This is a genomic window from Acinetobacter sp. ANC 4204 (assembly GCF_002135205.1).
In the GTDB taxonomy this organism is placed as follows: Bacteria; Pseudomonadota; Gammaproteobacteria; order Pseudomonadales; family Moraxellaceae; genus Acinetobacter.
Genome location: NZ_NEFZ01000002.1, coordinates 1 through 461,373 on the forward strand (window position 1 = coordinate 1; position 461,373 = coordinate 461,373).

A 461,373-nucleotide genomic window follows, 5' to 3' on the forward strand; every position below is an offset into this window, starting at 1 on the left:
TTTGAAAGGAAACCATTGAAGGCACTATTTCTTCCTGATAAGAAGTGGAATAAACAAGAAGAACCTCAGTTGAGGTTCTTCTTGTGATATTTATGGGACAGCAGTGCTAACGAGCCTCTTTTTTTCCGCTAAACGCGTACATTTCAAGTAAATATAGTATATGATTTAATCGCTTGATAAAAAAACTAATGAGCTCAAACAATGAAAAAGAAACTATTGAGCTTCCCTTTACTCTGTTTATATTCCTCAAAATTATGCTTTGCTGCTGCTTTTGAACTGTCAGGTCAAACCATACAACCTTTTTTTGAACCTAAAAATTATGCTGAGTTTTCTCTTGCCTACATCCAGCCACAAGTTTCTGGCCAAGTTCAGCATAGTGAGGCATTACAACAATTTGGTGTAACTGACTTTTCAACAGGAAATTTTAGTAATAAACAAGTAATGATGGGGGCTGCATTAAAATTAGAACTCAACCCTCAAGTCAAATTTGCAATCATTTATGACCAACCTTTTGCTGTAGATATCGACTATCGTTACCGTCCAATCATCTATGGAGAAAAACATGAAATCGAAGCAGCCAGTATAAATTTTAAGAGCCATAACCTAACTACACTTTTAGGCTATCAAATCATGCCCAATTGGGATGTTTATGGAGGACTAAGCTATCAAAGTCTTGAAGGTTCTTTAAACATGAAAGGCAAAACATATTCTGTGTTTGATGGTTATGATGCCGATTTTAAAAAAGATGAGGGTCTGGGCTGGTTAACAGGTATAAGTTATCAGATGCCAGAGTATCATTTTAGAACATCTTTGACTTATCGCTCCCCCATCAAACATCAACTCAGCACAACCGAGTCTATCAAAATTGGTGTTAGCACACCCGATACAACACATATAAAAACGCCCCAATCAGTCAATTTTGATTTTATGACAGGGCTACCCTATCAGAATCTTTTGTACGGGAGTGTGAGATGGGTCAATTGGGAAGAATTCGTCATTCATCCCCCCAAATTTGAAGCTGTCATTGATTATGCTGCAATATTCTACCCTGAAGTAAAAGATATCAAACTGATTAGCTATAAAGAAGATCAATGGTCTACAAAACTCGGGCTTGCACATTTATGGAATGAGAAATGGATCAGTGCATTAGAGTTACTGTGGGACTCTGGTACCAATAACCCTGCATCTACGCTTAATCCAAGTGATGGCTATAAAGGAATTGGGCTTGCCGGCATGTACAAATTGCGACCTGAATTGAATATTGCAATGGGTCTTTATTATTTTCATTTCGATACCCCAAAAGCGCCCAATGATTCAAATCCATTTGAAAGTATAACAGGGCTTTCAGCACTCAATGATAATGATGCATGGGCCTTTGGTATTCGTTTTGCCCATCATTTTTAAAATGAGACAAAATAACTAGACATAAAAAAACGAGCCTTGGCTCGTTTTTTTATGTCTTGAATTACCAGTGGTAACTGACACCCAATTTTGCAACTGGAAGCCATTTATATTTATCATCATTGGCAATCTTGCGTGCTTCATTATCTGCAGCTGTTTGACCTGAAGTCGAACCACCCACTTCAACCAAACCAGTCGAGTTCAAATCCACAGATGGATTACCAGTGTAGTAAGCACCAACTTCACCAAATACACCCCAGTTTTGATTAATCTTAGGAGCTAAACCAAAACCTAGATATGGAGCAATATCATTTTTATATGATAAAGAACCATCTACAGAACCACTACCTGATGGCGCATAAAAATTCTGACCATCAATCTTAATTGTATCGTTTGAGTTGTTCAGACGTTTGGTTAAGGCATAATCATTATCAATATAACCTACACCAGCAGCAACATATACGCCTTGAGCCCATCGGTTTGTACTTGCACCCCACGGACGAATTTCAGCATTTAAATATGCAAGGCTGTTATCCATATCCATGTCGTATTTTGTGCCGTCGATAGACAAATCATCAGACCATGAAATATCACCACCGTTATAACCTAAAGCTAAACCCACGTATGGGTTTGCTGTCCACAATAAAGCACCGCCGTAGCCTGTTGTACCCACTTCAGCACGGACGCCTGTAGGAATGAGTTTATTTTGGTCAAAAGCATAGCCATCTTTTACGACAGCATCATCAGCAAAAGCTGTACCTGCAACCGCTGACATTGCAGTTGCGATTGCAATTAAACGTAATGATTTCATGTTTTTCTCCTCTAAAAAATAAAGATTTTTTACATCATTTACCATTTTTTGATGAGCCCATCTTAAAACAGCCCCAGACTGTTTTTTATTCGAGATTTGCTCAGTTTTTGTTATTTTTTGATACATTTTAAGCTTTATTGTTGTTGTAAATAACATTTATTTACTTAATTTTTCAAACCCAACTAGCTTAAGTGCCTTATTCCCAATCATTCATTATTATTTCCGATCCTATGCTGTTTTTTCATCTATTCTCCGCACAATTTAGTGTAAAATCAGGAAAATTTTTTTTCTGGAAGGAAGATCATGTCTCAGCTTTCAACAATTATTGAACAAGCGTTTGAAGACCGTGCGAATTTTACAGCAGCGGACTGTTCTGCTGAAGTTCGTGCAGCAGTTGAAGAAGTCATTGCTGGTTTAGATAACGGGACATTACGTGTTGCTGAAAAAATTGATGGCGAGTGGGTTGTTCATCAATGGGTGAAAAAAGCCGTGCTTTTATCATTCAAACTAAATGACAACAAACCAATTGAGTCATGTGACCTTCAATTCTACGACAAAGTAGATACTAAATTTACAGGTTGGACTGAAGAACAATTTAAAACAGCAGGCGTTCGTGTTGTTCCGCCAGCAGTTGCGCGTAAAGGTTCTTTCCAAGCGAAAAACGTAGTGTTAATGCCTTCTTATGTGAACATTGGTGCTTATGTAGATGAAGGTACAATGGTTGACACATGGGCAACTGTTGGTTCATGTGCTCAAATTGGTAAAAACGTTCACTTATCTGGTGGTGTAGGTATTGGTGGTGTTCTTGAGCCACTTCAAGCGAACCCAACAATTATTGAAGACAACTGCTTCATCGGCGCACGTTCTGAAATTGTAGAAGGTGTGATTGTAGAAGAAGGTTCTGTGATTTCTATGGGCGTATTCATTGGTCAATCGACTAAGATTTATGACCGTGCAACTGGCGAAATTCACTACGGCCGTGTACCAGCAGGTTCTGTTGTCGTTGCAGGTAGCTTACCTTCTAAGTGCGGTACTTACAGTCTATATGCTGCAATCATCGTGAAAAAAGTAGATGCGCAAACGCGTTCTAAAACGAGCTTGAACGATTTATTACGCGACGAATAAACTTTTATTCATCTTGTTGCGGAGCTAAAGTTCCTCATCTCTACGGTTAAGACTAGCCGTAGAGATTTTTGTTTTTCTAACCTGTGGTTTAATTTTGCTATGAATACGCTTCGATCTTCTGCTATCCCTGTTTCTGACCCTTCTGCGGGTCTACGTATCACGGAGATCTTTTATTCTTTGCAAGGCGAAGCCAATACCTCTGGACTTCCAACAGTTTTTATTCGTTTAACAGGTTGCCCGCTTCGTTGTACCTATTGTGATACCACTTATTCATTTGAAGGTGGTGAGCGCCAATCTTTAGATCAGATTATTCAAACCACGCTTGGTTTTAAAACCCCTTATGTCTGCGTGACAGGTGGTGAACCCCTTGCACAGCCCAATGCCTTGCCTCTAATGCAACGTCTTGCAGATCTTGGCTGTGAAGTTTCTTTAGAGACCAGTGGTGCTTTAGATGTGTCTAAGGTTGACCCACGTGTTTCAAAAGTATTAGATTTAAAAACCCCAACTTCAGGTGAAGTTGCACGAAATTTGCTTTCGAATCTGGACCATCTAACCCAACACGACCAAATCAAGTTTGTGATTTGTAACCGTGAGGATTATGAATGGTCAAAACAGCAAGTTGAAGACTATAAACTCAATGAAAAAGTCAGCACAGTATGGTTCTCTCCTGCTTTTGCAGTTGAGAAAGGTGCTGCTCGTTTACCTCAACTTGCGCGTGACTTAGCGCAATGGATATTAGAAGACCATCTCCCTGTTTGCTTCCAACTCCAACTCCACAAGTTGCTTTGGAATGACGAAACTGGTCGTTAATGCATTGCCTATTCATCTTTAATTTATATTTGGAGAAATTTGTATGCGCCCTCGTGCCATAGTTTTGTTATCTGGCGGTTTAGACTCAACAACTTGTTTAGCATGGGCGCAAGCACAGTATGACTGTACAGCGCTCAGCTTTATGTATGGTCAACGCTCAACTACCGAGCTGGACGCTGCACGTGAACTGACGAAAAAAGCAGGTGTAGAACATCGTGTTATTAATATCGACTTAGGTAATTTAGGCGGTTCTGCGTTAACAGACCATAGCATTGATGTTCCAGATCATGAACAAGTCGGTATTCCTGTAACTTATGTTCCAGCACGTAACACAATTTTCTTGTCTTATGCATTAGCAGCAGCAGAAGTTTTAGATGCTGAAGCCATTGTGATTGGTATTAATGCTGTTGATTATTCAGGGTATCCAGACTGTCGCCCTGAATTTATTGAGGCATTTGCCAATATGGCTCGCCTTGCAACCAAGGTTGGCGTTGAAGGAAAACCTCTTAAATTTGAAACACCTCTGTTACATTTATCCAAAGCAAATATCATTCGCTTAGGTATAGAACATGGCGTAGACTATAGTCAAACGGTGTCTTGCTACCAAGCAGATGACCAAGGACGTGCATGTGGGAAATGCGACAGTTGCCGTCTTCGTAAAGAAGGTTTTGCAGATGCTGGCGTAGAAGATCCGACACGTTATATACCGTAATAACAAGGTACAGTTTATGAAAAATTTAAAATCAAACATTTTGCTTTCTACATTGGTGTCTGCAGCTGCATTGTTCGCAACAGCTTCACATGCTGCTGAATCGAACAAACTACAAGAAGCGTATAAAAGCACCAATGTAAAATCTGCATTGATCAATGTTTGTAAAGAAGAAACTGGGAAAAGCAAAAAGCTTAGCGCAGCGGAAGTAAGCAAATACTGTACTTGTGCAGTTGAAGCAGATGGTAAATTGACCAATGCACAAAAATGGGAAATCCAAAGTGCAATTAATCAAAAGAAAAGCCCATCTACTTTAGCTTTTGTACAAAAACAAAATAAAGACCTTCAAACATGTTTCGGTCCACAGTTAACAGGCAAATTAAAGTCTTTAACTGAAGAAGCAATGAAAGCTGCTCCGAAAAAATAATTCACAATATGTGAATGAAGCCTGCTCTATGCAGGCTTTTTTATATGCTTCAAAAGATAGAATATTTAAATATGCTTGTTGAATGGAATACAAACGTACAAGACCGCAAATTTGTTGCTTCTTACAGTGGTGGTAAAGACAGTAGTCTGGCTTTATACAAAGCCATACAAATGGGTGAAGCTATTGCATTGATTGTCATGTTAGAAGAGCAAGGCCAAAAGTCACGCTCACACGGGATGTCACTCGATATTATTCATGCGCAGGCAAAAGCAATTGGGCTTCCCATCTACAGTGCCTCTGCAACGTGGCAAGACTATGAGAACCAGTTCATTCAACTGCTACAAAAAGCTCAAAGTTTAGGTGCAGAAACCTTAGTCACAGGTGATATTGATTTAATGGCACATGCCGAATGGAATCAATCCGTTTGCGATAAAACTGAGCTCAGTTTATGTATGCCACTGTGGCAACGCCCACGTTTAGACATTGTGCATGAGTTTATTCGACTCGGTTTTCAAAGTATCATCGTTACAGTCAACTTAAATTTAGGGATGAAAATTGAGGATTTAGGTCAAGCGCTTAGCCTTAAATATATTGATGCATTGGTTGCAAGAGGCATTGACCCTTGCGGCGAAGCGGGTGAATTCCACACCACGGTGATTGATGGCCCAATTTTCAAACATCCACTTTCAGTCGTTAAAGGTGATATTCTGTATCACGAAAATTATGCCTTTTTACCACTTGAATTAGAACAGCGCGACATTTAAGGATAGAACATGACTGATACGATCCAACTTCCAAATCAGAACTTTCCAGCGACAACAGGCAACGTAAACTTAACTGAAGTACCGACTGAATGGCTGATTGTGTATTTTTACCCGAAAGATTCAACACCTGGTTGCACAACTCAAGCCGTTGGTTTTTCATGTTTAAAAGATCAGTTTGATGCCCTGCAAACCACAATTATTGGTATTTCACGTGACTCGGTTAAAGCGCATCAGAATTTTACAGAAAAGCAGGCTTTAACCATTAATTTAATTAGCGACAAAGAAGAAGTGCTGTGTAAACACTTTGATGTGATTAAAGAAAAAAATATGTATGGTAAAAAAGTGATGGGCATTGAGCGCTCAACGTTTATTTTTCATAACGGCAAACTGGTGAAAGAATATCGTAAGGTGAAAGCCGCGGGGCATGCGGAACAAGTTTTAGAAGACTTAAAAGCATTACAAGCTTAATTCACATCAGCCCGCAGATGCGGGCTTTGTTCTGTGTGATTTTTTTATTTCATAGATTTTATTGTACATGCTTTTTATTTCACAAGCAGTGAAATAGCGATCCCCCACATCACCAGTGCAATGATCGCATCGAGGACATTCCACGCTTTCGGATTTGAAAAAATGGGAGTAAGCATACGAGCACCATAGCCCAAAGCAAAAAAGAATAACCAAGACGCACACACTGCCCCTAGGGCAAAGTACGCAGGTTGCTCAAACTGTGTTGAAATTGAACCCAGTAAAATAACTGTATCTAAGTACACATGCGGATTAAGCCAAGTCAGCGCTAAACACAGCAAAATAATATTTAACAGCTGATGCTTTTCAATGGCACTTGCTTCCAAGCCCTGCTGTGATTTGAAGGCCCGTAGTAAATGTTGAAATCCATAACAAAATAAAAAAAGAGCCCCTGCCCATTTGGCAAACTGAATAATTTCAGGATAGTGCTGAAGCACTTTTGAAAAGCCAGATACACCCAATACAATTAAAATCGAATCTGATAATGCACAAACAAAACATACCCAAAAAACAAACTGCTTTTTGAGGCCTTGTTTCAGCACAAATGCATTTTGCGCACCAATAGCAATAATAAGACTCATCCCGACTGCAAGCCCTTGCATATATGTACTTAACATTTTGACTTTTCAACTTAATTGATAATGTCAGGATTATCTTTCATTTTTGATTAAATTAAGTATTATTTAGAAAATATCAATATAACTAAAATATTTTTAGTTTTAAGTGAGTCTCGATTATGCTCAATCATAAACAGTGTGATGCATTTTTAGCAGTAGCAGAAACAGGAAGTTTTGACCTTGCTGCCGAACACTTATGCATTACCGCTTCTGCCGTCACTTTACGTGTACAAAGCCTAGAAAAAAGTTTGGGACATTTATTGATTGTACGAGAAAGACCCTGCCGTCCCACCCAAGCTGGACAATCGCTGTTACATTACTTGCAGCATAGTCGTCTGCTAGAGCAAAGCTTCATTCAGAACCTTACTGGTCATATAAACACCTCTGCTTTTTATCAGATCAACATTGCAACCAATGCCGACTCTTTAGCCACATGGCTTTTACCCGTGTTACAGCCAACATTGATTGATGAAAAGATTGTGGTACATTTTCAGGTCGATGACCAATCACAAACTCACCATTTACTTGAAGCTGGTTTAGTGAATGCCTGCGTGACGGATGAATCTCAAGCCATGAAAGGCTGCGTAGCCGAATATCTTGGGGATATGAACTACCGTTTTGTTGCAACACCTACTTTTACACATCAATGGTTTGACCAAGGTGTAAACCGAGAATCATTACGTGCTGCTCCTGCCCTAATCTTTAATGCAAAAGATGTGCTGCATACGGCCTATATCCAACAAAAATTCGGACTTAATCCAACTCAATATCCGCATCACTTTATTCCATCTTCCAGTGCATTTTTCGATGCGATTACCTTAGGGCTCGGCTATGGCTGGTTACCCTACTATCAAGCCAAGTCTTGTTTGGAAGCAGGCTCATTGATTGAAGTGGATCCTCAGCTCAATATTGATCAACCTTTGTATTGGCACCATTGGAAACAGCAGTCGGTGCAATTAAATGTGCTGACAGATATCTTGGTGAAAAAAGCACACGCAGAGATGAATGAGCAAAAAGTTAACTCAGAATTCTAAGCCACGCAAGCTATTGCACTTTCCACTGGCCTGACAGTTGAATATTCACTTTTTCACCTACACCACCAATCGCTTTTTTCATACCGAAATCACTGCGGTTAATCATGGCTGATGATTGAACGTCCAACAAATTAGCAGTATTTGCACTCGGTTTTAGCGTGGTACTAAATGTGACAGGTTTGGTGATGCCGCGAAGTGTTAAATTCCCAGCAATATTATATTTTCCCCCACCCAAATCTTTAAAACTGGTGCTTTTGAACGTGGCTGTTTTGTATTTGGATGCATAAAACAAATCTTCACCCAAAATCATATTTTTCAATGAAGGCTTGCTCAAGCTTAGGCTATTTACATCCATAACAAAATTTGTCGAAGCATGCTGTGGTGCTTTGGCATCAAACTGCATGCTGGATTGCACACGATTGAACTTGGCTTTTACTACAGTCACACCTAAGGATTTAATTTCAAAGCCTACATTGCTTTGTGGTGTCAACGTCCAAGCTTGAGCTTGCGCGTGTGTACTACAGGCAAATATAACACCTGCAATCATCAAGGTATTTTTAATGACAGTATTAGATATCGTCTGTTGTTTTCTATCCATTGCAGTTGGTCCTCGTTGAAATATTTTTATTCGACTGAGAACCTTAGTCTAAATTGGATGTGTCCTGAGTTAAAAATTTGTGTTGCAACTGTTTATAAATTTCACTTTGTTGGAATTTATGTAAAAAATCACTCGTCCCTAAAGGAAACGCTTGTTCTAAAATTTCCCCACGATAGTAAGCTTCACGAACAGGTGTAGCAGACATCGCATCTTGCAGGCTATCGAGCTCTACCATTTCCCACTCTGGAAAAAGCTGTAAATAATATGATGAATCGTCTTTAAAATGGCCAATGAGTCCAACTTTAGCATCAGGTGTGACTACATGATTCACTAATTTTTTTACCAGTTGCACCCATTTAATATCATTATAAACGTCAATTACATGTACAAAGTGAATCCGTTTTTGATGCGCTTCTGAAAAGTTAGATAAAATCATTTCTTCACGTTCAGCTGCTAAGAATGGATTTTTCGTATTTCGTTCATTTTGTGCAGAACCTAAAGCCAAAATGACATTTTCACTTTGCTCCAAAGCAATCTTGATGGTTTGCATATGTGCCAAGTGAAATGGCTGGAAACGACCAATGAATACGAGATAATCAAATGTGTATGGCATAAATCTTTTACTTTTTTATGAACTGGTCAGTTATGTCGATCATAAAATTATGCGACATAATGAACCCATAAAATTAAATCAGACTTTCAAGCAAGGATAGTACGATGACACTGAGCTGTATTCAACAACCTCATCAACATTTGAATGCAAAATTAGATAATGGTGTACTGACATTAGCCATTAATCGTCCTGAAGCAAAAAATGCATTGTATAGCGAACTTTATTTGTGGATTGCAAAAGCTTTAGATGAAGCAGATCAGGACAATAGCGTTCGTACCGTGATTCTACGTGGTGAAGATGCAGACTTTACCGCAGGCAACGACATGCAAGACTTTATGAAATCTGCGGCTCAAAAAGGCCAAGCACCAGCATCTGAAGGCCCTCCATTTATTTTACTCAAATCTGCAGCGAAGTTTTCTAAACCATTGATTGCTGCTGTACGTGGCGTGGCGATTGGTATTGGGGTAACGATCTTATTACATTGTGACTTGGTGTATAGCGACAACACTGCCCTATTCCAAATTCCATTTGTCAGCCTTGGCTTATCACCTGAAGGTGCTTCAAGCAAATTATTGGTTGAACAAGCGGGCTACCACAAAGCAGCAGAATTACTGCTGACCGCTCAGAAGTTTGACAGTGCAACTGCAGTTGCTGCAAATATTGTGAACAGTATTGAAGATGATGTATATGCAGTAGCCGCTAAAAAAGCAGCACAATTGTCTGCTTTACCTTTAGCATCCTTGGTTAAGTCTAAAGGCCTGATGAAACATAATGTGAATGAAATTGTAGCTTGGATTGATCATGAAGCTGAGATTTTCATGGATCGCGTTGGTTCGCCTGAAATGATGGAAGCTGTAGCAGCATTTATGCAAAAACGTAAACCTGATTTTTCCCAGTTCAATTAAGGCTTTATAGCTTGACTGACAAAACCACTACGTTTATTAAAACGCAGTGGTTTTTTTACTTTTAGTCCCAACATATTTTAAAACCCAATCTGGAAATACTTCTTATGTCAAACACTACAGAAAAAAAACGCTATTTTGAGCCCGCGCCACAAGACATTGATGTTGAGAATTTTAAAAAAGTCATTCAAAGTCGCCGTTCTGTTCGTAAATTTACGGATAAGACCATTCCAGCCGAAGTGCTTGATGACTGTTTAGATTTGGCACTACTTGCACCAAATTCATCCAACTTACAGCCTTGGACTTTTTATGTGGTGCAAAATCCAACGAAAAAGAAACTATTGGTTAAAGCTTGCCTAAATCAGCTTGCAGCAAAAACAGCGTCAGAACTGATCGTGTGTGTCGCACGTACTGACCGTAATGATGAAATGGCAAAACGTAACATTACAGAGTTCCCTTTCCCTGAAGCCCCTGCAAGTGTACTCAAATATTACAAGTTTATTCCTTATAACTATAAAACAGGTTACTTAAATGCGTTAGGTAACTTTAAGAAAGTTGCTTTCAAAATCGCACGTAGCTTAGACAAACAACTACCCGTAACCACATTTAACCAAGCAGATACAAAACTTTGGGCAAGTAAAACCACAGCTTTGGCTTGTGAAAACCTTGTCCTAGCTTTACGTGCCTATGGTTTTGATAGTTGTATGATGGAAGGTTTTGATGAGCCTTTGGTTCGTAAAATTTTGAATCTAAACGAGCAGCAATATCCTGTGATGGTGATTGGTGCAGGTGAGCGTGCGACCGACGGGGTGTTTTTCCCGCAGTATCGTTTTGATCGTGAGTTATTTATTCAGAAGGTTTAAGATTAGTTTTCTCAATGGAATCTTTTCATTAAAGTTTTAATTTCAGGATTAACCTTCGGTTCGACCTACTTTTCTTTCGGGAAAAGTAGACAAAACCATTGTCATTCGCAAAACTCGTTCTATTCCGTCGTTTATCAATTTAGTCGCAGAAACTTTATCTGATAAATTAAGTCCTGCCTCAAACAGTTGCGAATGCCGTTAACGTGTATCAAATATATTTTTAGGTTCATCATTAAAGTACATCGACCATCTGAATAAACTCAAAAGCGGGTTCTTCATAGGGATGACTAAATTTTAAAGCCTTTGCCACAGCAGATGCCTTTTCCTCTGGAACAATGGTTTCCACCCGCCACTCTGGAATTTTCTCCAAAGCATCCAACTCACCTATAAACGGATTTGCGCCTTTTACAGGTTTAAACTGGCCTGTACCTAGAACCTGCCAAGCACAGTGTTCATAGTTTCCTATGCCACCTGCCCCTGCTTCAAAAATCGCAAGTTTTGTGGTTTCAAGGTGAGATTCAGGAACATAGTAGATGAGTTTGAGCATTTCAGTTTACTAACTTATCAAGTTTAAGTTTTATAGCATAAAGTTTTGCATAAGCATGTATTCCATCAACTAAATCTCCTTTTGCAACATGACTATCTTGATATTGATTATTATATTTCATAAATTGAACCACTTTTTCATCATTTAGAGATACAAATAGCGATGTTGGAGAATCTAGCTCATCAAAACTATTTTCAGTTGTTTTAGCACGTTGATGTATTACTTTTAACTTTCCATACTGACAAATTAATAAAACATGTAACACATGTTCAATTTCACATCTAAGTTCATTTACTATTTCAAGACTTTTTATTTGATCAAAAATATTAAGAAAACTCACTATCCTAGGATCAATTTTATTCAAAGTCTTTTGAGAGCCTTGTAAAACCTGAGGGAGCATTAATCTAAATAATTCTGTCTTAGCCTTGTCTAATTCTTCAATTTTTCTTTCAGCTTCCAATCGTAACTCTTTTAATTTAACGCTATTTCCTGCAATCGAAAATTCCTGAACTTCTGAAGCAAAAGCTATAATTAGTCCAATCACTGAAAAACCAAGTACTAAAGCTACAAATTCTGAACCAGTTATTTTTTTTTCGAAAAAGATCAAAAGCCATAAACCACAGACTATTCCGACCAAACCAACAAGAATTCCAAAAATAGTATTAACCTTTGATTTACTCTTTTTATCTTTCAATTTTTATCTCATAAAGTTTTATAGCCAAACCATGATATCAAAAGAAAAAAAATAATTAATAATATTTGATCACATAACTAGCGACATAGATGTCACCCGTCAGACTGTCAAGCAAAACCGCTCCATCAGCCTGACTAAGTATTTCTATTCCCTTACAGAAATAGATTCTTTATGTTTCAAAAGTAATATCCTTCTATTAAAAAAACCGCCTCACGGCGGTTTCTTCATTCTCTAAATTACATCTGCAACGCATAACCCAAAATCAAAAAGATCAATTGCAAGCTCAAAATCACAGCAAACAACTTCCATCCTTTTTTACGCAACGCAGACTTATCGACTGCTTCGTATGTAACTGTTTTAATCATGTCATCACCTCATACATGAGTGTTGATACTGAAATTGTTTAGTAATCCATCTTTCTTCTATTTTGCATGATATTTGTGCATTTATTACACAATATCACTTTCACACAAATATAAAAGCAAAATCTAAACCAACATCAGCGGGAGAAATAAAAAATTAAAAAACAAAAAAGATGATTCAATAAAAAAGCCACCCGAAGGTGGCTTTTAAAACACTGACTTCAGATTAACCAATGAACTTACGTGCATTGCGGAACATACGTAACCATGCACCGTCTTCAGTCCACTCTTCAGGTTTCCATGAATGCTGTACAGCACGGAAGTTACGTTCAGGGTGTGGCATCATAATCGTTGCACGACCATCTTTCGATGTGACACCTGAAATCGCTTCTGGTGAACCATTCGGGTTCATTGGATAGTGCTGAGTTGGATTCCCTTGACTATCAACATAACGCAAGATCACTTGATGACCTGCATTTAATGCAGCCAAGTTATCCGCGCTTGTCACCACACGACCTTCACCATGTGCCACAGCGATCGGTAGGATTGAACCTTCCATACCTTCTAACAATACAGAGTTCGATTTTTCAACACGAACGTTAACTGCACGTGCTTCAAACATCTCAGAAGTGTTGCGGTGGAAACGCGGCCAAGCTTCAGCACCCGGAATCAGTGGCGCCAATTGCGACAACATTTGACAGCCGTTACAAATACCAAGAGAGAACGTTTCGTCACGGTTGAAGAATTTTTCAAATTGGTCGCGAAGTTTCGGGTTGAACAAAACTGATTTCGCCCAGCCACCACCAGCACCCATAACGTCACCGTAAGAGAAACCACCACATGCCACAAGACCTTCAAAGTCATCTAGGCTGATACGACCTGCAAGTAAGTCGCTCATGTGCACATCTACAGTGTTAAAACCAACTTTGTCGAATGCCGCAGCCATTTCAACATGACCATTTACGCCTTGTTCACGTAAGATCACCATGTTTGGACGACGTTCGTTGATGTATGGTGCTTCAATTGGCTCATTCAAATCAAATGTAGGTTTTGCAATAATACCTGCATGTGATTTGTCCGTGATCAATGCAAATTCTTGATCCGCCGTTTCCACGTTATCACGTAGACGTTGAATCTGATGTGACACTTCAGTCCACGCCACTTGCAAGTCTGCACGTTCAAGCACTAAGCCATTTACAGTCAACTGATCGGTATTGTTTACCGTACCAATCACCGCAATTGCATCACGTAATATAGATGCCGAAACTTCGTCTGCAAGTGTTGCCCAATCAGATGCGCTGATTTGAAGCACTGCACCAATTTCTTCTGCAAATAGACTTTCAGTTGATTGATCTTCTAAAGCCACACCGAGACGTGCTGCAAACATCATTTCCGCAACAGTTGCAAGCAAACCACCATCACCGATGTCGTGGTAAGCCTTAATTAAGCCACGGTTGTTCCAATCTTGAACCAATGCAAAGAAAGCTTTGAAGTCATCAAAACTATCCACATCAGGTGTCACTGAACCAATCGCTTTATAAACCTGAGCAAGGATCGAACCACCTAGACGGAACTGACCTTTAGAAAGATCAATACGAACCAGTACTGATTCTTCGTCTTTCAATTCAGGCGTTAAGGTTTTACGTACATCAGTTACAGGTGCAAAGGCTGTGATTACACCTGACATCGGTGAAGTCACCGATTTGTCTTCGCCTTCATCATTCCAAGTGGTACGCATTGACAATGAGTCTTTACCCACTGGAATTGCAATACCAAGTGCAGGACACATTTCCATACCGATGGCTTTTACACCTTCGAATAAAGCTTGGTCTTCACCTTTTTGCCCAGCCGCCGCCATCCAGTTTGCAGACAATTTAATGTCACTGATCTGGTCGATTTTTGCAGACATAATATTTGAGATCGACTCTGCAACTGATAAACGCGCAGATGCCGCAGGATTTAACAACGCAACGGGGGGACGTTCGCCCATCGCCATTGCTTCACCTGTGTAACCTTGTAAGCTTGTTGTCGTCACTGCTGCATCTGCAACAGGAACCTGCCAACGGCCTACGAACTGATCACGTGCAACCATACCTGTAATTGAACGGTCACCAATGGTGATCAAAAATGATTTCGATGCAACCGTTGGGTTTTTAAGTACACGGTAAATCGCATCTTTCAAATCTGTAACTTTAGATGCATCAAAGTCATCGCCTTGACGTTCAATCGTTTCATACGAACGGCTCATACGAGGTGTGCCACCTAGCATGACTTGCATTGGCATATCCACGGCTTTATTGTCAAACAATGGATCGTTCACCGTCAATTGACGCGCTTCAGTTGCTTCACCTAAAACAGCAAACGGACAACGTTCACGCGCACATAATGATTCAAATAGTTCTAAAGAACTTGGACGAATCGCCAACACATAACGCTCTTGCGCTTCGTTTGACCAGATCTCCATTGGAGACATGCCCGGCTCAAGCGATGGAATCTTACGCAAATCAAGAATCGCGCCCAGTTCGTGGTCATTCACCAGTTCAGGCATTGCATTTGAAACACCACCTGCACCCACGTCATGCACAGACACGATTGGGTTGAAGTCTTCCATACGCCAGCATGCATCAATCACTTCTTGGCAACGACGTTCCATTTCAGGGTTTTCACGTTGTACAGAAGCGAAGTCTAGGTTTTCACCGAGTTTACCGCTGTCCACAGAAGATGCCGCACCGCCACCAAGGCCGATCAGCATTGCAGGGCCACCAAGAACAATCAGTAAATCGCCTGGTTGAATCGCATCTTTTTCCACGTGGTCTGGACGGATGTTACCGTAACCACCAGCAATCATAATTGGCTTATGGAAGCCTTTCACATCGCCATTCACGTTTTGCTCAAAAGTACGGAAGTAACCGTTTAACGCAGGACGACCAAACTCGTTGTTGAATGCAGCACCGCCCAAAGGCCCCTCAATCATGATTTGAAGTGGCGATGCCATACGAGATGGTTTACCGTAGTTTTCTTCCCAAGGCTGTTCAAAGCCCGGAATATTTAAGTTTGAAACCGTAAAGCCTGTTAAACCTGCTTTTGGTTTACCACCACGACCTGTTGCGCCTTCATCACGGATTTCACCGCCTGAACCGGTCGCAGCGCCCGCAAATGGCGCAATCGCTGTTGGGTGGTTATGCGTTTCCACTTTCATGAGGATGTGAGCGGCTTGGCTCTTATACTTATAAACGTGGTGACCAGTCGCTTCATCTTTCTTCGGATAGAAACGCTGAGTATCAAAACCAACAATCACTGAAGCATTGTCTTTATATGCTGACAATACATCTGTTGGTGATTCTTTATAGGTGTTTTTAATCATTTGGAACAATGACAATGGCTGTTTTTCACCATCAATTGTCCATTCAGAACCAAAGATTTTATGACGACAGTGCTCTGAGTTTGCCTGAGCAAACATCATCAGTTCGATATCGTGTGGATTACGACCGAGCTTGTTAAAAGCAGCAACTAAATAATCAATTTCTTCATCAGAGAGTGCAAAACCAAACTCAGAGTTCGCTTTTACTAAAGCATCTTTGCCCTGACCTAAAATGTCGATTGCATTTAAAGGCTTTGGAGCCGTTTCAGAGAACAATGCAGCAGCGTCTTCAATTTGATTGAACACACTTTCAGTCATACGGTCATGTAAAACTTGTTTTACTGCATCCGATACTTCAGAAATACCTTTTAAAGTAAACAAAACACCGCGTTCTAAGCGGTGTATCGGGGTATTACAGTTAGCAAAAATATCCGTTGCCTTTGATGACCACGGCGAGATTGTACCTACACGTGGCGTCACAAGGACTTGAACTTCATCACTTGTCGCTTCGCGAACTTGGAAGGTTGCGCCATCATTTAATAGCTGCAAAGCAGATTGCTGTTGTTGCTCGTCGAGCGCTTGGTCGAAAAGGTAAACCCATTGGCTTTCTATTGATTGAACAGAACTGATAGACGATAGACGTGTTAAAAGTTGTGTTTGCTTAAAAGAAGAGTGTGCAGGTGCACCGGCAACGATAAACATGCTGTTTTTGGCTCCACGGGCAGGTCTAGACAACCTACCTCAATGTGACTTGAAGAGAGCGCATATTCTACTGTGTATTGCCAAAATCAGCTAGTCGTCTACGACTTAAAAAAGTGAGATTTCTTTGTTTTAAAAGATCAATTTACTTTGACTTTAAAAATCAAACATGATTAGTAACAAATGTTTTAAGGGATAAATTTCAAAGATGCCCGACTTTTGGGCTTTTGTTGGGTTCTAAAAACCATTTTCAATTGATACTCAGGCTACAAATAAAGAAGTTGATAGCCTCCTTGAGAACAAACAAGACTGCTTTAAGATGTTCTATTGATGAAAACTTCATACTGCGTAAATTAAAAGACAACTTATGTCGCAGCCCTCTAGAGCTCGTCACACTTTTTTGGCATGATGAAGCCAATAACTCACTGAATAACGATAAATGATGCAAATGCGTTGGTTAGAACTGCTCTCAACAGTTCGTATTGGAAGTAAAAAACAAAACACAGAATTGGCACGCAGCCCATTTCACAAAGATTATGACCGAATTATTTTTTCCCAAAGTTTTCGCCAACTGAACCGAAAAACCCAAGTCCATCCACTAACTCAACACGATGGCATTCATACTCGTTTAACCCATTCACTCGAAGTCTCCTGCATTGGGCGCTCTCTCGGCATGCTCGCAGCGGAAAAAATCAAAGACGAACTACCAATGTGGATTTCCCCTGCCGATGTTGGAGCCATTATTCAAGCGGCTTGTTTAGCACATGATATTGGGAACCCACCGTTTGGTCATGCAGGTGAATATGCCATTCGTGAATGGTTTGATGATGCATCACACGGCAACTTTTTGGAGAAACTTTCCGCAGAGGAACAAGCTGATGTGCGTCAGTTTGAAGGCAATGCCCAAGGTCTGCGTCTACTGACTAAAATTGACTATCATCCTAATGATGGTGGCATGCGTCTAACCTATGCAACATTGGGAGCTTACTTAAAATATCCGTGGCTATCGAAAACCATCGAATCACAAGGCGATACCCCAGCCAGTAAACGTGCCAAATTTGGCTGCTATCAAGCAGAAAAAGAAATCCTGCAACAAATCGCAGAGCAACTCGGACTGATTCAACTGGGTGAATATCATTATTGTCGCCATCCACTGACTTATTTACTTGAAGCAGCAGATGATATTTGCTACGCCCTGATTGACCTTGAAGATGGCATCATTTTAAACATGTTGTCTTATGAAGAAGTTGAACCGATTTTTTTAAGCTTGCTTGGTGAATATAGTGCGCCAGTAGAACTCTCTATGCCAGATACCACGTGGCAGCAAAAAATTGCAGCGTTACGCGGACGGGTGATGAAACGTCTGGTTGAAGAAGTCACATCAGCTTTTGCCAAGCATCATTTTGAAATTTTAAGTGGACAACTGGCTGGCAGCTTATTGCAATACTGTGCTGCTGATATTGAGTTAGGCATTAACCGTGCGAAGGATTTAGCCCGCGATAAAATATTTGAACACCCGCAAAAAGCTGGTTTGGAAATTATTGCTCATCAAAGTTTGCAAAATATTTTAGATGCCTTTATTCCGCTCACTACACCGCATAAAACCTTAAGTTTTAAAGAGCAGCGCTTAATGGCTATTTTATGTCGTTCTGGTGCACACTTTGGCAGTAACCATTATGAAAATATCATGCAGGTCTTAGATATTATTTCTAAGTTTTCAGACCACCAAGCCTATAACTTGTCTCAGGAATTACAAGGTAATAAAGCAGGATTGATTTAAACCTCTCATCAGCATCCAATTTGATGATAAAGCCATCAATCTCAACTCAATTTTTCGTGAGTCTTTTGCCTTTCTGCGCAATGCTCACTACTATGCAACCATTGATAAAAAAGTGAATCACACAACATGATCGGATGTCTTATTGGTGAAGTCTTCGCACTAGAAGCACCCACCGTACTTTTAAATGTAAATGGTGTCGGTTATGAAATTGATACACCACTGACGACCTTCTGCCAACTACAAAAAGGGCAGAAAATTACCTTATGGACGCACCTTGCCGTTCGCGAGGACGCTCAACTGCTCTATGGTTTTCTACATCAACAAGAAAAAATCATTTTTCGCACGCTATTAAAGGTCAACGGTGTCGGCCCTAAAATGGCTTTAGGTATTCTGTCCACACTCAGTGTCGATATGCTCATTCATACTGTTGAACATGAAGATATCAATACTCTGGTTAAAGTACCGGGCGTGGGTAAAAAAACCGCTGAACGTTTGATGATTGAGCTACGTGATCGCTTTAAAGCGATGTCTTCAGGCGCAGCGCCAAGCAATTCAACCGTTGAACAAATCCAGTTCACAGGCAACTCTGCCGTGGCAGAAGCCGAAGCTGCATTGCAGTCTTTAGGGTACAAACCTCTAGAAGCACAGAAATTAGTCAATGCTGCAAAAGGTGATTTTACTGAGGCGAGCGACATCATCCGTGCTGCTCTCAAATCCATGAATAAATAATTCAAATAGACACACCAATACACCTAAATTGGATACACGAAGGCGACATGGATGTCGCCATGTTGGATTGGGATATAAGGACATATCCTCAATCCAACACAAGATTTACTTGCGGACTTTTAAATATATTTAAAAGCCCTCATTTTGATCTTTCAAAAGTAAGGCAATGCCTACACAATGGTACCTAAACACAAATCATAATTTGAGGCTGTGCCTCGAAAGTTCAGCCAGAGATTGATTTAACTATATGCAAGACCGTCTCATCGGTGGTTCCGAAAAACCCGAAGATCATATCGACCGCGCAATCCGCCCGACCTCACTCGATGACTACATCGGTCAACCCGTGGTTCGTGAACAAATGGAAATCTTTATTGGTGCAGCCCGTGGTCGTGGTGAAGCCCTTGATCACACCTTAATTTTTGGTCCACCGGGACTGGGTAAAACTACACTGGCCAATATTATTGCCCGTGAAATGGGTGGAAACCTCAAGTCGACTTCGGGCCCTGTACTAGAACGTGCTGGGGATTTGGCAGCCATGCTGACCAACCTTGAAGAAGGTGATGTGCTATTTATTGATGAAATTCATCGTCTTTCCCCCGTGATTGAAGAAATTCTGTACCCTGCGATGGAAGACTACCAACTCGATATTATGATTGGTGAAGGTCCAGCGGCTCGTTCCATTAAACTCGACTTACCCCCTTTTACTTTAGTTGCTGCAACCACACGTGCAGGGCTCCTCACCTCTCCTTTACGTGACCGTTTTGGTATTGTGCAACGCCTTGAGTTCTATTCAGTCACTGACTTGACGCATATTGTGACTCGTTCAGCCAATTTGATGGATGTACCGATTACGCGAGAAGGTTCAGCAGAAATTGCACGTCGTTCTCGTGGTACACCGCGTATCGCCAACCGTTTACTACGTCGAGTCCGTGACTATGCGCAAGTCAAAGGTACAGGTGAAGTGACACAAGATATGGCGCAACGTGCACTCGATATGCTCAATGTCGACAAAGACGGTTTAGATACTTTAGACCGTCGTTATTTGAGTATGTTACTTGAGCGTTTTGATGGTGGGCCTGCGGGCGTAGAAGCTTTAGCAGCAGCAATGGCTGAAGACTCAGGTACGCTTGAAGATGTGATTGAACCGTATTTGATCCAGCAAGGTTATGTGATGCGCACCGCTCGGGGGCGTATCACCACCAATATGGCATATTTACAGTTTGGACTGACCCCGCCTGAACCCAAAGACAAATAAAAACATGATGTCATCTTAAAAAGAACAGCGAACTGAGCTGCTAGCTAAATAGGGCCACTACATTCGCTGTTCTGTATTTGACAGTAAGAACTATACGCCAAAGCTAAAAATTAGCATATTATCAAAATCTTAACTAAGCCTAAGCGCTTTTTAATTTACGATGAGAAGCAACTTATTGCATGTTTTTACGTTGCTTTTTTTGCAGGTACATTTGTTGATCCGCGAACTCAATTAAAGGATCAATTTCCAAAGCATCCTCGGGGTAGATTGCAAGTCCGACACTCGCCCCTATTTTTAAATCTAATTGTTCAAAGCGGAAAGGCAGCCCACACGCTTCAGCAATTCGATTCATCGCTGATGTAGCTAAATCTCTATTCGCAACACTGCTGAGTATTACTGCAAACTCGTCACCGCCAAGGCGTGCAACTAAATCCTCTTGTCTTATATTGTTTTTGATGCGATGTGCAATTTCTTTTAACGCGACATCTCCCATACGGTGACCAAATTGATCATTGATCGTTTTTAATCCATCCATATCAATCATCAAAACACCAATATGCTTTCCGTGTTTCTTGGCCTGTAGCACGCCTTGTCTTAAATAATCTAAAAATAATGCACGATTGGATAAACCCGTCAGGTGGTCTTGAGTCGCAAGTTTATATAACTCCTGCGCACCAAACTTGGTGGCGTGGTACATTGCTGCGGCAATTAACTCTGACATCAAGCTCAAGAGTTGCAAATCACTTTCTTGAAATGCTTCTACATCTTCAGAGTAAATTTTTAGCACGCCCACCGCTTCACCACAATGAGTTAACGGTACTACAGCCATTGACCTCAGCCCGACTCGTCGGCATGCTTCACGATCCACACGCGAATCATTTTCACTATCGGTACAATACAAAGTCGTGTTTTGTTCTACACATAAGCCAGACAAACTATTGAGCTTATGAAGCCGTAGCCCAAGTAAGTGGGCTGCTCCACCAGATACAGCGCGATACACCATATCGCCATTTTCATCAAGCTCGACTACAGCACCTTTTGCATTGGTGATTTGCTGTGCTTGTTCAGCAACCAATGTCATGACTGCGTTGAGATCCAAACCAAGTTTTGCGATAGACGTTTGCGTCTGAATCACGGACATAAGTTGCGATGGTGTAGGTTGGTTGGCGTTGCTCATAACATCTATAAACACTTACATTTTTGGATTATTTAAAAAAATTATACAATTTGCATCGCATAAACTGAATATTTTCAAGCGATACGCGATCAAATACAGATGACACTACCACGTGATAATCACTGTCTTCATGTGATAATCATGATAAATCTTCAGCAATAGACCCCATACCCTTTGGTATGTTGCACCAATATAAGCAGCCAAGACAACTGCTTCTTTATACACAGCGGTAAAGACATATATGTGCATACAGCCGAGTTAAAGAATTCAAATACGTCCCCATCACCAAAAATAAAAGCTACTTTCTCAACTAGAATGTGCTTAATGCCACCTATAGTTACACAGTGAAATAGTTGTATGATCAGGAACCCTAATATTTGACACCTTGTGCCATTGGAGTGAAATCTCAAACTGCTAAACTTCGAGCCGTTACTCCACTTGACGTATCTAAATTTTAAGGCTGTATACTTGAATATAAAAGCGTCAAGGAACCTAAAATCAATTCATAAACTGAATAAAACGGAATACCCTCATGGCGAATAAATTCGAATTCAACATTCGTGTCTATATTGAAGATACCGATGCAGGTGGCATTGTTTACCACGCCAATCATATTCGCTTTATGGAACGTACCCGTACCGAATGGCTACGTGCTGCGGGTGTAGACCATTACTGGCACCAAAAAGACTATAATTTTGTAGTACACAAAATTAATGTGAAATATTCACGTCCAATTTTAATGGATGATTTAATTACTGTTACAGCAAGTGTTGTTTCGTGTAAGGCGACGTCATTTGTGTTGCAACAAAATATTTATCGTGGTGAAATCATGCTTGCATCTGGCGAAGTCGAATTGGCATGTATCAGTTCAGAAATGAAACCACGTCGCCTGCCAGATGAAATTCGTAACCTGATTCTGAAGGAATTAGGACAAGACTAAAAAAATTATTGGCACATGTAGTAACTATGGCAACTCAACTCGAATCATCTCTTCAAGTTTCAGATCTAATTTTACAAGCAAGCCCTGTCGTACAACTGATAATGCTGGCTTTACTTTTGGCCTCGCTGTTTAGCTGGTATCTGATTGCCAAGTTACACATGAGTTATAAAAAAGCACAGGCAGACGATGAGCATTTCCAAAAAATTTTTTGGTCGGGTGCTGAGCTGAATACGCTATATAACAATGCGCAACTTAACTCCAAACGTGTCGGCCTTGAGGACATTTTCTATCAAGGTTTGGGGGAGTTTTTAAAACTAAAAAAACGCAATGCTGCACCAGCACAAACCATTGAAGGTACAGAACGTATTTTACGTGTAGGGCTAAGTCGTGACCAAAGCCAACTTGAACAAGGCTTAGGTGCTTTGGCCAGCATTGGTTCTGTTGCCCCTTATGTTGGTTTATTTGGTACCGTGTGGGGCATCATGAATGCGTTCATTGGTTTAGCTGACGTAGATCAAGTCACCCTTGCAACAGTTGCACCAGGTATTGCTGAAGCACTCATTGCTACAGCGATTGGTTTATTTGCTGCTATTCCCGCAGTATTGGCATTTAACCATTACACAGGAAAAGGCGAAACGGTTTACTCCGATCGTGCTTTATTTGCAGAAGAAATGGTTGCGTTATTACAACGTCAGTCTTTGGGTGAAACTAAGGAACATGACTAATGGCAATTCAACGTTCAGGACGCTTCGAGCGCATTAAAAAACCACTAAAAAGTGAGATGAACGTCGTCCCATATATTGACGTCATGCTCGTATTATTAGTCATCTTCATGGTGACTGCACCCATGATTACCAGTGGCATCAATGTCGATCTGCCACAAGCCAATGGCAATCCTATTGAATCAAAAGATGCACCTGCAATGGTCAGCTTAGATAAAGAAGGTCGCTATTTTCTTAAATATAAAACGCATAGTTCAACTGAACCTTTGGCTTTATCTGAATTGACGTCTATTTTAAGTGAAGCACAACAACAAGCTCAGGCTGAAAACAAAACTTTAACTGTTGTTGTAGAAGGTGAACAGTCTCGCTCTTATGGCGAAGTCATGTCACTTATGAACAGTCTACAAGAAGCGGGTCTCACCCAAGTTGGATTACTCACAGAGCCATTAAAGTAATTTATGAAAGATTTTAAAAAGCCACCTTTTAAACAAAAAGCCATCGCGCTTGGATTTACCTTTGGTATCCATGTGATTGCTGTTGTTGGCTTACTTTATCTTGGTATGAGTAAACCACCTGAGCCACCGAAGCAAATCAAGACTGTTCTGATTAAACCCGAGGACTTAAAGCCTGTTACACTTGAAGAAACAGAGTTTACTGAAACAGCACATGAAAATGTAGCCAAAGAAATCACACAAACGGCTCCCCCCACTGTAGAGCCTGCACCTGTTATTCCAACCACACCACCTATAACACCCGTTGTGCCAAAGGTCGATACTCAAAAAGCAGCTGCGGATGCCAAAGCCGCTGAAGCAGCAGCGCGTAAAGCAGAAATGCAAAAGCAGTTAGAGGCACGTGCGAAGGCTGAAGCTGAAAAACTTAAAGCACAGCAAGAGCGTGCCGAAGCCCGAGCTGCCGAACAAGCGAAAGCTGCTGAAAGAGCCAAACTGGATGCTGCCACAAAAGCCGAAGCAGATGCAAAACACCGAGCAAACTTAGAAGCATTGAAAAAAGCGGAAGCTGTACAAAAAGCGAAGCTTGAAGCACAGAAGAAAGCTGATCTCGCTAAAAAGCAGCAACAAATTACTGATGCCAATAAAGCTAAAGCTACGGCGGATGCAAAGGCCAAAGCGGATGCAGATAAAGCCAAGGCTGCCGCTGATGCAAAACGTAAAGCCGATGCAGACAAAGCAAAAGTCGCCGCTGATGCGAAGGCTAAAGCAGATGCCGATAAAGCCAAGGCAAATGCCGATGCTAAAGCTAAAGCAGATGCAGCGAAAACCAAAGCCGACGCTGATGCGAAACGTAAGGCCGATGCGGATAAAGCTAAGGCAAATGCTGATGCAAAAGCCAAAGCAGATGCAGAAAAAGCCAAGGCTGCCGCTGATGCAAAACGTAAAGCCGATGCCGAAGCAAAAGAGCGTGCGGCTGAAGCAGCACGTGCTTCATCTGCCAAACAGGCAGCCGAAGAAGCTGCACAAAAGAAAGCTGAGGCCAAACAAATTGCGTCCACGGCAAAACGAGACTTTGAAAATAAAATTAAGCGTGCATGGGATACCCCTGCCGGCTCAAGTGGGAAAACAGCGACAGCACGTGTGACGCTATCAGATAATGGTACTGTGCGGTCCGTCATTGTGAGTTCTAGCGACCCAGACATGAAAGCCAGTGTTGAAGCCGCGGTTCGTTCTGCTGCACCCTACCCTATGCCATCAGACCCAGAGGCGCGCAGACAAGCTCAAAGTTTTACTTCATCATTTACTGCAAAATAAAAATATCCCCTGAACAAAATCAGGGGATATTTATTTTGAGCACAATATGAAGTTTTTGTAGCGTTCTATGACCTAAAAGTACGTCAACTTTATACATCAAAATTATTTGATGTTTCAGCTATTCCATAACCGTTTCCGCACATCTATGACCTTGATCGGGTGATTCCTTTTCCTATTTACGCTTAAACCACTTAATTCGTACTCACTTTTCACAGTGTTATAACAGATCAATCATAATTTCATGCTTTCAATATTAGAAAATCATGCCATTATGTAGAACAATTAAATCCACAATAAAAGACGTTTGTTTGAGTAAATAACGAATGATGGAAATGACGCGTAAACACCTTCTTAGCCTAGCTATTTTAACTGCTTTTAGCCCAGTCTTAGTGACTCAAGCACATGCCCAGCTTCATTTAGAAATTGCAAAAGCACCTGAAGAAGCACCGAAAATTGCAATCGTGCCATTTAGCAATGACAGCAGTCTTTATCCTATTATTGAAACGGATTTAAATCGCTCAGGAAAATTCACCAGTTCCTCAAAAAATCTACCCGCGACAGCCAGTATGAATACACCTAATGCAGCTAACTGGCAGGCAGCTGGTGTACCGTATGTGGTGACTGGTACAGTTAAGCCTGCTGCAAATGGCGGTTTCGAAGTCCAGTACCAACTTTATGATGTCCAGAAACAACAATACCTTTTAAATGAATTATTAACCGTTCCAGCATCCCGTGTGCGCTCTGCCGCACACATGATTAGTGATGCTATCTATCAAGCACTTACAGGTATTCCTGGTGACTTTAGCGGACGGATTGCTTATGTACTACGTAATCCAGCTACGCCAGAACAACGCTACACACTTCAAATTGCCGATACCGATGGTGAGCAACCTCGGACGATCTTAACGTCACGTGATCCAATTTTATCACCAGCTTGGACTCCAGATGCCAAGAAAATTGCCTATGTGTCATTTGAAACTAAACGCCCCGCAATTTACGTTCAAGACCTTTCTACAGGTACACGAGAAAAACTTGCCAGCTTCCGTGGTCTTAATGGTGCGCCAAGTTTCTCACCAGATGGTAAGAGCATGTTGTTTACAGCATCTATGCATGGCAACCCTGAAATCTACCAAATGAACTTAGAAACCCGTCAGTTACAACGTATGACCAATGACAGCGCGATTGATACTGAAGCGCGTTATGCTCCTGATGGCAAATCGTTTATTTTCACGTCTGACCGTGGTGGCTCTGCGCAGATTTATCGTTACGACTTCGACAGCAGTAACTATAAACGCCTAACTTTCCGTGGCGCATTCAATGCACGTGGCACACTCAGTGCCGATGGCAAAAAACTGGCACTAGTACACCGTCCAAGTGGCAGTAACTATAAAGTCGCGATTCAAGACCTAAACTCAAGTGTCACCAATATTTTAACGCCAACCAGTTTGGATGAATCACCAAGTTTTTCACCAAACGGACAAATGGTGGTCTATGCCACACGTGAAGGCTCACGTGGTTTGCTCTCGATCATGTCATTGGATGGACGCTTCCGTATGAACCTTCCAAGCGAACAAGGTGAAGTACGCGAACCCGCTTGGGCGCCTAAATAATTTTTAACTGTCTTTTTTAGTAATCATCAGTTTTCATGGAGATGAAGAATGAAATCAATCAAACTTTTAGCCCTTCCGATTTTAGCAACTGCTCTAGTTATGACTGGTTGTGCAAGTCGTAAACCAGCAGCAACAATTGAGGCGGGTCAAAACCCAAATGGTGCCACCACAGTCAACACACAAGGTCTAAGTGAAGATGCTGCATTAAATGCACAAAATCTTGCAGGTGCATCAGCAAAAGGTGTGACTGAAGCAAACAAAGCATTTTTAGCAAAACGTGTTGTTCACTTTGACTACGATAGTAGCGAACTCAGTAATGAAGACTATCAAACTTTGCAAGCACATGCTCAGTTCCTCGTGGCTAATGCAAACTCTCGCGTAGCGTTAACAGGCCATACCGATGAACGCGGTACACGTGAGTACAACATGGCATTAGGCGAACGTCGTGCTAAAGCTGTTGAGAGTTTCTTAATCACTACAGGTGTAAGTCCAAACCAACTTGAAGCTGTTAGCTATGGTAAAGAAATGCCTATCAATGCCGGTCATGATGAAAATGCATGGAAAGAAAACCGTCGCGTAGAAATTAACTACGAAGCTGTACCGCCACTATTAAAATAGTAGTCGTTTCTTCAGCTATAAAAAAAGCGCTCAATTTCATGGGCGCTTTTTTTTATGACTAAACTTGTTCAGGCTTGGGATCTTGGTCAGACTCTTCAGCGTGTTGCATAGACTCAATCATGTCATGCTTATTGAACTTTTTGTACTCAGCTTTGGCTTCATAATCTTGCCATGCTTTTTTTACACTATCCGCTGAAATGTCATCTAGAGTAATCCCTTCGCTCGGCGTTGGAGTCGCATCAAATTTTTGCGTAGTCATTGTTGTGCTCCTATTTTTACCTGATGTTCCTTTCATCAACATAGCACTTTCCACGAGACTTGCAAGGGTAAAATCACAGCAAATAGTCGAGTTTAATTGTTCTTTTGCCTCGTTCTCGACTAAAATATAGCGCAAAGTTGATTTTATTATGTATTCAAGTTTTAGTGGAGCCTTCCCCCTTATGTCATATCTCAATCTGTCCCAATTCTTAGAACAACAAACGGGAAATCTTACGCCTGAATTGGCTCAAGTGATTAGCACAATTGCTAACACTTGCCAGACCATTGATCAAGCTTTGCAAAAAGGTGCCTTAGCAGGAGTTTTGGGCAGTGCACAAAATGAAAATGTGCAAGGTGAAGAACAAAAAAAATTAGATGTGATTTCAAATGACTATTTAATTGATGCTTTAAAAGTACACCCACAGGTTGGTGGTTTAGCTTCTGAAGAATTAGATGAATTCACCCCAGCTCAAGAAAATGGCAAATATTTAGTGTTATTTGACCCTCTTGATGGTTCAAGCAACATCGACATTAATATGTGCGTGGGTACTATTTTCTCAATCTTGCCTGCAAAAAATGCAGTAACTCAAGCTGAAGACTTTATGCAAGCAGGCAACCAGCAAGTTGCTGCGGGTTATGTGCTCTATGGTCCATCCACCATGTTAGCGTTAACAGTCGGTGCAGGTACTGTGTTTTTCACTTTCGATCCTGAAACTCAACAATTCTTGCTCACTTCTGAAAATATTCAAGTAGCAGCAGATACCAAAGAATATGCAATTAACTCATCCAATCAACGTCACTGGGAGAATCCAGTAAAACGTTATATTGATGAACTGCTTGCAGGTAAAACAGGTCCGCGTGAGAAAGACTTCAACATGCGTTGGGTTGCATGTATGGTTGGCGACATTCACCGTATTCTTTGCCGTAGTGGTATTTTCATGTACCCATACGACCTCAAAGATCCGACAAAAGCAGGTCGCCTGCGTTTAATGTATGAAGCAAACCCAATGAGTATGTTAATTGAACAGGCTGGCGGTGCATCTACAACGGGTCGCGTTCGTATTTTAGACATTCAACCAACAGACCTACACCAACGTGTCCCTGTGATTATTGGTTCTAAAAACGAAGTCGATCTTGTGACTGGCTACCACAACTAATTTTTTAAAATGCGCATAACCATCTAACGCGTTATGCGCACGAGTCTCCCTCATGTCAATCGTTTTTCTTGAATCAAAAGACAACCCAAAGATTAAACATCTGCGTGGTTTAATCGAACAAAGTAGTTACCGTAAAAAGCAAGGTCAAACCGTGCTTGAAGGGACACACTTAGGCTTAGCTTGGGTTGAAAAAAAGAAGAAACTCAATTCTATTTTCACCACTGAAAATGCACTCGAACACCCTGATATTTGCGATATTTTAGATGAATATGAAGGTGCTGTTTTTGTCATTGCTGAAAGCCTGTATCGAGACTTAAGCACACTGGGTACCACTTTGCCCTTCTTGGCAGTTGTAGACTTACCGAGTTCAAGCCAAAGCGTAGACTTTAGCTTAGACACCCTGATTTTGGAAAATATTCAAGATCCAGGTAATGTCGGTACACTCCTCCGCTCCGCAGCTGCTGCAGGGATTAAACAAGTGATCTGCACCAAAGGCTCAGCATCACTTTGGTCGCCACGTGTATTACGCGCTGGTATGGGAGCGCATTTCTCGCTCAACACCTATGAAAATGTTGCCATCGAAGATGTACTCGAGCGCTTTGAAATTCCAGTGTATGTCACCAGCTCACATCAAGCTGAAAGCCTGTATCAAAAAGATTTAACCCAAGCTTGTGTCTGGATCTTAGGTAACGAAGGTCAAGGTGTTTCTGATTTTGCTTTGGCCCATGCTCAAGCAGTTAGCATTCCACAACCAGGTGGTCAAGAGTCTCTTAATGTGGCAATTGCAGGTTCAATTTGTTTCTTTGAAATGGTACGACAGCGACTTTAAAATCGTTAAGTTATATTAATTAAAGTCGGTTCAGCTGAAAAAATAGATTACACTAGAAAAAATAATTAGTTGTGTTGTCAACCAAACCATTATTTCCAACGTTATAGGCACATGATCGAGGAAATAATGGTGGGTATCCAATGACAGGATTTTCCATCTCTATGGATTTAGCACCCAAACAGTCTAAAGCGCAAGATTCGAGTATTCTTAAGAGTACCGCTGAGTCTCGCCTGAAAAGCTTTATGCAAGAAGTGACTGGTCGTGCATTAGTGATGATGGAAAGTGCAACACAAAACCAACATGGCATTGCCATGGATTTGGTGCAAGAAGCCTTTATTTCTCTGCATAAGTCTTATGCAGATCGTTCTACGGAAGAATGGTATCCCCTGTTCTATACCATTTTAACCAACAAATTACAGGATTGGCGTCGTAAAGAAGCACGTCGAGCACAACCCTTTTCTTTCTTCAAAAAAGTCAGTCTTGATGATGACGATCTTGAAGTCAATGATGTGGTTGATGAAAGAGCGCTAAATCCTTCAGACTTTTTAAGTCAAGCTGTTACTGCTGATGAAATTCAAGAAGCCATTGCGAGCCTTCCAGTTCGTCAACAGCAAGCATTTATGTTACGTGCATGGGAAGGTTTTGATACTGCAACTACTGCACAAATCATGAATTGCTCTGAAGGCAGTGTTAAAACGCATTACCATCGTGCGATTCAAGGCTTACGCCAAGCTCTCGCACATTTGAATCCACATCTAGGAGGATCATCCGAATGAAAGATGATTTCTTAAAGCAAGTAACCTCCAAACTTGATGGACTCGCGCAGCACCACAAAAATAAACCCGTGGTCATGCAACATGTTCTTGATGATATTCAAGATCAAAAGTCCTCACGTTATGGCCTTTGGAAAATGTCTGGTTTTGCTTTAGCTGCGGCTATTGCAGGTTTCGTGGTTCTTCCAAACTCTGTAACTCTCGATGAAAAACCACACAACCAAGTAGTTTCGACTCCTAAACTTTCACCACAGATGGTTGAAGATTTAGAAATGTTATTGGTTTTAGGTGAGGACACCGTTCCACATGGCAGCTAAACGTGTCGCTTTTGCGCTTTGTACACTGGGTTTTTTACAAACCAGTTTTGCAGGTTTTGAACGTTTTTGGATTTTTTCCAAAGATGCGGATACGCAAGTATCTGAAACGTGGGAATCGCTATCTGAAGAAGAACAGCGTGCGTTAATTCAACGCTACCAGTCCCTCAAAGAACTCCCAGATGCGCAAAGTGCCGCACTTCAACAACGTATGGATTGGTTCACTCAGCTACCTGAGCAAGAAAAGCAGAAAATGCGTGATACATGGCAACAGATGAGCACCCAAGAGCGACGTGATTTAGGCATTCGCATGCAAAAAGCTGATGCAAATGAACGTGTAAACATTCGTAATGAATATATTAATAAATACATCAATAACCATAACAGCACACATTAAGTTCAGTCAAAACTTATGACCTACTGCTCTCAAGTTCATAAAAAATGCCTCAATTGAGGCATTTTTTATTTTAATTCTAAATTTTACGGCGTTGTCTTAACCACACCAATGACAATAACCCTATCACCCCTAAACCACCGATCGAACCGCCTCCACCGCCACTTGATTCTTTATTGGTATTTTTAGCAGTATTTTTAAAGTAGATCATCGCAGATTTAGACTCTTCAGCCTCAGCATCATAAATTACATATTCAATCTCATAGGGGAATGGGCTGAAATTATTGCGCACTTCAACTTCAATATTACCGCCATAACATACATATTTCTCATACTCTCCAGGACACGGTCCTGTACGCTCTGGTTTAATATTGATACCTGCATCTTGACGAACAATACGAATTGCAAGATTTTCACCATTAGCATCTTGGTAAAATGCTGGTCGCTGATATTCTGAAGCCACAGTGCTAACAGGGCCATCACCGTCATCACTATCATTGGAAAGTGGGTTTATATTTAATTTTAATGTTCCACCGTAATTCAATGTGTATTCGTCTGTTTTGGCAATTGGTTGAATATTGCTAAATTCAGCTTTTAAAATTCCTGACGATGTTGCCTGTGTTGACTTACTCTGAACAGTATATTGACAATAGACATATTCAGAACTATTGGTAGGTTGACCATCTGTTCGATAAATCATGATTTGTTTTAAATCATCTTTCCATTCACAACGCAATGTTGGATCAGCCCTGAGTTTAGAAGTATCAAGGACACCGCCTGTAGCACTGAGTGTTCCAACACCCAAAACCTTAGTTTCAATAATCGCATAATTATCTGTATTGGGTTCTTTTAAAGCTGATGTTCCATCAGCAGAATTAATCACAGCTTCATCTTGAAGTATAAAAAGGAATGGATCGACATAAATCGCACGGTATTTTTGATCAGTTTTTGTCGCGGATAAAAGTGCTTTATAGCGTTGTAACTCCTCATTAAACTCAACTAGAAAGTCAGGGTTAGTATTTTTATTGGCAATTAAATCTTCTAATTCCTTAATATTATCTTCATAAGCTTGTAGACGCTCTACATGTGAGGTGTTTTTCAAATCAGTAATGTCTGCCGCCGCCAAGCGACGAAGTTCAACAGAACCAATATCGCAACTATTGGCATCTTCTGGAGCCAACATCAAGGTTCCATCAACAATACGATCTAAGCCACGCTGATCACTACTATTACAGTCTAATTTGCTGTTGGTATCTAACAAATCAATACCTCCCCCATTGACTTTCGGGAAGTACATTTGTCGAAATAAATTATACTTTGATGGTTCAGTTAATGAACTCAGTAAGCTAGACATAGCAACATTTTTAACATCAATATTGGTATCAACCGAATTACTTACAACCCTTGCACCTTCAGCGAACTCACACTGGCTTGTACTTGTATCAAAAGCGTTATAAGCAACTGTCACACCAGCATCATACTTATCCGACAAAGTCTGTGATCCTAAATAACGGCACGACTTGTATTGGTTATATGCAAGCACATTGTAATATAAAGATTTATCACCAGAATCATCATAATCCAGAACACCTGCTGCACTATTTTCCACAATGGTATTGTTTGAAAGGATAAAACTACTTTCTAGACTTAAATTATGTTCACGAGTATTGATGGCATAAATAATACTTCCGTTTGTAGGACTCGCAATGTTTTTTGCCACAGTATTATTACTCATGGCAACTTTAGGATTCCCGCAGAAGTCAAATGCACTGAGACTCGATGTCAGTCCATTCGCAATAAAACTACTCGCCCTAAATTCTAGATTAGCCTTCACATCCAAAAGACCTGCATTGCACTGCATTGCAAGAATACTACCAACATTCGCCTGATTACCCTGCAACACACTGTTATTAACAGACAGTTGATGTTCCCCTGATCCAACTAAATATAATGCCCCACCTTTCTTAGCAGATTTTGAGTTTAAAATCTGACTATTGTTGAGGGTTAATGCTCCACCAATAAGCAGAGCCCCACCTTCATCTGATGAGTAACCATTTTCTAAAACTACATTTTCAAGTGTTAGACTACTCTGTGTGATGGTGTTAAATAAACGTGATTTCCCAGCCGCATCAATTCGTGAAGTCAACTCACCTAGTGCTGGATACTTAAAACTAATTGGGCTTTTCTCACGATCTAAATATGGACTTTTTCCTAAAATCACAACCTTAGATTCAGGTATGATTTCTTTATCCAACTTATATGTACCAGCCTTTAATTGAATATAATCTGTCTGACCAGAACCTGTATTTCCAGCTGTGCAGCCCCCATAAGCCTTGTTGAGACTCGCTGTTTTAATTGCCTCACGGAGTGAGCATTGATCCATGTTCACATTATCTTCATCTTCAAATGTATTGACATAAATAGTCTTATCTTCCGCTGCAATTAGAGCCATGCTCGCGACCACCACGGCTCCTAACAGTCCTTTCTTAAAATATTTCATGTTTGGCCTTTTCTTTTTATTTTCGACGCAGCAAAATTAATGCAAACAACCCGAGTAAGCTAAGAATTCCGGTGCTTCCTCCAGAGGTTTTAATTTTGTCACTTTCCATATGATTTTGTGGTTCTTGCACAATTTGAACATTCACTTCAATGAACGGAACATGCTCATCAAAGCGTGTTGTTGTGGTCACAAGTTGCAATCTAAAAATATCTGCACCATGCCATGATCCATTTGGCGTATAGGTGATATTCCCTTGCTCATCAATAACAACTTTGCCCTTGGAAACAGTTTGAGTCTGCTGTACACGCATACAACCCGGTTGCCATTCTTCACCATTAGGCGCTTTGACTGAGTTGAACAAGGTCGCACATTCAGTTTTAGACAATAAATCACTATCCCCTAGCAAATCTGCAACTGAAAGCTTAGCAACTTGGCCAGAGATTAAATCCTGACCAATCAGACTAATGCTGGTAGGGACTTCAATTTCAATTGCGCCTCGGTCACAGAAAGTATTATTACTATTCCTGTTTACGCCTCGTTGATCAGAGCTTTCACAACCAATCAGAGTATCGGTTGAGTTCACAACTACTTTACCTTTATTCACAATTGGTGAATCTAGCCAATGCATTTGACTCATTAAGATACGTGGGCGTATATAACCTAAAAATTTTTGATTAGGTACCTTATACGGACACAGTAAGCTATCCCCATCTTCAGACAGCGTCTTACAATCGCCAACAACATCATTGCCTGCAATCAGAGGACCCGACCAAAACTCATTGGGATAGTAATTTACACCACTTCCACAATCCTCTTGTGTAACAAGATTATTCTGAAGTACGGCTTTAGCAACATTTCCAGCACAGTTTTCTGCAATTGTATTTTCAATGTTGCCAAGTACAATACTATTCGCCAAATAAGCCATGTTTGCAGTGGCATCAAAGTAAATACCTTTACTATTGCCAACGACAGTTAAATTGTTCAAAGCCATACCATCACGAACATTGACGACATAGCCCGTATTTTTGACAAAGGTACTACTGACAAGACGTGATGTTAATGTCAATAAGGTAGAATCTTCGTTAACAGTCGCATTATTTAAAGAATAAATATTGGCACTTGTACTGTTTGTTGTTTTATTTTCTTTGAAAACAGAATTAGATATGCGAAAAGAAGGTGCACCACCATATAATATTGCCCCTTGTAGCGCTTGGTTCTTCTCGACCAGACTCGAACGAATCTCTACTATGCTTCGACTTATCCCATCAGCCAGCAAGGTTGCAACATTATAAATAGCACCGCCTTGCTCAGCAAAACCACCTGTTAATTTGACATATTCTAGACTTAAATATTCATTATTATAAATTAGCCCGCCCTGCCCAATACCACACTCCTGTTCACAGCCTTGTAAACTTACTTCTTTTAAATTCACACGAATTAAAGCGCTTTGATCATTATCAACTCGTAAAATATTATCTTGTCCATTCATTTTTAAAATGGCATTACTTACACCCTGAACAATTTCATCTCCAACAGAACTATCGTATGTAGTTCTCAGCGTCATATCTTTTTTTATACTTAAGTGATTGTTTAGTAAATATGTTTTATTTTTTTCAAGCAAAATTGTTGAAATAGCATCTTTACCACCACAACCATAATATCCAGCTTCTGGCATGTCTTGATTAATATATTCGATAGCTTCGCGAAGTGAACATTCCGTGTCATTTTTGACAATATCTGCAGTGGTCGTGACCTTAATATTGTCTGAGTAGGCATGACTCGCCATGAATAGCGTAGCTACACCTATGCTCTTCTTGAGCATAACGATCTCCTTGCTTTTTATTTTATCTTTTCTTTTTATTCTTAGGTTGCATAATCCCTGCAACACCTAACAATTTTCCGTACTCTGTCACAGCTCGAACAATTTCTCAAGTAATATTATGATTTACCGATATTCGTCAATCAACGCATAAATCTGTCTTAAGTTTGCATTACTTAATTTGGTTTTCTCTCCCTTCAATAACTGAATCAACTGTTCCAAGCTTTGTAATAATATCGAGGTTTGATGCGGACCATGTGCAAGTAAATAATCAATAATTTGTTGATCCATATGAATCCCACGACGTGAAAGAACTGACATCACCAGTGTCGATCGGTCAGCATACAAACTACCATTTGGGACTTTCACACTCACCGCTTGGGTTAAACGTGACTGCAAATCAGGTAACTCAAGTTTTAACTCAATGGGAGCAACCCGGGAAGAGAACACCAACTGTCCACCTTCTTCATTGTTATAGTTGATTAGATGGAAAACTGCTTTTTGCCAATGTGGTACTCCACTAATGGCTTCAATATCATCTAAAGCGACCAGATCAAAACGTTCTAAAGAGGTAATTGCTTCAGTCGGAGCATCAAGCAACTCAAGCAATGAAACTTGAATTGCTGTTTTTCCAATTTCCAGATAGGAATCGCAAATTGCTGAGAGCAAATGACTTTTCCCTGAACCTGCACCACCATAGACATAGAAACGATTCATTAAACCCGCATGTAACTGACGAATTGCATCTATAACATGCCCCCACCCTGGCCCAGAAAAATCACTGATCCGAGCATCGAGTTGAGGTTCAATATCTAATTGCAATTGACGCATAGGGGGGTATTTGTCCTAAAGTTCTTTATGGTCGACTTGATCAATCTTACTTGAATTTTCAGATGCTTGCTGATCTTTTACCATCCGATTTTTTAATTCAATATCAACTTCAACCTGATCAGTTTCAATGCTAATTGAACCTGTTGTCGAATCTTGTGAAATAAGTGCTGGTGCTCCATACATAGGGCTATTTTCGTAAAACTCACGTGCATGTCTCAATAAAACCACAATCACAGCAGCTACAGGCAATGCAATCAACATCCCCAAAATTCCGCCCAACTGAGCACCTGCTAGAACCGCAAATACAACTGCCACTGGAGACAGTCCAATTTTATCGCCTAGCAAGAACGGTTGCAGGATATAGCCTTCTACAGCTTGACCAATCATAAAGACCACACCAACTAGCAGTAGCTGCATCCAGTCAATACCAAATTGGAATAAGCTTGCAATAACAGCCGCAATAATGCCAACAGCAAAACCTAAATAAGGAATAATACTACATAGGCCTGCGACCATACCGATAATTAAACCGACCTCAAGCCCAATAAGCTGTAAACCAACAGCATAGACCACACCCAAAAGCACCATCACCAAGAACTGACCTTTAACAAAAGCACCCAGTACGCTATGGCACTCTCTAACGATGACAAGTGTCCTTTGCTCGTAGGCTTTTGGAATCAGGCGACGGAAACTATCCAGCATGCGATCCCAATCTAATAGAAAATAGAATGCAATAATCGGAATCAGAACCACCGTACCGCCAATTTGAATAAAGTTCAAACCAGATTGCGCCAATTTAGCAATCATCGCTTGAATGCTGTCTGCACTATAATTGGTTTGTACGTATTCCATAATAGCCGCTGAAATTTGATCAACATCCAATTCCATAGGAACTAAATTAAAGCTGTCTGAAAGCCAAGGGAGGAATTTATAATTTGCCCAATGTATACCTGAAGGAATACTATTTTTGGCATACATTAACTGTTCCCAAATCAACGGAACCAAATACCAAAATGCTAATGTAATGACAACGCCAATACCGATAAAAACAGCACTGATAGATAGCCAACGCGGTAAACCAATTTTATGCAGTTTATCGACTAATGGGCTAAACAGATAAGCGACTAAAAATGCACCAATAAAAGGTAAAACGACAGGTTTGAGTAAATACAACACCCAGAGAATAAGTGCTATACCTGCCAAAATAAAGAAACGCTTCAGTGTACGATCTTGCATGCAATCTCGCCTTTTTCAGATTTAATCGTTATTGAGAAAAATATTTTAGTAAAGATAACATTTTAGCGCAGAAATAACATATGTGTTTCGTATATTCAGGTATAATCGCCCCGCGAATGCGGAGACTTCATTATGAGCAACTCAACTTCTACCCCAAACACTGGTTTAAGCTACAAAGATGCAGGTGTCGACATTGAAGCGGGCGACGCGTTAGTCGATCGTATTAAATCTGTCGCGAAGCGTACTACTCGTCCTGAAGTAATGGGCGGACTAGGTGGCTTCGGTGCACTTTGTAAAATCCCTAAAGGTTATGAAGAACCTGTTCTCGTATCAGGCACAGACGGTGTTGGTACAAAATTACGTTTAGCATTGAATTTGAACCGTCATGACACAATTGGTCAAGACTTGGTTGCAATGTGTGTAAACGATCTTCTTGTCTGTGGCGCTGAGCCATTATTCTTCCTTGACTACTACGCAACAGGTCATCTAAATGTTGATGTTGCAGCAAATGTAGTCACTGGTATTGGTGCAGGCTGTGAACTTGCTGGTTGTGCATTGGTTGGCGGTGAAACTGCTGAAATGCCTGGCATGTATGAAGGCGAAGATTATGACTTAGCCGGTTTCTGCGTAGGCGTGGTTGAGCAAAGCAAAATTATTGATGGCTCTAAAGTTAAAGCAGGTAATGTTTTAGTTGGTGTTGCATCTTCAGGTGCACACTCAAACGGTTACTCTCTACTTCGTAAAATCTTAGATGTTAAGAATATTGATTTAACTCAAATTGTTGATGGCCGTCCACTTGCCGATGCGGCAATGGAACCAACTCGTATTTATGTGAAGCCTATTCTTCAACTTTTAAAAGAAGTTGATGTTCATGCAATGGCACATATTACAGGTGGCGGTTTACCTGGTAACTTACCGCGCGTATTACCAAATGGTGCTCAAGCTGTTGTCAATGAAGCATCTTGGGAATGGCCAGAATTGTTTAAACTTCTTCAACGTGAAGGTGGTGTTGAACAGTTTGAAATGTATCGCACATTTAACTGTGGCGTAGGTATGGTTTTAGTTGTCGATGCTGCTGACGCTGACAAAACAGTTAAATTACTGAATGAGCTTGGCGAAAAAGCATTCACCATGGGTCATATTGTAGACAATGCTGAGTCAGTTGAAGGCGCAGACGAAAAAATCCGTGTCGTTTTCGCTTAATTCATATGATTAAAATTGCTGTTTTGGTTTCAGGAAATGGATCAAACCTTCAGGCTTTGATTGATGCCAACCTTTCAGGAAAAATTGTAGGCGTTATTTCCAACAAACCTGAAGCCTATGCGCTACAGCGTGCTGGAAATGCAAGTATTGCAACAGCAGTGATTGAACACAAACAATATCCAAATCGTGAAGCTTTTGATGATGTTATGCATCAACAATTGCTCGATTGGGATGTTGATCTCGTGGTTCTTGCTGGCTTTATGCGTATTTTAAGTGAGAAATTTGTTAGTGCTTGGGAAGGGAAAATGATTAACATTCACCCTTCTCTTCTGCCGTATTACAAAGGGATGCATACTCATCAGCGCGTACTGAATACTGGTGATCAACTACATGGCTGTACCGTGCACTATGTGACGGCTGAACTTGATGCAGGTCAGGCTTTAGCACAAGGCGTTCTGAAAGTGAATGTACATGATAATGCCGATTCACTAGCAAGCCGAGTACATGTGCTTGAACATGTCATTTACCCGCAAGTGGTGGAATGGATTTGTACAGGTACAATTCAGCATACAGAAAAGGCTGTGTTATATCGTGGTCAAATCATGCATGAACCTGTGCAATTTGCCAAGTTTCCATAAATTTTAAGATTAAAAAAACGCATCCTCGGATGCGTTTTTTTTATGATGATTTCTAATGCTTTTCTAACAACTGATTAATTAATGGATTGATTTTCGATTCATTACTTTTATATTTCGTTGGATTTAACAACCCACCTGCATGTAATTTATATTCAGCAAAACCGAGCAATTGATCATCTTTATAAAGCCTTAATTCCGCTCTAGTTAATACCATTGAAAAATCCCACTTTTGATAAGCCACATATTTCAAGACATAAACACATTCTAAAGGTTTAGTCCGATCATAAATTTGAGTTGAGATATGACGCGCTTCCAGACCATTTATAAGAATATTTTCAAAGTTAACCACAATAACTTGAGGATTATGTTCAATACAAATATGCGTTAAATCACGTTTATCAATATTATTCAAATGAGAGACTTGAGTGCTTGTGCATCCCAGTAACGGAAGTATGAAAAATAAAGAATAAATGGCTTTCTGCATTTATAATCCAAAAAATTACGCTGTTGAAATGAGCCTTTTAATGAGTGTCACCGTTTCTTGTGGTTTTTCCAATGGAAACATATGGCTTCCCTCAACCACTTGATAAGGTATTCCGAATTTCTTTTTCACCATTTGTGGAAAACCTGGACCAATAAATGGCCCTTTCTCAGCGATCAATAAATGCATGGGAACTTTTGGCTGAGCCTGTGGTAACCACCACAATGATGGATTTGTTCTAAAGATATGAACTTCATCCATCTTTGAAATGCTAAGCTCCACACCTCCACGCACACGATCTTCAGTTAACCCATGGTCGATATATGCTTGAAAGCAATCAGGATCAAAGTCTTTATAAAAACCTTTAGCGCCTAACAATTCTGCAGCCTGTTCACGGCTTTCCCAGTGATCTCTGCGTCGCAGTGATAATGCGGCTGGAGACATATTATCCACCACTTTGAGCCCCAGCATCTTCGCAAAGTGTAATGCAAACGAAGCTTTGCCCATAATTAATGGTGGATCAATCATAATGACTTGTTCAAACAATTCAGGACGCTGTAATGCGGCCTGAAAAGTAAGCACTGAACCTAAAGAGTGACCTAAACCAATCACCTTGCGCCCTTGTGCCTGCCGAACAATACTATCAATCACTTGTTGAGTTAAGCTTTTCCAATGGTTATCAATCGGATAGCTTTTATCTGGTCCCAATAGAGGCACATAAATCACATCGTACTGATCCGAGAGTAAGTCAAATAATTTCTGATAGACTTTTCCGGGCACGCCATTGGCGTGCGCAAAATGAATTAAAGGTTTCATTGTAACTTTGTCGTCTGTTCAGTTTGCATTTGGTTTGACAGTGATGACGCAAAACCTGCCCCCATAGACGCACCTAAACGCCCTAAAACAGAATCAAGTGGACTATGTACGACAGTATAATCCATTGCTTTATCTGTATTTAACTCACGTTTTAAAGTATGTAAGTTACCAATACGATCAGCAATGCCGAGTTTTACTGCCTGATCACCAGTCCAGAAAAGACCTGAAAAGAGCGCTGGATCATTCGATTTTAACTTTTTACCACGACCTTGTTTAACAGCATTAATAAAATGCTCATGTACATTATCAAGTACAGCTTGGACATGTGCGCGCTGCGCAGGATTAACAGGTTGGGTCATAGATAGCAAGGCTTTGTTTTGACCAGATGTCATGGTGCGGTCTTCAACACCCAGTTTTTGCATCAAGCCGGTTACACCATAGTTCGGCATAATCACACCTATTGAACCGACCAAACTTGATGGATTCACCAGAATCTCATCCGCAGCTGACGCAATATAATATGCACCTGACGCACCAGTATCACCAATCACTGCATACAACTTTTTGTCGCTATGTGTTTTCTTTAGGTATTGGATTTCTTGCCAAATTTCATCAGACTGAACAGGTGAACCACCTGGTGAATTAATATTTAAAACCACTGCTTGGCTTTGCTTATTTTCAAATGCTTTCTTTAATGATTTAATCGTGTCATTACTGTTCACGCTTTGCTCGTCTGCGGCAATTGTGCCCACAATATCAACCACAGCAATATGCTTTGATGCTGTTGCATCCGTACCACTGGTCGAACAACTCTTGGTCATCGCAATTAAAATAAACAAAAGATAGGCAAAAGTCAGAAACTTGAAAAAGATCCCCCAACGACGTGCACGACGTTGTTCTTCAACGGAAGCTAAAACCGCTTTTTCTAAAAGCTTCCATTCATTCCCTGTTGGCTGTTCGTGTGCAGGTTGTTGTTTAGGCATTTCATTTTCTGGTTTTGGTGGCCAATCGGACATATAACAATCCAAACTTGAATAAAATTGCCCTCATTATATACACTGATTTATACAAAACTGTCGAAACCATTCATTTTATCTTATAATATTTTTTGTTTTTATCCACGTACACTATATCGACTCTAAAGAATGACTAAACCACAAGAACAGAACTCGACTTATCGTCTACTCCGTTTTGCAAGTAAACAACCCATTAAATTTTCACGTTTTTTTGCTAGAGGTTTAGCGGGTTTAGTCAATCTTTTAAAAATTAGTAAAAATAATGATGCTCTCAGACTAAATCTACAAATTGCTTTACCTGAACTCAGTCCAGAACAGCGCGAAATGATTGCGAAACAAGCAGTACGTAATGAACTCACTACTTATTTTGAGTTTTTTAGTATTTGGGGTTCCAGTAACCAAAAAAATATTGAACGCGTTCAAAAAGTACATGGCGAACATCTACTACACGAAGCCCTTGCTGCTAAAAAAGGTGTCGTCTTGATCGTGCCACATTTTGGGACATGGGAAATTATGAACACTTATGTTGCCCAATTTACCGAAATGACCATTATGTATAAACCAGTCAAAGATCCTGGGGCTGACTTATTTGTTCGTGAAGCACGTGGTCGGGAGGGTGCTCATCTTGTTCCTACCGATGAGTCTGGAGTTCGACAAATTTTTAAGGCGCTCAAACAAGGGGGAACAACCGTGATTCTGCCCGATCATACCCCCAAACAAGGCGGGGAAATGATTCCTTATTTTGGTTTTCCCCTAGCCTCAAGTAACCTGAGCGCCAAGCTGATTCAAAAAACCAAAGCCAAAGCTTTACTGCTGTATGCCATTCGTAATGACGATGGCTTTGACATGTACATTGAAGAAATGAGTGACGCGATTTATCAAGGTAGTGCCAATGATGGTACTTTAGTGATTCATCAAGCCATTGAGAACTTAGTCCATCGCCACCCAGAACATTACCACTGGACCTATAAACGCTTCAAAGCCAATTCGAAACTTAGGCCATTGTATAATCTGCCATTTAATGAGGCAGTGCTGCGTTTAGAGCAGTTACGTTTGGAACAACAGAATCAGCCGATTGCAACCACGGTCGAGTCTGACGCTGTGTCATCAACTCAATAAGTCCTGTAGACCTCGCAGTAAAACGTATACTACCGTGCCCTGCCGTAGTCAAAAGTGGAATATTGAGTGCTTTCAAGCGTGCTTGCGTTATTCTACTCGGATGCCCATAACGATTATGAAAACCTGCTGAAGCAACCGCCAGTTTTGGTTGATAATACTTTAAAAATGCATAAGCTGAACTATGACGACTACCGTGATGCCCCAAGATCAGGACATCAACTTTTAAGTCAGGATAATCCTGCAATAATTGAAACTCGGTTTGCCAGCCAGCATCGCCCATAATCAAAAAATTCTGATAAGGCTGTACATTTTTCACCTGTATATAAACTACACAAGATAGCTCATTTTGCTGATACGGTACTTGTGCCAATTGACTGGCTTTTGGCGATAAAATTTTGATCTCAACGTGTTCAGACCAATGCCAAATCTGCCCTTGTTTACAATAATCAAAACGAGACTTGCCAGCCACATCCAATTGCTGATTGGAATAGACTTGATTGATCGACAACTCATTTTTTAATGTGGTATAGCTTCCACTATGATCTTGATCCAAATGCGTAAGTATCAATGGATCTAATTCACTCACACCTTGTTTCGATAGAAATGGCTGAATAACCTGCTTAGCAATACTAAACTTCGTTTCATCATAGTAGCCTCCGACGTCAATCATGGCATGCTGTTGATCATCCTGCATATACACCGCCTGCCCCTGACCGACATCAAGTACAATTAATTCAAAAGGATGCTGCTTTGCACTCAGCCCAAGTAACGGAAAAACACTCAATACTACCCATGTTTTGGGTAAAGTCGACTTGGGCATAAAAATAATGCTGAGTACCACAATGAGCAAAATTATCTGCCAAACGTTAAGTGCAACCGACAACAATTTGATCGGAAGCATGGCATCTAACAAGTGGAGTATGCTCAACAAAAATAGCAATACCCAATCTGCCAACTGAAACAAAAGACTACTCAGCGGTTCAAAAACATAAAAGGTAAAAGCAGCCAAAACATCCAATGGCACAACCACTAAGCCAATCAAAGGAATGGCCACAAGGTTACTGATAGGACTAATCCAAGAGACTTGTTTAAAGAAAATGATCACCAAAGGCAAAAGTGCGACAAAGATTTTCCACTGCGACTCTATCAACAGTTTGAGCGCGAATATAAGTTGCTGTTGCCACGTTTGGGAGCGACTCAAATCAAGCCGAATGGTGGTTTGATAAATGCGTAAAAGTACAAAACATGCCCCATAGGACAGCCAAAAAGCAGCTGATAGAATCGAAAAAGGATCAAACAATAAAAGAAGTGATGCACTCAATAAGAGCAACGTCAAAGCCGAAATTTTCTGCCTGAGCCAAGCCAACGCTGTTAAACAGAAACAACTGAGTAAAGTCCGCAGTGCAGGAATCTCAAAACCAACAAAGGCACAATACAGCAATACGCAGAAACAAAATGGTAGTAACAATGCATAAGGTCGTGGGATTTTTAGAAAAATCTGTGGCCAATAACGATTCAGTATCTTTTGTAAGAGCCAGCAAAACATCACAGCAAAGATGAGTACATGCGGTCCTGAAATTGCCAACAAATGACTAATACCAAAACGTTGAAAGAATATTGTTGTTTCTTTATCTAAGAAACTTTCATCCCCTGTCAGGAGCGCTAAAATTAAGCCCTTATGACTTAAGGGCTGTATATAAATAAAGTTGCGTATCTTTAAACGCTGTCGCTCTATAGCTAACTGGAGTTGCTTGAAGATGGTTTGCTGCTTTCTTAAATGACTGGCATAGCCTAACCCGTAAATTTCTGCCTCAGATAAGGGTTGTATTTGCTTGAGTTTGAAACCAGACATAAGATTACGTTGCAGATACCACTGCTCAAGATCGAATACACCTTGCACTGCATAACTATGTGCAGGACGTATTTCCCCGGTCAGTCGGTAGTATTTCCCAAGTTCCAACACCGCTTGCTGATCCGATATCCTTTTTTGAAAACTTAACCACTGCACCGGTTGCTCGTGTCGGTTCAAGACCTGTATTTCTTGCTGAATGGTCTCACTACCCAGTTGGTTAATCTTTGCAATATAAACAATGACTTTAGTATCTTCCACTCGGGTTTCTTTATAGGCTAGACGTTGCTGCAAAGCCGATTGCGCATAATAATATCCCGCAGTTAAAAACAACATGAAATAAATTAATCCGCATATAAACTGTAAAATAAGCGCGGGTTTATGCTTAAAAAGAAAAAACTGTAAAGGTAAAAGTCCGATGACCAAAATCAATGCTGGGTAAAAAAGATGATTTAGGATGGAGACGCTCTGCCCCATTAATGCAATTCCTAAAATCCAAGCAACAGCATATAAAAGCTTCATTTTTTATTCAGTTATTGTTTTTATTGGCGCCATAATAAAGCCCACCGAAGTGGGCTTCAATAGATAGTGGCTTTATCTCATATTTTTGTCAGCACTCAGCCTAATCATTGACCCAAAGACCATCTTGCATATGCAAAATAGAATCAGCCGACTGAGCCAGTTGCTCATCATGCGTCACAATCAACATCGCCATATTGAATTCCTGACGTAAATCCATCAGCAACTCAAAAATTTTACTTGCTGTTTTCCGATCTAAATTACCTGTCGGTTCATCTGCCATCATCAAGGCAGGCTTAGCCACCAATGCTCGCGCCAAGGCAACGCGTTGACGTTCCCCACCTGAAAGCTCACCTGGTTTATGGGTTAAACGATGCGTCAATCCTACACGTTCAAGCAAGTATTCAGCCTGTTTTTGCACATCTTTAAAGTTGGTGCCTTGGCGTAACATCAGCGGCATGGCCACATTTTCTAAAGCCGTAAACTCAGGCAACAGATGATGGAACTGGTAAACAAAACCTAAGTGTTGATTACGTAAATAGCCACGCTCAGCTTCATTCAAACTGTCAAAACGACTACCCTGTAAAAAAACCTGTCCAGAGCTCGGACGGTCTAAACCGCCCAATACATGTAACAACGTACTTTTACCCGAACCACTCGACCCCACAATTGAGACAAATTCGCCTGCTTTGACTTGTAGAGAGAGACCTTTAATCACTTCAACGGTCGACTTACCATCGGTAAAGTGCTTTTCAATATTTTGTGCTTCTAAAACAATTTTACTCATAGCGTAATGCCTCCGCAGGTTGGATTTTTGCAGCACGCATTGCAGGATAAATTGTTGCAAGGAAACTTAAAATTAAAGACAGGGACACAATGGTTAATACATCTTGCCATCTTAAATACGAAGGTAAGTAATTAATAAAATAAGCATCAAATAAATGAAGCCCCATTACATTGTTTAACCAACCCACCAAGCTACTAATACTTGAAGCGAAAACAATACCGAGAATCGCACCAGATACCGTACCAATCACACCAATAATCGTACCCTGAACCATAAAAATACGAGTAATAGTTGCTGGAGAAGCCCCAAGAGTTCGTAATATAGCAATATCCGATTTTTTATCGGTGACAACCATCACTAAGGACGACACAATATTAAATGCAGCCACCAAGACAATCAGGAACAGTAATAAGCTCACCATCGCTTTTTCCATTTGGATCGCACTAAATAAGTTGCCGTGAGTATAGGTCCAATTTGAGGCATAAAAACCGCTTGGCAGATCCATGACAATTTCATCTGCCACTTTCGGCGCAACAAAAATATCATCTAGTTTCAAGCGAATACCTTGTGCGCCATCAGGTAAGCGTAGCAAAGTTGATGCATCATTGAGAGCAATGTAGCCCATCATCGAATCAACCTCAGCACCAATGCTGAAAATCCCCACAATTTTGAAACGCTTAAAACGTGGTACGACACCCGCTGGTGATGGTGTTGCCTCAGGTAAAACCAAAGTCACACTGTCATTTAAGCCTAAACCTAAGGCATCGGTCATTTGTTTGCCTAAAACAATACCAAACTCACCTTTTTTGAGCTTATCAATACCCCCTTCAACCATGTGATCTTGGATAATCGAAACCTTTTTTTCATACTCAGGTTCAATTCCCGTGACCATGATTCCAGCCACTTGGCCTTGTGCAGTCAGCATCCCCTGCAATTGAGTAAAAGGTGCCACACCCGTGACATGCTCTTTTGTTTCAATTTTTTTTGCAAGTTCGGGCCAATTTGTTAAAATTTGTGTTGAAGAAACAGTGGCTTGAGGTATCATTCCAAGTACACGAGTTTTCAATTCTCGGTCAAAACCATTCATTACAGATAACACTGTAATGAGTACTGCCACACCCAGTGTCAGACCGATCATCGAAACCAGTGCAATAAAAGAAATAAAGTGGTTGCTACGCCGTGCGCGAGTATATCTCAACCCTATATACAGCGAGATTGGTTTAAACATACCATCTAGTCCGAGGTCATAATTATGGAAAGTTTACAGCATCAAAACGTTCAAACTGAACGTCGTGTGATGTCTCGAATCGACGCGGCCTTGAGAATTAACTATCAGATTATTTCTGATGATGTTGCCCTTAATGACCCTTACGATCCTAATTTTGTTTTGCCACGCTATTTTCTACTACTCGCAGAATTAGATCAATTTGATCATGCCCTAAACTACGAATTAGAACAATTATCTGAAAAAGATCAACAAATTGCTCGAATATTATCCCTATTTAATCAAAAATTAAACCTGATCACGGGATCTTTGTACGACACGATTGTACAAACCATGTTACCTACACCTGAGCATGTCAACTTTTCAGAAAGTGGTTTAAGCTTTTACAGTGACAAGCAAATTCAAGATGGTACCTATATACATCTGACTTTGAGCCATCCTGAAAACTTCTTCCATATTGCAGCCATTGCGCAAGTGGTATATAGCAACGCAGAAGAAAATGACAAGTATCGCACGGGTGCATACTTTATTACCTTGCACCCGCAAGATCGTGCGAAACTCGCAGACTGTATTTCATTAAGCTTAGAAGATCATTAAAAAGCCAAAAACTCGGACTAGTTTGGACTTTTTAATTTTTGGGCAAGTTTTCGACTTGCCTGAAGATCTTTATAAAAATAGACAAATAAGCCAGATAGCAATACCGCTGCACCTAAGAGGACTAACATCGACAGTTTTTCGTGGTTGAGTACTGCACCAATAAATAAAGCAATCATTGGCGTCATGACTGTTGTCAATGACAACGTTGTCGGCTGAATTTTTTGTACCAAATTAAAATAACAGAACATTGCAATCAATGACGCCATAATGACGGTATAAAGTAGTGCCAAACAAGTTTTCAAATCGGGCATTTGCTGCGGTGCATACTGCCAAATAAATGGCACGATACATATTGCTGCTACGGTTGAAACCAAGATTGACCCCGTTGCTTGTGCAACAGGTTCGATATTTGCATTGACTTTTTTCACCCAGAAAATAGAGGCTGCATAAGAAAATACACTGAGTAGCATCAGCCCAATCCCAAAGGGATGCACATGCTGTGTATTTCCAGCAAGACAAATAATGGCCAATCCCACCAATGCAATACACATCCCGAGCCACTGCATTGCGCTCAAATAGGTCTTAAAGTAAAAACGTCCGATCAGCCCTGCCATAATGGGTGCTAAGCCAAACATTAAGGCAATCATGCCTGAACTAATATAATTGGTTGCGACATAGGTAAAAAACTGCGAGCCGATCAAGCTAAAAGAACCAGCTAAATAACTATGCCACGCAACTTTGTTGGTCGGGAACTGGCGCTTTAGAACCAATAACAAACAAATCGCCAAAGGTAGTGCAATAAAAAATCGCAATACCAACGCCCACAGCATATGTAAATCGGTCACACTCCACACAATCGCTAAAGGCGTTGTAGACCAAATAAAAACCAGTAATCCATAGGTTGCCATCAAATTGGCTTTAGAAGACATAATCGGCTCGATGCTAGATAGCTGTTTTACGTTTTTGCTTTTGGATGGTTTGATCTAAAGAACTGGAGAACTCTCGTTTATCTCGTTCGGAAATAGGGGGAGGACCACCTGTTTGAACACCTGCCCCACGTAAGGTATCCATAAAGTCCCGTAAATGCAGTCGCGCTTTGACATTTGCAGTGGTGTAAATTTCACCACGAGGATGAATCGCAACCCCTCCTTTTTCAATCACTTGTGCGGCAAGCGGAATATCCTGAGTAATCACAATATCGTTGGCTTGCATGCGATCAACAATTTCTTGATCAGCCGCATCTGCCCCACTCATCACCTGAATCGAATTAATACGGATGGATGGCGTAATCCCAACATTTTGGTTTGCCACGAAAGTGACTTCAAGCTGATAACGATCTGAAGCACGTAAAATCACTTCACGTAAGATTTTAGGTAATGCATCAGCATCCACCCACAGTTTAAATGGCAACACTTTGCATCCACGAACAAAAGAAACTGTCTTAGTCTAACAAACTCAGTGCGTTAGATTAATAGATAAAACCGCTCAAAATGACAGTGTTAACCATCGCCAAATACTTTTAAAGTATAATTCATCATGACTGTGGCAGGATTTAAAAGCCAAATTCAAGCCATATCTATGTGCTTTTTCATGATTCTTCAGTAAAAATATAATAAAGGACTTGAAATATAGAAATAACCCTCGATTTAATAGGGATATATCACCTCATTCAATCGTGCATATGAACAATCAAAATAGTCCAGAAATAATCACCATTGATGACCAAAACTTTGGTAGCCACGTCGAACATTGGAATTTACTCACAGATCACCCTGCACAAGATGTACCCAAATGGTTAGGTTTAGCTTTAAATGCGCCGATTATGCCAATGGGGTTGTGTCAAACTGAACAGGATATGGATGCAAACTGCTGGTTAATCCAAGGACCAAGTCAAGCTGCTGTTCAGCTTACACAAGTGATTGCAGTTGAAAATAATAAGCCTACAGCAGTAAAAACCGCATTCCCAAGTTTCAATAGCCCCTACAAAGTTCCTGTTGTGGTTGAACGTATCATCCGCTGTCAATCAAACACGCAAGCTGTTCTACGCCTAAATTTAGGCAATAACAGCATTGTGTATGCTTACGATAGTCTGTATAGCGTGAATCATGGCCAATACCAAAAAGAACAAACCTATGTTGCACAACTCAATGCATGGGCATATGAGCTAGAGGCTGTTGCAGAACATGAACAACTTGTCGTTGATGATCCCGCATCCATTAAACACCATCGCGCACTAAACGATATTTTAGCAGCAAACAATGGTATTGCCCCTGCCAACCTCCAAGAGCAAATCGACGCATGGGAACCAAAGTCAGATGACGATAAAGAACCTGTGACTGTAGATTTTTCAAAGATGGTTGCCTATTTATATGGTGAAAAGATTGGTCAGGAAGATGAAGCATGGTTTCAAGGCAATATTGTGGGTAAAACTAGCATGCAATTTATGGAGCAAGACTACACGTTGCTTGACGTTGCCTTAATTCATGAAGAAGACCAAGCTGCAACCTTGATCCGTATTGCCACTAAAAACCCAACTTATGCACAGTTCAATATTGGGCAATACATCCGTGGTAACATTTGGATTCAAGCCAATATTTATTCATCAAATCAATAATTTAAACAAAAATCCAACTCAGATTGCAAAGCAATTTGTATCAACTGAGTTGGATTTTTTTATTTTTATAGCTCACTTTTATTTTAATTTAAATTCATTTGTATAAAACTTATCCACATTTTATATTAATTCCATCTATTTTAAATTCATTTTAAAACCCATTTATCCACAGTTTTAAATTCATTATTTTTATTTAATTTATATATTCAAAACTTATGAGTTCTATGACTTTCATATAGTTAGCTCTTGCCAGAAGCAGACTTTGATATAATTTTTAGATAAAACTAAAAAAATTAATAATGATGTATAATCGGCTTTGATTATTTTTATTTAGTACTTTATTTAATCATTTTTTTATGTTAAAAATATAAACATGCAATAGGATTTAAACGATAATTAAATCGGAATAAAACTTCCATGAAAATTATGCAAGAAGAAAATATACAGCATGTTGAACATCAATTAGAAAAGCGCTATCAGCTTGATGCTTATTCGTGCATGTTCTTTGTGTTAGGCATGATGATTTCTGCCTACTTCTTACATCAATTCATTTTGTAATTGATGTGACCTTCGCAGCCCCATTCAAAGAAGCCAACGATTGTTGGTTTTTTTACGTCTAAAATAGCCAAAACAAAGTCATCTAAACTTTTTTTCTTCTACCGCGCTTAGCTGTGTGGTCTTTTATGCGCTTTATATAATATTGTTCAGTAAATATTTGCCCAAAATACTCAACAGGCTGTTCACTCATATAAACAAAACCATATTGCTCATACAATTTTTTTGCAGCCTGATATGGTTGCTCAAGCCACGTTTCCACCGCCTGAAAGTCATGTAACTCACAAAATTGCATTGCATGTGACATAAGCCGTTGACCTATGCCCTGTCCGCGCCAAATATCATCCACCATCAACCACCGAAGTTGAGCATTGGCATTGCCTAAGTTTTCTGCATCAATCGCAACACAGCCCACAATACGATTTTGATGTAAGGCAAACCAAATTTCATTACGCGCCTGATCTAAGCGACCAATAAAATCAGCTAACTCGCGTGCAAACTGAATTTCAATCACATCATGTGATGTGCTATTCATTCGATAAAACTGGCGCAACATATCAATCAGCCGGGCAACACAGCCTGTTTGATAGCCAGAGACAATTTGAATATTGGTAGTATGTATTGTAGTTGCTGAGATGCGAAAGTTTTTTAGTGTTTCAAGATACAGGGCTAAACCCTGCAAAATCAGTTGCTGTCCATGTTCATCTAAATTTTGCAATGCCACACTGATCTGACTTTGATCAGCTCTATGAATATGGTGAACTGTACTGAGCCCCTGCTCGGTTAAGCAAACTAACTTGACACGTCCATCTTCGCTACTACTGAATTCCTCAATTTCACCCGTTTGTTTTAACTTGGCTAACATTCGGCTCACACTTGATTTGTCCAAACCCAAGTGTTCCACCAAAGAAACTGCACTCAGTTGCCCTTGTTGCTCTAAACAAAGTAAACATTGCACTGACGATGATGACAATACTTGATCTAAACCATTCTGTAGACGACCATACTCACGAACCAATTGCTGAGTAGACTGACGAATGTGATCAATTGGACTAATCGGCGTTCGACTCATAACGTTAGCCAACTTTAGTGTACATATCCAGCATATTTACATACTCATAAAAACTAAACAATAGATAAAAAAATATTTTAGATATAAAAAAACCTGCGAGCCTAAACTCGCAGGTTTTTGAAAAATATTATAAAAATTAGAACAATCGATTCATACCGTTTAAAGTTGCAACCCGGTAAGCTTCCGCCATAGTTGGATAGTTGAATGTGGTTTCCACAAAATATTTGATGGTATTATTTGGACTATTCATCACAGCTTGACCAATGTGAATAATTTCCGAAGCGTTGTTACCGAAGCAATGTACACCCAGCACTTCCAAAGTTTCTCGGTGGAACAGAATTTTCAATTCACCCACCGTGTCACCCGTAATTTGTGCACGTGCCAAGTGACGGAATGAAGCCTGACCCACTTCATACGGAATTTTTTCTTCAGTTAACTCTTGTTCAGTTTTACCAATCGAAGAAATTTCTGGAATGGTATAAATCCCTGTCGGAATATCAACAACAGGTTCAACGCCTTCCTCACCGCTCATATTTGCACCCGCACAACGACCTTGGTCGTATGCAGCAGAAGCCAGTGAAGGCCAGCCAATCACATCACCTGCAGCATAAATATTTTCTACTTCGGTTTGGTACTGATCATTCACCGTAATCTGACCACGACTGTTTGGTGTAATGCCAACATTTTCCAAACCTAAGCCATCCGTATTTCCAGAGCGGCCGTTACACCATAAAATGGCATCGGCTTTAATTTTCTTACCGCTTTGCAAATGCAGTACCACGTGATCATCATAGGTTTCAAGATGATCAATCTGCTCATTATGGCGAATCAAAACACCTTGTTGGCGTAAGTGATAAGATAACGCATCTGAAATTTCATCATCAAGATAACTCAGCAGTTTGTGCTGTGTGTTAATCAAGTCAACTTTGTGATCTAGCCCAATAAAAATAGACGCATATTCACAACCAATGACACCTGCACCATAAATAATGATTTTTTGGATGGAATAATCAAGATCTAAAATTTTGTCTGAATCGAATACACGCGGATGGTTAAAATCAAGCGCCGCAGGACGATATGGACGACTACCCGTTGCAATTACGATTTGTTTACATAGGATCGTTTCTTTAATGCCTTCAGGGCTAAACACTAAAACTGTATTTTGGTCTTGGACATAAGCGCGACCATGAAAAATATCAATTTTGTTACGGTCATAAAAACGTGAATGCGTATCTACTTGTTGTTGAATCACTTTATGTGCATTTTGAAGCACTTGCTTCATGGTAAACTGACGCCAGTCGCCCATTTTTTTAAACATTGGATCACGACGATAGCGAATAATGCTCGATACCGTTTGACGTAAAGCCTTACTTGGAATGGTCCCCACGTGGGTACAGTTACCACCGAGCTGCTCACGTACATCCACAATCGCAACACGCTTGCCAGATTTGGCAAGTTTCATTGCCGCGCCTTCACCCGCAGGGCCTGAACCTAGAACGACCGCATCGTACTTAACGAAAGTTCCACCAACGACCTCTTTTTTACGTGGCATTCAACGCTCCTTCTTCAAAAAACTTATTACTTATCTTGGGCATATTATGACGTAATTGCAGGCAATTTGCTGTATTTAGCTTACATATATTAAGTGATAACCACATTTAGTAAATGAATAGTATTTCTGCCCTATCAATTCGCATTTCCGCTATACTAAGAACTGCTATTTTTAGCATCTCCCCCGTCAAAAACAGTGGAATAGTTGAATATGTCTGAAAACCGTAAACCTGAGCAGGGTATCAAACTTCGTGGCGCAGAAAAGGTCGCGCGTATACCTGTAAAAGTTATTCCTACGGTTGAAACGCCACGCAAGCCGGATTGGATTCGCGTTAAAATGGCAGCACCCGAAGAAGTGCAACGCATTAAATCAACCCTACGTGAACAAAAACTACATACCGTTTGTGAAGAAGCAGCATGTCCAAACCTACCTGAATGTTTTGGTGGGGGTACTGCAACCTTTATGATTATGGGTGACATTTGTACACGTCGTTGTCCTTTCTGCGACGTGGCACATGGTCGTCCTAACGCACTTGACGCAGACGAACCACGTCACATGGCTGAAACGATTTCAAACTTAGGTCTAAAATATGCCGTGATCACTTCTGTAGACCGTGATGACTTACTTGACGGTGGTGCACAACACTTTGTTGATTGTATTAAAGAAGCACGTGCATTAAGCCCGAATACTTTACTTGAGATTTTAGTCCCTGACTTCCGTGGTCGTATGGACATTGCGCTTCGCATTATGACCGAGTGTCCACCTGATGTTTTCAACCACAACATTGAAACGGTGCCACGTTTATACAAAGCAATGCGTCCGGGTTCAGACTACCAACACTCTTTAAATCTGTTGAAAATGTTTAAAGAATACTGCCCTGACGTTCCAACCAAATGTGGTTTGATGGTCGGTATTGGTGAAACTGAAGAAGAAGTCATTTCACTTTTAGATGACTTGCATGCACACGGCGTTGACTATGTAACGATTGGTCAGTATTTACAGCCTTCAAAAGAGCATGCGCCGATTGACCGCTTTGTTACACCAGAAGAATTTGAACGTTACACTGCACATGGTCAAAAGCTAGGCTTTAGAAATATTTGGGCAGCACCAATGGTTCGCTCAAGTTACTTCGCTGACCGTCAATACTATGGCGAACCTGTACCAGCAGTACGTCGCAAAGTAGACCCTGCGAAAAAGATTGCCGTTCAAACGATTGAAGCTTAATTTCCTGTGGTGTTAAACAGTTAAATGCAAAAATTAAAAGCCCTCATCTGAGGGCTTTTTTTATTACAGACTTCGTTCTTTATATTTTTCAATTACGTATTCATACATTTCTAACACAGTCATTGCTCAAAAAACACCCTAAGCTAATTCAAAGTCTAAAATAATTGTATTACTACACATCAGATCAAAATCATTTTATTACACCTTTTTAGTCTACGTTTTGCCCTATTTTCCGCGAAATTTTATAAAACGTATGACTCACCTCACGGTGTAAACAACGGGAGGTTTCAATGGGTTTCATTTTCGCCATTCTGCTTTTAATCTGTACCCTCTGGGCTATTTTTTATTTTGAAGTCAGTCGCCTTATTGGTGCTGCAATGGTTATTTTTGCATCCCTATTCACTGCTATTTTTATTAATCCGTGGTCACTACTTCTAGGTCTACCCTTAATTATTCTCAGCCTGATTGTGGTTATTGATCCATTACGCAAGTCCTTAATCACGCAACCTGCATATAAAGCTTTAACCAAAGCCATGCCGAGTATGAGCAGTACCGAACGCGAAGCATTGGATGCAGGCACCAGTTGGTGGGAAAAAGAACTATTTATGGGTGCGCCTGACTGGAAAAAATTTGATGGTTATGTCTACCCAACTTTGTCTGCTGAGGAGCAATCCTTCTTAGATCATGAAGTTGAACACCTTTGCGGTTTACTCAATGAATGGGAAATTCATCACCACTTAAAAGATCTTCCTGTTGAAGCATGGCAATACATCAAAGAACAAGGCTTTTTGGGTTTAATTATTCCCAAAGAATACGGCGGTCGTGCGTTTAGCTCCTTTGCCCAAAGCCGCATCATGAGCAAAATTTCTTCACGTTCACTGACTACTGCCGTCAGTTGTATGGTGCCCAACTCTCTAGGCCCAGGTGAGTTGCTTTTACATTATGGAACTGAGGAACAAAAACAACGCTATCTACCGGGACTCGCCAAAGGTGAAGAAATCCCCTGTTTTGGTTTAACCAGTCCCGAGGCTGGTTCAGACGCAGGTGCAATACCTGATACAGGCGTGGTCTGTTATGGCATGTTTGAAGGCCGAGAAATACTCGGTTTACGTATGAACTTTTCAAAACGCTGGATTACTCTAGCACCTATTGCGACTGTGATTGGTCTCGCTTTTAAACTCTATGACCCTGATGGACTCTTAGGCGATGCAAGCAAAACTGAATACGGTATCACCTGCGCCTTATTACCTGCCAGCCATGCAGGTGTCCAAGTCGGTGCACGCCATAATCCTGGTTCTCCTTTTATGAATGGAACGGTCGATGGACAAGATGTTTTTATCCCACTCGATTGGATTATTGGTGGGGTAGAAAATGCAGGTAAAGGTTGGCGCATGCTGATGGAGTGCTTAGCCGTAGGTCGCGGTATTTCCCTACCTGCGCTCTCCACTGCTTCTGCTGAAATGGCCTATTTAAGCGTCGGTGCTTTTGCCAAAGTCCGCCAACAGTTTAAAATTTCTGTGGGACATTTTGAAGGTGTGCAAGAAGCCACCAGTGATATTGCCAGCGGTGCGTATATGTTAGAAGCTTTTCGCTATATGGTGACCTGTGGTTTAAATGAAGGTGGAAAACCTGCTGTAATGACAGCTATGGCCAAATACTATGCCACTGAAACCATGCGTAAAATTGTCAATCACGGCATGGATGTCGTTGGTGGACGGGCTGTGCAAATGGGGCCACGCAATTTTTTAGCACTGAATTATCAAGCCATCCCCATTTCGATTACTGTTGAAGGGGCCAATATTTTAAGCCGTTCTTTAATGATCTTTGGTCAAGGCTCTATGCGCTGTCATCCTTATTTATATGAAGAGCTGCAACTCCTTCAAGTAGAAGATACAAAAACCGCTTTAGCGCCTTTCGACACGCTACTTTTTAAACATTTGGCTTATACCTTTAACCGAACAGCACGTTCATTCAGTTATGGCATATTCGGTGGTCCTTCAGATGCTTCCGCACAGACAGATGATTTCTCACGTCCTTTTTACAAAACCATTAACCGTTTCAGTGCCAACTTCGCTTTAACCGCAGACCTTTGTTTAGGCTTACTTGCAGGTGATATTAAGCGCAAAGAAATGCTTTCAGGGCGTTTAGCCGACATTCATGCTTATTTATTTATCGCGACTGCTATTTTGAAGTTTTATGAAAAAGGACAACGTAGTGAGGTGGAACAACAACATGCTCAATTGGCTTTAGAAAAAGCATTTGTGCAAATTCAGGATGCATTTGATGGGCTATTTGCAAACTTTCCTATACGAGCCGCAGCTTGCGTAGTCAAGTTCATCTGTTTCCCTTTTGGTCGTGTTGCCCAACAACCAAGTGACCAGTTAAAAACACAATTAGGACTTGCTATCATGGAAAATAACCCGTTCCGTGAACAACTGAAGCAGCATGTTTTTTACAATACCGATCCCGATGATGTCTTTGGGCGTATGGAAAATGCGTTCCAAGCAGCATTAAAGATTGATCCGCTGTGGACGAAGTTTAAAAAAGCAGAGTCCAAAGAACAATTTGAAGGCTTAGATTTTGAATCACATATTCAACATGCACTTGAAACAGGGTTCATCAGCTCTGAGGAAGCGGATCAATTGCTTCATTACAATGCTCAACGCTTTGATAGTATGCTCACCGATATTTTCGACCATAAACTTAAACAGACACTAGATTTAAAGAATCCCTACCACACTAAAATTTCAGATATTAGACTCTAATCGTCTTATCGGTTTTGTGGAATTGCTAAAAGATAAAAGTCCATTCACGGGCTTTTATTGTATTCATACCAAGATAAACTTAACCGTAAAGGACAGCTTTAAATCCAGTACACATTTAAACTGTAATAGAACTCTTCCACTTCCAAACGGACTTGATATCCCAATTGGGTGAGTTCTGCTGAAAAACAGCGAATATCTTGTAAAGGTAAATGTTTTGGTAGCACTGTAAATACCGCAGTATTTCCCTGTTTGGCACTTTCTTCAATCAATGAGGCCAAACGTAATTTGTAGATCTCAATATCTAAATACGCTTGGTTAGACATAATTTTTGCTTGTTCAGCATTAATAAAAGCAGCCATTCCTTTCCTCAAATTACATCATTGTATAGGCAATGAAAATAACGCAGAAACAAATACTCAATCAGATGATTTAGTAACGCCATGTAGCCTTTTCGGCTAAAAAAAATCTTCAAAATTTAATAAATTTAATATTCTTCTACCGTTGCTTTAAATCTTACTCATTTAGAGGCTCACCAAACATTACAGAAAAAATAAATAAAATTACCATCTATTTAATTTAAATAATAATTGTTATCATTTACAACACTGTTTACTAAAGCACCAACTGTCTTCCATGAATAGCACCACTCAAATTGATGCCTTGGTTCATTCGGAAAAAGTTCGTCCGAAACCAACCAAAAAGAAAAAAGTCGATACCCCCGTTAGCTACCGCCTTATGGTGTTGTACCGATTTGCTCTTGCCTTACTTGGAGGCTATCTCCTTGCAGCACTTTCTGCATTAGCCATTGCTAAAATCTTTATAGCCAATCCTGTGAATGCGGCTATGAGCGCTACACTCATTGCATTTTGTCTTAACTGTGCTGCCTTTATTTGGGTCTTTATGGTTCAAAAAACCTTAAAAGCAACGCTCGGTATTGCTGTGCCATGTATTGCACTGTATGCCCTACTCAAATTTTTAGGATAGTTTTTCAATGCGTGTTGATCAAAAAGCGGAAGGACCGCGCCAATCCATGTCATGGTTGCATACATGGGCCAGTCTCATTTTAGGGTGGCTGCTGTATGCAATTTTTGTGACTGGAACACTCAGTTTTTTCCAAAATGAAATTTCTACTTGGATGAAACCTGAAACCCATCAATCTATCCCTGCGCAGTCTCAAGTACAACAAATGCAGGTCGCACTCAACTATTTACAAAAAAACCACCCTGATGCAGGCAGTTGGAACATTCAACTACCCAACTCACGGCAAACTACGACTGAAGTAACTATTCGTGCCGTTGGCGAAGACCCGAAAGCACGTCGTGGTGGGACACGGATCACCTTAGACAGTGCCACTGGTGAAGTGATTGAACCACGAGATACACGTGGTGGTGGGTTCCTGTACCGTTTCCATTTTGAATTATACGGTTTACCGCGTCTGTGGACACGTTGGTTGGTCGGGATTGCCACCATGTTCATGTTGGTTGCAATTGTTAGCGGTATCATCACCCATAAAAAAATCTTTAAGGACTTCTTTACCTTTCGCTCAGGCAAAGGTCAGCGTTCATGGCTGGATGCACACAATGCAACCGCTGTTTTTGCATTGCCTTTTCATCTAATGATTACTTTTAGTGGCTTACTACTGCTCATGTTTATGTTCATGCCTTGGGGAATTAACCAAGCGTATGAAAATAGACAACAGTTCTTACGTGACCAACAGGCCAGCATGATTGAGCAGCCCCAAAAAGCTGAAGATCAGCAGCGCGAAGGTCGAGGTCAACGCGAAGGCGAAAGAGCGGATCGTGGAGAGCGCGGACAGCAACGTGGTGAACATGCTCAAGGTCGTGGTGGCGAACATCCACAACCTGTACTCCATCCTGCACCACTGACAGACCTAGCGCCGATTATGGTGACAGTACAACAGCAGTGGAAAGACAATCCAATTGCTTCGATTAACATTATTTCACCCAATACAGACCAAGCCAAAATTGAGTTCCGTGCCTTGCGTGCTGAAAGTGTCGCGCATCGCAATGTCTATGCAACACTCAACTACAATGGGGTCACGGGTCAAGATGAAACGGATAAAAATATACGGATAAAAAACCCATCTATTCCAAGTGGTATCTATAACGTGGTCACCGTCTTACACGAAGCTCGCGGCGTCGATTTGGCTCTTCGTTGGTTGCTATTCTGTTCGGGCATTTTAGGCACGCTCATGGTCGCTACAGGTCTGATTCTTTGGTGTGTAAAACGCGCACCCCAACAGCAAAAACAAGGCTACAAATCGTTTGGTTTCCAACTGGTTGAAGTCCTGAATATTGCAGCCATTATTGGTTTACCTTTGGCCTGCGCGGCATATTTTTATGCCAACCGCTTCATCCCTGCAGATGTAGAAATGCGTCTAAACTGGGAGATTCGTAGCTTCTTTACGGTATGGTTACTCACGCTAATTTATGCCATTTTCCGTTCCCATCGCCAAGCATGGTTAGACTTACTGATATTGGCAATACTCGCTTTCGCCCTGTTACCAGTGGTCAACTTGATGACAGGTGGCCAAGCTTTATGGAACAGCATTGCGCAGGGTCAGTGGATGATTGCATCGGTTGACCTAGCCATGTGGGTAATGGCAGTGATCTTCTATTTCGCTTATAACAAAGTTAAAAAGCATCAAGGTTTGCCGAATAAAAAAGTGAAAGCACCTGTTCAGGAGGCCAAAGCATGATTTGGTTTCTAATGATATGGGCTTTAGCAACCCTAGGTTTTTTTGCTCTTGCCAGCAGTATGTCTAAACATCAAAAGCAAATCTTTAGCAAAGAATTGACACTTCAGCAAACCCGCTTAGCAACCACTATAGGTTGGTTACTCCTCATTGTTTCTTTATTCATTTGCTTAACGCAAGGACACTGGAGCACTGAAATCAGTTATTGGGTTGGCGTGATTAGCTTCGCGGCGTTGTTTGTTGGACTTTGCTTGAGTTATTTTGAGCAAAAAATTAGGAATATCGCTGTTTCAGTTTTACTCATATTTATATCCAGTCTAACTTTGCACCTGATCTAAGCCTAAAAGCCAATCTTCGGATTGGCTTTTTCACTTGAAAGCATTAGGCTATCCACAGTTTAAATCTTTGGTTATTTCTATGCCTAAATCTCCTAAAATTCCTGCTGAATTGGTCAACCTTGCAACAACGGGTAATAGTGACGCTCAATTTGAACTTGCTGAACTGTATATGCAAAGTGAAAATGAAGATGACATTACCCTTGCAGAAGAATGGGCACTCAAAGCAGCAGCATTGGGTCATGTAGAAGCCATGTATTGGCTCGGTGAAGGTTATGCTTTTTATGCCAAAGAACTTCGTGAAGAAGACCCAAGCGAAGCAGAAACCTACTTTGGACATGCACATCACTGGTTAAAACAAGCTGCTGAACTGAAACACCCTACTGCAATATTAGAGTTGGCTGGTTTTTACCGTCGGGGCGATGTGGTTGAAAAAGATGTCACTAAGTCAATTGAGCTGGTACAACAAGCAGCGGAAATGGGTGAAGCTCAAGCCATGCGTGATTTGGCTTTCATTTATGAAAATGCACTAGGTATTGATGCGGATGAGGAAAAAGCCAAATACTGGCATGACAAGGCGGATGCCGCAGAGCAAGAATAAAAGCAAAAGCCCATCCTTTGATGGGCTTTTTACTACTTAAAACTTACGCACAAAAATAATATCTAAATCCTGCTTAGGCACAAAATTCTTTTCTGTCATTTGAAATTGTGTCGAACTGATCTTTTTCACCTGACCATTCCAACAAAATGAAACCAACTCATTGGGATCACGCTCAATCGTCAGTTTAAAATTTTGAATCGGTTTCGCCCAATTTGCGCCCGTTTTCAAGATATAACCCAACGCCTGATAAGGTGCATATTGTGATTTGGCTTTTTTCAAACCTGCTTTGAAGCTTTGATCCATACAATAAGTCTTTTCATCCTCTTCAGGATATAAAGAGACCGAACCACCGACCAATGGTGCATATTCATGCTGAATACGGGTCATGCTGTTCGCTTTAAAATTTTGTTTCCAACTATAAATAACCTGAGACTGCCAGCGAATGAGATCTTCATCTTGAATTTTTAGTAGTTTTTGCACTCTTGGATTTTTACAAGTTTGAATTTTTTGCTGAATAGAAGTACTTATATCGGCATTTTCACCTTTCCACGGCTGGATCAACTCTTGCTGCGTGAGACTGCAAGCCATAAGCTCATTCGTTACATCGGCTTGAAAGTCTCCATCATGAACATATTCTTGTTCATTACTCGGTAAAAAAGCCCGTACATGCACCTGAGGCTGAATACGCTGACCATTAACTTGAATTTTAAAACTATCAATTAAACCTGTGGCATCGGCATAATCATAGTCCATGTAATTTTGAACTTTCGGCAAGGGAAATAAAATAATCTCGTTTACCAAATGTTTACTTAAATTTTTAAACTCATAATCGACAATGATTCGCTTTTTACTGATAAATAAGTTTTCACTATACATTTGAATATCTTTATTTTTCAGATATTGCACACCGCCTGTTGCGACAAAACCCGTACTGTCATTTGCACTCACGTGCATAGACATAAATACGAATAACCCTATTATTTTTTTCATTTTAATCTTCTTTTTTAAGGTTTAATGTTCTGCATGAGTCTCAAAGTTTGCATTCTCGATCATGATCACCTGACGACAAATGCCTTCGGCTTTTCGTTGTTGTTCAAATACAGATGCTGGCATAGCATCAAAACTGTCAAAGAAACAGATTTCTTGTTCATCTATAGAATAAACCAGTGAATGGTTTCCGACGCCTTCTAAAGTATCGTAATACACAATAATAAAGTTATTCTGTTCAAACGCCTGCTGAATGTGTTGATAATTGATTGCAGGCGAAATAGGTAACTTTAACTGTTCAGCTTCGGCATAACTCAGTTTTTCTTGTTCTTGAAGATCAGGGTCTTCATCGGTATAGAAATGCACATTGAAACCAAACTTTTTTAAGCCTACAGCCAAGCCTATCGTTGTGGTGCCAAACGTTGCATCATAAGCACAGACATCAATCAATTGTTCAATCTCTGCATCTATACCTAAATGTTGCAGCATCATCCATACTGCATAGATACCGCCATTGGCTTCAAGGTTCATTAAGGATTCAGGGATATTCACGGTCATAACACAATTCAAAAAAGATGATTGTGTTGATAATAAACAAAACATCGTTGGAACTGAATAAAATTACAATCTAATTCCTTTCTTGGTTAATGCTGTTTGGAGTATTTCATCATGATCATAAGGAATCAGTGATCTAAAAAGATTTATTTCATCTTCATACAGTAAACCAGCAATTCGATCCACCTGATGATCAAGATAAAAGCCTAAAACCTTGCACCATAAAACTTCATGACCTAAAAAAATATCTACGTGATTTCTTGATAAATCAGGCAGAAAGCTTGCCCACTCATCTTTAAATGGTAGTTGTAAAACAATATCTTTTAATTTAACAATTATTTGTGGTTGATCCGTTAATAAATACCAAATGTTTAAAATTTCGTCTTTATTCAAAATTTGATTTACTTGATATAAACGATCTTGTATATACTCACCTAACCAAACCCAAATTTTATCAACATCATTTTCTTTAGATAAAATTCTTCGTACAGTAATTAAAACTTGCTCAGCAATAAATTGATTTTCAAATCGCTGTAAATTTCGCAGTGACTGAGTTGCATCTTCATGATATTCAAAATAAATACTGTAGATGTATAGGTCTGTTAAGTCTTGAATAAGTTGCTTATCATTATGATCCAGAGCATATTGCAATATACTAAAGAATTCTTTACGAATTTCTCTAAATTCCGCAAACTCTAAACAATCATTCGACAAAAATCCCTTCCAAGCTGAGAGCTTAATCTTCTTTTTTTCTGAAAAAAGATATGGCAATAACTCTTTTTGAGCGAACAAGGAATTTCTACCCTTAATGAATGAGTAAAAATTCAACAGCCTGATAAGTGCATAACCATTTTCATCTTTATCAATCAATAACTTTATAAATATTTCACAACTTTTTTGTACTTCCTCATCATCTTTAGAAAGCTCATATAGTTTAATAATAAAGCAAGCAAGTGAGCCATTCACACTATTTAGACTTTCAGTAAAACCATCAATATTATCTGGTGCAAAAGATTCATGACCATCATTCAAATCTAGTATCTTTTTGGCGGTATTTACCCAAGATAAATATTGAATTGTATCGCTTTGGTAGTAAACAACCTCATAAATATCACTTAAAAATTGAGAAATAGCATAAATTTGACTTCTATCCTGCCGAATAATCACCTGCTGACAAATCGCAATAAATTTTTCGTGTATACCTTTATCGAATTGCCAATCTTTCGCCTTTCTTATAATTTTTTCTACAATTGGATGCTCAGGCATAATTTGTACCGTAAATTTCAAAAATTCTAATATCCATTGAATATTTGTATTTGCAATTTCACTCCACAAACCTTTGTAACTTAATTGATTAGGTCCGCTAAAATTATTACTAAGGTTATATTCCAGTAAAGCTAAGTACCAAATATAATCATTTCTTTTTTCAATTTCTTCCATTGTAAAAGGCGAGCTATATGTCACTCTATATACACCTGATGAACGCCATGATAAATATGGTTTATCTTTTAACCTAAAACCAGGAATTAGTATTTTTAGCTGATCATATTCTTGCTTTATTAAGTTACAACTTGGTGAAAATTTATAAATCCAAGAAAAATATTTTAATTTTTCATAATTTTCAAATTCCACATTACTTTTAATCTTATTAATTATTTCGACTCTGCGAGCCGCAGACAATTTACTGTAATTCAACTCAAAAAACTTAAAAAACTCAGACCTGTATTCAATATCAAACCAATCAAATTTCAAACTGATTAAACTATAAATAAAATCAGCACTAGATGAGCAATGATAGCTCATCAAATAAATCCCCAAGCGATTTAATAAAACACTCTCGGAGTTAATGCATTTTTTCATATATTGATCCAGAAAAAATACATTTAGCTTGTTTTCAGAAATCAATAAAACAACACTATCAACAAGATGAAAAATTAAATCAGTATGACGTTTAGACTTTTCCCAAATTTCTTGTTTCCGTATAAATCGGTATTTATTACCACCTTCCCAAAGCTGAATATACTTTTCATACTCACTTAATTTGTCAAAAAACACTTCAAGTGTAGTTTCATAAAATCTTTCGTTTTCTTTGACTATTTTTACTAAGACATCAACATCATATCGTTCTATCCCAAACCTAACTTTAGGTTTAATCTCTATCTTAAGATAAGCACTGAATGCTCTTGTGAACTCAGTAACCAGGTCAAAGCTAACTAATTTTTTAAGCACCCATGAAATTACGCCATTCCATAAACCACTTTCTTGATAAAGACTACTCTCCAAAAACAGAAACCACTTCAAATAACAATTCTTATCTTGCAGATCATCCAATGTTCTAAAAAACACCCAAAGCAAATTTTTATTGCTCTTTAAAGCTGGATATTTTTGTAATAAATCCATTAATTCATTTGTATGAGTCTCCAAACTGCCTCTCAACCAATGAAATAAATCATCTTCATGCTTCATCAATATATCAAATAGTGACTGATCTTCTTTAATTTTAAACAACCAAACTTCAGGGCGTGCTAATCTATAAAAATGCTTATAACTATCATTTGAGCCTAAGAAGTACTTTATATAGTTTAAATCATCTTCGTATTGCTTCTGTTCATACTCAACAACTTTAGAACAAATAAACTTCCCATAATCAGAAAAACCTAAATTTAAAAAATGTGCAATTTTTTCTACTGCTTCAGGTAATTGCAGATGTGTTCCATTTTCTTTTTGATAAATCAAAGGCTCAATCCCTAAAGACGTCCAGTGATTGACTTGCTGAGTATTTCCATCTTCAATATTTGCAAATGCGTAGAGTCTAGATGCTCTATTCTTAGGTAAAGATCGAGTTAAATATTTTAAAATTGTGTCATTATAAGAATAACCAATAAATATAAAATCGTAATTTAAAAAGGCATCTGTTAATAATCTCTTCGCCCAACTCTCAGAAAGATATGCTCTACCGAAGTCAGAATCTGATAAGACCATTGAACTAGGGTCAGTTACATTACCGTGTAAATAAATAACTCCCTCAATATTGCTTCCTAATGGAAAAACGGGCGCATTAAATTTTTTGATTACACCATCAGGATTCAGGTTAAAGAATGCCTTTTCAAATAAAAGGTCAAAGTTCGTAGTAATAACACGAGTTTTTTTTGGAAATAGTTTAAGGATATCATGATGAAGCTGCGTCGGTTGTGGCGAGTTTTGATTTAAAACACGAATACATTGTTCATGAATTCTTACCCCTTGATCAAAACCTTCTCCGAGCTTCTGATCTGGATTATCAAATTTCTCATTATCATCTAAGTTCAATATTTTACGAGTTAAAGTAACAAAATCAGGTAAGTTGGCTGGCGTTGCCATTGAAACTCCTGCCCCAGCAAAGACAATTACCCTATTGTGTTTAAGCGAATCAATTAAAGTTGCTGGTATTTCAACATTGCCAAATTTCATAATGACTAAAACTCATTAACTTTATAAAAATTATACGGTTTTATAATGTACAAATAGCAATTGGAACTCAAGTGATTTCCAAGTACAATACTTCGCTAGTCGAGGGATGCTGCGACTTTTTCACAGGTACATAAATGTGAAATCGCTAGGCTCGACGATCCGGTTCAAATCCCTTTTGAATCAACAACGGCATCCGCGAACTGAATGATCAATTTTTTATATTAGGAGATCGTGATGAACGCGGTTACTGCTTCATTTACAGATTACAAAGTTGCTGATATTTCACTCGCTGACTACGGCCGTAAAGAAATCAAACTTGCTGAAGCAGAAATGCCAGCACTTATGGGCCTACGTAAGCGCTATGCTGCTGCAAAACCACTTGCTGGCGCAAAAATCCTTGGTTGTATCCACATGACCATTCAAACTGCGGTTCTTATTGAAACTCTAGTTGAATTAGGTGCAGAAGTTCGTTGGACATCTTGTAACATCTTCTCTACTCAAGACCATGCTGCTGCGGCAATTGCGGCTTCTGGTGTTCCAGTATTTGCTTGGAAAGGCGAAACTGAAGAAGAATATGTATGGTGTTTAGAACAACAAATCAATGTGAATGGTACGCCTTGGGATGCCAACATGATTTTGGATGATGGCGGTGACTTAACTGCTCTTATTCATGAAAAATATCCAAATGTATTGGCTAAAATTCACGGTATTACTGAAGAAACCACCACAGGTGTTCAACGTCTACTTGAAATGTGGAAAGACGGTTCTCTTAAAGTTCCTGCGATCAACGTCAACGATTCAGTAACGAAATCTAAAAACGACAACAAATACGGTTGCCGCCACTCACTAAACGATGCAATTAAACGTGGTACAGATATGCTTTTATCTGGCCGTCGTGCACTTGTCATCGGTTACGGTGACGTAGGTAAAGGTTCTGCTCAATCTCTTCGTCAAGAAGGCATGATTGTACGTGTAACTGAAGTTGATCCAATCTGTGCAATGCAAGCATGCATGGACGGCTTTGAGGTTGTTGCTCCGTACAAAAACGGCGTTCAAACGGGTAAAAAAGAAGACATCAACCTTGACCTTCTTCAAAATACTGACTTGATCGTAACGACAACGGGTAACTACCACGTATGTGACGCGGCAATGTTAGATACATTAAAAGCAGGCGCAGTAGTGTGTAACATCGGTCACTTTGATACTGAAATCGACACCAACTACTTACGTGGTTACAAATGGGTTGAAGTGAAGCCACAAGTACACCAAGTATATCGTTCTGAAAATGACAGCGATTACTTAATCCTGCTTTCTGAAGGTCGTTTAGTAAACCTTGGTAACGCAACTGGTCACCCATCACGTGTTATGGATGGTTCTTTTGCTAACCAAGTCTTAGGTCAAATGCACTTATTCGCGGAAAAATTTGCGGATCTTGCAGAAGATCAAAAACAAGCAGCAATCCGTGTAGAACTCCTTCCTAAGAAATTAGATGAAGAAGTTGCTGCGGCAATGGTTGCAGGTTTTGGCGGTGCGTTAACAACTTTGACTCAAGTACAAGCAGATTACTTAGGTGTTCAAGTTGAAGGCCCATTCAAATCAGACGCTTATAAATACTAAGTTTTATATTTCCCCTCATCCTAGCCTTCTCCCAATGAGAGAAGGGACTTTTCATTATTAATTCAATTTATAGTGAAAGTCCCCCTCTCCTGTAAAGCGAGTTTTAAGCACTGCTTTAAAGCTACGCGCAAGAGTGGGCTAGGAAGAGGTCTAAATAAAAAGCATTTATAAAAAGGATTTGAACATGTCGAAACACATTCCTATTTCTTTTGAGTTTTTCCCGACCAAAACGGATGCGGGCGCAGAGAAGCTCAAAGTCGTACATCAAGAACTACAACTCTTAAATCCAGAGTTTTTCTCAATTACTTATGGTGCAGGCGGTTCAACTCGTGAACGTACCTTAGCAGCCATTGCTGAATTTAATGGTAAAGGCACACCTGTTGCCCCTCACCTGTCTTGTATTGGTGATGACAAAGCACGTATTGCTGAGTTACTCGACATTTATAAAGATCAAGGTATTGACCGTATTGTCGCGTTGCGCGGTGACTTGCCTTCAGGTCAAGTTGGCCTAGGCGAATTGCCTTATGCTTCGGATTTGGTACGTTTTATTCGTGAACATTCGGCCGATCATTTCAAAATTGAGGTTGCTGCGTATCCTGAAATGCACCCTCAAGCAGATAGCTTTGACCAAGACATTCAACGCTTTTGCGACAAAGCCAATGCTGGTGCGAATGCCGCACTGACTCAGTTCTTCTTTAATCCAGATGCCTACTTCTACTTTGTAGATCGCATTCAAAAAGAAGGCGTGAATATTCCTGTAGCACCAGGCATTATGCCAATTATCAATGCCAGCAACTTAATTCGCTTTGCAGATGGTACAGGCGCTGAGATTCCACGTTGGATTCGTAAGCAACTGGCAACCTATGGTGACGATACCGCAAGCATTAAAGCATTTGGTCATGAAGTGGTTGTAAAACTATGTGAACGCTTAATTGCTGGTGGTGCACCAAGTTTGCATTTCTACACCATGAACACCACTGATCCTACCCGTCAACTTGTACTAGACCTCGGTTTAGCATAAGGATTTAAACCAGATTCACCCTATTTGAGAGTAAAACCGAATGCCTCGTTTTTTTATGGAAGCAGAACTCAATGTTGATCACACTGTCGAACTGACTGAAACGGTGTTTCATCATTGGGTCAAAGTTTTACGCGCTCAAGTCGGTGAAACGGCTACCTTGTTTAATGGACAAGGTGGCGAGTATGAAGTGACCTTAAGTGACGTTGCCAAAAAGTCAGCCTCAGTTCGGGTCACTGCTTTCAACCCAACCAATCGCACACCTGCGTTCAAAACTTTACTCGGTCAGGTCATGAGTAAAGGTGACCGTATGGACTATGTCATTCAAAAAGCGGTTGAATTGGGCGTTTCGGAGATTCAACTCTTAACATCTGAACGTTGCGAAATGCGTTTGAAATATGATCGTGACCAAAAGAAGATTGATCATTGGCAAGGTATTGCCATAGCGGCTTGTGAACAATGTGGCATGAACCTTGTTCCCACTATTCATGCTCCGGTCGGCTTAGAAAAATGGCTCGCGACAGAGTTACCAACAACTCGACTTGTGCTTGCACCAAACAAAGAAGAACTCGACGTTTTGGCAGAAGCGACCCCGAACATTGCGTTACTGATTGGCCCTGAAGGTGGTTTAAGTGAGGCTGAAATTACGACAGCCAATGACCACGGATTTATAAACTGGTGTATAGGCGAACGGGTGTTACGTACAGAGACTGCGCCAGTTGTCGCTTTAGCGATTCTAAATTACAAATTTAGTGATTTAAATCACATAAACGGTTGAGTCATCCTTTAGTTCTGTTAATATATTGCTTATTATGTACAACAATATTACCCTTGACTTATATCAAAACATAACTTGAGTTTATTTTTGTACTGTGTTTTTTTAACTTGAAAAACTCACAACTGAACATTTTTAGGTCATAAAAAAAATAAGGTTTCGCGATTCATGCCAGATATTTCTACAGAAAATCTTGATCGGCACTTGCAGACTGCGCAGATATCGCACTCCATTAGCCATATTCGTTTTCTTATTAGTAGCTTACTGATTCTTAATTTTTATATTTTCTGTACATATCACTATAATTTTTCTCAAGATTCTTTTTATTTTAACCTTTGGTTTTTCATTTCTGAGTTTATTTTGAGTATTTTATGGGTGATTAGCACAGTCTATTTCAAGCCAAGTAACTATTCAACTCATCCTGCACATCGTTGGATTCAAGGTGTTTGCTTAACCGTCGGCTGTCTAGTTGCGACTGGTGTTGTATGTATTTATTATTATCTACCCCAACAATCAGGTGATTTTAGTTTTGTTGACGCATTGGTTTTATCTGCACTTTTGGTCATTGTTACACAAACAGTCTGCTTAACCTATTTAACCCAGCGAATTAATTATTTCTGTCTAGTCTTTATTCCATCAATTACGCCCTATATCTTCTCTCAATTCATTTACTTTGATAACAATCACAATATTTTTCACCTTACCGTCAATTTTATTTTGATTGTGATATTACTCTGTGCCAATGCAACAAATCGTATCAATCAGCATTCCTCGCGCCTCTCTATTAAAAACCGCGAACTGAAAAAAGAAGCTGAAATGCAAGTGGCATGGACCGATGATCTTTGTAAACAATTACAAACAGAAGTGAATAAATCCAAGGAAATAGAGCAACAACTGCAACTGAATAATCAGTTACTGGAACAAAAAGTACGTGAGCGTACTTTTGACATAAATGAAATCAATAAAGATTTAAAAAACAAACAAGAAAACCTTTCTCTTGCACATAAAATTGCAGGTATTCGCCCTTGGGATTGGAATATTAAAGATCGTTTGATTTCACTAACCAATCACAAACAAGAAAAAGTCGTTAAAAACTCCACAGAACATCAAAACCAACTACAGTTTTTGATTCATCCAGATGACATTACATTATTTAAGTCGTCTATGAAAAGTCATTTACGGGGTCATTCAGATCGCTATGAAGCCACTTACCGTGTGCAACATAACAATGGGAAATGGTATTGGGTACATGACACTGGTCGTGTCATTTCCCGAGATCCTATGACACAAAAGCCTTTACAAATGGTGGGTATTCGACGTGATATTCAACATGAAAAAAGTAATCAGGAACGTTTACGACTCGCAGCAAGCGTACTTGAACAAGCAGAACAAGGTATTTTCATTCTTGATGAAGACCTGCGTTATATCGACGTAAACCCATTCTTTGAGCGTCTCACTGGGTTTAATGCCGCGCACATAAATGGTAAACATCTATTTGATATTGTGGCCAACTATAAGTCACATCAACGCACCACTCACAACCAAATCATTGCTCAGCTTTTGAAAAAAGGTGAATACGATGGTGAACTAGACGAAAAGTTTCTTTCAGGCAAAGAACTGTGTATTTGGATGCATCTAAATGCCATCACTGATGATCAAGATCGTGTGACCCATTATATTGGGATTGTGTCTGATTTAACTGAGCGTAAACTGCAAGAACAACGCCTTTCTTATTTAGAAAACTACGACACATTAACGGACTTACCTAACCGTTTTTATTATAACTATCAACTGCATCAGTATCTCGTCTCTCAAAAAGACAGTATTAAACAACTGGCAATTATTCGTCTCAATATTGACCGTTTCCGACCATTGAATGAGTTTTTAAGCAACAATGGTGGAGATGAATTACTCCGTCAAGTTGCACAACGCCTTCGTTTAACCAATGCAGAAGCTCTAGTTGTTGCTCACTTAAACGGCGATGATTTTGCTATTGTCTATGAAATTTCACATATTCGGCCATCTATTCAACAGCATATTGAGCGAATTCATAAAGCGTTTAGCTTACCTTTTGACATCTTTGGTCAGGAACATATCATTACGCTTTCAATGGGAATTTCTCAATACCCTGAACACGGTCGCCAACTTGACTACTTAAATAACTGTGCAGAACAAGCATTGACCGAGGCAAAACGCCTTGGTGGCAATACAACCAAGTTTTATACTTTGAGTAATACAGTTGCTTTAGAAGAAGGGATTTATTTAGAACGTGATTTAAGGCTGGCAATACAAAACAATGAGTTGGTAGTCTATTATCAACCAAAAATCAATTTTCACGATCAAAAAATTTATGGTTTTGAAGCGCTAGTACGTTGGAATCATCCATCCAAAGGTATAGTTCCCCCTGGACTGTTCATTCCTATGGCGGAAAAAACCAGTCTGATTTCGGATATTGGGCGCATTGTCATCCTACAAACCGCAAAACAGATTCAAGAATGGAATAAACTTGGTTTCGAGGACATTTGTGTCTCTGTCAATGTGGTTGCACAACAGTTACAACGTGGTCAACTTCTCAAAGATTTGGATGAAGCGCTTCACCTTTATGGAATCAAAGGCAGTAGCCTAGAGTTAGAAATAACCGAATCCACCTTAGTAGAAAACTCTGTTGAAGTTAAAAATTTACTTGAGACCATCAAATCACGTGGCATCCACATTTCTTTGGATGATTTCGGTACTGGCTACTCATCCCTGTCCTATCTGACTGACTTCCCAATCGACACTTTAAAAATTGATCGCACATTTATTTCAAAAATTGGGCACAGCAAACAAGAAGCGATTGTCAGTGCCATGATTGCAATGGGGAAAGCCATGGGCATGACTGTCGTAGCTGAAGGTATCGAAACTGAGCAGCAACTAAACTACTTACAAAACCTTGAATGCGATATCGCTCAAGGTTACTTATTTTCCAAACCACTTGCCCAGCGTGACGCAACTCAGTATCTCAAAGATAACCTCGAACTGCCCGCTTATACATACTTAATATAAATCAGGTGGTTTTAGCTCTAAGTTTGACTTAAAAAGCATCAGCTATCACTGGGATATGCCAGCAACTAATGGTATATTCGGTCTTGTCTACTAAAAAACCACCAGCTCCGCTGGCTAACCCACGCTACAAAGAGATTCAGATGGACGATCAATCATTAAAACAGCAAGCTTTGTATTATCACGAATTTCCAACTCCAGGGAAAATCAGCGTTACACCAAGCAAGCAGCTGGTCAACCAACGTGACTTAGCTTTAGCTTATTCACCAGGTGTTGCTGCACCATGTTTAGAGATTGAACGCGACCCGTCTACTGCTGCGCTTTACACAGCGCGTGGTAACTTAGTTGCTGTGGTCAGTAACGGTACAGCCGTACTTGGCCTAGGCAACATTGGTCCTTTAGCGTCTAAACCTGTTATGGAAGGTAAAGGCGTACTGTTTAAGAAATTTGCTGGTGTTGACGTTTTTGACATCGAAATTGCAGAAAATGATCCTGACAAAATCGTGGACATTGTTGCTGCATTAGAACCGACTTTTGGCGGTATTAACCTTGAAGATATCAAGGCGCCAGAGTGTTTCTATATCGAGCAAAAACTACGTGAACGCATGAACATTCCTGTGTTCCACGACGACCAACATGGTACTTCTATTATTGTTGGTTCTGCTTTGCTGAACGCTTTACAGTTAAATGGCAAAAAAATTGAGGAAATCAAGATCGTTGCTTCAGGCGCAGGCGCTGCTGCATTGTCTTGTTTAGATCTTCTTTGTGCAATTGGTGCGAAGAAAGAAAATATTATTGTAGCTGACTCTCGCGGTCTGCTTACCACTAAGCGTGAAGGCTTAGACGAGTCTAAAAAGCGTTATGTACAAGACATCGACGGCACTCAACTGGCTGACGTGATTGCAGACGCAGACATGTTCCTTGGGTTATCTGCTGCAGGTATCTTAACCAAAGAAATGGTTAAGCTCATGGCAAAAGATCCAATTATCTTTGCACTTGCAAACCCAGATCCAGAAATTCTACCTGAACATGCTCACGAAGTTCGTGATGATGTCATCATGGCAACAGGTCGTTCAGACTATCCAAACCAAGTAAATAACGCACTTTGCTTCCCTTACATTTTCCGTGGTGCCCTTGATGTAGGTGCAACGACGATTAATGAAGAGATGAAAATCGCGTGTGTATATGCGATTGCGCGTATGGCACACATTGAAGCAGATGCGGCATCTTATGGTGAAAAATCAGCATCATTTGGTCGTGACTACCTTATTCCACGTCCACTCGATCAACGTCTGATTTTGGAAATTGCACCAGCTGTTGCACAAGCAGCAATGGACTCTGGTGTGGCTGATCGCCCAATTCAAGACTTCTCTGCTTACCGTCAACGTCTGTCTGAGTTTGTTTACAACTCTGCGTTCATGATGAAGCCTATTTTTGCTCAGGCAAAATCTGACCCAAAACGTATTGCTTATGCAGAAGGTGAAGACCTACGTGTACTTCGTGCAGTACAAATTGCAGTTGATGAAGATCTTGCAAAACCAATTTTAGTCGGTCGTACGGCAGTTATTGAAGCGAACATCAAAAAGTTAGGCTTACGTCTTGAACATGGTGTGAACATCACGATTGTGGATCAAGAAAAAAATCCTGACTACGAACTGTTTGCAGATGACTACTACACACTCATGCAGCGTAAAGGTGTAACACCTGAATATGCGCAACGTGAAGCACGTCGTCGTTCAACCTTGATCGCGTCGATGTTGGTGAAACATGGTAAAGCAGACGGTATGTTATGTGGTACATATTCAAGCTACGACATTCACTTAGATTTCGTTAAAAACATCATTGGTAAAAAAGAAGGTCACAACTCTTTCTTTACGCTGAATGCTTTAATGCTTGAAGACCGTAACCTGTTCATTGCTGACACTTACATCAATCGTAATCCAACGGCTGAACAGCTGGCTGAAATGACTATTTTAGCTGCTGAAGAAGTGCGCCGTTTTGGCATGACACCACGTGTTGCGCTACTTTCTCACTCAAGCTTCGGTTCAGATCAAACTGATGCAAGCGCACAAAAAATGCGTAAAGTGTTTGAGATTTTAACGCAAATTGCGCCAGAACTTGAAGTTGAAGGTGAAATGCATGCAGACGCAGCATTGGATGAAAACATCCGTAGCTTTGCATACTCAAACTCACGCTTCAAAGGTTCTGCGAACCTACTGATCATGCCGAACTTGGATGCAGCCAACATTTCATTTAACCTGTTAAAAGCAACTTCAGGCAATAATGTTACTATTGGTCCTATCCTATTAGGTGCAGCTAAGCCAGTTCATATTTTGACACCGACAGCAACAACACGTCGTTTGGTCAACATGACAGCGCTGACTGTAGCCGAAGTTCAAGAAGCTGAGAAAAACGCTATCTAATCACTTGTTGAGATAGTCTCGTCTTGTGACTTGAGAAAACCTCTATTCTGTAGCATGATGGCTGCAAGAATAGAGGTTTTTTCATGCAAGTTTATTTAGTAGGCGGTGCGGTCCGAGATCAGCTTCTGGGTCATCCCTATCACGAAAAAGATTATGTAGTTGTCGGTGCAACGCCTGAACAACTGCTTGCCCAAGGTTTCCAACCTGTAGGTAAAGATTTTCCTGTTTTTTTACATCCTGAAACCAAAGATGAATATGCGCTTGCCCGTACTGAACGTAAGTCAGGACAGGGATATCATGGCTTTGAGTTTTATACCGATAGTTCCGTCACCCTAGAACAAGATTTAATTCGACGCGACCTTACCATTAATGCCATCGCTATGGATGATGACGGCACACTATATGACCCCTATGGCGGTCAGCGAGACCTAGAACGACGTATTTTACGGCATGTTTCCGATGCTTTTGTAGAAGACCCACTGCGCGTCCTACGTATTGCTCGATTTGCGGCACGTTATAAAACCCTAGGATTTATAGTGGCAGAGGAAACGTTGGCACTGATGCAACAACTCGCAAACTCGGGCGAACTTGAGGCGCTAACACCTGAACGCGTTTGGAAAGAAACCTCCCGCGCCCTAATGGAAGATCATGCTGATGAATACTTTGAAGTGCTACGTCGCTGTGGTGCTTTAAAAGTACTTTTTCCAGAAATCGAGGCACTTTACGGTATTCCGCAGCGCCCTGAATATCACCCTGAAATTGACTGTGGCATCCACACCATGATGTCATTACAACAGGCGTGCCGCGCCAACTATGCACTAGATGTTCGTTTTGCTGTTCTCGTACATGACTTAGGTAAAGCCTTAACACCTGTGGATGAATTACCACGTCATATCATGCATGAAGAACGTGGGGTTAAACCTGTGACTGAAGTGTGCGAGCGTCTAAAAGTCCCAACACAGATGAAACAACTTGCAATTACGGTCTGCAAAGAACATTTGAAATGTCATCAAGCCCTCACCTTAAAACCAGGGACTTTATGGCGCTTACTGCAACGCTTAGATGTATTGCGTCGTCCTGAACGGGTTGAAGCCTTTGTGCAGGCCTGTGAATGCGACTCACGTGGTCGTTTAGGACTTGAAGATCGTGAATACCCGCAGTCTCAATATGTTTTAAAAGCGATGGAGGTTGTGCGAAATATTAAAGCTCAAGATCTGCCTGCAGATATCGAAGGCCCTGATATTGGTGAAATGCTGATTGAACGTCGCATACATGCCATTGGCGTGCTGAAAACTCAATACAGTTGAATCTTTATAAACAAAAAAATAAAGCGCCCTATTTGGCGCTTTATTTTCATTTCACTTAAGAAATGGATGCGGGAAAAGTAATTACTTTTTCCAACCGCATCTGTTCAGTTGCAACCATTAACAAACGATCCACACCTAAAGCAATACCTGCACATGCGGTCATTTGAGGCAAAGCAGCCAATAAAAATTCATCAATCGGCATCACATATAAGCCTAACTTTTCCCGTTCGGCGTTATCAGCTGCAAAGCGTGAACGTAACACGTCAGCATCAATCAACTCATCATAAGCATTGGCGAGCTCTAAACCCTCGATGTACAACTCAAAACGTGCTGCAACTAGCTCACCGTCTTCATCTGTTTTGGTTTTGGCAAGTGAAGCAAGTTCTGGCGGAAAGTCAGTTAAAAATACTGGGGTATCAAAACCTAAGCTTGGCTCTACAAAATGCGAAAAGAGTAAATCAATATAACCCAATCGGTCATCACCCAAGTCCAAATTTAAACCCACGCGATTGCAGCAGTCTTTTAGCTCTTTCAAACTAGCTAGCAGTGGGTTCAAATCCAAACGATCCATAAATGCATGTTTATAGCTTAAAATGGTTGGACGAACTTCACCAAAACGCTGCTTTAATGTGACATTCAATAAATCGGTCACTTCAAACATCAAATCCTTCAAACTAAAATTCGGTCTGTACCATTCCAACATGGTAAATTCACTATTGTGTTTTCGTCCATGTTCATCATCACGGAAAACCTTACAGACTTGATAAATCGGCCCACTGCCACTGGCGAGTAAGCGCTTCATCGCAAACTCAGGTGACGTCTGTAAATAATGCGTTTGCTGCGAGCCTTGTACATGGCGCTGCGCTTGAATGGAAGCCAAATGTACATCCGTCACACCAGCCTGAGATAAAATCGGTGTTTCAACTTCAAGTACTTCTCGTTCAGCAAAAAACTGACGAATTTGGCTGTACATTTGTGCGCGAGCACGCATGGCTTTTAAATCACAAGTTGGCTGATAATGGATCACGTCCTGACTCATGCCTTTGGCCCCCCATGTGCAGCCCATTCACGGCGTAACGGATAAGTCTTTCTTAAATGGTCAAAGGCTTTCTGGTCAATCATTCCCTCTTTTAAACAAGCACGTAAAGCGTGGTCATCTCGTAAAATTGGATAGATTTCATTTAAATGCTGTTGCAGTGTAGATTTCAAATCTTGCCTTTCAAAATACTGAGCACACACAGGCAACTGCGACTCGAAACTTTTATGTGCTTCAAACTGAAAGGTTTTACAAAAGGCGTCATAGATCATTTGTGTACCACGCGCTTTACCTTCTAAGCTATAACCTGCAATGTGTGGTGTCACTAGACTAACAGCATTTAGTACCTGCTCAGAAATCACTGGCTCATGCTCAAAGACATCTAATACCACTTTACGCTGTGTTTTTTCGATGTCAGCTAATAAAGCCTGCTCTTCAACAACAGACCCACGCGCAGAGTTGATTAGGATCGCTCTAGGCTTCATTGCAGCTAAAGCATCCGTATTAATTAAATGATGTGTCGGGTGCCGCCCTGCTTTCGTGAGTGGAACATGCAATGAAATGGCATCGGCAGTGTTTAATAGCGTGTTTAAATCGACCTGCTGAATCACATCTTGCTGTACAAAAGGATCATAGCCGATCACATTCCAACCCAATAGTTTGGCCATATAGGCTAAGCGAGAACCTACATTTCCTAGACCAATAATCCCCAAAGTAAAACGTTCATTAGCATCTATAAAAGCTGGGTTCAAATGCAGTAAAGCGGTAATCACATATTCAGCCACCGCCTGTGCATTACAGCCTGCAGCATTTGCCCAGTGGATATTCTGTTTTTCAATGGCTTCAATATCTAAATGGTCTGTGCCAATCGTTGCACTACCGATATATTCAAGCGCTGTATTATCAATTAAAGCTGGGTTAACTTGTGTCACAGAACGAACCAATAATGCCTTCGCCTCTACAACATCGGCATGGGTCAAAGTACGCCCTGCTTTCTGTTCGACTTCACCAAATTCAGCAAAAAAATAATCGGTAAATGCGAGATTTTCATCTGCCACGATTTTCATAATCTATTCCAACGCTTTGTTAGCGCTATGATACCCCTTGAGTGAGTACAACACTATGTTGCCTTATCGTTCATTAAGTTAAAAACCTAAATATTCCACACTTATTTTTAAAAAATAAAAGACATAATAGTTTTATGGAATTGCCTTTTTCATTTATTCTCTATTAGAATAAGTGAAATAACTATTCAGCATGAATGATTAAAAAATTCACTCAGTATATTGAACGATAAAGTGCCATGCTGCATAAGCCTATGCATTGCATCTTTAAGTATTGATTGAGAATAAACGATTAAGATAAAAACAATATTTAACTAAAAACGATAAGGGGACTTAAACGCCATGCAGCGAATTCCAACTCTAAATGAATCCCCACCACTTAAAACGGCCCAACTGATGGGAAAAGTTTACCGATATCATGTCATGATCAAACCTTCGGGTGCGCAGTGTAATTTAGACTGTAGTTATTGCTTCTATTTACATAAGCAAGACATGCTATACCAACCTAAAACACCCCGCATGACAGAGTCTCTTCTTGAACTGCACATTAAACAATACATCGAGTCTCAAACCGCAGATGAAGTTGTGTTTAGTTGGCAAGGGGGCGAGCCTACTCTTATGGGTTTGGAATTTTTTGAACGAGTGGTTGAGCTACAACGAAAATATCAAAAAGCCAATCAACGTATCGAAAATGACTTACAGACCAATGGCACTTTACTCGATGAAGACTGGTGTGCATTTCTCAAACGGAATAATTTTTTAGTCGGTTTATCCATTGATGGCCCTGCCGAGTTTCATGATAAACATCGTTATAACAAAGGTGGAAAGCCGACCCATAGCAAAGTCATGCAGGCAGTGAAACTTCTGCATCTCTACCAAATTCCTTTCAATGCACTTTGTGTCGTCAACCGTGATAATGCAAAGCGTCCAATCGACGTATATCGTTTTCTCCGCGATCAAGTCCAACCCCGTATGATCCAGTTTATACCTGGGATGGAAAGTGCACAGTTTCAGCAAACAGCTCCAGGTTATTGGAATCCAGATGACTTACCCACTTTAGGCAGTTCTGCAACACAACCTGGGACAGCTGATTCCGTCGTTACAGACTGGTCGATTGCAGCCGATGATTGGGGTTACTTTCTTTCTCGGGTATGGGGAGAATGGTTACAAAAAGACTTTGGTAAGGTCTTTGTCGATCAATTTGAAAATATCGTTTCGATGATGTTTGGCTATGGTGCTCAAAAATGTGTATCAGGACAAATTTGTGGTAAAGCGCTAGCTATAGAACATAATGGTGACTTATTTTCCTGCGACCACTTTGTCTATCCTGAATATAAACTGGGAAATATTCAGGACTTTCATCAAGGTGATCTGGTCTTTTCTGAAAAGCAAAAACAGTTTTCTTTTTCAAAGTACAAATCACTGCCTAAATATTGTATAAAATGTCCATATTTGCAGTATTGTTGGGGTGACTGCCCCAAAGATCGTTTTTTGAAAACACCTGATGGTGAAGCAGGCTTACATTACCTCTGCTCAGGTCTAAAAAAATTTTTTCACACCGCAACTTCATCTAAGCATGATATTGCGAAACGTTTGCAATCACATTAAAAAAAATCCTTTTAACATAACTATAAATTTTTATTTTTAGAACAACCGTAAAAACATCGCTAAGTTCGTTAAGGCGGACTGAGTGAAAAAAAATCTCTATTGCTTCATAACAATCCTAACAAGGAGAAATAACATGCGGAAGAGTTTCATTACGCGCTCAGTGACTCTCGTCGGGGGAGCATTACTTTCGGCTACTACTTTGGCAAAGCCTCCTAATATTTTAATTATTTTTCCAGATGATGTGGGATGGGAAAATATCAGTGCTTATGGTCAAGGTGTCATGGGTTATACCACGCCTAATATTGACCGAATTGCCAAAGAAGGTGTGATGTTCACCGATCATTATGCCCAACCCAGTTCGACAGCAGGACGTGCAGCGCTGATCACAGGCCAATACCCAATTCGTTCAGGCATGACCACAGTAGGACGCCCGGGCTCACCACTGGGTCTAAAAGCAGCTTCTCCAACCTTGGCTGAAGTACTCAAACCTTTGGGTTATATGAATGGTCAATTTGGTAAAAACCATTTGGGTGACCGAAATGAAAACTTACCGACCGTACATGGTTTCGATGAATTCTTTGGCAACCTCTACCACTTAAATACTGAGGATGAACCAGAGCAATACGATTATCCAAAAGATCCCGAGTTTAAGAAAAAATACGGTACTCGCGGTGTTTTACATTGTTATTCATCGACTAAAGCAGACAACACCAATGATCCACGTTTCGGCAAAGTCGGCAAACAAACCTGTAAAGACACAGGAGCTTTAACCCGTAAACGTATGGAAACGGTGGATGATGAATTTATCGCAGCCAGTCTAGACTTTATGAAGCGTAGTAAAGACGCAGATAAACCATTCTTTGTTTGGCTCAACCCAAGTCGTATGCATTTATATACTCATTTGCGTGATTCCCATCGTTACTTGGCAGCACCTTATACTACTGAGCATGATCTCTATGGTAGTGGCATAATGGAGCATGATATGCAAGTTGGTAAACTACTAGATGATATGAAAGCCATGGGAGTCTTGGACAACACCATTATTGTTTATTCAACAGATAACGGCCCTGAGCATAGTGCAAAAACCCATGGTGGAACAACGCCTTTTCGTGGTGAAAAAATGACGACCTACGAAGGGGGGGTGCGTGTACCTATGATGGTACGCTGGCCGGGACATATTCCTGCTGGTCAAGTCAAAAATGGTATTCAAGCCCATATGGATATCTTTACTACTTTAGCAGCGGCAGCAGGTAACCCCAATGTCGTCGATGACATGAAAACCAAACGTAAACAATATATTGATGGAGTAAATAACCTCGACTATTGGCTAGGTAAAACAAAGGAGAGTAAACGCGATAACTTTCTGTATTATCACGAGTCAACCCTACGTGCAATTCGCTATAACCAATGGAAAGTCCATTTTGAGACTAGCGAAAACTATTACGACCAATATCAAAAACAAAAATTTCCAATCATCTATAATATCCGTATGGATCCATTTGAGTCTTTTGATAACATTAGAGACCGTTCTGACGTGATTCAACGTAAAGGCTGGGTTAATGAGCCTGTTCAACACATGATTCAAGAACACATGAAATCTTTGCAGGACTATCCACCCGTACAAAAAGCAGCAACCTATGATTTTAGTGAAATCATCAAACAGTTGCAGGCAGGTCAAGAATAATCCCGAATTAACACAAATAAAAAAAAGTCGGATCTATTGACCCGACTTTTTTACTATGGAGACTTATTCAAAAACCTGGCTGCGGGCACAAGCAGACACCCAAATGCACTCATTTTATTTAGCAGAATAAGACAGCTTCATGCCTACGATATAACCTGTATTGTCTTTAAAATCACCCACTATACGACGGTCAGATGTTTCACCTTTGGCATCACCAAACCACATATAACGACCACCGACACTAAATGCGAGTTTTTCATTAAAGTTATATTTTGCTGCCAAACCCGCGCCCCAATATCCATCCACAGGCCCTAAAGTCGGTGCTGGATCACCCGCGCCTGAATCCCATAAACCAGAAACCGCAATGGCAAGCTTCGGAGCCAAACGTTTCCCCAGCCCAATTTCAACTGCTGTTTGATCGTCAGAATAATCCACTAAAGGTAAACCTTTGCTCAAAGCAGCCACGGTCGATGCTTTTAAAATAGGTGGATAATAGGCAAAGTTACTCCACGGCACATAGCGTACTTTTGCAAACACAGCAGTGGTCATATTCAATCCTGCTTGCATGTTTAAATTGACAGACTCAGGGGTAGTAATACTGCCTTGATTATAATGTGAATAATCCATACCCAATTTATCAGCCAATGGCACATCTTCCTGAATTGTTGTCTTATGCTCAATTTCAGAACGATAAGTAAGTGAGGCTAAAATGCCCTTTTCAGGCTTGGCATAACTGAAACCAGCCACCCAACCGACAGCCATATCATCAAAGCTGTTGTTATAACCACTATTGGCAGCATAGGTTAAACCACGTAAATGTACATTAGCTTCAATCTCTTGCAGTGCAGGTCCAGCATAAATCATGACATTTTTATTCAGGTTATAGCCCAATAATGCAGTGATATTTTTCGATTGCACATCGACACGGGTTTTAGCATCTGCTGCTGGTCGGTCTGTTGCAATGAAGTTATTTGTACCATCAAACTTCACTTTCGCGCCGAATGGTTCGTCATAAATGACCGCTAAACGTAAACTCGGGGTTAAATCTGTCTTTACTGCATAATTCAGAGATTGATAATCTTCCGCCATGTCAGAAAGAGAATGCCCGCTTGAATCGTCACCTGTCACATCAGGTGAAATATGGGTGTAGCCTACTTCTGCATAAGTTCCCTGTTCAAAAAGCGCATCAATTTGTTGTGGGGAACGCTCTAAACCTGCGGCATAGGCTTGACTTGCCAATACAGACAATATTGCAGTTATGAGATACTTTTGATTCGATTTCATGTCTAATCCTTTAGTGAAAATTTAAGCCAGTGACTACGTTTCATTCCGCTGAAAAGCAGTCACGGTGAGTGATTGCATCGCTTTTTGTTCTAGTGAATAGAATCGTTGCTCAAACTGAATTAAGGCACACCCAAACCAATGTCTTTGGCTGGATATTTCTGAAAGGTGCTCATGTGATAACGCACCAAATTCAGTGCACGTGGATAACCCCATTCAAAACCATGATGGCTTGGAATTTGCTCTTTGGGGTCAAGGTATAAGTTGTATGCCCACGGTGCCGGGTTGGCGACTGACAACAAAGTACTATCAATATTTTTACGTGGCGAAGTAGTATCCATCACTTTGAAATGCACTTTAAACTCATTCCAACGCAGTGATGTGAACTGATTGCCTGAATAGAAGTATGAAGTTTCACGGTTTGACTCACCGTCATCAGCCAGTAGGAAACTGGTTTGGTCGATACCATCAAAGTAACGATCTTTCGGGATTTGATTTGTTTGCCCACCTAGTGCAACGGATGTGTTAAATAAGTCAAGAATGTCAAAAATACCGTCACTAACACGTCCCTCTTTGATCATGCCTGACCAGTACGCAATACCCGGTACACGAATTCCCCCTTCCCATGTGGTACCTTTCCCCCCTTTCCATGGATGAAACCCAGAATCTGGCCAAACATCTTCATTGGCTCCGTTGTCTGAGGTAAAGAACACGACTGTGTTTTCAAGCTGACCTGTATCTTTCAGCGTCTTCATAAGACGACCAACGATATCATCGACCTCAATCACCCCATCCTTATAGGGATATTTTGCAGGGCTCTTGCCTGCATAACCTGGAGCGGGATAATTATCATTATGTAATCGTGAAAATGAATGTATCAGATAAAACGGCTCATTCTTTTTACCTGCACGACGGATAAAACCATCCGAGTAATCTGCAAATTTTTGATCCATTTTGCTGATGTCATCAATAGTTTTAATCGACTGCTCAACCTTTAGCGCTCCGCCTTTGACACCACTGGTAATTTCAGGAGGCTGAATCGTGCGCATTGCTTCTAAACGCTCAGGGTCGTGGATTAAATTTGGATATAAACGTTCATCGGTCATCTCAGTTAAGTTCGATACCACTTGCAAGAAACCGAAGTATTCGTCATAACCATTTTGCTGTGGGTAAGCTCCATCAATTTCACCCAAATGCCATTTTCCCACCATGCCCGTGCGGTAGCCCGCTTTGTCGAGAAGACCTGCTGCTGTAACTTCACCCTCCCACGGATTTGCTTTGAGTTTTTCACCTGTCAAAATTGGACGGACCAACCCTGTACGTATTGGCAGACGACCTGTCATCATTGCAGCGCGAGAAGGCGTGCTCAGTGGTTGTGCATAGAATGAGGTAAAACGCAAACCCCCATGTGCCAATTTATCAATATTTGGTGTCGGTGCACCCACCGTTTCACCCCCACCATTCGCACCGATATCCCCCCACCCCATATCATCAACAATGAAAATCAAAATATTAGGAGTACGCCCTGTTTTTTGTTTATATGCCTCAATTTTTTTCTGGGCTACCACGCTCTGCGCAGGATGAATAATCGCAGGTTCCATATGCTCAGAACTGACTACTGCTTTCAAAAAAGGATCGTTCGCAATCGTCTTCCCTGTTTGATACGTTTTCGCAGATGCAGCATGTACTGTTGTTATTGCTACCGACAATAAGCTAGTGCCGATAGATAAACACAGCTTAGACTTCATGATACGCATGGTATCCTCCTTGACCGTTTTTAAGATAAAAGTATCCCTTCCGACTTTTGCCAGAACTTATTTCTTAGAAATTTAATCTGTATAAAATTTATTAAAGTTCAATTATTTATGTATTCTTAGTTTTAAATTCTATATAAATAGATGTTGCAGTCTATGTATCAAAACCTGCATAGCTAAAAATTATTTTTACAGTAAATAATGTGCTAAAGACCACTCACTAAAAATAGGGCATAGCAATAAAAAAAGGGGGGGCAATCTTGGTAACTTTAAGTCGTGGTGAAGCCAAAATTTCGTCTAGTGTTATACAAACAAGTTGATTAACCATCTTTGTTCTAATCCTTTAAAGAAAATATGTTTGCGATTTTCGAAGTTATTGAGTTCTACACATTCGATTTCACATCGTTATTTTTAATCATCTCAATATTTTAAAGGAATCCACACTCCTCCATGACCATGGCTTTCTTTAAAATATGGCTTATGATTTCTACTCAGTCCTTGAGTAATAAATCTGCTTGAAAAGATTAACAGTCTTGAAATGAAGAACAACCATGCGAAAGAATGGTTATAGAATGGTTTGATAGAAAAATCATCCCATAGAAGAATTTTGGGCACGGCTAAAGTGAATCACAGCGCCCATATCATAATGTGGCGCGTATTTACTGCTTAGATTTCTAACATATCAAATTCAACTTTAGCCCCCCACAGTCAGGACAAGTCCAGTTTTCAGGCACATCCTGCCACGCTCTAGCTGCTACAAAACCTTCTTGCGGCCAACCTGATTGTTCATCATAGATGAACCACAAACCAAACATTGATAACGTTTCATCCTACATCCTCTTGAGTCCTAACTTGCTCTGATGTAATGGATGATTTAGACAGTAAAGTGGTAAATTTTTGATGAATTCTTTTTTGGCTTTTGGATCAATATTTATTTTGCTTAAGATCCTTGCATAGTGTTCAACTACCCGCTGATCCATCAGTTTAAACCACCACTTCAGAATCAAGGCAGGTAAAAGCATGGCGGCATAACCTGCGGGAAGTTGAGGTACATCTTCATAATTTTTCAGCGTTTGAAAACTACGTGTTGGATAAACATGATGATCTGAATGGCGTTGTGATATAAAAATAGGCGGGCGACTAAATTATTATCGTTCCAACTATCCTCAAGTTGAGTGCGCATATATGCTTCAGCAGCCAATTTTTGAGAACATTTAAGGCTGAGTTTGCTACACACCATAACGCTATAGTGCCCATCGTCAGCTCCAAACAAACACCGCTAAGTGAACTATCCGTTCATATCTAAAATACAATGAAAAAACCAAACATTTTAAAAACATCAAATACAGTACTGATTAAGATTTTTTAGTTAAATATTCAAATCAGTTCTTGATAAAACTGTATAATAAATCAGATCTTAAAGTTATTTTTGGGGCAAGGATGCGCGAGACAGATCACGAAATTATTCAACTCTTTAAACAACATGTTTTCCCTCTGTCTACGAAGCTGACTGAAATGTTAAATGAACATTTCTCACATCAGACTGAACGTCGAGGTTGCGGTTATACACAAGCCACACGTGTTTTAGCTGAATACATCAACAGCCCACGCTTAAGCCAAGACTTCATCGACTTAAAATTGTTCGATCAATATGATACCAAAGCGTTGAAGGCACTACTTGAACAGTCTCAATATCTGATTTCAGACTGGCATAACTTAGACCTCAATGAAAATTTACAACAACATTTGGCTGGCCCAAATTCCACATTTCTTTCAGCACAAGTACATGGCCATTTTGAAAGACAGAAAAATTTAAGACACATTGCAGCACAAGCTCAATTAGAAGAAAGTCAGATTTTATGCCAACTGATTGCAGATATTATTTTACCTCAAACCTCAACTAACACAGGTTTAGTCGAATTAAAGACTCGAACAGAAAAGCCCAAAGTCGGCTCATGCCCAATGGCTGAAAACTTCTTCCTTAAAATTGCCCATGGACGAGTACTAAGACAAGGTGAAATCAATATCTTTGTAGATGAGGAACAGCAGCCCCTCTTACTAGAAAAACTGAACATGGGAGATGATCACTCTTGTATTAGTCTCAAACCTATACTAATGAATGGTGTTTGTTTGCCAGCAGGCTCATTATTTTCGGTCGATTATGATCGAGATGCCATTCAAAACAAAACTCAAAATCAACAGTTTAAAGGCTATGTTATCCCCTACACAGAAGTAAGTGGGTTTTGGTTCTTACGACTCACGACTTTGGCAGTGTCTCCTGAAAATCGGTCAAGAGCCTTTACAACCCACTATCAACAGCAAATTGACAATGGTTTATATAGTCCTGGAACCACGCGATTACAACAACTGCTTGATGTCGCCACTGCGCAAGTGAAGAACTAAACTATGTTAAACGTCTGCTACTCACCTCAATACTACGCTCGCACTCATACCAATAGTATGGAAAAATTGACGGCGGTGGCGGAAACACTAAATGATTTGGGCATAGTGCAATTTCATACACCGAAGAAAATTTCTACAGACATACTAAAGCAACTCCATGACCCTAAGTATGTAGAAGCCTTTGACACAGGACTGCCTGAAAAGTTAGCAACACTACAAGGGTTTAAACCTTGGAATCATCAACTCCGTGATGCAGTTTATCACATCAATGCAGGTCAAATTCTGGCTGCAGAGTTGGCTTGGGAACACCAAATCTCAGCCAATATTGCTCAAGGATTTCATCATGCCGTTTATGAGTTTGGGGGCTCTTTTTGTAGCTTTAATGGACTGGCTTTAGTGGCTCAACAATTCCCAGATAAACGTATCTTTGTGATTGATTGTGATCAACATGGAGGCAATGGAACAGCAGAATTTACTCGTCGCTTGAGCAATCTTTTTAATTATAGTATCTATGGTTTGGCTTTTGGCTGCCCAACTTATGAACGAGCTGAAACCTATCATATTCATAAAACCAATGGAAATTTTAGTCAGTATATCCTAGCGATTCACCAAGCTTTTAGCCTCGCTTTGGAGTGGAAAGCTGATTTGATTATTTTTCAGGCAGGCATGGACTGCCATCAAAATGACCCTTGCGGTTCTTCATGGTTTAGTACGGAACTTATTCAAAAACGAGATGAAATCGTATTTCGTTTAGCCCAAAAGCACCAATTCCCACTAATGTTTGTTTTAGCTGGCGGTTATCAAAGCCTACCTGAACTAGTCAAACTGCATGTCAGTACCTTTCAAACAGCCTACAAAACCTACTATGCCAAGTAGGGATAGCAGTATTGAGTACACTCACCAGTGCCAACCTATAACGCATAAAAAATGCCAGCATATCGAAATATACTAGCATGGCTAATTACTCTAGAAAATCAAGAAAAATCAAGTGATTTTTCAAAACCTTTTAACTCATAACGAGCCATTGCCAAGTTTGATTTAGAACGATCTAAAACTAAATATAAGAACAACGCTTCATTCGTATCCAAAGGACGAATCAAGTGATACTGCTTACCTAAAGTAATTAAAATATCTTCAATGTTGTCATTTAATTGTAAAGCCTTCGCAACTTTACGCTTAGAACGAATAACCTCAGTATTACCTGCTGCTGCTAATTCTAAGTCTACCCCACCGCCTTGAGTCGCAAGTGCTAGACCACTCTCACTATCAACAAGTGCAGCAGCAACAAAACCATCAAGACCCGTTAACGCATCTAAACTAATACGCGCCATATTATTTTACCTCTAGTTATAGGGTTACCCCGGAAAAAATCAAAGACCAAGTTTTCTACGTAACTTTCCAATAAAACCACGTAGTTTATTCATTTGACCAGTTTCTACTTGTTTTGTATCTATATGATACTTCACTTCATTTTGATCAATAAAACGACCTAATTGCAGTAAAACAGCACATGCTACAAAATTCAATACTTTTTCATTACTTAAATTCAGAGCCTGTTTTACATCTGCAATATGAGCACCCTGTGAAAAACAGGCAGCTATTTTTAAAAAGTCACGGCGTTGCAAATCTTTTTCAAACTGTGGCCAAATATCAAGCTTAAAATTCTGATTAAGATCTACCTTCGGTAAATCCATTGATGGCGAGGAATTTACAACCTTCCATAACCACACTCTTAAGTCATAGACTTCTTTGTCTTTTATCGTATCTTGTACAATTTGTGCCGTTGCATAGGTTTGATTCAATGTTTCATTAAATTGAATCGTTTTATTCGGATTGACCCAAACACGCTCTGTACGCGTATCTACCAATGCAAGAAAACCTTGTGCATCAAATAACTGAATATACCCATTGCGTGGAATAAAGATTTCATTAAATACTTGTTCCGTCGTCATTTCAGGGTTTAAAACCGTCAGTGGTGTCAGCTGCGTATGTGTCATTTCCATGGATGGTATTTCAAATGACATCAACTCTGACTGTGGAATGACTTTTTTGAATAACCAATCACGTAAATATTCGGCATTAGGCAGAGGATAAAATAACTGATCCCCTACAATTCGTCCTGCATTCTCTACCTTTTTAACCAAACGTAGATAAGCAACACTCTGAAGAGATAAAAGTTTTTGAATGCCAGGTGCGTTAAAAAAGGCATCATTAACGAGTAACAAATCAATTTCTTGTTCAGCAAGATTTACCCAATTCACATTCATATTTTTAGGTAAAGAAAGCAATATCTGTGTTTTGATTTGATCTAATGAATTCAAACTTAAACCAAATATCGCAATATTTAATACATTTTTCATTCATGAACCCACTAAAAAATCATCTATCGAGATCATGACTGCACGCCATTTCACTCTAAACAAAAAAAGTTCAACCGCATCCATTTTATGAGGCAATGCTCAATTGTTGGCTTGCCAATTTTTCACTTAATTCTTTGTAGTAATACAACATTTGTCCAATCAAAATATCTGTGCTAGTTACAGCAACCATCACCATTGGATATTTCGAGTGATTAACTGCCGTTAAAAATACTTTTCCATTTTCAGCATCAAGCGTAATTGTCTGACAACCCACAAGTTGGATTTCTGAAATAAAAGCAGAAACCATCGCCAAAATAGAGCTACTAACTGCTGCTATTTTTCCTTTATTTTCTATATTTTTCTTCGAAGCTAAGCAAAGTTCAAAGCCATCCGATGAACATAGCATGACAAAATCAATACCAGCAACAGTATTTAAAAAATGCTGTAATTCTGAATTTGCGTATTCAATCAACTCTTTCGGAATTTCACGAGGATTATTCATTTTTAGCTACCTATTAAATGACTGGCTCTGCTTGTAATTCTAGTGTTGCAATTAACGTTTCTATCATCAGCAAGACATCATCTTTTTTACGTGCATCTACCGCAAATAGTGGAAATTGTTTTTGATGTATTTGCATCCAATCACGGTAAATTTTCAGCTTATGCTCATGCTCTTCATCTAAATGAGTAATTCCCACCACAATATTTGAGCCATAATCTGCAAAAGCATTTAAATAAAATTCAAGATCTTTCAAACGGTCAGTTTGACTATGATCAATTAATACCACGGTCCCTATTGCCCCTTTACAAACAATGGACCACATGAAGTCAAAACGATCTTGACCAGGTGTCCCGTACAAACCAATTTTTGTACCGTCATCTAGACTAATTTCCCCATAATCAATGCCGACAGTCGTCAAAAATTTATGGTGTGCTTCTGTATCGGTATTGACAGCTTCGGTTGTTACTACAGAAATATCAGATAATGCTTGGATAGCAGCAGATTTTCCTGCCCCCATTGTTCCTCCAAAAACAATTTTATATTGCTGTAATATCATTCAGAAGTCCCAAATAGCGAAAAAGTGTGTACTGGTTCACATTATATTTTATTTGATTGACAAAAAACATCATTTTATAAACCATTTAGTAAAACTTAATTACATATTTCCCTACTTTTTGTATACCTTTTAATCTTATTTAGATGCATTTCTATATATTAAATAATGCTAAGTATATGTATTTTATATATAATAATTTTCACAAATAAGAATCATAATCAATTAGTATTAGATTGGCATTTTTTATCATGCAAAAATCAATCTTTTTATTAGATAATTAAATATATGTTAAACTTTTTTTCCAATCAATAAAAAAATACTTTTCACGTAAATATCAGTTCTTAAATACCCTCCTCTTTGCAAAATCATCGCTATCTGGAACAAATCTAATCTATAAAAGATGCAAATTCAGCGCGATGTAAACGGTTATTTACAAAATCATTTAAGTGAATTTAGCTTTTTATTAAGCTGAGCTGATTGCTAAAATACAAATAGAATGACTATCAAACCCTAGTAAAATTAGAAGAGTAAAAATATTTTATAGTGGCCTACGTGTTTTTTTATTTGCTGAAAGCACAAACCACTAAATCCTGATAGCGACAGACCATCAAGGTACATTTCAACATTAATGGTAATCTGCTTTAATTACTGCATGATTTTTCTGATCAAAAATCCTTCAACAACCTGAAAGATTTTTATCCCCTTAAGATCAACCTAAATTTTCACACTTACCTGCCGTTGCTGTGGTGAAGATGGCAATAAATTTTCGAACATTTGCATCAATTCAAAATTTTCTGTTTGCCATTTCGGTTGCTTATCTTTATCAATCAGTAAGGCACGAACACCTTCAATCATGTCCCCTTGCTCAAACCAGATATCTTGTAAATCACGCTCTAACTGCATACATTGCTCTAAAGATAATCCACGACCTACATATTGAAGTTTTAAGCTGATTTGCTTGGCCAACAAAGAACGTTGTTGTAAATTGGCTAGGATTTTTTCAGCCCAATCCATATAGTCACTGTCTAATGTATTGGCTAAGCTGTCTTCAATATCCTGCAAATCTGCATGTGAAAAATGATGCCGAATCGCATCTTCATACTGTTTTAGTTCGCTAGGTGCAGGTTCTTTTAAATAACGCGCAATGGTCTGCTCAATCGACTGTTGGGTTAATTGCGTAGCATGCGCCAATTCTGTTTGTAGCTGTGCTAAGCGGTCACTCGGCACCAGATAATCAATTAAGTCTAAATGTAAGGCATCGCTACTACTGATCTGTTCACCCGTCACCGCCATATACACGCCCACATCGTCTAAACGAGAAAGGAAATGGGTTGCGCCCACATCGGGGAAAAAGCCGATCGCGGTTTCTGGCATGGCAAAACGAGATTTCTCACTACTAACAATGATATGGCAGGCTTGTGCCAAACCAAAACCACCGCCCAAAACATAGCCATCTAAAAACACCAGCACAGGTTTCGCATATTGGCGCAGGCTCTTCAGCATGTGATATTCATCAGCAAAATAGCGTTGATAGTTGGCAGTTCCATTTTGATAACTGTCATAGAGGAAGCGAATATCCCCCCCTGCACAAAAGGCTTTAGGGCTTTTGGAGTTAATCAAGACGGCTTGAACTTGATCATCCTCTCGCCATTGTTCTAGCTGCTGGCTAATGCCATGAATCATGTTTAAGGACAGTGCATTCAGATGACTCGCTCGATCTAGCGTAATCACGCCTAAATGCCCTTGCATGCTAATCTGTAAATTATTTTCCATGCGAAGACTCCTTTTATTGATTTTTAAATTGTGCTGGACGCTTTTCCACAAAGGCTTTCATGCCTTCTTTTTGATCAGACGTTGCAAAGATGGAATGGAAAGTACGACGTTCAAAGCGTAATCCCTCACTCAAACTCACCTCAAAGGCGCGATTAATACTTTCTTTAATCATCATAGTTGCAGTCAGGGATCGCTGTGCAATTTTTTCCGCAGCCTCTAGGGTATAGGCCAATAATTCATCTTTCGGTAGCACACGCGCCACTAAACCACTTTGTTCCGCCTCAATCGCACCCATTTGCCGCGCGGTTAAACACATTTCCATGGCTTTGGCTTTACCCAATGCCAACGTTAAACGCTGCGTTCCACCAATGCCAGGAATCACCCCAAGAGTTACTTCAGGCAAACCAAATTTGGCATTCTCCGCACAATAGATAAAATCGCACATCAATGCCAACTCACAACCGCCCCCCAGTGCATAACCACTCACCGCAGCGATCAAAGGTTTGCGACGCTGTGCAATCCGATCTGCCAAATGGAAAAAATCATCAAAATAGATATTCGGGAAATTCAGCTCTGCCATTTCTTTAATATCAGCACCTGCTGCAAAGGCTTTTTCCGAACCCGCCAACACCATACAGCCAATCTCAGCATCGCGTTCAAACTGGTCCAAGGCTTGGTTAATTTCAGCAATCAGTTGACTGTTCAAGGCATTTAACGCTTGAGGACGGTTCAGGGTAATCACCCCGACGCCTTTACGCTTTTCAACTAAAATCGTGTCCCACTGTAAATCTTCAATGAAAGTTTTTTCCCACTGCATGTTGCGATCCTTCTTCTATAAACCAGTGCACATATCTCTTGAAAAATCTCGCGATCGTTGACATGTGCAAGGGTCAGTTTTTTTCGATATTGGGTTTATAAACTACGGGCAATTACTAAGCGTTGAATATCACTGGTGCCTTCGTAAATCTGACAAATTCGGGCATCACGATAAATTCGCTCTATCGGGAAATCTTTTAGATAGCCATAACCCCCAAAGATTTGTAGAGCATTTGAACAGACCCGCTCAGTCATTTCAGAGGCAAACAACTTGGCCATCGAAGCTTCTGTCAAACACGGCTGACCTGCTTCTTTTAAACGCGCAGCCTGATGTACCAACTGACGTGCTGCGGCAATTTCTGTTGCCATACTGGCCAGTCGAAACGACACTGCTTGCTGTTCAAAAATGGGCTTACCGAATGCCACACGCTCCTTGGCATAATGCGTCGCTTCCTCCAAAGCGGCTCGCGCCAACCCAACAGCCTGCGCGGCAATCCCAATGCGCCCGCCCTCCAAATTAGACAAGGCAATTTTTAAACCTTCGCCCTCTTTGCCCAATAACATACTTTTGTGCACACGCACATCAGTCAAGGCAATTTGGCAGGTGTCAGATGCATGTAAACCTAATTTTTCTTCGACCCGAATGACTTCGTAGCCGGGTGTATTACGCGGGACTAAAAAAGCACTCATGCCTTTTTTCCCAGCGCTCGGATCAGTCACGGCAAACACGATAATCACGCCTGCATTGTGCCCTGAAGTAATAAATTGCTTGGCACCATTGATGATGTAATGGTCACCATCTTTCACGGCGCGGGTTTTAATGGCTGCAGCATCAGAACCGGTATGTGGCTCAGTCAGTGCAAAAGCACCGATCATTTCACCTTTGGCTAAAGGCACCAGAAATTGTTGCTTTTGTTCTTCGGTGCCAAATTTCAAAATCGGCACGCAACCCACCGAATTATGCACACTCATAATGGCTGAAGTTGCACCATCCGCAGCCGCAATTTCTTCTAGCGCTAGTACATAGGCCAAGTTGCCTGTTGCTGAACCACCCCATTCTTCAGGCACCAACATGCCCATAAAACCCAATTGCCCCATTTGCTGTAAAGCTTGCACAGGGAAAATCCCCTGTCGATCCCACTCACTGGCATAGGGTTTAATTTGTTCTTGGGCAAAACTTTTCGCCATGTCCTGAATCAGGACTTGTTCTTCAAAAAACATGCCTTGTCGATCCCACTCACTGGTATTTGGTTTCATCTGTTCTTGGGCAAAACTTTTCGCCTTGTCCTGACTCAGGACGTGTTCCTCAGTGAATTGCATAAATCCTTTCCTTACAATCTCTTCAATTTAAACAGTAGCCGCAGTTTGTTGCTTGGCAATTTCCTGATTACGCAGTAAAAAGCGTTGAATCTTCCCACTTGGTGTTTTGGGAAGTTCCGTCACAAACTCAATCAAACGCGGATAGGCATGGGCAGATAAGCGTTTTTTGACAAATTGGCTCAGTTCATTTTCGAGTTCAGTACTAGCCGCACTTTCACCAGATAAAATCACAAAAGCTTTAATCACTTCTGTACGCTCAGGATCAGGTACACCAATCACGGCGGCTTCAATCACTGCATCATGCTCTAGTAGTGCACTTTCTACATCAAAGGGTCCTACGCGATAGCCTGAAGTGGTAATGACATCATCGCTGCGTCCGACAAAACTCATGCTGCCATCGGCATGTATTTCAGCCGTATCACCGGTTAAATAATAATGTCCAATAAAGGGTGATTTATGGCTTTCTTGATAACCGCCAAACCACATCATCGGAGACTGGCTAATATCCACCGCTAAAATTCCTGGGCTATCGGCACCGAGTTCATGACCCTGTTCATCTAGTGCCACGACACGATAGCCTGGACTAGCAAAACCGGCCGAACCTGCTCGCACCTCATGTTCCAGTGCATGGTGATTACACACCACCATCCCGACTTCAGTTTGACCATAGTGGTCAAAGATCGGGGCATCTAATACTTGCTTGAACCAGCGGAACACTTCAGGATTCAATGGCTCACCTGCACTGCTGACGACACGAAATTTGCCACGGAGTTTCGCCATTTGCTTGGGATCAGCCGCCATCATCATGCGGTAAGCTGTTGGTGCTCCCGCCAAGTTATTCACGCCATAGTCATCAACGATCTGGCATAGACTGTCAGCGGTAAATGCACCTTCATAAAAAATGGTTGGATGACCCAATAAGAACGGACCAGTAATACCGTAATACAAGCCATACGCCCAACCCGGATCGGCAATATTCCAAAACGAATCTTCAGCTCTTAAACCAATCGCATCTTGCATATAGGCACCAAAAGCAATTAAAGCTTTCAATGGCACTTGCAAGGGTTTGGCAGGACCTGTCGTGCCTGACGTGAACATCAATAGAAACGGATCTTGAATGTTCATCATCTCCAATTCGCACTGATCAGATTGACGATTCACTTCTGCCCAGAAACTATAATCGCCCTGATACAGCCCTGTGCCTTTGGCTCCTGTGACCGTTACAATTGCAGGGCAACCGTCTACTTCCTTTAATTTGTCACGATTGCCAACATCAGTTACCACCAACTTACTCTGAGCCAGTTGTAAACGGTGCTCAAGGGCTTTCGGGCCAAATGCAGTAAATAAAGGTTGATAGACTGCACCAATTCGCCATGTCGCTAAAATGGTAATGATGAGCTCAGGCGTGCGTGGCAATAAACCCGAAACGCGGTCACCTTTGGTTACCCCTTGTGACTTTAAAAAGTTGGCAAATTGGCTGGCACGTTGTTGTAACTCTCGAAAGGTATATTGCTCTTTACGACCATCTTTACCCTGCCAAAACAAAGCAATTCGCCCTGGCAAAGCATGCCGATCACAGCACTCATAACACGCATTCAGTGCATCGACTGAACCTGATAGAAACCGTTGCGCAGCCTGTTGCAAATCAAAATTTTGCTGCGCTTGTTGATAATTTGAAGTCATCCTTTCACCTCAGTCACATTTTTTGTTATTCACGACAAGGGTTTTTTATCGGGTGCACTCATTGCACCCATGCATTTCTTTTAAATCAATTTTCTCGGGGTAAGTATTGCTGGATAATGCTGGAAAAATCTAAATGTGCATTGCCTTGTAAACACAGCTGTTGATAAAGCTGCTGTGCCAAACCACCGAGTAATACAGGTTGCTTGACTTGACCTGCCGCTTCAATGGCCAAACCTAAATCTTTGAGCATGAGTTGCGAAGCAAATCCATCGGTATAGCCACGTCCTGCGGGTGCATTTGGACTAATATCTGGCCAAGGATTACAGATTTCAGAACTCCAGCAACGACCACTTGAACTATTGATCACCCCTGCCAGCGCATGTGTATCAATCCCCAGTCGACTGCCCAAAGCCATGCCTTCTGCCACGGCTGCCATAGAAATGCCCAAAATCATGTTATTGCAAATCTTCGCAATTTGCCCCGCACCGACTACACCGCAGTGCACGGTATTTTTCCCCATCAAACTGAGAATGGGCTTCACTTGCTCATAGGTCGCATCATCGGCGCCGACCATAAAGGTGAGAGTGCCTGCTTTGGCACCAATGGTGCCACCAGATACAGGCGCATCACAAACTTGAACCTGGTGCTTCAAGCCTTCAGCAGCAACATCTTTAATGGTTTGCGGATCAATGGTACTCGAGTCAATACAGAGACTGCCTGCACGCATTACCGCCAGAATTCCAGTTTCACCCAAATATACCTCACGCACATGCTTGGCTGCAGGCAGCATACTGATGACGACATCTGCCTGCTCAGCAGCAGCATGCGGGCTAGCGCACACCACACCGCCACTTTCAGCAAACTGTTGTAAGGCTTTTTCACTCAGGTCATAGCCCAACACTGTTTGCCCTGCTTTGAGCAGGTTCTGTGCCATCGAACCGCCCATATTCCCTAAACCAATGAAAGCTATCTTCATCTCGCTACTCCTTAGCGTAAACTGATGGTGGTATTCACTTCCCCTGCTTCTTGGCTGTCTTCAAACCAACGGCTGGTAATGGTTTTAGTTTGTGTATAGAACTGGACCGCTTGTTTACCATAAGGACCTAAATCACCCAACTTCGAGCCACGCGAACTTGTAAAACTAAAGAATGGGACAGGGACTGGAATTGGAATATTGATGCCCACTTGACCAATATCAATACGGTTTTGGAAGGTACGAGCCACTGCCCCACTTTGGGTAAATAAGCCCACACCATTGCCAAATGGATTAGCATTGACCAGCTCAATCGCTTCATCCAACGTCTCGACACAGAGAATCGTGAGTACTGGCCCAAAGATTTCTTCTTTATAAATGCGCATATCCGTGGTGACATTATTAAACACCGTGGCACCGACAAAGTTGCCATTTTCATAGCCTTTGACTTGAATATCCCGACCATCTAGTAACAATTCAGCGCCTTGCTCTACACCACTGTTAATTAAATCAATCACACGGGCTTTGGCACGCGGTGAAATCACAGGACCAATATCTGTATTCGGTTCATGCCCTGCATTCACGCTCAAGGTTTTGGCTTTTGTGATCAATTCATTGATCCAGTGTTTACTGTCACCGACCATGACTGCCACTGAAAGCGCCATGCAACGTTGCCCTGCCGCACCAAAGGCTGCACCGACCATGGCATTTAAGGTTTGTTCTTTATTAGCATCAGGCATCACCACCACATGGTTTTTCGCACCCATCATGGATTGCACACGCTTACCATGTTGGCCTGCCAAGTTATAGACATGCGTGCCAACAGCGGTCGAACCCACAAAAGAAATGGCTTTAATGTCTTGATGGGTACACAGTGCATCGACCACATCTTTGCCACCATGCACCACATTCAGTACGCCTGCGGGAATACCAGCTTCGATTGCCAACTCGACCAACATCATGGTAGAGAGCGGATCTTGTTCAGATGGCTTCAAAACAAAGGTATTGCCACAGACGATTGCCATGGGGAACATCCACAAAGGAATCATCGCTGGGAAGTTAAATGGCGTAATGCCCGCACATACTCCCAAAGGTTGTTGTAAGGTATAGGTATCTACACCACGTGCCACACCTTCGGTATATTCGCCCATTTGCAACGTGCCAATTGAACAGGCATGTTCCACCACCTCTAAACCACGCTGAATATCACCTTCCGCGTCGGCCAAGGTTTTACCTTGTTCGGCTGTGAGCACCTGTGCAATTTTCTTGGCATTGTCACGAATCAGTTGCTGTAGTTTCAGCATAATGCGCATACGTGCTTGAATCGGGGTTTCTCTCCAGCTCGCAAAGGCAGATTTTGCTGAGCTAATCGCAGCTTGTATTTCCTCTGGTGTTGCAAAAGGGACTAAACCAATCACTTCTTGGGTTGCAGGGTTAATAATGTCTTGCCACTGCTGGGTTTTAGACTCAACAAATTCACCGTTAATCAAAAGTTTAGCTGTAGTAATTTGGATTTTAGAAACCGTATTCATAACCTCTCCATAGGCCTTCATTTTTATTGTGTCACTGTGAAAACATACGACTTAAACCGTATATTCAATTTCTGCTTTTCAACTCAGACTAGCAAAGAAAACTTTGACCACCAATGCAGATTGGTGCACGATAGTTGTGCAATTTTGCACAGGATGTGGAAAATAAAAATGAAAGTAGATTGGGATCATCTGCAGTTTTTTTTGGTCTTGGCACGCGCTAAAACCCTGACCAATGCAGCACGGATTATTGGCGTCGAACACAGTACCGTGGCACGACGCGTGCAGTCTTTAGAAGTCACTTTAGGCATGCCCCTGTTTAAACGTGAAGCCACTGGCTATGAACTCACTGCCGATGGCATGGCATTGGTTCCCCGTGTAGAGCAAATGGAACAGGCTTTTTTGCAAATTCAAAAACCACAACAGCCACTCGAAGGTCGTGTGCGAATTGGCGCACCTGAGGGTTTCGGCACAGCATTTTTAACTCAACTATTGGCCGAACTGTCATTGCAATTTCCACTGCTCACGATCGACCTAATTCCTGTGCCGAAGATGATCAAACTGTCGCATCGTGAAGCGGATATTGTGATTTCAATTGACCGCCCAAAATCGGGGCCATACATCATTACCCGACTAACAGATTATTGTTTAAAAATTTACGGCAGCAAAAGCTATCTGGCACAACATCCACCCATTCCAAATATGGACGATTTAGCTCATCACCGCTTTGTGAATTATATTGATGATCTAATTTATAGTTCGGAGCTATATTGCTTAGAACGCCTACCGATTCCTCTGACTGCAAACTTCCGCAGTAGTAGTATTTTGGCCCAGCAAATTGCAGTCAATGCAGGGGCAGGATTGGCCCTTTTGCCGAAATTTTTGGCGCATGATCAACCTGATTTGGTACAAGTTCTACCCGATCAGGTACGTTTCACACATACCTTTTGGATGCTGACTTTTGTCGACCTACAACACGAGCCACGGATTAAATTGGTTTGGGACTATTTACGCAAACAAGCAGACTTAAAACAAAGCGTGCTGATGGATTAGACCATCAGCAGTAAGTTCTTATTGGTCTTTCTCATCGCAATGTATCGAGCTCATTATTCGAATAATGAAGTACAAATAAACTTATCCATGCGAAATAACCAATCACTCTTTTAGTTGAGCCTAGCTAGAAACTCTTATATTGATTGGTATCAAGATTTTATTTGAGTACCCAACGATAACTTTGAGCAGTTAATAATAATGCTGCCAAAAAAATCCCCATAATCATAATCTTCCATATCATCATGACAGAGGGTTCAACCTGAAATGCCCCATTTATACCAAACATATAACTGAATGGAATAATGACCATCCAATAACAAAATAAAATGACAAACAAGGGCTGCGTGAATTGCTGCATTCCTCTTAATATTCCTGCTGCAACCGTTTGTAAAGCATCAAATATAAGAAAAAGAGCCACATAGCACATCAGCGTTGCAGCAATCGTGACTACATCGCTATCCTGACTAAAAAATGCTGTCATTTGTCTTGCAAATTGACTTAGAATCCCTGCCACAACGATTGCATAAAAAAGAGTAAAAGCAGTAACGATGTAATATGACCAGCGCCTCTCTTTCCGATATTTCATCCCATTAAAATGAGCTATTCGAATGGTTGCAGCACTACTCATTGCAACAGGGATCATAATAATCACCATTGCAATATTAATTACAATTTGATGTGCTGCGATGACTTGTGTTCCAAGTCTGGCTGCAAAAAAGGCCAAAGTCGCGAGTGCTAAAACTTGTAAAACTAATGCACATCCAATCGGCATACCTTGTTTCAACAGTTCTATACTGTCAGATAAATCAGCAGTGCTCGTCTCAGTCCAAATACTCATTTCTGGTATACGCTTATGAACCCAATAACGCATACTCAAACAACCAATGTAAGCACTGATAATCGTCGCCAAACCCGTGCCCATTCCTCCCATTTCGGGGAAAATACCAATCCCATGAACAAAAACATAACCCAATAATCCATCGCATATCAGCATGATGATAAAGCTCATTAGAATTGGATGAAGTTGGCTATATCCTTCACTGATAAAACGGTAAAAAACCATATAAACCAATGCAGGCATGGCAAATGCAATCAAATGTAAGTAATTCTTGCAAATTTTTGCAACATCAGTATCTGGGATAAACAATGGACATAAATATGCGAGAGCCTGTATAAACACAAAACCCAACATCGCCAACAGAAAAGATACTCTCTTTCCCTGCTGATATAATTGTGCTGTCTGTTGGCTATCCTCTTTATATTTTAAAAGCGAAAACTTTGGCACCAATACATATAAAATCCCCGTAAATAGAATGAAAACAGGTGCCCAAATATTACTACCCAAGCCAATAGCAGCTAAATCTAAATAATGATAACGACCTGCCACAATTGTATTAACTAAACCCAATAAAGCTTGACACAACTGAATAAGAATCAAAGGTAGTGCAAGTTGAAGAATGGGTACTGTGATATCTTTAACAATATTCATAGATAATTTGGTTACTCATACTCACAAATTGCTAAAAATCACTGAATACGTGCATTCGTTTGAAAGCGCCAATAACCTTTAATATGATTATTTTTACCCTGTAGATTTAGGTCATTACGTACATAATGACGGATTGTCTTGGCAACTTTATTTTCCATTGCTCCCCATACGGCATCAATCTGCGGACATGCCTGAAGTATTAGGATTGTTTCATCCGCCTGCTGCTCTAAAGTACCAACGACGGTTCTAAGCGTACAATGCTCAGGGAAAGTAAATGTCTGAAAATATTCAAGATCCTTTTCATCTGCACATAACAAAATAATGATTGGGTGAATAGGATTTGACCAAAAATCTAAAATACCAGCCAAAGCTGGGTAAGCAGTCTCATCCGCAATTAAGACCGTTTGTCCTTCAAGTAAATGCTCATGCTTATCATCTGTTTCTGTTCGACTTGAAATTAATGAGCCTGCTTGTAGTTGTTCCACCCATAGACTTCCAGGGCTGCGACCATGTGTAAAAATATCGACATAACCATAATGCAAATCTGCAGTTTGCTGATCTAGACTAAAAGCCTGACGTAACGTGTACAAGCGAATGTCTTTATTCATAGATTCCAATAATTTCTGACGCTTTGGACTAGAAAGATGCTTGAGGAGCCATAAAAAACCATGATCAAACGCATTTTTTAAGCGTCTGCTTTTATTCGACGTTTTTTGGGATAGCACAGGGACTTTCTCTAAAGCCTTTAAAATAAATCCATAAGCATAACCTGCATAATATCGCGGTAATGCTCGCTGACTTTTAATCGTCAAGCGTGTCATATTCTTGCTGACTTGCTCTTTTTGAATTACCTCAAAAAATTGGCGTGCGTTATGACTAAACTCAATTTTTTGTTTTGCAAAAGAGTTATAAGCTAAATATAAAATTTGCTCCTCAAGATCACCTTTTAATTCAAACTCAACAAAAAGCGGTTGCTCCCCTGTCAAATCTTGAATATGTAGCAAAATCCCCTCTTCATAAATATCCGCAATTGTGGCGTTACTGATTTGATCGTTTTTACCATAGGTTTGAGCAATAATTAAAAGCTCTTTGCTATGATCTTGGTTCACATGATCCATAATATCGAGCTTACGATCTTGATCTTGTATCGTGGTGTAATGTTTCATAAAAATTGCCTAAATATGCCTAAAGAAATCTCTGCTTCAAATCGTCAATTCTGGAGAGCTCTTGGGTAATAGTTTCCATACCAGTCCTGCTACGATTACTGCGCAAACAAAGGTCATGACCACCACAAATGTGTAGCCAAAATGTTGGGCTAACATGAGCCCCATCGCTGAGTAGGCAAAGCCCATAAATACAATTAGACTTAACTGTAAGCTGAAGAATGTAGCTCGAGCTGGCATAGTTGATGCGCGATCCATAATCAATGTAGATAAGGTCGCCATTAAGCCGGGGTTAGCAATAAAGTATCCAAAAATAGCCAGATAAACCAAAGCCTTAGATGTATACCCTAAAGTTAATGGAATGAATAATAAAAGTGTCCCTCCCTGTAATAAGGTGAAAGTGATAAGTGCTGCTTTACGCTTTAATTTGTTGATGAATACTGTGGCGAGAAAAGCAGAAATGACACCGATCATCGAACCAAATACTTTGGTCGCAAAACCAATATCAGCCATAGGCCATTTTGCATCGACCAACAGCGGATTTAGAATGCCAAACACAGCAGTAAAACCGATTGGATATAAAAACAGTAGGAAAAACCAAAGCCGATGTTGGATTAAAAAGAGCTTAAGTTGCGTCCATAGGCTCTTAAATTGAGGGCCTATACCTTGATGCGGGTTTTCCCATTTATTTTCAGGTTCTGAATAGAAAATAAGCTGGAACCATGTGATTGCCGTAAGCCCAGCCAATAACCATAAGGCTCCTTGCCACTGCAACCAAGGGTATAAAATGAGTAATAGACCGCCACCAATAATATTGCCCAATAAATTACTGGCATATTGAATACTATTGGCAAATTGGCGTTCAGGTGCACTAAAAATTTTACATGCTAATCCATCAATTGAGACATCCTGTATACTCATAAACAAGGTATAAACAATAAACAGAATTAAGATCACACTAAATTGCTTATGAATATCCAATATGCCACAAATCAACAATAGTAGAGTCATGCACATCTGAGCAAGAATAAGCCAACTACGATACTGCCCCTGAAAGAAAAAACGGAAACTATCAATAAATGGTGCATATAAAACTTTGCCCAACATTGGAAGTGCAATTAAATTCATTAATGCCAATTTATCGAGTGCAATACCACTTTGCCTCAAAATGGCAAATGTGGCAGAAATCATAAAAGCGATACCAATATATTGCGTGGTATATACACTAATCAAAAGTGGCCAAGGCTTCGTATTTGCTTTCATAAACAATTCTCCAATGTTGAGAATGATTTTGATTTTAAAAATCGAACTGCATTGAAAGCTTGTAAGTACGTGGCTGACCTACAGAAACAAAGGCACCATTCCAAACACCTGCCCAATACTGTTTATCAAAAACGTTGTCTACTCCACCTCTAAACGTGACCTTTCGATTTGCAAGTGACGTTACATAACGTCCCCCTAAATCCAAACGAGCCCAACTTGGTAGTTTTTGTGTATTTGCAGCATTAACATACATACTGCCTGTATATATCGTATTTGCAGTTAAGGTGAGCCCCTGTAACTGATTTACATCCCACTCAAAACCTAAATTCGACTGCCAATGTGGAATGCCATAGACATCATTTCCATCATATTTTCCTTGTGTTGTTTTGGCTTGCTCTGCATCCATATACACCACGCCACCTAAAACTCGTAAGTTGTCACGGAGCTCACCCGCTGTAGTCCACTCCACGCCTCGGTTTTGCTGTTCTCCACTCATGCTGTAGTAATTTGTTAGAGAATCACCCATGATCAGCGGTTTCGTAATCTGATAAATACTTAAGGTATTTCTAAAAGTCCCACTGTCCCATTTTGTACCAAGCTCATATTGCTTCGATTTATACGGTGCAAGTGTTGCTCCATAGTTGGATGCAGTCGTATCTGTCACTGACTCCCCAGGCGATAAACCCTCAACATAGTTACCATACAATGCCACTGAGTTATTCCATGGTTTAATAACAAAACCGACTGCTGGAGTGATTTCATTTTTATTGTATGCAGAGCCTTCTACAGGTTTTCCATCATTAATGCTAAAGCTCTGAGACTTAACTTGTTGGTGACGAAGTCCAAGAATAAGTTGATATTTATCATCCTTAAATGAAAGAGTATCTGCGAGTGCGACACTACTTAAAGTGACATCTGATGTTTTAGGAACATACGTTGGAGTTACTGCTAATGCAGCAGGGGTAGATGGAGAATAGATATTTGAAGACCACATTGCTGCTGTACCAGCTGCGTTTTTGGTCGAAAGACCCATATGCACATCTTGATCAATCACATTGGCACTCAAAACCAACTGATGATTAATATTCCCTGTCGCGAAATGGCCACGAATCCCTACTTCAGCCGAATCGACATCGGTTACATTTGCTGTACTTCGAGAAACAGCCGTATAGTTGCCATTGGCCTGAGCATTCATACCAAGTGCATTATTCGCCATATAACCATGTGCTTTTTGGTGCTTAGTTCCTGCTGTTAGATAAGCCGTCCAATCATCTACAAAGTCATATTCAACATGACCAATTGCAGCCGTTGTTTCTGTAACACCGTATGAACCTGGCATCGTGTTAATAGACGCATCGGGTGCTTTAGGAATATTAGATGACGCAAAAGACAGCATTAAGGGCATAGCGCCTGATAGCTCTTCCTTAATATCATAAATATCTAAAGACGCACGTAAATCTTTCCCGCGATAATCTAGAGCAATCGAACCTAAACGTCGATCTTCAGTTTGACCATCCAAAGCCGTATCGCCATGTGATTTCAACGCATTCACGCGTAGACCAAACTCATTGTTTTGACCAAAACGTCGGCCAATATCAACATGCGCCCCTAAGTTCGAATCTGAAGAATAGGTGGTCGTTAATCGTGTGATCGGATCATCTGTTGCACGTTTTGGCACCACATTAATAACCCCTCCAACAGCCCCACCTAATGACATTCCATACAACAACCCACTGGTGCCACGAAACACCTCAACACGATCTAAAAACTCAGTTGGAACACGATTATGAGGGACTAAGCCAAAAGCACCATTCCATGCCAGTTCATGACTTTGGGTATATAAACCACGAATATTAAAATATTCTCCCAAACCATTTGAGGACATTACAGTGCGTACAGAAGGATCGCTTTGTAGTGCTTCTGCAACCGTTTTCGCCTGATGATCTTCTATGTATTTTGAGGTATAACTCGTGATACTAAATGGTGTATCTAATGCCTCTTTTTCACCTAAAATCCCAATCTGACTTTTTTTACTCACTTGACCACTTGCCAATTCATTTTCAGAAACGGCCGAACTCACAATCGTTGCTAACTGACTCGCGCCTTGACTGTTTTTTTCCCCTTGGATGTCTATGCTTTCCCCTGCAACCACATTTTGGGTTAATAACAATGCAATACTCAAAGACAACATGGATCTTTTTACCTGAAACACTGTATTCATTTTTCACCTTAAACGGGACAAGTGTATTTGAAAGTTGAGGAATACTATCAAGAATCATTCTCAATAAAAAATAATATTGGAAATATGTTTACATAATTGGGAAAGTATCTGTTTTTTAATATAAAAATTAACCGCAGGATTTAAACTTGATTGCAAAGCTATACATTATTTTTTAATCATAATCGGTTTCAATCACCGATTACGTTACAGAAAAATTGGGGCTTAAATCCTATATGCCCATCAATTAAGGATTGACAATCCCCATCGTTAAAATGAAAATAATTATCATTTGTAATTTAAAGTAGCGCTGTGGATGTCGATCTACATTGATTCTCATAAATCGGTATTAGAACAAGTGGGCAATATATTTTTGGATGCTCATTCTCAGTTGCCCAACCACCAACTTAATCATTTTAATCCATCTGATGGTGAAGGTTATAGTGAGCTCTATGATTTCGGTAAGCTCTGTGTAGGTAAAGGTAAATATTGGCTAACCCAACCTTTGACCATGAGTGCCGAAGCCTCTCTTCATTCTTTCGGCTTAACCTTGTTACTTTCTGGCACTCATCATATTCAAAATCATAAAAATAAAATGGAATATGAAATCCATTCACCAATGATTATTCTACGCAAAGGGAATTTAGGCTTACAGACGATCTACTTACAACCTCAGAAAATGATGTCTCTCATTAGTTTAGATTTTAATGAAACCATGTTGAAAATGATTACATCAAACATCGGAGATTGCGATGTAACACGTTTCTTTTTAGACCCGTCCTCACCCACAATACAGACATGTAATATTCCCAATAAAGATATTTTGCATCAGGCACATTATTTACTCAATTTAGCTCCTGCACAGAGTTCAATAGATTTACTGCACCTCGAAGGTGCTGCGCTTGAATTATTAAGTTTAATTTTGCATAAAAACGCTAAAGAAAATTCACTCCCTCTCGCCATTCAAAAGAGTATCTTTATATTAGAAAACCAATTTGATAAGAAAATTACGATTCGTACTTTGGCTAAACAAGCTGGAATTAATGAATGTGATTTAAAACGCTTATTTAAACAATATACAGGGCAAACCATCGGCCATTTTTTACGTGATGTTCGAATGAAACATGCCCAATTATTATTAAAAGAAGGTGTTTCTTTAGACAACGTAGCCAACCAAATCGGCTACAGTAGCACGCAATATTTTAAACAAGTTTTTGAGCAGCACTTTGGTTATCATTTTTAAAATGACTGGGTATATACTCAAAAGAATGACAACAATAGCGCTGAAACAACATGATAATGAGTCAATTGATTCGATATAATGATCCATATAACATAAATCAACACACGCGTTTATATTTATTAGCCATAAAATCTAAAATAAAATTCGCACTCAAATCATCTCATCCGCTCCACAACTTATTGTTATAAAAATCTCAAAATATATAACCACATTTAAACGTATTTAATCTTAATTTTAACTGAGTTTTTTAAGCCCTATAATTATAAAATCAATGGAAAAATATAGACCTGTTATTTCTGTGAATATTTCAACATTATTATATTTTTAGTTAAATTAAAAACTAGGTTTACATATCGCAAATCTTAGTGGCTATTCATAGTTTAATTCTATTACAAATATAGAATAGCCACAGATCTAAAATACCATTATTAATATGTCACTGTTACCACTACAGTATCACTGTAACTTCCTGGAGGAGGAATACTCACACCTTGTGGAATCCGCCCATATACAGTAAAGGTTTGATTGCTACCTGTGCCAGTACCCGCTACGCCACCACTTCCACCAGTTGCTGTTACACCGCCCGTACTATCCCAAATATTGGTCCGCGCAGATTCTTTGTATAGTTGATAGGCTAAATAATTACTTCCATTTACCATCCTACGGTTTCCACCAGTGATCCGATTATTCCCATCACCCAAATAAATTGAATAACTACGATTCACATTACAACGTGTAACGACAGCACCATTAGCGTCATAATTACTATCTATTACACCAGCATCAGCAATATTACCAAAATCAATATCTGTTACAGAGGTTAAATAACAAATTCCTGGTACGACATAATTAAATGTATAGTCAATACTGCCTGAATCCCATCCATTATTATCCCCTGTTCCACCTTCACAGACAGTTCCCGATGCTGCTTGCATATCTACATATAGCTTTAGACTAGAAGTGTATGTTCCAGCAGGAAGAATCGTAGAAGGTGCAGGCACAGCAATTGTTAAAGTTATAGTCATATAATTATTACTAACTGTAGTCGTCCCTGGGCCATACCATGTTCCAGTTGTTGCATTTGAACCAGTTGTAGTCACACCTGCTGTCGCAGTGACAGTATAGGGTAAAGTATAACTTGCATTAGGACCCGTCATAGGTGAAGAAAAAACAGGCTTTATACAAGTATAAGCACTCGTTCCATAACTACCACTCGTTCCTCTACAACGCCAAGTTCCAGTGAGTGTCAATGTTGCTGCATTACCGTAGTTAGCAGCGGTATAAGTGTAGGTACTGGATGATGTACCTGTATATGTACATGCAGCATGCGCTTGTTTAGGTGTAAACAATAAGAAAATCAAGCAAGATGTTAAAAACAGGAAACTCAGCAAATAATTTAAGGGGCGTGTTCGAGTTGAAGTATTGAAACTTCGACTGTTCAAATTATTTACACTTAATTTTTTCATGAACATATATACGGCCCTAATTTCTGAGTTGTTGCCTGATCTTGATCATATTGGAATTCAACAGAACATTGCCCACCATCCAATAAATCAACAATTAGTTTATTCTTTGGTAGCAATCCACGTAAGAACACTTCACCATCATAACCAATCATACTACTCGTCTGCCCATTAAGGCTGACTGAATAACCAACAGGAAGTGGTTTTAAATTTTTATCTAGCAATACAACGGTAGCTGAAATAATATTCTTTGCCGCAAAATCAAGCACAATACCTTGTTGATAACCTGCAATCGCCAAATTTTCTGTTTTTTCTGCTTCCCAACCTACAGGTAAATACTGAGTATCCAAATAAATATGATTCTTAGCATAAGGTGTTAAATGTGAAATCAGAAAGTTTCCATTCTTACTTGCTTTACCCAAGTTCACACCACCATTAATAATTTCACTCCTAGGACCTGCATTTTTAACAATCGCAAAAGCATCCCCAATTTCATTGCTCGCAAAAATATCACCTTGTGCTATAACTAAGGCACCTCGTGCACCAAGCATGGTTTGTGAACTACTACCAAACTGACTATAACGCCCAAACAAATAGGCTGGTCGTGAGCGATAATCAACATATGCTGTATTAAGGTCTGACTCCCCTTCACTATGCGTCGTTGCCACGCCCCACCCAAAACTACCTAATTTTGGATCACTAATACTATTCAACTCTTGGGTATATTTTATATTTCCAGAGTCATTGCTTACACTTGTAGATGCTTTTAACTTCGATGACAGATCAAATCTCAAAGCCAAGTATGCGCCATAATTATCATGATCATTAAAATCTTGATACAGTGAAGAATATAGATTAATCCGATCCGTAATATTGCCACTTAAACTGAGTGAAAATAAATCATATTGCTCATTTGTATATTTTAAACGGTTATAATTACTCGAAATACTCCAACCAGGAATTGGATTAAAATTCAAACCTGCTCGAATTATTTCTTCTGCAGTCGCACTATTCTCAACGACATCACTATCCGCAGAAAAGTTAGAGTTTTGATAATTGATGAGTGATAATCGGGCCAAATCATAGTAGTCTTTACTTGCACCTTGATAGCTAAAATTAAAAGATGAAGATGGACTTAAGCGTCCCTCAACACCAATTAAACCCAGAAATCCTTGATTTCCTTCATAGCTACTGCCCACTACGTTAAAATTCCAAACTCCTCGACCTGCAATATTTTGTGCATAACCTACACCTAAATTTGCTAAACCATCTGTTGACGTTTCAATATGGCCAGTCGCTGTTTGTGAATTAGAAATAGCTTGGCGTAAAGAGCCGGATGCAAAGACAATATCCGAATCATAATCATTAGATTTAGTACTATAATTATAACGAGGGACACCAACATCAACGGAAAACTCTTGAATTCCTTCTTTTAAAATTTTTGGTGAATAGTAATAATATTGTTTATTTACTTGTTGCTGCCCTAATGCATCAGTAGTGACTAATGTCATTTCATTACCTGAAATAAAAGGTAAACTCTTAACATCAAAGGGGCCAGATGGAATTTCACCTGAATATATTTTCTGCTGATTAACAAACAAATCTAAAGACGATGGTAGCGCTGCTGTGCCTGAAAACTGAGGTAATGCTGCTGTAATAATGTCTGAACGATGAGTATATGCACTTGACCACTGTACACCAAGTAAACGAATACTACTTCCCCAATCTACAGTATTACTATTAAAATCACCAAGTACATAAGAACGAATTTTTTTTGCGTCAATATATTGCCACTTAGACTCTAAACGTACAGATCGGTTGTTTGAATCCTCTGTATCCTGATTATGTAAGAAGCCAGACGAAAAAGAGCCATAACTAGAGTTATATATCGCATTTGCTATAGCTGAAAAATAGTTTTCATCATCCAAATAAGTATTATTGATTTCATAATTCAATAATACTGTTGAAATGCCTTTTTGTGGAATAAATTGATCTTCAGTAATTTCATTACCCTTTAAATCGACCTTATATGCCTGTAAATTTTTGTCTGTAATTTTTATCTGTAATGTTTGTTCATTTTCATTATATGAATACACCAAATCTTTAATATCATTCAAAGCAATGAGCTGTTCATCTTTTAGCTGTACTGGTAATTTAATTCTAAGCTTGCGTAAATCACGAGCTTTGATCAAGATCTTCTGATTTTTTGAGTCTAAATAACTTTGAATTAGGTCGTTAGATGATGAACCATTAACTGAAGAAATTAAAAATAGTGGAACAAGCTCCTGACTATTAACATCTTTTTTTTCAACTGTACCTATTTCTTCAGCATATACTTGGCCTAAAGAGATGTAGGTAACTAAACACGTACATAGAAAATACTTCATATTCTTATCTAACTTAGTAAGAGATATCTTTACCATTTATATTTGCTTGAATGGTGTATTTGTGTGTTGCAATATAATTAAACTTTTCGTTTAAAGGATATGTTTTCACATTGCCATTTAAAACATAGCCATTTAAAGTATTAATTTCAATAGGGTAAGACTGTTTCGTCGTCTCGTCTATCAGCTTTAAGCTAGTAAGCTGAATAAAACGTCCACCAATATTATTAACTTCAATTATAGATTTGCCATCTTGATGTAACAGTTGAGCTTTTGCTTCACGAATAGACTTTGGGTTGGTTATAAATAAAGGTAATGAAGTTCTTAATACGACATTAATCCCTTGCCCTATTGTTCTTGAATCTACAACCGTGGGTAACTCATCAATCCAAACCCTATAGCTTTCTTCTTTATCAATCGCGGTTTCATTAACTCGTACCACTCTTAAATTATAAGATTGCTGCCCATTAAGCGATAAAGCAGGTGGACTGACAACAATATCATTAGTGGGAATATATGATTCTTCATTCCCTTTCTGTTGCCATTTAAATACGCGTATCTGTAAATTTGTTTTTTCATTTGAATCATTGGCAATAGTTAAACTACTGCTTTGTTGACTTTGTGCCAACTCAATACTTACAGGAGAAATTTTTAACGCTGCAGCATGCACTCCAACACTACATAAAAAAGTAAAAACGGTCACAAAAAAACTTTTATTCATTATACATAAACCTTAAATATTTTACATTGACGCGTCTAGTAATCAAAGCTGACCGAAGTCAGCTTTGTTTTTCTTTTTCGAATTAATATGTAATTGTCAAAGCAACTGTATCTGTATAGCTACCAGCTGTAGGTAATGCAGTTCCTGCTGGAATACGGCCATAAACATCAAAATTTACTTGTGAACCCGTACCAGTACCAGTCGCAACCTGCCCACCTACGGCAATTGCTGTCGCACGTGTAGAATCAGAAAATAGGTTGTATGGTAGATAGTCAGCTGTAGAGCCAGAACCTGTAATCATACGGCGTTGTGTTGAAGATACGTTATTACCAGCACCCGCTGTCAAAGTCCAAGTTGTACCATTTGAACAAAGTACACCTATTTGAGCACCACCAGAACCTGATGTATTTGCATCAACATTACTCGCAAGTGACGTGATATTACCAAAATCAATAACCGCTGAAGTAACTGTTCCAGTTGAACTGGTATTCACATAGCAGCTTTTCACAACAGTTGCTTTAATTAATAGATTGCCTGTTGCTGTGTCAGCCATCGCATTCATTGATACGAATCCACTTACCGCAAGCATTGTTAAAACCAACTTTTTCATATTCGTTCCTAGTTCCTAGCAAAAAAACTTTGTTGCAACTATTTAATTTCAGTAAATCAACGGCTTTTGTATAGAAGAAATTTACCTATATAAAAACAGTCACAAAAGAAATAATTGCTTTCACATATAATACAAAAAAAATAAACCATTTCAACAAAAATATAATTTATTTGACGCAGTAGACACTTTTTACCAAAAGCTATAACTATAAATATATATAATTCAAATAACTGAATAAAAAATACTCACTAGTCAACCTAACTTTATTGACATCACTATTAGTTGCTTTTATCTAATATTCAGTCGTAGTCGATTTTCTTGGACAAACATTTGTAAGCTAAAGTTCACTTAAATCACGAATAAGAAATTGACACAAAAAAAGAGAACTAAAGCCATCAGTTGGGTGATCACACACAACTGATGGCTCTAATCCTTATGCTTTCCGATGGTTTTTGATTGATAGTTCTATCAAACAGAACCTTTATATCGCCATCCTTTACATATTTATTCCTATCATAAGCAAATGCATTTCCTCAAGGTGTGTCTGGTGATGTATCCTGTATGCGATATTCCTTGTCTAAGGTCTTATCTTGTGGGGCTTTTACATATGTAACCAGCAAAGTCTCATCTTATCTGAGGTGCAGCAATATGATTTATATCTCGATTAAATAGAACTTCTCTAACAGCAATCGCATCCTGATTTTTCAATCTCACGAATTTTAAAAAATTAATCCATAAATTTCTAAATCACCTTCACCAAAAAAGGTTTTTTAATAAATTTTTAGCTACTTGATCTGATGCCTGCTGCATCAAACTATTTGAAATATCCCCCCATAACGTAACTGTGCTTGAGTATTACTATAAACTCGAATAAGTTCAGACAAAGAACCACGCCCAGCATTCGCTTCAGTTTCACCCCGTAGCCATAATACAGTTGGATTTGATGATGTATAACCATAATCACTTTGTAGTAAACTGGCTAATGTTGAATAAATAACATAATAACCAATTTTTCCATTTTCTGCCTGTATATGTAAAGCAGGAATTTGATCCATATGGGTTTGACTTAATTTAGTTAACATAATGTAATTTCTTTGTTTTTTCGTTTAATATTTTTAAAGTGGTTAAACAAACATCTAGATATTGTTCATCTGTAATATTAATATAATGAGCATTAAATCCTAATAAGAATCCCATTTCATTTAAATTGATTTATTTTAGAAGTACATGAAGTATGATTAAATGTATTCAAACCCCATCATAATATTGTTTTGAATACATAGATATCCTAAAAAAAAGTTCCATAACCAAATTCATTTTTCCATTTTTCATTTAGCAGGTCATTTACAGTATCAGACCACATTACATTTAATCCATCAACTCCATAATATTCTTTAGAGATTAACCAAAAGCGTTTATTACGTTTTATCAAAACGAATTGACGTGAGTCATATTTGGGCAATCTTGCTCTATCTGCATCTGTAATAGCATCAAATTCCTGAGCCAATCTTCTATTCTTTGCCTCCATCAGTCGCCGAACTTCTCCCTCCCGTTCCTCGTTTGTTAAAGGAACACACTTATATATAACCCAAGCTATAAAAACTACTAAAAGCAAAATCCATATAAAACCTTTAGTTGGTGTGTAGTTTTTTATTTTTATTTTTCCACCTTTAATAAACTTTTGGGTCTCACCTTTTCTACTTCAGCAAACAATGAAAAAGTCTGATTCACATAATTCACTATACTTGATTCACATAATTCACTATGCTAGAAATCTGTTCCAGTTGAAAAACTATAAGCCCATCCAGCATAACCATAGCCTAGATCAGAAAGCTCCTGATAGATAGCTGGATTCGCATTAATTTTTTCAGAATTTAATAGAGTCAGAAGTTGCTCTATTCTATCTTTTGTGAGTTTTTGTGTAGTTATCACTTTATGCACCTTTTAAATCATTTTTGTTTAACAATAAAACCTAATACAACTTTTTTTGCTTGTTTTTGAATAATTTTCCAGTCCTGTAGATACATGCTTTGAAATACTGCTGAGATTCGAACCTTCATTTCTGGTTCTAAAACAAATTCCTGTTCACATTTACGTGCTATTGGATTTTCCGGATCTCCACATTTAATTAAGGTAAGTACCTTTCCTCCTTTATCTTTTTCAACATATAAATCATCTATATCATATAAATCATTAGACCCCGTATTTATAGCCATCAATTCCTTATTTCGTTTCACCCATTTAGGATGAGGAATATATTTCTGCAGACCATATTCATACTCATCAGTAGGTATGTATATATGCATAAAATTAATTTCTTCTAAATGTTTTTTTTATGTTATTTTTGTCTCTAAGGTTGAATTTATTAATCTCGTTGATAAATCTCCATTATAACTTTTATCTGCATATACACTTACACTTACCCAATGATTATCTGGTAAGTTAATTTCTTTTTTATACAGTTTTTCTGAGTATGGTGAAGCTTTATAATAAACAACTAGCACTAATCCATCGGTATAACGCATATCAAAACCAAAGGCCTGAATTTTAGATTGATAGGTGCGAGTCTTTCGTTTATATTTCTTACCTGTTACGAAACCTGTATTATCTTCATATTCAACCCAAGGTGCTTCTCTACCAAGGTTAACAGGCTTCCCTCCTAAGTCGCCTACACTATAACGTGCGCCATATTGATCTCGTGGTGTTATAAACTCTTGCATTTCTGGTTCTTTATTGGAGTCACAAGCTGTTAATAAAAGTACGCTGAGCCCTATTCCTAAAATTTTCTTTGCCATAAGACAACTCACTCTTATTTTTTTATGTTAGTTAGTAAAGACTGTGGTCTCACTTTCTCGACTTCACCAAACAAACTAAAAGTCTGACTCACGTAATTCACTACACCAGAAATCTGTTCCATGTAATGCATAAGTTCTGGCGTTTTTTCTGCCTGAATTAGCTTTATTGTTCTCGATGGATCAACCCCATCAAACTGACAATAAAATAGTGGCTCTCCACGTTTTAAAATGAGATCTTTTGAAGTGTCATGCCATTCAAATGCCCACATCAGTGGTCTAGGCCAAATATGAATGGGGAAACGCCCACCAAATATCGTCCCCGGCAAAGGATTTTTTCTATAATGTCCAAATGCATCTAACTGAGTGATATACACCACTTCATCGGCAATAAAACAATATGGTAATTTAAGCTGAAGAATAGGAACATTCGGTGTACGCCACTCATTTTCATTCACGAGTGTTAAAAGTTCACGTAACTTATTAGAGCGGACTGGTGATGCTTCACCAAGTACATTTATCAAGGTTGGCTTACCTTTTGAATCCCGATCAAAACGAAGATGAAAGTCAAATGGACAATTAATCACAAAGTATCTACTTTCTAGCTGAAGTACCGCAGGACAACGGCTTGCTGACTTGGCATGTTTCGTTTGTGATTGTGATCGCATACAATAAGGCGGTTCATAAAGTATAGCTACCTTATCATCTGTTAGAAACCATCCCACCTGAATAGGTCCAGTACCTTCAATACGATCCTGATCTTCTATTGTAAAATGTATATGTATTGTTTTTATTCACAAGTATTAAGCTATTAGTTTATGGCACTTTAAATATGTTTTTTACCTAAAATTTAAATCGAACGTTTAAAAATTTGAACTTAAATAATTAATATTTCATGCTTTTAATCCATATTAAATATTTAAATTCAATCAGTGAAATTCATCACAGTTATTTATATACTCTAACATTATTCGTGCTAGCGTCTTATATAAAGGCAAAGAAATAAAGGACTATTAATGTGCCAAGCCCATCAGCCTTAGCTAAATTGACATATTTCACCATTGCCGATACACACTGGACGCTCTGTATGACGGTCAAAAAGATTGTACTCAGTACGTAGATTTAGCTCGAGATCATTGAAGAGCATGCCTACTAAAATACTACGGAGTTTTTGATTGAGTGCTTTAGCTCGGAGTTGTTCATCGAATGGATATTTCACCCAGCGCTCTTTGTACTGATTTAACGAGCAATTTGTTAATATAGACTTAGGTACCATTCATGCTGAGTATGCTAGCATAAAAACCTATACTAAAACCTACACTAATTTACTCAACAGTCTAGGTTTACATTGAACTAACATGGATTACATCAGACAGTTACCATTAAGTTATCTTTTTAAAAACTGTTTAAATTTAAAGGCTTTATTGTAGTGAAACAAGATAACTCAATGATTGACACATCCACTCTCACCCCGATGATGCAACAGTACATGGGCGTCAAAATGCAACATCCGCATTCTTTGATGTTCTATCGTATGGGTGACTTCTACGAGCTATTTTTTGAAGATGCACACAAGGCCGCTAAACTTCTCGGAATTACACTGACTCATCGTGGCAAAGCCAATGGTGAACCCATCCCTATGGCAGGTGTTCCTTATCATGCAGCAGAAGGCTACCTTGCGCGCTTGGTAAAAAAAGGTGAAACAGTCGTCATTTGCGAGCAAATTGGCGAAGTTACAGGTAAGGCCCCTGTTGAGCGTGGTGTTGTCAGGATTATTACACCAGGTACACTGACCGATGATGCCTTACTGACTGCACATCAAAGTTCAAACCTTGTGGCGCTTTGCATACAACAAAACGAAATTGGTATTGCACTGTTAGATTTGAGTGCAGGTTTATTTAAAGTTCAGCAACAAGAGTTTCAACTTGAGCAACTCGGTATTGAACTGTCTCGCCTCATGCCAAGTGAAATTTTGGTCGATGAAAATATTGTCGACCCCAACATTATTGAACACATTAAAAAGCTACTCGACTGCCCGGTAACACGCCGCCCGAATGTCGACTTTAACCTAAACAACGCACAAAAAACCTTATGCGATCAGTTTGCTGTATCGACTTTAGCAGGTTTCGGTATTGACCATTTGCCACTTGCCAAAGCGGCAGCAGCATCGCTGATTCATTATGCCAAAGAAACGCAAAAGACAGCCTTACCGCATATTCGCTCTATTCAGTTGGAACAAAGCAGTGATTTCATTGCGCTTGATCCTGTGACACGTCGAAACTTAGAGTTGGTTGAACCTCTGTTTGAACACGGCACGTCATTATTTCAACTCATCAATGACTGTCAAACAGCCATGGGCGGACGTTTACTTAGCCGCACACTAATGCAACCATTACGTGACACCAAGCTCTTAGACGCACGGTTAGACGCGACTAAAAGTCTTGTAGATGGCTACCATGAATCACCAGTCCGTTTAATCTTAAAAGAAATTGGAGACATCGAACGTGTTCTCAGCCGTGTAGCGTTAGGCAGTGCTCGTCCACGTGACTTAGTGCAACTGCGCCAAGCCTGTGCGCAAATCCCTTATTTACGTCATGCCATTCAACCCGTAATCCAAAGTAAACAGTCCGCACTCATTTCTCTATTGAATGAGGAGTTGGGCGATTTCCATGGCTTACATCAACGTTTAATGTCCGCCATTGTTGAACATCCGCCTGTGCTTTTACGGGATGGAAATGTAATAGCCGAAGGTTTCGATCATGAACTGGATGAACTACGTAAAATCCGCGATCATGCGGGACAGTACTTGATCGACCTTGAAATTCAAGAACGTCAAAATACGGGAATTTCGACCTTAAAAATTGGCTATAACCGTGTCAGTGGGTACTACATCGAACTGACCCGTGCGCAAGCTGAGCAAGCGCCTGATCACTACATTCGCCGTCAAACCTTGAAAAATGCTGAGCGTTATATCACGCCTGAGCTAAAAACCTTTGAAGACAAGGTGCTTTCGAGTGAGTCCCGTGCATTAGCTCGCGAAAAAATGCTGTTCGAAATGCTTTTAGATGAACTCCGTGCCGATATTGGTCATTTACAAATGATGAGCAGCGCTATTGCGCAGATCGACCTCTTAGCTAACTTTGCACATCAGGCTCGCTTACGCAATTGGTCACGTCCTGAGTATAGCCCAGAAATTGGGGTTAAAATTATTGCTGGACGTCATCCAGTGGTTGAGGCATTGAACAAAGCTACATTTACACCGAATGATACGACACTTGATTTCAACCACCGTATGGCCATTATTACTGGTCCTAATATGGGGGGTAAATCAACCTTTATGCGCCAAACGGCTTTAATTAGCTTATTGGCCTATTGTGGCTCCTATGTCCCTGCCCAATCGGCAGTATTAGGTCCTATTGATCGAATCTTTACCCGTATTGGTTCTGCCGATGACCTATCTACAGGCAAATCGACCTTTATGGTGGAAATGACTGAGACCTCGCAAATCCTACATCATGCAACCAATCAGTCTCTGGTTCTGATGGATGAAGTTGGTCGTGGCACCAGTACCTATGATGGTTTATCTTTGGCATGGGCTTGCGTACTTGACTTAACCAAACGTATTAAATGTTTATGTTTATTTGCCACCCACTACTTTGAACTGACCGAGCTGGCCAAAGAAACTGCTATTGATAACTACCATGTCACCGCAAAAGAACTCAATGGCAACCTGATTTTGTTACATAAAGTCCAACATGGGCCTGCAAGCCAAAGTCACGGCTTACAAGTAGCAAAACTGGCAGGTATTCCTGCCAGTGTGATCAAAGAAGCACAAAATCGTCTGAAAATTTTAGAGAAACAACAACTGCAAAAACCTAAAGTCGTTCAAAACGATTTGTTTGCTGCAATAGAAGCACCTGAAATTGAAACAATTGAACGTGTAGTCGAAATTGAGAAACCTTCTGCTGCACTTGAACTACTCAAGAGTATTGATGTCGATAATTTAAGCCCACGTGAAGCTTTACAACAGCTTTATGCATTGAAAGATCAGTTACATTCATAGTGGTTTTCTATTTTTGTCACCCATTTAGACCGTCAAAATGACGGTCTTTTTTATTGTCAAAAGCAGTTTTCAGCAGAATGTTCAGTTTTTATCAAATTTAACAGCCGTGCATATAACAAATATCAATAAAAGCAATTGTTAGTTGGTGCCGTTTTTGCCTAAAATACACATTAGTTATTAGAACCATATTTTTAGGTAGCCTTCGCCATGACCTTTGTTGTCACTGAAAATTGTATTAAATGTAAATATCAAGACTGCGTAGAAGTTTGTCCAGTAGACTGTTTCTATGAAGGTCCAAACTTTCTAGTGATCAATCCAGATGAGTGTATTGATTGTGCACTGTGTGAACCTGAATGTCCTGCAAATGCAATTTTCTCTGAAGATGAACTGCCAGAAGGTCAAGAAGTCTTTATCGAACTGAATGCTGAATTATCACAAACTTGGCCAAACATTACCCAGATTGGTGATCAACCTGCTGACCGTGAAGAATGGAACGGTAAAACAGATAAGTTACAATACTTAGAAAAGTAACTCTAAAAAGATCAGCATAAGCTGATCTTTTTTTATACCTAAAACACACATTTGATTGCAATATTTCCAAATTTTCCCCATCAATATAGATTAAAATAATAGCCGTATTTTTTAAATATTTGATTTCTATAATGAAGAAATTTTTAAAGGGATTATTTGCGGTTAGCATAATCCCCTTGGTGATGATTGGCTGTACGACTTCATCTCACAAAGGCAAAACCATTACGACTCCCGATGGAAAACGTATTTTTATCCCACAAGAGCAAATTAGTTTTGACCGCCCTGCACCACCTAAAATTATTCCTTATACCTATAATGCCTGGATGTCTGTAGGTGACACACTAGCACGCGTACGTGAGTATGAAGTTTTCCTTGAACGTAATGGCGTTGGGAATATCATTCCAAGCTTTGAACTGCTCAGAACCGCTCGTGACTGGCAAAAATGTGGTCGCTCACAATATATGATTCCAAACCGTGAGCTTTGGAAAAACCAAATTGCGACTCTAAAAGTGTTTAAATATTTGGTTGCAGCCAAAGTACTGACCGATTTTGAAGTTACTTCAGTTTATCGTGATCTGCCTTTAAACCAATGTGCAGGGGGTGCCAACTCATCCCGCCACTTATTCAATTCTGCTATAGATTTTCGAATCGGACCTGAAAACCCGCAGCCGCAAGATTATGCATATATTGAAAATACTAAATTCCGTCTATGCCAATTTTGGGCTCAACACGGACAAAGCTTAAACATGGGCTTAGGCTTATATGCATCTGGTCAAATTCACATTGATACCCAAGGATATCGCACATGGGGCCCTGACCTTAGCCGAAATTCATCAATGTGTAATTACTAACTATTTTATAAGGAAAAGAGGTCGATTAGACCTCTTTTTTTAAGCATTGATTTAAACAAATATGGTCGGATAAATTGCACTCTGAAAATAAAAGTTTAAAATGCTCCACATCGCAACCAAGGTGAACATGCTATGCAACAAATGTGGACAGAGATTGATAACTATATCGACGCACATTTAATTCCTGAAGACCCCATTCTGACTCAAACTTTAGAAAATACAGAGAAACATGGTTTTCCAGATCACTTAGCTGTTGCACCCAACCAAGGCATGCTTTTACAAATGCTGATTCAAATGAATCAGTGTAAACGTGTGTTGGAGCTTGGTACTTTTGCTGCCTATAGCACCATGTGGTTAGCGCGCGCTTTGCCTGAAGACGGCTATATTTTAACGATTGAAGGGCGTGATACGCATGCCGCGATGGGTCAAGAAAATATCGACAAAGCTCAGCTCAAACAAACTGTTGAACTCGAATGTGGACGCGCAGCAGATATCCTTAAATCGCTGCCCGCAGACATTGAACCTTTTGACTTTATTTTTATTGATGCCGATAAGCAAAGTTACCCAGAGTATTTGGAATTAAGCCTTAAGCTATCTCATTCAGGTACTTTGATTTTCCTTGATAACGTGATTCGTGCAGGCGATATTATCAATCCTGAAAATCATAAGCCAAGTATTGAAGGGATCCGTGATATGTTTAAAGCGATGCAAAATCATCCGAAAATTTTGTCGTGCACCGCCATTCAAACTGTCGGTAGCAAAGGACATGATGGCTTTGCCTTAGCCATTGTAAAATAAGCTAAAACTTAGATTAAAAAATACCCAATTAATTTAAGCTTATATAAATTATAAACTTACATTTACTGTCCATATAGTTATCCACAATTAATGCGGATAACTATGGATAAAAGGGGCACAATTTAGAGAAGTCTCTCTATATTAGCGTGCCACCAATAAAGGCACTTTGGCATTCCTAAAAATAGTCGTAGCAATGCTACCCAAAAAGAACTGATGAATTTTACTGTGGCTAAATGCCCCTAGAACAATCAGTTGTATGCCATGCTCATTCTGATATTCCAAAATATTTTCAGCCACATCACCATAGCGGTATTCAGTAATCACATCCAGATTCGCCTCTTTTAAATAACGTTCTGGCTCTGCTAGGATTTCAGGGTGGTCGCCAACATAGACTAAATGGCATTGTAAAAGACGCAGTAAATCACTTTGAGCAATTCGCTTCATCATCTTCACACAGGTCGGGGAATATTCATAAGCAAAGATAAAACGTGTAGGCGGTTTGAATGTATCACCCACGGTCATGACCGTGCATTTTGCTCCGCGAATAAAGTTTTCAACATTACTACCCAGTGGTTTATTACGTTCAGCCGATTTTTCTCCGACTCGACCAATCACGACAATGTCATCTTCATGTAATAAGTTAAAACTTTGCTCGAGGAAGTCTCCTTTTTCTTGAATATGTGTCGTATGCAAGCCGTATGTTTCAAGAATGAGTTTAGAAATATGATCAAGTAGATTGTTACTATAACTGAGTGCAAGTTCACTTTGTTTCTGCTCCAACTCAGCTAGCTCTTTGAGCAACATTGCATTGCTTTCAAATCCAATCACCCCACTAATTTCACCCAAGTGATAACTTGCAGGGTAATAATCCAAAACTTGTAAAAGGACCAATTCACGCCCTGTTTGTTTTGCAATCCAAGCAGACGCTTCTGCTAAGGCATTGATACAAGGGGAAGAATCAATACATGCAATGACTCGTTTCATTATCGCCTCTCATTACACCGCATTTGGCATAAGGTCTCATTGTTGTTCTAAACTTAGCATATCTTTTTTTTTGATGGCAGATTTTTATGTAATTAAGTATTGATAAATGTTCAAGATTCTTTGATGTCTTAATCACGTAAACGAATAAGCTGAGCAGGATTGCCTGCCACAATGGATCGCTCCGCAATATCTTTGGTCACCATACTATTCATGCCTACCACGGCATGTGCACCAATTTTCACTCCATCTTTCACGCCCACATGTGCCCCCAACCAAACATCTCGTCCAATTTCTATCCCTCTTGAACGTACAGGCTGTTGATAGATCGGATCACTGAGTGCCATACCATGATCAAAGGCATATAAGTGACAATAGGCTGCAATACGTACTTGATCATCTAACTTAATCCCCACACGGCCACCATCCAAAATACAATGATGGTTGATTGCGACCTCGCTGCCAATGTCTAAAGGCCCGTGCAAAGTACAATCAGCAGCAATAAACGTGTTGTCCCCAATAATAATTTTACGGCCTGGCTCTGCGAAAATGTGTGCCAATGGAGAAATAAAACAGTTTTGACCAATTTCAACGGTTTCCATTTCCATTAAGTAAGCTTGGTACTCTTGCTGCCATGCCTCAGCCCACATCCGATTTTTAGGCTTGAGTGACCAATACAACCATGGCATATAATTTAAGCGGTGCTTATGCTGTTCACGATATTTGAGTAAGGGATCAGTCATGATGGTCATCCACAATTTTTAATGCTTCACGCCCACGGGTTAGGTCTTGTATTTTAACTGCGAGCGCTTCAATCTGATGCACTTGTAATAATGCCTCTACAAGCACGCCCTCCGCAGTATATTGCTCATTAAACTCAATCTGCCCGCTATTCAGCTCATACTGGAAAATTGCCCATTCATTAAATTGACAGGCAAAATGTACTTTTTTCTTTTCAATGAGCTCGATTTTTTCAGCCAACAGTAAACACTGTCCTGCTGTTCCACCATAAGCACGTACCAGTCCACCTGTGCCTAGCTTGACACCACCATACCAACGATTGACCAAAACCAAAACATTGGTTAGTTCATTACCTTCGATGGTGGCTAAAATAGGACGACCTGCAGTACCTGAGGGTTCACCGTCATCATTAAAACGAACATTATGACCAATTTTCCATGCCCAACACTGATGTGTGGTGCTGATATCTTTATATTGCTCTAAAAAGTCTTTAACAGCCTGTTCATTTTCAACAGGCACAGCAAAAGCTTGAAAACGACTTTTTTTGATGTCTTCTTCATAGCTCACTAAACTAGAGATGGTAAATGGCATAACGTAATTTTTAAAAATTTCACAAAAAATTATAACGTATTTTCAATCAGCTATCGTATGAAAATGGCTCATTACTTCAAACCAACACGATAATCAAATAGACAATGCATAGCAGTATAAAAGGGAAAAAGATGCTTCAAATACTCTACGATCAAACATAGAATAAAAGAACGAGCTATGTGACTGAGTCAAAATGGGATATCCATAACTCTAAAATTTCAGCTCAAAATCTGCGCCAATCAGACCAATTGGCGCAGCAAAAACTTATACAGTAAAGTCATCACCCAGATAGACTTGGCGCACGGTTTCATTGGCTAAGATTTCATCAGGAGAACCTTCAGCAATTACCGCACCCTCACTGACAATATAGGCACGCTCACAAATCGCTAAAGTCTCACGAACGTTATGGTCTGTAATCAATACGCCGATCCCGCGCTGTTTCAATGTTGTAATAATATCTTTAATATCACCGACTGAAATTGGATCAACTCCAGCAAACGGTTCATCCAATAGCATAAATTTTGGATCAGCGGCCAATGCACGTGCAATTTCCGCACGACGACGCTCACCACCAGAGACACTCATACCCAATGAATCTTTAATATGACTGATTTTGAAATCAGCTAATAATTCATGCAAACGTTGTTTACGCTGCTCTTTATTCAAATCTTTTCGTGTTTCCAGAATCGCCATAATATTTTCAGAAATGGTGAGTTTTCTGAAAATAGATGCCTCTTGCGGCAAGTAACCAATACCTTTACGCGCACGTTCATGCATGGCCAAATCAGACATATCCAAGTCATCAAGATGAATTTCACCTTTATCCATGCGTACCAGTCCAACCACCATATAGAAGCTAGTGGTTTTACCCGCACCATTTGGTCCAAGTAAGCCAACAATTTGCCCACTTTGCATGCTAAAAGATACATCTTTTACCACCCAACGCTTACTGTAGTTCTTCGCAAGATGCTTGATGCATAAGGTCTGTGGCTGATTGAGAGTTTGCTCCATTAGTCACGCGCTCCAGGGAAGGATTGAGAGGCTGAAGGTGGAATCACAATTTGAACTCGACCGCCCGATGAACCACCACTACTCGGTGTACCAATCGCTTCAATATCCCCTTTGTTCATACTATAACGCAGCGTATTACCCCGAATACTGGCACCATCCTGCTCCAAAAGTGCACTACCTGATAAGGTAATAATGCCTGTTTCTGCATTATAAATAATCTTTTGCGCCTGACCTTTGGCAATGCCTTTATTGGTACTGACTTGCTGCTGAAAACGTGCAGGCTTGCCATTTGCAGTAATGGTACTGATTTGACGGTTTTGGTTCAAATTCGCAACAATCGAGTCGGCCTGAAGTTTCATGGTCCCTTGTTCAATAATGACATTACCCGTATACGTCGTGACTCCTGTTTTTTCATTAAAGGTTGCACGATCCGCCAACAATGAAATGGCTTTGGTTCGATCACTTGGTAATGCTAAAGCAAAAGTTGAAACTGCTACACCTAAGCTCAGTGCAAGCGTTTGCTTGAGGAAAGTTTTCGAAATAGAAAATTTTGGATTATGGTTCATACTTCCCTCGAATATGGAAAAAGTCATATTGACCCGTATTTAAATTTGCTTTTAAACCCTGACTGACAAATTCTGCTTGTGGTGTTGTGACCACCACTTGCTGTTGAGATTCAAGTTCACGTGTTTTTGGAAAAGCAGTCAGTTCGACCGTCTCAAACTGCATACGGCCATGATCTAACATTTTTTGAGCAACAACCTGATTCGTTAATACGACTTTTTCGTTGTCATTAGAGCCATTCGCCTGCTTTGCATAGAATATGGCATCGACTTTTCCTGCTTTATACATTTCAGCATTTAAGTTTTCTAACTTCGATGTCTTCTTTTGCATATCTTGCTCAAGACGATCTATCTTTGCTCGGACGTATAGATTTCCCCGCTCATCCGTTTGTGTCAGCTGGATCTTCTCAGCAGAATAGGTCATGCTCTGCGCAGAATCGACTTCGAGCTTATGCCCCTTTCCACTATAATAGTAATAACCACTACTGATAGCAGCAATCGCTACGGCAGTGATATATAAAACTTTAGTATCCATAAATGTTAACTAAACTCTCATGCATGCATACTGATTAATGCGGGACTGCGGTATACTTTTCAAGTAAAGTTTCGTATACGCCTTTGGCTTGTAAAATCATATCGCAAATTTCACGTACAGCACCACGACCACCCATCGCTTGAGTGACTAAATCCGCACGACGACGAACCTCTAAGTGACCATTCGGTACTGTAACTTTCATACCAGCAATCGCAAATGCAGATAGGTCTGGCCAGTCATCTCCCATATACAAACAGTCCTCTGGCACAATGCCGAACTTTGCACAAGCTTCGCGTAGCGCCACACCTTTGTCTTCACGGCCTTGATAAACAAGGTCAACGCCCAAATCAGACATGCGTTTTTCTACGATCTGACTCTTACGACCCGTGATAATAACCACTTTCACGCCAGCCTGCTGAACCAGTTTCATACCTAAACCATCACGGATATCGAAGGATTTAATTTCGTCCCCAGAGTTGGTTAAAGTTACAAAACCATCACTCAAAATACCATCGACATCCAAAACTAGAGCTTCTACATGACGTGCTTGTTCTAACAAAATATAAGAAGCCATTTCTTAGTTCACCCCAGCTTGAATCAGGTCATGCATACTCAACACACCAATCACTTTATTGGCATCATCAACGACGACAAATTGGTTAATTTTCTTTTCGTTCATTCGCTCTAAGGCTTCGACAGCACGTGCTTCGGCAGAAATTGTCAGTGGATTTTGAGTCATCACATTTGACACAGCCAAGTTCACATCAAAACCTTGTTGCTTATCAATCAAACGACGTAAGTCACCATCGGTAAAAATACCCAACAGTCGATCATTTTCATCCACAATTGTGGTTAAACCTAGGCGTTTGTTTGAGATTTCGTAAAGAACTTTGTTCATTGCTGTATCTGGAGACACTTTTGGTAACTCATCCCCTGTATGCATTAAATGTTTCACATGCAACAACAGACGTTTACCGAGCGCGCCAGCGGGATGGGAACGAGCAAAATCATCTGACGTAAAACCACGAGCTTCGAGTAGTGCAACAGCCAATGCATCTCCCAAAGCTAAGGTTGCTGTGGTACTTGATGTTGGTGCCAAACCCAATGGGCACGCTTCTTGGATATCACCTAAGGTCAACGCCACATCAGCATTTTGTGGCATTGGTCCACGTTCATCACCACTGATGGTAATTAAAGGCACACCTAAATATTTAATCAAAGGCATCAGCATCATAATTTCATCACTCTTGCCCGAGTTTGAAATCGCAATCAATACATCGCCTGCAACCAACATCCCCAAATCACCGTGACCAGCCTCACCAGGGTGCATGAAAAATGATGGCGTGCCTGTAGAAGCAAACGTAGCTGCCATTTTTCGTCCAATATGTCCCGACTTTCCCATTCCAGTTATGACTAAACGCCCTTTACACTTTAAAATAATTTCACATGCACGAGTGAAACGATCATCTATTTGCTGTGCAAGAACTGATAATGCTTGTCGCTCTATCTCAAGAGTTTCTAAAGCCACTTTTTGGAAATCAATAGGATTTGACATATTTTCAGAATTCAATGCTGTTTTACCTGAATTGCATGATGATATTAAACACTACCATCACATAAAAAATAATTTCCAAGATTTTATCATATCTAGGTTGTCAACTAGCGTGGAAATCTTTGGATTTTCACAACATATCTACAAATGATCCATTCGAACAATTGAATCTCTATTTTAATGATCTATATTGTCCGCTTTTATACTGATACTTTTACCATTCGATCAAGACCTGCTATCGCTTTACATCAAACGACGATTTTTTTTGGTTGATATAGTTAGGCTAAATAAAATACAGCAAACACAAAACTCAATAATGTGGCTAATTCAATTATTTCAATACTTGCCCCGATGGTATCGCCTGTCACTCCCCCGATACGCTGTATAAATTTACACCGTAAATACCACAATGCTAAATAAAATGAGGCAAGGACAACAACTCCAATCCATGCCCAATACAAGGCCACTAAAGGCGTAAGCAATAAAAGTGCTATTGCGATTGGTCGAGCTAAATGTTGACCCAACTGGCTACCAAGTCCTTTTTCACGTACATAGTCTGTGCTTAAAAAGAAAAAAAGAGGTACGAGACGCCCTAACAGAGGAAAAAGCATCAGCGCTGTATACAGCTGTTTTTGTAATAACACATACAATACCGACCATTTTAATAGGCACACAATGACAAGACTGAGTACACCTATAGGCCCACAACTCGGATCTTTCATGATCGCCAGTGTGCGTGCTTTATCGCCAAAACCACCAACCCAAGCATCTGCGGTATCGGCCAAACCATCCAGATGCAAACCACCTGTCAGCCAAATCCAGAGCACTAGAATTACACTGCTTAATAGCACAACTGGCAAAGCATGTAATAACAGGGCAATTCCATACAGAATGCTTCCTATGAGCAAACCCACTACAGGATAAAACAACAATGCCTGCGCATTTTGCTGAGGCGTTGGCATTGCGCTTAAGCGAACTGGAAACGTCGTTAAAAACTGTAATGCAATCCAAAAAGGTGTCATTACACGTCCTCACTTTGAATAAACTGAAGCTGCCCTTGAGTAAAAACAAAGCAGTTCAACTGCCCTAACTCTGCTGACATTTTTAAAAGATCATTATCATGCTGTTTTAGCGCTTGGCATTTTAAGAGTTTAATCACTCCAGCATGGGAAATAATCAATGCACGTGTCCAGCCCTGCGCATGCATTTGTTGGGTCAACCTCTCTACAGACTTTAGAACACGGCTTTTAAATGCCAATAGGCTTTCTGCCTGAGGCGGGGTAAAGCTTAACGGTGTTTGCCAAAATTGGGCCAACTCATCTGGAAAGAGTTGATAAAGTCGCTCAGTCGGCTGAGCTTCCCATTCTCCAAAATTCATTTCTTGCAAATTCGGTTCTATAAACAAAGGAAGCTGTTTTTGCTCGGCCCATTGCTCTGCAAACAGACGGCAGCGCTGTAGCGGTGAGCTATAAATGACATCCCATGCCTGACTAACCTGCTCAGTCTGCGTGAGGGTAGATTGCATTTGCATCCAACCTTTCGCCGTCAAAGCATCATCCGTTTTACCCCGTAGGGTATGACTTAAGCTGGTTTCGCCATGGCGCAGAAAATCTAAATACAACATCTTTAAACTTTCTCACCAATCACGGCTGCTTCAGCAAATGTTGCCATCTCATTATGTAAACGACAGGCGAGTTTGATCAATCCAAGTGCAGCCCCTGCACCACTGCCTTCTCCCAACCGTAGGTTCAGCTTCAATAAAGGCATCGCTTTAAGTTCTTGCAACAAACGCACATGACCATATTCAGCCGACTGATGTCCAAAAAGCATCCAAGCGCGAACCTGTGGATTTAAACGTACTGCGAGCAAAGCCGAAACAGTACTGATAAACCCATCCACCACCATCGGCAGACCCAATTGCGCACAGCGAATATACGCGCCTGTCATGGCTGCGATTTCAAGTCCACCCACGGCACATAAGGCTTTAAATGGATCGTTCCCGACATATTGGGCATGCAGTGCAAGTGCTTGGTCGATCACATGTTTTTTATGTATCAATTGTTCAGTACGGATACCCGTTCCAACACCTGTTAACTTTTCAGCAGGTTCAGCCAATAAAAAACAAGCGACAGCTGAAGCTGAACAGGTATTTCCAATTCCCATTTCACCCGCAACATAGATATCCGCCCCATAAGCGATGGCATCTTCCACACTTTTTTGCCCCAAAGCAAAAGCAGCTTTACATTCAACTTCAGTCATAGCCAGGGTTTGAGCAAAGTTAGCCGTACCCGCGCGGATGCAGTGGCGTTCAACTCCGACATATTCATAAGCTTCACCGACTGAACCACAGTCGATGACTTGTAATTTAGCTTGATACTCTTTGGCAATCACACTAATACACGCCCCACCTGTTGCGAAGTTCTGCAACATTTGACGTGTCACCGCTTGTGGGTAGGCAGAAATATTTTCTTCCATCACCCCATGATCACCTGCAAAAATCGTAATCCATGGGCGGTCAATCTTAGGTTTTACAGTGTTTTGCAAACTGGCTAAGGTCACTGCAACCGATTCAAGCTCCGACAATGATCCCGTTGGTTTGGTCAACTGTGACTGGCGTACTAGGGCTTGAGCCAATACTGACTCACTCGGACTTTGACATGCTTCTAACCACCAACTCACACTTGTTCTCCTTTTAAAATCATGGGAAATCCTGCCACGCAGAACACCACTTTTGTTGCGATTTGACCTAACTGCTGATGCAATCGCCCTGTTTCATCGACAAAGCGACGGCTAATTTGCCCCATTGGAACCACACCTAAACCTGTTTCATTACTCACTAAAATCAGCTCGGACTGTAAACTTCCCACAACATCTAACAACTTCTGACATTCTTGAACTTGTAAGTTTGAGTCAGTCTGCATCAGTAAATTACTCATCCATAAGGTCAGGCAATCGACCAAAATGGTTTGGTTTGGGCGATCTAATTTAACCAAATGCTCTGCAAGATAAATGGGTTCTTCACACAGCCCCCAATCTTCGGGTCGTTGCTGCTGATGGTGTTGAATACGCGCTTGCATTTCCCCATCTAAAGCTTGTGCTGTGGCGACATAGACCACTGGCTGCGCTAACTGTTGTGCAACCTGCTCTGCCAAGCGGCTTTTCCCCGAACGTGCACCACCTAAAATCAGTTGCATTGTGCATTTCCCAACTTAATTTGTGTATGTGAAAACAATGGCCCTTGTAAAACATCTGCCTGATAAAAACCAAACGTGAGCTTTGAGATGTTTAAGCTATAGTTGATGTCTTCAATTTCAGCCATACGTGTCAATACATGATCACTACTCACCGCTTCACGGTATAGACCTAATGTAATATGCGGACAATAACTTAATGCCGCGACTTCCTGCGATGTATGCAACAATGTTTTTCTAATTTTTTCTAACACGCCTGCGGTATCATCCACTTTTAAAAATAAGGCACTTTCAAAACTATTTAATCCACCTATCTGTAACTGAAAAGATTCTAGCTTTAAATTTTTAAGGCGTTCAAGCTGCTGATTCATTTGCGCTCGACTAAAGTCGTCCGACTGTGTTGCCTGTTCTACCCAAAAACCAGCAACAAATAAGGTGATATGAAACTGCCGTTGATTCGGTTGATAAAGTAAATCTGAAAACTGCTCACGAAGCTGGGTTAAATAGCTGACCAAAACAGGATCATTCACTTCAATATACCAAAGTGCATAGTGCTCACGTCCCAAATGCCATTCAGGATAGTCTCGATCTTCGGTCGGTACGACAGTTCTATTGGGTTGAAGGAACACAATTTTATTCACAAATGAAGATGAATGATTTAAGCATATTTTTGTCAAAATGATGGGCTGAAACGCCGAGATAATTTCACATTTAAATGAATTATTTTCAACACACTCAAATTACAGACATAAAAAAAACCTCAAGCTTAGCTTGAGGTTTTTTAAATTTTGGAGCGGGAAACGAGACTCGAACTCGCGACCCCAACCTTGGCAAGGTTGTGCTCTACCAACTGAGCTATTCCCGCAATATGGATGTGCATTATAGAGAGTTTTATCAAACTGTCAACACTCTATAATGCAATTGCTGAATTAATCAGCACGGCGCCAAATTGTCCCTTGACGGGTGTCTTCCAAAACAACACCCTGATCTAACAAAGACTGACGAATTCCATCCGCTTTGGCAAACTCTTTGGCTTTTTTCGCGTCTTGACGTTGTTGAATCAAATCTTCAATTTGTTCTTCAGACAAAGCCAAAGCCTCTTGCCCAATGTCAGACTTCAGAAATTCTTCAACATTGTGCTGAACCAAACCTAAAATATTGGTTAAATGACGCAAGGTTGCATAGTAAATTGCCGCTTGCTCAGCGTGTTGCTCTTTCACTGCACGGTTCAATTCTTTGTTAACTTCAAACAACACCGCAATGGCTTCGGCGGTATTAAAGTCATCCCGCATGGCACTGTTGAAACGCTCAAGCAATGTTTCATCCAACGTATCGACGTGCGTATCACCATAGGCTTGTTGATATGCCTTAAATGAATGGTAGAAACGTGACAGTGCTGTTTTTGCTTCTTTTAAAGCAACATCAGAGAAGTTCACAGGACTACGATAGTGCGATGACACAATAAAGTAACGAATCACTTCAGGGTGAAACTTATCCATCACATCACGAATGGTAAAGAAATTGCCCAATGACTTCGACATTTTCTCGCCATCAACGTTGATGAAACCGACATGCATCCAGTAGTTGACATACTGCTCACCGGTTGAAGCCTCAGACTGTGCAATTTCATTTTCATGGTGCGGGAACATGAGATCCGAACCGCCGCCGTGAATGTCAAAATGATTACCTAGGCAGCAAGTCGACATCGCAGAACATTCAATATGCCAGCCCGGACGACCTTTGCCCCACGGCGAAGCCCATGCAGGTTCATTTTCTTTGGCATGTTTCCAAAGTACAAAGTCAAAGGGATGTTTTTTCTCAACTTCAACATCGACCCGTTCAGAAGCACCCGCTTGCATGTCTTCCAGTTTGCGACCTGAAAGACGACCATATTTGGCAAATTTTTCTACTTGGAAATACACATCACCATTGGTAGATGGATACGCAGTGCCTTTTTTAACCAAATTGCCAATCATGCTCTGCATTTGGTCAATATAATCCGTTGCACGTGGGGCTTCGTCTGGATGTAGACAACCTAAGTTTTCAGCATCTTCATTCATGGCTTGAATAAAGCGATCTGTTAATTGCGTAATCGACTCGCCATTTTCATTGGCACGTTTAATGATTTTGTCGTCAATGTCGGTAATGTTACGCACATATTTCACGCTCCAACCTTGGCTACGCAAGAAGCGAATAATATAGTCAAATGCAACCATCACACGCGCATGTCCAATATGACAGTAGTCATACACCGTCATACCGCAGACATACATATCAATATGCCCCTCAACACGAGGTACGAATTCTACTTTTTTGCGTTGCTCTGAGTTATATAGAACAAATGGTTGCATAGCGATTCAAAAGACTTTAAATATAAGAATGGATTATCTTAACCTAAGCATTATTTTTCATAAAGTTTTCAGAAGATTTTTCTTCAAATTATCTCACCGCTTTCCTTTTTAAACTCATCAAGTGCTAAATTTTCTCATGCAAATCTTAAAGGTGCCACTGGTAAATATTGGCATTGAATAATGCACTTTGCTGAGCATGAACATACGCATGATCACAGTGCTCGTGGCTATGAGGTTTTGGCACTTCATGGTCTTTTCGAATACAACAACCTTCGACATATTGACTGCTACCGTCCAGATAAAACTCTTCTTTCCATACAGGAACTTCATGTTTCACTCGTTCGACAGCTTCCTCACAGGCTTGAAAGGCTTCATGGCGGTGCGCAGCGTAAGCCATCGCAATAATGGCAGTATCGCCAATAGCTAAAGTACCAATCCGATGTACCACCCGAACATAAGACACGCCATATTTGAATTGGATCTCTTGTTCAATTTGACGAATCATTTTTTCAGCGACAGGTGCATAAGCACTATATTTCAATGCTTGGACAGCTTTACCTTGATGGTGATTTCGCACCGTACCAATAAATATACCCATAGCGCCGCACTCAGGAAAATGCTGGATACCATCAAAGTCATTTTGACTAAAAGCAGATGCTTGAATACGTGAAAACTGTTTTAAGGTCATTTTAGCCCCCAATCATATGCATGCTGATTTTGCGAATAGGTTGGAGTACTTGCTGTTGAATAGTGTGAAAGCCCTGTTCTTTATGCCAGATATAAGTCATCAGCTTACTTTTCAAATGCACAGATGCATGTTGATAATCTTGAGCAAGCTGTTGAATATCTGGTTTCAGTTTTAAACCTTGCTTAGCAAAGAGACAATTATAAAACTCGCCCTGCGCATTCAAGCGCAGTCGATCACACTCCCCACAAAACGAGTTACTAATGGTCGATATAACGCCAACCACACTGCCATCCACACGATAACTACGCGCTGGATTGGCACCTTGTCCCTCAAGCACTTGCACCGTAAATTGTGAGCTGAGTTGAGACAAAATTTCTTGCTCAGTGATAACATCAGCTTGCGACCAATTTTGATCGCCATCTAAAGGCATAAACTCAATAAAACGTAGTTCTAGCTTTTGCTGCTTGGCCCACTGCACCAAAGGAATAATTTGATCCTCGTTCATTCCTTTCATAAGGACTGTATTGATTTTAATGTTAAAACCAACATCTTGTGCGGCTTGTATTCCCTCAAGCACAGTATGGAGTTGTTTCTTGGTCAGTCTTTGGAATTGATCCGCATCTAAGCTATCCAGACTAATATTTAAGTCATCCAGTCCAGCTTGTTTTAAAGCATCTGCATATTGTTTTAAATAATGACCATTGGTGGTCATTGAAACACGCTTGAGACCCATTTTTTTTAGCGATTGGAGTTGCTCGATAAAATGCACCACTCCCTGCCGCATCAATGGTTCCCCCCCCGTAATACGAATCTGCTCAATTCCTTGTCGCACCATAAATTCACAAAAATGATAGAGTGCTTCAAAACTCAGTAGATCATGTTTTTTCATCCATTCAGGATGTTCAGGCATACAATAGACACATTTAAAATTACAACGATCGGTCACGGAGATCCGTAGCTTTCGCTTTTCTCGCCCAAACTGATCTTGGAATACGCCAATTGCGGCTAACTGTGTCATGCTGTTCATCTGTCTTGCCTACGCATCATTTGCGCTGTTATTGAACAGTTCAAATTTCACGCCCTAATTTCTTGGTTTTAAAACAGCAATAAATGTTCCAACTTTGTGCTATTCAACAGATTGAATACGCTCAAGTCATAACACGAATAGAACAATACACAGCACATTGTTATATAGATAAAGTAAATCAGACACGTAAAAACAGTTTAAGATATTGTTTTATTTATTTTAAATATATTTCTATTATTAGTCAGCATTACTACTCATTGGTCAAATCACGAGATAGTATCAAAATCATTTTTATTTATGCGATCTGTGCCTACTGCGCAGAATCCGAACCATTTAAACGCTACTTTTTATAAAAAATTTAACTGACGATGTTGTTGCAATTCATCTAATGAATTAATGCTATGAAAAAACAGTGCATGATTTTTGAAACGTGCCACTTGTGGGTGCAAATCTGCAAAGCACTGTCTTAAACTGCGCTGATTTTGTTCAAGGTGGCAAATCAAAGTCGGTAAGCTACTGCGTTTTACCAAACAAAATGGATATAAAGCACGGTCATTCATTTCAACGATCGCCACACCACAATTTGGGTCTTGTTGCATCGCCTGATGTAAGCGTGAAAATACTTTTTTCGGAATGAAAGTCACATCACAGGGTACAAACAGTACATAATCTGATTGTACATGCGCCCATGCACTTTTCATCCCCATTAATGGGCCTTGGAAGCCTGTTTCATCATCTTCAAAAAAGCCAATGGATGGAATCAATCGTTCATAAATGGAATGGTCACGGTGGCTATTCACCCACACTTTTGTTGCCCGTGATTTTAACTGTTGATGAATTTTGATGAGCTGGATTTCGTCATCAAACTTTTGTAGCAGTTTATTAATGCCGTTCATACGACGTGCTTGTCCACCTGCTAAAATCACAACTTCAGTGTCAGGATACGTCACCAGTTTAAATATTTTTCTTTTCATTATACATCCTCAGTTTGACATGCCTTAATCAACCCTCGAATTTCAGGTAAACATGAACCACAATTTCCACCGGCTTTTAAACATGCAGTGACTTGTTTTTCATCGGTGATATTTTTTTCTTTAATGGTCTGAATAATTCTATTTTTACCCACTTTAAAACAACTACACACCAACGGTCCTTCACTTTGCCCCATCGACATTGCTTGACCAGCTAACAATGCCTTACGATGCATTGCGCTTAACCGCTCACGTTTAAAGAGACTTGCAACCCAATCCCGGTCTGGTAACAATGCTTTCGGAGCAATATAAAGACTCGCAATGAGATGTCCCTCTTGTAACACCACACTATGACTGATGTGCGCTGTTTGATCTTCTAAATTCAGCCATTCAAAGCTTTCATCTTCAAAAGGAAGTAAGCTCTTTAACTTCTCTGTCGTTTCAGTAAAACGATGGCGATCTGCTAACTCATAGCGCACTGCTTTGGCTGTTTGAATCTTTGTCCACCATACTGTACTTTCAATGGTTTTCTGAACGATGTTTCCAAAGCCTTTACGTACATAAAATACCCCTTGCCATTGGGTATAAAAGGGTTGAATCATCACAGGCGTATGTTTAAATTCAGGTTCCCCTGAAATAGCATCCACCACAGGGTTTACGACTTTACCTATACGTGCATCTGATGCAAATTGATCATTCCAGTGAATCGGTGCAAAAATTTGTCCCCGACGAATATTATCACTCACTGTGGCACGTAATACACAGTTCCCCCAAACCGATTTGATTTCAACTAACTCTCCATCTTTGAGTCCATATTTTAATGCATCGTTAGGATGAATTTCGCAATATGGCTCTGCTTTATGTGTACTTAAGTTGGCTGATAAACCTGTACGAGTCATGGTGTGCCATTGATCTCGAATTCGACCAGTATTCAATACCAATGGATATTCACTGCAAGTTTTATTAACTGCACCAACAGCAGCTGTTGCAATAAATTTTGCTTTACGATCCGCATGACTAAACTGCCCTGTTTCAAATAACTGAGCAACAGCACCATCTTGTTGATTTTTATTTAGAATAGGCCATTGAACTGGCTCAAGATATTGATATTCAGTAAATGAAAGATCACTTAAACCTTTCAAATTGAAATAGCGAAAAACCTCAGACGCCGAACACTGACTCAGTCCCGCATTTTGATAAGCTGAAAGCTCTGCGTGTTCCTTGAAAATGTCATGGCTACTCTCAAAGTCAAAACCACTAAAGCCCAGCTTTTTAGCCACTTGAGAAACTGACCACCAATCCGCTTTGGCTTGTTCTGGGCAGTCCAAAAAGGCACGTTGTCGTGAAATACGACGCTCTGAATTGGTGACTGTACCATCTTTTTCTCCCCACCCAAGAGCAGGCAATAACACATCGGCATATTGCGTGGTATCCGTATCTTTGCAAATGTCTGAAACAATCACAAACTCACATTTTTCTAGCGCACGTTTTACCTGATCTGCATTTGGTAAACTCACGACAGGGTTGGTCGCCATAATCCAAATAGCTTTAATTTTCCCTTCCTCAACCGCTTCGAAAAGGTCAACAGCTTTTAAACCCACTTGTTTCGCAATTGTCGGGCTTTGCCAAAACTGCTGTACCAATTGTTGGTGTTTTTGATTATCCAAGTCCATGTGTGCCGCAAGCATATTTGCAAGACCACCAACTTCACGCCCACCCATCGCATTCGGTTGTCCTGTCATTGAAAACGGCGCAGCACCCAACTTGCCAATTTTTCCAGTCAACAAATGACAATTAATAATACTATTGGCCTTATCTACCCCACGTGAAGATTGATTTACCCCCATTGAAAACAAGCTCATTACTTTGTCTGTTTGAGCAAATTTTTCAAAAAATAAAGTCAATTTCTCCGCTGAAATTCCTGTACGCTCAATCAAACTTTCGATCGAGAACTCAGTTTCACTGCTGATAAGCGCAGCATCTAGGCCTTGGGTATGCTTTGCAATAAAATCGGTATCGGTATAATGATTGGTTGCCAAATACTGCAATAGACCATTGAACAAAGTAACATCTTGACCCGGCAAAATTGGCAAGTGTAAATCTGCAGCCTCACAAGTAGCAGTAAACCGTGGATCAATCACAACGACAAAAAGATCTCTTTCTTCTTTAGCTTTCATTATGCGCTGATACAATACAGGATGGCACCATGCTGTATTTGAACCAACCAGAACCACCATATCCGTATGTTCAAAATCACGATAACTAGCAGGAACTAAATCTTCCCCAAAGGCACGTTTATGTGCTGCTACCGCTGAAGACATACATAGTCTTGAATTGGTATCAATATTGGCTGTACCAAGATAACCTTTTACAAATTTATTGACCACATAATAATCTTCTGTCAACAACTGACCTGACACATAAAAAGCAATACTTTCAGGACCATATTGATCTATATAGTGTTGGAATTTATCAGCAATTAAATCAGTTGCAGTATCCCAATCTGTTTGTACTCTCGATGTTTTTTGGATACACGTATCTAAATCTTTTTTGCGGCCTAACATTGGGTGTAAAACCCGTGTCTCTAAGCCCACTGTATCGGCTAAATTACTACCTTTGATACACAGTTTTCCGTAATTTGATGGATGATTTAAATCCCCCACCACAGACACTTTTCGCCCTAAAGCGGTTTCTTCAACAGTTGCAGTTACTCCACATCCCACACCACAATAAGGGCACGTCGTTTGTGTCGTTTTAATCATTTTTTCTGTGGAGCTATGCAGTTCCATTACAGGGATACTATTCATAGAAACTCCTTAATTTTGAAATATACAATTTGATTCATTACGACGACGTCTTTGCAAGAAAGTTAATTTTCAGGAATAAACTTCGGTTAGACCTACTTTTCTTTGTAGAAGAGTAGGCAAAACCTAAGATGCGACTAAAACAACGCAAGATCCGCAAACTCATTGCATCCGTCATTTACCTAAAAGTCCGCAGAAACATTCGTTTCCATGTTTGCTATCAACTCAAACAATAGTAGATAACGTTTCCGCGTATCGAGCTTCAATACATTAAAAGGTTGGGTTTTGATCACCCTGCTATTTTTAATGCAAAATCTTTACCAAATAACAATTTATTGCGAATTGATGAAATTGGCGTTTGATCCGAAATAAGTTCTGCATACCAAGCTCCATCTTCCGTGTCACCAAATAGAACTGCACCAATCACCTTATCCTTTTGAATAATAATGCGTTTATAAATCTGACGCTTTTCATCATTTAAAATAATATCTTCAAAATCATCTTTCGGTTCAAAATTGCCTGCTGAGAACACATCACAACCGCTGACTTTTAATTGAGTCGGTACTGTTGGCGCTTTAAACGTCAAGCTGCCGTGCTCAGCCAAATGCGATGCACAAATAAACGCTTGCCCCCAAAGTGGCTCAACCAAGCCAAAAGTCTGGTTACGGTGTTCGATACATTCACCTACCGCATAAATACTTGGGTCATACGTTTGCATGGTGTCATTCACCAAGACACCTCGGTTACAGCGGAGACCTGCACTTTGTGCTAAGGCCATATTAGGACGAATACCTACAGCAAAAACCACTAGGTCTGCATCTAAAACTGTGCCATCTTTCAAACGAACCTGTGTCACATGACCATCCACCCCAATCAAAGCTTCAGTATTCGCCTCTGTAATGATTGAAATGCCCTTTTGTTCGATACTATGACGTAACATTTGGCTCGCTTTACTATCTAGCTGACGCTCCATAATGCGATCCATCAAATGCAACACCGTCACATTCATACCACGCTGTTTTAGGCCATACGCCGCTTCCAAACCTAGTAAACCACCGCCAATCACCACAGCATTCTTTTTAGATTTACTGTATTCAAGCATGGTATTCACATCGTAAATATCACGGAAACTCAGCACACCTTTTAAATCCGAACCTTGCACAGGCGGGATAAATGGTTTTGAGCCTGTCGCTAAAATCAAACGATCATAATCTACCATCACGCCTTTTTCGGTATAAACTTGCTTACGTGGGCGGTCAATACGCACTGCTGGGTCGCCTGCAATAAAGCGAATATTTTTATCGCTATACCATGCATGTGGATGCAACATGATGTCATCAATAGTCTTATCACCAGATAGAACAGGTGATAGCATGATGCGGTTATAATTACCCCATGGCTCTTCACCAATCACCGTCACTTCATAACGATCTGGTGCCATATCGAGTAAATCCTCTAGGCAACGCATACCTGCCAAACCGTTCCCCACCAAGACCAACTTCATTTTTTCCTGAGAAGTACCATTATTGGTGATATAGGTTTTTTGTGGCGTTGGGCTAATGAGTACACGGCCATTTTCAATCTTGCTTGGGAAAACCAAAAGTTTTTGATCTTTATCTTCCAAACAACGACCTGTTGCTAAACTAAAATGTTGCTTATAAATAGGCGACGCAATAACACGCTCACCTTGTAAATCACCAATGATGCCACGTGACATCACAAAAGCTTTACTAAACGGATCTTGGTTGCTCAAAGCATAAACACGCTTTTCACTGCCTACCCGAAAAATTGCAATTTGTTGGTCTTCGAGTAGCGCACCTACACCTGTATTTGGCGTAATATCATCCAAGGCACAAATATCCAACCAATCCAGTTCATTCATATCTTTTAAAATTGTCATCATCTTTATCCTTTTAAACTTTTTCATCCCCTCTCTATATTTTCTTTTAAGAGAGCACTAGAGAGAAAAGTTTGAATACCTTAATTTGTTAAGCTTCAACCACAGGAATACGGCTGCTATCACGTTCCGCTTCAGTTTTCGGACGAATTTGTCCACGTACAGAAGCAAACTGAATATGCGGATCTTGTTGTTGTTCAGCTTTTGCATTGATAAAGGTGACAAAACGCTTACGCACCTCTGGGTCTTCAACCGCAGTACGCCACTCATCCTGATACGTCCCAACCACATGACTCATGCGATTCTCAAGTTCAGTAGCCAGACCTAAAGAGTCATTTACAATAACGTCTTTTAAATAATCTAAACCACCTTCCATGTTGTCACGCCATACTGATGTACGTTGGAGACGATCCGCAGTTTGGATATAGAACATGAAGAAACGGTCAATGTATTGAATCAGCGTTTGTGTATCTAAGTCTGAAGCCAATAATTCTGCATGACGTGGTTTCATCCCACCGTTACCACAAACATATAAATTCCAGCCTTTCTCGGTTGCAATCACACCCACATCTTTACTTTGCGCCTCAGCACATTCACGTGTACAACCCGAAACTGCCATTTTTAATTTATGTGGTGAACGTAAGCCTTTGTAACGATTTTCAAGGAAAATCGCTAAACCAACAGAATCATCAACCCCATAACGACACCATGTACTGCCAACACACGACTTCACCGTACGTAGTGATTTACCGTAGGCATGTCCAGATTCAAAACCAGCGGCAATCAACTTTTCCCAAATTTCTGGCAATTGGTGAATTTGAGCACCAAACATGTCAACACGTTGGCCGCCTGTCAGTTTGGTATATAAACCGTATTCTTTGGCAATTTGACCCACTGCAATCAAACCATCTGGTGTCACTTCTCCACCCGCCATACGAGGTACAACCGAGTAAGACCCGTCTTTTTGGATATTTCCTAGATAGTAATCATTACTGTCTTGCAGACCAGCATGGCTTGGTTTTAAAACAAAATCATTCCAGCACGATGCTAAAATATTTGCTGCAGCTGGTTTACAAATATCACAGCCTAAACCATGACCATGTTGTTGAATCAAATCATCAAAGCTTTTAATTTCATTCACTCGTACCAAGTGATACAACTCTTGGCGTGAATAAGCAAAGTGTTCGCAAATATGGTTATTTACAGTCACGCCTTGGCGTTGTAATTCAGATTTTAATACTTGCGTCACTAACGCTGCGCATCCGCCACATGCTGTTGCCGCTTTGGTGCATTTTTTTAGAGCTCCTAAAGACGTCGAACCCTCTGCAATTGCGCTACAAATATCTGCTTTAGACACGTTATTACATGAACAAATCGTTGCACTGTCTGGGAGCAGATCAACACCACTTCCACCTGTTTTTGCTGAAGATTGAGCATAACCTGGCATGATTAAGCTTTCAGGATTCTCTGGAACTGCTAATCCATTCAGCATCATTTGTAATAAGTCGTTGTACTCTTTTGCACAACCCACCAGTACTGCGCCTAATAATTTCGTTTTTTCGGCATTCACAACAATCTTTTTATAGACCATCGTGTCTTCATCTGCATAGAAATAGCTTAGTGCATTCGGTGTCATCGCATGCGCATCCCCGACAGAAGCAACATCTACTCCCATAAGCTTCAATTTGGTGCTCATATCTGCACCCGCAAACTCTGGACAAGCTTGTTCTGTCACATGTTTTGCTGCAATACGTGCCATGTCGTAGCCTGGAGCAACCAAACCGTAGATCTTGTTATTCCATAATGCACATTCACCAATCGCATAAATGTCAGCATCAGAAGTTTGACAATAATCATTAATGACAATACCGCCACGCTCGCCAACAGCCAAACCGCTTTGACGCGCCAATTCATCACGTGGACGAATCCCTGCTGAAAACAACACAATATCTGTTTCAAGTTCAGAGCCATCTCCAAACTTCATCACGTGTGTAGCATTAAGACCATCTTCGATGGATGATGTTGCTTTTTGGGTATGAACTTTTACCCCAAGGTTCTCAATTTTAGAACGTAAAACTTTACCACCTAAATCATCAATTTGAACCGCCATCAAGCGTGGTGCAAACTCAACCACATGTGTTTCCAAATCTAAATCACGTAGTGCCTTAGCCGCTTCTAAACCGAGTAATCCACCACCAATCACCACACCAGACTTTGCGGTCAGACTTGCTGCGCGAATTGCATCTAAATCTTCAATGGTGCGATATACGAAACAGTTCTGACGATCATTTCCTGGGATTGGAGGAACAAAGGCATAAGAACCCGTTGCGAGCACCAACTTGTCATAACTGATCACATCGCCATGATTCGTGGTGATCAATTTATTTACTGTATCAATTGCAGTTGCTTTAGTCGCTAAGCGGAGATCTATACCATAAGCATCAGCAAAGTCCGCACGACATAAGGTCAAATCTTTTGCAGATTTACCTGTAAAATATTCAGTTAAATGTACACGGTCATACGCTAAACGTGGCTCTTCTGCCAAGATCGTAATTTCAACATCATCACCTGCATGTTCTAGCACAGATTCAATGAATTTATGCCCTACCATGCCATGACCAATCATCACTAATTTCATATCAATTCTCCTTAATTCCTGTTGTTATTTTGGCTTAAACGCTTTGTTTGATTACAGTTGAAGCATTTTGCTCCACGCTATTTCGCTCAAGTAACGCAGCTTCAAATAACTTTTGCTCTTTCTCTTTGTGTTCTACGGAGAAACGAATCATGAGCACACAACTTGCGGCGATGACGACCAAGCCACCTAGAATCATGAGTGTGGTTTGAATATCCAACATCCCTTTAAGTAAGAAGCCTGCAGCCACAGCACCAACGTTACCACCAGCACCGATAATGCCTGCGACACCTCCCAAAGCATCACGGTCAATGAATGGAACCAATGCATAAGTCGCACCACAAGCCATGTGAGTAAACAATGCAAATACGGTCATTGCGAGAATGGCAAGGACTGCTGTATTCATTTGTGAAAATACGATTAAGAACAGACCTTCCATCAAGATCATTGCAAATAGAACTTTAGTACGACCATCTAAGCCTTTTTTAGTTGCAATTTTGTCTGAAACAATGCCACCAAATGCACGGGCAAATAGAGCCAGTAAACCGAAAATTCCCGCAGCCATACCTGCTTCTTTTAAACCAAATTTAAAGTGATCTACGTAGTACATTGCGACGATGTTATGAATGAAGATTTCGATACCAAAACATGCAGCATAAGCACCAAACAAAATCCAAACACGATAGTTTTTTGCAGCATGCATCAAAATAGCCACACCGCCTTTTTTATCAGAACCAACACTTACACCATCTGCACGCAGTTCTTTAAAGTTGCCTTGTGGACAGTCTTGTGTAAATTTCCAATACATCAAACCGACAATCAGCATCAATATGCCTGGAACAAGTAATGCAATTCTCCAGCCCATAGATTGCTCAACACCAAACATCACTAAAGCACCAAGCATCAATGGCATAAGTACTTGTGTTGCACCTCCACCAGCATTTCCCCAACCTGCTGCCGCCGCATTTGCAGTTCCAACTACATTTGGTGCAAACATGATGCTAGTGTGATACTGAGTGATGACAAAACTTGCACCAATTGCACCGATAAGCAAACGAAAGAAGAGGAATGATTCATAGCTATTTGCTGAAGCAACGCCAAAAACTGGAATACTGCCTAGGATAAGAAGTGCTGTATATGTTTTGCGTGGACCGTATTTATCACACAGTGGACCTACAATCAGACGAACAAGAATGGTGATGGCTACGGCTGCAATATTAATATTGGCGATTTGATCTTTTGTGAGATGAAATTCACCTGCTATAACAGGCATCAATGGCGCACAGGCAAACCATGCAAAGAAGCAGACAAAAAAGGCGAGCCAACTCATGTGGAAGGCTCTCATTGCTGCGCCATTGAAACTAAAAAGACTTATTTTTGTTGCTTTTTTAGCATTTAAATTTGAAGACATAACCTTCTCCAGACAGAACTGAGCGTATTGTTTTTCCACAACACAAAAACTTGTGGTGTAGAAGCGATCAGAACGGACGTCGTTGGCCGTCTTACAAATTTGATTTAGAGTCGTCTTTGACTCGATTAAGATTAAGCAATGATTGTGCCAACATTTAAAGAAACTAGTTAATATAATGATTTTTATTGTTTTTTATAATTAGAATACTTGCACTATAGCCAATATCAGCCCGTCCTTTTCAAGAGGCAACTTCATGTTTTTTCGACTTCTTAACGGCGTGATCACTATTGGTGCATTTTGCATTATCGCTGAGCAAACAACGAATTTTTGAATTGTCTCTGTGCTCTCTAGTGGGTCTCACGTTACTCTTCAAAAGTAATTTGTACTTCAAGCTGTATATTTTAATTTGTGTTAGGCTTCTATTTCATCCAATGTGTTTAAATAGGCTTGTTTAGACAAGCAACTCAGATACATATTTTTCTTTGATTAAAGTCTTTTTTACTCGGTATACACAGCTTATAGCGAATCTCTACGTAAAAAATTGACTCACCAATCTGAGATAAAGCTGGATTTTCATACATTTGGCATTTAAATTGCTAGCACAATTTTAGATCCCATTTTTCAGGTTTACCTGAGCACTGTACAGCATGCCTAAACTGAAAATCGCTTTGATTGACGACAATCAAGAACGCGCACAATTTATTCGTACATCCCTTATCGAACATGATTTCGATGTAGTTGCCTGCCTGATTATAGATCACTTGAATATTAATCGCCTTGAGCAATTAAATGCAGACGTTATTTTATTAGATATGGATCACCCACAACGGGATATTATTGAAAGTTGCGTGAGTCAGTTCAACTTACCTACTGTTTTATTTACTAAAAACAGCCATAAAGACACGATTAAAAGTGCCATAGATGCAGGTGTTACAGCTTATATTGTGGATGGTATAGACCCGTCAAAGTTAAAAAGTATTTTAGAAATATCTATCGAGCAGTTTCGTAAACACAAAAAGCTACTTTCCGATTTACAAGATACTAAAAATAAACTTGCAGACCGTAAAGATGTAGAGCGTGCAAAGGTATTACTTATGCAACTACACGAATTGTCCGAAGATGATGCTTTTCAGCTGTTACGTAAAAATGCCATGAGCCATCGTATGACTATTGGTGAAATGGCAAGACGACTGTTGGATGCTCAACAGCTTCTACAATCTCAATTCAAGGACTAAGGCATGGCTCATTTAGAAAAGACGCAACTTCAACTGGGCTATATTCCGCTTTTAGACTGTGTTGCTTTATTATGGGCAAAACAACGCGGTTTTTTTGAAGAAGTCGGTTTAGATGTAAGCTTAGTCAAAGAAGCTTCTTGGGCGAGCTTAAGAGACCGTTTAGCTTTTGGTTTTCTCGATGCAGCCCATTGTCTATCTGCGATGTTACCTGCGGCTGCACTAGCGCAGGATCAACTCGGTATTCCACTACAAACACCGCTTGTTCTGAGCTATAACAGTGCATTTATCAGTTTGAGCCAAAAGCTCTGTTATGCACTAAACATTCAAAAAAATGACGATGCAGCAGTGACTGCACATAAATTTTATACTGCAATGCAGCATAAACAACAGCTGGCTATTGCACATGTCTTTAAGCAATCTATCCATCATTATTGCTTACGTGAATGGCTGGCATTGGCCAATCCTGATTTTGCGAAACATGTTCAACTACGTACACTTCCCCCACCCTACATGGTAGAAGCCATTTCAAATCAGCTCATTGAGGGATTCTGTGTCGGAGAACCATGGAACACTCAAGCTGAAATTCAAGGTTATAGCCAAATTATTGCAACTGGAACAGACATTATTCCGCGGGTTGCAGATAAGGTTTTGGCAGTCACGCAAGAATGGGCCATATCCAATCCAAATACACTTTCAGCCTTAGTCCAAGCTATAGAAAAAGCCCAAGATGAACTCAAAAAAATGGAAAATTTTGAAGCTGTATGGCAGGTTCTGGTCGATTACAACATCATTCGTTTCCCATGTTCTGATAGTGTACATGTTGAAAAATATTATCTAATTCAAAGTATTATTCGCGGCTTTATTAGAGAACATGCTTTGCCACAAGTTTCAGACTTCATTTGGCTTACCGAGCAAATGCAAAAATGGGATGATGTGGATTTAAATAATGATGAAATCCGCAGAATTAGTGATAACTGTGTCATTTCACCAAAACTTAATTTTTAAATTATTACGAAATGTAAACCGAGTTGTAATTACGCACCATTTTAGGACATCTATTTTAAATAATATTATGAAGTAAATCTAAGACCTAACTTGACCGACTTTTTAAAGGAAATCTTTCCTTGGCTTCTGTCTATCTGGCTTTGCTATTTACTTAAACTTAAAGCGATGTAAGCTATTTTTTCAAACATGAAAACAATAGATAAATGAGTCATGATGACTACTGATACATAGAACATCAAACTAACCGATGAATAACGGAGGTGAATTATGTTTACCGAGGAAAATCGCCATGTATCTTTATTGCATGCGATTAATAAAATACTGATTAAAGACTGGGACCCACTATGTATTTATCGTAATCCAGCTCTACAAGATGAATATGAAGAATACTTACCTAATTTATTTCGCTTTATCTGTGAAAAATCCAGTGAAACTGAGATTTTTGAGTATTTATGGTGGATTGAAAATAAAGTCATGGAAGTCAAAGCCAATAGAACACACACGATGAAAATTGCTCATTTATTGAAAAATTTACAAGAAACTTAGTTGATCATTGTGCAATGATAAATCAGCACCTAAAGCAAAAAACCGCACAATGCCAAAAGCAAAGTATTGAGTTTATTTCCAACCATCAAAACCACTTAGGCAGGGCTGTTTTCCGTGCACTTTAATGCTTCACGGCCACCACAAATCAAATATCGCTGCTGTGTAGCAATATCGCTATATAAGCTGACACATGATCAACGGCGCCAAACTTTTATGGTCCTGCACTAAAGTGGCAAATAAAAATGGCCATGGTCAGCAATACTGACCATAGCCACGCGATATTGATTGCTAAAATAATCAACCAACATCGGCGAATCGAATATACGTACTTAGAATGATCCGCCATATACATTACAGCTTGCGATACATTTGACCACTCAGCACCAATATAGATCAGTGCGAACTAGCCTTTAGATCGAAGTTAAACTGTTTAATCCATTTCGCATCAGACTCAACTCGTAACATATAGCCTTATGCAACGTGTTTTTTCACCAGTACTGCACCAACAGAATAACCTGCACCAAATGAGCACAGGATGCCATATTCACCATCATTAACTTGGTCTGCTGTGCGGTGCAACGCAATGATGACCCCTGCGGACGAGGTATTTGCAAACTCATCTAAAATGATTGGCACTAAATCGGGTTGAGCATGTTCTTTGCCCACAACCAATTTTAAAATCAATTCATTCATACTGGCATTGGCTTGGTGCAACCAGAAACGTTTCACATCAGTCGGTGCAATATTGTTTTTCTCAAGCTGCGCTATAATCATTTTGGCAACCAGTGGACAAACTTCTTTGAACACTTTACGACCGTCTTGAGCGAAACGATTATTTTCAATGTCTGAATCGACTTCACTTAAGTTTAAGAAACCAAAGTTATTGCGGATGTTATTTGAAAACTGTGTGAATAAGTTAATGTCTTCAATTTCAAAACCAGTTTTGCTGTCGGTTTCTTCAATGATTGAAGCCGTTGCGACATCACCAAAGATAAAATGGCAGTCACGTGAACGGTAGTCGGTATGACCAGAGGTGATTTCGACATTCACCAATAATACACGGCGTCCGCCTGCTTTGATTGCATCATAGGCTTGTTTAATGCCAAAAGTTGCTGCCGAACATGCCACGTTCATGTCGTAGGCATAGCCTTGAATACCAAGTGCAGTTTGAATTTCAATTGCAACCGCAGGGTAAGCTCGTTGTAAGTTTGAGCATGACAAAATCACGACATCAATATCTTCTGCAGTTACGCCTGCATTTTCCATCGCTTGTTTCGCTGCGATCACGCCCCATTCGGCTTGAATCGAGAGTTCATCATTTGAACGCTCATGTAACAATGGACGTAAACGCTTCGGATCTAAGATCCCTGTCTTCTCAACCACATAACGACGTTTTACACCAGATGCTTTTTCAATGAACTCTGCACTTGACCCACGACGGGCTTCCAATTCGCCCGAAGCAATTTTGTCAGCATTGTCTAGATTATACTGTTCCACATAAGCATTTAAACTTTCAACTAACTCTTCATTGGTAATGATGTCTTCAGGATGATAAAGACCCGTACCTGTAATGCGGATGCCCATGTAAAACTCCTTCTTTAAATTACCTATAGTTTAACTGATTCCAAGTTTTTCCCATACTTTTTGCAAGCGTGTCGGAGAAATGGGCATCTTTGTTTTCATCGGCTGAGAGAATAAAGAAATCCGAAACTCCTCAACCATGAAATACAATTCTTTAAGGCGAGTGTCATTTTTAAACTTAAATAATTTTTCCATCCACGGGTCAACTTGATCAATGGCAGAATTATCCCTCTGTAGGTTATTGGGCAGGCGCTCCAAACGCAAGACCAATGCTTTCAAATAACGAGGAAATTCAAGCCAAATATCGGAAGATTTTACGTAAACAAAGTTTGATAAGCACATCAAATCTAGCTGATCTTCAACATCATCAATATTTTTCCCAAACACCGCATCATCTAAAACCAACAACTTTCGACGTATATCCTGCCATTGGATATAGATCTCTGTCACATCTGCCAGTGCTTTTTGCCCATGAGTCAGAAAAGTTTTTTTGACATTTGCAACTAAGTTTTCAAACTCTTGTGCATTGACCGGCAGTTCATTGATCGACATTTGCAGTGTGGCATAAACCAGCATTTGTTCCAATTTTGCCTTATCACCCAAAGGTGAATACGCCAATGCCAACGGTTTGGAAATTTGCTTTTTCAACTGGCGGACCAAATCTCCCAGTTGTATATGTACCAAACGAAGTACACCCTCGCGGTGCTGTTTAGTTGCCTCAGCTTGATCATTAAAAGTCTGAATCACGACACCAGACTCATCCTTTTGTTCCAATGCAGCAAATGTCTTGGTCGGAACCAAAGCTTGATACTGCTTCACCACCACGCCCGTCACTTTTTGGGACGCTTCAAACACAAAACTTTCAGGGAAAGTTTGGAACTCTCCTTTGAGTTGTTTGACTGGGCTATGGGTTTCCGTTCGACAGCGCGCTTTTAACTCAGCTAAATCACGACCTTGTTCAATCACACGGCCTTTGTCGTCAATGACTTTAATCAATGGCAACAAATACTGTTCAACCCGCTCAAAACTAAAGTCTTTTTCAGTGATTTGTTCGCCACGTAACTGGAAGGCTAAAAAACTAAAAATATGCTGCTGTAAATGCATCGCATCTACTTTCGCCATTAGCTTTGCAGCCGTATCAGGGATAGGCACCAAGTGACGACGTTTATCTTTAGGCAGTGCTTTGAGTAAGGCTTCCATTAAGTCCTGACGCCAGCCAGGAATACCCCACGACCACAAGTTTTCATCCACCTGTGGCAAGGCTTGCAACGGGATTTTCACCGTTGCACCATCTTCGTCATGGCTTGGATCAAAACGGTAACTGGCCGCAAGACGCAGTTCACCATTACGTAAAAAATCGGGAAATTGCTGTGTGGTTGGACGGTCGTTCATCCACAACGAATCATCATCAATAAATAAATAACGTGGGTTTTGCGGTTCAACCGTTGCGCGCCAGTCTTCAAAACTACGACGACTTGCCACCTCTTCAGGAACTTTGGCCGCATAAAATTGGTAAATCGTTTCTTCATCCACCACCAAATCACGGCGACGTAGCTTATCTTCGACCCGCTCTACTTCTTCAAGTTTAAGCAGGTTGTGTTTTAAAAATGGTGGTGTAATGCCCAAGTGTCCTGTCGTCAGTGCATCTCGAAGGAAAATTTCATGTGCCGCAACATGGTCGACTTTTTCATAATTGATCTGACGTTTTGGTTCAATAATTAAGCCAAATAGTGAAATTTGGTCATAGGCATTAACCACGCCTGCTTTTTTCGACCAGTGCGGCTCAAAATAGTGGTGCTTCAGCAAATCACCTGCCGCAAGCAAAATCCACTCAGGTTCAATTTTTGCCAGTGTGCGAATATAGACCTGTGAGGTTTCTACCATCTCAAAAGCCATGACCCAAGGCGTATTGGTTTTGTGCAAGGTAGATGCTGGGAAAATGCGAGCCTTTTGCTGACGCACCGCCATAAACACATTGCGTTCATCGGTTTTATTGGCAATAAAGGACAGTAGACCTGTTAAAAGCGCACGGTGTAAATTTTCATAATTGGCTTTTTTCTCATTAAAAGACAGCTTTAAGCCCTTTGCCAAATCAACCAATTGCTCATGAGTTTTCTTCCACTCACGTAAACGCAACCAGCTTAAAAAGTGATTACGGGCAAAAGTACGACGTTTGTTTTCACTCATATCACGGTTGGCAACCAGTGCTTCCCAAAGTTTAAGATAGAACAGAAAGTCAGAATCGGCTTCACGGAACAACGCATGTTTCTGATCCGCCTGCATTTGTTTATCCGCAGGGCGTTCACGTGGGTCTTGTACGGCCAAAGCGGCAACGATCACCAAGACTTCATTCAACACACCAAAATGTGCCCCGCCTAAAATCATACGGGCCAGACGTGGGTCAATTGGCATTTTGGCCATCTGTTGACCGATCTTGGTTAATCCGTTGCTTTGAAGTTCTCCTTTATTAAAGGAGGATTTAGGAGGATTTTTATTTAATTTCTCTTCTTTAATCTGACTCGATTCTGTTAAATCTCCCCCAACCTCTCTTTGTAAAATAGGGGCTTTACCTTTCTCCGTCATTGCCCCAAGTTCAACCAACAACTTACGACCATCGTTAACTAAACGATGATCTGGCGGCTCAATGAAATCAAAATCTTCTAACGCACCCAGCCCTAAACTTTGCATCTGTAAAATAACTGAAGCTAAGTTCGTTCGCTTAATTTCGGGTTCGGTAAACTCAGGGCGACTTTGAAAATCTTCCTCAGAATACAAACGAATACATACACCTGGGGCAATACGACCACAACGGCCTTTACGCTGGTTTGCCGCTGCTTGCGAAACCGCTTCAATCGGTAAACGCTGTACACGTGAACGATAGTTATAGCGAGAAATACGCGCAAAACCACTGTCAATCACATAACGAATATTGGGTACAGTCAGCGCTGTTTCTGCAACGTTGGTGGCGATAATAATGCGTCGCCCGCCACCCGATGGATTAAAGATTTTTTGTTGCTCAGCCAAGGCCAAACGCGCATATAAGGGTAAAATTTCTGTATGCCGCGGCCCATGCTTTTGCAAAGTTTCTTGTAGCTCACGAATCTCTTGTTCGGTACTGGCAAAAATTAAAGTATCAGCATATTCAGGATGACCTTTTTCTTGTGCATCCCGAAAACATTCTTCTACAGCTTGCACGACAGCGCGAGGCAAATTTTCTTCAAAGTCATCAAATTCATCATCATCACTACCGACAATACTCATTTCAGAGACAGGACGATAGCGCAGTTCAACTGGAAAACTACGACCTTCTACTTCAAAAATAGGTGCGTTGTTAAAGTACTGACTAAAACGGTTTACATCTAAAGTTGCCGAAGTGATGATGACTTTTAAATCTTTACGGCGGGGCAAAAGCTGTTTGAGATAACCCATGATAAAGTCAATATTGAGCGAACGCTCATGTGCTTCATCAATAATAATGGTGTCGTATTTATTGAGATAACGGTCATTGGCCAGCTCTGCCAGCAAAATACCATCAGTCATTAAACGGACAATAGAGTCCTGCGATCCTTGTTCATTGAAACGAACTTTAAAGGAAATCGACTCGCCAAGTTTTTCACCAACTTCTTCCGCAATACGCTGGGAAACACTACGTGCGGCCAAACGACGTGGCTGTGTATGACCAATCAGACCCGTTAAACCACGACCCGCCAACATCGCAATTTGCGGTAGCTGCGTCGTTTTACCCGAACCCGTCTCCCCTGCAACGATAATCACTTGGTGCTTTTGAATGGCATCAATTAACTTATCTGCATACTGTGTAACAGGCAGGTCTTGGTTCAGTTTAATATTTGGAATGCGTTCAATACGCTCTAAAACTTTTAAATGTGACTGTTCAAATAATGCTTGATATTGCTTTTCGTTGGCATCTTTTCCTTTTTTGAGTCGGTTTAAACGATGACGGTCTTTGACCATCACCAATTGCTCTATATTTAAAGGACGCTGCACAGAAAAAATACCCACATCAAAAACATCAATCGCTTAGTTTACGTGGTAATACAGCGAAGCGAAAGTACAGCCTAATTTTTTTAATTTTAACTTTTTTCAAATATCCCCTTGAATTTTAAGCCTAGGGACATCATGTCTGTAGACGAGTTACGGAATAGATGATTTTGTCATTTAGTCATCATATTTATCATGCTAAATGAACAGAATGATCAGATGCGCTGAGATAGTCTGGAGTAAGATTCGGTTTTTCCGATTCTTGTAATGTAAAAATACTGTTTCAGCAATAACAAAAATTTCGATACCCTATACAGCATTAAATACAAACCCCAATCATGGAGACAATGATGAGCTTAATTAATACTGAAGTAAAACCATTCGCAGCTACTGCATATCACAACGGTCAATTTGTTGACGTAACTGAAGCAGATCTTAAAGGCAAATGGTCTGTAGTATTCTTCTACCCAGCTGACTTCACTTTCGTTTGCCCAACTGAACTTGGTGACCTTGCTGACAACTACGCTGAATTCCAAAAATTAGGCGTGGAAATTTACGGTGTTTCTACTGACACTCACTTCACTCATAAAGCTTGGCACGACACTTCTGAAGTTATTGGTAAAATCCAATACCCATTAATCGGCGACCCAACTTGGACTCTTTCTAAAAACTTTGACGTTCTAATCGAAGCTGCTGGTCTTGCAGACCGCGGTACTTTTGTCATTGATCCAGAAGGCAAAATCCAAATCGTTGAAATCAACGCTGGTGGTATTGGTCGTGATGCTCAAGAATTACTTCGTAAAGTTAAAGCAGCTCAATACGTTCACGCTCACCCAGGTGAAGTTTGCCCAGCTAAATGGAAAGAAGGCGAAGCAACTCTTGCTCCTTCAATCGACCTAGTAGGTAAAATCTAATCTAAATTAGATTGAACATATAAAAAACCACGCTTTTTAGCGTGGTTTTTTATGGCCAAGATAACAGTACAATATGACAAGAAAGAGAAAGCATAAAACAATAAATACCTATCCTTTTACGTCTTACATGATTCATGACTAGAATTCAGTGTCTGTACCCGCTACAGTAGAATGAATACATGTAACACATTGAAGAAAAAAGATGACTTATCAAGTTCATATGATTGATGTGAAAAATCAGCTCCAAAACTACATTTGGTTGCTAGAACACACCACATCAAAACAAGTCACAGTAATTGACCCAACAGAAGCGGGATTAGTTGAAGAATATTGCACTAAACATGGTTTAAGCATTGCTCAAATTTGGCTGACTCATTGGCATAAAGACCATATTGGCGGTGTCGCTGACCTGATCGCAAGTCGAAATATTCCTGTGTATGGACCACGGGAGGAATTATCAAAAATTCCTTTTATCACCCATGCATTGATGGATGATGACTACTTTGCATTTCATGATTTACATGTCGATATCTTAGCCGTTCCTGGTCATACACTGGGCCATATTGTGTACTTTATCGAATCCATCCAAACTCTATTTTGCGGTGACACCCTGTTTGCTATGGGCTGTGGGCGAGTGTTTGAGGGCACACATGAGCAGATGTACCATTCACTCAATCGTTTAGCAGCTTTGCCTGCCGAAACCAAAGTCTATTGTACGCACGAATACACGCTCTCTAACGCGAAATTTGCCAACCATGTCGAACCAGACAATATTGCCATTCAAGAGCGTTTAGACCATGTAGAAACCATGCGCTATTTGGGTCAATGTACCCTCCCGAGCAGTATTGAAATCGAACTTGAAACCAATCCTTTTTTACGTACAGAAAACGTTGAAGAGTTTAAGCGACTGCGCGATCTGAAAGACCATTTTTAAATCGCCCCCCTAGAGAGACTGCTGACGAGTGCAGTCTCTACTTCATACCAGAGGCTCTCGTCAGACAAGCCTAAACACTCCGATAATGTCTAGAGATTTTCTCTTGAATTCAACGCTCAGTTGGCGCTGTTACCATGAGCTTTTAATCTGTCAAAATTTCCACAGAAATAATTTCAACTCACACGATGCTAAACGCAAATGATCATCACAAAGACAGAATGATCCTACTTTTTCAAAACATCCCAGCTTTGAAAAAAATCATTACATTTCTATTCGCTACAAAATATTTCTAGCTCTCATTTTAGCAATATTATAAAAAGGGATTTCCATCTTTTAAATTTTATTATTTTTCAATATCTTGTACCATTTTTAGCCCATAAAGCCTTTTCCTTTATGATTTCTACATGATGATGGATAGTCTGATTACGCGCTAAAAAACAGCAAAAATAAAAATATATAAAAAAATCCCCTTTAAAAAAGCGTGAAATATCCCTATTAATAATTTATCAGTGAATAAGGAATATCCTCGTGAAAAAAGTAGTGAAAGCAAAAAACCTCATCGCCTTTCGTATTTGGTTAGAGAAATTGGGTTATTCAGTCAAAACTTTAGCAGACAACCGTGGCTTTACTTTTAGCTTTAAAAAAGAATATGGACTAGTGACCTGCGACCTCGCGGGAAATAACTTGGCCATGCAGCTCGGTGAAGAATTCGAAGACCATTTGAAAGCCTAAAATTGCTCCATACTTACTTCGCGTGATGAATCAAAACTTAGCCCCCTTATGGGGGCTTTTTTTATGATGAATGGATTCTTAAATTTCAGGCAATAAAAAAGCAAGGCTCTATACCTTGCTTCATTACTGATGGTGGGGACGGAGAGACTCGAACTCTCACACCTTGCGGCGCTGGAACCTAAATCCAGTGCGTCTACCAATTTCGCCACGTCCCCATCAGGGTGCTAACTTTGCGTTAGACTTTAAGTTGGCAGAGGATCAAGGATTCGAACCTTGACGAACGGTTTTGGAGACCGTCATGCTACCATTACACCAATCCTCTATGGCCTTATAAATCATCTTAATTCAAATGATTTATGGTGGGGACGGAGAGACTCGAACTCTCACACCTTGCGGCGCTGGAACCTAAATCCAGTGCGTCTACCAATTTCGCCACGTCCCCAATGGCTGTGTATACTATAGGGATCATTTTCGCATGACAAGCGATTTTTAAGAAATACCCACTCATTTGATTAAATAAGAAACAAAAACCTTATACTTGGCTTTTTCTCATTCAATTTCAGTCATTAAGCATCGTTTTGCGTCCATGATATTCTGAAGTCTTTGACTTTTTTGCTTGGTCAAAAGCCCCGTTAAAAGTGCATTAAAACATTGAAAACCTTGTGGAAGATCTATGTCTAATGACTGACAATGTAAATAGGCCCAATCTTGATAACTTTGCGCCTGTAAACGGCTTTGGCTCAGCCACTCAAGTAAAATAATGCCCAGTGCGTAAAGATCAGTTTGTACTGTCTTTGCTTCACCATGAAATAACTCTGGTGCCATATAGCGTGGCGTTGCAGTTATAGTTTGTTGATGTCCAGTTCCACCAATTGTTTGACTTTGCTCAAAATCAATCAATTTACATGTCGAACCTGCCAACAAAAAATGTGCAGGTTTTAAGTCAGCATGAATCCAGCCCATCTGATGTAATTCTTCTACAGCATTCAACATTTTGAAGATGATATGAATGACATGATCACAACTTAACTGACGCGGATCTCTTACAAGTAAAGGTTGCAGGTCTTTTAAAATAAGTGCAGCACTCACCGGCCCTGAATGAAACTCAAAATTTTCAAGAATTTGTACTTCAGGCAAAAACGTTGGTTGTGGCGACATCGCAAGCGCATGCTGATAAAAGCTGAACTCTGCATTAAAACCATCAATAAGTACGGAATAACTGGATGCCAATTGAAACTTTAACCAATACCCCTGCCCTGCAACTTCAAAGCGATAAAGTCGTCTCCCCAAACTCAAACGCTGAGTCGGAGTATGAAGCGACAACTCGAGCGTGTTCAATTCTTGACGATCAAACTGCCAAGAATTCGGATTCATTCATTTCTGCCGTATTCAACTCAGTTAAGACTTCCAAACAATGCTGAATTGTTTTACCGACACGGGCATGTGTCTCAATCATTGAAATTTTAGGCCAAGTTGCACGCTCGCCTTCACGTTGTAGGAGCTTAAACAGATGTGGCCGTGGATTTTGTAACATATAACTATAATGGCGTAGACCATATTTTCCCACAATATTTACATCGCCATAATAACGCTGATCAACCACACCATAGCCATGGTCCAGTAAACGACGGATCGGCGGGATATTACCTACACGTTCGCGGGCAAAGTCCATGACACCTTTACTAATTACTTTACCCTGCCGACGTACAATACGCTCAGGCCAGCTCAGCATGTCTTTACGGAAACGTGCTTCATCCGACTGCATAAAGGGCACGACATGTGGATTGACTTGGCTGGCAATTGTGTAATTTAAATTGTATAAACGCGCCATCTTTTCCTGAGGGAAATCACTACGCACACTACCATCCACCCAGCGCGTAGAAGACATATAGGGCGTATATAAACCATCATGTCGCTTACTGGTCAGTTTGACGGGTGGGAACAAAATTGGCACAGCACAGGACGCTAAGACAGCACTCCACACCAATAAATCCGGTGAAGTAAAAGTATTCATGATGCGTGCATTTTGTGAGGCATCATAAGGTGCAACCGCGACATTGTTGTATAAGCCTGACTGCTTAAAAGCCTCTTCAAAAGTCACATCACCTAAGTTCGCGATCAAAAAGCTTTTTAAATGCTTTACATCAGCCAAACCACCATTGCCTTTTAGAACTTCACGAAAACCCCGAAATTGAAAAGCATCAGTAAAGAAGTTTTCACCATTTAAGATGCTCAGCATCTCAGCAGGAGTCGCTCGCCCCAACATAGCCGTCATGATGGCTCCAGCACTCGAACCAGACAGTACTTTTGGCATCAGATCTTGTTCAAGCAAAGCCTTACATACACCTGTATGAAATAACCCCAAGGTTGCACCACCTGAAAACATCAGTGCAGGTTGTCCAAAGGCTTTTTGGCAATGTTGAAAAAATTCAATTTTTTGTTGTTTATCTAGACATTGGCAATCCGTAGATGCCACAAATGCTAAACCTAGGCTGACTTCATCAATATAGTCTTCAATAATTTTTTTGGTGCCCACATAAGTTGCTGTGAACAGCATAGGATGAGCAATATTGGCAATATCATAGCTTAAACCTTCACGCAGAAGGTACATTAGATCAGTCGTTCGTTTTTGTTGGCGATAGCGTTTCAACAATCCTAAGCGATGGGTAATCACTTCTGCATCAAAATAAGGTGAACAGTTATCATACTTCCACTCTTGCGCCCCTGATTCCTCATCAATCTTCAGCGCAATATTTTTCCACTCAGTATAATTTTCCGCCTGTGCTAACTGCTGCTTTAGTTTTTTAATGCGATAGGCTTGGTGCGGGTTGATTTCCCGTGTGAAATCTTTAAACAACATATTTGTCCTCACCCACTTTTTTTATTTTCCTAAAACATCATTAACATTGCCAGAGTTAGTCTAACGACTATGTGTAAATTATGGGAGTATTACAATTGCCATTTCAAGCCTAAAATTGGCAAATTAGTACCATTTTAAGGGTTTGATGTACCTAAATCGGGTGTTAATATCAATTCCAAGTGTAATTATAAACTGATTGATCATGGCAACTCTTGACCTACCCAACAATATCTTAGAAACACTATCGACTGTACTCCAACAGCTACAGCAAAGCCTTCCCGAAGTTAAACAAGCACCTGATTTCTCGGCGATTGCATTTAAATGGCAAAATGGTGAATTAAAAGCCATTCATCAACTCAAGCGTGTCGAATTGAATGACTTAAAAGGGATTGAGCGCCAAAAAGAGAAAGTTTTACAAAATACTGAACAATTTCTCAATGGTTTACCTGCCAATGACGTCCTGCTCACAGGCTCTCGTGGTACAGGAAAATCCTCTATTGTGCGGGCTTTATTAACGGAATATGCAGAGCAAGGGTTAAGACTGATTGAAATTGAACGTGATGATTTATCTGAACTACCTGAGATTCAAAAGCTCATCTCAGAACGTCCTGAAAAATTTATTGTATATTGCGATGACTTAGCTTTTAACGCAGAAGATGAAAACTATCGCAGTTTAAAAAGTGTGCTGGATGGATCTTTGCAGTCTGGTTCTAGTAATTTTATTATTTATGCCACCAGTAACCGTCGTCATTTATTACCCGAGTTTATGCATGAAAATACACCTGTAACTCGTGTCGATGTACCACAATATAACGAACTACACCCACAAGAAGCGATTGAAGAAAAAATTTCACTCTCTGATCGTTTTGGATTGTGGCTGTCTTTTTATCCAATGGATCAAAACTTGTATTTAGAAATCGTACAGCATTACTTATCAAAAGCTCAGATCAGCATGGATGACATAGTACGTGCTGAGGCATTGCGTTGGTGTCAGGCGCGTGGTCAGCGCTCTGGACGTGCAGCGTATCAGTTCTCTAAACATTGGATTGGTTCACAGCAACTCAAACAAATTTAATATTTTTGTTTAAATCAACAACACCCCAAAAAATCTATATAACATTTGGGGTGCTGTAATCTAGTTACTAGAAAAAACTAAGTTTAATTTCAGTTTATTGATACTTGTCTAAGTTCGTTTCAGGTCCATCTTTCACAACTGCTTGCGCTTTTGCATAACTTTCCATTAAACACTTATATTCTGGGCAGATATGTTCAGAAATAATTTCAGCAAAACGAGAACCTTCTGGACGGTTCCAAGTGCGCATTAACTCAGCCACAATGGCGAAAGTATCAGTTGGAATCGCACCAGCTTGGGTAACACGAGCAATTGATGTATCCGTCGCCATCTTATTCCAATTACCAGAAGCATCTACAACACAATACACATTATAGCCTTCCTTACGTGCACTTACGGCTGGGAATGTCATACATACACTGGTCAGGGTTCCCGCAATAATCAAAGTTTTTCTGCCTGTTTTCTTAATTTCATCAACAAAGCGTGGATTATCCCATGTATTAATTTGTCCAGTACGAGGAACATAAACCGCATGGGGTGCAAAATGGTGGATTTCAGGGATTAAAGGCCCATTTGGCCCGTCTGGCACAGAGGCAGTAGTAATCACTGGGATATTTAACAATGTTGCTGCTTTTGCAATTGCAATGACATAATTTCGTAAATCAGGTACAGGCAAATCCCGTACTGTATTAAAAAGTCCACTTTGATGATCTATCAATAAAATAACTGAATCATCTGGATCTAACATTCCATTAGTTGCTGTCATGATAAACACCTCTAATATTTTCTTCTAATTGTGTACCCCCATTGTTGCAATGGAAGTTCCTAAGACAGATGGACATATCATTAAAAGTTATAAAAATGATGCCCTATTTATTTAAAATAACTATATCTGTCTTTTATATAAACTAATCAATAAAACTCCCTTCAGAAAGAACATTCATGTTCTCTCTTGTAATTTTTACAGTCAATTTGGATAAACCCCGACCAATTTCATCAAACAGTAAATTCAAATTAAATTGTTGTAAGTTATTTATTTAATATCAAGCAAGACCTTTGAAAAATAGATTTACAAATCACTTTAGAAACCACGTGACTTCAATATTCTTCCTTAAAATCAATAATCATGTGCTCTATACGCAAATACCATTAGCACGAGTCAAATTCAAGCGTATAAGTCAAGGCAAGATACATATTCCAAACAAGACCAACCCTTTTATTTCAGCCAAGCCCAACATGAGCCAAAGTTCACACAACCTATTTATATACCTCATTCGGTTAGATCCACTTTATTGAAACAAATAAAAAAGCCCAATAAAACAAATTGGGCTTTTAAGTGTTTCAATGAAATCTTTAAACTTCACTTGGGTTGGTGAGTTCCGTCATCGGCCAACGCGGCGTAGTGGTTACTGCAAGTCCATCTTGCTGCCCTGCTTTTAAGCGCTGATAGCCCGCGAAAGCAATCATGGCCCCATTATCTGTACACAGTGCAGGCTCCGCATAATAGACTTGAGCGCGAACCTTGGTTAAATCTGCCTCCAAACGTTCCCGTAAACGTCTATTGGCACTGACACCACCAGCAATCACTAAACGCTTTAAACCTGTTTGTTTCAGTGCTTTGACTGATTTTTTCACTAAAGTATCCACGATGGCTTCTTGGAAACTCGCCGCAATATCTGCATCTCGGTTTTCATCACCTAATTTTTTCATTTGCACAGATACGGCTGTTTTTAAACCACTAAATGAAAACTCTAACCCCTGATGCAACATTGGACGCGGGAAAGCAAAAGCATTCGGGTCGCCTTGCTCAGCCAGTTTTGAAATATTCGGGCCACCTGGATAAGGTAAACCCATCATTTTCGCCACTTTATCAAAAGCTTCACCAGCGGCATCATCAATAGATTCGCCTAAAAGCTCGTATTGACCAATACCATAAGCGGCCATGAGCTGAGAATGCCCACCTGAAACCAAAAGTGCCACAAAAGGAAATTCAGGTGGTGTCGCTGATAAAAGCGGAGCCAACATATGTCCTTCCATATGGTGTACGCCAATTGCAGGTTTATTTAAGGCAAAAGCCAAAGTCCGACCAAATAATGCACCTGTCATAAGTGCGCCCATCAGCCCTGGACCACGTGTATAGGCTACAGCATCTATTTCAGATTTATGCACCCTACTTTCCTCAAGCAACTGATTTATGAGGGGAATAAGTTTACGTACATGATCGCGTGAAGCCAACTCAGGCACCACACCACCATACTCTGCATGCAGTTTAATTTGGCTGTACAGCACTTGCCCACGCAAACCCAACTCGCTGTCATAAAGGGCAAGTCCTGTTTCATCACAAGATGTTTCTAAGCCTAAAACGATCATTAAACTGCCTATAACCTGTATCAAATCTATTGCGTGAACCATTATAGACTTGTGGTATGAGATGTAAATGAGTAAAATACTGACCTTCACTTGTGATCATGGGCAATATCGCCCTGATCTTATCCATAACTTAATGAGGATTCTTCATGCCACAAGTTAAATTGAAAGAAGGCGAACCAGTAGACGTAGCTATCCGTCGTTTCAAGCGTTCATGCGAAAAAGCGGGTGTTTTGGCTGATGTTCGTAAGCGCGAATTCTACGAGAAACCAACTCAAGAACGTAAGCGCAAAAAAGCTGCTGCTGTTAAACGCTACCAAAAGAAATTGGCGCGTGAATCAGTACGTACTACTCGCCTTTACTAAGATTAATTTGTGATTGACTGTCTGGACTAAATAATGACTACTTTAAAAAGCCAAATAACTGAAGTTTTGAAAGCCACTATGCGTGCTAAAGAAATGGATAAGTTAACGGTAATTCGTGGTCTACAGGCAGCAATTAAGCAAATCGAAGTCGATGAGCGCAAAGAACTTGACGACGCTCAAGTTCTTGCGGTCATTGAAAAACAAATTAAACAACGTAAAGAATCGATCAAAGCCTTTGAAGGTGCTGGTCGAGAAGATTTAGCTAGTAAGGAACAAGCCGAACTTGAGGTTTTATCTCAATTTCTACCAGAAGCTATGACTGAGGAAGAACTTGATTCCATGATTGCGCAAACGATTGCAGCGCAAGAAGCTACTAGCATGAAAGATATGGGTAAGGTGATGAATTCTCTGCGTCCGCTCATAGCCGGGCGCGCCGATCCTTCTCAAGTTTCAGCTAAAATTAAAGCAAAACTGGCTTAATTTAAAAATCTTTAAATCCATTACGTTGAACTGACCCTTAAAAAGGCAGTTCAAAGTTTACTTGTCATAAAAATAATTCTCTCAAATCTTCTCTCTTTTTTATTTTTCAAACAATTATCAATCTCTAATTTATCCCCGTTCAACACACTACTTTTTAGCTCAGTTTGGATTAAGCTCTAAATTGTCGATCTTTCTGCATTTGCGTTAAACGCATTTTAATTGTAGCAGACATCGACTCATTATCTTTCGCTAAACGCTGCGCATGCAATAGTGACTTAATTCCCTCTTCCTCAAAACCCGACCAAAATTGTACCTCAGCCCGGTACCGCAAAACATTAACAGTATGCATTGGAGATTGCTTATCTAAGCTCGCTGCTTGTTGCATCAGGCGCCATGCACTTACATCTCTAGGATTGGTATTTAGGAACCGATTTAACACAGGTTGTGCCAGTTCAGGTCGTTTTTGCTGAATATACACTTCTGCCAACTTATAATTTAAAGCACGATTTTCAGGCATGATACTCGCAGGTGATTGGATCACTGCTAAAGCCTCATTCACCCGATTTTGCCCAAGTAAAATATCGGTCTGAATCAAGGTTTGCAAATTATGTAATCTTTGATGCGACTTTGCTTGATCTAATACTTGTTGAGCAAGCTTATAATCACCCTGTTTCACATAAAAACTAGCCAAAGCTAGCTCTGCTGCATAATTGTTCTGGTTTACTAACGTCTGTAATTGCTGCTCTGTGGCTTGATTGGAAGCGACCAAGGTGTATAACTTTAGGATTTCAAAGTCTTCATCACGCCAAGAAGACTTCACTTTAGGCAGCTGATTTGCTCTGAGCCTCGCTTCACTCATTCGTTCCGTTGTCAGTGGATGTGTGAGCCAAAAGTCAGGCAAAAAGCTCACTCGACTAGTCGCACGATGCATCACTTCAAAAAAGTCAGCCATACTCTGCGGGTTATAACCCGCACCATACATATATTGCATACCTATACGGTCAGCTTCACGCTCTTGGTTCCGGCTATAGGACAACTGCTTGTCCATCATCGCAGCCTGTGTACCCACCATCACGGCAGAACCCACATCCCCATCTGCTTTTGAAGCAACCAAAGCACCCACCAAAATACCGGCCAAAGCAAGTAAGCCCTGCCCCTTAAATGCTTCCTGTGAACGACTGTAGTGGCGCTGTGTGACGTGCGCAATCTCATGCGCCATAACACCTGCCACTTCGTCCATATTATTGGCATTGGTGATCAAGCCTGCATTTAATGCAAACAAACCACCTGGGACTGCAAAAGCATTAATTTGTGGATCATCTATCACAACCAGACCGATCGGCTGTCCAAGTTGAGTTTGACTCAAAATATTGGAAAAAGCCTTCAACAATTGATCTTCCAACCAAGTGTTTTGCATAACTGGAAGCTGACGGTGCACTTCACGATAGACTTTCTCTCCAATATAACGCTCGTTATATTGGTCAATAAAACCTATACCCGAACCAATTTCAGGTACATTGAATTGGGGCGCAGTTGTTGAGAATTGATTTTCTGCAAAACCAACAGTCGAAATTAGACTTAAACTGTATGCACACAGAAAACGTTTCAACCCTCACCCCAACTTTGTTTAAAGGAATAAAATCACTATAACATTGATAATTGAATGAAAATGCAATGAAGTGTTATCAATTTTTTATTTAAATTCAGGGTTCACCAGATATTGTGGCTGATCTCCATCCAAGGCTTTTACTAAGTTTTGATACGCTAATTCTGCCATCTTTTTACGAGTTACTTCTGTTGCAGAGCCAATATGTGGCAAAGTCACGACATTCGGTAATTGAAACAGACCAGAGTCTTGCAAAGGCTCTTGATCATAGACATCCAGACCTGCTGCAAAAATTTGCTTTTGTTCTAATGCTTGAATCAGTGCTTGCTCATCCACCACTGCACCGCGAGAAACATTGACAAAAACCGCATGCGGTTTCATTTTCTCAAAGGCTTTAGCATCAATCAAATGCTTGGTATGTGCATTCAAATCAACGGCTACCACCACAAAGTCAGACTGCACCAGCAGCTCATCCAACCCACAGAAACGCGCATTTAAGGCTTGTGCTAATTCTAATTTTTCATGACGACCATGATATAAAATATTCATGTTAAAACCATGAAAACCTCGACGTGCTATCGCAGCACCAATATTCCCCAAGCCAATAATTCCCAAGTTTTGTCCAAAAATTTCTTGACCAAACTGTGCTTGACCCACGGTTCTTAGCCATTGTCCAGTTTTGGTCCACTGATCTAAATAGGGCACTTGACGCGCTGCACTCATCAATAGAGTAAAAGCCAAATCTGCTGTCGCATTGGTTAACACATGTGGCGTATGGCTCAGCCAAACTTTTGCTTGATTAAGATAGCTCAAGTCATAGTTATCATAACCAACACTAACACTAGATATAATTTTGAGCTGTTTCGCAGTTTCTAGGTTATTTTGATTGAGTACGCGCCCTGCGCCAATCATGCCATCCGCATTCGCAACTTGCTCACGGATTTGCATATTAACATCACCCTCTTTCGGGTTGATGACCACCACGTGATAACGCTGCTTTAGGCGCTCCAATACTTCTGTATCAATTTGACTAAAAACAACGACTTTTTGCTTCATATCTATTCCGTATTGGGTTGTTTTACTCGCATCATTTGCCACAGCGCTTTTTTCAACAAAGACTGATCCAGCATTTCTTGCAAACTTGCTACTTGTGTGAATTTTACACCATTAGCATTTGGTATGGCACCCAGTGCAATGACTGTCTTCCCCTGACTTAAGCCATCAAAGAAACCTTGGATATAACTTTGCACGCCACGCCCATCTTGTAAATTAAGCAAAGGGAATGGCCAATTCAACGCATACTTTTGCGCAGGTAAAGCTTGTACGATATTTTGCCAAAGTTGTTGCTGCTCGGCACTCAACGAAGAAGCATCTATGACCAAAGCACAATGCGCCAAGGTAATCGCCTGTAACTGAAAAGCATCAACATGCATTGTCTCTCGGACAATCTCTTCTTTGTTCGCTGTAACAACTTCTTGTTGGATCGGCTGTGTTACAATTTCAGCAGATGGCGTTGGATGCGGATTCTTTTTTTGAATCAGCGGACGTTCAATCGTTATTTCTGCATTGGGTTGAACCTGAGACACAATAATTTCAGAAATACGTTCCGCACTGTTTTGATCTCTCCAAATCGAAGGTGCAACATTTTGTTGAGACGGCAGTGATCGCGGAACCCATAAATCAATTCCTAAACCTGCCAAAACCTCACGCTGATGCCCGATCATCTTTTTACTTCACCTACCGATCAATGCTTATTCTAACGACAAATGCCCAGAGATGCTTTGCTTTTCACATGGTATTGCATACTCAATAGGCAAATACTGCCCCCCATAAGTGTCCAATCTACTAAACAATCATCAAGCGGTTTTTCTTCTGCATTTGCTCAACGATCTCTTCACTATCAAAACCAAGACGCCAATAGAGCAACTCTAAAACATCTTGCTCATCTTGAGTAATGATGCGGTCATTCCACAAACAAATTTCAGCCACCCCCAAGATGCTTAAACGATCTCGGAGTAGAAGCCCAGCCATATCATTTAAAATTTCTGCCAAATCAATCGGCTCATCTGAAATTTCTGCATATTGCTCCAACTCTTGAAGGGTTAGAACCCGACGTAAAATTTTCTCACGTACTTCCAATTGCGTTTCACTATTGATTTGCTGTACATGCAACAGCGCATCAATCAAGCGCACAATCTGCGGTTTAACTTCATCCAGTGCGGCTGGCGTATGCACAGGCAATAGATTCAATTCAAATTTAACCCGTTCTAGCAACAAAGCATCCAAAAGACCGATTTCCCCATCCTCCTGAATAATTCTCGCCAGTTTCAGTAAAAACTGACGTGCAATCGTGGCAGGCATCCCCCCAATATTTAGACAGGCCTCATGGAAAATAGAAATGTGCACACGTCCATCAAGATTTAATAGTGAGTCAACAATGGCACGACTGACTTCCGCTTCAGCAGGGATAAATTCACGAAACTGGCGAATCATGAGAATCGCGACCATTAATTCGCGCGAACCTGTTGCAGTCTGTAACGCACGCTGAATCAACTCTGGACGTTCAATATGTGCACGTACTTCAGGGTTCAATGGTTTAATCGCATCTTTAATCGCAAAACTAATAGGGGATAGTCGCAGCAAAGGTAAAGGCTGTGGAGACGTCCACGGTGCTTGAAAGTCGGTATATTGCTCCTCTAAGGACCGAAACAAGCCAAACAAAGGACGATTACGTAATTTCTCTAAATTTTCAAGTTGTATATCTTGTACCAAATTCGGATTCATTTCATAAATACGCTCTTCAATACTTGGATGAATATTCATCCAGCTCTGAGCGCTTAAAGAGTTAGCAAAACACATATGTGCAATCGACTCCGAATATTCACTATGAATTTGCGAGCCTGCATGATGCACATAAATCCGCATTAGTGTTTGAATATTGGCATCGTTTTGCATCAGGCGGCGCGTTTTCATGTCATTTTTTAGAGTTCGCCCGCCCAAGGTTAAAAACTTGATACAACGTGTGACCAATACACCTAAACTGCCCACCAACCAAATTACACCACCTGTTGCAACAAATGTCGTCTCAAAACCTTGTGACTTTTTATGATGAGTTGAAAAGCCCAATTTAGCAATTTTACTGCCCCACTGACTAAAGGTGGTTAAGGCACTATATAGAATTTTCAGACGTGTATTTTCTGCTGTTTCACCTGATAGAATTTGGTTAAATTCATGATTTAACAGACCAGTCAGCTCAAGCTCATCGAGGTTTTGTAAGGCACCCCATGTTATAATAATTGCAATATTTTTCGGCTCAAAACCCGCAGTCAATGCATTGACCCCTACTTCATCAGGCAAAACATAGATCGCAGGGGTTTCTATTAAAAAAGTATCTGCTAATTTTTCAGTAATTTTCAGCGCAATACTTTCTTCAGGTGTGCTTTCAATCAAACTTAAACGTCGTGCACGCAGTTGCTTTGCTAAGCTATGTCCCCCTGAGCGAAACACATACAATTCATAAACAACTGAATAGCCCATTATGAGGAGCAATACACCAATTAAGTAAACACTCAAGCTGTGCCAAAAAATGCTTTGGCTCGGGTCAAAGTAAAAAACGAGAAGACCAACCACCGTATTTAAAATAAACAATGACAAGAGCACTGCAAGCATACAAATACTCGCAGACCACAACATATTTTTATTCTTTATGATTGAATAACTTACACCTTTCAATGTAAATCCCTTTTCTTACATTGCCTAATCAAATCCATCATAAATGAAAAAAGCGGGAAACTCCCGCTTTTCTCCACGCTAAATCGCTTAGACTTCTTTTACACCCGTCAAATCAACAGAAGCTGCATCAATATTGACGTCAATATAACTGTCTTTTTTCTTCGATGTTTCGCGACGTTTCGCTTGTAATTCATTTAAATATGCTTCATCAATACCGCCTGCAACATATTTACCATCAAATACAGAGCAATCAAACTCTTTCAAATCAGGCACTTTACTGGTACGCACAGCCGCTTTTAAGTCTTCCAAATCTTGGAAAATCAAACGATCAGCACCAATAATTTCACGAATTTCTTCCACACTGCGATCTGATGCAATGAGCTCATCTTTCGCAGGCATATCAATACCATAGACGTTTGGATATTTCACCATTGGTGCAGCAGAAGCAAAGAAAACTTTTTTCGCACCCGCATCACGTGCCATTTGGATAATTTCGTTACACGTAGTACCACGTACAATTGAGTCATCTACCAACAGTACATTTTTACCTTGGAACTCTAGTTCAACAGGGTTGAGCTTTTGACGCACTGATTTTTTACGTAGTTGCTGACCTGGCATAATAAAGGTACGGCCAATATAACGGTTCTTCATAAAGCCTTCGCGGAACTTCACGCCTAACATATTTGCAAGTTCAAGCGCTGAAGTACGTGAAGTATCAGGAATTGGAATCACCACATCAATGTCATGCTCTTCACTCCACTCCGTCAGGATTTTCTGAGCAAGTTTTTCGCCCATTTTTAAACGTGCTTTGTAGACTGAAATACCATCAATGATTGCATCTGGACGCGCAAAGTACACGTATTCAAAAATACATGGACGATATTCAGGCGCTTCAGCACATTGCTTAGTAAACATCTGACCTTTCGAGTCGATAAAGATCGCTTCACCTGGGGCAATATCACGCTCAACCTTAAAGCCAAGTGCCGTAATAGCAACTGATTCAGATGCAATGATGTATTCCATCCCAGCATCAGTTTCCCGCGAGCCATAAATGAGTGGACGAATACCATTTGGATCACGAAAACCCACTAAACCGTGGCCTGTAAGCATCGCAACTACAGCATAACCACCTTTACAACGCTGATGTACTTTGCTGACTACGTGGAAAATATCGTCCGCCGTAGGCATCAATTTACCGCGTTTTTGTAGCTCGTGTGCAAACACGTTTAACAGCACTTCCGAGTCTGAATCTGTATTCATATGACGTAAGTCTGTTTTGAACAGATCATCATGAATTTCTTCAGCATTGGTTAAGTTACCATTATGCGCTAACGTGATCCCATAAGGTGAGTTCACATAGAAAGGCTGCGCTTCAGCGCTGCTCGATGAACCCGCCGTAGGATAACGTACATGGCCAATACCGTAATTACCTTGTAATGCACGCATATGGCGAGTATGGAACACATCGCGAACCATGCCATTGTCTTTACGTAAAAATAAACGACCTTCGTGGCAGGTTACTATCCCAGCTGCATCTTGCCCACGATGTTGTAACATCGTTAATGCATCAAACAACATTTGGTTAACAGCTGATTTACCAGCTATACCAACTACTCCACACATAGCAACCTCGCAGACAAGCTAGGATTAATAAAAAGGATTATTTGTTGACTCACCCTGCCCCTCAGCATTTTTCGAGGAAATTTTAGGTGAAGAATCTGAAGATACATGTGCATCTTCAGACTTGATATGTGACATAGCCTCATTGGCCGCTTCTTTTGAAAGCTGCATCGCAAAAGGCGCGTAAGGCAAAAGTGTTTGTACAAACTTGGATTGTTTCCAATATGGAGACGTTTCTACCCAAGATCCCACACCTTGCATCGTAATCAGAACAATTAACAACCCTTTTAAAGAACCAAACGCACCACCGGCTAAACGATTCAAAGGTCCGAGTTTTAAGCTCTTTAAGATGTTGTTGAGTAATGCCGTGACGAACCACGTCAAAACCACAATAACCAATACAATAAATGCAAAAGCTGCAATTTTTTGAACCACTGGATCTTCACTGAGTGAGACCATCGAAGGTGCTAGGACAGTTGCAAATTTCGCACCTAAAATCAGTGCTAGAATCCATCCTATCAAGTTCGCAAAGGCTTTGACAAATCCTTGACGCAAACCGTTAAGCCCTCCAATGAGCAATATAATCAATATGAAGATATCAATGGCATTCATGTTGTTTTCAGTGCGGCGACGCAGTCTTGAATTAAAGTTGGCCCTGTATAGATGAGGCCACTATAAACTTGTACAAGGCTTGCACCTGCATTTTGTTTTGCAACAGCCTGCTCACCCGATAAAATTCCACCCACACCAATCAACGGAATTTGACCCTTCAAAGCATCAGCAAACGCTTTTAAACACGCTGTACTTTTTTCAAATACAGGTGCACCAGACAAACCACCTGCTTCATCACCAAACGGTAAGTTTTCCACACCCTCGCGTGATAAAGTCGTATTGGTCACGATCAGGCCATCAATTTTAAACTGAAGCAATTGTTTCGCAATAAACTGAATATCTTCCGCTTCCAAATCTGGAGCAACTTTAAGCACCAAAGGCACATAATGTTGTTGCTCTTCTGCGAGTTCCAGTTGACGTTTTTTCAATGTTTCTAATAGTTCTGTCAGCGCATCGCCGCTTTGTAGACTACGTAGGTTTTTAGTGTTTGGAGAGGAAATATTGACCGTAATATAAGAGGCATAGTTATAGACTTTTTCTAAACAAATCAAATAGTCATCTACTGCTTTTTCTACTGGAGTATCGGCATTTTTACCAATATTAATGCCCAGAACACCTTTAAATTTTGCTGCTTTGACATTTTCAATCAGTTGATCCACGCCATCATTGTTAAAACCCATACGGTTAATAATAGCTTTGGCTTGCGGAACACGGAACAAACGTGGCAAAGGATTCCCTGCCTGAGGACGTGGGGTAATGGTTCCAATCTCAATAAAACCAAAACCCAAACCTGCCAGTGCGTCAATATAAGCACCATTTTTATCTAGGCCAGCAGCTAAACCCACAGGATTAGGGAATTCGATGCCCATACATGTCACCGGTTTAGCCGCTATATTTTGACGCATTAAGCCAACTTTATGTGTCAATTTCAATAGCGATAATGTTAGCTCATGTGCACGCTCTGGTGCTAAAGTAAACAACAAAGGGCGGGCAAGAGAATACAACATATCTGCAAAAGTCTACTGCTTTTTAAGTCGCCATATTATAGGCATAGCCTAGCTAAAACACCATGCCTCGTCTGGCTTTATTTTTAGCGATTATTTCACGCTCGCCGATAATTTAATCTGCCCTGCATCTGAGACCAATTCCATCTTTTCAATACTTAAACCATTTTGTATTAACTGCGTCAGAAAATTGGCCAAAATCACATAGTTCTGATGGCTCACGACCAACTGAATTTGTTCAGCATTTTGCTGTGAAGTAACCGATAAGCCTTGCTGCTGGGCGATACGCTGGATTTGCTCCATCGGTGTTAATTGCCCATCAGAACTTGACTTCATGGTGACTGCATTGCTCTGCATCCATGTCATGGTTTCCTTGAGCTGATTCACGCGTTTTTGCTGTTTCTCTGCCGCAGCATGGGTATACCAAAGTGTAGCCCCTATCGAGCTCACCAAGACGAAAACGACCAAGAAGATAGCCAATATACGGTCGCGCGGTGTAAGACGGTCAAAATAAACACCGATTACCTCTAAACGCTGATCGAAAACTGTTTGTAAATTTTGCATGGCTTTCATTATTGTATTTTCACCATTCCAATGGCCCCACCCGTAGTCGGCTGGATATTGCCTAATTCAACCTGAAAACCTTGTTGGTTCAGTTGCTGAGTAAGTGCTTGCAAAGCGTCTGCCGAATTTGCCTTCAATTGCATATTCAAAGTATTCGCTTCATATACCACCTGATTGGCCACAATTTGCTGTTGCATCAATACAGGACCAACTCGACTAAGCAAAGATAAAGCTTGTGCATCAGCTTGTTTATTCATTTTTAGCTGGTATTCAAACTGACTTCGTAACGTTTGCTCGGTCACAGGATAATTCGCACCAAACCAATATTTAAATTGATCGACAGCTTGAACCGCAACTTGGTCTGCTATTTTTTTGTTTTGATACCAACGAGTTGTATCATAAGCGAGTTGCGTCACAATCAATGCAACCAAGACCGCAGCACAGGCTTTCCAGTAACCTCCTGAGCTGCTCTGCTCTTTAACTTTAGGTAACACATTCCACGGATGTTGCTTTGCTCTTGGCAAGGCAACCCACTCATAGTGAAAAGACTCTAGCTGCTCCTGTGTCACACGGGCACTTAGACTGTGCATGTGTGAAGCAGTAAAATTACAAATTTTATATTTTTGCTCAGGCGCTTGATAATCTAAGAACACCGAAAGATCATCAATCGAGCCACCCAACCATGTATTAGAACGAAATAACAAGCGTTCTTCAATACAGCCCAGTATAACCTGTTCTGCTGTCGGTTCTGGCAGAATCAAAAAGTCTGGTAATAGACTCACCAATTTCACAGGAATTAAGCTAAGTGCATGTTGCAATGTTTCTAAGCGATGATTTGCAATACCTAACACCGTTAACTGCTCAGGCGCTTGAAAGTGGTGTAGAACCTTCATCTGGTCAATTGAGCTCAGCACATATTCTTCGAGCAAATATCTCACCCCTTCAGCACCCAATTGTTTGTATTGAGCCTTAGGTATGTTTTGCTGAATCATTTGCACATCTCGACTTGGAAAGAAAACGGTTGCTTCCTCACCATGATGAGCTTGTATATCTTGGATCAATTGCTCAAGTGTATAAGCAGTTTGCCATCTTTCCCCTGTAGACCAGTGCCATGTTCCATCGGCTTCGGGCATCCAAATTTGCAACATGTATTATATTCTGCCGTTTGAATTATTTTTTATATACTAGGTATAAATGCTTTTGTTTGTGTCGACAAGCCCTCTGCAATGACTGCTTGCTCATAAATACGAACTTCTGCCAAAGCATAAGGGTTAAATGATTCTGTTACCAAAATAGATGCTATATGTGCCACCACATTCATATGACATACCACAACAATAGACTCATAGGGTAAATGTGACAACCACTCAACCGCAGCCTTAGCATCGTCATCGGGTTTAATAGTATTACACACCACGACAGGCACATCAGCAAAATGCTGTTTAATGTGCGCCAAGGTTTCCTGTGCTCGTAACAAAGGGCTCACGACAAATACATCTGGTTGAATACGTGACTTTAAAAAGTCAGCAGTCTGTTCAGCTTGTGCATGCCCTCTTTCTGTCAATGGTCGCTTGCTATCATTCCCCATCATCGGTGGTGCAGCTTCACCATGACGAACTAAAGTCAGTTGCATAAAAAATCCTTATTCAAATCCTGATTATTTTAATTAATTTTTATGACAATACTGTCACTTTGGACATTCAACAGTCCATTTTATCAGCCTTTTTCTATCATTTTAAACTTCATGATGTGGTAAAACGAATTCCACATCACTTCGATGTCCATTTTTCATCAATGAAAGCGCAATTGTCATTGGCGGTGCATTTTCAAATATCACACTGTATAACGCGCTAGTAATCGGCATATACACATCCAACTCTTCGGAGCGCGCTTTCACTTGCACAATGGTATTGATCCCTTCTGCCGTTTGTCCGAGTTCAGTGGTTGCCTGTTCCAAACTCTTGCCCTGCCCCAATGCAAACCCTACTTGATAATTGCGACTGAGTGGACTGCTACAGGTTGCAAATAAATCACCCACACCAGACAAGCCCAAGAAAGTGAGTGGATTTGCCCCTAACTTCACTGCAAAACGACTCATTTCCGCCAAAGCACGGGTCAAAATCATACTCTTGGTATTTTCACCGACTTTGTATGCAGCAGCCATTCCCATTGCGACCGCATAAATATTTTTAAGCGCACCACCAAGTTCTACACCATGCACATCATCACTAGCAAAAACACGAAATAATGCACTATGTAACGCTTGTTGCACTGCATATCGCACTAGCTCGGACTCGCTTGCAATCACTGTTCCGGCTGGTTGCCCCGCGACAATTTCCTTGGCCAAATTTGGACCAGACAATACCCCATAAGGCACTTCTGGTAGCTCTGAGCGAATAATATCACTCATAAAACTAAAGGTATTGGCTTCGATACCTTTGGTCAAAGACACCACCGCTTGCGAAGTAATAAACGGTTTGATTTGTTTGAGGACATCACGAAAAGAATGACTTGGAATCGCCACTAAAATAATGTCGCGATCACGAACAGCCTCTTCTATATTTGAAACTGCACGCAAACCATCTTCCAATTTAAAATCAGGCAAATAGCGTTTATTCACATGCGTCGCATTGATATCCGCCGCAACGGCTTCATCACGAATCCAAATCATAGTATCGCAGCCATTACGAACCGCGGTATTCGCCATGGCCGTTCCAAAACTACCGCCACCCAAAACTGTAATACGTAGTGCCGTTTTTTGATTCACCGCTACAGGTTCAACCAAATCTGAAAACTTTAACTCTGACATTATTTTTATATCCTAAAATGGAACTATTGATTCCAATAACTTACGTAATCTTGGGTTTGAATCTCAGCACGTGGAGGAATCGCTTTAAATGCTGTACCAATGTATAAAATACCTGAAATCAAATCATCTGCGGTGAGGCCTAAAGCCTTTTTTAAATATTCCGATTCCACCACTGCTCCACTACGCCACATACTTGAAAAGCCTTGCGCCTGTAATGACAAAATAAAGTTTTGAATCGCAGCACCACTACTTAAAGTCTGCTCAAAATAAGGGACTTTCGGGTGTTGTTGAAACTTGGTTAAAGCCAATACCAATAAAGGCGCACGAAAAGGATGATTTTTGACCCGATCCAACTGTGCCACTTCCGTTTCACCTAAATCTGCCAAGGCTTGTGACAAAAGCTCACCAAATGCCTCACGCTGATCTTCAGCGATTACAATAAAACGAGTCGGTTTTAAACGATGGTGGTCAGGTGCAGTCAAGGCAGCTTGAAAGGCCCGTTCTAATTGTTCCGCATTCGGTGCAGGTTCGACTAAATGTCCAAGCGATTGACGTTGATGCATATTTTGATGAACGATATCTACTTCGAGTTCCGTCATTGGGTGCTTAATCTTTCAAATTAAAAAATACGTTTTAGATTAGCATACTCTGAAAAGTTTGCTCTAGCGCTTCGTTATGAAATACCCATTTTCAGCAAAACTTATTTTTAAAATCCAAAAATCTTATAGAAATGTATCGAAAAGACCATATTTTTCGTACATTTCTTTCACCTTAGACTCTAAAAGCTATGTTCAAATACAACCATTCATTTATTAAACACAACTGGGCTACGAAAATGAAAAAAAATATCGTTATGGCTGGAACAGCTGCTGTGATACTCCTTCTGAGTGCTTGTGCATCAACGCCAAGTAACTCTCTCGCTATACAAAAAGCAGATAATCAATACGAAGTTACAGGGATTGGTAAAACAGCACTCATTTCAAAAAATAATGCAATTGAAGCAGCAGCGAAAACTTGTGGTTCTAAAGCAACAGCGATTGTGAGTGATGAAAAAACTGAATATCAAGGTGCTTTAAAAGGCGTAGTGAGTGACGAAACTGGAAAAATGATTCAAGCAGCCGCATCTGTACTGGGTTCTATTTCGGGTACAAATTCAGGCATTAACCAAGACAGTGACTACCAAACTGTTTTAACTTTCTCATGTAAAGCAAAATAAAGATGCCATAAAAAAACCGCTCATCTGAGCGGTTTCTTATACCAATCACTTCAAACCATTAACAATAGCCGTCTAAACGTGTCAATGGAAGTTTTTGCCCAATGGCTTTTTCAATTTCTGGTAGATAGAACGCATCATCTTCAGATAAGAAACTGATACTCACACCACGCGTACCTGCGCGACCTGTACGACCAATACGGTGTACGTAGTCATCCGACTGTTCAGGTAAAGTGAAATTCACCACATGCGATACACCATCTACATGGATACCACGACCCGCAACATCAGTTGCAATCATAATATTATGTTGACCATTTTTAAATTGATCTAACATTTTCAAACGTTTGTCTTGTGCAATTTCACCAGACAACATCACTACTTTATAGCCATCACGCTTTAAGTTGTCATACAGCTTACGCACTTGATCACGACGATTGGCGAAAATCATGACTTTTTCAATGGGCTCATCGCGTAGAATGTCTTGTAGCAATTTATATTTATCAGATTTTGCGACCATGTACACACGTTGCTCAACATCGGCATTGGTTTTCTTTTCTGGCTCAATTTCAACGGTTACAGGTTCAAATAACCATTGCTGTGCAAGGTTTAAAACATCGTAACTAAACGTTGCAGAGAACATCAAAGTCTGACGTTGTTCCTTGCGCGGTGAGAAACGGACAATACGTTTGACTGAAGGAATAAAGCCCATATCCAATAAGCGATCAGCTTCATCAATAACCAAAAACTCAATTTGGTCGAGCCAGACTTCTTTTTGCTCAACAAAGTCAATCAGACGACCAGGAGTTGCAACCATAATATCGACTGGTTTTTTATCAAGTTGTGCTTTTTGTTTATCAAAATCAACACCACCCAACAAAGTCACGACATTTAAATCGGAGAATTTCGTGAGTTCTTTGGCATCACTTTCAATTTGTAGTGCAAGCTCTCGCGTAGGTGCCAAAATTAAAGCACGTGGTTCACCACGATAACGTTGGCCTTGAATCGGGTTATTTAGCAAATCGTTAATTACGCTCACTAAAAATGCAGCCGTCTTCCCTGTTCCTGTTTGTGCACGACCAATTGCATCATGTCCTGCCAAAGTGAATTTTAAAACCTTTTGCTGAATAGGCGTCATATCCTTAAAACCTAAAGCATCAATGGCTTGTTTCAGTTGAGGATGTAAATTTAAGGTTTCAAAACCTGATGACATATATGTGCGCTCTGACGGAAAATCACGAAAATCGAATCGTATTATAAACAAAAAACGCCCCAATTTACATTGGGGCGTTTTTAAGTACTATCAGACGATTAGTCTAAAGGTTGTACTTCTTCAGCTTGGAAGCCTTTTTGACCTTTTACAACGCTGAATTCAACGCGTTGGCCGTCACGAAGTGAACGGTGGCCGTCGCCTTGGATAGCACGGAAGTGAACGAATACATCGTCACCGCCATTGCGTTGGATAAAGCCGAAGCCTTTAGTGTCGTTGAACCATTTAACTACGCCTTGTTCACGAGCTGTCATAAGTTAATCCTCATTGTATTTAAAAGAAGGACCACCCGGTGTTGCAAACAGCAGACCAAACAAGGTTTAAAAATATTTATTATTTCTAAGCTTGTAATCATTCTGTATAACTATTAACAAAATCCCGGTTACATCCATTTGTAAAATAGGCGTTAAAACAATTTATAGTTGTATTAAATCCCAGTACGCGACGAGCTTAACATGGGTTAAAAACAATTCATACCCTTTTTTTGATTAATCGTCTTTTTTAATTCAGCATATTTTTTAACTAGTTATTTGTAATTTTTGATATAGCGACTATCGGCCTATAAAATATGAAATAGTTGGGTTTTGGCACTGAATTTGCTAATATTTCTATCCGCCTAAATGTTGTAAAACTTAGCCTAACTATATGAGTAATATTGAACAAAATATCAACATTATTGATGCAATAGGACAACCTTGCCCTATGCCTTTGTTGTTGCTTAAACGCGCACTCAAAAAGAGTACTCATCAACATTTGCTGCTAAAATCGTCTGATCCACACAGTCAAGCCGATGTTACACGGTATTGCGAAATCCATCATTTAACTTGTGTTTTGAAACAAATTAATGCGCATGAATTTCACTACTTCATTGAATCTTAATTCTTTTCGATTACACTAACTGTATTCACATTTTGCATAAAAGTTTACATTTCTATACCCAATTTTCCATTATTCGCTGGAAGTTTGGATTAAGATAAAACTCAATGAGTGGGTAAAAATGAAAATCCCTAAGGAGAACACATGAGTGACAGCAGCAATCAATTGATGCCCCTGTCATTATCAGCACCAGGTGTAAACTTGGGTGCTTATATTAGTACTGTCAACCAAATCCCGATTTTGACAGCGGAACAAGAAAAAGAGCTAGCTGAACGCTACTATTATGACCAAGACCTCGATGCAGCTAAACTTCTAGTCATGTCGCATTTGCGTTTTGTGGTTCATATTGCCCGCAGTTATGCAGGCTATGGCTTACCTCAAGGTGACCTTATTCAAGAAGGTAACTTGGGCTTAATGAAAGCCGTTAAACGTTTCGACCCGAACATGGGCGTACGCTTGGTCTCTTTTGCAGTACACTGGATTAAAGCCGAAATTCACGAATATGTGATCCGTAACTGGCGTATTGTCAAAATTGCGACCACCAAGGCACAGCGTAAACTGTTTTTTAATTTACGTAGTCTGAAAAAATCGTCTAAGAAGTTGACTTTACAAGAAGCTCAATCAATTGCAAATGATCTGAATGTCACACCAGAACAGGTGTTAGAAATGGAAGGTCGTTTGACTGCCTATGATGCGGCATTTGAAGCTCAAGGGGAGGATGACGATGAAGGATCAACTCACGTTGCACCCGCTTTGTATCTTGAAGACAACCGTTATGATCCTGCTCGTTTAGCAGAAGAGGACGACTACGAAGAACAAAGCACCAATGCCCTGCATGATGCCATGGAGCAATTGGATGACCGTTCTCGAAATATTTTACAGCGTCGTTGGTTAGATGATGAAAAATCGACCTTACACGAACTGGCTGCTGAATATAATGTTTCAGCAGAACGTATTCGTCAGTTAGAAAAAAATGCCATGGAAAAAATTAAAGTGGCAATGTCATCGAACTAAGTTGATATAGATATAGAAAAGGGCGAAATGCCCTTTTCTTTTTTGTAAATAAATGAGGCTTTTTGTCTTTTAACCTGTCTTCAAAATATGCTACTTTGTTGCGCACAGTGATATAAGTAAAGCATTGCCTATGTGGATTGCGATTTCAGCGCTAAATTTAGCGTTTGCCGTTATATTAGGTGCCTTTGGCGCACATGGTCTCAAAGCACGTGCTACTGAAGCTCAATTGGCTTGGTGGCAAACGGCAACTGATTATTTTTTTTATCATGCGCTTGGTTTACTGGCGCTTGGCATTTTGGCCAAAGTCATCCCGCAACTTCCCATCAAAACCAGCTTTTTACTGATCCAAGTCGGCATCTTCTTTTTCTGTGGTTCCCTGTATGTCATGGCATTGGGCTTACCGCGTGGCCTAGGTGCAATTACCCCGATTGGTGGCGCATTGATGATTGCAGGTTGGTTGGTTCTGGCATGGAATGCCATGAAATATGCCAAGTAAACAACTAGAGATGAGCACAATGCAGATTTATTTAAACGGCGAACTACAGCATACCGAATGTAAAACCCTGCTTGAGCTGGTGCAAACCTTTGCACTTGAAGGCAAACGTTTTGCTGTTGAGCAAAATGAAAACATTATTAGTAAAAGTAAATTGGAACACACCCCAATTTGTGCAATGGATCGAATTGAAATTATTCATGCCGTCGGTGGCGGTTAATACGGAGTTCACATGCAAGACAGCCCTCTCATCATTGGTTCTAGATCATTTCAATCTCGTCTACTGGTGGGCACAGGTAAATATAAGGACCTGCAAGAAACCGATTTGGCCATTCAAGCCAGTGGCGCAGAAATCGTGACTGTTGCAATTCGTCGCGTCAATATTGGTCAGCATCCCGATCAACCAAACCTATTGTCCGTGGTCCCACCTGAAAAATACACGATTCTCCCGAATACAGCAGGCTGTTTTGATGCCAATAGTGCCGTGCGTACCTGTATGTTAGCGCGTGAGTTATTAGACGGTCATAACTTGGTCAAGCTTGAAGTATTGGGCGATGAAAAAACGCTGTATCCAAACATTACCGAAACATTGAAAGCGGCACGTACCTTGATTGACGATGGTTTTGAAATCATGGTCTATACTTCAGATGACCCTATTGTGGCGCAAGAGCTTGAAAGCATGGGCTGTGTTGCCATCATGCCTTTAGGCAGTTTGATTGGTTCGGGTCTAGGGATTTTAAATCCACACACGATTTCTATCATTAAAGAAAATGCCAAAGTGCCTGTGTTGGTGGATGCAGGTGTGGGAACTGCAAGCGATGCAGCCATTGCCATGGAACTTGGCTGTGATGGCGTATTGATGAATACCGCGATTGCTGCCGCTCAACATCCAATTTTAATGGCTTCTGCAATGAAAAAAGCCGTTGAAGCGGGTCGAGAAGCGTTCCTCGCAGGTCGTATGCCTCGCAAACGTATGGCGAATGCAAGCTCACCAGAAACAGGTTATTTCTTTAAATAATCTCTTGATCTTTGTTAAGCAATCACAAAGGATTCTTCGGAGTCCTTTTTTTATTTAGTTCAACATAAAGTCAGTATTTTATGCTGACTTAGCTTGTAGGGACATGCCGTCGTACTCTTTGATACACTCAATAATATCCATCTTCAAATATCTATAACCATATAAAAATGAGAGGAAACGATGCCCATGCAAAAATGGATCAGACCAACACTCATAGTCAATGCCTTATTTTTCATAACACTCGCAAGCAATGCTTGGGCCAAAGCAGAGGCAAAACCGACTCTCAAAACGAGCTACCAAGCTTTTGTGCCAAAAAACTGGAAGGTTTTAGAAAAAGTCCAAGGCGATTTAAACCAAGATGGTCAAGCGGATATTGCCCTGATTATTGAAGACACCAATCCTGAACATTTCGTTAAAAATGATCGCTTAGGGAGTGATGTCCTCAATATCAATGAACGAAAGCTTTTGGTTTTATTGAAGCAAACGCATGGTTATCAACTTGCAGCGACTAATACTACTTTGCCGACAGAAGGTGACCTAGAGTCCCCTTGCCTCGCAGATCCACTCGGTGAGACTGAAGCGTTAAGCATTCAAAAAGGCGTGCTCAAAGTTCATCTGCACTACTGGTTAAGCTGTGGTTCATGGTATGTGACCAATCACACGTATACCTTTCGATACCAAGACCGTGCATTTAAACTGATTGGTTATGATGTCGATGATTTCCACCGTGCATCGGGCGACATCACGGCGCAAAGTATTAATTTCATGACAGGCAAAGTAAAAAGTACGACAGGTGAAAATGAATTTGCTGAAAGCACTCAACCTGTCAAGATTCAATGGTCAACGCTCAAACAGCGCTATGCATTGAAACTCGAACAGGTTCAGTTCAATGAACCACTTGAGTTTAAATAGATAGAGCGAAGAAAAGCTTTATCAAACTCATATGCATCGCTTACTGCGCTTCTAAAATACGGATTTGCACCTGAGCAACTGCACCTTCGGTTGCTTGAGCATGTTGCTGCATATTGATACTGTGCATATGTGTTTCTAAATGCTGCATGCTTTCCCATTTTTCATACATCATGATTGAAAACGGTACTTTGGTCTGTAATGCACTCTCAACAGAAGGATGATCAATATGCACGTCATAGAGATGGCAACCAGGCTCTTGTAAGACCTGCTCACGAATGTTGTTGAATGAATCAAGAACCGTTTTAAAATCTTGCTCTGAATGACAAATAATTTCAGCTATTACAGTTAACATCGTTGCCTCTCCGAATTAAGCAAAAACTTGCGTCAAATGGTTACGGTACTGCGCCATATAGGCTTCAACTTCAGGTGCTTTAATCACATCATTCACAATAAATGTCGGTAAGGTTTGCATTCCTAAGAACTGATTGGCTTTGTGAAAAGGTAAATAAACCCCGTCGACCCCAACCCCATGAAAAAATTGTTCAGTATCGTTAAATGCATCCATCGGTGCATTCCATGTCAACGACAGCATATAGTTTTTATCGTGAATCAGACCGCCTGAACCATATTTTTTTGAAGCATCTGCACGTGAGCGACCATCATTGGCATACAGACTACCGTGCCCTTCGGTAAAGACATCATCAATATACTTTTTCACAGTCCACGGCGCACCCATCCACCAACCTGGCATTTGGTAAATCACGGTGTCTGCCCACAGAAATTTTTCCACTTCAACTTTTGCATCATATTCGCTATCGGCACGGGTCACTTGAACCTGATGCCCTAAACCTGACAAGACCTCTTGTGCAAGTTCAGTCAAGGTATCGTTTAACTGGCCATTCGAGTGTGCAAAGGTTTTTGCACCGTTAATTAATAAAATATTTTTCATTGGAAGAACCTAAAAACCAAAATCTATATAGGCACTATAGAGACTCTGTTCAGCGCTAAAAAGTAGTGAATCTGCAAAATATTATTGACTAAATATCAACAATAAATTTTAAAGTACAAAAAAAGCGCCTTTCGGCGCTTCTTCAATGCATCAAAATTAAGGAATTAGACCTTCATCTCGCATTGCAATTTGTACTGACTGACGTTCAGCCACTTTATTACGGATAAAGATAATATTTTTATACGGTGATAAATCATGTTCGATGCCATTTGACCAATTGGTGAGGACAAATAAATATGCATCCGCAGGGCCAAAATTATCATCGACCAAATAGTCATGATCCGACTCACCAATTTGTTTGTCGATATAACTAAGTAAACGATCAATCTCTGCATAGGCTTTTTCTTTGGCAGCAGCATCTAATGGCGCACCGAAGAAAACGGCATAAGCATCGTGCAATTCAGAGTTTAAATAACCTAGCCATTCTAAAACTTTGGCACGCCCTAAGCCTGATGGCGGAATAAGATCTTGTTTTGGATCATGTTGTGCTAAAAATGGCAAAATGGCTACATTTTCAGTCAGAATCAAACCTGGATTAATTTCTAAAGCGGGTACATATCCTTTTGGATTAATTTCGTAATAATCAGCACCTTTTTCTGTTTTATGTGTTTTTAAATCTACTCGGACTAAATCAAAGTCAACATTAATTTCATTGAGGATAATGTGCGCCGCAAGCGAGCACGCACCCGGTGCATAATAAAGCTTCATATCTGATCCTTGTTATAACTCTATTCTCTGTTTTAAATGGCTTCTAACAAACTTTCAAGTGATCAAAACCTGTAAATTGCAAAAAAGCGTAAACGAAAAATCATTCGTTCGCCTATTGAATATTGTCTAATTCACATTTTTTTTCAAGTACAACAACACTGCAATTTGCAACAGAGTTGTTTTAACATAGCCCCCTTGACCCTAAAATGAATTTGATCTGTGATTAGCCTTAAAAAAGATGAATGGTTTTCTAACATTCGTACCGATGTTCTTGCTGGTTTAGTGGTAGGACTTGCTCTAATTCCCGAATCTATTGCTTTTTCAGCAATTGCAGGTGTAGACCCTCAAGTCGGACTGTATGCCTCCTTTTGTATCGCAGTGAGCATTGCTTTTTTTGGCGGTCGTCCAGCCATGATTTCAGCTGCTACAGGCGCGATGGCTCTACTCATGATCACGCTGGTCAAAGAGCATGGCCTACAGTATTTACTGGCGGCAACTATACTCACTGGTGTCATTCAGATCATTGCGGGTTATTTTAAAGTCGCCAAACTGATGCGTTTTGTGTCGCAGTCAGTGGTGTATGGGTTTTTAAATGCACTGGCAATTTTAATCTTCATGGCACAGCTTCCAGAACTCAGCCAAATGAATCACTGGGGCTATGCATTTGTTGCACTTGGCCTCGCTGTGATTTATCTGTTTCCCTATCTGCCTAAAGTGGGGAAAAGCATTCCCTCACCGCTTATTTGTATTCTTGTCCTGACCGCTTTGGCGCTGTTTTTCGGCACGGATATGCGTATGGTCAGTGACTTAGGTCATTTCCCCAATACTTTACCTATTTTTCTTCTGCCTGATATTCCACTGACCTTTGAAACGCTACAAATTATCTTTCCTTACGCCATCACATTAGCGACCGTCGGTTTGCTTGAAAGCATGATGACCACCACAGTAGTGAATGAAGTCACAGGCACTGAAGGTGACCGTCATCAAGAATGTCGCGGACAAGGTATGGCAAATATTGTGAGCGGTTTTATGGGCGGTATGGCAGGTTGTGCCATGATTGGACAGTCTGTGATTAATGTCAGCTCAGGTGCGCGTACTCGACTTTCAACCTTAGTGGCTGGTGTGTTTTTACTGTGTTTGGTGGTGTTTTTTAAAGACTGGCTGTCTTATATTCCAATGGCGGCATTGGTTGCCATTATGATCATGGTGGCATTTACAACCTTTCAATGGGACTCGGTTAAAAACATCGCTAAACACCCGTTACAAAGTAATATGGTGATGTTGAGTGTCGTGATCATTGTCTTAGCCACACACAATCTTGCCTTGGGTGTCTTTGTCGGGGTTTTACTGTCCGCATTATTTTTCATCAATAAACTGGAAAGTACAGTTCATATCCAATCTGAACTGCATAACCATACCCGTCGCTATGTAGTGAGTGGTCAAATTTTCTTTAGCAGCTCAGAGAAATTCTTTCAATTTTTTGACTTTAACGAACATATTCAGAAGGTTGAAATTGAACTCAGCCATGCACATATTTGGGATATGACTTCAGTCCAAATGTTAAATGCTGTGGTTGCAAAGTTTGCAGCCCGCGGTGTAGTGGTCGAGGTGTTAGGCTTAAATGAAGCCAGCAGCACCCTCATTGACCGCATCAGCTCATAAAATTGAAACCCTAGATAAAATAAAAGGGCGATAACGCCCTTTTATTATTATCCATAAAGAGAGTTAAGGCTGATTCTTACGACGTCTTAGACTGCCATATAAGGCCAAACCAATTAACCCTAATGCAGACCACAGCCCTGTACTTCCCGCACTGGTTTTATCATCCTCATTAGCCACTGCATCGTTTAAGTCTAAATCCACAATCACAGGATCATGGTCAGAAGAGCGGTAAGCATCGTCTGCATAGAATGCAGCAATTTGCTCCTCAGTTTTATATTCTTCGTTATAGTCCAGTGCCGTCGGTTCATCCGCATTGATATGCCATGCAAATGCTTTTTTCACCAAAGGATAAAGTGTTGCATCGGCAATCGCATGGTCTAAATTGCCTGCGCCACCATAACCTTGGGCATTACTGGCTACACCGAAGACATAGCTATAGGCTGCTTTCCCCTGACCAATTTTTTCATCATTCAACAAGACTTTATAGTTGGCTTGTTCAAGCGCCAAAATTGGGTCTTCTTTGGCATAACTATTCATATCCCCCAACAGTAAGACATTTGGTTTACTCACCTGCGTTGGATTTTTTGCGACCCATTGCATTAACGCTTGCACTGCTTTAACGCGGGTTGGATTCCAACAGCCTTGACCATCGCCCTGATCTGCCTCTATCGAAGTTTTATCATCAGGACAGCTACCTTTAGACTTCAAATGGTTGGGAATAACTGTAAAAGTTTTCCCACCTGATAGGGCTTGAAAGGTTTGTGCCATCGTGACACGATTTTTCTGACTCTGATCATCAAAGACCGCTGCGACATTGATTGGTTTGACCCGCTTAGCATTATAAATAATAGCAACAGCAATCGCATCGGTTCCGAGTTTGTCAGCATTTGGAGGTGTTACATATTTCCAATCGCTCCCTAGCGCTTGGGCTAAATATGCAACTGCACTACGCTCGCCATAACCATTGTTGGCAATTTCCATCAGACCATAAACATCTGCATCAATCGCTTTTAATGCACTGACAATTTTCTGATGTTGCTTTTTAAACTCAGCCTCAGAACTTGCACCACGTTCCGTCGGAAAACCTTGCGCCAAACCATTGTCATAATTCAGTACGTTAAATGCTGCAACACGAACTTGTTGTGTAGCCTTTGCTGGAACGCTCGTACGTGGGTTTTGCGCGTCTAAGACTTGCGGCGCTGTTGCATCAAGCACAGGTTGAATTCGCCATTGGTTATAACGGTATTCTAAAATGCCTTGTACATTTTGCAGTTGTGCACCTGTACGTAGGGTGTTTTTAGCACTAAAAGAAGTTGGCAACCACGGCGTTCTGTTCTGATTGTTGTAACCATCATCCAAAATCAGTTTAGAACGTAAATTTTGTTGTGCAAGCGCTTTGGCTTCCGTTGAGTTGGCAGGATATAAATTGGTTGGAATATATAAACGCGCAGGGCTTAAAGCCAACTGACCATAACGCCCATAGTCATAGTTTTCACTGACCGTTAGAGTTTGAGGAATATTGACCAACATACCCTGATAACGTTTCGGTGCATGGCCTGACATTTCAGTCAAATTATCAAAGGGCAAATTGATCGCCATTGGTTTAACCAAGTCTCTCGCCGAAGGATTACAGACATTAATATCACTGCTTAAATCTTGAAGCTGCAGTTGGTTTTGATAGGTTTTTAACTTGCCTTTGAAAATGACTTCCTGCCCGACTTGCCCACCTGTCACGCTACTTGAAGAGGGAACATAGACAAACACCGCATTACTGGTATTGGCTTGAGCTTGAGCATCTGGGGTTTGGATAAAGAAACCTGAGAAACCATTGTTATAACGATAATCTGCCGTGATTACACCTTTCACTACATATTCCACATCTTGCGGTGCACTTTGCAATGTCGCAATTGGGGTCGCTGTCGTACTACAGCTCAGGGTGGTCAATGGTGGTGCCACTGTATTTCCAGCAAGATAGCTGGAAAATGCATTTCGGTCTGACCATTTTTCCCATGCCGATGCCAAATCAAACGGTGCGGTAACGTCAATCCCTGCACTGGAAACATGATTACTTAATAGTGTGCGTTTAAAACTATTCGCTGTTGCAACACTACCCCATCCAGTGCTTGGTCTTTCACCCACTGTGCCAAAGCGGTCAATCGCAATGCCATTATGATAAAGCACCAAAGCATCATCACCATTGAAAGCTAAGTTCGCCTGCTGTTGTACCGCATCGCCCAGCGCTTCTTTTAAAGCAGAATGCCCGACCAGATAATACCCCTTTGCTGCCAATTGCCCAGACAAACTCACTGTCAAATTTGCATTGGTACTGCCATTTGCGAACTGTTTAATCTGATATTCTGCCAAATTGACCGTCGTCGGATCTGGATTATAAATTTCTAATCCTTTCTTATTTGAAGTGCCATCTACATACTGACTAAATAATAGTTGTGCATACGCGGGAAAAGAACAACCTGCCAAAATCAGGCTCAGGCTTAATATCTGTGGCTTAAAATTTTTCATCATTTTTTATCAGTTGGTTAAATCGTATGGCAGGTTAATTTTTATTCGTTACATCATGATTAATAAATGATGACAGTTTTTAGGCTAATCAAAATAGAGCGTGCTGAATTTGATAAATTCTGAGTAAAAAATTTGACTTGTCCTGCTCAGGACTTACAATACCGCTTTCGAATTTCTACATCTGCCAAAATTATGACGAATGATCAATTAGACCAGCAAGTCGTCGAGCTAGACAACTTAAATGAACACCGCGAAATTGTGACATTTATGCGTCGTTCATCTCCGCTGAACACCTCGCAACGCACTGCGCTTGAACAATATGGTCACATGATTTTGGAATATCCTGTAGGTGACTTACGCCAACAGTTTGAACATCCAGAACGTCCGCTCACAGTTGAAATTGGCTTTGGTATGGGACGTTCATTGGTCTTGATGGCGCAAGCCAACCCTGAACGTAACTATGTCGGCATTGAAGTGCATGTTCCAGGGATCGCACAATGTGTGTATGAAGCTGGAATTGCAGGTTTAACCAATCTTCGTCTTTTAGATGCAGATGCCATTCAAGTATTACGTGAAATGCCAGACAACAGCATCAACGCTGTGCAACTCTACTTCCCAGACCCATGGCAGAAAAAACGCCACTTTAAACGTCGTTTCGTTTCCCATGACCGTATGCCACTGGTTGAGCAAAAGTTGGAAATGGGTGGAACATTCCACGCAGCGACAGACTGGGAACCGTATGCAGAGTGGATGATTGATGTACTTGATAACCGTCCAAATCTTGAAAATATGGCGGGCAAAGGCAACAGCTACCCGCGTCCAGACTGGCGTCCACAAACTAAATTTGAACGTCGCGGACTCGAAGAAGGCCATAAGATCAACGACTTCTTATTTAAGAAAATAAATTAAATAAACCATATTATCCTACCTCGTCTTTAAAATAATTTTATAGCATTAAATACATGATATTTAATGCTATATTATTATCCAATGGTATCTAAACAATTCTGACTAGTGCTATATTTTTTAGTCTCAAAAAGTATCAAGAAAAAAAAATTCTCGAATTAGTCTCGAGGAATATCAAAAGGCATATCCCCTGAAAAGAAGAAAATGCACTACAAACAGAATCAATTTTTTTCAAAGACTATGGCGAAAGATATGTCACTGATGTTGTAGCAAAAGATCATTAATCTACATCAACTTTAAGGTACAACTTAAGTGTGAGGTCGGCCTAATTCAGTAAATTTATTTAAGACTGCCACACGTGCACGAATCTCGTTGATTTGACTGTCACAATTCCTAGTACTTACTGAGTTTATCGCCTAATAACTTGATGCAATACATCTTAGTTTCGCCCAACTTCGCCGATGATATCCAGACCACTTTTTCCAAAGGGCTCCGCCTAGACGCTTAACTTTTTTAATAACTCATTCCCCTCTATGGATCCCACTTTCTTGATGGAATCACCGCATGCGTTTGTCGATCCACAATGACTTGACGGCATCTTTTTGTGTCATAAGCTCCATCGGTATAGACAGAGTCTATTCGTTCATCAAGTGGAATCTGACCAAGTAAATCATCGAGTACCTGTGAATCACTGACATTATTCGTTGTAAGCTGAACTGTCCGTATTTACAGTGTTTCAGCATCTATACCAATATAGAGTTTACGCCATTGTCGACGATATTCAGGCTGATGCTTCTTTCGTTTCCATTCACCTTCACCCAAAAACTTTAAACCAGTTAAATCTACGAGTAGATGTATCCCAATGCTACATTTTTGGTAGTTAATCGCAATATCAATATGTTTTTGCCTTATGTAAAGCTTCGTGTAGTCTGGCGCTGTCCAATCTAATCTGGCAAGTTTAATTAGGCTTTGAACAAAACCTGTAACCATGCGTAAAGAGAGTCGAAATAGGGATTGGATCATCAGATAACATTGAATCGCTGCATCAAAATAGGTTTGATTTCGTCCATGTTTAGGCTGTGGTTGAGCGTACCATTGAGTCGTAGGATCAAACCAAATAGAGATATTCCCTCTATTTATTAGTGCTTGGTTGTACGAGGGCCAATTAGTTGTAAGATAAATTTTAGGTGCTAGCTTTTTGATTCGGAAATTATATTGTTTAAATAAGCCTTCAAAAATAGTTTTGTGCAACAAAGTCACTCGCGCTCATTTTTAAAAATGTCCAAACGAAAAACCTGACTTAGCTGCATGCTACATCAGGTTCATTCAGATGATTAAATTTTTAGCAAATTGAGCCAATGATCTGCTCTGCGTGACAAGTTGCTCCTTGCTGAACCGTCAATTGAATCACTCCGCTTTGATGCGCAAGTACAGGGACTTCCATTTTCATGGCTTCCATAATCGCAACCACTTGCCCCTCTGCGACCTGCTCCCCGTTTTCTATTTTCCAAGTGCTAATCACGCCATTGATCGGTGCAAGTAAATGTTCAGCACGCATGGCTGTTTCTGTAGCTGGTTGGTCTTGAGCAGTGATGGTAGAGTTTTGTGCAAACATGCCCGCAGGTAAGCCTAAACGATGTAATTTTCCATCAATTTCAATATAGCTGAGTAACATCGGTTGTTGATGATTCGGAATACTGCGTTTCGTTGGTTTTAAGTCTTGCTTAAAATCATTTTCAATCCAACGAGTATGGACATTAAATGTGTCGGCAAAATCAGCTTCATTTAATACAGCACGGTGAAAGTCTAAAACCGAAGCAACCCCTTCAATTTTAAATTGCTTAAGCGCACGTTTTGCACGAGCAATAGTAACCTCACGTGTTGGACCTGTGATAATCAGTTTTGCCATGAGCGAATCAAAATGACTCGATACCAAAGAGCCTGTACGAACACCTGTGTCTACGCGTACGCCCTGACCAAACGGTGCTTCAAATAAACTCAATACACCAAATGCAGGAATAAAGCCACGAGCAGGGTCTTCAGCATTGATACGAAACTCAATGGCATGCCCTTGTACTTTCGGGGTTTCTTTGATTGAAAGTGAATGACCTTGAGCCACACGAATTTGCTCAACCACCAAATCGACTTTGGCCGTTTCTTCAGTAACAGGATGTTCCACCTGCAAGCGGGTATTCACCTCTAAAAATGAAAGCTTTCCATCACGGCTCAGCAAATATTCAACTGTACCCGCACCGACATAGTTGGCTGCCTGACAGATATTTTTAGCCGAAGTTAAAATTTCTTGATATATCGCATCGCTGATAAAAGGCGCTGGCGCTTCTTCAACCAACTTCTGATTACGACGCTGTAGCGAACAATCACGTGTACCCAAAACCACTACATTGCCATGTTGATCCGCAATCACTTGCGCTTCGACATGGCGTGGTTGATCTAGATATTGTTCAACAAAACACTCACCGCGGCCAAAAGCGGCTTGTGCTTCACGTACAGCCGAATCATACAGCTCTTTTACATCTTCCAGTTTCCAAACGACTTTTAAACCTCGACCACCACCGCCAAATGCGGCTTTAATCGCAATAGGTAAACCAAACCGCTTTGCAAAATCGAGGGCTTCATCAGCATTATTTAAGGGGTCTTGTGTGCCTTGAACTAAAGGTGCGCCCACTGAAGCGGCGATTTTACGTGCTTCAATTTTATCACCCAATTTTTCAATGGCACTTGGCGATGGTCCGACCCACTTTAAGCCTGCATCAATCACTGCCTGTGCAAATTCAGCACGTTCAGATAAAAAACCATAACCCGGATGAACCATGGTTGCTTTGGATTTTTTAGCAACATCAAGAATGGCTGGAATATTTAAATAGGTTTCACGTGCAGTTGCACCCGCCAGACCCCATGCTTCATCCGCCAGTTCGACATGCAGACTGTCCATATCGTCATCGGCATATAACGCAACTGAGCTAATACCCATATCACGGCAAGCATGAATAATACGAACGGCAATTTCACCACGGTTTGCAATTAATAATTTTTCAGTCGTCATCATTTATTCTCAAAATCTGTAAATTCGGTCATTTTTTTAAATTTGATTTGGCAACCTGCTGGAATCTGCGCCACCAAGTCCCAATGGTGCTTCGCCACAGCCGCAATGACGGGGTAGCCACCAGTTAAAGGATGGTCATTCATAAACAGTACAGGTTGACCATTTGGCGGGATCTGTAAGGCACCAATACAAGTTCCCTCACTTTCCAACTCATGGGTAATTTTGCGCTGCAACGGCTGTTCACCTGAAAGTCTCAGTCCAACCCGATTACTTTCATTGGTCACCAGCCAAGCTTGCTGGCATAAGCGCTCAATGCTCTCTGCTTCAAACCAATCCGTTCTCGGTCCCATCACAATGTCGAGTTCTACCACATTGCCGACTTTGGGCAAGTTCAACTTCGCAACTTCGGTGACACTAATATTTGAAACTTCAACCTGTCCTTGATAAACCGTATCCCCCGTTTTTAGAGGTTCTGGCCCCAATACGGCCAAACTATCAAATGAGGCACTCTTCAGCACAGGCTGCACATCGATACCACCACGAATTGCCAGATAATTTCTCAGCCCTGCCGTCGGTGCTTGAATCTGAAATTCATCACCGTCATCAAGGGCAATCGCCTGATAACTTTCAAAGTCAGCCTTTTGGCCATCACTAAATTTCACATGGATGTTTGAAATTGCTCCCGTAACCGCAATGACTGCAGACTGATGTATTGTGGCTTTCAAACCACCATTTAAAACTTCAATCACAGGCGTCGGAGTTGGGTTACCAACAATTCGATTGGCGCTGTGCATTGCCGATACATCCATCGCCCCTGCAACACCCACACCAATATTGGTCTGGTTTAAACGCCCTTCATCTTGGATCAACATCTGTAGACTCGGTGCAGTTACCGTAAACAAAGGCATGGATTGTTTGGGCTCAACTGTACGAGTGACTTGCTGTGCTACGCTAACCGTGGTCGGTTGATGTGTGACATCTTCAAAATGTACCGTCATCCCCGGTAACAGTAGCGCTGGATTTTTACGTTCCAAATCCCACATTTTTTCAGCAGTCGTACCGATCAGCTGCCAGCCTCCTGGACTATCTTTCGGGTAAATCCCTGAATATTGTCCTGCCAGTCCCAAAGAACCCGACGGTATTTTTTTACGTGGTACGGCTAAACGAGGAATATCTGTAAAAGGTCGATCGGAACTGCTCATATAAGCAAAGCCCGGCGCAAAGCCAATAAAAGCTACATTCCAAACACTTTGACGATGCTTCAAGATAACATCGACAATTGAGAGCCCTTGTAACTCTGCAACTTGAGCAAGATCTTCGCCCGCATAACGAATAGGAATAATCAGCTCTTGCACATCACGCTCAATGTCTGAACCGACTTTTACAGTCTGAATCGAAGCAACCAGTGTTTTAAAGTTGGTTTCGATTTCATTAAAAAACACTAAAATTGTTTTTGCAGCAGGGACTAAGTCTTTAATTCCATTCAATTGCATCGTGTGCAATTTATTGTACAACGCCAATGTTTCCTCTAGGCTGGCAAGCTCTATGAGAAAACAATCCGCGTTTACCGATAAAAAACGCATATGCTTATCCTTTTAATTGTTCTTTCGTGCCACTTAACCTATCCATGCACGATCAGGAATGTCGGTAATAAACATATGACCGGGTGCATGGCTGATCGCAAAAGGAATTTTTGAGTTCATCACCGCTGCTTGTGGGGTTACACCACAAGCCCAAAATACTGGAATTTCCCCAGCCTCAATACGTGAAGCATCACCAAAGTCTGGCTGATTCACATCTCGGATGCCTAAACCTTCAGGATGTCCAATATGCACGGGCGCACCATGCACACTTGGCATCCGTGCTGTAATTTTGACGGCATCCGCGATTTGATGGGATGGAATTGGGCGCATAGAAACCACCATGTTGCCCGAAATACGCCCCGCAGGCTGACATTGAATATTACTCAAATACATCGGCACATTGGTCTGATCATGGATATGACGAACTTCAATACCTGCTTCTTGCAATGCAGTTTCAAAAGAAAAACTACAACCAATTAAAAAAGTCACCAAGTCAGGATGTGCATGATAAATGTCACTCGCATCGGTTACTTCATCGACCAATTCACCCTCTTTCCAGATGCGATAACGTGGAAAGTCCGTGCGTATATCTGAGTTCTCCGCCAGTCTTGTGGCATATACACCTTCCTCTAGCACGTCTAAAACAGGACAACTTTGCGGATTGCGATGAGCATAGAGTAGAAAATCATAAGCCCAATCTTTAGGTACCGAAATCATATTGACCTGCGTCATGCCCGCAGCCATACCCGCCGTTGGTTTGTCAAAGCCTGCACGAATTTTTAAACGCGCAGCTAAAGCGGCTTCAAGCTGCGCTGAATCGACACGAATATCCTTATACATTGCGCACTTCCTCATGCTTTAAGACAAAGGGACGAATTTCAATATGATGATTTAACAGTTCAGCTTTAATCGCAGCCGACATCTCTAAAGCACCTGCGGTGTCACCATGTAAGCAAATCGTGTCCGCTTGAATAGGGGTAAAGATCCCGTCAATCGACTCAACACCGCCATTTTTCAACATAGACACCACACGGCGTGCCACAAAGGCTGAATCATGTAAAACAGCCCCGTCCAAGCGACGTGAAACCAATGAGCCATCGCTGTTATAAGCACGGTCTGCAAATGCCTCAGATACAACTTTTAAGCCTGCCGCACGTGCTTGTTCAACCAAGTGGGAACCTGCAAGTGCCACCAAAACCAGTTCTGGGTTATACATCTTGATAGCATCAATCACTGCAGCGGCCTGAACTTGATCGTGTGCAATGGTGTTATACAGGGCACCATGGGGTTTCACATATTGCACGTGAGAACCAGCCACTTTGGCTAAACCATCCAGTGCGGAAATTTGATACAACACATCGGCAATCAGCTCATCACGTGACACATCCATATTACGGCGACCAAAACCGACGAGGTCTGGATAAGATACATGCGCGCCAATCGTGACATTCAATTCAACCGCCTTACGCAGTGTTTTTAAAATCCCCAGCGGATCTCCTGCATGAAAGCCACATGCAATATTGGCACTTGTCACCACGGGTAGAATTTGGTCATCATTGCCCATTTTCCACGAACCAAAACTTTCACCTAAGTCACTATTTAAATCTACAAACATGGCTCAATTCCTTTATCACTTCACCGTCGTCTGGCTTAAAGTTTGGTTAAATAATTAAAGACTGTGGTAAAGGACATATAGCCCATCCACCATGTCAACATACATGTGAGTACACCCAAAATAAGTAACCATTTTGGATAGTTATAATTCCCCATCATATCTTTACGGCAAGCAGCTACATAAACAAAAATCGTTAAACCGATTGGCAATACCAAACCATTAAAGCCACCAACGAAGATCAATAATCCAGCAGGTGTCGCGCCCAGTACCACATACAACAATAACGCTAAAGCGATAAATGTAATGGTGGTGTAATTGGTTTGTTTTGGACTAAGATTTTTCTTAAATGCAGTAAAGAATGAAACCGAAGTATAAGCGGCGCCAATGGTACTACTGATCCCTGCTGCCCAGAAAATCAAACCAAATAGTTTATAACCAAAAGTTCCTGCGGCATATTGAAAAGCTTGTGCTGCTGGATTGGCATCATGGCTGGCTAAATCAATCGTTGCACCACTGACCACCACGCCCAAAAAAGCTAAAAACAGCACATAGCGCATGATGCCTACAACCACAATACCTTTGGTCGCAGCTCTTGCGACTTCATCAATATTTTCAGGGCCAACCGCGCCTTTATCCAGTAAACGATGGGCGCCTGCATAACAGATATAGCCGCCAACCGTTCCACCGACAATCGTGGTGATAATGGCAAAATCAATCTGGTCAGGTGCAAACGTTTGATGAACAGCTTGGCCCACAGGTGGCATCACAATGACAGCAACAATGATAATCAAGATGATTTTGAGCAACCCCAAAACGATCATGCTTTTATCCATGGCTAGCGTAGCTTTTCTTGAAGCAAAAATTAAAATGGCCAAAGCACCACTTAAAATGCCACCCCATTTGGTGTCTAATCCAAATAAGGCATTGAGACCTAAAGCCGCGCCTGCAATATTACCAATACTGAAGAAGAACCCACCCAAAATGACCAAAAAAGCAAGTAAGTAACCACTACCCGGCAAGGCTTTATTGGCAATATCCGAGGCACGCATTTGCGTCAGCGTGACGACACGCCAAATGTTTTGTTGAACCACATAATCAATCAAAATAGACACGAGAATGGCAAAGCCAAACGCCGCACCCAATTTCACAGTAAAGACCGCGGTTTGAGTGAGAAAACCGGGCCCCATTGCGGAGGTTGCCATCATGAAGATTGAAGCAACAATGGCCCATTGGCGATCTGATAAAAAAGAAGATTTTAATAAAGACATATTTAATGCGTTCCTCGTCCATTTGAGCTTAATAACGCTATTTTCAAGTTGAACCAAGAACATCATTTTGTTTGCAAATTCTGTTCTTAAATTCCTTTAACTGACAAAGATTCCCTGTTGCCCAACCAAAGCCATGGTGGATCAAATCTTCTATTTGAAATAAGAACATAGGCAAGCGCGAGGAACAATACGACTTTTTAAATCAATTATTAAACTCAAATAACTGTATTTTAATGTTTTTTATTTATTAAAAGTCTAATGATAAATTTTACTTATCACGCACGATAAGCTGCTTTTATGGTTTTTCAAACAAATTACGTTTTGAGATAAAGTAACTTCACTTGTCAAAAAACTGGTACGCCTCAATTATTTTTTAATTTTCTCAAGCAGTCTTTTCATTGCACTTTCAGAAACAGTGACTGCGACATCGGTTAATTTCTCTTTCAAGGCTGCATCATTGCCTTGCATATAAATCGAGGTGAAATGAAAGGTTTTGAGCTGGATCGGGGTATTCAAAATTTCTAAGCGACCATCGGTAATTTCCTTTAGCGCCGTTAAGGTCGGCACAACGGCAATCCCTAACCCTTGCTCTGCAAGACGCAATAAGGTCGCAAGCGAATAACTGGTAATTGAAAGCGGCTCATCCAGTGCCTGTTCTTTCATTTTGGCCTTGAGCTCTTTATAGGGATAGGTAATTTTTGGATAGGTTAAAATGGTATGCGACATCAATGCCTTAAAAGACATTTGACCTACACCACCTTTAAAAGATGGAGCCGCCAAAAAACTCAGTTCAAAGTCACACAGCGCCTGCTCTACACACTCGAAAGCCAAAGTCGGGCCCAGTAAAAAGGCCATGTCCAAATCCCCTGTACGCACACCTTCTTGCAAATTTGGAGTTAAATCCACCACAATTTCCACAGAAACTTTGGGAAATTCTTTTTGTACTTTTTCGATATATTCAACCAACCACGTATAAACAATCGTCTCCGAAACACCTAAACGAATCGTTCCTGTGAGGTGTTGGTTTTCAGTTAGCTCGGCCACCAAATCGGTTTCCAAACGCATAAACTTTTCAGCATATTTAAACAGGGTCATGCCTTTATGGGTGGGTTTAAGCTGTCGAAAACCGCGATCAAGGACTTTAAAACCTAAATCATTTTCTAGAGCAGTGATTTTTTGGGAAACCGCAGGCTGAGTGGTTTGTAATTTTGCAGCAGCCTTATTGAAGCTATTTAAGGTCACAACCCAATAAAATGCCTCTAGACTTTTTAAATTCACCTTAAATCTTGTCCTTATTCGATTCCAGTTATCGTACAGTAGTTACCACTCTTTTTAAGTGATGATACTTCAGTCTACAAAATAGGATAAAAACCAGTAGATCTAAATTTATACAGCATAATATTTTGATCTAAAAAGTAATTTATCAAAGCTCTTTTAAGGTTTAAGTTTTTCCATTTTGACATCACCATTTGCATAAAATTCAACAGTATTCCAACCTAAGTGCTTATAAAACTGATATGCCCGACTTTTTGAATCTGTTTCTAAGTAAATACGATTATATTTTTGAAATAATAAGGCTTCTGCCTCTTTCATTAACTGTTTTCCAAAGCCATTCCCTTCATGATCGGGATGTACAAAACTTGCAAAAACCATCCCCGCTTTAAAATCAACTATTGAGAAACCAAGTACCATCCCTGCCTTTTCCACAACCCAAATACATGGTTCACTTTCCATCATCGCCAAAACTGAAATTGGGGTAATACCCATCTCTGTCAATTGCTCTAGGGAAAGGTGATTTTCTTTTACACTGATTCGGATATCAAAAATTGATTTGATATCATGTGGTGTGGCCAGTCTAATCAATTGCATATACTTCTCTAAATTTTATTTTCAATAAATACCATTAAGCTCAAACGCTTATTCTCGACTACTGCCAATGCCCATTTGAATGGTGAAAATACTTTTTGAGTTTAGGTTTTCATAATGCACTGTGCCCTTATGTGCAATCACAATGGCATTGACCACCGCAAGTCCAAGGCCAGTTCCACCAAACTCTTTATTGCGTGACTGTTCCAAGCGAAAGAACGGGTCGAATAAATGTTGTTGAAATTCTTCAGCAAGCCCTGGTCCATTATCAGCAACTTTTAGCTGCCACATTTTTCCATCAGTTCGAGATGAAATTGTTAACTTTCCTGCATTTGCATAACGAATAGCATTATCAATCAAAGCAATCAATATTTGTTCAATACGGCGTTGATCACAAAAAACAGGCGTTGTTTCCAAATCCAATACTGGTGTTAAATCTGCCTGTATCAAACGCTCTTCAAATATTTTCAATACCTTATCAACACTGTCTTGCAGATTAACCCATTCATAATTTAAACGTAGCTGTTGATTTTCAACCAAACTCAGCGTACGTAAGTCTTCCACCAAATGCGAAAGGCCTTCAACTTGGTTTAATAAACTCTTGATTAAGGCTGGATTGGGTTCAAAAACACCATCTACCATGCCTTGCAAACGTCCCTGTAAAATCGTGATGGGAGTTCGAAGTTCATGGGCAATTGCGGCATTCCAAACTTGCGCATTTTGTACAGAAACTTCAAGTTTATATGCCATATCATTAAAATGTTGTACCAACTCAGAAATTTCAATCGAGTGTCCTTGTGTATCTTCAGCCCTTGCGGACAAATCCCCCTGACTAATTTTCTTAGCAGCTTCGACCAAAAAATTGAGGGGCCGAATAAACCGCTGTGCGAGATACATCCCAATGATTAAAGAAATAACTGAGCCACAGAAAATCACGGTCGCCAACCAAATCCAATCAACAAAATGAAATTCATTCCAGTCTTCTTGCAATGCGCTTAAAGTAATCCAACCTGCATCAATCGCGTAGTCATAAATAAAGTACCCGAGAACAATAGAAAATAGCGTCACGCTTAAATTGACAATACTTAAGGCGATAAATAACTGTGTACTAATACCTGACTTATTTTTCATATTATTTTCTAGCCCTATTCCTTCGCATTCTCCACATCTTGCACGGTTTTACATTACTCATTGCAAGTCTTTTGGCTGATCTAATCGGTACCCGACCCCACGTACATTCATTAGTATCTGCTCAAGTCCTTGCTCTTCAAGTTTTTTTCTTAACTTACTCACATGACTGTCAACTGTACGTTCAAGCGCATCACTATCTGGCAAGCATTGGTTCATCAGCTCACTACGACTAAATACTTTATGTGGATGATCAATCATTAACAGAAGAATTTTATATTCCGTTAACGTCAGATTCAGTAAAATCTTTTTATTCTGTCGCTGTACATAGACACTACGAAGTTCTGTATTAATTTCAATATTTCTATACAACAAGCGCTTCTGCTGGGCTTGCATACTGTGCTGAGTTCTTCTTAAGACAGCTTGCACCCGTGCAACCACTTCATTTGGGTTAAAAGGTTTGACCACAAAGTCATCCGCGCCAATTCTGAGTGCCATCACTTTATCAATATCTTGATCAAGTGCCGTTAACATAATGACAGGCGTTTGTGCTTTTTGACGAATTTTACTTAGCACTTCCCAACCGTTTAACTCAGGCAACTTAATATCGAGCACAATTAAATCAATTACTTGTGCTGCATGTATTTCAATTGCTTGTTTGCCATTCATGGCACGAATCACATGCATCCCTTCACGTTTTAAATAGTGCTCGATAATATCGCCAATCTCATACTCATCTTCTACAACAAGAATCTGTTTGTCATGGCAATCAAAAGAAAATGAAGCTTCGAACATGAATACGTTATCGAATAATTTCAGTCAATCTCCATAATACGCCGATTTATCTGTGTATCTCCACACTTTTTCCACATTTCAGAGATCATCGTTACACACTTCTCAAAAATAATGACAACATCAAAAACTCCCAAGGCTTGGACAGTATGCAAAAGCATCTTTTACTTCCATTATTTTTATCTATCGGACTGATACTACAAGGGTGTGGCTCAGAGCAAGCAACTCAGGCAGAAGCTGCTCCTGCAAAAGTAAGCGTACTTAATATTCAACCGCAGTCGGTGAATTTTAGCGAGAACCTCCCTGCGCGTGTACAAGCCTTCCGTACTGCTGAAATACGTCCACAAGTCGGTGGCATTATTGAAAAGGTATTGTTTACTCAAGGCAGTGAAGTTAAAGCAGGACAAGCACTCTATAAAATTAATTCAGAAATCTTTCAAGCCGATGTGAATAGTAATCAGGCTTCACTCAATAAAGCAGAAGCTGAGGTTGCACGTTTAAAAGTTCAGCTAGCACGTTATGAACAATTACTGCCTAGCAATGCGATCAGTAAGCAAGAAGTCAGTAATGCTCAAGCTGAATACCGTCAGGCTTTGGCTGATGTTGCACAAATGAAAGCCTTGCTGACTCGTCAAAACCTGAATCTACAATATGCCACTGTACGCGCACCGATTTCGGGGCGTATTGGACAATCATTCGTGACTGAAGGTGCTTTGGTGAGTCAAGGTGATACAAATACCATGGCGACTGTTCAACAAATCGACAAAGTCTATGTCGATGTAAAGCAATCTATTAGCGAATATGAACGACTACAGGTCGCACTACAAAGTGGTGAGTTATCGGCAAATAATGAGAAGACAGTCCGAATTTCGAATAGTCATGGACAGCCTTATAAGGTCAGCGCAAAAATGCTGTTTGAAGACATCAATGTTGATCCTGAGACAGGTGATGTCACCATCCGCATCGAAGTGCAGAATCCTGAACGCAAACTCCTTCCGGGGATGTATGTTCGCGTGAATATCGACCGTGCTTCTGTTCCTCAAGCCTTGCTCGTCCCTGCTCAAGCGATTCAACGTAATATCAATGGTGATCCACAAGTCTATGTCATCAATGCTAAAGGTACGGCAGATATTCGCCCAATCGAATTGGGTCAGCAATATGAGCAGTACTACATTGCCAATAAGGGATTAAAAACAGGTGACAAAGTGGTCGTTGAAGGGGTTGAACGTATCCAAGCGAACCAAAAACTGCAACTCACGACTTGGAAAGTACCGTCATCGAACAATAGCACCTCACCTATGACTCAAGGAGCGAAATGATGATGTCACAATTTTTCATTCGCCGCCCTGTGTTTGCATGGGTGATTGCGATTTTCATTATCCTGTTTGGGCTACTCAGTATCCCCAAACTGCCGATTGCTCGCTTTCCAAGTGTCGCGCCACCTCAAGTCAACATTAGTGCGACTTATCCCGGCGCAACGGCAAAAACCATTAATGACAGTGTTGTGACCTTGATTGAAAGAGAATTATCTGGGGTTAAAAACCTGCTTTATTATAGTTCGACCACAGATACCTCAGGTACAGCGCAAATCTCAGCGACCTTTAAACCGGGTACTGATGTTGAAATGGCACAAGTCGATGTGCAAAACAAAATCAAAGCGGTTGAAGCACGTCTACCACAAGTTGTTCGTCAACAAGGCTTACAAGTCGAAGCATCTTCATCAGGTTTTTTGATGTTAGTCGGTATCAACTCACCGAATGGTCAATATTCTGAAGTTGATCTGAGTGATTATTTGGTTCGCAATGTGGTGGAAGAACTGAAACGTGTTGAAGGTGTGGGTAAAGTTCAATCCTTCGGTGCAGAAAAAGCCATGCGAATTTGGGTCGACCCCAATAAACTGGTGTCTTATGGCCTGTCAATTAGTGATGTGAATACAGCGATTCGCGAAAACAATGTTGAAATTGCACCCGGTCGTCTTGGAGATATGCCTGCTGAAAAAGGTCAATTGATCACTGTGCCCCTCTCTGCACAAGGACAATTGGGCAATGTTGAGCAATTTAGAAATATCAGCTTAAAAAGTAAAACCAATGGCAGTGTGATCAAGCTGTCTGATGTCGCCAAGGTTGAAATCGGCTCACAAGCCTATAACTTTGCAATTTTGGAAGATGGTAAACCTGCTACGGCTGCTGCAATCCAACTCAGTCCGGGCGCGAATGCCGTCAAAACGGCGGAGGGTGTTAAAGCCAAAATCGAAGAACTAAAGTTGAACTTACCAGAAGGGATGCAAATCAGTGTTCCTTATGACACTGCACCTTTCGTTAAAATTTCGATTGAGAAAGTGATTCATACCTTGCTTGAAGCCATGGTTCTGGTTTTCATTGTAATGTATCTGTTCTTGCATAATGTTCGTTATACCTTAATTCCTGCAATTGTCGCGCCAATTGCATTGCTAGGTACTTTTGCGGTCATGCTATTGGCAGGCTTTTCCATCAACGTACTAACCATGTTTGGTATGGTGCTTGCGATTGGGATCATCGTTGATGATGCAATTGTAGTGGTTGAAAACGTAGAACGAATCATGGCGACAGAAGGTTTGTCTCCTAAAGAAGCGACCTCTAAAGCGATGAAAGAGATTACCAGTCCAATTATCGGGATTACACTGGTACTGTCTGCGGTATTTTTGCCGATGGCATTTGCCAGTGGTTCAGTGGGGATTATCTATCAGCAATTTACATTAACCATGTCAGTGTCAATTCTGTTCTCCGCATTATTGGCTTTGATCTTAACCCCTGCTCTCTGCGCGACCATTCTAAAACCGATTGATGGTCATCATCAAAAGAAAGGTTTCTTTGCATGGTTTGATCGTAGCTTTGACAAAGTCAGCAAGAAATATGAAGTGATGCTACTCAAAGTCATCAAGCACAGTATTCCGATGATGGTGATCTTTGTGGTGATTACGGGCATTACCTTTGCAAGCATGAAATATTGGCCCACAGCATTTATGCCCGAAGAAGATCAAGGCTGGTTTCTCACCTCTTTCCAACTGCCATCGGATGCGACTACTGAACGTACTCGAAATGTGGTGAATGAGTTTGAAAGCAGTCTAAAAGATAATCCAAATGTGAAAAGTAACACTACTATTATGGGTTGGGGCTTTAGTGGTTCGGGACAAAACGTGGCAGTCGCGTTTACGACCCTTGCCGATTTTAAAGACCGCACATCGACAGCAACCGAAATGACCAATACCGTCAATGCAACCATGGCGAACAGTAAAGAAGGTGCAACCATGGCGGTACTTCCGCCTGCCATTGATGAATTGGGCACTTTTTCAGGTTTTAGTTTACGTTTACAAGATCGAGCCAACTTAGGTATGCCTGCGCTACTGGCTGCTCAAGACCAGTTAATGGCAATGGCTGCCAAGAATAAAAAATTCTATATGGTGTGGAATGAAGGTCTACCACAAGGTGACAACATTTCTTTAAAAATTGACCGTGAGAAACTTAATGTTTTAGGGGTGAAGTTCTCTGATGTCTCCGACATTATTTCGACCTCAATGGGATCTATGTATATCAACGACTTTCCGAATCAGGGTCGTATGCAACAAGTGATTGTTCAGGTTGATGCCAAATCACGGATGGAATTGAAAGATATTTTAAATCTCAAAGTAGCGGGTTCAAGCGGGCAACTAGTTTCTTTATCGGAAGTGGTTACACCACAATGGAGCAAAGCACCACAGCAATATAATCGCTATAACGGTCGCCCATCCTTGAGTATTGCAGGGATTCCAAACTTTGATACCTCATCTGGTGATGCGATGCGTGAAATGGAACAACTGATTGCCAAATTACCGAAAGGTATCGGCTATGAATGGACGGGTATTTCCTTACAGGAAAAACAGTCTGAATCACAAATGGCGTTCTTACTCGGTTTATCTATGCTGGTGGTCTTCCTTGTACTCGCTGCACTCTATGAAAGTTGGGCAATTCCACTGTCCGTCATGCTCGTCGTACCACTGGGTATTTTCGGTGCAATTGTGGCAATTATGTCCAGAGGTATGATGAATGATGTGTTCTTTAAAATTGGCTTGATTACCATCATCGGTTTATCTGCCAAGAATGCCATTTTGATTGTTGAATTTGCCAAGATGCTCAAGGACGAAGGCATGAGTTTAATTGAAGCCACTGTTGCGGCAGCAAAACTTCGTTTACGCCCGATTCTAATGACTTCACTTGCCTTTACTTGTGGTGTAATTCCATTGGTCATCGCATCAGGCGCAAGTTCAGAAACCCAACATGCCTTAGGCACAGGCGTATTTGGTGGCATGATCTCCGCCACCATTCTGGCGATTTTCTTTGTACCTGTCTTCTTTATCTTTGTCTTGGGTGCAGTTGAAAAGCTGTTTTCTTCGAAAGAAAAAAATCCATCTTAAATAGCATTGAACAGAGAAAATCAAACGATTTTCTCTGTTCTCTCCTCTGCATTCATCTTTATATTATTTGGAGAAGACCATGTCTAAAGTGACTGTCTTATCTCGTGGGCTACTCATCTCTACGCTTTCAATGACAATGACGGCGTGTATGAATATGCAAGCACCTCAGCCGATGATCAAATCAGATATTCCACAGAATTTTGCGCAGACAAACACAGGAATTTCGATTGCACATCAGGGCTATAAACAATTCTTTGTTGATACGCAATTATTACAAGTGATTGAAATCAGCTTAGATCACAATCGTGATTTACGTACAGCCACGTTGAATATTCAACGTGCACAGCAACAGTACCAAATCAGCAAAAATGATCAACTACCGACTATTGGTGCAAATGGTAGTGCGATTCGACAAGTCAACGCTTCTGTGAATCCCAATAACCCTTATTCAGCTTTCCAAGTCGGGCTTGGTATGACAGCCTATGAACTGGATTTTTGGGGACGTGTGAAAAGCTTAAAAGATGTGGCGTTGAATAATTACTTTGCCACGCAAAGCGCACAAGAAGCCACGCAGATCAGTTTAGTCAGCCAAGTCGCGCAAGCTTGGTTGGATTATGCCTATGCTCAAGCCAATTTAAACTTTGCTGAACAAACACTTAAAGTGCAACTTGATGCGTACAATCTGAACAAAAAACGTTTTGATGTGGGCATTGAAAGTGAAGTCCCTTTGCGTCAGGCGCAGATTTCCGTAGAGACTGCCACAAATGATGTGGCTGCGTATAAAACCCAAGTATTACAGGCACAGAATTTACTCAATCTATTGGCTGGGCAAGTTGTTCCTCAACACCTTCTTCCAAATCATGCCGTGAAAAGTATCAGTATGGAGACCAACTTTGCGACAGGTTTAAGTAGTGATTTACTCAATAATCGCCCTGATCTCAAAGCGGCTGAATACCAACTTAAAGCAGCAGGCGCAAATATTGGCGCAGCAAAAGCACGTATGTATCCAAACATTAGTCTGACAGGTTCTACAGGTTATGCCTCAACTGAACTGAAAGATTTATTTAAATCTGGCGGTTTTTCTTGGTCAGTTGGCCCAAGTATTGAACTTCCTATCTTCGATTGGGGGACGCGTAAAGCCAATATTAAGATTGCTGAAACAGAACAGAAAATTGCATTGGCAAATTATGAAAAAGCTATTCAATCTGCATTCCGTGAGGTCAATGATGCCTTGGCTGCACAGGCTCATATCGAAGAGCGTTTAAATGCGCAACGCCGTTTGGTTTCCGCGACCGATACCACCTACAAATTATCCACGGCTCGCTTTAGAGCAGGCATAGAGAGTTATTTAAGCGTGTTGGATGCTCAACGCTCTGCTTACGCAGCTCAACAAGGTCTACTCATGCTTGAACAAACCAAATTGAATACTCAAATCGAATTATACAAAGCTTTAGGCGGTGGATTATCTAGACCCATTTCTTAACTTTTCAATGATGAGAACTCAGTGCCTCATTCAAGAGAATTTTATTTATTCAATCAGCGCAAAATAAGAAAGGGTCTTCAACTTGAGAATTATCGCAGGGCTATCTATTAAAAGATTACTCCATTCTTAACTTCCACACGCCATAAAAAAGCGCCTTCTCAAAAGCGCTTTCTTATGGACTTTGGTTTAAATCAGATTTTCAAAAAGAGCATGTTTTATTTTGCTTTTTGCAGACGTAAAGCGTTCAAAACCACAGACAACGAACTCAGTGACATCGCCACCGCAGCAAACATCGGGGTGAGTAATAAACCTGTTAATGGGTAGAAAATTCCTGCTGCCACAGGTACACCCAAACCGTTATACACAAAGGAAAAAGCAAGGTTTTGTTTCATATTACGAACACCCAGTTTCGCCATATGTAGGGCATCGGCTGCTCCACGAATGTCACCTTTCACCAAAGTGACTTGCGCAGTTTGTTTCGCGATATCAGTTCCGTTCCCCATAGCAATCCCGACATTGGCTTGTGCTAAGGCTGGTGCATCATTAATCCCATCTCCCGCCATCGCCACAATTTTACCTTGGGCTTGATATTTCTTCACGATCTCCAGTTTTTCAGTTGGCGTACAGTTGCCATAGACTTGTTGAATACCCAATTCATTAGCCACCAACTGGGCATTTTGTTCGTGGTCACCTGTTGCCATGACCACTTCAATACCATCATCAATCAGCTGTTGAATGACTTGCTGAGCATTGGCCTTAATCGCATCGTGAATAGAAATATAAGCCAGCACTTCTTGGTTATTGCTTAAGAAACTGATCACGTTACCTGTCGCACGTTGCTGATTCAACTGGCTTTGCAAAGTATCATCTAAAGTAATGCCGAGTTGTTCTAGCAGCTTTTGGCTGCCAATATAGAGGGTTTGCTCGCCGATCTGCCCTTTGACACCAAACCCAGTCACATCTTCAAAGTCTGCTACTTTAAGCAATTGCTGTGCAGGGACAATTTGAGTCAGAGTTTGAGCAATCGGATGACTAGAATATTGCTCAATCGAGGCAATCCACTGTTCTACTTGAGTTTGTTCTACATTTGGACTGAGCAACTGAATTTCTTTAAGGCTTGGTTTACCTTCCGTCAGAGTCCCTGTTTTATCGACAATCAGCGTATTCACTTTACTTAACGCTTCAATCGCCTCTGCATCTTTAAACAGTACCCCTTTTTGTGCCGCGCGCCCTGTAGTGGCCATCACGGACATTGGCGTCGCTAAACCCAGCGCACATGGGCAAGCAATAATCAGTACCGCCACCGCACACATCAGTGCCAAGTCAAATTGTGCACCACCAAAGATCATCCAAGCAGCAAAGGTCAGCACACTAATCAATAGCACGATGATGACAAAGTACTTGGCAAATATATCGGCCAAACGCTGTAACGGCGCTTTTGAACGCTGTGCTTCTGCTACCGTTTGAATCATTTTCGCCAAAGTGGTATTCGCCCCGACCGCCGTGGTTTGAATACGAATACTGCCTTGTTGATTGACCGTACCACCGATCACCGTGTCATGCACTTGCTTTTTCACAGGTACAGGTTCGCCCGTCATCATGGCTTCATCGACATAGGTTTTGCCTTCCACCACCACACCATCTAGTGGAATCTGCTCACCTGAGGCAATTTGTAAAATATCGCCTTGTTTGACCATACCAATATCCACTTCAACCACTTGATCGTTTTGAACCAACTTGGCCGTGTTGACTTGCAGTTTCAGTAAGGCTTTGAGTGAGTCTGCGGTTTTTGCACGCGCTTTCAACTCCATGATTTGACCAAGCAAACTTAGAGACACGATCATACAGGCCGCTTCAAAGTACACTGCAACGCCGTGCCCAGTTTTGGCTTCCATTGGAATCACACTTGGGAAAATCGTTGCCACGACACTATAAATATAAGCTGCCAACACCCCGACACCAATAAGGCTCCACATATTGAGGTTGCGGGTTTTATACGAAGTCCAGCAACGTTCAATAAAGGGTTTACCCGCCCACAGCACCACAGGAGTCGCGAGGACTAGCTCAATCCACGGCTGAATATGCGGTGAAATGAAACTATGAATGTGCGAACCCATCGCCAGTACAAATACAATCAACGTCAGTGGTAAAGTCATCCAAAAGCGATGGCTAAAGTCCACCAACTCTGGGTTGGGTGCATCATCTAAAGTCGGTTGCATCGGCTCGAGTGCCATACCACAAATCGGACACGTCCCCGGTCCTTTTTGTACAATTTCAGGGTCCATCGGACAGGTATAGTCCATATCCGCAGCCCCTTCAGGCACAGGACGCTGATCTGGTGGAATCAGATAAAACTTAGGGTCAGCCTTAAACTTATCTAAGCAAGAAAGATTACAGAAATAATATGTCTGTTGCTGATAATCCGTTTTTAACTCTGTATTTGGGTCAACGGACATACCACAGACAGGATCAATAAATGCGGATGAACCAGATGGAGCATGATGTTCATGCTTTCCTGCACCGCAGCAACTACTTTTGGCTGGTTCTGCGTTAGGTTTAGGTGCACAACAACTGGCTTTGGTATCTGGTTCTGTTTGTGGCTTAGGCGCACAACAGGATGCTTTTTTCTCAACCACTTTCGGAGTCGTCCCACAACAATCTGAAGCTTTAACTACAGAATCTAAATGTTCAACCTTTACATAAGCCTCTGGATTGGCAATGAATTTTTGCTGACACTTTTCACTACAAAAATAATAATCCTGCCCCTGCCACTCGGTGTGCGGTTTGCTTAAATCCGTCACGGTCATACCACACACAGGGTCAATAAATGTGGTCTTCTCTGCATCTGACACAGGTTTGGATCCGCAACCACAGCCTTTGGAAATAACTACAGCACTACCCTCTTTCGCCTGAGATGAAGCATTGCTTAAATCTGTTTTCGGCTTACCGCAACAAGTGCTTGATTGTTTTTCTGAGCCTAAGTAAGCCTCTGGGTTAGTGGCAAATTTATTTAAACAGCCTGAGCAACAAAACAAATAACGAGCAGATTGATGCTCATACACATGTGGAGAATCTTCCGCCACTGTCATACCACAAACTGGGTCGATCCTTATCACCGTAGGCGCTAATTTATCTTTGGAACAGCAAGAAGTTTTGTGTTGCTCACTCATTCTGACTCACCTTTTATTTTTTGATTGTGTTAGCATAAAGTCTGTACCTAGGTACTGAGTCAAGCCTTTTGGAGATTATTTTATGCTCACTATCGGCAAACTGGCAAAACAGTGTCATGTTAATGTAGAAACGATTCGTTATTATCAACGCATTGGTCTGATGCGCATTCCTGAAACCACCCAAAGTTATCGCTACTACAGCCAGCAAGACATTGAAACTCTGGGCTTTATTCAAAAAGGTAAAGATGCGGGCTTACAGCTGAGTGAAATTCAAGATCTACTACATTTGCAACTGGATGACCGCGAAAAAGTCCGTCATGTGATTCAGCAACGTCTGGAAAAAATTGATCAACGGATTCAAGAGCTGAATGCTTTGAAACAACGGCTTTCAACTTGGGTGGATGAATGTAAAACCACGACAGATAGCTGTTGCCCTATTTTGCAAGAACTGAAAAAAGGTTCAACGATTGCACCATAAACAATTGCCGTCTTTTTTGACTTGGCGATCACTTTCACACTTATCTTTTCGATACTCAGGACTGCGTTCACCATGTCGATTGAACTTGCCCAACTCAGAAAACAGCTTCGCAAACAACGCAGACAAGTTTCCTCCTACCAACAGCAGCAGTCCGAACAGCAAATTTTACAGCGCTTAAAACGCGTGCCCGAATTCAAACAGGCCAAGCATGTCGGTATTTATCTACATGCTTTTGGGGAAATTCAGACCCGTAAAATCATTGAATATTGTTTTCATCAGAAAAAAGCAGTGTATTTACCAATGATTTGCAATATGAACCAGCGCTTGGTGTGGGTCAAAGTTTCACACAACCAATTTCAAAATAAACGCTTTTCCCACCATCCGTTAGGTATGCAAGAGCCTATGGCAACACGTGGGCAACACGTTTCACATTTAGACCTCCTGCTCATGCCCTTATTGGCTTGTGATCCTTATGGCACACGTATTGGCATGGGCGGTGGTTTTTACGATAAAACCTTGGCTTCTGCGCCCTATCACCGTCCGTTTCGCCTTGGTTTGGCCCATCACTTCCAGTTAGTGCCACAGCGCTTGATTCGAGAAACATGGGATCAGCCTTTAGATGGACTGCTGACCCCTCAACAACATTTACGCTTCAAGCGCTAAAATTGACATTTTTGACTGTTGAGAATACTTAAAAATCACATGTTTAGTCATTTTTTATACAATTTATTTTGACCTGCCCTTGTATTTTTTAAAATACCCATCACTATAAAAAACATGGCAACACCGTTGTCACTCATTAGGAGTGCCCATGTCTGAAATTATTATGAATCAAGAAACCTTAGAGCCTCAGGTTCCAAGTGTATTACCACTTTTAGCGTTACGTGATGTCGTGGTGTATCCACACATGCAAATCGCGCTATTTGTAGGTCGTGAAAAATCGATCAATGCAGTTGATGTGGCTCGTAACAGTGACAATCTAGTATTTGTAGTTGCTCAGAAAGATTCTCTTTCAGAAGAAATTGATCACGACAACTTATATCAATACGGTACTGTCGCGAAGATTGTGCAAGTTGTGAATCATGAAAATGATGAAAACTGTATAAAAGTATTAATTGAAGGCTTGCATCGTTCAAAGTTAGAAAAAATCATTGATGAAAATGATTATCTAACCGCAGAACATGCGCTTAGCCCAATGTCAGTCCACATTGACGAAACAACGCAAGAAACACGTGTACAAGAGTTACGTGCTCTGTTTGCTCAATATGCTGAAGCAAAGCTGCGCAATGCACGTGAACTGATTGCTGCTGCGAACAAGATTGACGATTTACTCCAATTGTTATTCTTCGTAGCGACCCGTGTTCCACTGAATATTGATGTGAAGCAAAAATTCCTCGAACACGATGAGTTTGAAGCCCATCTACAAGAACTAATGACGTATTTATTGCAACAATCTGAAGAACAACAGATTGAGCAAACTTTACATGACTCAGTGAAGCGTCAAATGGAGAAAAATCAACGCGAATACTTCCTCAATGAAAAGATGAAGGTCATTCAGCGTGAGCTTTCTGACATGAATGGCGGCGCGGAAGATGACGTTGCTGAAATTGAAAAACGTCTTGCTGAAGCTGATTTACCTGAACACGTGCGTAAAAAAGCTGAAAGCGAATTCCGTAAACTCAAAGCAATGCAACCTGCGTCTAGTGAAGCGGCTGTGGTGCGCAATTATATCGAGGCTATCTTAGATACGCCTTGGAATAAAGCCAGCAAAGTCAGCATTAACTTAAGCAAAGCGCAAGAAATTCTCGATGCAGATCATTACGGCTTAGACGACGTGAAAGATCGTATTGTGGAATATCTCGCAGTTCAATCTCGCGTGAAAAAACTCAAAGGCCCAATCCTTTGTTTGGTTGGCCCTCCAGGTGTAGGTAAAACTTCACTGGGTGAATCGGTTGCGAAAGCGACAGGTCGTGAGTTTGTCCGTATGGCACTCGGTGGCGTACGTGACGAAGCGGAAATCCGTGGTCACCGTCGTACCTATATCGGTGCGATGCCGGGTAAAATTGTGCAGTCTTTAACGAAAGTTGGCGTGAAGAACCCATTGTTCTTGCTCGACGAAATCGACAAGATGGCACAAGACTACCGTGGCGACCCTGCTTCTGCATTGCTTGAAGTACTCGATCCATCACAGAACAGCAAGTTTAACGATCACTATTTAGATCTTGATCTGGACCTGTCTGAAGTGATGTTCATTTGTACGGCCAACAGCATGAATATTCCAGAAGCTTTGCTAGATCGTATGGAAGTGATTCGTCTACCGGGTTATACCGAAGATGAAAAAGTCAATATTGCTGAGCGTTACCTTGTTCCTAAAGCAATCAAGAACAACGGCCTACGTGCAAAAGAATTGACTGTTCATGAAGAAGCGATTCGTGACATCGTACAACGTTATACCCGTGAAGCTGGTGTACGTAGCTTAGAACGTGAAGTCTCTAAAATTGCCCGTAAAGTGGTAAAAGAAGCGGTCAGCAAAAAGGCGAAAAACCTGCAAGTTGATGTGACTTCAGTCAATCTTCCAGACTACTTAGGTCCACATAAGTTTGACTTTGGTATGGCGGAAGATGAAGCCCAAGTGGGTCGTGTCAACGGTTTAGCATGGACTTCTGTCGGTGGTGAGTTATTGACCATTGAAGTTGCAGCAGTCAAAGGTAAAGGAAAATTCATCACCACAGGTTCACTCGGTGACGTGATGAAAGAATCCATTACTGCTGCTATGACCGTGGTACGTACCCGTGCAGATGAACTCGGTATTGATGCATCTCGCTTTGATGAAACAGATGTACACGTTCACTTACCTGAAGGTGCAACACCTAAAGATGGCCCTTCTGCAGGTCTCGCGTTAACGACAGCATTGGTTTCTGCCTTTACTGGTATTCCAATTCGTCCTGATATCGCGATGACAGGTGAAACCAGTCTAGGGGGCCGTGCAATGCGTATTGGTGGCTTGAAAGAGAAACTACTCGCAGCACACCGTGGTGGAATTAAGCTGGTCTTCATTCCTCAAGACAACGTCCGTGATTTATCTGAAATCCCTGACAATGTCAAAGAAGGTTTAGAGATTAAAGCAGTGAAATCAATTGATGAGATTTTACCGTTAGCATTAACATCTATGCCTGAACCATTGGTTAAGGCACCGATTGTGAAAGCAGTCGATGAAGGCAAAAAAGCTGCACGCCACTGATTCGGTATGATGAAAAGAGAGAGCTTCGGCTCTCTTTTTTTATTACAAATCAGCGTAGAGAATTCCACATACCGTCGTACATTGAGCAACTACAATAATTCAATCAAGGGATAGATGTAGGACAAATAAAATGAAAAATCCAATTGGATGGTTTGAAATTTATGTAGATGACTTATCTCGTGCCAAACAATTTTACCAATCCGTTTTTAAGGTTCAGCTGACTGAACTTACACCACCTTCAGATGGTAATTCACTGCAAATGTGGGCATTTCCATCAGATATGCAAGCCTACGGTGCTTCTGGAGCACTGGTCAAAATGCCTGGTGTTGTTGCAGGAGCGAACAGTACCCTAATCTATTTTTCATGTGAAGATTGTGCGCACGAAGCCAGCCGTATTATGGAATTTGGTGGAAAAATTCATGAAGCGAAGATTTCTATTGGCGAATATGGTTATGTTGTGATTGCTTTCGATAGCGAAGGAAATATGATTGGTTTGCATTCTATGCAATAAAATAAACTTAAAATTCTAGCCTCACGTGTACATGCTTTTTTTATAAACCTTTTAAGCTAATTCAGACTTGAAAATTTTGTAAAAATCCCGATATAAATAGTAGGAATATGTATGTGCTGTATGTTTTCTCTTTATTCGATTTTTAAAATCGTATGGTCATCTGATTCTCCAGACGGATGACCTTTTATCGCAGTTCTCACTACTTGGGAACTGCGTTTTTTATTGTTTAATGATCCATTAAGGTTTCAATAAATGCTGCACCAGCCCGTCAATTACATTGGTCATTTTAGTTAAATTTAATGTGGCTAAACGATCTGTTTTGGCGTGATAATGAGCATTTCGATAAAAAGCAGTATCCGTAATCATCACTGCTGGAATATCAAACTCCCAATAATTCACATGATCTGAAAAATCGAAAGCATTGGCAAAGCTTGGTGCAACCAAACGCTGACATTCCAGTTGATTCAACTCCTGCATCGCAGCACAGTAGCCTGTACCTAAATCACGTGAACTGACATTACTCACGGTTGCAATAAAATTACCATGGGTTGGATAAATCCATTTTAAACCCACTGGATAGTTCTGAATCGGCTGCTCGCTAAAGAAACCAATCATGTCTAAAATATACACCCCTTTAATCTTCTCTTTGTGAGCTTGGACTGACTTCGCGTGGACATAACTCCCCATTTGCTGAGTTTTAGAAAATGGAGGCTCTTCCAGACTATAAAAAACGAACTCTACATTATTAGGTAGTTTAGACTTTTGCTCTGCCAAAATCCGTGCAGTTTCAATTACACCAGCAACACCAGAGGCATTGTCATCGGCGCCATCTTGCTCACCAAAGACGTCATAATGTGCCCCAACAATCACACGGTCTGCACGTCCGACGTTTAAACTACAAACTACATTTCGGTAGATTTGCTGATTGGCCGTAAAGTTTTGATATTGGCATGGCACACCCAACAAGCGCATCTGTTCTTTAATCCATGCAGAGACACGATTCAGCTCGTCGAGATTTTTATAATTACGTGCTTTGCCCTGACCAATCACCTGCTCCAAATAGACCTGTAAGTTTTGTTCATCAGCCATTTTGACGTTGCTTGCGAATACCGGCCCTGTGAAAGTACCCAGTACAACAATCAACAAAAAAGCCTGCTTTTTTAAAATTTTGAGCCACATTGTTATTATTCCAAGTATTTCTTATTCCACTCATTTGTTGAATTAAGCAACATTGGCTCAATGAATTCAATTGCATTTTGTTTCGTCTCACTGCAAAGCCATACTTTCACCGTTATAATAAATCGTCTCCATATACATACTTCATTATGAAAATCCGTATTCTGACCATTGGTCAAAAAATGCCAGCGTGGGTGCTCACTGGTTTTGAAGATTATTTTAAACGTATTCAGCCTTTTGTTCAGACACAAATTATTGAACTGCCAATGGCAAAGCGTGGCAAAAATGACTCGGAAGCAGATATTTTGAAGTATCGCCAAATTGAAGGCGATAGCATCTTGAATGCCATGAAAAGCAATGAAGTCTTGATTGCTTTAGAGGTTGGAGGACGCGAGTTTAGTACCGAAAAACTGGCTGAAACCATGAAAGGATGGATGCTTGAGGGTAATGATATTGTACTTGCTATTGGCGGACCTGATGGCCATTCTGAAGCAGTACGTAAAGCGGCTGCTTGGCATTGGTCATTATCTAAACTCACTTTGCCCCACCCCATGGTTCGCGTAATGCTAATTGAACAGCTATATCGTGCGATGAGCATCAACCATAATCATCCTTATCATCGGGCAGGTTAGGTCAATTTCCGTTCTATTTTCAGAACAATACGTTGATGTTTTTCACATTACTGAAATGAGCAGAATCTGACACAATTGTTTTCATCTTCCTTTATTAGGCTTTCACAATGAACTTACAAACGCTCCCCGGCTTATTCATTTCTCATGGCTCCCCCATGCTTGCGTTGAATCCTGAGCAAGTTGGGCCTGCGTTACACCGTTTAAGCCTAAACCTACCAAAGCCACAAGCCATCGTTATTATGTCTGCACACTGGGAAAGTAACGCACTAGAAGTAAGTACAGGTATACGTCCTGAGACATGGCACGATTTCCGCGGCTTTCCTGCTGAACTTTATGACATTCGCTACCCTGCCCCAGGTCAACCCCAGCTCGCTGAAGAAATCTTAAATTTGTTGGCAGAAGCAAATTTTTCAGCACATGCGAATGGCACCCGTCCGCGGGATCATGGCGTTTGGATGCCTTTACTACATATGTATCCTGATGCTGACATTCCTGTGGTAGAGATTTCTCTGCCAATGAACTTATCAGCCCAAGAGATTTATAGAATTGGACAAACGCTTGCGCCACTTCGTGAGCAGCAGGTATTACTGATTGGTTCTGGAAGTATCACACATAACTTAGCTGAGCTGTCTTGGCATGGCCAATCCCAAGCGGTACCTGAATGGGCATCGACATTTCGGAACCATGTGGTCGCAAAACTCAGTCATCAGGACTATGATGCGGTTTTAAACTGGGAATCTATTCCTTTTGTCCGTCGTAATCATCCAACTTTAGAACACTTTGCGCCCATATTTTTTGCGATGGGTACAGGGCATCGTTTTAATATTGTACATAGCAGCTTTACCATGGGTGCACTGGGTATGGACATTTATCGTTTCGACTAACACATAAATTTTAATTATAAATTAACAAAAAAATATTTATGGATACATTCTGAAACTGAAAAGAACTGAATGTATTCATTCTTTTAAAAAGAAGATCGGATATTATGGATCTTGTTATTTTAAATCAAGAACTTGTAACCATGAAATTAAAATATTTAGCGATTGCTCTTTTCCCACTCGCACTGGCCGCTTGCCAATCCTCTGATATCCAAAAAGTAGGAGATATCGCTGTGTCTGTACTCCAACAACAAAATGCAGATCAAACACTTGCAAACTACCATTGGAGCGCGAATACCACAGATGCGCCCAAGCCTTTGGTTTTAAACTTTGACAAAGCAGGTCGTCTAGGGATTGCAACCAGTTGTAACGGCATGGGGACTAGCTGGAAAGTTGAAAATAATCAAATCGTGACAGGTAACCTCATGGCAACACAAATGGCATGTGAACCGAAAGCCATGGCACAAGAAAAAGTCGTAGCCAACCTATTTGACAACCGTAAAGTGCCTTTCGTTTTAAATCTCAATGATCCTGAAGCACCAACATTAACAGTGATCTCTGCGAATGGTGAAAAAATTGTTTTCACAGGCAAGCAAACAGCTGAATCGAAATATCAAAGTCAAGGTGAAACTGTTTTCTTAGAAATCTCACCAGAGACCAAAACATGTTCTACAGGCGTTGCTCGTATGGAGTGCCTACAAGTTCGTGAACTTAAATATGCTGAAAATGGGGTAAAAACCCAAGTCGATAAAGACTGGACATTATTTTATAACCATATTGATGGTTTCACGCATAACCCGAAAGAGCGTCAGATTGTACGTGTGAAGCGTTATGAAATTCAAAACCCTGCGGCTGACCAATCCAAATATGCTTATGTGCAAGACATGATCATTGAACGTGAAGCGGTAAAAGGCTCATTGTAATCGTTCAATGACCTAGAAAAAAACCGAGGCTATACCTCGGTTTTTCTTGAGTATTGATCTAAGTGTATATAACTTAGAATACGCCTTGAGCAAGCATTGCATCGGCCACTTTTACAAAACCTGCAATGTTGGCACCATTAACATAGTTCACAGAGCCATCTTCTTGTGTACCGTATTTCACACAGTTACGGTGAATTTCTTTCATGATCGCATGTAAACGCTCATCAACTTCTTCAAACGTCCAACCCAAACGTAAAGCATTTTGTGACATTTCTAGGCCAGAAGTTGCAACACCACCCGCGTTCGATGCTTTGCCTGGTGCATATAAAATTTTCGCTTGAACGAACTTTTCTACCGCATCTAAAGTTGAAGGCATATTTGCCCCTTCAGCTACACAAATCACACCATTTGCAAGAAGCGCTTCTGCATCGGCCTGATCTAACTCATTTTGAGTTGCACATGGCAAAGCGATATCACATGGAATAGACCAAGGGCGCTGACCTTCTAAGTATTCAAAACCATGCTTAGAAGCAAACTCAGAGATACGACCACGTTTTACATTTTTTAGTTCCATCACTTCAGCAAGTAGCGCGTCAGTAAAGCCATTTTTGACATATACTGTACCTGCTGAATCGGACAATGAAACGACTTTTGCACCTAAATACATTGCTTTTTCAGCAGCATACTGTGCCACATTCCCTGAACCAGAAATGGTAACCGTTTTAGCTTGAAAGCTATCACCGCGAGTTTTCAGCATTTCTTCCGCAAAATACACTGTGCCATAACCCGTTGCTTCAGGACGAGCCAAAGAACCACCAAAACTTAAACCTTTGCCTGTAAACACACATGAAGTGTCATTGCTCAACTTCTTCATCATGCCAGCCATATAACCCACTTCACGCCCCCCCACGCCAATATCACCCGCAGGGATATCTGTATTTGAACCAAGGTGGCGATACAACTCAATAATCAGTGCTTGGCAAAAACGCATGATTTCACCTTCAGACTTGCCCTTAGGGTCGAAGTCTGCCCCCCCTTTACCCCCGCCCATAGGTAGTGTGGTGAGTGCATTTTTAAAAGTCTGTTCAAAACCCAAGAACTTAAGAATAGACAAATTCACCGATGGATGAAAACGCATACCACCTTTAAATGGACCAATTGCCGAGTTGTACTGAACGCGGAAAGCACGGTTAACATGTGTTTGACCTTGATCATCTACCCATGAAACGCGGAATTGAATTGCACGTTCTGGTTCTACTAAACGCTCTAGCAAACCGTGATCTGCATAACGAGGATTTTTTTCAATGAACGGCCAAAGGCTGGTCATGACTTCCTCTACCGCTTGTAGAAATTCAGGTTGATGTGCATCACGTGTTTTCACGTAATCTAAAAACTCATTAAGGCTGTTATATTTCAACGCTTAATCCTCAGCAAAAAAATGGATCAAAATTGGTCAAATTTTATAAACAATGTTAAATTTTGGCGCAAACAATTAAATATCTTTTCCCAACAATTCACAACACATTTATTCAAAAAAACATATTTATCATTTATATAACAATTATTTATATTAAATATGTCTTAAAACTGGTTATAAAAAATACCAATGAAAACACAGATTTAAAATAATTTTATGCGCAAAAAAGATGCAACAAATGAACCATTTTAGAACATAAGATTATTCAAAAAAAACATGGTAAAATTCAGCATCTACTTAAATTGTCCTAGTATCTCTGCACATACAGTTGCAGGGTCGGTTTACGCATGAACTCGCACATTTCACTTATCCAAAATATAGATGCTCTCCTTCCCCAAACCCAATGCGGGCTCTGTGGACATCGTGATGGTTGCTTGCCTTATGCTAAAGCCATCAGCGAAGGTGAGGCTGCCAATAAATGCGTCCCGGGTGGACAGCCTGTAGCAGATGCATTGGCTCAGTTGCTTAATCGGCCAAAATTCATCGCAGAAGAAAGTGTTTGGCCTATTCAGGCGGATGGCCGTCCGCAGAGAATGAAAGCCACCATTCGCGAGGATGAATGTATTGGCTGCACCAAATGTATTAGTGCCTGCCCAGTAGATGCGATCATTGGTTCTGGTAAACTCATGCACAGCATTTTGTCTGACCTATGCACAGGTTGTGAGCTATGTATTCCGCCCTGTCCTGTCGACTGTATTGACCTCATTCCAGATGCAGACGGAATACCGACCGAAATCTTGCGTAAAGCTGAGCAAGATGATCTAAGACAACGCTATTACGCACATATACAGCGTGAAGAAAAACAGCGTCTACACCGCAAAGGCCCAGTAGTTCGTGCTGAAATTGATACAGCGTTATTTGCCCAATTTTCAGCACAGAACGATGCAGTACCTGATATTCAGATCATTGAAAAAGAACCAGAAATGACGGTAAAACTCGATGCAAAATCCACCATTGAACTGGCGAAATTACGCGTACAAATCAAAAAACTAGAAAAGCAACTCAGCGTGCGTGAAGATACCAAAAAGCGTCTGTTGTTAGATGATTTAACCCAACAGCTTAATCAGTTACAGGAAGCTTAGAGCATGCTAACCACAAGCGGAAAACCTGTAAAAAACATGACCAAAAAGCAAATCCAAATCTTTTTTGAACGTTTACGAGCACAACGCCCAAACCCAAAAACTGAATTGAATTATTCAAGTCCTTTTGAGCTATTAGTGGCCGTGACCTTATCTGCTCAGGCAACGGATGTGAGTGTCAACAAAGCCACAGATAAACTCTTTCCAGTTGCCAACACACCTGAAACGATTTATGCCTTGGGTGTAGATGGTTTAAAAACCTATATTAAAACCATAGGCTTATATAATGCGAAGGCTGAAAATGTCATTAAAGCTTGTAAGATACTGATTGAAAAACATAATAGCATCGTGCCGAACAACCGTGCTGATTTGGAAGCTTTACCCGGTGTAGGGCGAAAAACAGCCAATGTGGTGTTAAATACTGCTTTTGGACAACCGACCATGGCGGTCGATACGCATATTTTTCGTTTAGGCAATCGTACAGGATTAGCGGTCGGCAAAAATGTGCTGGAAGTCGAACACCGTTTAGTGAAAGTCATACCGAAAGAATTTATTGTCGATTCACACCATTGGCTCATTTTACATGGTCGATACTGCTGTATCGCACGCAAACCGAAATGTCATGAGTGCATCGTTTCAGATGTATGTAACTGGCCAGATCGTTTTGAATTTGGTGCAGCACGCATTGCCACAAAAACGATAATAGAAGCTGAACATTAAAGTTCAGTTTTTATTTTTGATTGGATTTATCTTTTAAGTCTTGCTGCAACTTCGGATGCAACTGCCGTTCTGGTTGCTTATTCGACATTTTTTCTTGTTGACTGATATCGCGCAGCATTTTTGCGCTGATATAAAACAAACCTAATAACACCGCCACAGCAACAATAATTAAAACAATGATTCCAACTTGTGCCACACGCGACTCCATTTGAAAAGGATCAAGAAAAAGAGCCCTAATATGACTTAGAGCTCTTTCAATGTCAAAACATTGCCATGTTTATAACATGCAATTATTTGTCTTGATCAAGAATTGCAAACAAATCCGCTTGTACTTCGTCAATTGGACGTAAGCCATTCAGCTTGTCATAAGTTGGTGCATTTTCACCAGACGCTGCGCGACCTTGGTAGAAACCAACCAACTGTTCAGTTTCAGTATGGTATGAACCTAAACGTTTACGAATCGTTGCTTCTTGGTCATCTGGACGTTGTACCAATTCTTCACCAGTTTCGTCGTCTTTACCTTCCACTTTAGGTGGGTTGTAAACGATGTGATAAACACGACCCGATGCAGGGTGCTGACGGCGACCCGAAAGACGTTGTACAATTTCTTCGTCAGGAACATCAATTTCAATCACGTGATCAATGTTGATGCCTTCTTTTTCCAAAGCTTCAGCTTGCGGAATCGTACGAGGGAAACCATCAAAGATACAGCCATTTGCACAGTCAGGTTGCGCAATACGTTCTTTCACTAAACCAATGATCAGTTCATCAGATACAAGACCACCGTTGTCCATCACGCTTTTCGCCTGTAGACCGAGTTCAGTTCCTTCACGAATTGCAGCACGGAGCATATCACCGGTTGAAATTTGTGGGACATTGTAGCGCTTACAGATCAACTGAGCTTGTGTACCTTTACCTGCTCCAGGTGGTCCGAGTAAGATAATGCGCATAAAAAAACATCCTCATTTAAACAATGTATTTGACACTTTGTACATGTCGAAAAATTCGACATATTTTTAGCATCTAATTATAAGAAAGCCACAAACAAATGTATTGTACCCGCAATAAAGCCCGTTACCCCACCCAATAAAATCAAAATCCATTCGTCTTCCTGAAATGCAGGACGTAATAAGTTTTGAAATTCTTTCGGCGTTAGCTCTCGAATACGGTCTCTAAACATTTGATAGATTTTCTGTGCACGGCTCGCATTGAACGCTGGGTCGCATACAGGCACCATCGTAATTTCAATTGAACGATCAATCAAGTCCGTCTTCAGTTTTGCGTATTCACGTGGCCCCAAAGACAGTTGCAAAGATGTTCTCACCAATGGTGTTTCCATGATTTCATTAATATGACGTTTGACAATACGACGCGTCTTGTCTTTTTTATTGCCATACATCATTTCAGTCATGATGGATTTTAACGTAATCAGGTCTTCTGTGACTACACTTGCGAACACATCAGACACTTCTTCTTGGCGCTTCATAAATGCGCCTTGTACATTATAAGTCCCTATGCGTGGAATCACAGGTTTAATCCATGGAAACTTACGATTTTTTGTTAATTCAGTGAGTTGCAAGTATCGAACATAATGTGGCTCAATTGGGTTAAACACCATCCAAATCGCAATCCAGTTGGTTAAGAAGCCCCATACTGCCGCCCAAAATGGCACCGTCCAATGCCAAGGTACTACAAACCAAACAATCATTTGGAAGATACCAAAGAACATGCCGATGAGGGCACTAATATGCCAAATAAAGTTGATTTCTTTCTGACCCACTTTCAAGAACATACGAACCATCAATCTGCGGTCGCCTTCCATTTGGCTGACCACCATATCACGCATATCCACAAGTGACTCGACGTTCATGGTCAGTTCGGTCACTAATTCTCGGAGCACAGCTGGAAGTTGTTTATGTGCTTGCGCATAAATTCGACGTTTAATCGAATAAGGTAAATTTTCCCAAAGCACTGCATTGCGGTCAATCATGACTTCATCAATCAGATGCTCAAGTTCAAAACCGACTTGTTCACCAATGATCCGTGCCATATCCTCTGGATCCATTGCATCTAAAAATTCACGCAAAGAACCGAGCTTGGATAAAGTATTATCAGTAATAATGCCTGAAATACGCCCTGCCTTTCTGGGCACAATCCCCTGCCAACCGACAGGCAAAGGGCCAATATGGAAGCCCCAAAAGTTAATCGGATAAAAGACCATTTTCAGGGCCATCCAAACATGCGCCCATGTTACAAATGCAGTTACAGGGATAATACTGAGTACAGCCCAAAAATCGGGTCTATTCAAAAAGGTTTGCCACAACTGATTGACGTACTCAAGCATGCATAACTTCCATATTTAATTTTATTAACTGAATTATATAGCGTTTTAAAAAAGATATTGTGTCTATAAACCAAAGCTTAAAGTATAGGAAAATTGTAGTCTCGGTTCGGTTTCTACAATAACATCCCCCGATTTAGTTTCGAGTTTTTCCCCTGCACCAATCCCTACACTGAATGTACTGATTCGCTCAGGACTAAGTAACACATAAGCAAGATCTACACCACCACCAAGGCGAGCCTCATACTCTCCATCAACTTTTTTACTATCTATATGTCCTGCATAGACACCTAAATAATAGCCATTTTTATCTTTGCCAGTAAAATGAACTGGAAATCTAAAACCAACCTGACCACCCACTGGGTAGTCATCATTCATAAATACCCCAGCTTTTGCATAAGCAATCCCATAAGGATTTACCCATTCTACGTTAGTGTGCAGTAGTTTCTGCGTTACACCTGCTCCCACATTCCATGTTTGAGCACTATCTGTAGGAATTTTTGCTTCTGGCAAAAACGAATTATCTTGAGCGTAGGCTACGTTTGCACAGGCAACAAGTGCCAACACTGGATAAATTCTTGTCATTATTGTCACCATTATCCGTAATGTTATTTTAGTAATTGGTCCCTTTTTATCGGATTTTGACTGTATCAGAAATTAGAAAACACTTATATACAGGAATTTACATTTTTAATGTCTGTAAAGTCAAAGTTTAGTCAAAATGAAAAGCAGAACAGGTGATAACAAATATCAAAACAGGGAGACATGCGTTAGAATAGCGCGCAGGTATATTCCTCTTTATCCATGTGTCTAAGTCGATTTGGTATGAAACAGCACTTTCCTTTAAAAAACGTTCAACAAGAAAAGCGCATTTTTCGAAATCGTACCTTTATTTCCATGGGTATTGTGATCTTTTTCTTACTGATTTTAGTCTCCCGCTATGCGTATTTACAGCTGGTACAGTACGATGAATTTTCCACCGCATCTGACCAAAACCGTATTCGGCTACAGCCTTTAGCCCCTGCCCGCGGCTATATTTATGACCGTAATGGTGTGCTCTTAGCCGACAACTATCCTGTTTTCACAGCCACTATGAGCCGTGCAGATGTTCCAGATATTGATAAGACAATTGAACGTCTAACGCCCATTTTAGAACTTAGCCAAGAAGATATTGACCGTTTTCAAAGTCGTATTAAAGCATCACGTAAAACTGAGCGTGTTTCGATTAAACTCAATTTGAATGAAAACGATATTGCACGTTTTAGTGAAGTCAAATATCAATTTCCAGGGGTAAACATCGAAACTCAAATGACACGTTACTATCCACATGGCGAGCTATTTGCTCATGTGATTGGTTATGTGGGACGTATTAACGATAAAGAATTAAAAAGTATCAATAAAGACTTATATGCGGGCACTAACCTGATTGGTAAAATTGGGGTAGAAAAATCCTATGAAGATTTGCTACATGGCGTTCCTGGAAACGAGTCTGTCGAAGCGGATGCTCACGGCAATGTATTACGACATTTAGGTCGCAAAGAGCCAATTCGTGGCAACGATTTATACCTGTCACTCGATTATGGCTTACAAGTCGTTGCGACAGAACAACTCGCAGGTCGTCGCGGTGCAATTGTGGCCATGGACCCACGTACAGGTGAAATCCTCGCCCTCGTATCAAGTCCTAGTTTTAACCCAAACCTGTTTGTGACAGGCATTAGCCATACCGACTATAGTGGTCTGCGAGACAACCTTGATCAACCCCTTTATAACCGTGCTGTACAAGGGGCTTATCCACCTGGTTCAACCATTAAACCGATGTTTGGTTTAGGTGGTATTCATTATGGCTTGATTGATTGGGGTACTGCTATTTCCGATCACGGCTATTTCACCCTGCCGGGAGATTCGCATAAATTCCGTGACTGGAAAAAGTCAGGACATGGCGTGGTCAATTTGCATAAAGCCCAAGTTGTTTCTTGCGATACCTTTTATTACATTCTGTCTTTCCGCATGGGCATTGAAAAAATGAACACATGGATGCGTCAGTTTGGTTTTGGTGAAAAAACAGGTGTTGATTTACCAAGTGAAAGCACAGGTCTTTATCCAAACCCTGAATGGAAAATGCGTACTCGCGATGCCAAGTGGCTTAAAGGTGAAACCATTTCTGTCAGTATTGGACAAGGTGCTTTTACCGCAACCCCCCTACAATTAGCCATGGCAACTGCCATTACTGCGAATCATGGTTCACATGTAATTCCACATGTTTTACAAACCAGTAAAGGCGCAAAACCACATAAAGACCTAAATGCACCTGATGGTCGAATTCAGTTCAATGGTACAGACGAAGACTGGGTAAAAATGCGTGATGCTATGGTCGATGTCGTGGAAACGGGTACAGGACGTGGTATTCGTACACCAATGTATAAAATTGCAGGTAAAACAGGTACCGCACAGGTTAAAAGTATTGCTCAAGGTAAACGTTATAACGAAGCACTTTTAACAGAACGTCAGCTCGACCATGGTTTATTTGTTGGCTTTGCGCCTGCGGAAAATCCAGAGATTGCAATTGCGGTCGTCTGGGAAAATGGGCGTCACGGCGGATCAGCAGCTCAGCTAGCTCGCCCTGTGCTAGATTATTGGTTGCAAACTCGCCATAAAAATCCAATTCGTCCGCAAAACCATCAAATCAGTGGTGGACTCATGACAGCGGGGATTAAACCGGGTGAGTTGCCGAGTGACAGCACGCCACCCGCAGCAAATACAGCAGTAGCCCCACAAGGTCGTTCAGCAACCTCCGTACAAAGTACAACAGTAGCTCCGAACACTAACCATTCAGCTACTCCACCCCCTGCTACTGAAGAGCCAGACTAATTATGAAAAATCAACTTCGTATCATCGGGGGGGAATGGAAACGTCGCCAACTCCCTTTCGCCAATATTGAAGGTTTGCGCCCCACGCCTGATCGAGTCCGTGAAACTTTGTTTAATTGGCTTATGTGGGATGTGCAAAATACCAATGTTTTGGATATTTGTGCAGGTTCGGGTGCATTGGCATTCGAAGCTCTATCACGTGGTGCTTCAAAAGTAGTGATGATTGAACCTGACCGCAGTCAAGCACAGTTTTTAACACAAAACTTAGAGCTCTTGAAAGTACCTAAGTCTCGTGCACAATTAAAAGTCTCAACAGCACAGCAAAGCTTGCCCAACCTAAAAGAACAGTTTGATTTGGTCTTTTTAGACCCGCCGTATAGCCTAGAGTTATGGGAACAATTGGCTCTCTTGGCTGACCCGCTGATTCAAAAGAATGGCTATATTTATGTAGAAGCGGATCGTGAGTTAAATCTGCTAAAACTTCCAAACTCCTGGGTTCAAGTAAAGAGCACCAAGGCTGGCACTGTACGTGCGGGCTTATTTCAAAAGACAGCATAAGCTACTAAAGCAAAGACATTTTATGTTTCGATATTTCAAAATTTTAGTAAAATCTATGTCGCTTTCGGCTGAACGAAATATCACTTATCCTATAAAATTTTCGGCATATATGCGATGACTTGGCTGGTCTTTATTTTAGGTGCAATGGTTGCTGGTTTTGTTCAGGGCTTAACGGGTTTTGCCTTTGCCTTAATTGCCATGTCATTTTGGGTATGGGTTTTAGCACCACAGTTAGCAGCACCATTAGTGGTTTTTGCTTCTGTATGGAGCCATCTTATCTCCTTAAAATCAGAATCATCTTTTCAGATCAATAAAAATCTTATTGCACCCTACGTTTTGGCTGGCATTTTAGGTGTTCCACTGGGAACCTATCTTTTAGATATTATTCAAGCAGATATGTTTAAGCTAATGCTTGGTATATTTTTAGTGCTTTGGTGTCCATTGATGCTCCTGAATCCACAAATGCGTTCTATTCAATCTTCAGGAAAATATGCCGACAGCTGTATTGGTTTTATTGGTGGCATACTCGGCGGTTTAGGCGGGTTTTGTGGCTCACTTCCTTCTGCTTGGGTCATGTTAAAAAATCTACCTAAAGAGCAACAACGTTTTATTTTGAGACATTTTAATTTTGCGATCCAAGTATTCACACTATTTAGCTACCTACTTCGTGGAAATTTAAGCCTACAGCATTTACCCTATATGGGTATCTTGATTTTAAGTGTCAGTATACCAGCCATGCTAGGTGCACGCTTATTTTATAAAATTTCTGAACGCCAATTTAAACAAATCGTACTGGGACTCTTATTTAGCTCAGGCTGTTTTTTATGTATCAGCTACCTTTTAAATCAGTAGCGGATTTTTAACATTTTATGACAAACGATCTAGACATTTAATTGTGTGCTTTCTGTCAAAATTGCCACTTCTTTAAGCAACTTACGATGTTTAAGCTTTCTCACTATTCACAAAAATTTATACAATAACGCCACTCTCAAAAACCATCTATTCAGCATATATGAAACCGTATTTTGCACTTTTTAGTCTTTGCTTTGTCAGTGCCTGCTCCATCAGCTCATCTAAAGAAATTAAACAAGCTGAAAAACTATTACAATATTTCGATTGTCAAAATATTGAACGTGACCAAGCTGATCACAGCTCCATGACCAGTTTTCATGAACAAATACTTGCTAGCAGCAAACAAAAAGCCCAATCTTATGTAGAAAGCTATCAACATGGCGATAAAATCTTTGACCTGCCACTACCTGAAGTTATAGAAACCCAGCTACAAAACTACACTACAGCCTGTCAATCTTTAGGCGGTGTTTTACCGACCACGGCTCAAAACACACCTTAAAATTTTGGACAAATAAAAAGACAGCATGCGTGCTGTCTTTTTTGATTTATCACTGATTATGCTTCAATTTCTTGTTTCATAGAATCTGAATGATAACGCGTATCTACACTAAACTTCTGCGGAAATTTCGCTGAAATTTCAGCGTAAAATGCCATAATCTCTGCCATATCTTTCTCATAGTCACCCGTAGGGTAAACAATTTTACCGATTCCCGTTTTTTTCTTTGCATAATCCATATAAGCCAATGCAATCGGTACACCTGCACTTATCGCAACATGGTAAAAACCTGTTTTCCATTGCTCCTGCTTAGCACGTGTTCCTTCTGGGGTGACTAACATGACTAATTTAGGATGTTCTTTAAAAAGATCACTCATCAATTGCACCATGCTTGGACGTGGTTCACCTTCATGTTTTGGACGACGGTCAATACCAATTCCCCCCATAGCACGGACAAAAGGGCCAAAAGGCAACTTCATATAACTGTCTTTTATCGTGATACGGACATTCACCCCTAAGGCTTTTAGTGCCAAACGCGCATAGAGTGCATCCCAATTACTGGTATGTGGCGCTGCAATCATGACACATTGATTGATATTCAAATCCCAGTGATTATCAATCTGCCACCCCATTAAGGTTAAACTTTGTTCTGCAAGCTTCTCGAACACAAAAAACACCACATTGCTAAAATTCGCGCAGATTCTAGCAATGCTGAAGATCAAATACATCGGATTTAGATCAATAAAACAGCAATTAATCTATAAATGTATATTTTATTTAATTCCAAATATTTCAAGAAATATCAGTCCATCACAAATCATGTCGGAATAAATGTGAATAATATCGTTTTATTCGAGATAGCCCTTCTCTTAAAAGTAATCAACAAATGATTCAATCAACCTTACTGCTGACAACCGTATTTAATTGATTGATTCAGACTTTATTGAAATAAATGTAATGCGATAAAAGGTAACGACCTAGCCAATCTGAGCTGAATGTTAAAATAATCAAGTTTTTGGAATAACTTACCCAAATAAAAAATCCCCGCGAAATGCAGGGATTTTTTGATTAGCAACGCTAGGCGAGTATTTACATCATGCCGCCCATACCACCCATGCCACCCATATCAGGCATTGCAGGCTTGTCTTCTGGAACGTCAGTAATCATACATTCTGTAGTCAACATTAAACCTGCGACAGATGCAGCATGTTCAAGTGCAGAACGTGTTACTTTCGCAGGGTCAAGAATACCCATTTCTAGCATGTCACCATACTCAGACGTTGCAGCGTTATAACCAAAGTTACCTTGACCATTTTTCACGGCATTGATCACAACTGAAGGCTCATCACCCGCATTGGCAACGATTTGACGAAGTGGTGCTTCAATCGCACGACGTAAAATGTTGATACCTACATTTTGATCATCGTTTGCACCTGTTACGCCATCAAGCGCAGCTGCAGCACGTACCAGTGCAACACCACCGCCAGCAACCACACCTTCTTCAACCGCAGCACGCGTAGCATGAAGCGCATCGTCTACACGGTCTTTTTTCTCTTTCATTTCAACTTCAGTCGCTGCGCCAATTTTGATCACAGCTACACCGCCTGCCAATTTAGCAACGCGTTCTTGAAGTTTTTCTTTGTCGTATTCAGACGTCGACTCTTCAATTTGCGCACGGATTTGAGTGACACGTTCAGCAATTTGAGTTGCATCACCAGCACCATCAACAATCACAGTATTTTCTTTAGATACTGTAATTTTGTGCGCAGTACCTAAGTCTTGAAGAGAAGCTTGCTCTAACGTCATGCCCACTTCTTCAGAAATCACAGTCGCACCAGTCAAGATTGCGATATCTTGAAGCATTGCTTTACGACGGTCACCAAAACCTGGTGCTTTAACCGCACATACTTTAATAATGCCACGCATGTTGTTGACAACCAGTGTAGCTAAAGCCTCACCTTCAACATCTTCAGCGATGATTAAAAGTGGTTTACCTGTTTTAGCAACAGCTTCTAGCACAGTAATCAATTCACGGATGTTGCTGATTTTTTTATCAACAAGAAGAATGAATGGGTTTTCAAGTTCAGCAGTTAAAGTGTCTTGTTTGTTTGCAAAATACGGGCTGATATAACCACGGTCAAACTGCATACCTTCAACAACGTCCAAAGCATCTTCAAAGCCTGAACCTTCTTCAACGGTAATCACGCCTTCTTTGCCTACGCGTTCCATTGCTTGTGCAATGAGTTTACCTACAGTTTCGTCAGAGTTTGCAGAGATTGAACCCACTTGTTCAATCGCTTTAGTATCAGAAGCAGGTTTTGCTGTTGCTTTAATTTCAGCAACCAATGCTTTAACTGCAAGGTCAATACCACGTTTCAAGTCCATTGGGTTCATGCCCGCAGTTACAGACTTGATGCCTTCATTTAAAATTGCTTGAGCGAGTACAGTTGCTGTTGTTGTACCGTCACCCGCGATGTCATTGGTTTTAGAAGATACTTCACGAACCAATTGAGCGCCCATGTTCTCAAATTTGTCTTTTAGAGAAATTTCTTTCGCAACAGTTACACCATCTTTAGTGATGTGCGGTGCGCCGAAAGAACGGTCGATCACAACATTACGGCCTTTAGGGCCTAAAGTCACTTTTACAGCATCTGCAAGTACGTTTACGCCTGCAATCATTTTAGAACGTGCTGAATCACCAAATTTTACATCTTTAGCTGACATGCTTAACTCCAAATATTCTTAAATTTTAATCAATTGTATTGCTTAAACAGCAAATGACCGTTCCGAATTAACCTTCAAGAACTGCTAAAATATCAGACTCTTTCATTACTAGAAGCTCTTCGCCTTCAACCTTAACTTTAGTGCCTGCATAAGCACCGAACAGTACATTGTCGCCCACTTTTACGTCTAAAGCACGAACGCCATTGTCTGTGATTTTGCCATTACCTACTGCAATAATTTCACCTTGAGCTGGCTGTTCAGCAGCAGAAGTGCTCAAAATCAAACCGCCAGCAGTTTTAGTTTCTTTCTCTACGCGGCGAATCACAACGTTGTCATGTAAAGGACGAATTTTGCTCATTTCTAACTCCATAGACATTTTCAGAATGTCATTGATTACGATGTGAAGATGACTTCTTATTCCTAGGTCATCAACAAAATTTTGATATGACACTTTTGTGGGGATGGAAAAAAGGGCTTCAAGGGCAAATACAAAATATTTTTATATTTTTGCGCTCTTTTTAAGCAAACCTAATCAAAGTTTAGACACACAAATCAATCTGAGATATTTTTCTGCATCAACTCGAAGCGATTTATTGCAGAATTAAAGCTCAAATGCTGCACATCTGCATTATTTAAAATAATATTTAGGCTATTCGGTCGTCCACCATGTAAACGATAAGATGTCGCTGTTCCAGCATGAATATCCAATACAGGATGTGATACTCCAAGTTGATAAATCTGATTCAGATCATAGACTGCTGGATGATGCAAATGCCCATGCAAGAGCCCATTTAAACCCTGTTGACTCCATTGCTCCAGCGCAATACGACCAAGCATTGGACAGTCTTTCACACCATGACTATGGTCTGGTGGCGTATAAAAAGGTTGATGCGCGGCGATCAGCTTTATTTTGTGTGCAGGTGCTAGTTGTAATTTCAGGTCAATCTCTTGAATTTGGCTCAGTGAAATATGCCCCCGTGTGTGGTAACGCCTCCGAATACTGTTCACGCCTATGACATAAAAGTGTTCAGTTTCTAAGGTGTTTTCCATCCCCCCAAAAAACAGTTGATAACGTGCAAATGGATTAAAAAAACGATTCCAAATATGGTACAGCGGGATATCATGATTTCCTGGCACCACCAAATACGGTAAATTCAAACTGTCTAAAAACTGCCGACAAGCATAAAACTGAATAAACCGTGCACGCTGGGTTAAATCACCACTGACCACTACGGCTTCAAAAGGATGTTCCTCACATAACAGATGAATAGCCTGCAAACAGGCTTCGCGTTCTGTGCCGAAATGTAAATCAGACAAATGTAAAATCATGCAGGAACCATGATATTCAGTGCATGTTTACGTACTGTAATTTTTAGAGGCGGTTTCATCATAATGATTTCACCATCTACGGCAACCGTAAGCTTGTTATGCTTTGAATGCACAATCACTTCATCTGCGGCAAAGCTATAAACATCGGAAGCCTGATCCAAATTGCCTTTAATCAGTTGCCACAAGGTTTTAAACAGTGTGCGTTTATCACTTTTTGCAACAACCACCCCTGCTACCTTTCCAGCTTCGGCAGCTTCTGCAATACGCAATTTCATTTCAGCCAATTGAAGCTGATTATTTCCAAAGAAAATCAATGGCGTTTTAACAGGATAAAGCTGCCCATCAACTTCAACCTCAAGTTTTAACTCTTTACGGTTACGAATAAGAACATCCAATGCCGAGGTATACGCATGCAATGGAAAACGTCCAAAATGCTGATTAAACTGTTCTCGCTTTTGAATAAATAAAGGATATAACCCTAAGCTAGCATTGTTCAGGTAAATGTGTTGATTGAGCTGTGCCACATGCACAGAACGTGTTTTCCCCGTGCCAATCACATGTGCCGCTTCTAATAAATCTAGCGGGATATTCAAGACCCGTGCTACATAGTTAAATGTACCTAAAGGCAATATTCCCATAGGAATATCAGTACCCATTAGCTTTGAAGCGACTGCATTTAATGTTCCGTCTCCACCTGCAGCAACCACAACACCTATATGTTCTGCTTGTCGATGACGTAATAAAACCTCTTGCATCATCTGATCAAAGTCCATGCACTCACTTAACTCAAATGACTGTATTTCAAAACCAGCAGTACTCAGATCGGCTAGCAGTTGTTCATACACTTCATCTTTATTTGTGGCATGAAAACCTGATTTTTTGTTATAAATAAGTGACAAAGGTTTTAACTGCTCAGACATCCCGCACTCTTCCATAAAGTAATTACTCTATTTTTGTCCAAAAATTCAACAGTTAACAGTTTGGTTATGTAAAAATCAAATGACGTTCATTTATTTAATCAATAATAAATCTCAATCACAAAATATTTATAAACCATTGTTTTTAATTTAAATATTTTAAATGAATAATACTCATAAATATAATAAATACATCAAATAAAGCAATAAAATTAAAGTAAAATATTGTTTTTTAATAATTAAAATGAAATACCTTTACAAAATTGTTCATAATTTAGATACGGCTTTGGTCTTATTTTTTTTATCAAATTATGCTTTAATACAGCCACTTTTTTTTCATCTTTTCATCTCAGCAGTAAATCTATTGTTGAGATTGTACTTTGTACAACTGTGTACATATTTGAGATAGGCCTCACCATGACCCAAGTGAACGCACCAGAATTCGTTCGTCACCCTAAGCTTATTGCATGGGTGGAAGAAATTGCAAAATTAACAAAACCAGCGAAAATTGAATGGTGTGACGGTAGCGAAGAAGAATATCAACGTTATATCGACTTGATGATCGCTAACGGCACGATGCAAGCGCTTAACCAAGAAACACATCCTGGTTCTTATCTTGCAAATTCTGACCCTTCTGACGTTGCTCGTGTTGAAGGTCGTACATACATCTGTTCTGAAAAACAAGAAGATGCTGGCGCAACAAACAACTGGGAAAAGCCTGCTGAAATGCGTGCTCGTCTAAATGGTTTGTTCGACGGTTCAATGGCAGGTCGTACTTTATATGTAGTACCGTTCTCTATGGGTCCTTTAGGTTCTCATATTGCACACATTGGTATCGAACTTACTGACTCTCCTTATGTAGCAGTCAGTATGTCTAAAATGGCTCGTATGGGTAAAGCTGTTTATGACGTATTAGGTACTGATGGCGAATATGTTCCTTGTGTTCATACAGTAGGTGCTCCACTTGCGATCGGCGAAAAAGACGTGGCTTGGCCTTGCAATCCTGAAAAATGGATCGTTCACTATCCAGAAACACGTGAAATTTGGTCTTATGGTTCAGGTTACGGTGGTAACGCATTGTTAGGTAAAAAATGCCTAGCTTTACGTATTGCTTCTTCTATGGGTCGTCAACAAGGCTGGTTAGCTGAACACATGCTGATCCTTGGCGTAACAAATCCACAAGGCGAGAAACACTACATCGCAGCAGCATTCCCTTCTGCATGTGGTAAAACGAACTTTGCTATGTTGATTCCACCAGCGGGTTACGAAGGTTGGAAAATTGAAACCGTAGGTGACGATATTGCTTGGATCAAACCAGGTGAAGATGGTCGCTTATATGCGATCAACCCTGAAGCTGGTTTCTTTGGTGTAGCGCCTGGTACAAATACCAAGACGAACCCAAACTGTATGGCAACATTAACTAAAGATGTTATCTATACCAACGTTGCTGTAACAGACAACGGTGAAGTATGGTGGGAAGGTCTTTCTAAAGAAGTGCCTGCTAACCTAACTAATTGGAAAGGTCAACCGCACACTGGTGAAGAAAAAGCAGCTCACCCGAATGCACGCTTTACTGTTTCAGCAGGTCAATGTCCTTCTATTGATGCTGACTGGGAAAACCCAGCAGGCGTACCGATTTCTGCATTCATCTTCGGTGGCCGTCGTGCGGACACAGTGCCTCTTATTTCAGAAGCATTTGACTGGGTAGATGGTGTTTATAAAGCTGCAACTATGGGCTCTGAAACAACTGCAGCTGCTGTAGGTCAACAAGGTGTCGTTCGTCGCGACCCATTCGCAATGCTTCCATTTGCGGGTTACAACATGGCGGATTACTTCTCTCACTGGTTAGAACTTGGTGAAGAAGTTGCAGCAAAAGCAAAAGCTGCAGGCAACAAACTCCCAGGCATTTACAACGTGAACTGGTTCCGTCGTGATGCTGAAGGTAACTTTGTATGGCCTGGTTTTGGTCAAAACATGCGTGTTCTTGAGTGGATCATTGACCGCTGTGAAGGCCGTGCTGATGCTGTTGAGACTCCAATTGGTTTAGTACCAACTTATGAGCAATTAAACTGGACAGGTTCTGACTTTACTAAAGCTCAATTTGAACTTGTGACTTCTCAAGATAAAGATCAATGGATCAAAGAAATTGAAAGTCATACTGAGTTGTTCAATAAACTTGGTGAACGCTTACCAGCTGCTCTTAAAACTCGTCAAAACGAACTTTTAGAAGCTGTGAAAAAATCTGCTTAACCTTTAAATTAAGCTCTCAAAAAAGACCGCATAAGCGGTCTTTTTTCAATCTTTCAAATATTTTAAAAATTTAACTTTATAAATCAAAAAGAAACATCAAAGGGGAAAACTATGTTCAAAACACTCATGCTAACCATCAGTCTAGTTGGTGTATCAAGCCTAGCAATGGCTCAAACTGAACCAACAACAACATCTACACTGCACGTCTGTGCCATTAAAGGTACTCCAGACTCTACTCAATTTGACATCAAAAAACGCATTAAAGTTGCTAAAGGCACTTATGGCAGTGTGGAAGAACTTTATCCACGCTTTGCTGAACGCGCGCACCAAGTGGGTGGCAATGTGGTGATTAATTACAATGCAAGCCAACGATTTGGATTCTGGCCTTGGCGTATTGTTCGTCCAGTGGTTTGGGGTACTGCTGTGAAATGGAAAACACCTGTGGACTGCAAACAATTAGGTGGTATTGAAATCTAAGCTTAAAAAGCCGCGCAAGCGGCTTTTTTTAATCCCAATGCTCTACTTTTAAGAAGATAAACATCAATGCAAGACTAGGCAGCATCACCCTGCACACGACGCTGATGTAAATCATGTAGATACATATCTAAACTTCGGACTTCAGCTATATTGAGTTTCATACCCAGCTTTGTTCTTCGCCAGAGAATATCTTGGCTATGCCTAGCCCATTCAACTCTATATAAATAATCAACCTCTTGCTGATATAGACCATACCCAAATGACTGCCCTAAATCCTGCATGGTCTTCTTCTCATCTAGCATCTGCCAAACACGACAGCCATAGGTTTTAGCCCAACGCTGTGCAGTATGTAAATCCAAACCTTGAATACTCTGCATTAATTCTGTCCGCAATAATTCCACTGAATCAAAATCCTCCGCACCCGGTAATTTTGCTTGTAGCGTCCATTCTGCTTTCATCTGAGGAAAATACCGTTTGAGCTGAGATAATGCTGCTTCTGCTAGCTTTCGATAAGTTGTTAACTTTCCACCGTACACTGTCAAAAGAGGTGCTTCGTGTTCTCTTTCATTCGACAGTGCAAGGACATAATCACGGGTTATTTTAGAAGCCTGTGCGCTTTCATCATCATACAGCGCCCGAACACCAGCATAGGTAGAAATGACATCATCAAGCTGTAATTGCAGCTTAAAATGATCGTTAATAACATCTATTAGATATGCCGTTTCTTGTTCGGTAATGTGTACATGATTTGGATCACCCTCAAACTCTAGGTCTGTTGTCCCAATCAAACTGTATTCATCTAAATAAGGGATCACAAAAACAATACGCTGATCATCATTTTGCAGGATAAAAGCGTGATGTTCGGGGTATAAGCGCTTCACAACAATGTGACTGCCTTGTACTAATCGAATTCCAGCTTTGGGCGTTTGAAGCAACTGCTGTTGAATAAAATCAGTGACCCATGCACCTGTAGCATTCACCAAAACTCTTGCCTTAATTTGATATTGTTGTTTTTGATGTTCTAAGGTTAAACACCACACACCCTCTTGCTGAGTTGCAGAAACACAGCGGGTCTGTGTTCGAATCTGCGCTCCTAGTTCATGTGCTTGCAATGCATTGACCACCACTAACCGAGCATCATCTACGGTACAGTCAGAGTATTCAAAACCACGACTGATCGTTTCCTTTAGTGGACTATCAGCATTAAAATAAATTAACTCAGAACCTTCAAGAGTTTCTCGTTTTGCCAGATAATCATAAATAAATAAGCCCGAACGAATTAGCCATGCTGGGCGCAAATACGGTTGATGTGGCATGATAAAACGCATGGGATGGATCAAATGTGGCGCTTTTTTTAATAAGACTTCACGCTCAAGTAATGCTTCACGAACTAAACGAAATTCTTTTTGTTCCAGATAACGCAATCCACCATGGATGAGTTTGCTACTCGCTGAAGACGTATGACTAGCTAAATCATCTTTTTCGCAGACGAAAACATTTAAGCCACGACCAACAGCATCATTTGCAATTCCCACTCCATTGATTCCAGCTCCAACAACGGCAATGTCATAAATTGCATTTGTGTCTTGCATATCAACCTCTTTACTTAGCATATATTCTTGTTTTTCTTAATCTCAACTTAACATCAAAATCAGACCTTGTCATACCGAAAAGATGATTCCACCGTACAAAAACATCACTTTCCTTAACAGATCAGCTCTCCCACATCTTTTTACAAATTAATGCTTCTTTTTTATGATTCGGTTCAATATTTGAATAACATTCAAACAAAAAGTGATATTTCCACCAAATAAAAATTCTTTTTAATTTTGTATAAAGCAGCCTAAACCGTTGTATTTTAATTGACTATTCACATTTTACCGATTACCAAGATACTGTTTTAAATAAGTAAAATTATTATTTTCCATTGAAAAACTAATATTAATTAGAAAAACTTAACAGCCCATAAATCATGCGATTTTTTAGACTAAAGTCGAATGAACTATCTAAACAAGGGGCGTATAACAAAAAAGAATTTATTGTTTAATCTAAAAATATATTGTTTTAACTTTTATAATCCAAAAAGTTAAAAGATGTATTTTTCCGAACTTCTCTTTGGAAAATCTTTGTGACTGATTTATCTTCCCAAGCAGCTCCAGTAAGCCTCGACAAAAAGACACGTTTAAAGTCAATTTTAGGCGGTTCAGCAGGTAATCTCGTTGAATGGTATGACTGGTATGTCTATGCAGCATTTACATTATATTTTGCGCCCCAGTTTTTTCCTGAAGGAGATGACACGGTCAAATTACTGCAAGCCGCTGCGGTATTTGCACTTGGGTTTCTCATGCGCCCAATCGGCGCATGGATCATGGGTATTTATGCCGACCGCAAAGGACGTAAATCAGGCCTAACATTATCTGTGTCTTTAATGTGTGTGGGGTCTTTAATTATTGCCTGCGCGCCCACCTATGCAAGTGTCGGCATGCTCGCACCTGCCCTATTGCTCTTTGCACGCTTATTACAAGGTTTAAGTGTTGGCGGTGAATATGGCTCTAGTGCCACTTACTTAACCGAAATGGCAGGTAAAAACCATCGCGGCTTTTTCTCTAGTTTCCAGTATGTGACCCTCATTTCAGGACAATTACTCGCTCTGTGCGTGTTGATTATCTTACAACGCAACATGACTGAAACCCAGTTGTCTGAATGGGGTTGGCGTATTCCATTCTTTATTGGTGCCGTTCTTGCAGTTGTGGTGTTCTGGATTCGTCGTGGTTTGGTTGAAACACAATCATCGAAAGATGCACAAGAACAAGCTAAAAATGGTGGCCCCAAATCAAGTGCTTTGGCATTGTTTACCAAATACCCACGACAAGCTTTTACAGTCATTATGCTGACTGCAGGTGGAACGCTGGCATTCAATACTTTCACCACCTATTTACAAAAATACTTGGTCAACACCTCTGGTTTTGAAAAAACTACAGCGACTGAAATTACCACAGCAGCCATCTTTATTTTTATGCTGTTACAACCCGTAGTTGGTGCACTATCCGATAAGATTGGTCGTAAACCCATTATGATTACTTTCGGTGTTTTAGGCGTACTGTTCACGATTCCAATCTTTAACGGCCTAGGCTCAACCAGTAGCCCAACCACTGCTTTTATGCTGTGTATGAGCGGTATGGTAATTGTGACAGGTTATACTGCCATTAATGCTGTCGTGAAAGCAGAGCTGTTTCCTGCGCACATTCGTGCACTAGGTGTTGCCCTGCCTTATGCCATTGCCAATACGGTTTTTGGTGGTACAGCAGAGTTAGTTGCTTTAAGTTTTAAAAATGCTGGGCATGAAAACTATTTCTTTTATTACATTACATTTATGATCGGATTATCCTTACTGACTTATATTTTCATGAAAGACACCAAAAAGCACAGCATGATTACCGATCACTAATCCTTTTGCTTGTTGCATATCTGAAAGATTAAAAGTCTAAATGCCTTCATTCCATGAAGGCATTTTTTATTTATCAGGGGAAAGTTTTACTCAAACTAGATCAATTGAAATATCGTGAATTAAACCTGTGTATGGCATACTAAGAACAAGAATAATGTTAGGAACTTTTTACATGAAAAATACGTATAAATTTTTAGGTTTAAGTTGTATTGTTTTAGCAGTATCTGCATGCCAAAGTACACCTCGCCAATACAATGGCAATGTTGGCTATCAAATTGAACAACAGTCTGGAACTAGTGCTACGCTTGCTTATACACTTGCAGCACGTAAAAATCAGCAGCTGGATGAAAACAAACTCCAACATGCATGCCAAAAGGTTTTAGGTTCACAGAAAAACTATAAATTGACGATTTTAAGTATCAATGAGATTCCAAATACTGCCGCAGATATGCCTCAATATGGTCGTCAAATTGGACAAACTCGCGCTACATTTGGTTTAAGTAACACACCGGACTTACACCAAGGTGAAAATTTTGCCACACGTGAAGCACTTGAAACACGACCGAGCACATTACATGTAGTACGCTATACCTGCTCATAAATCGCTTAGACTCATGAAAAGGGCTACTGCCCTTTTTGAGTTTCTAAAGTTCGATAAAAACTTACATTACGAAACTCAGGTGATTCATCTAAGTCTGGCCACGTTGTTGCACTGCGTTCATCCAACTTTATGTACTGCGGATGGCTGAAATTTTTAACACGACTATCTGCCACCCAAACCTCTGGTGCAAACTTTAAAAACTCATCTAAAAAGAAACGATTGCATTGGTCATATAAAACATCAGCAGCCAACAAAACATCAACTTGCTCTGCTTTGTAGAGATCAATTAAATATTCCAGCTCTACATTATTTAGTTCCGCATTGGCACGACAAGCATCTAAACTCACTTGGTCAATGTCACAGCAAATCACGCGCTTTGCACCCGCAATTTTGGCTGCAATCGCAACCACTCCTGAACCTGCACCGAAGTCCAACACCACTTTATCCTGAACATGATGTGGTTCAGCCAGTAACCACTGCGCCATTGCTAGACCTGAAGCCCAGCAAAAGATCCAATATGGCGTTTCATTCCAAATACGCCGAATGATTTCATCATCTAGTTTATCGGTTGGAAATACTGGAGGAATGAGCCACAGTGAAATGGGTGTTTCAGGAAGTTGCTGAGCTAAAAGCTCACAATTTGGAATCACCTCATGCAAGGCTTGAAGTAAATGATCTGGGGCTTTGGGGAATTGGAAAGTACAGCTCATAAGTCATTGAGTACTTTTATGCTTTTACTGCGGGGTCTTGCAGCTAAAGTTTGGATTGAGGAATTAGCCTTCGGCTAGACCTACTTTTGTTTTGGCAAAAGTAGGCAAAACCATAGTCATTCGCTGAACTCGTTAAATGCCACCATCTATTTAAAATAGTCGCAGAAACATTAAATAATAAAGTCTTAGCTCAAACAACAGCGAATGACGTTATCGTGTATCCAATACTCGCTTTGAGGAAGTATTAGACTACTTTAAATAATTAACCTAAAGCCTTCTCAGCCGCTTCAACCGTTTGACGAATCAATGTCGTAATGGTCATTGGGCCAACACCACCTGGAACTGGTGTGTACGCAGAAGCCACTTCTTCAATACCGACCAATTGAATGTCGCCTACACCACCACCATCACGTGGATGGAAACCTGCATCAACAACCACAGCGCCTTGTTTAATCCAATCTTTTTGGATCAATTCAGCCTTACCCACAGCACCCACGATAATATCCGCTTGCTTCACAAAGCTCGCCAAATCTTGAGTACGGCTATGGCAAATCGTCACAGTTGCATTGGCTTCAAGCAACATTGCCGCCATTGGTTTACCTAAAATTGCAGAACGACCTACAACAACCGCATGTTTACCCGCGATTTCAATGTTGTTTTCTTTCAGAATCGTCATAATACCTGCAGGCGTTGCAGAGCCATAAGCAGCCTCACCCATAGCCATACGACCAAAACCAAGACAGGTTACGCCATCCACATCTTTTGCAAGAGAGATTGCATCAAAACATGCACGCTCATCAATCTGTTCAGGCACTGGATGTTGCAGCAAAATACCATGTACATCAGGATTTGCATTCAACTTTTCAATTTCAGCTAACAATTGCTCAGTCGTGGTTTCTTTAGGTAATTCAACTTTAAGCGAGTCCATACCAACGCGGCGGCAAGCATTTCCTTTCATACGCACATAAGTTGCAGATGCACCATCGTCACCCACCAAAATTGTTGCAAGAATTGGGGTACGACCTGATTTTGCTTTTAGCGCTTCTACGCGAATTAACAAGTCAGCTTCAATTTGTTTTGCCAATGCACGACCATCTAAAACTAATGCCACGGCACATCTCCAAGTGTTGATATGAATCAATTTTGCACATAATACATGATTATTTTGAATATTTTTCGCGATATGCTGTTTTTATGCGCATACGAATGAAAGTCCTATTGTTTTTTTTTCAGAGCTTGCTAATATACGCATCAACAAGACGCGGCGGGGTGGCAGAGTGGTCATGCAGCGGACTGCAACTCCGTGGACGCCGGTTCGATTCCGACCTCCGCCTCCATCTTGTTAAAGCCCGAGTGGTGAAATCGGTAGACACAGGGGATTTAAAATCCCCCGCCCACAAAGCGTGCCAGTTCGAGTCTGGCCTCGGGCACCATCCTTATACTTTTAAGTATGGTGCATATAAAGAACCCAGCGTTAAGCTGGTTTTTTTATGCCTAGAAAAAATACAATACAAAAAAGAGAGCACAATGACCCTCTTAAAACAACATATTGCCATTCATGATTATAATGGTGGCAATAAATAATGTTGTAGATCTTGTTCTAATTTTTGTTGAAAATGTGCGGGTTCAATAATTTTGATATATGGAATCCAATAACGCACCAAAGGTAAAAGTTGCATTTCATGACAAATTTTACAGGCAATTAATAAGCTGCCCGTCGTATCCTCCAATATGATTTGTTGTTCAGGCAATAACAGACGTTGCTTAAAATACAAAGCAACCTCAGGTCGCACAGATATTTTCACGATTTGCTTGTGCTTACCAAACCAAATTCCCTCACTAAGTTCTAATTGCATCAACACTTCTGGATGATGTTGAAATAACTCATTTTCATGCAAAGTCGCTTGGTCTATTTTACTTAAACGGTATGCGCGTAATTCATCACCTACAGCAGCAGCTAAATACCAACTTCCCTGATGGTGAATTAAACGATATGGATCAACATGTCGCCAACGATCATTATAAAAAAAGCTGATTTTTTGACGATTATGAATAGCATCTGCGAAAACCTGAAAATGTTCAGAGAACTCTCGTGCATTTTCAAAACAATAACCCTTAGCTGAAAAAATTTGGCTAGAGCGTTCATCAAGTAAATGGCGAAGAAATGACATATCCAAAGATGGATACAGTTCGGTTATTCCTGAAAGTTGAGCAAAATTCTGAATATCTTGTAACTTAAAACGCCCAAGATAAAGAGGATCTAGAAAATACTTTTTGGTGCTTTCATCCTGTAGTAAAGGTAAATATGTATTGAGACGATCAAAATCTCGCTCTATCGTTCTCGTGCTGACCTGAAACTCATGTGCTAGTTCTGCAACCCCTAATTGATACCCAGTATTTAATTTAGTCAAAATATTCGCTAAACGCTCCGCAAGGCGTTCATGTGTTGAAGCTTTACGCTTCATATTGCCCTCGCTGCACAATCAATGTTGTGTATTTTTAGTTTAATAGCCACTCATCATATTCAACATAAAGAATTGAATAATATTGATTAAATAAAAATGATCAACTTTACAGCTATCTCATGTTTTTATCAGAATGATCACTTTTGTTTAAATTTCTTTTTTAAGTCCGACTGTTGATGAGCTAAGCGTTCGATATAACGCTCAAAATGAATTAAGGCTTTATACAGCTTGTGCAAGTCATTAGGCAAAACTCGATTATGAATCACAGATCTATGCAGACGTTTAAGCGCACGAAAACCTTGTGAATGTGTGTACGATGTCGATAAAATTTTCATGACCACCCTCTTCTCTGTTTTATTTTTCATTTAAAACCACGTAAATTTGTCAGGTTTAAATTTAGCTGCAAATTTACACCGCAGTTTTGACAGGTTGTGCCGTACAGTTATCATTTTTTAATATTTGGTAAATTATTTCATTTTTTCAATATATTATTTTGATTGTTTTGTAAAAATTTCGGCAAAAGAAAAGCCGACATGATGTCAGCTCTACTTTTTATTTTATATAAATATTACAGAACTTTTACAACAACTTTACCCACGTGCTCACCCGTATCCATACACGCATGCGCCGCTTGAATCTGATCGAACTCAAAAGTTTGATAAATCATCGGTAAGCACTCACCTCTAGCCCATAACGGTGCCACATGATCTTGTAAACCTTGTGCAATCTCAGCCTTCTCAGCCGTATTTCGTGCACGCATGGTTGAACCAGTGATCGTTAAGCGCTTCATCATAATTTGACCCAACTTAACCTCTTTGGCCTTTGCTCCACCCAAAAAGGCAATATAGACCAAACGCCCGTCACGACGGAGTAGATTTAGATTCTTTTCTAAATACGGGGCACCCACCATATCTAAAATAACATCAACTCCACCATTATCCGTTTTCTCATTAATCACGTGTTCAAAATCTTGCGTCTTATAATTGATGGCATCTGTCAAGTTCGCAATGGCTTGAACTTTTTCATCTGTGCCGACTGTGGCAAAGGTTTGAATACCCAATGACTTACACAACATAAGTGCTGTCGTACCAATACCACTACTTCCACCATGTACCAATACAATTTCGCCCGCTTTGGCTTTACCCATTTGAAATACATTCGCCCAAACTGTGAAAAAAGTCTCAGGAATAGCCGCAGCTTCAACAAAGCTTACATTTTCTGGAATATGTAAAGTTTGACTTTGTGGAACCACACAATACTCTGCATAACCACCACCATTAGTCAAACCACAAACCTTATCCCCGACTTTAAATTGTGTAACGTCTGTACCAACAGCAACAACTTCGCCTGCAACCTCAAGTCCTGGTACTTGTGTTACCCCAGGTGGCATCGGATATAAGCCCTGACGTTGTAGAATGTCTGGACGGTTAATACCAAATGCATGCACCTTCACCAAAACTTCATCAGCTTTTGCTTCTGGGATCGTCACTGTTTCATAAGCTAACTTATCCACACCGCCCGGCTCAGTAATAATGACCTGCTGCATTTTTGTTTGTGACATGATTATTCCCTATGCTTTGAATATTTTTCAAGTTTCATCGACGTATTTGATCATAGAAGTAAACTGAAATGAAGAACACCGTACTTATGTATAGTCTATTCACTATTTTTCGCTGTGATATTCCACGCTCAAATCAGAATCAAAGCAAAAAGATTTTCAGCCCATAAACAACAGCCTTTAAAACATCATCTAAACCATGTTTATTCAAAGTACAATGCTTATCAACCAAATAACTTGAGTTTTAAGATTGATCTGGCAGATGCACAAACCGCATTAGAAATTTACGGACGAGAGGCAAAAACAGCATAATCAGAGGAAATGCAATCAGCCAAGATAAACTCCAGCTTTTTAACCAAAGCTGAAATAAGCCATCCACCAAACCCTTATTCAACAATAAATTAAACGCAGAAATTGAGCCACTCATTAGCCCTGAAAGTAGTAACGGCATCAGCCAATTCAGATGTTTGATATGAATTTTTAGGCGCGTATTCAACATAAATGACCCAATTAAAAATTAACCTTGCTTCTGCGTTTTAACGGTTTGTTTTAACGCCTTCATAAATTGCCCGAACTGAGGCATGAAATCTTTAAATAATGGAAGCTCTTTATGCTCCAGCATCACTTCACTAAATAGCTTTAAGCCAACAGCAAATGATTTTGCAGCTTCATCATCAAGCATTTGACTGCTTTGAATCATCTCTAACACTTTAAAAATGTCGTCGTGGTTATAGCTGTTAAAACTTAAAATATCGGTGTAACTAGACGGGTTACCTTGCGCATCGGCAATATGTTTGAGTGTAACTTCATAACGATGTTGTTTCATTTTATTCTCCTAGAGACATGCAATATTCACTGCAGCCCGATCAACTTCCGCAGCAATCGCCCGAATTTGTTCAGGACTCAATTCGCTATGCTGAATCTTAAGCCGTAGAGAAGCTTTTAGATTTTCCATAGCACGTTTAATATCAAGATATTGCTCATTATTTTGAATTTGTTTACGGGTATCAAAACGCACCAAAATTTTCTCAATCCCCCCTTGCTCAGCCTCAAGATGTTGCAAACCCAAGGCCGTTATACAGTATTGCTTACGTTTATCCTCACCCAATTCAACGCGAACAAACTGTTGCTCTTCTAAATAGTTCAAAGTTGGATAGACGGTTCCTGCACTTGGACAATAGCCTCCTCCTACAATCTCACCGATGTCTTTAATAATGTCGTAACCATATTTGGGTGCCAACGAAATAAGATGCAGTGCTAAGAGCTTCATTTGTCCTGTTTCAAATAAACGTCGCTTACGTAAAACAGGAGATCCGTCCAATTCGACAATAGCTTCAGACTCAAGAGCATTCGACATACATAAGATACAACTTAAAATTATTAAGATATATCTTAATATGTTTTTAGATTATTTCAAGCACTAAATTTCAAACTAAAATCATCATTAAAAAGTGAAGAATTTGAATATCTAAGCGTTAAAACATAAATCAATACGTTCGATCTCATTGATGTAAACACCCAATATCGTTAAAATTTGCGTTATGTCTTTGCGCCTATACACTCAAGTAAACGCAGACCAATAGCTTAAAACTTAGAATTAATTACAATGACAGATCAACTCAGAAAAAAATTTGAAAACCTACAACTCAATGCTGGGCAAGGCAAGATCAGCGCATTTCTTTCTATGTCCTTAGGGTTTTTGGGTATTTTTGCTGCCTTATGTTTTTTGTTTCCTAGCGTCCTAACCACACCTGAACTACGCCCGCTTTATAGTAAACACTATGATGCTTTTTACTACGCCTTGCTGTTCGGTATTGTCATCAGTGCTGGTTTTGGTACTTATAGTGCAATCATTAAACAGAATAAATACGGTTTTTATGGTTTATGTATCACCATTTTGGCAGCTGTTTTAGGTTGTGGCTTAATCAAAGCACCGATATTACCTGCGCTACCGTTTTATGCAGGTTTTGATTATTTTGTTATTACTTTAATCATCCTTGCTTTGGTTTTTATCCCGCTTGAAGGATTCTTTGCAAAAAATACTGAACAGAAAATCCTGCGCGTCGGCTGGGTCACAGACATGAAATATTTCATGTTTAGCCATATTGGCATTCAGCTTTTTTCGTTTTTAACGGTTATGCCTATTCAGTATTGGATTACGCATATTCCCAATAACCCAATAGTGCCTTATGTACAAGCGCAGCCCATCTGGTTGCAGTTTATTGAGTTATTGATTGTGGTGGACTTCACCACCTACTGGTTGCACCGTGCGATGCATGAAGTGAATTTCTTATGGCGCTTTCATGCCATTCACCATTCAACCGAACAAATGGACTGGCTAGCCTCTTCACGCTTACACATCGTTGAAGTGTTAATGACTCGTTTTATCGCAACTTTACCAATTTTCTTGTTAGGCTTTCATACCTCTGCAGTATTTGCTTATTTGGTCTTTATTTCTTTCCATGCCATTTTTATTCACTCCAATGTACGTTTCCGCTTTCCCTATCTGCGCTGGTTAATCGCAACGCCTGAATTCCATCACTGGCATCATTCTTCTGAAAAGCCTGCGATTGATAAAAACTATGCTGCCTTTATCCCCCTCTATGATGTGATGTTTAAATCCATTTATATGCCCAATCATTTAGCCAGTGTATATGGCACAGTGGGTTATAAAATTCCAAACAGTTTTGTGAAGCAGTTTACATGGCCATTTAAACGCTATGTGAATAAGTTGAAGAAGCGATTAAACAAAAGCAATGAATCTCCCTAATAAAGCCAATTGATTGGTAATCTAACAATCCAAGCTTAGTTCATCCCATTCATAAGCCGTACCTAAAGAGAAGGCCGACACCATTACAGGTTTTCTCTTTTATTTTTAGTCTATCAATTCTAATTTAAACTATGCTCGCACTTTAAACGTTTTCACCATTCGATCACCTACACTATCCAAATAACACAACAGAACCACCTCACCTACTCCATTACAAGTACTGGCGTTTACCACATTAACCGCCCTAAGGGATATTGCATAACATTAAATGATTGTTAAAAAACCATTTTTTTATTTAGATCACCTTTAAACACGCAACATAATAATAAAAAACCCACCTTACGGTGGGTTCCTTTCAAATTAGCCAAATCTATTAAAGACGAACCAATTCAACAATTTTATCAGCCAGCTCTTCAACCGCATCTTGCGTAAATGCGACATCTGTACCGTCTACAAGGTCAGTCACCACAACCACACCTGTTTCACGTACTAGCGCAACCTGATCAGCAGTTAAACCTGCTTTCGCAATCGCAACCACACCTTGTTGAATTAACAAGTTTTCAAGTACTTGTGCATTTTCAAGTGCTTTCACAGATACAGTTACCGCAGCAGGTTTTTGACCTAAACGTGCAGCACGGTCTTCCGCTGTGACAGGGTTGCTATGAGCAGACCATTCCACAGACTCTTCCACCATACCCGCACCAATCGTCACGTTGTTTAAACGGTCGATGAAGATAAACGAACCTGTATAACGGCTGTCTTGGTAACAATCAAATACCACGGGCGCATCAAACTCAACGGTAACATTAGCAATAGCGTTCAGCTCAAGACTATCCACTTGCACCTTTTCCAATGTGTTGACATTGGTACGGTAGTTAATTGCGGTCACTTTTGCAGGAACAGTTTGCGTGCCTACTTTTAAGTTATACAGCTTACCAATCACCAGTGGTTGATCTGCCATCCAGACCACAGTAGCATTCACTGAACGTGAAATTTCTGGCGCCGTTTGATCTGCACGTACAAGTACGTTACCGCGTGAAATATCAATTTCGTCATTCAGCGTCAACGTCACCGCTTGACCTGCAACAGCACGCTCTAAGTTACCATCATAAGTAACAATTTCTTTGATCGTTGATGACTTACCCGATGGTAAAGCCACGATTTTGTCACCTACCGATACATCACCTAACGCAACCGTACCACAGAAACCACGGAAGTCGAGGTTTGGACGGTTTACATATTGCACAGGGAAACGGAAATCATTGGTCACTGAACTGCGGTTAATTTCTACCGACTCAAGTGTACCCATCAACGTTTCACCGGTGTACCACGGCGTATTTGGTGATTTATTGACAACGTTATCGCCATTCAATGCTGAAATAGGCGTAAAGATAATGTTGTTTGGCTTACGGTCACCGAGTTGTGCAACAAAGTTTGCATACTCTGTCTGAATTTCATTGAAGCGTGCTTCAGAAAATTCCACCAAATCCATTTTGTTAATCGCAACAATAATGTTCTTAATGCCAAGTAAGCTTGCAATATATGTATGACGACGTGTCTGAGTTTGTACACCATAACGCGCATCAATCAAGATAATCGCAAGATCACAGGTCGACGCACCCGTTGCCATGTTACGCGTATATTGCTCATGTCCCGGTGTGTCAGCAATGATGAACTTACGTTTTTCAGTTGAGAAATAACGATAAGCTACATCAATGGTAATACCCTGTTCACGCTCAGCTTGTAGACCATCTACAAGCAGTGCCAAGTCAGGAGCATCACCTGTCGTACCGACTTTTTTAGAGTCGCGAGTCACCGCTTGCAATTGATCTTCATAAATCAATTTTGAATCGTAAAGCAAACGACCAATTAAAGTTGACTTACCATCATCGACATTACCGCAAGTCAAAAAACGCAATAGGTCTTTATTTTCATGTTGTTTTAGATAGCCCAAGATATCTTGGCTAATCAGTTCTGATTGATGAGACATTGCTCAAAACTCCACATATTCTTTAGAAATCGGTTTTAATCTCTTTAATCCCTCTAAATCTCCCTTTGTTAAGGGAGACTTCCCCCTTTACAAAAGAAGGGCTTTTCTCCTCTCTTAGAAAAAGATGAGCAGCACTGCTGCGCAAGGGGAGAGATTTATCAACAGTTAGAAATAACCTTCTTGCTTTTTCTTTTCCATCGAGCCTGCTTCATCATGGTCAATCATACGACCTTGACGTTCAGAGCTGGTTGCAAGCAACATTTCTTGGATAATTTCAGGTAGGGTATTTGCCGTTGACTCAACTGCACCCGTAAGTGGGTAACAACCAAGTGTACGGAAACGTACCGATTTCATTTGTGGAACTTCGCCTTCTTTTAAAGGCATACGTTCATCATCAACCATAATCAGCGTGCCACTACGCTCAACCACAGGACGTTCTGCAGCTAAATAAAGTGGAACCAATGGAATACTTTCCAAGTAGATGTATTGCCAAATATCAAGCTCAGTCCAGTTTGATAATGGGAACACACGAATACTTTCACCTTTGTTCACTTTACCGTTGTAAAGATTCCAAAGTTCAGGACGCTGGTTTTTCGGATCCCAACGGTGTTTCGAGTCACGGAATGAATAGACACGTTCTTTAGCACGTGATTTTTCTTCGTCACGACGCGCACCACCAAAAGCTGCATCAAAACCGTATTTATCAAGTGCTTGTTTTAAGCCTTGAGTTTTCATGATGTCGGTATATTTTGAGCTACCATGGTCAAATGGGTTAATGCCCGCATCTTTCCCTTCTTTGTTTTGATGTACGATCAAATCAAAACCATGCGTTTTTGCCATGTTGTCGCGGAAAGCAATCATGTCTTTAAATTTCCAGCCTGTATCTACATGTAGAAGCGGAAATGGAAGTTTGGCAGGATAGAACGCTTTTAACGCCAAATGCAGCATCACTGCTGAATCCTTACCAATAGAATAGAGCATGACTGGGTTTTCAAACTCAGCAGCTACTTCGCGGATAATATGAATACTCTCAGCTTCAAGCTGTTTAAGATGAGTAAGTCTTTCCTCATTTAATGACATTGACAGCACCAACTCACAAAAATCGTGTACTTATTACACATTCAAAAATATATATTCATTATAAAGATTTAGTTATGCACGCTATTGCTTGTTTTATTATATTTATATGCAAAAAGCTCATATAAAACAAAATTGATAAGCCCTATTAGTTTTATTCAACAACTCCAACGCTCAAAATAAATGCAGATATTACATTAACTTCCCCTGTCATATTCAGTGTTTTAAGTACTTTTGTGATTGATATTTCATCTAAGCACTAGCTATGCCACCTGCACTAAAAACTCTACAGTAAATTTTTCATCTACTTATTTTATTCTATGTCTAGACCAAACCTCACAATAGCAACGATAAAAAGTAAATTAGACGCAGCTCAACTGGCTGGGTTCATATATCAACATAATAACCACATGCTGATACTACAAGAAGCACTCAATGAAGCAGGCTCGATCTTTCCCAGCTTTGTACAACATGAACATAGTACAGACCAAATTGGCATGCAATTTGGTCTACGACTTTCGCAGTATGACTGCAAAATTTTGAAGCTTGAATTTTTAATCGGTATTACACATAGAAACCAGGACCGCAGTTATGAAATCGGTATTGGGCATTTAAAAGGAGATGAACAAGCATTTAATCTTAATTACGCTTTTTATAATTATCCCAAAACTTTTTTCATGTTGAGTTGCCCACTCTATGCCACATCCGCCCAACTCCTGTATGAAATTGAACAGCAAATCTTCAATCAACCTAAACTCGATTTTTTAAATACTGCGATCAAAACCAATCCACTAGGTGAACAAGTCGTCTGGATGAAAGATTTTATCTTTCAGCAAGCATTAGACATGAAAGTTCGGATTCAAAAGGCTTTACACTGAATGCTGAAACCATCAAAAAACCCGCATTTCATTGAGAATGAGATGCGGGTTTTGTGTCTCAGTAAACTTAGTTTTTATGACGCATGTGTGGGAACAAAATCACATCACGAATACTCGCTGCATTAGCAAATAGCATCACCAAACGGTCAATACCAATACCCTCACCTGCTGTTGGAGGTAAGCCGTACTCAAGCGCCTCAACAAAGTCTGCATCATAGTGCATTGCTTCATCATCACCTGCGTCTTTTTCTGAAACCTGTGCTTGGAAACGTTCAGCTTGGTCAATCGGGTCATTCAATTCTGAGAAACCATTAGCAAGTTCACGACCACCAATAAAGAACTCAAAACGGTCCGTAATGTGTGGGTTGTGATCATTACGACGTGCCAATGGCGAAGTTTCAGCAGGATATTCTGTAATGAAAGTCGGCTGGCGTAACTGAGTTTCAACAGTTTCTTCAAATACGATAGTTTGCAGTTTGCCCAAACCAAAACCTGGTTTCACCTGTTCTTTCAGTTCTTCCTGCACAAATTTTGCTAAGAACTCACGGTCATTGACATTATCAGGCGTGAACTGTGGGTTGTGCGCAAGAATGGCATCAAACATCGAAATTTTCTTGAATGGACCTTTGAAGCTATACACTTCTTCACCATAAGGCACATCAGTTGAACCCAAAATGTCGAGCGCTAAGCGTTCAAGCATATTTTCAGTCAGTTCCATCAAGTCCTTATAATCTGCATAAGCTTGATAGAATTCAATCATGGTGAATTCTGGGTTATGACGTGTCGAGACACCTTCGTTACGGAAGTTACGGTTAATTTCAAACACACGCTCAAAACCACCGACCACTAAACGTTTTAAGTAAAGCTCAGGCGCAATACGTAAGAAAAGTGGCATATCCAAAGCATTGTGATGTGTTTCAAATGGACGCGCTGACGCTCCACCCGGAATCACATGCATCATCGGTGTTTCTACTTCCATGAAGCGCTGTTCAGTTAAGAATGCACGAATACCTGAAACTACTTTGGCACGGATTTCAAAAGTCTTACGTGTTTCTTCGTTCACAATCAGGTCAAGATAACGCTTACGATATTTGACTTCAGTGTCGTTTAGACCATGGAATTTATCTGGAAGTGGACGAAGTGACTTGGTTAAAAGCTCAAAATGTTCGATATGCACATAAAGGTCACCTTTACCTGAACGACCGATATAACCTTTCACCGCGATAATATCGCCAAGATCTAGGCTCTTAATGGTTTCTAAAGTTTCAGGTGCTAACTCTTTACGCGCCACGTATAACTGGATACGACCTGTCATATCTTGGATCACGATGAATGAACCGCGGTTCAACATCACACGACCCGCTACAGACACATAAACATGCTCGGCTGCTTCAATCTCTTCTTTGCTTTTGTCTGCAAATTGATCTTGTAAGTCTTGCGCATAATGTTCACGTTTAAACGTGTTTGGCCATGGGCTAGTGCCCGTTTGTTTGGCTTGATCTTCAATCTGCTTTAACTTGGCATGACGCTGTGCAATTAAATCGTTTTCGGAAATGGCTTGTTCAGAAGTCGATTGAGCGTTTTGTTGCGTCATCTCTGCCTCGTATATGTATTAAAAAACGGAAGTTGCATAGCATAGCAGAATTCTGGACGAATGAGCATCATCTAAAACCAAGCGATATATAAAAAAGTCTTTGTTCTGTTGATTTCAAACCTAAGAACTAACTGTCGATATACTCAGCTTTTTTCTTAGACCAAAAGCTAACTTCCTTTCAATATGAATCACTCTACAATGAATGTTATAAATCGTGGAAAAGTAAACTTTTCGCCACCAATAAAATAATTTAATTTTTGATTGAATGACAATATATGAGCAGATGCGAATCTAAAATTTTGTTTTTGCATGGATTAGACTCTTCCCGTGAGTCCACCAAATTCCATGCGATTGATGCAAAACAAAAGTTTTGTATCGACATTGATTATCGCTATCTGAACTTTTCTACTGTAGCCAGTTTTTATGACGATATTATTGAGAAAATAAAACCTGAAATTATTGTAGGGCATTGCATTGGGGCATATTGGGCGTTGAAAATGTCACTGACACATCAAATTCCATGTGTAATTGCCAATCCTCGTTTAGCACCAGATTTCCGTGATGATTATCCAAGTATTAATGATACAGACCTAGACCACAACGTTCCCCAAGTCGCCTACTTGGAGCTCGGCGATGAGCTGATTGATATGTATGCGGCACAGGAAATATTAGAAAATTATATGCTGATACAAGCCGTTGAAGGTGGACACCACCGATTACTGAAACCTGAAAATATCAATCAATTGATTGAACACCTAGAACAACAATATTTGTATAAATAAAAAGCCTTGGATCATCCAAGGCTTTTTTAACGCAATTATGCTGCTACAGATTCTGGCTTAGATTTGTCATCTAGTACAGACCAAATTTCTAAACCTAAGTCAGCATGCAAATCAGGTAAATCCAGAAAAATACTTGCACCCAATACTTCATGATGGCATTTTTTCACCAACTGCTTCACTGCTTTTAATGTCCCGCCTGTTGCTAGAACATCATCTACAATTATCACTTTTTGTGATGCTATATTCGCTGCCATTTCTAAGCGATCTAAACCATACTCCAAACTGTAGCCAACGCCTACAACTGGTGGTGGCAGTTTACCCGCCTTGCGTACTAACAACAAACCTTTGCCCAACCGTTGTGCAAGCAAGCTTGCAAGTACAAAACCACGCGCTTCTACAGCAACAAAACTGTCTACCTCAGCCAACTTCTCCGCAGGAATACTTGCAATCAGTGCATCTGTAAGTGGCTCAAGATTACTCATGAATAATGGCGTTAAATCGAAGAAACAAATACCTGGTTTTGGAAAATCTTGGACCGTACGAATGTGAGACCACAGTGTTGTAGACAAGTTGCTCATAGGAGATCAATGAAATTTGAAAAAGAATAGATGAATTTTACAGCAAATCTTGCAGAAAAACAGCCAAAAACTCCCGACATTCCAATACAGAAACTTAGTAAAGTTTTATAAGTCATTGTTTTTAATTATATCATTTATTTATTAAATATTAGGTATATATTTATCTAATCATAAAATAGCAATTTAAAGAAAGATATGCAGCCCGACTTTAGTCTAAGGCATGAATTTTACTGAGATAAAAACTTAAGCGAATACCCTCATTTAAGCAATTTTCATCTCTATATTCTGCATACGCTCAAAATACAATCTGGTTTTAAATGATACGTTTTGTCCTTAGCATCGCTTTTAGCTCAAACATTCAATCATTAAACTCCGATATTTACTTTACATTCGTAATAGAACTGCGTAAAAATTTAGATTACATGAGTATGCTACTAAAGTCAGATCAATAGCATTTTGCTTAATGGATTATTTTGCTGAACCCTTTCTTGTTCAGCGTTTTGGAGAGTCAAATGAAGAAGTATCAATGCATCGTTTGTGGATGGATTTATGACGAAGCAGAAGGTTGGCCGCAAGATGGCATCGTGGCGGGTACCAAATGGGACGATATCCCAGACGATTGGACTTGCCCAGATTGTGGTGTGTCAAAAATTGATTTTGAAATGGTTGAAATCTAATTTCTAATGTTAAAGACCATGCAGCATGGTCTTTTTTTACGTCCTTAAAATAATCTCTGGAGAACCTTATGCATCCCATCGTCATCATTGGCTCAGGTATGGCAGGCTATGCTGTAGCACGTGAATTTCGTAAGCTCAACCCTGAACAAGAACTGCTCATGCTCTGTGCAGATGATGCGACTAACTATGCCAAGCCAACCTTATCCAATGCCTTTGTGGCGAATAAAGCACCTGAACAAATTGCTTTGGGCGATGCTGAGAAAATGGCAGCTCAGCTCAAAATGCAAATTGCTACACACACTTGGGTCAAAGAAATTCATGCAGAACAACAACAGTTGACCTTAATCAAAGATGGTATTGAATCTACACAGCCTTACTCACAATTGGTTTTAGCGGTAGGTGCAAATCCAATTCGCCTTGCGATTGCCGGTGATGGCAGTGAAGATATTCAAGTAGTCAATAACTTAGATGACTACAAAACTTTCAGGGCTGAACTTGAAAAGCGTGCAGATAAGCGTGTCGTGATTTTAGGTGCAGGTCTGATTGGTTGTGAATTTGCCAACGACTTACAACATACAGGTCATCAGACCACAGTAATTGACTTAGCCAATCAACCATTGGGACGTCTCTTACCCGCACATGTTTCCAGTGCGTTTAAGGAAAACCTTGAAGCAACGGGTATACATTTTGTCCTTGGCACCACAGTTGAAAAAGTGTCTAAAATTGAAAATGGCGACTATGTTGTAACTTTAGCCAGCGGTCAGTCTTTAGTGGCAGATGTCGTGCTATCTGCTATTGGCTTACAACCGAGCATTTCCCTTGCAAAGGATGCCGATATCCAAACCAGTCGCGGAATCTTAACCAACGCACAACTTGAAACGAATCAACCTCATATTTATGCCGTAGGTGACTGTGCAGAAGTGAACGGGTTGCTACTGCCTTATGTTATGCCGATCATGCAGCAAGCTCGCGCACTTGCAAAAACCTTAAATGGTGAAAAAACTGCCGTACATTACCCTGCTATGCCTGTTGCAGTGAAAACCCCTGCTGCACCATTGACCGTTTTACCTGCACCAATTGGTGTTGACGTAAACTGGGAAACAGAAGAGTTAGACGATGGCATGATTGCCAAAGCCCTAGATAGTCAAGGTACACTTCGTGGATTCGTACTACTGGGTGCGACGGCTGGAAAACAACGTTTAGCATTGACAAAACTGGTTCCAGACTTGATTCCTGCACAGGTTTAAGGTTTAAATAAAAGGACATTTATAACAATAAATGTCCTTTATGTGAGGATGACAACAATGAATAGCGCACTCCAATATAATCTTTCCCCCTATACCTCCTTCATGCGCGAAACCAAAGTCGACTTAGGTAATGGCATTGAACTCCATGTTGAAATCGGTGGTGAAGATCATCATCCCACCATTGTTTTAATTATGGGTTTGGGAGCGCAACTGCTATTTTGGCCTGACTTTTTTTGTAAATCACTGATTGACCAAGGTTTTCGTATTATTCGCTTTGACAACCGTGATATTGGCTTATCTTCAAAAATTAAACATCAAGGGCCACGTTTAAACACACTTAAACTGATGGGACGCTTTGCTTTAGGTTTAGATAACCGTGGTGCACCCTATGACTTATACGACATGGCAGATGATGTTTCTTTGCTTCTAGACCGTTTAGGTTTGGATGAAAGTTATGTGATTGGTGCATCCATGGGCGGGATGATTGGGCAAATTCTTGCAGCACGTCATCCGCAAAAAGTAAAAAAATTGGGGCTGATGTTCACCAGCAACAATCAACCTCTACTTCCTCCGCCTTTCCCAAAACAACTCTTTAGTCTCATCGGCAGACCTGAATCAACCGATGAAGAAGGAATTGTCAGCCACTCTTTAAAAGTGTTTAAGATCATAGGCTCACCAGGTTATCACAACCAAATAGAAGCAATTCAGACATCTCGCAAATTATATCGTCGAAGTTATTACCCAGCGGGTGTACTTCAACAGTTTTTAGCAATATTATGTACAGGTTCTTTATTGCAACTGGACAAACAGATCCAACAACCAACCCTTGTAGTGCATGGTTCTCGGGATCGTTTACTTCCGCCTAGCCACGGAAAAGCCGTTGCAAAGGCAATTGTGGGTGCTAAATTTGAATTAATTGATGGAATGGGGCATGATATCCCACCGCACTTCATTCCAAATCTTAGCGAATTATTTGCACAACATTTTAAATCATAATCATTAGGACACTATGGCTGCATTACCATCCTTAAGACAGCTGTCATATCTCGTTACACTGTCAGAAACGCTGCATTTTACTGAAGCTGCACGCCGTTCATTTGTAACCCAATCGACTTTGTCGGGTGGGATTATGGAGCTTGAACGCCTACTCGGTGGCGTACTTGTAGAGCGTGATCGTCAAAATGTGCGCTTAACGCCCCTAGGTGAGCAGGTTGTTGCACGTGCTCGTGTTCTACTCGCAGATGCTCAAGACCTGATGCGTTTAAGCCGAGAAATGAGCGAGCCGCTCACTGGTGATTTACATTTAGGTGTTATTCCAACCATTGCTCCGTTTATTTTGGCGCAATTGTTAGATGAAGTGCATAAGCAACTGCCTAAAATTCAATTACATTTGCACGAAGCACAAAGTGAGAAAATTGTAGAAAAACTCGAACATGGCAATTTAGACATGATCGTTTTGGCTCTACCTTTTGATACACGTGGCCTCAAAGTTGCTGAAGTTGCAAAAGAAAGCCTATTCTTAGTGTGCAATAAAGCAGATATTCCAAGTAGCCAAGCGAACAATTTAGATGACTTAGATTTATCGCGTTTAATGTTACTGGAAGAAGGTCATTGTCTGCGCGATCATACGCTCAGCGCCTGCCCGATTGGTGAACGTAAAAATGACCATCGCTTAAAAGCAAGCTCTTTACCGACATTGGTTGAAATGGTATCGGCTAATCTTGGTTTTACTTTATTGCCAGAAATTGCAGTACGTACCAATATGATCAAAGCCAACCCAGACTTACTGGTTAAGCAAATTGAAGCCGCACCAAGCCGTACTTTGGCTTTGGTAACACGTAAAAGCACCCCGTTACAAAGCGAATTTGATGTGTTATTACAAATTCTGCAAAAAATTACTCAAGATCTGCACTAACCTTATTTTAGTGCATAAAAAAGGAGTCAAACATGACTCCTTTTTTTGTGCCTGAATCTTTTACAGATTCAGGCACAATCCCTAAAATTATTTAATCACATCGAGTAAATAACGCTGTGCATTATGCTCGGTTTCACCCTCCGCAGGCGTCGCACGTATCCATGTTCCGTCACCCTGTAATAACCACGCTTGTTGGTTATCTTGTAAATAAGTTAACAAACCCTGCTGATAAATACGTTTTTTCAAAGCAGGATCTTCAATTGGGAAACATGCCTCAACACGATTAAACAAATTTCGATCCATCCAGTCGGCACTCGACCCATAAATACGCGCATCGCCATTATTACTAAAGTAGAAAACGCGCGTATGTTCTAGGAAACGTCCCACGATTGAACGTACACGAATATTTTCTGAAAGTCCTGGCAAACCCGGACGTAGACAGCAAATAGAACGAATAATGAGATCAATTTGCACACCTGCCTGCGATGCCTCATACAGTTTATTGATCAGTTGCACCTCGGTCAGCGCATTCACTTTCACAATAATTTGTGCTTTCTTGCCTGCTTTGGCATTGGCAATTTCATCATCAATAAAGTTGATCAGTTGAGCATGCAGCGTAAAAGGTGCATGAAGTAGCTTTTTCAGCTTCGCCATTTTCCCCATACCTGTTAACTCTTGGAAAATACGGTGTACATCTTCACACAACTCTTTATCGGTGGTGAGCAAGCCATAATCGGTATAAATTCGCGCATTACCCGCATGGTAGTTACCCGTTCCCAAGTGCACATAACGAACAAGTTTATTATTTTCACGGCGTACCACAAGAATCATTTTGGCATGGGTTTTATAGCCCACAATGCCGTAAACAACTACTGCACCCGCTTCTTGTAACACATTCGCAACTTCAATATTTGACTCTTCATCAAAACGCGCACGTAGCTCAATCACTGCGGTAACTTCTTTCCCATTACGCGCCGCTTCTGCTAGGACTTGTACAATTTCAGAGTCTGCACCACTGCGGTAGAGGGTTTGTTTAATCGCCAACACTTGTGGATCACGAGCCGCCTCACGCAATAAGTTAATCACAGGTGCGAAAGACTCAAACGGATGATGTAGTAAAATGTCCTGTTTCTGCATGGCAGAAAACATACTTTCCGACTTTTTCAATACTTTAGGAATAACTGGAATATGCGCATCATAACGTAGATGCGGACGTTTAAAATTGGACAATAGACGTGCTAAATTTACAGGCCCTTCAACTTTGTATAACTGCTCCTCATGTAAATCAAATTCATCAAGCAAGTAGTTATAAATATGCGCTGGACAGTTTTGTGTCACTTCTAGACGTACTGCACGACCAAAACGACGTGAGCTCAACTCGCCTTTCAGTGCCTTGGCTAAGTCTTCCACATCTTCATTGAGCGCCAAGTCGGCATTCCGTGTTACACGGAACTGATAACAGCCTGTCGCAGTCATACCTGGGAACAAATCAGATACATGCTCATGAATAATCGCTGAAAGCATCACATGGTGTTCTTTTCCACCTGTGAGTTCATCAGGTAAACGCACCACACGTGGCAAAGAACGTGGAGCAGGAACAACGGCCAAATCAATCTGACGACCAAATGCGTCTTTGCCTTCCAAAGTCACAATAAAGTTGAGGCTTTTATTGACTAAACGCGGGAACGGGTGCGCAGGGTCTAAGCTAATCGGAGTTAAAACAGGTGCGACCTGTTCCTGAAAATATTTTTTCACCCATGACGACTGTGCAGGCGTCAATTCCCCACGGCGTAGGAAGCAAATGTCTTCTTCACGCAGTTTTGGCAAAATTTCTTCATTCAGAATGCGGTACTGACGTTCTATCGCTGCATGTGCAGTCTGCGAAATTTGGTCGAGTACTTGACGAGGGGTTAAACCATCAGGGCTACGGCTTTCATTGCCTAAACTCAGTTGCTCTAAAACCCCTGCAACACGAATTTCAAAGAACTCATCTAAATTGCGTGAAAAAATCAGTAAAAAATTCATCCGTTCTAAAAGCGGATGTAAAGGGTCTACAGCTTGTTCCAAAACCCGTAAATGGAAATCTAATATTGATAACTCACGGTTAATATAGCGGTCGTTATATGCATATTCAGGTTGTAATATAGGAGATGTGCTTGCTGCCGTATTCATAGCTAACCTTTGATTATTTGAATGCGTTTTATCATGATAAGTATGCTTCAATTTTGTGACAATTTCATAAAAAAAGCCCATTAATTTGGGCTTTTTCACAACAAAGTAATTATGGGATATCGCTATAACGCATGTACTTTCGGATCATGCGCTCGCGGTTTTGTAACTTACGGTCATTTTGATGATCTTGGTAATATTTTGGATTAGGTAAAATGGCCGCTAAAAAGACTGCTTGCTCACGACTTAGACTACGGGAGCTTTTACCAAAGTAATGTTGGGTTGCCGCTTCAATGCCATAAATATTATCGCCAAACTCTACCGAGTTCAGATATACCTCTAAGATGCGTTCTTTACTCCACATCCGCTCCATCATCCAAGTTGCAACAGCTTCTTGACCTTTACGAATAAATGAACGTTTGTTATATAAAAATAAGTTTTTTGCCAACTGCTGCGAAATAGTTGAACCACCTGCAACTACCTTGCCCGTGTCATTATTACGTTCGAGCGCTGCTTGAATCCCGTCCCAGTCAAAACCATGATGTTGCATAAATTTGCCATCTTCAGCCGCAACAATGGCCTTTTTCATGTATTCACTGATCTCATCATAATCACGCCATTCGTGTTGAATCGGTTTAGACGGCTCAGACCAATAATCAATCCGCATAAACATCGTGGTTTCCACTGGCTTGTAACGCCACCACGCAAGGCTTGCAAAAATCCACAACTGTACCAAAAGCACGAAGCTGATAACGACTAACAAACTACGAACAATAAAAACTTTCATGCCAGTGGCTTACTCCAAAAATCATTTTTATTCATGCTAAGCTTGGGCAATATAGCAAAATTTTAGCAAGAATAGCATGACCGAGCTTACACCTCCTCAAATCAAAACAAAATTCGACGTACATTTATGGTGGATTACCGCCCTCATTATTACCATCAATGTTGGATTGTTTTTTTGGCAAGTCCTACATGGCATGGATGTCAGTAATCCAAGCACGGCTGATGCCATCCGCTGGGGAGCAGACTATGCACCGCTCACCTTCTTGGCTGAACCGATACGCTTATTGAGCAGTATGTTCTTTCATTTTGGTTTGGTTCACCTGATGTTGAACATGTGGGCACTGTATATTTTTGGTAGTGTGCTGGAGCAAATGTTTGGACGTGTCTATTTTCTTGCACTATATGCCCTTGCTGGTCTCATGGGGAGCTTGCTCAGTGGTTATCTCGCCATTCAAGACAGTTATGAACTGCTCCGTATTGGCGTAGCAAATCCAGAGTTGTTACCACGAGTAGGTGCAGGGGCTTCAGGTGCTGTCATGGGACTGGGTTCAGCACTGACGGTTCTATCCCTACTACCGATGCTCCCACAGCAACGTTTTATTTTAGATAAAAAGACTTTACTGATCGTGATGGGAATCAACTTAGCCATGGGCTTTATGATTTCAGGGATTAATAATGCCGCACATATTGGCGGCATGTTGATGGGTGCTGTTTTGGCGGCACTTTGGTATCTCTCCCAAAAAAACCAACAGCGTTGGATTATGCCACTGAGCCTTGTTTTGGCGGCCTGTGGCTCGTATTGGTTTTACTTACACTGCCAAAACCTGGTAACCCACATTCAGCCCCTATGGTCTGAAGTATTAATGATGATGCGCCAACAGCTCAATTTCTAAGATTTAACTCTTCACGCATTAAGAGATCAATCACGATTGATTGATCTCTCTCAAACTTTGTAAGGGTGGAATATCACTGAGATAACTCAAGCGATAACGCCCAATCAATGTACAAAGTACAGTCATAAAGAGCGGTAAAATGAGCCAGATTTCCCAGTGTGGCTGAATGGCTAAGCCCATGCGATAACATGCGACCGCACTTATCGCTTCAGCAAACAAACAAGAAACTACACCCGCCATAAAACCAATAAAGCCAATTTCTAAGCTAAGCATAGTTTTAAGTTTTTGCTTGGAACCCCCAAATGAGCGCAACAATGCGACTTCACGTTTACGCTCATCCATAAGTAAGTTCAGGCAAGCAATTAAAACCAAAATGCCCGAAATGCTCACTAAAACTGCAAGGATCGTGACAATCTGTACCAGTACCGTCACGATGCGCTTAATTTCATCTAAAATTAAACTGACATCAATAAAGACGGTATTGGAAAATTGTTGAATGATACTGACCAATTTCGCTTTGTCTGACTCAGGCACATAGAAACTGCCCAAATAACTGCCCGCATTTTCATCCATAGTTTGGGGCGCAAAAATAAAGAAGAAGTTTGGGCTAAAACTTTCCCATTCCACGGTTCTTAAATTTGCCACTTTGGCATGAATAACCCCCTCTGGTAAGCTAAAGGTCAGTTGATCCCCCACTTTTATCCCAAGCTCTGTTGCGGTATTGGCTTCCACCGAAACTTGCCCTTTTGCTGTCAGTTTTGATACTCCAGAGACAATCACATTGTCTTTAGGATAACGGTCTGCTTGGGTTAAATTTAACTCGCGACGTAAGGAATTATTTTGCTTCACCAAATCCGCAGCAAAAGGCTGTCCATTTTTGGCAATCAGCCTGCCCCGAATATTGGGATAGAGCGGCGTACTATTCCAATGGTTTTGTTCAATTTTCGCTTTTAACTCAGGCATGTCAAAAGGCGGTAAACCATATACAAACTGATTCGGCGTTCCTATAGGAATTTGCTGTTGCCAACGTTCTAACAAATCGGTTCGTAATACGGCTAAGACCGTAATTAAACTGAGCCCCAAAGCCAAAGCGGTAATCTGAAACGCAGTTTGGTAAGGTGTACGGACATAGGCAGAAACCGCATTTTTCAAGCCGCGCAGGAACTTCAAACTCAGCCAGACCACAACGTATAACACTGCACACAGAATAATAATTGCCCCAATCACCATGGCTGTCAGTACCATGTTTTCAGTCAGAACAATGCTAAATAATACCAGACTTGCCGTGCCTGCAAGTAACATCCAAAACATAGACGAAACTGATTTTTCTTGACTGCGAATGACACGGATCGGTGGAGTATTTAACAGTTCCCAAAAACTAGGTAAGACAAAACCCAGTAGTACTACGGCACTGGTCAACATGGCAATCGGAATCGGCCCGAGCAGCATATCCCACGCCGAAAACGCAATACTTAAGTGTGGTATCAGTTGTAACATCAACTGTAACAAGCCATAACCTAGCCCGACACCCACGGCACTCCCGACCAGCATGGCAAGCAAGAACACCACACCCAACAAGCTAAGATAAGCCCAAAGAATTTGTGACTTCGCAGCCCCCATACAACGTAATAGCGCAATGTGATCTTGGTTTTGTTGTACAAAGCGTTGGCTGGTCAAAGCAATCGCAATTCCACACAGTAAAATCGTTAAGATATTCGCCAACTGCAAAAATGTGTCCAAATTTTCAATCGGTTTCATTAAACGGGTATTACCCTCACTGGCATTGCGTAAGCGTAAGCTGTTTTGTGTTTCTTTCGCATTAGGACTTTGATTTGTCGCACTGACATCTTCAGACGCTACATTTTGCTGCTTAAAATTTGCTTCAAACTGCTGGGTATCTTGTGTTGCACCTGCCATCAGTAAACGATATTCAATGCGACTACCGACTTGTATAGCATTGGTCTTGGCAATATCCGCTTGTGAAATAATCACCGTTGGCGAGAAACCGGAAAAACCTAACTCCTGATTGGAGTCATGCTCAATCAAGCCTGTAATCTTAAACACACCATCTGCAATATTGAGTTGATCACCCAATTTGACTTGTAGCAAATCCATAGCACGCCGGCTCAACCACACTTCACCCGAGGCAATGTGCTTCGCAATTGGCTGAATGCGTAACTCTCCACGTAGAGGAAAAGCTTGATCAATCGCTTTGACATTGACCATAACAAACTGATCATTGGTATATGCCATCGAACTAAAGACAGTGACTTCGGATTGTTTTAAATCAAGCGCTGTCGCTTGTGCTTTCCATTTCGGATCGAGCTTTTCGCTGTCCGTTAGAACCAAATCCCCTGCTAACATCTCAGCGGCTTGCAACGCTACGGCGTTCTGAATTTGTTCATTACTAAACTTTAGTGCAGTCGTGGCGCTGATCGCGAGAATCAACGCAATAATCAATAAATACACACCACTACTTTTAAAACTTTGCTTCAGTAAGGGTTGAAATAAAGAATTCATTTTATCCTCCCGTTCGAGGATGTTCGATCAACTGCCCATCGAGTAATTCAAAATGCCGTTGGCACTGCTCCGCAAGCGTATGATCATGCGTTACTAAAATCAGGGTCGTACCCAACTCACGGTTCAATTGAAACAATAGTTGCTCAATTTCTCGCGCAGTTTGACTGTCCAAATTTCCTGTTGGTTCATCGGCAAAAATAATTTTTGGTTCAGCAATCAGCGCACGGGCAATCGCAACCCGCTGCTGCTCCCCACCCGAAAGTACCTTCGGTGTTTGGCTGGCCTGTCGCTCTAAGCCAACTTTTTGCAATAAACTCAAAGCACGACGTTCAGCTTCGACAAAGTTAAATGAACGATGAAGCCGTAGCGGGAGCATCACATTTTCAACCGCGGTCAGATGAGGTAGAAGTTGAAAGGACTGAAACACAAAACCAATATGCTTTAGGCGAACTTCTGCGCGCTGCTCTTCATTGAGTTTGGAAATACTTTCACCACAAACACTTAACTCACCACTGCTGGCCTGATCCAAAGTCGCCAATATACCAAGCAGTGTGGACTTTCCTGAACCTGAACGCCCTGTAATGGCCACTTGTTCACCTGCTGTGATACTCAGATTCAAATCTGAAAAAATAGTGAGTTCTTTTTGTGGAAGTTTAATCTTTTGTGTCAGTTGCTGGGCAGAAATAATCACTTGTGGCATGATGTTTACATTACTTTGAACTTGGGTCATAACATCCCTATATGCAAATATTCGTGCAAAATCGCAAATTTAAAAAACGCATAAATTCATACTTGGTTTTGATTGCACTGTGCATGAGCCCCACTTGGGTTTTTGCAAAAACCGTGATGGTTTTAGGAGATAGCATTAGTGCAGGTTATGGCATAGAACCACAGCAAGCATGGGTAAATTTACTGCAAAAACGGTTAAACCAACAGTATCCGAAACAACACAAAGTGGTCAATGCCAGTGTGAGTGGTGAAACCACCAGTGGTGCTTTAGCTCGTTTACCCAAACTGTTGCAAACGCATAAGCCGAATGTTGTGGTGATTGAGCTTGGCGGGAATGATGGACTGCGTGGTCAGCCCCCTCAAATGATTCAAAAAAATTTAGCGCAATTGATCCAACAGAGTCAAAAAGCCCATGCCACCGTGGTTGTTTTGGGAATGAAAATACCGCCAAACTATGGCACCGCCTATAGCAAGGCTTTTGAAAATAATTACAAAGTGGTCAGTCAACAATACAAAGTGAAATTACTGCCCTTTTTCTTAGAAGGTGTCGCTGGAAATAAAAGCCTGATGCAAAAAGATTTGGTCCACCCAAATGCCAAAGCACAGCCTATTTTATTAAATTTAGCTTATCCCTATATAAAAGGCGCTTTATAAAGCGCCTTTTAATCTGACCTTCTTCACTGATCAGAAGTCAAAAAAAACCACTTCACCACTTTCAAGTGAATACTCAGCACCAACCACTTGTAACTTGCCTTTGGCAATCAAACTCTCAAGCACAGCTGAACCATGACGTAACTGATTTACAGAGGCAAATACATTTGAACGCACCGCATGTTTAGACAGTTTGCATAAGTCATGTTTCAATTCGGTTTGCATCAAAGTTTCAACCGAAGGGCGTACACGGTTTACAATCGACATCAGGTTTGCAGAAGGTGGGCTATCTGGGTTCATCAAAGTATCAATCGTAGCTTGAATCGCACCACAGTGACTATGACCAAGTACCACAACCACCGCACAGTCATAACGTTCGGCAGCAAACTCCACGCTGCCAACTTGTGATGGTGCAACCACGTTGCCTGCAACACGAATCACAAAAAGATCACCCAAACCTTGGTCAAACACCATTTCAGCAGGTACGCGTGAATCAGAGCAACCCAGCACAATGGCAAATGGATTTTGATCTTCAGCCATTTCTGCCCGTTCATGGTGAGACAGTTGTTTATGGTGGGTTGTCTCACCCGCTACAAAACGTTGGTTACCCTGTTTAAGACGGCTTAAAGCTTCTTGAGCTGTTAGCATTCCTTTTTCCCACCCGATTGTTGTTAAGTCGCAATAGTTTAATCTTAGAGAAATTGATTGTCACTTGCAAAAAACATAGCTGCATATTTTTTTAATTTTTCTTGAATTTGCATTTTAGCTCAGCAGAATAGATATCCAGTTCACACTTTATCTAAATGCGGTATATCCTTTCAAACAAATAATTAATGACATTTGCATAAAAGCGATTAGAATCAAACAGACCCTTAAATAAAAATAAAAACTATTCAAAATCAGAGCATTTTTATCTTATTCGGTCAGTTTTTTCATTCATCTCCGTTTAAGGATGAACCATGATGATGCGCTCAAACCCCCTCTTAAAATACTGTTTAAAAGTCAGCATACTGACGTGGGCATTGTCTTTTTCTTTCGCCAGTCATGCGGTGGAAAATACCATCATCAAAGACAAACTCAGTTTACAAAGCTACCTCGTTCAAGAGCGTGTTACTGCTGGCTTAAAATCCAAAACCCTTAAAGTCGATGATATTGTCTGGGCATATAATGAAGGCGGAGCAGCCGATAAACCAACGATTTTACTGATTCATGGTTTTGCTGGAAATCGGGACAATTGGAATCGTGTAGCACAGTTTCTAACGCCTTATTATCATGTAATTATTCCCGACCTTCCAACCAACGGCGATACCAAAGTCCCAGATGATTTTGATATTTCTATGCCGAATGTAACTGAGCGCTTACGCCGTTTTGTTGAAGCCATTCATATACAAGATAAGCTGAATGTTGCAGGACATTCCATCGGTGGTTCAATTGCAACGCTATATGCTGCGCAATATCCTTTTGACACGCAAAGTTTATTTTTATTGAACAGCGCAGGGATTTATAAAAATGCTAACACCAACTATGCCAAAGACCCGCAATATTTAAAGCACTTGATTGTGAGTAAACCGGGCGATTTAGATGATGTGATGCAACGTGTCATGCAAACCCCAATCAAAATGCCCTATTATTTAAAACGCGCCCAAGAAAAACAGTTAATTACTCAAGCTGAGAAAAACAGCAAAGTCATTGATCAATTGGTGACCTTAAACCGCATTTATACGACCGACTCTTTTGCCCGAGTAACCCGTAACATTGAAGCGCCCACCCTCATTTTGTGGGGTAAGCAGGACAAAATTATTAATGTCGAAGTGGCGAATGAACTCAAATCCTTATTGAAACGTGCTGAAGCTCCTGTCATCCTTAACAATGTTGGTCATATGCCACTTTTGGAAGCAGAACAGGCCGTTGCACAGCACTACCTACCTTTTCTTGCAAAAACCCAAAAGTTAAAAAACCCATTGGCTGATAAACTGATTCCACTAAATTAATTTTGTTGAGTACGTATGCAGAAACACCCGATGATTGAGCAGCTCATTGAAGCTCATCTTAATTTTTTAGATCATGAGTTTTCGCAAGCAAGTACCGTACAAAATGAATTCACCCTCTTTTATCACTGGTTTAGAAAACAAACTTTGCAGCAACTGTGGAGCTTTGAAGACATCAATGCGCTGTTGCAAAAACAAATCCTAGCCACACCTGCAACAGAACATCTGATTTCACAAATTGCAGAGCACATCAAATTTGCTTTGATTCACCCCATCAATGAATCAACAAAAATTGCCGATGTGATTCCAGTACTCACCATCGACAAAATTGCGCAGTATGTCGCGAGTAAAAGTGGGCATCGTCAACGCCTGATTAAAACTGTGGTAAATAACCCAGCTTTTTCAGCCATGATTACTCAGCTCATTCAGCACTCAATTCAAGACTATTTAAACAACTCCGTCATGACCAAACGTGTGCCGGGTGTCTCTAGTTTTATGAAAATGGGCAAGTCGGTACTTGAAACCGTCACGGACTCAAACCTAAATGACACCATCGGTCATTATTTGCAAAAGAACATCTTAAAACTCAGTCAAATGAGCGAACAAGTGTTAAATCAAAATTTTAATGATGAAAAGCTGTATCATTTTCAAGCCAATCTTTGGCATAAAATCAAAGACATGCCTTTATCAATTTTAAAAAATTATGTAGAAGTGCAAGACTTGCCTCAAACCGTCGCTATGGGTCACGAAATTTGGGAACATATACGTCAAACTAACTATCTGCAGCAACAGGTACATGATAGTGTTTATGCTTGGTACATTCGCAACCAAGAACGTCCTTTTGATTTACTCCTACGTGACTTAAATATCGACGAAGCTTTAATTCAAAATGAACTTCAAGATTTATTGAATCCTATTATTCAAGAGCTCATCCAATCACATTACTTGCGTGATCGAGCACGTTATTATTTAGAACAGTTTTATTATTCTGACCAAGCACAAGCGATTCTAAAACGATAAAAAAAGCCGCGTTATGCGGCTTTTTTCTTTCATAATTTAGAATGCATACTTCAAGCTCGCATAATAAGCTCGACCTGGTTCGTTGTAGGTTTGACTTGTCGACTCACTGTCTCTCAATTTCTGCTCATCAAAAATGTTACTAATTCCGACACGTGTACTTAAATTTTTACTAAATTTATAACCCAAATTGATACCAGCTATACCATAACTTTTTACAACGCTTGGTTTAAGCGCATCATTTGCCCCACCTGAACCAACCCCAGCTTCAATACGATTTTGAGCATATTGACGTGACTTCTGACGACCATATTGGGTATAAATAAAGTTTACATCCAGTTGGTCAGTAATATCATAATCGAAGATTGAATTGATCGTATAATTCGGCACTAAAGAAAGTGGATTGCCTGTAGACTTATCTTCCGAGTCCATCATATAAGTGAAGTTATTGGTCCAGCTTATTCCATCCCATTCCATTCCAATACTACCTTCAAAACCTTGGATTAAGGCTTCAGGTATATTTTCCCAACGTAAGACATTCCAATTCACTCCAGACGTTGTTGTAGCTGTAGCTAGAACTTCATCACCTGCTGCAATCTTGTCTTTATAATCGTTTCGGAACCAAGCCAAACTTGCATTTAAATTATCTTTTGCAAACTGTATTCCTAACTCTTTATTTACAGAAGTTTCGGGTTTTAAATCGGCATTCCCTTGAAGTAAACAACGGTTTTGAATCGTTGCAGGACACCCATTACCATTTGTTGATAACAAGTATCCTTCTGAGTTCTGATACATATTCGGCGCTTTATACGCTCTTGCTATACCACCTTTTAAAGTGAAATAGTCTCCAAGTTTTTGAGTAATATTTAGACTTGGACTCCAATTCGATCCCGATTTATCATGATCATCAAACCGAACACCCAAAACTAAATCTGTGCTATCTGTAACTTTAAAATTATCTTCCAAGTACACAGAAGCGATACGTGAACTCATATTGCTACGGTCTTTTGGAGCTATCGCATCTAGGCCTGACGCACTTCCAGTTGATCCAACCGTTGTGTTTGCTTCATCTTTAAAATCATCTTCAATCCATTCAGCACCTACAGTGATATTTTGGGGAACATAAAATTCCAGAGGAATATTCACCTCACCGTTTAAACGGAAAGTATTTAGTGTTGATGTTGATTTATCAGTTGCGGTATTAATACGACCCTCTGTACTCCCTCCAAGGCCTTCTAATAAGCGTTTATTTTTAGTTTTATCATATTGAATTATAAATTTATTATTCCCCCAATCCCACTCGCCATCATGCATTAATGAATAGCTATCACGATACATTGTATTCGTTTCACTACCGTATAGAGCTGAAAGAATGGCATTGGCTTCCGCATCCGCATTCAGTTGTGAATCCCCTGAATAAAGATTACCTTGACGACTCGAAGATGCATCAAATGTTAGTGTTTGACCATCAACAATTTGCCAAGCTAGGCGTGCTGAAACATCTTCATTCTTAACACCTTCTCGACCTGCTGCTGTACTATTGATTGACTTATTAATGTCAATCGCATCAGGCTGTGTCTTATTAAAGTTACCGTATAAGCGATAAGACAAGACATCCTTAATAATTGGTCCACTAAGATTTATACTGACACGCCCCGACTCTCCTTCTTTCGAGTCCTCTGGCTGATTCGCATAAAGTTCAACCGAACCATGAACTTCGTTTGTGACCTTTTTAGTTTTAATATTAACAACACCACCCATGGCACCTGAGCCATAACGAGCAGCCGCTGGACCACGTAATACTTCAATAGATTCAATCGCATCTGCAGGCACCCAGTTTGAGTCACCGCGGGTATCACGTTCCCCTCTCCAGCCATAACGCACAGAATTTCTCGAATTCACAGGCTTACCATCAACCAAAATCAAGGTATTTTCTGGCCCCATACCGCGAATATCAATTTGGCGGTTATTACCACGTTGTCCCGTTGCACTATTGCCTGTTAAATTTACGCCAGGCATCCGACGTACATATTCAGAAATATCATTTACAACAGGTAATTTTTCTAAATCTTTATCCGTAATAATAGATGCGCCTAGAGACTGCTTAACCTGTTCCTCAGCCGTTAATACAATCGTTTGTAATTGTGTTGTATCTTTTTCTGCCCCAGTAGTCAGCGATTCATTCGCCATCGCAAATGAACTCATTGCCCCTACAACAGCCAAAGCCAAAGTTGATCTCGTCAGATTTTTACCCATAACGCATACACCCAAATACAAAAGAAGGAGAGATTGTGTAAATTTCGTAGGGTATATTAACAAATGATAAACATATTGCAATAAATATTGATAATTATTCTCAGTTACATTTTACCTTTAGATAAAATATAACCCCCTAATTTAAGGAGGTTATTTGGTAAAATGGTTTAAAAATTATTTGAAGTACGCGCCTTCTGCCTGCGTATGATCCGTCTGGTCAATAACACGACGTAACTCAGGAATGTGTTGTTGCAGAGTCGTTTCAACACCTTGTTTCAAGGTGACATCAATTGCTGAGCAACCTTGGCAACCACCACCAAATTTCAATACAGCCGTTAAACCATGCTCTTCATCTTCAACAACTTCAACCAATGCACAGTTACCGCCATGACCAGCTAGACCTGGGTTAATTTCAGACTGAAGAATGTAAGTAATACGCTCTTCAATTGATGCATCAGGACCTACACGTGGCACTTTCGAATTCGGTGCGCGGAAGGTCAATTGCCCACCAAAACGGTCTTTATTGTAATCAATCACCGCATCCAACAAATATGGAATAGACGGTGTGTCGATATATGCAGGAAAGTCTGGATAATCTTGACGATAATCAGTTGGGATCACTTCTTCAGGCGCGCTATATGCCATACAACATTCAGCACGTGGTGTACCCGGATTTTCAACAAATACACGTACAGCAATACCAGGTGTATTTTGTTTTTCTAATAAATCACGTAAATACTCTTGTGCAGTTGGAGTAATCAATAAGTTTGGAATTTCCTCTGCAACTGCGGTGCTGCTGTTCTCAGTCGACATAACAATCATTTCCTCAAGCTGAAGCTACTATTTTAACTGAAGATGCGGGGTAATGAAAAAAAATCAACCAAAATTGTCGGATTTATTGTGAAAGTTCATCTTTTCAATCAATTTAATGGCATTATGACTACAAGTTATTCATTTGTAGAACATCTCAGAAATGTTGCATTTACCTTTTAATCATACAGTTACAATCATTATTATTACTGTCATTATTTCTATGGTGGCATTTTCAAACCAGAATGTCATGAACCGTTTGATTTTTTGGCCACCTGCAATGCAACGTGGACAATACGATCGTTTCATTACCCATGGCTTCATTCATGCCGATGGTATGCACCTTTTGTTCAACATGTTCACGCTGTTTTTCTTTGGTAGCATTATTGAAAGTTTTTACCGCCAATATTTCTATGACTTAGGCTTCGTTTTATTTTATTTGGGTGGTTTAATTTTCGCCATTTTACCAAGTTATTTAAAACATAAAAATGATGTGCGCTGGGCAAGCCTTGGCGCCTCTGGTGCAGTCTCTGCGGTACTATTCGCTTATGTATTGTTTGAGCCTTGGAAGCTGATTTTTGTGTTTTTTATTCCTGTACCCTCGATTATTTTTGCTGTGCTCTATGTGGCTTATAGCATCTGGTCTGGCAAGAAAGGTAACTCCAACATCAATCATAGCGCTCACCTCTGGGGTGCAGCTTATGGCGTAATTATGACTGTCATTTTAGAACCACGTTTAATTCCGCATTTCCTAAGCAAATTGACTCAGCTCCCATTTTGAAACTGGGTTGACAGGCTACAAATACCTTGAATCAGGCGATAACACAAATCCAATAACATTTTCGTAGCACAGGCGGACCATGCTTTTAAGATAAGAATCAGGACAATCATGAAAGAGAGAGATTGCAATAAAAGTCATATCTATCTTTATCACATTGATGATGTTCCTTACTTTAATCGGCTGTGCTATACAAACATTTGAAGGGCATATCGTCTACGGGCCTGATCATTTTGATTATCCATCTGGTCATGACGATTTTTGCCCATTGTAACCCAGCCTAAAAGATCACTATTCACGCAAAAGTCTACTATATCTAAGGCTTTATATTGCACATACTTTTACACAAATTTGGTATGAAATGCCAAGTGAGAATTCAATTTGGCATAGATAATGTATACAACTGTATATAAATAGCAAATGCCAGTGAGATTTCTTGCATGTCCAATCCCCTAGATGGTCTTCAATTTCCAATTCATCCAAAAACACAAAAAGCCAGCACTTCACACACTGGGAAAGAAATTATTGCGGAAGCACTAGCTAATGTCGATCATCAAATTGCTGTTGAGGTGTTGGCCGAGAAAAACTGGCGTAAACAATATCCACGCTATTTTAAATCCTTGGTTGAGTTAGGCATTGCCAATCAAACAGCTCCTATTCAAATTGCTCAGGATGGATTAAACAAGGCACATCATGTTTTTGAATTCTATCGTGACAATCAAAAATATCTTGTTAAAGATGTAATGTCGCTTGAAACAATGCCCTTACATACTATTAAACTCAAAGGTGAAAGCACTGCTCTGCCTGAGTGGTCAGTGCCTTATAAAGGCACACAGCTTAAAGGTGAGAGCTTACTCGCTCAAATCCAAATATGGTTAGAGGCTGGGGTGATTGAACCGAGTCATGCCCAAGCACTGATTGCCTGCGTTGAACATCCAGAATGGTTCGATTTATCTGATCGGACCATGGTGCTTTTTGGCGCTGCATCTGAAGCAGGTCCTCTCACATGGTTATCGCAATGGAAAGCCAATATCGTAGCGGTAGATCTACCCAATCCACGCGTATGGGGCAAAATTTTAGACACCATTCAACATGGCAATGCCACCTTATATGCTCCATCTGTTGAAGCATTGAATGCGGATACGCCTGTTTCAGTGTTAAAGGAAAAGCTCGGCGCAAATCTTCTCACGCAGACTCCAGAGATCGCACAGTGGTTAGCACAAAACCCACATCAGTTAGACTTGGCTGCCATTGCGTATCTGGATGGCGAAAAGCATGTTCGTGTTTCTGTGGCAATGGATGCGATTATGCAATATGTCAGCGAACAGAAAGCGGATACCAGTTTGATGTATATGTGTACACCAACCGATGTTTATGCAGTGCCTGAGGAAGTGATCACAGCATCTGAACAAAAATTTAATGGCCGCTCTAAAACGCAACAAATGCTCAGCAAAAGTATTTCAATGCTTAGTAGACAATACTTCTTTAAGAAAAACTTACATGGTTTAGTGAGCTCAGACAATAATAAAGAATACGGTATTGCCGATTGTTTAGTGGTTGAGCAAGGACCTAACTATGCCTTGGCTAAACGCATTCAGCAGTGGCGCGCAACACTGGCACGCTCACAAGGCCAACGCGTCAGCATCAATATTGCGCCTTCAACTACAACGCACTCTGTAACCAAAAATCCATTGCTTAAAGCAGCATTTAACGGTGCAAGCTTATTCGACGTTGAAGCATTTAAGCCTGAAACAACCAATGCCATTATGGCTGCTCTATGGGTTCATGACCTGCGTAATGCTGAATCTGTAGCGAATCCAGAGGTTAAACTTGAGCATCCTCTAGAACTGATGATGCATGGTGCAAACCACGGCGGACTATGGCGTGTGGCTTATCTGGCAAGAACTGCTCTACCCTTTGCAGCACTATATGGCTTTGCAGCGGACAAGCTCCCACTCGAAAAAGTGTTCGCAAAACGTAAAAAGTAAGACTCAAATGCTGCATTCTAACGTAGCCATACGGACATAAAACACAACCTCAACTTAGAGCCAACCAGTTAAGGAGCCTCCTCTTCATCTCCTTAACTTTTTAACCCTATACGGTGAGGTCTTAGTGTTCCTAAGCTCAATATTGGTCGTTCGTTTATTCCTGCAACGTTTAGGTCTTATTCGCTAAGTAAGAAGTGAAGCATCGTAGAAATAACATTTTGCGGTGCAATGCACCCCACAGAAAACCTGTTCAACCTATAGATACGAAAAAACTTTGCATTACAAAATAGTCCATTTTGAATGCCCATGACTGCATCTTGCACTACGAATAAATGCAATGCTTTTATTTCTGCTCAAATCGTGAGTAGTGTTAGCGTATATTGAATAAAATCGAGAATTGAAAAGAAAATGCCAGTCAGTTTATGAACTGACTGGCATTATGACTTCAAATAACGTTTTTCTTTACATTACAGATTAAACAAACTGTAGGAACAACCAGAACAAACCACCTGATAAACAGATTGTTGCTGGCAGGGTGAAAACCCAAGCCGAAAGAATGGTTCTGACAGTTGCAAAGTTCAGACCTGACTTATTTGCCACCATGGTCCCTGCAACCGCAGAGTTGAGTACATGGGTCGTCGATACAGGCATACCAAAACCATCTGCCGCAGCAATCGTAGTCATAGCGACTAACTCTGCAGACATACCTTGACCATAAGTCATATGGTTCTTACCAATACGCTCGCCCACGGTAACTACAATACGCTTCCACCCCACCATTGTTCCTAAGCCAAGTGCAAGTGCCACAGCCACTTTTACCCAGTTTGGAATATACTGAAGGAACGAATCGAGGTTACTACGATATTCTTTAACGGTCTTTTTCTCCGCATCAGACATCGCTGGTAATTGATCTGCCTTATCTAAACGTTTGAAAGCTGTCGTACTTAAGTACATATCATTACGTATAGAAGAAACTTCTGCCTCTGGAATATCTTTTAAATCACCATAATGTCCAACACGTTCACCCAAATGATCAGTCAAACTTGCTAATGCAGGCACAACTTCAGGAGTCATTTCTTTAGTTTGAATATATTGGGTAATGACTGCACGGGCTTTTTCATCAGCGATATCGTCATGCTGAGTATAAATTACATTTGCTGTCTGATTCGAAAGCTGTGCAAATGACTGAATGTGCTGTGAATCCAAATTCTTATTTAAAGAATAAGCCAAAGGCACAATACCAATCAAAATAAGCATGATTAAACCCATACCTTTTTGACCATCATTTGAACCGTGTGCAAAACTTACACCCGTACAGGTAAAAATCAAAATAGCACGAATCAGAGGTGGTGGTGGCTTGTTACCTTCAGGTGGTTGAAATAGTTCAAGTTGACGCTTGAAAATTGTTTTAACCAACAAAAATACGATCGCTGCAAAGGCAAAACCGATCAATGGCGAAAACAATAAAGCCTTGCCGACTTTGATCACTTGATCCATGTCTACACCCGAAGCACCACTGCCTGAATGCATCAGGTAGTTCATAATACCCACACCCAAGATTGAACCAATCAAAGTGTGTGAACTTGATGCTGGGATACCTAAGAACCATGTCCCCAAGTTCCACAAAATCGCAGCAATCAACATGGCAAACACCATGGCAAACCCTGCACCTGAGCTGACATTCATAATCAACTCGACAGGCAAAAGTGCAATAATACCGTAAGCTACTGCACCACTTGCCACCATAACCCCAAGGAAGTTACAGAAACCTGCCCACATTACCGCAACTGGCGCTGACAGTGCATTGGTATAAATCACCGTTGCCACAGCATTGGCTGTGTCATGGAAACCATTTACAAACTCAAAGCCCAACGCAATGAACAATGCCGTCGCTAAAAGGATTAGAGAGTAAAGATTCAGTGCAGGAACATGCGATAAGTCAGCAGAAAGCTGAAAGCCAATATAAATTAGCGTTGAAATAATGACCGTTAAAAACACCGGCATAAAAAATTTCGGCGTAGGTACGTGCACATTTGTCGACTTGACTTGTGTCACGTGCACCTGATCTTGGACAGGAGGAATATTAGAATTCATGCAGACGGCTAAAGAGGATATCAATATCCCCTATTGTTCAATTTAATTGTGACAATTATATGACAAATGCGTGTCACATGAAGCCAATTTTTTCATAATTGATTCATTTTAGATCAGCAGTAAATCGCCTATAGGCCTTGAAAGCACTGTGCTTGCTTAAAATTTAATTTTTCTGTGCTCATTACGCTGAATTATTTTCTTACATTTGGCTGTGTTGTCTGTAACAATCTGCTCAAATCAATCTTTCCTCATCTCTATTTATTTTCATCTATTAACATAGACGCCCTATATTTCACTTTCGTGAAAACTAAAGCTAAATCAGCCTTTTTTATTTGCAATATAGCGAATACCACTTGAATTAAGCATAAATGAATATGCTTTTCTGCTAAAATATTGCACGTTTTGAAAACCTGTTTGTGAGTTTTGAATGTCTACACTTGCCACCTTAAAAGCACTTCTTGCCGAGCGCATCCTCATTATTGACGGTGCAATGGGCACCATGATTCAGCGTCATAAGCTCGAAGAAGAAGATTATCGTGGTGAACGTTTTGCAGATTGGGCATCAGACCTTAAAGGCAATAACGACTTATTGGTTTTAACCCAGCCGCAGATTATCCAAGGGATTCATGAAGCCTACTTGGATGCTGGTGCAGACATCATTGAAACCAACAGCTTCAACGGCACACGTGTTTCCATGTCGGACTATCACATGGAAGACCTCGTTCCCGAGATCAACCGTGAAGCAGCGCGCCTAGCACGTGCGGCATGTGACAAATATTCAACCCCAGATAAACCACGTTTTGTTGCAGGTGTACTTGGCCCAACCTCACGTACCTGTTCAATTTCACCGAATGTAAATGACCCTGCGTTCCGTAACATTACTTTTGATGAACTTAAAGAAAATTATATCGAAGCCACTCATGCCTTAATCGAAGGTGGTGTAGACATCATCTTGATTGAAACCGTGTTCGATACATTGAACTGTAAAGCTGCGATCTTTGCAGTCAAAGAAGTATTCAAACAACTTGGTCATGAACTACCGTTAATGATCTCAGGCACGATTACTGATGCATCAGGCCGTACCTTAACGGGTCAAACCGCAGAGGCTTTCTGGAACTCGGTTCGTCATGGTGATTTACTTTCAATTGGTTTTAACTGTGCGCTCGGTGCAGATGCGATGCGTCCACACGTAAAAACGATTGCTGATGTTGCTGATACTTTTGTATCTGCCCATCCAAATGCAGGCTTACCAAATGCTTTTGGTGAATATGACGAAACGCCTGAACAAACAGCAGCGTTCATCAAAGAATTTGCTGAAAGTGGTTTAATCAATATTACAGGTGGCTGTTGTGGTACAACGCCTGATCATATCCGTGCCATTTACAATGCAGTAAAAGATATAAAACCACGCCAAATTCCTGAAACAAAACCTGCATGTCGTTTAAGCGGTTTAGAACCATTTAACATCTATGATGATTCACTATTCGTGAATGTCGGTGAACGTACCAACGTTACAGGTTCAAAAAAATTCCTACGTCTGATCCGTGAAGAAAAGTTTGCTGAGGCTTTAGAAGTAGCTCAACAACAAGTCGAAGCAGGCGCACAAATTATCGACATTAACATGGATGAAGGGATGCTCGATTCGCAAAATGCGATGGTACATTTCCTCAACCTTGTAGCTTCTGAACCAGATATCTCACGCGTGCCGATCATGATTGACTCATCGAAGTGGGAAATCATTGAAGCAGGCTTGAAATGTGTACAAGGTAAACCTGTCGTGAACTCGATTTCCTTAAAAGAAGGTTATGACGAGTTTGTCGAAAAAGCACGTTTATGTCGCCAGTATGGTGCTGCGATTATTGTCATGGCCTTTGATGAAACGGGTCAAGCAGATACGGCTGCACGCAAACGTGAAATCTGTAAACGTTCTTATGATGTTTTGGTCAATGAGGTGGGCTTCCCTGCTGAAGATATTATTTTTGACCCGAACGTGTTTGCAGTCGCAACAGGGATTGAAGAACATAATAACTATGGCGTCGATTTTATTGAAGCTACAGGTTGGATCAAACAAAACTTGCCACATGCCATGATTTCAGGCGGTGTATCCAACGTATCGTTCTCATTCCGTGGTAATGAACCTGTACGTGAAGCGATTCACTCTGTGTTTCTTTACTATGCCATTAAGCAAGGCATGACCATGGGTATCGTCAACGCAGGTCAAATGGCGATTTATGATGATATTCCAAGAGAACTTAAAGATGCGGTCGAAGATGTTGTACTGAACCAAAACCAAGGTGAATCAGGTCAAAACGCAACAGAGAAATTACTTGAAGTCGCTGAGAAATTCCGTGGTCATACTGGCGCTCAACGTGAAGCTGAAAATCTTGAATGGCGGAATGAAACAGTTGAAAAGCGTCTTGAATATGCCTTAGTCAAAGGCATCACCACCTATATTGATGAAGATACTGAAGAAGCACGCTTACAATCGAAACGCCCTCTCGATGTGATTGAAGGTGCGTTGATGGATGGTATGAACGTAGTTGGTGACTTGTTCGGTTCAGGCAAAATGTTCCTACCTCAAGTGGTAAAATCGGCACGTGTGATGAAACAAGCTGTAGCTTGGCTGAACCCGTACATCGAAGCCGAAAAAGGCAATGCACAATCTAAAGGTCGTGTGTTGATGGCGACCGTAAAAGGTGATGTACATGATATTGGTAAAAATATCGTGGGCGTGGTCTTGGGCTGTAATGGTTATGACATCGTTGACCTCGGCGTAATGGTGCCTGCGGAAAAAATCCTACAAACTGCGATTGATGAGAAATGTGACATCATCGGTTTGTCGGGCTTGATCACGCCATCTTTAGATGAAATGGTGTTTGTTGCCAAAGAAATGCAGCGTAAAGGTTTTACTATTCCTTTATTGATTGGTGGCGCAACCACATCGAAAGCCCATACTGCGGTTAAAATTGATCCGCAATATTCAAATGATGCAGTGATTTATGTTGCCGATGCCTCTCGTGCAGTGGGCGTGGCAACCACCCTACTCTCAAAAGAAATGCGTGGTAATTTTATTGCTGAGCATCGTGCTGAATATGCCAAGATTCGTGAACGCTTAGCCAATAAGCAACCGAAAGCAGCTAAACTCAGCTATGCCGAATCCATTGAAAATGGCTTTAAAGTCGATACGAACTATGTGCCGCCAATTCCAAATACAATGGGTACACATGTCCTCACCAACTACCCACTTGCAACATTGGTGGAGTATTTTGACTGGACACCATTCTTTATTTCTTGGAGCTTGGCAGGTAAATTCCCGAAAATCTTAGAAGATGAGATTGTCGGTGAAGCTGCAACGGATTTGTATAATCAAGCGCAAGCCATGCTCAAAGATGTGATCGAGAATAATCGTTTCGATGCCCGTGCTGTATTTGGTCTATACCCTGCACAACGTACAGGTGCGGATACAGTCAGCGTGTTTGATGAAACAGCGCAGAATGTCACACATACTTTTGAACACTTGCGTCAGCAGTCTGACAAAGTCACAGGCAAGCCAAACTTATCTTTAGCGGACTTTATTAGCACCTCTAAAGACAATACTGACTATCTCGGTGGTTTCACGGTATCAATCTTTGGTGCAGAAGAATTGGCGAATGAATATAAAGCTAAAGGTGATGATTATTCTGCAATCTTGGTTCAGTCTTTAGCGGATCGTTTTGCCGAAGCTTTTGCCGAGCATTTGCATGAACGTATCCGTAAAGAATTCTGGGGCTATAAAGTCGATGAGACTTTGGGCAATGAAGAATTGATCAAAGAAAAGTATGTCGGTATTCGTCCTGCACCAGGTTATCCCGCTTGTCCTGAGCATTCTGAAAAAGCGGTGTTATTTGACTGGTTAGGTTCGGAAGCAAAGATTGGTACGAAGTTGACTGAACACTTTGCGATGATGCCACCTTCTTCTGTAAGTGGTTTCTATTATTCACATCCTGAAAGTGAATACTTTAACGTGGGTAAGATTTCTCAAGATCAGCTTGAGGATTATGCCAAGCGTAAAGGCTGGACACTGGATGAAGCGAAGCGTTGGTTAGCACCGAATTTAGATGATTCGATTGGTTAATTTAGAATAAAAAAAAATCTCCCCTAACCCCTCTTTTCCAAAGAGGGGGAATGTCATGTGATTAAATAAATTACGTGACAGTTCCTCCCTTTTTAAAGGGAGGTTGGAAGGGATTTATACTTTACAATTTTAGCCTGAATATTGCCCACTCTAACTTTCATTTTACATGACCATATTTTTTTATTTTTAATGGGTTCTGGATACTTTAATCTACTAACTATTTTTATTTTTTCTAATGTATTCAATTGACCCAATAATATTTTTTTACGCCTTAAAAACCCAGTCAAGCCGTTCATCCCTGATCCTAAAAATGCTATATTTAAATATGCAGTCCCAATAATCTTATTATTAAATTCATATGTAATTAAAACTGCTAATAGCTGTTCTCTTAATTTACGAAATAAAGTCCTTTCATATCGTCCCGTAATAACTCTTACAAATTGCTGAGCTATAGTGCTTGCTCCTTGAAATTCTTTCTTCACATGCGTAAAGTAAATTGCTCTAAGCATAGCGTAATGATCAATACCGTAATGAAAATCAGATCTATGGTCTTCTGCTAAATACAAGACCTCAATTATTTCATCGTCTAATGCTATATTTAAGTTTTCTAAATAATTACAACATTTCAAAAAATCATTATTTAAATTATCTAAATTAAAAAATATAAAAACCTTACCTAGCATATAAAATGGAACTGTGAAGAAAAAGTATAAAACTTTCATACTTTTTCTCGAACTTCAGGAATAGACTTATGAAATGCTGTTTTGGATAGACAAACTGTTCCTCTTTGATCAGCAACCATAGAATAAAAATCCCCATCAAACCTTGTTGCCATACGATCACTAAAAAAGAAATACTTTTTTTTCAATTCAAAACGACAATAAATAGTCGATTGTCTTTTTTCACCATATTCTGTCGCATGTATAGTCAATATATCTGGACCAAAGATATTCTTTTGAATTGAACCCTCTATACTAGCTCGTGCTCTATGCTTACCTGTATATTCTAAAATATGCCTCAAATGTGTTTTTCGTTTTCCATAACTTGAATCTTCGTAATTTTTTTCAGAAGCGCCTCTGATATTATTTCCTTCTAGCCGTAAAAATAAATTATGCTGTAATTCCATTTTCTCATAAGGTCTATATACAGTTGTATTTGTTACTGATTTTAAAAACCACTGACCCGAAAAATCTGGTATCCCAAAAACTCTTTCTCGAATCCAGAAAAAAACTATTGCAATAATTATAGCAGCGAGAGTAGCCTCCCAGACATCTCCTAATGCAAAATCCTTAAATATGAAACTAGAAAAAATAGATATATACGCCATATTAAATAATAAAATAAATTTCTAAATTTTATAAACAAAAACTAACCTCTATTTTATCAGGTATTTCTTAATCCTCCCCAACCTTCCTTTAAAAAGGGAGTACCTTAAATCAAAAACCACCATCAAATTCACGGAAAGTCCCCCTTTATAAAGGGGGATTTAGGGGGATTCTGGATTGAGCGGTTTGAAATATAAGTTCCACCACCCCATCAATTTCAATCAAAACCTGCCTATTATCAAACCGTAAAACAGTTAGTCCCAATTCAGCTAAAGCCTCATCTCTTACTCGATCAGCTTCCAATCCTTCTACTGTACAATGCTGCCCACCATCACATTCAATAACCAAACTCACTGATGGACAGTAAAAATCCACAATAAAATTAAGAATCGGTTTTTGTCGATAAAACTGTAATCCTAAAATTTGTTTACGGCGTAATCTCTGCCATAACAGTTGTTCAGCATCGGTCATATTGTTTCGCAAATCACGCGAGGCTTGTTTTAAGTTCTTATTGTAAGGTTGCATCTAAATTCTCTTTATTTTTAAATGTAGGAAATACATGCCTAGTCTAAGCATATCGCTTGGAATAAATACTGCTCTATACGCCCTAAAGAATAATCTTTATTTTTCTCATCTTCTGTTAAGAATCTTGGCATAATACTGCCAGAGAATAACAATGCACGAAACATCATCATGAACGCAACCCAACTTTTCCTTGGTGTGATTTTTAGCTCAATTGGCTTAGGCTATTTTCTGTATGGCAAAAAGCAAAAAATGTCCATACCTTTAACTGTCGGTCTAGTTTTAATGATTTTCCCTTATTTTATTGAAAGTAACGCATTACTAAGTGGTATCGGCTTACTTTTGTCTATTGTTCCGTATTTTTTACGCTTTTAATGTCACTCAAAATTAAGCTGTTCGAATTGAATCTCCACCACATTCCAGTGATGCATCATCTCTCGCAGTACAATAAAGTAGATCAAACTAGAAAGACTATCATCAGCCACTTGAGACACATAGTACTCCCTGCGCTCAACAAAGGTATTAAAAGCACTTTCAAGTTGCACACGGTCAATTTGCTGCTGATCTGGAAAAAATAATGCTAAGACCCTTTGAAATAAGGCATCTGAAGTCATGGCCGTCTTGGGTTGGGCATACTTCATCTGAACGGATTCTAACAACTCTTCAATCACATAAATCATCGACTCAATCGCAAGCTCATCCAGCAGCCCATGACGCATACTGTTTGACTGTATAAAGCTTAAACCTTGATCTAGCTGGATATGCTGTCCATCCATTTCAAATGAAAGCTGATCTAGGCCGAATGAAAACTTGAGTACACCATTCAGATCCGTCATCGCTTCAATACTCCAAAGTCAAAGCACACACATTCGATGCCGTTATTACCGATCATAATCATCAAGCCGAAATGCAATCGCGCCATCTTCGTTTGATAAGATAGCGCGATTAAAACTGAAGGTCAGCAGTATTTCGTTAGTTTGCTTGCGTCTTCGGTAAAAAGAAGGTTGCTAAACCAAGTAACGGCAATAACGAACACACGCCAAACACCCATTCAATGCCTTTGACGTCAGCCAAATATCCTAAACCTGCTGCGGCGATACCACTCACACCGAACATTAAACCAAACATCAAACCTGCAATCATCCCAACTCGTCCAGGAACAGCTTCTTGTGCATAGACCACCATGGCTGCAAAGGCAGAGGACAGTACTAAACCCGTGATAATCGAGAGTACGGTCGTCCAAAATAAATTGGCATGTGGCATCATCAACGCAAACGGTGCCATGCCGACAAAAGACACCCAAATCACCGCTTTACGCCCAATTCGGTCTCCAATCGGCCCACCTGCAAATGTCCCCAGAGCCACCGCCGCTAAAAAGGCAAAGAGGTGTAACTGTGCATTTTGTAAACTGAGCTGAAACTTATGCATTAAATAAAAAGTGAAATAGTTACTGATGCTGGCGATGTACGTAAATTTGGCAAACATCAACACGCAAATGGTCGACAACGCGATGACGAGTTGACGTCCGTGTAGTTTGCTTTGGACGTGATGTGCTTTGGCAGCCAACTGTTTTTTACTGTGGCTAATGCTCCAACGGCTGACACCAAACAACACCCAAATCGCAAGTAAGGCAAATACAATTAACCATGCCACGGCATGCTGTCCAAAGGGCACAATAATCAACGCGGCCAATAAAGGCCCAATCGCGGTACCTGTATTGCCACCGACCTGAAAGGTCGATTGAGCTGTACCAAAACGTCCGCCCGAAGCCATACGCGCTACACGTGATGCTTCAGGGTGAAAGGTCGATGAACCCACACCAATCAACGCCGAAGCCATGAGCAGTACAATAAAATTTGGTGAAAATGCCAACAGCAAAATACCACTAAAAGTCACCACCATACCGAGTGGTAGCAGATAAGGTTTCGGATGTTTATCGGTATAGAGTCCAATCCAAGGTTGCAGTAGCGATGCTGTGATTTGATAAACCAATGAAATCAATCCCACTTGTGCAAAGCTTAAGGAGAAATTGGTTTTCAGCATCGGGTAAATAGCTGGCAAAACGGCTTGAATCAAGTCATTCAGTAGATGTGCAACAGCCACCGCTCCCACAATTTTAATGATCATGCCTTGTGGTTGTTCATGAACCACAGCCTCACCAATACCATCTTTCATCTGTATTGAAGACGTCATACCGCACAAACTCCGTGTATTTTTCATCAGATATTGATTGTAAAATGTCATTCATAAGACTATCTTCCAATAATCATTGTATAAGTGACAAATTTAAAACACGCATGCCAAACTCACTGATTCAAACTGAAATGTCTGAACTGGTCATTGGACTTTCTTCTGAACACACTTATCGGGAGATCACTCCTGCACATACCCATTCACGGGCACAGTTTCTATATGCTTCGACAGGAATGATTCAAGTGTTTACCCCAAATCATGTCTGGATCGTGCCACCGATGTGCGCGCTATGGATTCCGACCCATGTTGAGCATAGTGTGATTTCATTAAGCCGTGTAAAGCTTAATACGGCATTGGTTCAGGCCGATGCGGCTGCACTGCTGGGACAACAATGTTTTATTATTCGGGTCAGTAAGTTATTGCATGAACTCTTGATTCGGCTCAATGCAATTGAACACATTCCACCCTCCGAACTGATCAGCTCAGATGAACTGTCTCGATCTTTACAGATTTTAATTTTTGATGAAATTCATAAGGCCAATCTGTTGCCCATTCAAATTCCGTGGCCACAAGACAAGCGTTTAATGAATATTTGCCAAGCCCTATTAAGTCGACCCGATCAATTAAAAGATTTAAGTGCATGGGCAGATGAAATTGGCACCAGTTCCAGAACCTTGATGCGTATGTTTCAAAAGGAAACGGGACTGTCTTATCGGGCATGGATTCAGCAAATGCATATTGCTCAAGCGCTCACAAAAATTGCCAGTGGTGAATCCGTTGCGCGAATTGCAAGATCTCTTGGCTATAGCAATCCGAGTGCGTTTAGTAGCATGTTTAAACGTCACTTAGGACAAACCCCGCAACAGTTTAAATATAAAGACGAATAGCTATTTTTACTTTAAGCGGTGAGTCGATCGACAAATAAAATCCCATTGAGATGATCTATTTCATGTTGCACAATCCGCGCAGGGAACCCCTCAAAAATGCTTTCTAGCACCTCTCCCGTTAAGGTGTGATACACCACTTTAATACTTTGCGCACGCTGTACCTGACCGCGTTCATTCGGCACGCTTAAACAGCCCTCTTCCCCCAAGGACGTTGCTTGAGAAAACTCTAGAATTTCGGGATTGACCATCACCACTGCATCCATTTCAGGCGCATCTGGATAACGCAAATTTGGACGTGAAGCCACAATAATGACCCGCTTTGAAATATACACTTGCGGTGCTGCAATACCTACACCATTTCGTTCAAGCATAGTCGCCAACATGACTGACGCCAGTTGCATAAGCCAATCACTATTAAATTCTGTATCTGCAACACGGGCGGCTTTCAGTCTTAAAACCTCTTCCCCTCGTTGTGCAACAGGTAAAATGACACTCATACTCAAATCCTAAATTTTTATATCTATTTATTTCTTTTTATACCATAAGCTTTTTATTTTATTGCAGTTACTTTTACTCTTTATATTTTATGACTAAAAATGATGGACACGAACACATCTATAATTTTTAGTTAATATGCAGCAAAGAAAGATTGATTATTCATCCAAAAAAGACTTTATTAAAATCAAATACAAACTTTTATTTAACTTTGGAAATACACACATGGATGCAACACCACGACTGACCCGAGAAGACAAACGTACCCTTGGGTTGTCATCATTGGGTGGTGCACTTGAGTTCTATGACTTTGTTATTTATGTTTTTTACGCCAAAATTATTTCTGAATTGTTCTTCCCCGCAGGACTCAGCCCATTTTGGGCGATGCTGAATACTTACGGTATTTTTGCCGCAGGTTACTTCTTCCGTCCACTTGGCGGTGTAGTCATGGCGCACTTTGGTGACCTCATAGGGCGCAAGCGTCTATTTAGCTTATCTATTTTGCTCATGGCTTTACCCACCCTCATAATCGGGGTCATGCCAACCTTTGAAACGATTGGTTATGCTGCGCCGCTGCTCTTACTCCTTATGCGGGTGGTACAAGGCATCGCGATTGGTGGAGAAATTCCAGCGGCATGGACATTTGTTTCTGAGCATGTTCCTGCTGAAAAAATTGGTTTTGCCAATGGCTTACTCACAGCAGGATTATCTCTTGGCATTCTTCTTGGCGCTTTGATGTCGCTGTTCATTTCTCTTCAGTTTAGTGAAGCAGCTATACATGATTGGGCTTGGCGTATCCCGTTTATTGTGGGGGGTATTTTTGGCTTAGTGGCCTTGTATTTACGCAGTTATTTAAAAGAAACACCCGTATTCAAAGCCATGCAAGCACGCAAAGAGCTATCCAAAGAAATGCCTGTTAAACAAGTCTTAGCCAACCATAAAACAGCGGTAGTTATTGGCATGCTCCTAACATGGTTCTTAACCGCTTGCGTGGTGGTCCTGATTTTGGCCATGCCAAACTTATTAGCGGGTGCCTTTGGCTTTGCGCGTGGTGATGCTTTTCAAATGCAAAGTGCTGCAATCATCATGCAAATGTTAGGTTGTATACTCGCTGGGACATTGGCAGATCGTTTGGGTGCAGCCAAGGTTTTGATTTTTGGCTCGCTCGGTGTCGCTACTATTGCAACCATTTTCTATCACGGTTTGGGTGTGGTCAGTCCAAATACGGTGTTTGCGCTGTATATGCTGTTAGGATTTTTTTCAGGCACGGTTGGACTTGTATCCTATAGTATGGTCAAGATGTTCCCTGCACCAATCCGTTTCTCGGGGATTTCGTTTTCCTACAATGTCGCCTATGCCATTGCAGGAGGCATTACACTGCCTTTGGTTCAATGGCTCAGTCTCTATAGCAAGATTGGGGCGATGTATTATATTTGGCTGGTCTGTTTGGTTTGCTTCTTCACAGCTTGGGTTTATCGAGCTCAGTTCGAGGCAAAACACTAAAATGATAAAACCCTTCAATCGAAGGGTTTTCTTTTTATGCAACCTACTTTAAAAACATGAGGTCAAAACCTTTAGCTTAATGTTTCTGCGTGCAGATTTTGGCGCAGTTCATCTGCAACAATATCGAGTTCGATTTGGCTAAACTTCCGAATTTCACCTTCGGCATGTTTTTCTAACATGCCACCAATCAACGGCACTTTCACTTTTACCGTCCATTCCAGTTGAAAATGGATCTGTTCATCATTGCCTGACACACTACGTTGGCAACTCGCTTCAAGAGGTAAATTCGGATCTAAGCGCACTTCTGAACTCAGTGCAGTTAAATTACTTACATCGGTACGATGTAAACGAAACGCATCTTTTAAAAATTTCTTCGCAATATCGGGAATATTGACATCCAAATTATACGCACGCTTGAGGGTATAAATATCGCCGACTTTACTCGATTCCAAAATTTCCAACTTCTCACCTGGAATACGACGACAAACATTTTCATGTAAGTTGATATCGGCTGCGAGTCGACGGAAATCATCCAATGAAACACCGTTGATGGTGGCATTGACGACAAACTGATGTGCCATAGCATTAAATCCTTTATTTTTTGTTTTTGTAACCATCCATGCCCGGATCAGGACTGAAAAATTGGAGCTCGTTATCCTGTAGAAAGATCAAGCATAGACGATGATCCAGCACCGACTATACCGTGATCTGGATATCAATGTGTGCCATTCTGTATGACAATATGCTCTGCTATATGAATAAAAACCACGCGCTCAAAACAGGCCAAGCGAATATCAAAATGCTCTGCCCCATCATCCAATCCTGTCACAGCCCAACTGGCGCTGCTAGGCAGGTTTTTTAACCATGTCGCCTGATAAAAGTCTGCAACTGAAGTAAAGTCCAAGTATTCCTTTGGACTCGCTTTTAAACGTTCGATGACTAACTCAAATTGAGCCAATTGTGTTTGTTTAAAGTCAATCAACATGCCCAAACCTAGGTACTTTTCAACTGTTGTTTATGACGTACCTGTGTCCATTGCCACCATCCAAAAGCCGCTAAGCCAACAAAGCCTGCATATAAGCCTGCGGTCAAGAACAAGTCTTTATAAATAAACATGCCCACATAAACAATGTCGACAAAGACCCACAGCACCCATGTCGCAATATGTTTACGACTGGTCCAATAAGTCGCCAACAGACTAAATGCTGCGAGCTGTGCATCCAGTAGCGGTACAGCAGCATCGGTCAAATACTTTAAGCTCAAACCAAATACTGCACCAGCCGCAGCGGCAAGTAGCATTTGCAAAATCACTTGCCGAGCTGTAATCGGTTCAATGCGAATATCATGATCTTGTTGTTTACCTTTGAGCCAGTGATAAAATCCATAAAAGTTCACCACCACAAAGAAAAACTGCAAAATGGTTTCGCCATATAACTTATAGGTATAAAACAAATAGGCATATAATAAGAACGCAACAAAGTTAAACCACCAACACCACATATTGCGCTTAATGGTCAAAGTCACCCCAATCAAGCTAATGATGACGGCAAATATTTCAAGGTTGGACATAGTCAGACTGACATGAGAACAATGCTGCTATTATGAAAAAAACACCACGAAAGGCAAGATAATTTCGTCCAATCTTACCTTCTACTTATTTGCGTGTATGTCTGACCTAACTGCTGAGTCACAGAATATATACGGATACGCTTTGACAGTTTTCTAACAATCGTTTAAAAACTTATAAAACGAAAGAGGAATAATCAAAATGTCAGAACAACAAGGGCGTGTCAGTCGCGAAATTCGTGGCTCGTTATTTTTAATTGGTCTAGACCGTGCAGCTAAACGTAATGCTTTTGATAGCTATATGATTCATGACTTATCCTTAGCACTCACTGAATATGAAGATGATCCTACCCTACGCTGTGCGGTGATTTTTGCTCATGGTGAACACTTTACTGCTGGCTTAGATCTGGTTGAACTACAGCCAAAATTAAGCCAAGGTATTTTCGACTTTCCTGCGTCACAAATTAATCCTTGGGGCACCAGTTCCAGACTTCGGACTAAACCCGTTGTGGTCGCAGTACAGGGCTTTTGCTTTACCGCTGGAATTGAGCTGATGCTCAATGCCGATGTGGTGATTGCAGATGCCAATACACAGTTTGCCCAAATGGAAGTTCAGCGCGGCATTTTACCCTTTGGCGGTGCAACAGTACGTTTTGTACAAGCAGCAGGCTGGAATAAAGCTATGCGTTATCTACTCACAGGGGATGGCTTCAATGCGCATGTAGCTCTCGATCTGAACTTAATTACCGAGGTTGTAGAAACATCCACGCCAAATTCTGCACTAGGCCGAGCACTTACCCTTGCCGAGTCAATTGCACAGGCTGCTCCACTTGCCGTTCAAGCCACGCTTGCTTCTGCACAACAGGCAGCACAACACGGCGCAGACTATGCCTTTAGCCATTTACAAGAGCACCTAACACCTTTGCTAAAAACTCAAGATGTTCAAGAAGGTGTAATGGCCATGTTACAACGACGTCCTGCGCAATTCTCAGGAAAATAAGCAGTGCAAAATTACCGCCATTTTTATTTTCAACTTTAAAAGAGCTTGTTATGCATGCCACAGCCCGCTTAAACACACATCAAATTGAGAAGCAAACCATTCATTTTTCTGCACGGGATGCTTATGCACTGGTGGGAACACGCTATCGTGCTCAAGGCCCTATCAAAGCAAACTTAATTCTTGCCAGTGCAACAGGTGTACCACAGCAGTTCTATCGTCGCTTTGCCGAGTATGCAGTAGCTTTAGGATATCAAGTTCTAACTTTTGACTATCGTGGTGTGGGGCTTTCTGCACCGAAGCAGTTAAAAGGTTTTAGTATGTCCTATTTAGACTGGGGACAATTGGACTTATCCGGTGCAATTGACTTCGTCGCACAAGACGGTAAACCCATTTTTGTGGTTGGGCATTCCTATGGTGGCCAAGCCTTAGGTTTAACCGATAATCATGACCAAGTTACTGCGATGTATTGCTTCGGTACAGGTGCAGGTTGGCATGGCTACATGCCGTTTCGTGAGAAGATGAAAGTCCATGTGATGTGGAATATTATTTTCCCACCCATGGTTGCACTTAAGGGTTATTTACCTTGGAGCATACTCAAAATGGGGGCAGATTTACCTGTCGATGTTTACACGCAGTGGCGAAAGTGGTGTAAAAATCCGACCTACTTTTTTGCAGACCCTGAACAACAGCATTTACTGGAACAGTATGCTCAGGTAAAGACCCCAATCTATGCTGTTTCAGCACTGGATGATGACTGGGCTCTACCCAACTCAAGGCATGCGTTTATGCAACATTATCGACAGGCAGATCTGCACTATCTCAACATTGAAGCCAGTGAATACGGCTTGAAAGAAATTGGACACATGGGATATTTCCGTCAAGGCGCTGAAAACATTTGGGATAACATGCTGAATACTTTTGATCGCTATCTATCATCTTCACCACACACGACTACGAAACTCTAAACGGAATACCAAATACCTATGCGCCCGCAAAAACTCAGCAAAGAGCAAATCCAGCTCCACTGTATGCAAACTTTTAAAACACATGGTTATGCAGGCACCAGTATGGATTTGTTGGCAAAATCTTGTGGGCTGAGTAAAGCCGCTTTTTATTATTATTATCCAAATAAAGAAGCATTGCTTTTGGATATTTTAGACGTTAGCCAACAGTATTTAAAAAACCGAGTCTTTAATATTTTAAAAAATAATCAAATCGAGTATTGCGGCCGCTTTGAACACCTCCATCAACAAGCCGTAACCTTTTTTAGTACAGGTGTACAAGGCTGTTTGGTGGGTATGCTGTCTTTAGAAATTCCTCATTTATCTGAAACAATACAGCTCAAGATTCGCTCTATTTTTCAAGACTGGGAAACCTCACTTTTTGACTATTTCCACCAAGTCATGCCTACTGTAAACGCAGCTTCTTTGGCCAAAATCAGTGTTGCCGATTATGAAGGGGCGATTTTAATGACACGTTTAAACCAAGATGACTTTTATTTGACCCATGTTGCCGAACGAATTCTCAAACAGTTATCTATGGCGATACTCTACATTGAGCGCGCATAAGCAAAATCGTTAATCTCGAGTCCGATGGCTTTTTTTGTGCTCTCGCCCACTACGGTCAATATGTGTATAAAACATACCATAACGGCTCACATAATATTCCAATGACTGATCGTAAAAACTCCAAAAAATCGACCATTCGTTTAAGTCCATTTTACGGATTTGAGTCTGGGTTTTTGCAGGCATTTTGACCAACAAAGTACTTTGCATCAGTTCTGCATCTTCCTCAGCACTTAACAAAATCGCTTGATCTAAAAACAAGCTTGCAACATCATCAAACAGCACTTGTTCATAGGCATCAATTTCAATCACACGTTCAACTTGAGCATCACTTTCAATTTGGGTTGTCATCTGCGCTGATTGAACTTGCAACTCAGTTTCCTTTTTTTGCCGTTTTAAAAAACGCTGCTTTTTCTGAATTTTGATAACAATAATAGATGCTGCAACCAAAGCAATGAGTACGCAAATCATCAATAAAAAAGTTGCCATTCCCTGCTCTCGTAACAGATATATTCTTTTAAAATACAGCATTATTGTTCAAATAAACATCAAAACATCTGACCCTAGCGTGTGCTATTGCATACGAATCACGCTAATTATTCAGAAATAATCTTTAAATGTACAATCAATGCTCTTCATTCAACAAATACAATATTAATGCGAACAGCATCACAAAATTAAATTTTCAGCTCACAAAAAGACTATAAAATTTAATCAAGTCAATATAATCAAACAACACAGCTACATCGCGACTAACAATAATTCAATTTAGTAATCGTGTGCTCTAGCATGAAATAGCTGTTCATATAGCTCCAAGAAGAAAACATGATACGAGCAGCTCAGATTCAGGACATCCCTGAGATATTAAATGTCGTGCATGACAGCATTCGATCTTGTATCAAAGACCACCATCGTCATGAAAGTACAATTCAAGTTTGGTTAGAAAATAAGACCCAATCCAACCTGATTATGTGGATGCATTATAATGACAGTTGGGTTTATGTGATGGATCAGCAAGTTGTAGGTTTTATTATGGTGAGCGATCAAGGTCGCATTCTTCTTAATTATATCTCATCGGCAGAGCAGCACCGTGGTATAGGTAAGGCCTTATTGAACACAGTCATTGAACATTTTAAAAGCAAAAAGATCCATCAAATTAGCCTTGAAAGCACGCAAACTGCGCTAAGCTTTTACCAAAGACACGGCTTCCAAATTCGTAGCCAATACACTTCTGATACAACCTCGATCCCCATGATTAAACAACTGTCATAAAGATGATTCGATTGGCATTTTCATTTGATCACGTCCCGCCTCTTTGGCTTCATAGAGTTTTAAATCTGCGGCTTTCATGAGGTCATGAATATTGGCATACGATGTTTGATGATCCATCCACGAAACCCCCATACTCAAAGTTACATAGCCTTTTTCATCTAAGCGGTTATGATGTTCAATATGCTCACTGCGCACTGCATCTAACACAGTTTGCATAATTTGGCGAATAATAACGATGGGAACATTATATAAAACAATTGCAAACTCCTCCCCGCCATAACGTGCTAAATAAGCATTATGTGGGAGTACTGCGCTAATGACTGCGACCAAGTTTTGCAGTACTTCATCTCCCTTTAAATGCCCATAGTAGTCATTATATTTTTTAAAATAGTCTACATCCATCATGGCAAATGCCAAAGTTGCATGACTATTTTGCTGTGTTTCCATAAACCGCTTTTGAATTTCACTATTTAACGCACGGCGATTATAGGCCCCTGTTAAAGCATCTATTTGAATTTGATATTCTAGTTTTTCATTTAAATCATGAAGTTGTGATGTTCTTTGTTGTACTTTCATATCTAAAGAGCTATTCAATTCAATCAAATTATTATTCAAGCGCTCGGTATGATAGGTCTGATGGGCATAGTTTCGTGATTGCTGAAACATCACTAAAAGTGCATAAAGGCTCGTTGAAATAAAGGACAAATGAATCGAATCAATAACATGTAGAGTTAATAAGAAGTCATGGATAAAAGATAAACACAATAGAATTACAGCACAAAAATTAAGCTTTGAATATTTTTGCTTGGTCTTTAAGGTAATATAAAAACCATAGGCAAAATTGCACAGAATCACAATGCTCAATAAGGCACTATAAAAAGCCAGAGGCTCAAAAACTTCCTGTTCGGATAAAAGTGTTATAACGACATTTAACGTCAGCACCAACATAGAAGCTGTATATATCCAATGGTGCAAATATTTCTGATCGAGTAAATACATATAACTCAAAAAGAACATGATCGCTAAATAGATAAATAAATACTCTAAGCGTATGCCCCACAACCAATTGATATCTAAAAAAGTGGTATAGGCATAAGGTGCTGTGAACAAATTATGTAAGGCTAAAAACAGAATAAAAATCCCGAACACAAAAATACTTTTGCTATTCCTCTCGTTTGAGCCACGGAAAATAGAAAACATCGTGGTGAACATTCCCACGCCAAATACTGCACCACAGATCATGGCTATGCTCATCATTAACTGCTGATAATGCCGATTAACTGTTTTAGCAACCCCGATATGCATAGGACTTTCAAGACCACCGCGTAGTTTATTAAAATTTGAAGCCTGTATGCTTAAAGTAAAATAAGGGCTGTCTGGTACAAAATAGGCAATACGTGGGGCATTCTCTGTCTGCTGTTGCATTACATTATCTGCGACATCTCCTAAACGAACGAGAAAGTCGCCATTTAGATAAACTCGATAAGCAGAATTTTGATTGGGGATTTGAATAGCTAAACGTCGACCAATAAATTCATCAGGAATTTTAAAATGACCAATAAAGGTACCATAATCAATATTACTACCCGTTAGCTCCTTAAAGGAAATAGGAAGCTCCGTTGTTTTTGATGCTAATTTTTGATTGGGCTGAGTAATCAGTTCATGGTCATAATAAGACCATATTCCATTTAAATAACTGGTTGTTTGCTCAGTAAATTGAATATTATTGACATTCTTTTGATGTAAATAATACTGCGCAGGCTCTGCTTCATATTGCGCCCACGTCGAAGGTATAAGACTTAAAATTAACAAACAGCTTAGAATAAACCAGATAACATGCTGTCTGCCTAATGAGCTATACAAAAGCGACTCTTCCCTTTAATACGCTCTGCCTACGAATTAATCTACAAATGTTTTTCTTAAAAACCAAGTGATTTTTACAAATGAATCAAATACATCCTTATAATTGATTCATTATCAACAATTCTGATTAGTCTCGTGTTTTTACATCATACAATTCAATTTCAAAAATCAAATTTGAATTGGCTGGAATCACGTTGCCCATCTTACGCTCACCATAGGCCAAATGTGACGGTACAATTAGTTTACGCTTACCGCCCACTTTCATCCCCATAATGCCTTGATCCCAACCTTTAATCACACGACCTGTTCCGATCACCGTTTCAAAGTAGTTTCCACGGTCTAAAGATGAGTCAAACTTAGTTCCGTCTTCTAACCATCCGGTATAATGTGTGGTGATTAAAGCACCTTTTACTGCTTCTTTACCTTCACCAACAACTAAATCAATAATTTCTAATTCAGCGCTCATCTATTCGCTCCACTATTACTTTATAAATAAATTTTGTTGAACTGCTTGTTTATTGCAATTGAGTCCACTCAATCGTAGCTTGTGCATTGTCACCAATTAAAGTCCACTCACCATCCATCACGTTCAACTGAAGTTGCATGGTCCGTTCACAAAGGGCCTGAACCGCTTCTGTACTTTGTGCAGACAGTTGCCAAATTTCAACATTACTCAAAGTCTTTAGTTTACTGTTGCGTTTGTACCATTCATCAACAGCAGTGCCATAGGTCACAATTGCAACTTGTTTACAACGCGCGCTGGCTTTTTTGACTTTGTCTTCGTCAGGGCTTCCCACTTCAATCCATTTCACCAACTGCCCTGTTAAGTCTTTTTCCCAAAGTGCAGGTTCATTGGTTTCAAATAGGTCTTTGGTAAACTCCAAAGCCTCATCTGCAAAGCGTGCAAAAGCCAAAAGACGAACCATCAAACGTTCTATCGTCTCTGAAGGATGCAGAGCCAAGGTAAGTTGATAATCACCATATTGGTGAACGTCCATATTGGCAATATTTAAATCTGCCTTATAAATTGTAGCTTTAAGCGCCATAAATACCGTCCTCAAATTTGCCGAATAGCATATAAGATTTCAGCTCATTTTGCTTAAAACAATTTACCTCATTACTCAATACGACATGCAAATAATGTAGTTTCAAACATCAACCAATCTCTTTCGTTCTGTACAATCAACTCGATTCGATTATCAATGCCTTCTTCGACATCCTGATAATTAAATTGCTTGGGATTAAAGTTAAATGCTTTCCAACCCTGATTGGTATGGAAAATCCCCTTAATCCTCCGCCAATCCTGCTGCTCACACAACAAATCGAGTAAATCATAAAAATCAAAAACCCAACGTTTTGGCATTTTCCAACCTGCCACACTATAGCCCTGCGCCGATTCTACATAGTGATAAGGCAGTTGCTTAATTTCAGGAAATTCCTGTTGATTTGCTTTTAATTGTTGTTGCACTTTCAGTAAAGGTTGGTTTTGACGCTTAGTCGCAACATAGTCAAAGTCAAGTTGTTCAAGCTGGATATTCCCCTGATCTGCCATAAGCCACTGCTGAGCATAAGCTTGATATTCAGTTTGTAGCTGCTCAAGAGCCTTTAAATCTGCACTTTGCATCTGAGCATAATGCGAAACAACGACGATCTGCGCTGCCTTCAACTGATCTTGATATAAGTTTTGTGCCGTCCACGTCTGATCATGTAAGCGTGAACCATCCAGCACAGTGACTGGCGCACGCATACGCAGAGTCGAATGCCAATGTGGTTCTGTCAGTTGCTCTAATAACTGTGCAGGGTGACCCAAGCCTGTCGGTTCAATAAACAGTCGATCAGGCTTTTGTTCTGAGAGCAATCGAGACAATGCAATTTGCATCGGAAGCTGACTACTACAGCATAAACACCCGCCTAATAACTCTTTAACTGCATAACCTTCACTTTGTGGCATAAGCTGTTGGTCGACACCAATTTGCCCAAATTCGTTCATCAACACTGCCCAAACTTCATGTTCAGGTTTTTGACTCAACAAATGCATCAGTAAGGTGGTTTTACCGGCACCCAAAAAACCTGAAATAATATGCGTTGGAACCGCCTGTTGCATCGCCATCAGTTTCAAAATTGTTCCACCTAATCTGAAATACTATAAAAACAGCACAATAAAATAAGCGATTATTTTAGTTTAAATGTCTCATTTTCTCACTTTAAATCGACGGCTTTACACACGCAACATATCAAAGTATGTATTTAAACTGGGCTTATTCACTCTTAGAAACCTTTATTTACATTTTATTCAACGTCAAAATGCACGGTTTGTTCCATTTCCATCGCCTTTGTATATTTTATGTGAGTTTTCACTCAAATATTTTGATCAATTTTTCTACATTTTCAGTTTTTTGACTCACAAAAAGCTTCTACTTGTTACTTAAAGCCTACCATTTTTTCATCATCTGTAGTTTTAGGTAAAGTGCATTTTTCACATTGTTGCTTCAATTGAACCTCGCATATTCAGACGCTAGCATGAAGCTCAGTTCAAATTGATGTGATGAACAATCTGAACTGTTTCTCTATAAAATATAAGGATGCCGAAACAATGAAACTTTCACACTTATTAATTGCAACATCTTTAACTGCTGCGAGCTTTACAACTTTTGCAGCAACTCAGGAAGCTCCTGCACAGGAAGATAAAGTCGTTGTATCTACTCAAGAAACAGCTGAAACCACTGACTTAAGTGCAAATGCACCTGCTTCAGAAGCCTCAGCAGAACAACCAAACCAAGAAAAAGCAGCTAAATAATTTATTACCTGCTGTAATAAAGCGACCTACTCTCCAGCATGATTACAGCTCTTATTTAGCACAATCAGAAACCAAGACTTATCCTGTCTTGGTTTCTTTTTTGCTGATAGATTTAAATCATAGAAATTAGTGATCATTTCAAGGTGAAAGCTTATAGTAGAAAACAGAATATTTTAATAATAAACAATAAACTACAAACCATACCAAACACAAAGTCTCATTATCTTTATACCCATGACCTACTATTGACTAGCTTGTTCTGCCTCATTTTTTCACCGTTAATAACTGTAAAAGTGAATTAAATGGACATTCGCAATGCGCAACACAGCAAATTACACAACTGAAGTCGCAATTCTTGGTGCTGGCCCTGTCGGTTTGACCATTGCCAACTATTTAAGTAAGCAAGGCGTACAAGTCACAGTCATTGAACAGTTAGATAGCTTAATTGATTACCCGCGTGCAATTGGGATTGATGATGAGTCTTTACGGACGATTCAGTCTTTGGGCTTAGTCGAACAGGTCTTACCACATACCACGCCGAATCATGCTATGCGTTTTTTAACGCCAAAAGGACGTTGCTTTGCAGACATCCAACCTTTAACCCGTGAGTTTGGTTTTTCGCGTCGGAATGCCTTTATTCAACCACAAGTAGACAATGTCTTATTACAAGGTCTGAAACAATACGAGCAGACTCATGTATTGTTTTCCCGCCAATTGATTGAATTTAGCCAAGATCAAACTGGTGTCACTTTAAAGCTACAAACCGCAGATCAAACTGAAGAAATCATTCAAGCACAATACTTAATAGCATGTGATGGCGGAAATTCCATTATTCGTCGTACATTGAATATAGATTTTGCAGGTAAAACAGCACCAAACCAGTGGATTGTGATTGATATTGAAAATGACCCACTGGCAACACCACATATTTACTTATGCTGTGACCCTGTACGTCCTTATGTTTCGGCAGCACTTCCACATGGTATTCGTCGTTTTGAGTTTATGGTGATGCCTGGTGAAACTCAGGAAGAGCTCAGTCAGCCTGAAAATATTGCCAAACTATTGTCCAAAGTACTTCCAACAACCGATGGTATTGAAGTGATTCGTCAGCGTGTTTATACCCACAATGCACGCATTGCAGAAAAATTCCGTGTCGACCGTATTTTACTGGCAGGCGATGCCGCCCACATTATGCCTGTATGGCAAGGTCAAGGTTATAATAGTGGCATGCGCGATGCTTTCAACCTTGCATGGAAAGTTGCATTGGTTGTACAAGGCAAAGCATCTGCGGAATTATTAGACTCGTACCAAGTTGAACGTAAAGACCATGCCAAAGCCATGATCGACCTTTCCGTGATGGCAGGTCATGTACTGGCACCACCGAAAAAATGGCAAGGCTTTGTGCGTGATGGTATTGCTCATGCATTGAACTACATCAAACCGATTAAACAGTATTTACTCGAAATGCGTTTCAAACCTATGCCGAAATATCATGCTGGTGCACTAATCACTGATGGCAGTAAAACCACACCTGTCGGCAAAATGTTCATTCAACCACATGTTAAACTTGAATCTGGCAAAACTGTTTTACTCGATGAGGTTCTGAGCAATGACTTTGCCATCATCGCTTGGGGGGTAGATCCAAAGTGGGGACTCACACCAGCGCACATGCAACAATGGCAAAAACTGGGCGTCAAGTTTGTTCAAGTCATTCCAGCAGTGCAACTGGACAATGAAAAACGCCAAAAGTATGACGGAGTGATCACGGTAGGCGATCTGGGCACAGACATCCGCAGTTGGTTTGGTCAAACGACTGAGTCTGTGGTCATACTTCGTCCAGACCGTTTTGTTGCAGCATTAGCGATTCCACAGACCTTAAACACGGTTAGCCAACATCTCTTTGCCAAACTGCATGTGAGCTAATGCCATATCACAAGGTTCTGGCACAATCCAGAACATAAAAAACCACGCTAAACCATAATGCTGATCCGTTAAGGGGTTTTGTACTAAACTCCTTAACTTTTTAGTTCTTTAAAGCAGAATCTTCTATACTCTAGATCAAATATTTATAGCTCAACTACTACTTTGGTTAAGCCCGAATGCCCCATCAGAATATATATTGGGTTCGCAAGAAAAGCGGCTTGTGGCGCATACCCCCGACTACACAAATCACCAAATCCCTTGTATTGATTCATAAATCGCAAACCTTATTTTTAAATATTTTTACCTTGAGCAAGTACAAGTGACGTTTCTGCGCATCAAATAGCATCATACGTTTAAAAATAAAATGCCAGTCTATTGCTTAAGACTGGCATGAGCACTAAGGCACGGTTTTATAGTACTAAGTTTATTGGACTTAAATCGCTTGTACCCATTCAACTCCCTGTACCGCATCGCGACTTTGAATCAACTGGATAAAAGGTTTAAATTCGTCGAAATATGGGACAATTTTGAAAGAAATGGCATAGATTAACCAATAGGCCAAAAACAAATCTGCGGCACTAATTTGATTGCCCAACAAATATGGCTTCGCCTGAGCTAAACCTACTTTTATAAACCGATAAATAGATGCTTCTGTACCAAAACCCAAACTTCTTTTTCTAGTATCTAGCTGTTGTTCAGAAATGCCTAAACTTTTCACGTCCATAAACTCAGTGAGTGGTCCATGACAAAAGAATAACCATTTCAAATATTCACCACGCTTGGGGTCATTGAAAGCAGGCGCGAAACCTTTTTCGAGATATTTATCTGCCAAATAAGCAAAAATAGCAGGAGTTTCTGAAATCACCGAACCCTGATCCACTAAAAATGGGACTTTCCCCATTGGGTTCAAAGCCAAATATTCAGCATCCGCTAAATCTGCATATTCGATATGAATAATTTCGACCTGATCTTCAATATCTAACTCTTTTAAAAACGGCAATACCGTAATGCCGCGAGAATGAACGTTGCTATACAGCTTCATTATTTTGAGCCTCTTAGATGGCGCTTTGAGTATGTTTTAAACATCATACAGCACAACTGTATGTGTATATTTTTAAGTAAAAAAACAACGACATAATAATACGACTGATTTTATTCACTGTTTTATCCCAATCCCTTTGCCGCCTTTACCAAGAGTACATTTTTTGGACGTGTTATCAGTGTTTTTTATTATGCATTGAGCCCTTTTTGCTCTCACCATTATTTACGACATTATAAAAATAAATTTTCATCATGCTTAAACTAAACACAATTTGGTGTTGCCTTAGGCATAGATGGTAAATCAGGAAAATTAAACCACGATATCATCATGGACTCAGTTAAAGAGACAAAATTAGAAATCGCACTGTGTATTCGCAATAAGGCATCTTGAACATTTATACCTTCTGGTTCTGCTATATCAACCCTTTAGCCAGATCTTTATAAACCTCATACACTTGAAATGTTGATTTACCTAATGACCCTTTCCCCAAGTTCCAATATTCAAAAGAATTCTGGTCAGAACATGTCCATATAAAATTGCTCTTTTAATATTTTTAAAATGAGATCAATCGCAGGGTTTTTCTGCTGTTTACGGTAATTCGCATAGAGTCCAATCATCGGTAAAGGTTCAATTGTGTTCTTCGCTACAATTTTATCACCCAAAAGTGGAATCACATACGCAGGTACAATACTCCACCCAACCCCCATCCCGACCAAATTCACATTCAGCAAAATATTGGTCGAGTGCTGGACAATATTGACATTCAGTTTCGAGTGTTTAAAAAAGTCTTGGATCAACTTATATAACTGTGGTGAAGCGGTTTCATCACTGATCACAAAGTCACGATCATTAAAGTGCTTAATGCTAATACTGCGCTGTTCAGCAAAAGGAGAATCTTTCGGCATAATCAGAGCTAAAGGCTCCTGAAAAACTTGAACATGCTCAAACTCTCCAGACTCATCTGGATAACGCGTAAATGCAATATCAATTTCACCTTTTTTCAGAGCATCAAGCTGGGCTGAATCTGTCAGGCTATGAAAGCTAATTTTTAAGTCTGGAAAATGCGCGCGAATGTTTGGCATGATGTAAGGAAACACTTTCATTTCAGCAACAGGTACAAAGCCAATATGTAAGTGATCTTTACTCATATTGGCAATTTGGCGTGCATCATAAATTGCCTTTTCAGCATACTCCAAGCTCAGTAAAGCTTGTTTTAAAAATGCTTTTCCTTCTTCCGTAAGTTCGACCTTACGATTGGTTCGAATCAATAGCTGCGCGCCAACCTCATGTTCCAAATCCTTAATTTGCTGGCTAAGCGAAGGCTGAACCGTACACATGCGCTGTGCTGCTTTAGTAAAATTGAGTTCTTCTGCAACAGCAACAAAATAACGTAAATGACGCAATTCCATAAAACGCTCCAACTATGCTTCTGACACCCGTCGTGTCGTTTTAGCCACTTTAAATTTGTAGATACATAACGTCAGCAGCACAATTGCTGCACAGATTAAATATGTAGTTTGAAAGCCTAAATGCGCAATCACCAAACCTATCACAACCGAGCCAACAGCCATTCCCAAATCAAACAAAGTAAAAAAAGTCGAAATAGCATGTCCCATACGTTGTTTCGGTACCGACTGAATGGCGACCGTTTGAAAACAAGGAAATAACGAGCCGTATCCCATACCAATAAATACAGCAGATAACCATAACATCCATGGACTATTGACGATGCTGACCAACACTAAACCCAATGCAAAACACAAAAATGAAGGATAAATCACAGCACTGGCGCCACGGCTGTCATAAATCTTGCCGACCCACGGTCGCACCAAAATCATCGACACAGCAAAAACCACGAAAAATAAACTGGTATAAGCCAATAAAGCTTTGGACTCAGTATATGTAGCAATGAAACTCATAATGCTCGAATATGCAAAGGCCGTGAGTAATGCAATTAAACCAATCGGCACTGCCTTGAGTTCAATAATGTCATACCAGCTCAAACCTACTCTTTCTTTAGTTTCGGGCACTTGAAGAGAAACAGATTCAGTAATTGGAATCAACCAACTAAAAATCAAACCAAGACTAATCAGCACAGTCAGTAGAACAAATAAATCATTAAAACTACTGTACTGCACAACGCTCAGAGCAATAAGTGGCCCAAAAACCACAGCTAAATTGGTAGACATGACAAAATAACCCATCCCCTCACCTTTGCGTTGTTCGGGTATAAAATCATTAGCAATGGGTACAGTTACAGTTGTTAAAATACTAAACCAAATACCATGTATAAAACGAATAGCAAGCAAGCTCCACATGCTGTCCACCCAAAGATAGCTAAAGGCAAAGCAGACAAAAAGTGATGCCGAAGCACGAAAGGAAAAAGCCTTCCCGAGCCGCTCCACAATCAACCCTGAAAACGGTCGCACTGCAATAGAGGACACCAAAAATAGGGTTAAAGCGAGACCTGCTTGCTTCACCGTCCCACCGAGTTCTTGCATGATATAAACGGGCAAGATCGTGAGTAATGCAAAGTAATACGTGAACAAGAACAGATTATTACACACACAAAGTATAAAATTTCTATTCCAAAGCGACTGCTGAGGCATTATCTATTCCTCTAAAAGCGCATGTCGCTGTGCAGGTGCAATTACCAACCGAACCAAATTGTGAATATAGGCGTCATCAGGCATACGGTTAAAAAAAATAATTTGATAATGAATCGGTCCATACAAAGTATCGAGCATCAACTCAAAAGGATAATCTGCGCGTACTTCACCACGCTCAATCGCACACTGAATTAATTTACGGGTTTGGACACGACGTGGCAGTAAATACTCTTGGAAAAATAACCCTGCAGCTTCGCGATGCTCTGCCATGACCACCAACAGTGCTCGCCCCACTGGATGATTCAAGGCCACTGCCAGTTTAGATAATTGTTGTACTAAGTTGTGCTCTAAACTTTGCTCAAAATCCAATTCAAAGACGGATTCGGTATGCAATTTAAATGCTTCAAAAACCAAATCAGATTTGTGCTTCCACCATCGGTAAATGGTGGATTTTCCAACCCCTGCACGTGCAGCAATATCTTCTATAGTGAACTGTGAATAATCTGCCTCTGACAAAGCTGCCAGTACAGCATTTAAAATGCATTGTTTTCGTTTAGAACCTTTCTCAACATTCATATCACACCAAAACGATACGCTACGTATCGTTTCATTTTATACTTAAAAATGCACTTGTGCTAATTTCTTTAATAAATAAATTTTAGACATAAAAAAAGGTCTCCTATATAGGAGACCTTTTCATTGCATTTAACTATGCGATGTTTTTTTATAAATACTGCACGAAGGGTGATGGTTTTCTTGTAAGCGCGCAACTTTACGTTGCTCAGCCGCTTCAAAACGACAACGCTTCCAGTCATTATCCAAGTTCAATGCAGGAATTTGTTTTGGCTTACCATTTTCATCGACCGCCACCATAGTAAAGTAACAACTGTTGGTATGACGTACTGTACGCTTTTGAATATTCTGCGCTTCAACACGAATACCGATTTCCATCGAAGTCCGCCCCACATGGTTCACACTTGCCAAGAAAGTAACCAACTCACCTACATGAATCGGCTCTTTAAAGTTCACTTTATCCACCGATAAGGTCACTACATAACTGCCAGAAAAACGACTTGCACACGCATACGCAACTTGGTCTAACAGTTTCAAAATGGTGCCACCATGCACATTTCCTGAAAAATTCGCCATATCTGGTGTCATTAAGACCGACATAGTGAGTTCAGACTGGTCATCTGCAGCCGCAGCAATTTGATCTAATGGGGACATCGCGTTCTCTAATTCGGAAGATAATAGGATATGTGGCGCTTATTATATCGGTTTTACAGACTAAATTTGGTAACAAAACCATCATTATTATTTATAGCGATTCTCCCATCATTCAAAAAAATATATATAAAGAAGACTAAGGTGTTGAATCTATAAGCCTTCTTGGTACTTCAACCAGTTTTCTATCACATATATTTGACTGTACAATTCACATTCAGTCGCATGAACATCGCTATATACAAGAGCACAGCCCTTAATTTCACCTATTCATTTGCCAAAATATATATCTACTACTGCATGCGTGCCTGAATCGCTTGAATATTCAGTTTCTGTTTATAATTTTTTTGAGCGAACACTTTTTGAATCTGTTGCAATTGAGCAACAGTTGCATCCTGTCCTGCTTTCATCGTCATTTCACGCCCACTCACATCAAAAATATGTACTTTCTCACGTAAGTCTGGCTGAATCACAATATCGGCATTTTTCAGCTCTATTTGCGCAAGGTTCTTTTGCATAATATTGATATTTTGGTTAAATAGTCCCCATACATTCGACGTTTCGGTATACATCGGCTGCGCTAAAATATCTACAGCAATAATAATATCTGCACCTAATTTACGCGCTACATCGACAGGAACTGGGCTCACTAAACCGCCATCAACATACTCATCTTCACCAATTTTAGTCGGGATAAACATGCTCGGAATGGACACCGATGCACGCACTGCTTGCCCTGTATTTCCATAATTAAAAACGACTTTTTTACCTTCTTTTAGTTGTGTTGCAACCACATACATCGGTGTTGGTAAACGTTGAAGAGGAACATCTTTGACCTGTTCATTAACATAGTCCTCAACTTTTTGACCATCAAAAAAACCTTTCATACCCAAACGAATATCACGTACATCATTGGCTTTCATATTGAGTGCAATTTCACGCAGTTCATTTGCATTTTTACCACTGGCATAGAGGGAGCCCACTATACTACCCGCACTGGTTCCCACGATAAAATCAGGGTGTATACCTGACTGCTCCAGTACTTGTATTGCACCAATATGTGCGTAACCACGGGCACCGCCACTACCAAGGACAAGAGCAATAATTGGCCGATTTTGCTCTTTTTTAAGCTGTTTAAAATTAATACGATCGGTTCTTTCCTGAGCTTCGTTGGAATTATTATGTGTTGCACCAAGCTGATTTGACAGGTCTTGGTCTGCTTTTGGCATACTTTGGCAACCAGCCAAGACAAGCAATGTAAGCGACAACAGGCTAATTTTTAATTTCAACATAATTCACCAACGCTAAGGAAGAAGAAAATTTTAAGCAACATAGTGTATGAAAATCCGTAGCCGTCTGACTGTTGTTTTTCGTAAAAGTGTGCATTCTCTTATTATAATTCTTTTCACCCTTTTAATATCATCTGGTATGTGTATTCAGCTCCTGATCCACATATTTAAACCTAAAGTGCCTATCTTTTTGTAGTCTAGTCACTTATTGGACTCAGTTTGGTCATAAATTTTGACTCATTAGAGCTCTTGAAGTAGTCAAAAAATGATCATTCCCTGACAATAAAATAAGTATTGAACGTCACTTTCTCTCTTGGTGAAGAGCTTAGAATGAGGGCAGATTCTTCCTATAAATCCTCTCCCTAGCCCTCTCCTTTAAAAAGGAGAAAGAACTTTCATTGTGATTTCAAGACAGCTCAGAAAATGGCTGATGCACGAACTCCATTGAAGATTCATTAATGTACGATTATTAGTGCATAAAAAAGCCCCTACTTTAAGTAGAGGCTTTCTGGCGAATTACCAAATGTCTGATTTGACTTTATCTTTAAATTTAGGATGGTTGTCCAATTTAAACACTGGCTCTTTCACTCCTTGTTTGAGCTGACCGATATAGTCCTTTAACAACATCAATAAGAATGGTGTTAATAACAAAATGGCAAACAAGTTAATGGTGGCCATGATGCCCATGAACAAATCCGCAGTGTTCCAAATAAGGGGCACACTCATCACTGAACCAAGATAGACCATAATCAAAACAAAGATACGGAACACAAACATCACTTTGGCGTTGTTGTTAATAAATTGCACATTGCCTTCAGCATAGGCGTAGTTACCAATGACTGATGAAAAAGCGAATAAGAATAAAATCGTTGCAAGGAAGTCATCCCCCCATGAACCAATTTGGCTCTCTAGCGCCATTTGTGTTAATGCAACACCTTCAAACCCAGCATCGTGATACAGACCAGACGCCAAAATAATAATTGCTGTACATGAACACACCACAAACGTATCCACAAATACACCGAGCATTTGTACTAAACCTTGGTTTACGGGATGTTTCACATCTGATGCAGCTGCCGCATTTGGTGCTGAACCCATACCTGCTTCATTAGAGAATAAACCACGTTTAATCCCCATCATCATTGCCATGGAAACCATCGCACCGAAGAATCCACCTGCTGCCGCCTCAAACTCAAATGCTTTCGAGAAAATAAGCTGAAAGATGTCAGGCAAAATAGCATAGTTAATAATGGCAATATAAAGTGCAACAACTAAATACAATATAGCCATAAATGGAACAAAGCTTTCAGCAACCTTCGCAATACGCTTAATCCCACCAAAGATAATCACTGCAGTTAGCAAGACTAAACCGAGCCCAACCCAAGACACCACAATATGAATGCCGCCCAGTTCAAAAGCCAAATTGGCTTTGTCCCAACCCCATGCATGTGCTGTTGCACCAGTAATGGCATTGGCTTGTACTGCATTAAACACAAAACCATAGGTTGAAATTAATGCTACAGCAAAAACTACGCCCAACCATTTTTGCTTCAGACCTTGAGTAATATAATAAGCAGGGCCTCCACGGAACTGTTTATTCTCTTGGTCACGCACTTTAAACAATTGTGCTAAAGATGATTCAACAAAAGCTGAGCTCATGCCTAAAAATGCAGTCACCCACATCCAAAAAACTGCACCCGGTCCACCAATCGCAATTGCGATCGCAACACCAGCAACATTACCCACACCAACACGGCTTGCAAGCCCCGTTACAAAAGCCTGAAAAGGCGTAATACCATGGTCATCATCACATTCCTTACGGCTTGATTTCATCACCTTGATGCTGTGTAAAAATAAGCGAACCTGCACCGCACCCGTAATTAGCGTGTAAAACAAACCAACGGCAACCAGAAAAACCACTAAAAAGTCCCACAGAGGTCCATTCAGTGTATTCACCCACCCGAGTAATGTTTCATTTAACTGATCATTCATCTCGACTTCCTAATTATTGTGAAAGACTAAAAAGCAAAAAAGCCCTAGTTTCCTAGGGCAAATCGCACATTCAATTAGCTAAAAAACTGCAAAATAGACTGAATAACAGCAACGTTAATCAAGTCTACAAAGAAGGCGCCACATAAAGGAACAATTAAGAATGCCTTATGAGAAGGACCATACATGTTGGTAATGGCTTGCATGTTTGCCACTGCTGTTGGTGTTGCACCCATACCAAAACCACAGTGTCCTGCAGACAATACAGCAGCATCGTAGTTTTTCCCCATTACACGGAAAGTTACGAAGCCCGCATACAATGCCATAGTGATTGTTTGCGCACCCAAAATAACAACCAGTGGACCAGCCAAGTCAGCCAACTGCCATAATTTCAATGATAATAATGCCATCGCAAGGTAAAGTGATAATGATGCATTACCAAATACATCAATCGCGCGATCAAAGATTTGAACTTTAAAAATCCCTTCCAATACATTACGTAAAATCACACCACCAGCAAGCGCCCAAACGAATGTTGGCAACTCAAGCATTGTGCCTTTCATCTGACCTGTCATAAAGTCAGCAAAAGCCAAACAGCCTGCGAACAAACCTAATGTGGTAATTGCATTATCAGCTGTGATAAGACGAACCCGATGCGGATATTCAAATGGTACATATTCCGTTGAGCTAATCTCTGGTAAAGGCGTATTATCACTTCTTTCAATCTGCTCATTGGTACGTGGTGTCGCTAATTCATAGCGGTTAATAAGTAGTTTTGCTAAGGGGCCACCAATTAAACCACCAATAATTAGACCAAAAGTTGCACTCGCCATACCTAATGCAAGTGCACCTTGAATACCATGCTTAACTTCTAAAATTTCACCCCAAGCACCCGCAGTACCGTGACCACCAGTTAAGGTAATTGAACCCGCAATTAAACCAATCAATGGATCAATACCTAATAGGGTTGCAAGGCTAATGCCCACGAAATTTTGTACCACAATAAAGGAAGCAACAGCCATTAAGAAAATAATAAGACCGATCCCACCTTCACGTAATTTGGAGAAGTTTGCACTTAAACCAATTGAAGCAAAGAAAATCAGCATAAAACTGGTCTGTAATTCGCTACTTGTAGTAATGCTATAGCCCCAAAGACTATGCACAAGCAAAGAGATAATCGCAGCAACCAAACCACCTGCTACAGGCTCAGGAATGTTGTAGCGTTTCAAGAAATCAATTTTATTAACCAAGAAGCGACCAAGTAACAAAACAATGACAGCAGCAATCAAGGTATAAAATGCGTTAAATGTAAATTCCATGACAATTGTCCATAAAGCTGATGCTTAGAGTTGTTATCTGGCTAATAAATAAGCCACTGAATCCATTGATACTTCAAGATAGATTTCGTAAATCTGAGTCAAACTCAGTCTTGCGTATGAAAATTCAGGCAATGGGTAAATTGGTAACAACTAAGCGATCTGATGCATAACATATTCAGCTCTACCGATGAGTAAACTGAAAGAACGTAATGCCCAATAATTTTTGGACACAGATACGATTTTTTGACTTAAGTCACAAAAATCGCCCCATAGTGGCTTAAAATTAACCAATAAAAGCACAATACGAGTGAAAGACCGACATTATGCAGATTTTTTATAGATAATCTTTATTTTTTTACAATAATTTTTAACTATTTCCCTTATTCTTTTTCTGTCTTAAATACTAAAATCTATTTTCACTCATTATTTAGCCTATATAAATTTTCTATGCTTTCTAAAAAACAAAACAGAAGCTTAAAGCTCCTGTTTTGTTACTACAGTTTTCGATTTTAGAAGTTATATTTCGCCATAAAACCAACACGGTTGTCTTTGTAGCTATTTCCTGCAAAGGTATCGCGTTTACCATTGATATATTCAACACCTAAGTCCAATGGCTTAACTGGTGAATAGATAAAGTTAATCCATGCTTGGTAAACTTCTTCATTTGCTGCTGGATTTAAAGTTGCGTAATCCGTACCATCATCCGCAAACAGTGCGCCATAAGCTAAAGTCGAACGTAATTTTTCGTTGAACTTATATGTACCACCGACCTGCACACCAAATGCTTCATTTTGCTCGATGTTACCATTTGCTGGATCTACGTAGAATGCTGTATTACTTCCATATAGGTAATTACTATTACCTTGTACATAAGATACATCTGCACTTAGTTTTAGCGGGTCAATCACTTGATAATTTACACCAGCTGCCACACCCCAACCTGTTTTATCATCGCCTGATGCATCAGACTTATATTGCTCTACTAAGCCGCGAACAGATGCATTTGCTTTACCATCTGCAAAACCTTGCGTTAATTTTGCAGTTAATACAGGTAAGCTATATTTTACATCTGAAGTAACGTTTGCTGTATTAGTCGCATTTCGAGCTGTTGCAGAACTATTACCTTCTTCAGCAGCAAGGAATAATTTGGTTGCAGGCGCTAAATTAAAGCCATAACGAACTTGTGGAATACGTGCCGTACCCCCACCCACGTTGGTCCCAAAATCAATCATTTCTGGCGCATGGTTAGACAGGAAGTTAGAAGTGGTTTGACCAAATAACCAGTTGTTATAGGTTAAATACGCATGGCGAATACGTAGTGCTTCATTTGTTCCAGCAAAGTCAACTTCAACCTTACCGCCAAGCTTATTATCACCACCAACATTGGTATTGAAATCCAAACCTAAACGCGTAGTTTTAGCAGTTGCGCGAAGCTTGTCTTTGGTTTGACCATCTGAACTAGACACTTTATTGAAGTCATCATCCGCACCTTCAATAATGTAGTTTGCATCGCCACGAACAAAACCATATAGGTTAATGTCAGCACCTGACTTAGATTTAAATGAAGACAATGCTGACTCAGGCTTCGCAGGTGGTGCTGGCTGTGCTTTGACTTGTTGAATCTGAACGGCTTGTTGTTGTTGAACTTGTTGCTGCTGTTGCATTAAAGCTTTTAACTCAGCAACTTCAGCGCGCAATTGAGCAATCTCTTGTTGTTCTTTCGTTGCTGCATGAGTCGTTGTCATCATCAACGCGGCAACACTGAGTGCTAGGCTTTGAGCGACAAATGGCTTTTTAGTGAGGGCTAAACGCATACGCAAGCTTCCTTTATTACATAGTTAGTGGTAAGTCAAAAATTCCATTTCAGTAAAATTTACTATACAAAAACCATTCCATTTCGGTCTCTTTATGTATAGAACAATCTTATAAAGATGAAAAATCGCACATTTCGATGTTTTTGGATATGATCTTTTATTACTTTTGCAACTAAAGTCTAATTAGAAACCTTCTAAACTGGAATAAGCATCACACTTCATCTGCTTTGAATTATGAAATTACAATTTAAAAATGTTTTTGCAATAATTAAGTAACAATTCTTCATATATTCTTAAATATAGACTGAGTTTTCGGTGATATCTATATTTTTTTCTTATAACTAAAGTCTTAGTTTGATTGATAACCACATGCTGCCAAATAAGTGGTCAAAACTACGTCTTTGCATAAAAAGTAGGATAATTATGACGCAGCAGATGTCCGATCTTGTCGATCAAGCAATTCGCTCACGCCATTCAGTTCGTGCCTTTACAAACCAAATGGTTGAGGTACAAACCCTTAAAGATATTTTACACGTCGCCAGCCGAGCACCATCAGGGACCAACACACAACCATGGAAAGTGTATGTGGTCACTGGGAAAAAGCGCGATGAAATAGTTGAACGTGTTTGTCATGCGCAACTTGAGCTTTTTCAACATCCTGAAAAAGCAGCACAATACCAAGAAACTTTCGCTTATTATCCTGAAAACTGGATTTCACCCTATATTGACCGTCGTCGCGAAAATGGTTGGGGGCTGTATGGATTACTCAACATTCAAAAGAATGAAAAAAGTAAAATGGCTCAACAGCAACTCCGTAATTTTCAATTTTTTGATGCACCTGTGGGCTTATTTTTTACAGTCAATAAAGTCATGGGCATTGGGTCTAAAATGGACATTGCCATGATGATGCAAAATGTGATGGTTGCAGCCAAAGCACGTGGCTTAGACACCTGCCCACAAGCAGCATGGAATCACTTTCATTCTATCGTACTGGGTATTCTTGGTGCATCATCAGATGAAGAATTAGTCGGCGCAATCGCTTTAGGTTATGCAGACCCAGAACACATTGTGAATAGCTTTATCACACCACGGGTCCCCGTAGACGAGTTTGCTGTTTTTTTAACTGACGAATAGAGATCACAGCTTTCATTTATCAAAAGAGACTGATTACAGTCTCTTTTTTATACATTTAAATATCTCAGACTTAGGCTTTTATCCCTTCGTCTTGCCCAAGTTTGAACACATAATATAAAGCCAGTAACACAAAAATAGCCATGACAATGGCCATATTTAAAAGTGCAGACCAAACTAAGAAATTTAGAATCACGCCACAAAGTAAACCACATGCAAATTGCATACTGCCCATAATAGCACTAGCCGTTCCAGCACGAGCGCCTTGCTCAGACATTGCAATTGCCATTGCATTTGGTCCCGTAAAACCAATCGCTGCAACGGCTAAAAACATACCTGCACACACAACAGATAAAGGTGCTGTTGCCATGCTTCCTGCTATTAACAGCAAAATAACCCCTAACAATTGCAAAGCACTGCCTAATTTTAAACGTTGAAATACATTTAAACTGCGTGCTAAACGTTTATTTAAAGTTGAGAAAAGCATGATGCCAACCGCATTCGCACCAAAGGCATAGGCAAAAATTTGCTGACTCAAACCATACCCGTCCATCAAAATGGCAGCTGAGGCACTGATATAACAAAATAAAACCGCGCCAGCAAAACAACCAACAAACATTGGTCGTCTAAAACTTGGATCTTGGAAAATCGCACTATATAAGTTGAGTACTTGATTGAAATTCAGTTTTAACCGACGCTTTGGATCTAAAGTTTCTTTAAAAAAGAAATGTACACAGCAGAGGCTTCCCAAACCAACAAGCATCAATATGGCAAAAATACTGTGCCAACTACTAAAACTCAGCACCAAAGCGCCCAAACTTGGTGCAATAATTGGAGCAATGGTCGTCACAATCATCATACTGGCAAAAGCTTGTGCCGAAGCTTGCATATCCAAACGGTCACGAATTGCAGCACGTGCAATCACCACCCCGACACAACCACCTAGAGCCTGTAACACCCGCGCAGCAATTAAGCTCCATTCACTGTTTGCAAACACACACAGTAAACTGGCCACAATATAAAGGCTCAATCCAAAATACAGAGGCTTTTTACGCCCGATTCGGTCACTTACAGGCCCATAAATTAGCTGCCCAAGAGCCAAACCAAGAAAATATGCAGGCAAGCTGTTAGCAACCATTTGTGTGCTTACCCCAAAGTCATCTGCCATTTGTGGCAAAGCGGGTAAGTACATATCAATAGAAAGTGGGCCTAGTGCCGTCAATGAAGCGAGTAAAAGAATCCAAGCGTTAGAATATTCCGCTTTTTCCTGTGTAGTTGACATAGGATTAATGTGTTTTTTAAAGGAGAGTTTGCAGACAAGTTTACACGCTCCATAGTATGATTTATACCTGAGCAAGTGAAATTTCACATATTCTCATATTTGAAAATTGTCTAACCCTAAAAGACAGATAAAGGTGCGCTTTGAAAGCATGGCTGACGAGCCTAAAACAGGCTACTTATAATACAACCTTTATGTATAACCTCCGCATGGTCATCACCTTTGCAGGAACCGCTTTTGTACCTTATTTTATGGGGTTCCAACTGGCAACTATTCCACTTACACTGGGTGCAGTTGCAGCGGGTTTAAGCGATATTGATGACCGCTTTTCTGTGCGCATCATGAACTTGATTTATACCTATATTGGTTTTTTCGTCACAGCCACCTCTATTTATTTTTTATTTCCGCACCCGATTTTATTTGCGCTAGGTCTTATTGTTTCCTGTATCGGTTTTATTTTACTGGGTTCATTGGGACGTCGTTATGCAACCATTTCATATGGTTGTTTGGTTATTTCCGTCTATTCCATGCTTGGTGTCGGTCTTTTTGACCAATGGTATATGCAACCTTCGCTTTTAGTCATCGGTGCAATTTGGTATAGCCTGATTTCAACCATCAGTTTTCTGCTTTTCCCAGTGCGTCAGGTTCAAGATAACTTATCCAAATGTTATTCGTCTTTGGCCGATTTTCTCTTTGCCAAGTCTAATCTATTCGATGTCGATATGACGCCAAATAGTTATCAACAAAGTATGATTGAGCTGTCTCTGGAAAATGGCAAATTAATTGCGATATTCAACGACATGAAAACCGCTCTACTCACCCGTTTAAAAGGTGACCGTGGGCAGCGTGATACCCGTCGGAGCTTGCAATATTATTTTGTCGCACAAGATATCCATGAACGTGCAGATTCAGCACATATTGACTATCAGAAACTGGCTAAGATCTTTCAGCACAGTGATATCTTGTTTCGCTTTCAACGTATTTTATCCATCCAAGCCAAGGCCTGTAAGGACCTCAGTAGCAGCATATTAAACCGCCAAACCTACGTGCATAATAAACGCTTTAAACATGCGTTTGAAAACCTCCGCTTATCTTTAGAAAAGCTCAAAGATGAACAACAATATGACCAAATTTGGGTCAATGCCCTGTTTTCCTTATTTCAAAACTTAAAATCAATTGATGCACAGCTTCGTAACTTAGAAACTGAGCGCAATATCAAATTTGATAAAAGTAAGCACATTGAAAGTCAGCTTAAAGATGATGACCTCAAAGGTTGGGATGACATTGTGGTGCGGATTAAACAAAATCTCACGCCTGAATCCGTACTATTTCGACATGCAATACGGGTTTCGATTGTACTCTTGGTCGGCTATATTTTTGTTCAAGTAACCAATATTCAATATGGTTATTGGATTTTACTGACCGCTTTATTTGTCAGCCAACCCAACTTTAATGCCACCAAACGACGTTTGCGCTTGCGGATCATAGGTACATTGATTGGAATTCTTTTAGGTTATGCCATCTTGTATTTTGTCCCATCCATTGAAGGCCAATTGGTCATGTTAGTGATCAGTGGTGTCCTCTTTTTCGAACTTCGCAGTAAACAATATGCTCAAGCCACTGCATTTATTACTATTTTGGCTTTAATTAACTTTAATTTAGACGGCATGGGTTACGCCGCGGCACTTCCGCGGATGATTGACACCCTGATTGGCTGTGGGCTGGCGTGGTTGGGTGTGAGTTTTATTTTCCCCGATTGGAAATTTCGTCGTCTCCCCCGCACCATTTACCGCTCCCTTGCCGCACAATGCAATTATTTGGCTGAAGTAATTGAGCAGTATAAATCTGGACGCAACAATGGCTTGAATTATCGCGTTGTTCGCCGTGCAGCGCACAATACCGATGCCGAAGTTGCTTCACTCATTTCAACTTTAGCCACCGAGCCTGACTTTGACCCCACTCAAAAAAGTTTGGCATTTGAATTTCTGTGTCTCAATCATACCTTTATCAGTTATATTGCGGCACTGGGTGCACATCGTGAAAAAATTGACGACCCACAAATTTTAGAATTGATGGATCGCGCTTTTGACAATATCCAAGGTGCACTGCTACGTGACGAAATGCCTGATTTAACTGCACAGAATATGCTTCAAACCATTCGTCAACGTTTAAGCCAAAATAATGAAGAAGATCAAAAAGCATTGATCATTTTGCAACAGCTGTCATTGATGTTTAGCATCCTAAATCAATTCAGTCGTTTGAAGCAAAGTTTGAGCCATGAACGGGATCACGAGGCTACAGAATTAGCTTCATTATAATTTGGGTGATTTTGGAACAATATACTCACTGAAATGCTCTAAATAATGCTAAACTTTTTGCAGTTTTAAATCTGTTACTTTCACTATGACCGCGAAAAATTTATACGCTTATACTTTACAGCCTGTGAACTATGAAATCACTGAGTCTGAACAACGCGATGCTCAATTAAAAATTTGGCGTAGCACAAACAAAATCAGCCTGAAAGCCTGGATCATCATGGGTGCTGTCGTTGCCCTTTCAATCCTCGGCTTAATTCTGCTTAAAAACTATTCCACAATTTTTTGTTGGGTTGCCATAGCCTGTGTTGTAGTCTATCTACTGGTCCGTAAATTCGGCCTAGAATGGTATGTAAAGCGCAAAATGAATGAGTTTCCAGTACAGGAAATTAAAGGCATTCGCTTAGGTGTACAACCTCATGGTCTGGTTATGCGCCAACAAATGGGCATGCAGGAAGGTGTCGGTGCAATCAGTTGGAAAGATATTTATGAATGGTACAACACACCTGAGTTCTTATTGATTAAGTTTAAGGTGAAAGGCCAAGAAGGTGCTTACATCCTGCCAAAACGCATGGATAGCAAAAACTTCTCATTTAATACGATCCGTACGCATTTAAAAGAAACTGTGGGTGAAGCTCAACCGCTTTAATCGCTTTTTATTTTATAAAAAAACCTCCTTATTTGGGAGGTTTTTTTATCCCCTAAATCTCTAAATATAAATGATAATGAGAATAAATATTAATTGCTAAATCCATAGTATCTTCTCAATCTTCAGGTATAATTCGCGCACAACAAATCGCTCACGATCAAGTCTAGCCATGTTTAAAAAGACATTTTTCCAAGTGCATTGGTTTTTGGGAATCACTGCGGGTCTCATTCTATCTCTTATGGGTGTCACAGGTGCCATCTACTCTTATGAACAGCAAATCTTAAAGTGGATGAATCCTAGCAGCTATACCGTTCAAGCAAGTCAAAACAATAAATTAACTCCTGCTGAGTTGTATCTGCATTTCCAAAAGAATGATCCAAGCATCCAAATTAACAGTATTACCATTGCTCAAGAGCCCACTGCATCCAGTACAGTTAATATTGTGAAAGAAGGTGCACGCCGTGGCTATAACATGATGGTAAATCCATATACCGCCGAAGTTTTACCCGAAATCAAAGGTCGTGATTTTTTTAACTTTATTCAACAACTACACCGCACTTTAACAGTCGGTCCTGTGGGTAAGCAAATCACAGGTGCCTGTACCCTCATGCTCATCTTCTTTGTATTGAGTGGTCTGTACCTCCGTTGGCCCAAGCGTCACTCCATCAAACAATGGTTTTTTGTTAAGCCTAAATTGAAAGGACGCAACTTCATTTGGGATTTACATGCGGTTGTTGGCACTTGGGTGGTGATTTTTTATCTCATCTTGGCCTGTACGGGGCTATACTGGTCCTATGATTGGTGGCGCGATGGCATGTTCAAAGTGCTTGGTGTTGAACGCCCGCAACCACAAATGCAAGAAGGCCCCCGTCCAAATGCAGGTGTAGTTCAAGGCCCACGCGGAGAACAAACGGGTGCTCGTGGTGGCGAGTCACGTGAGCAAGGTCGTGGCGGCCCACAAAGCGAGCACGCTACACATGGCGAACGTGGGCAAGGTGAGCATAAAGGCTTATCACCTCAACAAGTGCAAATTGCTTTAACCCAAACATGGACAGGCTTTAATGCACAAGTTGGTCGCGACTATTCAACACTGACCTTAAATATTCCGAAAAAGCCAGATGGCACACTTGAACTTTCATTTGTAGATGCAATTCCACAGCATGAGCGAGCGCGAAATTCAGCAGTCTTTAATTATCAAACTTCAAAAATTGAAAAAATGGAGTTATATGAAGAGAAGAAGCTGAATGAAAAAATCATGAGCAGTATGCTTCCTGTGCACCGTGGTAGCTTCTTTGGCCCAATTTATCAATTCTTTGCCATGTTCGCATCACTAATGATGCCACTGTTCTTTATAACGGGGTGGATGCTCTATCTGAAACGTCGTAAACAAAAGAAACTCACCCAACAAGCACGTGGTGGAGCGTTGAATGTTACGGTTGATCCAAATGCGAAACCGTGGCTGATTGCCTATGCAACCCAAACTGGTGTTTCTGAGCAAATCGCTTGGCGTACTGCAACCAGCTTACAAGAAGCAAGACAGCCAGTAAGCGTAAAAGCGGTGCAACACTTAACACTTGATGACTTAAAAACTGCCGAACAAGTACTTTTTATTGCAAGTACTTATGGCACGGGTGAAGCACCTGACTTAGCTAGTAGTTTTGAAAAGAAATTTTTAAATACAACCTTGGATTTGTCACACCTGCACTATGCCGTATTGGCTTTAGGCTCTCAAGAATACCCTGACTCCTATTGTAGTTTTGGGCATCGCATTGACCATTGGTTAAAAGCCAATGGAGCGCATACTTTATTTGCAACCATTGAAGTCAATAATGCAGACAACAGCGATATTCAGCGTTGGAATAGTGCTCTTGCCTCTGCAACAAAACTTGAACTTCAAGCCATGAATATTGATAAAACCTTTGATCAATGGACTTTGGCACAACGTGAAGTACTCAATCCAAACAGTGTTGGCGCACATGCTTATAATATCGAGCTAAAAACCAACTTCGATGTTACATGGCAAGCAGGCGATATTGCTGAAATCCAACCAGGTAATAGCACAACACGTATCCAAGCCTTCATGCAAAAGCATCACATTGCAGCACAGAGCATCGTTGAGTCTTTAGCTATTTCGATTGAACAAGCGCTTTGGGATAAAAACCTCAGCACAGAGATTGAACCTTTTGCCAACTTGGAACATTTGCTGGAACAGTTGAGCCCTTTACCTACACGTGAATACTCGATTGCAAGTGTACCGACCCAACAAGTGTTACGGTTGGTTGTGCGCCAACAGCAAGATTTAGAAGGTGAACTGGGCTTAGGTTCTGGTTGGTTAACCCAACATGCCAAGCTTCAGCAACCTATCGCACTGCGTATTCGTACTAATGAATCATTCCACTTGATCAATGACAACCGCCCTATCATTTGTATTGGTAATGGCACAGGCATCGCAGGTTTAATGAGTCTACTCCATGCACGTACCCGCCTAGACTATACTCAAAACTGGTTGATCTTTGGTGAGCGTCAGCGTGAACATGATTTCTTCTATCAAAGTACGATTGAAGCATGGCAAACCACAGGCATGTTGCAACGCTTAGATTTAGCATTCTCACGAGATCAAGCAGAGAAAGTTTATGTACACCATAAACTGACTGAACAAGCCTATGAGCTTAAAACATGGGTTGAAAAGGGTGCCGTCATTTATGTCTGCGGTAGCATTAATGGGATGGCAAGTGATGTTGATACAGCGTTGGTAGAAATCTTAGGCGAAGAAAAATTAGATCAACTCCGCCAAGAAGGTCGTTACCGTCGTGATGTTTATTAAACATTAAATCAAGATGAGAAAACCGAGCCACAATGCTCGGTTTTTTTATATATAAATTTGCTAAAATCCATGCAAAGCCTAAACTCACAAGCCTACATGCAAAAATCAAAAAGAATCATTAGTTTTATCATCGGTTCATTACTTTTCGCAGATGGCTTGTATTTTATTTTACAACTCCGCTTTGATTTCGGCATTCTCCTGCCTTTGTTTATTGGATTAGGTCTGCTGATTTATGCACTCGCCGCCCCTAGGCTTAGGGCTTATATTCAAACCAATAAAATCCGACAATCAATATGGCGTTACACTTGGGCTATTTTCTTGCTATGGATTTGTAGTTTAGCCATTTTCTTTCTCTTTTTAAAATTTTCAAATGAACAAAACATACCCCATGTCAATGCATCCGCCGTTTTAGTTCTTGGCAGTGGGCTAAAGCACGGTAAACCGAGTCCAACTTTAGCCAGTCGCTTAGATCAGGCAGCTCATTACGTAAAACAATATCCAGAAACTATTATTGTTGTAAGTGGTGGGCTATCTCCACAGCAAAACATCAGCGAGGCCAACGCAATGCGTCAATATTTGGTGGATCAACACCATATTCCAGCCCATCGCATCTACACCGAAGAACAAAGTACCAGTACAGAGTTAAACCTGTTCAATAGCAAAAAGATTTTAGCTCAACAACATATCTCTATTGAACAACCGATTGCGATTGTCACCAGCGATTTCCACATTCCACGTAGTCGTGCGATTGCAATTCGCCAAGGTTATCAATCACCCATCATGATCGGTGCTAAAACACCACTTGAAACTCGCTATAACGCATGGCTACGAGAGTATTTTGCCTTTATTAGCGGTTGGCTACTCAACGAATACTAAAGCAAAACAATATATTAATGCAGACGAATATGACGTGGTGAAGGCAATTGTAATTGCTTGAATAAATCAGGCTTTTGTATCGAAAACTGATACAGATAATTTTTAATATCTAATAATAATTTTTCAGGAGCAACCAAAACATTCTGCCCTTCTGGTGTTAAATTCATCGACACTGTCGTATTTTCAACACGTAAAAAAGGAATCACTTTTTCAACCAAGTCCGTTAAACCAATACTCTGAATTTCATAACCCGCCCAATTATCTTTCACTAAAAGCTGTGCTAAGCCTTTACTCTGCCACATCGCAAATGAACGCTGTCCAGTTGGTGTAGCACAGAGTGCCCACCCATCATGATACAACGCCAAAACATGGCCCTGATGCACAATAGTTTCAATAAAAAGGCGATAAACTTGGAGAGGATCGTAAGCAGTATTTTGATTTTTAGATGCAGCTTTGCGTTGATATGGATTTCTCATAAATCTGTCATGTTTTAAAATTATTATTGCACAGCAGTGTATGAAAACAGCTTGAGATAAGCAAGGTTTTTACGACTAGGGAATATGGTGGGCGCTGACGGGATCGAACCGCCGACATTCTGCTTGTAAGGCAGACGCTCTACCAACTGAGCTAAGCGCCCTTGAGAAGTAAAAATAGCATTGCTATTTTTATGATGCAAGAAAGAAATCTTGCTTGATTCCATTTACTAGCACAAGGGATCTAGGAAATGGCGCAGCGGACGGGGCTCGAACCCGCGACCCCCGGCGTGACAGGCCGGTATTCTAACCAACTGAACTACCGCTGCAACGGTAATTGCGAATGCAATTAGGGTCATTAAGCTTTACAGCTTGAATATGGTGGGCGCTGACGGGATCGAACCGCCGACATTCTGCTTGTAAGGCAGACGCTCTACCAACTGAGCTAAGCGCCCTGATTTAAGATTGTCAGTCTTATTTTTCAAATTTAAGCTCAGGAACTTAAATTTATATTTAAATGGCGCAGCGGACGGGGCTCGAACCCGCGACCCCCGGCGTGACAGGCCGGTATTCTAACCAACTGAACTACCGCTGCGTCGTAAATATGGTGGGCGCTGACGGGATCGAACCGCCGACATTCTGCTTGTAAGGCAGACGCTCTACCAACTGAGCTAAGCGCCCTGATTAAGATTGTCAGTCTTATTTTTTAAACTTAAGCTCAGGAACTTAAATTTAATTGATTCTTTGAATGGCGCAGCGGACGGGGCTCGAACCCGCGACCCCCGGCGTGACAGGCCGGTATTCTAACCAACTGAACTACCGCTGCATCGCAAAAAATCTGGTGGGCGCTGACGGGATCGAACCGCCGACATTCTGCTTGTAAGGCAGACGCTCTACCAACTGAGCTAAGCGCCCTCATTAAGGATTTTGTATAAATGGCGCAGCGGACGGGGCTCGAACCCGCGACCCCCGGCGTGACAGGCCGGTATTCTAACCAACTGAACTACCGCTGCACTTACACAAAGTCACTAATGTGGTACAAACAATATTAAAAATCTTAAGTGGCGCAGCGGACGGGGCTCGAACCCGCGACCCCCGGCGTGACAGGCCGGTATTCTAACCAACTGAACTACCGCTGCACGTAAGATCTTTAACGTAAAGGCTTGGTGGGCGCTGACGGGATCGAACCGCCGACATTCTGCTTGTAAGGCAGACGCTCTACCAACTGAGCTAAGCGCCCTTAACGTCTTTATCGTTTGTGAGGTGCATTATAGAGAATCTTTACAGGCTGTCAAACGCTTTTCGGCCTGTTTTCGTTTTTTTACAATCGAGTGATTAAAAAATAGGTCAAATGGTATAAAAACAAGGATTTTCTGTATGTTATTTAACAGATTCGTCTAATTTATTTTCTTAAACATGCCAGTCATTTTGGCTAAATCACGCAGTTTTGTTAAGTTTTAGCCTTTTGAATTAAGCCTAATAGTATTCAGTAAAATCACTTTGTTTATTTTTAATCCACATTTTAAATTTCAAGTTTATGTTCGGAAATATAAACCAATGCATTGCAATCAATCAGCTCAAATAATTCCATAACATCAGCATTACGCATACGAATACAGCCATGTGACATCGGCATCCCCATTGGCTCGGTATCAGGCGTTCCATGAATATAGATATAACGTTGATAGGTATCGCATCCTTCCCCGCGATTAAAGCCTTCTTCTAAACCACTCAACCATAAAATCCGAGATAAAATCCAATCCCGTTCTGGAAACTGAGCCGCCAAATTGGGATTATAAACCTCCCCTGTCGGCTTTCGAGCAATAAAAACAGCATTTTGTGGTTGCTCAGCGCCATGCTTTTCAGCAATACAATGCCAACCCCGTGGGGTTTTACCACTATTTTCAGTTTCGCCAATGCCATTTTTCCCCGATGAGATCAGATAAAATTTATTCTTTTTAGGCAGTGTTAAAGTCTGTTCAGCTAGATCAATCAAGACGTCTGCATCAGCAATCACATAAGACATCAGTTGTCCTCTATTTGTTTTTTATCTATCAACGTATTTGGTTCAGGGCGTAGCCATAGCCATATTGCAACAATTAACATAGTGGTATTGGTAAATAATTTGACTAAAAATGGCGCATTGGTAAAGAGCATAATCACCCCACTGATCAACATCATGATACTGGCAAACCATTTCGCCTTACGTGGTACAGTCCCATTGGCACGCCATGCCCTTAATGTTGCGCCGTATTTCGGATGATTCAGCAACCAAGCATCCATTTGTGGCCAACCTTTGGATGCAGCCCATGCAGCTAAGATTAAAAAAACAGTTGTTGGCATACCCGGCAAAAGCGCGCCGATAAAGCCTAGGATGACAAAGATCACCACTAAACAACGCCAAAACAACGTTTTCATACCACTTTCCTAAACACCGAATTGCGGTAGTATAAAGTGTTTTTTGGATTTATCCGTTGTCCTTCTGCATATTTCGCTTCTTTTTTAAGGCTCACACATGCATCTCATTTCACAGCATCAATTGTTTGAACCGTGGCTCCAATTTAAACATCCATTGGTTCGTCAGTTGGCTTTTGCTGTAGCAAGTCCAAACATTTTGTCTGCGTTGCCGTTAGAACTCGATATACGACATGCTTTTCATTTTCATCCCTCACAGATCTGGCAACAGCACTTTCAAACCTATTTACCTCGCCTTAAACAGCTCGATCAAGCCCCGAAAGAACTTGAAGACTTTATGGTTCAACTGAAAAGTACCCGTCTAGGTCTGCGCTTTGAAATGTTCATGTGGTTTTGGTTACTGGATCATCATTATCATGGTTATGAACTATTGGGACATAGTATCCAAATCATTAATGGTGCTCATACTATAGGTGAACTCGATTTTCTAATTAAAAATACTGAAACCAATCAAATCGAGCACTGGGAAGTCGCGTTGAAATATTATTTAGGTGAAACAGATATGGGCCTAACCACATGGTACGGTTTAAATCGTACTGATACTTTAAACCGCAAACTAAAACACTTTACTCAAAAACAGTTCCAATTCCAGCAAGCTTTAGATACTGACATTCAGATACGCTATGCTGTTTTAAAAGGACAACTCTTTCTACCCTTAAAAAATAGTTTCACGGATGTTGGTGATTTTAACCAATACTCTCTTCCACATTGGCTCAATCCTGACCGGCGCTTGGGAATTTGGGGGACTACCATTCCCAAGGCCGATTTAAATTTTTTCCGCCTACAACGTCAAGAATGGATTTGCCCAAATGCTGTGCCAAGTAGTCTCACTGCCCACTGGTGGACCAATGGATTGTATTTACAAAATCAACACAATCAGTTTTATATGTACCGAAATTCGAGTTTGATTTTTACTTGATTTTGCAGAAGTTACTTTATACAAATATACATAAGACTACATATAGTTACCTATTTCATGTAAAACACTGCTACATTTTAATATGTTTATTTTTTAACCTTATAAAACATCAGAACAGAATCATTTGATGACAACACCAAAAATTTTGGAGATAAACATGAAGAAAATTATTGCTGGTTCACTTGTGATGCTTTTTGTTTTAACGGGCTGTAATACAGTTGCTGGCGTGGGTAAAGATGTATCCAAAGTGGGAGATGCTGTGACCAACTCTGCAGATAAGACTGCCGATAAATTATAATCTGTTCTAAACCCACATAGACCTTATCGTTTCGATAAGGTTTTTTTATTGCTAAGTTTCGCATTCTAGACATTAATCGCCTATTATAGTGCCGACTGTTTTATTGACTCTGAAATCCGCATGACCTCTTCTGCTACTCTCGATTTAAGCCTCCAACTTTTACGCCAGCCATCGGTTACTCCAGTTGACCACAACTGTCAAAATATTATGGCTGAACGCTTAGAAAAAATTGGCTTCAATATTGAATCTATGCGTTTTGATGATGTTGATAATTTATGGGCGCGCAAAGGCACTGAGTCTCCTGTATTTTGTTTTGCAGGACATACTGATGTCGTTCCTACAGGCAATTTAGACGCATGGAACTCCGATCCATTTGCCCCTGAAATTCGTGATGGTAAACTCTACGGACGTGGTAGTGCAGACATGAAAACGGCTTTAGCAGCTATGGTGGTTGCCTCTGAACGTTTTGTTGCAAAGCACCCTGACCACAAAGGGTCGATTGCATTTCTGATTACTTCTGATGAGGAAGGTCCATCTATTAACGGTACAGTTAAAGTGATTGAAACATTAGAAGCACGCAATGAAAAAATGACATGGTGCTTGGTCGGTGAACCATCAAGTACCCATCAATTAGGTGATATTGTCAAAAATGGTCGCCGTGGTTCATTAAATGCCGTCTTGACAGTCAAAGGAAAGCAAGGTCACGTGGCTTACCCACACCTTGCGATTAACCCGATTCATATAGCATCTAAAGCCGTTGCAGAACTTTGCGATACCGTATGGGATCAAGGTAACGAATACTTCCCTGCAACTTCTTTTCAAGTATCTAATATTCAAGCAGGTACAGGTGCGACCAATGTTGTTCCTGGAACGATGACCGTAACTTTCAATTTCCGCTATTCAACAGAAGTAACCGCAGAAGAGTTGAAAGCACGTGTTTTAGAGCTTTTAGACCGTCATGGTTTAGATTACGACATCAAATGGACACATTCAGGTTTACCTTTCCTCACCCCTGTTGGTGAACTGGTCAACTCTGCGAAAAATGCCATACGTAATGTAACTGGAGTTGAAACTGAACTTTCGACCTCTGGTGGTACATCTGATGGTCGTTTTATTGCTCCTACAGGCGCACAAGTTCTTGAACTTGGCGTTTTAAATGCCAGCATCCACCAAATTGATGAACATGTGAATGTCGCGGACCTAGAACCACTTGCTGAAATTTACGAACAAATTTTAGAAGGGCTTTTAGCATAAGACTTTCAATAAAAAAGGAACTCATCTGAGTTCCTTTTTTATTGAGTACAGATTTAAGTAGATAAACCTAAACTTGCCTGAATTTGATTTAAATTAGGGATGTGATACAACTCTTCACCCATACGTACTAGTTGGAACACTGCTGGGTCATTCGCTGGTGTTTCATCATCTACAATTTCAGAAATACGTAAACGAATAGACTTCGGCATCTCATTACACATTAAAGCAAAACGTTGAGACGCATCATCTCCTTCAATCACCAATGCCACACCTTCCGTCTGTTCAGGACGATTCACGGCATAGACGGGTAGATGTAGATCATGCCACTCTACAGTTTTAACCTGCGTATCACTATCGAGTGCAGACAGTACAATATTTTGTGGTAATAACATGGAATTTTTTCCATGGCATTCAATGATATAAGCATCAATAAAACCTGTTGATACCGTAATCAGATATTGCAACTCTTGCTGGCTGATTTGCTCATTCATGGTCTTTGAAACATTTGCATTCATTTATTTACCCCTGCTTTTCAGCAAGTAACTGCTGAATGTTGGCAAGTAATTCTGCTTCTTGGAATGGTTTGCCCATGTAGTGCGTCACACCCAAGCTGAAAGCACGTTCACGGTGTTTTTCACCCGTACGTGATGTAATCATAATGATCGGTAAGTTCTGATGAATTTCATGGTGACGTACCAAGTTGGTCACTTCGAAACCATCCATACGCGGCATCTCAATATCCAGTAACATCAAGTCCGGTTTAACATTCTCGAGTTGCTCCATAGCATCGACACCGTCTTTTGCCGTCACAATATCAAAGCCTTGTCGCTCCAATAAACGTGACGTTACCTTACGCACCGTGACTGAGTCATCCACAATCATGACTAAACGACGTGTATCTTGATGGCGACCAAAATCACGTTGATCTGTTGCATGCGTTACACGCTTAGTACTGAGGATCTGACGTGCAATATTCTGACCGTCTAGAATCAAGCAAACATGTCCATCACCAAGAATCGTCGCACCCGCAATTGCACCGATACTTGCAAACTGTTGACCGATTGGTTTTACAACAATTTGTGCACGCGAACCAATCAACTGATCAACCAATAATGCAATCGTTTGTCCACTGTTCCCTTTAATTAAAAGTACTGGTAGTGAATGACCAATATTACTCAAACGAGGAATCGGCTGATTAGACAAGAACTCAGAGAGATAACGTAGTTTATAATTTACGCCATCAATTTTGAATTGGTCGTCTTTACTATGGAAATAAGTATCTAAAGCCGTTGGAGCAATACGTACAATACGGTCAATCTGTGCCAATGGAATCGCATATTGTTGATCACCTGCTTTCACCATCAAGGCATCGCTCACCGCAACCGTGGTCGGTACGCGAATAATGAAGGTTGTGCCAGAGCCAATTTCCGATTCAACAGTAACATGCCCACCTAGCGCCTTAATTTCACTTTGTACAACATCAAGACCTACACCACGGCCAGAAATTTGCGTCACTTCTTTAGCCGTACTGAATCCAGGGTGGAAGATAAACTGTAAAATCTCCTGTTTATCTAGCACTTGGTCGGCTTTAATTAGGCCTAAGTTTAATGCTTTGGCTTTGATCGTACTTTCATCAATACCCTTACCATCATCTTTGAAGGTAACGATAACATCTGTTCCTTGGCGGCTAATGTTGAGTTCAATTTGACCAGTCACTGATTTTTTCGCAGCAATACGCTGTTCCGCATCTTCAATACCGTGGTCAATCGCGTTACGCAACATGTGCTCAAAAGGCGTAACTAACCGCTCAAGAATAGTACGGTCTAATTCACCTTCTGTATTGTGTACGATCAAGTCTGTCGGACGGTTCAAAGTCGATGCCGTCTGACGCACAATACGTTGTAAGCGTGGCAGCATACGTGAGAATGGAACCAAACGCGTACGCATTAAACTTTCTTGGATTTCTGCCTGAATGCGTGACTGTTGTAATAACAAGCCTTCAGCATCACGAATTTTCTCAGCCAAAGTGCTCTTAAAGTCAACCAAATCCGAAGCTGACTCAGCGAGAGATTTAGATAATTGATTCAACGATGAATATTGGTCCATTTCCAATGGGTCAAAGTCTGTATAACGCGAATTCTCAGAACCATGCTTCGCGATAATTTGGCTCTCAAGCTCACCTTCCATTCGACGCAACTGATCGGCCAAACGTTTAATGGCAAGTTCCATCTCGTTTAAGGTATTGCCAAGTTGACCTAAGTCCATCTCAATACGCGAACGGTTAATCGCATTTTCACCTGATAAATCAATCATTTTCTCAACCAAATCGGCTGAGATACGAATCATCTCATTACCACTATCCAAGTGAGTTGTTTCTTTCCACTCACCCATCATAGCTGGCGGTTCAGTTCCATCACCCTGAACAAACTCAAAACTTGGCGCTGCATTGAGCAAATCTATTTGCGTTACACGCGTCGGCAATTGGGCAATAACATCGACATAGTCAACTGATGCCAAACTATTTTTCAGACCATCATAATTACTAAAATCACGTTTGAAGATGGCTTGCTTCAACCAGACAAACGCAGTTTGCAATAATGGGTCATAAACATTAGAACTAAAATTATGTACCGCAAATTGCTCAAAAATTGTTTCAAGTTCATAAGCAATTGCAGCAACTGGTTCGTTCTCTGCCATACGTGCGCCACCTTTTAAACTGTGGGCAGCACGTTGTAATTGAAGTAACACACTACGGTCACTACGCTGTTCAGTCCATTGCTTCAGTAAGCCATCGGTGGACGCTAAAATTTCTTCAGCCTCTTCCAAGAAAGTTTCTTCAACAATTGATGAAATACTTGTATCGTCAGTTTCATCCGTAGTTACAGCAACAAATTGCTCAGATGCGAGCACTTCACCTGATTCAACTGGCACAGACAAGTCTGCATCAAGTGTAATTGACTCACCCAAAGGAAGTGTTTCGTTCTCAGGGAAAGTTTGTGCATCAAAATCTATCGTCGATGAAGTCTCATCATCGCTGGTCTGCACAGCCACATCCTCAACCGATGCAATTGCCTCAGCTAGAGGTTCAGCAGCCGTCACAACCGTACCATCAACCAAACTTTGGATATTGTGTAAGACATTGATGGTTGCTGTGGCTGGATAATCGACTTTCTCTGTTCGAATAACTTGAATACGGTCTGCGACATCATCCTGCACCAAACGAATGATGCTAATCAACTGTGGTGTTGTTTGAATTTGCTGACGAATCACACGCTCATAAATAGATTCTAATTCATGCGCAATTGAACCAATAAATGATGCAGAAATCATATTTGCACCACCTTTTAAGGTATGCAAATAACGCATTAAATTATTGAGTGCAGTTGTATCATTGCCATTTTTAGACCAAGTATTAAGATCTTGGTCCATACCCATCAATAATTCTTCGGCTTCTTCTAAGAAGATATCCAGTAAATCATCATCAAAGTCAGTATTTGAAGTGTTCGATTGTTTGTACTGATGATCGGACGCAATCTGTTGCGAAATTTGCGCAAGATCAAGACTTGGTTGAGACGTATTGCTCGCTACAATGCCTTCATCAACTGGCTCTACCGTTGCAGCTTCTACAGATTCGATATCTTGTTGTACAAAGGCTGTTAAATCATTCAACACTTTATAAACATCATCGGTAAGGATGACACGTTGACCAGCAGCTAAGGTATCGAATAAGTGGATAAACTCTTGATGTGCCTGACCAAATAACTCATACGCATAATCCACATTGAGTAATTCTGGCTTTTCCAGTAAGGCTTGATAACTTGCATACAACTCAGAGGTAAACTCATGAATCCCTTGTGCAGCACGGTTATTTGTAAATTCTACCAGTTGTTTCGCCTGCTCACTCAAGTGCTGAATATATTCTGGATACTCTGCTTTTGCACGCTGATCAAACTCAAATTCTGTATCCAGTAAAAGATCAATATTTAATTCGATTAATTTTGAAACCATCCCTTGAGGGTTCAGTTCATTATCTATCTCTTCAAGACTAAAGCCATAGTTATCCCAAGCCGTACTAAAAGTTGAATAAATGACTTCAAGCTGCTCGTTACTACCACGCCCAAGAACATGTAAATAATCACGTACAAATTCGGCATACTGGGTGAGTAACGAAATTTCCTTAGAGGTTGAAACAATTTCTTCTTGCACCAGTGTTTTAAATAGATTTTCAACTTTTGAGCTAGCATTAAATACATGCTCAATTTGCGCCATAGACGAGCTACCACGCAAAGTATGTAAGGCACGGATTAACCCATTGTAATCTTGTACTTTAGTTTCATCAGCATTTAGGAATTGATCAATCGTCTCTAAGTGATCTTCCGCTTCTTCAATGAAGATCGACAATGTTTCCTCAAGAACTTCGTGTTCCGGATGATCAGAATTGGTTGCAGCTTCCTCAAATTCAACGACATGCTCAGTGCCTTCAGCATCACCAAGCTCCAACCCTGTTAATACATCATAATCATTTAAATGATTAGATAACTGTAGGAGCTCTTCTAAGGCAGGTTCTAAACTCTGATTTTGCTGTAACTGTTGACCAATTAAGACGAGAGGTCGCAAATCTAGCTCAGTTTGTTCGACATTCTTAAAAATGGGATACAGTTTATATTGATAAATTTTAAATACTGTTTTAGCAAATTTCTGAATTGTGGCAGAGATGGGTACTACACCTGAAATCACACGATTCAAGGTATCTTCAACTGCCCATGCGGTTTCGCCAGCTGACTTTGCTCCCACCATCCGACCAGACCCTTTTAAGGTATGGAAATGACGACGAATGCTCACCAATGTCTCTTGATGTGTTGGTTCAGCGTACCACTTTTCGAATAATGGATCTAATTCAACGAAAATTTCTTCAATTTCTTCAACAAAAATTTCAAGAATTTCTGCATCTTGATCTAGATAACTATCTTCCGGAAGCGTTGTCGTTTCAACTAAATGTTTTAATATTTCTTTCATAGCTAGGCTTCTTGCGTTGTCAGCTACCCAAAACAGGTGCATAAACTTCATTATAACCATCACCAGAAACCTAACTTTGTAGACAAAGCCGGTTTAAGCTGATGTGATATCCTGATTTCGGCATGCCACTCAAATTTTGAGTCACATGCCTCCCCCAAAGCAAATGCTTAATCAGGTAATTTAAAGTCAGTTACAGACTCACGTAATGCTTCTGCCATGTTAGCAAGTTCGGATACCGAACGTGCTGTATCGAAAGTCGCACTCGTTGTTTGTGAGGTAATTTCTTGTACGACATTCATCGTCGTTGCAATATGACCTGCAGACGCTGACTGAAGTTTTGCAGCATCAGAAATGCTTGCAATCAATTTCGCCAAGTTACCTGATACGTTCTGAATCTCATCCAGTGCAACACCAGCATCTTTAGACAAGTTGGCACCGCGTACAACCTCAGACGTGGTTTGCTCCATTGAAATTACAGCTTCGTTGGTATCGGTCTGAATCGTTTTTACCAGTGTTTCAATTTGCTTTGTCGCTGAAGCTGAACGTTCTGCAAGACGCTGTACTTCATCTGCAACCACGGCGAAACCACGGCCTGCTTCACCAGCCATAGATGCTTGGATCGCTGCGTTTAAAGCCAAGATGTTCGTTTGGTCTGCAATATCGTTAATTAAGGCAACGATGTTACCAATTTCTTGAGAAGACTCACCCAAACGTTTAATACGTTTAGAGGTTTCTTGAATCTGTTCACGAATGATATCCATACCTTCAATTGAACGGTTTACAACATCAGCACCATTTGCTGCAATTTGTACAGAACGTTCTGCTACCACGGCTGACTCTTCAGCATTCGAAGATACTTGGTCAATGGACATTGCCATTTCATTAATCGCAGCAGATGCGCCCGCAATTTCTTGCGCTTGGTGTTCTGATGCTTCTGCCAACTGGTTAGTAATACCTTGTGTACTTGCCGTATATTGCGCAACCTCTTGAGAAGTTTCTGTAATACGAGATACTAGGTCACGTAACTGGTCAATCGCAAAGTTGATGGAGTCAGCAATGGCACCTGTAAAGTCTTCAGATACTGTCGCATGCGAACGTAAGTCACCATCTGCAAGGTCAGCAATCTCATCCAACAAACGTAGAATCGCGTTTTGGTTACGGTCATATTCATCTTGAAGACGTGATACACGTTTTTTATCTGACTCGCCACGAAGTACAAGTAATTTGAATACACAGAACAAGAATGCGATCAACGCTAAAATTAGACCCAATGCAGGAATCGCAATCGCTAAACCAGTACCACCTGACAACTTATTCAAATTGGTTAGCAACGTGTCTGATTGTTCAAAAATAGATGATGATGCTTGACGTACTTTAACGATTTGAGATGAGTTTTTTAGTACTGTTGCCGCTGCAGATTTCAATACATCATCATATTCAGACTGAATACTGGTTAGAGAGTCGCGCATTTCAGGATCATTAATCCGTTCCACACCTAAGTCAGCACTGCCATTTAACTGTGCATTTAGGTAAGAAGCGAAAGTTTCTGTATCTGAGCTAAAGTCATCTGCAGATTCACGTGAGTTGTCTGAACCCGTCAATACCGAACCAATCGAACGAAGAATACGTTCAGCAATGAATACTTGGTTCTTTGCAATCACGACTTGGTTGGCTGGCACATTTTGACGTGCCATTTGGTCAACCATTAAGTTATATTCGGCCTGAATACCAGGAATTGTTTCACTAATTGCGATGTTGGTATCATATAATTGATTAATAATTTTTTGTTGTGATGCAATTAAATCAATATTTGCAGAAACTTTCGTCCACTGCGCATCTACTTCACGTAGCGCATCTGTACTTGCATGAATATCTTTAACAATTTCTAGGTTTTCAGCAAACGACTTTTGCGATTCGGTCAATTTTTTAATCGCTTCAGGCGTACCTGATGCTGTAGCTTCTGTCGCTTGACGTGAAATGGTTTGAGATAAAAGTCGTAACTCACCCACACTACGGGTAAATTCGTTATTTCGCGGTACGCTATAGAATAGGTACAACAGTAGGAAAATTGCTAAAACAATACAAAATGCTGCACCCAAAATTAATGGCTTGGACTTTTCACTATCACCAAATACACGTGAAAACTGTTCCGTCTGCGATTGAATTTTTGCTACTAAAGCATTTCCACCTGAGCGGTTCGTGCTTCCATCTGTATTTTTCTTTTTAAGTTTAAAGCCCATGCAGCTTCTCCCCGATTTACGCCCTTATATTTTCGTGCGCGACAATGATATTAATTTATAAATTTTATAGATGCGTTCATATACTTTGGATTGTCTAATAAGCGACTGAATAAGAAAACATGCCATTGTTGGTTATGTTGATGGAAATACCCTTGGCAATATTCTTTTAAGTTTTGATCTAAATCATCATGCTTAGAAAAAAAACTCTTCTTATTAAAGTGCTGAATCCCCAGAACCTGATCTACAACTAAACCGACATAGTGGTCATTGTGACTTATACAGAGTACTTTTTGAGTTGGTGAATACGTACTACGATGCCCCGACATGTAATGCGCCAAGTCAGCAACAGAGAGTAAACGTCCTCGAATATTTGCCAAACCGACAACCCAAGGTTGGGTATTTGGCACTAAAGTATATTTCGGAGGATAAATAACCTCTGCCACCTCACCTAATGGAGCAACAAAATATTGCCCCATCATTTCAAAAGCAATGCCCGACCAGCGGTTTACCTCATTTTCGTTTGAAACGTAGTTTTTATTGCCACGTTTAGCAAGTCGAAGTAATTCGATAAATCCATTTGCTGCCATAGAGCTTATCCTGCATTCAGGTGTTGCTTAATCACATCAATCAATTGGTTTTCATCAACAGGCTTAGTCAAATAATCACATGCCCCCTGACGCTTACCCCATACACGGTCAGTTGCCTGATCTTTAGTACTGACAATCACCACAGGAATGTGTTTTGTGGTTGCACCACGCGCAATTTGACGTGTTGCCTGGAAACCATTGACGCCTGGCATCACCACATCCATCAACACTAGATCAGGAAGTTCTGCCTGTGCCATGGTCACACCATCTGCACCATTTGACGCTTCAATCACCTCAAAACCGTGCTTCCCCAAAATTTCTTTAAAGCGGAATGTTTCAGTAGGTGAGTCATCCACAATTAAAATACGTGCCATAAATTTCCCCAATTACACTTATATTATTTATGCTGAAACGTGGTTACGAATCGCATTTAATAATTCATCTTTACTAAATGGCTTTGTTAAATATTCATCTGAACCTACGACACGCCCTTTGGCTTGGTCAAATAGACCATCTTTGCTAGAGAGCATCACGACAGGAATGTTTTGATAATTCTGTGAATTCTTGATTAATGCACATGTTTGATAGCCATCCAGACGTGGCATCATGATATCGACAAATACAATATCAGGATTTGCTTCTGCAATTTTTGACAATGCTTCAAAACCATCTACAGCAGTCACAACCTCACAACCTTCGCGTTGTAATAATGTTTCGGCTGTGCGACGAATAGTTTTTGAATCATCAATGACCATCACTTTAAGATTCTGGAATTTATCGTCCATTTAATATGACCCTTCCCATTTTTAGAATGTTTGTAGAAACAGATTCGTAGACGTTTTACAAGTTACGTACACTTTTAACATATATTTACTTATATTTTCAACGAACAGTTTCAGCATAAAACCACACTTCATCTCCTTTTTAAGAACGGCTTCACACTTTCCGACACACGTCGATTTTTTTTTGACTGATTATATTTTTTATTCCTAAATTTAGGACTAATATAGCACCATTTATTGCTTTTAAATAAGTAATTTAGTCAACTTTAAATGGGGGTATCAATGCTTAGGGAGTTTAATTACAAACTTGCTTTGATCGTGAAAAAAATGATGACTGCAAAAGTCATTTTACTGACTTTGCTTAGTGTACAAAGCATCATGGTCATGGCCGATCCGCCTAAAGCAGTCTGGTATCGTTATTACGATAGTAAAGGTATCGCCAATGTTAGTAGTACGGTGACACCAGATCATATTAGATATGGATATGAAGCGCTCGATACGAATATGCAAGTGATTCAACGAGCACGGCCATACAACGCCAAAAAAGATGCACAATACGCACCCCAAGGAGCTATCGCTGCAAAGCAACGGGATGCTGATCTAAAACTAAAACGTGCTTATACCAACAGTCAAGTAGCAACAGAAAAACGAAATACGGCACTTTCATATATTTTAAAACAAATTAAATTTCAACAAGATGAACTAAAGCAATTACAAAATGACCGAATTGGTTTTTTACGCCAAGAAAAAGAAAATATGCGTAAAGGTAAAAGTAATCCAAAACCACTACAAGATATGCTTGATTATAATTCAAAAAATATTGTGATGAAAAAAGAGCAAATACAGTCATTACAAAGTAACTACCGTAGTACAAAAGCCGAATACGACAGAATTATTGCTCGCTTAAAAACATTTGAATAATTGCACTTGATATAAGGACTTTATTTAATAAAGACAATATTGTGGTAAAAGGATCATAAGCTATAAAAGTATCCCTATTTTTCATTCCAACTCAGGCATGATTATACTTATTGCTCAATGTTTACCCTGCTGATCTCTTTACTCTACCAACTCAAAAATTGAACTTATGATTAATAAGCGGTCAATCATTGCGTTCACGATGACTACAGCACAAATACTCTTAAAAGCCTCTCCCAATGAACGATAGTCGAAGTGAATCCCCCTCTCACGTTCAGGTTAAGTCCAAATACTGAATCATATATCAATGGCATATCCAGTGATTGTCCGTATCATTCCACTCTTGCTATTTACCTCAGTAATCGTTTCTATGATCTGCACTTCTTTAGATAACTTTAAGAACCTTATGCTGCGTCAAGTACATAAAATCATGTCATAATAATCCGCATTTCTCTGAGGTGACATCAACGTGTCGCTTCATTTTTCATTGTATACTCTTTGACTTTCAAAGTTTAAAATTTTAGGACAGTTTCCATGCGCGCGAGTCGCTTTTTATTTGCAACGTTAAGAGAAACCCCAAATGACGCAGAAGTGATTTCACATCAACTGATGCTACGTGCTGGGATGATTCGTAAATTGGCTTCAGGTTTATATACTTGGCTGCCGATGGGCGTTCGCGTATTAAATAAAGTTGCAGCGATCGTTCATGAAGAAATGAACAATGCAGGTTCACTCGAAGTCCTGATGCCCGTAACTCAGCCAGCGTCTTTATGGGAAGAATCTGGTCGATATGTCCAATACGGCCCTGAACTGCTTCGTTTCAAAGACCGCCATGATAACCCTTTCGTACTTGGTCCTACACACGAAGAAGTGATTACCGATCTTGCACGCAATGAACTCAAAAGCTATAAACAATTGCCTGCAAACTTCTACCAAGTACAAACCAAATTCCGTGACGAAATTCGCCCACGTTTTGGTGTAATGCGTTCACGTGAATTTATCATGAAAGATGCGTATTCTTTCCATGCAAACCAAGCATCACTGCAAGAAACCTATGACATCATGTACAATGCGTACTGCAAAATCTTTACCCGTTTAGGTTTAGATTTCCGTCCAGTACAAGCTGATACAGGTTCAATTGGTGGTTCAGGTTCACATGAATTCCACGTATTAGCATCAAGTGGTGAAGATGATATCGCCTTCTCAACTGAATCTGACTATGCTGCAAACATTGAAATGGCTGAAGCCGTTTTAGTCGGTGAACGTGCAGCTCCAACTCAAGCTTTGGAAGTGGTTGATACACCAAATCAAAAAACCATTGCAGACGTCTCTAACTTCTTAAAATCTGATCCTGCTCACTCTGTAAAAGCCTTGTTAGTGCAAGGTATTGCAGCCGAAGACGGCCAAGCAACACCAGTTGTAGCCTTGTTCTTACGTGGTGATCACGAGTTAAATGAAATTAAAGCTGAGAAACACCCGCGCATTGCCTCTCCATTAACTTTCGCAACTGAAGAACAACTTGCTACACTTGGTTTAACAGCAGGTTTCTGTGGACCACAAGGTTTAGTTGAAAAAGGCTTAACTGTAATTGTTGACCGTGCTGCATCTGTTCTTTCTGACTTCGTTGCAGGTGCAAATGAATTGGATAAACACGTTACAGGTCTCAATTGGGAGCGCGACGCACAGTTTACTGAAGTTTATGACCTCCGTAATGTAGTTGAAGGCGATCCATCACCAGATGGTCAAGGTACGCTACAAATCAAACGTGGTATCGAAGTAGGTCATATCTTCCAATTAGGTCAAAAATATTCAGAAGCTTTAGGCTGTAAAGTTCTAGGCGAAGATGGTAAACCATTCACTGTAACCATGGGTTGTTACGGTATTGGAGTTACGCGCGTAGTTGCTTCAGCAATTGAGCAAAATTTTGATGAAAAAGGGATTATTTGGCCTACAGCCATTGCACCATTTGAAATTGCGATTGTGCCAATGAACGCCCATAAATCTCCACGGACGCTGGAAGCAGCTGAAGCTTTATACACTGAACTTACAGCAGCAGGTTTCGATGTTTTACTGGATGACCGTAACGAACGTCCAGGCGTAAAATTCTCCGATCTTGAGCTTACAGGCATTCCTCATCGCATTGTAATTGGTGAAAAAGGCCTAGATGCAGGTACTTTTGAATATAAAGGCCGTCGTGATGCAGACTCTGTAAATATTTCGAAAGAAGAATTACTCGAAAAAATTGCAAAATAATTTCGAAATTAGAAATCCCGCACAGGTTGCGGGATTTTTTTGCAATTTAGTTTTTAGCAAAACTTTAATCCGCCATAACAGTTTGGCCTAAAATTTTGCCCCTGCAAGGTTAAGTTAGTCAATGGAAAATCCAATGTAGTCGTCATAGGCACATTACCAACAACAAGCGCAGAACCACCAACACATCCTGTCAAAAGATTGCCACAATTTCGTGGATTATCAGTCAAGTCTTTATTAATTCCCGCAATGGTTTGTTTTAGAACTTCATTGGTGATCGCCACTTTAGTCGTTGGGCTTAAACTGCCTAGTTCCACTTCATCTTCCATCGCTAACCACCAACCCTTATTTGCTCCGACGGCAGCTCCAGTCCATAAAACATCTTGAGATTGTAAGGACAATGAAGCAGGATTATTTAAATATAATGCATGAATTAAACCCAGACTTTGATTTACAGTAATGTCCGTTTTCAGGCCTGTAATATTACCTGAGACTTGTTTATCTAAATTTAATAGACCTAATACCTTCGCGGTTAGTTGTCCGCTAAAGTCAATTTGACCAACTGTACCACTGCCTTTCAAAGTCACGTCTTTCATTCGAGTTCCAGATACAATTGTAGAGTTAATAGTAAAAGGCGCCGAAGTAGAAGATAAGTTTAAATTATAATTATTAGAGGTATAGGAAATACTTTGACACGGATCTAAGAAGCCATCTTGGCATGTAGTCCCCGAACTGCTACCAAAGAGTCGTCCTTCAACGACCCCATTTATTGTTAAATTGGTATCTGCATAGGTCATACTGCGGGCTTCAGTCACAGCTGTGCCTGTTGCAGTTTTGGTTTTCATATAGCCACTAAATGTATTAATGCCATTCGGTGTCGCACTATTTTCCGTACCAAGTGTCATTAAGCCTTTAATCTTTTCAGCACTCAAACGAAAACCCAGTACTTCACGTGTGGCAGCAGAAGTCGGGTTTTTAATAGCGAATTGAATAAATGGATTTGTAATTAAGGCAGAAGTTGCTGCACGCTCATCAGCGGTATAGTTTGAGTTATCAGGAAGTCCACTCAGTGAAATATGATCTATATCAATATCACAGGTACTCGCGCGAATTGCATTATTATCACCACCACAGCCCAATTGTAGCTTTTTAATATTGGCATTCAATTCCATTTCTGCACTAAGAGCCAATTTATAAAAACCAATGTTTGATTGATTATATGTTTTCCCTTGTGCATCTGTTGTATTTGTCCCCTGCTGAAACTCGAGATTAATCAAAGATTGGCCTTCAATTTCTGAAAGTTCTTCATCATTTAAAGCAGTCATCGCATAACTTTGACTCAAACCCAAAGTTGCAGTAATCAAAACTGAGATTAAAGACTTATTCATCTTACTTATTCCTTGTCTTTCTTTTTATCGAGGAGTAATACCCAATGTGCTACGCATAGCTCCACCCGTAATGGCAATATCTGCAACTTTCTGCATTGTTCCCGTTGGAGACAGTGCAACTTCTGCTCTAAAAGCAGCCCCTTGTCCACCCACTAATGCCTTATGGTTAAATTGCACTTGGTTGTCGATGACAACTGAATCCTTTTGCATGTGAATTTTTCCATTAAAACCTAAGTGACCTTGCATTTTATTCAAGTTAATACTAGAGGTTTTAGAGGTTGTCCCATTACTGTCCGTATTGCTTAAACTAATAAAACTCCCTTTCTTACTTTCATTACTCTGATCTAAGCTACTTAAAGTATTAAATTCAAAATTTGATTTAAATGACAAATAATTGGTCTGAGGAGTTCCACCTATCGCCTCAAGCCCCGGAATAATGAAAAGCTCACCTTTACCATCCAACATAAATGCAATAGACGTCAGTACATCTTCTTTTCGAGAAAAATTATTAATCGGAACAACTTCTTTAGCACAAGTGCTTACACCTGCTGGACAGTTATATAAGGACCCAGGGAGTTGACCGATTGCTATTTCTGCACTGGCAGCAAATAATAAATTATCTGCTTTGATATAGATCTCATTCTCATTAAAACCAATAACACCATTGGCTTTAAAATATGAATCAATATTTCTTAAGCCTGCATAGTAGTTCACTTCTTCGCCATGCTGACTCATGGCACCATCAATCACAATAATAGACGTTGTTTTCGGATTACCTTGACTATCTTCCCCATAACCGTCTGTCGATACCGCAATGTCGTATCCTAAGCCGTCCTTAACAGTTCCAGCAGTATTGGTATATTTCTTTGCAAAAAAAGCAGCATTAGCATTCAAGTTGTAAATCGGAATACCTAAGCCCCATGTTCCCTCATTAGTGTTATTCACCGCGATTGAATTATCTGAAATAAACCGTGCTTTACGGGCAATCGCTTGAAAATCCATCCCACGCACGGCAATAAATGCCATGTTTGATGCATTCGCTGTCGGTGAAGGGTTGTATGTCAGCTCATAATTTTGTGCGCCCAATATATTCTTGATTTGATCATTAATCACAAAGCCCATAGCATTAGAACGAATGTTATTAATATAAATCTGACCAAAATCAATATAAGCATTTTGACTCGTTAAAGCTGAGTTAGGATCAGTAGATGTACGTACATTGAGTGGCGCTAAGTTTGAAAACTCAATAGCATAACTACCAGTTCCCGTATGTCCCAATTCAAATGTGGTTGGTGCTACAGCTCCAAGTAAGCTATTTCCCGTACGCGTAAAATCGGCTGCAACGTTTAAATGCAGACCACCCGCATTTTTAAAAGCATAACCCGTAGATGCTGTAGTCTCACTTTCTTGAACATTGCCATTAATCCGATTGACCGTATTAAACTTAGCAATCCCTGTCTGATCTGCATTGAACGCAATCTTGCCATTCGTTAATGCCCCCGATGCTCCGATTCGAATTAAATTTCGTTGAGTTGAGTTTTCTGAACCGTAGCGCATATCAACATTTAAACCAGGGTTTGTTGCAGTACCACTGCGACTCCCATGTACATCGGTCTTATCTTCAACACGCCCAAGTACAATAAGATTATCACCAAGACTCCCTTTGGATGTGAGTACAATACCTTCAGCGTCATCAATATATAAATAGCCATCTGCCGATAAATTAAAGTTCAAATCTTTCAAAGTTAAATTTTGATCACCCTGCCCATAACTGATACTGGCATTTTGTAATTTAAAATCTAAATGTGCTTTCGAATCACGGTTGAATAAGCCATTTGTCGTGGTTAAATACACTTCAAAAGGTGAAATGGTTGATAACTTCAAGCTTCCTAAATTTTGATCGGTTTCACCTGTTGCACAATTCGGCGAACATACCAACATAATTTGAGCAGCAGTTGCGGTAAATGGCGATACACTGGCAAAAAGCTGTATGCCCACACCTTGTGTACCATTGGCTAATTGTGTAGTTCCAACATCGAAATCAAGTTTAGATTGAATATTGTTATAACCATTAGCAGCTTTAATCTCTATATTGTGTAAGCCTGTTTTGACGGGCATCTGGCCAACTTCTGCTGGGTCAACCCAATTTAGTTGCTTAATCTGAATTTTTGATGCTTCGTGCGTAATAGAAATGCCATCTTGACCAGTCACATCACTTAAAGTTTGGTCATTTAAAGCCTGTAATGCATAGCTTTGATTCGTCGCGCAAATGCATAGTGTCAGAAGGTTTAATTTTATTATTTTATGCATTTCAATATCCTTTTGAAACTTTATGACTAGCAGCGACTACTCGCAGTACCTGAACAGTTATAGCTAAAGATTTTTAGATTTCCATCTAGGTGCAAATTCCCATGTACATTGAGCCCCATAAACCCTTGCTCTTGGCCTTTGTCGAAGTTGGGTACTGATTTGGTCGTGCCATAGCCATTGTAGGTTGCGGTATTAAAATAGCCCTGATCACCACTTTCAACTGAAAGACTAGCAAAGCCCAAATTACGGATTTTTAATGGTTTATCATCAAAAAACTTGAGTAGCATCGCAGTTTGTGGTTTTCCATCTCTATTCAGAAGTGTAGTCCCTTCCAGTGAAAATTTATCAATTTGCATCGTCCCTTGAAATTGCTTAAATACCAGCCATTTTTGCTGCCCATTTTCTTTATGATTATTTGGGGAAATCGCTATACGGCAGAGTTCTAATAAAGCACAGTCTTGGTTTGCTCGCATTTGATAATATGCTTCAGTCACAATTGCTCGCCCATTCGCATCAACTCCATTAGTCTTAGAGATAGAATTAAGACTCATGTCATTGGCATATTGATGGTTAATCGAGAGTGTTAAGCTTAAATCCGCCCCTCCCTGACCAGTAACACCCACCAATTCAGTATTATCCAGGTCAACCAAGCCAGCTTGAGATAACATCGGACTAGAGATCAACATGGCTATACATATTTTTTTAATCATGTCAGTCCCCTACAAACCTGTGGTCTTAATTTTAAAATGCTGAATCAACACACCATCAATAGCCACAGAACCCAAGTTCACAGGTGTTGCTGTTCCTGTTCCACGAAATACCACACCTGTAGAATTGGTCGCTGTATTGGCTTTTAAGGTGTTGCTGGTTGGATCACGTGTCACGCTACCGATTGAAATACTGCTGTGTGTTGCATTATTCCCTTGATAATTGACAGCTGTAGACCCTGCACCTGTTTGTACGATATTTGAACCACAATACGCTACATTACAAGTTGAGCCTTTATATTCAGTACTGGTTCCACCTTCCACATCTGGATAATAGGTATAAATCTGTTTATATATCTCTGGAACTTTGGGTATACGGGTAACTTCAAGAATAATATTTCGCCCTTCAGAACCAACAACAAAAGGTTGGTACATATTCCCCAAAACCAAATTAATGTTAGGACTGTATAAATAAAGCCCCTCACTCGCATCAAAGATAGGAGCCAGTGAACGATCTAAAGCAGGAGTAACAGCAGTACCATCATTGGTTGTAGCTGTGCTGATTCGAAATGCTTTGGAGTTTAACAACGATTTATTCGCATCGGTATTTGCATAAACCAGCCCTGATGGATCATCATTCGTATTAATCCGAAGTAAGCTCGCCATCCCAAAAGTCTTGTTTTGTTGATCTAAGGCAGATGCTTGTGTCTGAAATAAACGTATTTGTGAACCATTTAGACTTAACCCATTGGCAACCGCTTGCAAACGAATGCGTTGGTCTACCCTCAAATCAGGATCAGCTGCCGCATTTGTTGTCGTTGGCGCACCAGTAATCGGATCGACTTTATTTTGAGAATTCCAACTCCGAGAAAAGGCATCTAACCATAAGCCTAATTTAATATTGTTATCTGTTTCACTGGCCAAAACTGTCGCCAAAGGGGCCTCTAGCCCCAGAAAACTCACATCAGCACTTGCATTTGACTGTTGAAATTGTTTAATGCCCGTAGCAGTTCCTGCACGAAATAACCAAGGGTTAACGTCACTTCCCCATGTGAAGCCCTGATTGCTAAAACGACTGTTGGCATTATTATCAGATTTTGAAAGAGCTAAACCATAAATGAAAATATCAGCCTTGGTTCGCTTCGTGGTCAGATCATCGGCATTTGTATACTTAGAATAATTTTCACCGATCGGAATAATCCGAATAAAGCCTGTATCATACTGTTGTGGATTAGCAACGCCTCGATTGTAACTCGAGGCTGTCGACATATCATTAGGTCCCTGAAAGACCATTTTAAAATTTTCAGGAAGTAATGCAATGCCCTCACCTGTAGTATCCGCTAGATGTTCATCTGAGAGTGACTCAAGCGCAAAAGTAGACTGCGTCAACATAAGTCCGACAAGACTAGCTAAACAGGATTTTTTAAGCCCTGTAGAATAAATACGATTCGTCATCTCGACCATCCTTATTATTTGATGCTCCGCATCTTTTATGTACTGCATCCTTTGCTTGGCATTCTACTTTGCGCACTATAATTTTTATTTGCGTCAACCAAAGCACCTTAAATTCTTAATTTATTATGCTGAAACTCACACTAAATGCAAAACCAACTGTCCGATAATATTTATTTTCCGATGAATGAATTGACATAAAAAAAGCGGATCAATGATCCGCTTTCTTATATATCAAAAACTTAGGTCTTCGGCAAAGTCACACCTGTTTGCCCTTGGTACTTACCACCACGGTCTTTATACGACGTTTCACACACTTCGTCAGATTCGAAGAACAACATCTGTGCAACACCCTCACCCGCGTATATACGTGCAGGTAGATTCGTCGTGTTCGAGAACTCTAAAGTAACATGACCTTCCCACTCAGGCTCAAGCGGTGTCACGTTTACGATAATACCGCAACGTGCATAGGTTGATTTACCCAAACACACGGTCAACACATTGCGTGGAATACGGAAATACTCAACGGTACGTGCTAAAGCAAATGAGTTCGGTGGAATAATACAAACATCAGCTTCAATGTCGATAAAACTTTTATCATCAAAGTTTTTTGGATCTACAATTGCCGAGTGAACATTGGTAAAAACTTTAAATTCACGTGCACAACGAACATCATAACCATAGCTTGATACGCCATAAGAAATGAGTTTTTGACCATTTTCATCTAAACGAACTTGGTTTTCTGCATACGGTTCGATCATGCCGTGTTTTTCGCTCATTTCGCGAATCCAACGATCAGACTTAATAGCCATTTATTCTTTCCAAAAATCTTAATTTCAATAATTGCGTTGTACTTTAACTGAAATCGCTTTCAATGAAAATAAGCACATCTATGTTCGCAAAGTTTCTGTCTTTAATCTTCAAATTAGAGGCTTAAAATCGCAGAATATCCCAATGGAATTGAAAAGGTCATCAATACAATCGACGCAGTTTTTTGCAAGTTGCATTGGTTCAGCCAACGAATTTTATTGGTTGCTAAAATTGAGCCAATAAATGTCCAAAAAAAGGCAATCGGTATAATCAAAATCAAAAAAATCGACATGTGCGACAAATAATAATCCATATTTGTCCAAGCAATGGTTGGAAAAATAGCTGAAGCAAATAATAAGGCTTTCGGGTTAAGCAAAGTTGCGCAAAAAAGCTCTCGTGCACGAATGGTTGGCTGATTAAAGCTAACCTCGACATCGGCTGTACGCCATAATTTGATGGCCAAATAGATAATATAGCTCGCACTAAACAGCTTTAAAATAGTGGGTAACAATGGTAAGTGTGTAGACACTTTTCCAATGAGAAAACCCCATGCTGTGATTGAGATGAGATAGCCAAAAGCTTCTGCAGGAATAAGCCGCAATGACTTACGGATACCCACTTGAATGCCAGATGAAGCAAGTAAGGTATTGGTCGGTCCTGGGGTCAAAAGAATGGTTATGACTAAACCAATAAAAAACCAAGTGATCATATTCACAGACCCACAGATGTATTCTTATAAGATTAATAAGTCCCCTCAATGAAAGCAATCGAATTTAGTGAACCGAGATAACACTTTTTTTAATTTTTATTCAACAATTAGCACAAATGAGACCTAAAACCTTTAACAAATCTAGCTTTCATAAATATGAAGTTATAGATTTTATTCTTATTTTGAATCAATGGTTTTATAAATCAAATGGACATGACTAATGAAAAAAAACTATTCAAATGATTTTTAATCAATTACTTTTTAAATAATGCGTATTTTTATTCATCAATCTGATCACGTGAAGTCAAGGATAAAAGAGCCAAGTGAATGGCGTTGAAGATAATAAAACGAGGAAATTGTATAAAAGACAAACTCAGCTCATGCTATTCTCGACCGTCCTTATAAGTCTCGAAACACGTTCAAAAACAATAAAATCATCCCAGTACGTTCCACTACAACAGAAGTCAGTGCTCAAGCTTCGAGCAAATTACAAAACAAATTAGTCAACATCGCGACAGGTGGTGCATCTGCTCTATGTAATGTAATTAACATCAACTTGTTGTTTGAAATTTATAATAAAACTTATACTTTATATCCAAACTATGGGCAAATCTTGACATCAAAACCTCAGGCATAAAACCTTGACGGTTTAAAAGGGATATACCTTACAGTGGGCACATAACACTCTAGAGGTGACACGTCCAGACACATGAGTTTATATTCCCTGTATGGACCACGATTGTGAGTATTGTCTTTATCTCTGTGGTCGGTATTTTAGCGCTGGGGGTTACAGTTGAAAGTTCCTTTAAAATTGGTTTGAACTGGTTTTAGCGGATGTTCTTAGGTGCAGGTGCTTTATGTATGATTATCCCTGAAACTGTGACTGATATTATTGGGATTTTGATGGTGACTAGCATTAATATTTTGTAAGCCAAAAAACAAAATCAGCCCTATTCACTATCCTAAAAAGCAAAAAAGCCCAACTCATCAGGTTGGGCTTTTTTTATTGAGGCTTAATTTAAAAAATACGGGTTTGGTCTTTTTCAGCTTTCGGCAATGCTGCTACAATTTTTTCAGCAATTTGCATATAGCTGTCTGCTGCACTGTCTTCAACTAGAACCGAAGGCTTCCCTGCATCTGCATTTTCACGGATTTGTACATTTAAAGGCAAACGTCCCAAAAGCGGAATAGCATATTGCTCAGACAGTTTATCACCGCCACCCGTACCAAAAATTTGCTCTTCAAATCCACAATTTGAGCAAATATGGGTCGACATATTTTCCACTACACCCATGACTGGTATGTGTACGCGGTTAAATAATTCAATGCCTTTGGTGGCATCCATAAGTGCCACGTTTTGAGGTGTAGTCACAATCACTGCACATGTCACAGGAATACGCTGCGCAAGGGTCAACTGAATATCACCTGTACCCGGTGGCATATCAATCATTAAGACATCTAAGTCAGGCCATAAGGTTTGATTGAACAGTTGCATCAATGCCCCTGTCGCTTTTGGCCCACGCCAAGCCACAGGAGTATTATGATCACCTGTTAAATGCCCAATTGATAACACTGCTAAACCATAGGCATCTAAGGGTACAAAGTTTTCCGCTTCAATCATCGGCGTTTTGCCCGCATTGCCCAACATGGTCGGAATACTCGGACCATAAATATCAGCATCTAAGACCCCCACTTTTAAGCCTAGCTTTTGCAAAGCAAGTGCAAGGTTTACGGTGGTGGTCGATTTACCTACGCCCCCCTTGCCTGAGGATACCAAAATCACATTTTGAATACGCGGATGCTTCGGCACATCACGTTGTTGTGGCGCTGCTTTTTGAATGGGTGGATTGTTTGGATCAGCTTCAACCGATGGTGCCGTGGCTTCGGTTGTTGAACCTGAAGCATCAATCACAGGCGGTAAATTGCTTTTCGGCACAGCCTCTTTTGCTTGGCTTGAACAGCTCTCACCTTCAGCGTGTTGATGTCCGCAGCCACCAGATTTTTCTTTATGTCCAGTTTTTTGCTGAATCACATGCATATTTAATTCTTTGATACCACACGCTTCAAGTGCAACTGCCAAATCATCATGGATCTGCTGTAAATCATCTGCTTCAGCAGGAAAAGTATTCAGGGTAATTTGCAGGATATTACCTTGCACATTCACTTGAGTAATGCGGTCTTTTAAAGCATTGTTTGAATTGGGCAAGATATAGTTTTGCAGCACTGTTTGGATTTCTTCTTCCTTTACCTCCTGCGCAGGAGAAAAAACAGATTTAAGAGAAGAAAGCCACGACATATATTTGCTCCAAATTCGAGTTCACAGCTGAGTGCTATAGTTTAACCACAAAACTTAGAGAGGTTAAGTTAAGTCTTCATAGAATATGCCATGAAAACCGATATTCCTACCAAATCAGTTGGTTTTTTTTATTAGTAATCCTGTCAAACGCTAATATTTAGCTCTAGAACATTCAAAGTGAAATCAGTGAATTGTTTCAAACTTGAACGTAAAGAATTGTAATTTTTGACTCATCTCACCATTTAAGGTGATGTTTTTGCATAGCAAAATACCTATATTCTGTTGGTCTATAATGAAGCTATATGGAGAAAAACAATGAAATGGGGGATCGCGTTTATTTGCGCTTATTTGCTGTCGGGCCTAAGTTTTGCCGATACATCAACCAACTCGTTTAGGACTCCTACGGGTCAAACCGTGACCATAGGTGACCAAGTTCAGGACATGCAGAAAAAAATCAACTTGTCACCGACTTCAATGGTATCTAAACCGCTAGGCACTGCTCCCGACAGCCCTATGGAAACAGTATATATCTATGAAATACAAAACTTTCGCTATACCATTCGTACCGTGAATAACCAAATTCAAAGTATTACATGGTTTAATTTAGACACAGACCCTGCATCATATACACAGTCTGTGCAGTAACATTTAGGTTATAACAGTCGGCTAGCTAGTTAACATTAAGCTTGGTCGTCTTTTTTAAACTTTTGCAGTGTTTCTGTGGCTTTCTTTTTCAATTCGTCAAACTTTTCAGTGGCTTGCACCTTAAACTCTTCCAGTTTAATTTCAGCCTCATGCTTTAACTCTGTAGCTTTAAGTTTAGCCTCATCCAGTTTATGTCCTGCTTCAACTTTAAAATGATCCAATTTCTCCTGCGCGACTTGTTTCGCATGCTCAGCTTTGGCTTGTGCAGACTCCAACTTTTGCTCAAAGGCGGCATTAGCTTCAGCTTTACTTTCTTCTACATTCTCTTTTAAGTCAGTCAGTTGCTTTTCAGCATCAAGCTTGGCTTCAGTGGCCTGATGCTTAACATCTTCCAGCACTTTCTCACCTTCAAGTTTTGCCGCTTCAGCTTTTAACTTTAAGTCTTCACTCAGTTCAGTCGCTTTGGTTTTTAAATCATCGAGTTTATTATCATTCGTCATGTCACAGCCCTCTTTCGTATTTAAAATTTTGCTTAACTCAGAGTTATACCTTGCTTTTTAAGTGCTGACGCCATTTGCATCATTTAGAAACAATAGATGTACAGGATGCATCAATTTTAGATCCATCCTATACTTTTATACGGAACAAACTAACGCTTTAAAGTACTGATAAAACTGATTACTGCAAACAGCCAAATAAACAAAATGAAACTGCGTGCTTGAGTGAAATGAGTCACGTCTGCGCCATGCACCATATTATGACGGCTGGCAGTAACACTTGAACTCGCATCCATTTTCAATGCTTCAAGGCTCAGGAAATACGGATTGATTTCACTGGCAATTTTAACTTTATGCCATAAGCTTTTGACTTCATGACCTTTCAAGCCCGGCACAATTTTATAGACATCGACAAACTTGGTTTGATTTTGCTGTAAATAACCATGCTCAACTAAGGCATCCGTCAAAATCCCTTCAATTTGACCATAAAGAACCGTAATACAACCTGCATAACACTGCTGTTGATACAGCTTTAAAGTTTCTTCAATCACGCTGCGGCGTTGGGCTTGGAATGCCCCCAACTCCATTGCATCATAAGCTTCAAGCAAAGTCGTTTGGAAATAGTCCGTTTGAATTAAATCGGGCAATTGAAACTCAGTCATATCCGCTTCTTTTTCATTGGCCATTTGCCAGAAAAACAACAGATTGAGCACGTCATTGGCGATTGGTTCATCACTTTCATACTCAAGTTGATCGACCATGATTGCAAAGTATGAATCTTCAGACTCGAGCTGACGGAGTGACTCAACCAATTGTGCATGTGGTCGACTGCCCATTGAGGCAAGGTAGTGTTCAGCTTGTTGTAAAAGTTGATTGCCCAGTAGTTTAGTCGCTTGTGGATTTTGCGGAATTCGGGTCACGGCTTGGTCGAAATCAAAATCATCGTCAATCATGGACGGCATACTCTTAAAAACGGGCTGAATCCACGTATTATCGCTGTTATTAGCGCATGAATATAGAGAAAATACACATTAGTTTTAAGCTGCATAATTTGAGTTTTTAACAATCCATTCAATATGTCTCTTGCGAAAGTTAATTTTGAATCATCCAGTTGATCAGTCCAGCAATTAAATTCATCCTTAAACCAAATCGTTTCCTTCGATTTCGATAACGTTCACTAAGAATACGGAAAACTTTAAGTTTTGAATTGATATGCTCAATTGTTATTCTACGACGATTGATCTCTCTATTGATGCTTTTCGCTTCTTTCGATAACTCCATATTTTTAGGTTTCTTTATGGCTATTAGCAGCTTACTCTTTATTTCTTTAAAGCCCTTATAGGCTAAATCAGCCATAATACACTTAAAATTTACAAACTCTTTAGCATATTTTCTTGCTATCGTTAAATCATGTCTGCGTCCAGTAGCAACTTGAATACTGATGATTTGATTCAGGTTTGGACTAAAAATAACTTGTGTTTTAAGCGTATGTTTTTTCTTTTTACCGCTATAGTAATTTACTTGTTTTTTTAGGACGCTCTATCTGTGATTCAGTCACATCTACAATCACGAAATCAAGCTCTTTTATTTTGGGATCTCTTTTAGGTAGTGAAAATTGACGTGATCGCATGAGTGCCGTTTCGACTTTATGAATCGTTCGGTTTACATTACTTTCTGCAATATCATAAGCTGCTGCTAACTCAATTTGAGTGCTATATGAGCGTAAGTAATTAAAAGTTAATAATAATTGGTCTTCAATCGTTAATGTGTGTGGACGACCAGATTTTTTCTTTGCTCTTTCTGCTTCTTGCAGAATAGTAACCATTTGGACAAATAAAGGACGTGGAACTCCAACTAATCGTTTGAATTCCTTATCATTAAATCGTGTTAAATTTTCATATCTCATCTGTTCAGTATAAACCACTTCTTACTTTCGCAAGAGATCTAATCTTTCATGAAAAGATGAATAAACTATTTTATGCCGTTTTAAACCATGTATTTCCGATTATTTTTTCACTGTCTTGCTCAAATTAATGATTGCTGCTCAATCTAGCGATCAACTCATACAAGCTTTAGCCTCATTTGAAAACTTTTCACCGATTCACTTGTGCAAGTCGCGGCTATCTAAGGTAAAATCGTTGACCTTATATAAAATACGAATGAGAGAGTCATATCCGTGCGTAATATTTTAGTCACTAACGCCCTACCATACGCCAATGGCCCCATCCATATGGGACACTTACTCGGTTATATCCAAGCAGATATTTGGGTTCGTGCCATGCGTGCAATGGGACACGATGTGACTTATGTATGTGCGGATGATGCTCACGGTACAGCCATCATGCTACGTGCCGAAGCAAATGGTATTTCACCTGAAGATCAAATTGCCAACGTACAAAAAGAGCACATTCGTGACTTTGACGGTTTCGGTGTACATTTCGATCATTATGATTCGACCAATAGTGATGAAAACAAAGCACGCTCTTCCGAGATTTATATTAAGAACCGTGAAGCAGGCAATATTGCCATCCGTCCTGTCAATCAGCTGTTTGATCCTGAAAAAGGCATGTTCCTGTCTGACCGTTTCATTAAAGGCACATGCCCAAAATGTAAGTCGGAAGATCAATATGGCGATGCGTGTGAAGTCTGCGGTACAACATACAACGCGACTGAGCTTTTAAACCCAAAATCGACTTTGAGTGGTGCAACGCCTGTAGAGAAATCTTCAGATCATTACTTCTTTAAACTGCCGAATTTCTCAGAATATTTACAAAAATGGACGCGTGACCAAGGTCGCTTACCAGTTTCGATTGCCAATAAACTGGATGAATGGTTTGAAGCTGGTTTATCAGACTGGGATATTTCACGTGATGCACCGTATTTCGGTTTTGAAATTCCAGATGCGCCGAACAAATATTTCTATGTTTGGGTCGATGCGCCGATTGGTTATATGTCGAGTTTTGAAAACTACATCAAGACTAAACGTCCTGATTTAAGTTTTGACGACTTTTGGAAGAAAGACTCTGACAAAGAAGTCTATCACTTCATTGGTAAAGACATTGTTTACTTCCATGCGCTGTTCTGGCCTGCAATGCTTGAAGGTGCAAACTACCGTACGCCATCAGGTTTATTCGTCAATGGTTTCTTGACTGTAAACGGTCAGAAGATGTCGAAGTCTCGCGGGACATTCATCAAAGCTGAAACGTATTTAGAGCACTTAAACCCTGAGTACTTACGCTACTATTTCGCGTCTAAACTGTCTGATAAAGTTGAAGACTCTGATTTGAACTTGGATGATTTCGTTCAGAAAGTAAACTCTGACTTAGTCGGTAAAGTGGTAAATATTGCCAGCCGTTGTGCAAAATTCATCAACACCAAGTTTGATAATAAGTTAAGTGTAACTTGTGCAGAGCCTGAATTGGTTCAAAGCTTTATTGATGCGGGCGACTCAATTGCGAAAGCCTATGAAGCACGTGAGTTCTCTGCTGCGATTCGTGAAATCATGGCACTTGCAGACAAAGCTAACCAATATATTGATGAGAAAAAACCTTGGGCTTTAGCCAAAGTTGAAGGCGAAGAACAGCAAGTACACGATGTTTGTTCGGTGGGGATTAACCTATTCCGTCAATTGGCTGTGTACCTTGCGCCTGTACTTCCAACTTTAGCGGCTCAAGTACAAGAGTTCTTAAAACTAGACTGCTTTGACTTTGCTTCTGCTCAAACGGCATTGGTCGATCATGAAATTGCATTGTTCCAACCGTTAATGCAACGTGTAGACCCGAAAGCGGTTGCAGCCATGGTTGATGCATCTAAAGACTCTTTAGCTGCTGCGACAGAAGCGCCAAAAGTGGAAAAGAAAAAAGAGAAGAAAGCTTCGACTAAGCCTGAGCCTAAAGTGGGTGAAGCTGAAATTATTGGTATTGAAGACTTTATGAAAGTTGACCTACGTGTAGCTGAAGTTTTAGAAGCTGCAACAGTAGAAGGTTCTGATAAATTACTTCAATTAACTTTAAATGTAGGTGAAGCTGAACCACGTAATGTGTTTAGTGGTATTCGTGAGTTTTATCAGCCAGAAGACTTAAAAGGCAAATTAGTGGTGATGGTGGCTAACCTTGCGCCACGTAAGATGCGTTTTGGTATTTCTAACGGTATGGTACTTGCCGCAGGTAATGGTGAAGGTGTTTGGGTGATCTCACCTGAATCTGGTGCTAAAGCTGGTGATAAAGTGTCTTAAGATTTAGATCTGAGATGAGAAAAAGCCTCTACTTTGTAGGGGCTTTTTATTGGGTGTAAATTGAATTAACATTAGATATAAGTAATCGAATTTAATGTTCTATTATTATTTAAAGAGCTTAAATTATAAATAAAACCCTGATTAGGAGCAGATCATGGACAATCAAGAAAACAATTTAAGCTTCTTAGATGTCGAATTATTATTAAATGAAGTTGGCGCTGAAAATCCAAACTTAGCTAATCTTATACGTAAAATAATTTATGATTCACCGACAAAGAAAATGAATACTCATGCAAGAGAAGTCATAAGCAAAATCATCAATAATCAAAAAAATAATGATAAAAAATGCCAGCATAATGGTTGTAATGCAAAGAGTATTAATTCTCATGTAATTTCAAAAAATAAATTAGATAATTTTTTAGGAAATAAAATTAACGATAAAATTATTATAGATGTTTTAGATCTAGATTTAAAAGAAAACCCATATAAATATAATTTTAAGCAGAAATCAACCAAATTTTCTTGTTCATTTTTTGGATATTGTAGAGATCATGATCGGGATTTATTTAATGAGTTAGATAATGCAGGAATTTTGTATAACAACAAATTACTCAATTACCAATACCTCAGAATGTTATATGAAAATATCCGAAATTTGGAGTCTGAACTCAAAGTTTTTGAAAATATTTTTAACGAACTTAAATCTTTAAATAATCAAAGTCCAAATGATATCTCTACAGATTTTATAAATACTAGAGAAGAGAAGTTAAAAAATACAAAAAATAGATTAGAACGATCAAAAGAAATTTATCAAAAAATTTGGCAAGGTTTAGTTACGGGTGTTTTTTATATTACTAGCAAAAAATATAGACTAAAAAAATCAGGAATTATATTTTCACATTTTTTTGATTTAACAAAAGGTGATGATAAAGAACCATATACTTTTTTTATACTAAAAGAAGAATATAAAAAAACTTCATATATTTATGTTGGGACATTATGTAATGAAAATTCCATTGAAATCTTTGAGTCTTTAGATTTACATAAATTTGAAGGAAAACAATTTTTAACAGAGCTTATGCTTGATTCAAAAGATAAACTTATATTTTCTACAGAATTTAAAAAGCAAATAAACGAAAAAGAACTTAGTATTTTTCTGAAAAATCAAGATTTATTTCCCAATGAGCCAATTGAAATATTTTTAATACAGGAAATTTTATTTAATTCCGAAAAAAAATTATACTTTTACACGTGATCTATTCATGTTAAAAATAATCACTATTTTAAATTTATAAGAATCATATGAAAAACCTAAAACCAATCTTCGTTACATTAAGCTTATTAACAGCACCATTAACTCAAGCCATCACTCCTGTCGAGCCAACCAAAACCAATCCACAGGTTGCAGGCTACTACCAATATCAAGCAGATGACGTACAAATCACAGCCCTGCTAGATGGTACAAACTTTATGTCACCAAGCTTGTTTAAAGACATTCCACAACAACAAGTTCACGAGATTTTAAAGAAATACTATGCAGATCAAGAGAAAGGCGTACAAACCTCTATCAATGCGTTCCTCGTCAATACAGGAAAATCTCTAGTATTAGTAGATAGCGGTGCAGCCAGCTGCTTCGGTGCACACTTAGGTTCAGTTCTAACGAACCTAAAAGCATCAGGCTATCAACCTGAGCAAGTTGATACCATTCTACTCACACATCTACATCCCGACCATGTCTGTGGTATCAGTAAAGATGGCGTTGCCAATTTTCCTAATGCAACCGTTTACGTTTCCAATGATGAAGCGAACTATTGGCTAAACCCGAAACAAGTCAGCCAACTCCCGAAAGAAAAACAAGCAGGCTACTTAGGAACTGTTGAAAAAATTAAACAAGCCATTGCACCCTATCAAGCCAAACAACGCTTCAAAACGTATCAATTGGGCGATCAAATTCAGGGCTTTAAAGTGATTAATACCGCGGGGCATACACCCGGACATTTTAGCTATGAGTTAAAAACCAAAGATGAAACGATGGTCTTTATTGGTGACATTGTGCACTCACATACCGTGCAATTTGATAAACCTACAACGGCAATTGATTATGATATCGACCCGAAAAAAGCAATACAAACCCGCTTAAAGCAATTTGCAGAATATGCGAAAGGCGGGCAAACCATTGCAGCACCACACTTGCCATTCCCCGGCATTGGGCATATTTATTCAGCAGATGGTAAAAGCTATCAATGGATTCCTGTGCATTTTAAGGATTGATGAAATATAAAAAACCCTCTCATTTTTGGAGAGGGTGAGCCTGAGCTCAAACAGTTACTTCATTCCAAAAATAAGTTTTAAACCCAATCCCGTCATCACAGCCCCAGCAACACGATCAAATACTTTCTTAAACTTTAAATATACACGACGTGGCTTTTCCGCAGACAAGGCAACCGCCACAAGCGAATACCAACCTGCATCAATAAAAAAGCACAGCATCGGCAATACCACATAGAAATAAGTTGGAATTTCTTTGGGTAAAAGTGCAGTAAAAATACTGGCAAGAATAATGGCAATTTTAGGATTACTGAGCTGAGTAATCAGCCCCAACCGAAAAGCCTGTACATAACTCATCGTCTTTACAGAACCATTTACAGCTTCCATCGGTTCTTTAGCATGTTTAATGATTTTATACGCCAGCCAAAGTAAGTACAAACCGCCAAAAACTTTCAAAGCAATATAAGCGGACGGTACAGCCAACAAAATTGCTTGTAACCCCATGACTGCAAGCAAACCAAACAATGCAGCGCCTGTGCCTGTACCTAAAGCAGTAAATAAACCATGTTTACGTGAAATCGCAATTGAATTTTTGGCGACATAAATAAATGTTGGACCAGGACTAATAGCACCTAACATTAATGCCAAAGTAATAGAGCCTAAAATCAATAATGATTCCAAGAGTGACCTCTAAGTTGAGAGAATTTGATCAGCAACGATTTTACGCTAAACAAGGTTGTTACGATATTCACTTTATCAATTATTTTTCACGTTTATATTTCAATGTATAGGCTTTACGCCATTCAATTATATCTTTTAATGATCAATAAAAAGCCTATTTCTAAAGAAATTTAGGCATAGGCAATCGTAAAAACAACAATAGAGCAATTACTCCATAAAAAATAATAACATCAATTATTTAGATCATATTCAATTTTAATAAAAAGACAAATGTGTATTAAAAATAACCATTATCTACATATTTTTGATTACAAAATATAATGAGTGGATTGCTTCCCATTTCATACATTTTTCATATATAAAAAGACATACTATTTTTAAGGTTTTTCTAAACCAATTTTTTTACTTCATAATTTTTAACATCATAATTAAAGGTGAACCATGCAAAATAAGAAGCGCACCCCATTAGACGCGCAACAGTCCCATCTTTGGATTATTGGTGGTGGTATCGCAGGTATGGCTGCTGCTGCATTTGCAATCCGTGATGCCAAAGTCCCTGCCAAAAATATCCATATTTTAGAAGAACTCGATATTTCAGGTGGCTCGATGGACGGTGGACATACCCCGCATGCCGCACAAGCTTGGGTGACACGTGGCGGACGGATGCTCACTGATGAAACGTATCTATGCCTGTGGGATTTATTTTCCAGTATTCCATCTTTGGAAAATCCAGACATTTCGGTACGTGAAGAGTGTCGTGAGTTTAATGAAAAAGTGAAAACCCATGCCAATGCGCGTTTAATTGATGCCGAACATGTCATTGCAGATGCTGCAAAACTTGGGCTGAATACGCTACATCGTGCACAAATGCTACGCTTATTGGCTTCAAAAGAAGAAAAAATTGGCAGCCGCCGCATAGATGAGTTTTTTGATGAGGCCTTTTTTGAAACCAATTTCTGGCGCATGTGGCGCACAACTTTCGCTTTTCAAAAATGGCACAGCGCAGCAGAATTAAGACGCTATTTCTTACGTTTTATTCAAGAACTACCGCGTATTCATACTTTAGCAGGTGTGAAACGCACCAAGTACAACCAATATGATTCAATGATTCTGCCCTTACAGCGTTGGCTAGTCGCACAAGGTGTCGATGTGCGTTTTGGACACTATGTTACAGATGCGGACTTCATTACCAATGCTGAAACTCAAGAGCGCCATGCCTCGCGCCTATATGTACAATTGCCTGAAGGCACAGAGCAAATTAATCTAAAAGCCAATGATTTAGCCATTTTCACTTTAGGCTCTATTACCGCAGACTCGCGTTATGGTGGTAATCATGACGTACCTGCCCTCATTCGTAATCGAGAAGATCATGGCTGGACGCTTTGGGAAACGCTGGCACAAAAAGCCCCAGACTTTGGCCGTCCCATGACTTTTTATGGCAATGTTGATGAACATAAATGGGAGTCATTTACTCTGACCATGAAAGATGATGTTCTACTTAAACGTATTATTGACTATACAGGCAATGAACCGGGCACAGGCGCATTGATGACTTGGTACGAGTCGGGTTGGCATTTATCCATCGTGGTTCCTGCACAGCCACACTTTGCCGACTTACCTGAAGGTTTATATACCTTATGGGGCTACGGTTTCCAAATTGACCATATAGGCGATTACATCAAAAAACCAATGTCCGAAGCCACGGGGCAAGAAATTCTAACAGAGCTGATTAAACAACTCGGTTTTGAGGACATTTTAGATCATGTTTTGGCAACGACTGATGTTACTACCGCCATGATGCCATATGCCTCTGCCCTGTTTGCCTGCCGTAAACCGGGGGATCGTCCACAAGTGATTCCGCAAGGCTCACAAAACTTTGCTTTCCTTGGACAGTTTGTGGAAATTGAAGATGACGTGGTCTTTACTGTGGAATATTCAGTTCGTGGAGCGATGCTTGCCATTTATGAATTCTTTGGGGTGGAACGTGAAATCCCTGAAATTTACAATGGTCTACTTGATCCAAAAGTGGGTTTAAAAGCTTTAGAAACAGTGTTCCACTAAGTTTTTAATATATAGCGATAAGAGCACGCTTCTGTGCTCTTATCACTTTTAAGCAAAATGTCACTTCTTCGAATTACAAAACTCATTTGAAGCTTTGATCGCACAGATGCAGTATAAGATTCATCTAAAATTTTAAAAATAAAACTATGAAACTCGCCGAAGCACTTTTATTGCGTAGTGATTTACAAACCAAGCTCGCCTCTTTACAGCAACGGATCAACAATAATGTTTTGATCCAAGAAGGCGATGAACTGAGTGAAGACCCCAATGCGCTGATGGGTGAGGCCTTTAGTGTAAATACAGAGTTACATCATCTGATTGAAAAAATTCATGCGACCAATGCTCAAGCTAAAACCAGCACAGGCCAATCCATGCTCAGTGTTTTAAACACACGTGATTTGCTCACTCAACAGCATCGTATTATCCAACAGGCCATCGACAGTTCACGACGTGAAAATGGTCGTTATAGTTCCAGTGAAATTCGCTGGGTTAAAACCATTACGGTTGCAGACTTGCAAAAACAAGCCGATGCAATTAGCCAACAACTCAGGCAAAATAACTTAGAGATTCAAGCTTCAAATTGGCAAATCGAACTGATCTAACCAATTTGAGCCACAACAGTTTGGGCATATTGGGCGAGTACAAGGCCTTTTATACGTTTGTAAGGCTTTAATTCAACAAACGTTTGCAGGAAGTAAGACGTCTACTTCATATTTTCACAAATCTGACGTAGCACAATGCATCTTTTATACTGCACATCGCACCTTGCACCACCATGTACTGACAATATGCCTCCCTATTTTACATCTTCGTAGGCATCAGCCTGTCTAGGCGTTTTCTGATTAAAAGCCATTTCTTGTGATGGAAGTTTATAGTCACGATCATGCACAGGAACACCGCCAATAATCATGGTACGAGCCTCAGTTCTAGGCTGATTCAAATCCTTTTTTGCATCACATGCAGTTAGCTGAGTGAGCAATAAAACCAATACTAGGGTAGATAAGGTTTTCATCATATCCCCTCATTTATCATTATTGTGCTTTCAGCATAGCACTTTTATTTTTCCAATCCTATCGACTTTGTTACAACTCTTATCTATCTACATGATGGTTCTGTGCGTATTTTTTATTTCAAGAAAAATCAATCATTCGTTTATAAAACAATAATATAAATGATTTAAGTTAACCAAAATTCGATTTAAATATTTATCCGACGTATTGAAAAAACTATCTTGGCGGAGTCTTATCTTGTTTTATTCAATTTCTTCATCAGCCTGCGGCTCGCCCTACTTTTGTTTCGACAAAAGTAGGCAAAACCATTGTCATCTGCAAAACCTGTTCATTCCTTGGATTTATTCAAATATAGCGAATAAAACATTATCTTATTTACACCATGCAGGTTGCAGATGACGTTTCCGAGTCGCCTATTTCTTATCGAAATTAGATTAAATTAGAAAAAGACAAACGGATTTACAAAATCTTACAGGATTAAATATTTACAACGGACACTTTTGTCCGTTAAATAATAGCACTCCCAAATCAAATGAAATAATCACCATGACCAGTCGTCAACAGCGTGCTGCACAAAACCGTGAGGAATTGCTGGAAGCTGCGGTTCAGGTTTTTCGTACACACGGAATCAATGCCCCCTTACAAATGATCATTGATACAGCCAATGTCGGGCGGGCGACGTTTTATCGTAATTTTGATGACCGCCGTGCCTTGGTGATTGCACTCATGGAACAAGCTTTGGAACGTCTCGCTGTTCGTGCGGCAGCGTTTTCTCAGTATGAAGATGGTTTTATCCGTTTAATTGAAAACCATGTCTATAACTTACCGTATTTAACTGCACTGATGGAATATTGGCGGGTGATTGAGCGTGATGATCCCGTCATGGTCGATATCTACGCGCGCCGCAATGCGATTTTACAACCTTTGATTGATCAAGCCATTCGGCACGGCGTATGTCGCCCCGATTTGACCACCCAAGATTACGCCATGATTACAGCTATTTTAAGGACTTCCTTTCAAGGGTTGACCGATATAGAGCAGCAACAACTTGCACAACGTGCAATTGAACTCTTACTCAACGGTATTCGGGCATAAAGGTCACCACTCATGACACAGCCACCGCGTTTACTTGAACCTGCGCCAAACTGGACACCCGAAGAAAAGCCAACCCTGCCCGGCTCTCCTGCCGTGATCGCACACTCCACGCCTAAGCGCTTCATATATTTTTTTATTGGCTTATTTGTTGCACTGTCTGCGAGTCTCAGTAACGGTTTCATTACCGCAAATTTGCCCTTAATTCAGGGTGAATATGGACTAACACCCTCTGAGGTGGCGTGGATTCCTGCGGCTTATGTCATGGCGAACGTCAGTGCGAACCTGATTCTGTTTAAAGCCCGCCAACAATACGGTCTGCGTCTATTTTCTGAAATAGGCCTGCTGATTTTTATTGTAGTTTTAGTTTTACACGTCTTTGTACATACCTTTGAAATGGCTGTACTGGTGCGTTTTATTAGTGGCATGGTTGCAGCACCGCTCAGCTCTTTAGGCATGTATTACATTATGCAGGCTTTTAAGCGAGAAAATTTTGGTCGAAGTATCTATTTGGCTTTAGGCTTCCAACAGCTTGGTATTCCCTTAGCATGGATCATTTCTCCGTACCTTATTGATGTCAATAACTGGAATGTCCTATATACCTTTGAAATTGGTTTAGCCCTGTGCTGTTTTGCAATGGTGGTGTCGCTTAAATTACCCCGCAGTTTAAGAATTGCTGTTTTTGAAAAGCAGGACTTTTTCACCTTTGCCTTGCTTGCGCCCGGTTTTGCCTTTTTGTGTATTGTACTGACCCAAGGGCCAATCTTGTGGTGGTTTGAAGTGAAATGGTTGGCATACCTTTTAATTGCAGGGTTCAGTCTGATTGTGATTGGTTTGGTCTATGAGCATTATCGGGTCAATCCACTGATTATGACGCGTTGGCTGGGGACATCATCTACGCTTCGTTTTATCATCGGTGCCTTTGCAATTCGCTTCTTAATGTCGGAGCAAAGTTATGCTGCCGTGAGTTTTCTTAAAACGATGGGTATGGGCCCCGATCAATTTGTCCCGCTCTATGTGGTGATCTTTTTAGGCATTGTGTCTGGAACCTTATTTAGTGCCATCACTTTTTCACGTGAACGGATTATTTGGCACCTACTGTTAGCAGAAGCTTTGGTATTAATTGCTTGCGGGCTAGATTTTCACCTCACCAGCGATATTCGCCCTTCCAACTTCTATGGCAGTCAGTTTTTGGTAGGCTTTGCCAGTGGTGTATTTATTGGTCCACTCTTAATCACGGGTATCTTAAGTGCCATGCAAAAAGGCCCTACCCATATTGTCACGTTCATTGTTTTATTTTCAGCGACTCAAACATTTGGTGGCTTAGTCGGTTCATCCTTTTACTCCACCTATCAACAAGTCCGAACCCAGAACTATCGTACTGAAATGATTCAACAACTCCCCGAAACCAATCCGTTGATTGCACAGCGTCTTTTAGCGTATCAACAAAGTTCGCATAGTTACACGCTCGATCAGCAGTTAGAGCAACAACAAGCCTTAAAAAATTTAAATCAAGTGGTTACTCGAGAAGCTCAAGTACGTGCCTATAACGACGTGATTAGCTTCAATGGCATCGTGGCCATGCTGCTGTTGCTGTGGGGGACATTCCTGATTGTACGGAATCAATATCAACTACGGCAACAGGCGAAAATCGGTCCTGCCTAATGCCACTGCTCCCTATTTATTGAGAAATTGTTATGTCTGAAGATCAAAAACCAGTAGCACCCGCTGAAACAACTGCAACGACTGAAAATACAGCTCAGCCTGAACAGCCCGTGACAGCAACAACACCGATGACGCCCATTACGCCACCGTCGAGTAAATTGATTCCAACAGCAAAACGTACGCTGATTTTGATGTTTTTAGTACTCATCATCGGGATCGGGATCATTTTATGGGCATGGAAAATTGGGCCATTTGACAGTGCCGTTGAGTCCACTGACAACAGCTACGTCAAAGGTAAAACCACAGTACTTTCTTCGCAAATTAACGGTTATGTCAAAGATGTGTTGGTCAGTGATTTTGATCACGTCAAAAAAGGACAGGTGTTGATGCATATTGATGCCACCACCTATGACCAAAAAATCACACAGGCTGAAGCAGGCGTTGATCAAGCCCAAAATAACCTTTCCAATCAAAGCCAAAATATTGCTCAACGTAAAGCCGATATTGTTGCGGCAGAAGCCAAGGTCGAACAAGCGCGAGCAGCATACCAACTGTCATTGACACAACAGCATCGCTTTCAACAGTTAGGCGACTCTGGCGCAGCGTCTAAATCAGAACAAGACAAAGCCTTTGCCGATACCCAAAATAATTTAGCCTTACTGCAACAAGCACAGGCCAATGTCCTAGTGGCGAAAGAAGCCCTCAAAACTGCACAAGTCGCTGAAACTGGGCTCAAAGCACAAGTGACCAATGCCGCTGCACAACTAGATCAAGCCAAAACCACCAAAAATTACAGCAGTATTATCGCCCCGATGGATGGACAACTGGGTGAAGTCAATCCACGTGTGGGACAATATGTAGCCGCAGGCACACAGTTGCTCTATCTGATTCCGCAGCAAACTTGGGTTACTGCAAACTTTAAAGAAACTCAAATTGCCAATATGAAAATTGGGCAAAAAGCATGGTTTACGGTGGATGCACTCAATCATCAGAAATTTACAGGTCATGTCGAGCAAATTTCCCCAGCGGCGGGTTCAGAGTTCAGTGTGCTTAAAGCCGATAATGCTACCGGCAACTTTACTAAAGTGGTGCAACGCATTGCGGTACGGATTGCAATTGATCCGAATCAAACAGGCATTGAAAATTTACGCCCTGGCATGTCCGTGATTAGTTCGGTCGATACCCGATCTGCACAGCATTAATCCTGTGCAGAAACCAAGACTTTTCACTTACACTATGCACTCAACCTGATTGATAAAAGTCCTATGTTTGAACAGATTGCGCAGTCCATTCCCTATCAGCACATCAGTGTTGGCGGAATCAATATCAGCATCAAACGTTTAGACCTGGTCCATCCATACATTTCAGGCAATAAATTTTTTAAACTGAAATACAACCTGTTAGTGGCACAGCAACAAGGCTATAAAAAACTGCTGACTTTTGGTGGTGCCTATTCCAATCATATTGCCGCGACAGCCTATGCAGCGCAGTTATTGGGTTTTGAGAGTCTGGGCATTATTCGAGGTGAAGAGCTAGCTAGTAAAGCTTTGAATGCAACTTTAAGTACAGCACAGCAATTCGGCATGCAATTGCAATTTGTGACGCGAGAAGCCTATCGGCAAAAGCAAAGTTCAGCCTACTTAGCACAGTTACAACAAGATTATCCTGATTATTATGTGATTCCTGAAGGGGGCACCAATCCCCTTGCCATTCAAGGCTGTACAGAAATTCTCTCTGATGCGGATCGACAAAATTTCGATCTGATTTGCTGTGCCGTGGGTACAGGTGGCACCATTGCAGGTCTGATTGAAGCCAGTCATTCGCAGCAGCAAGTTTTGGGCTTCTCTGCACTCAAAGGTGATTTTTTGAGTACCGAAGTCGAGCAACTCACCCCAAAACGGAATTGGCAAATTACCGATCAATATTGCTGTGGCGGTTATGCCAAAACCACGCCTGAACTACTGCAATTTATTCAAGACTTTGAACAGCAATATGGCATTCCACTGGAACAAATTTACACAGGCAAAATGCTGTTGGGTTTAACCGATTTAATTCAACAAGGTGCATTTCCACGAGACCATCGTATTTTGGTGATTCATTCAGGTGGACTGCAAGGTCGTTCAACTGCACTTTAGATAGTCCTGAAAAAGCAAAAAAGATGGTCTATAATGCCCTGCTTTATTCTCCCGTGAGTGTGTCATGTCCGCAAATCAATATGATGTCTTAGTTTTAGGTGCAGGTGCATCTGGCTTAATGACAGCCTATATGGCAGCTCAACGTGGACGTAAAGTGGTGGTGGTAGAAAAAGCCAATAAAGTCGGTAAAAAAATTCTCATGTCGGGTGGTGGTAAATGTAACTTTACCAACCTCTATGTCGAACCCAGCAACTTTATTTCGCATAATCCACACTTTGTGATTTCAGCCCTCACTCGCTATACCAATTGGGACTTTATTGGCCTAGTTTGTGAATACGGGATTGAATATGAAGAACGTAAACACGGTCAGTTGTTCACCCTAAAAGGTGCCAAAGAAATTTTAGCCATGCTGTTGAGCGAGTGTGAAAAGACAGGTTTGGTCGAGATTAAAACCAACTGTGAAGTGAAAGCTATCACCGCACTCGCTGAACAAGGTTTTCAAATTGCCACGACGCTGGGGTATTTTGAAACCGAATCTGTAGTCATTGCATCGGGTGGTTTATCTATACCGACCTTAGGGGGTTCAGGGATTGGCTATGAAATTGCAAAGCAATTTGGTCACCATGTTTATCCAACTCGCGCAGGTTTAGTACCTTTCACCTTTTCAGATAGTTTTAAAGAAGTGACCACACGCTTAAGTGGCAACGCAGTCGATGCCACTTTATCAAATGACTTAAACGCTTTCACCGAAGCGCTTTTATTTACCCATCGTGGGCTCAGTGGACCAAGCTCGCTACAGCTATCGAATTATTGGGATGTAGGGCAAAGTTTTAAAATTGACTTCCTACCAAGTGCGGATGTGCACGACTACTTAAAAGCCAAGAAACACAGTCAACCCAAAGCCCTGCTTCGTACTTTAATGGGTGAACATTTCCCGAAAAGTGTAGTGGTTGAACTACAAAATCTGATTTGGCCTGAATTGGCTGAAACAGCGATTGGCCAACTGTCGGATGAAAAACTGGAGCACATTGCAACGCGCTTACATGCGTTTGAAGTCAAACCATCAGGAACCGAAGGCTACCGTACCGCTGAGGTGACTTTAGGCGGTGTAGATACCACGGAAGTTTCATCGAAAACCATGGAAAGTAAAAAGCAAAAAGGCCTGTACTTTGTTGGCGAAATATTGGATGTGACAGGACATTTGGGCGGTTTTAACTTCCAATGGGCATGGTCATCTGCACATGCCGCATCAGAATATGTCTAAGCCATCTGCTTAAACGATAAATTATTCTAAATAATCAGTGCGTAGTAGGATGCACTGATTTTGTTTCTGCTGACGAGCAAGCGCTAAGTCCATTTTCGCAATGGCAATTTGCACATGGCTAAGTTCAGTCACGGTACGGCGCAACATCAATGTCTTTTTTAATATTTTCATCATTGGTTTTTCCTTGTGTATGTACAATTTATCAAAATAAATTGTGAAATATTCATCAATTCATATTTCAAAGTATAGGCATCTAAGTATTTCTAATTTATGAAATATCCATATTTCACATGCATTAAACATACCAAATTAAATGCCATTCAACACTATATACTTTTGTATTATTTTTCATCATCCTTTTCAGTCACTACTCGCTCAGAAGATTGCGCAGGAAGCATCTCTGACGCTGTGGATTGCTTAGCTTCTGCTTTCGGCTTCGCAAAGACAAACTTATAAGCACTCACGAAAAATCCAACGGTAATGCCTGCAATAATAATGGGCGCAAAATATTTATTTGGGGCTTTTTTTGACATCGGTTTACTCCAATAAAAAAAACACCAACCACTATCAGCGGTTGGTGTTTAGTGTAATTGACTTAGTCTGGATCTTTGGGGTGAACATCAATATCTTGCTCAGCTTCACCCGTTGAGCCAAAAGGCTTATTTAAAGGTTTATGCGCAGGATCAACTTCTGCGGTGGTCGGAATATCATCAACATGTTGATATTCTTCTGCAACTGTTGGTGCATCCATTTGCTCTTTCAGTGAAGCATGCCCTTCTTTGCCTTGTGCGGACTGCGTGCTATCAGCTTTGGCCTGATACAGTGGATTCGGTTGCGTACCTTCTTTTTTGGCTTTATCTAACAAGTCGGTCAAAACCCGTTCCGCAGGTTGACGTCCACCCAGACCAAAAGCCAGTGCAAAAGCAATGGCAACTGCGCCAAGCGTTAAACCAAAGGCTAAGTTTACGATCGAATCTGCGATACCCATGGCACGCAAGCCCATTGCCAACACCAAGCCAATGATCAAGACACGAACAATGTTCGCTACCCAACGAGAGCTATTGTATTCACCACGTTCAATCACCTGTGCAACCAAGTTCGCCAGCCAGAAGCCCACGCCCAGAATGACTGCACCCAACAGGATGTTTGCACCAAACTGGATAAACATCGCAATCAAACCACTGATCTGCTCAAAGCCGAGTCGATTTGCTGCTTCAGAAACTGCAAATAACATGGTAAAGAACACGATGAAGTAACCCACAACGCAAGATGCTTTGGTGTTCCCTAAGAAACGTTGTAAGCCAACTTTGCTTGGAATGTCATCTACACCTGTTCCCGACAAGACTTCAACCACAAGGTTTGCGACAAAACGCGACACTACATAGGCCAAAATTAAAATCAATGCCGCCGCAATAATATGCGGAATTGCATTCATGATTTCATACAACATGGCGGTTGCAGGTTGAGAAATGGCATCAATCCCTAAAGCTTCAAAGGCGATAATCAGAGCCGTGATAATGACGATTGCAAAAACAAAAGATCCGAGCACTTTAGCCAAATCTGAGTTTTTAAACAGTCCTAATTTTTCAACCTGTTTTTGTACATCTAGGCTTCTCAATAAACCCTCAATAATGCCACGTACAATTTTTGCTAGAATATAACCCGCAAAAATAATCACACCCGCAATAAAGATATTCGGCAGATACAATACGGCTTCATTGACCATATTTTGGATAGGGAAAAGCAGCCCTGTGAGACCGAGTATCGACAGTACAATAGGCAAAAACAGCAAGAGAATTAACCAATAAACAATTTCACTGATGTTTTGACTGAGCGTGCTCACACCGACATCTTGACTGAGCTTTTCATCTAACTGGGTGCGATCCAATCCTTTTTGTAAACCCACTTTGACCAGATTGGCCACAATCCAGCCAATAAAACCGACCGCAATAGCAGCCAGCAACTGAGGGATAAACAATAGGAATTGCTGAACCATATTGCTAAATGGCCCACTCACACTGGTGAGATTAAGCACATTGAGTGCACCAATCACCGCAATAATCAAAATCAGCCAAAACACAACACGGGAAACAATATTTTCAATATTTGAACGATGCCCTGTGGCACTCGATAGTTTTTGATTGGTGCCCAGTTTGGTTAAGACTTTTTTCACAGCACCTGCAATGAGCAAGGCAATAATCCAACCAATGATCAGAATTGCGATTGCAGACAGAATAGGATGAAACTGATCCCAATAATACATCGCATCAAATCGACCTTGATGCCCTACATAATCATTCATCTTGTTCTCCCTCTTGTTATGTCTAGATCTTCGCCAAGTACACCATCAACATTCAATTGAGTTCTCTAGAGTAGTCTTAGCCAATGTATCAATGAGAAGTGGATTTTATTTTTTGTAATGATTCTTAAAGAAAACCCCTGTTGATGCACAAGGGTTTTCACCACCTTTAACGGTCTGTTGCTGTTGCGGTATTGCTATCTGTTGCTACCGCTTCATCACTCGTGGTCGTTGTGGCAGTATTATTTGAGCTTGCAACTGCTGTCGTTGCATTAGGATGTCCTGGTGGTGCATCAGCCTTATTCGGCTGACGATCTGCAAACATATAAAGTAATAATGCAATGAAAAAGATGCCAACCAACGCCAGCATATACACTGGCACGCGTTTTTTCTTTTGCCGCTCCTCTGGCGTTTGAACATGGGGCGGTTTACTGAAATCATGTGTCATAGCTCCCCCGCATTTCTATTATCAAGTTGTCGAATTTTTATACTAACAAGTGCTTGTGTAGCATTGTGTTTCAAAGCATAGTGAGATAGTAAACAAACAAATCTCAAACTATTAAATATTTGTTTTATAAGCATTTAAAAACTATAGACGTATAACTTTTTAAGCTTTCAAAACCAAGGAAATGGCATTTCTATAAAGCATGGGCAAAAAGAGTCTGTCTAAAGGTCTTCTTGAGCTCAATTTGCGCTATAATCACGCACCTTGTTTTAGCTGTTTTGGACTTTATGGCATATCGTCAACAAAGTGTAACGCTTGATTTAGACACTGATGTTACGCACCAATGTCATGTGCATTTCACTCGCGATCAACACCTCATTGGTATAATTGAATTTTCTAAGCCAAGTTACATTCTCAAATGGGGCGATTTAGAGTTTTTCCGTCGTCGCACTGAAGAATTTTCTGTGATGCCGTTTCCTGAATGTATCAATGCCATGATCATTGATATTCGAAATGTGCAAGCCTTTTTAGACAATGAAACACCGATTATTCCTTGGCGTTTACTCGAAGAAGAATGTCCAATACGTCTTGTTGTACCTCAAGATCGCTTAGATCATTATATCGGGTTATTTGAGCCAACATGGTTGACGACCGATATTGAAACAGCCATTTCTGAAATCCGTGAATATATGGATATGTTTGTTCACTAAAATTCTAACTTCAAACTTTAGCTCAGTGCGATTACTCAACTTAAAATCATCCCATGTAATCGCCTTAGTGACTTGTAATCGTTATCAAAATTTCATACGTGTTTCGCTCATACTGCTTGCAACTTGGTAAAAGCATCTTTTTAAAATTTAAGCTTCTTTTTTTAATTTATCTTTATAAACTCTACTTATCCCATTATATCCCCGCACACTATGAGATGATAAAAAGCGTGTTGTGAGGCTGCTGGATTATTAGACATTCGCCTAATATGATTTAAAAAAATATTAAAATGGCATGCATTATGCTTAATTTCCTTTGTAATATCAGAGGAATATAACTATGCCCTAATTCAATGCATTATTAACAAAATATTAAAAATCCCACTTGAGCAGTAAAAGCAATCTCGATTAAGATGCAGACTAAGCTGTAAAAAAAACACCATAAAAAGAACATCTTTTGCACAGAATAAAGCTTTATCCCAATTCTGACGTTTTTAATAAAAACAATGCAATTGATGCTGCAAACAAAAGGAGTTTGTACATGACCATGCAACGTAATCTTTCTGCCCTATTTTGTGCAAGTGCACTTGCGCTGAGCCTCAGTGCATGTAGCGATAACAAAGCCCCTGCAACAGATGCCGCTAGCACTGGTGCTGATGCTTCACAGTCAGGCACTTTAGATAAGATTAAAAAATCAGGAACCATTGTTTTAGGTTACCGTGATTCTTCCATTCCATTCTCCTATATCGCAGACAACCCAAACCAACCAGTCGGCTATGCACATGATTTACAGCTCAAAGTGGTTGAAGCTGTTAAACAAAAGCTGAATATGCCTGATTTAAAAGTTCGCTATAACTTAGTCACTAGCCAAAACCGTATTCCTTTGGTTTCAAATGGTACTGTTGACCTTGAGTGTGGCTCAACCACAAACAACAAAGAACGTCAGCAACAAGTAGACTTTTCGGTAGGTTTCTTTGAAGTGGGCTCGCGCTTACTCACTGCGACAAATTCGGGAATCAAAGATTTTGCTGACCTAAAAGGCAAGAAGCTTGTGACCACAGCAGGTACAACATCTGAGCGCTATATCCGCCAACATGAAAAAGAACTCGGGATTGGTGAAGTCATTTCTGCTAAAGACCATGCTGAATCTTTCTTGATGCTGCAAAGTGGTCGTGCTGCTGCGTTTATGATGGATGATATTTTACTTGCGGGTGAAAAATCAAAAGCCAAAGATCCAAACAATTGGCACATTGTCGGTACAGCACCAATTCAAGAAGTCTATGGCTGTATGTTGCGTAAAGGCGACACAGGCTTTAAGCAAGTCGTAGATGATGCCATTAAAGCCACCTATAGTTCTGGTGAAATTAACAAGATGTACAACAAATGGTTTGAACAGCCAATTCCACCGAAAAACATTAACCTGAATTTTGCTATGTCAGACCAACTTAAAGCCTTAATTGCAAACCCACATGACCGTGATCAGTAATAGATAAACGAGAAATTAATGTTCACTCAGGCAAAGTTTCTTTGCCTGACCTATTTTAGGGGATTGTCATGAATTATAGCTGGAACTGGGGCGTCCTTTGGCAATCCACAGGCGTCGGAGATAGCACCTATCTCAGTTGGATTTTGATTGGTTTAGGCTGGCTATTTGTTATTGCTATTGTGGCTTGGAGCATTGCCATGGTGCTTGGAAGCATTCTCGGCATTATGCGAACGCTTCCGAATAAAACTGCTCGTGCCATCGGCACAGCTTATGTCACCATTTTCCGTAATGTACCACTCTTGATCCAATTGTTTATTTGGTTCTATGTAGTTCCAAACTTCCTACCAGGGCCAATCAAATCATGGTGGATCAATGATTTAAGTGCGGGTACAACTGCGCTCATTTCAGCCAGTATCGGTCTTGGACTATTTACTGCAGCACGGGTCTGCGAGCAAGTCCGCACAGGCATTGAAGCCTTACCTACAGGACAGGTCAATGCAGGTTATGCCATGGGTTTTAGTACTGCACAACTATATCGCTATGTCATTTTACCGCAGTCCTTCCGTACGATTTTGCCACCACTGAGTTCAGAGCTGACCAACTGTGTTAAAAATACATCTGTGGCCTCTTTAGTTGGGGTCTCAGAGATTATTTCGCAGATGAAAACCATCAGCGAATATACGCAAAACACCATCGAAATCTATACCTATGTCACGCTTATTTTCATCGTTATCAACGTGTGCTTAATTACCTTAATGACGCTGCTTGAAAAACGTTTACGTGTCCCAGGTTTAATTGCAGGAGCTAAATAATGGAATGGCTCACCGCATTTACCCATGATTTGCAGTTATCTGCACCTGCCCTATGGCATGGTTTAAGCATCACTTTAAAAGTGGTCATCATCGCCACCATTGGCGGTATTTTCATTGGCACATTGTTGGCACTGATGCGTTTGTCTTCTATTCGCATCTTGAATTTAATTGCCCAAGGTTATGTCAATTTATTCCGCTCGATTCCACTCCTATTGGTATTGATGTGGTTCTACTTTGCTGTACCGTTCATCTACACCACAGTTACGGGAAATTATCTGACCATTGATACCGCTCTGGTCTCCAGTATTGTGGCGTTCATGTTGTTTGAAGCGGCTTATTTCTCGGAAATTGTCCGTGCAGGGATTCAGTCCATTCCTAGAGGGCAATCTGCCGCAGCTTATGCCCTAGGGATGACCTATGGCCAATCTATGCGCTTAATTATCCTGCCACAAGCCTTTCGTAAAATGACACCGCTACTGTTACAACAAACCATTATCTTGTTCCAAGACTCAACCATGGTGTACGCCATTGGCTTATTGGACTTCTTCCGCACCAACTACGTGCGTGGAGATTTGATGTCTCTATTAACGCAATATATTTTATTTGCAGGCTTGGTGTATTTCACCATCAGTATGTTAGCCACATATGCAGTAAAACGATTACAAAGGAGGTTAAGCGTATGAGCGACCAAAAAGTAATGATTGACCTCCAAAATGTCAGTAAATGGTATGGCGATTTTCAAGTTTTAACCGATTGCACAACACAAATTTGCCAAGGTGAAGTAGTGGTAGTCTGTGGCCCATCAGGCTCAGGCAAATCAACCCTGATTAAAACGGTCAATGGTCTGGAAGCCTTCCAACAAGGTCAGATCACAGTTGACGGTATTCCTATTAACGACCCAAAAACAGACTTAACCAAATTACGTAGTCGCGTGGGTATGGTGTTTCAGCACTTTGAACTGTTTCCACACTTAAGCATTACGGAAAATTTGACCATTGCCCAAATTAAAGTATTGGGCCGCTCTGAAACTGAAGCGAAAAAGAAAGGTTTAGGCTATTTAGAACGTGTCGGGCTGAGTGCACATGCTCATAAATTTCCAGCACAACTTTCAGGTGGACAACAACAACGTGTCGCTATCGCCCGTGCACTTAGTATGGACCCGATTGCCATGCTGTTTGATGAGCCGACATCTGCGCTTGACCCTGAAATGATTAATGAAGTTCTTGATGTGATGGTCGAACTGGCACATGAAGGCATGACCATGATGTGTGTCACCCATGAAATGGGTTTTGCCCGCCAAGTGGCGAATCGTGTGCTGTTTATGGATCAAGGTAAAATTGTCGAAGACTGTAGTAAAGATGAATTCTTTAATACTAAACGTGGGGATCGTGCTCAACAGTTCTTAGACAAGATCTTGCACTAGCATAGAGACGTGTTATCCCACCTTAAAAAAAGCAGGTCAAACGATCTGCTTTTTTTAAACTTAGATTCTAGTCTAAAACCAAACGTGCATTGGTGGCTTGAACAGGACGGTTATTCGGATACCCTATCAGCGCAGCGAAGTTTGCGATTTGCTGCGCTGATGCCTATTGTATATCTTCTAAGACCACTCAACGTACACCCTCAGTACACGGTGGTGTCGTAAGTGAACCATTAAAACGATAGTAGCCATGTGTCGCGGATAAAAATTCATTCGCTCTCAAACTTAACCCTTTCTTTGATTGTCTTTGTTGCCATAGCCGTTCCAGTGTTAAATTCTTTTTGCCTGCTTCATACATTACTGCAACCACGGCCAACTCACCTTTTTCAGAAGCATGAACTAAATGTAATTCCATGGGAAAACTTTTCCCTTTGATCATATTTTCTGAGGGGCTGTGTAGATGCATTTGCAATAATTGAAATCGTTCACCCTCTAAACTTAAATAACTACCTTGATGAAAATTGATTTGTACCGTATGGGGAAGTTGCACAATATCGCTGGCAGAAGTTTTATAGTTAAAATGAAGTGCTGCGAGTTCTGCTGAAATCACACGTTCTATATTAATAGGTGATTGATTATATCCCGCACATGCTTGATATTGGGGATTCAACTGACTCCAGTGCTTTTTCTGCTTGATAGCCCCAATCTGATGTTAACTCACTGGCTGACCAACCCACCACACAGGGAAACCCAAACAATGCTGCTATTATTTTATACTTCATATTCCTTTATCAAAAAATAGATCTCAAATGATCCAATATCCCCCATGAATTGACTAGGCTCCAGCAAAACTAAAAATGACATTTCAAACAGATTTTTTCATGTTTTGTTTCAGTGCTGTAAGGATTTAGACAAAACAAAAATACCTCTTTCGATTAAGCTTTTTATTTATTTTTTTAATCTCGACCCTAAAATTGAAATGATCATATATGACAAAAATTACAATTAATAACATTTAGTTATGTGAATTTTCCATCGTTATAAATAAGAAATGAATCTCGATGTAATTCCTAAAACTTTTGGCTTGATTTTAGCCACGCACAATCAAAATGCAGACTTTTTGTTATTTGCGTTCCAAAATAGAACAAATTCAGTTCAAATTGAACCCCATACATTTTTCCCAGACTATTTTTTTGCTTTCAGCTCAAATGCATCCAAATTTTGCAGTAAATATACAACCACATATTTAAAATAAATAAATGTAATATTTTCAGATATTTATAATTAAATCATATTTTCATAAACGCACCAGTAAGATGCGTTAACACCATCATGGTGCATATTAATGCTTTATATCGGGTCTTATTATTTTTAAGCAAAACTTAATCAATATTTCCTTTTTGCTTAGCTCTTCACGAAATGACAAGCATCAGTATACTGAGCTTCTTTTTGCAAAATTTTGCACTCAAATGGAACCTAAACATGCAAAATATTGACTTACTTTTTCTTCTTCTTGGTGCAGTTTTAGTCCTCGCCATGCATGCAGGTTTTGCTTTTTTAGAACTAGGGACAGTTCGACATAAAAACCAAGTGAATGCCTTAAGTAAAATTTTAACGGACTTTTCACTCTCTGCAATTGCCTACTTTTTTGTAGGTTATTACATTTCTTATGGACATCACTTTTTCCATATCGGGGATACTTTAGCAGCGGATCATGGCTATAACCTAATGCGCTGCTTCTTCCTGCTCACTTTTGCAGCCGCAATTCCAGCAATCATCTCAGGTGGCATTGCTGAACGTGCCAAGATGCGTTCTCAAGCTATTGCAACCGTTTTACTAGTAGCTTTGGTTTATCCTTTTTTTGAAGGTATCGCTTGGAATGGCAACTTTGGCTTACAACAATGGTTGCAAAGCACTTTCGGTGCAAGTTTCCATGATTTCGCAGGTTCTGTGGTTGTGCATGCTATGGGAGGGTGGATTGCCCTTGCTGCAGTTATTTTACTTGGAGCACGTCACGGACGTTATAAAAAGGATGGTCGGGTCAGTGCTCATCCACCCTCTTCTATTCCTTTCCTAGCCTTAGGTTCTTGGATATTAATTGTAGGTTGGTTCGGCTTTAACGTTATGAGTGCACAACGTTTAGATGCAATTTCAGGACTCGTAGCAATTAACTCCCTCATGGCCATGGTCGGTGGAACATTAGCAGCTAACTTTGCTGGAAAAGATGACCCAGGTTTCTTACATAATGGTCCTTTGGCAGGTCTTGTTGCAATTTGTGCAGGTTCTGATGTTGTACACCCTATAGGTGCTTTAATCATTGGTGCTATTGCAGGACTTATGTTTGTTAAACTCTTCACCTATACGCAAAACAAGCTCAAAGTCGATGATGTACTCGGCGTATGGCCTTTGCACGGCGTATGTGGCGCATTCGGTGGGCTTGCAGTTGGTGTATTTGGTCAAAAATGGCTTGGTGGCTTAGGTGGGGTAGCTATGATGTCGCAGTTAATTGGTACATTGTTGGCAATTGGCATAGCCATGCTTGGAGGACTTGTTGTTTATGGCACTTTAAAAGCCACGATGGGGATTCGTTTAAGTCAAGAAGATGAATTCCGAGGAGCAGACTTGTCTATTCATAAAATTTCTGCCAACTCTGATGACAGCATGTTCTAAAATCATGTTCAATTTCAACGCGACCCTTATGGGTCGCTTTTTTATTCTCTGATTTAAACGTCAGTCATTGCTGTTAAATGCTTAAAAATCTCAGACAATGCCGTAATCTGTGGGGCATTTATTGTTACCAATGGTTGATGAAAGCCTGATAACCACAGGGCTTGCATTCCTGCCTGCTGTGCACCGTGTACATCATTAATCGGATGATCCCCAACAAATAAGCACTGCTCAACTTCAACATGTAATTGTTGTGCCGTATCAATAAAAATATCTGGCTTTGGTTTAGCTTGTCCAAATAGCCCAGAAGTATTGATCACATCAAAATAATGCGCAAAGCCCAAGCCATTTAATATAGACAAGCGTGTTGCATGACCACCATTTGAAATAATCGCAAGTTTATATCCCGCTTGCTTTAAATGGGTCAACGTTTGTTCAGCATCGGGCATTGCCACAGCACAGCGACCAAATTGTTCAAACCAAAAATTACTTAAGTCATTCAAATCAGGAGCTGAATTCCAACTAAGCTCCTGTAGCAAAGCATAAGCCACTGAAGCACCAATACTTGTGTGGGTTAAATGTTCTTTTAAGGGATAGCCCCCATTGTCTATACGATTGACGATAGTCGCTATCTGTACAACATTTACACTTTGTAATTGTACGTGATAATAATCCGCAAGCTGTTGGCTAAACGCAGCAACACTGCGTCCACGGTGGGTTAAGGTATTATCTAGATCAAATAAAACTGCACGTATCACGCTGTCTTTTCCCAATATTGTTTAGACTCAACCTAACATCGAATTGCTTCACCACTTTAGCCTTAAATGAATAAGTAAATCACTGATTTTGCTAAAAGCGATGAAAGACCAAAACCGTTAAGCCTGCTTTAAGCTAACACTGTTGGAATAGCAACTTATTTTTATTTTACGGCGTATCTTGTGTCAGATCAGCAACGTTTTTTTCTACTTCAGTTTTTTATTTTGACACTTGGTTTTTCCATTTTATGGCTCCTCTTTCCAGTGGCAGGAACATTAGATTTACACCTGATTCAACCCTATATGGATCGGACAGGTCATTTCCCATTAAAACGAGATTGGGCCTTAGCCGAACTCAATCATCGCTATGTCAAAGACATACTCATTGCAGTTTACTTGATTTACTTACTGAAATGGGTTGCATCGTATAAGTGGACTGCCCTAAAACCACAGCGCTGGCAAAGTGGTTATTTCATTGGCTTAGTCCTTATCAGCACCAGTTGCATTGGCATATTAAAATCACAATCTGGTCATGCATGCCCATGGGATATGACACTCGCTACCGCACATGATTTCTTTTGGGACTTTTCAGCAACAGCAGGTCATTGTTTTCCTGGTGGACATGCTGCCACAGGATTTGCTCTATTTGTGGGATATTTTGTCTATCGACTCACTGAGCCAAAACGTGCATGGTTTTATTTGTTTGCTGCCCTGATTTTAGGTTTTGTAATGGGCTGGGCACAAATGATGCGTGGCGCACATTTCCTCAGTCATAATCTTTGGACAGCATGGGTTATCTGGTTAATTAACGTATTGGCTTATGCATTGTTTTATAAACGTTTTCTTGGGACTCAAATAAGCCCTAAACTATAAATTAAACATCACCTGAACTTGTAAGCCGCCCAGAGCTTCACTTTGCCCAAAATTCAATTTTGCCCCGACTTTCTCTGCGGCTTTATCGACAATGGACAACCCTAATCCACTGCCGACCTCTAAATGATGATGAACGCGATAGAACCGTTTTAAAATCTGATCATAAAGCTCGGGGGCAATTCCTGGTCCACTGTCTTCAATTTGGAGAATTGCTCGCTGATCTTGCTTATAAATGGAAACATTAATCACTCCCTGCTCTGGGGTATATTTAATGGCATTATCAAGCAAATTATAAACAATCGAATGCACAGCTGAACTTTGACTCTTAAGCCAAATTTGTTCTTGTTGCTCTAAACCTAAATCAATATTCTTGGCAAGTGCCAACTCCATCAATTGCTCCATACAATCTCCAACCAAATCACTTAAGCACACCTGCTGTACTGACTCTAAAGTAGGGACAGATGCATCCTGTTTGGCCAAATTAAGTAATTGAGAAACCAAATGCTGAATCCGAATTAAACCTAAACTCAGATTTTTTAAAGCCTGATGTTCTGGAAATTCATGCAATAAAATTTTCATTTGCAAATTGAGTGCTGTAATCGGTGTTCTCAGTTCATGTGCAGCATCGGCAATAAACTGTTTCTGTTCTTGCTGGAACAATGAAATCCGTTCAAACAAACGGTTCATTTCGTTGATAGTCGGTAAAATTTCAACAGGATAACCAGCTGGACGAATTGCCGTAAGCTCATGTGGTTCACGCTGTGCGAGTTCAGCTTTAAACTCATCTAAAGGCTTTAAACTACGTCCAATAATCCAATTTAACCCCCATAGCGCCAAAGGCATAAACAATAAATAAGGAATCAACATATTCGCTGCAAGTTCTAAAGCCAGTTTTTGTCGCACGCTCCGTTGTTGACTGACCTGAATCTGATATTTTTCTGTAGGTAGAACATAGGTGTTCCACAAACCTTGTGCGGTATGGTGAGTATAAAAACCTGCTTTTTTTACAGGTTGTATTAGGAGGTCAAACTTATGTTCACGCTGTTCTGGAAATTCATACGACCAGACATCTACAAATAAATCCTCTTCATGATAGTGTCGACTTACTTCAAATTCACTTTTGATCGGAGCGGGGTCATGTTCTGCCACACGTTCAGCCAAATTTCTCATTTGTGCATCAAGTATTTCATTGGTCTCTTCAAGGGCAATCCGATAAGCTGCAATCACCAATAAGCAACCCATTACAATACTGAATAAAGAGGTGTAAGTGACCAGTTGTCGCTTTAAGGAAATTGAGGTTGCTTTTGCCACTTATGATTCAACCTGCCCCAAACGATAGCCCAAACCACGAATCGTTCGAATAAAATCTTTGCCCAATTTAGCGCGTAAATGGTGAATATAAACTTCAATGGTATTGCTGTTAATTTCCGAGTCCAAATCGTATAATTTTTCTTCCAAATTTGCTTTGGAAAAAATTTTATTGGGATGACTGACCAAAGGAATAAGTATCGCCCATTCACGATTCGATAAATCAATCATTTGCCCTTTGTATTTAGCTAAGTGTAAATCCTCATCAAGCTCTAGCCCTGAAAAACTCAGCGTTTGTCGCTGATTTTGCTGTTTCAAAGCCCCGCTACGACGTAACAGAGCTTGTATACGGGCAAGTAACTCATCAAATTCATAAGGTTTAATTAAATAATCATCAGCACCTTGGTTTAAACCATCAACACGGTTTTGTAACTGATCTCGTGCAGAAATAATCAATACGGGTAAAGTCGGATACAGTAGTCGAATATTTTTTAAGACTTGCATACCATCCATCATCGGAAGACCCAAGTCGAGTAATACCACATCAAATGCATGTTGTTGTAACTGTTTTAAACCATCAAAACCATTATTTACCCACACCACATCAAACTGCTGATAGCGCAAAAGGGTTTGCGTGGACTCAGCAATCATAAAATCATCTTCAATAATCAATATTTTTGACATGAATTAAGCTCTCGCCTTGGTCGAGGTACACTGTTCTAGCATATTATTTTTCGAATCAATCACTTCACTTTTCACCTCAAGTAAACTGAGTAAACTTGGGAATAAATGATCTTGACTCAATTCTTGGCTTTTTTGCTGAGCTAAGCAAGTCATTTGTTGTGGATTTTGCTTTTTCCATGTTTCAGAAAACCACATCAGCATCGGCACATGAGTCTGTTGGCTCGGTGCGATAGCATAAGGTGAACCATGTAAATACAGGCCGTGCTCACCAGTCGACTCACCATGATCGGATAAATACCAAAAACCCGTCTCAAAGTTTTGATTTTGCTTTAATACGCCAATCAGCTGGCTTAATATATGATCTGTATAAACAATTGAATTATCATAACTATTTTTTAGTTGTTCCGAGCTACAGCCTTGAATAGCATTGGTCTCACACATTGGTTTAAATGGTTGAAAACCCACTTGTGAACGTTTGTAATAAGCAGGCCCATGGCTACCCATTTGATGCAATACAATTAAACGTGGGGTTTTATCATCACTCGCGATACTGGCAATATAAGCTTTGAAGCTATCCACCAAAATTCCATCCGCACACTCACCATCTGCCGAACACCACTTTTTCTGTATAGGCTCAGGAATCTTAAACTGCTCCACGCGATCACACACGCCTTTGCAACCTGAATTATTATCAATCCACGTCACTTTATAGCCTGCACGTTGTGCTAAATCTAATAAGCCTTCACGATGTTTAGCCAGTTGTGCATCATAATTTTCACGTGTCATCCCAGAAAACATACAAGGTACTGACACAGCCGTTGCTGTACCACATGAACTTACTTGGCTAAAGTTAATAACGTTGAGTTTTTCAAGTTCAGGATTGGTTTTTTTTGCATACCCATTTAAAGAAAAGCTTTCTGCACGCGCAGTTTCACCGACAACCAAAACCATGAGCTTCGGCAATTTTTTCTGTCCAACTTGTTCCACTAAATGCGCATCTTCACCATACTTCACGAGTGGTAAATGCTGCTGCGGTCTATTCTTTTTATAATACGACAGTGTTGAGCTAATCGCATTTTGCGGTGAAATCATCCCTTTAAGATCGCGATGCTCACGGAAAATAGAAGCATAATCCACAAAGAAAACAAACAGCAGGCTGGCAATCACTGCCACGGAAATGGCACTACCCAATAGCTTATGTAACAAAACGGCCTTAAGCGGATCACGACGAATCTTTACCTTAAAGAGAACGACCAATGGCAAGATCACCATCGTCCCAATCCAGAATAAAAGATGCCAAGACAATAAATCACGTACTTCATTACCATCGGTTTGCATCATGTTTTGAATTTGATCAGGCGTGATTGCAACTCCTAAACTATTGACAAAATAGGCACTCATGCCACCAATCAAGATTAAAATAGCGGCAACAGATTTAGCGATTGGGCGCCACTGTATAATTTGAAACACCAGATTATATAATGCCAATATCACCAATACGGTCGCAGCAATGAATGCATAAGCTTTCAAGCCTTGGTATGGTGTGAGTAACTGAATTTGCTTATAAAACATAAAGTTTAATGCCACAGCTAACCACACAGCCAAATACGCATTAAAGCGTAAAAGTGATATTTCTTTGAAGACAGACTGCAAATTGAACATCTTAAATTATGTCTTTGTGATCGGATGTCCCAATGTAGTTTTCTAAACTTAAAACTCGCTTAAATAGAAAAGAGCGCTGTCGCTTTGTGTCAATTCATAACAGTAAACTAAACTATCGGATGAGATTTTTAAGACCCAACGTATGATTTGATATGTGGAATACCCTTGCACAACCAGAACATGAATAGAAGTATGGCTTTTATGTGCAGAGCAAGTCGAAGGATTTTATGGTGGTGTATATTGAGCCACTAGATGTTTTTGTTTTCGGCTAAACGAGAGAATAAACAAGCTCTGTGCTGAATGTCAGATATTAAGATTTCATCTTTTTGGGCAAAAATTAAGGCGTTTCATAAAACGCCTTAATTAGATCGGCTTTAGTCTGTGTATGCCTGAGCCTGTTCTACAGCTTAAAATTTGTATTCGATCCCAGTGCCGACTACAGGTTGCTTGGTTTCAAAAGATGCTTGTTCAAGTGTCAAAATTCCTGCATAACCATAAGCTTTGACTTGCTTGGTAAAGGCATAATCAGCACCTGCAATAAACTGCTGCGCATCAAAGTCGTCTTTAGCCGTTTTGAAGCTGGTTGAGTTTTGACTGTATTGTGCTTTCACTGTCCAAGCTTTGGCATTCGGCAAGTTATATTCAGCACCAATTAGCCAACCTTGTGCGTCGTCTATCGTAGCTGCGGCAGCATCATTGCCTTGTACATCCGCCACTTCAGAAGTTTGATATAAAGCTTTCAACGCCAAACCATTATTGAGATTGACTCGACCAATGGCACGTAAGGTATCTGCTGCTGCAAAAGCACTGCCTGCCACCCCGCCTGTCACCTCAGGCGCTGATGCATTCAAAATACCACGTCCTGCAAAGGTTGATGGAATGGCCTTATCATAACCAATCCCGGCAACAAACTTTTTACTGTCATAAACCACTGACGCTGACCATGCATCGCCCAGACCACGTCCTGCAACTTTTGCTCCGCCTTTGGATTTTTCAATACCCCCTGCTTCACCAGTGGCTAACAGTGCAGTAGCTTTCAGTTTTCCTGTGCCAAGACCCCAAGCTGGCGTTTCATAGACCACAACATTATCTATACGGTTTTCACCAGTGAAAATCCCTGCCACATCAGCTTTGTTGGCCACATAGTTATTAAAGGTATCTACCACTGAAGACAGTTGTTTAACGGGAGTATCAATTTTGCCGACTTTCAATGTCCCTAATTTTTGGTCTTGTAAGCCAACAAGTAAATTACGTGGAACAAAAGTATCTGTGCTCCCCCCATTGTCCACATAGAAGGTAAATTCTGCTTGATATAGTGCATTTAAACGATCTGTGAGTTTTTCTTCGCCTTTTAAGCCTAAAAAGGAGTTATTAGAGTTCAATTCAACGACATCACGGTCTTTATTTGGAGAGGCATTATCTTCAGGTAAATAATCGGCCGTGACATCAATTTCACCATAAAAAGTAGGTGCTGCGAATGTTACCCCTGCCACTAGGCTTAAAGCGATTGCGACTGCAATTTGTGTTTTCATTATCAAAATATCCTACGGTAAATTTGTTACAAATATTACCGTTCAGACATATATGACAGAACAATTAAAAAAATATTTAGTTATATTTTTTAATAATTTACATCACTATTTAGCATTTTTTGTGATTTATTTATGAAAACATTATGAAAAATCTGAATGCGTTGCAATGGCACGCCATTTAAAAATAAACCACAAACTCAACATCGCAATGACCACAATAATACATAGATAATGGAAATAGCCGAGCCAGTCGCCCAATATCCCGCTGACACTATATAATCCACCACTGACGGTGGCCATCAATGCCACTTGAAAGGTAAAATCGGTGCCTGCCATCTGTTTACGACTATATTGCATCACTAGGGTGAGCATGACCACCAACAACATAGATGAAGTCATATCTTCAAAAGCATTAATCAGATAAATTAACCACGGCTGAATGCCATACTTAATTTCATACTGAAAAGCCAACCATGCATAAGCTACCAAACTGAAGATTTTAAGCAGCGAGTACGCTACTAAAGCAGTGGAACGCCGAATAAATTTCAAACTATAGCCCGCAAGTCCAGCACCCATTAAAGCGGTACAGGCCCCCAGCATGGTCACATATAGACCAATCTGGGAAAAACTTAAGCCTAAATCAACCATTAAAGGCTTCAATAGTGGCCCTGCTAAACCATCCGCTATTTTAAAGCTCAAAAGCACTGCTAACCATGCTGCGAGTACAGGACTCTGGATAAAATAAGCTAAATAGTTTTTGATCTGTTGAAAATTAAAAGATACGGTTTGCGTTTCTGAAACCTTTCTATGCTGTGGCTCTGAGTAAACTAAAATCGGCACTGTATTTATAAAAACAATTGCCGCCAAAATCAAAAAAGTAGATTGCCAACTCAGCCAATCCAGTGCCCACAAGATTGCCCCGCCACCGACAATAAAACCAAGACGCGATCCAATCACCTGAAAGGTATTACCCCAGTGCTGTTGCTCCCCTTTTAAAATATTGACCGCCAACCCATCAGTTGCAATATCTTGCGTTGCCCCGAGCAAATTCATACTGAGTAGGCCCACAAAAAAAGCCCATAAATAAATAGGTTGATTTAATCCATCAATCGGGAGAAAAGACAGCCCAATCAACACCAGTACAGTCAAGAGTTGTAATGGAATAATCCAACTACGATAGTGACCAAAATGGGTGATCCCAAAACGATCTAACAAAGGCGCCCAAAACACTTTAATCGACCACGGTAACATCAGCAGTCCAAAACCTCCAATCTGTGCCAGTGAAACCCCCTGTGCTCTCAAAATCACGGGCAAAGCATGGGTCATAAACCCCACAGGTAAACCTTGTGCCCAATACAGAGAAAATAGCAAAATATATACATTTCGGGTCTGTAACATGGTCGTCCTAAATTCATCAATTGGGCAAAGTGTTCATTTTGGCTCGGTAGGCATTCACTATTTTGCCAATGAATTCAAACCGATCAATGCCTATTATTGAAATCATATTCATCTTGATCGTTTGAGTAAAATAATAATGAGTCCATCTTTTCCAGAACTACCAGATCAAGTGCCTCATCGTAATTCGTCTGCATTCACTCGCACTATGTTTAAGCAGATTTTTTTAGTGCAAGGTTGGCGCTTCATCGGTGAGTTTCCAAATCTCCCCAAAGCCGTCGCGATTATTTCACCACACACCTCCAATATCGACGCATGGCACGGTTTCACCGCCTTGCTAGGTTTAGGCATTCAAATTACCATTTTTGGTAAGAATAGTTTGTTTCATACCCCGTTGAAACCATTGCTTAAATGGATTGGGGTGATTCCTGTGAATCGCTCCCATGCCCAAGGCTTAACCCAAGACATTATCGCGATTATCAACAGCAAAGAAAAAATTTGGGTCGGTATGGCGCCTGAAGGCACCCGTAAACACGCCGAATCTATTCGTAGCGGTTTTTATCGTATTGCTCACGGTGCACAAGTTCCGATTGTGATGTTCTCTTTTGACTATACACAAAAGACCATTCACTGCTTGGGCGTGTTTCATCCTACTGGGCATTTTGAGCAAGACCTTGAGAAAATTTTAGATTTTTATGTTGGTAAATTTTCAGCCAAGAACCCAAAATGGTTAGCTAAGCCTTTACAAAAACGCTTAAAAAATAGCTAGTAAATCAAGGTCGAATCTGCTGAGATGTGCAGCATTATTTGTTTTGCGTTTTAGTACTTTTGACCATGAATTTTGCTCGTTTATCTCTGATTGGTGCACTCACACTGACTATGGCAGGATGTGATCTTGCATCAAAGAAAACACCAACAACTACTCCCGTTCAAGCCCGTGAACCTGTGATTGCCATTGCCCTCGGCGGTGGCGGCGCCAAAGGCTTTGCACATATTGGTGTACTGAAAGTTTTGGAGTCACATGGCATCAAACCCAAAATTGTCACGGGAACCAGTGCTGGCAGTTTTGTGGGTAGTATCTATGCCAGTGGTAAAACACCTTATCAACTTCAACAAATTGCGCTGACTTTAAAAGAATCGGACATTCGAGACTTAACCCTCAATTCACAAGGTTTTGTGCAAGGACAAAAACTGCAAGACTATGTCAACAAACATGTCGGAAATAAACCGATTCAACAGTTCCCCATCCGCTTCGCTGCAGTCGCTACCCGTCTGGATACAGGACGAAAAGCCGACTTTATTAAAGGCAATGCGGGTCAAGCTGTTCGAGCATCCTGTAGTATTCCGAACGTTTTTGTCCCTGCGGTGATTGGTGGAACCAAATATGTCGATGGTGGCCTTGTTAGCCCAATTCCAGTGAAAACTGCCAAAGATATGGGCGCGGATATTGTAATTGCGGTTGATATTTCAGCCCGTCCCGTTGGAAACAAGCCACTGAATATGTGGGGTTTGCTCGATCAAACCATTAACATCATGGGGCAGCAAAGCATCAATGAAGAGCTAAGCCAAGCAACTGTAGTGATTCAACCCAAAGTTGGCCACCTAGGTACTTTAGACTTAACAGCGAGCAATCAATCTATTTTAGAAGGTGAAAAGGCAGCACAACTCAAAATTAAGTCAATTGAAAAAGCCATAGGCGACTTTAAAAAGTCACCAGCAGCCTTTAAACCAGCACCTAAAGCCAAATTCTAAAAAGTTTGATTTTTAATATTCAAAGACTTATTCATCTGCTAAATTGATATAGATGCTGCTGCATCTATATCCCTATAACGAATATACGAGTAGATGTATGGAATTTGCTTTTGAACCTTGGCACTGGTTTGTATTGGGCGTTCTGTTAATGTTATCAGAGCTGATTCTGCCTGCTTTTGCCGCATTGTGGTTCGGTATTGCGGCCATTATGGTCGGTATTCTGTACTGGATGTTCCCAATGATGGGCGTTACCACGCAATTTGTAACGTGGATTATTTTGTCGATTTTATGCACTTTACTTTGGTTTAAGTTTATTAAACCACTTTCGACTGACAAAACCAAAGCAGGACTGTCTCGCGAAGCAACCATCGGTCAAATTGGCATGGTCATTCAAGCGAGTCCTGAAAATGAACACATACGCGTTCGCTTTCCCATTCCAGTTCTCGGTTCAGATGAATGGAACTGTCGCACTTTAGATAAAGTCCAAGTCGGTGACCGAGTGCGTGTCGTTGAAATACTGGGCAATGATTTAATGGTCAAAGCACATCTCTCAAGCAACGAAAATACTTAAAAGTGAGTTAAGACTATGTCTGGTGGATTTATTATTGTTTTAGCAATTTTGGCTTTTGCCGCTGTCACCATTTTTAAAGGTGTCCGCATTGTACCGCAAGGTTATAAATGGATTGTGCAACGTCTGGGTAAATACCATACTACATTGAGCCCAGGTCTCAACTTTGTGATTCCTTATGTCGATGAGGTGGCTTATAAAGTCACGACCAAAGACATTGTATTAGACATTCCCTCTCAAGAAGTGATTACCCGAGATAATGCGGTTTTGCTCATGAATGCCGTGGCGTATATCAACATCACCACGCCTGTAAATGCAGTCTACGGCATTGAAAACTATACATGGGCCATTCAAAACTTAGTACAAACATCACTACGTTCTATCGTGGGTGAAATGGATCTCGATGATGCACTCTCATCTCGTGACCATATTAAAGCCAAATTGAAAGCGGCTATTTCGGATGATATCTCAGACTGGGGCATTACCCTAAAAACCGTTGAAATCCAAGATATTCAACCTTCTTCAACCATGCAAGCTGCAATGGAAGCACAAGCTGCCGCAGAGCGTCAACGTCGTGCAACCGTGACCAAAGCAGACGGTGAAAAACAAGCCGCGATTTTAGAGGCAGACGGTCGTTTAGAAGCATCACGTCGTGACGCAGAAGCACAAGTCGTCTTAGCAGAGTCTTCTCAGCGTGCCATTGAAATGGTCACTTCGGCTGTGGGCGACAAGGAAATTCCTGTTGCTTACTTATTGGGTGAACAATATGTCAAAGCGATGCAAGACATGTCTAAATCAAACAATGCCAAAACAGTGGTTTTACCAGCCGATATTTTAAGTACCATCCGTGGTGTTATGGGACGTAAAGATATTTAACTGACTCCTGCGTTTAGCCAAAAAGGACAGCTTTCGAGCTGTCCTTTTTGTTCTACCTGCGAAAACAATAAAAGCCTGCTAAATTACGCATCATTTTTAATATTGTAAAATTCTTCCAGCTTTTTTGAGCATTTGAATTTTAATCTCTCTGCCATCTTAATATGGACATCGTATGAGCTCCCTCAATCCCACCCTCATTACTTTTCTTTTTTATATTGTCGCCATGGTCATTATTGGTCTGGTTGCCTACCGTGCGACCACCAATTTCTCTGACTATATTTTAGGCGGCCGTCGCTTAGGAAGCTTTGTCACCGCATTATCTGCGGGAGCATCCGACATGAGTGGTTGGTTACTCATGGGACTACCAGGCGCAATTTATCTCTCTGGTTTATCTGAAGTTTGGATTGCAATTGGCTTGATCATCGGAGCTTGGCTAAACTGGTTATTGGTCGCAGGACGCCTGCGTGTACATACCGAAGTGCAGTTCAATGCGCTCACCTTACCAGACTATTTTTCCAATCGCTTTGATGACCAAAAGAAAGTCTTGCGCATTGTCTCAGCCTTGGTCATTTTGATTTTCTTTGCAATTTACTGTGCCTCAGGCATGGTGGCAGGTGCACGCTTATTTGAAAGTATGTTTGCCATTCCCTACAGCACTGCACTTTGGATCAGTGCAATTGGAACTATTAGTTATGTCTTTATTGGTGGGTTCTTAGCAGTCAGCTGGACTGATACCATCCAAGCAGGTTTAATGATTTTTGCCCTATTGCTCACGCCTATTGTAGTTCTTCTGAGTTTCTCCGACTTAAACCATATGACTACAGTCCTTGAAGCAGCACGCCCACAAGCTTTTGATGTACTTGGTAATTTAAACCTTGTTGCCATCATTTCTCTATTGGCTTGGGGCTTAGGCTATTTTGGTCAACCTCATATTTTAGTGCGCTTCATGGCTGCCGATTCTGTTAAATCTATTCCCAATGCACGTCGTATCGGTATGACTTGGATGACACTCTGCTTAGGCGGTGCCGTAACAGCGGGCTTTTTTGGGATTGCCTATTTTGCAGAGCACCCTGAGCTAGCTGCTGTGGTTAATGCCAACCCTGAAACCGTGTTTATGGAGCTTACTAAAATTCTTTTCAATCCGTGGATTGCTGGAATTGTTTTAGCTGCAATTTTAGCGGCGGTTATGAGCACTTTAAGCTGCCAACTTTTAGTATGCTCAAGTACCTTGACCGAAGATTTTTATAAATCGTTCTTACGTAAAAATGCCTCACAAACCGAACTGGTTTGGATCGGTCGTTTAATGGTGCTACTGATCGCCCTGCTTGCAATTTGGATGGCAGGTAATCCTGAATCTAAAGTTTTAGGCCTGGTAGCTTATGCATGGGCAGGTTTTGGCGCTGCATTTGGTCCACTCATCATTCTGTCTTTGTTCTGGAAACGCATGACTTTAAACGGTGCACTCTCGGGTATGATTGTCGGTGCGGTTGTGGTCATTCTTTGGAAAAACCTTTTTGCAGCTACAGGCCTTTACGAGATTATTCCCGGCTTTATCTGTTCACTCATCACGATCGTTGTTATCAGTCTTTTGGGTAAAGCACCAACGCAAGACATTACAGATCGTTTTGAAGAAGCAGATCGTGTATATAAAGCATCTCAATAAACCGCTACACATAAAAAAGAGGACATCAGCTGTCCTCTTGTGGGTTTAAAAGTTTGAACTCAACTTTGACGCGCCAATAAAAATTGGGAAATTTGATTCAATTCGGAAGCCGCATCACTTGAGAAATAAGCTAACGCTGCAAAAGCTTGATCATGTAGCGTTTTCGCATAGTTCTGCGCAGCTTCAAGCCCCATCAAAGCTGGATAGGTCGACTTTTCAACTTGCTCATCTTTGCCCGCAGTTTTACCCAGTACATCTGTATTTGACGTAATATCTAAAATGTCATCTTGTACTTGAAAAGCGAGGCCTATCGCCTGTGCATATTCACGTAACTTTGGAATCGCTTGATCACCACCCTCAAAGACGGTGACCGCAGCCATCATCACTGCTGCTGAAATCAATGCACCCGTTTTATTACGGTGAATGGTTTCTAGTGCAGTTTGATCAACCCGCTTACCTTCTGCTTGTAAATCGAGGACTTGACCACACACCATTTTAGAACTGGCTGTTGCTAAAATTTGCATCTGCTTTAATACAATACCTTGATCCACCATAGGACCCGCATCAAATAGTCGGCTAGCTAGAATTTCAAAAGCCATAGACTGTAAAATGTCACCTGCCAGTAAAGCGGTATCCTCACCATAAGCCACATGACAAGTCGGCTGACCACGACGTAATAGGTCATTGTCCATACATGGCAAATCATCGTGTGCCAAGGAATAACAGTGAATCAACTCTACTGCCACAGCAGCACGGCGTACAGCAGCCCAATTGGAGTTTGGGTTCAAATGGGCCGTAGCATAGCACAGTGCGGGGCGCACACGCTTTCCGCCTAACATTACAGCATGATGCACGGCACTTTTTAACGGTTCAGGAATTGAAAAAGCATCCAGTGCAGTCAATAAATCATCGTGAATACGTTGTTGAGCCTGTTGGAGCGCATTTGCTGATACGTCGGTTAGTACTGACACATTCGCCTCGAATAACAATAGAATAAAATGATTTAAAGCTCAGTTTACACTGAGTTAAACATGAACATGATCTGTTGGCATCATACTGCTTTCTGCCCGCTTTCTCTACGCCGAAACCTCAAACAATATGCGCTAATCTATTAAATTTCGCATACTGATCAATATGAAGCCCTTTTTGGCTGTTTTAAACAGCGACTGCGCTAAAAAATGGCTCTGAGAAATTAGATCCAAAACTCCCCACCCCAATTCATTGTTTTAGCCTTTCGCACTTTAAAATTAGGAGAAATATAAAAAGCCTCTAAACATAGAGGCTTTTACATAGCTTACATAGGATTAATCTATGCTTTCAGCAGGAATTCTGACCCAACCTTCCATCAGCACACGGGCACTACGACTCATGACCGCTTTTTTCACGACCCATTGACCATTTTCTTGTATCGCTTGCGCCCCTACACGCAATGTCCCTGACGGATGCCCAAATCGTACTGCCTCGCGCTCACCGCCACCTGCAGCCAAATTAACCAAGGTTCCTGGTATCGCTGCTGCGGTGCCAATAGCAACAGCTGCTGTACCCATCATGGCATGATGGAGTTTACCCATAGACAGTGCACGAACCAATAAATCTGTGTCCTGTGCTGTGATGGTTTTACCACTTGAAGATACATATTGTTTTGGTTGAGAAACAAAGGCAATTTTAGGCGTGTGTTGACGGCTGGCAGCTTCAGAAATATCTTGAATCAGCCCCATCTGTTTTGCACCATAAGCTCGAATAGTTTCAAAGCGTGCTAAAGCTTTGGCATCGCCATTAATTGCGTCTTGTAATTCAGTACCTGTATAACCAATGTCTTCTGCATTTAAAAAAATCGTGGGAATACCCGCATTGATAAACGTGGCTTGGAAACGACCAATCTCAGGTACCTCTAAAGTATCGACCAAATTCCCTGTTGGGAACATTGCACCACCATCTTCACCATCATCGGCAGGATCTAAAAATTCAATTTGCACTTCCGCAGCAGGAAATGTCACACCATCAAGTTCAAAATCACCTGTTTCTTGAACTTGTCCATTTGTGACAGGTACATGGGCAATAATAGTTTTTTGAATATTGACCTGCCAAATGCGGACTGTGCAGATGCCATTTTCTGGAATACGCGCAGCATCGACCAAACCATTTGAGATTGCAAATGAGCCCACTGCTGCCGTTAAGTTGCCACAGTTTCCGCTCCAGTCGACAAAAGGCTGATCAATTGAAACCTGACCAAATAAATAGTCAACATCATGTTCTGCTTGCTGGCTTTTGGCTAGAATCACCGTTTTACTGGTGCTTGATGTTGCACCTCCCATGCCATCAATCTGCTTTGCATAAGGATCCGGACTACCAATCACACGAAGTAAAAGCTGATCTCGAACGCGACCTGCTTGTTGCGCAGCTTCAGGAAGATCATCAAGTTTAAAGAATACGCCCTTACTGGTTCCTCCACGCATATAGGTTGCTGGAATCTTGATTTGCGGTGCAAAACTCATTTTTATTGAATCCTTCATATTTATCATTGTGTTAAGTCAAACAACCTGATTTAACTCAGCTTCATCATACCTTTTTTCCATATCCATGCGTAAAATACAGGACTTAAGTCTAAACAAGTATAAAAAAACATCATTTGTGAACGGAGAGTTTCCTAAAATAATCCACAATCCGACAATTTAAATAAAATTAATATATTGATTCGTATCTTTTTTATTTACTATTTTTCACACATTATTTTTCATATGAATAATAACTTTTTTTCATGCATTTTGAGCTACTATGCGATTTCTTCTCGATCTATTACAATCGGAAACACTTATCCATTGTCGGGCTGAAATAACTTGAATAAAGAGTCGTCTCAACTTCAGCGTGGCTTAAAGAACCGTCATATTCAATTGATTGCCATGGGTGGTGCAATTGGTACTGGCTTATTTTTAGGTTCCGCACAGGTCATCCAATCTGCTGGTCCATCCATTATTCTGGGCTATGCTATTGGTGGCTTGATTGCATTTTTAATTATGCGTCAACTTGGGGAAATGATTGTACATGAGCCAGTCGCTGGTTCATTCAGTCATTTTGCAAACAAATACTGGGGCAAATTTCCGGGCTTTTTGGCAGGTTGGAACTATTGGATTTTATATATCCTTGTTGCCATGACCGAACTCACAGCAGTTGCCAAATATATTAATTACTGGTGGCCCCATATTCCTGCTTGGTCATCTGTACTGTTCTTCTTTATTGTCATTACCTTAATTAACTTAGGCAATGTTAAATTCTATGGTGAATCTGAGTTCTGGTTAGCCATCATTAAAGTTGCAGCTGTTATCTCCATGATTGTTTTCGGTTTATATTTATTATTTACCGCAGATGCAGGTTCTACCGCTTCATTTAGCAACCTATGGAGTCATGGCGGATTCTTCCCGAATGGCTTTGATGGCTTGTTCTATATGTTAGCCTTCCTCATGTTCGCTTTTGGTGGTATTGAGCTGATTGGTATGGCTGCGGCTGAAGCAAAAGATCCGGAAAAGACGATTCCTAAAGCCATTAATCAGGTTGTGTTCCGTATCCTGATTTTCTATGTAGGTTCATTGACTATTCTGTTGTCTTTAGTGCCTTGGAATCAACTAGATTTGGGCGGTTTAGATAAAAGTCCATTTGTGATGATCTTTAGTCAATTAGGCATAGGTTGGGCAGCTCATTTACTGAACTTCATTATTTTAACTGCTGCACTGTCTGTGTATAACAGTGGTATGTATGCCAATAGCCGTATGTTGTTTGGTTTGGCTGAACAAGGCAATGCACCTAAAGTTTTCCTAAAAGTGAATAAACAAGGCGTGCCTATTCCTGCGGTGTTGTTCTCTGCTGTCCTAATTTTTGGTTGCGTGTTGTTGAACTATTTTGTTCCAGAAGATGCTTTAGGTCACTTAATGTATGTCGTCGTCGGTGCTTTGGTTCTCAACTGGGCCATGATTAGCTTGACGCACTTAAAGTTCATGCAAGCAATGAAGCAAAAAGGCTTAAAGACCAGCTTCCCTGCACTTTGGGCACCTGTAAGTAACTATGTTGTATTGGCATTTATTTTGACTGTGCTCTACATCATGTGGACTCAAGGTTTCAAAGAATCTGTCTATATGATTCCGATCTGGATTATCGCCATGTTGGTACTGTTTAAGTCTTTAAACAAAAATAAAGCTTAAAATCTATACTTGAGCCACTTTAAAATAGTTATTGTTTCGGCAATAACTATTTTTTTTGAATAAAATCAGCTACATTAACCCCACCTTTGCGCCCTTAGCTTAACTGGATAGAGCAGTTGCCTCCTAAGCGACCGACGTGGGTTCGAGTCCCGCAGGGCGCACCATTTTATGGTTTATTTTGATCTTCAACACTCCAGATCAATATTAAAAATATATAAAATTCAAATATTTAGTAAAAATTAAATCTAACTCAATCTATAGAGCACCAACTTAATACATGTTTTTTGCGGTATTTTTTACGGTAGAATGTATTACCGCAAAAATTCTTACCGTAAAAATGCCAAAAATCGTTATATCGCTGGCTAGACTGCTCCCGGTATCCTAGAATTTTGGTGGCAGTCAAAATAGTAAAATTCCACATTGTTCAGACGGTATAATCATGCAAAGCCTCTAAAGGCAAATGTAAAGTCTCATCTTTGGCAAATGCTTCAAGTAAATAATCCAAGGTTGCCCGAACCCGCGGCGCAAGCAACGCGCGGTGTGGATACTGCATGACCATTTCAAAATTCCCTGGGTAATGGTACTGATGAAGTACCAATTTTAATTTGCCAGAAAGCAAATGATGCCATACCAAATGGATACCAACTTGAGCAATACCAACGCCGTCACAAGCAGCTTGGACCACAGCTTCAGGCGCTGAAAGTGTTAATACGGCAGTCGTTGTTGGATCAAATGTGGTCACAGAACCATACATTTTAAAGTTCCAAAGTGAGACTCGACCAGATAGAAAACGACGTGCAATCAATCTGTGCTGTTGAAGCTCTTGTGGCATCTGAGGAATCCCTTGTCGTTCCAGATATTCTGGTGAAGCAACCAATGCAACATTTAATTTACATATAGGGCGAGATACCAAGGCAGAATCTTGGATATTTCCACCTCTAATGGCTAAATCATAACCACTCTGTACAAAATCAACCACCCGATCATCGAAATCAACTTCAACCAATAAGGCTGGGTAACGAGCAAGTAGCTTCGGTAAGACGGGTAATAAGTATTCTTGTCCAAATGAAGAAACGGTTGAAATTCGCACACGTCCACTGGGGCCAAATTGCTTTGCTGTCACCGTATCAACTGCTGTATCAAGTGCTTCCAAAGCGATACGAGCTTGTTGAAGAAATACATCACCTTCATCCGTCAATCGAAGTGTCCGTGTGGTTCGATTCATCAAACGTACGCCCAGTGCTTTTTCCAGACTGGCGACATTTTTACTGACAGCGGCCGAAGAAATACCGAGTGTACGCCCTGCTGCAGCAAAACTCCCCGCATCTGCCGCATGGACAAAAGAAAGAATTGCGCGAACACGTTGAGATGGATCCATATGCTATCCAAAAAGTTTGAGTTTTAACCAATTATCAACTTGAAGTTATGGATGGATCAACCAAGGCCCTACTTCTAGTTTGTTATTTAATCAAACAGAATAGTGGATATCGAGTATCAAACTGTAAAACCTGAAATCAAACGATAGAAGAAATTCCATCATATTCATTGGCTCTCGATCACAATCTATTTGATTTATTTTACGTTCTCATCTAGCTAGGAAATTCATCATGAAATTTATTTGCCTTGATATCCCACAACCGAATGCAACCATTGAACAATATCAACCTCATATGCGTAATGAAGCACTGCACGGTTGGGAACTCTACAAAAGTGGTGTCATTCGAGATATTTACTTCCGTCAGGATCGTCCGGGTGTTGTCATCATCGCTGAAGCGGATTCTGTAGACGCCGCAAAAAAAGCCTTAAACGAATTCCCATTAGCAAAAGCAGGACTCATTGGCTGGGATGTCATTCCACTTGGTCCATTTACAAATTGGGAAATGCTATTTGCAGCTCAAAACACCTAATTTTAAAAGAAATGATTGATATCGTTTTTATCAAAGGAATCACAAATGAGTAAGCAAGCTTCAGAAATTAAACCTGTTTTATTTGTTGTTACAAGTACTGCCGTCAAAGGTGCAACTGGTTTAGCAACAGGTTATAACTTGGGTGAAGTTGTTCACCCACTTGAAAAATTACAGGATGCGGGTATTCAGGTAGATTTTGCATCTATTCAAGGTGGTGATGCGCCAATGGATGGATTACAAGATTTAAATGATGCTGTCATCGCACACTATTGGACAGATACTGATTTTCGCTATGCCATTGCCCATACTGCCCGTTTGGCAGATGTCGATACCTCGCTTTATTCCGCAATTTTCTTCGCAGGCGGTCACGGCACCATGTGGGATTTTCCTGAAAATACTGCTGTACAACAAGCCATCCGTGATATTGATGAAGCAGGTGGTATCGTTTCTGCAGTGTGTCATGGTCCAGCAGCTTTAGTAAACGCGCGTCGTTCCGATGGTAGTTTACTCATCGAAGCTAAGCGCGTCGCAGCATTTACTGATGCAGAAGAGGAAGAAGTTCAATCAACACATGTTGTGCCATTTTTACTTGCATCTACCCTCAATGCACGTGGCGCAGAGCACATAGACACACCAAATTGGTCAAATAACGTCATTGTGGATGGTCGCTTGATTACAGGTCAAAATCCCCAATCCGCAGCTAGTTTAGGTGAAGCATTACGAGATGCTTTATTGGCTTAAACCCTTCTAGGTATGAAATGCAATAAAAGATGAAAGTCATTTTATTCAAGAATATGTAAATTACTCGGATATTACTTTAGCAATATGTATGTCTGTAAATAGTGAGTTTACTGATTTAGTTGTTTGAAAATTGTCGTAAAACATTGAAAGGTCATCATCATGAATACATCAAATATTGAAAATAAAGTTGTTGTTATTACAGGCGCATCTAGCGGTTTGGGTGAAGCCACTGCGAGACTATTGGCAAACAATGGTGCAAAACTGGTATTGGGCGCACGTCGTATTGATCGGTTACGTGCATTAGCCGCTGATTTAGGTCTGAATGAAAATGCTGTTGTTACAACCGATGTCACGCAGGTAGAACAAGTCAAGGCATTGGTGGATCATGCTGTAAAACTTCATGGTCGTGTCGATGTTCTGATTAACAATGCTGGTCTTATGCCGAGTTCCCTTTTAGAAAAACAGCAAATTGAAGATTGGGGTCAAATGATTGATGTGAATATTAAAGGTGTTTTGTATGGTATCGCTGCAGCATTACCTCACATGTCGGCTCAGAAAAGTGGACACATCATTAATGTAGCCTCAGTCGCTGGACATAAAGTTAGTGCAGGTGGCGTAGTCTATTCTGCGACTAAGCATGCTGTACGTGTCATTTCAGAAGGTTTGCGACAGGAAGTTAAACCGCACAATATTCGTACGACGATCATATCACCTGGTGCTGTAGATACTGAATTAACACAGTCTGTGACTGACCCAGATATGGCAAATGGTATGAAAGCATTTTATGAACACAATGCGATTTCTGCTGATGCATTCGCACGCACAGTACTCTTCGCGATTAATCAGCCTGAAGATGTTGATATTAATGAAATATTGTTCCGTCCAACACGACAAGAGTATTGATCTAACATTCTTGGCTGTGTAAATTTTTATCAAAAATTCAGCTTAACTTATTGTTATTATAGTATTTAATCAACCAAGAAGCACAATGCAATCTGATGGAGATAATCATGGTTAAAAGCTTCCATATGCAACGATGCTTCTTGACTGTTGATCATTTTTGTTCAAGCCAAATGAAAAAGATATTGTTTTACTTTATTTGGCTTTTTTGTGTATTGAGTCTAACGATTATTTTTATGACTAGCATTTGTTTTGCTGAATCAATTTCCCAACCGCTCAGAGAAAAGAGCATGTCAAAAGGACAATCATCAAATTCAATTTTATTCAATAATCAGGAAATTATTCCATATATAAGATTGGCCATTTTGAATGTTCAACCTTCACAAATCGAGAATTTTAAAAGTATTGCCATGAACAATGTGCAAAGTACACTCAATCAAGAAGACGATGTAATGGGGTTTTATTCATTTATTCAAAAAGAAGATCCTAAGCAAATTTTTGTGTTTGAAATCTACAAAGATGAAGCGGCCTATCAAGCCCATTTATTGAGCCCACACTACAAACAATTTGTGATGAATGTTAGCTCAATGATAGAAAATAGGGTCTTATATGAAACTGTACCTGTAAAATTAGCAAGGAAACCGACTTCATTGCCAGCTCATTTTTATATACGCATCGCTGAGCTGAATCTAAAACCCAAAGACTTAAATGCTTATAAAATGGCTGTGATAGAAGAAATCGAGGCGTCTATTGAAAAAGAGCCAGGTGTGTTTGCTATTTATTCAGTTGCGCTCAAAGATGATCCAAATCAACTTCACTTTTTAGAGTTTTATGCCGATGAGCAGGCATATCAACAACATCGTGAGTCACCACACTTCCAAAAATATCTAACGCTTACAAAACCGATGATTAAATCGCTAAAATCATTTGAAGTGGAATCTATAGCATTGGGTGAAAAGACAATTCACTCATCTGCTATTGAGACCACAAAATAAGTTGAATGCCCTGTATGTTTCGCTCTGTGTTTTTCAAAGTATTATGGATAATACTCTCAAATCAATTATACATATTCATGCATAGTATTATCGTTTTTATACCCTTGTTGTCCTCATAATTTCCTTCTACTCTTTCTCCAACCCAGAACTATTCAAGAGTGCATAAAACAGATTATGCACAGTATGGAATAGTTTTTATCTAATTGAGAGAGATAAGAAGATGTCTAATTCTAATGTCGAACGTAACAAAGCTGCATTTCGTTTATTGATCGAAGATGCCATGCCGAATGGTCGTTTTGATGTGATCCGCGAGCTCGTATCAAAAACAGCTGTCACTGAACGTGCGGGTTTTGCCAACCTGTATAACACACTAGGTGATGCTATCCCTGAACGAGGAAACTTCCTTGAATGGCTTGAAAATGGTTGGAAACCACTTTCTGAAGCACTTGGTGGGCAAAAAGTAACGATGCACGAAGTTGTCGGTGACGGTAATACCGTGATGATGAAATGGTATTACGAAGTTCAACATAAAGGCACTTTCGTTGGTGCTCCTGCAACACATCAAACCATTTCATGGGAAGAAGTGGGTGTTGCACATTTTAATAATGATGGAAAAATCGAAAGGATGTGGTTTATGTGTGAAGAGCTCAAACTTGCAACTCAAATTGGATATACGCTGAAGTTGAAATAAACCTAATGCGTTTTTAGTAAAGTCATTCCCTGTATCGTTTTACGGCAGGGAATTTTTCAACTGTAAAATTTAATGAAAAGAGCAAATATGAACGAGACCATTGAACTCCTACTGACGCATAAAAGCGATCGTAGCTACCTCGATAAAGACATTTCTGAAACCGTGCTCGATCATGTAATCAATGCAGCTTGGCGTGCACCCACATCCGTTCATTCGCAACAGGTCTCTGTGATTGTAACCCGTGATAAAGCAACCAAAGCAAAAATTGCTGAACTGTCTGGTGGTCAGCCTTGGATTGCTCGTGCACCAGTTTTTCTGACTTTCGTATTGGATTTATATAAAACCCGTAAAGGACTGGAAGCCATCGGTGATCATCAACTGGCGCATACCAGTATTGAAGGTATCATTGCAGGTAGTCAAGACGTGGGGATTGCTTTGGCATCGTCAATGCTAGCCGCACGTGCTCAAGGTTTAGGGGTAGTCCCAATTGGAGGGATCAGAAAAAATCCGCAACAAATCATTGAGCTATTAGAACTTCCAGAAATGACCTTTCCCATCAATGGACTAACACTCGGTTATGTAGATACACCAGCCTATCTCAAGCCACGTATGCCTATTGATTCATTCCGCCATGAAGAAAAATATCATCGTGATAATCTAATGTTCAATATTGACAGTCATAATCAAGCACTCATTGCACACTGGGAAACGATTGGTCGTAATGATGGTGACATTTGGAGTAAAACTGTAGCGGATTATTATAATCGGATCTACTATCCAGACATTCTACCGAGTCTGTTAAAACAGCAGTTTCAACTCAACAAATAATTTAACTGTTATTTGGTTTCAGTGCTTTCTGCTAAGCAAACCGTAAAATCTATTAAAAAGCGGGCGCTTTTTTATGCCTGCTCAAAGCGCCTACTCTATTGATGATGAGCATAACCACATACGGTAAGTGGTCTTAACTCACAACACAGATGAATCTTTACACTTCTCTTGTACCTAACAATGGCAATTGAGTCAGCATCTTTTTCAGATTAATCGCATCCCAAGGCAAATGTTCTGCTATTCCAAGTCCGACAATATCCGCACAAGCATCGGCTTCGTTAATCACCCAAAGTACATCCTCCATATTTAATTTGCCTTTCGCGACACCATCCCATGAAGGAGCATCTTCATCTGTACGAGCAAACATCACTGCACGAAATTTATGGTAGTCCAGTACATCCATATCAAAGTGAATAGCAAGATGCGTGATATTCTCTCGCTTAATCCACGCTTGAATCGGTGATGCTTTGGCTTGAACTTCTTCTGGGGAGCTTGTTTGTATCTGATGTGAAGCCAAGAATTCAACTTCATATTCATTCGCACTATGTATCCCAGCAATAAATACTTTTGATGGTGGCACAGGTCGGCTGACACGACTGGTCAGTTCTGGATCACCATTACCCATGAGTGCACCGAGAACATGAGCATGAGCATTTTCATACTGCGCAGGTGTCATGACGTCAGGATGTGTATCAATCCACAAAATTCCAAACCCTTCACCCCAACGTTCACTCAGCCAAGCAAATGGCTCAAAGTCCACTAAGCAGTCACCACCAAGTACGGTCATACGATCAGGGGCATGTTCATGGATAATTTTTGCGGCTTTATCCAGTTCTTCCATGAGCTTATGACGACCACGAATACCATTTTCAATTTCAAAGACTTGTTCTGTGTTTGCGACTGGAACAGTCACAATTGGCTCATCTGCTTTCGGGGCAAGCCAAGCCAGCATTTCTGCACCTAGTTTATAGGCAGGCTGATTTCCACCCAGCCATAAAGGAAAAATGAGTCTTAAATTGCTGTGTTGTTTCATCATTATGACTCCTTAGCCTCGTTGAGCATTCATTTCATATCTCATCTGTTTGAGCATTTTATTTCACCTTTAGAAGGCTGCTGTGTGCTTACAGGATAACGACTTGATTAGGAAGAAAAAGAGCATAATAATGTTCACTCTATCCATGTACATGGATAATGATATTTAGTCTTGTACAATCAGGTGGTTATATGAATCAAATACTGGCTATGCGTGTCTTTATTCGAGTAGTTGAGACAACATCATTTGGTCGTGCAGCAGATCAGCTAGAGCTTCCACGATCCACAGTCAGCAAACTGATTACTGATCTAGAGAAACATCTAGGCGTCAAATTGATGCATAGAACCACGCGTATGGTCACCACCACTTCGGAAGGATGGGAATATTACCGACGAGCTGTAAAACTCGTGGCAGATATTGATGAAGCCGATCTATCTGTTCAAAACAAAAAAAAGAAGCCTCAAGGACATCTCCGCATCGATGTTCAGGTTTCTTTTGCTCATAATTTATTGATCCCTGCATTACCAGAATTTCATCAGGAATATCCCGATATCACGCTAGCACTAGGCATCAGAGATAGAACTATTAATATTGTTGGTGAAGGTGTGGACTGTGCAATTCGGGCAGGAACAGCATTAGATCAATCCTTAGTTGCACGTAAAATTACAGATTTGGAATATGTGACCTGTGCTTCTCCTGCCTATCTAAAAACGATGGGAATACCACTAGATCCGCAGGAAGTTGCCGATAAACATAAAAAAATTGTTTACTACTCCACGGGTACTGGAAAAATCCAACCGCTTATTTTTATGCAAAAAGATCAACTGATAGAAATATCAGACAATCAATTTTCGTCCAATGACAGTGATGGCGTGATTCATCTCATGTTGGCGGGACTCGGTATTGCCCAACACCTCAGAGTTTTTGTCCAAGCTCATCTTGATGCTGGCAGATTAGTGCCTGTTTTGACTGAGTGGCATCAACCTGCACTGCCGTACTATGTCGTTTATAGACAAAATACACATCAAAATACAAGATTAAAGGTTTTTGTTGATTGGCTCATTGCTAAGTTTGGTCAAAGATAAATTCATCTTATAAATTGATGAATGATATGAGTTGAAGCGCCCTTAGAAGGTGTAACAAACCTAAACTTAATACCCTTTCCAGCAACGATCAAAGCTTTTAAGTTCATAGAACACATATAGAAATGATCTCTCATGGGTACTTGTACTTGCTTTCTATAAACATTGCACTGAATACAGTGCTGTCGTCATTTACTCGCCTAATGATCAAACATTTAAAGCCAAGGCTTCAGCAGTATTTTGCTGCTCAACCAAAGTTTGAATTGTAAAATGTTGGTCTTTTTTCTGCTCACATGTGAATTCACATTTTTGCTCTAACTGGGATGTACAACCACTTAATAATGGGCAACTTGCAAATAACTCAGCGACCCAATCAACAAATACTCTCACCTTCGGTGATAAATGTCGGTTCTGTAGATACACGACAGATATAGGCAAAGGCTCAGGTAGATATTCAGTTAATACCTGCTTAAGTGCACCTGACTCTAAGTGTTGTGCAACCATGAAATATGGACACTGAATTAATCCAAAACCTTGAAGGGCTAAATCAATATATGAATCCCCATCATTTACAGATACTCGTCCAATTACACTCGAACTCTGCACTTCACCATCTACCACAAAACTCCAATCAATATTGCGTCCAGTACGACTATTAAAATAATGAACAGCTTGGTGTTTTTGTAAATCATCAATGGTTTTAGGCGCGCCATGTTCTGCCAAATAACTTGGCGCCGCAACCGTAACCAACTGGAGCGTACCAATACGGCGAGCAACTAAACTAGAATCTTTGAGTTGACCAATACGAATCACACAATCTACTGCATCTTGCACTAAATCTACAGGGCGGTCATGCATACCAACCACCAAATCTATATCTGGGTATTTGGTATGAAAATCGCACAACATTGGTATGAGAATGATACGCCCTATTGAAGCTTTAACATCAATCCGCAAGCGTCCCCGTGGACCACGCTCAGCATCATGAAAGTTCGATTCAACCTCTTCTACATCAGCTAAAATTTGCACACTGCGTTCATAGTAGACAGCACCATCGGGGGTCAAATTTAGTTTACGAGTCGTTCTATTTAACAAGCGAATTTGTAAATGCTTTTCTAATGCCTGAATTGTTGTCGTTACTGAAGCACGGGGTAATCCTAAACTATCAGCCGCCAAACTAAAGCTGTTGGTTTCGACAACTTTATTAAAAACTTTCATAGCATGAAAAAGATCCACAGATCACTCCTACGACCATATAACTTTGAAATCTAGCATTCGATTATTATGAATTTTCGAATAGTGTTATCAAATTTAATATATTTATTCGTAATTGACAAACATTTATGCTCCGACCATCTCATAAAACCAGTTCCACTCCCTATAGATTAAAACCAAAAATCTAGAGAACAGGTGTCTAAATAAACAGGAGCTATTCATGTCAATTTCCCGCAAACAGTTCTCTCTGTCTGCCATCATTGTCGCTATTGTGGTTGCAGGTGGCAGTTTTATGTTTTTACATGAAAATGCCGATGCTAAAAATATGCCAAGTAGCAATCAACAAGCCGCTACAACTGTCGATGTTGCCAGTGTTGTTAATAAAACCATTACTGATTGGCAGGAATATTCAGGTCGATTAGAAGCCATTGATCAAGTCGATATTCGCCCTCAAGTATCGGGTAAATTAATCAGGGTGCATTTTAAAGATGGTAGCCTTGTCAAAAAAGGCGCGCTTCTTTTTACGATTGATCCTCGTCCTTTTGAAGCAGAACTTAATCGCGCCAAAGCACAACTTGCTGCTGCAGAAGCACAAGTGACCTATACTTCAAGCAATCTATCTCGTAATCAACGTTTGATCGGGAGTAATGCGGTTGCACACCAAGAGCTTGAACAAGCTGAAAATGAAGCACGTACTGCCAGTGCAAATGTCCAAGCAGCAAGAGCTGCAGTTGAATCGGCACGTTTAAATCTTGAATATACGCGTATTACTGCACCAGTAAGCGGTCGTATTTCACGTGCCGAAGTGACCGCTGGAAATGTTGTATCCGCAGGTAACGGAGCACAAGTTTTAACAAGTCTTGTTTCTGTATCTCGTCTATATGCATCTTTTGATGTAGATGAACAAACCTATCTGAAATATATCAGTGCTCAAAACAATGCTACGCAAATTCCTGTGTATATGGGACTCGCCAATGAAGAAGGCTTTTCGCATGAAGGCGTCATTAGTTCATTTGACAATAATTTAAATACGACCTCAGGTACGATTCGCGTCCGCGCCACTTTTAACAACCCGAATGGCACACTCCTTCCAGGCTTATATTCACGTATTCGTCTTGGTGGAGGTCAACCTCGTTCAGCAATTCTCATTAGCCCAACAGCCATTGGTGTTGATCAAGATAAGCGTTTTGTCATCGTTGTGAATGCAAACAATCAAACCAGTTACCGAGAAGTGAAACTTGGCGCAGTACAAGACGGTCTGCAAATCATTAACAGTGGTTTACAAGTGGGTGACCGTGTTGTCGTGAATGGTTTACAGCGGATTCGCCCAGGTGACCCTGTGACACCGCATCGTGTGGCAATGCCGAACAGTCAAGTTTCAACCGCTCTACAACCTCAGCCAACTGACAATACTCCCCATTCGGCAAAAGGTTAATTATATGAATATCTCTAAATTTTTCATTGATCGCCCCATCTTTGCAGGCGTACTGTCCGTGCTCATCGTGTTGGCAGGTATATTGTCCGTTTTTAAACTGCCTATTTCTGAATATCCTGAAGTCGTGCCACCCTCTGTGGTCGTTCGTGCTCAATACCCAGGGGCTAACCCAAAAGTCATTGCCGAAACTGTTGCTTCACCACTTGAAGAATCAATCAATGGTGTAGAAGATATGTTATATATGCAGTCTCAAGCCAATAGTGACGGTAATCTAACGGTCACAGTGAACTTTAAACTTGGGGTTGATCCAGATAAAGCACAACAATTGGTACAAAACCGAGTCTCACAAGCTTTACCGCGTTTACCTGAAGACGTACAACGTTTAGGGGTGACAACACTTAAAAGTTCTTCGAACTTGACAATGGTCGTGCATTTAACATCACCAGATAGTCGTTATGACATGACTTACTTACGTAACTATGCGGTGCTCAATGTCAAAGACCGTTTAGCACGTTTGCAAGGTGTCGGTGAAGTTGGTTTATTTGGCTCAGGTGATTATTCTATGCGGATTTGGCTAGATCCGCAGAAAATCTCCGCAAGAAACCTAACAGCCAGTGAAATTGTCAGCGCAATCCGTGAGCAGAATATTCAAGTAGCTGCAGGAACAATTGGTGCATCTCCAAGTAATGCACCTATACAACTTTCAGTCAATGCTCAAGGTCGTTTAAGTACCGAACAAGAATTTTCCGATATTATTCTAAAAACAGATTCAGATGGTGCAGTCACTCGCTTAGGAGATGTTGCTCGTGTAGAACTTGCTGCATCGGAATATGGTTTACGCTCGTTATTGGACAATAAACAAGCTGTTGCCATTCCGATCTTCCAAGCTCCGGGTGCAAATGCTTTGCAAGTGTCTGAGCAAGTGCGTGACACCATGCAGGAACTATCAAAAGATTTTCCGTCTTCAATTCAATATGAAATTGTTTACGATCCGACGCAGTTTGTTCGTGCCAGTATTGAAGCCGTAGTCCATACCTTACTTGAAGCAATTGCACTGGTCGTTGTGGTGGTGATTTTATTCCTACAAACATGGCGTGCATCTATTATTCCTTTACTCGCGGTGCCTGTATCTATTATTGGTACATTTGCATTGATGCTTGCATTTGGCTATTCCATCAATGCGCTATCCCTATTTGGAATGGTCCTTGCTATCGGTATTGTGGTCGATGATGCGATTGTCGTCGTGGAAAATGTCGAGCGGAATATTGAAGCAGGATTAAACCCGAGGGATGCAACTTATCGTGCCATGCGTGAAGTCAGTGGGCCTATTATTGCCATTGCTCTAACGCTATGTGCCGTATTTGTACCGCTTGCATTTATGACAGGTTTAACAGGGCAGTTTTATAAACAATTTGCCATGACCATCGCGATTTCAACGGTGATCTCTGCATTTAATTCACTAACCCTCTCGCCTGCTTTGGCCGCGATTTTACTCAAAGGTCATGATGCCAAACCCGATGCGTTGACGCGTGGTATGAATCGGATATTTGGACGATTTTTCAAAGCATTTAACCGTGTATTCTCACGTGCATCTGATCGTTATAGCCAAGGTGTGAGTCGTGTAATTTCGCACAAAACTTCGGCTATGGGCGTCTATGCAGTATTGCTTGGTTTAACCATTGGTATTTCTTATATTGTGCCCGGTGGATTCATTCCAGCTCAGGACAAACAGTATCTGATTAGCTTTGCACAATTACCCAATGGTGCTTCTTTAGATCGTACAGAAGACGTTATTCGTAAAATGAGTGATGCAGCACTAAAACAACCAGGGGTCGAAAGTGCGATTGCCTTCCCCGGTTTATCTATTAATGGCTTTACCAACAGTTCAAGTGCGGGCATTGTTTTTGTAACCCTGAAACCGTTTGATGAACGCAAAAGTAATGCGCTTTCATCCAGTGCTATTGCAAGTGCGCTCAACCAAAAATATGCAGCCATTCAAGAAGCCTATATTGCAGTTTTCCCTCCTCCGCCAGTTATGGGTTTAGGAACTGTTGGTGGTTTCAAAATGCAGCTTGAAGACCGTGGTGCGTTGGGTTATTCCGCTTTAAATGATGCAACACAGAACTTTATAAAGGCAGCACAGGCAGCACCAGAACTTGGTCCAATGTTTTCAAGCTATCAAATTAACGTCCCTCAACTCAATGTCGATTTGGACCGTGTAAAAACCAAGCAACAAGGTGTGGCTGTTACAGATGTGTTTAGCACGATGCAAATTTACTTGGGCTCACAATATGTCAATGACTTTAACCGTTTTGGCCGTGTTTATCAGGTACGAGCGCAAGCTGATGCACCCTATCGAGCTAATCCTGAAGATATTTTGCAACTGAAAACCCGCAATAGCGCTGGGCAGATGGTGCCATTGTCGTCATTGGTCAATGTGACACAAACCTATGGTCCCGAAATGGCCGTGCGTTATAACGGATATAGTGCAGCCGATATTAATGGTAGCCCTGCACTGGGCTATTCATCGAGTCAAGCTGAGGCTGCTGCGGAACGGATTGCTGCACAAACCTTACCGCGTGGCATCAAATTTGAATGGACCGATTTAACCTATCAAAAAATTCTGGCAGGAAATGCTGGTCTGTGGGTATTCCCAATTAGCGTCTTATTGGTCTTTCTCGTATTAGCGGCACAATATGAAAGTTTGACCCTCCCTTTAGCCGTAATTTTAATTGTACCGATGGGGATTTTAGCTGCACTCACAGGGGTATGGTTGACCAATGGTGATAATAATATTTTCACTCAAATTGGTTTAATGGTACTGGTTGGGCTGGCCTGTAAGAATGCAATTTTAATTGTTGAGTTTGCTCGTGAGCTTGAAATGCAAGGGATGACTGCCTTTAAAGCGGCCGTTGAAGCCAGCCGTCTACGTTTACGTCCAATTTTAATGACTTCATTCGCTTTCATTATGGGAGTTGTACCTTTAGTTCTTTCTACAGGTGCAGGTTCAGAAATGCGTCATGCGATGGGCGTTGCCGTTTTCTCTGGCATGTTGGGTGTAACTTTCTTCGGTTTATTCCTTACACCTGCTTTCTATGTGCTCATTCGAACCTTGAATCGAGGACATAAACTGCATTCAGCTAGCCCACACGAAGCTCCTATCAATCCACATCACTAAAATGGACGGTATGATCATGCCTAAAAAACAGATCTGGTTATTGTCCTCGCTTATGGGAAGCCTGCTACTTGCAGGCTGCTCATTGGCACCACAATATGAACCAGCAAACGTAGCGACTCCACTTAAATTTAAAGAAGCAACATCCCTTCTAGAAGATGAAAACTGGAAAGTTGCCCAACCCAACGATATACAATCTAGAGGCGAATGGTGGCATGTTTTCAATAATGCTGAGTTGAATGAGCTAGAACAGCAAGCCATTGTAGGTAATCAAAACCTAAAATCTGTTGCTGCCAATATTCAAGCATCTCGTGCTTTAAAGTCAGCAGCACAAGCCGAACGTATGCCAAGTATTGGCGTGGGTTTCGGCCCTACACGACAAAGGCTTTCTCCTGCTTCTCAAGGATTAGATGCAAATGCGCAGACTTCAACACAAACTTTGTGGCGCGCACAAACAAATGTAGCGTATGAGCTAGACTTATTTGGTCGTATCGCCAGTAGTGTGAATGCAGCAACTGCCGATGTACAACAACAAGAAATTTTATATCAATCTGCACTTTTGGCATTACAAGCCGATGTTGCACAAAGTTATTTTCAAATTAGGCAGTTAGACACAGAACAGGTCATTTATGAGCGAATAATTAAGCTGCTGACTGAATCACATCATTTAATGCAAGCTCGCTTTAAAAATGGAGCAGTCAGTGAACTTGATGTATTTCGTGCACAAACTGAATTGTCGACAGCGCAAACCAATTTACTCAGTATTGAACGTAGCCGAGCCAATGCTGAACATGCTCTTGCGGTGTTATTGGGTAAACCACCAGCTAATTTCGCTCTGCCTAAACAAGTGCTAACTGAAACGAGTATTCGTATTCCTGCGGGTTTACCTTCAAGCCTACTTGAAAGGCGCCCTGATATTGCGGCTGCTGAACGTGCAATGGCTGCCGATAATGCACAAATAGGGATTGCCCGTGCGGCATTTTTCCCACGGCTGAGTCTTACGGGGGCTTTAGGTTATGAGTCATCAACACTCGGTGAGTTAACACAATGGTCTAGCCGAACATTCTTGTTGGGTCCTGTCGCTGGTACAATTTTGTCTTTACCTTTATTTGACGGTGGACAGCGTAAAGCTGGTGTTACACAAGCAAGAGCGATTTATGAAGAAAGTATCGCCAATTATCGACAAACCGTGTTGAACGCATTTCGTGAGGTTGAAAATGGGTTGTCTGATCAACGCATTCTAGAGCAACAAATAAATGCACAAGCTCAAGCACTATCATCTTCTCAGCATGCAAACAAACTTTCACACTTGCGCTATCGTGAAGGGGTTGTCAGTTATCTTGATGTGATTGATTCTGATCGCAATATACTTCAACAAGAGCAACTCGCTGCACAGCTTCACGGCAGTCGTATGATAGCCAGTGTGGACTTAATTCGTGCTTTAGGTGGTGGATGGACGATGAATCAGACACAAGCTTTCACTCAATAAAAGATCAAGTTATTGAGTATGGATTGGCTACATGTCAATTCATACTCAATCCATTCAACTTAAAGCTAAGTCTTAACTTGCAGTTCTAATCATTTAATTATTATTTTTCAGCTTAAAGGGAATCAATACAATGATTGCACTGGCTATCGTAAAGAAAGTCATTATCCCAATCATGATTGCAGGGGTACCAGTAGAAAGCCATGCTAAAAGTAATGAAGAAACTACTCCACTGCCATATTGGAGTGAACCAATCAATGCTGAGGCAGAACCCGCAATTTCAGGAACACCATCTAAGGCTGCTGCTGTTGAATTGGCAGCGACGGTTCCATTCATTGAAAAGAAAAAGAACACCATGATTACGACGCTGTAGATTCCACCAATACCAAGATAAAACAAAGCAGATAAAATCACTAAAGCGATTGCAGCAAAAGCTGTGGTACAACGTAATAAACGATCTAAACTAAAACGACCAACCAAAGTACGATTAATAAAGCTTAAAGCCATAATACCCACAATATTTATCGCAAATAACCAACCATAATGCTGTGGGTCAACACCATAATAAGTGATGTAAACAAATGGAGAACCAACAATAAAAGTATAGGCTGCCACATAGAAAAAAGTGACACACAAGGTATAACGCATAAATGCCCAATTGCTGAATAAGCGACGGTATTGTTGAAATACAACAATGATCGAACTCTGCTGGCGTTTCTCAATCGAATGTGTTTCAGGCAATAGTAATAAAGACAAAAACATCAATACACCAATGCCTGCCAATAGCCAAAAAATATTATGCCAACTACTGTATTTAATGATTTGGCCACCCAATAATGGTCCAGCAATCGGTGCAATCGCCATAACAATGGTTAAAGTTGAAAGCATTTGTGCTGCCTGAGTTCGAGCATACAAATCTCGAATCATTGCACGCGCCAGCATGGGCGCTGTGCATGCACCAATAGCCTGTATCACACGCCAAAATACAATTTGTTCAATCGTTTGAGAATAAGCACAACCTATCGAACCTATCACAAAAATAATCAGCCCCATAAATAATGGTTTTTTTCGTCCAATACGATCGCTAATCGGTCCCCAAATCAGTTGTGCCACTGCAAAACCAGCGAGAAAACCTGTAATGGTGAGTTCAACATTACCCTGTAAATCCTTTTCCATTTGTGGCATGGCAGGCAAATAAATATCTGTCGATAGTGATGTAAATGCCATCAACGCACCCAATATCACCATAAATAACCAACTGGTGGTGTTTAGCGTATTAGATGGTTGAACAGCAGTGGGAGAAATAGACATTTAAAGTACTCAACAAATAGGAAAGTAAGATTCGAAAAAACGTTTACTTAAGATCATTCTTCAGAATAATCTGCTCACTTAGTCCAATTTGTTCTCCTTTAACCATACTGAGAGTAATTGTGCAATTTTCGCATTATTCAAATCAGAAAAAGGAAAATGGGTATTTCCATAAACACCGATATCAGGTAAATGAACCAATGTTGCTTTTCCACCGTGCTGATTGATTTTATTCACCCAAAGTTGTGCCATTTTTAAGCGAACACGCCAATTGTCTTCGGCTGGATTAGCACTTTTCTCCATCGGAATATTATCGCCGTAATAAATGATGATTGGTATTTTGGTCAATTTTTGGAAGTCTGCCATTTTTATCGCTGTTGGCTTTAATGTCCCTGTCCCACTTGGCATGTCTTCAGGCAATTCATTTTCAGGGAAAACAAAACCACTACCAGGCTCATATGCCGCAATGCCTTTGACTTGATTCGATTTGATTGCCGTCCACCAGCCTGGTCCACCACCTTGGGAATGAGTAATGAGTACGGCATCGCCCGATTTTTTCAGTACATCAACCATTGCATCGCTAATCACTTGCTCATCATAAGCCCCTGTATTTGGTGTCATTTGGCGGAAGTATTGGTTTAGCGTGGCTTGATCTTTGGCAAATTGCACACCTTTAAAATAGTTTGGATATTGCCCAATACGGAACATATTGAACCAAGCCTGATCTTGTGTTTGTGCCGAAATATTCTCTGCTACAGTCGATTGTCCTGCTTGACCACGGCGCGGTTGATCGACCAAGTACACAGGGAAATGTTGACGCAAGAAAATGGTTTGAAACCCCTCTCGACCATCAGGCGTTGTTCCCCATGTTTTAGCTGATTGACCTGCACCATGTAGAAACACCAAAGGATAAGTACGCGCATGTTTAGGAATCTGATAAAACACAGAAGCATGATCACCATGCAAGGTTTGACCTTGTGGGTTAAATAATTCGATCTCATCGAACTGGCCTATACTTTGTTTCACAGTCCCGCCCGCAGCAAAATTACCTTGTTGGGCAATACTGAAACTTGATGATGGTTTATTCATGTTTTGGCAAGCTGATATTGAAAATGACAACATGGATAAAACAATCACTTTTAAATGAGTCGCTTTTAAAAAAGTAGGTTTAAAAAAAGCAGTATTTAAAGAATTCGCTTTCTTGTGTTTAATATTCATTTGGATTACCTAAAAATTAAAATATCTTAATATTGAGCTCATGGATTGCTTGAGATCTGCTGAAATACACGTTGTGTATTTTTCGCCATTTCCGCATCGACCTGTTGCGATAAAACATCAATGAAACGCTCCATGTGTACGGCATCCACACCAAGATTTTGAGTAATTTTCAAATGTGATGCGAGCTGCGAATCCACACCCTCTAAAGTAGAAAGTGTACTGAGCACCACCAATTCACGATCTAAAGCAGATAAATTATCTCGACTAAACAGATAGCCAAACAAATGTGCTTTTAAAGCGTAATCTATGGTCGGAGAAAAATTCTCAAACAATGGTTTTTCAGCATCGCTCAGCTCACGTTTTTGTAGTTTGGCTAATGTTTCATTACCCAGTTGATAGTAATTGGTCGTATTTGGCAGGACACTTGCTGTTGCACCTTGTAGATCATGGATACCTTGCTTTTCTCTTTCTTCGAGCAGCCTTTTAAAAGTGAGCATGCCATTTAAAGCACGTGGAAAACCCACATAAGCATATTGATGTGCAAACACTTCTTTAATTTCATTCACGGTTAAACCACGATCCAAACCTTGAATGAGTGCAGGCTTGAGTTTGTTCATATCACCGATTGCCGTAAATGCAGCAATTGGAATTAAACTGAATTGCTGAGTACTTAATTGCTTACTACTCAGTTGTATAGCTTGAGCTGTTGTAACTGACGGTGACGGTTTTTGTTCTTGTGACTGGCTTTGTTCTGTAGATAAATTTACTTTTTCTAACCACGTTACACTTTTACCATCCGTGGCAACTGGACTCATCGCAATATGTGACATAGAACTGTGTTCACTTGCCCCATGCCAATGTTTGACATTGGGTGGACACCAAATCACATCACCTTTATGAATGGTTTGGATGGGTTTTCCCCATTCCTGAGTACGTCCTTCACCCTCAGTCACAATGAGATATTGCCCTTTAGGATGGGTATGCCAGTTGGTGATCGTCCCTGCTGCAAAATTCACCACTGCGGGAGCAATATCCCCTTGAGATGGCATTACAGGCAAACGTGAAAAATTTGCATTCCCTGAAAAAAAATTTGCAGGCGCCGATTGAATACTGAACTGATCTGCCCGAGTGATCCGTTGTTCAGTTGGACTATCAGCCCAAGCCATTCCCGAGATAGAGCTCATCATCAGCAAGGTATTGATTTGATTCTTCATAACATTTTCATCTCATATATTCAGAGCATTAAGCAATGCATTCAAAACTTGATGAAAACCATTGCGCTATCGTATAGCCCTTAAAAGAGTTATTTCGAGTTATTGTCTCAAGTCGTTATTTCAATTTTGTGCCGTAAAAAGACGTCAATTGCTGCATTGCTTGTTCGACATATTCAGGTTTCCAGTAGGTATCCATATGTGAAGCATTGGGTATTTTGAACAATGTTTTATCTTGAGTGCCTGTGGCTTTGGCAAAGGCATCTTCAGTCATGTATAAGGTGTCGGCTTTGCTACCAGCCATCATTAATAAAGGCTGATGGATTAAATCAATTTGATCTGTTGCATCCCAACGCATGAGGTCAAGCAAACTACTGGTGGTATATTTAAAAGTTGAGTTTGGATGCGCATGTGTCGTCCAATAATATTCATAACCTTGGCGATAAAGCTCGAATGGTAGTTTGGCGATTTGTTCTTTGGTTAAGTTCGCATCACCCGAATATAAAATTTCACCACCAGCAACTTCTTGTGCTCTTGCTTGAGAGGCTTGTTCTAGACGTTGTTGAATACTATCCAATTGAGAGTCTGCAAAACCATTACGACGCACACGTCCAGAGTTAAACATACTTAGCGTTGCAACCGCTTTAAAGCGCTTATCCGTTTTTGCTGCTGACAATGAATAACCACCGCCACCACAAATTCCAAATAAACCAAGACGTTGGCTATCTACACCTGCATACTGGGTAATAAAATCAGCCATACCATGAATATCTTCAATGCGGTTGGTCGGTTTATCAACACTACGGGGCTGCCCGCCACTACCACCTTGATAAGCAGCATCAGCCGTGATGGTGATATAACCTTGTTCAGCTAAACGTTGCGCATATAGTCCAGCAACTTGTTCTTTCACACCACCATTAGGATGTGCAACAACGATTGCAGGATATTTCTGGCTGGCATCATAGTTGGCTGGTGTATAGACATTGGCAACAATATCCAAACCATTGAGTTTATAAGTGACAGGATGAATATTGACCTGACCTTTTACATTTTTCATGATTGCACCACCATAAACCAGTCCAAATGGATTATCTTTTTGATCTGCTGCAAAACCTGCACCCGAACTGGTGATCGCAGCTGACATTAAAACCGTTTGTAAAAATTTCATTGTTATTCCTCAATGCTTAAATCAATGGTTCAATTAGACATCTAGTTTTCGGCTGGCTAACCACTCGATCATGGCTGAATCACGGTGTGAGAAAAATGAACTGGTTGCTGTATCCAACGCTGTGATTTGGTTAATATCTTCAACAGATAATTCAAAGTCAAAAATATTAATATTTTCAACTAGGCGCTCTTGACGTACCGATTTCGCTAATGACACGACATTGCGTTGCAATAACCAGCGTAGAACCACCTGACCGATAGATTTTCCATATTTCAGACCAATCTGTTGCAACACAGGATGACCAAATAAATTGTTACGCCCTTCTGCAAAAGGTGCCCAAGCTTCAGGTTGAATATGATGTGCCTGCATCCAAGGTACTGAATGTAGTTGTTGGTGGAATGGGTTGATCTCAACCTGATTGACTGCGGGTTTAATTTGATTAAAAGCAATCAGATCAGCCAAACGGTCTGGATGAAAATTACTGACTCCAATAGCACGAATCTTACCTTCCGCATGCAGTTCCTCCATTGCACGCCATGCACCATGTACATCACCGATCGGTTGATGAATTAAATATAAATCGACATACTCCATTTGTAAGCGATTGAGTGAACGCTCGAATTGCGCTTTAGCACCTTCATAATTTGTGTCTTGTAGCCACAGTTTAGTGGTCACAAATAATTCATCACGTGCAATATTGCTTTGGCGAATTGCCTTGCCAACTTCGGTTTCATTTTGATAAGACGCCGCTGTATCAATCAGTCGATAACCTGCATCAATTGCATGTAAAACCGCTTGTTCACATTCAGCAGGATCATTCATTTGAAATACACCAAAACCTACCAACGGCATTTCAACATCATTATTTAATTTGACAGTTTGCATGGTCTTTACCTTTGAATCGTTGTTATATATTCATCATGACAACACTGTAACCTGACAAAAAATGAACAACTAGCGGGTGAATTTCGATTACACTTATACAAAAATTTGATTAATATGGTTTCATTAATCAAATTTAAGCTTTAGCCAATATAAAAAGTTGGTTGAATGGTGAGATGCTATGTCTGAAAATCTTGATGATTTAAAAGCCTTTTTGACCGTTGCTCGATCAGGAAGTTTTACCAAAGCGGCAGGACAAATGGGCGTTTCTCAATCTGCTTTGAGCTATACTGTTAAAATGCTCGAGCAGCGCCTTGATATCAAATTACTGCATCGCACGACAAGAAGCGTTTCTTTAACACAAGAAGGTGAACAGCTTTTTAATGATATTGAACCGCTATTCAGTGGCATTGAACAAAAACTCAATAACTTAAATTCTTTTCGAGACAATCCCCGTGGCCAATTAAGAGTTAATGGTACAGAAATCACATTGAATGTTCTTCTTTGGGATAAACTCTCTAAATTTATGCGTGATTATCCCGATGTTCAGCTTGAGCTAACAATGGATTATGCATTTTCTGATATTGTCAAAGATCGCTATGATATTGGAATTCGTCTTGGTGACACTGTACATAAGGATATGATTTCAGTACGTGTAAGTGATGCTTTAGAAATGATGACATTGGCCTCACCAAGCTATTTAAAACAATTCTCTACGCCCCAAACACCTGATGAATTGCATCATCATCGTTGTATTGGCTTACGGCTACCAACGTATGAGCGAATACAAGCTTGGGAATTTAAAGATGTTCAAGAGCCCAATAAAACAATTTCCATCACACCCGAATATTCGCTTGTCGTTAGTCATGCTCGATTACAATTAAAAGCAGGACTAGAGGGACATGGCTTGGTTTGGTTACCCAAAGTGATGGTTGAAAATGAGCTCCAAAATGGGGAGTTCATCCCGATTTTAGAAGACTGGGATATGTGCTATTCCCCTTACTATATGTATTATCCAAGCCGTCGAGAGTCTTCGCCGTTATTTCGGTTATTGGTAGATGCTTTACGTTTGCAACCTTTATAAGTGGCATTTATAACAAAAAATAAGGGAGCCGAAGCTCCCTATCATTAACAACTCGTCAACTTAGACTCAATCCATTGATTAATTCCCCAAGCAGACCAACCTACACAACCAACTGTTAAATTTGTCTGTTTGGGAAATATTGGATCATACTATTCGTGACCAAACTCCACCATTGTTTGGCCCCACATCTGTACAAGAATCACCCATACACAGATGTAGGACCGCCTCACTTATAATCTAGTAATCTAGTAATCTAGTAATCTAGTAATCTAGTAATCTAGTAATCTAGTAATCTAGTAATCTAGTAATCTAGTAATCTAGTAATCTAGTAATCTAGTAATCTAGAGCAATTTAACGCTACTATTTCGATACCGCATTCACAGCTTCAAGAATCACTTTAGCAACTGCTTTGGGTTGAGAAATCTGTGGCGTATGCCCTGCTTGCAGCGTTGTAACATGTGCTGAGATTTTCTTTGCCATTGCCACCTGTGCAGCAGGTTGAAGCATATAGTCTTGCTGACTCACGACATACCATGAAGGTTTCGTCTTCCATGCCGCGACAGTCACCTTTTCTTCAAAATTATGACTGTTGGTTGGCGTTTGTGTAGCGAACATTAAGCGCGTTTGTTTTGCAGCAACATCTGGCGCAAGATGCTTCTGAACACCTTCTAAGCTTAATGTTACAAATCCATCTTTATCTGCGACAAGATGACTAAAACCAGATGGTGTCGGATAATCTTTCGAAACATCAACCACGGATTGTCCTTCAGATGGGGCAAATGCAGCAACATAAACCAATGCTTTTACTTTATCCTGTTGACCAACTTGAGTCACAGGAACACCACCCCAAGAATGTCCAACGAGAACCACAGGACCTTTCTGCATATCTAAAACGCGTTGTGTCGCCTTCACATCATCAGATAATGAACTCAATGGATTTTGTACAGCAACAACATTGACACCTTTATCTTGTAATAAAGGAATGACTTTACTCCATGCCGAACCATCAGAAAATGCACCATGAACCAGTACCACCGTTGGTTTTTGAGTTTCCGCAGCAAATGTAGAACTGATTGTAGCCACACCCAAAATCGTGGTCGCAATCGCAGCTTTTATCATTGATTTCATCTCATTTCCTTCAAAGTAGGTTGGCGATTAGCCCGTTATATTTGATAGGAACACTTTATATTTAAAATAAATTAGCTTCAATTATCAAAAAATATCAACACTACATACAAAATATTTCTAATTTAAGGAATTATGACCCATTGCTGAAATCGCGAATTTAAAAAGTAAAAACGTCAGTCAACAATTTTATTCACCGCTTGATCTCAAATAAATAAAATGAAAGCGGAAATTTTGGCAACGCTTTATCGTTGCCAAAATAGATCACATGCCATGCTTTTTTAGACTTCAACAGCATCAGCAATTACTGGGCTGAGTCTTGAATTTGGCGTGTCGAGCTGCTGTTTAATATGCGCCGCAACAAACTCAGCATCTTTGGCAATATCTAAGAAGCGACCTGAGCCCCAAGTATGTAACCAAGGCAAACCAATAAATGTGACATCAGGATCAAGCGTGATTCCACGGTTATGTTTTGGATAGCCATTTGTTTCAAATAAATCTAAATCAATCCATGAATAGTCAGGTCGAAACCCAATACACCAAATGATGGAAGTAATATTATCCGCAACCAAATCAATTTCCGTAATTTCAGCTTGAGCTGTCCATACAGGCTCATAAACTGAAGCTGGCTCATCGGTCTCAATACCATTTTCAGCAAGATAAGCATCAATCCCTGCATTAATACGGTTATAGGTTGCATCTGCCATATCCAAGTTTTGCATTAAATCGGGACGAAACACCAATTGTCCATCTTTGTAGTCTTCAAAACGCCCTAATAATTGCATCCCTTCTAATGCAAATTGACGTAGATCAATATCACGACCTCCATCACGTCCAGTTACATAGTGATTGGTACTGTTCCGAACTTCCTCACTGTAACGATGGTCTTTGACTGTAGTCTCGTAATAGCCCATTTCAAAAAGCCACTTCACCACATCTTTACCCCGATAGAAACGCGCACAACGTGGTGCATCTCCTGTAGATAAATAAACTTTTTTGCCAGCAAGATGTAAATCTTCAGCAATTTGCGCACCTGACTGCCCCGAGCCAACCACCAAAACATTACCTGCGGGTAATTGCTCAGCATTAAAATACTGTTCTGAGTGAATCACGGTGACATTTTCAGGTAAAGCAGATGAAAGCTTTGGATAAATTGGCGTGTGATACCCTCCTGCGGCAACCACTAGCTGCTTCGCAGTTGTCGTCCCCCGATCTGTTTCAATCACGAAAGACTGGTCTGCAATTTTTTCAACATGCTGAACTGCAATACCTAAAATTGCAGGAGGATTTAGCTTTTCAATAAACTGATCCAAATATTCAACAATCTCATTTTTTTTCATAAATCCATCAGGCTGATGGCCCATATACGGATGCTCTGGTAACAAACACTGCCAGTTAGGTGTGACCAAGGTAAAATTATCCCAGCGTTTACGTCGCCACGCATGGGTTAACTCGGGTTCTTTTTCTAAAATCACATGTTCAATATTGGCTTTTTTTAAATAGTGGCTGACACAAAGCCCTGCCTGCCCTCCACCAATAATCACCACTGGATATTCAGATTTAAGTTTTGCTTGTTCAACTAGCATCATGGTCATCACCTATCTTATTCGTTTGTCATGTCAATAATTTCGATTTGATCTTGGGCTTGAATGCTCAAAATATTAATGTGCCGTTTAATACTGGCGAGATTGTCCATCGCAGCACTACAAGCAAAACCGTAACGCAGTCGGACTCGTTCAGAAGCCTGTTCAAGACCGTTTTCCACTTGCGTCACAAAGTCCGTTAAGCTGTACACCTGCCCAACCCGCAAATAGTCATAAATAATGCTAGAGGGTGAGTAATATTGATTGACCTCGCCATTTGGCCATTTCACGGTAAAATTTACACTCGGCATAATGTTGACTCCTGTTGCTGTGCATGTCGGGAAAGATGGGAAAACGGAGCTTGCGCGAGGACTTTTTGATAATTCAGCCCAGTAAAAGCCTGTTGTTGAAAATCCCAAAAAGTCTGTTGTTCAGCCTGCTGCTGAATCTGTACCTTGCCAGAATCTGTGACCTCACCAATCACTGCACAATCAATATCTTGTGAAGCAAATAATTCAATGATGTCCTCACATTCTTCACTATCGGCAGTCAGTAAAAAGCCATAACTTGGGAAAATTTGAAGCCATTTCAACCAATCGGTATGTTGTGGCTTCGGAATCTTGTCTAGCCAAAGATTCGCTCCTGATCCTGTCGCCTCAAGTAGCATTAATAAACTGCCTAAGATTCCTGCATTACTGATGTCACGCGCTGCATATGCGAGATGCTGTTCTGCAATTTCGGGCAATACATTCAACTGGGCTCTTAAAACAGCAGCAGGAACATGTTCAAAACATTTCCAATAGGTGGTTTGCTCATGGAATTTGCCCTGCATATTCAGTGCAATTAAGATTTTCTGCCCTGCTTGAACATGAAAGACCGAGAGCAAATGATTGGCTAGACCCTGTATCGCAACGGAGAGCGTTGGTTGAAAATCTGCGTGAATATTGGTGTGTCCACCCACAAGCTTTACGCCATAGGCATCACAAGCTGCTTGCATGCCTGCCAATAACTGTTGACCACGTTGTGTATCGGTATGCCAATAACTATTCACCACAGTTAAAGCTCGCCCACCCATTGCAGCAATGTCGCTCACATTTGCCATCACCGCAGACCATCCTGCAAAATAAGGGTGATTAGCCACAAAACTTGGCAACATTCCTTCGCAAGCATGCAATAAATATTGCTCACCGAATGGCATCGCAGCAGCATCATCCGCAGGCAATGCATATAAATCTTGTAGAGTTTGAATGTTCAGATTCAACTGCGATTTAATCGCATGAATATCTTGCTTAGACTGCATCGCTGGCGTGATTTGCAGTTGTGGGAGTAGCTCTGAAAGTCTCATCAGCAGACCTCCTTATAGCTATAAGCTTGCATCACCACATGTTGTAATGGGTAATTTTCGACTTGTGCCTGCATTAACACATGCGGAAGATTTGCAACATTCAGCTCATGTACAGTGTCCCAACACAACTTTTGAAAATAGCGTTCATTCTGTTGCTGAACCGTTGCAAGGAATGTGGTGCAGCCTAAATTTTTGGCAGTGGATACGGCTGCATTAATCAACGCCTTACCAATTGCATGTTGATGACGGTATACAGGATCAACACACAAACGCCCGCCCCACCATGTCTGTTCAGCTTCAGGGAAAATACGAACTGCGCCAATGACACGATCATGTTCCCCAAATATTTGTCCAATCGCCACAATTGCTAAAGCTTTGAAATCATGTTCATCACGATCTTCTTTTAAAATTTTCTGCTCATCACGAAAGGTTGCTTCACGTAATTGATAATATTGGCAACGCTCCCAATCTTCTGATACAACTTTGATAATGATGTCATCCGTGACAAATTGCTTCAGCTCTTCATTGAGCTCAATCAACCATGCATAGTGAGATAATTTCATCATCAACTCCTTATTCATAAGCTCTGAGTGAAGAACAAGCCCCACATTTTGCACAACCTGCCTGCGTATCCTGTGAATTCAAACCATACTGCCGAAGCTGTGTGCCAATTTGGGGATAAAGCATTTGCATAAATGCTAAATCAGGTTTGGGGTGATGCTCTAAAGCCGTTCCCTGTATCGGCACAAAAGGAACTACAAAGGGATAAACCCCTATTTTTGCTAGACGTTCCGTCATGCTAATAATTTCTTGTTCGGTATCGCCTAAACCAGCCAAGATATAAGTACTGACTTGCCCTCGTCCAAAGACCTTCACTGCTGCTTCAAAAGCAGAAAAATAGAACGCAAGGGATACTTCGGCCTTACCCGGCATAATTTGCTTGCGTACCCGATCACTCACGGCTTCTAAATGCATCCCGATGGATACCGCTCCTGCATCTTTTAATTTTTGAAACCAAGCGAAATCATCAGGTGGTTCACACTGCACTTGAATCGGTAAATCGACTTGTGCCTTAATCGCAACAACTGAGTCGTATAAAATGGCTGCACCGCGATCAGGCGTATTCGGTGTTCCTGTGGTCAGCACCATCTGAGTCACCCCATCCAGTTCTACGGCTGCCTTCGCCACTTCAGCCAATTGATCTGGACGCTTGCGTATAATGGCGCGCCCATCTTTTAAAGACTGATCAATCGAACAAAACTGACATGCCGTTGCTTTATCATTCATGCGAATACAATGCTGCAACACTGTTGTTGCTAGAACATCATGACTATGCAGCGTGGCAATCTGTTCATACGGTATGCCCTCTGCTGTGCTTAAATCATAAAATCGTGGTCGTGTTGGCGAAGTGAGCGTTGCAACAGGTATGCGGTTTTTAAACACAATCACCTCACCTGTTGCAGCATCTTTTTTACCCGTATAAGGAGAATCCTGTGAAGCAAGGTTTAGCACTGGAATCATGAGCGTCTGACCACCCAAGGTCATCGCTTTATGATCGCTTGGACCTGCACCACCTTTGCGAGAAAGTCCAACCTCACCTTCCCATTTCAACCCGTTACATTGCAAATCACTGAGTAATTCAATCGCAGACATGATCTTCTCCTGTTATTTTTAAACGGGGTGTCTATGCGTGTACTTCGGCAAATTCAGAGACTTTTTCGATGCTGTTATTCGATGGACTCTCTAGTTTTAACTCATGCAAAACTGAGGTAGGACGACGATCAATCAATAAACTGAGTAATTCTGGACGGCTATAATGCCCAACAGAATCCATCATTCGTTTACGTTTTTCGATTAAGGAAAAGTCTAAATCTGCAATCACATAACCTTCGCCTTGTGTGATTGGTTCAGACAAAAATTTGCCTTCTGGAGAAACGATAGCCGTAAAACATCCCCCAGAAATTGGAGCGAGTTCACAACCAGTGTCTTGCATAATTTGTTGTTGTTGCTCTGGGTAAAGCCATGCTGTGGCATTCACTACAAAGCAGCCCGACTCTAAAGCATGGTGCTGAATGGTGGCACTGATCTGATCTGCAAAAATCTGCCCCACAAGAGAACCCGGAAACATCGCCGCATGAATTTGCTCACCATCCGCTATCAAAGCAAATCGAGCCAAAGGGTTATAATGCTCCCAACATGCCAGCGACCCAATACGTCCTACAGCAGAATCTATCGCATGTAAACCACTGCCATCGCCTTGTCCCCACACCATACGTTCATGATACGTTGGGGTAATTTTACGGCGATGCTGGATAATCGAACCATCCGCATCAAACAACAATTGAGCGTTATAAATCGTGCCACCTGCACGCTCATTAATACCAACAGAAACCACCATGTTTGCTTCTTTGCATGCCTGTCCAATCAAAGTTGTTGCTGCCGATGGCACGACAACCGATTCATGCAATAGCTTTAAATGTTCTTTACCCATGGCAAACGGTGGTTGCACAAAAGAAAAATAAGGGTAATAAGGCACAACAGTTTCAGGAAATACGGCAAATTGCACACCTTGCTGCCCCAACTCCAAAATCGTGTCACAGATTTTCTTGACTGTACCCGCTTGGCTATACAACACAGGGCTACATTGAACTGCCGCCGCTTTAATGATTTGGCTCATGACTTATTCCCCTTTTTTCTTAAATACTTAAACAGTCCACGTATCAATAATTAATGCATTGTCACGGCGCATCAACAGTTTGAGATCCATCACATCAAGCGGATTAATCGGACGAATTCCCTCCATTAAAGCTTTTTCAGTTTGTCCATAAAGTGCTTGCAAGGCGAAACGACAGGCATAGACTTCACCGCCTTCTGCCATAAATGCTTTTAATTGATTATTGACCGCCAAATGTCCCGGGAATGCTTCTGCACCCAATGTTGGAAAACCACGTTGTACCCCCAACTGAACACCCGGACCGTAGAGCAAAATTTTGGTTTCAAAACCTTTGCGTAATAATCGTTTTGCTTGTAAGACATTGACCAAGCCAATAGAACCTTCAAAAGCAACGGTATGAAACGTCACCAATGCTTTTTCACCCGGCTGAGCTTTTACATCCTCAAATACCTTTTCTTCATAATCGACAAGAAAATCACCATCTTTGTATTGTTCAATATCTACTTTAGGCATAGCCGCTCCTCATATCTACGGTTTCAATTCAACCAACTGTTTTGGTCTATCCATGTTATTGCGAGAGCCATGCCAACATGATTAAAATGCAGTTTTTAAATTATTATGTTATTGAAAAATATATTTTTATTATTTATTTAAGGGCACTTTATAAAAATAAGAATGTGTTGAATAACTACGGTTTTTCGTAGTATTATGGAATTTCATAGTCAAGATTACGATTTTTCATATCATGAATAATATCGACTTTATTTCTGATTGGGCGTCTTCTGAAGATTCGATTCGTCCGCTTGCTTTTGAGCATACATCTCAAGCATTAATCGTGATCGACCCACATCAAAATCGCTTTATTGATCTGAATATTAGCGCATCTCAATTATTACGCTATGAACGACATGAATTGATTGCGAAAACAGTTACTTCTGTTTTTGGACACATCAATCAATTGCCACATCTCATGGCATTTACAGATGAAGCGCTCAGTAAGGGTTATGCTTGGAACAATGAGCTATATGCTTTTGATAAAGAACATGAAAAAATACAACTCGATGTCACCGCCATTCGTCTGCCTTATAAAAATAAAAGCCTACTCATTTGGTCATTGGTCGATGTCAAAGATCTAGAATTACGCCAATTGAACAAAAATGCAGACAAGGTCATTCGTGCAGGGCTAAAAGAATGGCAAGCCTTACAAGAGCTGTTTATTGACTCAGATACAGGCAAACATTTATTACTCAGTTCCGTGGGTGATGGTATTTACAGTATTAACAAGCAAGGACTATGTACCTTTATTAATCCTGTTGGTGCAAAAATGCTTGGCTTACAACCCGAAGATGTTCTTGGTAAAAATATTCATAAAGTTCATCATCATACCCATGAAAATGGAACACACTACCCTGTTGAAGATTGTCCAATTTATGCTGCGGTGCATGATGGTATTGTTCATGAAGGCATTCAAGAGGTTTTCTGGCGACGTGATGGTAGCTATTTTCCAGTCGAATTTACCAGTACACCGATTATCCGTGACAGTGAAATCATTGGTGCTGTGGTGGTTTTCCGAGATATTAGCGATCGTTTAAATACTGAAAAACAGCTCACCCATGCGCTAGAGGAGTTACAAGATTTAAAAAGCCGCCTAGAACAACAAAATGAATATCTACAAGAAGAAATTTTACAAGAAAATCAATATCATGAAATTGTAGGCAATAGCCCTGCTATTCTACAAATTATTGAAAAAATAAAAGTGGTTGCACCCACTGATGCCAATGTCATGATCTACGGAGAATCAGGAACAGGGAAAGAACTCATTGCACGCGCTATCCATCAGTCCAGCCACCGTAAACAGCACCCACTCATTCGTGTGAACTGTGCGGCGATCCCTTCTGAATTATTTGAAAGTGAATTTTTCGGACATGTAAAAGGGGCTTTTACAGGCGCAGTTCGTGATCGGGCTGGACGCTTTGAACTCGCCGATCAAGGGACTTTATTTTTAGATGAGATTGGTGAAATCCCACTTGAATTACAAAGCAAATTGCTCCGAGTCTTGCAGGAAGGGACTTTTGAAAGAATTGGCGAAGAGAAAACACGGCACGTTGATGTCAGAATTATTGCCGCCACCAATCGAAAATTAAAAGAAGAAGTGAAGCTTAAAAACTTCCGTGAAGACTTATATTTCCGTCTGAATGTATTCCCAATTCATTCTCCTGCATTACGCGAACGTAAACAGGACATTCCTTTACTGGTCTCGCACTTTACCAAATTGATCAGTGAAAATCGTAAAGTGCCTTATTTAGCTTTTTCACAAAAGCATATCCTCGAACTGCAACGCTATGACTGGCCCGGTAATATTCGTGAATTACAGAATGTATTGGAACGTGCATTAATCACTGCCAAACACGGGGCTGTTTCTTTCCAATATTTGCTTGAACAAGAATCCTCGCAGACCATACAGCACAATCAAGCCGTAGCAATCGAGCAAGTCCTGACAATACAACAGCTTAAACAGTTAGAAATGACAAACCTCCAACTGGCAATCAAACAATGTGAAGGTAAAATTTTTGGTGATGAGGGCGCAGCTAAACAGTTAGGCATTAATCCAACGACACTGATTTCAAAATTAAAAAAGCTAGGGATTGAGTATTGAGCCAGTACGGCTCAAATATGCTTGTTCAAACCATCATCAAAGCTTGTGTTTACTCATCCAATCCATCCAAAATTTCAGTTTTGGCAAACATCTCTTTTAGCGCATCCAAATCTTCATCAATCGCTGTTTTCATCCCTCGCCTTTCTAGCCATTTCCTGCCCCAAAGACTCAGTTCCATAATTAAATGCTGTAATTCCTTCCCTTCATCACTTAATGAATATTCAACTTTTGGAGGAACAACAGGATAAACATGGCGGATCACCAGCCCATCTTCTTCAAGTTCACGTAATTGTTTGGTCAGTAAGCGCTGATTAATACTCACTAAATGACGCTGCAACTCGCTAAAGCGTAAAGTTCCATCCTTAAACAGATGAAATAAAATTACGCCCTTCCACTTTCCACCCAAAATATGCAGTGCTGCCTCCATCGAACAGCCTGGAGCAGAATCATAATTACGCAGTTTTTTCATAGCAGTTTACAGTTACCTTTTGGTAAGTATGGGAATTTTTTTAGCGTATAAACACAAAAAAACAGTATGTATCATCGCCTCATCGAAGTAAAACTGATTCTTGGAGAGGACGATGTCCGCACTGTTATTCCAACCGATTACCATCCGAAATACTGAATTTAAAAACCGTCTTGCCATGTCTCCAATGTGTATGCACTCTGCTACAGCTGATGGGCATAGCACTGATTTTCATATCGTGCATTATGGCGCACGTGCTTTAGGTGGCGCGGGGCTCATCATGCTAGAAACTGCTTCTGTACTGCCCAATGGCCCGATCGGTCCTGGCGATTTAGGCATATGGAAGGATAGTCATATTGAAAGCTTGGCTCGAGTGGTCGATGTAATTCACCGCTTTGGTGCTAAAGCAGGTGCTCAACTCGGTCATGCAGGTCGTCAACTAGGGATTGATTTACCCTCAATTGCCCCTTCTGCAATTCCGTTTACTGCTGAATCGCGTGTTCCACATGAGATGAGTATTGAACAAATCAAAGAAGTGGTTGAAGCCTTTCGTTTAGGTGCAGCAAGAGCAAAAAAAGCCGGCTTTGATGTAATTGAAATTCACTGCGCACATGGTTATTTACTCAATGAATTTTTATCACCACTTGCGAATAAACGTACTGATCTTTACGGTGGTAGCCATGAAAACCGCTACCGTATCGTTCGAGAAGTGATTGATGCTGTTCGCAGTGAATGGGATGGTCCATTATTCTTACGAATTTCTTCAACCGATTATGTTGAAGGTGGCAATACACCGCAAGATTTTCTGATCTATGCACAATGGATGAAGGAACAAGATATTGATTTAATTGATTGCTCATCAGGTGGTATTGCGATGGTTCCAGTCAATACTTACCCGAATTATCAAGTGCCTGCGGCTGAATTATTGCGTAAAGAACTTAAGATCATGACCGGTGCGGTAGGTTTAATTGAAACGGGTCGTCAAGCTGAAGAGATTGTACAAAATGGTCGTGCTGATATTGTTCTGGTTGGTCGTGAGATGTTAAAAGACCCGTTCTGGGCACGTACAGCAGCAGACGATCTAAAAACTGCAATTACAGTTCCCTCTCAATATACCCGTTATGGTTCAGCTTGGCAGCGCACAATGCCAAAACCAGAAGTAGTGCCATTAACTGAAACAGTTGAACAATAAATATTGCTAAGATGAAGGGAAAACATTTCCCTTCATTTCCCTATTCACTTGCAGTTTTGCATATTGATAGTAAAAGCTTAGATTAAAAATTTAAAGAATATCAACACAATAAGACAAGTAACACTCAAGTACTTGAAGATATGCTCTTACAGCCTCCTATTCCAATAAAAACATAGTGCTCAATCACGTAGAGAAATCCTATGGCGTATAGCCTTTAAAATTTAGTCTATTAATTTCATCAAAAAAGAAGGTGCTATCTTAGAATAAGATGAAAATTTACTGAACAATAAAATGAACAACTCAAATGTGATCATGCAATTAGCATGAAAAACTTGAATGATAGCTGATCGTTTACATCACCATTTAGGTTTAAACAACCAAATGAAATGAATCAAACCTTGGATTATAAACTGATCGTCTATAAGCATCAAAACTTCATCAGCCATTACGAGCTCTGTGTTGCTATCTCTCATTTACCTGAAATAAATCCCATTTTGTCAGTTAAATTTGAATATGTTAGCTCCACCAGTGGCTTGTAAATATTTGTGCAACAAAACAAGGCTATATTCGTTTTATAGATATTCTTTGCAGAAATTATGATCTAAACAATCAAAAAATATAATATACTCAACAAAATATGTTGAGTATATAACATGAAAATATCCTTACTCATATCCTCACTTCCCACACAGAACACAACCACACGCATGAGAGTATGGCGATCGCTGAAGGCAAGTGGGGCCGCAACCCTTAGAGATGGTGTCTATATCCTCCCTATGACTCATAGCGAAAAATTTGATCCTATCGTTCATGATGTTGTTTCAGAGCAAGGAACGGCCTATGTATTTAACGCTGAATCGGTTGCAAATTTGGATATTGTGACTATTTTCAGTCGAAAAGAAGAATATGATGCTCTTTATAAACAATTAATAGAGTTAAAAGATCGCTTAACTCAAGATGAAAAGAAAGAGTTACTCAAGCAAGTTCGTAAACTCAGAAAAGGGATCAATGCACTTGTAGATATTGACTATTATCCAGATGAGACTCAAGCACAGGTCCTCAATGAACTTTCATTATTGGAACTCGCAATTGCACGTCTAGGTGAAGTCAATGAACCCAAAGCAAGACAAGCCTACATTCAAGTCTTAAACAAAGCGAACTATCAGAATCAATGTTGGGCAACCCGACAAAGACCTTGGATTGATCGCTTAGCTTCTGCATGGCTAATTAAGACTTTTATTGACGCCACACCTACATTTATTTGGTTAGAGCATCCAACTGACTGCCCAGAACACGCATTAGGATTCGATTTTGATGGCGCAAGATTCAGCCACATCAATCACTGGGTCACCTTTGAAGTGCTTTTACATAGTTTTAATTTAGAAACACCAGCACTCCAAAAAATTGCTGAAATTGTGCATTACCTTGATGTGGGTGGGATTGAACCGCCTGAAGCAATAGGGATTGAAAAAGTCATGCAAGGTCTTCGAAGCCAAATAAACAATGATGACCAACTATTTGAATTATCTAATCATATATTTGATGGCTTATACGCCAACCTATCCAGAGAATAATCATGCAACACGAACAGATTCCCTCCCCAGAAACAGACATCCAAACTGTTTCATTTTGGCAAGCCTTTCTGTTTTGGCTTAAATTGGGGTTTATTAGTTTTGGGGGACCCGCAGGTCAAATCGCGGTCATGCACCAAGAACTGGTTGAACAAAAGCGTTGGATTTCAGAGAAGCGATTTTTGCATGCACTTAACTATTGTATGCTCTTACCAGGCCCTGAAGCACAACAATTAGCAACTTATATCGGTTGGTTAATGCATAGAACCGTCGGTGGTTTAGTTGCTGGGATTCTTTTTGTACTACCATCGCTATTTATTTTAATCGGTCTTTCATGGGTTTATGTAAAATTTGGTGATGTACCCATTATTGCTGGCCTCTTTTACGGCATTAAACCTGCTGTGGTTGCTATTGTTTTTCATGCGACGCATCGAATCGGCAGCCGATCACTTAAAAATAAATTCTTATGGCTGATTGCAGCTCTTTCATTTATTGCTATATTTTTCTTCAACTTACCCTTTCCTTTAATTGTGCTCTCTGCCGCAATCATTGGTTATCTAACCAGTAAAAAATATCCAAACCTATTTTCTAGTGGAAACGCACACCAGCAGAGTAAAAAAGATTATGGTCGTGCTTTAATTGATGATGATACTCCTACACCTGAACATGCAATCTTTAGCTGGAAACGTTTGGGCAGTATTCTGCTCATTGGTGGTCTACTGTGGTTTATTCCAATCCTGAGCCTAAGCTTGACGCTGGGATGGGATCATACTTACACCCAAATGGCTTGGTTCTTCACTAAAGCAGCCCTGCTCACCTTTGGTGGTGCCTATGCAGTATTGCCTTATGTTTATCAGGGTGCTGTGAGCTATTACAGCTGGTTAAGTCCGACTCAAATGATAGATGGTTTGGCACTAGGTGAAAGTACGCCAGGTCCTTTAATTATGGTTGTTGCATTTGTTGGCTTTTTGGGAGCATTTAACCAAGCACTCTTAGGCTCAGATCATCTATTCTTAGCAGGAGCTATTGGAGCAACGCTTGTCACTTGGTTTACTTTCCTTTTTTCTTTTATTTTTATCTTGGCTGGGGCACCGATTATCGAATCAACACATAATGAGCTTAAATTTACAGCCCCGTTAACTGCAATTACAGCAGCTGTGGTTGGTGTGATTCTAAACCTTGCCCTATTTTTTTCTTATCATGTACTTTGGCCAACAGGATTTAACGGCTCTTTTGATGTTGTTGCTGCACTAATTGCATTTGCAGCCCTGATTGGACTGTTCTATTTTGAGCTTAAAGTCATGTATGTCCTAGCAGCTTCAGCGTTAATTGGCTTGCTTTGCTTTACATTTCTTTAATGCATTTAGACTGAATAAATGTGATCTTTTGTGGGATTCAATGCAATCAATCCCACAAAACTTTTTATACCCTCATCACTGCTACGGATATACAGCAACTTCATTTTAGTAGCTCTCTTTCTCGTCCTTAGTTTTTCAGCACGCTTCCAAGATAATAAAGCTCATCTCCATGTCTGCTCATAACTCAGTCATGATTTGTTTTATAGAACCATTTTTCCCATTGCTGAATTAGCCTTACGCATGGCGGAAACTCCTTTTCAATAAGGACAATTTCTTCCTTGGTAAACTTCGTCCCAAGCATGATTTCCTCCCAGTTAAGCAAACCCGGTATTCAACTTCGAACTTGAACTAAAGCTATTTGAACAATATCGCACTAGTTAGTGCTTTCTAAACAAAGCCTGGCCCTCAAACGTTAAAACCCTATTATTTTTTATTCTCTTTCTTCACAGTAACCAACATTCTTAATAACACATCATCTCTCCCCCGATTGGGCTTTGGAACAGTGAGGCACATAGCTCAAAAGTAAAGAAGATTAATATGAGAATTCTTAACTGATCAATATTGCCCTATTTACTAAGTTTTTCACTGTAGCTCAATCAAAGAATTGTTTTTATAAATTCGTGTTAAAACTCACAAAACTCATTTTAGAAACACGACATCATGATTTTCAAAAATAATATTGAGTAAAAAAATTATCTCACTCTAATAAGAAAAGCAGCGAAATCGCTGCTTTTCTTTTAGGTATTTCTATGTTCTACAAAACAATTAAAATAATAATACCCAGTATGATCCTATACCAAGCAAAGACTCTCAAGGTATGTTTTTCAACAAACCGCACCAGTGCTTTGACAACAAATAATGCTGAAATAAACGCAGCAATAAAGCCCAACACAATACTGACCATGTTATCTTGAGTCAGCACATCTGCGTTACGGACTAAGTCAAATGTCGCAGCACCGAGCATCGTAGGCATCGCCAAAAAGAACGAAAACTCTGTCGCTGCTTTTCTGGAGAGCCCAGCAAACATACCACCGACAATGGTGGCACCAGAACGCGATGTACCTGGAATCATGGCAACGCATTGTGCACAACCCACCAGCAGTGCCTGCTTAAAAGTAATCTTTGTGGCTTCTGTAGTTTTATGCTCAAATTGCTTTGATTCAACCCAAAAAATAATCAAGCCCCCAATAATCAAAGCAACAGCTACCACCATCGGGCTAAATAAAACCTGCTTAATAAAATCAACAGCAAACACACCAATAATGACTGCAGGGAAGAAAGCGATCATGACACTTGTTGCAAAGTGACGCGCTTCTCGATCACCACTAAAGAAGCCTTTTAATAAATCTAAAATTTTCTTGCGGTATAACCAACATACCGCAAGAATAGCCCCCAATTGAATTACGACTTCAAAAACTCGACCATCATCGGAATGGAAGTTAATGATATGCCCAAATAAAATCAAATGCCCTGTACTTGAAATAGGCAGGAACTCAGTCAGTCCCTCAATGAAGCCCAAGAAGAGCGCTTTTAAAAATTCAATGTTTTCCATGCTTTAACCAAATTAAAAATATTGTATTCATCATGCTTAATTGAATAGCCAAATAGGAAAAATCTACATTTCTTATTTAAAACATCAACCCATCAAGTCTAGTTCACCAGCATAAATAGCGACTATTTTAAAGTCGTAAATATTAATACAATCTTAAAAGTTTTAGATAGTGCGTTTGTTTATTTTAAAAGACTATTTTTTCTTCATTGTCCATGCGATAAAAAACACCAAAAAACTCTAATAAGTCAAACATATAAAAAGCGCCTTGCACTCTTTTATATGTTTGCTTAAACACGCCCTGTATTTCATCTATTCTGTATTTTTACGATTCTATATAAATAGCTTTCAACATCCGTACGAAAGTATTTCAACTAATGAATGCAACCATGTCATGTTGTCAGTCAACACTACAAAAGAGGCCGTAAAGATCTAAACCACAGATTTACCCTCAATGAGGCTTATATACAACCTGTTTGGGTCTTAGAAGAGTCAATCCATGACACCGTTTGAAAATACTTTTTGTCTTAACCGCAACGAAACACTAACCAAAGCAATTAAAACAGGAACTTCAACCAAGGGGCCGATCACCGTAGTAAAAGCAACAGGCGATGCTAAACCGAAAGTGGCTATTGCAACAGCCAAAGCCAATTCAAAGTTATTACCAGCAGCAGTGAACGAGATAGCTGTAGTTTTCGGATAATCATTCCCCATCCATTTGCTCATAAAGAAGCTGATAAAAAACATCACAACAAAATAAATCGTCAAGGGAATAGCAATACGTAAAACATCCATCGGTAAGCTCACCACATCATGCCCTTTGAGGCTAAACATGGCTACAATCGTGAACAAGAGAGCCAGTAAACTTAAAGGACTAATTTTCGGTAAAAAAGTAGTTTGATACCACAACAAGCCTCTAGCTTTCACTAAAACCAAGCGCGTAATAAACCCGAGGAAGAATGGAATCCCCAAATACACCAGTACGGCATGGGTAATAGTCCAAAAATCAACATGAATCACCTGTCCCGCAATGCCGAAATAAGGCGGTAAAAAACTCAGGAATAACCATGCGTAGGTACTAAAAAACAAAATTTGGAAAATACTGTTAAATGCAACCAAAGCGGCTACGTACTGATTATCTCCACAGGCCAAACCATTCCAAACCAAGACCATCGCAATACAACGAGCTAAACCAATCAAGATTAAACCTGTCATATATTCTGGATAGCTATGCAAAAAAAGAATAGCCAAAGCAAACATCAACACGGGAGCAATAATCCAGTTTTGAACCAACGATAGTATCAGTGTTTTCTTGTCTTTGAAGACGTCAGGGAGTGCTGCATAATCCACTTTTGCAAGCGGTGGATACATCATCAAAATCAATCCCATCGCAATAGGAATATTGACTGAATCTACACGCATATTATCCAACGCTATAGAGGCTTGCGGGAAAAAAACACTTATAGCAATTCCCAACCCCATAGCGACAAAAATCCACAACGTCAAATTACGATCTATAAAAGACAACTTTTGCTGAACCATAATGTTCTCATTCAATCTCTGAATTTGTTGGATAAGCGCAATGGATTTTGTATCAGATACATGCGCTATATCTCTTAACAATCAAACATCTAAACGATGCTTCACCTATATTTACTCACAGCAACTCTGTGTAGCTCGTTCTTGTATGACTACAAACTGACTCGTTGGATGTGTAATCAAAATATTGAGAACCTCCTGACACCACATGGGTAATTGTGGATGGATACTGTAGTACACCCACTGACCTTGACGTCGATCTTGCAATAGCCCTGAAGAACGTAATAAAGCTAAATGTCGAGAAATTTTAGGCTGGCTAAGCTGTAATTTTTCAGTCAGGTCACAAACACATAACTCTTTATTCTTCGCGACTAAAGCCACAATATTAGAACGTGTTTCATCGGATAAGCATTTGAAAAAACTAACTTGATCCATTTTCATTTCTCTTTGATATATCCAAAATAAATTTCTAGTTCACACGTTGCCCATCTTGATCAATCACTTGCTCGCCATCCTCTTTGCTAAACGCACCCTTTTGTGGCAGGGGCAGAATTTCTAAAACCACTTCTGACGGACGACTTAATCGGGTGCCTAATTCTGTCACCACAAAAGGACGATTAATTAAAATCGGATACTGAAGCATAAAATCTAACAATTGTTCCTCAGTCCAATCTTCACGCTCTAAGCTCAACTCACGATAAGGTTCAACATTCTGACGAATGGCTTCTCTAAGCTCTAAACCTGCATCTGATATGAGCTGAATGAGTTCTAGTTTCGATGGAGGTGTCAGCAAATATTCAATGATTTCAGGTTCAATTTGTGCATTACGAATGAGCGCTAATGTATTACGCGATGTCCCGCAGTCGGGGTTGTGATAAATCTTAACTTTTGATGTATTCGTCATGCCAACAAACTCTGCCTATCTTTTCAGCACAGTCATATACGTATATTCGTATATATGCAATTCCATATATAAAATATCTAACTGAATCTAGAAATAAAACCATGCAAGTTGAATCATTTTTCAAGGTCCGTGTTAAAATAAGATTAAACCCAATTGTGTGAGGTCAAGCCATGGAAACCTTCATGATTCTGTTGATCTTAATGATTATTTTGATTTTACTGGTTATATTTTATAAAAAGAAAAAATGAGCCATGTTATTGGGATGCTCTAGTCTCAGTTGCACAATGAATCAACTTATCCAGTGTCTGTAAGAGAGCAAGCGCTCTCTTATTCAAAGTTCAGACTAAATCACGTTACACCCACTAGTTATCAGTTATAGATAGGGCTTAATGCACTGGCTAAATCCCCTGTGCCTGTCAATGCAGATACTTGTCCATCCAAAGGCTGACTGAACTCGATACGCTGAATACAGGCTGCACGCTCAGCGGAGAATACAGGGATTTGACTCATGGCAAACTCAGACAATGCGGTAATGGTCAGAGAGGGATTCACACCTAAGTTGCCAGGTACGATTGAACCATCTATCACCCTTAAGTTTTGATAACCAAATACTTGACCTGTAAAGTCCACCACACCATTGTTACGATCATTCCCCATCGCCACACCACTCATAATATGTGCTGTCATCGGTGTCCCTAATAAAATTTCGGTCAATGCTGAACCTGGTTCACCGCCTAGCTTCTCAGAAAATAGCTTCGTAGCTTTTTCAGCCGCAGGAAAAGATACGGTGAGTGGCGTATCGTTTGGCTTTTGTACCGCACTAATGCCATTTCTAAACAAGCGATACCACTTTCTACGCCATTCTAGGTGAATAAAGGCTTCAGACTTCTGCATTACCAAGAGTAAAACTGAACTTCGGGCTTTCCCTTTTGGACGCAAAACTTTATAAGTTTTCAATGGATGCAACAGCGTATTGAGTAAAAATTTCACAATACGCATAAAGCCTTGTCCTGTAACCATCGGAACATAAGGCACATAAATCCAGGAGCCATCTGAACCTTCTGGAAAACGGGTCACTTCAATATTGGTATCTGCATCTACTGAAATGAACGAGCTGATCGCGACACCATCATCCAATTTTTCACGAGTATTGTTTGCTGTGGTCAGCGTTTCTGAATTGGTGCGAATTTCCTGCCCCAATAACGGTGAAATGTTTGGTAGTGTTTTATACTGATCACGCATTTTTAATAAGAGCGGTACAGTCCCCATGACTCCCGCAGACAGCACCACACCTCGACTGCGTAAGCTATATTGACGAACTTGTTTTCCTAAGGTTTCTTTGACGATGATTTCATAACCTGCACGACCATCTTCACTTAAAGGAATGATCTTTAGAACTTCTGAACTAGGCCGGATTTCAACCCCATTACGCTCCGCAAAATACAGGTAATTTTTCATAAGCGTATTTTTCGCATTATTGCGACAGCCCAACATACAACTACCGCAGTAGTTACAAGTTTGGCGATCAGGTCCTGCACCATTGAAATAAGGGTCTTTGACCAGTTTTTGCTTTTTTCCGTCAGATTGTGGGAAGAACACCCCTGTATTTACTGTTTTAAATGAACGTGCATAACCCATTTCAGTAGCAACTTGCTTTAAAGTCTCATCAGCCACGTTGGTATAAGTATTATTGGCTGTACCTAACATGCGCTGTGCCAATCCATAAAAAGGCATTAGCGTTTCCTTCCAATCAGCACGAATCTTGGTCCATGCTACAGACTCAAATACTTCATCTGATGGAATTAAATGCACATTGGCATAAATTTGTGACCCTCCCCCAACACCAACGCCATGAATAATTGTGGTTTTATTGGTAAAAGTGAATTGTAATGTGCCTTTAAACCCCAACTCAGGTACCCACAGATAATTTTTAGTATCTAAGTTCGTTTCAGGAAAATCTTGATCGCCTCGTCTCAAGCCCTTTTCTAAAATCAGAACCGTATTGCCTTTTTCACTCAAGCGTAATGCACTGACTGATCCACCGAAGCCCGAACCAATCACAATTTGGTCATAGTCAAAATCCTGATCATTCATCCTATTAACTCCTTTAATAGTTTTATTCTTCTGTTTTTAAATACAACGATCTCTTCGCTTCAAACTGTTCAGATTGAAGCGAATATGTGTATAAGTTTTAAACTGACTCGCTTATGACTTAATACGAATCAAAAGGTTCAATAACCAATTGGCAAATTTTCCATAAGGAGGAGCTAAAAACTTCAAACTCGAAAAACCCGCCTGATAAAACACAGGGCGCATTTTTGAAAAAGTCAAAAAGCCTTCATAACCGTGATAATGTCCCATCCCGCTGGCACCAACGCCACCAAACGGCAAGTCATGTTGTCCAACATGAAATAATGCATCATTGACCGAAACCCCGCCCGACATAACTCGGCTAATATAAAACTCAACTAATTTTTTATTATGACTAAATGGATAAAATGCCAATGGTCGATCACGCTGAATAATATAGTCCACCACCTCTTCAGGCTTTTGATAGGTTTTCACCATCAAGATTGGACCAAAAGTTTCACGGGTATCAATTTCCATCCCATCATTACTGTTCAAGACCAAAGTCAGTGGAAACTTTCGCGTCGTAGCATCCGGTTCTTGTTGGTTCAAATTAATCAGACTTGCGCCCTTAGCTTCGGCATCTGCAAGTGTATGCACTAAGCGTTGGTAAGCACGCTCATCAATAACAGACGTATAGTCGTGACTATGAATATCTGGGACATGCGCTTTTACCCATGCCGTTGCCGTATGGATGAATGCTTGCAACTTCGTCTCATGTACAAAAACATAATCCACATTGGTACAGATTTGCCCCGCATTAAACTGTTTGACAAACAGAATCCGTTCGACCGCTTTTTCCATAGGGTACTCAGGATCAATCACCGCAGGGGATTTCCCCCCCAATTCCAAAGTCACAGGCGTCAAATTTTGTGCTGCCGCAGCCATGACTTTACGCCCGGTTGCACCAGAACCTGTAAAGATCAAATGATCGAACGGAAGCTTTGAAAAAGCGATTCCCACCTCTCCGGTTTCATCGAAAATTTGCAATTTCTCAGCTTTAAAATATTTAGGGCTGAGCTCAATCAGTAGTTGGGCCAAATGCCTTGAATTTTCAGACATTTTGACCATAGCTGTATTACCTGCTGCAAATACCGCAGAGAGTTGAGAAAACATCAAATTAATCGGAAAATTCCACGGCACGATCACGCCAATCACACCCAATGGTTGTGGAATTACACGGTTCTTTGCACCAAAGTACAGGCTATGATCGACATGACGGCTTTGTACTTTGGTCCACTGTTTTAAGTGTTTGATACTCCCATTAATGTCATCAGTAACAGTAATAATTTCAGCCAATAACGTTTCATGACGTGAACGGTTACCATAATCCTGATTTAAAGCATCAATAATCGCTTCACGATGATTATTAATCAGCGCTTTTAAATTCAATAAGTGCTGTTTTCTTTGTGCAAGGGTTTCAATGCCTTGCTCAAGAAAGTGACTGCGCTGTAATTTGAAAGCATTGTGTAGTGTCTGTTCCATCACTGTTTGCTCGATATGAGACTGAGCCGTAAGTTGCATAAGCGTTCCTTATTAACAGCTAAAAAGTGGTGATTTACTGGTCGTCGATTAGGTTAAGCTGAACTCTCATCCTACTTTATCAAATTACTTGAAATTGGCTTGACTTTTTAGGACACTTATTTGATCTTTCAGGACAATATGGAACATTGTTATGGCCAGCTATATTCGTGCAGCCAGCCTTGGTGGATTTGAAGAACTCGTCCGAAGCTATAATGTAAATCCTATTGAAATTTTAAAAGACATTGGGATTTTACCTTCTTTACTTCGAGATCCCGATGCGTTTATTCATTATGATCATTATTTAAGTTTATTAGAAAAAGCCGCTTGCGTGTGCCAAGAAGAGTGCTTTGGCCTAAAACTCGGCGCGCTGCAAAATATTAGTACTATTGGCTTAATTGGTGTGTACATGTCACGACAGCTAAGCATTTTGGAGGCGCTAAAAGTTGCCCAAAAATATGTTTACCTACATGCTGAAGGAGTTGTATTTCAAGTAACCCGCTATAATGCGCAGACATGTAGACTCAACTTTGTCCGTCTAAATGACTACAACATCGACATGCCACAAAAGTCACAACTCGCAATTTGTCTAGTCAGCAATATTCTCAAGGATTTAATCGGGCCACCTTGGTATGCAGAAAAAATCTGCCTAAAACAAAGAGCACCTCAACACAGCGCGCATATTTTTAAAGAACATTTTCCCTGTGAAGTTGAGTTTGAAAAAGATGAAGATGCCCTGTACTTCCCAGCAGCATTTTTAACGCTTAAACCCTATAATTTCAATGAAGATTTAGTCGATCAACTGATTCTACAGCGCCTTGAGATGCAAAGCAGTACCAAGGCAGATGATCAACCCCTTCTCATTGAAAGCTCCATTCGTATGTTAATGGCAACTGGTGATTGTAGTATTGAAAATATCGCATTGTGTCTGGGGATACATCCCAAAAAACTACAACGCACCTTAAAGCAACAAGGGACCAGCTATCGCGATTTGCTCGAAAATGTTCGTAAAAAAGAAGCTCTGCGCATGATTGACGCAGGTAATATTAGCTTAACAGACATAGCCTTACAGTTAGGCTATGCCGAGCTGTCAATTTTTAGTCGGAACTTTAAAAACTGGTTTGGCTATCCAGCAAATGAATGGAAAAATAAAGTGAGAAGTCATCTAGAATAACTTCTCACTTTCATTGGAATTCAAAATGAGTATGTGACAGGTTAACCCTACACATTAAAGTCCATTTTTTATTTTTTAGGGAAAACAAAAGAAGCAATCAATCGTGCTCCCCAACCTTTAGGGCTAGCATCATGATCATCCGCCCAATATCTCGCACCCGCACCAACACTGATCAACTGCCCATTTAGATTAATAACTTTTGTAACAGTAAGATTTACTGGCATTGTGGCCTCTTCAGAATTCCAATCATAGGTTGTTTCTGTATTTAGACCCACGGTCGTACTGTTCGGGTAGGTATAACTTACAAAAGGTTGCACAAAAGTACTACTGATGGCATCCACGTCATCATCATGTTCTACTCCCCAAATATGGTTTGCCAAAGCACCCACTGTCCAACCATGTGTTTGTTTCAAAATAACAAAAGTCGGTCCAAGTCCATATTGATCTGCACCCAAAGTTTTTTCTGAGGCTGTCGGAAGTAATATCGCTGGACCAACTCCCCAGGTAATTCCACTCTCAGAAGTTTTCGAAGGAGAGAAAAATAGACTTTGTACAATATCACCTACCCCCCAATCATCCTCAAGGTTTGATTCGTTATAGACTTGATAAGTCACAGGTAAAACTGTACGTGAAATCAAATTCCAATTTTCATTTAACTCAATCGGTATTACAGGCTGAATATTCAGTTGATAACGTTCAATATTCTCAGCTGCACCAATATTCTCATCGTAATTAAACTGAAAAGGTACGCTCACCAGATTTGCAACAGGATTTGACAATTGCTTTGCTAAATCTGCATCATCGGCAAAAGCTTGAGAGTTACAAAAGACACTGCATACCATTAAGGAAAGTAATATTTCTAGCTTTCTGTTTCTCATAGAAAAATGATTCATATACCGAATGCCCCTTTATAATTTATGGATATTATTGAGTTATAACAAATACTTGCTCTTTTTCTACTAACTACACTGACTCAACCAGCACATACGGCTCTTTGAATGAATATCAAAGCTTCCGTATCCCACTGATTAAATATGCCTAAATTTTTAATATTATAAATTTTGAATCTTATTACTTTGCTTATTGGATTAAAGCTTAGTTTTTTATAGCACAATTCATAATAGCTGCAACAGTTTTTAACCTTGGTTTCATTATAGTAAATTGATTGCAGAAATAAGTGCTTAGTCCGTGTTTATATAAAAAGGCTTGAATCATAAATAATTTTTAGGTGAAACACATAAACATCAAATAAAAATCTGTATTTGGCGCCACGAAGCTTATTTATTTCTTATTTTTATGCTTATTTTTTAACCAAAAGAAAATTTTATATTTCAAATTATATACTTATATTTTTCAAAGATTTAATGCTTAAAAAGGCTTTTTTTTAGTATAAAAACTCTATTTAGACTATTTTTTGAACTGCTGAGTTAGTCCTAGAGCATTTACTCTTATTTTAATTGTGCTATTTTTGTGACATGGAGTAACAAATGATTTCGGTAAAACGATTTCTCCAAAAGCCAAAAAGCATAAACACAAAATGAGCAACAAACATTTGCACCTCAAGGAAAGACGTAGAATGAAATTAAAGACATTAACGACAGCAATGATTTTAGCAACTGTACCAATGACGGGGGCATTTGCCGCTGCACTCGATCGTTCAGGTCAGTCTATCTCAGCATTCTTACAACCAGGCAACTACTTTGAAGCAGGTATTTCAGTATTAGATCCAGATGTATCTGGTAAAACAATTACAGCCCTAGGCGGACAAGAAACAGGTGACATGGCTGGGGATTACTATTTCCCAAGTGCAGCACTCAAACTACAATTAACAGATCATTTTTCTTTTGGTTTGCTATATGACCAACCTTTTGGTGCTGATGCTGAGTTTACATCTTCTTCAGCATTCACAAGTTCATTAGGAAATACTGAAGTTGAAGTTGATACTCAAAGTTTATCAATGATTTTCGGTTATCAACCTACTGAAAACTGGAATATCTATGGTGGTGGTGTATACCAAACGATTAAAGGTGATGTAAAACTCCGTGGAACAGCTTATGGTGGCGCTGCAGCTTTTGGTGGCTATAATGCTGAAATTGGTGAGGATAGTGCAGTAGGTTGGTTAGCTGGTCTTGCATACCAAATCCCTGAGATTGCATTAAAAGCATCGGTTACTTATCGTTCTGAGATTGAACATACGGTAGCTGTAGACGAATCTTCAGTCGGCTCAGGTATGCTGACAGCAATTATGAACAATCCAGCTTTAGCAGGTGTAAGTGCTACTGGTAATACTGACATTACTACACCTCAATCTGTTAACCTTGATTTCCAAACAGGTATCATGGCGAACACAGTAGCATTTGCAAATGTACGTTGGGTAAATTGGAAAGACTTTTCAATTCGTCCTTATGCATTCGGTGTAGCATCTAAACTAGCAGGTCCTTCAGTTGGAAAACCTGATGGTTTTGATCTTGTAGCATATACAGATGATCAATGGTCTGCAAACCTAGGTGTAGGTCGCAAATTAAATGATCAATGGGCAGGTAATATCTCTGTAGGTTGGGACTCTGGTGCAGGTAACCCTGTGACAACGCTTGGTCCAACAGAAGGTTATTGGAATGTCGGTTTAGGCGTTCAATATAGCCCTACACCAGCTACATTTATTGCAGGCGGTGTGAAATACTTCTGGCTAGGCGATGCGAAAGCACAATCTGGTTCTCAATTTGATACCGATTCTTATGTTGCAGAATTCGAAGACAATACTGCTCTAGCGTATGGCTTGAAAATCGGTTATCGCTTCTAATCCCTAATCGTGAAAAAACCATCTATAAAGATGGTTTTTTCTTTTTTTGAAATAAAAGCCTTTCTTACTTTTTATACACTTGTCACTCATTTGAACAACAAATCAACACTTAAACTTTTTTGATAACAATAAATGCCTCACACCCCAGTCTAAAAATAAGTTTATAAAAATCATAAAATTAATTAGTATTTTTAGTGTTTTTACTCTAAGCAAGTACATTTTTTAACTTCGCCAGTTCATTTCATAACCTGATCTGAGCATTTACTCTTTTTTTATTTATGTTACTTTTCGTGCCAATCATTTACATAAAGCTACAACAAGGAATGTCTCCCCATGAAGCTTAAGGCACTTCGCTCAGCTATTTTACTTAGCTTAATTCCAACAACTTCAGTATTTGCAGCAGGTCTTGACCGCTCTGGTCAGTCTATTCTGCCATTTCTACAATCTGGAAATTATGCAGAAGCATCTTTCAGTGTACTTGATCCAAATGTAAGTGGCGAAAGTAATAATGGTACATCTGTTTCAGATATGGCTGATGACTACTATTTCCCTTCTGCAGCCCTTAAAATTCAAGCGACTGAACACTTTTCTTTTGGTTTACTTTATGACCAACCTTACGGCGCTGACTCTCAATACTCATCTGCAGCAGGTGCATTTGGTAATGGGAAAGAAGGCACAAGTGTAAAAGTGCGTACCAATAATCTTTCACTGATTTTTGGTTATCAACCTACTGAAAACTGGAATTTATACGCTGGTCCTGTTTATCAAACAGTTAAGGGCAATGTTTCTTTACGTGGCAGTGCTTATTCATTGCTTTCTGGTTATGACATTAACCTCGAAGAAGACGATGCTTTTGGTTGGTTAGCTGGTGCAGCTTACCAAATCCCCGAAATTGCTTTAAAAGCTGCCGTTACTTACCGTTCTGAAATTAAACACGAATTAGATACAACGGAAACTTCGAATATCTACATTCCTTCATACGGTATTGACCTACGTTCTGTTACAAGCCAAACAGAAGTTGTCACGCCACAATCTGTGAATCTTGATTTCCAAACAGGTATTGCGAAGGATACTTTGGCATTTGCGAACATCCGTTGGGTACATTGGGACCAATTTGCAGTAAGTCCAACAGCTTTAGCAACAGCAAGTAAACTTGCTAAAGGGAAAGCGCAAAACCTCATTGATTATTCAGATGACCAAATTTCTGCAACTGTTGGTGTCGGTCATAAATTTACCAGCAAATGGTCTGGTTCTGCATCTGTAGGTTGGGACTCTGGTGCAGGTAATCCTGTAACAACTTTGGGTCCAGTAGAAGGTTTCTGGAGCGTAGGTTTAGGTGGTCAATATAGCCCAGCAGAAAACTATTTCGTACAAGCAGGTGTTAAATACTTCTGGTTAGGTGATGCTAAAGCTCAAACTGGTGGTAATGTTGTTGGTGATTTTAGTAATAACGATGCAATCGCTTACGGTTTAAAATTTGGTTATAAATTCTAAATCCTAAAAGTTGTATCCAATAAAAAAGGCGTATCTATTTAGATGCGCCTTTTTTGCTTTCGTAGATATTGCTTTTTATGCAGGAATATCGCGAACTGAAGCATTACGAATCGCTTCTTTTAAAGCATCATAACCATGAATTGGTGGAAACTGAGGGAACTCTTTGATTACATTTTCTGGCGCATCAAATAAAAATCCTTTGTCCGCTTCACCGAGCATAGTAGTGTCATTATAAGAATCACCTGCGGCAATCACACGGAAATTCAAACCATGTAACGCCTTGACTGCCTCACGTTTTTGGTCAGGTTGACGTAACTTATACGCTGTAATCATTCCCTTTTCGTCAGTTTCTAACTTATGACAAAAAATGGTCGGCCAACCTAATTGCTTCATTAAAGGATGTGCAAACTCATAGAAAGTGTCTGATAAAATAATCAACTGAAAGTGTGTGCGTAACCATTCAACAAATTCTTTCGCACCTGGAAATGGCCCCATTTCGGCAATCACTTCTTGAATATCATTGAGGCCTAAACCATGTTCTTTTAATATATTTAAGCGCTGGGTCATGAGCACATCATAATCAGGAATATCACGCGTGGTTGCTTCAAGCGCCTTAATGCCTGTTTTTTTAGCAAAGTTAATCCAAATCTCTGGAACCAATACCCCTTCTAGATCAAGACAAACAACTTCCATGAAGACTCCCTTTTATTTACGTGGAAAAATTTGCCCTATCATAGCTTAATATTTGTCTAATGCATTGTTGTTTTTTAAATCTATTTTTTTCATAAGCATTGATTTTTTAGTGATAAGTAGCCTAATTCAACTCTATTAAAATACTTAGCAAATAACGTAATATAGGTCTTGTTAGATTCCAAGCCTATTGCCAGGATACTCATGACAACCATTCCAACCATTGACCTTGTCGATGCTCTTGCTGCTGAATATGCAGACAAATCGCCAAGTGAAATTTTAGCACTCGCACTGAATCAAAACGGTGAAATCGCCATTTCATTTTCTGGTGCAGAAGATGTCGTACTGATTGATATGGCGGCCAACTTAGGTAAACCTTTCCGTGTCTTTAGTTTAGATACAGGACGTTTACACGCAGAAACCTATCAGTTTATTGAAACTGTGCGCAAACATTACAACATCAATATCGAAATTTGTTTCCCAGAAGCCAATGCAGTTCAACAACTGGTCAATGAAAAAGGGTTATTCAGCTTTTACCAAGATGACCATAAAGAATGTTGCGGTATTCGAAAAGTTCAGCCATTACGTAAAAAATTAGCCACTTTAGATGGCTGGATTACGGGGCAACGTAAGGATCAAAGTCCAGGTACACGAACTGAAATCCCTGTCGTACAGGCCGATATTGGTTTCTCAGGTGAAGGCAAGCAACTGATTAAATATAATCCTCTTGCCAACTGGAGTAGTGCTGAAGTCTGGAGCTATATCCGCATGATGGAAGTCCCCTATAACCCTTTACATGAACGCGGCTTTATTTCTATCGGTTGTGAGCCTTGTACACGACCAGTGCTACCAAACCAGCATGAGCGTGAAGGTCGCTGGTGGTGGGAAGAAGCTACGCACAAAGAATGTGGCTTGCATGCAGGTAATTTGAAAAAGTAAAGACTAAAACCACTGCTCAGCAGTGGTTTTTCGCAACTAATAGATACACACAAAGCGCTCCCATTCTTATAAAAAGTCGATATACTAACCTTAAGTTATATAATTCTAACAAGATTGCTCAGATAAGAGCCGTCAGATATTGCAGTGAGGCAATCTAGACTATGCGTCCATTACATCCGATTGACTTTATTTTTTTATCACTTGAAAAGCGCCAGCAACCCATGCATGTCGGTGGATTATTCTTATTCCAAATTCCCGAAAATGCACCAGCCAGCTTCATTCAAAATTTAGTAGCGGATATTCGTAATTCAAAATCTATTCCTATCCCCCCGTTTAACAATAAACTGAATGGCCTATTTTGGGATGAAGATGAAGAATTTGATCTTGACCATCATTTTCGCCATATTGCACTTCCCAAACCTGGTCGTATCCGCGAACTCCTGACTTATATTTCACAAGAACACAGCAGTTTGATCGACCGTGCAAAACCATTATGGACCTGCCATATCATTGAAGGAATTGAGGGTAACCGTTTTGCCATGTATTTCAAAATTCACCATGCAATGGTGGATGGAATTGCAGGTATGCGGTTGGTTGAGAAATCCTTATCACATGATCCAAACATCAAAAGCATCGTACCGCCTTGGTGTGTTGAAGGACCACGCGCTAAACGCTTGAAAGAGGATAAAGCAAGTCGATTTAAAAAGATTATGAATGGTGTGGTTGGACAGCTTGAATCTACCCCACGTGTCATGTATGAACTGTCTCAAACAGTGATGAAAGATATGGGGCGTAATCCCGATTACGTTTCAAGTTTCCAAGCGCCAAGCTCCATTTTAAACCAACGCGTCAGCTCTTCACGTCGCTTTGCAGCACAGTCTTTTGAATTTGACCGTTTACGCCATATCTCTAAAAGTCTGGGTGTCACAATTAATGACATCGTACTGGCTGTTTGTTCAGGTGCACTGCGTGAATATTTATTATCGCAAGATGCGTTACCTAAAAAACCACTGATTGCAATGGTTCCTGCATCTGTACGTGATGATGATTCATCTATGTCGAATCGTATTACGATGATCTTGGCAAACTTAGGCACACATAAAGAAGATCCATTAGAACGCTTAAACATCGTCCGTCGTAGCGTACAAAATGCAAAAGAAAAGTTCAAACGTATGAACTCAAATCAAATTTTGAACTATAGTGCATTTGTATATAGTGCGGCAGGTCTGAATATAGCCTCAGGCCTATTGCCTAAACGCCAAGCCTTTAATTTGGTGATCTCGAATGTACCAGGACCACGTGAGCCACTGTACTGGAACGGGGCACGTCTCGATGCATTGTACCCTGCTTCGATCATTTTAGATGGTCAGGCACTCAATATCACCATGACTAGTTATTTAGATAAACTTGAGGTCGGTTTGACCGCGTGTCGCAATGCTTTGCCGAAAATGCAAAACTTATTGACTCACTTAGAAGAAGAAATCCAACGTTTCGAAGCGATTGTGGGGGTTGAAAACCCAAAGTTACAAGCGGTCAGTTGATACCGCAGAACCCATCAAAAACTGAATAAATGACATAAAACTAAGGGGCTTGGATAAGCCCCTTAGTTTTTAATGCTACGACATTGTTTTAATAGTTGATGACATGCAGTTCGAATCATGGCAGTGGTAATTTGTACTTCCTTACCTTGCTCGTCCAGAATATATGCATTATGCGTCACTTTCGTATCCAATAAATGTTTCAAACTAGGTTGAATAATTGCTTCTCTAACACCCATATCACACCTCATTTGCTAAACCTATTTGGTAGAATAAGCTTTGGCTATTTCCGTGTTCCTAGTATTCAAAATCTACAGTCGAAAGTAAAATTTCAGTTGTAACAACTATTTAACCATATATTGTTACAATTTCAGCTCAGAATGATATCGTATTGCTCTTGCGTATATAAATTTTCAACCTGAAATTTAATCACACGACCAATAAAATGCTCCAGATCCGCGACTGCTGGCGCTTCTGCGGTTAACAAGCGGTCAATCACGGATGGATGAGCAACGACAGTAAAGCCAGTCTGAGACTGATAGGCGCGTGTATAACGCATGATTTCTCGAAAGATTTCGTAACATACCGACTCTGCTGTTTTCACATATCCACGCCCCTGACAGGTCGGGCAAGATTCACATAATAAGTGTTCTAATGATTCACGTGTTCGCTTACGTGTCATTTCCACTAGACCCAGCTCTGATACCTGCGTGATTTTGGTTTTGGCATGGTCTTGCTCAAGCATCCGCTCAAACTGAGTCATCACTTCAGTACGATGCTCCTGCTCTTGCATGTCAATAAAGTCGATAATAATAATACCGCCTAAATTGCGCAGTCTCAGCTGACGAGCAATCACCTGTGTCGCTTCCATATTGGTTTTAAACACAGTGTCTTCTAAAGAGCGACCACCCACATAGGAGCCCGTATTGACGTCAATCGTGGTCATGGCCTCGGTCTGGTCAATCATCAAATAACCGCCTGACTTCAGCGCAACACGCGTTTGCAGAGCTTTTTGAATATCTTCTTCTACATTATATAAATCGAAGATTGGACGCTCACCCGGATAGTGAATCAAACGCTCTTTAATATTCGGCACAAATTCTTCAACAAACTCTTTGAGCTTGCCGTGAATTTCACGTGAGTCGACCGAAATTTTAGCAGTTTTTTCGCTTGCAAGATCTCGGATAATCCGCTGCGGTAAAGGTAGCTCTTCAAAAATTAACGATGGCACCGCAATACTAATCTGCTTGCGCTGGATAAACTCCCATAGCTTTGCCAAATAAGCCATATCTTGGGCAATGGCCGCTTCTTCAATACCATCTGCCGCAGTACGAACAATCACAGAACCTGGAAGCTTATGTTCTGCTTGAATTCGCTCAATCATAGAGCGTAAACGGTCACGCTCTGCCTCAGACTCTATTCGTTGCGAAACACCCGTATGGTTCCCATAAGGCATTAAAACCAAATAACGAGAAGGAATAGAGAGATCTGTTGAAAGGCGGGCACCCTTCGTTCCCAACATATCTTTCATGACTTGAACAGTAAGAATTTGTCCCGGTTGCAAAAGCTCAAACACATTCGGAATCGGCTGATTACGTGGCCAAACCATATCATTGATATGCAAAAAAGCAGTTCGTGACAGTCCAATATCAACAAAAGCAGCTTGCATACCCGGAAGAACGCGCACCACTTTACCTTTATAAATATTACCCACTAACCCACGTTTTACCGTACGCTCAACAAATAACTCATTGACCGTGCCGTTTTCAATCAACGCGACGCGACATTCCATAGGCGTGACGTTAATTAATAACTCGTCAGACATAACAAACTCAAAACATTATAAAAAATCTTTTGAGACAGTTAATTTAGTGCCTTAACTGCCCGTAATAACTGTACCGTTTCATACAACGGTAAACCCACCACATTGCTATAGCTTCCCTCAATACGTGGAATATAGCGTGCTGCAATGCCTTGTATGGCATAGGCTCCCGCCTTGCCAAGGGGTTCATGTGTTGCCCAATATGCTTCCATATCTTTAGGGCTTAAGTGCTGAAATTCGACTTCAGTACGAACTACTATACTTGAAATTTGTGCATTTGTACGAACACAAACACCTGTATAAACATCATGCTTACGTCCCGAAATTTTTTCCCACATTTCAAAAGCATGTTGTTTCGATTCAGGTTTACCCAAAATCTCTTGATCGACTCCTAAGCTGGTATCGGCAGCGATCACGATCGCATCTGGATAACGAACTTGCACAGCCTCAGCTTTGGCACAAGCCAGTCGCTCTACATAATGAGCGACCAATTCGCCTGTTTGTATCGACTCATCAATATCTGGGCTGTAAATATCAAAAACTAGGCCAAGCTGCTCAAGCAACTCACGACGGCGAGGCGAACTTGACGCTAAAATTAAATGCGCCATTTTTTTAGGAAGAAATATAAAATGGGAAAGGTCAAAACACTACTCAACAGGGGTTGCCAATGACGGGCAATCGAAAACTGCGCCCCGATCATAATTTGCGCGATCCATGTCATAAATAAATGTGCGACAACAGCCAAAGCCGTGATCACCCAGATATTTGCAAACGTCATAATCCGACGTTCTCGGGTTAAAAAACGTGAGACAAAAGTAATCAGCACAAAACTGAGCGCATTTAAACCTAAGGGTGCATCGAGCAATAAATCGGTGAAAATACCCACAGCAAAGGCGAACCAAATTCCACACCATGTCGGCTGACACAGCACCCAAAACAGCATGACCATCATCATAAACAATGGACGCCAACCAGAGAGCGTATAAGACAGTGGATAGACCATCAACACCGAAGCAATGATCACCGAAAAAATGATCGGAAATAATGGATCACGCTGTTTGGCAGCACGAAGTTTAGCGATCGGCATGCGGTTGCTCCATCGCTAAAGAATCGGAAAATAACACAACGACATGATGTCCACCCGCTAGCTGTGCGGCAGGTACCACATCTATTTGAGCAAACTCACCTGAATTATGACGACTGATTTTTGAAATCGTACCCACCAAATAACCCGCTGGGAAATGCTCACCAAGACCTGAGCTATACACTTTTTCACCCACTTTAATTTCGGCACTGGTCGGGACATATTCCATTTTCAAATGCCCTAAATCTCCCGTACCCGAAACAATCGCTCGCATACCCGAGCGTTCTAAACGGACTGAAAGTGAATGTTCTTTATCTGAAAGCAACATCACACGGCTACTATGTGGATAGACATTGATAATCTGCCCCATAATGCCTTTGTCATCGAGCACCGTCTGCCCTACTTTTAACTGACTGTTGGCACCACGGTTAATCACAATAATATGACGCAGTGGATCAGCATCGGTTCCAATGACTTCTGCAATCTCCATACGACCATCAATGATTAACGGGGTATCTAACAAACCACGCAAACGGGTATTTTCCGCAGATAGTTCAGATAATTTTTGTAAACGTACCTGTGCCTGTAACAGTTCAGCTTGCATCGCGGTATTTTCACGGCGCAGTTGAGCCTCAGACTTGGTTTGTTGATTCAGCCACTCTCGCGATAACACGGGATAACTTGCTACAGCATAAATTGGATTATAAGCGGCGTACAAGACATCTCTTGCAGGTTGAATCACATGCGGCATGCGCCAGTTAAAAAACAGCACAACCAAACATGTGATCACTGCAATGATAAATGAGCGAAAAGATGGCGGTTGTCTGGAAAACAGATTTGTTTGCACCCGCCGATTCCTTTATTAGCCTACAAATAACATGTCGTGATTTGGATTATCGAAGAACTCCAAAACTTTACCACCACCACGAGTGACACACGTTAAAGGATCTTCTGCAACCACCACAGGTAAGCCCGTTTCTTGCGCAAGAAGTTTGTCGAGGTTACGTAGTAATGCACCACCACCTGTCAACACAATACCGCGTTCAGCGATGTCTGAAGACAGCTCAGGAGGCGTTTGCTCAAGTGCAGATTTCACAGCCGAGACAATACTTTGTAGAGGATCAGAAATCGCTTGCGTGATTTCGTCCGAAGTTACATTAATGGCACGTGGCACACCTTCAGCAAGGTTGCGACCGCGAACTTCAATCTCAAGCGTTTTAGCATCAGGCTCGGGTAAAGCCATACCCACTTCTTTCTTGATAATTTCTGCAGTGGTTTCACCAATCACACAACCATGAGCCTTACGTACGTAGTTAATGATTTGTTCATCAAATACATCACCGCCAATACGTAGTGAGTCAGCATAGACACAACCTTGTAATGAAATGATCGCAATTTCAGTTGTACCACCACCGACATCCACCACCATCGAGCCACATGCTTGCTCAACTGGCATACCTGCACCAATTGCAGCGGCCATTGGTTCTTCAATCAAACGAACATCACGTGCGCCTGCATTAAATACAGCTTCACGAATAGCACGACGCTCAACCAAAGTTGATTTGCAAGGCACACACACCACAACACGCGGTGCAGGTGGGAACAGACGTTTTTCATGTACTTTACCAATAAATTGGTTCAGCATGGTTTCAGTCACTTCAAAATCGGCAATCACACCATCCTTCATTGGACGAATGGCAGAGATATTCGCAGGGGTACGGCCTAGCATTTGCTTTGCATCAAGACCTACTGCGGCAACGATTTTTTGTGAACCACTGTGACGAATTGCCACAACTGTCGGTTCATTTAATATAATGCCTCGTCCTGGTGCATAAATAAGTGTATTTGCTGTACCTAAATCAATGGCTAGATCGGGCGAAAACAAGCCAATTAGTCTTTTTAGAATCACGGAGACGTTCTCGATTAAACTTTATGTGGACGCAAGGTGGCAACTTTAACTAAATGTGATGATTTGAACAAGTCAATCGCTTATTATAACGCACGATATTTTGAAATTTTTTAATACTGACTCAGGTGATGTTATGTCTACATCGGATGCACAGCATTCTGCAGATTTAAATGCACAAACAGTTTCAGCAATCGCCAATCTTGCTCGATTGTCGCTAGATGATACGCAATCTGCTGAATATGCTCAAAGTCTAAATAAAATTTTAGGCATGATGGAAACCTTAAAAGGTATCGACACCGATGGTGTTGAGCCGCTTAAAAGCCCATTTGATCACCCACAACCCTTACGTGAAGATGTGGTTTCAGAAACCAATCATCGTGATGAATATCAAGCCATTGCACCGCAAGTGCAAGATGGTTTGTACCTTGTTCCTCGCGTGATTGAATAATTTCTATTCAGTTAAACCATTATTTTGTAAAAATTAACGTAAAGACATTTCTCATGACAGATTTACATCGCTTATCGATTCGTGAACTCTCTGAGGGTTTAGCTGGGGCTAAATTTTCATCTCGCGAACTGACTGAACATTATTTAAAGCGCATTGCAAAGCTAGATACACAAGTTAAATCTTATGTAACCGTAACTGCAGAACAAGCGCTGGCACAAGCCGATGCTGCCGATGCCGCAATTAAAGCAGGCACAGCAACCGCATTGACAGGTGTGCCCATTGCACACAAAGACATTTTTTGTACCCAAGGCATTAAAACCACTGCGGGTTCAAAAATGTTGGATAACTTTATCTCTCCTTACGACGCCACTGTTGTAGCGAAAGGCAAAGCCGCGGGTCTAGTCACTTTAGGTAAAGTGAACATGGACGAATTTGCAATGGGTTCAACCTCTGAGAACTCATTCTATGGCGCTACAGCAAACCCTTGGAACTTAGGTCATGTACCGGGTGGTTCTTCAGGCGGTTCTGCGGCAGCGGTTGCAGCGGACCTTGCTCCATTTGCAACGGGTACAGACACAGGTGGTTCTATTCGCCAACCTGCATCATTCTGTGGCTTAACGGGTCTTAAACCAAGTTATGGCCGTGTGTCGCGCTTCGGGATGATTGCGTATGCATCATCACTCGATCAGGGCGGGCCAATGGCACGTTCGGCTGAAGACTGTGCCTACCTCATGAATGTGATGGCAGGTCATGACGCGAAAGACTCAACATCGGTTGAAAAAAACGTTGATGACTATGTGGCGAATTTAAACGGCACATCTGTTAAAGGTCTACGCATTGGTATTCCAAAGCAATACTTCAATGTCGCTGGTTTAGATGCAGACGTGAAAGCACGTGTTGAAGAATCATTGAAAAAATTGGAAGAGATGGGCGCGATCCTAGTTGAGATTGATCTCAACATGACTGAAGCTTATGTTCCAACCTATTACCTGATTGCACCTGCTGAAGCGTCATCGAACTTGTCTCGTTACGATGGCGTACGCTATGGCTACCGTGCAGAGAACCCAGTTGACCTGATGGACTTATACAAGCGTTCACGTTCTGAAGGTTTTGGTGCAGAAGTACAGCGTCGTATCTTGATTGGTACGTATGCGTTGTCTGCGGGTTACTACGATGCGTACTATGTTAAAGCTCAAAAAGTCCGTCGCCTGATTCAACAAGACTTCTTAAAAGCGTTTGAATCCGTGGATGTGATTGCTGCACCTGCTGCACCAACCACGGCTTATAAAATTGGCGCGAACTTGTCCCCAGTTGAAATGTACTTGGGTGACATTTACACCATCGCGGTTAACCTTGCAGGTCTTCCTGCGATTAATGCACCTGTTGGTTTTGACAAAGACAACTTACCTGTGGGCTTACAGCTGATTGGTAACTATTGGTCAGAATCTCAACTGTTGTCTGTGGTACATCAGTACCAACAAGCGACGGATTGGCATACGAAACGTGCGGCAATTGCTGAGGAGAATGCATAATGGCCCAAAACAATGGTAAGAATGCTGCTAAACCAAAGTCGTTATTAATTGACGGTTGGGAAGTCGTGATCGGGATCGAGATTCACACTCAGCTTGCGACCCAATCTAAAATCTTCTCAGGTTCTTCAACTGAATTTGGTCAAGACCCAAATACACAAGCCAGCCTCGTTGACTTGGCAATGCCGGGTGTACTGCCTGTATTGAATAAAGAAGTGGTGGATTTAGCCATTCGCTTTGGTTTGGGGATTGATGCTTACATCGACCAAGCGTCTGTGTTTGCACGTAAGAACTACTTCTACCCTGACTCTCCAAAAGGCTACCAAATCAGCCAAATGGATAACCCGATTGTGGGCTTGGGTCATATCGACATTCAACTTGAAGATGGTACGGTAAAGCGCATTGGCGTAACGCGTGCTCACCTTGAGGAAGATGCAGGTAAATCGATCCATGACCAATTTGAAGGTATGTCAGGCATCGACTTAAACCGTGCAGGTACACCTTTGCTTGAAATCGTGTCTGAACCTGATATGCGTTCGGTTGAAGAAGCGGTGGCTTATATCAAATCGATTCACACTTTAGTGCGTTGGTTAGGTATTTCTGACGGTAACATGGCAGAAGGTTCATTCCGTGCTGACTGTAACGTGTCGTTACGTCGTCCGGGTCAACCGTTCGGTACACGTTGTGAGTTGAAAAACCTCAACTCGTTCCGTTTCATTGAACAAGCGATCAATGTTGAAATTGAACGCCAAATGGAAATTTTGGAATGGGATGGCACGATTGACCAAGAAACGCGTCTATTCGACCCTGTGAAGATGGAAACACGTTCGATGCGTTCGAAAGAAGAAGCGAATGACTATCGCTACTTCCCAGACCCGGATTTGTTGCCTGTGATTATTTCAGATGCTCAAATTGAATCGGCTCGTGCTGCATTACCTGAGCTTCCTGCGGCACGTCGTGAGCGTTTCGTAGCGGACTTTGGTGTCACTGAGTATGATGCGCATGTGTTGACGTTGACCCGCGAAATGTCAGACTTTTATGAAGTGGTTGTGGCTGCTGCTGGCGGCGCGGCTCAAGGTAAAGTGTCTGCAAACTGGGTCATGGGCGAGTTCTCTGGTGCTTTAAATAAAGCGGGCTTGGAACTAGCAGACTCTCCTGTTTCTGCTGAAAAGCTTGGCGGCATGGTTGCACGTATCGTGGATAATACCATTAGCGGTAAGATTGCGAAGCAAGTGTTCGGCTTTATGTGGGATGAAGGTAAAACTGCGGACGAAATTATTGCGGAAAAAGGCTTGAAGCAGGAAACTGATACAGGCGCGATTGAAGCGATTATTAAAGACGTTCTTGCTGCCAACGAGAAGATGGTTGAAGAGTTTAAATCTGGTAAAGAGAAAGCTTTCAATGGTCTTGTCGGTCAAGTGATGAAAGCGTCTAAGGGTAAAGCTAACCCTGGTCAAGTGAATGAATTGATGAAAAAATTGATTGGTTGATTTATTCGCTAATGAATTGATTCCATGTTATAAAAACCTCGCTTAATGCGGGGTTTTTTATGAAACATTCAATTATCTATATATCTACAACATCATCTTATTTAGAACAAATAATCGACAAAAAACGATTAAGAATCTTTGCTGGAGACTTTATTCTCAACCATGCTTCTGAAGAAGTACAAATTTTTTATAAAGTTTTGGATGATGAAACACTTAGAGAATTAAGTAACTTACCCCTAATCATCAACGATGATTCTAATATCTTACGTATTCTAAAAATTAAAAAAGCTATTTATGATTCTAAAAACTCTATAATTGAAATTACATTTCATGAGAGTCTTACTGAGCATCCCAAAAGAAACGACGTTTTGGAAATAGATAAAATTAAAGAATTCAAAAGAGGTGAAAGTAATATAATTGTTCAAATAATTACAGCGGAATTATCTGATTTTATTTGGCAATTAACCGATAATTATGACAAAGATGATTTCGAAAAATCTCAAAAGCAGTTTGTTGATAAAATAACCAAAAACAATGAAAGAAATTATAGTAACGTAGAAACACTACCCTCTTTTTTTGACCAATTAGCCATTATTCTAAAAAGTAATCAATATCAATACTTTAAAGAACGATTTTTTAGAGGACACTCCTCTATCAGATATCGCTTAGAGCCATCAAATTATAGATTCCATTCGGGCAAAAGAATATATCTTGATAACGAAGATAAACTATTTCGAGAATTAATCATCAATGAACCAATACATTTTCAAAATGATAAAAATGCATTAGAAATTTTAACAAGAATGCAACATTTTGGGTTGCCGACGAGACTATTAGATGTAACCTTGAATCCCCTAACTGCCTTATATTTTGCTTGTAGTAGCAAGGATAGTGAGGATGGTGAAGTAATTATAATTTTACCTAATCAAAATAACATTAAATATTATGATTCTGATACTGTTAGCTGCCTAACAAATTTAGCAAAAATGAATATGCATGACAAAAATGATATAGAAAATTATTTGCTAACGAAACCGACACCTAAAAAACTTAATTACAGAAAAACATCGCATAAAAAATTTCTACATTTCATTAAAGAAGATAAACCTTATTTTCAAAATTTAATCAACACTAGTGATTTAACCCGCATCGTATGCATCAAAAGTAAATTAAACAATGAAAGAATTGCAGCTCAAACAGGTGCTTTTTTATTATTTGGTATAAAATCTAGAATGAATGAAAAATCTGATTACAATTATAAAATTCATAGAATACGTATTAATAAAGGTTCTAAAGCAAACATCTTAAAAGAGCTTGATCTAGTGAACATTAATTCAAGAACTATTTACCCAACTCTAGAGAATACAGCTAAGTATCTATTAGAGAAATATAAATGACCATCAAAAAAGTGTCCTCTATCGCCAAACTCGAAGACTTAGGACGTATTCAACTTTCAAAGTCATTCTTTATGCGCGACTTCCAATACCCTCATCCCCCGCCTTCTCCCACTGGGAGAAGGAGCTTTCATTGTAAATTTGATAGCACCATATATTTAATAATGAATGTCCCCTCTCCTTTTTAAGGAGAGGGTTAGGGAGAGATATTTAAAAATTCAAAACTCTGATTCGTAAAAGGATAGCTAAAACTACCTATCTAATTCCCAAAATCTACTACACTAACCACCATCTATTACTTTAAAACCATAACCATTTTCAAAAAATCAAAGGACAAAAATGAAAACAGCTATCCTCACACTTTCTACCCTTACCTTCCTCAGCACCACCGCATTTGCAGAAACCAAACCCGCAGTTCCAGCGAAAGAAGCCAGCCAAATCTTTAAAGCTGCAGGCTTTTCAAAAACAAAACATGGCTGGGAAGGTAGCTGCGACACAGGTGAAATCACCACATACAAAGACCTCAATGGTGACAGTCTAAAAGACGCAGTCATTTCAGACTACAGCACCATGTGCTATGGCAACACAGGTATCGGTTACCATATCGTTACTCAGCAAAAAACTGGAACTTGGAAACTCATTTTTGAAAACATGGGCATCCCTACTTTTCTAAAAACCAAAGGAAAAGACGGCTGGCCAGATATTGAAAATGGTGGCCCCGGATTTTGTTTTGCTGTTTACCGCTGGAATGGTCAAAAATATGATGTCAACCGTTATGAATATCAGGGCAAAGCGTGCACATTAGACTATTAATACATCAGCATAGTAAATTTCATATCAATGAATATATAAACTGATTGATTTAACAAGCTTTTACAGACAGTTAAAACGCCTCAATTACTTGGGGCTTTTTTATAAAAATGACGTCAGCTATACGACTAAAGAGCACTAAATGACTTAAAAATGACATCGTAACTGTGCTAATTTAGATCAAAATTGAATATAAATATGCACAAACAATAAAGAGGGTTTAAAGATGTCAAAACAAATTTTAATGCTCGTGGGTGACTATGCCGAAGACTATGAAACGATGGTGCCTTTTCAGTTCTTAACGGGTCTCGGTTATACCGTACACGCAGTCTGCCCCGATAAAAATGAGGGCGAAAGCATCGCTACAGCCATTCATGACTTTGAAGGTGAGCAGACCTATAGTGAAAAACGCGGTCATAATTTTACCATTAATTACAACTTTGAAGCGGTACACACTGCGGACTATGTCGGTTTAGTCATTCCCGGTGGTCGTGCGCCTGAATACTTACGTATGAATGAACGTATCCTTGAAATCGTACGTGAGTTTGATACTGCGAAAAAACCAATTGCAGCGGTTTGTCATGGTGCACAAATTCTTGCGGCAGCCGATGTACTCAAAGGTCGTACTTGTTCAGCTTACCCTGCGTGCGCAGCCGAGGTGAAACTAGCAGGCGGGACTTATGCGGACATTGAAGTGACAGAAGCTGTAACCGATGGGCACTTGATCACAGCGCCTGCTTGGCCTGCACACCCTGCTTGGATGGCGCAGTTTATTCAAGCTTTAGGGGCGACTGTGACGATTTAATTGTCTTGTTCTTCAAATGAATATTTTATGATATGCCCTATCATCTTTTTAGATTCAAAAATAAAAAAGCTCCTTCGATTCAAGGAGCTTTTTTAAGCGCTGTTCTTTTTAAATGACTACAAACCTTCGAGTTGGGCATCACATCCCGCCCATTCATTTACATAATTTAAAGATCTAAGTGGTTTTAGTTCAACCCTTTCACCAGTGGACATGATTTCATTGATTGCCAAAGAACACTGCATTCCGCCAGCGTTATCCAATAACTCATAATTTTTATTTGTTGCAAATTTATAAACCGCATTTACGCTACAACCACGCAACTCTACGCCATTGTGGTAACTTTTATATGCACTAATTGCTAAAAAACGTTCAGCAGGTACTTTAAACTCAGCAAAATTAATTTCAGCCGGCGGAAAAGGCATGTCTAATAATTTTTGTTTATACTTAATCTGACTGCTTTGCATTTGTTCTTTAAATGATCCCATACTTTCTACTTCGGGTAACATTTGGAAGTTTGGCTGCATTGAAGTCATACACCCATTTGGGTATAAACGTACGCCAAAGTTATTTTTATTTTCAATCCGAAGCTTTGCTGTGTGCTCAGCATTAGAGTCTTGATATAACTTGAGACCTAACATTTTTTTCGATTGATTCACCATTCCTGCACTACAACCAACTAATCCCAAGACTAAAAAGCCAATCACTATTTTTTTCATCTATTGTAAAAATCAATTAAAAATTCACATCAAATACTAGCAAATATAATTAGTTACACAACTTATAATTCTATTTATAAATGATATTTTGATCTTCCGAATAAAAAACCTCTTTGGAGAGAGGCTTTATGATTCTTAGATTAGCATTTAAATACAACTACCTCGTCACACCCAACTTATTCCAAATTTCTGGGGTTAAAAAAGTCGTGACCAATTTATTCAAATCCACATAGCGCAGCACACCTTGTAACTGCCCTTTCACTTCAGGATTCTTTAAAATTTCCTCACCCGTAATCTGTCCAAGTTCCTGAAAGCTATCTCCAACCGCTTGTATGCCTTCAGCTTGAATCACAGCTTTGGTCTGGGCTGAACATTGCTCCACCAAAATGCGTTGTAAAACCTGGGCGAGGTTTTTATCTAGCTGTGTACGCTGTGCATCGGTGACATTGCTATACACTTTCAAATCTGGATGTGCCGCCAATGCCGCAAACGTCCACTGTAACACGGTGGTTTTATCTGTTGCTGTCGTTGACTTCACCAAACAATTACTCAGTTGGTCGACTGTGGTACTGGCTGTTGCAACTTGGACTGAACTACACAATGCTACTGCCAAAACAGCATGACGAAAAATAGCAGAAGACCGACCACGTAAAATGCTTAAAACAGGCTGTGACATAAACTCAACTCCAATCAACAATTGCATTCTTTGTATCACAAAGCCCGTCAATCAGCCTGTTATGGAACTGTAAAATTACCGCGTAATTGAAGCAAAAAGATAAAGTCGCTTCATTCAAGTGATATCTATATTCAACTCAGCAGATTCAAACGCATCGAGCTGTGGATGAATGGTCGGGCATGCGTTCCAAAACCAATAGAAGTAACCTTTGGGATCAAGCAGAGTATGCATCTGTATCATAGATTGACCGCTTTCGGCCTTCCAACACGCTAAAGCAGCATTACGGTTATTATGTAAATCGACAAATTCAGGGGCGACTTGCTTTGGCATTTCAGGAATATAAAGCGCGTCGCCATATTCCACCCACAAATCAGCCAAGTAAATTTTTCGATCTTTAGGAAAATAGCGTCCTACTGAAATCACCAACGGTAATTGATTGGGGTCGGTCGAAGCAAATACATGCGGAAAATCATGATGTTCCAAGTCTGTGATGACAAAAGGATATAAGGTTTTCTCGGTCAAATTAGCCTGAGATGAATCGTAAGGAAAAAAGTGACCTGCCATCATGCCATAACGATATTCAATTTGAGATAGCATCTGCTCTGTTGCGACAACTGCAATCGCTTGTCCTGCTTTGACTAAAGTCATACCAAATGCAGCGGCCGTTTCAGGCGTGGCTTTGAGTGGCATAAACTCAAAAGTGTTTCCTGCGAACGCAAGCTGAGTTTGTTCCCCCCAATCGGTTTGGATCGTTTCAATCTCTTCAGGCACAGCATATACATGCCCCATACTCATACTGGCATTGGTCGATGATGCAGAAATGAGTTCAATAGCATCTGACAGATCAGCTAAAAACACAGGAGTCCCACCATTATTGTAAAAATATGGTTGAGCAGAAATATCAACGTCTATTTCTTGCAAAGTCTGATCTAACAAAGGTGCAGTAAAATAGGTGGCTGGGTTTGTGACATGACTCATGATCTAGTTCCTTTGGTTTAGATGCCCACATGAAGTCCTGTCAAAAACAGCCGAAAATATTACTTCATTTGTTTGAGCATATTTTTAGCACCTGTATGGTTATGGTTTTTGGCTAAGTTCTGCAACACGTACTTTGCCTGCCCTTTAGGGTTAGAAAAACGACTGCTATAACTTGGGATACTGGTTAAACAACGTGCAACTAATATGCCTGATTCGGTATAAACATTTGAGGCATCTGAACCTGGTAAACGCCCATAGTTATATGCGCGTTGTGCATTATTGCAAGCAGTGACTTGGTTGCGACCACTGTTAATATCACGGCGAGCTGCCACATACAGTTTGGTCTGTTGCTGTTGTGGTGTTTCTACAGCTTTGTTGACCTTAGGTTGTTCTTCGACTTTAGTTTCCTTTTTGCTCTCCACTTCTTTTTTCGGCTCTTCTTTTTTCACCTCTGACTTTGTCTGCGGAGCTTTGGTCACCGTTTTCTTCGTTACAGTACTAGGGGTGGTATTTCTTGGTGCTTGTCCATGTTCAGCCAAGACTTTAGTTTGTAGATTCACCACACGAGTATCATTGGAACTTGGTAGCTTACGTTCAGACAAAGCCTCTATGCTGACTTGCCACTGCTCACCATTTTTAAGTTGACAACGAAAAGTACCCGTTCCCTGTTTTAAACTGTTATAAGTGCGAAGTAACTTTTTCGCCCACGGATCTTTCACTAAGCTAAAACTACTTTTTTGTGTCTGAGTAAAACGTCCACCATGGGCTTGGCAATACTGACTGAACATGGTTCGTGGATAGAGCACCTCAATGTCTTTTTCATTTTGTACACCCACTTTGTGGTACACATATTCTTTGCTGCTTTTGTCAGTATCATTAATTTTTCGTTCTACAATGAGTTCTTGTGGTGATGCAATATTTGTAAACGGTTCTTGTGCTATATTTCCCAGACTAGTACAGCCCTGTAACACACTCCCCAAAACCCCAAATACCCATAAAATTTTATAATTCACTACGACTTTACTCTTAAACACCCGCATAAAAACATTAGCGGAAAGATCATAAAATAACAAACTCAAACTACTGTTTTTATTATTTATTTTAGCTTGATGAATACATCAAAATGATGTGTTTTATGATAAATTCAACACCATTTAATCAATTTAGTTTGAACCATACAACACAAGTTATAGACAAAACGATGCTTGAGCACATAAAAAAACCTGCCCTAGAGGCAGGTTTAAAAACAATGCGTTTATTCGTCAAGTGTCGACTCAAAAGCTTTCAAACGTTTATAAATCGAAAGTAGCTCAATAATGGTTTTCCATGACATGATGAGATATTGAAATGACTCACGGACTTTATCAAATACATTACCAATTTGATTGATTAAACCAAGAGTCATTTTCCCGGCTGCAATCGCAGGAAATAGCACAACAAGACTATATAAAATGTCCAATTGTTTATACCAAGTTGCCACTAAGTTGAAATAAGCATAGTGAAAATACAAACGGAAATAGTTTTTACGTACCCGACTAAATAGTTCAGTCAATGTCGCGGGTTGAGCACGATCTGCATGATCTTCCCCATAAACCAATTCTTTACGATACGCAGCTTCAACTTTTTGGTTATTAAACTCTAAACCTGGTAGTTTGCTTCCCACCACCATTAACAGAACTGTACCAAAAATAGCCCAAATAATGGCCGCCCACACTAAAGAATGCTTTACTTCACCAACGACAGGTAGCTCTGGTACATGTTTCGATAACTCGAACAAAATTGGAAGAAAAGCCACCAATACCATTACTGCTTTGATCAACTCTACGCCCAAATCTTCCATAATCGTGGCAAAACGCATGGTGTCTTCTTGTACACGTTGTGATGCCCCCTCGATATGACGCAATTTTTCCCAACGCTCGGTGTAATATTCATTCATCGCTGTACGCCACCGGAACACATAGTGACTGGTAAAAAAGGCATTGATAACCGCGAAAGTCACTGCAATCATGGCAATATACAAGAAAGTTAAAGTCCCCATATAGAGTTCTTTGATATTACCTCCTTTACCCAGCATGCCTTGAATCGTATCCCAAAAAGGACCGTACCAAGCATTGATTGCAACACTCACTTGTACACCAAACCAAATGTTAAACAGAATAAATGCAGAACCCCAGATCGACCATCTTTGCCACTTATTGTCTGAAAAAAAACGCCAGAACGAGGCAAAGAGTGCTGTTGCTATAAAAAACCATAGGTAAAACCAAAGAAAGGAAGACGACCAAAAACGGCTTACACCAATAGGCAGTTCAGCTGTTGCATATCCTTGTGGCCATCCTATAGCACTTCCCCATGTGTTGCCTCCCGTATACCACAGTACGACATTGATCACAGACCACAGTAATACTGAAAGGAAGAACCATTTAGGGCTTGGGAAAAATGACTTAAACATGAACGATGTATATCCCTTTTATTTTTAAGGTATGCAATCCCTGCATACTAATCCTTATTTCTTAATTTAGTACAATCGCATTACAGCAAGTTTGTACACTTTACTTATCCTGATTTGGTTATACGTTATTTTATTTAGATACAAATCTACAAGACCTCATCTAGATATTTTTATAACCCCGAAGTCAAAATCCAGTTAAATCAAATAATATCAATAATTTAAACACAAATATCTGAGCATTCTTTGCACTTAGATGTTTTTTGTCTGCTGTAGGTTTCTTTGGCCCTAAAGTGAAAGCTATTCTTTAGATTTAAAATTCCTATGTATATAAAAATGCGCCAAGCTTATCTTTCGATTACTTTTTGATTTCATGGATAAAAGATCATTTTTACACACATAAAAATTACTTCATGTTAGTATCGAGACATTAAAAAAATTGTTGGGTCTGTTCCATGGAAACACTAGTACTTGAACTGATAAAACCACTAACACTGACAAAAGAAGACTTTCCGCCCATTAACTTTGAAGAAGGCACCATTTTAAAAGTCATCATGAAAACCCCAACGGGTTACCTTGTGACAGCGGATTCACGTTTTAATTTTACTGTCTCTTATGATGATGAAAATCAAATCTGGCAGAAGCTCTAGTTTAAGCCTCTTCTCTTAGAAAAATAAAATTTACTCAAGCTGATAAAAATAAACATTCATCTTTTTTATAGATTTAAAACTGATTATTTTTATTAAAATTTGGGTTCTTCATACCCTATCAGCACATGAATAGCGTGCTGATAGTTTTCTACACTTATTGATTTTATGATTATTTTTTCCACCAAATCCAAATTTGCACAGCGATCATAATAATAATTGCAATACCGACAAAATAAGGATGTGGTACTTTCCAAAGCATAAGTCCAGCAGCAAGACTCATACTCAACAAAGAAAGTATTTTCGCTTTTGTCGGTAAGGTTTTATGTTCTTTCCATTGTTGTAAAATAGGACCAATAACCCGATTCTGTACAATCCAACGATGTAAACGCGCCGAACCTTTAGCGGCAAAAATAGTGGCTAAAAAATAAAAATCAAAAGTAGGTAAACCAGGAATAATGATTCCTAATGTGCCTATAGCCAAACAGACCCAAGCAAGCCCAATACACACCCAACGTACCCAAATTGATTTTGCAAGATTTGAATCTGAGTCATCCTTAGGTTTGGATATTGAACTTAACTCGGTATTTTGCATGTCTGCCTCTTACTTCAATTGTTCTAAGTCTGCTAACAATTGACCAAAGCGAGAAAAGCCTTGCATCGCCCCTTCAATCACCTGATCTTGCTGCTCTTGACTGAAGTTGGCATCATCCATAGCCTGCTTAAAACGTTTCCAGACCACAGCACGCCCCTCTGGATAAGCAGCTAAATTACGCGCAGCAAAGTCAGCGCTAAAACCAAACTGGCTCTGCGCGGCTTTAAATAAAAATGCTGCACCTAAAGTCGAACCTTCAGACACATAGATCCAGCCCAAAGCTTGAGGAAAGCTGACATGATCTGTTGCAATGCTACTGGATTGAGGTGCTAACCCTAGATCTTTTAAGTCCAACAGCGCAGCATCTGAACGACCACGCACATCTAAGTCTGGGATAATACGTACCACTTCAGGATGTGCATATAAGTGTTCAACATCTTTCTGGAAATAATACTGAGATAAAGTAAAGCGCGCATAGTTACTTTGGTTTTCAAAGACTTTTGCTTGTGCCATTAACTGTTCCATTCGATCATGTTCTGTCGAAGTTTCCGTTTTTAGACGCTGTGACAGACTTGTTTCTAGCTGCTGGTTCATACTGGTGGTCACGTTTAAATCCTATGGTTCCTGTTTGTACTGATTTCCACGTTTGTACTTTTCAGAATTTCCCAACAACTCGAATCACGCTTTCGGATCTCTTGAGATTGATGATTTTTCTAAACTGTAAAACTGGACTTATACATATAGACGAACAAAAAGTTCAAAATACGCAAAAATAATTTAACTTTCTTCTCTGTACTGAAAAATCGTCTTTTTTACTTTACGCACTATTGCATTTGGACACATCATAAATGATAATCAATATCATTTAAACCCTTGGGGAAGTATTATGTCTCCTTCCACCTCTTCCAAAGCACAGCAACAGTTAATTGGTGAACTTTATCTTCAGCACCATGACTGGTTAATTCAATGGCTCAGATATCGCATTCGGCATCCCTTTAATGCTGCCGATATTGTGCAAGATACTTTTGTGCGTTTAATCCAAGCCAAACATAAGTTGGCTTCGATCCAAGAACCCAAAGCCTATCTCATCAATATTGCAAAACACGTTTTGATTGATCAGCATCGTAGAAATGTAATTGAAACCAATTACTTAAAAAATCTCTACGATGAAGCTCAATTAGGACAAGAGCTAATTCAAGACAACACT

The 461,373-nt window shown here is 40.4% G+C and carries 415 protein-coding genes, 17 tRNA genes and 6 pseudogenes (1 of these 438 only partly in view); 179 read left to right on the plus strand and 259 right to left on the minus strand.

The genetic code is table 11. The features are described 5' to 3' along the window. Positions 1 to 201 precede the first annotated feature (201 nt). Positions 202 to 1,404 carry an outer membrane protein transport protein gene (locus B9T36_RS03900; protein ID WP_086208263.1) on the plus strand — a complete coding sequence of 401 codons (1,203 nt, stop codon included), beginning with the start codon at positions 202 to 204 and terminating at the stop codon, positions 1,402 to 1,404. Positions 1,405 to 1,465: 61 nt separating this feature from the next. On the opposite strand, the gene carO is transcribed toward B9T36_RS03900, so the two are convergent. Beyond that, positions 1,466 to 2,212 carry an ornithine uptake porin CarO gene (carO, locus tag B9T36_RS03905; protein ID WP_086208870.1) on the minus strand — a complete coding sequence of 249 codons (747 nt, stop codon included), beginning with the start codon at positions 2,210 to 2,212 and terminating at the stop codon, positions 1,466 to 1,468. A gap of 303 nt (positions 2,213 to 2,515) precedes the next feature. On the opposite strand from carO, the gene dapD reads away from it, so the two are divergent. From dapD to B9T36_RS03935, 6 genes are all read left to right on the plus strand, one after another. After that, entirely contained in the window at positions 2,516 to 3,337 is an 822-nt protein-coding gene (dapD, locus tag B9T36_RS03910; RefSeq protein WP_086208264.1) for a 2,3,4,5-tetrahydropyridine-2,6-dicarboxylate N-succinyltransferase, read from the plus strand. 99 nt (positions 3,338 to 3,436) lie between these two features. After that, a complete protein-coding gene (gene queE / locus B9T36_RS03915) occupies positions 3,437 to 4,147 on the plus strand; it encodes a 7-carboxy-7-deazaguanine synthase QueE (protein WP_086208265.1) in 711 nt (236 codons plus the stop codon). Positions 4,148 to 4,190: 43 nt separating this feature from the next. Further along, a complete protein-coding gene (gene queC / locus B9T36_RS03920) occupies positions 4,191 to 4,859 on the plus strand; it encodes a 7-cyano-7-deazaguanine synthase QueC (RefSeq protein ID WP_086208266.1) in 669 nt (222 codons plus the stop codon). 16 nt (positions 4,860 to 4,875) lie between these two features. After that, positions 4,876 to 5,283 carry a hypothetical protein gene (locus tag B9T36_RS03925; protein ID WP_086208267.1) on the plus strand — a complete coding sequence of 136 codons (408 nt, stop codon included), beginning with the start codon at positions 4,876 to 4,878 and terminating at the stop codon, positions 5,281 to 5,283. 71 nt (positions 5,284 to 5,354) lie between these two features. Further along, a complete protein-coding gene (locus tag B9T36_RS03930; RefSeq protein ID WP_086208871.1) occupies positions 5,355 to 6,047 on the plus strand; it encodes a diphthine--ammonia ligase in 693 nt (230 codons plus the stop codon). A gap of 9 nt (positions 6,048 to 6,056) precedes the next feature. After that, positions 6,057 to 6,515: a peroxiredoxin gene (locus B9T36_RS03935; protein ID WP_086208268.1), complete on the plus strand. Its 459-nt coding sequence runs from the start codon at positions 6,057 to 6,059 to the stop codon at positions 6,513 to 6,515. A 74-nt stretch (positions 6,516 to 6,589) separates the two neighbouring features. Here the strand turns inward: B9T36_RS03935 and B9T36_RS03940 are convergent, their stop codons facing one another. Beyond that, a complete protein-coding gene (locus B9T36_RS03940; protein WP_086208269.1) occupies positions 6,590 to 7,189 on the minus strand; it encodes a LysE/ArgO family amino acid transporter in 600 nt (199 codons plus the stop codon). A 119-nt stretch (positions 7,190 to 7,308) separates the two neighbouring features. On the opposite strand from B9T36_RS03940, the gene B9T36_RS03945 reads away from it, so the two are divergent. Further along, entirely contained in the window at positions 7,309 to 8,223 is a 915-nt protein-coding gene (locus tag B9T36_RS03945; protein ID WP_086208270.1) for a LysR family transcriptional regulator ArgP, read from the plus strand. Positions 8,224 to 8,233: 10 nt separating this feature from the next. Here B9T36_RS03945 and B9T36_RS03950 read toward each other — a convergent pair whose 3' ends face one another. Together B9T36_RS03950 and B9T36_RS03955 are read right to left on the minus strand one after the other, a co-directional pair. After that, positions 8,234 to 8,821 (minus strand): YceI family protein, encoded by a 588-nt coding sequence (locus B9T36_RS03950; protein ID WP_086208271.1) that lies wholly within the window; start codon positions 8,819 to 8,821, stop codon positions 8,234 to 8,236. A 43-nt stretch (positions 8,822 to 8,864) separates the two neighbouring features. Then, positions 8,865 to 9,434: a nicotinate-nicotinamide nucleotide adenylyltransferase gene (locus B9T36_RS03955; protein WP_086208272.1), complete on the minus strand. Its 570-nt coding sequence runs from the start codon at positions 9,432 to 9,434 to the stop codon at positions 8,865 to 8,867. A 104-nt stretch (positions 9,435 to 9,538) separates the two neighbouring features. On the opposite strand from B9T36_RS03955, the gene B9T36_RS03960 reads away from it, so the two are divergent. Continuing rightward, a complete protein-coding gene (locus B9T36_RS03960) occupies positions 9,539 to 10,339 on the plus strand; it encodes an enoyl-CoA hydratase-related protein (RefSeq protein ID WP_086208273.1) in 801 nt (266 codons plus the stop codon). A gap of 104 nt (positions 10,340 to 10,443) precedes the next feature. Next, on the plus strand, positions 10,444 to 11,199 hold the full coding sequence (locus B9T36_RS03965) for a nitroreductase family protein (protein WP_086208274.1): 756 nt from the start codon (positions 10,444 to 10,446) through the stop codon (positions 11,197 to 11,199). Positions 11,200 to 11,431: 232 nt separating this feature from the next. On the opposite strand, the gene B9T36_RS03970 is transcribed toward B9T36_RS03965, so the two are convergent. From B9T36_RS03970 to purL, 4 genes are all read right to left on the minus strand, one after another. Continuing rightward, positions 11,432 to 11,746: an NGG1p interacting factor NIF3 gene (locus tag B9T36_RS03970; protein ID WP_086208275.1), complete on the minus strand. Its 315-nt coding sequence runs from the start codon at positions 11,744 to 11,746 to the stop codon at positions 11,432 to 11,434. Position 11,747: 1 nt separating this feature from the next. Then, entirely contained in the window at positions 11,748 to 12,440 is a 693-nt protein-coding gene (locus B9T36_RS03975; RefSeq protein ID WP_086208276.1) for a hypothetical protein, read from the minus strand. A 236-nt stretch (positions 12,441 to 12,676) separates the two neighbouring features. Then, a complete protein-coding gene (locus B9T36_RS19310; protein WP_004693854.1) occupies positions 12,677 to 12,805 on the minus strand; it encodes a KGW motif small protein in 129 nt (42 codons plus the stop codon). A 223-nt stretch (positions 12,806 to 13,028) separates the two neighbouring features. Continuing rightward, positions 13,029 to 16,865, minus strand: a complete 3,837-nt coding sequence (gene purL, locus B9T36_RS03980) for a phosphoribosylformylglycinamidine synthase (RefSeq protein ID WP_086208277.1) — start codon at positions 16,863 to 16,865, stop codon at positions 13,029 to 13,031. Positions 16,866 to 17,301: 436 nt separating this feature from the next. Here purL and B9T36_RS03985 point away from each other — a divergent pair, with 436 nt between their 5' ends. The 3 genes from B9T36_RS03985 (at position 17,302) to ruvB (ending at position 20,626) form a co-directional block, all read left to right on the plus strand. After that, complete coding sequence (locus B9T36_RS03985) at positions 17,302 to 18,642, plus strand: deoxyguanosinetriphosphate triphosphohydrolase (RefSeq protein WP_086208278.1); 1,341 nt, start codon at positions 17,302 to 17,304, stop codon at positions 18,640 to 18,642. 126 nt (positions 18,643 to 18,768) lie between these two features. Continuing rightward, complete coding sequence (gene ruvA / locus B9T36_RS03990) at positions 18,769 to 19,371, plus strand: Holliday junction branch migration protein RuvA (RefSeq protein WP_086208279.1); 603 nt, start codon at positions 18,769 to 18,771, stop codon at positions 19,369 to 19,371. A 247-nt stretch (positions 19,372 to 19,618) separates the two neighbouring features. Further along, positions 19,619 to 20,626: a Holliday junction branch migration DNA helicase RuvB gene (ruvB, locus tag B9T36_RS03995; protein WP_086208280.1), complete on the plus strand. Its 1,008-nt coding sequence runs from the start codon at positions 19,619 to 19,621 to the stop codon at positions 20,624 to 20,626. A 172-nt stretch (positions 20,627 to 20,798) separates the two neighbouring features. Here the strand turns inward: ruvB and B9T36_RS04000 are convergent, their stop codons facing one another. Next, on the minus strand, positions 20,799 to 21,803 hold the full coding sequence (locus tag B9T36_RS04000; RefSeq protein ID WP_086208281.1) for a sensor domain-containing diguanylate cyclase: 1,005 nt from the start codon (positions 21,801 to 21,803) through the stop codon (positions 20,799 to 20,801). A gap of 532 nt (positions 21,804 to 22,335) precedes the next feature. Here B9T36_RS04000 and ybgC point away from each other — a divergent pair. From ybgC to pal, 6 genes are all read left to right on the plus strand, one after another. Next, on the plus strand, positions 22,336 to 22,743 hold the full coding sequence (gene ybgC / locus B9T36_RS04005; protein WP_086208282.1) for a tol-pal system-associated acyl-CoA thioesterase: 408 nt from the start codon (positions 22,336 to 22,338) through the stop codon (positions 22,741 to 22,743). Positions 22,744 to 22,769: 26 nt separating this feature from the next. After that, positions 22,770 to 23,468, plus strand: a complete 699-nt coding sequence (gene tolQ, locus B9T36_RS04010) for a protein TolQ (RefSeq protein WP_086208283.1) — start codon at positions 22,770 to 22,772, stop codon at positions 23,466 to 23,468. Then, positions 23,468 to 23,920, plus strand: a complete 453-nt coding sequence (tolR, locus tag B9T36_RS04015; protein WP_086208284.1) for a protein TolR — start codon at positions 23,468 to 23,470, stop codon at positions 23,918 to 23,920. Before tolQ ends, tolR begins: the two co-directional genes overlap by 1 nt. 3 nt (positions 23,921 to 23,923) lie before the next feature. Next, entirely contained in the window at positions 23,924 to 25,231 is a 1,308-nt protein-coding gene (gene tolA, locus B9T36_RS04020; protein ID WP_086208285.1) for a cell envelope integrity protein TolA, read from the plus strand. A 326-nt stretch (positions 25,232 to 25,557) separates the two neighbouring features. Beyond that, positions 25,558 to 26,841, plus strand: a complete 1,284-nt coding sequence (gene tolB / locus B9T36_RS04025) for a Tol-Pal system beta propeller repeat protein TolB (protein ID WP_171264424.1) — start codon at positions 25,558 to 25,560, stop codon at positions 26,839 to 26,841. A 48-nt stretch (positions 26,842 to 26,889) separates the two neighbouring features. Continuing rightward, positions 26,890 to 27,459 carry a peptidoglycan-associated lipoprotein Pal gene (gene pal, locus B9T36_RS04030; protein WP_086208287.1) on the plus strand — a complete coding sequence of 190 codons (570 nt, stop codon included), beginning with the start codon at positions 26,890 to 26,892 and terminating at the stop codon, positions 27,457 to 27,459. 58 nt (positions 27,460 to 27,517) lie between these two features. On the opposite strand, the gene B9T36_RS04035 is transcribed toward pal, so the two are convergent. Next, positions 27,518 to 27,718, minus strand: a complete 201-nt coding sequence (locus B9T36_RS04035; protein WP_086208288.1) for an NF038105 family protein — start codon at positions 27,716 to 27,718, stop codon at positions 27,518 to 27,520. Between the two features lie 181 nt (positions 27,719 to 27,899). Between B9T36_RS04035 and B9T36_RS04040 the strand changes: the two genes are divergently transcribed. The 5 genes from B9T36_RS04040 to B9T36_RS04060 all read left to right on the plus strand — a co-directional run bounded on the left by B9T36_RS04040 (position 27,900) and on the right by B9T36_RS04060 (position 31,187). Further along, on the plus strand, positions 27,900 to 28,874 hold the full coding sequence (locus B9T36_RS04040) for a class 1 fructose-bisphosphatase (RefSeq protein WP_086208289.1): 975 nt from the start codon (positions 27,900 to 27,902) through the stop codon (positions 28,872 to 28,874). 52 nt (positions 28,875 to 28,926) lie between these two features. Then, positions 28,927 to 29,703 (plus strand): TrmH family RNA methyltransferase, encoded by a 777-nt coding sequence (locus tag B9T36_RS04045; RefSeq protein WP_086208290.1) that lies wholly within the window; start codon positions 28,927 to 28,929, stop codon positions 29,701 to 29,703. Between the two features lie 161 nt (positions 29,704 to 29,864). After that, on the plus strand, positions 29,865 to 30,479 hold the full coding sequence (locus B9T36_RS04050) for an RNA polymerase sigma factor (RefSeq protein WP_086208291.1): 615 nt from the start codon (positions 29,865 to 29,867) through the stop codon (positions 30,477 to 30,479). Further along, positions 30,476 to 30,793: a hypothetical protein gene (locus B9T36_RS04055; protein ID WP_004693889.1), complete on the plus strand. Its 318-nt coding sequence runs from the start codon at positions 30,476 to 30,478 to the stop codon at positions 30,791 to 30,793. The genes B9T36_RS04050 and B9T36_RS04055 overlap by 4 nt, the downstream gene beginning before the upstream one ends. Further along, positions 30,783 to 31,187, plus strand: coding sequence for a DUF3106 domain-containing protein (locus B9T36_RS04060; protein ID WP_086208292.1), 405 nt, complete (start codon positions 30,783 to 30,785; stop codon positions 31,185 to 31,187). Before B9T36_RS04055 ends, B9T36_RS04060 begins: the two co-directional genes overlap by 11 nt. 76 nt (positions 31,188 to 31,263) lie before the next feature. Here the strand turns inward: B9T36_RS04060 and B9T36_RS04065 are convergent, their stop codons facing one another. From B9T36_RS04065 to cxpE, 4 genes are all read right to left on the minus strand, one after another. Continuing rightward, positions 31,264 to 33,684 (minus strand): CSLREA domain-containing protein, encoded by a 2,421-nt coding sequence (locus tag B9T36_RS04065; protein WP_086208293.1) that lies wholly within the window; start codon positions 33,682 to 33,684, stop codon positions 31,264 to 31,266. 16 nt (positions 33,685 to 33,700) lie between these two features. Next, positions 33,701 to 35,506, minus strand: coding sequence for a rhombotarget A (rbtA, locus tag B9T36_RS04070; protein ID WP_086208294.1), 1,806 nt, complete (start codon positions 35,504 to 35,506; stop codon positions 33,701 to 33,703). A 123-nt stretch (positions 35,507 to 35,629) separates the two neighbouring features. Next, the gene (gene hda, locus B9T36_RS04075) at positions 35,630 to 36,334 is read right to left on the minus strand and encodes a DnaA regulatory inactivator Hda (RefSeq protein ID WP_086208295.1); all 705 of its coding nucleotides are present in this window, start codon (positions 36,332 to 36,334) and stop codon (positions 35,630 to 35,632) included. Positions 36,335 to 36,349: 15 nt separating this feature from the next. Further along, on the minus strand, positions 36,350 to 37,570 hold the full coding sequence (gene cxpE, locus B9T36_RS04080; RefSeq protein WP_086208296.1) for a chloramphenicol efflux transporter CxpE: 1,221 nt from the start codon (positions 37,568 to 37,570) through the stop codon (positions 36,350 to 36,352). A gap of 132 nt (positions 37,571 to 37,702) precedes the next feature. Here cxpE and purM point away from each other — a divergent pair, with 132 nt between their 5' ends. Then, a complete protein-coding gene (gene purM, locus B9T36_RS04085; protein WP_086208297.1) occupies positions 37,703 to 38,773 on the plus strand; it encodes a phosphoribosylformylglycinamidine cyclo-ligase in 1,071 nt (356 codons plus the stop codon). A 5-nt stretch (positions 38,774 to 38,778) separates the two neighbouring features. Then, the gene (gene purN / locus B9T36_RS04090) at positions 38,779 to 39,411 is read left to right on the plus strand and encodes a phosphoribosylglycinamide formyltransferase (RefSeq protein WP_086208298.1); all 633 of its coding nucleotides are present in this window, start codon (positions 38,779 to 38,781) and stop codon (positions 39,409 to 39,411) included. A gap of 52 nt (positions 39,412 to 39,463) precedes the next feature. Here purN and B9T36_RS04095 read toward each other — a convergent pair whose 3' ends face one another. Genes B9T36_RS04095 through sppA form a run of 3 tightly spaced genes read right to left on the minus strand, consistent with a single transcriptional unit; the run spans position 39,464 to position 41,724 of the window. After that, a complete protein-coding gene (locus B9T36_RS04095; RefSeq protein WP_086208299.1) occupies positions 39,464 to 39,895 on the minus strand; it encodes an Sbal_3080 family lipoprotein in 432 nt (143 codons plus the stop codon). A 15-nt stretch (positions 39,896 to 39,910) separates the two neighbouring features. After that, positions 39,911 to 40,708 (minus strand): alpha/beta fold hydrolase, encoded by a 798-nt coding sequence (locus B9T36_RS04100; protein WP_086208300.1) that lies wholly within the window; start codon positions 40,706 to 40,708, stop codon positions 39,911 to 39,913. Further along, positions 40,705 to 41,724, minus strand: coding sequence for a signal peptide peptidase SppA (gene sppA, locus B9T36_RS04105; RefSeq protein ID WP_086208301.1), 1,020 nt, complete (start codon positions 41,722 to 41,724; stop codon positions 40,705 to 40,707). Before sppA ends, B9T36_RS04100 begins: the two co-directional genes overlap by 4 nt. A 129-nt stretch (positions 41,725 to 41,853) precedes the next feature. On the opposite strand from sppA, the gene B9T36_RS04110 reads away from it, so the two are divergent. Beyond that, positions 41,854 to 42,843: a lysophospholipid acyltransferase family protein gene (locus B9T36_RS04110; protein ID WP_086208302.1), complete on the plus strand. Its 990-nt coding sequence runs from the start codon at positions 41,854 to 41,856 to the stop codon at positions 42,841 to 42,843. Here the strand turns inward: B9T36_RS04110 and B9T36_RS04115 are convergent. The 3 genes from B9T36_RS04115 to B9T36_RS04125 all read right to left on the minus strand — a co-directional run bounded on the left by B9T36_RS04115 (position 42,743) and on the right by B9T36_RS04125 (position 47,226). Then, positions 42,743 to 45,214 carry a DNA internalization-related competence protein ComEC/Rec2 gene (locus B9T36_RS04115; RefSeq protein ID WP_086208303.1) on the minus strand — a complete coding sequence of 824 codons (2,472 nt, stop codon included), beginning with the start codon at positions 45,212 to 45,214 and terminating at the stop codon, positions 42,743 to 42,745. The genes B9T36_RS04110 and B9T36_RS04115 overlap by 101 nt on opposite strands. A 100-nt stretch (positions 45,215 to 45,314) precedes the next feature. Beyond that, complete coding sequence (gene lolD, locus B9T36_RS04120) at positions 45,315 to 45,998, minus strand: lipoprotein-releasing ABC transporter ATP-binding protein LolD (RefSeq protein ID WP_004693913.1); 684 nt, start codon at positions 45,996 to 45,998, stop codon at positions 45,315 to 45,317. Further along, positions 45,991 to 47,226, minus strand: a complete 1,236-nt coding sequence (locus B9T36_RS04125) for a lipoprotein-releasing ABC transporter permease subunit (RefSeq protein ID WP_086208304.1) — start codon at positions 47,224 to 47,226, stop codon at positions 45,991 to 45,993. The genes lolD and B9T36_RS04125 overlap by 8 nt, the downstream gene beginning before the upstream one ends. A gap of 24 nt (positions 47,227 to 47,250) precedes the next feature. On the opposite strand from B9T36_RS04125, the gene B9T36_RS04130 reads away from it, so the two are divergent. Continuing rightward, positions 47,251 to 47,820, plus strand: coding sequence for a PilZ domain-containing protein (locus tag B9T36_RS04130; protein ID WP_086208305.1), 570 nt, complete (start codon positions 47,251 to 47,253; stop codon positions 47,818 to 47,820). 17 nt (positions 47,821 to 47,837) lie between these two features. Here the strand turns inward: B9T36_RS04130 and B9T36_RS04135 are convergent, their stop codons facing one another. Together B9T36_RS04135 and B9T36_RS04140 are read right to left on the minus strand one after the other, a co-directional pair. Next, the gene (locus B9T36_RS04135; protein ID WP_086208306.1) at positions 47,838 to 48,749 is read right to left on the minus strand and encodes a DMT family transporter; all 912 of its coding nucleotides are present in this window, start codon (positions 48,747 to 48,749) and stop codon (positions 47,838 to 47,840) included. A 13-nt stretch (positions 48,750 to 48,762) separates the two neighbouring features. Further along, positions 48,763 to 49,233 carry a YaiI/YqxD family protein gene (locus tag B9T36_RS04140; protein WP_086208307.1) on the minus strand — a complete coding sequence of 157 codons (471 nt, stop codon included), beginning with the start codon at positions 49,231 to 49,233 and terminating at the stop codon, positions 48,763 to 48,765. Between the two features lie 268 nt (positions 49,234 to 49,501). Here B9T36_RS04140 and B9T36_RS04145 point away from each other — a divergent pair, with 268 nt between their 5' ends. Next, the gene (locus B9T36_RS04145; protein WP_086208308.1) at positions 49,502 to 50,434 is read left to right on the plus strand and encodes a hypothetical protein; all 933 of its coding nucleotides are present in this window, start codon (positions 49,502 to 49,504) and stop codon (positions 50,432 to 50,434) included. Positions 50,435 to 50,851: 417 nt separating this feature from the next. Beyond that, positions 50,852 to 50,992: a hypothetical protein gene (locus B9T36_RS19015; RefSeq protein WP_004693924.1), complete on the plus strand. Its 141-nt coding sequence runs from the start codon at positions 50,852 to 50,854 to the stop codon at positions 50,990 to 50,992. An 82-nt stretch (positions 50,993 to 51,074) separates the two neighbouring features. Here the strand turns inward: B9T36_RS19015 and B9T36_RS04150 are convergent, their stop codons facing one another. Both B9T36_RS04150 and sthA read right to left on the minus strand, forming a co-directional pair. After that, a complete protein-coding gene (locus B9T36_RS04150) occupies positions 51,075 to 52,061 on the minus strand; it encodes a bifunctional helix-turn-helix transcriptional regulator/GNAT family N-acetyltransferase (protein WP_086208309.1) in 987 nt (328 codons plus the stop codon). A 136-nt stretch (positions 52,062 to 52,197) separates the two neighbouring features. Further along, positions 52,198 to 53,613, minus strand: coding sequence for a Si-specific NAD(P)(+) transhydrogenase (gene sthA / locus B9T36_RS04155; protein ID WP_086208310.1), 1,416 nt, complete (start codon positions 53,611 to 53,613; stop codon positions 52,198 to 52,200). Positions 53,614 to 53,823: 210 nt separating this feature from the next. Between sthA and lipA the strand changes: the two genes are divergently transcribed. Together lipA and B9T36_RS04165 are read left to right on the plus strand one after the other, a co-directional pair. Continuing rightward, positions 53,824 to 54,837 carry a lipoyl synthase gene (gene lipA / locus B9T36_RS04160; RefSeq protein ID WP_086208311.1) on the plus strand — a complete coding sequence of 338 codons (1,014 nt, stop codon included), beginning with the start codon at positions 53,824 to 53,826 and terminating at the stop codon, positions 54,835 to 54,837. Between the two features lie 290 nt (positions 54,838 to 55,127). Then, on the plus strand, positions 55,128 to 57,602 hold the full coding sequence (locus B9T36_RS04165; protein WP_086208312.1) for an acyl-CoA dehydrogenase: 2,475 nt from the start codon (positions 55,128 to 55,130) through the stop codon (positions 57,600 to 57,602). A 98-nt stretch (positions 57,603 to 57,700) separates the two neighbouring features. Here the strand turns inward: B9T36_RS04165 and B9T36_RS04170 are convergent, their stop codons facing one another. Beyond that, positions 57,701 to 57,961 (minus strand): hypothetical protein, encoded by a 261-nt coding sequence (locus B9T36_RS04170; RefSeq protein ID WP_086208313.1) that lies wholly within the window; start codon positions 57,959 to 57,961, stop codon positions 57,701 to 57,703. 274 nt (positions 57,962 to 58,235) lie between these two features. On the opposite strand from B9T36_RS04170, the gene B9T36_RS04175 reads away from it, so the two are divergent. The 4 genes from B9T36_RS04175 to B9T36_RS04190 all read left to right on the plus strand — a co-directional run bounded on the left by B9T36_RS04175 (position 58,236) and on the right by B9T36_RS04190 (position 61,254). Beyond that, on the plus strand, positions 58,236 to 58,586 hold the full coding sequence (locus B9T36_RS04175) for a hypothetical protein (protein ID WP_086208314.1): 351 nt from the start codon (positions 58,236 to 58,238) through the stop codon (positions 58,584 to 58,586). 7 nt (positions 58,587 to 58,593) lie between these two features. Further along, positions 58,594 to 60,321, plus strand: a complete 1,728-nt coding sequence (locus B9T36_RS04180) for a PepSY-associated TM helix domain-containing protein (protein ID WP_086208315.1) — start codon at positions 58,594 to 58,596, stop codon at positions 60,319 to 60,321. Then, on the plus strand, positions 60,318 to 60,656 hold the full coding sequence (locus B9T36_RS04185; RefSeq protein WP_086208316.1) for a DUF3325 domain-containing protein: 339 nt from the start codon (positions 60,318 to 60,320) through the stop codon (positions 60,654 to 60,656). Before B9T36_RS04180 ends, B9T36_RS04185 begins: the two co-directional genes overlap by 4 nt. 79 nt (positions 60,657 to 60,735) lie before the next feature. Next, positions 60,736 to 61,254 carry a tetratricopeptide repeat protein gene (locus tag B9T36_RS04190; RefSeq protein ID WP_171264410.1) on the plus strand — a complete coding sequence of 173 codons (519 nt, stop codon included), beginning with the start codon at positions 60,736 to 60,738 and terminating at the stop codon, positions 61,252 to 61,254. A 36-nt stretch (positions 61,255 to 61,290) separates the two neighbouring features. On the opposite strand, the gene B9T36_RS04195 is transcribed toward B9T36_RS04190, so the two are convergent. The 3 genes from B9T36_RS04195 to B9T36_RS04205 all read right to left on the minus strand — a co-directional run bounded on the left by B9T36_RS04195 (position 61,291) and on the right by B9T36_RS04205 (position 66,246). Then, the gene (locus B9T36_RS04195) at positions 61,291 to 62,244 is read right to left on the minus strand and encodes a DUF4424 family protein (RefSeq protein WP_086208318.1); all 954 of its coding nucleotides are present in this window, start codon (positions 62,242 to 62,244) and stop codon (positions 61,291 to 61,293) included. Between the two features lie 21 nt (positions 62,245 to 62,265). Further along, on the minus strand, positions 62,266 to 62,799 hold the full coding sequence (locus B9T36_RS04200) for a peptidase C39 (RefSeq protein ID WP_086208319.1): 534 nt from the start codon (positions 62,797 to 62,799) through the stop codon (positions 62,266 to 62,268). 63 nt (positions 62,800 to 62,862) lie between these two features. Beyond that, a complete protein-coding gene (locus B9T36_RS04205; protein WP_086208320.1) occupies positions 62,863 to 66,246 on the minus strand; it encodes an SIR2 family protein in 3,384 nt (1,127 codons plus the stop codon). 234 nt (positions 66,247 to 66,480) lie between these two features. Here B9T36_RS04205 and ahcY point away from each other — a divergent pair, with 234 nt between their 5' ends. The 6 genes from ahcY to B9T36_RS04235 all read left to right on the plus strand — a co-directional run bounded on the left by ahcY (position 66,481) and on the right by B9T36_RS04235 (position 76,428). Next, a complete protein-coding gene (ahcY, locus tag B9T36_RS04210; protein ID WP_086208321.1) occupies positions 66,481 to 67,863 on the plus strand; it encodes an adenosylhomocysteinase in 1,383 nt (460 codons plus the stop codon). A gap of 184 nt (positions 67,864 to 68,047) precedes the next feature. Then, entirely contained in the window at positions 68,048 to 68,884 is an 837-nt protein-coding gene (metF, locus tag B9T36_RS04215; RefSeq protein ID WP_086208322.1) for a methylenetetrahydrofolate reductase [NAD(P)H], read from the plus strand. A gap of 40 nt (positions 68,885 to 68,924) precedes the next feature. Beyond that, complete coding sequence (locus B9T36_RS04220) at positions 68,925 to 69,659, plus strand: 16S rRNA (uracil(1498)-N(3))-methyltransferase (RefSeq protein WP_086208323.1); 735 nt, start codon at positions 68,925 to 68,927, stop codon at positions 69,657 to 69,659. Between the two features lie 165 nt (positions 69,660 to 69,824). Then, positions 69,825 to 72,701 (plus strand): EAL domain-containing protein, encoded by a 2,877-nt coding sequence (locus B9T36_RS04225; protein ID WP_086208324.1) that lies wholly within the window; start codon positions 69,825 to 69,827, stop codon positions 72,699 to 72,701. Positions 72,702 to 72,841: 140 nt separating this feature from the next. Continuing rightward, positions 72,842 to 75,121: an NADP-dependent malic enzyme gene (locus B9T36_RS04230; RefSeq protein WP_086208872.1), complete on the plus strand. Its 2,280-nt coding sequence runs from the start codon at positions 72,842 to 72,844 to the stop codon at positions 75,119 to 75,121. 83 nt (positions 75,122 to 75,204) lie between these two features. Then, positions 75,205 to 76,428, plus strand: a complete 1,224-nt coding sequence (locus B9T36_RS04235; RefSeq protein ID WP_086208325.1) for a multifunctional CCA addition/repair protein — start codon at positions 75,205 to 75,207, stop codon at positions 76,426 to 76,428. A gap of 55 nt (positions 76,429 to 76,483) precedes the next feature. On the opposite strand, the gene epmA is transcribed toward B9T36_RS04235, so the two are convergent. Both epmA and B9T36_RS04245 read right to left on the minus strand, forming a co-directional pair. Then, entirely contained in the window at positions 76,484 to 77,467 is a 984-nt protein-coding gene (gene epmA / locus B9T36_RS04240) for an EF-P lysine aminoacylase EpmA (RefSeq protein WP_086208326.1), read from the minus strand. Continuing rightward, positions 77,464 to 78,531: a 4-phosphoerythronate dehydrogenase gene (locus B9T36_RS04245; RefSeq protein WP_086208327.1), complete on the minus strand. Its 1,068-nt coding sequence runs from the start codon at positions 78,529 to 78,531 to the stop codon at positions 77,464 to 77,466. The genes epmA and B9T36_RS04245 overlap by 4 nt, the downstream gene beginning before the upstream one ends. Before the next feature lie 339 nt (positions 78,532 to 78,870). On the opposite strand from B9T36_RS04245, the gene B9T36_RS04250 reads away from it, so the two are divergent. After that, positions 78,871 to 80,136: an anaerobic sulfatase maturase gene (locus tag B9T36_RS04250; protein ID WP_086208328.1), complete on the plus strand. Its 1,266-nt coding sequence runs from the start codon at positions 78,871 to 78,873 to the stop codon at positions 80,134 to 80,136. 133 nt (positions 80,137 to 80,269) lie between these two features. Next, entirely contained in the window at positions 80,270 to 81,820 is a 1,551-nt protein-coding gene (locus B9T36_RS04255) for an arylsulfatase (protein ID WP_086208329.1), read from the plus strand. A 114-nt stretch (positions 81,821 to 81,934) separates the two neighbouring features. Here B9T36_RS04255 and B9T36_RS04260 read toward each other — a convergent pair whose 3' ends face one another. The 3 genes and pseudogenes from B9T36_RS04260 to B9T36_RS04270 form a co-directional block, all read right to left on the minus strand. Next, positions 81,935 to 83,104 carry an OmpP1/FadL family transporter gene (locus B9T36_RS04260; protein WP_086208330.1) on the minus strand — a complete coding sequence of 390 codons (1,170 nt, stop codon included), beginning with the start codon at positions 83,102 to 83,104 and terminating at the stop codon, positions 81,935 to 81,937. A gap of 119 nt (positions 83,105 to 83,223) precedes the next feature. After that, positions 83,224 to 84,858 (minus strand): arylsulfatase, encoded by a 1,635-nt coding sequence (locus tag B9T36_RS04265; RefSeq protein WP_213033316.1) that lies wholly within the window; start codon positions 84,856 to 84,858, stop codon positions 83,224 to 83,226. 663 nt (positions 84,859 to 85,521) lie between these two features. Beyond that, positions 85,522 to 85,684 (minus strand): annotated as a pseudogene (locus tag B9T36_RS04270) (rubredoxin). A gap of 611 nt (positions 85,685 to 86,295) precedes the next feature. Between B9T36_RS04270 and B9T36_RS04280 the strand changes: the two are divergent. Then, positions 86,296 to 87,258, plus strand: a complete 963-nt coding sequence (locus tag B9T36_RS04280) for a hypothetical protein (protein ID WP_086208331.1) — start codon at positions 86,296 to 86,298, stop codon at positions 87,256 to 87,258. Between the two features lie 3 nt (positions 87,259 to 87,261). Continuing rightward, entirely contained in the window at positions 87,262 to 88,134 is an 873-nt protein-coding gene (locus B9T36_RS04285; protein ID WP_086208332.1) for a histone deacetylase, read from the plus strand. Positions 88,135 to 88,232: 98 nt separating this feature from the next. Here B9T36_RS04285 and B9T36_RS04290 read toward each other — a convergent pair whose 3' ends face one another. From B9T36_RS04290 to B9T36_RS04335, 10 genes are all read right to left on the minus strand, one after another. Then, the gene (locus B9T36_RS04290; protein WP_086208333.1) at positions 88,233 to 88,589 is read right to left on the minus strand and encodes a hypothetical protein; all 357 of its coding nucleotides are present in this window, start codon (positions 88,587 to 88,589) and stop codon (positions 88,233 to 88,235) included. A gap of 39 nt (positions 88,590 to 88,628) precedes the next feature. Beyond that, the gene (locus tag B9T36_RS04295) at positions 88,629 to 89,618 is read right to left on the minus strand and encodes a hypothetical protein (protein WP_086208334.1); all 990 of its coding nucleotides are present in this window, start codon (positions 89,616 to 89,618) and stop codon (positions 88,629 to 88,631) included. Positions 89,619 to 89,703: 85 nt separating this feature from the next. Beyond that, positions 89,704 to 90,120, minus strand: a complete 417-nt coding sequence (locus tag B9T36_RS04300) for a roadblock/LC7 domain-containing protein (protein ID WP_086208335.1) — start codon at positions 90,118 to 90,120, stop codon at positions 89,704 to 89,706. 13 nt (positions 90,121 to 90,133) lie between these two features. Then, entirely contained in the window at positions 90,134 to 90,676 is a 543-nt protein-coding gene (locus tag B9T36_RS04305) for a GTP-binding protein (protein ID WP_086208336.1), read from the minus strand. 714 nt (positions 90,677 to 91,390) lie between these two features. Further along, positions 91,391 to 92,449, minus strand: coding sequence for an enoyl-CoA hydratase/isomerase family protein (locus tag B9T36_RS04310; protein ID WP_086208337.1), 1,059 nt, complete (start codon positions 92,447 to 92,449; stop codon positions 91,391 to 91,393). A gap of 13 nt (positions 92,450 to 92,462) precedes the next feature. Beyond that, positions 92,463 to 93,266 carry an enoyl-CoA hydratase gene (locus B9T36_RS04315; RefSeq protein ID WP_086208338.1) on the minus strand — a complete coding sequence of 268 codons (804 nt, stop codon included), beginning with the start codon at positions 93,264 to 93,266 and terminating at the stop codon, positions 92,463 to 92,465. 95 nt (positions 93,267 to 93,361) lie between these two features. After that, the gene (locus B9T36_RS04320) at positions 93,362 to 94,486 is read right to left on the minus strand and encodes an acyl-CoA dehydrogenase family protein (RefSeq protein ID WP_086208874.1); all 1,125 of its coding nucleotides are present in this window, start codon (positions 94,484 to 94,486) and stop codon (positions 93,362 to 93,364) included. Between the two features lie 126 nt (positions 94,487 to 94,612). Then, positions 94,613 to 96,268 (minus strand): AMP-binding protein, encoded by a 1,656-nt coding sequence (locus B9T36_RS04325; protein ID WP_086208339.1) that lies wholly within the window; start codon positions 96,266 to 96,268, stop codon positions 94,613 to 94,615. An 85-nt stretch (positions 96,269 to 96,353) separates the two neighbouring features. Beyond that, positions 96,354 to 97,244: a 3-hydroxyisobutyrate dehydrogenase gene (gene mmsB / locus B9T36_RS04330; RefSeq protein WP_086208340.1), complete on the minus strand. Its 891-nt coding sequence runs from the start codon at positions 97,242 to 97,244 to the stop codon at positions 96,354 to 96,356. A gap of 11 nt (positions 97,245 to 97,255) precedes the next feature. Beyond that, the gene (locus B9T36_RS04335; RefSeq protein ID WP_086208341.1) at positions 97,256 to 98,773 is read right to left on the minus strand and encodes a CoA-acylating methylmalonate-semialdehyde dehydrogenase; all 1,518 of its coding nucleotides are present in this window, start codon (positions 98,771 to 98,773) and stop codon (positions 97,256 to 97,258) included. A gap of 168 nt (positions 98,774 to 98,941) precedes the next feature. On the opposite strand from B9T36_RS04335, the gene B9T36_RS04340 reads away from it, so the two are divergent. After that, entirely contained in the window at positions 98,942 to 99,823 is an 882-nt protein-coding gene (locus B9T36_RS04340) for a LysR family transcriptional regulator (protein WP_086208342.1), read from the plus strand. A 157-nt stretch (positions 99,824 to 99,980) separates the two neighbouring features. Here B9T36_RS04340 and B9T36_RS04345 read toward each other — a convergent pair whose 3' ends face one another. From B9T36_RS04345 to B9T36_RS04360, 4 genes are read right to left on the minus strand one after another with little or no spacing between them, the layout of a single operon-like run. Beyond that, entirely contained in the window at positions 99,981 to 101,312 is a 1,332-nt protein-coding gene (locus B9T36_RS04345; RefSeq protein ID WP_086208343.1) for an MATE family efflux transporter, read from the minus strand. Positions 101,313 to 101,350: 38 nt separating this feature from the next. After that, entirely contained in the window at positions 101,351 to 102,478 is a 1,128-nt protein-coding gene (locus B9T36_RS04350) for a siderophore-interacting protein (protein ID WP_086208344.1), read from the minus strand. Positions 102,479 to 102,514: 36 nt separating this feature from the next. After that, positions 102,515 to 103,738 carry an MFS transporter gene (locus B9T36_RS04355; RefSeq protein WP_086208345.1) on the minus strand — a complete coding sequence of 408 codons (1,224 nt, stop codon included), beginning with the start codon at positions 103,736 to 103,738 and terminating at the stop codon, positions 102,515 to 102,517. Between the two features lie 34 nt (positions 103,739 to 103,772). Continuing rightward, positions 103,773 to 105,959, minus strand: coding sequence for a TonB-dependent receptor (locus B9T36_RS04360; RefSeq protein WP_086208346.1), 2,187 nt, complete (start codon positions 105,957 to 105,959; stop codon positions 103,773 to 103,775). A gap of 313 nt (positions 105,960 to 106,272) precedes the next feature. Between B9T36_RS04360 and B9T36_RS04365 the strand changes: the two genes are divergently transcribed. Then, positions 106,273 to 107,199, plus strand: coding sequence for a helix-turn-helix transcriptional regulator (locus tag B9T36_RS04365; RefSeq protein WP_086208347.1), 927 nt, complete (start codon positions 106,273 to 106,275; stop codon positions 107,197 to 107,199). A gap of 428 nt (positions 107,200 to 107,627) precedes the next feature. Here B9T36_RS04365 and B9T36_RS04370 read toward each other — a convergent pair whose 3' ends face one another. From B9T36_RS04370 to B9T36_RS04410, 11 genes and pseudogenes are all read right to left on the minus strand, one after another. Next, complete coding sequence (locus B9T36_RS04370; RefSeq protein ID WP_086208875.1) at positions 107,628 to 108,665, minus strand: spore coat U domain-containing protein; 1,038 nt, start codon at positions 108,663 to 108,665, stop codon at positions 107,628 to 107,630. Next, positions 108,662 to 111,085 carry a fimbria/pilus outer membrane usher protein gene (locus tag B9T36_RS04375; protein ID WP_228146965.1) on the minus strand — a complete coding sequence of 808 codons (2,424 nt, stop codon included), beginning with the start codon at positions 111,083 to 111,085 and terminating at the stop codon, positions 108,662 to 108,664. Before B9T36_RS04375 ends, B9T36_RS04370 begins: the two co-directional genes overlap by 4 nt. After that, positions 111,063 to 111,767, minus strand: coding sequence for a molecular chaperone (locus B9T36_RS04380; protein ID WP_086208349.1), 705 nt, complete (start codon positions 111,765 to 111,767; stop codon positions 111,063 to 111,065). Before B9T36_RS04380 ends, B9T36_RS04375 begins: the two co-directional genes overlap by 23 nt. An 82-nt stretch (positions 111,768 to 111,849) precedes the next feature. Beyond that, positions 111,850 to 112,377 (minus strand): spore coat U domain-containing protein, encoded by a 528-nt coding sequence (locus B9T36_RS04385; protein ID WP_086208350.1) that lies wholly within the window; start codon positions 112,375 to 112,377, stop codon positions 111,850 to 111,852. 809 nt (positions 112,378 to 113,186) lie between these two features. Continuing rightward, entirely contained in the window at positions 113,187 to 113,459 is a 273-nt protein-coding gene (locus B9T36_RS04390; protein ID WP_086208351.1) for a hypothetical protein, read from the minus strand. A gap of 206 nt (positions 113,460 to 113,665) precedes the next feature. Next, a complete protein-coding gene (locus B9T36_RS19220) occupies positions 113,666 to 113,992 on the minus strand; it encodes a hypothetical protein (RefSeq protein WP_228146966.1) in 327 nt (108 codons plus the stop codon). 152 nt (positions 113,993 to 114,144) lie between these two features. Beyond that, a complete protein-coding gene (locus tag B9T36_RS19020) occupies positions 114,145 to 114,309 on the minus strand; it encodes a hypothetical protein (protein ID WP_171264411.1) in 165 nt (54 codons plus the stop codon). 17 nt (positions 114,310 to 114,326) lie between these two features. Continuing rightward, positions 114,327 to 114,683 carry a hypothetical protein gene (locus B9T36_RS19225; protein WP_228146967.1) on the minus strand — a complete coding sequence of 119 codons (357 nt, stop codon included), beginning with the start codon at positions 114,681 to 114,683 and terminating at the stop codon, positions 114,327 to 114,329. Positions 114,684 to 114,710: 27 nt separating this feature from the next. Beyond that, positions 114,711 to 115,172, minus strand: a complete 462-nt coding sequence (locus B9T36_RS19230) for a hypothetical protein (protein ID WP_228146968.1) — start codon at positions 115,170 to 115,172, stop codon at positions 114,711 to 114,713. A gap of 14 nt (positions 115,173 to 115,186) precedes the next feature. Beyond that, complete coding sequence (locus B9T36_RS04405; protein ID WP_086208352.1) at positions 115,187 to 115,954, minus strand: hypothetical protein; 768 nt, start codon at positions 115,952 to 115,954, stop codon at positions 115,187 to 115,189. A 260-nt stretch (positions 115,955 to 116,214) separates the two neighbouring features. Then, positions 116,215 to 116,406: pseudogene (locus B9T36_RS04410) on the minus strand (hydrolase or metal-binding protein); the annotation flags it as partial. A 210-nt stretch (positions 116,407 to 116,616) separates the two neighbouring features. On the opposite strand from B9T36_RS04410, the gene mutS reads away from it, so the two are divergent. From mutS to B9T36_RS04430, 4 genes are all read left to right on the plus strand, one after another. Beyond that, positions 116,617 to 119,232, plus strand: coding sequence for a DNA mismatch repair protein MutS (mutS, locus tag B9T36_RS04415; RefSeq protein WP_086208876.1), 2,616 nt, complete (start codon positions 116,617 to 116,619; stop codon positions 119,230 to 119,232). 207 nt (positions 119,233 to 119,439) lie between these two features. Then, positions 119,440 to 119,763, plus strand: a complete 324-nt coding sequence (gene fdxA, locus B9T36_RS04420; protein ID WP_010327061.1) for a ferredoxin FdxA — start codon at positions 119,440 to 119,442, stop codon at positions 119,761 to 119,763. Positions 119,764 to 119,894: 131 nt separating this feature from the next. Beyond that, positions 119,895 to 120,614 (plus strand): D-Ala-D-Ala carboxypeptidase family metallohydrolase, encoded by a 720-nt coding sequence (locus B9T36_RS04425; protein ID WP_086208353.1) that lies wholly within the window; start codon positions 119,895 to 119,897, stop codon positions 120,612 to 120,614. Between the two features lie 132 nt (positions 120,615 to 120,746). Continuing rightward, positions 120,747 to 121,412 carry an O-methyltransferase gene (locus B9T36_RS04430; protein WP_086208354.1) on the plus strand — a complete coding sequence of 222 codons (666 nt, stop codon included), beginning with the start codon at positions 120,747 to 120,749 and terminating at the stop codon, positions 121,410 to 121,412. A 141-nt stretch (positions 121,413 to 121,553) separates the two neighbouring features. On the opposite strand, the gene B9T36_RS04435 is transcribed toward B9T36_RS04430, so the two are convergent. From B9T36_RS04435 to B9T36_RS04540, 22 genes are all read right to left on the minus strand, one after another. Then, positions 121,554 to 122,396: a universal stress protein gene (locus B9T36_RS04435; RefSeq protein WP_086208355.1), complete on the minus strand. Its 843-nt coding sequence runs from the start codon at positions 122,394 to 122,396 to the stop codon at positions 121,554 to 121,556. A 128-nt stretch (positions 122,397 to 122,524) separates the two neighbouring features. After that, the gene (locus tag B9T36_RS04440; RefSeq protein WP_086208356.1) at positions 122,525 to 123,136 is read right to left on the minus strand and encodes an acyltransferase; all 612 of its coding nucleotides are present in this window, start codon (positions 123,134 to 123,136) and stop codon (positions 122,525 to 122,527) included. Further along, entirely contained in the window at positions 123,129 to 123,725 is a 597-nt protein-coding gene (locus B9T36_RS04445) for an IMPACT family protein (RefSeq protein ID WP_086208357.1), read from the minus strand. Before B9T36_RS04445 ends, B9T36_RS04440 begins: the two co-directional genes overlap by 8 nt. Positions 123,726 to 123,989: 264 nt before the next feature. After that, the gene (gene lptB, locus B9T36_RS04450) at positions 123,990 to 124,736 is read right to left on the minus strand and encodes an LPS export ABC transporter ATP-binding protein (RefSeq protein WP_086208358.1); all 747 of its coding nucleotides are present in this window, start codon (positions 124,734 to 124,736) and stop codon (positions 123,990 to 123,992) included. Then, entirely contained in the window at positions 124,736 to 125,302 is a 567-nt protein-coding gene (gene lptA / locus B9T36_RS04455; RefSeq protein ID WP_086208359.1) for a lipopolysaccharide transport periplasmic protein LptA, read from the minus strand. The genes lptB and lptA overlap by 1 nt, the downstream gene beginning before the upstream one ends. Next, complete coding sequence (gene lptC / locus B9T36_RS04460) at positions 125,292 to 125,834, minus strand: LPS export ABC transporter periplasmic protein LptC (RefSeq protein ID WP_086208360.1); 543 nt, start codon at positions 125,832 to 125,834, stop codon at positions 125,292 to 125,294. The genes lptA and lptC overlap by 11 nt, the downstream gene beginning before the upstream one ends. Before the next feature lie 34 nt (positions 125,835 to 125,868). Continuing rightward, a complete protein-coding gene (locus B9T36_RS04465) occupies positions 125,869 to 126,408 on the minus strand; it encodes a KdsC family phosphatase (RefSeq protein WP_086208361.1) in 540 nt (179 codons plus the stop codon). A gap of 3 nt (positions 126,409 to 126,411) precedes the next feature. Further along, on the minus strand, positions 126,412 to 127,389 hold the full coding sequence (locus tag B9T36_RS04470) for a KpsF/GutQ family sugar-phosphate isomerase (protein ID WP_086208362.1): 978 nt from the start codon (positions 127,387 to 127,389) through the stop codon (positions 126,412 to 126,414). Positions 127,390 to 127,664: 275 nt separating this feature from the next. Next, the gene (locus B9T36_RS04475; protein ID WP_086208363.1) at positions 127,665 to 128,408 is read right to left on the minus strand and encodes an adenosylcobinamide-GDP ribazoletransferase; all 744 of its coding nucleotides are present in this window, start codon (positions 128,406 to 128,408) and stop codon (positions 127,665 to 127,667) included. Further along, positions 128,408 to 129,010 (minus strand): histidine phosphatase family protein, encoded by a 603-nt coding sequence (locus B9T36_RS04480; protein ID WP_086208364.1) that lies wholly within the window; start codon positions 129,008 to 129,010, stop codon positions 128,408 to 128,410. The genes B9T36_RS04475 and B9T36_RS04480 overlap by 1 nt, the downstream gene beginning before the upstream one ends. A gap of 2 nt (positions 129,011 to 129,012) precedes the next feature. Further along, complete coding sequence (cobT, locus tag B9T36_RS04485; protein ID WP_086208365.1) at positions 129,013 to 130,065, minus strand: nicotinate-nucleotide--dimethylbenzimidazole phosphoribosyltransferase; 1,053 nt, start codon at positions 130,063 to 130,065, stop codon at positions 129,013 to 129,015. Then, complete coding sequence (gene cobU / locus B9T36_RS04490) at positions 130,062 to 130,580, minus strand: bifunctional adenosylcobinamide kinase/adenosylcobinamide-phosphate guanylyltransferase (protein WP_086208366.1); 519 nt, start codon at positions 130,578 to 130,580, stop codon at positions 130,062 to 130,064. Before cobU ends, cobT begins: the two co-directional genes overlap by 4 nt. Further along, complete coding sequence (locus B9T36_RS04495) at positions 130,571 to 131,218, minus strand: 2'-5' RNA ligase family protein (RefSeq protein ID WP_086208367.1); 648 nt, start codon at positions 131,216 to 131,218, stop codon at positions 130,571 to 130,573. The genes cobU and B9T36_RS04495 overlap by 10 nt, the downstream gene beginning before the upstream one ends. Positions 131,219 to 131,366: 148 nt before the next feature. Then, a tRNA-Gly gene (locus B9T36_RS04500) sits at positions 131,367 to 131,442 on the minus strand. A 64-nt stretch (positions 131,443 to 131,506) separates the two neighbouring features. Next, the gene (cysS, locus tag B9T36_RS04505; protein WP_086208368.1) at positions 131,507 to 132,928 is read right to left on the minus strand and encodes a cysteine--tRNA ligase; all 1,422 of its coding nucleotides are present in this window, start codon (positions 132,926 to 132,928) and stop codon (positions 131,507 to 131,509) included. Positions 132,929 to 133,073: 145 nt separating this feature from the next. Then, positions 133,074 to 133,616, minus strand: coding sequence for a molybdenum cofactor biosynthesis protein MoaE (locus B9T36_RS04510; RefSeq protein ID WP_086208369.1), 543 nt, complete (start codon positions 133,614 to 133,616; stop codon positions 133,074 to 133,076). Between the two features lies 1 nt (position 133,617). Then, positions 133,618 to 134,643 (minus strand): GTP 3',8-cyclase MoaA, encoded by a 1,026-nt coding sequence (moaA, locus tag B9T36_RS04515; protein ID WP_086208370.1) that lies wholly within the window; start codon positions 134,641 to 134,643, stop codon positions 133,618 to 133,620. A 347-nt stretch (positions 134,644 to 134,990) separates the two neighbouring features. Then, on the minus strand, positions 134,991 to 135,617 hold the full coding sequence (mobA, locus tag B9T36_RS04520; RefSeq protein WP_086208371.1) for a molybdenum cofactor guanylyltransferase: 627 nt from the start codon (positions 135,615 to 135,617) through the stop codon (positions 134,991 to 134,993). Next, complete coding sequence (locus B9T36_RS04525; protein WP_086208372.1) at positions 135,617 to 138,421, minus strand: nitrate reductase; 2,805 nt, start codon at positions 138,419 to 138,421, stop codon at positions 135,617 to 135,619. The genes mobA and B9T36_RS04525 overlap by 1 nt, the downstream gene beginning before the upstream one ends. A gap of 286 nt (positions 138,422 to 138,707) precedes the next feature. Continuing rightward, on the minus strand, positions 138,708 to 140,318 hold the full coding sequence (nirD, locus tag B9T36_RS04530) for a nitrite reductase small subunit NirD (RefSeq protein WP_086208373.1): 1,611 nt from the start codon (positions 140,316 to 140,318) through the stop codon (positions 138,708 to 138,710). Positions 140,319 to 140,406: 88 nt separating this feature from the next. Then, a complete protein-coding gene (gene nirB, locus B9T36_RS04535; RefSeq protein ID WP_086208374.1) occupies positions 140,407 to 142,953 on the minus strand; it encodes a nitrite reductase large subunit NirB in 2,547 nt (848 codons plus the stop codon). 34 nt (positions 142,954 to 142,987) lie between these two features. Beyond that, positions 142,988 to 144,361 (minus strand): MFS transporter, encoded by a 1,374-nt coding sequence (locus B9T36_RS04540; RefSeq protein ID WP_086208375.1) that lies wholly within the window; start codon positions 144,359 to 144,361, stop codon positions 142,988 to 142,990. A gap of 647 nt (positions 144,362 to 145,008) precedes the next feature. On the opposite strand from B9T36_RS04540, the gene B9T36_RS04545 reads away from it, so the two are divergent. The 3 genes from B9T36_RS04545 to B9T36_RS04555 all read left to right on the plus strand — a co-directional run bounded on the left by B9T36_RS04545 (position 145,009) and on the right by B9T36_RS04555 (position 147,147). After that, positions 145,009 to 145,596 carry an ANTAR domain-containing response regulator gene (locus B9T36_RS04545; protein ID WP_086208376.1) on the plus strand — a complete coding sequence of 196 codons (588 nt, stop codon included), beginning with the start codon at positions 145,009 to 145,011 and terminating at the stop codon, positions 145,594 to 145,596. Positions 145,597 to 145,599: 3 nt separating this feature from the next. Further along, positions 145,600 to 146,601, plus strand: coding sequence for an ABC transporter substrate-binding protein (locus tag B9T36_RS04550; RefSeq protein ID WP_086208377.1), 1,002 nt, complete (start codon positions 145,600 to 145,602; stop codon positions 146,599 to 146,601). A gap of 267 nt (positions 146,602 to 146,868) precedes the next feature. Then, positions 146,869 to 147,147 carry a hypothetical protein gene (locus B9T36_RS04555; protein WP_086208378.1) on the plus strand — a complete coding sequence of 93 codons (279 nt, stop codon included), beginning with the start codon at positions 146,869 to 146,871 and terminating at the stop codon, positions 147,145 to 147,147. A 471-nt stretch (positions 147,148 to 147,618) separates the two neighbouring features. On the opposite strand, the gene B9T36_RS04560 is transcribed toward B9T36_RS04555, so the two are convergent. Then, positions 147,619 to 148,731, minus strand: a complete 1,113-nt coding sequence (locus tag B9T36_RS04560) for a beta-ketoacyl-ACP synthase III (RefSeq protein ID WP_086208379.1) — start codon at positions 148,729 to 148,731, stop codon at positions 147,619 to 147,621. Positions 148,732 to 148,761: 30 nt separating this feature from the next. After that, complete coding sequence (locus tag B9T36_RS04565) at positions 148,762 to 152,733, minus strand: DUF3418 domain-containing protein (protein ID WP_086208877.1); 3,972 nt, start codon at positions 152,731 to 152,733, stop codon at positions 148,762 to 148,764. A 344-nt stretch (positions 152,734 to 153,077) separates the two neighbouring features. Between B9T36_RS04565 and ahpC the strand changes: the two genes are divergently transcribed. The 3 genes from ahpC (at position 153,078) to B9T36_RS04580 (ending at position 155,307) form a co-directional block, all read left to right on the plus strand. Continuing rightward, complete coding sequence (ahpC, locus tag B9T36_RS04570; RefSeq protein WP_004982189.1) at positions 153,078 to 153,641, plus strand: alkyl hydroperoxide reductase subunit C; 564 nt, start codon at positions 153,078 to 153,080, stop codon at positions 153,639 to 153,641. 202 nt (positions 153,642 to 153,843) lie between these two features. After that, entirely contained in the window at positions 153,844 to 154,575 is a 732-nt protein-coding gene (gene gloB / locus B9T36_RS04575; protein ID WP_086208380.1) for a hydroxyacylglutathione hydrolase, read from the plus strand. 528 nt (positions 154,576 to 155,103) lie between these two features. Next, the gene (locus B9T36_RS04580) at positions 155,104 to 155,307 is read left to right on the plus strand and encodes a hypothetical protein (protein ID WP_004696295.1); all 204 of its coding nucleotides are present in this window, start codon (positions 155,104 to 155,106) and stop codon (positions 155,305 to 155,307) included. 130 nt (positions 155,308 to 155,437) lie between these two features. On the opposite strand, the gene B9T36_RS04585 is transcribed toward B9T36_RS04580, so the two are convergent. The 5 genes from B9T36_RS04585 to B9T36_RS04605 form a co-directional block, all read right to left on the minus strand. Beyond that, positions 155,438 to 155,522, minus strand: a tRNA-Leu gene (locus tag B9T36_RS04585). 33 nt (positions 155,523 to 155,555) lie between these two features. Further along, a tRNA-Trp gene (locus tag B9T36_RS04590) sits at positions 155,556 to 155,629 on the minus strand. A 35-nt stretch (positions 155,630 to 155,664) separates the two neighbouring features. Then, positions 155,665 to 155,749: transfer RNA gene (locus B9T36_RS04595), tRNA-Leu, on the minus strand. A 107-nt stretch (positions 155,750 to 155,856) separates the two neighbouring features. Beyond that, positions 155,857 to 156,681 carry a serine/threonine-protein kinase gene (locus tag B9T36_RS04600; RefSeq protein ID WP_086208381.1) on the minus strand — a complete coding sequence of 275 codons (825 nt, stop codon included), beginning with the start codon at positions 156,679 to 156,681 and terminating at the stop codon, positions 155,857 to 155,859. Then, positions 156,656 to 158,167 carry a DUF3336 domain-containing protein gene (locus B9T36_RS04605; RefSeq protein ID WP_086208382.1) on the minus strand — a complete coding sequence of 504 codons (1,512 nt, stop codon included), beginning with the start codon at positions 158,165 to 158,167 and terminating at the stop codon, positions 156,656 to 156,658. The genes B9T36_RS04600 and B9T36_RS04605 overlap by 26 nt, the downstream gene beginning before the upstream one ends. Positions 158,168 to 158,369: 202 nt before the next feature. On the opposite strand from B9T36_RS04605, the gene B9T36_RS04610 reads away from it, so the two are divergent. Continuing rightward, complete coding sequence (locus tag B9T36_RS04610; protein ID WP_086208383.1) at positions 158,370 to 159,242, plus strand: ATP-binding protein; 873 nt, start codon at positions 158,370 to 158,372, stop codon at positions 159,240 to 159,242. Positions 159,243 to 159,336: 94 nt separating this feature from the next. On the opposite strand, the gene B9T36_RS04615 is transcribed toward B9T36_RS04610, so the two are convergent. Both B9T36_RS04615 and tsaD read right to left on the minus strand, forming a co-directional pair. Continuing rightward, positions 159,337 to 160,005 carry an isochorismatase family protein gene (locus B9T36_RS04615; protein WP_086208384.1) on the minus strand — a complete coding sequence of 223 codons (669 nt, stop codon included), beginning with the start codon at positions 160,003 to 160,005 and terminating at the stop codon, positions 159,337 to 159,339. Positions 160,006 to 160,592: 587 nt separating this feature from the next. Then, on the minus strand, positions 160,593 to 161,609 hold the full coding sequence (gene tsaD, locus B9T36_RS04620; RefSeq protein ID WP_086208385.1) for a tRNA (adenosine(37)-N6)-threonylcarbamoyltransferase complex transferase subunit TsaD: 1,017 nt from the start codon (positions 161,607 to 161,609) through the stop codon (positions 160,593 to 160,595). A 146-nt stretch (positions 161,610 to 161,755) separates the two neighbouring features. On the opposite strand from tsaD, the gene rpsU reads away from it, so the two are divergent. Further along, on the plus strand, positions 161,756 to 161,971 hold the full coding sequence (rpsU, locus tag B9T36_RS04625; RefSeq protein ID WP_001136722.1) for a 30S ribosomal protein S21: 216 nt from the start codon (positions 161,756 to 161,758) through the stop codon (positions 161,969 to 161,971). 33 nt (positions 161,972 to 162,004) lie between these two features. Then, positions 162,005 to 162,451, plus strand: coding sequence for a GatB/YqeY domain-containing protein (locus B9T36_RS04630; RefSeq protein WP_004982206.1), 447 nt, complete (start codon positions 162,005 to 162,007; stop codon positions 162,449 to 162,451). A 169-nt stretch (positions 162,452 to 162,620) separates the two neighbouring features. Here B9T36_RS04630 and B9T36_RS04635 read toward each other — a convergent pair whose 3' ends face one another. The 12 genes from B9T36_RS04635 to B9T36_RS04690 all read right to left on the minus strand — a co-directional run bounded on the left by B9T36_RS04635 (position 162,621) and on the right by B9T36_RS04690 (position 174,997). Continuing rightward, positions 162,621 to 164,060, minus strand: coding sequence for a M48 family metalloprotease (locus B9T36_RS04635; RefSeq protein WP_086208386.1), 1,440 nt, complete (start codon positions 164,058 to 164,060; stop codon positions 162,621 to 162,623). A gap of 84 nt (positions 164,061 to 164,144) precedes the next feature. Then, a complete protein-coding gene (locus tag B9T36_RS04640) occupies positions 164,145 to 165,113 on the minus strand; it encodes a 2-hydroxyacid dehydrogenase (protein ID WP_086208387.1) in 969 nt (322 codons plus the stop codon). Positions 165,114 to 165,115: 2 nt separating this feature from the next. Then, on the minus strand, positions 165,116 to 165,781 hold the full coding sequence (locus B9T36_RS04645; protein WP_086208388.1) for a hypothetical protein: 666 nt from the start codon (positions 165,779 to 165,781) through the stop codon (positions 165,116 to 165,118). Positions 165,782 to 165,902: 121 nt separating this feature from the next. Beyond that, complete coding sequence (locus B9T36_RS04650) at positions 165,903 to 167,789, minus strand: M48 family metalloprotease (protein WP_213033317.1); 1,887 nt, start codon at positions 167,787 to 167,789, stop codon at positions 165,903 to 165,905. 87 nt (positions 167,790 to 167,876) lie between these two features. After that, the gene (purF, locus tag B9T36_RS04655) at positions 167,877 to 169,412 is read right to left on the minus strand and encodes an amidophosphoribosyltransferase (protein ID WP_086208390.1); all 1,536 of its coding nucleotides are present in this window, start codon (positions 169,410 to 169,412) and stop codon (positions 167,877 to 167,879) included. Between the two features lie 24 nt (positions 169,413 to 169,436). Further along, entirely contained in the window at positions 169,437 to 170,021 is a 585-nt protein-coding gene (locus tag B9T36_RS04660) for a CvpA family protein (protein ID WP_086208391.1), read from the minus strand. Beyond that, on the minus strand, positions 170,018 to 171,028 hold the full coding sequence (locus tag B9T36_RS04665; protein WP_086208392.1) for a quinone-dependent dihydroorotate dehydrogenase: 1,011 nt from the start codon (positions 171,026 to 171,028) through the stop codon (positions 170,018 to 170,020). Before B9T36_RS04665 ends, B9T36_RS04660 begins: the two co-directional genes overlap by 4 nt. A 90-nt stretch (positions 171,029 to 171,118) precedes the next feature. After that, a complete protein-coding gene (gene gspM / locus B9T36_RS04670; RefSeq protein WP_086208393.1) occupies positions 171,119 to 171,598 on the minus strand; it encodes a type II secretion system protein GspM in 480 nt (159 codons plus the stop codon). Then, positions 171,598 to 172,737: a type II secretion system protein GspL gene (gene gspL, locus B9T36_RS04675; protein WP_086208394.1), complete on the minus strand. Its 1,140-nt coding sequence runs from the start codon at positions 172,735 to 172,737 to the stop codon at positions 171,598 to 171,600. The genes gspM and gspL overlap by 1 nt, the downstream gene beginning before the upstream one ends. A 29-nt stretch (positions 172,738 to 172,766) precedes the next feature. Then, positions 172,767 to 173,222, minus strand: coding sequence for a phosphohistidine phosphatase SixA (gene sixA / locus B9T36_RS04680; RefSeq protein WP_086208395.1), 456 nt, complete (start codon positions 173,220 to 173,222; stop codon positions 172,767 to 172,769). Positions 173,223 to 173,324: 102 nt separating this feature from the next. Further along, on the minus strand, positions 173,325 to 174,398 hold the full coding sequence (locus B9T36_RS04685) for an NAD(P)H-dependent glycerol-3-phosphate dehydrogenase (protein ID WP_086208396.1): 1,074 nt from the start codon (positions 174,396 to 174,398) through the stop codon (positions 173,325 to 173,327). Positions 174,399 to 174,421: 23 nt separating this feature from the next. After that, on the minus strand, positions 174,422 to 174,997 hold the full coding sequence (locus tag B9T36_RS04690) for a nitroreductase family protein (protein ID WP_086208397.1): 576 nt from the start codon (positions 174,995 to 174,997) through the stop codon (positions 174,422 to 174,424). 236 nt (positions 174,998 to 175,233) lie between these two features. On the opposite strand from B9T36_RS04690, the gene B9T36_RS04695 reads away from it, so the two are divergent. Beyond that, positions 175,234 to 175,614, plus strand: coding sequence for a hypothetical protein (locus B9T36_RS04695; RefSeq protein WP_086208398.1), 381 nt, complete (start codon positions 175,234 to 175,236; stop codon positions 175,612 to 175,614). A gap of 58 nt (positions 175,615 to 175,672) precedes the next feature. On the opposite strand, the gene rhlB is transcribed toward B9T36_RS04695, so the two are convergent. Next, entirely contained in the window at positions 175,673 to 176,824 is a 1,152-nt protein-coding gene (gene rhlB, locus B9T36_RS04700) for an ATP-dependent RNA helicase RhlB (protein ID WP_110975280.1), read from the minus strand. Positions 176,825 to 176,922: 98 nt separating this feature from the next. Further along, positions 176,923 to 177,135: a cold-shock protein gene (locus B9T36_RS04705; protein ID WP_004648643.1), complete on the minus strand. Its 213-nt coding sequence runs from the start codon at positions 177,133 to 177,135 to the stop codon at positions 176,923 to 176,925. Positions 177,136 to 177,526: 391 nt separating this feature from the next. On the opposite strand from B9T36_RS04705, the gene B9T36_RS04710 reads away from it, so the two are divergent. The 6 genes from B9T36_RS04710 to B9T36_RS04735 all read left to right on the plus strand — a co-directional run bounded on the left by B9T36_RS04710 (position 177,527) and on the right by B9T36_RS04735 (position 181,194). After that, positions 177,527 to 177,760 carry a sulfurtransferase TusA family protein gene (locus B9T36_RS04710; RefSeq protein WP_086208400.1) on the plus strand — a complete coding sequence of 78 codons (234 nt, stop codon included), beginning with the start codon at positions 177,527 to 177,529 and terminating at the stop codon, positions 177,758 to 177,760. A 141-nt stretch (positions 177,761 to 177,901) separates the two neighbouring features. Next, positions 177,902 to 178,771: an RNA polymerase sigma factor RpoH gene (gene rpoH, locus B9T36_RS04715; protein ID WP_086208401.1), complete on the plus strand. Its 870-nt coding sequence runs from the start codon at positions 177,902 to 177,904 to the stop codon at positions 178,769 to 178,771. 130 nt (positions 178,772 to 178,901) lie between these two features. Further along, positions 178,902 to 179,267: a DUF423 domain-containing protein gene (locus tag B9T36_RS04720; protein ID WP_004982244.1), complete on the plus strand. Its 366-nt coding sequence runs from the start codon at positions 178,902 to 178,904 to the stop codon at positions 179,265 to 179,267. Between the two features lie 19 nt (positions 179,268 to 179,286). Continuing rightward, positions 179,287 to 179,484: a sulfur carrier protein ThiS gene (gene thiS / locus B9T36_RS04725; RefSeq protein WP_078388931.1), complete on the plus strand. Its 198-nt coding sequence runs from the start codon at positions 179,287 to 179,289 to the stop codon at positions 179,482 to 179,484. A 12-nt stretch (positions 179,485 to 179,496) separates the two neighbouring features. Beyond that, positions 179,497 to 180,282 (plus strand): thiazole synthase, encoded by a 786-nt coding sequence (locus B9T36_RS04730; protein ID WP_005400610.1) that lies wholly within the window; start codon positions 179,497 to 179,499, stop codon positions 180,280 to 180,282. Positions 180,283 to 180,468: 186 nt separating this feature from the next. Beyond that, a complete protein-coding gene (locus tag B9T36_RS04735) occupies positions 180,469 to 181,194 on the plus strand; it encodes a hypothetical protein (RefSeq protein ID WP_086208878.1) in 726 nt (241 codons plus the stop codon). 40 nt (positions 181,195 to 181,234) lie between these two features. Here the strand turns inward: B9T36_RS04735 and B9T36_RS04740 are convergent, their stop codons facing one another. The 3 genes from B9T36_RS04740 to B9T36_RS04750 all read right to left on the minus strand — a co-directional run bounded on the left by B9T36_RS04740 (position 181,235) and on the right by B9T36_RS04750 (position 182,911). Continuing rightward, a complete protein-coding gene (locus tag B9T36_RS04740; protein WP_086208402.1) occupies positions 181,235 to 181,546 on the minus strand; it encodes a putative quinol monooxygenase in 312 nt (103 codons plus the stop codon). Positions 181,547 to 181,561: 15 nt separating this feature from the next. Beyond that, positions 181,562 to 182,143, minus strand: coding sequence for an NAD(P)H-dependent oxidoreductase (locus B9T36_RS04745; protein ID WP_086208403.1), 582 nt, complete (start codon positions 182,141 to 182,143; stop codon positions 181,562 to 181,564). A 156-nt stretch (positions 182,144 to 182,299) separates the two neighbouring features. Next, positions 182,300 to 182,911, minus strand: a complete 612-nt coding sequence (locus B9T36_RS04750) for a glutathione binding-like protein (RefSeq protein WP_078388936.1) — start codon at positions 182,909 to 182,911, stop codon at positions 182,300 to 182,302. A 219-nt stretch (positions 182,912 to 183,130) separates the two neighbouring features. Between B9T36_RS04750 and B9T36_RS04755 the strand changes: the two genes are divergently transcribed. Continuing rightward, positions 183,131 to 184,573 (plus strand): SulP family inorganic anion transporter, encoded by a 1,443-nt coding sequence (locus B9T36_RS04755; protein WP_086208404.1) that lies wholly within the window; start codon positions 183,131 to 183,133, stop codon positions 184,571 to 184,573. 63 nt (positions 184,574 to 184,636) lie between these two features. Here B9T36_RS04755 and B9T36_RS04760 read toward each other — a convergent pair whose 3' ends face one another. Beyond that, on the minus strand, positions 184,637 to 187,093 hold the full coding sequence (locus B9T36_RS04760) for an ExeM/NucH family extracellular endonuclease (RefSeq protein WP_171264426.1): 2,457 nt from the start codon (positions 187,091 to 187,093) through the stop codon (positions 184,637 to 184,639). Positions 187,094 to 187,285: 192 nt separating this feature from the next. On the opposite strand from B9T36_RS04760, the gene trmB reads away from it, so the two are divergent. After that, positions 187,286 to 188,002 carry a tRNA (guanosine(46)-N7)-methyltransferase TrmB gene (gene trmB / locus B9T36_RS04765; protein ID WP_086208879.1) on the plus strand — a complete coding sequence of 239 codons (717 nt, stop codon included), beginning with the start codon at positions 187,286 to 187,288 and terminating at the stop codon, positions 188,000 to 188,002. Positions 188,003 to 188,307: 305 nt separating this feature from the next. Here trmB and B9T36_RS04770 read toward each other — a convergent pair. From B9T36_RS04770 to adeR, 10 genes and pseudogenes are all read right to left on the minus strand, one after another. After that, positions 188,308 to 189,202: pseudogene (locus tag B9T36_RS04770) on the minus strand (IS5 family transposase). A gap of 139 nt (positions 189,203 to 189,341) precedes the next feature. After that, the gene (locus B9T36_RS04775; protein ID WP_086208880.1) at positions 189,342 to 191,063 is read right to left on the minus strand and encodes an acetyl/propionyl/methylcrotonyl-CoA carboxylase subunit alpha; all 1,722 of its coding nucleotides are present in this window, start codon (positions 191,061 to 191,063) and stop codon (positions 189,342 to 189,344) included. Then, positions 191,063 to 192,646 carry an urea amidolyase family protein gene (locus B9T36_RS04780; RefSeq protein ID WP_086208406.1) on the minus strand — a complete coding sequence of 528 codons (1,584 nt, stop codon included), beginning with the start codon at positions 192,644 to 192,646 and terminating at the stop codon, positions 191,063 to 191,065. Before B9T36_RS04780 ends, B9T36_RS04775 begins: the two co-directional genes overlap by 1 nt. A 33-nt stretch (positions 192,647 to 192,679) precedes the next feature. Beyond that, entirely contained in the window at positions 192,680 to 193,486 is an 807-nt protein-coding gene (locus tag B9T36_RS04785; RefSeq protein WP_086208407.1) for a putative hydro-lyase, read from the minus strand. Beyond that, positions 193,479 to 194,261, minus strand: a complete 783-nt coding sequence (locus B9T36_RS04790; RefSeq protein WP_086208408.1) for a LamB/YcsF family protein — start codon at positions 194,259 to 194,261, stop codon at positions 193,479 to 193,481. Before B9T36_RS04790 ends, B9T36_RS04785 begins: the two co-directional genes overlap by 8 nt. 35 nt (positions 194,262 to 194,296) lie before the next feature. After that, positions 194,297 to 195,551, minus strand: a pseudogene (locus tag B9T36_RS04795) (NRAMP family divalent metal transporter). Between the two features lie 344 nt (positions 195,552 to 195,895). Next, positions 195,896 to 196,807 (minus strand): LysR family transcriptional regulator MumR, encoded by a 912-nt coding sequence (gene mumR, locus B9T36_RS04800; RefSeq protein WP_086208409.1) that lies wholly within the window; start codon positions 196,805 to 196,807, stop codon positions 195,896 to 195,898. A 156-nt stretch (positions 196,808 to 196,963) separates the two neighbouring features. Beyond that, positions 196,964 to 197,398, minus strand: coding sequence for a GNAT family N-acetyltransferase (locus B9T36_RS04805; protein WP_086208410.1), 435 nt, complete (start codon positions 197,396 to 197,398; stop codon positions 196,964 to 196,966). A gap of 48 nt (positions 197,399 to 197,446) precedes the next feature. Then, positions 197,447 to 198,526, minus strand: a complete 1,080-nt coding sequence (gene adeS / locus B9T36_RS04810) for a two-component sensor histidine kinase AdeS (RefSeq protein ID WP_086208411.1) — start codon at positions 198,524 to 198,526, stop codon at positions 197,447 to 197,449. Between the two features lie 57 nt (positions 198,527 to 198,583). Next, positions 198,584 to 199,318, minus strand: a complete 735-nt coding sequence (gene adeR, locus B9T36_RS04815; protein WP_086208412.1) for an efflux system response regulator transcription factor AdeR — start codon at positions 199,316 to 199,318, stop codon at positions 198,584 to 198,586. Positions 199,319 to 199,464: 146 nt separating this feature from the next. Here adeR and B9T36_RS04820 point away from each other — a divergent pair, with 146 nt between their 5' ends. The 3 genes from B9T36_RS04820 to adeC all read left to right on the plus strand — a co-directional run bounded on the left by B9T36_RS04820 (position 199,465) and on the right by adeC (position 205,227). After that, complete coding sequence (locus B9T36_RS04820; protein ID WP_086208413.1) at positions 199,465 to 200,634, plus strand: efflux RND transporter periplasmic adaptor subunit; 1,170 nt, start codon at positions 199,465 to 199,467, stop codon at positions 200,632 to 200,634. Next, positions 200,634 to 203,744: an efflux RND transporter permease subunit gene (locus B9T36_RS04825; protein WP_086208414.1), complete on the plus strand. Its 3,111-nt coding sequence runs from the start codon at positions 200,634 to 200,636 to the stop codon at positions 203,742 to 203,744. Before B9T36_RS04820 ends, B9T36_RS04825 begins: the two co-directional genes overlap by 1 nt. 79 nt (positions 203,745 to 203,823) lie before the next feature. Beyond that, positions 203,824 to 205,227: an AdeC/AdeK/OprM family multidrug efflux complex outer membrane factor gene (gene adeC, locus B9T36_RS04830; RefSeq protein WP_086208415.1), complete on the plus strand. Its 1,404-nt coding sequence runs from the start codon at positions 203,824 to 203,826 to the stop codon at positions 205,225 to 205,227. A gap of 215 nt (positions 205,228 to 205,442) precedes the next feature. Here the strand turns inward: adeC and B9T36_RS04835 are convergent, their stop codons facing one another. Continuing rightward, entirely contained in the window at positions 205,443 to 208,397 is a 2,955-nt protein-coding gene (locus tag B9T36_RS04835) for a heavy metal translocating P-type ATPase (RefSeq protein ID WP_086208416.1), read from the minus strand. 82 nt (positions 208,398 to 208,479) lie between these two features. On the opposite strand from B9T36_RS04835, the gene B9T36_RS04840 reads away from it, so the two are divergent. From B9T36_RS04840 to B9T36_RS04855, 4 genes are all read left to right on the plus strand, one after another. Further along, complete coding sequence (locus tag B9T36_RS04840) at positions 208,480 to 208,875, plus strand: MerR family transcriptional regulator (RefSeq protein WP_086208417.1); 396 nt, start codon at positions 208,480 to 208,482, stop codon at positions 208,873 to 208,875. 72 nt (positions 208,876 to 208,947) lie between these two features. Next, positions 208,948 to 209,538, plus strand: a complete 591-nt coding sequence (locus tag B9T36_RS04845) for a 5-formyltetrahydrofolate cyclo-ligase (protein ID WP_086208418.1) — start codon at positions 208,948 to 208,950, stop codon at positions 209,536 to 209,538. A 148-nt stretch (positions 209,539 to 209,686) separates the two neighbouring features. Next, positions 209,687 to 212,116: an endopeptidase La gene (lon, locus tag B9T36_RS04850; RefSeq protein ID WP_086208419.1), complete on the plus strand. Its 2,430-nt coding sequence runs from the start codon at positions 209,687 to 209,689 to the stop codon at positions 212,114 to 212,116. A gap of 130 nt (positions 212,117 to 212,246) precedes the next feature. Next, complete coding sequence (locus B9T36_RS04855; RefSeq protein WP_086208420.1) at positions 212,247 to 212,627, plus strand: VOC family protein; 381 nt, start codon at positions 212,247 to 212,249, stop codon at positions 212,625 to 212,627. A 237-nt stretch (positions 212,628 to 212,864) separates the two neighbouring features. Here the strand turns inward: B9T36_RS04855 and B9T36_RS04860 are convergent, their stop codons facing one another. Continuing rightward, entirely contained in the window at positions 212,865 to 213,806 is a 942-nt protein-coding gene (locus B9T36_RS04860; RefSeq protein ID WP_086208421.1) for a M20/M25/M40 family metallo-hydrolase, read from the minus strand. Between the two features lie 146 nt (positions 213,807 to 213,952). Between B9T36_RS04860 and rlmH the strand changes: the two genes are divergently transcribed. The 3 genes from rlmH to B9T36_RS04875 all read left to right on the plus strand — a co-directional run bounded on the left by rlmH (position 213,953) and on the right by B9T36_RS04875 (position 216,239). Next, positions 213,953 to 214,435, plus strand: coding sequence for a 23S rRNA (pseudouridine(1915)-N(3))-methyltransferase RlmH (gene rlmH / locus B9T36_RS04865; protein WP_086208422.1), 483 nt, complete (start codon positions 213,953 to 213,955; stop codon positions 214,433 to 214,435). A 107-nt stretch (positions 214,436 to 214,542) separates the two neighbouring features. Further along, positions 214,543 to 215,319 carry a dioxygenase gene (locus tag B9T36_RS04870; protein ID WP_086208423.1) on the plus strand — a complete coding sequence of 259 codons (777 nt, stop codon included), beginning with the start codon at positions 214,543 to 214,545 and terminating at the stop codon, positions 215,317 to 215,319. Between the two features lie 140 nt (positions 215,320 to 215,459). Further along, a complete protein-coding gene (locus tag B9T36_RS04875; protein ID WP_086208882.1) occupies positions 215,460 to 216,239 on the plus strand; it encodes an META and DUF4377 domain-containing protein in 780 nt (259 codons plus the stop codon). 73 nt (positions 216,240 to 216,312) lie between these two features. Here B9T36_RS04875 and gdhA read toward each other — a convergent pair whose 3' ends face one another. Next, the gene (gene gdhA / locus B9T36_RS04880; RefSeq protein ID WP_086208424.1) at positions 216,313 to 217,656 is read right to left on the minus strand and encodes an NADP-specific glutamate dehydrogenase; all 1,344 of its coding nucleotides are present in this window, start codon (positions 217,654 to 217,656) and stop codon (positions 216,313 to 216,315) included. Positions 217,657 to 218,003: 347 nt separating this feature from the next. On the opposite strand from gdhA, the gene B9T36_RS04885 reads away from it, so the two are divergent. Continuing rightward, on the plus strand, positions 218,004 to 218,798 hold the full coding sequence (locus B9T36_RS04885; protein ID WP_086208425.1) for an RnfABCDGE type electron transport complex subunit B: 795 nt from the start codon (positions 218,004 to 218,006) through the stop codon (positions 218,796 to 218,798). A 3-nt stretch (positions 218,799 to 218,801) separates the two neighbouring features. After that, a complete protein-coding gene (gene nth, locus B9T36_RS04890; protein WP_086208426.1) occupies positions 218,802 to 219,515 on the plus strand; it encodes an endonuclease III in 714 nt (237 codons plus the stop codon). Between the two features lie 10 nt (positions 219,516 to 219,525). On the opposite strand, the gene B9T36_RS04895 is transcribed toward nth, so the two are convergent. The 4 genes from B9T36_RS04895 to B9T36_RS04910 form a co-directional block, all read right to left on the minus strand. Then, on the minus strand, positions 219,526 to 219,723 hold the full coding sequence (locus B9T36_RS04895) for a hypothetical protein (RefSeq protein ID WP_086208427.1): 198 nt from the start codon (positions 219,721 to 219,723) through the stop codon (positions 219,526 to 219,528). An 82-nt stretch (positions 219,724 to 219,805) separates the two neighbouring features. Beyond that, entirely contained in the window at positions 219,806 to 220,465 is a 660-nt protein-coding gene (adk, locus tag B9T36_RS04900) for an adenylate kinase (protein WP_086208428.1), read from the minus strand. A gap of 77 nt (positions 220,466 to 220,542) precedes the next feature. Next, the gene (locus B9T36_RS04905; RefSeq protein WP_086208429.1) at positions 220,543 to 221,859 is read right to left on the minus strand and encodes a hypothetical protein; all 1,317 of its coding nucleotides are present in this window, start codon (positions 221,857 to 221,859) and stop codon (positions 220,543 to 220,545) included. Positions 221,860 to 221,922: 63 nt separating this feature from the next. After that, positions 221,923 to 222,441 carry a hypothetical protein gene (locus B9T36_RS04910; RefSeq protein WP_086208430.1) on the minus strand — a complete coding sequence of 173 codons (519 nt, stop codon included), beginning with the start codon at positions 222,439 to 222,441 and terminating at the stop codon, positions 221,923 to 221,925. A gap of 240 nt (positions 222,442 to 222,681) precedes the next feature. Here B9T36_RS04910 and mrdA point away from each other — a divergent pair, with 240 nt between their 5' ends. The 4 genes from mrdA (at position 222,682) to B9T36_RS04930 (ending at position 226,632) form a co-directional block, all read left to right on the plus strand. After that, entirely contained in the window at positions 222,682 to 224,724 is a 2,043-nt protein-coding gene (gene mrdA, locus B9T36_RS04915; protein WP_086208431.1) for a penicillin-binding protein 2, read from the plus strand. Positions 224,725 to 224,726: 2 nt separating this feature from the next. Then, a complete protein-coding gene (rsmD, locus tag B9T36_RS04920; RefSeq protein ID WP_086208432.1) occupies positions 224,727 to 225,281 on the plus strand; it encodes a 16S rRNA (guanine(966)-N(2))-methyltransferase RsmD in 555 nt (184 codons plus the stop codon). A gap of 114 nt (positions 225,282 to 225,395) precedes the next feature. Beyond that, positions 225,396 to 226,133 (plus strand): sulfite exporter TauE/SafE family protein, encoded by a 738-nt coding sequence (locus B9T36_RS04925; protein WP_086208433.1) that lies wholly within the window; start codon positions 225,396 to 225,398, stop codon positions 226,131 to 226,133. 160 nt (positions 226,134 to 226,293) lie between these two features. Next, positions 226,294 to 226,632 (plus strand): hypothetical protein, encoded by a 339-nt coding sequence (locus tag B9T36_RS04930; RefSeq protein ID WP_086208434.1) that lies wholly within the window; start codon positions 226,294 to 226,296, stop codon positions 226,630 to 226,632. A 56-nt stretch (positions 226,633 to 226,688) separates the two neighbouring features. Here B9T36_RS04930 and B9T36_RS04935 read toward each other — a convergent pair whose 3' ends face one another. The 5 genes from B9T36_RS04935 to B9T36_RS04955 form a co-directional block, all read right to left on the minus strand. Further along, a complete protein-coding gene (locus B9T36_RS04935) occupies positions 226,689 to 227,297 on the minus strand; it encodes a 1-acyl-sn-glycerol-3-phosphate acyltransferase (protein WP_171264412.1) in 609 nt (202 codons plus the stop codon). 421 nt (positions 227,298 to 227,718) lie between these two features. After that, the gene (gene groL, locus B9T36_RS04940; RefSeq protein ID WP_086208436.1) at positions 227,719 to 229,353 is read right to left on the minus strand and encodes a chaperonin GroEL; all 1,635 of its coding nucleotides are present in this window, start codon (positions 229,351 to 229,353) and stop codon (positions 227,719 to 227,721) included. 67 nt (positions 229,354 to 229,420) lie between these two features. Next, a complete protein-coding gene (locus B9T36_RS04945; protein ID WP_010326285.1) occupies positions 229,421 to 229,711 on the minus strand; it encodes a co-chaperone GroES in 291 nt (96 codons plus the stop codon). A gap of 194 nt (positions 229,712 to 229,905) precedes the next feature. Next, complete coding sequence (locus B9T36_RS04950; RefSeq protein ID WP_086208437.1) at positions 229,906 to 230,682, minus strand: metallophosphoesterase family protein; 777 nt, start codon at positions 230,680 to 230,682, stop codon at positions 229,906 to 229,908. Further along, the gene (locus B9T36_RS04955; protein WP_086208438.1) at positions 230,679 to 231,602 is read right to left on the minus strand and encodes a diacylglycerol/lipid kinase family protein; all 924 of its coding nucleotides are present in this window, start codon (positions 231,600 to 231,602) and stop codon (positions 230,679 to 230,681) included. The genes B9T36_RS04950 and B9T36_RS04955 overlap by 4 nt, the downstream gene beginning before the upstream one ends. Before the next feature lie 414 nt (positions 231,603 to 232,016). Between B9T36_RS04955 and B9T36_RS04960 the strand changes: the two genes are divergently transcribed. Together B9T36_RS04960 and B9T36_RS04965 are read left to right on the plus strand one after the other, a co-directional pair. Next, positions 232,017 to 233,849, plus strand: coding sequence for a phosphoenolpyruvate carboxykinase (GTP) (locus B9T36_RS04960; RefSeq protein WP_086208439.1), 1,833 nt, complete (start codon positions 232,017 to 232,019; stop codon positions 233,847 to 233,849). Between the two features lie 111 nt (positions 233,850 to 233,960). Beyond that, entirely contained in the window at positions 233,961 to 234,326 is a 366-nt protein-coding gene (locus tag B9T36_RS04965) for a hypothetical protein (protein WP_086208440.1), read from the plus strand. A 74-nt stretch (positions 234,327 to 234,400) separates the two neighbouring features. Here B9T36_RS04965 and glpD read toward each other — a convergent pair whose 3' ends face one another. Continuing rightward, positions 234,401 to 235,918: a glycerol-3-phosphate dehydrogenase gene (gene glpD, locus B9T36_RS04970; RefSeq protein ID WP_086208441.1), complete on the minus strand. Its 1,518-nt coding sequence runs from the start codon at positions 235,916 to 235,918 to the stop codon at positions 234,401 to 234,403. 536 nt (positions 235,919 to 236,454) lie between these two features. Between glpD and B9T36_RS04975 the strand changes: the two genes are divergently transcribed. Then, positions 236,455 to 237,774: an MFS transporter gene (locus tag B9T36_RS04975; protein WP_086208442.1), complete on the plus strand. Its 1,320-nt coding sequence runs from the start codon at positions 236,455 to 236,457 to the stop codon at positions 237,772 to 237,774. A gap of 172 nt (positions 237,775 to 237,946) precedes the next feature. Continuing rightward, positions 237,947 to 238,375: a hypothetical protein gene (locus tag B9T36_RS04980; RefSeq protein WP_086208443.1), complete on the plus strand. Its 429-nt coding sequence runs from the start codon at positions 237,947 to 237,949 to the stop codon at positions 238,373 to 238,375. Between the two features lie 23 nt (positions 238,376 to 238,398). Here the strand turns inward: B9T36_RS04980 and B9T36_RS04985 are convergent, their stop codons facing one another. After that, positions 238,399 to 239,085 carry a class I SAM-dependent methyltransferase gene (locus tag B9T36_RS04985; protein WP_086208444.1) on the minus strand — a complete coding sequence of 229 codons (687 nt, stop codon included), beginning with the start codon at positions 239,083 to 239,085 and terminating at the stop codon, positions 238,399 to 238,401. A gap of 262 nt (positions 239,086 to 239,347) precedes the next feature. Continuing rightward, the gene (folD, locus tag B9T36_RS04990; RefSeq protein WP_086208445.1) at positions 239,348 to 240,196 is read right to left on the minus strand and encodes a bifunctional methylenetetrahydrofolate dehydrogenase/methenyltetrahydrofolate cyclohydrolase FolD; all 849 of its coding nucleotides are present in this window, start codon (positions 240,194 to 240,196) and stop codon (positions 239,348 to 239,350) included. Positions 240,197 to 240,348: 152 nt separating this feature from the next. Here folD and B9T36_RS04995 point away from each other — a divergent pair. Together B9T36_RS04995 and B9T36_RS05000 are read left to right on the plus strand one after the other, a co-directional pair. Beyond that, a tRNA-Cys gene (locus tag B9T36_RS04995) sits at positions 240,349 to 240,422 on the plus strand. Between the two features lie 10 nt (positions 240,423 to 240,432). Next, positions 240,433 to 240,518, plus strand: a tRNA-Leu gene (locus B9T36_RS05000). A gap of 129 nt (positions 240,519 to 240,647) precedes the next feature. On the opposite strand, the gene B9T36_RS05005 is transcribed toward B9T36_RS05000, so the two are convergent. The 6 genes from B9T36_RS05005 to B9T36_RS05030 form a co-directional block, all read right to left on the minus strand. Then, positions 240,648 to 241,550: a helix-turn-helix transcriptional regulator gene (locus B9T36_RS05005; RefSeq protein WP_086208446.1), complete on the minus strand. Its 903-nt coding sequence runs from the start codon at positions 241,548 to 241,550 to the stop codon at positions 240,648 to 240,650. Positions 241,551 to 241,687: 137 nt separating this feature from the next. Continuing rightward, entirely contained in the window at positions 241,688 to 241,885 is a 198-nt protein-coding gene (locus tag B9T36_RS05010) for a hypothetical protein (RefSeq protein ID WP_086208447.1), read from the minus strand. A gap of 233 nt (positions 241,886 to 242,118) precedes the next feature. Further along, on the minus strand, positions 242,119 to 243,111 hold the full coding sequence (locus tag B9T36_RS05015; RefSeq protein WP_086208448.1) for an NAD(P)H-quinone oxidoreductase: 993 nt from the start codon (positions 243,109 to 243,111) through the stop codon (positions 242,119 to 242,121). Between the two features lie 241 nt (positions 243,112 to 243,352). Further along, the gene (locus B9T36_RS05020; RefSeq protein ID WP_086208449.1) at positions 243,353 to 243,607 is read right to left on the minus strand and encodes a DUF2798 domain-containing protein; all 255 of its coding nucleotides are present in this window, start codon (positions 243,605 to 243,607) and stop codon (positions 243,353 to 243,355) included. A gap of 18 nt (positions 243,608 to 243,625) precedes the next feature. Beyond that, positions 243,626 to 243,934, minus strand: a complete 309-nt coding sequence (locus B9T36_RS05025) for a DUF3861 domain-containing protein (RefSeq protein ID WP_086208450.1) — start codon at positions 243,932 to 243,934, stop codon at positions 243,626 to 243,628. Between the two features lie 9 nt (positions 243,935 to 243,943). Next, positions 243,944 to 244,465: a PadR family transcriptional regulator gene (locus B9T36_RS05030; protein ID WP_086208451.1), complete on the minus strand. Its 522-nt coding sequence runs from the start codon at positions 244,463 to 244,465 to the stop codon at positions 243,944 to 243,946. 249 nt (positions 244,466 to 244,714) lie between these two features. On the opposite strand from B9T36_RS05030, the gene B9T36_RS05035 reads away from it, so the two are divergent. Further along, on the plus strand, positions 244,715 to 245,878 hold the full coding sequence (locus B9T36_RS05035) for a sterol desaturase family protein (RefSeq protein ID WP_086208452.1): 1,164 nt from the start codon (positions 244,715 to 244,717) through the stop codon (positions 245,876 to 245,878). A gap of 373 nt (positions 245,879 to 246,251) precedes the next feature. Here B9T36_RS05035 and cysN read toward each other — a convergent pair whose 3' ends face one another. Both cysN and cysD read right to left on the minus strand, forming a co-directional pair. Beyond that, complete coding sequence (gene cysN / locus B9T36_RS05040; protein ID WP_086208453.1) at positions 246,252 to 247,868, minus strand: sulfate adenylyltransferase subunit CysN; 1,617 nt, start codon at positions 247,866 to 247,868, stop codon at positions 246,252 to 246,254. Between the two features lie 165 nt (positions 247,869 to 248,033). After that, complete coding sequence (gene cysD / locus B9T36_RS05045) at positions 248,034 to 248,948, minus strand: sulfate adenylyltransferase subunit CysD (RefSeq protein ID WP_004694369.1); 915 nt, start codon at positions 248,946 to 248,948, stop codon at positions 248,034 to 248,036. 317 nt (positions 248,949 to 249,265) lie between these two features. Between cysD and B9T36_RS05050 the strand changes: the two genes are divergently transcribed. Beyond that, positions 249,266 to 249,823 carry a hypothetical protein gene (locus tag B9T36_RS05050; protein ID WP_086208454.1) on the plus strand — a complete coding sequence of 186 codons (558 nt, stop codon included), beginning with the start codon at positions 249,266 to 249,268 and terminating at the stop codon, positions 249,821 to 249,823. Between the two features lie 67 nt (positions 249,824 to 249,890). On the opposite strand, the gene lysS is transcribed toward B9T36_RS05050, so the two are convergent. After that, positions 249,891 to 251,417: a lysine--tRNA ligase gene (lysS, locus tag B9T36_RS05055; protein ID WP_086208455.1), complete on the minus strand. Its 1,527-nt coding sequence runs from the start codon at positions 251,415 to 251,417 to the stop codon at positions 249,891 to 249,893. Between the two features lie 275 nt (positions 251,418 to 251,692). On the opposite strand from lysS, the gene B9T36_RS05060 reads away from it, so the two are divergent. Then, on the plus strand, positions 251,693 to 252,199 hold the full coding sequence (locus B9T36_RS05060; RefSeq protein ID WP_086208456.1) for a YqiA/YcfP family alpha/beta fold hydrolase: 507 nt from the start codon (positions 251,693 to 251,695) through the stop codon (positions 252,197 to 252,199). 35 nt (positions 252,200 to 252,234) lie between these two features. On the opposite strand, the gene B9T36_RS05065 is transcribed toward B9T36_RS05060, so the two are convergent. Then, on the minus strand, positions 252,235 to 252,777 hold the full coding sequence (locus B9T36_RS05065) for an adenine phosphoribosyltransferase (RefSeq protein ID WP_086208457.1): 543 nt from the start codon (positions 252,775 to 252,777) through the stop codon (positions 252,235 to 252,237). A 512-nt stretch (positions 252,778 to 253,289) separates the two neighbouring features. Between B9T36_RS05065 and rubA the strand changes: the two genes are divergently transcribed. The 4 genes from rubA to oxyR all read left to right on the plus strand — a co-directional run bounded on the left by rubA (position 253,290) and on the right by oxyR (position 256,616). Then, positions 253,290 to 253,454 carry a rubredoxin RubA gene (gene rubA / locus B9T36_RS05070; RefSeq protein WP_004694381.1) on the plus strand — a complete coding sequence of 55 codons (165 nt, stop codon included), beginning with the start codon at positions 253,290 to 253,292 and terminating at the stop codon, positions 253,452 to 253,454. A 68-nt stretch (positions 253,455 to 253,522) separates the two neighbouring features. Further along, positions 253,523 to 254,701: an NAD(P)/FAD-dependent oxidoreductase gene (locus B9T36_RS05075; RefSeq protein ID WP_086208458.1), complete on the plus strand. Its 1,179-nt coding sequence runs from the start codon at positions 253,523 to 253,525 to the stop codon at positions 254,699 to 254,701. A gap of 57 nt (positions 254,702 to 254,758) precedes the next feature. After that, on the plus strand, positions 254,759 to 255,697 hold the full coding sequence (gene estB, locus B9T36_RS05080) for an esterase EstB (RefSeq protein WP_086208459.1): 939 nt from the start codon (positions 254,759 to 254,761) through the stop codon (positions 255,695 to 255,697). Positions 255,698 to 255,710: 13 nt separating this feature from the next. Beyond that, positions 255,711 to 256,616, plus strand: a complete 906-nt coding sequence (gene oxyR, locus B9T36_RS05085) for a LysR family transcriptional regulator OxyR (RefSeq protein WP_086208460.1) — start codon at positions 255,711 to 255,713, stop codon at positions 256,614 to 256,616. Positions 256,617 to 256,703: 87 nt separating this feature from the next. On the opposite strand, the gene ppk1 is transcribed toward oxyR, so the two are convergent. Continuing rightward, a complete protein-coding gene (ppk1, locus tag B9T36_RS05090; protein ID WP_086208883.1) occupies positions 256,704 to 258,788 on the minus strand; it encodes a polyphosphate kinase 1 in 2,085 nt (694 codons plus the stop codon). Positions 258,789 to 258,897: 109 nt separating this feature from the next. Beyond that, positions 258,898 to 259,572 carry a monofunctional biosynthetic peptidoglycan transglycosylase gene (gene mtgA / locus B9T36_RS05095; RefSeq protein ID WP_086208461.1) on the minus strand — a complete coding sequence of 225 codons (675 nt, stop codon included), beginning with the start codon at positions 259,570 to 259,572 and terminating at the stop codon, positions 258,898 to 258,900. A 76-nt stretch (positions 259,573 to 259,648) separates the two neighbouring features. Between mtgA and B9T36_RS05100 the strand changes: the two genes are divergently transcribed. Continuing rightward, positions 259,649 to 260,464: a rhomboid family intramembrane serine protease gene (locus B9T36_RS05100; RefSeq protein ID WP_086208462.1), complete on the plus strand. Its 816-nt coding sequence runs from the start codon at positions 259,649 to 259,651 to the stop codon at positions 260,462 to 260,464. Positions 260,465 to 260,494: 30 nt separating this feature from the next. Here B9T36_RS05100 and B9T36_RS05105 read toward each other — a convergent pair whose 3' ends face one another. Beyond that, positions 260,495 to 262,984, minus strand: a complete 2,490-nt coding sequence (locus B9T36_RS05105) for an ABC transporter permease (protein WP_086208463.1) — start codon at positions 262,982 to 262,984, stop codon at positions 260,495 to 260,497. 1 nt (position 262,985) lies between these two features. Continuing rightward, positions 262,986 to 263,714 carry an ABC transporter ATP-binding protein gene (locus tag B9T36_RS05110; protein WP_086208464.1) on the minus strand — a complete coding sequence of 243 codons (729 nt, stop codon included), beginning with the start codon at positions 263,712 to 263,714 and terminating at the stop codon, positions 262,986 to 262,988. An 11-nt stretch (positions 263,715 to 263,725) separates the two neighbouring features. Here B9T36_RS05110 and B9T36_RS05115 point away from each other — a divergent pair, with 11 nt between their 5' ends. Beyond that, positions 263,726 to 264,367, plus strand: coding sequence for an arylesterase (locus tag B9T36_RS05115; RefSeq protein WP_086208465.1), 642 nt, complete (start codon positions 263,726 to 263,728; stop codon positions 264,365 to 264,367). Positions 264,368 to 264,397: 30 nt separating this feature from the next. On the opposite strand, the gene B9T36_RS05120 is transcribed toward B9T36_RS05115, so the two are convergent. Continuing rightward, entirely contained in the window at positions 264,398 to 265,012 is a 615-nt protein-coding gene (locus B9T36_RS05120) for a carbonic anhydrase (RefSeq protein WP_086208466.1), read from the minus strand. Positions 265,013 to 265,323: 311 nt separating this feature from the next. Here B9T36_RS05120 and B9T36_RS05125 point away from each other — a divergent pair, with 311 nt between their 5' ends. Beyond that, the gene (locus B9T36_RS05125; RefSeq protein WP_086208467.1) at positions 265,324 to 266,355 is read left to right on the plus strand and encodes an alpha/beta fold hydrolase; all 1,032 of its coding nucleotides are present in this window, start codon (positions 265,324 to 265,326) and stop codon (positions 266,353 to 266,355) included. A gap of 15 nt (positions 266,356 to 266,370) precedes the next feature. Then, positions 266,371 to 267,372 carry a hypothetical protein gene (locus tag B9T36_RS05130; protein ID WP_086208468.1) on the plus strand — a complete coding sequence of 334 codons (1,002 nt, stop codon included), beginning with the start codon at positions 266,371 to 266,373 and terminating at the stop codon, positions 267,370 to 267,372. 36 nt (positions 267,373 to 267,408) lie between these two features. Here B9T36_RS05130 and B9T36_RS05135 read toward each other — a convergent pair whose 3' ends face one another. Together B9T36_RS05135 and nfuA are read right to left on the minus strand one after the other, a co-directional pair. Further along, complete coding sequence (locus tag B9T36_RS05135) at positions 267,409 to 269,625, minus strand: TonB-dependent siderophore receptor (protein WP_086208469.1); 2,217 nt, start codon at positions 269,623 to 269,625, stop codon at positions 267,409 to 267,411. A 174-nt stretch (positions 269,626 to 269,799) separates the two neighbouring features. Further along, positions 269,800 to 270,438, minus strand: coding sequence for a Fe-S biogenesis protein NfuA (nfuA, locus tag B9T36_RS05140; protein ID WP_004981041.1), 639 nt, complete (start codon positions 270,436 to 270,438; stop codon positions 269,800 to 269,802). A 160-nt stretch (positions 270,439 to 270,598) separates the two neighbouring features. On the opposite strand from nfuA, the gene B9T36_RS05145 reads away from it, so the two are divergent. Continuing rightward, positions 270,599 to 271,216: a rhomboid family intramembrane serine protease gene (locus tag B9T36_RS05145; protein WP_086208470.1), complete on the plus strand. Its 618-nt coding sequence runs from the start codon at positions 270,599 to 270,601 to the stop codon at positions 271,214 to 271,216. A 437-nt stretch (positions 271,217 to 271,653) separates the two neighbouring features. After that, the gene (locus B9T36_RS05150; protein WP_086208471.1) at positions 271,654 to 273,201 is read left to right on the plus strand and encodes a hypothetical protein; all 1,548 of its coding nucleotides are present in this window, start codon (positions 271,654 to 271,656) and stop codon (positions 273,199 to 273,201) included. A 474-nt stretch (positions 273,202 to 273,675) separates the two neighbouring features. On the opposite strand, the gene B9T36_RS05155 is transcribed toward B9T36_RS05150, so the two are convergent. Then, positions 273,676 to 275,295: an inorganic phosphate transporter gene (locus B9T36_RS05155; protein WP_086208472.1), complete on the minus strand. Its 1,620-nt coding sequence runs from the start codon at positions 275,293 to 275,295 to the stop codon at positions 273,676 to 273,678. 427 nt (positions 275,296 to 275,722) lie between these two features. Between B9T36_RS05155 and metH the strand changes: the two genes are divergently transcribed. Then, complete coding sequence (metH, locus tag B9T36_RS05160) at positions 275,723 to 279,409, plus strand: methionine synthase (RefSeq protein WP_086208473.1); 3,687 nt, start codon at positions 275,723 to 275,725, stop codon at positions 279,407 to 279,409. 92 nt (positions 279,410 to 279,501) lie between these two features. Here metH and B9T36_RS05165 read toward each other — a convergent pair whose 3' ends face one another. The 4 genes from B9T36_RS05165 to B9T36_RS19315 all read right to left on the minus strand — a co-directional run bounded on the left by B9T36_RS05165 (position 279,502) and on the right by B9T36_RS19315 (position 281,429). Next, a complete protein-coding gene (locus tag B9T36_RS05165; protein WP_086208474.1) occupies positions 279,502 to 280,131 on the minus strand; it encodes a transglycosylase domain-containing protein in 630 nt (209 codons plus the stop codon). Continuing rightward, on the minus strand, positions 280,128 to 280,736 hold the full coding sequence (locus B9T36_RS05170; RefSeq protein WP_086208475.1) for a hypothetical protein: 609 nt from the start codon (positions 280,734 to 280,736) through the stop codon (positions 280,128 to 280,130). Before B9T36_RS05170 ends, B9T36_RS05165 begins: the two co-directional genes overlap by 4 nt. Before the next feature lie 145 nt (positions 280,737 to 280,881). Continuing rightward, entirely contained in the window at positions 280,882 to 281,259 is a 378-nt protein-coding gene (locus B9T36_RS05175) for an endonuclease domain-containing protein (RefSeq protein ID WP_086208476.1), read from the minus strand. A gap of 38 nt (positions 281,260 to 281,297) precedes the next feature. Next, on the minus strand, positions 281,298 to 281,429 hold the full coding sequence (locus tag B9T36_RS19315) for a hypothetical protein (protein ID WP_265733396.1): 132 nt from the start codon (positions 281,427 to 281,429) through the stop codon (positions 281,298 to 281,300). Here B9T36_RS19315 and B9T36_RS05180 point away from each other — a divergent pair. Beyond that, on the plus strand, positions 281,428 to 281,631 hold the full coding sequence (locus tag B9T36_RS05180) for an amino acid transport protein (RefSeq protein ID WP_086208477.1): 204 nt from the start codon (positions 281,428 to 281,430) through the stop codon (positions 281,629 to 281,631). The two genes, B9T36_RS19315 and B9T36_RS05180, sit on opposite strands and share 2 nt — an antisense overlap. A 2-nt stretch (positions 281,632 to 281,633) precedes the next feature. On the opposite strand, the gene B9T36_RS05185 is transcribed toward B9T36_RS05180, so the two are convergent. After that, positions 281,634 to 282,092, minus strand: coding sequence for a hypothetical protein (locus B9T36_RS05185; RefSeq protein ID WP_086208478.1), 459 nt, complete (start codon positions 282,090 to 282,092; stop codon positions 281,634 to 281,636). A 136-nt stretch (positions 282,093 to 282,228) separates the two neighbouring features. Beyond that, complete coding sequence (locus B9T36_RS05190; protein WP_086208479.1) at positions 282,229 to 283,449, minus strand: MFS transporter; 1,221 nt, start codon at positions 283,447 to 283,449, stop codon at positions 282,229 to 282,231. Positions 283,450 to 283,553: 104 nt separating this feature from the next. Here B9T36_RS05190 and B9T36_RS05195 point away from each other — a divergent pair, with 104 nt between their 5' ends. Next, a complete protein-coding gene (locus tag B9T36_RS05195; RefSeq protein ID WP_086208480.1) occupies positions 283,554 to 284,336 on the plus strand; it encodes an AraC family transcriptional regulator in 783 nt (260 codons plus the stop codon). Positions 284,337 to 284,347: 11 nt separating this feature from the next. On the opposite strand, the gene def is transcribed toward B9T36_RS05195, so the two are convergent. Further along, the gene (def, locus tag B9T36_RS05200; protein WP_086208481.1) at positions 284,348 to 284,833 is read right to left on the minus strand and encodes a peptide deformylase; all 486 of its coding nucleotides are present in this window, start codon (positions 284,831 to 284,833) and stop codon (positions 284,348 to 284,350) included. A 223-nt stretch (positions 284,834 to 285,056) separates the two neighbouring features. Between def and B9T36_RS05205 the strand changes: the two genes are divergently transcribed. Beyond that, positions 285,057 to 286,334, plus strand: a complete 1,278-nt coding sequence (locus B9T36_RS05205) for an MFS transporter (protein WP_086208884.1) — start codon at positions 285,057 to 285,059, stop codon at positions 286,332 to 286,334. A gap of 71 nt (positions 286,335 to 286,405) precedes the next feature. On the opposite strand, the gene B9T36_RS05210 is transcribed toward B9T36_RS05205, so the two are convergent. The 3 genes from B9T36_RS05210 to pnuC all read right to left on the minus strand — a co-directional run bounded on the left by B9T36_RS05210 (position 286,406) and on the right by pnuC (position 287,903). Continuing rightward, positions 286,406 to 286,915 carry a DUF2505 family protein gene (locus tag B9T36_RS05210; RefSeq protein ID WP_086208482.1) on the minus strand — a complete coding sequence of 170 codons (510 nt, stop codon included), beginning with the start codon at positions 286,913 to 286,915 and terminating at the stop codon, positions 286,406 to 286,408. A gap of 134 nt (positions 286,916 to 287,049) precedes the next feature. Next, on the minus strand, positions 287,050 to 287,319 hold the full coding sequence (locus B9T36_RS05215; protein WP_086208483.1) for a hypothetical protein: 270 nt from the start codon (positions 287,317 to 287,319) through the stop codon (positions 287,050 to 287,052). An 8-nt stretch (positions 287,320 to 287,327) separates the two neighbouring features. After that, positions 287,328 to 287,903, minus strand: coding sequence for a nicotinamide riboside transporter PnuC (pnuC, locus tag B9T36_RS05220; protein ID WP_086208484.1), 576 nt, complete (start codon positions 287,901 to 287,903; stop codon positions 287,328 to 287,330). A gap of 199 nt (positions 287,904 to 288,102) precedes the next feature. Here pnuC and B9T36_RS05225 point away from each other — a divergent pair, with 199 nt between their 5' ends. Genes B9T36_RS05225 through B9T36_RS05235 form a run of 3 tightly spaced genes read left to right on the plus strand, consistent with a single transcriptional unit; the run spans position 288,103 to position 290,468 of the window. After that, positions 288,103 to 288,900, plus strand: coding sequence for a crotonase/enoyl-CoA hydratase family protein (locus B9T36_RS05225; protein ID WP_086208485.1), 798 nt, complete (start codon positions 288,103 to 288,105; stop codon positions 288,898 to 288,900). A gap of 50 nt (positions 288,901 to 288,950) precedes the next feature. Further along, the gene (locus tag B9T36_RS05230; RefSeq protein ID WP_086208486.1) at positions 288,951 to 289,865 is read left to right on the plus strand and encodes an alpha/beta fold hydrolase; all 915 of its coding nucleotides are present in this window, start codon (positions 288,951 to 288,953) and stop codon (positions 289,863 to 289,865) included. Positions 289,866 to 289,883: 18 nt separating this feature from the next. Then, the gene (locus B9T36_RS05235) at positions 289,884 to 290,468 is read left to right on the plus strand and encodes a TetR/AcrR family transcriptional regulator (protein WP_086208487.1); all 585 of its coding nucleotides are present in this window, start codon (positions 289,884 to 289,886) and stop codon (positions 290,466 to 290,468) included. A 9-nt stretch (positions 290,469 to 290,477) separates the two neighbouring features. On the opposite strand, the gene B9T36_RS05240 is transcribed toward B9T36_RS05235, so the two are convergent. After that, positions 290,478 to 290,954: a hypothetical protein gene (locus B9T36_RS05240; RefSeq protein ID WP_171264413.1), complete on the minus strand. Its 477-nt coding sequence runs from the start codon at positions 290,952 to 290,954 to the stop codon at positions 290,478 to 290,480. A 336-nt stretch (positions 290,955 to 291,290) separates the two neighbouring features. On the opposite strand from B9T36_RS05240, the gene B9T36_RS05245 reads away from it, so the two are divergent. After that, positions 291,291 to 291,737, plus strand: a complete 447-nt coding sequence (locus B9T36_RS05245; RefSeq protein WP_086208489.1) for a GNAT family N-acetyltransferase — start codon at positions 291,291 to 291,293, stop codon at positions 291,735 to 291,737. On the opposite strand, the gene B9T36_RS05250 is transcribed toward B9T36_RS05245, so the two are convergent. The 4 genes from B9T36_RS05250 to B9T36_RS05265 all read right to left on the minus strand — a co-directional run bounded on the left by B9T36_RS05250 (position 291,732) and on the right by B9T36_RS05265 (position 295,719). Then, complete coding sequence (locus tag B9T36_RS05250) at positions 291,732 to 293,600, minus strand: diguanylate cyclase (protein WP_086208490.1); 1,869 nt, start codon at positions 293,598 to 293,600, stop codon at positions 291,732 to 291,734. The genes B9T36_RS05245 and B9T36_RS05250 overlap by 6 nt on opposite strands. Positions 293,601 to 293,727: 127 nt before the next feature. Then, the gene (locus tag B9T36_RS05255) at positions 293,728 to 294,066 is read right to left on the minus strand and encodes an FKBP-type peptidyl-prolyl cis-trans isomerase (RefSeq protein WP_086208491.1); all 339 of its coding nucleotides are present in this window, start codon (positions 294,064 to 294,066) and stop codon (positions 293,728 to 293,730) included. 49 nt (positions 294,067 to 294,115) lie between these two features. Beyond that, positions 294,116 to 294,646: a YaeQ family protein gene (locus B9T36_RS05260; protein WP_086208492.1), complete on the minus strand. Its 531-nt coding sequence runs from the start codon at positions 294,644 to 294,646 to the stop codon at positions 294,116 to 294,118. A gap of 71 nt (positions 294,647 to 294,717) precedes the next feature. Next, positions 294,718 to 295,719, minus strand: coding sequence for a CobW family GTP-binding protein (locus tag B9T36_RS05265; RefSeq protein WP_213033318.1), 1,002 nt, complete (start codon positions 295,717 to 295,719; stop codon positions 294,718 to 294,720). A 474-nt stretch (positions 295,720 to 296,193) separates the two neighbouring features. On the opposite strand from B9T36_RS05265, the gene B9T36_RS05270 reads away from it, so the two are divergent. Further along, positions 296,194 to 296,397, plus strand: coding sequence for a hypothetical protein (locus B9T36_RS05270; RefSeq protein WP_086208493.1), 204 nt, complete (start codon positions 296,194 to 296,196; stop codon positions 296,395 to 296,397). Positions 296,398 to 296,712: 315 nt separating this feature from the next. Next, positions 296,713 to 298,320, plus strand: a complete 1,608-nt coding sequence (locus B9T36_RS05275) for a bifunctional 3-(3-hydroxy-phenyl)propionate/3-hydroxycinnamic acid hydroxylase (protein ID WP_086208494.1) — start codon at positions 296,713 to 296,715, stop codon at positions 298,318 to 298,320. Positions 298,321 to 298,463: 143 nt separating this feature from the next. On the opposite strand, the gene B9T36_RS19320 is transcribed toward B9T36_RS05275, so the two are convergent. From B9T36_RS19320 to B9T36_RS05320, 10 genes are all read right to left on the minus strand, one after another. Further along, positions 298,464 to 298,592, minus strand: a complete 129-nt coding sequence (locus B9T36_RS19320) for a hypothetical protein (protein WP_265733397.1) — start codon at positions 298,590 to 298,592, stop codon at positions 298,464 to 298,466. Between the two features lie 161 nt (positions 298,593 to 298,753). Continuing rightward, the gene (locus tag B9T36_RS05280; RefSeq protein WP_086208495.1) at positions 298,754 to 299,362 is read right to left on the minus strand and encodes a glutathione S-transferase family protein; all 609 of its coding nucleotides are present in this window, start codon (positions 299,360 to 299,362) and stop codon (positions 298,754 to 298,756) included. A gap of 515 nt (positions 299,363 to 299,877) precedes the next feature. Continuing rightward, positions 299,878 to 300,771 carry a LysR substrate-binding domain-containing protein gene (locus tag B9T36_RS05285; RefSeq protein ID WP_086208496.1) on the minus strand — a complete coding sequence of 298 codons (894 nt, stop codon included), beginning with the start codon at positions 300,769 to 300,771 and terminating at the stop codon, positions 299,878 to 299,880. Between the two features lie 12 nt (positions 300,772 to 300,783). Beyond that, positions 300,784 to 301,971 (minus strand): MFS transporter, encoded by a 1,188-nt coding sequence (locus B9T36_RS05290; protein WP_086208497.1) that lies wholly within the window; start codon positions 301,969 to 301,971, stop codon positions 300,784 to 300,786. Between the two features lie 3 nt (positions 301,972 to 301,974). After that, the gene (locus B9T36_RS05295; RefSeq protein WP_086208498.1) at positions 301,975 to 302,547 is read right to left on the minus strand and encodes a TetR/AcrR family transcriptional regulator; all 573 of its coding nucleotides are present in this window, start codon (positions 302,545 to 302,547) and stop codon (positions 301,975 to 301,977) included. A gap of 129 nt (positions 302,548 to 302,676) precedes the next feature. Next, entirely contained in the window at positions 302,677 to 303,198 is a 522-nt protein-coding gene (locus tag B9T36_RS05300) for an acyl-CoA thioesterase (RefSeq protein ID WP_058869179.1), read from the minus strand. Between the two features lie 290 nt (positions 303,199 to 303,488). Further along, a complete protein-coding gene (locus B9T36_RS05305; RefSeq protein WP_086208499.1) occupies positions 303,489 to 304,487 on the minus strand; it encodes a patatin-like phospholipase family protein in 999 nt (332 codons plus the stop codon). A 513-nt stretch (positions 304,488 to 305,000) separates the two neighbouring features. Next, entirely contained in the window at positions 305,001 to 306,476 is a 1,476-nt protein-coding gene (locus B9T36_RS05310) for an alanine/glycine:cation symporter family protein (protein ID WP_086208500.1), read from the minus strand. A 74-nt stretch (positions 306,477 to 306,550) separates the two neighbouring features. Beyond that, entirely contained in the window at positions 306,551 to 307,792 is a 1,242-nt protein-coding gene (gene gltS, locus B9T36_RS05315) for a sodium/glutamate symporter (protein WP_086208501.1), read from the minus strand. A gap of 509 nt (positions 307,793 to 308,301) precedes the next feature. Next, positions 308,302 to 309,606: a DcaP family trimeric outer membrane transporter gene (locus B9T36_RS05320; protein WP_086208502.1), complete on the minus strand. Its 1,305-nt coding sequence runs from the start codon at positions 309,604 to 309,606 to the stop codon at positions 308,302 to 308,304. Positions 309,607 to 310,029: 423 nt separating this feature from the next. Here B9T36_RS05320 and B9T36_RS05325 point away from each other — a divergent pair, with 423 nt between their 5' ends. Next, entirely contained in the window at positions 310,030 to 310,740 is a 711-nt protein-coding gene (locus B9T36_RS05325) for a nitroreductase (RefSeq protein WP_086208503.1), read from the plus strand. A gap of 70 nt (positions 310,741 to 310,810) precedes the next feature. Here B9T36_RS05325 and B9T36_RS05330 read toward each other — a convergent pair whose 3' ends face one another. Then, positions 310,811 to 312,019, minus strand: coding sequence for a multidrug effflux MFS transporter (locus B9T36_RS05330; RefSeq protein WP_086208504.1), 1,209 nt, complete (start codon positions 312,017 to 312,019; stop codon positions 310,811 to 310,813). Positions 312,020 to 312,159: 140 nt separating this feature from the next. On the opposite strand from B9T36_RS05330, the gene yccS reads away from it, so the two are divergent. From yccS to B9T36_RS05350, 4 genes are all read left to right on the plus strand, one after another. Next, the gene (gene yccS, locus B9T36_RS05335) at positions 312,160 to 314,334 is read left to right on the plus strand and encodes a YccS family putative transporter (protein WP_086208505.1); all 2,175 of its coding nucleotides are present in this window, start codon (positions 312,160 to 312,162) and stop codon (positions 314,332 to 314,334) included. Between the two features lie 85 nt (positions 314,335 to 314,419). Next, positions 314,420 to 314,980, plus strand: coding sequence for a YcxB family protein (locus B9T36_RS05340; RefSeq protein WP_086208506.1), 561 nt, complete (start codon positions 314,420 to 314,422; stop codon positions 314,978 to 314,980). A gap of 169 nt (positions 314,981 to 315,149) precedes the next feature. After that, positions 315,150 to 317,804 (plus strand): PepSY domain-containing protein, encoded by a 2,655-nt coding sequence (locus B9T36_RS05345; RefSeq protein ID WP_086208507.1) that lies wholly within the window; start codon positions 315,150 to 315,152, stop codon positions 317,802 to 317,804. A 69-nt stretch (positions 317,805 to 317,873) separates the two neighbouring features. Further along, positions 317,874 to 318,680 carry a YdcF family protein gene (locus B9T36_RS05350; RefSeq protein WP_228146970.1) on the plus strand — a complete coding sequence of 269 codons (807 nt, stop codon included), beginning with the start codon at positions 317,874 to 317,876 and terminating at the stop codon, positions 318,678 to 318,680. A 14-nt stretch (positions 318,681 to 318,694) separates the two neighbouring features. On the opposite strand, the gene B9T36_RS05355 is transcribed toward B9T36_RS05350, so the two are convergent. The 13 genes from B9T36_RS05355 to B9T36_RS05415 form a co-directional block, all read right to left on the minus strand. After that, positions 318,695 to 319,156: a DUF2750 domain-containing protein gene (locus B9T36_RS05355; protein ID WP_086208508.1), complete on the minus strand. Its 462-nt coding sequence runs from the start codon at positions 319,154 to 319,156 to the stop codon at positions 318,695 to 318,697. A gap of 85 nt (positions 319,157 to 319,241) precedes the next feature. Next, positions 319,242 to 319,317 (minus strand) — tRNA-Val (locus B9T36_RS05360). Between the two features lie 88 nt (positions 319,318 to 319,405). After that, a tRNA-Asp gene (locus B9T36_RS05365) sits at positions 319,406 to 319,482 on the minus strand. A 50-nt stretch (positions 319,483 to 319,532) separates the two neighbouring features. Then, positions 319,533 to 319,608, minus strand: a tRNA-Val gene (locus B9T36_RS05370). A 63-nt stretch (positions 319,609 to 319,671) separates the two neighbouring features. Next, positions 319,672 to 319,748, minus strand: a tRNA-Asp gene (locus B9T36_RS05375). Between the two features lie 10 nt (positions 319,749 to 319,758). Continuing rightward, positions 319,759 to 319,834, minus strand: a tRNA-Val gene (locus tag B9T36_RS05380). Between the two features lie 68 nt (positions 319,835 to 319,902). After that, positions 319,903 to 319,979: transfer RNA gene (locus B9T36_RS05385), tRNA-Asp, on the minus strand. A 13-nt stretch (positions 319,980 to 319,992) separates the two neighbouring features. Further along, a tRNA-Val gene (locus tag B9T36_RS05390) sits at positions 319,993 to 320,068 on the minus strand. A 21-nt stretch (positions 320,069 to 320,089) separates the two neighbouring features. Beyond that, positions 320,090 to 320,166, minus strand: a tRNA-Asp gene (locus B9T36_RS05395). A 49-nt stretch (positions 320,167 to 320,215) separates the two neighbouring features. Next, positions 320,216 to 320,292 (minus strand) — tRNA-Asp (locus B9T36_RS05400). Positions 320,293 to 320,317: 25 nt separating this feature from the next. Further along, positions 320,318 to 320,393 (minus strand) — tRNA-Val (locus tag B9T36_RS05405). A 282-nt stretch (positions 320,394 to 320,675) separates the two neighbouring features. Next, on the minus strand, positions 320,676 to 321,179 hold the full coding sequence (elsL, locus tag B9T36_RS05410; protein ID WP_086208509.1) for a cell wall-recycling L,D-carboxypeptidase ElsL: 504 nt from the start codon (positions 321,177 to 321,179) through the stop codon (positions 320,676 to 320,678). Continuing rightward, entirely contained in the window at positions 321,179 to 321,571 is a 393-nt protein-coding gene (locus tag B9T36_RS05415; protein ID WP_004694474.1) for a YbaN family protein, read from the minus strand. The genes elsL and B9T36_RS05415 overlap by 1 nt, the downstream gene beginning before the upstream one ends. Positions 321,572 to 321,668: 97 nt before the next feature. On the opposite strand from B9T36_RS05415, the gene B9T36_RS05420 reads away from it, so the two are divergent. The 3 genes from B9T36_RS05420 to dapE all read left to right on the plus strand — a co-directional run bounded on the left by B9T36_RS05420 (position 321,669) and on the right by dapE (position 324,099). Then, a complete protein-coding gene (locus B9T36_RS05420; protein ID WP_086208510.1) occupies positions 321,669 to 322,547 on the plus strand; it encodes a DUF1853 family protein in 879 nt (292 codons plus the stop codon). A 157-nt stretch (positions 322,548 to 322,704) separates the two neighbouring features. Next, positions 322,705 to 322,845 carry an entericidin A/B family lipoprotein gene (locus B9T36_RS05425; RefSeq protein WP_086208511.1) on the plus strand — a complete coding sequence of 47 codons (141 nt, stop codon included), beginning with the start codon at positions 322,705 to 322,707 and terminating at the stop codon, positions 322,843 to 322,845. A 120-nt stretch (positions 322,846 to 322,965) separates the two neighbouring features. After that, positions 322,966 to 324,099: a succinyl-diaminopimelate desuccinylase gene (gene dapE, locus B9T36_RS05430; protein ID WP_086208512.1), complete on the plus strand. Its 1,134-nt coding sequence runs from the start codon at positions 322,966 to 322,968 to the stop codon at positions 324,097 to 324,099. A gap of 53 nt (positions 324,100 to 324,152) precedes the next feature. On the opposite strand, the gene B9T36_RS05435 is transcribed toward dapE, so the two are convergent. The 6 genes from B9T36_RS05435 to pilG form a co-directional block, all read right to left on the minus strand. After that, a complete protein-coding gene (locus B9T36_RS05435; protein ID WP_086208513.1) occupies positions 324,153 to 324,614 on the minus strand; it encodes a hypothetical protein in 462 nt (153 codons plus the stop codon). A 4-nt stretch (positions 324,615 to 324,618) separates the two neighbouring features. Further along, entirely contained in the window at positions 324,619 to 329,115 is a 4,497-nt protein-coding gene (locus B9T36_RS05440; RefSeq protein WP_086208887.1) for an Hpt domain-containing protein, read from the minus strand. Positions 329,116 to 329,282: 167 nt separating this feature from the next. Continuing rightward, the gene (locus tag B9T36_RS05445; protein ID WP_086208514.1) at positions 329,283 to 331,355 is read right to left on the minus strand and encodes a methyl-accepting chemotaxis protein; all 2,073 of its coding nucleotides are present in this window, start codon (positions 331,353 to 331,355) and stop codon (positions 329,283 to 329,285) included. A gap of 50 nt (positions 331,356 to 331,405) precedes the next feature. Continuing rightward, on the minus strand, positions 331,406 to 331,942 hold the full coding sequence (locus B9T36_RS05450; protein ID WP_086208515.1) for a chemotaxis protein CheW: 537 nt from the start codon (positions 331,940 to 331,942) through the stop codon (positions 331,406 to 331,408). A 5-nt stretch (positions 331,943 to 331,947) separates the two neighbouring features. Further along, positions 331,948 to 332,316 carry a response regulator gene (locus tag B9T36_RS05455; RefSeq protein ID WP_004694491.1) on the minus strand — a complete coding sequence of 123 codons (369 nt, stop codon included), beginning with the start codon at positions 332,314 to 332,316 and terminating at the stop codon, positions 331,948 to 331,950. A gap of 27 nt (positions 332,317 to 332,343) precedes the next feature. Further along, positions 332,344 to 332,727: a twitching motility response regulator PilG gene (gene pilG, locus B9T36_RS05460; protein ID WP_086208516.1), complete on the minus strand. Its 384-nt coding sequence runs from the start codon at positions 332,725 to 332,727 to the stop codon at positions 332,344 to 332,346. Positions 332,728 to 333,006: 279 nt separating this feature from the next. Between pilG and B9T36_RS05465 the strand changes: the two genes are divergently transcribed. Next, entirely contained in the window at positions 333,007 to 333,645 is a 639-nt protein-coding gene (locus B9T36_RS05465) for a hypothetical protein (RefSeq protein WP_086208517.1), read from the plus strand. Between the two features lie 531 nt (positions 333,646 to 334,176). Further along, entirely contained in the window at positions 334,177 to 335,895 is a 1,719-nt protein-coding gene (locus B9T36_RS05470) for a proline--tRNA ligase (RefSeq protein WP_086208518.1), read from the plus strand. A gap of 53 nt (positions 335,896 to 335,948) precedes the next feature. On the opposite strand, the gene B9T36_RS05475 is transcribed toward B9T36_RS05470, so the two are convergent. The 7 genes from B9T36_RS05475 to apbC form a co-directional block, all read right to left on the minus strand. Next, the gene (locus B9T36_RS05475; protein ID WP_086208519.1) at positions 335,949 to 337,280 is read right to left on the minus strand and encodes a hypothetical protein; all 1,332 of its coding nucleotides are present in this window, start codon (positions 337,278 to 337,280) and stop codon (positions 335,949 to 335,951) included. A gap of 24 nt (positions 337,281 to 337,304) precedes the next feature. Then, complete coding sequence (locus tag B9T36_RS05480; protein ID WP_086208520.1) at positions 337,305 to 339,590, minus strand: DUF6160 family protein; 2,286 nt, start codon at positions 339,588 to 339,590, stop codon at positions 337,305 to 337,307. A gap of 26 nt (positions 339,591 to 339,616) precedes the next feature. Further along, complete coding sequence (locus B9T36_RS05485; RefSeq protein ID WP_086208521.1) at positions 339,617 to 340,300, minus strand: hypothetical protein; 684 nt, start codon at positions 340,298 to 340,300, stop codon at positions 339,617 to 339,619. A gap of 9 nt (positions 340,301 to 340,309) precedes the next feature. Further along, positions 340,310 to 341,752: a hypothetical protein gene (locus B9T36_RS05490; protein WP_086208522.1), complete on the minus strand. Its 1,443-nt coding sequence runs from the start codon at positions 341,750 to 341,752 to the stop codon at positions 340,310 to 340,312. Between the two features lie 239 nt (positions 341,753 to 341,991). After that, complete coding sequence (gene dcd, locus B9T36_RS05495; protein ID WP_004694514.1) at positions 341,992 to 342,561, minus strand: dCTP deaminase; 570 nt, start codon at positions 342,559 to 342,561, stop codon at positions 341,992 to 341,994. Between the two features lie 113 nt (positions 342,562 to 342,674). Continuing rightward, entirely contained in the window at positions 342,675 to 343,268 is a 594-nt protein-coding gene (locus B9T36_RS05500; protein WP_086208523.1) for a LysE family translocator, read from the minus strand. A 1,018-nt stretch (positions 343,269 to 344,286) separates the two neighbouring features. Beyond that, positions 344,287 to 345,564 (minus strand): iron-sulfur cluster carrier protein ApbC, encoded by a 1,278-nt coding sequence (gene apbC, locus B9T36_RS05510; protein WP_086208524.1) that lies wholly within the window; start codon positions 345,562 to 345,564, stop codon positions 344,287 to 344,289. Positions 345,565 to 345,879: 315 nt separating this feature from the next. Between apbC and B9T36_RS05515 the strand changes: the two genes are divergently transcribed. Beyond that, positions 345,880 to 346,209 carry a hypothetical protein gene (locus B9T36_RS05515; protein WP_086208525.1) on the plus strand — a complete coding sequence of 110 codons (330 nt, stop codon included), beginning with the start codon at positions 345,880 to 345,882 and terminating at the stop codon, positions 346,207 to 346,209. A gap of 35 nt (positions 346,210 to 346,244) precedes the next feature. Here the strand turns inward: B9T36_RS05515 and B9T36_RS05520 are convergent, their stop codons facing one another. The 3 genes from B9T36_RS05520 to B9T36_RS05530 all read right to left on the minus strand — a co-directional run bounded on the left by B9T36_RS05520 (position 346,245) and on the right by B9T36_RS05530 (position 348,612). Then, positions 346,245 to 346,709 carry a hypothetical protein gene (locus B9T36_RS05520; protein ID WP_086208526.1) on the minus strand — a complete coding sequence of 155 codons (465 nt, stop codon included), beginning with the start codon at positions 346,707 to 346,709 and terminating at the stop codon, positions 346,245 to 346,247. Positions 346,710 to 346,858: 149 nt separating this feature from the next. Beyond that, positions 346,859 to 347,659 carry a hypothetical protein gene (locus tag B9T36_RS05525; protein ID WP_086208527.1) on the minus strand — a complete coding sequence of 267 codons (801 nt, stop codon included), beginning with the start codon at positions 347,657 to 347,659 and terminating at the stop codon, positions 346,859 to 346,861. Positions 347,660 to 347,798: 139 nt separating this feature from the next. After that, positions 347,799 to 348,612, minus strand: a protein-coding gene (locus tag B9T36_RS05530) for an IS5 family transposase (RefSeq protein WP_139841352.1) whose coding sequence is annotated in 2 segments (ribosomal slippage) — positions 347,799 to 348,221 and positions 348,223 to 348,612 — 813 coding nt in all. Because the reading frame shifts where the segments join, the coding sequence is not laid out codon by codon here. A gap of 270 nt (positions 348,613 to 348,882) precedes the next feature. On the opposite strand from B9T36_RS05530, the gene metG reads away from it, so the two are divergent. From metG to B9T36_RS05545, 3 genes are all read left to right on the plus strand, one after another. After that, positions 348,883 to 350,940 (plus strand): methionine--tRNA ligase, encoded by a 2,058-nt coding sequence (metG, locus tag B9T36_RS05535; protein ID WP_086208528.1) that lies wholly within the window; start codon positions 348,883 to 348,885, stop codon positions 350,938 to 350,940. Between the two features lie 154 nt (positions 350,941 to 351,094). Further along, positions 351,095 to 352,195, plus strand: a complete 1,101-nt coding sequence (locus tag B9T36_RS05540; protein ID WP_086208529.1) for a hypothetical protein — start codon at positions 351,095 to 351,097, stop codon at positions 352,193 to 352,195. Positions 352,196 to 352,242: 47 nt separating this feature from the next. Further along, a complete protein-coding gene (locus tag B9T36_RS05545) occupies positions 352,243 to 353,211 on the plus strand; it encodes an MBL fold metallo-hydrolase (RefSeq protein WP_086208530.1) in 969 nt (322 codons plus the stop codon). A gap of 54 nt (positions 353,212 to 353,265) precedes the next feature. Here the strand turns inward: B9T36_RS05545 and B9T36_RS05550 are convergent, their stop codons facing one another. Next, positions 353,266 to 353,889 (minus strand): LysE family translocator, encoded by a 624-nt coding sequence (locus tag B9T36_RS05550; protein WP_086208531.1) that lies wholly within the window; start codon positions 353,887 to 353,889, stop codon positions 353,266 to 353,268. Between the two features lie 441 nt (positions 353,890 to 354,330). On the opposite strand from B9T36_RS05550, the gene B9T36_RS05555 reads away from it, so the two are divergent. Then, the gene (locus tag B9T36_RS05555; protein ID WP_086208532.1) at positions 354,331 to 355,950 is read left to right on the plus strand and encodes an oleate hydratase; all 1,620 of its coding nucleotides are present in this window, start codon (positions 354,331 to 354,333) and stop codon (positions 355,948 to 355,950) included. A 146-nt stretch (positions 355,951 to 356,096) separates the two neighbouring features. After that, positions 356,097 to 356,552, plus strand: coding sequence for a DIP1984 family protein (locus tag B9T36_RS05560; protein ID WP_086208533.1), 456 nt, complete (start codon positions 356,097 to 356,099; stop codon positions 356,550 to 356,552). Positions 356,553 to 356,746: 194 nt separating this feature from the next. On the opposite strand, the gene B9T36_RS05565 is transcribed toward B9T36_RS05560, so the two are convergent. Continuing rightward, positions 356,747 to 356,962, minus strand: a complete 216-nt coding sequence (locus tag B9T36_RS05565) for an NF038215 family lipoprotein (RefSeq protein ID WP_086208888.1) — start codon at positions 356,960 to 356,962, stop codon at positions 356,747 to 356,749. Between the two features lie 544 nt (positions 356,963 to 357,506). On the opposite strand from B9T36_RS05565, the gene B9T36_RS05570 reads away from it, so the two are divergent. From B9T36_RS05570 to B9T36_RS05590, 5 genes are all read left to right on the plus strand, one after another. Beyond that, positions 357,507 to 358,055 (plus strand): TetR/AcrR family transcriptional regulator, encoded by a 549-nt coding sequence (locus B9T36_RS05570; protein WP_086208534.1) that lies wholly within the window; start codon positions 357,507 to 357,509, stop codon positions 358,053 to 358,055. A gap of 12 nt (positions 358,056 to 358,067) precedes the next feature. After that, positions 358,068 to 359,717, plus strand: a complete 1,650-nt coding sequence (locus B9T36_RS05575) for an MFS transporter (protein ID WP_086208535.1) — start codon at positions 358,068 to 358,070, stop codon at positions 359,715 to 359,717. A gap of 128 nt (positions 359,718 to 359,845) precedes the next feature. Further along, positions 359,846 to 360,919 (plus strand): HlyD family secretion protein, encoded by a 1,074-nt coding sequence (locus B9T36_RS05580; RefSeq protein ID WP_228146983.1) that lies wholly within the window; start codon positions 359,846 to 359,848, stop codon positions 360,917 to 360,919. Between the two features lie 63 nt (positions 360,920 to 360,982). Beyond that, positions 360,983 to 361,852 (plus strand): 1-aminocyclopropane-1-carboxylate deaminase/D-cysteine desulfhydrase, encoded by an 870-nt coding sequence (locus B9T36_RS05585; RefSeq protein WP_086208537.1) that lies wholly within the window; start codon positions 360,983 to 360,985, stop codon positions 361,850 to 361,852. A gap of 64 nt (positions 361,853 to 361,916) precedes the next feature. Further along, on the plus strand, positions 361,917 to 363,116 hold the full coding sequence (locus tag B9T36_RS05590; protein WP_086208538.1) for an NAD(P)/FAD-dependent oxidoreductase: 1,200 nt from the start codon (positions 361,917 to 361,919) through the stop codon (positions 363,114 to 363,116). 21 nt (positions 363,117 to 363,137) lie between these two features. Here the strand turns inward: B9T36_RS05590 and B9T36_RS19025 are convergent, their stop codons facing one another. The 4 genes from B9T36_RS19025 to B9T36_RS05605 all read right to left on the minus strand — a co-directional run bounded on the left by B9T36_RS19025 (position 363,138) and on the right by B9T36_RS05605 (position 365,863). Next, a complete protein-coding gene (locus B9T36_RS19025) occupies positions 363,138 to 363,290 on the minus strand; it encodes a hypothetical protein (protein ID WP_171264415.1) in 153 nt (50 codons plus the stop codon). A gap of 167 nt (positions 363,291 to 363,457) precedes the next feature. Beyond that, positions 363,458 to 363,649 (minus strand): hypothetical protein, encoded by a 192-nt coding sequence (locus tag B9T36_RS05595; protein ID WP_086208539.1) that lies wholly within the window; start codon positions 363,647 to 363,649, stop codon positions 363,458 to 363,460. A 62-nt stretch (positions 363,650 to 363,711) separates the two neighbouring features. Continuing rightward, complete coding sequence (locus tag B9T36_RS05600; protein ID WP_086208540.1) at positions 363,712 to 365,418, minus strand: mechanosensitive ion channel; 1,707 nt, start codon at positions 365,416 to 365,418, stop codon at positions 363,712 to 363,714. Positions 365,419 to 365,584: 166 nt separating this feature from the next. Next, entirely contained in the window at positions 365,585 to 365,863 is a 279-nt protein-coding gene (locus tag B9T36_RS05605; protein WP_086208541.1) for a hypothetical protein, read from the minus strand. A gap of 284 nt (positions 365,864 to 366,147) precedes the next feature. On the opposite strand from B9T36_RS05605, the gene B9T36_RS05610 reads away from it, so the two are divergent. The 5 genes from B9T36_RS05610 (at position 366,148) to B9T36_RS05630 (ending at position 370,288) form a co-directional block, all read left to right on the plus strand. Continuing rightward, the gene (locus B9T36_RS05610) at positions 366,148 to 366,570 is read left to right on the plus strand and encodes a hypothetical protein (protein ID WP_086208542.1); all 423 of its coding nucleotides are present in this window, start codon (positions 366,148 to 366,150) and stop codon (positions 366,568 to 366,570) included. Between the two features lie 538 nt (positions 366,571 to 367,108). Continuing rightward, entirely contained in the window at positions 367,109 to 368,053 is a 945-nt protein-coding gene (locus B9T36_RS05615; protein WP_086208543.1) for a transporter substrate-binding domain-containing protein, read from the plus strand. A 68-nt stretch (positions 368,054 to 368,121) separates the two neighbouring features. Next, entirely contained in the window at positions 368,122 to 368,865 is a 744-nt protein-coding gene (locus tag B9T36_RS05620) for an amino acid ABC transporter permease (RefSeq protein WP_086208544.1), read from the plus strand. Then, the gene (locus tag B9T36_RS05625; protein ID WP_086208545.1) at positions 368,865 to 369,548 is read left to right on the plus strand and encodes an ABC transporter permease subunit; all 684 of its coding nucleotides are present in this window, start codon (positions 368,865 to 368,867) and stop codon (positions 369,546 to 369,548) included. Before B9T36_RS05620 ends, B9T36_RS05625 begins: the two co-directional genes overlap by 1 nt. Before the next feature lie 14 nt (positions 369,549 to 369,562). Then, positions 369,563 to 370,288, plus strand: coding sequence for an amino acid ABC transporter ATP-binding protein (locus tag B9T36_RS05630; protein WP_171264431.1), 726 nt, complete (start codon positions 369,563 to 369,565; stop codon positions 370,286 to 370,288). Between the two features lie 67 nt (positions 370,289 to 370,355). On the opposite strand, the pseudogene B9T36_RS05635 reads toward B9T36_RS05630, so the two are convergent. Further along, positions 370,356 to 371,067, minus strand: a pseudogene (locus B9T36_RS05635) (carbonic anhydrase). Between the two features lie 700 nt (positions 371,068 to 371,767). Here B9T36_RS05635 and B9T36_RS05645 point away from each other — a divergent pair. After that, positions 371,768 to 372,955, plus strand: a complete 1,188-nt coding sequence (locus B9T36_RS05645) for an ammonium transporter (protein ID WP_086208548.1) — start codon at positions 371,768 to 371,770, stop codon at positions 372,953 to 372,955. A 53-nt stretch (positions 372,956 to 373,008) separates the two neighbouring features. Here the strand turns inward: B9T36_RS05645 and B9T36_RS05650 are convergent, their stop codons facing one another. Then, on the minus strand, positions 373,009 to 373,710 hold the full coding sequence (locus tag B9T36_RS05650; protein WP_086208549.1) for an HAD family hydrolase: 702 nt from the start codon (positions 373,708 to 373,710) through the stop codon (positions 373,009 to 373,011). Positions 373,711 to 373,890: 180 nt separating this feature from the next. Here B9T36_RS05650 and B9T36_RS05655 point away from each other — a divergent pair, with 180 nt between their 5' ends. Further along, on the plus strand, positions 373,891 to 374,580 hold the full coding sequence (locus tag B9T36_RS05655) for a phosphatase PAP2 family protein (RefSeq protein WP_086208550.1): 690 nt from the start codon (positions 373,891 to 373,893) through the stop codon (positions 374,578 to 374,580). Here the strand turns inward: B9T36_RS05655 and B9T36_RS05660 are convergent. The 5 genes from B9T36_RS05660 to B9T36_RS05680 all read right to left on the minus strand — a co-directional run bounded on the left by B9T36_RS05660 (position 374,575) and on the right by B9T36_RS05680 (position 381,164). Next, complete coding sequence (locus B9T36_RS05660) at positions 374,575 to 375,891, minus strand: ATP-binding protein (RefSeq protein ID WP_086208551.1); 1,317 nt, start codon at positions 375,889 to 375,891, stop codon at positions 374,575 to 374,577. The genes B9T36_RS05655 and B9T36_RS05660 overlap by 6 nt on opposite strands. Then, the gene (locus B9T36_RS05665; RefSeq protein WP_086208552.1) at positions 375,892 to 376,572 is read right to left on the minus strand and encodes a response regulator transcription factor; all 681 of its coding nucleotides are present in this window, start codon (positions 376,570 to 376,572) and stop codon (positions 375,892 to 375,894) included. It lies immediately after the preceding gene. Positions 376,573 to 376,575: 3 nt separating this feature from the next. Further along, positions 376,576 to 378,234 carry a phosphoethanolamine transferase gene (locus B9T36_RS05670; RefSeq protein WP_086208553.1) on the minus strand — a complete coding sequence of 553 codons (1,659 nt, stop codon included), beginning with the start codon at positions 378,232 to 378,234 and terminating at the stop codon, positions 376,576 to 376,578. Positions 378,235 to 378,641: 407 nt separating this feature from the next. After that, positions 378,642 to 379,766 (minus strand): porin, encoded by a 1,125-nt coding sequence (locus tag B9T36_RS05675; protein WP_086208554.1) that lies wholly within the window; start codon positions 379,764 to 379,766, stop codon positions 378,642 to 378,644. Between the two features lie 141 nt (positions 379,767 to 379,907). Then, entirely contained in the window at positions 379,908 to 381,164 is a 1,257-nt protein-coding gene (locus tag B9T36_RS05680; protein ID WP_086208555.1) for an MFS transporter, read from the minus strand. A 136-nt stretch (positions 381,165 to 381,300) separates the two neighbouring features. Here B9T36_RS05680 and B9T36_RS05685 point away from each other — a divergent pair, with 136 nt between their 5' ends. From B9T36_RS05685 to putP, 5 genes are all read left to right on the plus strand, one after another. After that, a complete protein-coding gene (locus B9T36_RS05685) occupies positions 381,301 to 381,930 on the plus strand; it encodes a 1-acyl-sn-glycerol-3-phosphate acyltransferase (protein WP_086208556.1) in 630 nt (209 codons plus the stop codon). A gap of 65 nt (positions 381,931 to 381,995) precedes the next feature. Further along, on the plus strand, positions 381,996 to 382,913 hold the full coding sequence (locus tag B9T36_RS05690) for a patatin-like phospholipase family protein (protein ID WP_086208557.1): 918 nt from the start codon (positions 381,996 to 381,998) through the stop codon (positions 382,911 to 382,913). A 97-nt stretch (positions 382,914 to 383,010) separates the two neighbouring features. Next, positions 383,011 to 383,484: an NfeD family protein gene (locus B9T36_RS05695; RefSeq protein WP_086208558.1), complete on the plus strand. Its 474-nt coding sequence runs from the start codon at positions 383,011 to 383,013 to the stop codon at positions 383,482 to 383,484. A 15-nt stretch (positions 383,485 to 383,499) separates the two neighbouring features. Next, complete coding sequence (locus tag B9T36_RS05700; protein ID WP_086208559.1) at positions 383,500 to 384,357, plus strand: SPFH domain-containing protein; 858 nt, start codon at positions 383,500 to 383,502, stop codon at positions 384,355 to 384,357. Between the two features lie 172 nt (positions 384,358 to 384,529). Continuing rightward, positions 384,530 to 386,020, plus strand: a complete 1,491-nt coding sequence (putP, locus tag B9T36_RS05705) for a sodium/proline symporter PutP (RefSeq protein WP_086208560.1) — start codon at positions 384,530 to 384,532, stop codon at positions 386,018 to 386,020. A gap of 59 nt (positions 386,021 to 386,079) precedes the next feature. Here putP and B9T36_RS05710 read toward each other — a convergent pair whose 3' ends face one another. Both B9T36_RS05710 and prpF read right to left on the minus strand, forming a co-directional pair. Then, on the minus strand, positions 386,080 to 386,991 hold the full coding sequence (locus B9T36_RS05710) for a polyprenyl synthetase family protein (protein ID WP_086208889.1): 912 nt from the start codon (positions 386,989 to 386,991) through the stop codon (positions 386,080 to 386,082). Positions 386,992 to 387,324: 333 nt separating this feature from the next. Beyond that, the gene (prpF, locus tag B9T36_RS05715; RefSeq protein ID WP_086208561.1) at positions 387,325 to 388,515 is read right to left on the minus strand and encodes a 2-methylaconitate cis-trans isomerase PrpF; all 1,191 of its coding nucleotides are present in this window, start codon (positions 388,513 to 388,515) and stop codon (positions 387,325 to 387,327) included. 342 nt (positions 388,516 to 388,857) lie between these two features. Between prpF and B9T36_RS05720 the strand changes: the two genes are divergently transcribed. Both B9T36_RS05720 and B9T36_RS05725 read left to right on the plus strand, forming a co-directional pair. Beyond that, entirely contained in the window at positions 388,858 to 390,213 is a 1,356-nt protein-coding gene (locus tag B9T36_RS05720) for an amino acid permease (protein WP_086208562.1), read from the plus strand. A gap of 88 nt (positions 390,214 to 390,301) precedes the next feature. Next, positions 390,302 to 390,377, plus strand: a tRNA-Arg gene (locus B9T36_RS05725). A 260-nt stretch (positions 390,378 to 390,637) separates the two neighbouring features. Here the strand turns inward: B9T36_RS05725 and B9T36_RS05730 are convergent. Next, positions 390,638 to 391,591, minus strand: a complete 954-nt coding sequence (locus B9T36_RS05730) for a LysR family transcriptional regulator (protein WP_086208563.1) — start codon at positions 391,589 to 391,591, stop codon at positions 390,638 to 390,640. A gap of 229 nt (positions 391,592 to 391,820) precedes the next feature. On the opposite strand from B9T36_RS05730, the gene B9T36_RS05735 reads away from it, so the two are divergent. The 6 genes from B9T36_RS05735 to B9T36_RS05760 all read left to right on the plus strand — a co-directional run bounded on the left by B9T36_RS05735 (position 391,821) and on the right by B9T36_RS05760 (position 396,275). Next, positions 391,821 to 392,120: a superoxide dismutase gene (locus B9T36_RS05735; RefSeq protein ID WP_086208564.1), complete on the plus strand. Its 300-nt coding sequence runs from the start codon at positions 391,821 to 391,823 to the stop codon at positions 392,118 to 392,120. 45 nt (positions 392,121 to 392,165) lie between these two features. Then, positions 392,166 to 392,861 (plus strand): type 1 glutamine amidotransferase domain-containing protein, encoded by a 696-nt coding sequence (locus tag B9T36_RS05740; RefSeq protein WP_086208565.1) that lies wholly within the window; start codon positions 392,166 to 392,168, stop codon positions 392,859 to 392,861. A gap of 159 nt (positions 392,862 to 393,020) precedes the next feature. Further along, positions 393,021 to 393,764, plus strand: a complete 744-nt coding sequence (locus tag B9T36_RS05745) for an SDR family oxidoreductase (RefSeq protein WP_086208566.1) — start codon at positions 393,021 to 393,023, stop codon at positions 393,762 to 393,764. Between the two features lie 287 nt (positions 393,765 to 394,051). Then, positions 394,052 to 394,756, plus strand: a complete 705-nt coding sequence (locus B9T36_RS05750; protein WP_171264416.1) for a putative quinol monooxygenase — start codon at positions 394,052 to 394,054, stop codon at positions 394,754 to 394,756. 220 nt (positions 394,757 to 394,976) lie between these two features. Then, positions 394,977 to 395,447, plus strand: a complete 471-nt coding sequence (locus tag B9T36_RS05755) for an ester cyclase (protein ID WP_086208568.1) — start codon at positions 394,977 to 394,979, stop codon at positions 395,445 to 395,447. 87 nt (positions 395,448 to 395,534) lie between these two features. Beyond that, positions 395,535 to 396,275, plus strand: coding sequence for an NADPH-dependent oxidoreductase (locus tag B9T36_RS05760; RefSeq protein ID WP_086208569.1), 741 nt, complete (start codon positions 395,535 to 395,537; stop codon positions 396,273 to 396,275). Positions 396,276 to 396,432: 157 nt separating this feature from the next. On the opposite strand, the gene B9T36_RS05765 is transcribed toward B9T36_RS05760, so the two are convergent. Continuing rightward, entirely contained in the window at positions 396,433 to 397,311 is an 879-nt protein-coding gene (locus tag B9T36_RS05765; protein WP_086208570.1) for an arginase family protein, read from the minus strand. Between the two features lie 188 nt (positions 397,312 to 397,499). Between B9T36_RS05765 and B9T36_RS05770 the strand changes: the two genes are divergently transcribed. Then, positions 397,500 to 398,393 carry a LysR family transcriptional regulator gene (locus B9T36_RS05770; protein WP_086208890.1) on the plus strand — a complete coding sequence of 298 codons (894 nt, stop codon included), beginning with the start codon at positions 397,500 to 397,502 and terminating at the stop codon, positions 398,391 to 398,393. Positions 398,394 to 398,597: 204 nt separating this feature from the next. On the opposite strand, the gene B9T36_RS05775 is transcribed toward B9T36_RS05770, so the two are convergent. Next, positions 398,598 to 399,626 carry a LysR family transcriptional regulator gene (locus tag B9T36_RS05775; RefSeq protein WP_086208571.1) on the minus strand — a complete coding sequence of 343 codons (1,029 nt, stop codon included), beginning with the start codon at positions 399,624 to 399,626 and terminating at the stop codon, positions 398,598 to 398,600. A 199-nt stretch (positions 399,627 to 399,825) separates the two neighbouring features. On the opposite strand from B9T36_RS05775, the gene B9T36_RS05780 reads away from it, so the two are divergent. Genes B9T36_RS05780 through B9T36_RS05790 form a run of 3 tightly spaced genes read left to right on the plus strand, consistent with a single transcriptional unit; the run spans position 399,826 to position 405,704 of the window. Further along, a complete protein-coding gene (locus B9T36_RS05780; protein WP_086208572.1) occupies positions 399,826 to 401,040 on the plus strand; it encodes an efflux RND transporter periplasmic adaptor subunit in 1,215 nt (404 codons plus the stop codon). 4 nt (positions 401,041 to 401,044) lie between these two features. Beyond that, positions 401,045 to 404,218 (plus strand): efflux RND transporter permease subunit, encoded by a 3,174-nt coding sequence (locus B9T36_RS05785; RefSeq protein ID WP_086208573.1) that lies wholly within the window; start codon positions 401,045 to 401,047, stop codon positions 404,216 to 404,218. 16 nt (positions 404,219 to 404,234) lie between these two features. Continuing rightward, on the plus strand, positions 404,235 to 405,704 hold the full coding sequence (locus tag B9T36_RS05790; RefSeq protein ID WP_416202553.1) for an efflux transporter outer membrane subunit: 1,470 nt from the start codon (positions 404,235 to 404,237) through the stop codon (positions 405,702 to 405,704). Positions 405,705 to 405,797: 93 nt separating this feature from the next. Here B9T36_RS05790 and B9T36_RS05795 read toward each other — a convergent pair whose 3' ends face one another. From B9T36_RS05795 to B9T36_RS05815, 5 genes are all read right to left on the minus strand, one after another. After that, positions 405,798 to 407,012 carry a multidrug effflux MFS transporter gene (locus B9T36_RS05795; RefSeq protein ID WP_086208574.1) on the minus strand — a complete coding sequence of 405 codons (1,215 nt, stop codon included), beginning with the start codon at positions 407,010 to 407,012 and terminating at the stop codon, positions 405,798 to 405,800. 78 nt (positions 407,013 to 407,090) lie between these two features. Then, positions 407,091 to 408,227, minus strand: a complete 1,137-nt coding sequence (locus B9T36_RS05800) for an alpha/beta hydrolase (protein WP_213033319.1) — start codon at positions 408,225 to 408,227, stop codon at positions 407,091 to 407,093. Between the two features lie 38 nt (positions 408,228 to 408,265). Next, the gene (locus tag B9T36_RS05805) at positions 408,266 to 409,441 is read right to left on the minus strand and encodes a cupin domain-containing carboxymuconolactone decarboxylase family protein (RefSeq protein ID WP_086208575.1); all 1,176 of its coding nucleotides are present in this window, start codon (positions 409,439 to 409,441) and stop codon (positions 408,266 to 408,268) included. Between the two features lie 115 nt (positions 409,442 to 409,556). Beyond that, positions 409,557 to 410,606: an alpha/beta hydrolase gene (locus B9T36_RS05810; protein WP_086208576.1), complete on the minus strand. Its 1,050-nt coding sequence runs from the start codon at positions 410,604 to 410,606 to the stop codon at positions 409,557 to 409,559. A 33-nt stretch (positions 410,607 to 410,639) separates the two neighbouring features. Next, a complete protein-coding gene (locus B9T36_RS05815; protein ID WP_086208577.1) occupies positions 410,640 to 411,491 on the minus strand; it encodes an aldo/keto reductase in 852 nt (283 codons plus the stop codon). Positions 411,492 to 411,669: 178 nt separating this feature from the next. Here B9T36_RS05815 and B9T36_RS05820 point away from each other — a divergent pair, with 178 nt between their 5' ends. After that, positions 411,670 to 412,572 (plus strand): LysR family transcriptional regulator, encoded by a 903-nt coding sequence (locus B9T36_RS05820; protein WP_086208578.1) that lies wholly within the window; start codon positions 411,670 to 411,672, stop codon positions 412,570 to 412,572. Positions 412,573 to 412,616: 44 nt separating this feature from the next. Here B9T36_RS05820 and B9T36_RS05825 read toward each other — a convergent pair. The 9 genes and pseudogenes from B9T36_RS05825 to B9T36_RS05865 form a co-directional block, all read right to left on the minus strand. Continuing rightward, a pseudogene (locus B9T36_RS05825) lies at positions 412,617 to 412,721 on the minus strand (AlpA family transcriptional regulator); the annotation flags it as partial. 211 nt (positions 412,722 to 412,932) lie between these two features. Beyond that, positions 412,933 to 413,700, minus strand: coding sequence for an alpha/beta fold hydrolase (locus tag B9T36_RS05830; protein WP_086208579.1), 768 nt, complete (start codon positions 413,698 to 413,700; stop codon positions 412,933 to 412,935). Positions 413,701 to 413,978: 278 nt separating this feature from the next. Next, a complete protein-coding gene (locus B9T36_RS05835) occupies positions 413,979 to 415,292 on the minus strand; it encodes an MSMEG_0569 family flavin-dependent oxidoreductase (protein WP_416202554.1) in 1,314 nt (437 codons plus the stop codon). 8 nt (positions 415,293 to 415,300) lie between these two features. Further along, positions 415,301 to 415,591: an MSMEG_0570 family nitrogen starvation response protein gene (locus B9T36_RS05840; RefSeq protein WP_086208581.1), complete on the minus strand. Its 291-nt coding sequence runs from the start codon at positions 415,589 to 415,591 to the stop codon at positions 415,301 to 415,303. Continuing rightward, entirely contained in the window at positions 415,579 to 416,625 is a 1,047-nt protein-coding gene (locus tag B9T36_RS05845; RefSeq protein ID WP_086208582.1) for a sll0787 family AIR synthase-like protein, read from the minus strand. The genes B9T36_RS05840 and B9T36_RS05845 overlap by 13 nt, the downstream gene beginning before the upstream one ends. Then, entirely contained in the window at positions 416,625 to 417,188 is a 564-nt protein-coding gene (locus tag B9T36_RS05850; protein WP_086208583.1) for an MSMEG_0567/Sll0786 family nitrogen starvation N-acetyltransferase, read from the minus strand. The genes B9T36_RS05845 and B9T36_RS05850 overlap by 1 nt, the downstream gene beginning before the upstream one ends. Before the next feature lie 10 nt (positions 417,189 to 417,198). Further along, positions 417,199 to 418,278: an MSMEG_0568 family radical SAM protein gene (locus B9T36_RS05855; protein ID WP_086208584.1), complete on the minus strand. Its 1,080-nt coding sequence runs from the start codon at positions 418,276 to 418,278 to the stop codon at positions 417,199 to 417,201. A 31-nt stretch (positions 418,279 to 418,309) separates the two neighbouring features. Continuing rightward, positions 418,310 to 419,302, minus strand: a complete 993-nt coding sequence (locus B9T36_RS05860) for a Nit6803 family nitrilase (protein WP_086208585.1) — start codon at positions 419,300 to 419,302, stop codon at positions 418,310 to 418,312. Between the two features lie 27 nt (positions 419,303 to 419,329). Further along, positions 419,330 to 419,812 carry an MSMEG_0572/Sll0783 family nitrogen starvation response protein gene (locus tag B9T36_RS05865; protein ID WP_004638761.1) on the minus strand — a complete coding sequence of 161 codons (483 nt, stop codon included), beginning with the start codon at positions 419,810 to 419,812 and terminating at the stop codon, positions 419,330 to 419,332. 232 nt (positions 419,813 to 420,044) lie between these two features. Here B9T36_RS05865 and B9T36_RS05870 point away from each other — a divergent pair, with 232 nt between their 5' ends. Next, positions 420,045 to 421,955: a sigma 54-interacting transcriptional regulator gene (locus B9T36_RS05870; RefSeq protein ID WP_086208586.1), complete on the plus strand. Its 1,911-nt coding sequence runs from the start codon at positions 420,045 to 420,047 to the stop codon at positions 421,953 to 421,955. A gap of 49 nt (positions 421,956 to 422,004) precedes the next feature. On the opposite strand, the gene B9T36_RS05875 is transcribed toward B9T36_RS05870, so the two are convergent. After that, positions 422,005 to 422,424, minus strand: a complete 420-nt coding sequence (locus tag B9T36_RS05875) for a winged helix-turn-helix transcriptional regulator (RefSeq protein ID WP_086208587.1) — start codon at positions 422,422 to 422,424, stop codon at positions 422,005 to 422,007. A gap of 112 nt (positions 422,425 to 422,536) precedes the next feature. Here B9T36_RS05875 and namA point away from each other — a divergent pair, with 112 nt between their 5' ends. The 3 genes from namA to chrA all read left to right on the plus strand — a co-directional run bounded on the left by namA (position 422,537) and on the right by chrA (position 426,542). After that, on the plus strand, positions 422,537 to 423,613 hold the full coding sequence (gene namA, locus B9T36_RS05880; RefSeq protein ID WP_086208588.1) for an NADPH dehydrogenase NamA: 1,077 nt from the start codon (positions 422,537 to 422,539) through the stop codon (positions 423,611 to 423,613). 653 nt (positions 423,614 to 424,266) lie between these two features. After that, positions 424,267 to 425,187, plus strand: a complete 921-nt coding sequence (locus B9T36_RS05885; RefSeq protein ID WP_086208589.1) for a chromate resistance protein ChrB domain-containing protein — start codon at positions 424,267 to 424,269, stop codon at positions 425,185 to 425,187. A 2-nt stretch (positions 425,188 to 425,189) separates the two neighbouring features. Beyond that, positions 425,190 to 426,542, plus strand: a complete 1,353-nt coding sequence (gene chrA, locus B9T36_RS05890; protein ID WP_086208590.1) for a chromate efflux transporter — start codon at positions 425,190 to 425,192, stop codon at positions 426,540 to 426,542. Positions 426,543 to 427,296: 754 nt separating this feature from the next. Here chrA and B9T36_RS05895 read toward each other — a convergent pair. From B9T36_RS05895 to arsC, 4 genes are all read right to left on the minus strand, one after another. Next, positions 427,297 to 428,094, minus strand: coding sequence for an undecaprenyl-diphosphate phosphatase (locus B9T36_RS05895; RefSeq protein ID WP_086208591.1), 798 nt, complete (start codon positions 428,092 to 428,094; stop codon positions 427,297 to 427,299). A 489-nt stretch (positions 428,095 to 428,583) separates the two neighbouring features. After that, positions 428,584 to 429,633: an ACR3 family arsenite efflux transporter gene (gene arsB, locus B9T36_RS05900; protein ID WP_086208592.1), complete on the minus strand. Its 1,050-nt coding sequence runs from the start codon at positions 429,631 to 429,633 to the stop codon at positions 428,584 to 428,586. A gap of 111 nt (positions 429,634 to 429,744) precedes the next feature. Beyond that, positions 429,745 to 430,065, minus strand: coding sequence for a metalloregulator ArsR/SmtB family transcription factor (locus tag B9T36_RS05905; protein WP_086208593.1), 321 nt, complete (start codon positions 430,063 to 430,065; stop codon positions 429,745 to 429,747). Between the two features lie 34 nt (positions 430,066 to 430,099). Next, on the minus strand, positions 430,100 to 430,534 hold the full coding sequence (gene arsC, locus B9T36_RS05910; protein ID WP_086208594.1) for an arsenate reductase (glutaredoxin): 435 nt from the start codon (positions 430,532 to 430,534) through the stop codon (positions 430,100 to 430,102). Between the two features lie 170 nt (positions 430,535 to 430,704). Here arsC and B9T36_RS19365 point away from each other — a divergent pair, with 170 nt between their 5' ends. Next, positions 430,705 to 430,782, plus strand: coding sequence for an LPXTG cell wall anchor domain-containing protein (locus tag B9T36_RS19365; RefSeq protein WP_110974979.1), 78 nt, complete (start codon positions 430,705 to 430,707; stop codon positions 430,780 to 430,782). A gap of 121 nt (positions 430,783 to 430,903) precedes the next feature. Here the strand turns inward: B9T36_RS19365 and B9T36_RS05915 are convergent, their stop codons facing one another. Continuing rightward, positions 430,904 to 432,628, minus strand: a complete 1,725-nt coding sequence (locus B9T36_RS05915) for a GMC oxidoreductase (protein ID WP_086208595.1) — start codon at positions 432,626 to 432,628, stop codon at positions 430,904 to 430,906. 111 nt (positions 432,629 to 432,739) lie between these two features. Beyond that, the gene (locus tag B9T36_RS05920) at positions 432,740 to 434,185 is read right to left on the minus strand and encodes a coniferyl aldehyde dehydrogenase (protein WP_086208596.1); all 1,446 of its coding nucleotides are present in this window, start codon (positions 434,183 to 434,185) and stop codon (positions 432,740 to 432,742) included. A gap of 151 nt (positions 434,186 to 434,336) precedes the next feature. Between B9T36_RS05920 and B9T36_RS05925 the strand changes: the two genes are divergently transcribed. Then, a complete protein-coding gene (locus B9T36_RS05925; RefSeq protein WP_086208597.1) occupies positions 434,337 to 435,356 on the plus strand; it encodes an AraC family transcriptional regulator in 1,020 nt (339 codons plus the stop codon). Positions 435,357 to 435,424: 68 nt separating this feature from the next. Here the strand turns inward: B9T36_RS05925 and B9T36_RS05930 are convergent, their stop codons facing one another. After that, positions 435,425 to 436,234, minus strand: coding sequence for a transporter (locus B9T36_RS05930; protein WP_228146971.1), 810 nt, complete (start codon positions 436,232 to 436,234; stop codon positions 435,425 to 435,427). A 698-nt stretch (positions 436,235 to 436,932) separates the two neighbouring features. Between B9T36_RS05930 and B9T36_RS05935 the strand changes: the two genes are divergently transcribed. After that, the gene (locus B9T36_RS05935) at positions 436,933 to 438,156 is read left to right on the plus strand and encodes an OmpP1/FadL family transporter (protein WP_086208599.1); all 1,224 of its coding nucleotides are present in this window, start codon (positions 436,933 to 436,935) and stop codon (positions 438,154 to 438,156) included. A 333-nt stretch (positions 438,157 to 438,489) separates the two neighbouring features. Beyond that, positions 438,490 to 439,650 carry an OmpP1/FadL family transporter gene (locus B9T36_RS05940; protein WP_086208600.1) on the plus strand — a complete coding sequence of 387 codons (1,161 nt, stop codon included), beginning with the start codon at positions 438,490 to 438,492 and terminating at the stop codon, positions 439,648 to 439,650. Between the two features lie 75 nt (positions 439,651 to 439,725). Here B9T36_RS05940 and thrH read toward each other — a convergent pair whose 3' ends face one another. Continuing rightward, positions 439,726 to 440,343 (minus strand): bifunctional phosphoserine phosphatase/homoserine phosphotransferase ThrH, encoded by a 618-nt coding sequence (gene thrH / locus B9T36_RS05945; RefSeq protein ID WP_058869095.1) that lies wholly within the window; start codon positions 440,341 to 440,343, stop codon positions 439,726 to 439,728. Positions 440,344 to 440,544: 201 nt separating this feature from the next. Here thrH and B9T36_RS05950 point away from each other — a divergent pair, with 201 nt between their 5' ends. Together B9T36_RS05950 and B9T36_RS05955 are read left to right on the plus strand one after the other, a co-directional pair. Continuing rightward, positions 440,545 to 441,279, plus strand: coding sequence for a phosphoadenylyl-sulfate reductase (locus B9T36_RS05950; protein WP_086208601.1), 735 nt, complete (start codon positions 440,545 to 440,547; stop codon positions 441,277 to 441,279). A gap of 161 nt (positions 441,280 to 441,440) precedes the next feature. Then, positions 441,441 to 442,820, plus strand: coding sequence for a WS/DGAT/MGAT family O-acyltransferase (locus B9T36_RS05955; RefSeq protein ID WP_086208602.1), 1,380 nt, complete (start codon positions 441,441 to 441,443; stop codon positions 442,818 to 442,820). 62 nt (positions 442,821 to 442,882) lie between these two features. On the opposite strand, the gene B9T36_RS19030 is transcribed toward B9T36_RS05955, so the two are convergent. The 6 genes from B9T36_RS19030 to B9T36_RS05985 all read right to left on the minus strand — a co-directional run bounded on the left by B9T36_RS19030 (position 442,883) and on the right by B9T36_RS05985 (position 447,632). Further along, positions 442,883 to 443,056 carry a PA1571 family protein gene (locus B9T36_RS19030; protein WP_086208603.1) on the minus strand — a complete coding sequence of 58 codons (174 nt, stop codon included), beginning with the start codon at positions 443,054 to 443,056 and terminating at the stop codon, positions 442,883 to 442,885. Between the two features lie 131 nt (positions 443,057 to 443,187). Continuing rightward, on the minus strand, positions 443,188 to 444,642 hold the full coding sequence (gene rng / locus B9T36_RS05965) for a ribonuclease G (protein ID WP_086208604.1): 1,455 nt from the start codon (positions 444,640 to 444,642) through the stop codon (positions 443,188 to 443,190). Positions 444,643 to 444,680: 38 nt separating this feature from the next. After that, a complete protein-coding gene (locus B9T36_RS05970) occupies positions 444,681 to 445,247 on the minus strand; it encodes a Maf family nucleotide pyrophosphatase (RefSeq protein ID WP_086208605.1) in 567 nt (188 codons plus the stop codon). Next, positions 445,235 to 445,726, minus strand: coding sequence for a rod shape-determining protein MreD (mreD, locus tag B9T36_RS05975; RefSeq protein ID WP_086208606.1), 492 nt, complete (start codon positions 445,724 to 445,726; stop codon positions 445,235 to 445,237). Before mreD ends, B9T36_RS05970 begins: the two co-directional genes overlap by 13 nt. Next, positions 445,713 to 446,570, minus strand: a complete 858-nt coding sequence (mreC, locus tag B9T36_RS05980; RefSeq protein ID WP_086208607.1) for a rod shape-determining protein MreC — start codon at positions 446,568 to 446,570, stop codon at positions 445,713 to 445,715. The genes mreD and mreC overlap by 14 nt, the downstream gene beginning before the upstream one ends. Before the next feature lie 15 nt (positions 446,571 to 446,585). After that, positions 446,586 to 447,632 carry a rod shape-determining protein gene (locus B9T36_RS05985; RefSeq protein ID WP_086208608.1) on the minus strand — a complete coding sequence of 349 codons (1,047 nt, stop codon included), beginning with the start codon at positions 447,630 to 447,632 and terminating at the stop codon, positions 446,586 to 446,588. 133 nt (positions 447,633 to 447,765) lie between these two features. On the opposite strand from B9T36_RS05985, the gene gatC reads away from it, so the two are divergent. The 6 genes from gatC to B9T36_RS06020 all read left to right on the plus strand — a co-directional run bounded on the left by gatC (position 447,766) and on the right by B9T36_RS06020 (position 454,108). After that, positions 447,766 to 448,080, plus strand: coding sequence for an Asp-tRNA(Asn)/Glu-tRNA(Gln) amidotransferase subunit GatC (gene gatC / locus B9T36_RS05990; protein ID WP_004694671.1), 315 nt, complete (start codon positions 447,766 to 447,768; stop codon positions 448,078 to 448,080). Positions 448,081 to 448,133: 53 nt separating this feature from the next. Beyond that, a complete protein-coding gene (gatA, locus tag B9T36_RS05995; protein ID WP_086208609.1) occupies positions 448,134 to 449,612 on the plus strand; it encodes an Asp-tRNA(Asn)/Glu-tRNA(Gln) amidotransferase subunit GatA in 1,479 nt (492 codons plus the stop codon). Further along, positions 449,612 to 451,099 carry an Asp-tRNA(Asn)/Glu-tRNA(Gln) amidotransferase subunit GatB gene (gene gatB / locus B9T36_RS06000; protein WP_086208610.1) on the plus strand — a complete coding sequence of 496 codons (1,488 nt, stop codon included), beginning with the start codon at positions 449,612 to 449,614 and terminating at the stop codon, positions 451,097 to 451,099. The genes gatA and gatB overlap by 1 nt, the downstream gene beginning before the upstream one ends. A 59-nt stretch (positions 451,100 to 451,158) precedes the next feature. Next, positions 451,159 to 452,496, plus strand: a complete 1,338-nt coding sequence (locus tag B9T36_RS06005; protein WP_086208611.1) for an FRG domain-containing protein — start codon at positions 451,159 to 451,161, stop codon at positions 452,494 to 452,496. 336 nt (positions 452,497 to 452,832) lie between these two features. Beyond that, positions 452,833 to 453,306 carry a hypothetical protein gene (locus tag B9T36_RS06015; protein WP_086208613.1) on the plus strand — a complete coding sequence of 158 codons (474 nt, stop codon included), beginning with the start codon at positions 452,833 to 452,835 and terminating at the stop codon, positions 453,304 to 453,306. Between the two features lie 223 nt (positions 453,307 to 453,529). Continuing rightward, positions 453,530 to 454,108, plus strand: coding sequence for a DJ-1/PfpI family protein (locus tag B9T36_RS06020; protein ID WP_086208614.1), 579 nt, complete (start codon positions 453,530 to 453,532; stop codon positions 454,106 to 454,108). A gap of 116 nt (positions 454,109 to 454,224) precedes the next feature. Here B9T36_RS06020 and B9T36_RS06025 read toward each other — a convergent pair whose 3' ends face one another. The 5 genes from B9T36_RS06025 to sbmA form a co-directional block, all read right to left on the minus strand. Then, positions 454,225 to 454,824, minus strand: coding sequence for a hypothetical protein (locus tag B9T36_RS06025; RefSeq protein ID WP_086208615.1), 600 nt, complete (start codon positions 454,822 to 454,824; stop codon positions 454,225 to 454,227). 157 nt (positions 454,825 to 454,981) lie between these two features. Then, a complete protein-coding gene (locus B9T36_RS06030) occupies positions 454,982 to 455,500 on the minus strand; it encodes a hypothetical protein (protein ID WP_086208616.1) in 519 nt (172 codons plus the stop codon). A gap of 114 nt (positions 455,501 to 455,614) precedes the next feature. Further along, positions 455,615 to 456,478 (minus strand): hypothetical protein, encoded by an 864-nt coding sequence (locus tag B9T36_RS06035; RefSeq protein ID WP_086208617.1) that lies wholly within the window; start codon positions 456,476 to 456,478, stop codon positions 455,615 to 455,617. 59 nt (positions 456,479 to 456,537) lie between these two features. After that, positions 456,538 to 457,593, minus strand: a complete 1,056-nt coding sequence (locus B9T36_RS06040; protein WP_086208618.1) for a hypothetical protein — start codon at positions 457,591 to 457,593, stop codon at positions 456,538 to 456,540. Between the two features lie 140 nt (positions 457,594 to 457,733). Continuing rightward, entirely contained in the window at positions 457,734 to 458,927 is a 1,194-nt protein-coding gene (gene sbmA, locus B9T36_RS06045) for a peptide antibiotic transporter SbmA (protein ID WP_086208619.1), read from the minus strand. A gap of 452 nt (positions 458,928 to 459,379) precedes the next feature. Between sbmA and B9T36_RS06050 the strand changes: the two genes are divergently transcribed. Then, positions 459,380 to 459,574 (plus strand): hypothetical protein, encoded by a 195-nt coding sequence (locus B9T36_RS06050; protein ID WP_086208620.1) that lies wholly within the window; start codon positions 459,380 to 459,382, stop codon positions 459,572 to 459,574. A gap of 169 nt (positions 459,575 to 459,743) precedes the next feature. Here B9T36_RS06050 and B9T36_RS19155 read toward each other — a convergent pair whose 3' ends face one another. Continuing rightward, the gene (locus B9T36_RS19155; protein ID WP_119064250.1) at positions 459,744 to 460,166 is read right to left on the minus strand and encodes a YbaN family protein; all 423 of its coding nucleotides are present in this window, start codon (positions 460,164 to 460,166) and stop codon (positions 459,744 to 459,746) included. A gap of 9 nt (positions 460,167 to 460,175) precedes the next feature. Then, positions 460,176 to 460,772 (minus strand): biliverdin-producing heme oxygenase, encoded by a 597-nt coding sequence (locus B9T36_RS19160; protein ID WP_404814602.1) that lies wholly within the window; start codon positions 460,770 to 460,772, stop codon positions 460,176 to 460,178. 280 nt (positions 460,773 to 461,052) lie between these two features. Between B9T36_RS19160 and B9T36_RS06060 the strand changes: the two genes are divergently transcribed. Beyond that, positions 461,053 to 461,373: the 5' portion of an RNA polymerase sigma factor gene (locus B9T36_RS06060; protein ID WP_086208621.1), read on the plus strand. 225 nt of this gene lie beyond the right edge of the window; 321 of the gene's 546 nt are visible here — the first part of the coding sequence; the start codon lies at positions 461,053 to 461,055; the stop codon falls past the right edge of the window.

Bases quoted from the DNA above. Each gene is read 5' to 3' on its own strand.
- B9T36_RS03900 (WP_086208263.1), top strand. From the start codon at position 202: ATGAAAAAGAAACTATTGAGCTTCCCTTTACTCTGTTTATATTCCTCA.
- carO (WP_086208870.1), bottom strand. From the start codon at position 2,212: ATGAAATCATTACGTTTAATTGCAATCGCAACTGCAATGTCAGCGGTT.
- dapD (WP_086208264.1), top strand. From the start codon at position 2,516: ATGTCTCAGCTTTCAACAATTATTGAACAAGCGTTTGAAGACCGTGCG.
- queE (WP_086208265.1), top strand. From the start codon at position 3,437: ATGAATACGCTTCGATCTTCTGCTATCCCTGTTTCTGACCCTTCTGCG.
- queC (WP_086208266.1), top strand. From the start codon at position 4,191: ATGCGCCCTCGTGCCATAGTTTTGTTATCTGGCGGTTTAGACTCAACA.
- B9T36_RS03925 (WP_086208267.1), top strand. From the start codon at position 4,876: ATGAAAAATTTAAAATCAAACATTTTGCTTTCTACATTGGTGTCTGCA.
- B9T36_RS03930 (WP_086208871.1), top strand. From the start codon at position 5,355: ATGCTTGTTGAATGGAATACAAACGTACAAGACCGCAAATTTGTTGCT.
- B9T36_RS03935 (WP_086208268.1), top strand. From the start codon at position 6,057: ATGACTGATACGATCCAACTTCCAAATCAGAACTTTCCAGCGACAACA.
- B9T36_RS03940 (WP_086208269.1), bottom strand. From the start codon at position 7,189: ATGTTAAGTACATATATGCAAGGGCTTGCAGTCGGGATGAGTCTTATT.
- B9T36_RS03945 (WP_086208270.1), top strand. From the start codon at position 7,309: ATGCTCAATCATAAACAGTGTGATGCATTTTTAGCAGTAGCAGAAACA.
- B9T36_RS03950 (WP_086208271.1), bottom strand. From the start codon at position 8,821: ATGGATAGAAAACAACAGACGATATCTAATACTGTCATTAAAAATACC.
- B9T36_RS03955 (WP_086208272.1), bottom strand. From the start codon at position 9,434: ATGCCATACACATTTGATTATCTCGTATTCATTGGTCGTTTCCAGCCA.
- B9T36_RS03960 (WP_086208273.1), top strand. From the start codon at position 9,539: ATGACACTGAGCTGTATTCAACAACCTCATCAACATTTGAATGCAAAA.
- B9T36_RS03965 (WP_086208274.1), top strand. From the start codon at position 10,444: ATGTCAAACACTACAGAAAAAAAACGCTATTTTGAGCCCGCGCCACAA.
- B9T36_RS03970 (WP_086208275.1), bottom strand. From the start codon at position 11,746: ATGCTCAAACTCATCTACTATGTTCCTGAATCTCACCTTGAAACCACA.
- B9T36_RS19310 (WP_004693854.1), bottom strand. From the start codon at position 12,805: ATGATTAAAACAGTTACATACGAAGCAGTCGATAAGTCTGCGTTGCGT.
- purL (WP_086208277.1), bottom strand. From the start codon at position 16,865: ATGTTTATCGTTGCCGGTGCACCTGCACACTCTTCTTTTAAGCAAACA.
- B9T36_RS03985 (WP_086208278.1), top strand. From the start codon at position 17,302: ATGATGCAAATGCGTTGGTTAGAACTGCTCTCAACAGTTCGTATTGGA.
- ruvA (WP_086208279.1), top strand. From the start codon at position 18,769: ATGATCGGATGTCTTATTGGTGAAGTCTTCGCACTAGAAGCACCCACC.
- ruvB (WP_086208280.1), top strand. From the start codon at position 19,619: ATGCAAGACCGTCTCATCGGTGGTTCCGAAAAACCCGAAGATCATATC.
- B9T36_RS04000 (WP_086208281.1), bottom strand. From the start codon at position 21,803: ATGAGCAACGCCAACCAACCTACACCATCGCAACTTATGTCCGTGATT.
- ybgC (WP_086208282.1), top strand. From the start codon at position 22,336: ATGGCGAATAAATTCGAATTCAACATTCGTGTCTATATTGAAGATACC.
- tolQ (WP_086208283.1), top strand. From the start codon at position 22,770: ATGGCAACTCAACTCGAATCATCTCTTCAAGTTTCAGATCTAATTTTA.
- tolR (WP_086208284.1), top strand. From the start codon at position 23,468: ATGGCAATTCAACGTTCAGGACGCTTCGAGCGCATTAAAAAACCACTA.
- tolA (WP_086208285.1), top strand. From the start codon at position 23,924: ATGAAAGATTTTAAAAAGCCACCTTTTAAACAAAAAGCCATCGCGCTT.
- tolB (WP_171264424.1), top strand. From the start codon at position 25,558: ATGGAAATGACGCGTAAACACCTTCTTAGCCTAGCTATTTTAACTGCT.
- pal (WP_086208287.1), top strand. From the start codon at position 26,890: ATGAAATCAATCAAACTTTTAGCCCTTCCGATTTTAGCAACTGCTCTA.
- B9T36_RS04035 (WP_086208288.1), bottom strand. From the start codon at position 27,718: ATGACTACGCAAAAATTTGATGCGACTCCAACGCCGAGCGAAGGGATT.
- B9T36_RS04040 (WP_086208289.1), top strand. From the start codon at position 27,900: ATGTCATATCTCAATCTGTCCCAATTCTTAGAACAACAAACGGGAAAT.
- B9T36_RS04045 (WP_086208290.1), top strand. From the start codon at position 28,927: ATGTCAATCGTTTTTCTTGAATCAAAAGACAACCCAAAGATTAAACAT.
- B9T36_RS04050 (WP_086208291.1), top strand. From the start codon at position 29,865: ATGGATTTAGCACCCAAACAGTCTAAAGCGCAAGATTCGAGTATTCTT.
- B9T36_RS04055 (WP_004693889.1), top strand. From the start codon at position 30,476: ATGAAAGATGATTTCTTAAAGCAAGTAACCTCCAAACTTGATGGACTC.
- B9T36_RS04060 (WP_086208292.1), top strand. From the start codon at position 30,783: ATGGCAGCTAAACGTGTCGCTTTTGCGCTTTGTACACTGGGTTTTTTA.
- B9T36_RS04065 (WP_086208293.1), bottom strand. From the start codon at position 33,684: ATGAAATATTTTAAGAAAGGACTGTTAGGAGCCGTGGTGGTCGCGAGC.
- rbtA (WP_086208294.1), bottom strand. From the start codon at position 35,506: ATGCTCAAGAAGAGCATAGGTGTAGCTACGCTATTCATGGCGAGTCAT.
- hda (WP_086208295.1), bottom strand. From the start codon at position 36,334: ATGCGTCAATTGCAATTAGATATTGAACCTCAACTCGATGCTCGGATC.
- cxpE (WP_086208296.1), bottom strand. From the start codon at position 37,570: ATGCAAGATCGTACACTGAAGCGTTTCTTTATTTTGGCAGGTATAGCA.
- purM (WP_086208297.1), top strand. From the start codon at position 37,703: ATGAGCAACTCAACTTCTACCCCAAACACTGGTTTAAGCTACAAAGAT.
- purN (WP_086208298.1), top strand. From the start codon at position 38,779: ATGATTAAAATTGCTGTTTTGGTTTCAGGAAATGGATCAAACCTTCAG.
- B9T36_RS04095 (WP_086208299.1), bottom strand. From the start codon at position 39,895: ATGCAGAAAGCCATTTATTCTTTATTTTTCATACTTCCGTTACTGGGA.
- B9T36_RS04100 (WP_086208300.1), bottom strand. From the start codon at position 40,708: ATGAAACCTTTAATTCATTTTGCGCACGCCAATGGCGTGCCCGGAAAA.
- sppA (WP_086208301.1), bottom strand. From the start codon at position 41,724: ATGTCCGATTGGCCACCAAAACCAGAAAATGAAATGCCTAAACAACAA.
- B9T36_RS04110 (WP_086208302.1), top strand. From the start codon at position 41,854: ATGACTAAACCACAAGAACAGAACTCGACTTATCGTCTACTCCGTTTT.
- B9T36_RS04115 (WP_086208303.1), bottom strand. From the start codon at position 45,214: ATGAAGCTTTTATATGCTGTTGCTTGGATTTTAGGAATTGCATTAATG.
- lolD (WP_004693913.1), bottom strand. From the start codon at position 45,998: ATGAGTAAAATTGTTTTAGAAGCACAAAATATTGAAAAGCACTTTACC.
- B9T36_RS04125 (WP_086208304.1), bottom strand. From the start codon at position 47,226: ATGTTTAAACCAATCTCGCTGTATATAGGGTTGAGATATACTCGCGCA.
- B9T36_RS04130 (WP_086208305.1), top strand. From the start codon at position 47,251: ATGGAAAGTTTACAGCATCAAAACGTTCAAACTGAACGTCGTGTGATG.
- B9T36_RS04135 (WP_086208306.1), bottom strand. From the start codon at position 48,749: ATGTCTTCTAAAGCCAATTTGATGGCAACCTATGGATTACTGGTTTTT.
- B9T36_RS04145 (WP_086208308.1), top strand. From the start codon at position 49,502: ATGAACAATCAAAATAGTCCAGAAATAATCACCATTGATGACCAAAAC.
- B9T36_RS19015 (WP_004693924.1), top strand. From the start codon at position 50,852: ATGAAAATTATGCAAGAAGAAAATATACAGCATGTTGAACATCAATTA.
- B9T36_RS04150 (WP_086208309.1), bottom strand. From the start codon at position 52,061: ATGAGTCGAACGCCGATTAGTCCAATTGATCACATTCGTCAGTCTACT.
- sthA (WP_086208310.1), bottom strand. From the start codon at position 53,613: ATGCCACGTAAAAAAGAGGTCGTTGGTGGAACTTTCGTTAAGTACGAT.
- lipA (WP_086208311.1), top strand. From the start codon at position 53,824: ATGTCTGAAAACCGTAAACCTGAGCAGGGTATCAAACTTCGTGGCGCA.
- B9T36_RS04165 (WP_086208312.1), top strand. From the start codon at position 55,128: ATGGGTTTCATTTTCGCCATTCTGCTTTTAATCTGTACCCTCTGGGCT.
- B9T36_RS04170 (WP_086208313.1), bottom strand. From the start codon at position 57,961: ATGGCTGCTTTTATTAATGCTGAACAAGCAAAAATTATGTCTAACCAA.
- B9T36_RS04175 (WP_086208314.1), top strand. From the start codon at position 58,236: ATGAATAGCACCACTCAAATTGATGCCTTGGTTCATTCGGAAAAAGTT.
- B9T36_RS04180 (WP_086208315.1), top strand. From the start codon at position 58,594: ATGCGTGTTGATCAAAAAGCGGAAGGACCGCGCCAATCCATGTCATGG.
- B9T36_RS04185 (WP_086208316.1), top strand. From the start codon at position 60,318: ATGATTTGGTTTCTAATGATATGGGCTTTAGCAACCCTAGGTTTTTTT.
- B9T36_RS04190 (WP_171264410.1), top strand. From the start codon at position 60,736: ATGCCTAAATCTCCTAAAATTCCTGCTGAATTGGTCAACCTTGCAACA.
- B9T36_RS04195 (WP_086208318.1), bottom strand. From the start codon at position 62,244: ATGAAAAAAATAATAGGGTTATTCGTATTTATGTCTATGCACGTGAGT.
- B9T36_RS04200 (WP_086208319.1), bottom strand. From the start codon at position 62,799: ATGACCGTGAATATCCCTGAATCCTTAATGAACCTTGAAGCCAATGGC.
- B9T36_RS04205 (WP_086208320.1), bottom strand. From the start codon at position 66,246: ATGAAATTTGGCAATGTTGAAATACCAGCAACTTTAATTGATTCGCTT.
- ahcY (WP_086208321.1), top strand. From the start codon at position 66,481: ATGAACGCGGTTACTGCTTCATTTACAGATTACAAAGTTGCTGATATT.
- metF (WP_086208322.1), top strand. From the start codon at position 68,048: ATGTCGAAACACATTCCTATTTCTTTTGAGTTTTTCCCGACCAAAACG.
- B9T36_RS04220 (WP_086208323.1), top strand. From the start codon at position 68,925: ATGCCTCGTTTTTTTATGGAAGCAGAACTCAATGTTGATCACACTGTC.
- B9T36_RS04225 (WP_086208324.1), top strand. From the start codon at position 69,825: ATGCCAGATATTTCTACAGAAAATCTTGATCGGCACTTGCAGACTGCG.
- B9T36_RS04230 (WP_086208872.1), top strand. From the start codon at position 72,842: ATGGACGATCAATCATTAAAACAGCAAGCTTTGTATTATCACGAATTT.
- B9T36_RS04235 (WP_086208325.1), top strand. From the start codon at position 75,205: ATGCAAGTTTATTTAGTAGGCGGTGCGGTCCGAGATCAGCTTCTGGGT.
- epmA (WP_086208326.1), bottom strand. From the start codon at position 77,467: ATGAGTCAGGACGTGATCCATTATCAGCCAACTTGTGATTTAAAAGCC.
- B9T36_RS04245 (WP_086208327.1), bottom strand. From the start codon at position 78,531: ATGAAAATCGTGGCAGATGAAAATCTCGCATTTACCGATTATTTTTTT.
- B9T36_RS04250 (WP_086208328.1), top strand. From the start codon at position 78,871: ATGCAGCGAATTCCAACTCTAAATGAATCCCCACCACTTAAAACGGCC.
- B9T36_RS04255 (WP_086208329.1), top strand. From the start codon at position 80,270: ATGCGGAAGAGTTTCATTACGCGCTCAGTGACTCTCGTCGGGGGAGCA.
- B9T36_RS04260 (WP_086208330.1), bottom strand. From the start codon at position 83,104: ATGAAATCGAATCAAAAGTATCTCATAACTGCAATATTGTCTGTATTG.
- B9T36_RS04265 (WP_213033316.1), bottom strand. From the start codon at position 84,858: ATGCGTATCATGAAGTCTAAGCTGTGTTTATCTATCGGCACTAGCTTA.
- B9T36_RS04280 (WP_086208331.1), top strand. From the start codon at position 86,296: ATGCGCGAGACAGATCACGAAATTATTCAACTCTTTAAACAACATGTT.
- B9T36_RS04285 (WP_086208332.1), top strand. From the start codon at position 87,262: ATGTTAAACGTCTGCTACTCACCTCAATACTACGCTCGCACTCATACC.
- B9T36_RS04290 (WP_086208333.1), bottom strand. From the start codon at position 88,589: ATGGCGCGTATTAGTTTAGATGCGTTAACGGGTCTTGATGGTTTTGTT.
- B9T36_RS04295 (WP_086208334.1), bottom strand. From the start codon at position 89,618: ATGAAAAATGTATTAAATATTGCGATATTTGGTTTAAGTTTGAATTCA.
- B9T36_RS04300 (WP_086208335.1), bottom strand. From the start codon at position 90,120: ATGAATAATCCTCGTGAAATTCCGAAAGAGTTGATTGAATACGCAAAT.
- B9T36_RS04305 (WP_086208336.1), bottom strand. From the start codon at position 90,676: ATGATATTACAGCAATATAAAATTGTTTTTGGAGGAACAATGGGGGCA.
- B9T36_RS04310 (WP_086208337.1), bottom strand. From the start codon at position 92,449: ATGGAAAATAATTTACAGATTAGCATGCAAGGGCATTTAGGCGTGATT.
- B9T36_RS04315 (WP_086208338.1), bottom strand. From the start codon at position 93,266: ATGCAGTGGGAAAAAACTTTCATTGAAGATTTACAGTGGGACACGATT.
- B9T36_RS04320 (WP_086208874.1), bottom strand. From the start codon at position 94,486: ATGTTTTTTGAAGAACAAGTCCTGATTCAGGACATGGCGAAAAGTTTT.
- B9T36_RS04325 (WP_086208339.1), bottom strand. From the start codon at position 96,268: ATGACTTCAAATTATCAACAAGCGCAGCAAAATTTTGATTTGCAACAG.
- mmsB (WP_086208340.1), bottom strand. From the start codon at position 97,244: ATGAAGATAGCTTTCATTGGTTTAGGGAATATGGGCGGTTCGATGGCA.
- B9T36_RS04335 (WP_086208341.1), bottom strand. From the start codon at position 98,773: ATGAATACGGTTTCTAAAATCCAAATTACTACAGCTAAACTTTTGATT.
- B9T36_RS04340 (WP_086208342.1), top strand. From the start codon at position 98,942: ATGAAAGTAGATTGGGATCATCTGCAGTTTTTTTTGGTCTTGGCACGC.
- B9T36_RS04345 (WP_086208343.1), bottom strand. From the start codon at position 101,312: ATGAATATTGTTAAAGATATCACAGTACCCATTCTTCAACTTGCACTA.
- B9T36_RS04350 (WP_086208344.1), bottom strand. From the start codon at position 102,478: ATGAAACATTACACCACGATACAAGATCAAGATCGTAAGCTCGATATT.
- B9T36_RS04355 (WP_086208345.1), bottom strand. From the start codon at position 103,738: ATGAAAGCAAATACGAAGCCTTGGCCACTTTTGATTAGTGTATATACC.
- B9T36_RS04360 (WP_086208346.1), bottom strand. From the start codon at position 105,959: ATGAATACAGTGTTTCAGGTAAAAAGATCCATGTTGTCTTTGAGTATT.
- B9T36_RS04365 (WP_086208347.1), top strand. From the start codon at position 106,273: ATGTCGATCTACATTGATTCTCATAAATCGGTATTAGAACAAGTGGGC.
- B9T36_RS04370 (WP_086208875.1), bottom strand. From the start codon at position 108,665: ATGAAAAAATTAAGTGTAAATAATTTGAACAGTCGAAGTTTCAATACT.
- B9T36_RS04375 (WP_228146965.1), bottom strand. From the start codon at position 111,085: ATGGTAAAGATATCTCTTACTAAGTTAGATAAGAATATGAAGTATTTT.
- B9T36_RS04380 (WP_086208349.1), bottom strand. From the start codon at position 111,767: ATGAATAAAAGTTTTTTTGTGACCGTTTTTACTTTTTTATGTAGTGTT.
- B9T36_RS04385 (WP_086208350.1), bottom strand. From the start codon at position 112,377: ATGAAAAAGTTGGTTTTAACAATGCTTGCGGTAAGTGGATTCGTATCA.
- B9T36_RS04390 (WP_086208351.1), bottom strand. From the start codon at position 113,459: ATGTTAACTAAATTAAGTCAAACCCATATGGATCAAATTCCTGCTTTA.
- B9T36_RS19225 (WP_228146967.1), bottom strand. From the start codon at position 114,683: ATGCATATATACATACCTACTGATGAGTATGAATATGGTCTGCAGAAA.
- B9T36_RS19230 (WP_228146968.1), bottom strand. From the start codon at position 115,172: ATGGCAAAGAAAATTTTAGGAATAGGGCTCAGCGTACTTTTATTAACA.
- mutS (WP_086208876.1), top strand. From the start codon at position 116,617: ATGATTGACACATCCACTCTCACCCCGATGATGCAACAGTACATGGGC.
- fdxA (WP_010327061.1), top strand. From the start codon at position 119,440: ATGACCTTTGTTGTCACTGAAAATTGTATTAAATGTAAATATCAAGAC.
- B9T36_RS04425 (WP_086208353.1), top strand. From the start codon at position 119,895: ATGAAGAAATTTTTAAAGGGATTATTTGCGGTTAGCATAATCCCCTTG.
- B9T36_RS04430 (WP_086208354.1), top strand. From the start codon at position 120,747: ATGCAACAAATGTGGACAGAGATTGATAACTATATCGACGCACATTTA.
- B9T36_RS04435 (WP_086208355.1), bottom strand. From the start codon at position 122,396: ATGAAACGAGTCATTGCATGTATTGATTCTTCCCCTTGTATCAATGCC.
- B9T36_RS04440 (WP_086208356.1), bottom strand. From the start codon at position 123,136: ATGACTGATCCCTTACTCAAATATCGTGAACAGCATAAGCACCGCTTA.
- B9T36_RS04445 (WP_086208357.1), bottom strand. From the start codon at position 123,725: ATGCCATTTACCATCTCTAGTTTAGTGAGCTATGAAGAAGACATCAAA.
- lptB (WP_086208358.1), bottom strand. From the start codon at position 124,736: ATGGAGCAAACTCTCAATCAGCCACAGACCTTATGCATCAAGCATCTT.
- lptA (WP_086208359.1), bottom strand. From the start codon at position 125,302: ATGAACCATAATCCAAAATTTTCTATTTCGAAAACTTTCCTCAAGCAA.
- lptC (WP_086208360.1), bottom strand. From the start codon at position 125,834: ATGGATACTAAAGTTTTATATATCACTGCCGTAGCGATTGCTGCTATC.
- B9T36_RS04465 (WP_086208361.1), bottom strand. From the start codon at position 126,408: ATGGCTTCTTATATTTTGTTAGAACAAGCACGTCATGTAGAAGCTCTA.
- B9T36_RS04470 (WP_086208362.1), bottom strand. From the start codon at position 127,389: ATGTCAAATCCTATTGATTTCCAAAAAGTGGCTTTAGAAACTCTTGAG.
- B9T36_RS04475 (WP_086208363.1), bottom strand. From the start codon at position 128,408: ATGACACCTTTTTGGATTGCATTACAGTTTTTAACGACGTTTCCAGTT.
- B9T36_RS04480 (WP_086208364.1), bottom strand. From the start codon at position 129,010: ATGTTGTATTTAGATTTTCTGCGCCATGGCGAAACCAGCTTAAGTCAT.
- cobU (WP_086208366.1), bottom strand. From the start codon at position 130,580: ATGCAACTGATTTTAGGTGGTGCACGTTCGGGGAAAAGCCGCTTGGCA.
- cysS (WP_086208368.1), bottom strand. From the start codon at position 132,928: ATGCAACCATTTGTTCTATATAACTCAGAGCAACGCAAAAAAGTAGAA.
- B9T36_RS04510 (WP_086208369.1), bottom strand. From the start codon at position 133,616: ATGACCTTAAAACAGTTTTCACGTATTCAAGCATCTGCTTTTAGTCAA.
- moaA (WP_086208370.1), bottom strand. From the start codon at position 134,643: ATGAACAGCATGACACAGTTAGCCGCAATTGGCGTATTCCAAGATCAG.
- mobA (WP_086208371.1), bottom strand. From the start codon at position 135,617: ATGAAAAGAAAAATATTTAAACTGGTGACGTATCCTGACACTGAAGTT.
- B9T36_RS04525 (WP_086208372.1), bottom strand. From the start codon at position 138,421: ATGAATAGTATCCCTGTAATGGAACTGCATAGCTCCACAGAAAAAATG.
- nirD (WP_086208373.1), bottom strand. From the start codon at position 140,318: ATGACAATTTTAAAAGATATGAATGAACTGGATTGGTTGGATATTTGT.
- nirB (WP_086208374.1), bottom strand. From the start codon at position 142,953: ATGAAATTAGTGATGATTGGTCATGGCATGGTAGGGCATAAATTCATT.
- B9T36_RS04540 (WP_086208375.1), bottom strand. From the start codon at position 144,361: ATGTCTTCAAATTTAAATGCTAAAAAAGCAACAAAAATAAGTCTTTTT.
- B9T36_RS04545 (WP_086208376.1), top strand. From the start codon at position 145,009: ATGCCTAAACTGAAAATCGCTTTGATTGACGACAATCAAGAACGCGCA.
- B9T36_RS04550 (WP_086208377.1), top strand. From the start codon at position 145,600: ATGGCTCATTTAGAAAAGACGCAACTTCAACTGGGCTATATTCCGCTT.
- B9T36_RS04555 (WP_086208378.1), top strand. From the start codon at position 146,869: ATGTTTACCGAGGAAAATCGCCATGTATCTTTATTGCATGCGATTAAT.
- B9T36_RS04560 (WP_086208379.1), bottom strand. From the start codon at position 148,731: ATGGGCATCCGCATTACAGGTACGGGTCTTTATCATCCTGAAGACATC.
- ahpC (WP_004982189.1), top strand. From the start codon at position 153,078: ATGAGCTTAATTAATACTGAAGTAAAACCATTCGCAGCTACTGCATAT.
- gloB (WP_086208380.1), top strand. From the start codon at position 153,844: ATGACTTATCAAGTTCATATGATTGATGTGAAAAATCAGCTCCAAAAC.
- B9T36_RS04600 (WP_086208381.1), bottom strand. From the start codon at position 156,681: ATGAATCCGAATTCTTGGCAGTTTGATCGTCAAGAATTGAACACGCTC.
- B9T36_RS04605 (WP_086208382.1), bottom strand. From the start codon at position 158,167: ATGTTGTTTAAAGATTTCACACGGGAAATCAACCCGCACCAAGCCTAT.
- B9T36_RS04610 (WP_086208383.1), top strand. From the start codon at position 158,370: ATGGCAACTCTTGACCTACCCAACAATATCTTAGAAACACTATCGACT.
- B9T36_RS04615 (WP_086208384.1), bottom strand. From the start codon at position 160,005: ATGACAGCAACTAATGGAATGTTAGATCCAGATGATTCAGTTATTTTA.
- tsaD (WP_086208385.1), bottom strand. From the start codon at position 161,609: ATGATCGTTTTAGGCTTAGAAACATCTTGTGATGAAACAGGACTTGCC.
- rpsU (WP_001136722.1), top strand. From the start codon at position 161,756: ATGCCACAAGTTAAATTGAAAGAAGGCGAACCAGTAGACGTAGCTATC.
- B9T36_RS04630 (WP_004982206.1), top strand. From the start codon at position 162,005: ATGACTACTTTAAAAAGCCAAATAACTGAAGTTTTGAAAGCCACTATG.
- B9T36_RS04640 (WP_086208387.1), bottom strand. From the start codon at position 165,113: ATGAAGCAAAAAGTCGTTGTTTTTAGTCAAATTGATACAGAAGTATTG.
- B9T36_RS04645 (WP_086208388.1), bottom strand. From the start codon at position 165,781: ATGATCGGGCATCAGCGTGAGGTTTTGGCAGGTTTAGGAATTGATTTA.
- purF (WP_086208390.1), bottom strand. From the start codon at position 169,412: ATGTGTGGAGTAGTTGGTATAGCTGGTAAATCAGCTGTTAACCAAATG.
- B9T36_RS04660 (WP_086208391.1), bottom strand. From the start codon at position 170,021: ATGAATGCCATTGATATCTTCATATTGATTATATTGCTCATTGGAGGG.
- B9T36_RS04665 (WP_086208392.1), bottom strand. From the start codon at position 171,028: ATGTTGTATTCTCTTGCCCGCCCTTTGTTGTTTACTTTAGCACCAGAG.
- gspM (WP_086208393.1), bottom strand. From the start codon at position 171,598: ATGAAAGCCATGCAAAATTTACAAACAGTTTTCGATCAGCGTTTAGAG.
- gspL (WP_086208394.1), bottom strand. From the start codon at position 172,737: ATGTTGCAAATTTGGATGCCCGAAGCCGATGGAACATGGCACTGGTCT.
- sixA (WP_086208395.1), bottom strand. From the start codon at position 173,222: ATGCAACTGACTTTAGTTCGTCATGGTGAAGCTGCACCACCGATGATG.
- B9T36_RS04685 (WP_086208396.1), bottom strand. From the start codon at position 174,398: ATGTCAGAGTTAAAGTTTTCAGATTTGGTTGAACCTGTAGCGGTGAAT.
- B9T36_RS04690 (WP_086208397.1), bottom strand. From the start codon at position 174,997: ATGACGGAACTCGAAGTAGATATCGTTCATCAAAATATGCATCAACGT.
- B9T36_RS04695 (WP_086208398.1), top strand. From the start codon at position 175,234: ATGAAAAAAAATATCGTTATGGCTGGAACAGCTGCTGTGATACTCCTT.
- rhlB (WP_110975280.1), bottom strand. From the start codon at position 176,824: ATGTCATCAGGTTTTGAAACCTTAAATTTACATCCTCAACTGAAACAA.
- B9T36_RS04705 (WP_004648643.1), bottom strand. From the start codon at position 177,135: ATGACAGCTCGTGAACAAGGCGTAGTTAAATGGTTCAACGACACTAAA.
- B9T36_RS04710 (WP_086208400.1), top strand. From the start codon at position 177,527: ATGAGTAATATTGAACAAAATATCAACATTATTGATGCAATAGGACAA.
- rpoH (WP_086208401.1), top strand. From the start codon at position 177,902: ATGAGTGACAGCAGCAATCAATTGATGCCCCTGTCATTATCAGCACCA.
- B9T36_RS04720 (WP_004982244.1), top strand. From the start codon at position 178,902: ATGTGGATTGCGATTTCAGCGCTAAATTTAGCGTTTGCCGTTATATTA.
- thiS (WP_078388931.1), top strand. From the start codon at position 179,287: ATGCAGATTTATTTAAACGGCGAACTACAGCATACCGAATGTAAAACC.
- B9T36_RS04730 (WP_005400610.1), top strand. From the start codon at position 179,497: ATGCAAGACAGCCCTCTCATCATTGGTTCTAGATCATTTCAATCTCGT.
- B9T36_RS04735 (WP_086208878.1), top strand. From the start codon at position 180,469: ATGCAAAAATGGATCAGACCAACACTCATAGTCAATGCCTTATTTTTC.
- B9T36_RS04740 (WP_086208402.1), bottom strand. From the start codon at position 181,546: ATGTTAACTGTAATAGCTGAAATTATTTGTCATTCAGAGCAAGATTTT.
- B9T36_RS04745 (WP_086208403.1), bottom strand. From the start codon at position 182,143: ATGAAAAATATTTTATTAATTAACGGTGCAAAAACCTTTGCACACTCG.
- B9T36_RS04750 (WP_078388936.1), bottom strand. From the start codon at position 182,911: ATGAAGCTTTATTATGCACCGGGTGCGTGCTCGCTTGCGGCGCACATT.
- B9T36_RS04760 (WP_171264426.1), bottom strand. From the start codon at position 187,093: ATGAAAAATTTTAAGCCACAGATATTAAGCCTGAGCCTGATTTTGGCA.
- trmB (WP_086208879.1), top strand. From the start codon at position 187,286: ATGACGAATGATCAATTAGACCAGCAAGTCGTCGAGCTAGACAACTTA.
- B9T36_RS04775 (WP_086208880.1), bottom strand. From the start codon at position 191,063: ATGACGACTGAAAAATTATTAATTGCAAACCGTGGTGAAATTGCCGTT.
- B9T36_RS04780 (WP_086208406.1), bottom strand. From the start codon at position 192,646: ATGCGTTTTTTATCGGTAAACGCGGATTGTTTTCTCATAGAGCTTGCC.
- B9T36_RS04785 (WP_086208407.1), bottom strand. From the start codon at position 193,486: ATGTATAAGGATATTCGTGTCGATTCAGCGCAGCTTGAAGCCGCTTTA.
- B9T36_RS04790 (WP_086208408.1), bottom strand. From the start codon at position 194,261: ATGTTTGTAGATTTAAATAGTGACTTAGGTGAAAGTTTTGGTTCGTGG.
- B9T36_RS04805 (WP_086208410.1), bottom strand. From the start codon at position 197,398: ATGCAATTGATTAGACTGGCCACACCACATGATATCAAATCAATTTTT.
- adeS (WP_086208411.1), bottom strand. From the start codon at position 198,526: ATGAAAAATAAGTCAGGTATTAGTACACAGTTATTTATCGCCTTAAGT.
- adeR (WP_086208412.1), bottom strand. From the start codon at position 199,318: ATGTTCGAAGCTTCATTTTCTTTTGATTGCCATGACAAACAGATTCTT.
- B9T36_RS04820 (WP_086208413.1), top strand. From the start codon at position 199,465: ATGCAAAAGCATCTTTTACTTCCATTATTTTTATCTATCGGACTGATA.
- B9T36_RS04825 (WP_086208414.1), top strand. From the start codon at position 200,634: ATGATGTCACAATTTTTCATTCGCCGCCCTGTGTTTGCATGGGTGATT.
- adeC (WP_086208415.1), top strand. From the start codon at position 203,824: ATGTCTAAAGTGACTGTCTTATCTCGTGGGCTACTCATCTCTACGCTT.
- B9T36_RS04835 (WP_086208416.1), bottom strand. From the start codon at position 208,397: ATGAGTGAGCAACACAAAACTTCTTGCTGTTCCAAAGATAAATTAGCG.
- B9T36_RS04840 (WP_086208417.1), top strand. From the start codon at position 208,480: ATGCTCACTATCGGCAAACTGGCAAAACAGTGTCATGTTAATGTAGAA.
- B9T36_RS04845 (WP_086208418.1), top strand. From the start codon at position 208,948: ATGTCGATTGAACTTGCCCAACTCAGAAAACAGCTTCGCAAACAACGC.
- lon (WP_086208419.1), top strand. From the start codon at position 209,687: ATGTCTGAAATTATTATGAATCAAGAAACCTTAGAGCCTCAGGTTCCA.
- B9T36_RS04855 (WP_086208420.1), top strand. From the start codon at position 212,247: ATGAAAAATCCAATTGGATGGTTTGAAATTTATGTAGATGACTTATCT.
- B9T36_RS04860 (WP_086208421.1), bottom strand. From the start codon at position 213,806: ATGTGGCTCAAAATTTTAAAAAAGCAGGCTTTTTTGTTGATTGTTGTA.
- rlmH (WP_086208422.1), top strand. From the start codon at position 213,953: ATGAAAATCCGTATTCTGACCATTGGTCAAAAAATGCCAGCGTGGGTG.
- B9T36_RS04870 (WP_086208423.1), top strand. From the start codon at position 214,543: ATGAACTTACAAACGCTCCCCGGCTTATTCATTTCTCATGGCTCCCCC.
- B9T36_RS04875 (WP_086208882.1), top strand. From the start codon at position 215,460: ATGAAATTAAAATATTTAGCGATTGCTCTTTTCCCACTCGCACTGGCC.
- B9T36_RS04885 (WP_086208425.1), top strand. From the start codon at position 218,004: ATGAACTCGCACATTTCACTTATCCAAAATATAGATGCTCTCCTTCCC.
- nth (WP_086208426.1), top strand. From the start codon at position 218,802: ATGCTAACCACAAGCGGAAAACCTGTAAAAAACATGACCAAAAAGCAA.
- B9T36_RS04895 (WP_086208427.1), bottom strand. From the start codon at position 219,723: ATGGAGTCGCGTGTGGCACAAGTTGGAATCATTGTTTTAATTATTGTT.
- adk (WP_086208428.1), bottom strand. From the start codon at position 220,465: ATGCGCATTATCTTACTCGGACCACCTGGAGCAGGTAAAGGTACACAA.
- B9T36_RS04905 (WP_086208429.1), bottom strand. From the start codon at position 221,859: ATGCTTGAGTACGTCAATCAGTTGTGGCAAACCTTTTTGAATAGACCC.
- B9T36_RS04910 (WP_086208430.1), bottom strand. From the start codon at position 222,441: ATGACAAGAATTTATCCAGTGTTGGCACTTGTTGCCTGTGCAAACGTA.
- mrdA (WP_086208431.1), top strand. From the start codon at position 222,682: ATGAAACAGCACTTTCCTTTAAAAAACGTTCAACAAGAAAAGCGCATT.
- rsmD (WP_086208432.1), top strand. From the start codon at position 224,727: ATGAAAAATCAACTTCGTATCATCGGGGGGGAATGGAAACGTCGCCAA.
- B9T36_RS04925 (WP_086208433.1), top strand. From the start codon at position 225,396: ATGACTTGGCTGGTCTTTATTTTAGGTGCAATGGTTGCTGGTTTTGTT.
- B9T36_RS04930 (WP_086208434.1), top strand. From the start codon at position 226,294: ATGAAACCGTATTTTGCACTTTTTAGTCTTTGCTTTGTCAGTGCCTGC.
- groL (WP_086208436.1), bottom strand. From the start codon at position 229,353: ATGTCAGCTAAAGATGTAAAATTTGGTGATTCAGCACGTTCTAAAATG.
- B9T36_RS04945 (WP_010326285.1), bottom strand. From the start codon at position 229,711: ATGAGCAAAATTCGTCCTTTACATGACAACGTTGTGATTCGCCGCGTA.
- B9T36_RS04950 (WP_086208437.1), bottom strand. From the start codon at position 230,682: ATGATTTTACATTTGTCTGATTTACATTTCGGCACAGAACGCGAAGCC.
- B9T36_RS04955 (WP_086208438.1), bottom strand. From the start codon at position 231,602: ATGTCTGAGCAGTTAAAACCTTTGTCACTTATTTATAACAAAAAATCA.
- B9T36_RS04960 (WP_086208439.1), top strand. From the start codon at position 232,017: ATGACCCAAGTGAACGCACCAGAATTCGTTCGTCACCCTAAGCTTATT.
- B9T36_RS04965 (WP_086208440.1), top strand. From the start codon at position 233,961: ATGTTCAAAACACTCATGCTAACCATCAGTCTAGTTGGTGTATCAAGC.
- glpD (WP_086208441.1), bottom strand. From the start codon at position 235,918: ATGCAAGACACAAATGCAATTTATGACATTGCCGTTGTTGGAGCTGGA.
- B9T36_RS04980 (WP_086208443.1), top strand. From the start codon at position 237,947: ATGAAAAATACGTATAAATTTTTAGGTTTAAGTTGTATTGTTTTAGCA.
- B9T36_RS04985 (WP_086208444.1), bottom strand. From the start codon at position 239,085: ATGAGCTGTACTTTCCAATTCCCCAAAGCCCCAGATCATTTACTTCAA.
- B9T36_RS05005 (WP_086208446.1), bottom strand. From the start codon at position 241,550: ATGAAGCGTAAAGCTTCAACACATGAACGCCTTGCGGAGCGTTTAGCG.
- B9T36_RS05010 (WP_086208447.1), bottom strand. From the start codon at position 241,885: ATGAAAATTTTATCGACATCGTACACACATTCACAAGGTTTTCGTGCG.
- B9T36_RS05015 (WP_086208448.1), bottom strand. From the start codon at position 243,111: ATGTCACAAACAAAAATGCAGCAGGTCATTATTACTGAGCCGGGCGGT.
- B9T36_RS05020 (WP_086208449.1), bottom strand. From the start codon at position 243,607: ATGTTGAATACGCGCCTAAAAATTCATATCAAACATCTGAATTGGCTG.
- B9T36_RS05025 (WP_086208450.1), bottom strand. From the start codon at position 243,934: ATGAAACAACATCGTTATGAAGTTACACTCAAACATATTGCCGATGCG.
- B9T36_RS05030 (WP_086208451.1), bottom strand. From the start codon at position 244,465: ATGTCGAATGCTCTTGAGTCTGAAGCTATTGTCGAATTGGACGGATCT.
- B9T36_RS05035 (WP_086208452.1), top strand. From the start codon at position 244,715: ATGACAGATCAACTCAGAAAAAAATTTGAAAACCTACAACTCAATGCT.
- cysN (WP_086208453.1), bottom strand. From the start codon at position 247,868: ATGTCTCATCAATCAGAACTGATTAGCCAAGATATCTTGGGCTATCTA.
- cysD (WP_004694369.1), bottom strand. From the start codon at position 248,948: ATGTCATTAAATGAGGAAAGACTTACTCATCTTAAACAGCTTGAAGCT.
- B9T36_RS05050 (WP_086208454.1), top strand. From the start codon at position 249,266: ATGTCTAGACCAAACCTCACAATAGCAACGATAAAAAGTAAATTAGAC.
- lysS (WP_086208455.1), bottom strand. From the start codon at position 251,417: ATGACGCAACAAAACGCTCAATCGACTTCTGAACAAGCCATTTCCGAA.
- B9T36_RS05060 (WP_086208456.1), top strand. From the start codon at position 251,693: ATGAGCAGATGCGAATCTAAAATTTTGTTTTTGCATGGATTAGACTCT.
- B9T36_RS05065 (WP_086208457.1), bottom strand. From the start codon at position 252,777: ATGAGCAACTTGTCTACAACACTGTGGTCTCACATTCGTACGGTCCAA.
- rubA (WP_004694381.1), top strand. From the start codon at position 253,290: ATGAAGAAGTATCAATGCATCGTTTGTGGATGGATTTATGACGAAGCA.
- B9T36_RS05075 (WP_086208458.1), top strand. From the start codon at position 253,523: ATGCATCCCATCGTCATCATTGGCTCAGGTATGGCAGGCTATGCTGTA.
- estB (WP_086208459.1), top strand. From the start codon at position 254,759: ATGAATAGCGCACTCCAATATAATCTTTCCCCCTATACCTCCTTCATG.
- oxyR (WP_086208460.1), top strand. From the start codon at position 255,711: ATGGCTGCATTACCATCCTTAAGACAGCTGTCATATCTCGTTACACTG.
- ppk1 (WP_086208883.1), bottom strand. From the start codon at position 258,788: ATGAATACGGCAGCAAGCACATCTCCTATATTACAACCTGAATATGCA.
- mtgA (WP_086208461.1), bottom strand. From the start codon at position 259,572: ATGAAAGTTTTTATTGTTCGTAGTTTGTTAGTCGTTATCAGCTTCGTG.
- B9T36_RS05100 (WP_086208462.1), top strand. From the start codon at position 259,649: ATGACCGAGCTTACACCTCCTCAAATCAAAACAAAATTCGACGTACAT.
- B9T36_RS05105 (WP_086208463.1), bottom strand. From the start codon at position 262,984: ATGAATTCTTTATTTCAACCCTTACTGAAGCAAAGTTTTAAAAGTAGT.
- B9T36_RS05110 (WP_086208464.1), bottom strand. From the start codon at position 263,714: ATGACCCAAGTTCAAAGTAATGTAAACATCATGCCACAAGTGATTATT.
- B9T36_RS05115 (WP_086208465.1), top strand. From the start codon at position 263,726: ATGCAAATATTCGTGCAAAATCGCAAATTTAAAAAACGCATAAATTCA.
- B9T36_RS05120 (WP_086208466.1), bottom strand. From the start codon at position 265,012: ATGCTAACAGCTCAAGAAGCTTTAAGCCGTCTTAAACAGGGTAACCAA.
- B9T36_RS05125 (WP_086208467.1), top strand. From the start codon at position 265,324: ATGATGATGCGCTCAAACCCCCTCTTAAAATACTGTTTAAAAGTCAGC.
- B9T36_RS05130 (WP_086208468.1), top strand. From the start codon at position 266,371: ATGCAGAAACACCCGATGATTGAGCAGCTCATTGAAGCTCATCTTAAT.
- B9T36_RS05135 (WP_086208469.1), bottom strand. From the start codon at position 269,625: ATGGGTAAAAATCTGACGAGATCAACTTTGGCTTTGGCTGTTGTAGGG.
- nfuA (WP_004981041.1), bottom strand. From the start codon at position 270,438: ATGTCGACTGAGAACAGCAGCACCGCAGTTGCAGAGGAAATTCCAAAC.
- B9T36_RS05145 (WP_086208470.1), top strand. From the start codon at position 270,599: ATGTTGCATTTACCTTTTAATCATACAGTTACAATCATTATTATTACT.
- B9T36_RS05150 (WP_086208471.1), top strand. From the start codon at position 271,654: ATGTCCAATCCCCTAGATGGTCTTCAATTTCCAATTCATCCAAAAACA.
- B9T36_RS05155 (WP_086208472.1), bottom strand. From the start codon at position 275,295: ATGAATTCTAATATTCCTCCTGTCCAAGATCAGGTGCACGTGACACAA.
- metH (WP_086208473.1), top strand. From the start codon at position 275,723: ATGTCTACACTTGCCACCTTAAAAGCACTTCTTGCCGAGCGCATCCTC.
- B9T36_RS05165 (WP_086208474.1), bottom strand. From the start codon at position 280,131: ATGAAAGTTTTATACTTTTTCTTCACAGTTCCATTTTATATGCTAGGT.
- B9T36_RS05170 (WP_086208475.1), bottom strand. From the start codon at position 280,736: ATGGCGTATATATCTATTTTTTCTAGTTTCATATTTAAGGATTTTGCA.
- B9T36_RS05175 (WP_086208476.1), bottom strand. From the start codon at position 281,259: ATGCAACCTTACAATAAGAACTTAAAACAAGCCTCGCGTGATTTGCGA.
- B9T36_RS05180 (WP_086208477.1), top strand. From the start codon at position 281,428: ATGAACGCAACCCAACTTTTCCTTGGTGTGATTTTTAGCTCAATTGGC.
- B9T36_RS19315 (WP_265733396.1), bottom strand. From the start codon at position 281,429: ATGATGATGTTTCGTGCATTGTTATTCTCTGGCAGTATTATGCCAAGA.
- B9T36_RS05185 (WP_086208478.1), bottom strand. From the start codon at position 282,092: ATGACGGATCTGAATGGTGTACTCAAGTTTTCATTCGGCCTAGATCAG.
- B9T36_RS05190 (WP_086208479.1), bottom strand. From the start codon at position 283,449: ATGACGTCTTCAATACAGATGAAAGATGGTATTGGTGAGGCTGTGGTT.
- B9T36_RS05195 (WP_086208480.1), top strand. From the start codon at position 283,554: ATGCCAAACTCACTGATTCAAACTGAAATGTCTGAACTGGTCATTGGA.
- def (WP_086208481.1), bottom strand. From the start codon at position 284,833: ATGAGTGTCATTTTACCTGTTGCACAACGAGGGGAAGAGGTTTTAAGA.
- B9T36_RS05205 (WP_086208884.1), top strand. From the start codon at position 285,057: ATGGATGCAACACCACGACTGACCCGAGAAGACAAACGTACCCTTGGG.
- B9T36_RS05210 (WP_086208482.1), bottom strand. From the start codon at position 286,915: ATGGCACATCAGTTTGTCGTCAATGCCACCATCAACGGTGTTTCATTG.
- B9T36_RS05215 (WP_086208483.1), bottom strand. From the start codon at position 287,319: ATGTTGATTGACTTTAAACAAACACAATTGGCTCAATTTGAGTTAGTC.
- pnuC (WP_086208484.1), bottom strand. From the start codon at position 287,903: ATGTCCAACCTTGAAATATTTGCCGTCATCATTAGCTTGATTGGGGTG.
- B9T36_RS05225 (WP_086208485.1), top strand. From the start codon at position 288,103: ATGTCAGAACAACAAGGGCGTGTCAGTCGCGAAATTCGTGGCTCGTTA.
- B9T36_RS05230 (WP_086208486.1), top strand. From the start codon at position 288,951: ATGCATGCCACAGCCCGCTTAAACACACATCAAATTGAGAAGCAAACC.
- B9T36_RS05235 (WP_086208487.1), top strand. From the start codon at position 289,884: ATGCGCCCGCAAAAACTCAGCAAAGAGCAAATCCAGCTCCACTGTATG.
- B9T36_RS05240 (WP_171264413.1), bottom strand. From the start codon at position 290,954: ATGGCAACTTTTTTATTGATGATTTGCGTACTCATTGCTTTGGTTGCA.
- B9T36_RS05245 (WP_086208489.1), top strand. From the start codon at position 291,291: ATGATACGAGCAGCTCAGATTCAGGACATCCCTGAGATATTAAATGTC.
- B9T36_RS05255 (WP_086208491.1), bottom strand. From the start codon at position 294,066: ATGAGCGCTGAATTAGAAATTATTGATTTAGTTGTTGGTGAAGGTAAA.
- B9T36_RS05260 (WP_086208492.1), bottom strand. From the start codon at position 294,646: ATGGCGCTTAAAGCTACAATTTATAAGGCAGATTTAAATATTGCCAAT.
- B9T36_RS05270 (WP_086208493.1), top strand. From the start codon at position 296,194: ATGAAACTTTCACACTTATTAATTGCAACATCTTTAACTGCTGCGAGC.
- B9T36_RS05275 (WP_086208494.1), top strand. From the start codon at position 296,713: ATGCGCAACACAGCAAATTACACAACTGAAGTCGCAATTCTTGGTGCT.
- B9T36_RS19320 (WP_265733397.1), bottom strand. From the start codon at position 298,592: ATGAATCAATACAAGGGATTTGGTGATTTGTGTAGTCGGGGGTATGCG.
- B9T36_RS05280 (WP_086208495.1), bottom strand. From the start codon at position 299,362: ATGAAGCTGTATAGCAACGTTCATTCTCGCGGCATTACGGTATTGCCG.
- B9T36_RS05285 (WP_086208496.1), bottom strand. From the start codon at position 300,771: ATGGAATTGCGTCATTTACGTTATTTTGTTGCTGTTGCAGAAGAACTC.
- B9T36_RS05290 (WP_086208497.1), bottom strand. From the start codon at position 301,971: ATGCCTCAGCAGTCGCTTTGGAATAGAAATTTTATACTTTGTGTGTGT.
- B9T36_RS05295 (WP_086208498.1), bottom strand. From the start codon at position 302,547: ATGAATGTTGAGAAAGGTTCTAAACGAAAACAATGCATTTTAAATGCT.
- B9T36_RS05300 (WP_058869179.1), bottom strand. From the start codon at position 303,198: ATGTCCCCATTAGATCAAATTGCTGCGGCTGCAGATGACCAGTCTGAA.
- B9T36_RS05305 (WP_086208499.1), bottom strand. From the start codon at position 304,487: ATGTTGAAATTAAAAATTAGCCTGTTGTCGCTTACATTGCTTGTCTTG.
- B9T36_RS05310 (WP_086208500.1), bottom strand. From the start codon at position 306,476: ATGAATGATCAGTTAAATGAAACATTACTCGGGTGGGTGAATACACTG.
- gltS (WP_086208501.1), bottom strand. From the start codon at position 307,792: ATGGAATTTACATTTAACGCATTTTATACCTTGATTGCTGCTGTCATT.
- B9T36_RS05320 (WP_086208502.1), bottom strand. From the start codon at position 309,606: ATGCGTTTAGCCCTCACTAAAAAGCCATTTGTCGCTCAAAGCCTAGCA.
- B9T36_RS05325 (WP_086208503.1), top strand. From the start codon at position 310,030: ATGACGCAGCAGATGTCCGATCTTGTCGATCAAGCAATTCGCTCACGC.
- B9T36_RS05330 (WP_086208504.1), bottom strand. From the start codon at position 312,019: ATGTCAACTACACAGGAAAAAGCGGAATATTCTAACGCTTGGATTCTT.
- B9T36_RS05340 (WP_086208506.1), top strand. From the start codon at position 314,420: ATGACCGCGAAAAATTTATACGCTTATACTTTACAGCCTGTGAACTAT.
- B9T36_RS05345 (WP_086208507.1), top strand. From the start codon at position 315,150: ATGTTTAAAAAGACATTTTTCCAAGTGCATTGGTTTTTGGGAATCACT.
- B9T36_RS05350 (WP_228146970.1), top strand. From the start codon at position 317,874: ATGCAAAGCCTAAACTCACAAGCCTACATGCAAAAATCAAAAAGAATC.
- B9T36_RS05355 (WP_086208508.1), bottom strand. From the start codon at position 319,156: ATGAGAAATCCATATCAACGCAAAGCTGCATCTAAAAATCAAAATACT.
- elsL (WP_086208509.1), bottom strand. From the start codon at position 321,179: ATGTCTTATGTGATTGCTGATGCAGACGTCTTGATTGATCTAGCTGAA.
- B9T36_RS05415 (WP_004694474.1), bottom strand. From the start codon at position 321,571: ATGAAAACGTTGTTTTGGCGTTGTTTAGTGGTGATCTTTGTCATCCTA.
- B9T36_RS05420 (WP_086208510.1), top strand. From the start codon at position 321,669: ATGCATCTCATTTCACAGCATCAATTGTTTGAACCGTGGCTCCAATTT.
- B9T36_RS05425 (WP_086208511.1), top strand. From the start codon at position 322,705: ATGAAGAAAATTATTGCTGGTTCACTTGTGATGCTTTTTGTTTTAACG.
- dapE (WP_086208512.1), top strand. From the start codon at position 322,966: ATGACCTCTTCTGCTACTCTCGATTTAAGCCTCCAACTTTTACGCCAG.
- B9T36_RS05435 (WP_086208513.1), bottom strand. From the start codon at position 324,614: ATGAATGCAAATGTTTCAAAGACCATGAATGAGCAAATCAGCCAGCAA.
- B9T36_RS05440 (WP_086208887.1), bottom strand. From the start codon at position 329,115: ATGAAAGAAATATTAAAACATTTAGTTGAAACGACAACGCTTCCGGAA.
- B9T36_RS05445 (WP_086208514.1), bottom strand. From the start codon at position 331,355: ATGGGCTTTAAACTTAAAAAGAAAAATACAGATGGAAGCACGAACCGC.
- B9T36_RS05450 (WP_086208515.1), bottom strand. From the start codon at position 331,942: ATGGCAGCAAATGGATTTATCGAATTACTTCGACTTGCTAAACGTGGC.
- B9T36_RS05455 (WP_004694491.1), bottom strand. From the start codon at position 332,316: ATGGCACGTATTTTAATTGTGGATGACTCACCTACTGAAACATTCCGC.
- pilG (WP_086208516.1), bottom strand. From the start codon at position 332,727: ATGGACGATAAATTCCAGAATCTTAAAGTGATGGTCATTGATGATTCA.
- B9T36_RS05465 (WP_086208517.1), top strand. From the start codon at position 333,007: ATGCTTAGGGAGTTTAATTACAAACTTGCTTTGATCGTGAAAAAAATG.
- B9T36_RS05470 (WP_086208518.1), top strand. From the start codon at position 334,177: ATGCGCGCGAGTCGCTTTTTATTTGCAACGTTAAGAGAAACCCCAAAT.
- B9T36_RS05475 (WP_086208519.1), bottom strand. From the start codon at position 337,280: ATGAATAAGTCTTTAATCTCAGTTTTGATTACTGCAACTTTGGGTTTG.
- B9T36_RS05480 (WP_086208520.1), bottom strand. From the start codon at position 339,590: ATGCATAAAATAATAAAATTAAACCTTCTGACACTATGCATTTGCGCG.
- B9T36_RS05485 (WP_086208521.1), bottom strand. From the start codon at position 340,300: ATGATTAAAAAAATATGTATAGCCATGTTGATCTCTAGTCCGATGTTA.
- B9T36_RS05490 (WP_086208522.1), bottom strand. From the start codon at position 341,752: ATGACGAATCGTATTTATTCTACAGGGCTTAAAAAATCCTGTTTAGCT.
- dcd (WP_004694514.1), bottom strand. From the start codon at position 342,561: ATGGCTATTAAGTCTGATCGTTGGATTCGCGAAATGAGCGAAAAACAC.
- B9T36_RS05500 (WP_086208523.1), bottom strand. From the start codon at position 343,268: ATGATCACTTGGTTTTTTATTGGTTTAGTCATAACCATTCTTTTGACC.
- apbC (WP_086208524.1), bottom strand. From the start codon at position 345,564: ATGTCGTGGCTTTCTTCTCTTAAATCTGTTTTTTCTCCTGCGCAGGAG.
- B9T36_RS05515 (WP_086208525.1), top strand. From the start codon at position 345,880: ATGAAATGGGGGATCGCGTTTATTTGCGCTTATTTGCTGTCGGGCCTA.
- B9T36_RS05520 (WP_086208526.1), bottom strand. From the start codon at position 346,709: ATGACGAATGATAATAAACTCGATGATTTAAAAACCAAAGCGACTGAA.
- B9T36_RS05525 (WP_086208527.1), bottom strand. From the start codon at position 347,659: ATGATTGACGATGATTTTGATTTCGACCAAGCCGTGACCCGAATTCCG.
- B9T36_RS05540 (WP_086208529.1), top strand. From the start codon at position 351,095: ATGGACAATCAAGAAAACAATTTAAGCTTCTTAGATGTCGAATTATTA.
- B9T36_RS05545 (WP_086208530.1), top strand. From the start codon at position 352,243: ATGAAAAACCTAAAACCAATCTTCGTTACATTAAGCTTATTAACAGCA.
- B9T36_RS05555 (WP_086208532.1), top strand. From the start codon at position 354,331: ATGCAAAATAAGAAGCGCACCCCATTAGACGCGCAACAGTCCCATCTT.
- B9T36_RS05560 (WP_086208533.1), top strand. From the start codon at position 356,097: ATGAAACTCGCCGAAGCACTTTTATTGCGTAGTGATTTACAAACCAAG.
- B9T36_RS05565 (WP_086208888.1), bottom strand. From the start codon at position 356,962: ATGAAAACCTTATCTACCCTAGTATTGGTTTTATTGCTCACTCAGCTA.
- B9T36_RS05570 (WP_086208534.1), top strand. From the start codon at position 357,507: ATGACCAGTCGTCAACAGCGTGCTGCACAAAACCGTGAGGAATTGCTG.
- B9T36_RS05575 (WP_086208535.1), top strand. From the start codon at position 358,068: ATGACACAGCCACCGCGTTTACTTGAACCTGCGCCAAACTGGACACCC.
- B9T36_RS05580 (WP_228146983.1), top strand. From the start codon at position 359,846: ATGACGCCCATTACGCCACCGTCGAGTAAATTGATTCCAACAGCAAAA.
- B9T36_RS05585 (WP_086208537.1), top strand. From the start codon at position 360,983: ATGTTTGAACAGATTGCGCAGTCCATTCCCTATCAGCACATCAGTGTT.
- B9T36_RS05590 (WP_086208538.1), top strand. From the start codon at position 361,917: ATGTCCGCAAATCAATATGATGTCTTAGTTTTAGGTGCAGGTGCATCT.
- B9T36_RS19025 (WP_171264415.1), bottom strand. From the start codon at position 363,290: ATGATGAAAATATTAAAAAAGACATTGATGTTGCGCCGTACCGTGACT.
- B9T36_RS05595 (WP_086208539.1), bottom strand. From the start codon at position 363,649: ATGTCAAAAAAAGCCCCAAATAAATATTTTGCGCCCATTATTATTGCA.
- B9T36_RS05600 (WP_086208540.1), bottom strand. From the start codon at position 365,418: ATGAATGATTATGTAGGGCATCAAGGTCGATTTGATGCGATGTATTAT.
- B9T36_RS05605 (WP_086208541.1), bottom strand. From the start codon at position 365,863: ATGACACATGATTTCAGTAAACCGCCCCATGTTCAAACGCCAGAGGAG.
- B9T36_RS05610 (WP_086208542.1), top strand. From the start codon at position 366,148: ATGGCATATCGTCAACAAAGTGTAACGCTTGATTTAGACACTGATGTT.
- B9T36_RS05615 (WP_086208543.1), top strand. From the start codon at position 367,109: ATGACCATGCAACGTAATCTTTCTGCCCTATTTTGTGCAAGTGCACTT.
- B9T36_RS05620 (WP_086208544.1), top strand. From the start codon at position 368,122: ATGAATTATAGCTGGAACTGGGGCGTCCTTTGGCAATCCACAGGCGTC.
- B9T36_RS05625 (WP_086208545.1), top strand. From the start codon at position 368,865: ATGGAATGGCTCACCGCATTTACCCATGATTTGCAGTTATCTGCACCT.
- B9T36_RS05630 (WP_171264431.1), top strand. From the start codon at position 369,563: ATGATTGACCTCCAAAATGTCAGTAAATGGTATGGCGATTTTCAAGTT.
- B9T36_RS05645 (WP_086208548.1), top strand. From the start codon at position 371,768: ATGCAAAATATTGACTTACTTTTTCTTCTTCTTGGTGCAGTTTTAGTC.
- B9T36_RS05665 (WP_086208552.1), bottom strand. From the start codon at position 376,572: ATGTCAAAAATATTGATTATTGAAGATGATTTTATGATTGCTGAGTCC.
- B9T36_RS05670 (WP_086208553.1), bottom strand. From the start codon at position 378,234: ATGTTCAATTTGCAGTCTGTCTTCAAAGAAATATCACTTTTACGCTTT.
- B9T36_RS05675 (WP_086208554.1), bottom strand. From the start codon at position 379,766: ATGAAAACACAAATTGCAGTCGCAATCGCTTTAAGCCTAGTGGCAGGG.
- B9T36_RS05680 (WP_086208555.1), bottom strand. From the start codon at position 381,164: ATGTTACAGACCCGAAATGTATATATTTTGCTATTTTCTCTGTATTGG.
- B9T36_RS05685 (WP_086208556.1), top strand. From the start codon at position 381,301: ATGAGTCCATCTTTTCCAGAACTACCAGATCAAGTGCCTCATCGTAAT.
- B9T36_RS05690 (WP_086208557.1), top strand. From the start codon at position 381,996: ATGAATTTTGCTCGTTTATCTCTGATTGGTGCACTCACACTGACTATG.
- B9T36_RS05695 (WP_086208558.1), top strand. From the start codon at position 383,011: ATGGAATTTGCTTTTGAACCTTGGCACTGGTTTGTATTGGGCGTTCTG.
- B9T36_RS05700 (WP_086208559.1), top strand. From the start codon at position 383,500: ATGTCTGGTGGATTTATTATTGTTTTAGCAATTTTGGCTTTTGCCGCT.
- putP (WP_086208560.1), top strand. From the start codon at position 384,530: ATGAGCTCCCTCAATCCCACCCTCATTACTTTTCTTTTTTATATTGTC.
- prpF (WP_086208561.1), bottom strand. From the start codon at position 388,515: ATGAGTTTTGCACCGCAAATCAAGATTCCAGCAACCTATATGCGTGGA.
- B9T36_RS05730 (WP_086208563.1), bottom strand. From the start codon at position 391,591: ATGGATCCATCTCAACGTGTTCGCGCAATTCTTTCTTTTGTCCATGCG.
- B9T36_RS05735 (WP_086208564.1), top strand. From the start codon at position 391,821: ATGAAATTTATTTGCCTTGATATCCCACAACCGAATGCAACCATTGAA.
- B9T36_RS05740 (WP_086208565.1), top strand. From the start codon at position 392,166: ATGAGTAAGCAAGCTTCAGAAATTAAACCTGTTTTATTTGTTGTTACA.
- B9T36_RS05745 (WP_086208566.1), top strand. From the start codon at position 393,021: ATGAATACATCAAATATTGAAAATAAAGTTGTTGTTATTACAGGCGCA.
- B9T36_RS05750 (WP_171264416.1), top strand. From the start codon at position 394,052: ATGTCAAAAGGACAATCATCAAATTCAATTTTATTCAATAATCAGGAA.
- B9T36_RS05755 (WP_086208568.1), top strand. From the start codon at position 394,977: ATGTCTAATTCTAATGTCGAACGTAACAAAGCTGCATTTCGTTTATTG.
- B9T36_RS05760 (WP_086208569.1), top strand. From the start codon at position 395,535: ATGAACGAGACCATTGAACTCCTACTGACGCATAAAAGCGATCGTAGC.
- B9T36_RS05765 (WP_086208570.1), bottom strand. From the start codon at position 397,311: ATGATGAAACAACACAGCAATTTAAGACTCATTTTTCCTTTATGGCTG.
- B9T36_RS05770 (WP_086208890.1), top strand. From the start codon at position 397,500: ATGAATCAAATACTGGCTATGCGTGTCTTTATTCGAGTAGTTGAGACA.
- B9T36_RS05780 (WP_086208572.1), top strand. From the start codon at position 399,826: ATGTCAATTTCCCGCAAACAGTTCTCTCTGTCTGCCATCATTGTCGCT.
- B9T36_RS05785 (WP_086208573.1), top strand. From the start codon at position 401,045: ATGAATATCTCTAAATTTTTCATTGATCGCCCCATCTTTGCAGGCGTA.
- B9T36_RS05790 (WP_416202553.1), top strand. From the start codon at position 404,235: ATGCCTAAAAAACAGATCTGGTTATTGTCCTCGCTTATGGGAAGCCTG.
- B9T36_RS05795 (WP_086208574.1), bottom strand. From the start codon at position 407,012: ATGTCTATTTCTCCCACTGCTGTTCAACCATCTAATACGCTAAACACC.
- B9T36_RS05800 (WP_213033319.1), bottom strand. From the start codon at position 408,227: ATGAATATTAAACACAAGAAAGCGAATTCTTTAAATACTGCTTTTTTT.
- B9T36_RS05805 (WP_086208575.1), bottom strand. From the start codon at position 409,441: ATGAAGAATCAAATCAATACCTTGCTGATGATGAGCTCTATCTCGGGA.
- B9T36_RS05810 (WP_086208576.1), bottom strand. From the start codon at position 410,606: ATGAAATTTTTACAAACGGTTTTAATGTCAGCTGCGATCACCAGTTCG.
- B9T36_RS05815 (WP_086208577.1), bottom strand. From the start codon at position 411,491: ATGCAAACTGTCAAATTAAATAATGATGTTGAAATGCCGTTGGTAGGT.
- B9T36_RS05820 (WP_086208578.1), top strand. From the start codon at position 411,670: ATGTCTGAAAATCTTGATGATTTAAAAGCCTTTTTGACCGTTGCTCGA.
- B9T36_RS05830 (WP_086208579.1), bottom strand. From the start codon at position 413,700: ATGAAATCAATGATAAAAGCTGCGATTGCGACCACGATTTTGGGTGTG.
- B9T36_RS05835 (WP_416202554.1), bottom strand. From the start codon at position 415,292: ATGACCATGATGCTAGTTGAACAAGCAAAACTTAAATCTGAATATCCA.
- B9T36_RS05840 (WP_086208581.1), bottom strand. From the start codon at position 415,591: ATGCCGAGTGTAAATTTTACCGTGAAATGGCCAAATGGCGAGGTCAAT.
- B9T36_RS05845 (WP_086208582.1), bottom strand. From the start codon at position 416,625: ATGAGACTTTCAGAGCTACTCCCACAACTGCAAATCACGCCAGCGATG.
- B9T36_RS05850 (WP_086208583.1), bottom strand. From the start codon at position 417,188: ATGAAATTATCTCACTATGCATGGTTGATTGAGCTCAATGAAGAGCTG.
- B9T36_RS05855 (WP_086208584.1), bottom strand. From the start codon at position 418,278: ATGTCTGCGATTGAATTACTCAGTGATTTGCAATGTAACGGGTTGAAA.
- B9T36_RS05860 (WP_086208585.1), bottom strand. From the start codon at position 419,302: ATGAGCCAAATCATTAAAGCGGCGGCAGTTCAATGTAGCCCTGTGTTG.
- B9T36_RS05865 (WP_004638761.1), bottom strand. From the start codon at position 419,812: ATGCCTAAAGTAGATATTGAACAATACAAAGATGGTGATTTTCTTGTC.
- B9T36_RS05870 (WP_086208586.1), top strand. From the start codon at position 420,045: ATGAATAATATCGACTTTATTTCTGATTGGGCGTCTTCTGAAGATTCG.
- B9T36_RS05875 (WP_086208587.1), bottom strand. From the start codon at position 422,424: ATGAAAAAACTGCGTAATTATGATTCTGCTCCAGGCTGTTCGATGGAG.
- namA (WP_086208588.1), top strand. From the start codon at position 422,537: ATGTCCGCACTGTTATTCCAACCGATTACCATCCGAAATACTGAATTT.
- B9T36_RS05885 (WP_086208589.1), top strand. From the start codon at position 424,267: ATGAAAATATCCTTACTCATATCCTCACTTCCCACACAGAACACAACC.
- chrA (WP_086208590.1), top strand. From the start codon at position 425,190: ATGCAACACGAACAGATTCCCTCCCCAGAAACAGACATCCAAACTGTT.
- B9T36_RS05895 (WP_086208591.1), bottom strand. From the start codon at position 428,094: ATGGAAAACATTGAATTTTTAAAAGCGCTCTTCTTGGGCTTCATTGAG.
- arsB (WP_086208592.1), bottom strand. From the start codon at position 429,633: ATGGTTCAGCAAAAGTTGTCTTTTATAGATCGTAATTTGACGTTGTGG.
- B9T36_RS05905 (WP_086208593.1), bottom strand. From the start codon at position 430,065: ATGGATCAAGTTAGTTTTTTCAAATGCTTATCCGATGAAACACGTTCT.
- arsC (WP_086208594.1), bottom strand. From the start codon at position 430,534: ATGACGAATACATCAAAAGTTAAGATTTATCACAACCCCGACTGCGGG.
- B9T36_RS19365 (WP_110974979.1), top strand. From the start codon at position 430,705: ATGGAAACCTTCATGATTCTGTTGATCTTAATGATTATTTTGATTTTA.
- B9T36_RS05915 (WP_086208595.1), bottom strand. From the start codon at position 432,628: ATGAATGATCAGGATTTTGACTATGACCAAATTGTGATTGGTTCGGGC.
- B9T36_RS05920 (WP_086208596.1), bottom strand. From the start codon at position 434,185: ATGCAACTTACGGCTCAGTCTCATATCGAGCAAACAGTGATGGAACAG.
- B9T36_RS05925 (WP_086208597.1), top strand. From the start codon at position 434,337: ATGGCCAGCTATATTCGTGCAGCCAGCCTTGGTGGATTTGAAGAACTC.
- B9T36_RS05930 (WP_228146971.1), bottom strand. From the start codon at position 436,234: ATGAGAAACAGAAAGCTAGAAATATTACTTTCCTTAATGGTATGCAGT.
- B9T36_RS05935 (WP_086208599.1), top strand. From the start codon at position 436,933: ATGAAATTAAAGACATTAACGACAGCAATGATTTTAGCAACTGTACCA.
- B9T36_RS05940 (WP_086208600.1), top strand. From the start codon at position 438,490: ATGAAGCTTAAGGCACTTCGCTCAGCTATTTTACTTAGCTTAATTCCA.
- thrH (WP_058869095.1), bottom strand. From the start codon at position 440,343: ATGGAAGTTGTTTGTCTTGATCTAGAAGGGGTATTGGTTCCAGAGATT.
- B9T36_RS05950 (WP_086208601.1), top strand. From the start codon at position 440,545: ATGACAACCATTCCAACCATTGACCTTGTCGATGCTCTTGCTGCTGAA.
- B9T36_RS05955 (WP_086208602.1), top strand. From the start codon at position 441,441: ATGCGTCCATTACATCCGATTGACTTTATTTTTTTATCACTTGAAAAG.
- B9T36_RS19030 (WP_086208603.1), bottom strand. From the start codon at position 443,056: ATGGGTGTTAGAGAAGCAATTATTCAACCTAGTTTGAAACATTTATTG.
- rng (WP_086208604.1), bottom strand. From the start codon at position 444,642: ATGTCTGACGAGTTATTAATTAACGTCACGCCTATGGAATGTCGCGTC.
- B9T36_RS05970 (WP_086208605.1), bottom strand. From the start codon at position 445,247: ATGGCGCATTTAATTTTAGCGTCAAGTTCGCCTCGCCGTCGTGAGTTG.
- mreD (WP_086208606.1), bottom strand. From the start codon at position 445,726: ATGCCGATCGCTAAACTTCGTGCTGCCAAACAGCGTGATCCATTATTT.
- gatC (WP_004694671.1), top strand. From the start codon at position 447,766: ATGTCTACATCGGATGCACAGCATTCTGCAGATTTAAATGCACAAACA.
- gatA (WP_086208609.1), top strand. From the start codon at position 448,134: ATGACAGATTTACATCGCTTATCGATTCGTGAACTCTCTGAGGGTTTA.
- gatB (WP_086208610.1), top strand. From the start codon at position 449,612: ATGGCCCAAAACAATGGTAAGAATGCTGCTAAACCAAAGTCGTTATTA.
- B9T36_RS06005 (WP_086208611.1), top strand. From the start codon at position 451,159: ATGAAACATTCAATTATCTATATATCTACAACATCATCTTATTTAGAA.
- B9T36_RS06015 (WP_086208613.1), top strand. From the start codon at position 452,833: ATGAAAACAGCTATCCTCACACTTTCTACCCTTACCTTCCTCAGCACC.
- B9T36_RS06020 (WP_086208614.1), top strand. From the start codon at position 453,530: ATGTCAAAACAAATTTTAATGCTCGTGGGTGACTATGCCGAAGACTAT.
- B9T36_RS06025 (WP_086208615.1), bottom strand. From the start codon at position 454,824: ATGAAAAAAATAGTGATTGGCTTTTTAGTCTTGGGATTAGTTGGTTGT.
- B9T36_RS06030 (WP_086208616.1), bottom strand. From the start codon at position 455,500: ATGTCACAGCCTGTTTTAAGCATTTTACGTGGTCGGTCTTCTGCTATT.
- B9T36_RS06035 (WP_086208617.1), bottom strand. From the start codon at position 456,478: ATGAGTCATGTCACAAACCCAGCCACCTATTTTACTGCACCTTTGTTA.
- sbmA (WP_086208619.1), bottom strand. From the start codon at position 458,927: ATGTTTAAGTCATTTTTCCCAAGCCCTAAATGGTTCTTCCTTTCAGTA.
- B9T36_RS06050 (WP_086208620.1), top strand. From the start codon at position 459,380: ATGGAAACACTAGTACTTGAACTGATAAAACCACTAACACTGACAAAA.
- B9T36_RS19155 (WP_119064250.1), bottom strand. From the start codon at position 460,166: ATGCAAAATACCGAGTTAAGTTCAATATCCAAACCTAAGGATGACTCA.